General features: G+C 60.7%; 341 protein-coding genes, 1 rRNA gene and 10 pseudogenes (2 of these 352 running past the window's edge). 184 read left to right on the top strand and 168 right to left on the bottom strand.

The window, feature by feature from the left end; all coding sequences use genetic code 11:
• The 3 genes from ACTORR_RS15035 to ACTORR_RS15025 form a co-directional block, all read right to left on the bottom strand.
• Positions 1 to 642 (bottom strand): 16S ribosomal RNA (locus ACTORR_RS15035) (it extends 895 nt beyond the left edge of the window).
• Between the two features lie 570 nt (positions 643 to 1212).
• Complete coding sequence (locus ACTORR_RS15030; RefSeq protein WP_099815289.1) at positions 1213 to 2433, bottom strand: CaiB/BaiF CoA transferase family protein; 1221 nt, start codon at positions 2431 to 2433, stop codon at positions 1213 to 1215.
• A 14-nt stretch (positions 2434 to 2447) separates the two neighbouring features.
• Entirely contained in the window at positions 2448 to 3629 is a 1182-nt protein-coding gene (locus tag ACTORR_RS15025; RefSeq protein WP_099815288.1) for an acyl-CoA dehydrogenase, read from the bottom strand.
• Between the two features lie 162 nt (positions 3630 to 3791).
• Here ACTORR_RS15025 and ACTORR_RS15020 point away from each other — a divergent pair, with 162 nt between their 5' ends.
• The 10 genes from ACTORR_RS15020 (at position 3792) to ACTORR_RS14975 (ending at position 13580) form a co-directional block, all read left to right on the top strand.
• Entirely contained in the window at positions 3792 to 4706 is a 915-nt protein-coding gene (locus ACTORR_RS15020) for a LysR family transcriptional regulator (protein ID WP_313365774.1), read from the top strand.
• 424 nt (positions 4707 to 5130) lie between these two features.
• Entirely contained in the window at positions 5131 to 6252 is a 1122-nt protein-coding gene (locus tag ACTORR_RS15015; RefSeq protein ID WP_099815286.1) for a Re/Si-specific NAD(P)(+) transhydrogenase subunit alpha, read from the top strand.
• A gap of 11 nt (positions 6253 to 6263) precedes the next feature.
• Positions 6264 to 6578 (top strand): NAD(P) transhydrogenase subunit alpha, encoded by a 315-nt coding sequence (locus tag ACTORR_RS15010; protein WP_003256966.1) that lies wholly within the window; start codon positions 6264 to 6266, stop codon positions 6576 to 6578.
• A gap of 2 nt (positions 6579 to 6580) precedes the next feature.
• The gene (locus tag ACTORR_RS15005; RefSeq protein ID WP_103448296.1) at positions 6581 to 8017 is read left to right on the top strand and encodes an NAD(P)(+) transhydrogenase (Re/Si-specific) subunit beta; all 1437 of its coding nucleotides are present in this window, start codon (positions 6581 to 6583) and stop codon (positions 8015 to 8017) included.
• Positions 8018 to 8203: 186 nt separating this feature from the next.
• On the top strand, positions 8204 to 9697 hold the full coding sequence (locus tag ACTORR_RS15000; protein ID WP_099815285.1) for an acetyl-CoA hydrolase/transferase family protein: 1494 nt from the start codon (positions 8204 to 8206) through the stop codon (positions 9695 to 9697).
• A 353-nt stretch (positions 9698 to 10050) separates the two neighbouring features.
• Positions 10051 to 10266, top strand: a complete 216-nt coding sequence (locus ACTORR_RS14995) for a DUF1127 domain-containing protein (RefSeq protein WP_054884336.1) — start codon at positions 10051 to 10053, stop codon at positions 10264 to 10266.
• Positions 10267 to 10566: 300 nt separating this feature from the next.
• Positions 10567 to 10884: a DUF2388 domain-containing protein gene (locus ACTORR_RS14990; protein WP_054884337.1), complete on the top strand. Its 318-nt coding sequence runs from the start codon at positions 10567 to 10569 to the stop codon at positions 10882 to 10884.
• An 89-nt stretch (positions 10885 to 10973) separates the two neighbouring features.
• Complete coding sequence (locus tag ACTORR_RS14985; RefSeq protein ID WP_054884338.1) at positions 10974 to 11267, top strand: DUF2388 domain-containing protein; 294 nt, start codon at positions 10974 to 10976, stop codon at positions 11265 to 11267.
• A 37-nt stretch (positions 11268 to 11304) separates the two neighbouring features.
• On the top strand, positions 11305 to 11625 hold the full coding sequence (locus ACTORR_RS14980; RefSeq protein ID WP_054884339.1) for a DUF2388 domain-containing protein: 321 nt from the start codon (positions 11305 to 11307) through the stop codon (positions 11623 to 11625).
• A complete protein-coding gene (locus ACTORR_RS14975) occupies positions 11622 to 13580 on the top strand; it encodes a DUF7844 domain-containing protein (protein ID WP_313365369.1) in 1959 nt (652 codons plus the stop codon). The genes ACTORR_RS14980 and ACTORR_RS14975 overlap by 4 nt, the downstream gene beginning before the upstream one ends.
• A 103-nt stretch (positions 13581 to 13683) precedes the next feature.
• Here the strand turns inward: ACTORR_RS14975 and ACTORR_RS14970 are convergent, their stop codons facing one another.
• Positions 13684 to 14085, bottom strand: coding sequence for a GFA family protein (locus ACTORR_RS14970; RefSeq protein ID WP_054884341.1), 402 nt, complete (start codon positions 14083 to 14085; stop codon positions 13684 to 13686).
• A gap of 266 nt (positions 14086 to 14351) precedes the next feature.
• Between ACTORR_RS14970 and ACTORR_RS14965 the strand changes: the two genes are divergently transcribed.
• The 9 genes from ACTORR_RS14965 (at position 14352) to ACTORR_RS14925 (ending at position 24575) form a co-directional block, all read left to right on the top strand.
• Positions 14352 to 15659, top strand: coding sequence for a CitMHS family transporter (locus tag ACTORR_RS14965; RefSeq protein WP_099815282.1), 1308 nt, complete (start codon positions 14352 to 14354; stop codon positions 15657 to 15659).
• A gap of 68 nt (positions 15660 to 15727) precedes the next feature.
• On the top strand, positions 15728 to 16498 hold the full coding sequence (locus tag ACTORR_RS14960; protein WP_313365368.1) for a TerC family protein: 771 nt from the start codon (positions 15728 to 15730) through the stop codon (positions 16496 to 16498).
• Positions 16499 to 16726: 228 nt separating this feature from the next.
• A complete protein-coding gene (locus tag ACTORR_RS14955; protein WP_313365367.1) occupies positions 16727 to 18385 on the top strand; it encodes a Na/Pi cotransporter family protein in 1659 nt (552 codons plus the stop codon).
• A 30-nt stretch (positions 18386 to 18415) separates the two neighbouring features.
• The gene (locus tag ACTORR_RS14950) at positions 18416 to 19822 is read left to right on the top strand and encodes a M16 family metallopeptidase (protein ID WP_054884345.1); all 1407 of its coding nucleotides are present in this window, start codon (positions 18416 to 18418) and stop codon (positions 19820 to 19822) included.
• A 153-nt stretch (positions 19823 to 19975) separates the two neighbouring features.
• Complete coding sequence (locus ACTORR_RS14945) at positions 19976 to 20998, top strand: DUF5924 family protein (protein ID WP_099815280.1); 1023 nt, start codon at positions 19976 to 19978, stop codon at positions 20996 to 20998.
• An 81-nt stretch (positions 20999 to 21079) separates the two neighbouring features.
• Positions 21080 to 22213: an ABC transporter permease gene (locus ACTORR_RS14940; RefSeq protein WP_313364430.1), complete on the top strand. Its 1134-nt coding sequence runs from the start codon at positions 21080 to 21082 to the stop codon at positions 22211 to 22213.
• The gene (locus ACTORR_RS14935; protein WP_313364429.1) at positions 22210 to 23001 is read left to right on the top strand and encodes an ABC transporter ATP-binding protein; all 792 of its coding nucleotides are present in this window, start codon (positions 22210 to 22212) and stop codon (positions 22999 to 23001) included. Before ACTORR_RS14940 ends, ACTORR_RS14935 begins: the two co-directional genes overlap by 4 nt.
• A 3-nt stretch (positions 23002 to 23004) precedes the next feature.
• Positions 23005 to 23943, top strand: a complete 939-nt coding sequence (locus ACTORR_RS14930) for an MlaD family protein (RefSeq protein ID WP_054884349.1) — start codon at positions 23005 to 23007, stop codon at positions 23941 to 23943.
• On the top strand, positions 23940 to 24575 hold the full coding sequence (locus ACTORR_RS14925) for an ABC-type transport auxiliary lipoprotein family protein (protein ID WP_054884350.1): 636 nt from the start codon (positions 23940 to 23942) through the stop codon (positions 24573 to 24575). The genes ACTORR_RS14930 and ACTORR_RS14925 overlap by 4 nt, the downstream gene beginning before the upstream one ends.
• On the opposite strand, the gene ACTORR_RS14920 is transcribed toward ACTORR_RS14925, so the two are convergent.
• The 6 genes from ACTORR_RS14920 to ACTORR_RS14895 all read right to left on the bottom strand — a co-directional run bounded on the left by ACTORR_RS14920 (position 24557) and on the right by ACTORR_RS14895 (position 30044).
• On the bottom strand, positions 24557 to 25786 hold the full coding sequence (locus ACTORR_RS14920) for a nucleoside recognition domain-containing protein (protein ID WP_054884351.1): 1230 nt from the start codon (positions 25784 to 25786) through the stop codon (positions 24557 to 24559). The two genes, ACTORR_RS14925 and ACTORR_RS14920, sit on opposite strands and share 19 nt — an antisense overlap.
• Before the next feature lie 248 nt (positions 25787 to 26034).
• Positions 26035 to 27363, bottom strand: coding sequence for a glutamate/aspartate:proton symporter GltP (gene gltP, locus ACTORR_RS14915; protein ID WP_099815275.1), 1329 nt, complete (start codon positions 27361 to 27363; stop codon positions 26035 to 26037).
• 726 nt (positions 27364 to 28089) lie between these two features.
• Positions 28090 to 28563, bottom strand: a complete 474-nt coding sequence (locus tag ACTORR_RS14910; RefSeq protein ID WP_313364428.1) for an inhibitor of vertebrate lysozyme family protein — start codon at positions 28561 to 28563, stop codon at positions 28090 to 28092.
• A 2-nt stretch (positions 28564 to 28565) separates the two neighbouring features.
• Positions 28566 to 28727 carry a DUF1328 domain-containing protein gene (locus ACTORR_RS14905; RefSeq protein ID WP_003252966.1) on the bottom strand — a complete coding sequence of 54 codons (162 nt, stop codon included), beginning with the start codon at positions 28725 to 28727 and terminating at the stop codon, positions 28566 to 28568.
• A 42-nt stretch (positions 28728 to 28769) separates the two neighbouring features.
• Positions 28770 to 29063 (bottom strand): hypothetical protein, encoded by a 294-nt coding sequence (locus ACTORR_RS14900; RefSeq protein WP_054884354.1) that lies wholly within the window; start codon positions 29061 to 29063, stop codon positions 28770 to 28772.
• Positions 29064 to 29240: 177 nt separating this feature from the next.
• Complete coding sequence (locus ACTORR_RS14895) at positions 29241 to 30044, bottom strand: BON domain-containing protein (RefSeq protein WP_371858388.1); 804 nt, start codon at positions 30042 to 30044, stop codon at positions 29241 to 29243.
• A 228-nt stretch (positions 30045 to 30272) separates the two neighbouring features.
• On the opposite strand from ACTORR_RS14895, the gene algB reads away from it, so the two are divergent.
• Positions 30273 to 31619, top strand: a complete 1347-nt coding sequence (gene algB / locus ACTORR_RS14890; RefSeq protein ID WP_054884356.1) for a sigma-54-dependent response regulator transcription factor AlgB — start codon at positions 30273 to 30275, stop codon at positions 31617 to 31619.
• 8 nt (positions 31620 to 31627) lie between these two features.
• Positions 31628 to 33394 carry a KinB sensor domain-containing domain gene (locus ACTORR_RS14885; RefSeq protein WP_249342227.1) on the top strand — a complete coding sequence of 589 codons (1767 nt, stop codon included), beginning with the start codon at positions 31628 to 31630 and terminating at the stop codon, positions 33392 to 33394.
• A 12-nt stretch (positions 33395 to 33406) separates the two neighbouring features.
• On the opposite strand, the gene ACTORR_RS14880 is transcribed toward ACTORR_RS14885, so the two are convergent.
• The 7 genes from ACTORR_RS14880 to ACTORR_RS14850 all read right to left on the bottom strand — a co-directional run bounded on the left by ACTORR_RS14880 (position 33407) and on the right by ACTORR_RS14850 (position 40567).
• Positions 33407 to 35026, bottom strand: a complete 1620-nt coding sequence (locus ACTORR_RS14880; RefSeq protein WP_054884358.1) for an EAL domain-containing protein — start codon at positions 35024 to 35026, stop codon at positions 33407 to 33409.
• A gap of 82 nt (positions 35027 to 35108) precedes the next feature.
• Positions 35109 to 35885: an N-acetylmuramoyl-L-alanine amidase gene (locus tag ACTORR_RS14875; RefSeq protein WP_212632758.1), complete on the bottom strand. Its 777-nt coding sequence runs from the start codon at positions 35883 to 35885 to the stop codon at positions 35109 to 35111.
• A gap of 65 nt (positions 35886 to 35950) precedes the next feature.
• Positions 35951 to 37888 (bottom strand): diguanylate cyclase, encoded by a 1938-nt coding sequence (locus tag ACTORR_RS14870; protein WP_313364427.1) that lies wholly within the window; start codon positions 37886 to 37888, stop codon positions 35951 to 35953.
• Between the two features lie 98 nt (positions 37889 to 37986).
• Positions 37987 to 38841 (bottom strand): endonuclease/exonuclease/phosphatase family protein, encoded by an 855-nt coding sequence (locus ACTORR_RS14865; RefSeq protein ID WP_054884360.1) that lies wholly within the window; start codon positions 38839 to 38841, stop codon positions 37987 to 37989.
• A gap of 12 nt (positions 38842 to 38853) precedes the next feature.
• Complete coding sequence (gene dsbA / locus ACTORR_RS14860) at positions 38854 to 39489, bottom strand: thiol:disulfide interchange protein DsbA (RefSeq protein WP_054884361.1); 636 nt, start codon at positions 39487 to 39489, stop codon at positions 38854 to 38856.
• Between the two features lie 153 nt (positions 39490 to 39642).
• Entirely contained in the window at positions 39643 to 40260 is a 618-nt protein-coding gene (locus ACTORR_RS14855; RefSeq protein ID WP_054884362.1) for a c-type cytochrome, read from the bottom strand.
• 31 nt (positions 40261 to 40291) lie between these two features.
• Positions 40292 to 40567: a c-type cytochrome gene (locus ACTORR_RS14850; protein ID WP_054884363.1), complete on the bottom strand. Its 276-nt coding sequence runs from the start codon at positions 40565 to 40567 to the stop codon at positions 40292 to 40294.
• A 220-nt stretch (positions 40568 to 40787) separates the two neighbouring features.
• On the opposite strand from ACTORR_RS14850, the gene yihA reads away from it, so the two are divergent.
• Positions 40788 to 41420 (top strand): ribosome biogenesis GTP-binding protein YihA/YsxC, encoded by a 633-nt coding sequence (gene yihA, locus ACTORR_RS14845; protein ID WP_054884364.1) that lies wholly within the window; start codon positions 40788 to 40790, stop codon positions 41418 to 41420.
• Positions 41421 to 41835: 415 nt separating this feature from the next.
• Here yihA and polA read toward each other — a convergent pair whose 3' ends face one another.
• On the bottom strand, positions 41836 to 44583 hold the full coding sequence (polA, locus tag ACTORR_RS14840) for a DNA polymerase I (protein ID WP_441343695.1): 2748 nt from the start codon (positions 44581 to 44583) through the stop codon (positions 41836 to 41838).
• Positions 44584 to 44657: 74 nt separating this feature from the next.
• Here polA and ACTORR_RS14835 point away from each other — a divergent pair, with 74 nt between their 5' ends.
• Complete coding sequence (locus ACTORR_RS14835; protein WP_027917186.1) at positions 44658 to 44945, top strand: DUF2782 domain-containing protein; 288 nt, start codon at positions 44658 to 44660, stop codon at positions 44943 to 44945.
• A 71-nt stretch (positions 44946 to 45016) separates the two neighbouring features.
• Positions 45017 to 45967 carry a homoserine kinase gene (locus tag ACTORR_RS14830; protein ID WP_054884366.1) on the top strand — a complete coding sequence of 317 codons (951 nt, stop codon included), beginning with the start codon at positions 45017 to 45019 and terminating at the stop codon, positions 45965 to 45967.
• Positions 45968 to 46078: 111 nt separating this feature from the next.
• On the opposite strand, the gene ACTORR_RS14825 is transcribed toward ACTORR_RS14830, so the two are convergent.
• A complete protein-coding gene (locus tag ACTORR_RS14825) occupies positions 46079 to 47035 on the bottom strand; it encodes a zinc ABC transporter substrate-binding protein (protein WP_082433464.1) in 957 nt (318 codons plus the stop codon).
• Between the two features lie 18 nt (positions 47036 to 47053).
• Between ACTORR_RS14825 and zur the strand changes: the two genes are divergently transcribed.
• The 4 genes from zur to ACTORR_RS14805 all read left to right on the top strand — a co-directional run bounded on the left by zur (position 47054) and on the right by ACTORR_RS14805 (position 49919).
• Positions 47054 to 47539 (top strand): zinc uptake transcriptional repressor Zur, encoded by a 486-nt coding sequence (zur, locus tag ACTORR_RS14820; protein ID WP_054884368.1) that lies wholly within the window; start codon positions 47054 to 47056, stop codon positions 47537 to 47539.
• Positions 47536 to 48309: a zinc ABC transporter ATP-binding protein ZnuC gene (gene znuC, locus ACTORR_RS14815; protein WP_054884369.1), complete on the top strand. Its 774-nt coding sequence runs from the start codon at positions 47536 to 47538 to the stop codon at positions 48307 to 48309. The genes zur and znuC overlap by 4 nt, the downstream gene beginning before the upstream one ends.
• Positions 48302 to 49084 (top strand): zinc ABC transporter permease subunit ZnuB, encoded by a 783-nt coding sequence (gene znuB, locus ACTORR_RS14810; RefSeq protein ID WP_054884370.1) that lies wholly within the window; start codon positions 48302 to 48304, stop codon positions 49082 to 49084. The genes znuC and znuB overlap by 8 nt, the downstream gene beginning before the upstream one ends.
• Before the next feature lie 127 nt (positions 49085 to 49211).
• Entirely contained in the window at positions 49212 to 49919 is a 708-nt protein-coding gene (locus tag ACTORR_RS14805) for a PA5502 family lipoprotein (RefSeq protein WP_262109569.1), read from the top strand.
• Positions 49920 to 49967: 48 nt separating this feature from the next.
• On the opposite strand, the gene katE is transcribed toward ACTORR_RS14805, so the two are convergent.
• Entirely contained in the window at positions 49968 to 52097 is a 2130-nt protein-coding gene (gene katE / locus ACTORR_RS14800; protein ID WP_313364426.1) for a catalase HPII, read from the bottom strand.
• 224 nt (positions 52098 to 52321) lie between these two features.
• Here katE and ACTORR_RS14795 point away from each other — a divergent pair, with 224 nt between their 5' ends.
• From ACTORR_RS14795 to ACTORR_RS14785, 3 genes are all read left to right on the top strand, one after another.
• The gene (locus tag ACTORR_RS14795; RefSeq protein WP_313364425.1) at positions 52322 to 53329 is read left to right on the top strand and encodes a methionine ABC transporter ATP-binding protein; all 1008 of its coding nucleotides are present in this window, start codon (positions 52322 to 52324) and stop codon (positions 53327 to 53329) included.
• Positions 53329 to 54000: a methionine ABC transporter permease gene (locus ACTORR_RS14790; RefSeq protein WP_054884374.1), complete on the top strand. Its 672-nt coding sequence runs from the start codon at positions 53329 to 53331 to the stop codon at positions 53998 to 54000. The genes ACTORR_RS14795 and ACTORR_RS14790 overlap by 1 nt, the downstream gene beginning before the upstream one ends.
• Before the next feature lie 64 nt (positions 54001 to 54064).
• Positions 54065 to 54838 carry a MetQ/NlpA family ABC transporter substrate-binding protein gene (locus ACTORR_RS14785; protein WP_054884375.1) on the top strand — a complete coding sequence of 258 codons (774 nt, stop codon included), beginning with the start codon at positions 54065 to 54067 and terminating at the stop codon, positions 54836 to 54838.
• 129 nt (positions 54839 to 54967) lie between these two features.
• Here ACTORR_RS14785 and ACTORR_RS14780 read toward each other — a convergent pair whose 3' ends face one another.
• From ACTORR_RS14780 to ACTORR_RS14760, 5 genes are read right to left on the bottom strand one after another with little or no spacing between them, the layout of a single operon-like run.
• Positions 54968 to 55600 carry an SCO family protein gene (locus tag ACTORR_RS14780; RefSeq protein ID WP_054884376.1) on the bottom strand — a complete coding sequence of 211 codons (633 nt, stop codon included), beginning with the start codon at positions 55598 to 55600 and terminating at the stop codon, positions 54968 to 54970.
• Positions 55597 to 56490: a heme o synthase gene (gene cyoE / locus ACTORR_RS14775; protein WP_054884377.1), complete on the bottom strand. Its 894-nt coding sequence runs from the start codon at positions 56488 to 56490 to the stop codon at positions 55597 to 55599. Before cyoE ends, ACTORR_RS14780 begins: the two co-directional genes overlap by 4 nt.
• Positions 56475 to 57554: a COX15/CtaA family protein gene (locus ACTORR_RS14770; protein ID WP_099815265.1), complete on the bottom strand. Its 1080-nt coding sequence runs from the start codon at positions 57552 to 57554 to the stop codon at positions 56475 to 56477. The genes cyoE and ACTORR_RS14770 overlap by 16 nt, the downstream gene beginning before the upstream one ends.
• A gap of 9 nt (positions 57555 to 57563) precedes the next feature.
• Positions 57564 to 58145, bottom strand: a complete 582-nt coding sequence (locus ACTORR_RS14765) for a hypothetical protein (protein ID WP_054884379.1) — start codon at positions 58143 to 58145, stop codon at positions 57564 to 57566.
• Positions 58114 to 58851 carry an SURF1 family protein gene (locus ACTORR_RS14760; protein WP_262109564.1) on the bottom strand — a complete coding sequence of 246 codons (738 nt, stop codon included), beginning with the start codon at positions 58849 to 58851 and terminating at the stop codon, positions 58114 to 58116. The genes ACTORR_RS14765 and ACTORR_RS14760 overlap by 32 nt, the downstream gene beginning before the upstream one ends.
• Positions 58852 to 58914: 63 nt before the next feature.
• Between ACTORR_RS14760 and ACTORR_RS14755 the strand changes: the two genes are divergently transcribed.
• Complete coding sequence (locus tag ACTORR_RS14755) at positions 58915 to 59118, top strand: twin transmembrane helix small protein (protein WP_054884381.1); 204 nt, start codon at positions 58915 to 58917, stop codon at positions 59116 to 59118.
• Between the two features lie 55 nt (positions 59119 to 59173).
• On the opposite strand, the gene ACTORR_RS14750 is transcribed toward ACTORR_RS14755, so the two are convergent.
• From ACTORR_RS14750 to coxB, 4 genes are read right to left on the bottom strand one after another with little or no spacing between them, the layout of a single operon-like run.
• Entirely contained in the window at positions 59174 to 60061 is an 888-nt protein-coding gene (locus ACTORR_RS14750; RefSeq protein WP_054884382.1) for a cytochrome c oxidase subunit 3, read from the bottom strand.
• A 16-nt stretch (positions 60062 to 60077) separates the two neighbouring features.
• Positions 60078 to 60644 (bottom strand): cytochrome c oxidase assembly protein, encoded by a 567-nt coding sequence (locus ACTORR_RS14745; protein WP_262109561.1) that lies wholly within the window; start codon positions 60642 to 60644, stop codon positions 60078 to 60080.
• 10 nt (positions 60645 to 60654) lie between these two features.
• Positions 60655 to 62244 carry a cytochrome c oxidase subunit I gene (gene ctaD, locus ACTORR_RS14740; RefSeq protein ID WP_054884384.1) on the bottom strand — a complete coding sequence of 530 codons (1590 nt, stop codon included), beginning with the start codon at positions 62242 to 62244 and terminating at the stop codon, positions 60655 to 60657.
• A gap of 43 nt (positions 62245 to 62287) precedes the next feature.
• Positions 62288 to 63415 (bottom strand): cytochrome c oxidase subunit II, encoded by a 1128-nt coding sequence (gene coxB / locus ACTORR_RS14735; protein ID WP_262109560.1) that lies wholly within the window; start codon positions 63413 to 63415, stop codon positions 62288 to 62290.
• A gap of 370 nt (positions 63416 to 63785) precedes the next feature.
• On the opposite strand from coxB, the gene ACTORR_RS14730 reads away from it, so the two are divergent.
• Together ACTORR_RS14730 and ACTORR_RS14725 are read left to right on the top strand one after the other, a co-directional pair.
• On the top strand, positions 63786 to 64430 hold the full coding sequence (locus ACTORR_RS14730) for a hypothetical protein (RefSeq protein WP_054884386.1): 645 nt from the start codon (positions 63786 to 63788) through the stop codon (positions 64428 to 64430).
• A gap of 17 nt (positions 64431 to 64447) precedes the next feature.
• Positions 64448 to 65614 carry a hypothetical protein gene (locus ACTORR_RS14725; protein ID WP_256218596.1) on the top strand — a complete coding sequence of 389 codons (1167 nt, stop codon included), beginning with the start codon at positions 64448 to 64450 and terminating at the stop codon, positions 65612 to 65614.
• A gap of 2 nt (positions 65615 to 65616) precedes the next feature.
• On the opposite strand, the gene ACTORR_RS14720 is transcribed toward ACTORR_RS14725, so the two are convergent.
• From ACTORR_RS14720 to prlC, 5 genes are all read right to left on the bottom strand, one after another.
• Positions 65617 to 67137, bottom strand: coding sequence for a SulP family inorganic anion transporter (locus tag ACTORR_RS14720; RefSeq protein ID WP_409521031.1), 1521 nt, complete (start codon positions 67135 to 67137; stop codon positions 65617 to 65619).
• Between the two features lie 191 nt (positions 67138 to 67328).
• Positions 67329 to 68048 (bottom strand): carbonic anhydrase, encoded by a 720-nt coding sequence (locus tag ACTORR_RS14715; RefSeq protein ID WP_054884388.1) that lies wholly within the window; start codon positions 68046 to 68048, stop codon positions 67329 to 67331.
• Positions 68049 to 68331: 283 nt separating this feature from the next.
• Positions 68332 to 69390: a PA0069 family radical SAM protein gene (locus ACTORR_RS14710; RefSeq protein ID WP_054884389.1), complete on the bottom strand. Its 1059-nt coding sequence runs from the start codon at positions 69388 to 69390 to the stop codon at positions 68332 to 68334.
• Positions 69391 to 69771: 381 nt separating this feature from the next.
• The gene (locus ACTORR_RS14705) at positions 69772 to 70053 is read right to left on the bottom strand and encodes a YheV family putative zinc ribbon protein (RefSeq protein ID WP_313365310.1); all 282 of its coding nucleotides are present in this window, start codon (positions 70051 to 70053) and stop codon (positions 69772 to 69774) included.
• A complete protein-coding gene (gene prlC, locus ACTORR_RS14700; RefSeq protein WP_054884392.1) occupies positions 70050 to 72137 on the bottom strand; it encodes an oligopeptidase A in 2088 nt (695 codons plus the stop codon). Before prlC ends, ACTORR_RS14705 begins: the two co-directional genes overlap by 4 nt.
• A gap of 66 nt (positions 72138 to 72203) precedes the next feature.
• Here prlC and ACTORR_RS14695 point away from each other — a divergent pair, with 66 nt between their 5' ends.
• Both ACTORR_RS14695 and ACTORR_RS14690 read left to right on the top strand, forming a co-directional pair.
• Complete coding sequence (locus ACTORR_RS14695) at positions 72204 to 72752, top strand: gamma carbonic anhydrase family protein (RefSeq protein ID WP_054884393.1); 549 nt, start codon at positions 72204 to 72206, stop codon at positions 72750 to 72752.
• 59 nt (positions 72753 to 72811) lie between these two features.
• Entirely contained in the window at positions 72812 to 73462 is a 651-nt protein-coding gene (locus tag ACTORR_RS14690) for an HAD family hydrolase (RefSeq protein WP_054884394.1), read from the top strand.
• Positions 73463 to 73589: 127 nt separating this feature from the next.
• Here the strand turns inward: ACTORR_RS14690 and ACTORR_RS14685 are convergent, their stop codons facing one another.
• Positions 73590 to 74672, bottom strand: coding sequence for an aminopeptidase (locus ACTORR_RS14685; RefSeq protein ID WP_313430156.1), 1083 nt, complete (start codon positions 74670 to 74672; stop codon positions 73590 to 73592).
• Positions 74673 to 74739: 67 nt separating this feature from the next.
• On the opposite strand from ACTORR_RS14685, the gene ACTORR_RS14680 reads away from it, so the two are divergent.
• Positions 74740 to 75153, top strand: a complete 414-nt coding sequence (locus tag ACTORR_RS14680; RefSeq protein WP_313366017.1) for a PA0061/PA0062 family lipoprotein — start codon at positions 74740 to 74742, stop codon at positions 75151 to 75153.
• 55 nt (positions 75154 to 75208) lie between these two features.
• Complete coding sequence (locus tag ACTORR_RS14675) at positions 75209 to 75622, top strand: PA0061/PA0062 family lipoprotein (RefSeq protein ID WP_054884397.1); 414 nt, start codon at positions 75209 to 75211, stop codon at positions 75620 to 75622.
• 30 nt (positions 75623 to 75652) lie between these two features.
• On the opposite strand, the gene ACTORR_RS14670 is transcribed toward ACTORR_RS14675, so the two are convergent.
• The gene (locus tag ACTORR_RS14670) at positions 75653 to 75886 is read right to left on the bottom strand and encodes a DUF1161 domain-containing protein (protein ID WP_313366016.1); all 234 of its coding nucleotides are present in this window, start codon (positions 75884 to 75886) and stop codon (positions 75653 to 75655) included.
• Positions 75887 to 75959: 73 nt separating this feature from the next.
• Positions 75960 to 76385, bottom strand: coding sequence for an OsmC family protein (locus tag ACTORR_RS14665; protein WP_054884399.1), 426 nt, complete (start codon positions 76383 to 76385; stop codon positions 75960 to 75962).
• A 153-nt stretch (positions 76386 to 76538) separates the two neighbouring features.
• Between ACTORR_RS14665 and ACTORR_RS14660 the strand changes: the two genes are divergently transcribed.
• Complete coding sequence (locus ACTORR_RS14660; protein WP_262109554.1) at positions 76539 to 77543, top strand: LLM class flavin-dependent oxidoreductase; 1005 nt, start codon at positions 76539 to 76541, stop codon at positions 77541 to 77543.
• Positions 77544 to 77640: 97 nt separating this feature from the next.
• Here ACTORR_RS14660 and ACTORR_RS14655 read toward each other — a convergent pair whose 3' ends face one another.
• Positions 77641 to 77862 (bottom strand): DUF1161 domain-containing protein, encoded by a 222-nt coding sequence (locus ACTORR_RS14655; RefSeq protein WP_054884401.1) that lies wholly within the window; start codon positions 77860 to 77862, stop codon positions 77641 to 77643.
• A gap of 104 nt (positions 77863 to 77966) precedes the next feature.
• Positions 77967 to 78182: a dodecin gene (locus ACTORR_RS14650; protein ID WP_003253076.1), complete on the bottom strand. Its 216-nt coding sequence runs from the start codon at positions 78180 to 78182 to the stop codon at positions 77967 to 77969.
• A 149-nt stretch (positions 78183 to 78331) separates the two neighbouring features.
• Here ACTORR_RS14650 and ACTORR_RS14645 point away from each other — a divergent pair, with 149 nt between their 5' ends.
• Positions 78332 to 78655 (top strand): DUF883 family protein, encoded by a 324-nt coding sequence (locus ACTORR_RS14645; protein ID WP_054884402.1) that lies wholly within the window; start codon positions 78332 to 78334, stop codon positions 78653 to 78655.
• Here the strand turns inward: ACTORR_RS14645 and ACTORR_RS14640 are convergent.
• The gene (locus ACTORR_RS14640; protein ID WP_054884403.1) at positions 78652 to 79548 is read right to left on the bottom strand and encodes a LysR family transcriptional regulator; all 897 of its coding nucleotides are present in this window, start codon (positions 79546 to 79548) and stop codon (positions 78652 to 78654) included. The two genes, ACTORR_RS14645 and ACTORR_RS14640, sit on opposite strands and share 4 nt — an antisense overlap.
• 110 nt (positions 79549 to 79658) lie before the next feature.
• Between ACTORR_RS14640 and trpB the strand changes: the two genes are divergently transcribed.
• Both trpB and trpA read left to right on the top strand, forming a co-directional pair.
• Positions 79659 to 80876, top strand: coding sequence for a tryptophan synthase subunit beta (gene trpB, locus ACTORR_RS14635; protein WP_054884404.1), 1218 nt, complete (start codon positions 79659 to 79661; stop codon positions 80874 to 80876).
• Positions 80873 to 81682: a tryptophan synthase subunit alpha gene (trpA, locus tag ACTORR_RS14630; protein WP_099815255.1), complete on the top strand. Its 810-nt coding sequence runs from the start codon at positions 80873 to 80875 to the stop codon at positions 81680 to 81682. Before trpB ends, trpA begins: the two co-directional genes overlap by 4 nt.
• 120 nt (positions 81683 to 81802) lie before the next feature.
• Here trpA and ACTORR_RS14625 read toward each other — a convergent pair whose 3' ends face one another.
• The gene (locus ACTORR_RS14625; RefSeq protein WP_054884406.1) at positions 81803 to 82135 is read right to left on the bottom strand and encodes a DOPA 4,5-dioxygenase family protein; all 333 of its coding nucleotides are present in this window, start codon (positions 82133 to 82135) and stop codon (positions 81803 to 81805) included.
• A gap of 97 nt (positions 82136 to 82232) precedes the next feature.
• Complete coding sequence (locus tag ACTORR_RS14620) at positions 82233 to 83132, bottom strand: choline sulfate utilization transcriptional regulator (protein ID WP_054884407.1); 900 nt, start codon at positions 83130 to 83132, stop codon at positions 82233 to 82235.
• Between the two features lie 108 nt (positions 83133 to 83240).
• Here ACTORR_RS14620 and betC point away from each other — a divergent pair, with 108 nt between their 5' ends.
• Together betC and choX are read left to right on the top strand one after the other, a co-directional pair.
• Entirely contained in the window at positions 83241 to 84758 is a 1518-nt protein-coding gene (betC, locus tag ACTORR_RS14615; RefSeq protein WP_313365418.1) for a choline-sulfatase, read from the top strand.
• A 14-nt stretch (positions 84759 to 84772) separates the two neighbouring features.
• Entirely contained in the window at positions 84773 to 85708 is a 936-nt protein-coding gene (choX, locus tag ACTORR_RS14610; protein ID WP_313365417.1) for a choline ABC transporter substrate-binding protein, read from the top strand.
• A 125-nt stretch (positions 85709 to 85833) separates the two neighbouring features.
• Here the strand turns inward: choX and aroE are convergent, their stop codons facing one another.
• Together aroE and hemF are read right to left on the bottom strand one after the other, a co-directional pair.
• Complete coding sequence (aroE, locus tag ACTORR_RS14605) at positions 85834 to 86658, bottom strand: shikimate dehydrogenase (RefSeq protein WP_054884410.1); 825 nt, start codon at positions 86656 to 86658, stop codon at positions 85834 to 85836.
• Positions 86659 to 86683: 25 nt separating this feature from the next.
• Positions 86684 to 87595, bottom strand: a complete 912-nt coding sequence (hemF, locus tag ACTORR_RS14600; RefSeq protein WP_054884411.1) for an oxygen-dependent coproporphyrinogen oxidase — start codon at positions 87593 to 87595, stop codon at positions 86684 to 86686.
• A gap of 135 nt (positions 87596 to 87730) precedes the next feature.
• Between hemF and ACTORR_RS14595 the strand changes: the two genes are divergently transcribed.
• Entirely contained in the window at positions 87731 to 88708 is a 978-nt protein-coding gene (locus tag ACTORR_RS14595) for an NADPH:quinone reductase (RefSeq protein WP_054884412.1), read from the top strand.
• A gap of 783 nt (positions 88709 to 89491) precedes the next feature.
• Here ACTORR_RS14595 and ACTORR_RS14590 read toward each other — a convergent pair.
• The 3 genes and pseudogenes from ACTORR_RS14590 to dprA all read right to left on the bottom strand — a co-directional run bounded on the left by ACTORR_RS14590 (position 89492) and on the right by dprA (position 91941).
• Positions 89492 to 89800 (bottom strand): annotated as a pseudogene (locus ACTORR_RS14590) (hypothetical protein).
• Positions 89801 to 90242: 442 nt separating this feature from the next.
• The gene (locus tag ACTORR_RS14585; protein ID WP_011953122.1) at positions 90243 to 90800 is read right to left on the bottom strand and encodes an L-threonylcarbamoyladenylate synthase; all 558 of its coding nucleotides are present in this window, start codon (positions 90798 to 90800) and stop codon (positions 90243 to 90245) included.
• A gap of 43 nt (positions 90801 to 90843) precedes the next feature.
• The gene (gene dprA / locus ACTORR_RS14580) at positions 90844 to 91941 is read right to left on the bottom strand and encodes a DNA-processing protein DprA (protein ID WP_262109423.1); all 1098 of its coding nucleotides are present in this window, start codon (positions 91939 to 91941) and stop codon (positions 90844 to 90846) included.
• A 207-nt stretch (positions 91942 to 92148) separates the two neighbouring features.
• Between dprA and def the strand changes: the two genes are divergently transcribed.
• Genes def through ACTORR_RS14555 form a run of 5 tightly spaced genes read left to right on the top strand, consistent with a single transcriptional unit; the run spans position 92149 to position 96672 of the window.
• Positions 92149 to 92655 (top strand): peptide deformylase, encoded by a 507-nt coding sequence (gene def / locus ACTORR_RS14575; protein WP_054884415.1) that lies wholly within the window; start codon positions 92149 to 92151, stop codon positions 92653 to 92655.
• A 59-nt stretch (positions 92656 to 92714) separates the two neighbouring features.
• A complete protein-coding gene (fmt, locus tag ACTORR_RS14570) occupies positions 92715 to 93647 on the top strand; it encodes a methionyl-tRNA formyltransferase (protein WP_313366006.1) in 933 nt (310 codons plus the stop codon).
• Positions 93644 to 94954, top strand: coding sequence for a 16S rRNA (cytosine(967)-C(5))-methyltransferase RsmB (gene rsmB, locus ACTORR_RS14565; RefSeq protein ID WP_441343691.1), 1311 nt, complete (start codon positions 93644 to 93646; stop codon positions 94952 to 94954). Before fmt ends, rsmB begins: the two co-directional genes overlap by 4 nt.
• 24 nt (positions 94955 to 94978) lie before the next feature.
• Positions 94979 to 96352, top strand: coding sequence for a Trk system potassium transporter TrkA (gene trkA / locus ACTORR_RS14560; RefSeq protein WP_054884418.1), 1374 nt, complete (start codon positions 94979 to 94981; stop codon positions 96350 to 96352).
• Between the two features lie 11 nt (positions 96353 to 96363).
• The gene (locus tag ACTORR_RS14555; protein ID WP_054884419.1) at positions 96364 to 96672 is read left to right on the top strand and encodes a tetratricopeptide repeat protein; all 309 of its coding nucleotides are present in this window, start codon (positions 96364 to 96366) and stop codon (positions 96670 to 96672) included.
• Positions 96673 to 96796: 124 nt separating this feature from the next.
• Here the strand turns inward: ACTORR_RS14555 and ACTORR_RS14550 are convergent, their stop codons facing one another.
• The gene (locus ACTORR_RS14550) at positions 96797 to 97684 is read right to left on the bottom strand and encodes a lysophospholipid acyltransferase (protein WP_054884420.1); all 888 of its coding nucleotides are present in this window, start codon (positions 97682 to 97684) and stop codon (positions 96797 to 96799) included.
• 40 nt (positions 97685 to 97724) lie between these two features.
• Entirely contained in the window at positions 97725 to 98276 is a 552-nt protein-coding gene (locus ACTORR_RS14545) for a DNA-3-methyladenine glycosylase I (protein ID WP_313364640.1), read from the bottom strand.
• An 83-nt stretch (positions 98277 to 98359) separates the two neighbouring features.
• Here ACTORR_RS14545 and glyQ point away from each other — a divergent pair, with 83 nt between their 5' ends.
• The 4 genes from glyQ (at position 98360) to ACTORR_RS14525 (ending at position 102720) form a co-directional block, all read left to right on the top strand.
• Entirely contained in the window at positions 98360 to 99307 is a 948-nt protein-coding gene (glyQ, locus tag ACTORR_RS14540; protein WP_003253126.1) for a glycine--tRNA ligase subunit alpha, read from the top strand.
• Positions 99304 to 101355 (top strand): glycine--tRNA ligase subunit beta, encoded by a 2052-nt coding sequence (glyS, locus tag ACTORR_RS14535; RefSeq protein WP_054884422.1) that lies wholly within the window; start codon positions 99304 to 99306, stop codon positions 101353 to 101355. Before glyQ ends, glyS begins: the two co-directional genes overlap by 4 nt.
• 3 nt (positions 101356 to 101358) lie before the next feature.
• Positions 101359 to 101886 (top strand): D-glycero-beta-D-manno-heptose 1,7-bisphosphate 7-phosphatase, encoded by a 528-nt coding sequence (gene gmhB / locus ACTORR_RS14530; RefSeq protein ID WP_054884423.1) that lies wholly within the window; start codon positions 101359 to 101361, stop codon positions 101884 to 101886.
• A 63-nt stretch (positions 101887 to 101949) separates the two neighbouring features.
• On the top strand, positions 101950 to 102720 hold the full coding sequence (locus ACTORR_RS14525) for a lysophospholipid acyltransferase family protein (protein WP_054884424.1): 771 nt from the start codon (positions 101950 to 101952) through the stop codon (positions 102718 to 102720).
• Positions 102721 to 102897: 177 nt separating this feature from the next.
• On the opposite strand, the gene ACTORR_RS14520 is transcribed toward ACTORR_RS14525, so the two are convergent.
• Positions 102898 to 104517, bottom strand: coding sequence for an MFS transporter (locus ACTORR_RS14520; protein ID WP_054884425.1), 1620 nt, complete (start codon positions 104515 to 104517; stop codon positions 102898 to 102900).
• Between the two features lie 96 nt (positions 104518 to 104613).
• Positions 104614 to 106260, bottom strand: coding sequence for a GMC family oxidoreductase (locus ACTORR_RS14515; RefSeq protein ID WP_313364641.1), 1647 nt, complete (start codon positions 106258 to 106260; stop codon positions 104614 to 104616).
• A 219-nt stretch (positions 106261 to 106479) separates the two neighbouring features.
• Here ACTORR_RS14515 and ACTORR_RS14510 point away from each other — a divergent pair, with 219 nt between their 5' ends.
• Positions 106480 to 107367, top strand: a complete 888-nt coding sequence (locus ACTORR_RS14510; protein ID WP_054884427.1) for a LysR family transcriptional regulator — start codon at positions 106480 to 106482, stop codon at positions 107365 to 107367.
• Here ACTORR_RS14510 and ACTORR_RS14505 read toward each other — a convergent pair.
• Genes ACTORR_RS14505 through ACTORR_RS14495 form a run of 3 tightly spaced genes read right to left on the bottom strand, consistent with a single transcriptional unit; the run spans position 107356 to position 110352 of the window.
• Positions 107356 to 108174: a sulfite exporter TauE/SafE family protein gene (locus ACTORR_RS14505; protein WP_313364642.1), complete on the bottom strand. Its 819-nt coding sequence runs from the start codon at positions 108172 to 108174 to the stop codon at positions 107356 to 107358. The two genes, ACTORR_RS14510 and ACTORR_RS14505, sit on opposite strands and share 12 nt — an antisense overlap.
• Positions 108171 to 109427: an NAD(P)/FAD-dependent oxidoreductase gene (locus tag ACTORR_RS14500; protein WP_249342222.1), complete on the bottom strand. Its 1257-nt coding sequence runs from the start codon at positions 109425 to 109427 to the stop codon at positions 108171 to 108173. The genes ACTORR_RS14505 and ACTORR_RS14500 overlap by 4 nt, the downstream gene beginning before the upstream one ends.
• Before the next feature lie 40 nt (positions 109428 to 109467).
• Complete coding sequence (locus ACTORR_RS14495; RefSeq protein WP_054884430.1) at positions 109468 to 110352, bottom strand: MBL fold metallo-hydrolase; 885 nt, start codon at positions 110350 to 110352, stop codon at positions 109468 to 109470.
• Positions 110353 to 110575: 223 nt separating this feature from the next.
• Between ACTORR_RS14495 and ACTORR_RS14490 the strand changes: the two genes are divergently transcribed.
• The 5 genes from ACTORR_RS14490 (at position 110576) to ACTORR_RS14470 (ending at position 115730) form a co-directional block, all read left to right on the top strand.
• The gene (locus ACTORR_RS14490; protein WP_313364643.1) at positions 110576 to 111865 is read left to right on the top strand and encodes a sigma-54 interaction domain-containing protein; all 1290 of its coding nucleotides are present in this window, start codon (positions 110576 to 110578) and stop codon (positions 111863 to 111865) included.
• 126 nt (positions 111866 to 111991) lie between these two features.
• Positions 111992 to 112396 carry an RcnB family protein gene (locus ACTORR_RS14485; protein WP_099815200.1) on the top strand — a complete coding sequence of 135 codons (405 nt, stop codon included), beginning with the start codon at positions 111992 to 111994 and terminating at the stop codon, positions 112394 to 112396.
• 736 nt (positions 112397 to 113132) lie between these two features.
• The gene (locus ACTORR_RS14480; protein ID WP_153428583.1) at positions 113133 to 113534 is read left to right on the top strand and encodes a hypothetical protein; all 402 of its coding nucleotides are present in this window, start codon (positions 113133 to 113135) and stop codon (positions 113532 to 113534) included.
• A 51-nt stretch (positions 113535 to 113585) separates the two neighbouring features.
• On the top strand, positions 113586 to 115013 hold the full coding sequence (locus ACTORR_RS14475; RefSeq protein ID WP_196997244.1) for a hypothetical protein: 1428 nt from the start codon (positions 113586 to 113588) through the stop codon (positions 115011 to 115013).
• Between the two features lie 189 nt (positions 115014 to 115202).
• Complete coding sequence (locus ACTORR_RS14470; RefSeq protein ID WP_012269855.1) at positions 115203 to 115730, top strand: hypothetical protein; 528 nt, start codon at positions 115203 to 115205, stop codon at positions 115728 to 115730.
• A gap of 101 nt (positions 115731 to 115831) precedes the next feature.
• Here the strand turns inward: ACTORR_RS14470 and ACTORR_RS14465 are convergent, their stop codons facing one another.
• The 3 genes from ACTORR_RS14465 to ACTORR_RS14455 all read right to left on the bottom strand — a co-directional run bounded on the left by ACTORR_RS14465 (position 115832) and on the right by ACTORR_RS14455 (position 118780).
• Positions 115832 to 116155 carry a hypothetical protein gene (locus tag ACTORR_RS14465; protein ID WP_010951457.1) on the bottom strand — a complete coding sequence of 108 codons (324 nt, stop codon included), beginning with the start codon at positions 116153 to 116155 and terminating at the stop codon, positions 115832 to 115834.
• A 117-nt stretch (positions 116156 to 116272) separates the two neighbouring features.
• Complete coding sequence (locus ACTORR_RS14460) at positions 116273 to 116947, bottom strand: heavy metal response regulator transcription factor (protein ID WP_003253420.1); 675 nt, start codon at positions 116945 to 116947, stop codon at positions 116273 to 116275.
• Positions 116948 to 117436: 489 nt separating this feature from the next.
• Positions 117437 to 118780 carry an OprD family porin gene (locus ACTORR_RS14455; RefSeq protein ID WP_003253422.1) on the bottom strand — a complete coding sequence of 448 codons (1344 nt, stop codon included), beginning with the start codon at positions 118778 to 118780 and terminating at the stop codon, positions 117437 to 117439.
• Positions 118781 to 119184: 404 nt separating this feature from the next.
• Between ACTORR_RS14455 and ACTORR_RS14450 the strand changes: the two genes are divergently transcribed.
• The 5 genes from ACTORR_RS14450 to ACTORR_RS14430 all read left to right on the top strand — a co-directional run bounded on the left by ACTORR_RS14450 (position 119185) and on the right by ACTORR_RS14430 (position 127647).
• Entirely contained in the window at positions 119185 to 120456 is a 1272-nt protein-coding gene (locus tag ACTORR_RS14450; RefSeq protein ID WP_010951456.1) for a TolC family protein, read from the top strand.
• Positions 120457 to 120524: 68 nt separating this feature from the next.
• Entirely contained in the window at positions 120525 to 121775 is a 1251-nt protein-coding gene (locus tag ACTORR_RS14445; protein WP_010951455.1) for an efflux RND transporter periplasmic adaptor subunit, read from the top strand.
• Positions 121776 to 121799: 24 nt separating this feature from the next.
• A complete protein-coding gene (locus ACTORR_RS14440) occupies positions 121800 to 124961 on the top strand; it encodes a CusA/CzcA family heavy metal efflux RND transporter (RefSeq protein ID WP_010951454.1) in 3162 nt (1053 codons plus the stop codon).
• Positions 124962 to 125123: 162 nt separating this feature from the next.
• Complete coding sequence (locus ACTORR_RS14435; protein ID WP_003253432.1) at positions 125124 to 125447, top strand: DUF2790 domain-containing protein; 324 nt, start codon at positions 125124 to 125126, stop codon at positions 125445 to 125447.
• A gap of 202 nt (positions 125448 to 125649) precedes the next feature.
• Positions 125650 to 127647, top strand: coding sequence for a heavy metal translocating P-type ATPase (locus ACTORR_RS14430; protein ID WP_010951452.1), 1998 nt, complete (start codon positions 125650 to 125652; stop codon positions 127645 to 127647).
• Between the two features lie 92 nt (positions 127648 to 127739).
• On the opposite strand, the gene ACTORR_RS14425 is transcribed toward ACTORR_RS14430, so the two are convergent.
• The 4 genes from ACTORR_RS14425 to ACTORR_RS14410 form a co-directional block, all read right to left on the bottom strand.
• The gene (locus ACTORR_RS14425) at positions 127740 to 127964 is read right to left on the bottom strand and encodes a hypothetical protein (protein WP_010951451.1); all 225 of its coding nucleotides are present in this window, start codon (positions 127962 to 127964) and stop codon (positions 127740 to 127742) included.
• A gap of 127 nt (positions 127965 to 128091) precedes the next feature.
• Positions 128092 to 129117, bottom strand: coding sequence for a hypothetical protein (locus tag ACTORR_RS14420; protein WP_010951450.1), 1026 nt, complete (start codon positions 129115 to 129117; stop codon positions 128092 to 128094).
• 298 nt (positions 129118 to 129415) lie between these two features.
• Positions 129416 to 130723, bottom strand: a complete 1308-nt coding sequence (locus ACTORR_RS14415; protein ID WP_009395904.1) for an OprO/OprP family phosphate-selective porin — start codon at positions 130721 to 130723, stop codon at positions 129416 to 129418.
• A 210-nt stretch (positions 130724 to 130933) separates the two neighbouring features.
• Positions 130934 to 131902, bottom strand: a complete 969-nt coding sequence (locus ACTORR_RS14410; protein WP_441343690.1) for a LysR substrate-binding domain-containing protein — start codon at positions 131900 to 131902, stop codon at positions 130934 to 130936.
• A 257-nt stretch (positions 131903 to 132159) separates the two neighbouring features.
• On the opposite strand from ACTORR_RS14410, the gene ACTORR_RS14405 reads away from it, so the two are divergent.
• The 3 genes from ACTORR_RS14405 to ACTORR_RS14395 are packed head-to-tail and all read left to right on the top strand — an operon-like array spanning position 132160 to position 134976.
• Positions 132160 to 132579, top strand: coding sequence for a GtrA family protein (locus ACTORR_RS14405; RefSeq protein WP_010951446.1), 420 nt, complete (start codon positions 132160 to 132162; stop codon positions 132577 to 132579).
• Positions 132545 to 133528 (top strand): glycosyltransferase family 2 protein, encoded by a 984-nt coding sequence (locus tag ACTORR_RS14400; protein WP_010951445.1) that lies wholly within the window; start codon positions 132545 to 132547, stop codon positions 133526 to 133528. Before ACTORR_RS14405 ends, ACTORR_RS14400 begins: the two co-directional genes overlap by 35 nt.
• The gene (locus ACTORR_RS14395) at positions 133522 to 134976 is read left to right on the top strand and encodes a phospholipid carrier-dependent glycosyltransferase (RefSeq protein WP_010951444.1); all 1455 of its coding nucleotides are present in this window, start codon (positions 133522 to 133524) and stop codon (positions 134974 to 134976) included. The genes ACTORR_RS14400 and ACTORR_RS14395 overlap by 7 nt, the downstream gene beginning before the upstream one ends.
• Before the next feature lie 82 nt (positions 134977 to 135058).
• Here the strand turns inward: ACTORR_RS14395 and ACTORR_RS14390 are convergent, their stop codons facing one another.
• Positions 135059 to 135280 (bottom strand): hypothetical protein, encoded by a 222-nt coding sequence (locus tag ACTORR_RS14390; RefSeq protein ID WP_010951443.1) that lies wholly within the window; start codon positions 135278 to 135280, stop codon positions 135059 to 135061.
• Between the two features lie 266 nt (positions 135281 to 135546).
• Between ACTORR_RS14390 and ACTORR_RS14385 the strand changes: the two genes are divergently transcribed.
• On the top strand, positions 135547 to 136134 hold the full coding sequence (locus ACTORR_RS14385) for a hypothetical protein (RefSeq protein WP_010951442.1): 588 nt from the start codon (positions 135547 to 135549) through the stop codon (positions 136132 to 136134).
• A 57-nt stretch (positions 136135 to 136191) separates the two neighbouring features.
• Here the strand turns inward: ACTORR_RS14385 and ACTORR_RS14380 are convergent, their stop codons facing one another.
• Positions 136192 to 137610: a heavy metal sensor histidine kinase gene (locus ACTORR_RS14380; RefSeq protein WP_010951441.1), complete on the bottom strand. Its 1419-nt coding sequence runs from the start codon at positions 137608 to 137610 to the stop codon at positions 136192 to 136194.
• Positions 137607 to 138281 carry a heavy metal response regulator transcription factor gene (locus ACTORR_RS14375; RefSeq protein WP_003253457.1) on the bottom strand — a complete coding sequence of 225 codons (675 nt, stop codon included), beginning with the start codon at positions 138279 to 138281 and terminating at the stop codon, positions 137607 to 137609. The genes ACTORR_RS14380 and ACTORR_RS14375 overlap by 4 nt, the downstream gene beginning before the upstream one ends.
• A 689-nt stretch (positions 138282 to 138970) precedes the next feature.
• Here ACTORR_RS14375 and ACTORR_RS14370 point away from each other — a divergent pair.
• A complete protein-coding gene (locus ACTORR_RS14370) occupies positions 138971 to 139297 on the top strand; it encodes a DUF2790 domain-containing protein (protein ID WP_010951440.1) in 327 nt (108 codons plus the stop codon).
• 32 nt (positions 139298 to 139329) lie between these two features.
• Here ACTORR_RS14370 and ACTORR_RS14365 read toward each other — a convergent pair whose 3' ends face one another.
• The 3 genes from ACTORR_RS14365 to ACTORR_RS14355 all read right to left on the bottom strand — a co-directional run bounded on the left by ACTORR_RS14365 (position 139330) and on the right by ACTORR_RS14355 (position 141136).
• On the bottom strand, positions 139330 to 139680 hold the full coding sequence (locus tag ACTORR_RS14365) for a DUF3147 family protein (protein ID WP_011953105.1): 351 nt from the start codon (positions 139678 to 139680) through the stop codon (positions 139330 to 139332).
• 157 nt (positions 139681 to 139837) lie between these two features.
• Positions 139838 to 140743, bottom strand: coding sequence for a cation diffusion facilitator family transporter (locus ACTORR_RS14360; RefSeq protein ID WP_010951438.1), 906 nt, complete (start codon positions 140741 to 140743; stop codon positions 139838 to 139840).
• 54 nt (positions 140744 to 140797) lie between these two features.
• A complete protein-coding gene (locus ACTORR_RS14355; protein WP_079732563.1) occupies positions 140798 to 141136 on the bottom strand; it encodes a zinc ribbon domain-containing protein in 339 nt (112 codons plus the stop codon).
• 490 nt (positions 141137 to 141626) lie between these two features.
• On the opposite strand from ACTORR_RS14355, the gene ACTORR_RS14350 reads away from it, so the two are divergent.
• On the top strand, positions 141627 to 143324 hold the full coding sequence (locus ACTORR_RS14350) for a phosphoethanolamine transferase (protein ID WP_003298414.1): 1698 nt from the start codon (positions 141627 to 141629) through the stop codon (positions 143322 to 143324).
• 105 nt (positions 143325 to 143429) lie between these two features.
• Here ACTORR_RS14350 and ACTORR_RS14345 read toward each other — a convergent pair.
• Positions 143430 to 144580, bottom strand: a protein-coding gene (locus ACTORR_RS14345; RefSeq protein WP_096426389.1) for an IS3 family transposase whose coding sequence is annotated in 2 segments (ribosomal slippage) — positions 143430 to 144346 and positions 144346 to 144580 — 1152 coding nt in all. Because the reading frame shifts where the segments join, the coding sequence is not laid out codon by codon here.
• Positions 144581 to 144681: 101 nt separating this feature from the next.
• On the opposite strand from ACTORR_RS14345, the gene ACTORR_RS14340 reads away from it, so the two are divergent.
• Positions 144682 to 144810, top strand: a complete 129-nt coding sequence (locus ACTORR_RS14340) for a hypothetical protein (RefSeq protein ID WP_003253468.1) — start codon at positions 144682 to 144684, stop codon at positions 144808 to 144810.
• Positions 144811 to 144953: 143 nt separating this feature from the next.
• On the opposite strand, the gene ACTORR_RS14335 is transcribed toward ACTORR_RS14340, so the two are convergent.
• From ACTORR_RS14335 to dnaA, 12 genes are all read right to left on the bottom strand, one after another.
• Positions 144954 to 145160 carry a hypothetical protein gene (locus ACTORR_RS14335; RefSeq protein ID WP_003298411.1) on the bottom strand — a complete coding sequence of 69 codons (207 nt, stop codon included), beginning with the start codon at positions 145158 to 145160 and terminating at the stop codon, positions 144954 to 144956.
• A gap of 14 nt (positions 145161 to 145174) precedes the next feature.
• A complete protein-coding gene (locus ACTORR_RS14330) occupies positions 145175 to 145384 on the bottom strand; it encodes a hypothetical protein (RefSeq protein WP_003298409.1) in 210 nt (69 codons plus the stop codon).
• 491 nt (positions 145385 to 145875) lie between these two features.
• Positions 145876 to 146679, bottom strand: coding sequence for an IS21-like element ISPst3 family helper ATPase IstB (gene istB, locus ACTORR_RS14325; RefSeq protein WP_160468540.1), 804 nt, complete (start codon positions 146677 to 146679; stop codon positions 145876 to 145878).
• Positions 146672 to 148171 carry an IS21-like element ISPst3 family transposase gene (istA, locus tag ACTORR_RS14320; RefSeq protein ID WP_153575526.1) on the bottom strand — a complete coding sequence of 500 codons (1500 nt, stop codon included), beginning with the start codon at positions 148169 to 148171 and terminating at the stop codon, positions 146672 to 146674. Before istA (ACTORR_RS14320) ends, istB (ACTORR_RS14325) begins: the two co-directional genes overlap by 8 nt.
• An 84-nt stretch (positions 148172 to 148255) precedes the next feature.
• The gene (locus tag ACTORR_RS14315) at positions 148256 to 150013 is read right to left on the bottom strand and encodes a TniQ family protein (RefSeq protein WP_441343689.1); all 1758 of its coding nucleotides are present in this window, start codon (positions 150011 to 150013) and stop codon (positions 148256 to 148258) included.
• A gap of 75 nt (positions 150014 to 150088) precedes the next feature.
• A complete protein-coding gene (locus tag ACTORR_RS14310; protein WP_010951429.1) occupies positions 150089 to 151048 on the bottom strand; it encodes a TniB family NTP-binding protein in 960 nt (319 codons plus the stop codon).
• Positions 151045 to 153003 carry a DDE-type integrase/transposase/recombinase gene (locus tag ACTORR_RS14305; RefSeq protein ID WP_016497347.1) on the bottom strand — a complete coding sequence of 653 codons (1959 nt, stop codon included), beginning with the start codon at positions 153001 to 153003 and terminating at the stop codon, positions 151045 to 151047. The genes ACTORR_RS14310 and ACTORR_RS14305 overlap by 4 nt, the downstream gene beginning before the upstream one ends.
• Entirely contained in the window at positions 152984 to 153622 is a 639-nt protein-coding gene (locus tag ACTORR_RS14300; protein WP_011953077.1) for a TnsA endonuclease N-terminal domain-containing protein, read from the bottom strand. Before ACTORR_RS14300 ends, ACTORR_RS14305 begins: the two co-directional genes overlap by 20 nt.
• Before the next feature lie 836 nt (positions 153623 to 154458).
• Entirely contained in the window at positions 154459 to 156879 is a 2421-nt protein-coding gene (gene gyrB, locus ACTORR_RS14295; protein WP_099815202.1) for a DNA topoisomerase (ATP-hydrolyzing) subunit B, read from the bottom strand.
• A 4-nt stretch (positions 156880 to 156883) separates the two neighbouring features.
• Positions 156884 to 157987, bottom strand: coding sequence for a DNA replication/repair protein RecF (gene recF, locus ACTORR_RS14290; protein WP_262109426.1), 1104 nt, complete (start codon positions 157985 to 157987; stop codon positions 156884 to 156886).
• Between the two features lie 15 nt (positions 157988 to 158002).
• Positions 158003 to 159106, bottom strand: a complete 1104-nt coding sequence (dnaN, locus tag ACTORR_RS14285) for a DNA polymerase III subunit beta (RefSeq protein ID WP_054884436.1) — start codon at positions 159104 to 159106, stop codon at positions 158003 to 158005.
• Positions 159107 to 159146: 40 nt separating this feature from the next.
• Complete coding sequence (dnaA, locus tag ACTORR_RS14280; protein WP_262109429.1) at positions 159147 to 160685, bottom strand: chromosomal replication initiator protein DnaA; 1539 nt, start codon at positions 160683 to 160685, stop codon at positions 159147 to 159149.
• A 583-nt stretch (positions 160686 to 161268) separates the two neighbouring features.
• Between dnaA and rpmH the strand changes: the two genes are divergently transcribed.
• The 27 genes and pseudogenes from rpmH to ACTORR_RS14145 form a co-directional block, all read left to right on the top strand.
• Positions 161269 to 161403: a 50S ribosomal protein L34 gene (rpmH, locus tag ACTORR_RS14275; protein ID WP_003253163.1), complete on the top strand. Its 135-nt coding sequence runs from the start codon at positions 161269 to 161271 to the stop codon at positions 161401 to 161403.
• 13 nt (positions 161404 to 161416) lie between these two features.
• Positions 161417 to 161821 carry a ribonuclease P protein component gene (gene rnpA, locus ACTORR_RS14270; protein ID WP_082433472.1) on the top strand — a complete coding sequence of 135 codons (405 nt, stop codon included), beginning with the start codon at positions 161417 to 161419 and terminating at the stop codon, positions 161819 to 161821.
• On the top strand, positions 161814 to 162059 hold the full coding sequence (yidD, locus tag ACTORR_RS14265) for a membrane protein insertion efficiency factor YidD (RefSeq protein ID WP_079230263.1): 246 nt from the start codon (positions 161814 to 161816) through the stop codon (positions 162057 to 162059). Before rnpA ends, yidD begins: the two co-directional genes overlap by 8 nt.
• Positions 162060 to 162061: 2 nt before the next feature.
• Positions 162062 to 163738, top strand: a complete 1677-nt coding sequence (gene yidC / locus ACTORR_RS14260) for a membrane protein insertase YidC (RefSeq protein WP_054884439.1) — start codon at positions 162062 to 162064, stop codon at positions 163736 to 163738.
• Between the two features lie 85 nt (positions 163739 to 163823).
• The gene (gene mnmE, locus ACTORR_RS14255) at positions 163824 to 165194 is read left to right on the top strand and encodes a tRNA uridine-5-carboxymethylaminomethyl(34) synthesis GTPase MnmE (protein WP_099815204.1); all 1371 of its coding nucleotides are present in this window, start codon (positions 163824 to 163826) and stop codon (positions 165192 to 165194) included.
• Positions 165195 to 165748: 554 nt separating this feature from the next.
• A complete protein-coding gene (gene mnmG / locus ACTORR_RS14250) occupies positions 165749 to 167641 on the top strand; it encodes a tRNA uridine-5-carboxymethylaminomethyl(34) synthesis enzyme MnmG (RefSeq protein ID WP_262109431.1) in 1893 nt (630 codons plus the stop codon).
• The gene (gene rsmG, locus ACTORR_RS14245) at positions 167638 to 168288 is read left to right on the top strand and encodes a 16S rRNA (guanine(527)-N(7))-methyltransferase RsmG (protein WP_313365043.1); all 651 of its coding nucleotides are present in this window, start codon (positions 167638 to 167640) and stop codon (positions 168286 to 168288) included. The genes mnmG and rsmG overlap by 4 nt, the downstream gene beginning before the upstream one ends.
• Before the next feature lie 18 nt (positions 168289 to 168306).
• Complete coding sequence (locus tag ACTORR_RS14240) at positions 168307 to 169098, top strand: ParA family protein (protein WP_012316952.1); 792 nt, start codon at positions 168307 to 168309, stop codon at positions 169096 to 169098.
• A gap of 9 nt (positions 169099 to 169107) precedes the next feature.
• Positions 169108 to 169980 (top strand): ParB/RepB/Spo0J family partition protein, encoded by an 873-nt coding sequence (locus tag ACTORR_RS14235; protein ID WP_054884844.1) that lies wholly within the window; start codon positions 169108 to 169110, stop codon positions 169978 to 169980.
• Positions 169981 to 170129: 149 nt separating this feature from the next.
• Positions 170130 to 170537: a F0F1 ATP synthase subunit I gene (locus tag ACTORR_RS14230; protein ID WP_054884843.1), complete on the top strand. Its 408-nt coding sequence runs from the start codon at positions 170130 to 170132 to the stop codon at positions 170535 to 170537.
• A gap of 16 nt (positions 170538 to 170553) precedes the next feature.
• The gene (atpB, locus tag ACTORR_RS14225) at positions 170554 to 171423 is read left to right on the top strand and encodes a F0F1 ATP synthase subunit A (protein WP_054884842.1); all 870 of its coding nucleotides are present in this window, start codon (positions 170554 to 170556) and stop codon (positions 171421 to 171423) included.
• Positions 171424 to 171566: 143 nt separating this feature from the next.
• Positions 171567 to 171824 (top strand): F0F1 ATP synthase subunit C, encoded by a 258-nt coding sequence (atpE, locus tag ACTORR_RS14220; RefSeq protein ID WP_003097235.1) that lies wholly within the window; start codon positions 171567 to 171569, stop codon positions 171822 to 171824.
• A gap of 57 nt (positions 171825 to 171881) precedes the next feature.
• Positions 171882 to 172352 carry a F0F1 ATP synthase subunit B gene (locus ACTORR_RS14215; protein WP_027917106.1) on the top strand — a complete coding sequence of 157 codons (471 nt, stop codon included), beginning with the start codon at positions 171882 to 171884 and terminating at the stop codon, positions 172350 to 172352.
• Positions 172353 to 172364: 12 nt separating this feature from the next.
• Entirely contained in the window at positions 172365 to 172901 is a 537-nt protein-coding gene (locus ACTORR_RS14210) for a F0F1 ATP synthase subunit delta (RefSeq protein WP_003253191.1), read from the top strand.
• A 21-nt stretch (positions 172902 to 172922) separates the two neighbouring features.
• Positions 172923 to 174467 carry a F0F1 ATP synthase subunit alpha gene (atpA, locus tag ACTORR_RS14205; RefSeq protein ID WP_054884841.1) on the top strand — a complete coding sequence of 515 codons (1545 nt, stop codon included), beginning with the start codon at positions 172923 to 172925 and terminating at the stop codon, positions 174465 to 174467.
• 48 nt (positions 174468 to 174515) lie between these two features.
• Entirely contained in the window at positions 174516 to 175376 is an 861-nt protein-coding gene (atpG, locus tag ACTORR_RS14200) for a F0F1 ATP synthase subunit gamma (RefSeq protein WP_013974905.1), read from the top strand.
• Between the two features lie 27 nt (positions 175377 to 175403).
• Positions 175404 to 176780, top strand: coding sequence for a F0F1 ATP synthase subunit beta (gene atpD / locus ACTORR_RS14195; protein ID WP_054884840.1), 1377 nt, complete (start codon positions 175404 to 175406; stop codon positions 176778 to 176780).
• A 44-nt stretch (positions 176781 to 176824) separates the two neighbouring features.
• Positions 176825 to 177244 carry a F0F1 ATP synthase subunit epsilon gene (locus ACTORR_RS14190; protein ID WP_033695933.1) on the top strand — a complete coding sequence of 140 codons (420 nt, stop codon included), beginning with the start codon at positions 176825 to 176827 and terminating at the stop codon, positions 177242 to 177244.
• A 120-nt stretch (positions 177245 to 177364) separates the two neighbouring features.
• On the top strand, positions 177365 to 178732 hold the full coding sequence (glmU, locus tag ACTORR_RS14185) for a bifunctional UDP-N-acetylglucosamine diphosphorylase/glucosamine-1-phosphate N-acetyltransferase GlmU (RefSeq protein WP_313365046.1): 1368 nt from the start codon (positions 177365 to 177367) through the stop codon (positions 178730 to 178732).
• A 258-nt stretch (positions 178733 to 178990) separates the two neighbouring features.
• Positions 178991 to 179767: a DeoR/GlpR family DNA-binding transcription regulator gene (locus tag ACTORR_RS14180; protein WP_054884856.1), complete on the top strand. Its 777-nt coding sequence runs from the start codon at positions 178991 to 178993 to the stop codon at positions 179765 to 179767.
• Between the two features lie 2 nt (positions 179768 to 179769).
• A complete protein-coding gene (gene glmS / locus ACTORR_RS14175) occupies positions 179770 to 181605 on the top strand; it encodes a glutamine--fructose-6-phosphate transaminase (isomerizing) (protein WP_054884838.1) in 1836 nt (611 codons plus the stop codon).
• Positions 181606 to 181789: 184 nt separating this feature from the next.
• Positions 181790 to 182617 (top strand): heteromeric transposase endonuclease subunit TnsA, encoded by an 828-nt coding sequence (locus ACTORR_RS14170; RefSeq protein WP_000017067.1) that lies wholly within the window; start codon positions 181790 to 181792, stop codon positions 182615 to 182617.
• Positions 182618 to 182630: 13 nt separating this feature from the next.
• Positions 182631 to 184691 (top strand): Mu transposase C-terminal domain-containing protein, encoded by a 2061-nt coding sequence (locus tag ACTORR_RS14165; protein ID WP_182819149.1) that lies wholly within the window; start codon positions 182631 to 182633, stop codon positions 184689 to 184691.
• Complete coding sequence (locus ACTORR_RS14160) at positions 184684 to 186294, top strand: ATP-binding protein (protein WP_197897382.1); 1611 nt, start codon at positions 184684 to 184686, stop codon at positions 186292 to 186294. The genes ACTORR_RS14165 and ACTORR_RS14160 overlap by 8 nt, the downstream gene beginning before the upstream one ends.
• A gap of 1 nt (position 186295) precedes the next feature.
• A complete protein-coding gene (locus ACTORR_RS14155) occupies positions 186296 to 187798 on the top strand; it encodes a TnsD family Tn7-like transposition protein (protein WP_000273849.1) in 1503 nt (500 codons plus the stop codon).
• A complete protein-coding gene (locus tag ACTORR_RS14150) occupies positions 187791 to 189413 on the top strand; it encodes a Tn7-like element transposition protein TnsE (RefSeq protein WP_197897383.1) in 1623 nt (540 codons plus the stop codon). Before ACTORR_RS14155 ends, ACTORR_RS14150 begins: the two co-directional genes overlap by 8 nt.
• Before the next feature lie 91 nt (positions 189414 to 189504).
• Positions 189505 to 189606 (top strand): annotated as a pseudogene (locus ACTORR_RS14145) (ATP-binding protein); the annotation flags it as partial.
• A gap of 290 nt (positions 189607 to 189896) precedes the next feature.
• Here the strand turns inward: ACTORR_RS14145 and ACTORR_RS14140 are convergent.
• Both ACTORR_RS14140 and ACTORR_RS14135 read right to left on the bottom strand, forming a co-directional pair.
• A pseudogene (locus tag ACTORR_RS14140) lies at positions 189897 to 190049 on the bottom strand (transposase domain-containing protein); the annotation flags it as partial.
• Positions 190006 to 190269 carry a transposase gene (locus tag ACTORR_RS14135; protein ID WP_441343686.1) on the bottom strand — a complete coding sequence of 88 codons (264 nt, stop codon included), beginning with the start codon at positions 190267 to 190269 and terminating at the stop codon, positions 190006 to 190008. The gene ACTORR_RS14135 and the pseudogene ACTORR_RS14140, both read right to left, overlap by 44 nt.
• Positions 190270 to 190340: 71 nt before the next feature.
• Between ACTORR_RS14135 and ACTORR_RS14130 the strand changes: the two genes are divergently transcribed.
• The 17 genes and pseudogenes from ACTORR_RS14130 to ACTORR_RS14050 all read left to right on the top strand — a co-directional run bounded on the left by ACTORR_RS14130 (position 190341) and on the right by ACTORR_RS14050 (position 206870).
• A complete protein-coding gene (locus tag ACTORR_RS14130) occupies positions 190341 to 190547 on the top strand; it encodes a hypothetical protein (protein ID WP_427123673.1) in 207 nt (68 codons plus the stop codon).
• Between the two features lie 223 nt (positions 190548 to 190770).
• Positions 190771 to 191052, top strand: coding sequence for a helix-turn-helix domain-containing protein (locus tag ACTORR_RS14125; RefSeq protein WP_016782886.1), 282 nt, complete (start codon positions 190771 to 190773; stop codon positions 191050 to 191052).
• 34 nt (positions 191053 to 191086) lie between these two features.
• The gene (hsp20, locus tag ACTORR_RS14120; RefSeq protein ID WP_023383121.1) at positions 191087 to 191656 is read left to right on the top strand and encodes a small heat shock protein sHSP20; all 570 of its coding nucleotides are present in this window, start codon (positions 191087 to 191089) and stop codon (positions 191654 to 191656) included.
• 105 nt (positions 191657 to 191761) lie between these two features.
• Complete coding sequence (clpK, locus tag ACTORR_RS14115) at positions 191762 to 194611, top strand: heat shock survival AAA family ATPase ClpK (RefSeq protein ID WP_065086370.1); 2850 nt, start codon at positions 191762 to 191764, stop codon at positions 194609 to 194611.
• A 17-nt stretch (positions 194612 to 194628) separates the two neighbouring features.
• A pseudogene (locus ACTORR_RS14110) lies at positions 194629 to 194787 on the top strand (cardiolipin synthase); the annotation flags it as partial.
• A 70-nt stretch (positions 194788 to 194857) separates the two neighbouring features.
• On the top strand, positions 194858 to 196687 hold the full coding sequence (gene ftsH / locus ACTORR_RS14105) for an ATP-dependent zinc metalloprotease FtsH (protein WP_024014934.1): 1830 nt from the start codon (positions 194858 to 194860) through the stop codon (positions 196685 to 196687).
• A gap of 78 nt (positions 196688 to 196765) precedes the next feature.
• Positions 196766 to 197225: pseudogene (gene hsp20-GI / locus ACTORR_RS14100) on the top strand (small heat shock protein sHSP20-GI).
• Positions 197226 to 197246: 21 nt separating this feature from the next.
• Positions 197247 to 198155, top strand: a complete 909-nt coding sequence (gene yfdX1, locus ACTORR_RS14095) for a heat resistance protein YfdX1 (RefSeq protein ID WP_024014932.1) — start codon at positions 197247 to 197249, stop codon at positions 198153 to 198155.
• Between the two features lie 102 nt (positions 198156 to 198257).
• Positions 198258 to 199145, top strand: a complete 888-nt coding sequence (locus ACTORR_RS14090) for a YfdX family protein (protein ID WP_016782891.1) — start codon at positions 198258 to 198260, stop codon at positions 199143 to 199145.
• An 85-nt stretch (positions 199146 to 199230) separates the two neighbouring features.
• Positions 199231 to 199794 (top strand): HdeD family acid-resistance protein, encoded by a 564-nt coding sequence (locus ACTORR_RS14085; protein WP_441343685.1) that lies wholly within the window; start codon positions 199231 to 199233, stop codon positions 199792 to 199794.
• Positions 199795 to 199939: 145 nt separating this feature from the next.
• A complete protein-coding gene (locus ACTORR_RS14080) occupies positions 199940 to 201085 on the top strand; it encodes a hypothetical protein (protein WP_051600569.1) in 1146 nt (381 codons plus the stop codon).
• Entirely contained in the window at positions 201075 to 201515 is a 441-nt protein-coding gene (gene trx-GI / locus ACTORR_RS14075) for a heat resistance system thioredoxin Trx-GI (RefSeq protein ID WP_000787151.1), read from the top strand. Before ACTORR_RS14080 ends, trx-GI begins: the two co-directional genes overlap by 11 nt.
• 3 nt (positions 201516 to 201518) lie before the next feature.
• The gene (locus ACTORR_RS14070; RefSeq protein WP_441343684.1) at positions 201519 to 203225 is read left to right on the top strand and encodes a cation:proton antiporter domain-containing protein; all 1707 of its coding nucleotides are present in this window, start codon (positions 201519 to 201521) and stop codon (positions 203223 to 203225) included.
• Complete coding sequence (locus ACTORR_RS14065; protein ID WP_441343683.1) at positions 203222 to 204250, top strand: GGDEF domain-containing protein; 1029 nt, start codon at positions 203222 to 203224, stop codon at positions 204248 to 204250. The genes ACTORR_RS14070 and ACTORR_RS14065 overlap by 4 nt, the downstream gene beginning before the upstream one ends.
• Positions 204251 to 204261: 11 nt before the next feature.
• Entirely contained in the window at positions 204262 to 204750 is a 489-nt protein-coding gene (locus tag ACTORR_RS14060) for a phosphate-starvation-inducible PsiE family protein (RefSeq protein WP_004152114.1), read from the top strand.
• Positions 204737 to 205699, top strand: a complete 963-nt coding sequence (locus ACTORR_RS14055; RefSeq protein WP_051878465.1) for a zinc metalloprotease HtpX — start codon at positions 204737 to 204739, stop codon at positions 205697 to 205699. Before ACTORR_RS14060 ends, ACTORR_RS14055 begins: the two co-directional genes overlap by 14 nt.
• Before the next feature lie 19 nt (positions 205700 to 205718).
• Positions 205719 to 206870, top strand: coding sequence for a S1C family serine protease (locus tag ACTORR_RS14050; protein ID WP_013984523.1), 1152 nt, complete (start codon positions 205719 to 205721; stop codon positions 206868 to 206870).
• A 992-nt stretch (positions 206871 to 207862) separates the two neighbouring features.
• On the opposite strand, the pseudogene ACTORR_RS14045 reads toward ACTORR_RS14050, so the two are convergent.
• Positions 207863 to 207979 (bottom strand): annotated as a pseudogene (locus ACTORR_RS14045) (ABC transporter permease); the annotation flags it as partial.
• 185 nt (positions 207980 to 208164) lie between these two features.
• Here ACTORR_RS14045 and ACTORR_RS14040 point away from each other — a divergent pair.
• Positions 208165 to 209745 (top strand): glycosyltransferase family 39 protein, encoded by a 1581-nt coding sequence (locus ACTORR_RS14040; RefSeq protein WP_313364622.1) that lies wholly within the window; start codon positions 208165 to 208167, stop codon positions 209743 to 209745.
• 41 nt (positions 209746 to 209786) lie between these two features.
• Here the strand turns inward: ACTORR_RS14040 and ACTORR_RS14035 are convergent, their stop codons facing one another.
• Positions 209787 to 210209, bottom strand: a complete 423-nt coding sequence (locus ACTORR_RS14035; RefSeq protein WP_313364623.1) for a DoxX family protein — start codon at positions 210207 to 210209, stop codon at positions 209787 to 209789.
• 328 nt (positions 210210 to 210537) lie between these two features.
• On the opposite strand from ACTORR_RS14035, the gene ACTORR_RS14030 reads away from it, so the two are divergent.
• Both ACTORR_RS14030 and ACTORR_RS14025 read left to right on the top strand, forming a co-directional pair.
• Positions 210538 to 211836 carry an MFS transporter gene (locus ACTORR_RS14030; RefSeq protein WP_054884796.1) on the top strand — a complete coding sequence of 433 codons (1299 nt, stop codon included), beginning with the start codon at positions 210538 to 210540 and terminating at the stop codon, positions 211834 to 211836.
• Positions 211833 to 212603 (top strand): substrate-binding domain-containing protein, encoded by a 771-nt coding sequence (locus ACTORR_RS14025; protein ID WP_082433507.1) that lies wholly within the window; start codon positions 211833 to 211835, stop codon positions 212601 to 212603. The genes ACTORR_RS14030 and ACTORR_RS14025 overlap by 4 nt, the downstream gene beginning before the upstream one ends.
• On the opposite strand, the gene ACTORR_RS14020 is transcribed toward ACTORR_RS14025, so the two are convergent.
• Positions 212589 to 213497 carry a LysR family transcriptional regulator gene (locus ACTORR_RS14020; protein ID WP_054884849.1) on the bottom strand — a complete coding sequence of 303 codons (909 nt, stop codon included), beginning with the start codon at positions 213495 to 213497 and terminating at the stop codon, positions 212589 to 212591. The two genes, ACTORR_RS14025 and ACTORR_RS14020, sit on opposite strands and share 15 nt — an antisense overlap.
• A 73-nt stretch (positions 213498 to 213570) precedes the next feature.
• Positions 213571 to 214971 carry a dihydrolipoyl dehydrogenase gene (lpdA, locus tag ACTORR_RS14015; RefSeq protein ID WP_313364624.1) on the bottom strand — a complete coding sequence of 467 codons (1401 nt, stop codon included), beginning with the start codon at positions 214969 to 214971 and terminating at the stop codon, positions 213571 to 213573.
• 207 nt (positions 214972 to 215178) lie between these two features.
• Between lpdA and cfaB the strand changes: the two genes are divergently transcribed.
• Positions 215179 to 216363 carry a C17 cyclopropane fatty acid synthase CfaB gene (gene cfaB, locus ACTORR_RS14010; protein ID WP_054884793.1) on the top strand — a complete coding sequence of 395 codons (1185 nt, stop codon included), beginning with the start codon at positions 215179 to 215181 and terminating at the stop codon, positions 216361 to 216363.
• 49 nt (positions 216364 to 216412) lie between these two features.
• Here cfaB and cls read toward each other — a convergent pair whose 3' ends face one another.
• Complete coding sequence (gene cls / locus ACTORR_RS14005) at positions 216413 to 217852, bottom strand: cardiolipin synthase (RefSeq protein WP_054884792.1); 1440 nt, start codon at positions 217850 to 217852, stop codon at positions 216413 to 216415.
• Positions 217853 to 217982: 130 nt separating this feature from the next.
• Here cls and ACTORR_RS14000 point away from each other — a divergent pair, with 130 nt between their 5' ends.
• Positions 217983 to 218510: a DUF3617 domain-containing protein gene (locus ACTORR_RS14000; protein WP_099814980.1), complete on the top strand. Its 528-nt coding sequence runs from the start codon at positions 217983 to 217985 to the stop codon at positions 218508 to 218510.
• Positions 218511 to 218513: 3 nt separating this feature from the next.
• Here ACTORR_RS14000 and folE2 read toward each other — a convergent pair whose 3' ends face one another.
• Entirely contained in the window at positions 218514 to 219401 is an 888-nt protein-coding gene (folE2, locus tag ACTORR_RS13995; protein WP_054884790.1) for a GTP cyclohydrolase FolE2, read from the bottom strand.
• Between the two features lie 20 nt (positions 219402 to 219421).
• Positions 219422 to 219802, bottom strand: a complete 381-nt coding sequence (locus ACTORR_RS13990; RefSeq protein ID WP_054884789.1) for a hypothetical protein — start codon at positions 219800 to 219802, stop codon at positions 219422 to 219424.
• Between the two features lie 113 nt (positions 219803 to 219915).
• Between ACTORR_RS13990 and zigA the strand changes: the two genes are divergently transcribed.
• The 3 genes from zigA to ACTORR_RS13975 are packed head-to-tail and all read left to right on the top strand — an operon-like array spanning position 219916 to position 222752.
• Positions 219916 to 221124, top strand: a complete 1209-nt coding sequence (gene zigA / locus ACTORR_RS13985; RefSeq protein ID WP_313364625.1) for a zinc metallochaperone GTPase ZigA — start codon at positions 219916 to 219918, stop codon at positions 221122 to 221124.
• Positions 221121 to 221744 (top strand): DUF1826 domain-containing protein, encoded by a 624-nt coding sequence (locus tag ACTORR_RS13980; RefSeq protein ID WP_313364626.1) that lies wholly within the window; start codon positions 221121 to 221123, stop codon positions 221742 to 221744. Before zigA ends, ACTORR_RS13980 begins: the two co-directional genes overlap by 4 nt.
• A 39-nt stretch (positions 221745 to 221783) precedes the next feature.
• Positions 221784 to 222752: a CobW family GTP-binding protein gene (locus ACTORR_RS13975; protein WP_441343682.1), complete on the top strand. Its 969-nt coding sequence runs from the start codon at positions 221784 to 221786 to the stop codon at positions 222750 to 222752.
• Positions 222753 to 222755: 3 nt separating this feature from the next.
• Here ACTORR_RS13975 and ACTORR_RS13970 read toward each other — a convergent pair whose 3' ends face one another.
• On the bottom strand, positions 222756 to 223148 hold the full coding sequence (locus ACTORR_RS13970) for a DUF3301 domain-containing protein (protein ID WP_054884785.1): 393 nt from the start codon (positions 223146 to 223148) through the stop codon (positions 222756 to 222758).
• A gap of 120 nt (positions 223149 to 223268) precedes the next feature.
• On the opposite strand from ACTORR_RS13970, the gene pdxY reads away from it, so the two are divergent.
• Complete coding sequence (gene pdxY / locus ACTORR_RS13965; RefSeq protein WP_262109450.1) at positions 223269 to 224141, top strand: pyridoxal kinase PdxY; 873 nt, start codon at positions 223269 to 223271, stop codon at positions 224139 to 224141.
• Here the strand turns inward: pdxY and ACTORR_RS13960 are convergent.
• A complete protein-coding gene (locus tag ACTORR_RS13960) occupies positions 224138 to 224623 on the bottom strand; it encodes an acyl-CoA thioesterase (RefSeq protein ID WP_016394349.1) in 486 nt (161 codons plus the stop codon). The genes pdxY and ACTORR_RS13960 overlap by 4 nt on opposite strands.
• A gap of 334 nt (positions 224624 to 224957) precedes the next feature.
• Here ACTORR_RS13960 and ACTORR_RS13955 point away from each other — a divergent pair, with 334 nt between their 5' ends.
• On the top strand, positions 224958 to 226718 hold the full coding sequence (locus ACTORR_RS13955; RefSeq protein WP_313364628.1) for a cation:proton antiporter: 1761 nt from the start codon (positions 224958 to 224960) through the stop codon (positions 226716 to 226718).
• 117 nt (positions 226719 to 226835) lie between these two features.
• Here the strand turns inward: ACTORR_RS13955 and ACTORR_RS13950 are convergent, their stop codons facing one another.
• The 3 genes from ACTORR_RS13950 to uvrD form a co-directional block, all read right to left on the bottom strand.
• The gene (locus tag ACTORR_RS13950) at positions 226836 to 227243 is read right to left on the bottom strand and encodes an SMI1/KNR4 family protein (protein WP_099814987.1); all 408 of its coding nucleotides are present in this window, start codon (positions 227241 to 227243) and stop codon (positions 226836 to 226838) included.
• A 114-nt stretch (positions 227244 to 227357) separates the two neighbouring features.
• On the bottom strand, positions 227358 to 228215 hold the full coding sequence (locus ACTORR_RS13945; RefSeq protein ID WP_262109451.1) for a Tim44 domain-containing protein: 858 nt from the start codon (positions 228213 to 228215) through the stop codon (positions 227358 to 227360).
• Between the two features lie 111 nt (positions 228216 to 228326).
• Positions 228327 to 230513 carry a DNA helicase II gene (uvrD, locus tag ACTORR_RS13940; RefSeq protein WP_054884781.1) on the bottom strand — a complete coding sequence of 729 codons (2187 nt, stop codon included), beginning with the start codon at positions 230511 to 230513 and terminating at the stop codon, positions 228327 to 228329.
• A 232-nt stretch (positions 230514 to 230745) separates the two neighbouring features.
• Here uvrD and ACTORR_RS13935 point away from each other — a divergent pair, with 232 nt between their 5' ends.
• On the top strand, positions 230746 to 233106 hold the full coding sequence (locus tag ACTORR_RS13935) for a putative bifunctional diguanylate cyclase/phosphodiesterase (RefSeq protein WP_313364630.1): 2361 nt from the start codon (positions 230746 to 230748) through the stop codon (positions 233104 to 233106).
• Between the two features lie 50 nt (positions 233107 to 233156).
• Here the strand turns inward: ACTORR_RS13935 and ACTORR_RS13930 are convergent, their stop codons facing one another.
• The gene (locus ACTORR_RS13930) at positions 233157 to 233468 is read right to left on the bottom strand and encodes a hypothetical protein (protein WP_099814990.1); all 312 of its coding nucleotides are present in this window, start codon (positions 233466 to 233468) and stop codon (positions 233157 to 233159) included.
• An 89-nt stretch (positions 233469 to 233557) separates the two neighbouring features.
• Complete coding sequence (gene zwf / locus ACTORR_RS13925; RefSeq protein WP_313364631.1) at positions 233558 to 235000, bottom strand: glucose-6-phosphate dehydrogenase; 1443 nt, start codon at positions 234998 to 235000, stop codon at positions 233558 to 233560.
• 103 nt (positions 235001 to 235103) lie between these two features.
• Here zwf and hexR point away from each other — a divergent pair, with 103 nt between their 5' ends.
• Both hexR and ACTORR_RS13915 read left to right on the top strand, forming a co-directional pair.
• Positions 235104 to 235970 (top strand): transcriptional regulator HexR, encoded by an 867-nt coding sequence (gene hexR / locus ACTORR_RS13920; RefSeq protein ID WP_027917078.1) that lies wholly within the window; start codon positions 235104 to 235106, stop codon positions 235968 to 235970.
• A gap of 116 nt (positions 235971 to 236086) precedes the next feature.
• A complete protein-coding gene (locus ACTORR_RS13915) occupies positions 236087 to 236305 on the top strand; it encodes a PA3496 family putative envelope integrity protein (protein ID WP_099814992.1) in 219 nt (72 codons plus the stop codon).
• Here the strand turns inward: ACTORR_RS13915 and ACTORR_RS13910 are convergent.
• A complete protein-coding gene (locus ACTORR_RS13910; RefSeq protein ID WP_178075575.1) occupies positions 236247 to 237194 on the bottom strand; it encodes a LysR family transcriptional regulator in 948 nt (315 codons plus the stop codon). The two genes, ACTORR_RS13915 and ACTORR_RS13910, sit on opposite strands and share 59 nt — an antisense overlap.
• 203 nt (positions 237195 to 237397) lie before the next feature.
• On the opposite strand from ACTORR_RS13910, the gene ACTORR_RS13905 reads away from it, so the two are divergent.
• Both ACTORR_RS13905 and oadA read left to right on the top strand, forming a co-directional pair.
• Positions 237398 to 238813, top strand: a complete 1416-nt coding sequence (locus ACTORR_RS13905; protein ID WP_054884776.1) for an acetyl-CoA carboxylase biotin carboxylase subunit — start codon at positions 237398 to 237400, stop codon at positions 238811 to 238813.
• A gap of 12 nt (positions 238814 to 238825) precedes the next feature.
• On the top strand, positions 238826 to 240634 hold the full coding sequence (gene oadA / locus ACTORR_RS13900) for a sodium-extruding oxaloacetate decarboxylase subunit alpha (protein WP_054884775.1): 1809 nt from the start codon (positions 238826 to 238828) through the stop codon (positions 240632 to 240634).
• A gap of 100 nt (positions 240635 to 240734) precedes the next feature.
• Here oadA and ACTORR_RS13895 read toward each other — a convergent pair whose 3' ends face one another.
• Genes ACTORR_RS13895 through ACTORR_RS13885 form a run of 3 tightly spaced genes read right to left on the bottom strand, consistent with a single transcriptional unit; the run spans position 240735 to position 242500 of the window.
• A complete protein-coding gene (locus tag ACTORR_RS13895; RefSeq protein ID WP_313364858.1) occupies positions 240735 to 241406 on the bottom strand; it encodes a GNAT family N-acetyltransferase in 672 nt (223 codons plus the stop codon).
• A gap of 5 nt (positions 241407 to 241411) precedes the next feature.
• Positions 241412 to 241858, bottom strand: a complete 447-nt coding sequence (locus ACTORR_RS13890) for a GNAT family N-acetyltransferase (RefSeq protein WP_313364857.1) — start codon at positions 241856 to 241858, stop codon at positions 241412 to 241414.
• A 12-nt stretch (positions 241859 to 241870) separates the two neighbouring features.
• Complete coding sequence (locus ACTORR_RS13885) at positions 241871 to 242500, bottom strand: FMN-binding negative transcriptional regulator (RefSeq protein ID WP_313364856.1); 630 nt, start codon at positions 242498 to 242500, stop codon at positions 241871 to 241873.
• 90 nt (positions 242501 to 242590) lie between these two features.
• Between ACTORR_RS13885 and pdxR the strand changes: the two genes are divergently transcribed.
• A complete protein-coding gene (gene pdxR / locus ACTORR_RS13880; RefSeq protein ID WP_313364855.1) occupies positions 242591 to 244120 on the top strand; it encodes a MocR-like pyridoxine biosynthesis transcription factor PdxR in 1530 nt (509 codons plus the stop codon).
• A 30-nt stretch (positions 244121 to 244150) separates the two neighbouring features.
• Here the strand turns inward: pdxR and ACTORR_RS13875 are convergent, their stop codons facing one another.
• The 4 genes from ACTORR_RS13875 to aspA all read right to left on the bottom strand — a co-directional run bounded on the left by ACTORR_RS13875 (position 244151) and on the right by aspA (position 249096).
• Complete coding sequence (locus ACTORR_RS13875; protein WP_099814997.1) at positions 244151 to 245254, bottom strand: polyamine ABC transporter substrate-binding protein; 1104 nt, start codon at positions 245252 to 245254, stop codon at positions 244151 to 244153.
• A 2-nt stretch (positions 245255 to 245256) separates the two neighbouring features.
• Positions 245257 to 246297, bottom strand: coding sequence for a histone deacetylase family protein (locus ACTORR_RS13870; protein WP_054884769.1), 1041 nt, complete (start codon positions 246295 to 246297; stop codon positions 245257 to 245259).
• A 116-nt stretch (positions 246298 to 246413) separates the two neighbouring features.
• Complete coding sequence (locus tag ACTORR_RS13865) at positions 246414 to 247406, bottom strand: AraC family transcriptional regulator (RefSeq protein ID WP_313364854.1); 993 nt, start codon at positions 247404 to 247406, stop codon at positions 246414 to 246416.
• A 265-nt stretch (positions 247407 to 247671) separates the two neighbouring features.
• Positions 247672 to 249096, bottom strand: a complete 1425-nt coding sequence (gene aspA, locus ACTORR_RS13860) for an aspartate ammonia-lyase (RefSeq protein WP_027917067.1) — start codon at positions 249094 to 249096, stop codon at positions 247672 to 247674.
• 182 nt (positions 249097 to 249278) lie between these two features.
• Here aspA and ACTORR_RS13855 point away from each other — a divergent pair, with 182 nt between their 5' ends.
• The 5 genes from ACTORR_RS13855 (at position 249279) to ACTORR_RS13835 (ending at position 252936) form a co-directional block, all read left to right on the top strand.
• Complete coding sequence (locus tag ACTORR_RS13855) at positions 249279 to 250196, top strand: LysR substrate-binding domain-containing protein (RefSeq protein ID WP_054884767.1); 918 nt, start codon at positions 249279 to 249281, stop codon at positions 250194 to 250196.
• A gap of 229 nt (positions 250197 to 250425) precedes the next feature.
• Positions 250426 to 250917 carry a 5-(carboxyamino)imidazole ribonucleotide mutase gene (gene purE / locus ACTORR_RS13850; RefSeq protein WP_003253304.1) on the top strand — a complete coding sequence of 164 codons (492 nt, stop codon included), beginning with the start codon at positions 250426 to 250428 and terminating at the stop codon, positions 250915 to 250917.
• A 10-nt stretch (positions 250918 to 250927) separates the two neighbouring features.
• Positions 250928 to 252010, top strand: coding sequence for a 5-(carboxyamino)imidazole ribonucleotide synthase (locus ACTORR_RS13845; protein WP_054884766.1), 1083 nt, complete (start codon positions 250928 to 250930; stop codon positions 252008 to 252010).
• Between the two features lie 97 nt (positions 252011 to 252107).
• On the top strand, positions 252108 to 252353 hold the full coding sequence (locus ACTORR_RS13840; protein WP_054884765.1) for a GlsB/YeaQ/YmgE family stress response membrane protein: 246 nt from the start codon (positions 252108 to 252110) through the stop codon (positions 252351 to 252353).
• Between the two features lie 49 nt (positions 252354 to 252402).
• The gene (locus tag ACTORR_RS13835; RefSeq protein ID WP_054884764.1) at positions 252403 to 252936 is read left to right on the top strand and encodes a DUF3299 domain-containing protein; all 534 of its coding nucleotides are present in this window, start codon (positions 252403 to 252405) and stop codon (positions 252934 to 252936) included.
• A gap of 66 nt (positions 252937 to 253002) precedes the next feature.
• Here the strand turns inward: ACTORR_RS13835 and ACTORR_RS13830 are convergent, their stop codons facing one another.
• Together ACTORR_RS13830 and ACTORR_RS13825 are read right to left on the bottom strand one after the other, a co-directional pair.
• Positions 253003 to 253899 (bottom strand): D-hexose-6-phosphate mutarotase, encoded by an 897-nt coding sequence (locus ACTORR_RS13830; RefSeq protein ID WP_099815000.1) that lies wholly within the window; start codon positions 253897 to 253899, stop codon positions 253003 to 253005.
• Between the two features lie 71 nt (positions 253900 to 253970).
• The gene (locus ACTORR_RS13825; RefSeq protein WP_027917060.1) at positions 253971 to 254369 is read right to left on the bottom strand and encodes an acyl-CoA thioesterase; all 399 of its coding nucleotides are present in this window, start codon (positions 254367 to 254369) and stop codon (positions 253971 to 253973) included.
• Between the two features lie 358 nt (positions 254370 to 254727).
• Between ACTORR_RS13825 and ACTORR_RS13820 the strand changes: the two genes are divergently transcribed.
• The 7 genes from ACTORR_RS13820 to ACTORR_RS13790 all read left to right on the top strand — a co-directional run bounded on the left by ACTORR_RS13820 (position 254728) and on the right by ACTORR_RS13790 (position 264290).
• A complete protein-coding gene (locus tag ACTORR_RS13820; protein ID WP_054884762.1) occupies positions 254728 to 256017 on the top strand; it encodes an MFS transporter in 1290 nt (429 codons plus the stop codon).
• A 256-nt stretch (positions 256018 to 256273) separates the two neighbouring features.
• Positions 256274 to 257272, top strand: coding sequence for a phosphate ABC transporter substrate-binding protein PstS (locus tag ACTORR_RS13815; protein WP_054884761.1), 999 nt, complete (start codon positions 256274 to 256276; stop codon positions 257270 to 257272).
• 140 nt (positions 257273 to 257412) lie between these two features.
• Positions 257413 to 259701, top strand: coding sequence for an ABC transporter permease subunit (locus tag ACTORR_RS13810; RefSeq protein ID WP_054884760.1), 2289 nt, complete (start codon positions 257413 to 257415; stop codon positions 259699 to 259701).
• 17 nt (positions 259702 to 259718) lie between these two features.
• Complete coding sequence (gene pstA, locus ACTORR_RS13805) at positions 259719 to 261389, top strand: phosphate ABC transporter permease PstA (protein ID WP_441343681.1); 1671 nt, start codon at positions 259719 to 259721, stop codon at positions 261387 to 261389.
• A gap of 72 nt (positions 261390 to 261461) precedes the next feature.
• Entirely contained in the window at positions 261462 to 262295 is an 834-nt protein-coding gene (gene pstB / locus ACTORR_RS13800; protein WP_054884758.1) for a phosphate ABC transporter ATP-binding protein PstB, read from the top strand.
• Between the two features lie 154 nt (positions 262296 to 262449).
• On the top strand, positions 262450 to 263220 hold the full coding sequence (phoU, locus tag ACTORR_RS13795) for a phosphate signaling complex protein PhoU (RefSeq protein ID WP_441343679.1): 771 nt from the start codon (positions 262450 to 262452) through the stop codon (positions 263218 to 263220).
• 164 nt (positions 263221 to 263384) lie between these two features.
• On the top strand, positions 263385 to 264290 hold the full coding sequence (locus ACTORR_RS13790) for a response regulator (protein ID WP_054884756.1): 906 nt from the start codon (positions 263385 to 263387) through the stop codon (positions 264288 to 264290).
• Positions 264291 to 264567: 277 nt separating this feature from the next.
• On the opposite strand, the gene ACTORR_RS13785 is transcribed toward ACTORR_RS13790, so the two are convergent.
• The 7 genes and pseudogenes from ACTORR_RS13785 to ACTORR_RS13755 form a co-directional block, all read right to left on the bottom strand.
• On the bottom strand, positions 264568 to 265326 hold the full coding sequence (locus ACTORR_RS13785; RefSeq protein WP_430304597.1) for a recombinase family protein: 759 nt from the start codon (positions 265324 to 265326) through the stop codon (positions 264568 to 264570).
• 131 nt (positions 265327 to 265457) lie between these two features.
• Positions 265458 to 266713: pseudogene (locus ACTORR_RS13780) on the bottom strand (HD-GYP domain-containing protein).
• A 156-nt stretch (positions 266714 to 266869) separates the two neighbouring features.
• Complete coding sequence (locus tag ACTORR_RS13775) at positions 266870 to 267250, bottom strand: hypothetical protein (RefSeq protein ID WP_001054412.1); 381 nt, start codon at positions 267248 to 267250, stop codon at positions 266870 to 266872.
• Positions 267247 to 267573, bottom strand: coding sequence for a hypothetical protein (locus ACTORR_RS13770; protein WP_000091614.1), 327 nt, complete (start codon positions 267571 to 267573; stop codon positions 267247 to 267249). Before ACTORR_RS13770 ends, ACTORR_RS13775 begins: the two co-directional genes overlap by 4 nt.
• Before the next feature lie 23 nt (positions 267574 to 267596).
• Positions 267597 to 267931: pseudogene (locus ACTORR_RS13765) on the bottom strand (transposase).
• A gap of 14 nt (positions 267932 to 267945) precedes the next feature.
• Positions 267946 to 268281, bottom strand: coding sequence for a helix-turn-helix domain-containing protein (locus ACTORR_RS13760; protein WP_001172026.1), 336 nt, complete (start codon positions 268279 to 268281; stop codon positions 267946 to 267948).
• Positions 268262 to 268639: a type II toxin-antitoxin system RelE/ParE family toxin gene (locus tag ACTORR_RS13755; RefSeq protein WP_003151133.1), complete on the bottom strand. Its 378-nt coding sequence runs from the start codon at positions 268637 to 268639 to the stop codon at positions 268262 to 268264. The genes ACTORR_RS13760 and ACTORR_RS13755 overlap by 20 nt, the downstream gene beginning before the upstream one ends.
• 191 nt (positions 268640 to 268830) lie before the next feature.
• Here ACTORR_RS13755 and ACTORR_RS13750 point away from each other — a divergent pair, with 191 nt between their 5' ends.
• The 3 genes from ACTORR_RS13750 to ACTORR_RS13740 all read left to right on the top strand — a co-directional run bounded on the left by ACTORR_RS13750 (position 268831) and on the right by ACTORR_RS13740 (position 273528).
• A complete protein-coding gene (locus ACTORR_RS13750; protein WP_010465829.1) occupies positions 268831 to 269433 on the top strand; it encodes a recombinase family protein in 603 nt (200 codons plus the stop codon).
• Positions 269417 to 272446 carry a Tn3 family transposase gene (locus ACTORR_RS13745; protein ID WP_024015041.1) on the top strand — a complete coding sequence of 1010 codons (3030 nt, stop codon included), beginning with the start codon at positions 269417 to 269419 and terminating at the stop codon, positions 272444 to 272446. The genes ACTORR_RS13750 and ACTORR_RS13745 overlap by 17 nt, the downstream gene beginning before the upstream one ends.
• Positions 272447 to 272682: 236 nt before the next feature.
• Positions 272683 to 273528, top strand: coding sequence for an AraC family transcriptional regulator (locus ACTORR_RS13740; protein ID WP_003464995.1), 846 nt, complete (start codon positions 272683 to 272685; stop codon positions 273526 to 273528).
• 29 nt (positions 273529 to 273557) lie between these two features.
• Here the strand turns inward: ACTORR_RS13740 and ACTORR_RS13735 are convergent, their stop codons facing one another.
• Entirely contained in the window at positions 273558 to 274076 is a 519-nt protein-coding gene (locus ACTORR_RS13735) for a YkgB family protein (RefSeq protein ID WP_003464991.1), read from the bottom strand.
• Between the two features lie 754 nt (positions 274077 to 274830).
• Between ACTORR_RS13735 and tnpB the strand changes: the two genes are divergently transcribed.
• The 3 genes from tnpB (at position 274831) to sdhC (ending at position 277278) form a co-directional block, all read left to right on the top strand.
• A complete protein-coding gene (tnpB, locus tag ACTORR_RS13730) occupies positions 274831 to 275190 on the top strand; it encodes an IS66 family insertion sequence element accessory protein TnpB (RefSeq protein WP_060767566.1) in 360 nt (119 codons plus the stop codon).
• Between the two features lie 18 nt (positions 275191 to 275208).
• Entirely contained in the window at positions 275209 to 276789 is a 1581-nt protein-coding gene (gene tnpC / locus ACTORR_RS13725) for an IS66 family transposase (protein ID WP_060767565.1), read from the top strand.
• Between the two features lie 114 nt (positions 276790 to 276903).
• Positions 276904 to 277278 carry a succinate dehydrogenase, cytochrome b556 subunit gene (gene sdhC, locus ACTORR_RS13720; RefSeq protein WP_005005993.1) on the top strand — a complete coding sequence of 125 codons (375 nt, stop codon included), beginning with the start codon at positions 276904 to 276906 and terminating at the stop codon, positions 277276 to 277278.
• Positions 277279 to 278138: 860 nt separating this feature from the next.
• Here the strand turns inward: sdhC and ACTORR_RS13715 are convergent.
• The 5 genes from ACTORR_RS13715 to ACTORR_RS13695 all read right to left on the bottom strand — a co-directional run bounded on the left by ACTORR_RS13715 (position 278139) and on the right by ACTORR_RS13695 (position 282955).
• A complete protein-coding gene (locus ACTORR_RS13715) occupies positions 278139 to 278405 on the bottom strand; it encodes a hypothetical protein (RefSeq protein ID WP_003464988.1) in 267 nt (88 codons plus the stop codon).
• A 169-nt stretch (positions 278406 to 278574) separates the two neighbouring features.
• On the bottom strand, positions 278575 to 278856 hold the full coding sequence (locus tag ACTORR_RS13710) for a DUF427 domain-containing protein (RefSeq protein WP_003464986.1): 282 nt from the start codon (positions 278854 to 278856) through the stop codon (positions 278575 to 278577).
• 67 nt (positions 278857 to 278923) lie between these two features.
• The gene (gene grxC / locus ACTORR_RS13705; RefSeq protein WP_005005995.1) at positions 278924 to 279196 is read right to left on the bottom strand and encodes a glutaredoxin 3; all 273 of its coding nucleotides are present in this window, start codon (positions 279194 to 279196) and stop codon (positions 278924 to 278926) included.
• Positions 279197 to 279649: 453 nt separating this feature from the next.
• Complete coding sequence (locus tag ACTORR_RS13700) at positions 279650 to 280036, bottom strand: hypothetical protein (protein WP_441343678.1); 387 nt, start codon at positions 280034 to 280036, stop codon at positions 279650 to 279652.
• Between the two features lie 33 nt (positions 280037 to 280069).
• Complete coding sequence (locus ACTORR_RS13695) at positions 280070 to 282955, bottom strand: Tn3 family transposase (RefSeq protein WP_441343677.1); 2886 nt, start codon at positions 282953 to 282955, stop codon at positions 280070 to 280072.
• A 125-nt stretch (positions 282956 to 283080) separates the two neighbouring features.
• Here ACTORR_RS13695 and ACTORR_RS13690 point away from each other — a divergent pair, with 125 nt between their 5' ends.
• The 3 genes from ACTORR_RS13690 to ACTORR_RS13680 all read left to right on the top strand — a co-directional run bounded on the left by ACTORR_RS13690 (position 283081) and on the right by ACTORR_RS13680 (position 285400).
• Entirely contained in the window at positions 283081 to 283695 is a 615-nt protein-coding gene (locus ACTORR_RS13690) for a recombinase family protein (protein WP_000904906.1), read from the top strand.
• Positions 283696 to 283760: 65 nt separating this feature from the next.
• On the top strand, positions 283761 to 284564 hold the full coding sequence (aph(3'')-Ib, locus tag ACTORR_RS13685; RefSeq protein ID WP_001082319.1) for an aminoglycoside O-phosphotransferase APH(3'')-Ib: 804 nt from the start codon (positions 283761 to 283763) through the stop codon (positions 284562 to 284564).
• On the top strand, positions 284564 to 285400 hold the full coding sequence (locus tag ACTORR_RS13680) for an aminoglycoside O-phosphotransferase APH(6)-Id (RefSeq protein ID WP_000480968.1): 837 nt from the start codon (positions 284564 to 284566) through the stop codon (positions 285398 to 285400). The genes aph(3'')-Ib and ACTORR_RS13680 overlap by 1 nt, the downstream gene beginning before the upstream one ends.
• 69 nt (positions 285401 to 285469) lie before the next feature.
• Here the strand turns inward: ACTORR_RS13680 and ACTORR_RS13675 are convergent, their stop codons facing one another.
• Together ACTORR_RS13675 and ACTORR_RS13670 are read right to left on the bottom strand one after the other, a co-directional pair.
• Positions 285470 to 285871, bottom strand: coding sequence for an FAD-binding oxidoreductase (locus ACTORR_RS13675; protein WP_441343676.1), 402 nt, complete (start codon positions 285869 to 285871; stop codon positions 285470 to 285472).
• Positions 285864 to 286511 carry a sulfite oxidase-like oxidoreductase gene (locus ACTORR_RS13670; protein ID WP_002118288.1) on the bottom strand — a complete coding sequence of 216 codons (648 nt, stop codon included), beginning with the start codon at positions 286509 to 286511 and terminating at the stop codon, positions 285864 to 285866. Before ACTORR_RS13670 ends, ACTORR_RS13675 begins: the two co-directional genes overlap by 8 nt.
• 422 nt (positions 286512 to 286933) lie before the next feature.
• Here ACTORR_RS13670 and ACTORR_RS13665 point away from each other — a divergent pair, with 422 nt between their 5' ends.
• The gene (locus tag ACTORR_RS13665) at positions 286934 to 287404 is read left to right on the top strand and encodes a TlpA family protein disulfide reductase (RefSeq protein ID WP_003464979.1); all 471 of its coding nucleotides are present in this window, start codon (positions 286934 to 286936) and stop codon (positions 287402 to 287404) included.
• 325 nt (positions 287405 to 287729) lie between these two features.
• On the opposite strand, the gene ACTORR_RS13660 is transcribed toward ACTORR_RS13665, so the two are convergent.
• The 3 genes from ACTORR_RS13660 to ACTORR_RS13650 form a co-directional block, all read right to left on the bottom strand.
• Positions 287730 to 288023 carry a DUF1330 domain-containing protein gene (locus tag ACTORR_RS13660; protein ID WP_010591688.1) on the bottom strand — a complete coding sequence of 98 codons (294 nt, stop codon included), beginning with the start codon at positions 288021 to 288023 and terminating at the stop codon, positions 287730 to 287732.
• Between the two features lie 58 nt (positions 288024 to 288081).
• Positions 288082 to 288513, bottom strand: a complete 432-nt coding sequence (locus ACTORR_RS13655; RefSeq protein ID WP_005006001.1) for a GlcG/HbpS family heme-binding protein — start codon at positions 288511 to 288513, stop codon at positions 288082 to 288084.
• Between the two features lie 72 nt (positions 288514 to 288585).
• Positions 288586 to 289599, bottom strand: a complete 1014-nt coding sequence (locus tag ACTORR_RS13650) for a zinc-binding alcohol dehydrogenase family protein (RefSeq protein ID WP_002118279.1) — start codon at positions 289597 to 289599, stop codon at positions 288586 to 288588.
• A 75-nt stretch (positions 289600 to 289674) separates the two neighbouring features.
• Here ACTORR_RS13650 and ACTORR_RS13645 point away from each other — a divergent pair, with 75 nt between their 5' ends.
• The gene (locus ACTORR_RS13645) at positions 289675 to 289842 is read left to right on the top strand and encodes a hypothetical protein (protein WP_016487060.1); all 168 of its coding nucleotides are present in this window, start codon (positions 289675 to 289677) and stop codon (positions 289840 to 289842) included.
• A gap of 204 nt (positions 289843 to 290046) precedes the next feature.
• On the opposite strand, the gene ACTORR_RS13640 is transcribed toward ACTORR_RS13645, so the two are convergent.
• The 8 genes from ACTORR_RS13640 to merR (ACTORR_RS13605) all read right to left on the bottom strand — a co-directional run bounded on the left by ACTORR_RS13640 (position 290047) and on the right by merR (ACTORR_RS13605) (position 297600).
• Positions 290047 to 291015: a magnesium and cobalt transport protein CorA gene (locus ACTORR_RS13640; protein WP_003464971.1), complete on the bottom strand. Its 969-nt coding sequence runs from the start codon at positions 291013 to 291015 to the stop codon at positions 290047 to 290049.
• The gene (locus ACTORR_RS13635; RefSeq protein WP_003464969.1) at positions 291012 to 291716 is read right to left on the bottom strand and encodes a glutathione S-transferase N-terminal domain-containing protein; all 705 of its coding nucleotides are present in this window, start codon (positions 291714 to 291716) and stop codon (positions 291012 to 291014) included. Before ACTORR_RS13635 ends, ACTORR_RS13640 begins: the two co-directional genes overlap by 4 nt.
• A 140-nt stretch (positions 291717 to 291856) precedes the next feature.
• Positions 291857 to 292396: a peptide-methionine (S)-S-oxide reductase MsrA gene (gene msrA, locus ACTORR_RS13630; RefSeq protein WP_003464967.1), complete on the bottom strand. Its 540-nt coding sequence runs from the start codon at positions 292394 to 292396 to the stop codon at positions 291857 to 291859.
• Position 292397: 1 nt separating this feature from the next.
• Positions 292398 to 292841, bottom strand: coding sequence for a peptide-methionine (R)-S-oxide reductase MsrB (gene msrB / locus ACTORR_RS13625; RefSeq protein ID WP_003464965.1), 444 nt, complete (start codon positions 292839 to 292841; stop codon positions 292398 to 292400).
• A 282-nt stretch (positions 292842 to 293123) separates the two neighbouring features.
• The gene (locus ACTORR_RS13620; RefSeq protein ID WP_010455375.1) at positions 293124 to 294245 is read right to left on the bottom strand and encodes an ISAs1-like element ISPa60 family transposase; all 1122 of its coding nucleotides are present in this window, start codon (positions 294243 to 294245) and stop codon (positions 293124 to 293126) included.
• Between the two features lie 354 nt (positions 294246 to 294599).
• Positions 294600 to 295403, bottom strand: a complete 804-nt coding sequence (gene istB, locus ACTORR_RS13615) for an IS21-like element ISPst3 family helper ATPase IstB (protein ID WP_010454871.1) — start codon at positions 295401 to 295403, stop codon at positions 294600 to 294602.
• On the bottom strand, positions 295396 to 296895 hold the full coding sequence (gene istA, locus ACTORR_RS13610; RefSeq protein WP_024012635.1) for an IS21-like element ISPst3 family transposase: 1500 nt from the start codon (positions 296893 to 296895) through the stop codon (positions 295396 to 295398). Before istA (ACTORR_RS13610) ends, istB (ACTORR_RS13615) begins: the two co-directional genes overlap by 8 nt.
• Before the next feature lie 270 nt (positions 296896 to 297165).
• Positions 297166 to 297600, bottom strand: coding sequence for an Hg(II)-responsive transcriptional regulator (gene merR / locus ACTORR_RS13605; protein WP_000429838.1), 435 nt, complete (start codon positions 297598 to 297600; stop codon positions 297166 to 297168).
• A 71-nt stretch (positions 297601 to 297671) separates the two neighbouring features.
• On the opposite strand from merR (ACTORR_RS13605), the gene merT reads away from it, so the two are divergent.
• Genes merT through merE form a run of 6 tightly spaced genes read left to right on the top strand, consistent with a single transcriptional unit; the run spans position 297672 to position 300819 of the window.
• The gene (merT, locus tag ACTORR_RS13600) at positions 297672 to 298022 is read left to right on the top strand and encodes a mercuric ion transporter MerT (protein WP_001294667.1); all 351 of its coding nucleotides are present in this window, start codon (positions 297672 to 297674) and stop codon (positions 298020 to 298022) included.
• 15 nt (positions 298023 to 298037) lie between these two features.
• Positions 298038 to 298313, top strand: coding sequence for a mercury resistance system periplasmic binding protein MerP (gene merP, locus ACTORR_RS13595; protein WP_000735441.1), 276 nt, complete (start codon positions 298038 to 298040; stop codon positions 298311 to 298313).
• 2 nt (positions 298314 to 298315) lie between these two features.
• A complete protein-coding gene (merF, locus tag ACTORR_RS13590; RefSeq protein ID WP_000654684.1) occupies positions 298316 to 298561 on the top strand; it encodes a mercury resistance system transport protein MerF in 246 nt (81 codons plus the stop codon).
• Positions 298558 to 300204: a mercury(II) reductase gene (gene merA / locus ACTORR_RS13585; RefSeq protein WP_441343675.1), complete on the top strand. Its 1647-nt coding sequence runs from the start codon at positions 298558 to 298560 to the stop codon at positions 300202 to 300204. The genes merF and merA overlap by 4 nt, the downstream gene beginning before the upstream one ends.
• A gap of 16 nt (positions 300205 to 300220) precedes the next feature.
• Entirely contained in the window at positions 300221 to 300586 is a 366-nt protein-coding gene (gene merD, locus ACTORR_RS13580; RefSeq protein WP_010466447.1) for a mercury resistance co-regulator MerD, read from the top strand.
• The gene (merE, locus tag ACTORR_RS13575) at positions 300583 to 300819 is read left to right on the top strand and encodes a broad-spectrum mercury transporter MerE (RefSeq protein WP_001087809.1); all 237 of its coding nucleotides are present in this window, start codon (positions 300583 to 300585) and stop codon (positions 300817 to 300819) included. Before merD ends, merE begins: the two co-directional genes overlap by 4 nt.
• A gap of 52 nt (positions 300820 to 300871) precedes the next feature.
• Here merE and ACTORR_RS13570 read toward each other — a convergent pair whose 3' ends face one another.
• A complete protein-coding gene (locus ACTORR_RS13570) occupies positions 300872 to 301486 on the bottom strand; it encodes a recombinase family protein (RefSeq protein ID WP_000904941.1) in 615 nt (204 codons plus the stop codon).
• Between the two features lie 97 nt (positions 301487 to 301583).
• Between ACTORR_RS13570 and ACTORR_RS13565 the strand changes: the two genes are divergently transcribed.
• Genes ACTORR_RS13565 through ACTORR_RS13555 form a run of 3 tightly spaced genes read left to right on the top strand, consistent with a single transcriptional unit; the run spans position 301584 to position 305230 of the window.
• Positions 301584 to 301823, top strand: a complete 240-nt coding sequence (locus tag ACTORR_RS13565) for a ribbon-helix-helix domain-containing protein (protein ID WP_003089107.1) — start codon at positions 301584 to 301586, stop codon at positions 301821 to 301823.
• On the top strand, positions 301823 to 302233 hold the full coding sequence (locus tag ACTORR_RS13560; RefSeq protein WP_003463562.1) for a putative toxin-antitoxin system toxin component, PIN family: 411 nt from the start codon (positions 301823 to 301825) through the stop codon (positions 302231 to 302233). Before ACTORR_RS13565 ends, ACTORR_RS13560 begins: the two co-directional genes overlap by 1 nt.
• Positions 302234 to 302236: 3 nt before the next feature.
• Complete coding sequence (locus ACTORR_RS13555; RefSeq protein ID WP_003299771.1) at positions 302237 to 305230, top strand: Tn3 family transposase; 2994 nt, start codon at positions 302237 to 302239, stop codon at positions 305228 to 305230.
• A gap of 12 nt (positions 305231 to 305242) precedes the next feature.
• Here ACTORR_RS13555 and ACTORR_RS13550 read toward each other — a convergent pair whose 3' ends face one another.
• From ACTORR_RS13550 to ACTORR_RS13540, 3 genes are read right to left on the bottom strand one after another with little or no spacing between them, the layout of a single operon-like run.
• Positions 305243 to 305455, bottom strand: a complete 213-nt coding sequence (locus ACTORR_RS13550; protein ID WP_003089113.1) for a GDCCVxC domain-containing (seleno)protein — start codon at positions 305453 to 305455, stop codon at positions 305243 to 305245.
• Between the two features lie 7 nt (positions 305456 to 305462).
• Positions 305463 to 305738 (bottom strand): mercury resistance system periplasmic binding protein MerP, encoded by a 276-nt coding sequence (merP, locus tag ACTORR_RS13545; RefSeq protein ID WP_060767731.1) that lies wholly within the window; start codon positions 305736 to 305738, stop codon positions 305463 to 305465.
• Between the two features lie 12 nt (positions 305739 to 305750).
• Entirely contained in the window at positions 305751 to 306101 is a 351-nt protein-coding gene (locus ACTORR_RS13540) for a mercuric transporter MerT family protein (RefSeq protein WP_003089115.1), read from the bottom strand.
• 74 nt (positions 306102 to 306175) lie between these two features.
• Here ACTORR_RS13540 and merR (ACTORR_RS13535) point away from each other — a divergent pair, with 74 nt between their 5' ends.
• Together merR (ACTORR_RS13535) and ACTORR_RS13530 are read left to right on the top strand one after the other, a co-directional pair.
• The gene (gene merR / locus ACTORR_RS13535) at positions 306176 to 306574 is read left to right on the top strand and encodes an Hg(II)-responsive transcriptional regulator (RefSeq protein ID WP_003089120.1); all 399 of its coding nucleotides are present in this window, start codon (positions 306176 to 306178) and stop codon (positions 306572 to 306574) included.
• 97 nt (positions 306575 to 306671) lie between these two features.
• Positions 306672 to 307487: pseudogene (locus ACTORR_RS13530) on the top strand (M23 family metallopeptidase); the annotation flags it as partial.
• Between the two features lie 2 nt (positions 307488 to 307489).
• Here the strand turns inward: ACTORR_RS13530 and ACTORR_RS13525 are convergent.
• From ACTORR_RS13525 to phoB, 3 genes are all read right to left on the bottom strand, one after another.
• Positions 307490 to 308830, bottom strand: coding sequence for a hemolysin family protein (locus ACTORR_RS13525; RefSeq protein WP_054884754.1), 1341 nt, complete (start codon positions 308828 to 308830; stop codon positions 307490 to 307492).
• Positions 308831 to 308956: 126 nt separating this feature from the next.
• Entirely contained in the window at positions 308957 to 310264 is a 1308-nt protein-coding gene (gene phoR, locus ACTORR_RS13520) for a phosphate regulon sensor histidine kinase PhoR (protein WP_054884753.1), read from the bottom strand.
• 48 nt (positions 310265 to 310312) lie between these two features.
• Positions 310313 to 311002, bottom strand: a complete 690-nt coding sequence (phoB, locus tag ACTORR_RS13515) for a phosphate regulon transcriptional regulator PhoB (protein ID WP_003253341.1) — start codon at positions 311000 to 311002, stop codon at positions 310313 to 310315.
• A 173-nt stretch (positions 311003 to 311175) separates the two neighbouring features.
• Between phoB and ACTORR_RS13510 the strand changes: the two genes are divergently transcribed.
• Positions 311176 to 311544, top strand: a complete 369-nt coding sequence (locus tag ACTORR_RS13510) for a COG4315 family predicted lipoprotein (RefSeq protein WP_054884752.1) — start codon at positions 311176 to 311178, stop codon at positions 311542 to 311544.
• 99 nt (positions 311545 to 311643) lie between these two features.
• On the opposite strand, the gene ubiA is transcribed toward ACTORR_RS13510, so the two are convergent.
• Together ubiA and ACTORR_RS13500 are read right to left on the bottom strand one after the other, a co-directional pair.
• Positions 311644 to 312534, bottom strand: coding sequence for a 4-hydroxybenzoate octaprenyltransferase (gene ubiA / locus ACTORR_RS13505; protein WP_054884751.1), 891 nt, complete (start codon positions 312532 to 312534; stop codon positions 311644 to 311646).
• Positions 312534 to 313091, bottom strand: a complete 558-nt coding sequence (locus tag ACTORR_RS13500; protein ID WP_313365058.1) for a chorismate--pyruvate lyase family protein — start codon at positions 313089 to 313091, stop codon at positions 312534 to 312536. The genes ubiA and ACTORR_RS13500 overlap by 1 nt, the downstream gene beginning before the upstream one ends.
• Positions 313092 to 313204: 113 nt before the next feature.
• Between ACTORR_RS13500 and ACTORR_RS13495 the strand changes: the two genes are divergently transcribed.
• The 4 genes from ACTORR_RS13495 to ACTORR_RS13480 all read left to right on the top strand — a co-directional run bounded on the left by ACTORR_RS13495 (position 313205) and on the right by ACTORR_RS13480 (position 315539).
• Positions 313205 to 313372, top strand: a complete 168-nt coding sequence (locus tag ACTORR_RS13495; protein ID WP_054884848.1) for a rubredoxin — start codon at positions 313205 to 313207, stop codon at positions 313370 to 313372.
• Between the two features lie 15 nt (positions 313373 to 313387).
• Positions 313388 to 314536, top strand: coding sequence for an NAD(P)/FAD-dependent oxidoreductase (locus ACTORR_RS13490; protein ID WP_313365057.1), 1149 nt, complete (start codon positions 313388 to 313390; stop codon positions 314534 to 314536).
• 186 nt (positions 314537 to 314722) lie between these two features.
• A complete protein-coding gene (locus ACTORR_RS13485) occupies positions 314723 to 315019 on the top strand; it encodes an HU family DNA-binding protein (RefSeq protein ID WP_054884748.1) in 297 nt (98 codons plus the stop codon).
• Between the two features lie 145 nt (positions 315020 to 315164).
• The gene (locus tag ACTORR_RS13480; RefSeq protein ID WP_262109467.1) at positions 315165 to 315539 is read left to right on the top strand and encodes a helicase; all 375 of its coding nucleotides are present in this window, start codon (positions 315165 to 315167) and stop codon (positions 315537 to 315539) included.
• Between the two features lie 34 nt (positions 315540 to 315573).
• Here ACTORR_RS13480 and ACTORR_RS13475 read toward each other — a convergent pair whose 3' ends face one another.
• The 6 genes from ACTORR_RS13475 to exbB all read right to left on the bottom strand — a co-directional run bounded on the left by ACTORR_RS13475 (position 315574) and on the right by exbB (position 322281).
• Complete coding sequence (locus ACTORR_RS13475; protein ID WP_313365056.1) at positions 315574 to 316977, bottom strand: aminoacyl-tRNA deacylase and HDOD domain-containing protein; 1404 nt, start codon at positions 316975 to 316977, stop codon at positions 315574 to 315576.
• Between the two features lie 78 nt (positions 316978 to 317055).
• The gene (gene recG, locus ACTORR_RS13470) at positions 317056 to 319134 is read right to left on the bottom strand and encodes an ATP-dependent DNA helicase RecG (protein WP_054884746.1); all 2079 of its coding nucleotides are present in this window, start codon (positions 319132 to 319134) and stop codon (positions 317056 to 317058) included.
• Positions 319135 to 319137: 3 nt separating this feature from the next.
• Positions 319138 to 320064 (bottom strand): hydrogen peroxide-inducible genes activator, encoded by a 927-nt coding sequence (locus ACTORR_RS13465; RefSeq protein ID WP_054884745.1) that lies wholly within the window; start codon positions 320062 to 320064, stop codon positions 319138 to 319140.
• Positions 320065 to 320158: 94 nt separating this feature from the next.
• The gene (locus ACTORR_RS13460; protein ID WP_054884744.1) at positions 320159 to 320893 is read right to left on the bottom strand and encodes an energy transducer TonB; all 735 of its coding nucleotides are present in this window, start codon (positions 320891 to 320893) and stop codon (positions 320159 to 320161) included.
• Entirely contained in the window at positions 320890 to 321318 is a 429-nt protein-coding gene (exbD, locus tag ACTORR_RS13455) for a TonB system transport protein ExbD (protein ID WP_054884743.1), read from the bottom strand. The genes ACTORR_RS13460 and exbD overlap by 4 nt, the downstream gene beginning before the upstream one ends.
• A gap of 3 nt (positions 321319 to 321321) precedes the next feature.
• Positions 321322 to 322281 carry a tonB-system energizer ExbB gene (gene exbB, locus ACTORR_RS13450; protein WP_054884742.1) on the bottom strand — a complete coding sequence of 320 codons (960 nt, stop codon included), beginning with the start codon at positions 322279 to 322281 and terminating at the stop codon, positions 321322 to 321324.
• 191 nt (positions 322282 to 322472) lie between these two features.
• Here exbB and ACTORR_RS13445 point away from each other — a divergent pair, with 191 nt between their 5' ends.
• Entirely contained in the window at positions 322473 to 323330 is an 858-nt protein-coding gene (locus tag ACTORR_RS13445; protein WP_212632752.1) for an SDR family oxidoreductase, read from the top strand.
• Positions 323331 to 323482: 152 nt separating this feature from the next.
• Here the strand turns inward: ACTORR_RS13445 and ACTORR_RS13440 are convergent, their stop codons facing one another.
• The 5 genes from ACTORR_RS13440 to ACTORR_RS13420 form a co-directional block, all read right to left on the bottom strand.
• On the bottom strand, positions 323483 to 324208 hold the full coding sequence (locus tag ACTORR_RS13440; RefSeq protein ID WP_099815019.1) for a hypothetical protein: 726 nt from the start codon (positions 324206 to 324208) through the stop codon (positions 323483 to 323485).
• A gap of 56 nt (positions 324209 to 324264) precedes the next feature.
• A complete protein-coding gene (locus ACTORR_RS13435; protein ID WP_313366007.1) occupies positions 324265 to 324645 on the bottom strand; it encodes a RidA family protein in 381 nt (126 codons plus the stop codon).
• 23 nt (positions 324646 to 324668) lie between these two features.
• Positions 324669 to 326777, bottom strand: a complete 2109-nt coding sequence (gene spoT / locus ACTORR_RS13430; protein WP_054884740.1) for a bifunctional GTP diphosphokinase/guanosine-3',5'-bis pyrophosphate 3'-pyrophosphohydrolase — start codon at positions 326775 to 326777, stop codon at positions 324669 to 324671.
• 59 nt (positions 326778 to 326836) lie between these two features.
• Positions 326837 to 327100: a DNA-directed RNA polymerase subunit omega gene (gene rpoZ, locus ACTORR_RS13425; RefSeq protein WP_016394025.1), complete on the bottom strand. Its 264-nt coding sequence runs from the start codon at positions 327098 to 327100 to the stop codon at positions 326837 to 326839.
• A 260-nt stretch (positions 327101 to 327360) separates the two neighbouring features.
• On the bottom strand, positions 327361 to 328233 hold the full coding sequence (locus ACTORR_RS13420; RefSeq protein ID WP_176508497.1) for a LysR family transcriptional regulator: 873 nt from the start codon (positions 328231 to 328233) through the stop codon (positions 327361 to 327363).
• Positions 328234 to 328438: 205 nt separating this feature from the next.
• Here ACTORR_RS13420 and ACTORR_RS13415 point away from each other — a divergent pair, with 205 nt between their 5' ends.
• The 3 genes from ACTORR_RS13415 to ACTORR_RS13405 all read left to right on the top strand — a co-directional run bounded on the left by ACTORR_RS13415 (position 328439) and on the right by ACTORR_RS13405 (position 332238).
• Complete coding sequence (locus tag ACTORR_RS13415; RefSeq protein ID WP_054884738.1) at positions 328439 to 329821, top strand: glutamine synthetase family protein; 1383 nt, start codon at positions 328439 to 328441, stop codon at positions 329819 to 329821.
• A 4-nt stretch (positions 329822 to 329825) separates the two neighbouring features.
• Complete coding sequence (locus ACTORR_RS13410; protein ID WP_054884737.1) at positions 329826 to 330581, top strand: gamma-glutamyl-gamma-aminobutyrate hydrolase family protein; 756 nt, start codon at positions 329826 to 329828, stop codon at positions 330579 to 330581.
• A gap of 118 nt (positions 330582 to 330699) precedes the next feature.
• Positions 330700 to 332238 (top strand): APC family permease, encoded by a 1539-nt coding sequence (locus ACTORR_RS13405; protein ID WP_054884736.1) that lies wholly within the window; start codon positions 330700 to 330702, stop codon positions 332236 to 332238.
• Between the two features lie 136 nt (positions 332239 to 332374).
• Here ACTORR_RS13405 and gmk read toward each other — a convergent pair whose 3' ends face one another.
• A complete protein-coding gene (gmk, locus tag ACTORR_RS13400; protein ID WP_054884735.1) occupies positions 332375 to 332995 on the bottom strand; it encodes a guanylate kinase in 621 nt (206 codons plus the stop codon).
• A 14-nt stretch (positions 332996 to 333009) separates the two neighbouring features.
• Positions 333010 to 333873 carry a YicC/YloC family endoribonuclease gene (locus ACTORR_RS13395; RefSeq protein WP_313365266.1) on the bottom strand — a complete coding sequence of 288 codons (864 nt, stop codon included), beginning with the start codon at positions 333871 to 333873 and terminating at the stop codon, positions 333010 to 333012.
• A 205-nt stretch (positions 333874 to 334078) separates the two neighbouring features.
• Here ACTORR_RS13395 and rph point away from each other — a divergent pair, with 205 nt between their 5' ends.
• Both rph and ACTORR_RS13385 read left to right on the top strand, forming a co-directional pair.
• Entirely contained in the window at positions 334079 to 334801 is a 723-nt protein-coding gene (rph, locus tag ACTORR_RS13390) for a ribonuclease PH (protein WP_082433665.1), read from the top strand.
• Positions 334802 to 334824: 23 nt separating this feature from the next.
• Positions 334825 to 335193 carry a DUF4870 domain-containing protein gene (locus ACTORR_RS13385; protein ID WP_054886771.1) on the top strand — a complete coding sequence of 123 codons (369 nt, stop codon included), beginning with the start codon at positions 334825 to 334827 and terminating at the stop codon, positions 335191 to 335193.
• Between the two features lie 27 nt (positions 335194 to 335220).
• On the opposite strand, the gene ACTORR_RS13380 is transcribed toward ACTORR_RS13385, so the two are convergent.
• Positions 335221 to 336000: an exodeoxyribonuclease III gene (locus tag ACTORR_RS13380; protein ID WP_008091582.1), complete on the bottom strand. Its 780-nt coding sequence runs from the start codon at positions 335998 to 336000 to the stop codon at positions 335221 to 335223.
• An 80-nt stretch (positions 336001 to 336080) separates the two neighbouring features.
• On the opposite strand from ACTORR_RS13380, the gene pyrE reads away from it, so the two are divergent.
• Positions 336081 to 336722 carry an orotate phosphoribosyltransferase gene (gene pyrE / locus ACTORR_RS13375; RefSeq protein WP_054886770.1) on the top strand — a complete coding sequence of 214 codons (642 nt, stop codon included), beginning with the start codon at positions 336081 to 336083 and terminating at the stop codon, positions 336720 to 336722.
• Positions 336723 to 336807: 85 nt separating this feature from the next.
• Here pyrE and ACTORR_RS13370 read toward each other — a convergent pair whose 3' ends face one another.
• The 7 genes and pseudogenes from ACTORR_RS13370 to coaBC form a co-directional block, all read right to left on the bottom strand.
• Positions 336808 to 337467, bottom strand: a complete 660-nt coding sequence (locus ACTORR_RS13370; protein ID WP_054886769.1) for a DUF799 domain-containing protein — start codon at positions 337465 to 337467, stop codon at positions 336808 to 336810.
• A complete protein-coding gene (locus ACTORR_RS13365) occupies positions 337464 to 337832 on the bottom strand; it encodes a DUF4810 domain-containing protein (protein ID WP_099815006.1) in 369 nt (122 codons plus the stop codon). The genes ACTORR_RS13370 and ACTORR_RS13365 overlap by 4 nt, the downstream gene beginning before the upstream one ends.
• Positions 337833 to 337859: 27 nt before the next feature.
• A complete protein-coding gene (locus ACTORR_RS13360) occupies positions 337860 to 338540 on the bottom strand; it encodes a CsgG/HfaB family protein (protein WP_099815007.1) in 681 nt (226 codons plus the stop codon).
• Positions 338541 to 338759: 219 nt separating this feature from the next.
• Positions 338760 to 339665, bottom strand: a complete 906-nt coding sequence (gene argB / locus ACTORR_RS13355; RefSeq protein ID WP_054886766.1) for an acetylglutamate kinase — start codon at positions 339663 to 339665, stop codon at positions 338760 to 338762.
• A 30-nt stretch (positions 339666 to 339695) separates the two neighbouring features.
• Positions 339696 to 341063: pseudogene (locus ACTORR_RS13350) on the bottom strand (phosphomannomutase/phosphoglucomutase); the annotation flags it as partial.
• A gap of 144 nt (positions 341064 to 341207) precedes the next feature.
• Complete coding sequence (gene dut, locus ACTORR_RS13345; RefSeq protein WP_054886764.1) at positions 341208 to 341663, bottom strand: dUTP diphosphatase; 456 nt, start codon at positions 341661 to 341663, stop codon at positions 341208 to 341210.
• Between the two features lie 5 nt (positions 341664 to 341668).
• A complete protein-coding gene (gene coaBC, locus ACTORR_RS13340; protein WP_313200982.1) occupies positions 341669 to 342880 on the bottom strand; it encodes a bifunctional phosphopantothenoylcysteine decarboxylase/phosphopantothenate--cysteine ligase CoaBC in 1212 nt (403 codons plus the stop codon).
• 128 nt (positions 342881 to 343008) lie between these two features.
• Here coaBC and radC point away from each other — a divergent pair, with 128 nt between their 5' ends.
• On the top strand, positions 343009 to 343689 hold the full coding sequence (gene radC / locus ACTORR_RS13335) for a RadC family protein (protein ID WP_054886762.1): 681 nt from the start codon (positions 343009 to 343011) through the stop codon (positions 343687 to 343689).
• 126 nt (positions 343690 to 343815) lie between these two features.
• Here radC and ACTORR_RS13330 read toward each other — a convergent pair whose 3' ends face one another.
• The gene (locus tag ACTORR_RS13330) at positions 343816 to 345405 is read right to left on the bottom strand and encodes an ABC transporter substrate-binding protein (RefSeq protein WP_054886761.1); all 1590 of its coding nucleotides are present in this window, start codon (positions 345403 to 345405) and stop codon (positions 343816 to 343818) included.
• A gap of 361 nt (positions 345406 to 345766) precedes the next feature.
• On the opposite strand from ACTORR_RS13330, the gene rpmB reads away from it, so the two are divergent.
• Positions 345767 to 346003: a 50S ribosomal protein L28 gene (rpmB, locus tag ACTORR_RS13325; protein ID WP_003253504.1), complete on the top strand. Its 237-nt coding sequence runs from the start codon at positions 345767 to 345769 to the stop codon at positions 346001 to 346003.
• An 11-nt stretch (positions 346004 to 346014) separates the two neighbouring features.
• Positions 346015 to 346170: a 50S ribosomal protein L33 gene (gene rpmG, locus ACTORR_RS13320; RefSeq protein WP_003253507.1), complete on the top strand. Its 156-nt coding sequence runs from the start codon at positions 346015 to 346017 to the stop codon at positions 346168 to 346170.
• Positions 346171 to 346237: 67 nt separating this feature from the next.
• Here rpmG and ACTORR_RS13315 read toward each other — a convergent pair whose 3' ends face one another.
• On the bottom strand, positions 346238 to 346441 hold the full coding sequence (locus tag ACTORR_RS13315) for an I78 family peptidase inhibitor (protein WP_054886760.1): 204 nt from the start codon (positions 346439 to 346441) through the stop codon (positions 346238 to 346240).
• An 81-nt stretch (positions 346442 to 346522) separates the two neighbouring features.
• Positions 346523 to 346882 (bottom strand): cupin domain-containing protein, encoded by a 360-nt coding sequence (locus ACTORR_RS13310; protein ID WP_054886759.1) that lies wholly within the window; start codon positions 346880 to 346882, stop codon positions 346523 to 346525.
• A gap of 196 nt (positions 346883 to 347078) precedes the next feature.
• On the opposite strand from ACTORR_RS13310, the gene ACTORR_RS13305 reads away from it, so the two are divergent.
• On the top strand, positions 347079 to 348572 hold the full coding sequence (locus ACTORR_RS13305; RefSeq protein ID WP_099815011.1) for an aldehyde dehydrogenase: 1494 nt from the start codon (positions 347079 to 347081) through the stop codon (positions 348570 to 348572).
• 100 nt (positions 348573 to 348672) lie between these two features.
• Positions 348673 to 349812 carry an MFS transporter gene (locus ACTORR_RS13300; protein ID WP_054886773.1) on the top strand — a complete coding sequence of 380 codons (1140 nt, stop codon included), beginning with the start codon at positions 348673 to 348675 and terminating at the stop codon, positions 349810 to 349812.
• Between the two features lie 38 nt (positions 349813 to 349850).
• On the opposite strand, the gene ACTORR_RS13295 is transcribed toward ACTORR_RS13300, so the two are convergent.
• Positions 349851 to 351407, bottom strand: a complete 1557-nt coding sequence (locus ACTORR_RS13295; protein WP_313365691.1) for a phospholipase D family protein — start codon at positions 351405 to 351407, stop codon at positions 349851 to 349853.
• A 60-nt stretch (positions 351408 to 351467) separates the two neighbouring features.
• Positions 351468 to 352898 carry an aminotransferase-like domain-containing protein gene (locus ACTORR_RS13290; protein ID WP_054886756.1) on the bottom strand — a complete coding sequence of 477 codons (1431 nt, stop codon included), beginning with the start codon at positions 352896 to 352898 and terminating at the stop codon, positions 351468 to 351470.
• A gap of 179 nt (positions 352899 to 353077) precedes the next feature.
• Between ACTORR_RS13290 and ACTORR_RS13285 the strand changes: the two genes are divergently transcribed.
• The gene (locus ACTORR_RS13285) at positions 353078 to 353308 is read left to right on the top strand and encodes a DUF1127 domain-containing protein (protein WP_099815013.1); all 231 of its coding nucleotides are present in this window, start codon (positions 353078 to 353080) and stop codon (positions 353306 to 353308) included.
• Positions 353309 to 353451: 143 nt separating this feature from the next.
• On the opposite strand, the gene ACTORR_RS13280 is transcribed toward ACTORR_RS13285, so the two are convergent.
• On the bottom strand, positions 353452 to 353677 hold the 3' end of the coding sequence (locus tag ACTORR_RS13280) for an NAD(P)/FAD-dependent oxidoreductase (protein ID WP_262109955.1). 1067 nt of this gene lie beyond the right edge of the window; only the last 226 of its 1293 coding nucleotides appear in the window; the start codon falls outside the window, past its right edge; its stop codon occupies positions 353452 to 353454.

The following is a 353677-nucleotide window of genomic DNA, read 5'->3' as shown; positions in this document are numbered from 1 at the left end:
TGCCAGTTTTGGATGCAGTTCCCAGGTTGAGCCCGGGGCTTTCACATCCAACTTAACAAACCACCTACGCGCGCTTTACGCCCAGTAATTCCGATTAACGCTTGCACCCTCTGTATTACCGCGGCTGCTGGCACAGAGTTAGCCGGTGCTTATTCTGTCGGTAACGTCAAAACAGCAAGGTATTAACTTACTGCCCTTCCTCCCAACTTAAAGTGCTTTACAATCCGAAGACCTTCTTCACACACGCGGCATGGCTGGATCAGGCTTTCGCCCATTGTCCAATATTCCCCACTGCTGCCTCCCGTAGGAGTCTGGACCGTGTCTCAGTTCCAGTGTGACTGATCATCCTCTCAGACCAGTTACGGATCGTCGCCTTGGTGAGCCATTACCCCACCAACTAGCTAATCCGACCTAGGCTCATCTGATAGCGCAAGGCCCGAAGGTCCCCTGCTTTCTCCCGTAGGACGTATGCGGTATTAGCGTTCCTTTCGAAACGTTGTCCCCCACTACCAGGCAGATTCCTAGGCATTACTCACCCGTCCGCCGCTGAATCAAGGAGCAAGCTCCCGTCATCCGCTCGACTTGCATGTGTTAGGCCTGCCGCCAGCGTTCAATCTGAGCCATGATCAAACTCTTCAGTTCAATACTGCTTGGGTTTTTAAGAAACCCTAAACTTGGCTCAGCAATCTCAAATGACTATGTGATTTCTCGCATGGCCACTTGTGATGCTGATAATCTTTGTGACTATCAGTCCGTACTCACAAGCACCCACACGAATTGCTTGATTCGATTTGTTAAAGAGCGTTTGGTCAAGAGCGTTTCGTCTCAACCGAGGCGCGCATTCTACGCTTTCCTCAAAGTCTGTCAAGCGTTTATTTTGAAGTTTTTTGCGAGAAACTCGTTTAGCTTCAAACACTTGGCTCGCTGCGATCTCTCGTAGCGGGAGGCGAATAATACAGCGTTTAAAAACGCTGTCAACCTTCATCTCAACCGCCATCGATCATTCGACCGAAGCGCCTCCAACCCCGCCTGAACTACCTAACTCGTTGAATTTCAAGGAGTTTGTCGTTCCGATGTCGCTGGAAGTGGGGCGCATTATAAGGGGATTCAAAACCCCGTCAACCTTTAATTTCAGGAAACTTCAGGATCGCTGAAAAGCAATGCGGGGAGGCCTGACGGCCTCCCCGCATTTCAACTGCTCTATATATAGCCTCAAAGTACGCCAGCACTGCGCAACCGCCCTACAGCATCGGCATCCAACCCCAGCACATCGCCCAGCACCGCCTCGGTATGCTCACCCAACAGCGGCGGCGCCTGGCGATACTCTACAGGCGTCTCGGACAGCCGAATCGGGCTGGCTACTTGCGGTACGCTTCCCGCCAATACATGGGGCATGGATACTGCCAGTCCGCGCGCCAGTACCTGTGGGTCCTGGAACATCTGCGCGAGATCGTTGATTGGCCCGCACGGCACCCCGGCAGCCTCCAGCTGGCTTACCCATTCGGCAGTGGTCTTGAATACCGTTGCCTGGCGAATCAGCGGAATCAGCTCGGCCCGGTTCGCCACCCGCTGCTTATTGGTGGTGAAGCGCGGGTCATCCGCCCACTGCGGCTGCCCAGCCACTTCGGCAAACTTGCGAAACTGGCCATCGTTCCCCACCGTGAGGATGAAATCGCCATCCGCTGTCGGGAAGTCCTGGTAAGGAACGATGTTGGGGTGCGCATTACCCAACCGCCGCGGCGAATTACCTGTGGTCAGGTAGTTCATCGCCTGGTTGGCCAGGCACGCCACCTGTACATCCAGCAGCGCCATATCGATATGCTGCCCAACGCCATGCTGATCGCGGTAGGCGAGGGCGGCCAGAATCGCCACGGTCGAGTAGAGCCCGGTGAGAATGTCGGTCAGCGCAACACCTACCTTTACTGGCCCAGCACCCTCTTCTCCATCCGGGCGCCCGGTAAGACTCATCAGCCCTCCCAAACCCTGGATCATGAAGTCATACCCGGCACGCTTGGCATATGGCCCCGTCTGGCCGAAGCCAGTGATCGAGCAATAGATGAGCTTGGGGTTCATCGCCTTCAGGCTAAGGTAGTCCAGCCCATAAGCTGCCAGCCCACCGACCTTGAAGTTCTCGATGACGATATCTGACTTGGCCGCCAGCTCGCGCACCAGGCGTTGGCCTTCCGGCTGGGTGAAGTCGATGGTGACCGAGCGCTTGTTGCGGTTTGCCGCCAGGTAATAGGCTGCCTCGCTGGTGTTCTCGCCTTCAGCATCCTTAAGGAAGGGCGGCCCCCAGGAGCGAGTGTCATCGCCGCTGCCAGGGCGTTCGACCTTGATCACGTCTGCACCGAGGTCCGCCAGAATCTGGCCAGACCAAGGCCCCGCCAGCACACGGGAGAGGTCCAGCACCCGCAGATGAGATAGCGCGCCCATGGACTGGCTCCTTATCAGTAGAAAGCCTGGATGCCGGTCTGGGCACGCCCGAGGATAAGCGCATGCACGTCATGGGTACCCTCATAGGTGTTGACCACCTCAAGATTGACCAGATGGCGCGCGACGCCGAACTCGTCGGAGATGCCGTTGCCACCCAGCATGTCGCGGGCCATGCGGGCGATGTCCAGGGCCTTGCCGCAGGAGTTGCGCTTCATGATCGAGGTGATTTCCACCGCCGCAGTACCTTCGTCCTTCATCCGCCCCAGGCGCAGGCAGCCTTGCAAGGCCAGGGTGATCTCGGTCTGCATATCGGCCAGCTTTTTCTGGATAAGCTGGTTGGCCGCCAGCGGGCGTCCAAACTGCTGACGATCAAGGGTGTACTGGCGAGCGGTGTGCCAGCAGGCTTCGGCTGCACCCAGCGCCCCCCAGGAAATGCCATAACGCGCCGAGTTCAGGCAGGTGAACGGCCCCTTGAGGCCGCGCACATCCGGGAAGATGTTCTCCTCGGGCACGAACACGTTGTCCATGACGATCTCACCGGTGATCGAAGCACGCAGGCCAACCTTACCGTGGATCGCCGGAGCACTGAGGCCTTGCCAGCCTTTTTCCAGGACAAAGCCACGGATATCGCCGGCATCATCCTTGGCCCAGACCACGAACACATCGGCGATCGGGCTGTTGGTGATCCACATCTTGCTGCCGCTCAGGCGATAGCCGCCATCGACCTTCCTGGCACGGGTAATCATCGAGCCTGGGTCGGAGCCATGGTTAGGCTCGGTCAGACCAAAGCAGCCAATCCATTCGCCTGTGGCCAGCTTGGGCAGGTATTTCTGCTTCTGCGCTTCGGTGCCGAACGCATTGATCGGCACCATCACCAGCGAAGACTGCACGCTCATCATGGAACGGTAACCGGAGTCGATGCGTTCCACTTCGCGGGCAATCAGGCCATAACACACATAGTTCAGGCCGCTGCCACCGTACTGCTCGGGGATGGTCGCACCGAGCAAGCCGACTTCACCCATCTCGCGAAAGATCGCCGGGTCGGTCTGCTCATGACGGAACGCCTCCAGCACACGCGGAGCCAGCTTGTCCTGGGCGAACTGATAAGCGCTGTCACGCACCATGCGCTCTTCTTCAGTGAGCTGCTGATCCAGCAGCAGCGGGTCGATCCAGTTGAAGCTTGCTTTACCGGCCATGAGCGAAATCCTCGAAATAGGGGAGCGGTGTCTTGTGCCATTGATCCTAGGCCTGATCCGGGAACACGACAAACGAGGATTGCGCACGCATAAGTGATATTTTGTCACTCCGTGATACTGCATATCGCCATGTTCATGGCTCCATGAGTGAGGTTGACGTACATGCGTCGCAAGATCCCCAGCACCACCGCACTGGTCTGCTTCGAAGCGGCCGCACGCCACGAAAGCTTTACCAAGGCGGCCCAGGAACTGGCCCTGACCCAAGGCGCCGTCTGTCGCCAGATCGGTGGACTGGAGGCGTTTCTCAACGTCGAGCTGTTCAGGCGCTCACGTCGCGGCGTGAAGCTGACCGAGGCAGGGCTGTCCTATAGCCGGCAGGTCGCCGCACAGCTGGATGCGGTGGAGCGCGACACCTTGTCGGTGATGCGCCAGCAGGGCGCCAACGTGATCGAACTGGCCGTGGTGCCTACCTTCGGCACCCAATGGTTGTTGCCACGCCTAAAGGATTTCCAGCAACGCCACCCCGAGGTCACCGTCAACCTGACCAACCGCACCCGCCCGTTCCTGTTCGCCGACACCCCGTTCGATGCTGCCATCTACTTCGGCGATGCCGACTGGTCCGGCACTCAGTCTCATCGCCTGATGGGCGAGAACCCCGTGCCGGTGTGCAGCCCGTCATTGCTGTGCGGGCAAGGCACGCTGGACGCCCAGCGCATCGCCAGCCTGCCACTGCTGCAGCAGACCACCCGACCTTATGCCTGGCGCCAGTGGTTCAATGGCCTGGGCCTGAATATCGCGGGTGACATGACAGGCCCGCGCTATGAACTATTCTCCATGCTCGCCCAGGCTGCCATGCACGAGATGGGCATCGCACTGATCCCGCCGTTCCTGATCCAGCGCGAGCTGGAGGAGGGCAGGCTGGTGGTCGCGAACAGGTACGCACTGTCCAGCGACAAGGCCTACTATCTGATGATTCCCGACCGCAAGGTGGAATCCGCGTCGCTCCGGGCCTTCCGAGACTGGCTGGTGGGCCAGGCGCAACTCTATACCGCCTCGCACAATGACGAAAACGCCTGACCTACCTCTGTAGTCAATTATTTTAAACACCTACAGATGTACGTTTTTGTCGCATAGAAGAAAACTGTTCAGGTGAATCGAAAAACCCGGTCGAAGCCCCTAAACACGCGGCTTTCAGAGGGTTTTACGACATTCACAAGCCCATCTGCGAAATCATCGCAAAAAATTTCAAATTTTCCCCTAATCTGCCAATAGCCCGTGTTTGACGGGCTGCAGCCTATTGCTTGCGACATACGGTCACAGGGTGACTTGTAGTTTTAACTTCGTTTCGCTCCAGAACCGGTTGAAGGCCCCTGGGTTCGTCTGCAAAATGCTTCGCCCGCCTTGGATTCGGCGGGCTCGGCGCTCAACAGCCGCCCCAGCGCACCATCCGTAGTGTGCTGGCTCTTACAAAGACAAAAAGGTCACCGCAGGAGAAATAGTCGTGCACATTGGTGTTCCTCTCGAGACGCAGACCGGTGAGACAAGGGTCGCTGCGACCCCGGAAACCCTCAAGAAACTGATTGGCCAGGGCCATCAGGTCACCGTCCAACGGGGGGCAGGGCTCAACGCCAGCATTCCGGACAGTGCCTATGAGGCCGCGGGGGCTTCCCTGGGAAGCGCAGCCGATGCCTACGGCGCCCAATTGATACTCAAAGTGGTCGCCCCCAACGACCAGGAACTGGCCCTGATCAACAGTGGCAGCCTCCTGGTAGGCATGCTCAACCCCTTCAACAGTGAGCTGATCGGCAAGATGGCTGAACGCGGTATCACCGCTTTCGCGCTGGAAGCCGCGCCACGTACATCACGGGCACAGAGCCTTGATGTGCTGTCTTCGCAGGCCAACATCGCCGGTTACAAGGCCGTGTTGCTGGCAGCCCACCACTATCCTCGCTTCATGCCCATGCTGATGACTGCCGCCGGCACCGTCAAAGCCGCGCGCGTACTGATTCTGGGGGCAGGTGTTGCTGGCCTGCAGGCCATCGCCACGGCCAAGCGCCTGGGCGCGGTGATCGAGGCGTCCGATGTACGCCCCGCGGTGAAGGAGCAGATCGAGTCGCTCGGCGCCAAGTTCATCGACGTGCCCTACGAGACCGACGAAGAGCGTGAATGCGCCGAAGGCGTCGGCGGTTATGCCCGGCCGATGCCAGCCAGCTGGATGCAACGTCAGGCCCAGGCAGTACACGAACGTGCCAAGCAGGCAGACATCGTCATCACCACCGCTTTGATCCCCGGCCGCAAGGCACCGACCCTGCTCAGCGCCGAAACCGTGGCACAGATGAAACCCGGCTCGGTGGTCATCGACCTGGCCGCTGCCCAAGGCGGCAACTGCCCGCTGACCGTTGCGGACCAGGTGGTGCAGGCAAACGGTGTGACCATCGTCGGCCCGACCAACCTGCCAGCCCAGGTAGGCGCAGATGCCTCGGCGCTGTATGCCCGCAACCTGCTGGACTTCATGAAGCTGCTGTTCGACAAAGACGGCGCGCTGGTCATCAACCTCGAAGACGACATCGTCGCGGCCTGCCTGATGTGCCGCGACGGCCAGGTCGTCCGCAAGAACGGCTAAGGAGCACGACAATGGAAGACATGCTGATTTCCCATGGCATCTACAACCTGATCATCTTCGTGCTGGCCATTTATGTGGGCTACCACGTGGTGTGGAATGTCACCCCGGCGCTGCACACACCGCTGATGGCGGTTACCAACGCCATTTCGGCGATCGTCATCGTCGGCGCCATGCTAGCGGCGGCGCTGACCGTGACCCCGGCCGGCAAGCTGATGGGCACCCTGGCGGTGGCCCTGGCTGCGGTCAACGTGTTCGGTGGCTTCCTGGTCACCCGTCGCATGCTTGAGATGTTCAAGAAGAAAACCAAGAACGAGGCGCAGAAGTAAGCATGAGCATGAATCTGGTAACGCTCCTCTACCTCGTCGCCTCGGTGTGCTTCATCCAGGCGCTCAAGGGCCTGTCGCACCCGACCACTTCGCGGCGCGGCAACCTGTTCGGCATGATCGGCATGGGGATCGCCATCCTCACCACGGTTGGCCTCATCTATAAGCTCGGGGCTGAGCTTGCAACCGCCGGCATCGGCTACGTGATCGTCGGCCTGCTGGTTGGCGGTACTGCCGGTTCGATCATGGCCAAGCGCGTCGAGATGACCAAGATGCCGGAACTGGTCGCTTTCATGCACAGCATGATCGGCCTGGCCGCAGTGTTCATCGCCATCGCCGCCGTGCTCGAACCGCAGTCGATGGGCATCGTCGCCGCCATCAGCGACCCGATCCCCACCGGCAACCGCCTGGAGCTGTTCCTGGGTGCAGCCATCGGCGCCATCACCTTCTCCGGTTCGGTGATCGCCTTCGGTAAGCTGTCGGGCAAGTACAAGTTCCGCCTGTTCCAAGGCGCACCGGTACAGTTCGCTGGCCAGCACAAGCTGAACCTGATCCTTGGCCTAACCACCATCGCCCTGGGCCTGCTGTTCACCTTCACCGGCCACTACAGCGCCTTCACCCTGATGCTGGTCCTGGCCTTCATCATGGGCGTGCTGATCATTATTCCGATCGGGGGCGCCGACATGCCGGTGGTGGTGTCGATGCTCAACAGCTATTCGGGTTGGGCCGCGGCCGGTATCGGCTTCTCGCTGAACAACTCGATGCTGATCATCGCCGGCTCCCTGGTCGGTTCGTCCGGTGCCATCCTCTCGTACATCATGTGCAAGGCGATGAACCGTTCGTTCTTCAACGTCATCCTCGGCGGCTTTGGTGGCGATACCGATGCCGGCGCGGCGCAAGGCTCGAAGGAACAGCGCCCGGTGAAGTCCGGCTCTGCCGACGACGCCACCTTCCTGCTGAGCAACGCTGACAGCGTGATCATCGTCCCGGGCTACGGCCTGGCGGTGGCCCGTGCCCAGCACGCATTGAAGGAACTGACCGAGAAGCTGAGCCACAACGGGGTGACCGTGAAGTACGCGATCCACCCGGTGGCAGGGCGCATGCCTGGGCACATGAACGTACTGCTGGCCGAAGCCGAAGTGCCCTACGACCAGGTCTTCGAGATGGAAGACATCAACGCCGAGTTCGGCCAGGCCGACGTGGTGCTGGTGCTGGGCGCCAATGACGTGGTCAACCCCGCGGCGAAGAACGATCCGAAGTCGCCAATCGCCGGCATGCCGATCCTTGAGGCCTTCAAGGCCAAGACCATCATCGTCAACAAGCGCTCGATGGCCAGCGGCTATGCCGGCCTGGACAACGAACTGTTCTACTTGGACAAGACCATGATGGTGTTCGGTGACGCGAAGAAAGTCATCGAAGACATGGTGAAAGCGGTGGAGTGACAACGGCCGCTGCAAACCAGCTGCTATAAAGGAAGCCCCGGTCAGAATCTGCCGGGGCTTTTGCTTTATTGATCCGGATCAACGGCTCTATTACGAGGCCTCTCATACGACCATGGTCGTGGGACGCCAGAGGGCGAAATCTCTAGACTGCGCCTCAGTAGATTCAGTAGCCCGAGATAACAATCCATGTACCGTGATCGTATCCGCTTGTCCTCCCTGCACAGCAAGGTAATGAGTGCGGCCGATGCCGCTGGCCTGATCGAGGACGGCATGACCGTCGGCATGAGCGGTTTCACCCGCGCTGGCGAAGCCAAGGCTGTGCCGCATGCCTTGGCCGAACGCGCCAAGCAGTCGCCACTGAAAATCAGCCTGATGACCGGTGCCAGCCTGGGCAACGACCTCGACAAGCAGCTGACCGAAGCCGGCGTGCTGGCGCGTCGCATGCCATTCCAGGTCGACAGTACCCTGCGCAAGGCCATCAACGACGGCAAGGTGATGTTCATCGACCAGCACCTGTCGGAAACCGTCGAGCAACTGCGCAACCAGCAACTCAAGCTGCCAGACATCGCGGTCATCGAAGCCGTGGCCATCACCGAGCAAGGCCACATCGTGCCGACCACCTCAGTGGGTAACTCGGCCAGCTTCGCGATCTTCGCCAAACAAGTGATCGTCGAGATCAACCTGTCGCATAACGCCAACCTCGAAGGCTTGCACGACATCTATATCCCGACCTATCGCCCGACCCGTACGCCCATCCCGCTGGTCAAGGTCGATGACCGCATTGGCAGCACCGCGATCCCGATCGACCCGGCAAAGATCGTCGGCATCGTCATCAGCGACCAGCCAGATTCGCCATCCACCGTGCTGCCACCGGACGACGAAACCCAGGGCATCGCCAACCACCTGATCAATTTCCTGAAGCAGGAAGTGGACGCTGGCCGCATGACCAACAAGCTCGGCCCGCTGCAGGCCGGTATCGGCAGCATTGCCAACGCGGTGATGTGTGGCCTGATCGAGTCGCCATTCGAAGACCTGACCATGTACTCCGAAGTACTGCAGGACTCGACATTCGACCTGATCGACGCTGGCAAGCTGAGCTTTGCCTCGGGCAGCTCGATCACCCTGTCGACCCGTCGCAATGCCGACGTGTTCGGCAACCTGGAGCGTTACAAGGACAAACTGGTCCTGCGCCCGCAGGAAATCTCCAACCACCCCGAAGTGGTTCGCCGCCTGGGCATCATCGGCATCAACACGGCGCTGGAGTTCGATATCTACGGTAACGTCAATTCGACCCACGTCTGCGGCACCCGGATGATGAACGGCATCGGCGGCTCGGGCGACTTCGCCCGCAACGCCCACCTGGCGGTGTTCGTCACCAAGTCGATCGCCAAAGGCGGTGCCATTTCCAGCGTGGTGCCAATGGTCAGCCACGTCGACCATACCGAACACGACGTCGACATCCTCGTCACCGAGCAAGGTTTGGCTGACCTGCGCGGCCTCGCTCCACGGGAGCGGGCGAGAGCGATCATCGACAACTGTGTGCACCCGGACTACCGCGCAGCGCTGAACGACTATTTCGAACGCGCTTGCCAGCGTGGCGGCCACACCCCACACATCCTGCGAGAAGCGCTGAGCTGGCACGAGAACCTGGAAGAAACCGGGCGCATGCTCGCCAGCTGATACAGCCTGCGCCACTGTTCGAGCCCTGTCGTCGCTACGCCGGCGTCAGGGCCAGTACAGTCAAACCTCAGCACCCGAACACTTCGTTCATCTCATTCATTCAAAACTGTACAACTGTACCGTTAACTTGGGGCCATTTCGCCCACTTAAGCGTGTATGCAAAGCGAATACGCACCAGATCAGTGCGCACCGGTACAGTTGCGCCTGTTTCAAGTGCAACAGTTGGCTTAAACAGTTAACTGGCCCATCGCATTACTGGTGAACTGTATCTACTGTTATGGACAGCAGAGGAGGATCATTGGCATCAGTTAAATCACTACCTAATCCCGCCATAAGCGGAAGGATGAAACATCATGGAACGTACCCTCAGTTCCGGTCTGGTTTTTGAAAGCAACGCCCAGCAGTCCCAGGCTTCCCTGCCACTGCGCGCTATCTCCACCCTGCTGCTGTGGCAGCGTCGCATGGCCAGCCGCCGTCAACTGGCTCGCCTGGATGCCCGCCTGCTGGCCGACGCCGGTATCAGCGAGTCGCAGCGTTACGAAGAGCTGAGCAAGCCATTCTGGCGCTAAGCTCCGGTCCGCCGGCTGCGGCCGGCACCGCGAATTACCCGACCCGTTGCAGGCGACTGCAGCGGGTTTTTTATTGTCCGCAAGGCTCTGCCCAGAGCCATTTCGTGTGCGACCAGTACAGTTGTAATGTTTTAAGAATCGAGCGAAACAGTTATCCACGTTCGCTCGCATTAACATCCAGAAACAGCACCGCGTGATACGCTTCGCTCAGCAGTCTGTTAGAACCCGTTGTCGAACACGTAACGCGACCAGCAGTGCAAGCGTCCGATGAAGCAGAACCCTGTCCAGGAGTCCACGAACATGTCCCGTAAATACCTGATTGGTGCCGCCATGCTGCTCGGCCTGGCCAGCACCGCCCAAGCCAGTAGTTTCGTAGTCACCACCGATGCCGTGGTACGTGCTGTTGCCGCCTCGACTGACGCCACCTCCGACCTGACCTCATCGTTCCGCGATGACAAGATCGTGCAGGCCGCCCGTGATGACGCCGCCAGCTTCGTCGGTACTCAGGGCGCCATTCGTGGTTCGCGGCTGGAAAGTGCCTTGCTGCACATCCGTTCGAGCATGCCGCAGCTGCAAGCCAGTGATGCCCAGCTGGCTCAGGCCATCCTCGCGATCTGATCAGGGCTCTGCAAAGCAGGTGCGTTGGCTAGCGGCCGCGCACCTGAGGTAGCCTTCGTCTTTCACTTCCCCTGCCGTCAAGAAAGCTCATGCGTTATCTGTTGCCGTTGCTGTTCAGTGCCACTGCCATGGCCAGTGCCCACGCCATGGACACCACCACACAAGGCCTGGTCATTACGGGCTACGTTACCAGCCAGGTCACCACTGCCCCCTTCGACCGCAAACTGGTCAGGCAGGCTCGCGACGATGCCGCGGCATTCGTAGCCAGCGATGGCATGATCCGGGGTGCACGCCTGGAAGCGGCACTCGACTCGCTGCGCCACAACTGCACCCGGCACTCCGTCGGCGACCTTGAACTGGCAGAAGCAATTCTCGTCCAATAACCACACCTGACTCCCTGTATTTTTTCGGAGATGCTCCATGCGTAAACCGCTGATTGCCGCTACCCTCGGCATGTTGCTGCTGGCCGACCTGGCCCATGCACAGACCCTGGTGGCCACCAGCAACATCATCGTGCGCGCCTTTGGCCGCTCGATCGATTTCACCTCTGACACCACCACTTCGATCCGCGACGCCAAAGTCGTGCGCGAAGCCCACGACGACGCCGCCAGCTTTGTCGCCAGTAATGGCGATATCCGCGGTGCCCAGCTTGAGGCCGCACTCAGCACCCTGCGCGAGCGCGTGCCTGAAGCGCGCGACGCCAGCGACCAAGTACTGGCCGAAGCCATCCTCGCGCTGTGAACCGCGTGCGTGCCTGGCTGCTCGGCTGCGCCCTGACGCTGCTGGGCACGCCCGCCTTGGCTGACCTGCAGCTTGAGCTGCAGGCGACCAGCCTCGACCCGCAACAGACCCAAGCCAGCCAGGCCCTGCTCGACGAAGCCATGGCCAAGCTGCCGCCCCTGTTCAAGCAACGGCTGGACCGGCGGGTATCGGTCAGCTGGAGCGACAACATGCCAGCCGATGCCTACGGTCAAGCTTCGCTGGTATCGACCCTCGAACTCAATCGCCGCCTGCTCCCCAGCCTGACTGACGGCAGTGCCGCCAGCGAGCGTACCAACCGCCCCCACGGCACGGTCCGAGAAGAGTTGCTGGCCACCGTCCTGCATGAGCTGACCCATATTTACGACCGTGCCCGCCTGTGGCCTGGCAGCGAGCGCTCGCTGATCGCCCGCTGCGCGCGCCAGCAAGCCGCGCTGGGCAAGATCGGTCAGCTGGCAGAGTGCCGTAGTCAGGCCGAACGCCGTTTTACCCTCAGCGACGACCCACGCTTTCTCCACCTGGCCGGCTGGCCGCAATACGTCGGCCGTCGTGGCGAACGCGAGCAGCACAACGCGCAGTTCATGCGCAGCCCCGACAGTTATGAGCTGAGCAGTCCCAAGGAATACATCGCGGTCAACATGGAGTATTTCCTCCTCGACCCGAGCTACGGCTGCCGTCGCCCGGCGCTCAACCAGTACCTGCGTGACCACTTCGGCTGGGCACCGCCACAGAACACTTGCGCCAAGGGTCTGCCGTTCATCAACGCTGGCAGCGACTTCGCCCGGCAGCCACTGGGCGAAATCGACCCAGAACGGGTTTACGAGGTCGACTTCCTGCTTGCTGAAGCCAACCAGAACCTGGTGAGCCGCTGGGGCCACAGCATGCTGCGCCTGGTGATCTGCAAACCCGGCCGCCCCCGCGGGCCGGATTGCCGCCTGGACCTCGACCAGAGCCTGGTGCTGTCTTACCGCGCTTTCGTCAACGATGTGCAACTGTCCAGCTGGGACGGGCTGGTAGGTGCCTATCCCTCACGGCTGTTCGTGTTGCCGCTGGGCCAGGTGATCGATGAATACACCAAGACCGAACTGCGCAGCCTGGCCTCGGTACCGCTGAAGCTCAACCGCGACGAAATCGAGAACCTGGTGCGCCAGGCGGCCGAGATGCACTGGAGCTACGACGGCAACTATTGGTTCCTGTCCAACAACTGCGCAGTGGAATCCTTGAAGCTGTTGCGCAGCGGCACCGCCAACCCACGCCTGAATGATCTCGACAGCATCATGCCCAATGGGTTGCTGGCCGTGCTCAAGGGCAGGGGGCTGGCCGATACCCGTGTGCTCGACGACCCGCGAGAAGCCCTGCGCCTGGGCTACCGCTTCGACTCCTACCGCGAGCGCTACCAGGCCATGTTCGATGTGCTGCGCAAGCAGTTGCCGATCAGGCAGACCGAAGTCGAGGACTGGCTGGCCCTGGATGCAGAGCAGAGGCGCCCGTGGTTCGACAAGGCCGACCTGCGCACCAGCGCGGCCTTGCTGTTGCTCGAACAGGCCAGCCTGCGCCGGCAGTTGCTGCTGGCTCAGGACGAAGTGAAACAGCGTTACCTGAACGCTGCAGCGCTGAAGGACGGCAGCATCAACAAAGCCGACGAGACCCTGAAGCAGATGCTCGCCAACAGCGGCTTCCTCAGCCGCCCGGCCGAGTTGCTGGATGCCAAAGGCTATGGCTTGCCGCAGCCGGACGAGCGCGCGCACCTGGAGCAGGTCAGTGCCGAGCGACAGGCCAAGCTGCTGCGCCTGAGTACCGACCTGGACAAAGAGGTGAGGGCACTGCTGGAGCCGTCGCGGGCGAAGGAAATTGCTGCGGTCGAGGCCAATGTGAAGCACATTGGCGAACATTTGCGCGCCCTGCACAAGGCGGCTGGTGGCCTGCAATTGCCTTGATGACCTGCACTGGCCTCTTCGCGGCTAAAGCCGCTCCCACAGGGATCGCCACTCCTGTGGGAGCGGCTTTAGCCGCGAAGGGCCGGTAAAACCAGCACAAGGCTTAGAGTTTTTCCTCTAATTCTTCTGGCAGCCCTTCATCCAGGTGCATCCAGGGCAATCGGCTTGTCGTCCAGATATGCCGCCTGGCCGGCACCTGCTCCGGGTGGTCCAGCGTCGCCACGGTCACATCGATGGTTCCCGGGCTATGCTCGGTCACCAGTGCCACATGCGCCCCACATTCCCCACAGAAATACCGCTTGCAACTGGCCGGTGCCACATAGCACTGAGGCCTTCCTGCCATCCAGCGGAAACCCGAACGGGGCAGGGTGAGCCAGGTCACCACCAGCCCGCCGCTGACCCGCCGGCAGATCGAACAATGGCAATGGGCGACATCCGTCAGGTCACCCTGCAGCCGATAGCGCAAGGCGCCGCAATGGCAGCCACCCTCGGTTACATCCTGCATCACCTACCTCCCGTCGCCGTTTTTCCGGCGAAAGCTGGCTGAAAGCTTCCCCCCCTAGGATAGCCGCCACTACCGGCATCAGACCGGTCAGCCAGGGCACCCGGAAATTTCCGCGCCCGGCCCATCAACAACAACAATGGTGATTCTGATGTATTCCTGCGCCCGCCTTCATGTAGCCCCCCGACCCATGCTCCCCGTGCAGCGCCAAACGCGCTGATCCGCCCGAATAGCCATCCCTTTCGCCGCGCCACGCCTGGAGTATTGCCATGCTGACCTTCCTCGGCTTTGCCATGGTCATCACCTTCATGTACCTGATCATGACCAAGCGCCTGTCGGCCTTGATCGCGCTGATTCTGGTACCCATCCTGTTCGCCCTGTTCGGCGGCTTTTCCGCCAAGATCGGCCCGATGATGCTCGAGGGCATCAGTAAGCTTGCGCCCACTGGCGTGATGCTGATGTTCGCCATTCTCTACTTCGCCCTGATGATCGACTCCGGCCTGTTCGACCCGGCCGTGCGCAAGATCCTCAAGCTGGTCAAGGGTGACCCGCTGAAAGTCTCGGTCGGTACTGCAGTGCTGGCCCTGGTGGTGTCGCTCGATGGTGACGGCGCCACCACTTACATGATCTGCTGCGCCGCCATGCTGCCGCTGTACAGCCGCCTGGGCATGAGCCCACGGATCATGGCCGGCCTGATCATCCTCGCCGGCGGGGTGATGAACATGACCCCCTGGGGCGGCCCGACCGCCCGCGCAGCAAGCGCCCTGCACGTAGACCCGTCGGACATCTTCGTGCCGATGATCCCGGCCATGGCCTTCGGCGTGCTGGCGATCCTTGCCATCGCCTACATGTACGGCAAACGCGAACGTGCCCGCCTGGGTGAACTGCACCTGCCGACCGATGACATCGATCACAGCGAAATCAGCGTGTCGCAGTTCCCTGAAGCGCGCCGCCCCAAACTGATCTACTTCAACGGTGCCCTGACCGCCGGCCTGATGGTCGCACTGATCGCAGGCGTGCTGCCGCTGCCGGTGCTGTTCATGATCGCCTTCAGCATTGCCATGATCGTCAACTACCCGTGCCTGCAGCAGCAGAAAGACCGCATCGCCGCCCACGCTGGCAGTGTGCTGGCCGTGACCGGGTTGATCTTCGCCGCAGGCATCTTCACCGGCATCCTGTCCGGTACCGGCATGGTCGAGGCAATGTCCAAGAGCCTGCTGGCAGTCATCCCTGAGGCCCTGGGCCCGTATTTGGCGGTGATCACCGCGATCGTGAGCATGCCGTTCACCTTCTTCATGTCCAATGACGCCTTCTACTACGGTGTGCTGCCAGTGCTGTCGGAAGCGGCCAGCCATTACGGCATCAGCCCGGTGGAAATGGCCCGTGCCTCGATCGTCGGGCAGCCGGTTCACCTGCTCAGCCCGCTGGTACCTTCGACCTACCTGCTGGTGGCCCTGGCCGGCATCGAGTTCGGCGATCACCAGCGTTTCACGCTGAAGTGGGCAGTGCTGGTATGCCTATGCATAATGCTCGCCGCGCTGCTGATGGGCATTTTCCCGCTGTTCAGTAGTCTTTAATTAACACGCTTTACCCATGCGATGCGCCCTGAAAGGGTGCATCGCCTTTATCGTTTGAAGGAATACACATGGAATGGCTGACCAGCCCGGAAATCTGGGTTGCCTTTTTTACCCTCACGGCGCTTGAGATTGTCCTCGGGATCGACAACATCATCATGATCTCGATCCTGGTCAGCCGCATGCCCAAGCACATGCAGCCGCGCACCCGGATCTTCGGCCTGGCCCTGGCCATGGTCACCCGGATCATGCTGCTGCTGTCGATCACCTGGGTGATGCGCCTGACTGCCGACCTGTTCGAGGTGTTCGGCCAAGGCATTTCCGGTCGCGACCTGATCCTGTTCTGCGGCGGCCTGTTCCTGCTGTGGAAAAGCTCGCAGGAGATCTACCACGGCCTGGAAGGCGAGGAAGAGAGCGCCGACGAACCCAAGGGCGCTGGCGGCAAGTTCCTGTACACCATCATTCAGATCGCCATCATCGACATCGTGTTTTCCCTGGACTCGGTGATCACTGCCGTCGGCATGGTTTCGCACGTGCCGGTGATGATCGCCGCCATCGTTGTCGCCGTCCTGGTGATGATGGCCTGCGCCGGCGCCATCAGCGACTTCATCGACAAGCACCCGTCGCTGAAGATGCTTGCCCTTTCCTTCCTGATCGTCGTTGGTACCGTGCTGATCGCCGAATCTTTCGACGTGCACGTGCCGAAGGGTTACGTCTACTTCGCCATGGCCTTCTCGCTGGCCGTCGAGGCGATCAACATCCGCATGCGCACCGCCATGGCGCGCAAGCAGGGCAAGGAGCACGACCCGGTGAAACTGCGCAAGGACATTCCGGATCAATAAGATCAGGACACGCAGCGTAAAGGGCCCTCCGGGGCCTTTTTCATGTACAGCCTTTCATGACACAAATATTTCAAATGCTTGCAGAGCGTGCCAAGCTGGCGCGAGGTCCGCAAAACAACTAAAGCTTGAGTAAGCACTGGATCAAAACACCCACCCCCGGGCCAGGCTTACGGCTTCACACATTTTGGCTCCAGCGCCGGAGCCCGAGAACAAAAGGGGGGCTCGACCATGATGACCCTGCTCAACCTGCTCTCTGCCGTAGCCTTGCTGGTATGGGGCACGCATATCGTTCGTACCGGCATCCTCAGGGTGTTCGGCTCCAACCTGCGCCGCGTGCTCGGCCAGAACATGAACCGGCGGCCTCTGGCGTTCATCGCCGGCATCGTGGTCACTGCCGTGGTGCAGAGCAGCAATGCCACCGCCATGCTGGTTACCTCCTTCGTCGGTCAGGGCCTGATGGCCATGACCCCAGCGCTGGCGATCATGCTCGGTGCCGACGTGGGTACCGCGCTGATGGCACGGGTACTGACCCTGGACTTGTCGTGGCTATCGCCGCTGCTGGTGTTCCTCGGGGTGATCTTCTTCCTCTCGCGCAAACAGACCCGTGCAGGCCAGTTGGGCCGCGTGGGGATCGGCCTGGGCCTGATCATCCTGGCCCTGCAGCTGATCGTGCAGGCGGCGACGCCGATCACCCATGCACAAGGGGTGAAGGTGCTGTTCGCATCGTTGACCGGCGACATCATGCTCGACGCCCTGGTAGGTGCGCTGTTCGCCATGGTGTCGTATTCCAGCCTGGCTGCCGTGCTGCTTACCGCGACCCTGGCCGGGGCCGAAGTCATCAGCCTCCCGGTGGCCATCGGCCTGGTCGTTGGCGCCAACATCGGCAGCGGCCTGCTGGCCTTCATCAGCACCAGCATGCAGAACGCCGCAGGGCGCCGCGTGGCCTTGGGCAGCCTGTTGTACAAGCTGATCGGCCTGGTGCTGATCATCCCCGTGCTGCATCCGCTGGTGGAGTGGATGGACAGCCTGAGCTTCAGCCCACAGGAGTTGGTAATCGGCTTCCACCTGCTCTACAACACCCTGCGCTGCCTGATCATGCTGCCGACGGTCAAACCCATGGGCCGCCTGTGCAACGCACTGCTACCCGAACGCGAGGCTGGCAACGGCCAGATACGCCCGCGCCATCTCGATGCCTCGGCGCTGGCCACGCCTAGCCTGGCCTTGGCCAATGCCGCGCGTGAAACCCTGCGTCTGGGGGACATTGTCGACAGCCTGCTGGAGGCCATGCTCGGCGCCTTGCGCGGTACCCATACCGCCATGCCCCAGCAGGTGCGGGCCTTGAGCGAAGATGCCGAAGCGCTGTACAGCGCGATCAAGCTGTACCTGGCGCAGATGCCGCGGGAAGACCTCAGCGACCAGGACAACCGGCGCTGGGCCGAAATCATCGAGCTGGCGATTAACCTGAAGCTAGCCTGCGACCTGATCGAACGCATGCTGCGCAAGGTGCAACAGCAGAAAACCAGCCAGCGCCGGGAGTTCTCCCAGGTCGGCCTGGAGGAACTCACCGGGCTGCAGGAACAATTGCTGGCCAACCTGCGCCTGGGGCTGTCGGTGTTTCTCAGTGCCGACCCGGAAAGCGCACGCCTGCTGCTGCGCGAAAAGCGCCGTTTTCGCGCCCAGGAACGGCGCCTGGCGCATGCCCATGTCAGCCGTTTGCAACGTAAGGTGGTGCAAAGTATCGAGACGAGTTCGCTACACTTGGAGCTGATCGCCGACATGAAGCGGTTGAACTCTTTGTTCTGCAGCAGTGCCTATGTGGTACTGGGTGGCTCGGACACTGGCGGGCTGCTGCTCGACAGCGTCCCGGAAGATGCCCACCTGTCCTGATCTCGCACACCTGGAGACCGTCGCTCGCCCATGCGTTGCCTGATGTTCGTTTGCCTGCTGATCTGCAGCCTGCCCTCATTTGCCCTCGATCGCTCGCGGGTCGAGGGTTACCTGTTGCCCAACGGCCTGCAGGTGATCCTGAAGTCCGGTTACGAGCGCGACCATGTGGCGATCCGCCTGGTGGTAGGCGTTGGCCTGGATGACTTCGACTGCGAGCAGAAAGAGTTGCCGCACCTGCTCGAACACCTGCTGTTCACCGGCATCGACGCAACTGGTGAAGGCGGACTGGAAGAACGACTGCAAAGCCTGGGGGGCGAGTGGAACGCCTACACCAGCAGCGCCGACACGACGTTTGTCATCGAGGCGCCGGCACGCAACCAGCGCAAGGTGCTCGACCTGTTGCTGGCGATCATCCGCGACACGCGTATCGACGCCAAAGCCCTGGCCACGGCCAAGCGCATCATCGAGCGCGAGGATGGCGGCCACTATGGCCACCTGCAGCGCTGGCTCGACCGTCAGGACATCGGCCACCCGGCCAGCGATCAATTGGCCACCGAACTAGGCCTGAAATGCCCCGAGCGCTCCAACGTCGCGGACATGACCCTGGAGCAGGTGAAAACCCTGCGTGACCGCTGGTACGCCGCCAATAACATGACCTTGATCGTCGTCGGCGGCCTGGATCGGCTGCTGCCGGCCTATCTGGAGCGCACCTTCGGCGAACTGCCTGCCACCGAGCCGGAAGAGCGGCGCAACCTTGAAAGCATCAGCGAACAGGCCGAGCAGCGCCGCGACCTGACCCATGGCCTGTTGGGCGATAGCGTCAAGCTGCATTGGCTGTTCATCGAGCCGGTTCTGGACAATGACCATCAACAGACCCTTGACCTGCTGTCGCGCTACCTCGACTGGGCCTTGTACGACCAGCTGCGCCTGCGCAACGGCCTGTCGTATGGGCCGTCGGTACAACGTGAGAGCTTTGGCGACAGCGGTATGCTGAGCCTCAATGCCGACCTTGAGCGCGAGGATATCGACCACGCCGTGAAGGTCATGCAGCAACTGTTCGATCATTTGCGCAAGGAAGGCCTCGACCCGGACACCTTTGCCCGCATCAAGGATGCCGCCGTGGCCAAGGAAAGCTGGAGCACTCAGGGCAACAGTGCGCTGGCCGATTATTACTGGGGGGCGCTGAACGATTACAACAACGGCCGCTTTGCCGACCCGGCACGCAAGCTGCGCCAGGTGACGCTGGAAGAGGCCAATGCGGCCCTGAAGGAATTGCTCAAGGAGCAGGGCTACTTGCGGATCGAAAAGCCGTTCCTGGGGTACGACGAGCTTTATGGCCTGGTTGCCTTGCTGTTGGGGCTGATACTGGCGCTGGGGCTGCTGCGCTGGCGTCGGCACAAGCCGGAACGACCGAGTGGTGCTACACGGCAGCAGTGAATCAGCGGTATCCTTTTGCCAGTACCGGCCTCTTCGCGGGTAAACCCGCTCCCACAGGTAGTGCACAGCTGTTGAATGCCGTGCGACCCCTGTGGGAGCGGGTTTACCCGCGAAAGGGCCGGTACAGCCACTTCATATTCGTGTTGCAGACCCATGCCCCCAATACCCCACTTCGTCCAGCGCGTCATCGAGCTGCTCAAACGCTACCCCGGCGTCATCGCGCTCGGTGGCTTCCTTTCCGGTATCGGCAGCTTCATCCTGGTCGATCGCCAGGCCAGCCTGGCCAGCTGGATCGCCATCCTCATGCTGGTCAGCTGGGTCTGGCTGATGCTGGAAAACACCCTGACCGGCCTGTTCGCGCGCACCTTCAAGCGCGAGATCCCGCAGCCGTTGCTGCGCTACGCAACGCAGATGATTCACCAGGAAAGCCTGTTCTTCGTTCTGCCGTTCTTCTTCATCACCACCACCTGGAACAGCGGCCAGTTGGTGTTTACCGGCCTGCTTGGGGCCGCCGGGCTCATTTCGATCATCGACCCGCTCTACTACAAGTGGCTGGCACCCCGGCGCTGGCTGTTCCTTGCACTGCACACCCTGACCCTGTTCGCCGCACTGCTGACCGCGCTACCGATCATCCTTCACCTGACCACTGCACAGAGTTTCAAGCTGTCATTGATCGCCGCCATGGCGCTGTCGTTCCCAAGCCTGATCAGCAGCTTCCCGGTCAATACCTGGCGCCGCGGCGTGGCACTGGTACTGGTGACCCTGGCGGTGGGCGGCAGTGGCTGGTTGCTGCGTTCGTGGGTGCCGCCCGCAACACTGTGGATGACGGACGTGGCGGTCAGCACCGAAGTACTCAATCGTCAACCGGGCGAATCGCTGGAAGAGGTGGCCGCCAGCCGCATCCGCAGCAATGGCCTGTACGCCTATACCGCAATCAACGCGCCGCGCGGCCTGGACGAACGCATCTACCATGTGTGGCAGAAGGACGGCCAGGAAGTCGATCGCATTGCCCTGGATATCCACGGCGGGCGCAAGGAAGGCTACCGTGCCTGGACCCACAAGCAGAACTTCCCGCCCAACCCGGTGGGCAAGTGGCAGGTCCGAGTGCTGACCGAAGACGGCCAGATGATCGGCGTGCTGCGCTTCAAGGTGGTGGACGACGCGCCTGCGCCGTGACGCTGGGCGCACGACAGCACATTTTCAACAAACCGCTCCATGCCCGCTGCGCTATGATCAGCCTCTAGCCCAGCCGGATGCATGGAGCCTATGACCACCCCCAGCGCCACCCTGGACACCCGTTGCCAACCGGCCTGCCTGCGGATCGCCGGTGACTGGACCCTGGCTCACTACGCCAGCCTCAAGCGCGACAGCGAGCGCCTGCGCACGCAGTATGGTGCCGACACCATCGCCGACCTCAGCCAGCTGGGCCGCCTGGACACCGCCGGGGCCTCACTGCTGGCCGAGCTGCTTGGCTCCGAGCGCCTCTCGCAGTGCACCCATAGCCTGCCCGAAGCCAGTCGTGCCCTGCTCAAGAATGTGTACTGCTCGGTGCAGGACTACTGTATCCCGGTCAAGCAGCCCGAGCGCAACGTGGTGCTGGTGCTGCTGGAGCGTATCGGTTGCGCGGTCGGCACGCTGTGGCAGGACACCCTGCAGCTGCTCGGCTTCCTCGGCCTGATCATCGAAACCCTGCTGCGCCGCCTGCTGCAGCCACACCGCTGGCGTGTCACCCCGGTGATCGCGCACATCGAGCAGACCGGGCTGGATGCAGCCCCCATCGTGGCCTTGCTGACCTTTCTGGTCGGCGCCGTGGTGGCCTTTCTTGGCGCCACGGTGCTGGCCGACTTCGGTGCAACCGTGTTCACCGTCGACTTGGTGGCCTTCTCGTTTCTTCGCGAATTCGCCGTACTGCTGACCGCCATACTCATGGCCGGGCGCACCGCCAGTGCCTTCACCGCACAGATCGGCTCGATGAAGGCCAATGAAGAGATCGATGCCATCCGCACCCTGGGCCTTAACCCCATCGAGCTGCTGGTGGTACCGCGGGTACTGGCGCTGCTGATCTCGCTGCCCTTGCTGACCTTCGTCGCGATGATCTGCGGCATCGTCGGGGGAGCGGTGGTCTGTGCCCTGTCATTGGGGATATCGCCGGCCATGTTCCTGTCGCTGCTGCAATCCGACATCGGCGTGCAGCACTTCCTGGTCGGCCTGGCCAAGGCGCCGATTTTCGCCTTCCTGATCGCCGCCATCGGTTGCCTCGAGGGCTTCAAGGTCAGCGGCAGCGCCGAATCGGTCGGTGCCCACACCACTTCCAGCGTGGTGCAATCGATTTTCGTGGTCATCGTGCTGGATGCGGTGGCAGCGCTGTTCTGCATGGAGATGGGCTGGTGAGTGGCCGGGAAGCGGTGATCGAGGCACGGGGCATCTGCAATCGCTTCGGTAGCCAGGTGGTACACAAGGATCTCGACCTCGACCTGTACCGCGGCGAAATCCTCGCGGTGGTCGGTGGGTCGGGGAGCGGCAAGTCGGTGCTGCTGCGCAGCAGCATCGGCCTGCGCCGCCCTGACGAAGGGCAGATCAAGGTATTCGGCGAAGACCTGGCCGGGTTGCGCGAGCAACAGCGTTCACTGGTCGAACGCCGCTTCGGTGTGCTGTTCCAGAAAGGTGCGCTGTTCTCGTCGTTGACCGTGACCGAAAACGTCGCCCTGCCGCTGATCGAGCACGCTGGCCTGTCGCGCGCCGATGCCGAACACCTGGCCGGGGTCAAGCTGGCCTTGGCTGGCCTGCCCATCTCCGCTGCCGACAAATACCCTGCGTCGCTCTCTGGCGGCATGATCAAGCGCGCTGCCCTGGCGCGCGCGCTGGCGCTGGACCCGGACATCCTGTTCCTCGACGAGCCCACCGCCGGCCTCGACCCGATCGGTGCTGCCGCCTTCGATCAGTTGATCCTGACCCTGCGCGATGCCTTGGGCCTGAGCGTATTCCTGATCACCCATGATCTCGACACCCTCTACACCATTACCGATCGCATCGCCGTGTTGTCACAGAAGAAGGTGCTGGTCGCCGGCCCTCTGGCCGAAGTCGAGCAGACCAACGACCCCTGGATCCACGAGTACTTTCACGGCCCACGCGGGCGCGCAGCGGAACACGCTGCCGCCAGCGCCAGGCAGGAGCACTGAACAATGGAAACCCGAGCTCATCACGTCCTGATTGGCCTGGTCACGGTGCTGGTGGTAGCTGGCGCCATGCTGTTCGGCCTGTGGCTGACCAAGTCCAGCGTCGACGACGCCTTCAAGGACTACGAGGTGATCTTCAACGAAGCCGTCTCCGGGCTGTCCCGCGGCAGCCCGGTGCAGTACAACGGTATCAAGGTCGGCGATGTCACCAGCCTGCGCCTGGACCCGAAAGACCCACGCCGGGTGCTGGCCCGCGTGCGCCTGAGCGGTGACACCCCGGTCAAGGAAGACACCCAGGCCAAGCTGACCCTGGCCGGGGTCACCGGCAACTCGTTCATCCAGCTCAGCGGCGGCACGCCGCACAGCCCGGAACTCAAGGGCAAGGACGGCAAGCTGCCGGTGATCGTCGCCTCACCTTCGCCGATCTCACGCCTGCTCAATGACAGCAGTGACCTGGTGACCAACATCAACATGCTGCTGCACAACGCCACGCAGATGTTCTCGGACAGCAACATCGAGCACCTGAGCAACACGCTGGCCAACCTCGACCACACCACCGGTGCCTTCGCCAACCAGAACGGCGGTATCAGCGAGGCAATCGCCCAGCTGGCCCAGGTCGGCAAGCAGGCCAATGCCACCCTGGCCGAAACCCAGGCGCTGATGCGCAATGCCAACGGCCTGCTCGGCACCCAGGGCAAGCAAGCCATCGGCAGCGCGGAGCAGGCCATGCAGTCGCTGGCCGCCAGCGCCGCGACCCTCAACAGCCTGCTGCAAGACAATCGCCAGTCCATCGACGACGGCGCCCAGGGGCTCAACCAGCTGACCCCGGCCATCCGCGAGCTGCGCGAAACCCTCAATTCGCTCAAGGGTATTTCCCGGCGCCTGGAAGCTGACCCGAGCGGCTACCTGCTGGGCCGTGACAACAACAAGGAGTTCCAGCCATGACCCCATCGCTGCGCCTGCTGGCCCTGACAGCAGCCTTGAGCCTGGCCAGCGCCTGCTCGATCCTGCCGCAGAGCGAACCGGTGGATGTCTACCGCCTGCCGGTCAACCAGGCTAGCCACAGCAGCACCCCGGTGGCCTGGTCTCTGCGCCTGAACAAGCCACTGGCCAGCGAAGTGCTGGCCGGGCCACGCATCGCAGTGATCCCCCAAGGCGATGTGATCAGCAACTACAAGGGCGCCCGCTGGAGCGACCCGGTCCCGTTGCTGGTGCGCAACCGCTTGCTCGATGGCTTCCAGCGCGACGGCCGGGTGCAGCGGCTGAGCGCTGACGACAGCAACCTGCAGGCCGATTACGAGCTGAGCGGCGAACTGCAAGCGTTCCAGAGCGAGTACCAGCCGGGGGGCAAGGTGGACGTGGTGATCCGCTACGACGCACGCCTGGTGCAAGGCCGCAGCCAGCGTATCCTCAGCAGCAAACGCTTCGAAGTACGCCAGCCGCTGGCGGATACCCAGGTGTCAGCCGTGGTCGCCGGCTTTGGCGCAGCCAGCGATCAGCTGGCCAGGCTGGTGGTGAACTGGACCGTAGCGCAAAGCAGCCAGGCTCAGCATCAGGTTCAGGCAAAGAACCAGTAGCAGACGCAGATGGCTGCAATCACACCGGCCAGCTCGGCCAGCAGGGCACAACCCACGGCGTGGCGCACACGCTGGATGCCGACTGCGCCGAAATATACTGCCACCACGTAGAACGTGGTTTCGGTGCTGCCTTGAATCGTCGCTGCCACCAAGGCCGGGAAGCTGTCGACGCCGTGGGTCTGCATGGTCTCGATCAGCATGGCCCGCGCCGCGCTACCGGAAAACGGCTTGACCAGCGCCGTGGGCAGGCCCTCGACAAAGCGGGTATCCAGGCCCGCCCAGTTGACAGCCTGGCGGATGCCATCCAGGGCCAGCTCGAGTGCGCCCGATGCCCGCAGCACGCCCACGGCGACCAGCATGGCCACGAGGTAAGGCAGCAGGCTCTTTGCCACGTCGAAACCTTCCTTGGCGCCCTCGACGAAGGTTTCGTACACCTGCACCCGCTTCAGCGCGCCGATCAGTAGAAACAGAATGATCACGCCGAACAAGGTCAGGTTGCCGAGGATCGACGACAGGCTGGCCAGCGCGGCCGCCGACAGGGTGCCCAGGAAAGCCATGAAGCCGCCCAGCAGCAGCGCACCGGGGATCAGGTAGGCGAGCACCACCGGATCCCACAGGCGCAAGCGCTGCATCACCGCCACCGACAGCAGGCCGACCAAGGTCGAGGCACTGGTGGCCAGCAGGATCGGCAGAAACACCAGGGTAGGGTCGGTGGCGCCTTGCTGGGCGCGATACATGAAGATGGTCACCGGCAACAGGGTCAGCGACGAGGCGTTGAGTACCAGGAACAGAATCTGCGCGTTGCTCGCCGTCGTACTGCTGGGGTTGAGTTCCTGCAGTGCGCGCATGGCCTTGAGGCCGATCGGCGTGGCGGCGTTGTCCAGGCCCAGGCCGTTGGCAGCGAAGTTCATGGTGATCAGGCCCAGGGCCGGGTGGCCGGGCGGCACTTCCGGCATCAAGCGGGCAAACAGCGGCCCGAGCACCTTCGCCAGCCATTCGACGATGCCGGCCTTTTCAGCGATCTTGAGGAAGCCCAGCCACAGGGTCAGGGTGCCGAACAACAGGACCATGACCTCCACCGACAGCTTGGCCATGGCGAAGATGCTCTCGACCATCGCGGCGAAGATGCCGGCATTGCCACCGACCAGCCATTGGGCCAGGGCGGAGACGGCCGCCACCAGGAAAAAGCCGAGCCAAAGGCCGTTGAGCATCCGTGTGTTCCCCCTGAAAAATGCCCGAATGATAGCGTATCGGCGCCCCTGGCTGGAGCCCTCAGGCCTGATGGACAGCCTTGTGGGAGCGGGCGTCCCCGCGAAGCAGGCACCGCGGTGGATGGCACCGGCTTCGCCGATGTTCGCGGGCACGCCCGCTCCCACAATGGTTAGCAACCCGCCTGTACAAACCCACAGACAGCAAAAAGCCCCGACAAGTCGGGGCTTTCTGGTTCAGCAGGTCAGGCTCAGCGCTTGACGGCTGCGCCAACCACGGCAGCTTCCTGCTTGTCTGCCATCAGCGAGGCGTAGTACTGCTCGCCCTTGGCGGCGTCGTACATGCCTTCCCAGCGCGCAATTACCAGCGCTGCCAGGGCGTTGCCGATCACGTTCAGGGCGGTACGTGCCATGTCCATGATGCGGTCGACGCCGGCGATGAAGGCCAGGCCTTCCAACGGGATACCAACGCTGCCGAGTGTTGCCAGCAGCACCACGAAGGAAACGCCCGGCACGCCGGCGATGCCTTTGGAGGTGACCATCAGCGTCAGCACCAGCAGCAGCTGCTGGCTCCAGGACAGGTCGATGCCGTACAGCTGGGCAATGAAGATGGCCGCGATGCTCTGATACAGGGTCGAACCGTCGAGGTTGAACGAGTAGCCGGTCGGCACCACGAACGAGCAGATCGACTTCGGCGCGCCGTACTTCTCCATCTTCTCGATCACGCGCGGCAGCACGGTCTCGGAGCTGGAGGTGGAATAGGCGAGGATCAGTTCATCTTTCATGATGCGCATGATCTTGATCACCGAGAAGCCGAACAGGCGCGCTACCAGGCCCAGCACCATGAAGGCGAAGAAGGCGATGGCGAAGTACACCAGCAGTACCAGCTTGGCCAACGGCAGCAGCGAGCTGAAGCCAAAGTTGGCAACAGTCACGGCGATCAGGGCGAACACACCGATCGGGGCGTAGTTCATGATCATGTGGGTGACCTTGAACATGGTCTCCGACACAGCCTGGAAGGTGCGCACCAGCGGCTCACGCAGGTCGGCCTGCAGGCTCGACAGGCCGAGGCCGAACATCACCGAGAAGAAGATGATCGGCAGCATTTCGCCACGCATCAGCGCTGCGAAGATGTTCGACGGGATCAGGTTGAGCAGGGTCTCGATGAACGCGTGCTCATGCTGCACCTCGGCTGCAGTGGCCTGGTACTTGGAGATGTCGACGGTACCCAGGGTGCTCATGTCGATGCCGGCGCCCGGGTGGAACAGGTTGGCCAATACCAGGCCGACAACGATGGCGATGGTGGTCACCACCTCGAAGTAGAGGATGGTCTTCAGGCCGATGCTGCCCAGTTTCTTCGCATCGCCAACCCCGGCGATACCCACGATCAGCGACGAAATCACGATCGGGACAACGATCATCTTGATCAGGCGAATGAAGATGTCACCGGCGGGCTGGAGGACGTTGCTGATCCACCAGGCCTTTTCCGCGCTGAAGTGGTTCAGCAGCGCGCCGACTGCAACACCCAGGAGCAGACCGATGACGATCTGCCAGGCGAGGCTCAGTTTTGCCTTCTTCATGTCTTTACCCTTTGTTCTAGTGGTCACGGGTACCGACCGGAAAAGCGCGTAACAGAGCCGTTGGCAACGTCACGGGCAGCTTTGGGCTTCCGTCCGGGGACCTCGTGTAAGGACACCGCGAGCGAGCGACAGGGCGCTCGGGCCAGCGAAAAGGCGGCAACTATTGCGATGGGACAGGCTGAAATCTAATGCCGGAAACGCATACCCCATGCCGAAACAGCATATGCCACCAAGTCAAAATGCGTCGCACGTAAGTCATTGATTTATAACGTTCGGGAATCCGAACAAGACCGAACCGCCATATTTAGGCAGTTTTGGCGGGATATGAGGGGAGATGAAAACGGCCTGTTCGACAATCCGAATGGCCGAAATGCCACTTGCGCGGCCCTTCAGCGAACGAAAAAAAGTTGATGTACGGTCAACACAAAATGTGTCCTGGAGCCAGCAACCTGAAAGGAATCTGCACAACGGGGCATGGCGCCTCGGAAGCCAGGCCAGGTTACGATGTTGTCAGACACCCCCGACCTGATGCTTCCGATTCTGCCTTTTCCTGACCCGGCCCAAAACTGGAGGTACTCCCTGTACCCCTAGGCCACTCCGATCCTGCAACAATCAGAACAGCCCGGCCCCCTGGTCATGCGCGGCCCCTCCTCGGGGCGGCGCATCATAGAAGCAGGAAAGATAAAAAGGTTCCGCTTCTATTGCATGACAGCGCGCGACCGCTGATCAGTACCAGTTCGGGTCACGCTTGAGTTGCTCTTGCAACAAGGCCTTCATGCCGTCGTCCGGCTTGCCCAGCCAACGATACTGCGCATGGCGGGTCGGCGACTTGTCACCAGGCAAGCCTTCGGGCACCTCGACAAGCATCCCGTAGGCGTCGTCCTTGTCCCAGCTGAACGCTACGATCAAGCGCTTGTAGGTGCAGTTCTGCGGCGACTCGCACAACGGCCCGACCAGGTACTTGTCCCCGTCTTCGGTCACCGCAGACATCTGCTCCTGGCCGCTGCCGCTCAGGTTGATCACCCAATCGGGCAGGCGTTCCTCGCCCTTGATCGTGTCTTGCCAGGTTTCCCGGTATTCAGGGTCCGAGCCGAGCAACTGCTCGACCCGGATCTGGCCATCATTGGCCGCCAGCACGGCTGTACTACCGCCTGTCATCACGGCGGCGACAGCCAGGGCTGCGCATAGCTTCCTGCTCATCTTCAACCTCGACCACGTCCAAAGAAGAAGGAGGCGACGAACAGGACCAGGAAGACAATGAACAGGATCTTCGCGATACCCGTAGCGGCGCCAGCGATACCACCGAAGCCAAGCACTGCGGCGACAATGGCGATGATGAGGAAAGTGATAGCCCAACTCAGCATGATGCTTCTCCTTTCTTTTTTGAAAACGGTGTGGCCAGCGTTTCAGAACACCCAGCGCTGCTGGGGCACAATGTTGTCGACGGTGGCCGGTGAGGTGTTGGCGGCAGGCCGCTGCCCGACAGGTTCGGCGGCTTTTACCAAGGTGTTGGCGCGACTTGCCTGAATCTGCGTCAGCAGCGCGGTTTGCGCTGCCACCTGGTCGGCCAGGCGCGCGGTCTGCCAGCTGTAATAGAAGAGGCCGGCGGCCAAGGTCAGCAGCAATGCCATCCCAAGGAACAGGAACTGGCGCACGGGGAGTGCGGCATTCAGCGAGCGTTTGACGGATGGGCGGTTCATGCCAGCTTCTCCTACTGTAATTTTTCTGTTCAAACCTGAACAAGTAATTGCAGCCTGCATGCCAGTCCGCCCGATCAAATAAAATCCTTTAAAATCAATAACTTAAAATAGATGGGAAACCCCGCTTAGGACGTATCCTGCACGATGACCCTGCTGAGGTCGTGCGAATTGCACGATTCAACCCTCGACCTTGGTCGCCACCTTGAGCAGATCGGCGTCGACACCCCGCACACCGATGATCTGTCGGGCAATCTCCACGGCAATGGTCTTCTGCTCACTGCTGACCACCTCACCGGTCAGCCGCACCATGCCTTGCTCGCTGGCCACCTTGATATTCAAACCGTCCAGATTGCGGCTGAAACGCAAGCTGGTCTGAATCTTGTCGACCACCCAACTGTCGCTTGGCTGCGGCCCGTTCTGAGCCCCTGCCGGGTTCTCCCTTGCCTTGGCCATGGCCGCGCTATCAAGGCTTACCAGGTTGTTGACCAGGTGCACACCGTCAGTGGTACGCGCCACCACGCCCGCCAGATCCTTGGCCTCGGCACTGTCGACCTTGCCACGCAGGGTCACCACGCCATCGCTGCTTTGCACTTCGATAGGCGCTTTTTCCGTGATCCGGCTCCACAGCAAGCGCGCCCGGATCACCGCCGCCAAGGTCACATCTTCAAGCCGCTGGGCGTAGGCACGCAGCTCCAGCGGGCGCTCGACCAGTTCGGCGTTGACTCGCAACTGGTTGTCGACCTGCTCGATGCCCCGTGTGGCCAGGGCCACATGTTCGGCCAGCTCGCGCTCGACGCTGTTCTCGACTTCGCCAGAAAGGCGGGCCAGCTGGCCATCGACCTCGACCTTGATGCGGAACGGGTTGAGCACCCTGTTGAGGGCCAACGCGGTTTGCAGCGAACCCTCCAGGCGAGCGTCCTGGACAGGATCGGCCGACGCAGGTGTGCAAATGGACAGCATGGCGGCCGCCAGCACGGCCATTCGGATGCTAGGGGACACGGTTGGACCTCCTTTTAGTTGGCAAAAGCAGAAAATCATCGCAACCAATGTGCCAGCGTGCTGCTCTAAGAAACTTACCGGGATATCTGGCGTCACGGTAAGACTCGGCCATTGGCTAGCATGCAAAGGACAGATTCCTTCACAATTGACCGTGCAACTTGCCCGATTTTTCCCACACTAATTGAAGATATATCCGAAGGAGCGCAGTAAATGGAATCAGCCCAGGACAACCAAGGCCGCATTCTGCTGGTGGATGACGAGTCCGCGATCCTGCGCACCTTCCGCTACTGCCTGGAAGACGAAGGCTACAGCGTGGCCACGGCCAACAGCGCCGCACAGGCTGATGCGTTGCTGCAGCGCCAGGTGTTCGACCTGTGCTTCCTCGACCTGCGCCTTGGCGAGGACAACGGCCTCGATGTGCTGGCGCAGATGCGTATTCAGGCACCTTGGATGAGGGTGGTGATCGTCACCGCGCATTCAGCGATCGACACCGCAGTCGATGCCATCCAGGCCGGCGCCGCCGATTACCTGGTCAAACCCTGCAGCCCTGATCAGTTGCGCCTGGCTACCGCCAAGCAGCTGGAGGTCCGTCAACTCTCGGCCCGCCTGGAGGCCCTCGAAGGCGAAGTCCGCAAACCCAAGGACGGCCTCGACTCGCACAGCCCGGCAATGATGGCTGTGCTGGAGACCGCCCGCCAGGTGGCCACCACCGATGCCAATATCCTCATTCTCGGCGAGTCGGGCACCGGCAAGGGCGAGCTGGCTCGCGCCATTCACGGCTGGAGCAAGCGAGCACGCAAGGCTTGCGTGACCATCAACTGCCCATCGCTGAATGCCGAACTGATGGAAAGCGAACTGTTCGGCCATACCCGTGGTGCGTTTACCGGTGCCAGCGAGAGCACCCTGGGTCGCGTCAACCAGGCGGATGGCGGCACACTGTTCCTCGATGAAATCGGTGATTTCCCCCTGACCTTGCAGCCCAAGCTGTTGCGTTTCATCCAGGACAAGGAATATGAGCGCGTGGGCGACCCGGTCACCCGCCGCGCCGACGTGCGCATCCTTGCGGCGACCAACCTCAACCTTGACGACATGGTGCGCGAGAACCGCTTCCGCGAAGATCTGCTCTATCGCCTCAATGTCATCACCCTGCACCTGCCGCCGCTGCGCGAACGCAGCGAGGATGTCCTGACCCTGGCCGACCGCTTCCTGGCCCGCTTCGTCAAGGAATACTCCCGTCCGGCCCGTGGTTTCAGCGACGAAGCGCGAAGCGCGCTGCTCAACTACCGCTGGCCGGGCAACATCCGCGAACTGCGCAATGTGATCGAACGCGCCAGCATCATCTGTCCCCAGGAGCGGGTGGAAGTCATTCACTTGGGGATGGGCGAACAACCGGCAGGCAATGCGCCCCGGGTAGGTGCGGCCATGAGCCTGGATGAGCTGGAACGCGCGCACATCGGTGCCGTGCTGGCCGCCAGCGACACCCTCGACCAGGCCGCCAAGACCCTTGGCATCGACGCCTCCACGCTCTACCGCAAGCGCAAGCAGTACAACCTGTGAAGCTGCCAATGAAGCTGCGCACGCGGCTCTTCCTCAGCATTTCGGCCTTGGTGACCGTGGCGTTGCTGGGCCTGTTGCTAGGGTTGGTGAGCGTGCTGCAGATGGCCACGGTGCAGCAACAGTCGGTGCGCGAAACCACCCATGTGCTGGAAGTGGGCCTGAAGCTGCGGCAGAACCTCGGCGAGCAACTGATGCTGCTGCTGGACGAGGACACCGCACCGGACAGCCTTCGCCCCCTGCAGGACACCTTCCAGGAGCTGCTCAACCATGGCTTGGCCGAAGGGGGTGAACGCACCGGTTTCAGCAAGGCCAGCAGCAACTACCAGGCCTTCCTCCAGGCTTACCGCGACAGCCCGGCACCGGCGCGCAGCATGGGCGTGGATCAACCCTTGGGCGCAGCATTCAACCAGGTGCGTACCGACCTGATCGATTCGCACAAGCAGGCCCTCGACTACATCACCCGCAGCGAAGAGCGCACCCGTGACGGCGCCTTGCTGGTCTGCGGGATACTTGGCCTGATGGGGCTGGTGGTGCTGGTGCTAGGCTTCGTCACCGCGCACAACATCGCCCGACGCTTCGGCCAGCCGATCGAGGCGCTGGCCAAGGCCGCCGACCAGCTCGGTCAAGGGGATTTCGAAATCACCTTGCCGGTCACCCAGGCCGTCGAACTCAACCAGCTGACCCGCCGCTTCGGGCTGATGGCCGACGCCTTGCGCAAGCACCAGGCAACCAATGTCGATGAGCTGTTGGCGGGCCAGCAGCGCCTGCAGGCCGTGCTCGACAGCATCGATGATGGTTTGCTGATCATCGATCGTCAGGGGCATCTGGAGCACCTCAACCCCGTCGCTCAGCGGCAGCTGGGCTGGAACAGCAGCCGGGTCGGCAGTGGCCTGGCCGACGCCCTGCAGCGCCCGGAACTGGAGCAACAGCTGCGCCAGGTCCTGCGCGGCGGCAGCCTGGATCGGCCACCGGAGGACCTGAGCATCGAGGTCGATGAAGAATCACGCCTGCTGACCTACAGCCTGACCCCGGTCAGCCATCCGCAAGGGCCGATCCTGGGTGCAGTGATGGTCTTGCACGATGTCACCGAGCAACGCGCCTTCGAACGTGTGCGCAGCGAGTTCGTGCTGCGTGCCTCCCATGAACTGCGCACCCCGGTCACGGGCATGCACATGGCATTCGGCCTTTTGCGTGAGCGCTTGAAGTTCCCGCCCGAGGCGCGCGAGAGCGATCTGCTGGAGACCATTGGCGAAGAGATGCAGCGCCTGACCCAGTTGATCAACGACCTGCTCAACTTCTCGCGCTACCAGAGCGGCTTGCAGAAGCTCGAACTTGCCCCATGCGCCATCGACGACCTGCTCGACAGGGCGCAGGCACGCTTCAGTGAACAGGCCGCCGCCAAGCAGATCGAGCTGATCAAAGCCCTGGAGCCACCGCTGCCACGCATCCAGGCAGACGTGGCGCAACTCGACCGGGTGCTGGATAACCTCCTGCACAATGCCATCCGCCATACCGCCAGCGGTGGGCGCATCCGCCTGCATGCACGGCGGCACGCAGAGCGCATGATCATCAGCGTCGAGGACAATGGCGAGGGCATCGCCTATGGCCAGCAGGGGCGCATCTTCGAACCGTTCGTACAGGTTGGGCGCAAGAAAGGTGGCGCCGGGTTGGGACTGGCGCTGTGCAAGGAGATCGTGCAACTGCACGGCGGGCGCATGGGTGTGTTTTCCCGGCCCGGGCAGGGCACCCAGTTCTATATGGCCTTGCCAGTCTGACCTGGCACACGCTCAAGGCTCATCATCGATCCGCGCCCGCCTTGGTTGCCGGCCACGGGTCACCAGTTCGGCGAATTGCCGGGCATTGAGCGGATGGGCAAACAACCAGCCCTGCCCGTAATTCACCCCCTCGCTGTTGAGCAGCACGGCCTGCGCCTCGCATTCGATGCCCTCGGCAATCACCCGCAGGTGCAGGTCATGGGCCATGCGAATGATGTGCGGCGCCACGCCGCTGCTGGCAGCATCGTGCCCCAAGGCATCGATGAACGCCTTATCGATCTTGAGGCAGTCCACCGGCAAGGTCTGCAGGTAGGCCAGGCTGCAATAACCCGTGCCAAAGTCGTCGATCAACACTTGATGCCCGACCGCACGCAGGGCCTGGAGGTTATCACGCGCCACCACCACGTCGATCAGCCCGCGCTCGGTGACTTCAAAGGCAATCTGGCTGGCCGCGACGCGATGCAACGCCAGCAGCCGCGCCGCCACCCGGCCTATGCGAGGCACCATCACATCGCAGGCTGCCAGGTTCACCGAAATATAAAGATTGCGATGCGAGCGCAGCAACTGGCCCAACTGCTCCAGCACACGCTGCAGCACGAAATCGGTGATCTGCCGTATCTGCCCGGTGTTTTCCGCCAGCGGAATGAACAAATCCGGGCTGGTCAGCGAGCCGTCCGGGCGGCGCCAGCGCACCAGGGCCTCGGCACCGACACAGCGACGGCTGTCGAGCTCGATGATGGGTTGATACAGCACCTGCAACTCGCCCCGGCGCAGGGCATTCTGCAGTTCGGAACTCATCGAACGCCGCTGCAGAATCAACTGCAGCACCAGCCAGCCGATACAGCAGGCCGCCAGCACACTGCCAGGGAACAGCAGCCAGAGCATGCCGTTCATGCGTAAAGGCAGGCTGGCCCGCGGCGCGATCAGCACCAGCTGGTAGTCCGGCGACTTGGTCGGCATGCGATAGACCAGCCGATCGCGCAGTTCGAACAAAGACTTCTGGCTGGGGGGTGGCCAGCCACTGGTGGGCGGCCACGCCTGGGGCGGGCCCAGCACCGGGATTGCACGGGTGCCGTTATCCAGCACCACCAGCAGGCTGCCGCCCGGTGGCAGGTCAACCACGTCGGTCAGGTGCCCACGCGAGGTGGAAACCAGGAAATTACCCCGCGCCAGCATCAAGGCAGCGAGGTTTTCGTTGGGCTCAGTGGTGGTGTTGAGCCAGTAGCTGTAGGTCGGCCCCTGGATATCCGGCGCACGCGTTGGCACGAAGGCCCTGGCCCCGCCCCGGTTTGAGCAAGCGACATTGGCATCCACATAAGCGGCTTCATAAATGAAGCGCGAACCCAGACCTACTTGCTGCAACACCGAAACCATCGCCGGGCTACAGCCGCGCAGCGACTGCGCCTGCAGTTCGTCAACGCCCTCGCGCAGTTGGCCGAACACCTGCTCCAGGCGGTCAAGAAAGCGCTCGCCCTGGGCGTTCATCTGCGCGCTCTCGCTTTCCTTCATCTGCTGCAGCGCAATACCGATGCTGGCGGTCAGCAATACGGCGGCGCTGGCCAACGCTGCCAGGGAGGCCAGCATCCAGGGGCGGTAAAAAAATTGGCGCAACACAGAAATCAGGGCAGACATGGGCAGCATCCAGTTGATTAACAAGGTATAGCAACTGGAATGAGAATCGGCTCTGCCGTTTGGCGCCCGAATACGATTCGCCTTAGCGCATGCGATTCAGTACCGAAAGCATGGCAGCGGTCTGAGCGTCCGGCATGCCGTCGAAACGCTGCGGGCGGAAATGCATCTGGAAGGCGGCGATCACATGCCGCGTAGCGACATCCAGCTGCCCGGTCTGCTCGATGGCATAGCCGAAGCGCGCCAGCTCCTGCTGGTACCAGCCGATGGTTGGAGGATTGACGTTGAAGTACGCCTGCTGGCGGGCCACGGCATTGGGCTCGGGCCAGACGCCAAGGCCCGCATCCGCCAGGCGCTTCCAAGGGAACAACGGGCCAGGGTCGAGCTTACGCGATGGCGCAATGTCGCTGTGGCCGATGATGTGCCGCGGCTCGATGTTGTTGCGCTTGACGATATCCTTGAGCAAAGCGATCAGCGACTGGATCTGCGCCTCGCTGTAGGGGTACCAGACGCGGCCATTGGCAGTATCGTCGAACCCGGGGTTGACGATCTCGATGCCGATGGAGCTTGAATTCAACCAGGTGCGCCCTTGCCACTGGCTGTCACCGGCATGCCAGGCGCGACGGTTCTCGTCGACCAGCTGGTAGACCGTCCCCGGGCCGTCGCCGATCAGGTAATGCGCGCTGACTTCGCCATGTGTCAGCAATGCCAGCGAACGCTCCAGCGAGGCGTTGGTGTAGTGCAGGACAACGAACTGGATACGGTTGTCCTGGTTGGCGGAAGGGTGGCTGCGGTCGATGCGCAAGCCGGTCGAGCAACCGGCCAGTACCAGCATCAGTAACGCACAAATCAATGTTTTCATGTGGGAAGCCAAGCTAATCGGGCAGTAACGCAATAGGATAACGTAAGCGCGCACAGGCTACCCGTTCAGCTTTGTTCCACGCGATTACGTCCTTGATCCTTGGCCCGATACAACGCAGCGTCGGCGCGCTTGAGCACCTGGTCGCCACGTTCGCCAGAACGGAAAGCGCTCAAGCCGATGGATGTGGTGATGACCACGCGTTCGCCCTTGAAATGGAACGGGCAGGCCTCGATCGCCGCGCGCAGCGTTTCGGCAACCTGGGCTGCGGCTGCCGGGGAAGTCTGCGGCAACAACAGCACGAACTCTTCACCGCCGAAGCGGGCAATGAAATCGCGGACGCGCAGGCGTTTGCGCAACTGATCGGCGACGATCTTAAGTACCTTGTCGCCGGCGAGGTGGCCGTAACTGTCATTGATACGCTTGAAGTGATCCAGATCTAGGATCGCCATGGCCAAGTGACCACCACTTTCCTGCCAGTCGAGCATTTCGCGCTCGACCTGTTCGCTCCAGGCCGCCCGATTGGGGAGCCCTGTCAGCGGGTCGATCAATGCCTTCTGCCGTTGTTCTTCCAGGTGTTCGCGATAGCCAAGGGCTTCCTGTTCCATGCTGGCGACCCGCTCGGCCAAGCCCTGCAGGCGCCCGGCAAGTTCCTGCTCGCGGCGATCGCGCTCGTGCTGGTGCTCGTCCATGGTGCCAAGCAATGTCTCCAGGCGGTTTTCCAGGATGTGCTTGAGGCTGTCCACATCCACCGCGCCCTGAACGCTGCTTTGCAGGCCGCCGACCTGTTCGCGCAGCTGGTTGTCCAGCTCGCGCGCAGCAGAACTGTTGTCGGCATGCCCGGCGCTGGCTTCGTGCAGGTGGCTCTGGAAGCTGTCGAGGCGCTCGTTGAGCTGCTGCAGGTAAGTCTCGAATTCGTGCTGGCCGCTGTCGGTTATCGCCAACATGAGCACGGCCAGGTCGTCGAGAACCGGGATCAGTTCATACCAGTTCAGCCCGCGTGCTACCCGCTCGCGCATTTCCTGGGCCTGAGCCTTGTGGCGCTCCGGCAGGCTGAGGTCGTCCAGCAGGCCGATCAGCGTTTGTTCGATGTGTGCGGCAACCTGGCTGTACGGCGGCTCCAGCGCATCGGGAAGGGCGTAGGGGCCGTCTCCTGCGAACACTTCTTCAAGTGTCGCCGGCACCGGGTCCGCCGGCTGCTCCGGCATTTCGGGAGCCTCTGCGGCCTGCGGCTCAGCTTCAGGCTGGACCACCCGCGGTTGTTCAGTGCGGTGTGCCTCTGCAGGCACTTGCGGCTGGGCAACATGCGCAGTTTCCTCAGGCGCTGGGTCAGGCGCAGCAGCCGTCAGAGGTTGCAGCTCGTCTGCATCACGCGGCGGCAAGTCCACCAGCACGGGCCCATCCGGCTGTGGTTGGGCTTCAGGTGGGGCAATTGCAGGCGCAGGTTGCGCAGGCTGAGCGGCCTCATGCTGAGGCTCCTGGTCACGGTTGCCGAACAGGCGTTGCAGGAAGCCCGGCCGGGCCTCGTCATCCGGTTTGCTCAGCGACGAGAGGGCACGCCCTTGCAAGCCACTGAGTTCACCCAGCAATGGCGGTAACTCGCGTGACTGGGCGACCCCACCATCGAGTTTCTTCGCCAGCTTTTTCAAGGGCCGGGCAACTTCACCCGGCAACGGCAAGCCCTGAAGTTGAGTAACCAGCGCGTTCAGGGCATCGCTGACCTGATTCATGCGGGTTTCACGGCGCTGCTCGGAGTCCAGCACCGCCTTTTCCAGACGCGGAATCAACCCGGCAAGGCCGGCGTCCATGTTGTCGCTGCGAATAACCTCACGCATCTCCTTCATGCACTGGTCGACGACCTTGTCGCTGCCTTCGGCCGCCAGGGTGCTGCGAACCAGGCCACGGCGCAGCAGGTCGAGGCGCGCTTCCCAGCGGCGTTCGAGCTTTTCCTGCTTTTCGATGCTTTTGAGGTATTTTTCTTTCCAGCGCTCGGCTTCTTCGGTCATGCCTGGATCCGCGACGGGTAATGCATCTGTGGGCTGTGTAGTTACACACTGTCGGCGCGCCCGGCAAACACTTGAGGGCTTGCCGCGCTTTTGCTGATCTAGCTCAAGACCGGCAGCGTATCCACAGTCAGTGCATCAGGCAATCGGATCTCTACCGCAACGGGAAGGTGATCGGAAATCGGCTGCGCCAGCACCTCGACCCGCTCCAAGGTCAGGCTCGAACTGAGCAGTATGTGGTCCAGGCAGCGCTGCGGACGCCAGCTGGGAAAAGTGGCTTCGACCTGGGGTGCAATCAGGCCCAGATCGCGCAGGGGCGAATGCTCGAGCAGGTCGGTGGCGTGGGTATTCATGTCCCCCATCAGCACCTGGTGGCGGTAACCGCCAATCAGCTCACGGATGTAGCCCAATTGCAGGGCGCGAGTCTTGGCGCCCAGGGCCAGGTGCATCATGACCACGATCAGCGCATCCTCACCCTCGCCAAAACGCACCAGGATCGCACCACGACCGGCCGGGCCGGGCAGCGGGTGATCTTCGAGGCGTTGCGGCTTGAGGCGGCTGAGCACGCCATTGCTGTGCTGGGCAAAACGCCCGAGGTTGCGGTTGAGCTGCTGGTACCAGTAAGGGAAGGAACCTAGCTGGGCCAGATGCTCCACCTGGTTGACGTAGCCTGAGCGCAGGCTACCGCCATCGGCTTCCTGCAGGGCCACCAGGTCGAAGTCGCTGAGCAACTGACCGATTTTCTGCAGGTTGCCGGCCCGCCCGGTATGCGGCAGCAGGTGCTGCCAGCTGCGGGTCAGGTAGTGCCGGTAGCGCTCGGTGCTGATACCGACCTGGATGTTGAAGCTGAGCAGCCGCAGGCGACCATCCTCGGGCAGGCCCGGGGCCTGCAGGTGATGCTCGTTGACCTGCGGCTGGTGCAGGCCAATGCCACGCGCGGTCCTGAAGCGGCGCATGGGGTTCGCCGCTTACTTAGCGGCGCGCTCCTTGGCGATCAGTTGGTCAGCAACATTCAGCACGCCTTCCGGCCCGCCAGCGGTACCCAGGTCGAAGCGGTACTTACCGTTGACCACCATGCTCGGTACGCCGGTAATCTCGTACTTCTTCGCCAGTTCCTTGGCCTGGTTGACCTGGCCCTTGATGGCGAACGAGTTGAAGGTGGCGAGGAACTTGTCCTTGTCCACGCCTTGGGTGGCGAGGAAGTCGGCCATGTCGTTCGGGTCGGTCAGGCGCTTGCGCTGGTTCTGGATGGCGTCGAAGACGGCTGCATGAACCTTGTGCTCGACGCCCATGGCTTCGAGGGTCAGGAACATCTGGCCGTGGGCGTCCCACGGGCCGCCGAACATGGCCGGTACGCGCTTGAAGTTGACGTCCTTGGGCAGCTTCTCGACCCATGGGTTGATGGTTGGCTCGAAGTGGTAGCAGTGAGGGCAGCCATACCAGAACAGCTCGACCACTTCGATCTTGCCTGGCTGGGATACCGGAACAGGGTTGCTCAGCTCGATGTATTCCTTGCCGGCAGTGGCAGGCTCTGCGGCCTGGACGGCAGTCATACCGAAGACGCTGGCAGCGACCAGCGCGGCGCTGAGAATCAGTTTACGCATGCTTTACTCCTGAGCATTCATTGGTCGCCTCGACGCGACCTGTGCTGTGACCGGTGGCGAAGGGCCCGAGTTCTGTAGTGTAACGGCTGCGGACAGAAAAAAGGGCGGTCCGCGCCGCCCTTTCATCTTTAGCGTTACAGCATTAACCGAATGTTAATGCAGGCCCTGGATGTAGCTGGCCAAGGCTTCGATCTCATGATTGCTCAGCTTGCCAGCGATGGTGCGCATGGTCATCGCGTCGCCGTCGTTGGTGCGGTTGCCTTCACGGAAGTCGGTGAGCTGCTTGGCCACGTACTGCGAATGCTGGCCGCCCAGGTGCGGGAAGCCGGCGAGGGCGATTCCTGCGCCGTTCGGCGAGTGGCAACCGGTACAGGCAGGCATGCCTTTCTCAAGATTGCCGCCATTGAACAGCGCGCGCCCACGTTCGACCAGCGCGGGATCGGCGGCACCGACGCTGCCCTTCTGGCTGGAGAACCAGGCAGCGATGTCGGCCAGGTCCTGGTCACTGAAGTTGGCCAGCATGCCGGTCATTTCCAGCACGGTACGCTTGCCCGACTTGATGTCGTGCAGTTGTTTTTCCAGATAGCGCTGGCCCTGGCCAGCCAGTTTCGGGAAGTTCGGCGCCAGGCTGTTGCCGTCAGGGTTGTGGCAGGCACCACAGACGGCTGTCTTGGCCTGGCCGGCGGCGGCATCGCCTTTGATGGGTTCCGCAGCAGTGGCCGCACCTGCCACACCCAGGGTCAACAGCAGACTCACGACTAGTTTGTTCATCAGCTAATCCAACACGGCTAAGGGTGAAATGTTATGTATCGGGACTGCCGCTCATCCAAAGGATGACCAAACGGTAGTCCTCGGCACTGCAGTCCATGCACAATCCACGCGGCGGCATAGCCTTGAAACCCTGGGTAACATGCACCACCAGTTGCTCCATGCCTTGCGCCAGCCTTGGCTCCCAAGCTGCCGGGTCACCCTTCCTGGGTGCCTGTGGCAACTGCCCGGCGTGACAGGCCGCACACGTGCGGTTGTACAACGCCTCGGGATCCTGTGTAGCCTGTGCGCTGAAAAACGGCAGGAACATACCGACAGCTAGCAGCCATTTCGCCGAGCGAAACGACCTGACAGGGTTGGGGGACGCGCTGCGTTCTGATGCGCGAGCTATTGTTCGACACCCCATGCCCATTCCCCTTCGCTGGGAGAATGAGCACACAAAAACTGGGGCATTATATACTTCCGCCATCCAAACGGAAACGACACCGCTTGCCGGCCTAGGCTTTGGCAACACCCACATCGGATATCCCATGCAAGTCAAGAACCCCATCCTCGGCCTCTGCCAGAAAGCCAAATTCGCCCTCAGCGCTGCCAAGGTCGAACAATGCCCGGACGACCAGGGTTACGAGGTGGCTTTCGCCGGCCGTTCCAACGCCGGCAAATCCAGCGCCCTCAATACCCTGACTCATGCCAGCCTGGCGCGTACCTCGAAGACTCCAGGGCGCACCCAGCTGTTGAATTTCTTCAGTCTGGACGATGAACGGCGTTTGGTCGACCTGCCGGGCTACGGATATGCAAAAGTCCCGATTCCGCTCAAGCAGCACTGGCAAAAGCACCTGGAGGCCTATTTGGGCAGCCGTGATTGCCTGAAGGGCATCATCTTGATGATGGATGTGCGTCACCCGATGACCGACTTCGACAAGATGATGCTCGACTGGGCCAGAGCCAGCGGCATGCCGATGCATATCCTGCTGACCAAAGCCGACAAACTCACCCACGGCGCAGGCAAGAACACCTTGCTCAAGGTGCAGTCGGAAATCCGCAAAGGCTGGGGCGACACGGCCACCATCCAGCTGTTCTCGGCGCCCAAGCGCCTGGGCCTGGAGGAGGCTTACCGGGTGCTGGCCGACTGGATGGAACTGGAAGACAAGCCAGCTGTTTGATGGCAGTTCACTGATCCTGTGGGAGCGGGCGAGCCCGCGAACCTGGGCGAAGCCCAGGCCAGACAGCGCGCTGGATTTTTCGCGGGCACGCCCGCTCCCACAGTGTTATCCGCCAGCTGCAAGTCAAATTCCGGGCAAAAAAAACCCCGGACTTCGTATGGGGAGGGGGAAGTTCGGGGTTCAAGTCTGGACCGCTAGGGCGGGGTCCAGGTATCTGCCAACACTTAACACAACATAGGAGCATCGAAAGGCTTCACCAGCCATTCAGTTACTCTGAGTTCCGCTTCACTGGTTTAGTTCCGGAGCGCTCAAAACTATTTGCGATAGTTTCATGAAACTGCCGACCTAATGGCATCGAGCCATGCCAGGATCCGCGTCGCTACGTCGCAGATCCTACACACCTTTCCCAACTCAATCAGTGAGCTTCGTCCCAATTCGAACCAACACCTGCCTCGACCACCAGCGGGACATCCAGCTGCGCGGCACTGCTCATGTGCGTGCGAATTTCATCCTTCACCTGCTCGACCAGGTCCTCACGCACCTCCAGCACCAGTTCGTCGTGCACCTGCAGGATCACCCGTGCGTCCAGGCCGCTCTCGCTCAGCCAGTTGTCGACGTTGACCATCGCACGCTTGATGATGTCGGCGGCAGTGCCCTGCATCGGCGCGTTGATCGCCGTGCGCTCGGCGCCCTTGCGCAGGGCCGGGTTCTTGGCGTTGATGTCTGGGAGGTACAGGCGTCGGCCAAACAGGGTTTCAACGAAACCTTGTTCTGCGGCCTGGGCGCGGGTGCGCTCCATGTAGGCCAGCACGCCCGGGTAGCGGGCGAAGTAGCGGTCGATATAGTCCTGCGACTGCTTGCGGTCGACACCAATCTGCTTGGCCAGGCCAAACGCGCTCATGCCGTAGATCAAGCCGAAGTTGATGGCCTTGGCACTGTGCCGCTGGTCGGTGGTGACGTCTTCCAGCGCCACGCCGAACACTTCCGCCGCCGTTGCGCGGTGCACGTCCAGATCGTTGCGGAAGGCATGCAGCAAGCCTTCGTCCTTGGCCAGGTGAGCCATGATGCGCAGTTCGATCTGCGAATAGTCCGCCGCCAGCAGCTTGTAGCCGGGGCTGGCAACGAAGGCCTGACGAATGCGCCGGCCCTCGGCGGTGCGGATCGGGATGTTCTGCAGGTTCGGGTCGCTGGATGACAAGCGTCCGGTGGCGGCAACGGCCTGCTGGTAGGAGGTGTGGATACGCCCGGTGCGCGGGTTGATCTGCCCCGGCAGCTTGTCGGTATAGGTGCTCTTGAGCTTGCTCAGGCTGCGGTACTGCATCAGCACTTCAGGCAGCGGGTAGCCTTGTTCGGCCAGTTCATCGAGCACCGCTTCGGCGGTGGAGGGCTGGCCCTTGGCGGTCTTGCTCAGTACCGGCATGCCCAGTTTGTCGTAGAGGATCGCGCCCAGCTGCTTGGGCGAGCCAAGGTTGAATTCCTCGCCGGCCAGGGCGTAGGCGCGCTGCTCCAGCTCAGCCATCTTCACGCCCAGCTCGCCGCTCTGAACCTGCAACAGCGCGGCATCGACCAGCGCGCCCTGGCGCTCGATCTTGGCCAGCACCGGCACCAGCGGCATCTCGATGTCCATCAGCACCGGCTGCACGCTCGGCGTCTGCGCCAGGCGCGCCTGCAGTGCATGGTGCAGGCGCAGGGTGATATCGGCATCTTCGGCCGCGTAGGGGCCGGCCTTGTCCAGGTTGATCTGGTTGAAAGTCAGTTGCTTGGCGCCTTTGCCGGCGATGTCTTCGAAGGCAATGGTGGTGTGGTCGAGATACTTCAGTGCCAGGCTGTCCATGTCATGGCGGGTGGCGGTGGAGTTGAGCACGTATGACTCGAGCATGGTGTCGTAGGCCACACCGCGCATCTCGATGGCTGGCGAGCTGTTGGCGAGGATGTTGATGTCGTACTTCGCGTTCTGCCCGACCTTGGCCTTGGCCGGGTCTTCCAGCAGGGGTTTCAACGCCAGCAGCACAGCCTCGCGGTCCAGCTGGGCCGGAGCGCCTTCATAGTCATGGGCCAGCGGCACATAGGCCGCTTCATGAGGCTCGACCGCGAACGACACACCAACCAGCTGGGCCTGCTGGGCGTCCAGGCTGGTGGTTTCGGTATCGAAGGCGAACAACGGTGCCTGGCGCAGCTTCTCCAGCCAGACGTCGAAGCGCGCTTGATCGAGAATAGTCTCGTACTTGGGCTCGACCGTGGCAGCCGGCGCTTCGATCACGGCCACGGGTTCGCCGGTCCTGACCGCATCGCGCTGGACCTCGGCAATCCAGCTCTTGAACTCCATCTCGGTGTAGAGCGCCAGCAGGGCCTCGCGGTCAGGCTCGCCACAGACCAGCGCCTCGACCTCCACCTCCAGCGGCACATCGCACTTGATGGTGGCCAGCTCATAGGACAGGAATGCCGCGTCGCGATGCTCCTCGAGCTTGGCGGGCAAGGTCTTGGCGCCGCGGATGGCCAGCGTCGGGACCTTGTCGAGGTTGGCATACAGGTCGCTGAGGCCACCGCCGATACCGGTCAACAGGCCGACGGCGGTCTTTTCACCCACGCCTGGCACGCCAGGGATGTTGTCGACCTTGTCACCCATCAGGGCAAGAAAGTCGATGATGTGCTCCGGGCCAACGCCGAACTTTTCGTGCACGCCGGCCACGTCAAGCACACTGCCGGTCATGGTGTTGACCAGGGTCACGTGGCCGTCCACCAGTTGCGCCATGTCCTTGTCGCCGGTCGAGATGATGACCGGGCGGCCTTGGGTCGCGCTGCTGCGGGCGAGTGTGCCGATCACGTCATCGGCCTCGACGCCTTCGACGCACAGCAAGGGGTAGCCCAGTGCCCGGACGCTGGCGTGCAGCGGCTCGACCTGCACCCGCAGGTCGTCGGGCATGCTCGGGCGGTTGGCCTTGTACTCGGCGAACATGGCATCGCGGAAGGTCCCACCTTTGGCGTCGAAAACCACGGCGAACAGGCTGTCAGGGTATTGCTTGCGCAGGCTCTTGAGCATGTTAAGCACACCCTTGACCGCGCCGGTCGGCATGCCCTTGGACGTGGTCAGCGGCGGCAGCGCATGGAAGGCGCGGTAGAGGTAGGAGGAACCGTCCACCAGGACGAGGGGCGCTTGGCTCATGAGCAGAATCAACCTTTTCGGCGGGTCCGGAGCTAGAATAGCCGGATCAATGACGACAAAGGGACTAGGTTATCATGCGTACACTCAATCGCCTGTTACTGCTCGGCCTGTTGGCAACCATGCCGGTCGTCACCCTGGCGGCGGAAGACGCCCCCTCGGCCGATCCCGAGGTGACCATTCGCACGGAAGGCGATAAAACCATCCAGGAATACCGGCAAAACGGCTTCCTGTATGCAATCAAGATCACGCCGAAAAACGGCAAACCGTATTTCCTGGTACGCGCCGATGGCACCGATGCCAATTTCATTCGTTCCGACCAGCCGGACATGCTGATCCCGTCCTGGAAGATCTTCGAGTGGTAATCTGACGCGCGCACCGTTCACATCAACCCGGCACTTCCCGGCGGAAGTGCCCGTATGGGCTTTTTTTCATCATGTCAGTCTTCACCCCCGTGACCCGGCCTGAGCTGGAAACCTTTCTGGCACCGTACGCGCTGGGCCGTCTGCTCGACTTCCAGGGCATTGCCGCCGGTACCGAGAACAGCAACTTCTTCGTCAGCCTCGAACAGGGTGAGTTCGTCCTGACGCTGGTCGAGCGCGGCCCGGTCGAGGACATGCCGTTCTTCATTGAACTGCTGGACGTGCTGCACGGTGCCGACATGCCGGTGCCCTACGCCCTGCGTGACCATGACGGCAATGCCCTGCGTGAACTGTGCGGCAAGCCGGCCTTGCTGCAACCGCGGCTTTCGGGCAAACACATCAAGGCACCGAACGCCCAGCACTGCGCCCAGGTGGGTGAATTGCTCGCGCACATTCACCTGGCCACCCGCGAACGCATCATCGAGCGCCGCACCGACCGCGGCCTGGACTGGATGCTGGCGTCCGGTGCCGAGCTGCTGCCGCGCCTGAGCGCCGAACAGGCGGCACTGTTGCAGCCTGCACTGGATGAGATCACCGCGCACAAGGCGCAGATCCTGGCCTTGCCACGGGCCAACCTGCATGCTGACCTGTTCCGCGACAACGTGATGTTCGAAGGCACCCACCTGACCGGTGTGATCGACTTCTACAACGCCTGTTCCGGGCCGATGCTGTATGACATCGCCATCACCGTGAACGACTGGTGCCTGGATGAACACGGGGCAATCGATGTGCCGCGCGCCCAGGCACTGCTGGCGGCCTATGCGACGTTGCGGCCGTTTACCGCTGCCGAAGCCGAACTGTGGCCAGAAATGTTGCGGGTAGGCTGCGTGCGCTTCTGGCTGTCGCGCCTGATTGCGGCGGAATCGTTTGCCGGGATGGATGTGATGATCCACGACCCGAGCGAGTTCGAGGTGCGCCTGGCACAGCGCCAGCAAGTGGCTTTGCACCTGCCGTTCGCCCTCTAGACCGCATCTGCTTCTTCGCGGGTAAACCCGCTCCCACAGGTTTGGTGCCAGGCTTGAAACCTGTGCCGTCTCTGTGGGAGCGGGCGTGCCCGCGAAGAGGCCATAACAGGCTTACAACTGTTCCAGACACCCAGCCAGGTCTGCGCCCAGCTTTTCGAGCAGTCGCTCGTAGCCCTGGGCATCAACCGGGTCATTGCCACCCAATGCATCCAGCTCCGCCAGGCGCACCGGCAGCCCAGCAGTCAACGTCTCGGCCAGACGCGGCCGCAGCGGTGGCTCACTGAACACACAGGTCTTGCCCACTTGTTGCAAGCGCTTGCGCATCGCGGCTACATGCTGCGCCCCGGGCTGCACCTCCGACGCCACACTGAACACCCCGGTGTGCTGCAGGCCGTAAGCGGACTCGAAGTAGTCGAACGCTTCGTGGAACACGAAATAGGGCTTGCTGGCGATCCCGGCTACTCGCGCCTTGATCCGCGCATCCAGTGCATCCAGGCGCTCGTTGAAGGCTTTCAGGTTGCTCTGGTAGCGCGCCGCATTGGCCGGATCGGCCGCAGCCAGGTCAGCCGCCATCTTCGCCGCGATCACCCGGGCGTTGACTGAAGAGAGCCACAGGTGCGCATCCAGGGTACCCGGGCGGTGATCGTGGTCGTGATCGTCCTGGTCCGCCTCTTCGTGGGAATGGCTGTCTTCGCCAAAGTGGCGCAGCTTCATGCCTGCAAGCGACTGCACGGCCACTGCCGGCTTGCTGCGGCTACCCAGCACCCGCGGCAGGAAGTTCTCCATGTCAGGCCCGATCCAGTACAGCAGGTCGGCGTCGCCCACCTTGCGCACGTCAGACGGGCGCAAGGCGTAGTGGTGCGGCGAAGCGCCCGGCGGCAGCAGCACGTCCGGGGAGCCCAGACCATCCTGCACGGCGGCGGCGATCTGCTGCAGGGGTTTGATACTGGTCAGCACTCGCACGTCGGCTTGCGCCGAACAGGCGATGAAAGCGACAAAAAGCACAAGGAATCGGGACACGATGAATACTCGACTCGTCAGAAACAGGTAACATAATAACGTCTCCATCCAGAACCGTCGCTGCCCATGTCCATCACGCCGCTGGCTCACCGTCCTCACGATCATTCCCATTGCGTGCACAGCGCCTTGTCCGAAGCCGATGCCTTGTGCACCCGCCAAGGCCTGCGCCTGACCGCACTGCGTCGGCGTGTGCTTGAGCTGGTGTGGCAGAGCCACAAGCCGCTGGGCGCCTACGACATCCTCGCCGTGCTCAGCGAACAGGACGGCCGCCGCGCCGCACCACCCACCGTGTACCGCGCGCTGGACTTTTTGCTGGAAAATGGCCTGGTACACCGCATCGCCTCGCTCAACGCCTTCATCGGCTGCAGCCACCCGGAGCATGCTCACCAGGGCCAGTTCCTGATCTGCCGTGCGTGCCACGTGGCCATCGAGCTGGAGCAGGACAGCATCAGCGACGCCATCATCCACAGCGCGAAGGCCGTGGGCTTCAGCGTCGAAACCCAGACGGTGGAAATCGTCGGCTTGTGCGCCAACTGCCGGAGCGCAGCATGAGCGACGCCCTGATCCGCCTCGAGCAGGTCGGTGTCAGCTTTGCCGGCGAGGCCGTGCTCGACAGCATCGACCTCTCGGTGGCGCCCGGCCAGATCGTCACCCTGATCGGCCCTAACGGCGCCGGCAAGACCACCCTGGTGCGCGCCGTCCTCGGCCTGCTCAAGCCGCACCGTGGCAAGGTCTGGCGCAAGCCGAAACTGCGCATTGGCTACATGCCGCAAAAGATCCAGGTAGACGCCACGCTGCCGCTGTCGGTGCTGCGTTTCTTGCGCCTGGTGCCTGGGGTTGACCGTGCGGCTGCCTTGTCGGCCCTGCAGGAAGTGGGCGCCGAGCACGTCATCGACAGCCCGATCCAGACGATTTCCGGCGGTGAGATGCAGCGCGTGCTGCTGGCCCGGGCGCTGCTGCGCGAGCCGCAACTGCTGGTGCTCGATGAGCCCGTGCAGGGGGTGGACGTGGTCGGCCAGACCGAGTTGTACAACCTGATCACCCGCCTGCGCGACCGCCACGGCTGCGGCGTATTGATGGTCTCCCATGACCTGCACCTGGTCATGAGCGCCACCGACCAGGTGGTCTGCCTGAACCGCCACGTGTGCTGCTCGGGCCACCCCGAGCAGGTCAGCAACGATCCCGCCTTTGTCGAACTGTTCGGCCAGAACGCCCCGAGCCTGGCTGTCTACCACCACCATCACGACCACAGCCACGACCTGCACGGTTCGGTCGTCACCCCTGGCACCCATGTTCACGGAGAGCACTGCAAGCATGGCTGATTTTCTTCTTTACGCCTTGCTTGCGGGTCTTGCCCTGGCAGTGGTAGCGGGCCCGCTTGGCTCGTTCGTGGTGTGGCGGCGCATGGCCTACTTCGGCGACACCCTCTCCCATGCCGCGCTGCTGGGCGTGGCCATGGGCTTCGTGCTGGATATCAGTCCGGCCCTGGCGGTGACCGTGGGCTGCCTGTTGCTGGCGATCCTGCTGGTGACCCTGCAGCAACGCCAGCCGCTGGCCTCCGACACTCTGCTCGGCATCCTCGCCCCCAGCACCCTGTCGCTGGGCCTGGTGGTGCTGAGTTTCATGCACGACGTGCGCATCGACCTGATGGCCTACCTGTTCGGTGACCTGCTGGCCATCAGCACCACCGACCTCGCCTGGATCCTCGGCGGTAGCGCGTTGGTCCTGCTGCTGCTTGCCGCGCTGTGGCGGCCGTTGCTGGCGATCACTGTCCACGAAGAACTGGCCATGGTCGAAGGCCTGCCAGTGGCCGGCCTGCGCATGGCCCTGATGCTGCTGATCGCCGTGGTGATTGCCGTGGCGATGAAGATTGTCGGCGTACTGCTGATCACCTCGCTGCTGATCATTCCCGCCGCTGCGGCACAGCGTCACGCCCGCTCGCCAGAACAGATGGCGCTGGCCGCAACATTGATCGGCATTACCTCGGTGTGCGGTGGCCTGGCCATGTCCTGGTTCAAGGACACCCCGGCCGGGCCATCGATCGTGGTCTGCGCGGCGGTGCTATTCTTGCTGAGCCTGGCACTGCCAAAACGCTGAAAAACAGGGTGCACGCCGGTTCGCCCTGCAACCTTTTCGCGGGTAAAGGGTCTGTAAGAGTTATTTTCGAGCGTGCGCACCTGGGTGTAGACTTGCTCGCTTTTTGCGCAAATAGAGAGCCGCAGGAATGAAGCCGTTCGCATCCCGTTATCTGCTTGTCGCCGCGTTTTCCCTGTTGTTGGCCGCTTGCTCCAGCACACCGGTGGAGCAGGCCAACGCACCTGCCCAAGCCGATGCCTGGCAGCAGCTGCAACAGAGCATCACCAGCAACGAGCTGGCCACCGCCGAAGACCAGCTGGCTGCCCTGCAGGCGCAGTCACCGGATGACGCTCGCCTGGAGCAGAACCAGCGCCAGCTGGCCGAGGCCTACCTGAAACGCAGCCAGATCGTCCTGCAAAAGGGCGACGTCAATGCCGCTGCCACCGCACTGGCCCGCGCCAGGGCGCTGATGCCGCAGGCACCGGCCTTGACCGGTGGCGATGCCGTGGCCCAGGCCCGCAAGGCCGAGCTGGAGAAAGCCGAAGCCGCCTTGAAGGCTGCCGAGGCCAAGCCCCAGGCGCGGGTGATCGACCCGACGGCGCCGAGCACCGTGATCGCGCTGAAGACCACCGACATCAATGCGATGCGCCGCCAGCTCGACGAAATTGCCAAGGACGTGGTCAATTACCAGTGCGAAGTGGTGTTCCAGGTGCCGCGCACCCAAGATGCGCCCTGGCTCAAGAGTCTGCTTGAGAAGCGCGTTCACAAGATCGACAGCGCGTTCAAGCTGAAACAGAAGCATGAGATTCAGCGGTCGATGCCAGCGCAGGTGGTACTGGTCCCGCAGCAGCGCTAAACCTCCAGCACCCTGTCGCCGGCAAGGCGACAGGGCGCAAGGCAACCGCTAGGCCGGCACCGCCTCGGCAGCTGCTTCCCGCTCCCACACCCGATGCCCCTCAACCGCTTTTACAAAGGCATCCACGGCGCTCTGCTCATCCCCCAGCAGCAGCCCCCTGTCTTCCTTGAGCCCCAGGCTGTCCGCCAAGTCCTTGGTCAACACCATCGCCTTCAGATGCTTGTAGCCTTCCAGCAAGAAGTGCTTCGCCAGCCCGCTTGAAGCCAGGGCCTTGTCTACCCCCTTGGGCACGACAACACCGTCGAACATGATCGACGGCATCCCTTCCATCGATGCCCCCACAGCCAGTGCCTTGCCATCCGCCGCTTTCACGGGCGCCGAAGTCGGCCCCAGAAGCATTGGCCTGGCACTCTTGGCTTCCAGCGCCTTGACCAGCTTGTCGACGCTTGAGCCGTCCACGCCGTCGGCGACCAGCACCGCGATCTTGCGTCCCTTGATGCCGACCACACCTGGGTGGTTCATCTGGCTCAAGGCTGGCGACTTCGCCAGTTGGCTACCCTTGACCTGTACCGTACCGGCCTGGGGTGCCGGCAAGCCAAGGTTGGCAGCGACGGCGGCGGCCAGCTTGAGGTCGATGTTGGCCAGGATTTCATTCACCTGGCGCGCGCGAATGTGCTCACGCTCGACCTTGCCCAGCTCAAAGCTGTAGGCCTTGATGATGTGCTGTTGCTCGGTCGGGCTCATGCTCTGGAAGAACAGCCGCGCCTGGGAGAAGTGGTCGCCGAACGACTCGCTGCGCTGACGGATCTTGTGCGCGTCGATGCGCTCCTGATAGCTCTCGAAGCCTCCATCCTGAGGCGCTGGAGGCGTTTCTTTCGGCCAGCCGCCGTCGATCGAGTTGGGCTCATAGGAAGCCCGCCCTTTATGCACCACATGCTGATGCAGCGCATCGCGCTGATTGTTGTGGTTCGGCGCAATGGGCTGGTTGATCGGGATCTGGTGGAAATTGGGTCCGCCAAGACGGCTGAGCTGGGTATCGGTATAGGAAAACAGCCGGCCCTGCAGCAACGGGTCATTGGTGAAGTCGATCCCCGGCACGATGTGGCCCGGGCAGAAAGCAACCTGCTCCACCTCGGCAAAGAAGTTGTCCGGGTTGCGGTTGAGCACCATCTTGCCCAGCGGCGTGACCGGCACCAGCTCTTCGGGGATGATCTTGGTCGGGTCGAGCAGGTCGAAGTCGAACTTGTGTTCATCGGCCTCCGGCACGATCTGCACGCCCAGTTCCCATTCCGGATAATCGCCCGTCTCGATGGCTTCCCACAGGTCCCGGCGCTGGAAGTCGGTGTCTTTGCCTGCGAGTTTCTGAGCCTCGTCCCACAAGAGGGAGTGCACGCCCTGGCGTGGTTTCCAGTGGAACTTGACGAAACTCGCCACACCTTCGGCGTTGATCAGGCGGAAGGTATGCACGCCAAAGCCTTCCATCATCCGCAGGCTGCGCGGGATGGCGCGATCGGACATGGCCCAGATGACCATGTGGGCGGATTCGGGCACCAGCGAAACGAAGTCCCAGAAGGTGTCGTGGGCCGAGCCACCGGTGGGGATTTCGTTATGCGGCTCCGGCTTCACCGCGTGGACGAAGTCCGGGAACTTGATGGCGTCCTGGATGAAGAATACCGGCATGTTGTTACCCACCAGGTCGAAGTTGCCTTCATCCGTATAGAACTTCACGGCGAAACCGCGTACGTCGCGCACCGTGTCGCCGGAACCGCGTGGGCCTTGCACCGTGGAGAAACGCACGAACACCGGAGTGATTTTCTCAGGGTCCTGCAGGAAACCCGCCTTGGTCAGCTCGGCATGGTTGCCATAGCTCTGGAAATAGCCATGGGCGCCCGTGCCCCGGGCGTGCACGATACGCTCCGGAATGCGCTCGTGGTCGAAATGGGTGATCTTCTCGCGCATGATGAAGTCTTCAAGCAGCGAGGGGCCACGCGGCCCGGCCTTGAGCGTGTTCTGGTTATCGGCGATGCGCACGCCCTGGTTGGTGCGCAGTGCCTGGCCGGTCGCATCGCTGCGATGCTCTTCCAAGGCCTGCAACTTGCGGTTGGTATTGGCACGATCAGGGGTGTCGGTTCCGGCGAGCTGGCTGTGTTTGGGCGAATCCGGTTTCTTGCTAGGCATCACGGCTCTCCATATCGGTCATCAGGCGCGCCCTGTCGGGCTTGTGCAAGTAGTGACCGGAGGGCTTTGCCGAGCGTTCAATCAGAATTACCGGTTGTCGCGATATGCCCGAAGGATTGGTGCATTACGAAATAAATGCTAAGAACAGCGATGGGAAAAGGCTAAAATGCGCGACCCCAGCTAACCGCTGACCCAAATTCCATGCGCCCCACAAGGTTCGCTACGTGATCGAGTTCCAACAGGTACACAAGACCTACCGCGTCGCCGGTAGGGAAATCCCCGCACTGAATCCGACCAGCCTGACCATCGAAGACGGCCAGGTGTTCGGCCTGATCGGCCATTCCGGCGCCGGCAAGAGCACCATGCTGCGCCTGATCAACCGCCTCGAAGAGCCTTCCGGCGGCACGATCATCGTCGACGGCGAAGACGTTACCGCGTTCAACGCCAGCCAGCTGCGCGGCTTCCGCCGGCAGGTCGGGATGATTTTCCAGCACTTCAACTTGCTGGCGTCCAAGACAGTCGCCGACAACGTCGCGCTGCCGCTGACCCTGGCCGGCGAGCTGTCGCGCAGCGAGATCGACAAGCGTGTCACCGAGCTGCTGGCCCGTGTAGGCCTTGCGGACCACGCGAAGAAATACCCCGCCCAGCTGTCCGGCGGCCAGAAGCAGCGCGTTGGTATCGCCCGCGCCCTGTCGACCAACCCGAAGATCCTGCTGTGCGACGAAGCCACCAGCGCCCTCGACCCTCAGACTACCGCTTCGGTGCTGCAACTACTGGCCGAGATCAACCGTGAGCTGAAGCTGACCATCGTGCTGATCACCCACGAAATGGACGTGATTCGCCGGGTCTGCGACCGCGTGGCAGTGATGGACGCCGGCCAGATCGTCGAGCAAGGCCCGGTAGCCGAGGTGTTCCTGCACCCGCAGCACCCGACCACCAAGCGCTTTGTCCAGGAAGACGAACAGGTCGATGAGAACGAGCAACGCGACGACTTCGCCCACGTGCCGGGGCGCATCGTGCGCCTGACCTTCCAAGGCGACGCCACTTATGCGCCGCTGCTGGGCACCGTGGCCCGCGAGACCGGTGTGGACTACAGCATCCTTGCCGGGCGTATCGACCGCATCAAGGACATTCCCTATGGCCAGCTGACCTTAGCCCTGATGGGTGGCGACATGGAGGCGGCGTTCGCCCGCTTCACCGCAGCTGACGTACATATGGAGGTACTGCGTTGATGGATATCCTGAACTACTTCGCCAATGTCGACTGGGTCGAGATCTGGCAGGCGACCAACGACACTCTGGTCATGATGTTCACCTCGCTGCTGTTCATCGTGCTGCTGGGGCTGCCCCTGGGCGTGGTGCTGTTTCTGTTCAGCCCGCGGCAGATGTTCGAGCACACCAAGTTCTATGCGGTGCTGGCAACTCTCGTGAACATCGTTCGCTCGGTGCCCTTCATCATTCTGCTGATCGTGATGATCCCGCTGACGGTGCTGGTCACCGGCACCTCGCTGGGTGTCGCAGGCGCCATACCGCCGTTGGTGGTGGGGACCACGCCGTTCTTCGCGCGCCTGGTGGAAACCGCCCTGCGTGAAGTGGACCGCGGTATCATCGAGGCCACCCAGTCGATGGGCGCCACCACCCGCCAGATCATCTTCAAGGCCATGCTGCCAGAGGCCATGCCGGGCATCATCGCCGCCATCACCGTGACTGCCATCACCCTGGTTTCCTACACCGCCATGGCTGGCGTGGTCGGTGCCGGTGGCCTGGGCGACCTGTCGATCCGCTTCGGCTACCAACGCTTCCAGACCGACGTGATGATCGTAACCGTCGTGCTGCTGGTGATCCTGGTCCAGGCGCTACAAATGATCGGCGACAAACTGGTCGTGCATTTTTCCCGTAAGTAACCCCAATGGGGTCGGCACGGCCGACCCGTTCGGGGGCCGTCGCGGCCCTCACAAGGAGTGATTCATGAAGAAGCTGCTTGCTGTTGTCGCCGCGGTCGCGGCCTTCTCGGCCAACGCCGCGGAAACCCTCACCGTCGCCGCCACCCCGGTGCCACATGCCGAGATCCTCAACTTCGTCAAACCTCAGCTGGCGAAAGAGGGCGTGGAGCTGAAGGTCAAGGAATTCACCGACTACATCCAGCCAAACGTGCAGGTCGCCGAAAAGCGCCTGGACGCCAACTTCTTCCAGCACCAGCCGTACCTGGATGAGTTCAACAAGGCCAAGGGCACCCACCTGGTCAGCGTTGCCGGTGTGCACATCGAGCCGCTGGGCGTGTACTCGGCCAAAATCAAGAAGCTCGACGAGCTGTCCTCCGGCGCCACCGTGGTCATCCCCAACGATGCCACCAACGGCGGCCGCGCCCTGCTGCTGCTGGACAAGGCTGGGGTGATCAAGCTGAAGGACAACAGCAACATCCTGTCGACCGTGAAGGACGTTGCCGAAAACCCAAAAAGCGTAAAATTCCGTGAGCTGGAAGCGGCCACCATCCCGCGCGTGCTGACCCAGGTCGATATCGCCCTGATCAACACCAACTATGCGCTGGAAGCCAAGCTGAACCCGGAGAAAGACGCCCTGGCCATCGAAGGCAAGGACTCGCCGTACGTGAACATCCTGGTTGCCCGCCCGGACAACAAGGACTCGGACGCGATGAAGAAGCTGGCTGCTGCACTGCACTCGCCTGAGGTGAAGCAGTTCATCAACGAGAAGTACAAAGGCGCTGTCGTTCCGGCGTTCTGATCTCGCATCCTTGGGGCCGCTTTGCGGCCCTTTCGCGACACAAGGCCGCTCCCACAATGTACGGTGTACGCCGATCCATGTGGGAGCGGCCTTGTGTCGCGAAAGGCCTGCGCAGCAGGCCCAGCAATCTCAATCCCGCTTGACCAGGCCAGGCAACTGCGCCACCAGCTTCTGGTTGTTGAACGGCGCACGAATGAACCCACGCTGACGTCCATCCGGACCAACAACCGCCAGGTTGCCGCTGTGATCCACGGTATACCCCGGCTTGCTGGTATCGGCCGGGATGAACGGAATGCTCAAGGCATTGGCCAGTTTCTGGGTATCTTCGATCGACCCCGCCACGCCGACGAAATCCTTGTCGAAATAGCCCAGGTACTGCTTCAGCTGGTTCGGCGTATCGCGGTTCGGGTCCACGCTCACCAATACCACCTGCAGCCGGTCCACGGCCTCCTTGGGCAGCTCGCTCTTCACCTGGCGCAGCTGGGCCAGGGTGGTCGGGCAGATGTCCGGGCAGTAGGTGTAGCCGAAGAACAGCAGCGACCATTTGCCCTTCAGGTCGTCCAGCTGCACCGGCTGGCCATCCTGGTTGGTCATGGTCACGTCGGCCACCGCGCGGCTCTGCGGCAACAGAATGATGCCGGCGTCGATCAGCTCGGTCGGGTTGAGCTGGCCCCGTTCACTGAGCACCTTGTTGACGGTCAGGCCCATGATCAGGGCGACCAAGGCAACGAGGATGAAGACGGTTTTCTGGGTTCGGGTCATAGATTCAGCAACAGGTAGTGGTCAACGAGCAACGCGATGAACAGCGCGAACAGGTAGCCGATAGAGTACTTGAAGGTACCGATCGCCGCGTGCGGCCGGCTGCCACGGTACAACACCCAGGCCCAATGCAGGAAGCGCAGGCCCAACGCCAAGGCACAGGCCAGGTAAAGCGGCCCACTCATGTGGATGGCAAACGGCAGCAGGCTCACCGCCAGCAAAATCAGGCTGTACAGCAGGATATGCAGCTTGGTGTATCGCTCGCCGTGGGTGACCGGCAGCATCGGGATGTCGGCCTTGGCGTACTCTTCCTTGCGGTGAATGGCCAGCGCCCAGAAGTGCGGTGGCGTCCAGGCGAAGATGATCAGCACCAGCAGCAGCGGCTCGGCGCTGATATGGCCGCTCACTGCGACCCAGCCCAACAGCGGCGGCGCCGCACCGGCCAGGCCGCCAATGACGATATTCTGCGGTGTGGCACGCTTGAGAAAGCCGGTGTAGAGCACCGCATAGCCTAGCAGCGAAGCCAGGGTCAGCCAGGCGGCGAGGGCATTGGTGAACACCAGCAGCAGGGCCAGGCCGAGCAGGGCCAGGGCCAGGGCGAACAGCAACGCCGGCAACGGCTCGACCCGGCCCTGGGCCAGTGGGCGCTTGTGGGTCCGGGCCATCAGCGCGTCGATGCGCCGGTCCACCACGTGGTTGACCACTGCCGCGCTGCCCGCGCACAGGGCGATACCGAGGTTGCCGAACAGCAACACGCTCCAGCTGACCCCGGCGCGGGTCGCCAGGAACATGCCCGCCAGCGAAGTGATCAGCATCAGCACCACCACCTTGGGCTTGGTCAGCTCCAGGTAATCGCGCCAACTGGCACAACGTCCGCTCAGAAGCGTCGCCACGTATCGCTCCTCATGGGGTGGGTGAGGCTGACCCCGGCCGCAGGCCGCAGGCGCCAACCTTGTTTGACGCCGACGCGGACCTTGTCGACCACGCGGATGCGGTAGTTCACCAGCACCATGCTCAACAGCAGCAGCGCGCCGCCAGCGTTATGCGCGACGGCCACGGCCAGCGGCAGGTGGAACAGCACGTTGCTGATGCCCAGGCCGACCTGCAGCGCCAGCACCAGCAATATCCATCGGGCCAGGCCGGTCAGGCCACAACGGTACAGCTTCCAGCTGAGCACCAGCAGCACGCAGGTCACCAGCAGTGCACCCAGGCGGTGGCTGATGTGAATGGCCGTGCGCGCATCGCTGTCAAGTTGCCCGCCGAGGTAATTGGGGCCGACATGCTGGGTGAGGTGGAAACCGTTGCTGAAGTCCGCTGCCGGCCACCACTGGCCATGGCAAGTCGGCAGGTCAATGCAGGCGACCGCCGCGTAATTGGAGCTGACCCAGCCGCCCAGGGCGATCTGGCCAATCACCACCAGCAGGGCCAACGCGGCTATCCGTCGAAGACTGAGTGGCAATTTCGGCAAGGGCGCAAAGGCCCGAGATAGACGCAGCGATAGCAGGAACAGCAGGCTCAGGGTGGTAAAGCCGCCCAGCAGGTGCGCGGTGACCACTTGCGGCCACAACTTGAGGGTGACGGTCCACATGCCGAACGCCGCCTGCGCCAGCACCACGCCCAGCAACAACAATGGCAGGCGATGAGGCTGGCCATCGCGGGCATGCCGGCGCAGTGCTTGCAGGGCAAGCAGCGCGATCACCACGGCGAGCGTGCCGGCAAAGTAGCGATGGACCATCTCGGCCCAGCCCTTGGCCTCTTCCACGGGGTGGTCGGGAAAGTGCAGTTCGGCATGGGCCAGCTGCGCTTCACTGTTGGGCACGCTGATGAAGCCATAGCAGCCAGGCCAGTCGGGGCAGCCGAGGCCGGCGTGGGTCAGACGGGTGTAGGCACCGAGCAGCACGACCAGCAGTGCCAGCAGGGTGGCGAACACAGCGAGGCGGAATCCGGGTCTGGCCATGGCAAGCTCCTAGCCGATATTGGACAGCTTGAGCAGGTGACGCAGGTCGTCGAGCACGTGCTTGCCGTTGACCTTGCCGTCGTAGCGCAGCACCAGGTTGCCGTGCGGGTCGACAATCCACAGTTGCGGGCCGGGTTCACCGACCTTTTGCAGATAGCGCGGGGCATCCAGTGGATAGCGTTGCAGCTGTGGATATTCACGCCCCAGCAGCGCCTGATAGTCGCTGGGCAATGGCTGGGCGGCGGCCAAGGCATGGCTGGCCCGGCCGGCGTCGCGGCCCAGGCCGACCTGGATCTGCCGCACCAGGTACACCAGGCGTTGGCAATCTTCAGCGCAAGCATCGGGCGCAGTCACCAGCAGTTGCCAACGCGGGTCCTCACCTGCAATGCCGATATCGGCGCGGCTCTCGCCATTGCCGATCATCGCGCCGTGGTAGCTGCGGCCTTCCGGCACCCAGAACCGGAGTTTGTACATGCAGGTGGCCAGGATCATTGGCCCGAGCACCACCAGCAGGATCAAGATCAGCTGTAAACGCCCGCGGGCTCTGGGCTTGCTACGTTCAGGCAGGTCCAGTGGAGTGGCGGTGGCCATGCTGTTTCTCCTTGTTGTTGTGCCAGCCGAAATAGAGGTAGAGGAGCACCAGAGCAATGGCCAGCGCGAACCACTGCACGGCGTAACCGAGGTGTTTTTCCGGGCCCATGGCGACAATCGGCCAGTCCAGCCGATACGCAGCCGGGCCGGGTTCCAGGCGTAACTCATGGGCAAAGCCTTCGCGATCGAGCTGCTGCCACACTTGAGCCGCGTCGATTGCATTGAGCAGGTGCGGCCATTGCCCCCCGACGGGGTCGGGGTGGAGCTGGAAACTGCTGCCTGGCGCCACATACACCGACGCGTTCAGCGCCAAGGTCTGCTCGGGGGTGTCGAAATGCACCGGAACGCGACGGTCCGGCCATGGCAACCAGCCACGGTTGACCAGCAGCCACAGACCACTGGCCTGGTCATGGAAAGGTTGCAACAGCTCGACGCCGGCCTGGCCGTCACGCATGCGGTTGTCCAGCAGCACGCTGTGCCCGGCGTCAAAACGGCCGTAGAGGTGGACCCGGCGGTAGGCTGAGTCAGGCGTCTGCAACAACTGGGTGGTGGCCAGCGGGGCATCGACCTCACGCTGGGCATAGACCTCCAGCAGGACGCGCTTCTCTTCCGCCCGGCCAAGCTGCCAGCAGCCAAGCGCGATCAACCCCGGCAGCAGCGCGAGCACTACCAGGGTCGGTATCCAGCCTGGGCGGAACCGCCTCATCGCAGCCTCGCCGGGCCAATCGCTATACTTATCCACATCACCGCATCCCCCCGGAGTATCGCCATGCTCAAGGCCGCGATTGTCCTGATGCTGTTGGCCACGGTCGCCAGCCTGTTCAGTGGCCTGGTGTTCCTGGTCAAGGACGATGAAAACTCGACCCGCCTGCTGAAAGCCCTGACCGTGCGTGTCACCTTGGCGGCGCTGACCGTCGGCCTGGTCGCCTGGGGTTTCATCAGTGGTCAGCTGGTTTCCCACGCCCCTTTCTGAAATTTTCATCTGACCCAGTGGGAGCGGGCATGCCCGCTCCCACAGGGTTCTGTATTCACAGCACGTATACGAAGATAAATAGCCCCACCCACACCACATCGACGAAGTGCCAGTACCAGCTCGCCGCCTCGAAACCGAAGTGTTTCTCGGGGTTGAAGTGCCCGCGCAGAATGCGCACGAACATCACGATCAGGATGATCGTGCCCAAGGTCACGTGGGCCCCGTGGAAACCCGTGAGCATGAAGAACGTCGCGCCATAGATGCCCGAGCCCAGGGTCAGCCCCAGCTTGGTGTAGGCCTCGTGGTACTCGTAGGCCTGCAGCGTGATGAAGCTGACACCCAGCAGGATGGTCAGCCCCATCCAGAATTTCAGCGGCCCACGGTGGTCACGGCGCAGGGCGTGGTGAGCGAGGGTGATGGTCACGCTGGAGCTGACCAGCAGGATGGTATTGATCAGCGGCAGGTGCCAGGGATCGATCACTTCCTTGGGCGGCGGGAACAGTTTCGGGTCCGGTGTGTGCAGCAACGGCCAGGCGAACTCGAAGCTCGGCCACAGCATGTGGGCGATGCCCTTGTGCCCCTCACCGCCCAACCAGGGCCCGGCCAGTACACGCACGTAGAACAGCGCGCCGAAGAAGGCCAGGAAAAACATCACTTCCGAGAAGATGAACCAGCTCATGCCCCAGCGGAACGAGCGGTCCAGCTGCGGGCTGTACAGCCCGGCCCGGCTCTCGCGGACCACCGAGCCGAACCAGCCGAACAGCATGTAGGCCAGGAACAGCGCACCGACGAAGAAGATCAGCGGCCCGTGCGACGAGGGATGGCCGGCCTTCATGTCGTTGAACCAGGTGCCAAGCCCGAACACCGTGATGAACATGCCGATGGTGGCGATGATCGGCCACTTGCTCTGCGCCGGAACGTAGTAGTGCTCATGACTTGCCATTGCTGTTCTCCTTCCCTCAGCGGGCGCCCTGGACGTCCTGTACCGCGGCATGGGCGACCGGCGGGTGACGCGCAGTGATGTCGAACAAGGTGTAGGCCAGTGTCAGGTGTTTCACGCTGGCCGGCAGGTCGCGGTCGACGATGAAGCGCACCGGCATCTCGATGCGTTCGCCAGGCTGCAGCACCTGCTGGGTGAAGCAGAAGCACTCGGTCTTGTGGAAATACGCCGCGGCCTCGGCCGGGGTGATGCTGGGTATCGCTTGCGCACTCATCGGCCGGTTGGTCGGGTTGTGCGCGATGAAGATCATCTGGTTCACCGCTCCCGGGTTCACCTCGAGCTCGTCAGCGGTGGAGTAGAAGTCCCAGACCATGTCGCTGGCGTTGGTCGACATGAACTGCACCCGCACCGAACGCGTCGGGTCGCTGACCTGGCTGCCCTCGTACTGCCCGCCCGTCTTGCCGTTGATGCCGAAGGCCTTGCACATCACGTCATACATCGGCACCAGGGCAAAGCCGAAGCCGAACATCACCACCGTCAGTAGCAGCAGGCGGATGACCAGGCGCTTGAGCGACGAGCCCTTCATGGCGGCGCTCCTACTTCACGTCTGGCGGGGTCTGGAAGGTGTGGTATGGCGCTGGCGAGGGGATCGACCATTCCAGGCCCTCGGCGCCATCCCAGGGCTTGGCCGGGGCGGGTGCGCCGCCACGGATGCACTTGATGACGATGAACAGGAACAACAGCTGGGTGGTACCGAACAGGAAGGCGCCGATCGACGACACCATGTTGAAGTCGGCGAACTGCAGGTTGTAGTCGGGGATACGCCGCGGCATGCCGGCCAACCCCACGAAGTGCATGGGGAAGAAAGCCATGTTCATGCCGACGAACGAGAGCCAGAAGTGCAGCTTGCCAAGGGTTTCGTCATACATGTGGCCAGTCCATTTCGGCAGCCAGTAGTAAGCCGAGGCAAAGATGCCGAAAATCGCCCCGGGCACCAGCACATAGTGGAAGTGCGCCACCACGAAATAGGTGTCGTGGTACTGGAAGTCCGCTGGGGCGATGGCCAGCATCAACCCGGAGAAGCCGCCGATGGTGAACAGGATGACGAACGCGATGGCGAACAGCATCGGTGTCTCGAAGCTGAGCGAGCCCTCCCACATGGTGCTGACCCAGTTGAACACCTTCACCCCGGTGGGCACGGCGATGAGCATGGTGGCGTACATGAAAAACAGCTCGCCGACCACCGGGATGCCGACCACGAACATGTGGTGGGCCCAGACGATGAACGACAGGAAGGCAATCGCGCCGGTGGCATAGACCATCGAGGTGTAGCCGAACAGTGGCTTGCGCGAGAACGCCGGGATGATCGAGCTGACCGCACCGAACGCCGGGAGGATCATGATGTACACCTCGGGGTGGCCGAAGAACCAGAACACATGCTGGAACAGCACCGGGTCACCGCCACCGGCGGCGCTGAAGAAGCTGGTGCCGAAATGGATGTCCATCAGCATCATGGTCACTACACCGGCCAGCACCGGCATCACCGCGATCAGCAGGAATGCGGTGATCAGCCAGGTCCAGACGAATAGCGGCATTTTCATCAGGGTCATGCCCGGGGCACGCAGGTTGAGGATGGTGGCGATCACGTTGATCGCGCCCATGATCGAGCTGATACCCATCAGGTGGATGGCAAAGATGAAGAAGGTGACGCTGGCCGGCGCATAAGTGGTCGACAGTGGGGCGTAGAAGGTCCAGCCGAAGTTCGGCCCGCCGCCCGGGCTGAACAGGGTCGAGACCAGCAACAAGAAGGCCGCTGGCAACAGCCAGAAGCTGAAGTTATTCATGCGCGGCAGGGCCATGTCTGGCGCGCCGATCATCAGCGGGATCATCCAGTTGGCCAGGCCGACAAACGCCGGCATCACCGCGCCGAAGACCATGATCAGGCCATGCATGGTAGTCATCTGGTTGAAGAACGCCGGCTCGACGATCTGCAACCCGGGCTGGAACAGCTCGGCGCGAATCACCATGGCGAACGAGCCGCCGAGCAGGAACATCATGAAGGCGAACCACAGGTACATCGTGCCGATGTCTTTGTGGTTGGTGGTCAGCACCCAGCGCATCAGGCCCTTGGCCGGGCCGTGGGCGTGGTCATGGCCGTGGGCGTGGTCGTCGATCACTGCACTCATGTCCTGTCTCCTGCAATCCACTGATTGCCGCGCAAAACCCGGTTCACTTGGCTTCTGCCTGCTTGAGCGCCAGCACGTCCTTCGGCGTGACCATGTCGCCCTTGTTGTTGCCCCAGGCGTTGCGCTCGTAGGTGACCACGGCGGCGATGTCGACTTCCGAGAGCTGCTTGCCGAACGCGGCCATTGCGGTGCCGGGGCGGCCATGGAACACCACGCCCAGATGGTCTTCCTTCGGCCCGGTGGCCACTTTCGATCCCTTGAGCGCCGGGAACATCGGTGGAAGGCCCTGGCCCTCGGCCTGGTGACAGGCCACGCAGGTAGTGTGGTAGACCTTGTCGCCACGCTCGACCAGTTCTTCGAGGGTCCAGTCCTTGCTGGTCAGCTCCTTGAGCTTGGCCGCCTCGGCCTTGCGCTCGCCGAGCCAGGTGTCGTAGTCGGCCTTGGACTTGACCTCGACAACCACCGGCATGAAGCCGTGGTCCTTGCCGCACAGCTCGGTGCACTGGCCGCGATAGATGCCGGGCTTCTCGATACGGGTCCAGGCTTCGTTGACGAAGCCAGGGATGGCGTCGCGCTTGACCGCGAAGGCCGGCACCCACCAGGAGTGGATGACGTCGGCGGCGGTCACCAGGAAGCGCACCTTGGCCCCCACCGGCAGTACCAGCGGCTGGTCGACTTCGAGCAGGTAGTGCTCGTCTTTGGGTGCCGTGTTGTGGATCTGATCAGCAGGCGTGGCCAGGTTGCTGAAGAATTCCACGTCCTGGCCCAGATATTTGTAATGCCACTTCCACTGGTAGCCGGTGACCTGGATGTCGATGTCCGATTCGCTGGCGTCGTAAATGTCGATCAGGGTCTTGGTGGCCGGAATGGCCATGGCTACCAGAATCAGGAAGGGGACGATGGTCCAGAGGATCTCTACCCAGGTGTGCTCGTGGAAATGCGCTGGCTGCTGGCCGGTGGAGCGGCGGTGGATGACCATCGACCAGAACATCGCGCCGAATACCACGATGCCGATGATCACGCAGATCCAGAAGATCGTCATGTGCAGGTCGAACACGGCGTTGGAGACTTCCGTCGCCCCCGGGTGCATGTTCACGGTCCAGGCGGCGTTGGCCTGACCAAGAACCGACCACAACAGCAGGCCCATCCAGACAGGTGGATGTCGCATCATTGCGGGTTCCCCTTCTCGTTCTTGTAGTCCCGGAGGCATGGCCTGCGGCAAGAGGGAACGGCGGTCAAGACTGCCTGGCTTCGACGACCGAGCCCCTGCAAAAAAGCAGTCGGGCCTCATCAACGAATCACTTTCAACCGGAGTATAGACAGCGACCAATGGCACGCAACGACGCGGGTGAAATCAACCTCAAGAAACACTGAAACCCGAGCAAAAGCCCGGGCTTGAGCGGCTATGGCAAAATAGTGGCTACCGCATATGCCGAACTGCGCACACGTTTGCGGAACTTATAACAAATGCGTATTAGGTATTCTGTATACCGAGCTAACTTAGTGTCTTCCGTTTGAAACGTCTTGTCCCTGGAGTTGTCATGAACATCGCTGCTGTACGCGAGCAGATTAGCCAAGCCCACGATCATGAAAGCCGCACCGGCCAACTGAAAAAGCGTCTCGAGCTGCAACTGCCTCACCTGCACCCCTCGATCCAACTGCCTGAGCAGGACGCCCAGGGTACTTTGGCGCGCTTCGTCAGCGCGTACATCGATCAGGTCCCGGAACTGCTGGAAGCCGCCCACACGGTGGCGCGCGAAGCCGGGATCGAGTCGCAGATCAAACCTGTGCTGAAAATTGCCGAAGCCTATTTCCTGCAGCCGCCAAGCGTGATGCAGGGGCAGGTCGGCCTCGACTGCCTGCTGGATGAAGCCTACCTGGCGCACCGTCTGGTAGAGGAGGTCAACGACCTGTACATCCGCCACTTCCAGCAACCCCTGATCCCGGTCGATACCACGGTGGCCAACCTCATTGCCCACCAACTGATCGGCGAAACCTTCGCCAACCAGCTGGATGAGGTGGTGCATCATTCGGTGGAGGAGATGCTGGACGACGAAAGCTTCGCCGCAGAGTCGGTGGAAGCCTACCGTGAAACGCTGAGCAGCCCACAAACCGGTGAAGCCTGGAAACGCTGGCCTTGCCTGTCGCGCCAGCTGAACGTGGAGTTCGGTCAGGCCAGCGCCTGATCTGCAGCGCGAGGAAAATGCTCCCGCTGCTGCGCCCCGCCTTCGATCATTACTGTCATCGGGCCGCCTCAGGGCGGCCCTTTTCCATACAGGTGATGACAATGACGATCAAAAGAAACAGGGTTTTTACGGACCTGCTGCGCGGAACCTATCCAACGATATGGGGCAACTGGGGCCTCAATCCGTCCATCAAGCCAGGCGCGGTCGGCATCATCGACGCTGACACCGGCGACTTCAAGCTGGCCGTCGATTGCCTCCCCGGCGTCGAGCTCAGCAAGAGCCAGCAAAGCCGCAAGTGGGATTTCAAATCGTCTGGCGTGACGTGCAACCGCATCAACGCCAATGTCAGCGGGATGATCCTGGACCCGAGCACAGGTACCGAAGTCAAACCCGAGGCCGCGCTGGAATGGACGTTCGACAAGGAGAATTCCATTACCTCGGAATTCGCGATCAGTGGCGAGCACACCATCAGCAACCTTGCCATCCTAGCCGATCAGTACGATTGGCTGCTCAGCCAGGCGCGCAAGTTGAACATGGCGACCAGCACTGGCATCTCCGAAGGTTTCGGCGTGGTGACCTCGGTCATCTACGCCAGCAGTGGCCTGAATGCGGTGGCAAAGAAGGGCAAAGCCAGCTTCACCGTCTCCGGTAGCGCAAGCGGGCTCAACCGCCTGCTTGGTGAAGACGGCATCAACGGCAGTGGCAAGGCGAGCTATGTGTTCACCAGCAACTCCAGTGAAGTCGAGATGCATACCTTGCCGGCAAAAAGCGGTGAGGTGGCAACCGAACCAATGCCTGTCGCCTATACCTTTGCCTCGTTCGCAGGCAGCCGAGTATTGATCCCCAGCTGGATCGGCAAGGTCGGTGTGCTGAACTTGCTGGTGGATAGCAAGGCGTCATCCTTTACCACCTACACCACCAAGCTCACACTGTCCTACCAGACCCCCGAAGGCCCGATCGAAGAGTCCAGGACGGTGATCGGCGGAAGCTCGGCCAGCTTCGGGGAAATTCCCCTGACCGCCACCCAGATGGTATTGACGGCGGAGTTCATCAACATCGGCTCCAACACCCGCAAGTCGATGAAGTGGAACACGCCTGCCAGCGAGTGGCTGGGCGGCACCCGCACCGTGAACCTGACAGGTACATGGCCGGGTGCGCCGGAGATGGTCGAGGTCAAGCGCTGACCTCAGGTGCCAGCAACGCTGCGCAAGCGGCCCTCCACCCTGCGCTTGAGGCCTCGCTGCTCGATACGCAGGGTAGAACCGCTGGTCTTGCTCCAATCCTCCAGCAGTTCCAGGCATGAATGGTCGATGTAGGTCAGGTTGGCCAGCGGAACATGCAGGGTGGAGCCGGCAGGCACGCTATCAAGTACCTGGGTCAGCGCCGGTACCTTGAGGAACGTAGCCGACCCGCTCAGGCGCAACTCCATATGGCCGCGGGGCTCGAGCTGGACGAGGCAGATTTTCAGGCGCGCGGCCTTGAACGCCAACTTCAGCAGTGTCAGGGCGAAGCCCAGCAGCACCCCCGTCAACAGGTCGGTGAAAATGATCGCCATGGCAGTCGCCACGTAGGTGAACATCGGCATCCGACCATAGCGGCTCAGGCCTCGCAGTGCCTTGAAATCGACCAGTTTGATGCCGGTGTACACCAGCACACCCGCCAGGCTCGCCACCGGAATCTGCTGCAGCACGCTGCTCAGCACCACCACGAACGCCAGCAACCACAGGCCATGCAGGATCGCCGAGGCACGGGTTTGCGCGCCTGCCTGGACGTTGGCCGAACTACGCACGATCACGCCGGTCATCGGCAGGGCGCCGAGTACACCACAGAGCATGTTGCCGATACCCTGCGCCGACAGTTCACGGTCGAAGTCCGAGCGTTGGCCGCTGTGCATGCGGTCCACAGCGGCTGCCGACAGCAGCGTCTCGGCACTGGCGATGAAGGCCAAGGCGAATGCCGCCACCAGCAAAGTCGGATCAGCAAGCTTCAGCAGGTCGTCCGGACGTATCCAGTCGATGGCTTCGGACAGGTCTGCCGGTACTTGCACCCGATTCACCGGCAGCGCCAGCCACATGGCAATCGCGGTCATCGCCGTCACGCCCAGCAAGGCACCCGGCACGAAGCGCAACTTCTGCGGTCGCAGCCGCTCCCACCCCCACATGATGGCAATCGTGCCCAACCCCAGCGCGCCAGCCATCCAGTCGGAGCCGGCGCTTTCCTCGGGCAGGGCCGCAGCCACGGTGGATGGGAACTCCAGGAGGTTCTGCAGGCCCGACGGCTGTGGCGCCGTGTCGAACATCACGTGCACCTGCGACAATACGATCAATACTCCAATACCGGCGAGCATGCCGTACACCACGGCGGGCGCCGTGACACGGAACCAGCACCCCAGGCGCAAGCGCCCAGCCAGCAACTGCAGAATCCCGGCGAGTAGCAGGATAGGCCCGAGCATCGCCATGCCATGTTGACGCACCAGCTCGAACACCAGCACCGCCAGGCCGGCTGCCGGGCCGCTGACTTGCAGCGGCGAACCCGCCAGGAAGCCGACCACAACGCCGCCGATGATACCGGTGATCAGCCCCTTGGCCGGCGGCATGCCTGAGGCAATCGCAATACCCATGCATAAAGGCAGGGCGACCAGGAAGACCACCACCGACGCCAGCAACTCGCGCGGCAGGGCCGCTTTCAACTGTGTCATGTTCACCATCGTTCTCCTTTCTCTGTCGCACGGCCATTCCCCTGGCCGTGGGCACATGTGGTCCCTGACGAGCGCGCAGGCGCGAGCCGCCAGCGCGTTCGCCGGCAGGGCAGTCAGGGCATTTTCAAGGCAGCCGAAGGCCGCGCCACACCCGCGATGGGTGCAGCCGGCTATTCAAGGTTCAGCTGTGGACGGGTCGCTTAGTAGCGGCCTCTCGGAGTAGCGCAGGGCACGGGCTCGCCTGCGGTCAGTGGCATGAAGCTGTCACTGGCTGCGTCGTAGGCCTCGATCTTGCTGGTCTCGATGTCGTACACCCAGCCATGGATAAACAACTCACCCGCTGCCAGGCGCGAAGCCACCGACGGATGGGTACGCAGGTGATGCAGCTGGGCGATTACGTTTTCCTTGGTCAACACCTGCATGGTTTCGTGCTCGCTACCGCACGAGCAGTTGTTCTCGACCACGGTGCGGGCCACTTCGGCGTGACGCAACCAGGCGGAAACCGTTGGCATCTTGGTCAGCGACTGCGGGTTCAGCACGGCTCGCATGGCGCCGCAGTCGGAGTGGCCGCAGACGATGATGTGGTGCACTTTCAGCGCCAGCACGGCGTACTCGATCGCGCTGGAAACGCCGCCGTTCATCTGGCCGTAAGGCGGCACTACGTTACCGACGTTACGGGTCACGAACAGGTCGCCCGGCGAGCTCTGGGTAATCAGCTCGGGAACGATACGCGAGTCGGCACAGGTGATGAACATGGCGCGCGGGGTTTGCGCGGTGGCGAGCTTCTTGAACAGCTCCTGCTGCTCAGGGAAGACGTCATGGTGAAAGCGCAGGAAGCCGTCGACGATGTGCTTCAGGGCGGCATCGGCGCTCTCCGCTGGAGCTTGCGGAACGACCTTGGATGGGTCCTTTACGGGCATGATTCATCCTCTTGACGGTGTGTAGGTAAATCCATTTTACCGGTGAAAGATTCTGGCTATGCGCAGATTTAGATGACACGCACGAGCGATAGATCACAGTCTTCGTTGACTGGATTCCTACGCTAGCGGGGAAAACTTAACTGAAACTTAATTCGGAGGCTCTAGAACGGGTGTTCCAGATCCAAAAGGCGGGATCTGAATAATAGCAAAAAAGCATCAACTGCCAAGCGCCATTAGCACAATTATTATCTCGGATTAGCTGAGCTGGGGATGGCCCTTGGCATCAGAACAGCGCCATTTGCCCGCCCGGCGGGCAGAACGCCGAGCAGTCAAGGGCCTGTGCCTCGCGCCCGGCAAAGTCCAGGCGCTTCATCGCCTTGGCAAAACGTTGTGCGAGCAATTCGGCAAAGACTCCTTCGCCACGCATCCGTGCACCGAAGCGGCTGTCATACAATTCGCCACCTCGGCTCTGGCGTATCAGGCTCAGCACATGGGCCGCGCGTTGCGGGTAATGGTCCTGCAGCCACTGCTCGAACAATGGCGCTACTTCCAGCGGCAGGCGCAGCATCATGTAGGCGGCGCTCTGTGCACCCGCCTCCTTGGCAGCCTCCAGCAAGTGCTCCAGTTCGCTGTCGTTGATCATCGGAATTATCGGCGAGCACAAGACACCTACCGGCACACCGGCTTCGCGCAAGACGCGGATGGCGCGCAACCTGGCCTTGGGTGAGGCTGCGCGGGGCTCAAGCACCCGCTTGAGGTCGTCGTCCAGGGTAGTGAGGCTGATCATCACCCGTGCCAGGCGTTGCCTGGCCATGTCCGCCAGCAGGTCGAGGTCGCGCAAAACCAGCGCGCCCTTGGTGACGATGGTCACCGGATGGCGAAAACGCAACAGCACTTCCAGCACCCTTCGTGTCAGCTGTTGCTCACGCTCGATGGGCTGATAGGGGTCGGTGTTGGAGCCCAGGTTGATCGGCGCACAGACGTAGCCCGGTTTGCTCAACTGCTGTGCAAGCACCTCGGCGGCATTGGTCTTGGCTATCAGCTTGGTCTCGAAATCCAGGCCAGGGGAGAGATCCCAGTAGGCATGCGAAGGGCGGGCATAGCAGTAGATGCAGCCATGCTCGCAACCTCGGTAGGGATTGATGGAACGGTCGAAGGGCAGGTCCGGTGAGGTGTTGCGGCTGATGACCGACTTTGCTGTTTCAATCCGTACCTCGGTACCCTGCGTCTGCGGTACTTCCTGATACCAACCGTCATCCTCGGCCACCGAATGGCTCGGCGCGAACCGGTTGTGGGGATTATGCGCCGTGCCACGGCCCTTTTGCGCTGCTGGAGGAATCATTGCTCACCCCGATACTGTATTTATATACAGTATATTGTGTGCAGCGATCTTTCCAGCACCTCTGGTCAGCGCCTCACACCCCATCCACGGCCAGTACCAGGTCATCCCAGGTGAGCAAGAGCTGCTGGTCGGCGATGATCCCGCTCGATCCCTTACGCGTGAGCCTGCAACACATGGTCAAAGGTTTCGCGCATGTTCTGCAGCGTGATCGATGGGTAATCGATTGGAGTTGCGCCGCCTTGCAGCAAAGGATTATCCATGAAGCCCTTTGCTCGAATTGAGGAGCAGGCGAGTTTGCATGGCCAGCGGCAGACGAGTGGCCTGACTATCCACCACCCAAGCATCTGCCCGAGCCACAAAGGCCCGGGCAGCGCGGCGGCTTCACTCAGCAGGTTTCTTCAGCTTCGGGTTAGGAAAGAACTGCACGGTCTGAACCTTGGCTGGCGCCGCCTTGGGCGCCAGCTGGTTGACCCGCGTACCGAGTTCCTTGGGCACCGACAGGCCCTGCTCGTTGAGGGTGTCGGTGAAGCCACAGGCCACGCACTCGCGATGCGGCACCTCATCTTCGCTCCACATCATCAGCTTGTCGGGCTCACTGCAAGCCGGGCATACCGCCCCGGCGATGAAGCGCTTCTTGGTCTTGTTCACAGCTACCTCGCTCATGCCGCCGCAGCCTCGGTAAGGCCGCTGTGGCGCAGCAATGCATCGATGGAAGGTTCACGCCCACGGAAGTCCACGAACAGCTCCATGGGTTCGCGCGAACCGCCGCGGGCCAGGATCGCTTCACGGAACGCCCGGCCGGTCTCGGCATTCAGCACGCCTTCTTCCTCGAAGCGCGAGAAGGCATCGGCCGACAGCACTTCAGCCCACTTGTAGCTGTAGTAGCCCGCCGCATAACCGCCAGCGAAGATGTGCGCGAAGCTATTGGGGAAACGGTTGTAGGCCGGTGGGCGCATCACCGAAACCTCGTCGCGTACGCCTTCAAGTACCTGCAGCACGCTGCGGCCGTCACCGTGGCTGGCGTGCAGCTCGAAATCGAACAGCGAGAACTCCAGCTGGCGCACCATCATCATGCCCGATTGGAAGTTTTTCGCGGCGAGCATCTTGTCCAGCAGGTCCTGAGGCAGGGCCGCGCCGGTTTCGTAGTGGCTGGAGATCAACGCCAGGCCTTCAGGCTCCCAGCACCAGTTCTCCATGAACTGGCTCGGTAGCTCGACCGCGTCCCAGGCCACGCCATTGATGCCGGACACACCGGCATGCTCGATGCGGGTCAGCATATGGTGCAGGCCGTGACCGAACTCGTGGAACAGCGTTGTGACCTCATCATGGGTCAGCAGCGCAGGCTTGCCAGGCGCGGCCGGGGTGAAGTTGCACACCAGGTTGGCTACCGGGCTCTGCAGCTCGCCGCCTGCTGTACGGCGACGGTCACGGGCGCCGTCCATCCAGGCACCGCCACGCTTGTTGGCGCGGGCATAGAGGTCGAAGAAGAAGCGGCCGACGTGCTGGCCGTTTTCCTTGATCTCGAACAGGCGCACGTCCGGGTGCCAGCTGTCGAAGCCTTTGAGTTCGGCGATTTCAATGCCGTACAGGCGCTGGACGATGCTGAAGAGGCCGCTGAGCACCTTGTCGATCGGGAAGTAGGCACGCAGGGTCTCCTGCGACACGCTGTAACGCTGCTCGCGCAGCTTCTCGCCGAAATAACCGGCGTCCCAGCTGGCCAGTTCAGGGCAGCCCTGCTCGGCGGCGTAGGCCTTGAGCTGCTCCAGGTCCTGGGCGGCAAACGGCTTGGAACGCCTGGCCAGGTCGCGCAGGAAACTCAGCACCTGGTCGCTGGACTCGGCCATCTTGGTCGCCAGGCTCAGCTCGGCGTAATTCTTGTAGCCCAGCAGCCCAGCCAGTTCCTGGCGCAGGTCGAGGATCTGCTGCATCACCGGGCCGTTGTCGAACTGGCCGGCGTTCGGGCCTTGGTCGGAGGCACGGGTGCAGTAGGCCGCGTACAGTTCTTCACGCAGGGCGCGGTCGCTGGCGTAGGTCATCACCGCGTAGTAGCTGGGGAACTCCAGGGTGATCAGCCAGCCGTCGAGGCCCTTGGCCTGGGCGGCAGCGGCCATCTGCGCCTTGGCAGAGTCAGTCAGACCGGCCAGTGCGGCTTCATCGGTGACGTGCTTGGTCCAGGCCTGGGTGGCGTCAAGCAGCTGGTTGGAGAAGCGGCTGCCCAGCTCGCTCAGCTTGCTCTGCACCTCGGCATAACGCTGTTGCTGGTCAGCCGGCAGATCGATACCCGACAGGCGGAAGTCACGCAGAGCGTGGTCGAGGATAGTCTTCTGCGCCACGTCGAAGCCAGCGGCCTCCGGGCTGTTGGCCAGTGCCTGATAGGCTTCGAACAACGCACGGTTCTGGCCCAGTTCGGTAGAGTAGGCGCTCAGCGCTGGCAGGCAGGCCTCATAGGCCTCGCGCAGCTCCTGGCTGTTGCACACCGCATTGAGGTGACTGACCGGGCTCCAGGCGGCAGCCAGGCGGTCGTTCAGTTCGTCCATGGCCAGCACCAGGCCGGCCCAGGTCGGTTTGTCGCCCTGCTGTTCGAGGATCTCGGCAATGGCTTTACGGTTGTCGGCCAGGATCGCTTCGATCGCCGGCAACACGTGTTCGGCACGGATTTGCGAGAAGGGCGGCAGATCGTAGGACTGCAGAAGTGGGTTGTTCGCACTCACGGTTTGGATACCTTGGCAGAAGAAACACTGCCCCATCTTAATTACAATCGACGCCGACCGCAGCAGGCAGCCTGCCTATCGGTACAGATGAGAGACGCTATCATGGCCATCCGCAGCTTCCAGCAACACACTCCGAAAGTGGGACCCAGGGCGTTTGTCGACCGTTCGGCGGTGGTCCTCGGCGACGTCGAGATCGGCGAGGACAGCTCTGTCTGGCCGCTGACGGTGATCCGCGGCGACATGCACCGCATCCGCATCGGCGCGCGCACCAGCGTGCAGGACGGCAGCGTGCTGCACATCACCCACGCAGGCCCGTTCAACCCCGACGGCTTCCCGCTGATCATCGGCGACGAGGTGACCATTGGTCACAAGGTCATGCTGCATGGCTGCACCCTGGGCAACCGCATCCTGGTCGGCATGGGCAGCACGATCATGGATGGCGCCATCGTCGAAGACGAAGTGATCATCGGTGCCGGCAGCCTGGTGCCGCCAGGCAAGCGCCTGGTCAGCGGCTACCTGTACATGGGCAGCCCGGTGAAGCAGGTGCGCCCGTTGAACGATCAGGAGCATGCCTTCTTCCCCTACAGTGCCGGCAACTACGTCAAGCTCAAGGACCAGCACCTGGCCGAAGGCTACGACCAACCTGAATGACCGTCTTCGCGGTAGACCCGCGAACACGGCCACGCACGATTTCAAGTGGAACCCATTACATGCACCAGCAGAATATCCTCTTCGACCTCGACGGCACCTTGACCGACCCGCGCCTGGGCATCACCCGCTCGATCCAGTACGCCTTGGCCAAGCTGGGCATCGACGAGCCTGACCTGACCCGCCTGGAACACTTCATCGGCCCGCCACTGCTACAGGCCTTCATGCAGTTCTACAGCTTCGATGAAGCCAAGGCGTGGGAAGCGGTGAACTTCTACAGGGAGCGTTTCCGCGTCACTGGCTTGTACGAGAACCTGGTGTTCGAAGGCGTGCCTGAGCTGCTCGAAGCCCTGAATGGCCAAGGCCGGACGCTGTATATCGCCACTTCCAAACCCTGGGAATTCGCACGGGAAATTGCCCGGCATTTCGCGTTCGATCACCATTTCAAGGTGATCTATGGCAGCGAACTGGATGGCACGCGGACCAACAAGGTCGAGCTGATCCGCCACCTGCTGGATGAGGAAGGGCTGGATCCCGCGCAGACGCTGATGATCGGCGACCGTAAACATGACCTGATCGGTGCGCGCAGCAATGGCTTGCAGGCGGTGGCGGTGGGGTATGGGTTTGGTAGCCAGGAAGAGCTGGTGGCCGAGGCGCCGGCCTTCCATTTCGCTACGGTGGCCGAGTTGCACCAAGCCTTCTGCAAGGTTTGAGGGCCATGGGGGCTGCTGCGCAGCCCTTTCGCGACACAAGGCCGCTCCTACAAGGGATCGCATGCTTCCTGTAGGAGCGGCCTTGTGTCGCGAAAGGGCCGCAAAGCGGCCCCAAAATCTCACAGGCTCACATCAACCGCTGCAGCTGCGCCTTCCTCTGCGCAACCTGCAACCGCCCAAGCTGCTCGACCCGCTCATAAAATCGCGCCCAATCCCCACCCACCTCCCGGAACAGGGCCGCAAACGCCGGCACCCACTGGTCATAAAGCCCGAACGGCAGCAGCTTGGCATTGCTCAAGGGCGCATAGATCCAGGCGTCATAGCGCTTGTCCCCGTTCCACTGGCTGTCCCTCAGCTGCTTGTACTCACTGCGCAAGCGCTCGAATTCAGCCTGCTTGGCCGCGCGTTTGTGCGCATCGTCCAAGGGCCCTGCATAAATCGCCTGCAACCGCTCGCGGCTGGCCAGCACCAACCGGGTGAACTGTTCGCTCTGCTGCGACTGATGCTCGCCGACCAGCGCAAGCCCACGGGCTGCGCGCCATTGCCGCGTGCCCTCCTGCTCGACGAAGGTGGCAAACGACTCGTTGAATTCGGTGTCGTCCTGCACGTAAAACTGCTGATGAGCCAACTCATGGAAAATCAGCGTGGCCAGCCGCTCATCCCCCCAGCCGACCATCGAAGACAGAATCGGGTCATCGAACCAGCCCAGCGTCGAATAGGCTTCGACACCGCTCACGTAGACGTCCAGGCCTTGCTGGCGCATCAACGCCGCCGCACCACGGGCCGCACCCTGGCGGTAGTAGCCGCGGTAAGCGACGCAGCCGGCAATGGGGAAACAGTGCGTCACTGGCTGCAGCGACAGCTCAGGTGTGGCGAACACATTCCACACTACGTAGGGGCGGTGCAGATCAGCGTAGAGCCGATAGCTTCGGTTATCAGGCAGTTTCAGCTGATCGCTGGCAAAAACCCGCGCTGCTTCGGCATGGGCGAGGCGAGCCCGCAGTTGCGGGCTGCTGGCCGGGTCGGCGATCACTTGGTCCACAGGCTGGCGCGCCCGCAGCAGCTGCAATTGCCCTTCGGCCAGTTGGCCGTAATAGCCCACGGTGCTGCAACCGTTCAGCAGAAAGGCACACAGCAGGGGAACCAAACGCCTGAAAACGCAGTCGAGTGGCCCAGGGCCTGAGCACTTGAGAAGAACAAAGAGATCCATCCGGGGCTATCCAACCTGCTCATGGCCAATGCGCTCCAAGACTATCTCGCCGAGGGGGAGTTTCGCCATGCGTGCACTTTTGGTCACCGGCTCATTACTGCTGCTTTCTGCCTGTTCAACCCTGCCGGACCCAGACCCGAATCTGGCCTGGGTCGACCTGACCCCCTATGACGAAGCCTCGCTGGACGCCAAGCAGGTGGACGAGCGCGACTGGGCTGACACTCGCTATTTCGAGGTGCCGCCCGGCAGCCATGAGCTGACCGTGCGCTATCAGTTCCCGGTCGCGCCGAGCAATATCGGCCCGGTCGACGCGCCATTGTGGCGTGATTGCCAGGTCAAGCTGACCTTCAAGGACTTCAGCGCCGGGCAGCACTACCAGCTGCAAGCCGGCAGCATTGGCTTCCGCCCTTGGATCAAGCTGTACGACCACCAGCAGAAACTGCTCGGGCAGGGCCTGCCAGCGGGTTGCCAACGCACCTGAAACGCACAAACGGCGCTATGCTTGTAACTCGTGTATCGCGAGTGGGAGTTTTGCCATGCGCCAGCCCATGATGCTGATCGCTCTCAGTGCCCTGGGGGCCTGCGCCAGCCCCTTGCCGCCCGTCGACCCCGCCAAGGCCTGGGTCGACCTCTACACCGTGACCCCTGGCCGCATACTCATGGCCGACCGCCTTGACGGCCAGCGCCTGGACGACGGCCGCTACTTCCAGCTGACCCCAGGCAAGCATGAACTGGTGGTGCGGTTCGACTATGAAATCTATGCCGGCGGCATGCTGACCAGCCCCAAGGAACGGACCTGCTACCTGACGGTGCGCTTCGACGACTTCAAGGCCGGTGAGCGTTATCGCCTGGAGGCGCGGGCTCCGGTGATGGACCCGCAGGTGCTGCTCTACGACGCCAGCCGCAAGGTGGTGGTGAACGAGCCGAGCGACGTGTTCTGCATCCCGTAAGCATTGGGGCCGCATCGCGGCCCCAATCATTTATCGATCATTCTTCTGGTAAATGATCTTCTTCGTCCCGCCACCACAGGTGCCGACGATCATGTTCTGATCCTTGACCTCACTGTTGGGCACGATTTCCAGCGTGTAGGACGTCACACCCTGGGCCTGGATCTTGGCTTCGATCTCCGCCTTGAGTTCTTCGCACGGTTTTACCGCCGCCAATGCAGAAGTGGCCACAAGCGAAGCCAGCATGGCGATTGCTACGCGGATCATGGAACGGCTCCTGGTATGGCAGTAGCGCTGCCGACGCTGTTTAGACTACAGCAAACCGCCAGCGTTGCGCCGCCTAGCCCACCAATGCAGCGTCCAGGCTGATCTTCGCGTTGAGCACCTTCGACACCGGGCAACCCGCCTTGGCCTTGTTGGCGATTTCGAGGAACTGCGCCTCATCGGCACCAGGCACCTTGGCTTTGAGGATCAGGTGCACGGCGGTGATGGCAAAGCCGTCGGGTTGTTTGTCCAGCGTGACTTCGGCGGTGGTGTCGATGCGTTCGGCGGTGAACCCTGCCTCGCCGAGCATCATCGACAGCGCCATCGAGAAGCAACCGGCATGGGCTGCGCCGATCAGCTCTTCCGGATTGGTCCCCGGCGCCCCCTCGAAACGGGTGTTGAAACCATAAGGGTTCTGCTTGAGGGCGCCGCTTTCGGTGGAAAGCAGGCCTTTGCCATCCTTCAGGCCGCCTTGCCAGATCGCCGATGCTGTCTTTTTCATGATGCCTCCGGGTCTAGGGTGATTTACCTAGGTTTTCGAGGCCAGCGTCCTACACCAAGTTCAGTGCAATCGCACCGTGAGCATTGAATCCGGCGAATGTGCCCATACAGAGTCTGAAAGGCCTCCGGGCCAACCACTCTTGCGGAGGCTCCAATGACGCAACTGCGTGACCTGAAGATATCCACCCTCGACCTGGTGCCAGTGCGCGCCGACCAAGGCCCGGCGCAATCGTTGCACAACTCGCTGGACCTGGCCCGGCATGTCGAGCGGTTCGGCTACAACCGCTTCTGGGTGGCCGAACACCACAACATGGACGGCATCGCCAGCTCCGCCACCTCGGTGCTGATCGGCTACCTTGCCGGCGGCACGTCGACCATTCGCGTCGGCTCCGGCGGCATCATGCTGCCCAACCATGCGCCGCTGGTGATCGCCGAGCAGTTCGGCACTTTGGCCAGCCTGTATCCGGGGCGAATCGACCTGGGCCTGGGCCGGGCGCCAGGTTCCGACCAGATGACCGCCTACGCCCTGCGCCGTGACCGCGCCGGCAGCGCCGATGACTTCCCGGATGATGTCGAGGAACTTTCGCGCTACCTTGGCCCGCGCACCGATGATCAAAAAGTGATCGCTGTGCCCGGCCATGACACCGACGTGCCACTGTGGTTGCTCGGTTCGAGCCTGTTCAGCGCCCAACTGGCCGGCATGCGCGGCATGCCGTACGCCTTTGCCTCGCATTTCGCGCCGCGCTACATGCACGAGGCGATCCGCATCTATCGCGACCACTTCAAGCCGTCGACCACGCTGGACAAGCCCTATGTGATGCTGGGGATTCCGATGGTGGTGGCGGAAACCGACGAAAAGGCCGAATACCTGGCTACCTCGGTGTATCAGCGCATCCTGGCGCTGATCCGTGGCCAGAGCCTGATGCAGAAACCGCCTGTACCGGGCATGGACGGGCTATGGCTCCCCCATGAGCGCGATGCCGTGGCAAGTTTCCTCGGCCTGGCGATGATCGGCAGCCCGCAGAAGGTGCGGGCCAAGGTGGAAGTGCTGCTGGAGCAGACCGGGGCGGATGAGCTGATCTTTACCTGTGATTTGTACGAGCATGCCGACCGGATTCGGTCCTATGAGCTCCTGGCGCAGGCCCTCAAGGGCGAGTGAACTTCTTCGCGGCTAAAGCCGCTCTGCAGGGCAGCATTGTCTTCAAGGTCTGCGCAGTACCTGTGGGAGCGGCTTTAGCCACGAAGAAGCCAACACCTTACTTGCGGTTGTAGACAATTTTCTTCTTGCCCGCCTCGCAAGTGCCAACGTCTTTCCCTGCCACCTTTTCCTTGTCGACAATTTCCAGCTCGTAATTCTTTACACCCTTGGCATCGAGCTTCGAGGCGATCTCGGCCTTGAGCTCCTCACAGGGTTTGCCAGCGGCCATTGCCCCACCGGCCAGTACCATCAAACCCACCGCCAGCATCAGTTTCTTCATCGATCGCGTTCCTTGTACAGATGAGAAAGACCAGAAGGGCGCCGCCAAGGCGCCCTTCGGTGTTATAACGCCACCACGCCGGGCTATTCCAGCCCAGTAATGTTTCAGCTGTTGGCGATGCGGAAGCCAACCTTCAGCGTGACCTGGAAGTGCGCCGCCTTGTTGTCGCGGATGTGGCCACGGGTATCGACCACTTCGAACCATTCCAGATGCTTGATGCTCTTGCCGGCTTCGGCCAATGCATTGTTGATCGCTTCTTCGATGCTGGTGGGCGACGAACCCACCAGCTCGATCTTCTTGTAAGTGTGATGATCGGTCATGAACGCTCTCCTTGGTGACAGTGATAATGAGCCTAGCAGTGCAAGCCCGGTTTACCTGCGAGCTGCTGCCGTTCGGTAAAGTTCGATCGCACTTTCCAGCCGCTCAGGAGTCGCAAACCTTACAGTCCATACTGCAAAGGAGAGTCAACATGCCCCGCAACTCGCTGCGTAAAACGTCCCTGGAGAGCATGGAAGCGGAGATTGAAAGCCTGCTGAAAAGCCTGGAGAACCTGAAGCACGATGCGTCCGAGGAAACCCAGAAGTCAGTGAAGGCGATGCGCAGCAATGCCGAAAGCGCGCTGCGCCATTCGCGCAGCCTGATCAGCGATGCCTATGAGGAAGTGAAGGAGCGCACCCGCCAGACCGGAATCGCCACCCGCGACTACGCCCAGGAGCACCCGTACACCACCGCAGGCGTTGCCATCGGTGCACTTGGCCTGTTGGCAGCGTACCTGCTGTGCAAGCGCAACTAAGCGCTCTGCCTGGCCAGCTCGGCACGTAGCCACTGCGCCAGTTGCTCGGCGCGCCCATCCGCGGCGCGCCGAGGCACCCACAACGCCAACGCGGCCGGCGTCGGCGAAAAGCCCCAGGGTGCACTCAAACGCCCGGCTCGCAGATCGTCGGCAACCAAGGGTTGTGGGGCGATCGCCACCCCCAAGCCGGCGACAGCCGCCTCTAGCAAGTAATACAGGTGTTCGAACGCCTGACCATACTTCAAAGCGCCAGCCTCGATGCCCTGCTCAGAAGCCCAGGTGGGCCAGGCCTGCGGGCGCGAGGTGGTATGCAGCAGGGCTTCGTCCAGCAAGGCTCTGGCAGGTGCCGCTTGCAAGCGGTCGAAGCCGGCGAAGTGCGGGCTCAGCACCGGGCCGATACGCTCCTGTGCCAGCACGTGGACCTGCATATCCGCTGGCCAAGGCGGTTCGGCATATACCAGCAACGCATCCAGCCCAGGGCGGCGTGGATCGAGGTCACCTTCACCCGCTGACAGATGCAGGCGCAGCTCCGGCAGGTCAGCCTTCAACCGCCCCAGGCGGGGGATGAACCAGCGCGCCAGCAGGCTACCGGAACAGCCCAGCACGAACGGTGCCTCGCTGACATCCCGGCTCACCTCGGCGCATACGCTGCGCAAGCGGTCGAATGCCTCGCCGCTGGCGTCGCGCAGGCGCATGCCGGCATCTGTGAGTTTGATGCCACGCCCGTCCTTGACGAACAGGGCCACGCCCAGGTGTCCTTCAAGCACCTTGATCTGCCGGCTGACAGCGCCATGGGTAACGTGCAGCGCTTCGGCCGCCTGGCTGACACTGTTGAGCCTGGCAGTGGCCTCAAAGGCGCGCAGGGCGTTGAGGGGAGGGAGGTCGTGGGCCATTTTACCTGTGAGTTTTTCTGACAAGTTTGCGCAATCTTATCGGTTTTCAGCCGGGCTTGCCGTGGTTACAGTAAAGCCCATCACTCATTGATCACGCCCTGGAGCGACCCATGACCCAGTCCCAATACCGCCCCGGCCCGGATGCCAACGGCCTGTTCGGCTCGTTCGGTGGCCGCTATGTGGCTGAAACGTTGATGCCGCTGGTGCTCGACCTGGCCCGTGAATACGAAGCAGCCAAGGCCGACCCGAAGTTCCTCGAGGAACTGGCCTACTTCCAACGCGACTACATCGGCCGACCGAACCCGCTGTATTTCGCCGAACGGCTGACCGAGCACTGTGGTGGCGCGAAGATCTTCTTCAAGCGTGAAGAACTCAACCACACCGGCGCGCACAAGGTGAACAACTGCATTGGCCAAGTGTTGCTGGCCAAGCGCATGGGCAAGAAGCGCCTGATCGCCGAAACCGGCGCTGGCATGCACGGCGTGGCCACCGCCACCGTAGCGGCGCGCTTCGGCCTGCCTTGCGTGATCTACATGGGCGCCACCGACATCGAGCGCCAGCAGGCCAACGTGTTCCGCATGAAGCTGCTGGGCGCCGAGATCGTCCCGGTCACCGCTGGCACCGGCACCCTGAAAGACGCCATGAACGAAGCCCTGCGCGACTGGGTCACCAACGTCGAAGACACCTTCTACCTGATCGGCACCGTGGCCGGCCCGCATCCGTACCCGGCGATGGTCCGCGACTTCCAATCGATCATCGGCAAGGAAACCCGCGCCCAGCTGCAAGAGAAGGAAGGCCGCCTGCCAGACAGCCTGATCGCCTGCGTCGGCGGTGGCTCCAACGCCATGGGCCTGTTCCATGAATTCCTTGAAGAACCGAGCGTGCAGATAATTGGCGTCGAAGCCGGCGGCCACGGCGTGCACACCGACAAGCACGCTGCCAGCCTGAACGGCGGCGTACCGGGTGTGCTGCACGGCAACCGCACCTACCTGCTGCAGGACGAGGACGGCCAGATCACCGACGCCCACTCGATTTCCGCTGGCCTCGACTACCCGGGCATCGGCCCTGAGCACGCCTACCTGCACGAAGTGAAGCGCGTCGAGTACGTCAGCATCACCGACGACGAAGCACTGGATGCGTTCCATGCCACCTGCCGCCTGGAAGGCATCATTCCGGCTCTGGAAAGCTCCCATGCCTTGGCCGAAGCGATCAAGCGCGCACCGAAACTGCCCAAGGATCACCTGATGGTGATCTGCCTGTCCGGCCGCGGCGACAAAGACATGCAAACCGTGATGAACCACATGGCAGCCCAGGAGAAACAGGCATGAGCCGTCTTGAACAACGCTTCGCCGAACTGAAGGCCGAAGGCCGCTCCGCGCTGGTCACCTTCGTCACGGCTGGCGACCCCGGCTATGAGGCTTCGCTGCAGATCCTCAAGGGCCTGCCTGCAGCGGGTGCCGATGTGATCGAACTGGGCATGCCGTTCACCGACCCGATGGCCGACGGCGTGGCCATCCAGCTTGCTACCCTGCGGGCCCTGGAAGCCGGCCAGACCCTGGCCAAGACCCTGCAGATGGTTCGCGAATTCCGTGTGGATAACCACACCACGCCGATCGTGCTGATGGGTTACTACAACCCGATCCACCGCTTCGGTGTGGACAAGTTCGTCGCCGAAGCCAAGGAAGCCGGGGTAGATGGCCTGATCATCGTCGACCTGCCACCTGAGCACGACGCCGAACTGGCCACCCCGGCCCAAGCCGCAGGTATCGACTTCATCCGCCTGACCACCCCGACCACTGACGATGCACGCCTGCCGCGTGTGCTGGAGCGCAGCTCCGGGTTCGTCTATTACGTGTCGGTGGCAGGTGTGACCGGTGCAGGCTCGGCGACTACCGAACACGTGACCGAGGCGATTGCCCGCCTGCGTCGGCATACCGACCTGCCGATCAGCGTTGGTTTCGGTATTCGTACACCGGAACAGGCCGCTGCGATCGCACGCCTGGCCGATGGTGTGGTGGTGGGTTCGGCATTGGTCGACAAGATTGCCCAGGCCAAGGAGCCCGCTCAGGCAGTGAATGATGTATTAAGCCTGTGCTCGGCACTGGCTGAAGGCGTGCGCGGCGCCCGTCGCTAAACCGCGTCGCCTTCTTCGCGGGCACGCCCGCTCCCACAGGTACAGCGCCGCTCTCCAGGGCTACGCCGTCCTTGTGGCAGCGGGCGTGCCCGCGAAGAGGCACTTACAGGCGATAGAGTCCTAGCCACCAAAAATCGACAGATCCAGCGGCCGCACGGCCCCCATCCAGATCGCATGATCCCGGTGATCCGCCAACTCATCCCCCGTCAGCGGATGCAGAAACACCACCAGGCCCTTCCGATACAGCGCCAACCACGGCAACACCACCCCCACGAACTCCGGCTCGAAAGCCAGCTGGCAGCTCCAGTCAGGGTGCGGGCCAACCGGTTTCTGGTGCATGCGCCCCACGGTCACGGGAAACAGCCGCGCCGCCTCTTCGCACAGCTCACGGGCCTGCTCGAGGGTGGATGCGTCGTAGTAAACGTGGGCGTGGTAACCCTTGATCCTCTGCACGATGACTCCTGCTGTTCGGGCTGAAAGTAGCCTGGGCAACGCCCTGGTGATCGGGTTGCGGGTGGGCGATTCGCTGTGCTGGGCGCCCCCGAGGATGTCACAGGCTGCGCTCGTGCTCCAGCCAATCCACAAATCGCTCGATCAATGCACCCCGCCGTTTACGGGGTGGCAGCACGGCATAATAGCCCCGCGAAGACCGCAAGCTCCCTTGCAACGGCTGGCACAGCAACCCTTGCTCTACCAGCCCGTCCACCAGGTGCCTCCAGCCAATTGCTACCCCTTGCCCAGCTATCGCCGCCTGGATCAGCAAGGTGTAGTTATCAAACCGCAACTGCCCAGGCGGCGGCGGGCTGGCCACGCCAAAGCCGCGAAACACCCCTGCCCAGTCAAACCAGCGGCTGGCCTGCTCACCCCGCAAATGGAGCAACGGCAATCGTTGCAAAGCCACGGCTGACAAGGGTTTGCCATGAATCAGCCGCGGGCTGCAGACCGGAAAAACCTCTTCATCGAACAACCAGCGGCTCTCGCCCTGATGGAAGCGCCCATCACCAAACAGCACCGCCACATCGATATCCGGGCGCAGCATCCCCTGGCTGCGCTCACCGGTCACCAGGCTCACGTCGACCTGTGGATACGCTTCGTGAAAACGCTGCAGCCGTGGCATGAGCCAAAATGCAGCAAAGGCGAAGTCGGTGGCGACTTGCAGCACCTCCCGCTGGCCGCGCCCACTGGCCAGGGCAATGCCGTCATCCATCGCCTGCAAACCTTGATGCACCTGCTCGAACAGCAGCTGGCCCGCCTCGGTCAGCTCGATGCCACGGTAGATCCGATCGAACAGGCGTGTGCCCAGCCGCGCTTCCAGGCGCTTTACCTGCTGGCTCACCGCAGGTTGCGTAGTGCCCAGTTCCAGCGCCGCTGCGGTAAAGCCACGCAAGCGCGCCGCGGCCTCGAAAACGCGCAGGGCATCCAGCGACAACTCGGCAAGGTGCTCAAACATAAGCTCGGCTAATCCCAGACATTGCCCCGCATGGGCTTTACCCATGTTATCCACAGTCGCATCTTGGTAGGCAAGCGGTCCGCATAACCCCAAACGATGGAAGCCACCATGACGCGCCCGAATATCCTGTTCATCATGGCCGACCAGATGGCCGCGCCCCTGCTGCCGATCTATGGCCCTTCGCCGATCAAGATGCCGCACCTCAGCCGCCTTGCCGAGCAGGCAGTCGTGTTCGACTCGGCCTACTGCAACAGCCCGCTGTGCGCACCGTCGCGCTTCACCCTGGTCAGCGGCCAATTGCCGAGTCGTATCGGCGCCTACGACAACGCAGCCGATTTCCCCGCCGACGTGCCGACTTATGCACATTACCTGCGCCGCCTGGGCTACCGCACCGCGCTGTCGGGCAAGATGCACTTCTGCGGCCCGGACCAGCTACACGGCTACGAGGAGCGCCTGACCAGTGACATCTACCCGGCCGACTACGGCTGGGCGGTGAACTGGGATGAACCCGACGTGCGCCCGAGCTGGTACCACAACATGTCCTCGGTGCTGCAGGCGGGGCCGTGCGTGCGGACCAATCAGCTGGATTTCGACGAAGAAGTGCTGTTCAAGGCGCGCCAGTACCTCTACGACCATGTGCGCGAGAACGATGGCCGGCCGTTCTGCCTGACCGTGTCCATGACCCACCCGCACGACCCGTACAGCATCCCCAAACGCTACTGGGATCGCTACGAGGCTGTGGATATCCCCATGCCCCACGCTGAATTCAGTCAGGCCGAACTTGACCCGCACTCGCAACGCCTGCTCAAGGTCTATGACCTGTGGAACAAGCCGTTGCCTGTGGACAAGATCCGCGACGCCCGCCGCGCCTATTTCGGCGCCTGCAGCTACATCGATGACAACATCGGCCAGCTGTTGCAGACCTTGGAGGAGTGCAACCTGAGCGACAACACCCTGATCGTGTTCTCCGGTGACCATGGTGACATGCTCGGCGAGCGCGGGCTCTGGTACAAGATGCACTGGTTCGAGATGTCGGCGCGTGTCCCGCTACTGGTTCACGCCCCCAAATGCTTTGCACCGCACCGGGTCGCTGCCTCGGTATCGACCTGCGACCTGCTGCCAACCCTGGTGGAACTGGCCGGTGGCGCTGTGGATAACCGTCTTGAGCTGGATGGCCGTTCGTTGCTTGGTCACCTGCAAGGGCAGGGCGGCCACGACGAGGTGATCGGCGAGTACATGGCCGAAGGCACCGTCGGCCCACTGATGATGATCCGCCGTGGGCCGCACAAATTCGTGTACAGCGAAGATGACCCCTGCCTACTCTATGACCTGAGCCGCGACCCGCACGAGCGGGAGAACCTCACCGGCAGCCCGGACCACCAGGCGCTGCTGCAGGCATTTGTCGATGAAGCACGCCAGCGCTGGGATATCCCCGGCCTACGCCAGCAAGTGCTGGCCAGCCAACGCCGCCGTCGCCTGGTGGTCGAGGCGCTGGCCATCGGCAAGCTGAACAGCTGGGACCACCAACCTTGGGTGGACGCCAGCCAACAGTACATGCGCAACCATATCGATCTCGACGACCTCGAGCGCAAGGCACGTTATCCACAGCCCGCACCCCTGGATTGAGAAGAGAGTCCGACATGCACAAGTTCTCCACCGTCGTATTCGCCCTGGCTCTGCCTCTGGCTATAGCCACCGCCACGGCCCACGCCGCCGACAGCGACGCACAATGCAGCACCGTGAAGATGGCCGACCCCGGCTGGAGCGACATCGCCTCGACCAATGCCGTCGCCCGGCTGCTGCTGGAAAGCCTGGGCTACCAAGTGAAGATCGACAGCCTGGCGGTACCGATCATCTACGGCGGCCTCAAGGAGGGCCGGGTCGATGCGTTCCTCGGCAACTGGATGCCGGCGCAGCAGGGCTTCCATGACAAGTTCATCGCCAATGGCGATGTGCAGCAGCTGTCGCGCAACCTGGAAGGCACCGAATTCACCCTGGCGGTGCCGGATTACGTATGGAATGCCGGGGTGAAGGATTTTGCCGACCTGCAGAAACACGCTGACCAGTTCGACAAGAAGCTGTATGGCATCGGCTCCGGTGCGCCAGCGAACCTGTCGCTGAAAGAGATCATCGACAAGAACGAATTCAACCTCGGCCAGTGGAAGCTGGTGGAGTCCAGCGAGCAGGCGATGCTGGCGCAAGTGGCCAGGGCGGTGAAGAAGCAGCAGTTCATCACCTTCCTCGGCTGGACGCCGCACCCGATGAACGTGAAGCTGAAGATGCATTACCTGACGGGCGGGGAAAAGTGGTTCGGCAGCCAAGGCGAGGTGTTCACATTGACCCGCAAGGGTTATCCACAAGCCTGCCCGAATGCGGCGAAGCTGCTGAGCAACCTGAGTTTCACCCTGGACATGGAAAACTCGATCATGGCGCAGGTTGTGGATAAGAAGATCAGCTTCGATGAGGCAGCCAAGGCGTGGGTGAAGCAACATCCAGAGCGGCTGGAAGGGTGGTTGGCGGGGGTGACCACCAAGGCTGATGGCAATGCCCTGGAGGCCGTCAAAGCCAAGCTCTGATTCCCGGCTTGTCCGAGTACTCTGTGGGCTTGCCCGCGAACACCGGCAAAGCCGGTGCCAGGCACCGCGGTGAATTCTTCGCGGGCAAGCCCGCTCCCACAAGGGAGATGGGTAATCCTGAAGGATCAGCCCCGAGCGAGTTGCCGGCGCAATTCAGCCAAAACCGGCGCCGTATCAGGCCGTACCCCACGCCAGATAAAGAAGGCTTCGGCTGCCTGCTCAGCCAGCATCCCCAGCCCATCCAGCACCTTGGCCGCCCCCAGCTTGGCAGCCCACTGACAGAACGGTGTCGGCTCCTTGCCATACATCATGTCGTAGCACACCGTGCGCCCCGCCTCGACCAGGCTGTCGGCAATCGGTGGCAGCTCACCGGCCAGGCTTGCCGAGGTGGCGTTGATGATCACATCTACCGGCTCCTGCAACCAGGCAAACCCACTGGCCACCACCGGCCCCAGTTCATCGAACTCCCGCGCCAGCTGCTCGGCCTTCTCCACGGTACGGTTGGCAATCACCAGCGACTGCGGCTGATGCGCCAGGATCGGCTCGAGCACCCCGCGCACGGCACCGCCCGCCCCAAGGATGAGAATGCGCTTGCCGCCCAGTTCGACCCCGGCGTTCACCGTCAGGTCGCGCACCAGGCCAGCGCCGTCGGTGTTGTCGCCCAGCAGCGTGCCGTCGGCCAGCTTGCTCAGCGTATTCACCGCACCTGCACGTTGGGCCCGCGGAGTCAGGCTGTCGCACAGGCGGTAGGCCTCTTCCTTGAACGGCACGGTGACGTTGCCGCCGCTGCCTTGCTTGAAGAAGCCGCGTGCGCAATCGCTGAACTCGTCCAGCGGCGCCAGCAAGGTGGCATATTCCAGGTCCTGGCCGGTCTGCTCGGCGAACAGGCGATGAATCAGCGGCGATTTGCTGTGGCCGATGGGGTTACCGAAAACAACGTACTGGTCCATGGCGATTCCTTGTTTATCCACAGGCTTACTGGCCGAGCCAGTCGCGGTCCTGCAGGAAGTATTCGGTCAGGCGAGCTTCCTCACTGCCGGGCGCGGCCTTCCAGTCGTAGCCCCAGCGCACTTGTGGCGGCAGCGACATGAGGATCGACTCGGTGCGGCCACCGGACTGCAGGCCGAACAGGGTGCCACGGTCATAGACCAGGTTGAACTCCACGTAGCGGCCGCGGCGGTATTCCTGGAATTCGCGCTGCTGCGAGGTGAAAGGGGTGTGCTTGCGGCGCTGGACGATCGGCAAGTAGGCCTCGACGTAGGCATCGCCAATGGCACGCAGGAAGGCAAAGCAGGTGTCGAAGTCCCACTCGTTCAGGTCGTCGAAGAACAGCCCGCCAATGCCACGCGGCTCGCCGCGGTGTTTGATGTGGAAGTAGCGGTCGCACCAGGCCTTGTAGCGCGGGTACACATCAGCGCCGAACGGCGCGCAGGCCTGCTCGGCCACGCGGTGCCAATGGATGCAATCTTCTTCGTTGCCGTAATAGGGGGTCAGGTCGAAGCCACCGCCGAACCACCAGACTGCCTCTTCACCTTCCTTTTCGGCGATGAAGAAACGCACGTTGGCATGGGACGTCGGCACATGCGGGTTGTGCGGGTGGATCACCAGCGACACGCCCAGGGCCTCGAAGCCGCGGCCTGCCAGTTCGGGGCGGTGGGCGCTGGCCGATGGCGGCAGGCCGGCGCCGAACACGTGGGAGAAGTTGACCCCGCCTTTCTCGATCAGCTTGCCATCCCCGATCACCCGCGTGCGGCCCCCGCCACCGGCTTCGCGCACCCAGGCGTCCTCGACGAAGCGGGCGCCGCCGTCTTCAGCTTCGAGGGCAGAGCAGATGCGGTCTTGCAGGTCGAGCAGGTAGGCTTTCACGGCCTCGGTGCGGCTAGTCATCGGGTCACCAGGAACGGGCAGGGAAGAATTCGCCGCGTAGCATACCACCGCCGGCGCGCGCGCCGCAGTTGACGGCGATCAAGCAAAGGCGTCCGATAGAAGGCCTTTTCCCGATCCCGACAACAGGAGTGCGAGATGGCCAAGCGTATCCAGTTCAGCCAGCATGGCGGCCCGGAAGTGCTGCAGCTTGTGGAATTCGACCCTGCCCCACCGGGGCCGCAGCAGGTGCGCGTGCGCAACCATGCGATCGGCCTGAACTTCATCGACACGTACTTCCGCAGCGGGCTGTACGCACCGCCGTCCTTGCCCTCTGGCCTGGGTACCGAGGCGGCGGGCGTGGTCGAGGCCGTTGGCGAGGGCGTGACCCGGCTGAAGGTCGGTGACCGCGTGGCCCATGCCGGCGGCCCCCTGGGCGCCTACAGCGAAGTGCATACACTGCCAGAGGCCAACCTGGTCAAGCTGCCGGACAACATCAGCTTCGAGCAGGCGGCAGCGGTGATGCTCAAGGGGCTGACTGTGCAGTACCTGTTGAAGCAGACCTATGAGGTGAAACCGGGCGATGTGATCCTGTTCCATGCCGCAGCGGGTGGTGTCGGTTCGCTGGCTTGCCAGTGGGCCAAGGCCCTGGGCGCCAAGCTGATCGGCACCGTCAGCTCCGCCGAGAAGGCCGAGCGGGCCAAGGCGCTGGGGGCGTGGGCGACCATCGACTACAGCCGCGAGGACGTGGCCAAGCGGGTGCTGGAGCTGACCGATGGCAAGAAGTGCCCGGTGGTGTATGACGGCGTCGGTGCCGACACCTGGCTGACCTCGCTGGACTGCCTGCAGCCGCGTGGGTTGATGGTGAGCTTCGGCAATGCCTCGGGGGCGGTGAGCGGGGTGAACCTGGGGATTTTGTCGCAGAAGGGCTCGCTGTATGTGACCCGGCCGACATTGGCGACCTATGCCAACAATGCCGAGAACACCCAGGCCATGGCGGATGACCTGTTTGCGATGATTGGCAGTGGGAAGCTGGTTGTGGATATCCAGCAGCGGTACCCGCTGAGTGAGGCGGCGAAGGCGCAAGAAGAGTTGTCGGCGCGCAGGACGGTGGGGTCTACGGTTTTGTTGCCTTGAGCCTGGCTGGAGATCGCGTCATGGCGGACAGGTGCCTGCCTTGAGATCTGCAGCGCCTGTGAGATCGAGCGCCGCCCGCGCGGCGCATCGCGGGCAAGCCCGCTCCCACATCTGTTTCGGGCCAGTCACTCCTGTGAAGCCAACAGGGACCGCCTTGGTGCATGACTGGAGACAGGTTGTGTCGCATCAGCGCCCACCGAGATGCATCGCCAGACCCTGTCAGCTTCCTCCGAGATGGATCGCCAGACCCTGTCAGCTTCCTCCGAGATGGATCGCCAGACCCTGTCAGCTTCCACCGAGATGGATCGCCAGACTCTGTCAGCTTCCACCGAGATGGATCGCCAGACTCTGTCAGCTTCCACCGAGATGGATCGCCAGACTCTGTCAGCTTCCTCCGAGATGGATCGCCAGACTCTGTCAGCTTCCACCGAGATGGATCGCCAGACTCTGTCAGCTTCCACCGAGATGGATCGCCAGACTCTGTCAGCTTCCACCGAGATGGATCGCCAGACTCTGTCAGCTTCCACCGAGATGGATCGCCAGACTCTGTCAGCTTCCACCGAGATGGATCGCCAGACTCTGTCAGCTTCCACCGAGATGGATCGCCAGACTCTGTCAGCTTCCACCGAGATGCATCGCCATGCCAACAAGGCGGTCCCTGTTGGCGGCACAGGAGTGATTGGCCCGAAACAGATGTGGGAGCGGGCTTGCCCGCGATGCGCCGCGCGGGCGGCGCTCGATCTCATAGGCGCTGAAAATCCAAAGGCGGGCACCTGTCAGCCCTCACACCTTCTTCTGCTTCACAGGCGTCGTCTCGATGCCATCGAGAATCGCCTCGATGACGCCTTCCGCCATTTCAATCGCATGCAGGTTCGACCAGAACATGCCGCGGCCTTCTTCGCGCATGTAGTCCAAGGCTTTGTAGCCGGTCTCATAGGCGCAGCGCAGGTACAGCGCTACGTGAACCAGGGCATCTTCAGCAGCAATGTTCGGGTTGACGGTAAATCATGCCTCGTGCCCGGCGTCACAGCGGCCGAAGGATCGGGAGGAAGTGCAGGGAAGTGGTGGATCGGGGACGATTTTCTTGATCATAGGGATTCGCCTGTTAAAGGCTGGCCCTCAATTCGTTACCACACGACTTGGGAGGCAGCTGTACGCAGGGTGGTAAACCGGACGAATCCCAAACCCGGCAGGCTCGAAAGCCTCCCGCGCACAGCCGCCATTGGCTGCCATTCAGAATTCGTACTCCGGGTTACCACACCCGATCGCCAAGTTATTCGGCGACGGATGAAGCCTAGAGGCAGAGATTCCCACTGAGAAGGTGATGGCAGGGGACGCGGGTCGTAGGATATTTCCCAAAGCCCAAGCTGGACAGCCATTCCAGAAAAATTCAGAAAAATCTGCGAGGGAACGGGCACTCTGTGGGAGCGGGCTTGCCCGCGAAGCAGGCAACGCCATGGATGGCACCGGCTTCGCCGGTGTTCGCGGGCACGCCCGCTCCCACAGGGTCCCGCGCCAATCCTGAGGTTATGTATCAGCCCGGCCGAACGACCTCGCCAGTAGCGAGGTTGCGAATCACACTCGGATTCTTCCGCCCGCCCAGTGCCCCACCGAGCACCAGGTCCAGCTGGCCATGAAAATACTGTTCCACCCGCAAGCGGGTCTTGGCCGCCGGGCGCCCGCCCGGATTGCAGGAGGTGGAAATCAACGGCCCGACCAAGGCACACAGCTCGCGCACCACAGGGTGATCACTGACCCGCAGCGCCACGGTGTCGTGCTGCCCGGTCACCCACTCGGGCAACAGGTCCTGGTGCGGTACCAGCCAGGTGTTCGGCCCCGGCCAGGTGCTGCCCATACGGTCGATCCAGTCCTCAGGGAAGTCCTCGAACAAGAAGTCGAACTGGCGGATATTGTCGGCGATCAGGATCAGCCCTTTATCCACAGGCCGCGACTTCAGCGCCAGCAAGCGATACACCGCGTCCTCGTTCCAGGGGTCGCAGCCCAGGCCCCAGACCGCTTCCGTCGGATAGGCGATCACCGCGCCTGCCCGGATCTCACGTGCGGCTTGTTGCACACGAAAACTGCTCACCATTTACGTCTCTCCGCCCATTAACCTTAGCTTGCGCGCAGTTTACTCAGCCAGCGCGGGCAAACCAACGCCCGGCAACATTGCTGACACGGCCTTCAAGCTCCAGTTCCGTCAGTTGCGCCAGCACTTCGGCCAGCGGCAGGTCGCCGAAATGGGCCAGATTCTCGCTGGTCTGTGGCGCGGCATGCAGCAGGGCAAGCAACGGATGCGTCGGTTTATCCACAGCAGCTGGCGGCAGGTTCTGCCAACCGCGCAGGCTTTCCAGAATCTGCTCCACGCTTTCCACCAGCAGGGCGCCATCGCGGATCAGCTGGTGGCAGCCCCTGGCTGCCGGGTGGTGGATCGATCCGGGAATCGCATACACCTCGCGACCCTGCTCAGCCGCCAGGCGGGCGGTGATCAGCGAGCCGCTGGCAAGGCTGGCCTCGACCACCAGCACGCCGAGCGACAGGCCGCTGATGATGCGATTGCGCCGCGGGAAGTTGCCCGGCAACGGCCCGGCATCGAGCGGATACTCCGACACCAGTGCACCGCCCATGTCGATCATCATCCGCGCAAGGTCGCGGTGGCGCTGTGGATAAAGTTTTTGCAAGCCTGTGCCGAGCACGCCAATGGTGCCCCCTGCGACCTCCAGTGCCGCCCGATGAGCGGCGCCATCGATGCCCAGGGCCAGCCCGCTGGTGATGGTGAAACCGGCCTGCGCCAGGCAGCGGGAAAATGCCCTGGCCGTGTCGAGTGCCGGAGGTGTGGCACGCCTGCTGCCCACAATGGCCAACTGAGGTCGGTCGAGCAATGCCGGATTGCCTGCAACGAAAAGCAGCGGCGGGGCATCATCGATTTCCTTCAGCAATGCCGGGTAATCAGGCCGGTCCCACATCAGTAAATGCTGGCCCGAGCGCTCTAGCCAGGCCATTGCAGCCAGTGCACCGTCGCGTACTTCGGCACTGCGCCGCGCATCGATGGTGGCTTGTGGAATACCCAGCGCGCGCCAGGCCGGGCCGGGTGCGCTGAGCGCTGAAGACGCACTGCCAAAGGCCTCCAGCAGGCTGCGAAAACGTCGCAATCCGGTCTCGGGCAGGCGATGCAGGCGTAATCTGGCCTCCAGTTCGGCAGGTGAACAAGGCGACGAATGGTCATTCAGCATGGAGATCATCCTTGATCGAAACAGGGCCATCTACGTGGCCCAACCTGTGGATAAGTTTGTGAGTAACACTTTGAAAAGCTGTCCATGATTTGGCGGCTATCAGGCCTATAGAGACCCTAGCCGAGCTTTCACAGGTGCTGAAATCCCCGTTTCCCTTTATTATGTGTGCTCAGTTTTCAACCGACCGCACAGTGACTGCCTGACCTTATGGCCATCTTGAACATTCTCGAATTCCCGGACCCGCGCCTGCGCACCATTGCCAAACCGGTAACGGTGTTCGACGACGCCCTGCGTCAGCTGATCGACGACATGTTTGAAACCATGTACGAAGCCCCTGGTATCGGCCTGGCCGCCACCCAGGTCAACGTGCACCAGCAGGTCGTGGTCATGGACCTCAGCGAAGACCGCAGCGAGCCGCGCGTGTTCATCAACCCGACTGTCGAAGAACTGACCCACGACATGGGCCAGTACCAGGAAGGCTGCCTGTCGGTTCCTGGCTTCTACGAGAACGTCGACCGCCCCCTGCGCGTGCGGGTCAAAGCCCAGGACCGCGACGGCAAGCCATTCGAGCTGGAATGCGAAGGCCTGCTGGCGGTGTGCGTGCAGCACGAGTTCGACCACCTCAACGGCAAGCTGTTCGTCGACTACCTGTCGCAGCTCAAGCGCGACCGGATCAAGAAGAAACTGGAAAAGCAGCACCGCCAGCAAGCCTGACCCCCACCTCCCAGAAGGCTTGCTCCGGCAAGCCTTTTTCTTTTGCAAGCGAGAACTCCATGCGCATCGTCTTTGCAGGCACTCCAGAGTTTGCCGCCGAACACCTCAAGGCCCTGCTCGACAGCCCGTACGAGATCGTGGCCGTCTATACCCAGCCCGACCGCCCTGCCGGCCGGGGCCAGAAGCTCATGCCGAGCCCGGTCAAGCAATTGGCCGTCGCCCACGACATCCCTGTGTTCCAGCCGCCGACGCTGCGCAATGCCGAAGCACAGGAAGCACTGGCCGCGCTCAAGCCAGACCTGATGGTGGTGGTCGCCTATGGCCTGATCCTGCCGCAAGTGGTCCTCGACATCCCGCGCCTGGGCTGTATCAACAGCCACGCCTCGCTGCTGCCACGCTGGCGCGGAGCTGCGCCGATCCAGCGCGCCGTAGAAGCCGGCGACGCCGAGAGCGGCGTGACGGTGATGCGCATGGAAGCCGGCCTGGACACTGGCCCGATGCTGCTCAAGGTGGTCACCCCGATCAGCGCCGACGACACCGGCGGCAGCCTGCACGACCGCCTCGCCGAAATGGGGCCTCCCGCTGTGGTCCAGGCCATTGCCGGCCTGGTCGACGGTTCGCTGCACGGGGAAGTGCAGGACGACGCCCTGGCCACCTATGCCCACAAGCTGAACAAGGACGAAGCGCGCATCGACTGGAGCCGCCCGGCCGTCGAGCTGGAGCGCCTGATCCGCGCCTTTAACCCGTGGCCGGTGTGCCATAGCACCCTGGATGGCGAAAGCGTCAAGGTGCTGGCTGCCAACTTGTCCACAGGCAAGGGTGCCCCGGGCGAGATCCTCTCCGCCAGCAAGGACGGCCTCGTCGTCGCCTGCGGTGAACAGGCACTGAGCCTGACGCGCCTGCAGCTGCCCGGTGGCAAAGCGCTGAGCTTCAGCGACCTGTTCAACAGCCGCCGCGAGAAGTTCGCCGCCGGCAAGGTGCTGGGCCAATGAATCCACGCCTCGCCGCCGCCCGTGCCCTTGCCGCTGTACTCAGCGGCAAGGCCTCGCTGAACAGCTCGCTGCCAGCGCAGCTGGACAAGGTCGATGAACGCGACCGGGGCCTGACCCAGGACCTCGCGTTCGGTACCGCCCGCTGGCAGCCTCGCCTCGATCTATTGGCGGCACAACTGCTGCAGAAGCCGTTCAAGGCAGCCGATGCCGATGTGCAGGCGCTGCTGCTGGTCGGCCTGTATCAACTGTTCTACACCCGCATTCCGGCCCACGCCGCCATCGGCGAGACCGTCGGCTGTGCCGACAAGCTGAAGAAGCCTTGGGCCAAAGGCCTGCTCAATGCCGTGCTGCGCCGCGCCCAGCGCGAAGGCGAAGAATTGCTCGCCGGCATGGAGCGCGATCCGGTGGTGCGCACCGCGCACCCGCGCTGGTTGCAGAAGTCGCTGAAGGCCTTCTGGCCGGAGCAGTGGGAGGCAATCTGCGCCGCCAACAATGCCCACCCGCCGATGATCCTGCGGGTCAATCGCCGCCACCACAGCCGTGACGCCTACCTGGCACTGCTGGCCGAAGCTGGCGTCAGCGCCAGCGCCTGCCAGTACAGCCGTGACGGCATCGTGCTGGCCGAAGCCTGCGACGTGCGCGGCCTGCCAGGCTTCGCCGAAGGCTGGGTCAGCGTGCAGGACGAAGCCGCGCAGCTGTCCGCCGACCTGCTCGAACTGGCCCCCGGCCAGCGCGTGCTCGACGCATGCTGCGCTCCAGGCGGCAAAACCTGCCACCTGCTCGAAGCCGAACCCGGCCTGGCTCACATGACGGCCATCGACCTCGAAGCCAAGCGCCTGACCCGTGTGCGCGAGAACCTCGACCGCTTGCAGCTGGACGCCGAGCTGATCGCCTGCGACGCCCGCGACACCGCCAGCTGGTGGGACGGCGAACCGTTCCAGCGCATCCTGCTCGACGCACCGTGCTCAGCCACTGGTGTGATCCGCCGCCACCCAGACATCAAGCTGACCCGCCAGGCTGAGGACATTCCGGCCCTGGCCACACTGCAAGGCGAGTTGCTCGATGCCCTGTGGCCGACCCTGGAAGTGGGCGGCATGCTGCTGTACGCCACCTGCTCCAGCCTGCCGACCGAGAACACCGAAGTGATCGATGCCTTCCTCGCCCGCACCCCGGGAGCCCGTGAGCTGGACCTGGCCACCGAAGCCGGCCTGCGCCAGCCCCACGGCCGCCAGCTGCTGGCCCAGGAAGGCGGTCACGACGGGTTCTACTATGCCAAGCTGATCAAGATCGCCGCCTCGCGCGGGTAAAGCACACAGGGTAGGGAGTAGCGGATGAAGATCATCATCCTCGGCGCAGGGCAGGTGGGCGGCACGCTGGCTGAACACCTGGCCAGCGAAGCCAACGACATCACCGTGGTCGACACCGATGGCGACCGCTTGCGTGACCTCGGCGACCGTCTGGACATCCGTACCGTGCAGGGCCGCGGTTCGCTGCCGACGGTGCTGCGCCAGGCCGGTGCCGACGACGCCGACATGCTGGTGGCAGTGACCAACAGCGACGAAACCAACATGGTCGCCTGCCAGGTGGCCTACACGCTGTTCCACACCCCGACCAAGATCGCCCGGGTGCGCGAGTCGGCCTACCTGACCCGCGAAGAACTGTTCGACAACGACCATATCCCGGTCGATGTGCTGATCAGCCCCGAGCAGGTAGTGACCAACTACATCAAGCGCCTGATCGAACACCCAGGCTCGCTGCAGGTGATCGACTTCGCCGAAGGCAAGGCCCAGCTGGTGGCGGTGAAGGCCTATTACGGCGGCCCGCTGGTGGGCCAGCAGCTGCGCCAGATCCGCGCGCACATGCCCAACGTCGATACCCGCGTGGCGGCGATCTTCCGTCGCGACCGGCCGATTACCCCAAGGGGCGACACGGTGATCGAAGCCGATGACGAAGTGTTCTTCATCGCCGCGAAGAAGGACATCCGCGCCGTGATGGGCGAGCTGCGCCGCATCGACGAGACCAACAAACGCATTGTCATCGCTGGCGGCGGGCAGATCGGCGAGCGCCTGGCCGAAGCCATCGAGAGCCGCTACCAGGTGAAGATCATCGAGATGAGCGCGGCACGCTGCCGGCACCTCTCCGATACCCTGGAAAGCACCGTGGTGCTGCAGGGCAGCGCCTCGGACAAGGACCTGATGCTCGAAGAGAACATCGCCGACGCCGATATCTTCCTGGCCCTGACCAACGACGACGAGGCCAACATCATGTCGTCGCTGCTGGCCAAGCGCCTTGGCGCGGGCAAGGTCATGACCATCATCAACAACCCGGCCTATGTCGACCTGGTGCAGGGTGGCGAAATCGACATCGCCATCAGCCCGCAGCTGGCCACCATCGGCACCTTGCTGGCGCACGTGCGACGCGGCGATATCGTCAGCGTGCACTCGCTGCGCCGCGGTGCGGCCGAGGCCATCGAGGCGGTGGCGCACGGCGATTCTAAGTCGAGCAAGGTGGTCGGCAAGGCTGTGGAAAACATCACCTTGCCCCCGGGTACTACCATCGGTGCCATCATCCGCGACGAGGAAGTGCTGATCGCCCATGACGACACGGTGATCGAGTCAGGTGACCATGTGATCCTGTTCGTTGTGGATAAAAAGCACATTCGGGATGTAGAGAAGCTGTTCCACGTCGGCTTGAGTTTCTTCTAGGAGAAGACGGCATGCGTGAATCGCTGGAGAAGATGCTGGCCAAGGGTGTGGATAACCCGCTGCTGAGGTTTGGCCTGGGCAAGGCCTGGCTGGATGAGGGCCATGGCGCGGAGGCGGCGCTGCACCTGGCACGGTGTGTGGAGCAGGATCCGAAGTATTCGGCGGCGTGGAAGCTGTTGGGGAAGGCGTATCAGCTGGTCGGTGACCTGGCAGCGGCGCGCAAGGCCTGGGAAGACGGGATCGTGGCGGCTCAGGCCCATGGTGACAAACAGGCCGAGAAAGAGATGACCGTATTCCTGAAGAAATTGAACAAGGTCTGACATTGCCGGGGCTGCTTTGCAGCCCTTTCGCGACGCAAGGCCGCTCCCACAAAGGTCCTGCGTACACCGGTCAATGTGGGAGCGGCCTTGTGTCGCGAAAGGGGCACAAAGTGCCCCCAGGGTCTCAATACCAGCGCGGCTCGCCAGCCGGGCGCTTCTTGAAGCGCTTCATGCTCCACATGTACTGGCTCGGGTACTCGCGCACATAGCGCTCGACCACCTTGCTCATGGCCGCCGCCGACACGTTCACGTCGGTGCTGTACATCTCTTCCGGGGCAGCCTCCAGGAACACCTTGAAGCCCGATCCGTCCGGCAGCCGCAGCGCATGCAGGAATACCCCAACCGCCTTGCCACCGGCCAGCATGTTCGGCACGAACTTGCTGGTCAGCGCCTGGGTCCCCAGGAACGGCACGAAAACACCAGCCGACTCGGCCGGCTCCGGGTCGGCAGGAATACCCACTTGCCCACCGCGACGCACCTCCTTGATCACGCTGAGGATGCCTTCCTTGGTCGAAGGTGCCACGCGGTTGCCCATCTGCACACGCTGCTCGCGCAGTAGATCATCCACCGCCTTGAGCTTCGGTGGCCGGTAGAAGATGATCGGTTTGCACTGGTTGCAGTAGAAGTGGTTGAGCACTTCCCAGTTGCCGAGGTGGCTGGTGATGCCGACCACGCCCTTGCCCGAGGCCAGGGCCTGCTCCAGCACTTCCAGCCCGTGCACTTCCTTGACCAGCTCAAGCGAACGCTGCGGCGGCCAGATCCAGGCGCAGGCACTTTCGACAAAGGATTTACCGATATCCTTCAGCGCACGGCCGACCAACTGCTCGCGCTCGACCGGATCCATCTCCGGGAAGCACTTGGCCAGGTTGATGCGCACTACATTGCGCGAGCCGTTGGGAATTTTCCACATCAGCCAGCCGATACCGGCGCCAACGCGCTGCACAGCGCCCCAGGGCAGCTTGGCAAACAGACGCAGCACCCCGACCATCAGGGCGCCCTTGAACTTTTCCACAGGCAATTCCTTATTTCAGCAAGGCGCGCATTGTAACCCTTCAGCGCGACAAGGCGGCGTAGCGATCGCAATCGGTAGTGTGGTCCATGACCATGCCGGTGGCCTGCATGAAGGCGTAGCAGATGGTCGGGCCGACGAAGGTGAAGCCCGCTTTCTGCAGGGCCTTGCTCATGGCCTTGGCTTCGTCGGTGACCGCTGGCACGTCGCCACGGCCCTGGAAGTGGTTGATCTTCGGCTTGCCGCCAACGAACGACCACAACCACTGGGCAGGGTTATCCACAGCCAGCCAGGCCTGCGCGTTACGCCGCGCAGCCTTGAGCTTGAGACGGTTACGGATGATACCGGCGTCCAGCATCAGTGCTTCGATGCGTTCGTCGCTCATAGCCGCCAGCTTCACCGGATCGAAGCCATGCATCACCTCGCGATAACGCTCGCGTTTACGCAAAACGGTTATCCACGAAAGCCCCGCCTGGAACCCTTCGAGCAAAAGCATCTCGAACAGCAGCGCCGGGTCACGCTGTGGCGTTCCCCACTCCTGGTCGTGGTAGGCCTGGTACAACGGATCGTCGGTACACCAAAAGCAGCGTGGCATAAGGCTCCAATGAGTAGAGGGCGAGGCGAATCAGGTTATACTCCCGCTCTTTACATCCGCATCCCCAGATACAGGTGAATTTCGTGAGCCAGCCTACGCCAGCCGTGCGTACCTTCCAAGACCTGATCCTCGCCCTGCAAAACTACTGGGCGGCTCAAGGTTGTGTGGTGCTTCAGCCCTACGATATGGAAGTAGGCGCCGGCACATTCCACACCGCTACATTCCTGCGCGCCGTGGGTCCAGAAACCTGGAACGCGGCCTATGTGCAGCCTAGCCGTCGCCCTGCCGACGGGCGGTATGGCGAAAACCCCAACCGCCTGCAGCACTACTACCAGTTCCAGGTGGTCCTCAAGCCGAACCCGGCCAACTTCCAGGAGCTGTACCTCGGCTCGCTGAAGGCCATTGGCCTGGACCCGCTGGTCCACGACATTCGCTTCGTCGAAGACAACTGGGAGTCGCCGACCCTGGGCGCCTGGGGCCTGGGCTGGGAAATCTGGCTGAACGGCATGGAAGTCACCCAGTTCACCTACTTCCAGCAGGTAGGTGGCATCGAGTGCTACCCGGTCACCGGTGAAATCACCTACGGCCTCGAGCGCCTGGCCATGTACATCCAGGGCGTCGACTCGGTCTACGACCTGGTGTGGGCCGACGGCCCGTTCGGCAAGGTCACCTACGGCGACGTGTTCCACCAGAACGAGGTGGAGCAGTCGACCTACAACTTCGAACATGCCAACGTCGACAAGCTGTTCGAGCTGTTCGACTTCTATGAAAGCGAAGCCAACCGCCTGATCAAGCTGGAGCTGCCGCTGCCGACCTATGAAATGGTCCTGAAGGCCTCGCACACCTTCAACCTGCTGGACGCCCGCCGCGCCATCTCGGTAACCGAGCGCCAGCGTTACATCCTGCGTGTACGTACCCTGGCCCGGGACGTGGCGCAAAGCTATCTGCAAGCTCGCGCACGCCTGGGCTTCCCGATGGCCACCCCTGAACTGCGTGACGAAGTGTTGGCGAAGCTGGAGGCTGCACAATGAGTGCTCAAGATTTCCTGGTAGAACTGGGCACCGAAGAGCTGCCACCGAAAGCCCTGGCCAGCCTCGGCGACGCCTTCCTGGCCGGCATCGAAAAAGGTCTGCAGGCCGCTGGCCTGAACTACACCGGCAAGCAGGTGTACGCCGCACCACGCCGTCTGGCCGTGCTGATCCGCCAGCTCGACGTGCAGCAGCCTGACCGCAGCATCAACATCGACGGCCCGCCCATGCAGGCGGCCTTCAAAGACGGCGAGCCGACCCAGGCTGCCTTGGGCTTTGCCAAGAAGTGCGGCGTAGAGCTGGCCGAAATCGACCAGAGCGGCGCCAAGCTGCGCTTCTCCCAGCACATCCCAGGCAAGGCCACCGCCAGCCTGCTGCCGACCATCGTCGAGGATTCGCTCAACGACCTGCCGATCCCCAAGCGCATGCGCTGGGCCGCCAGCCGTGAAGAGTTCGTGCGCCCGACCCAGTGGCTGGTGATGCTGCTCGGCGACCAGGTGGTCGACTGCACCATCCTGTCGCAGAAGGCCGGCCGTGAATCCCGTGGCCACCGCTTCCACCACCCACAGAACGTGGTCATCACCACGCCGGCCAACTACGTCGAAGACCTGCGCAAAGCTTATGTGCTGGCCGACTTCGCCGAGCGCCGCGAGCTGATCAGCAAGCGCACCGCCGAGCTTGCCATGCAACAGGAAGGCAGCGCCATCGTGCCTCCAGCGCTGCTGGACGAAGTGACTGCCCTGGTCGAGTGGCCGGTACCGCTGGTGTGCTCGTTCGAGGAGCGTTTCCTCGAAGTGCCGCAAGAAGCCCTGATCACCACCATGCAGGACAACCAGAAGTATTTCTGCCTGCTGGACAGCGAAGGCAAGCTGCTGCCGCGCTTCATCACCGTGGCCAACGTCGAGAGCCGTGACCCCAGGCAGATCGTGCAGGGTAACGAGAAGGTCGTGCGCCCGCGCCTGACCGACGCCGAGTTCTTCTTCAAGCAAGACAAGAAGCAGCCGCTGGAAACCTTCAACGAGCGCCTCAAGAACGTGGTGTTCCAGGCACAACTGGGCACGGTCTACGACAAGGCCGAACGCGTTTCCAGGCTGGCAGCCTTCATCGCCCCGCTGATCGGCGGCAACGCCCAGCGCGCTGGCCGTGCCGGCTTGCTGTCGAAGTGCGACCTGGCCACCGAGATGGTCGGCGAATTCCCTGAAATGCAGGGGGTTGCCGGCTACTACTACGCGCTCAACGACGGTGAGCCGGAAGACGTTGCCCTGGCCCTGAACGAACAGTACATGCCGCGCGGTGCTGGCGCCGAGCTGCCGCAGACCCTCACCGGTGCTGCGGTGGCCATCGCCGACAAGCTCGACACCCTGGTCGGCATCTTCGGCATCGGCATGCTCCCCACCGGCAGCAAGGACCCGTACGCCTTGCGTCGTGCCGCCCTGGGCGTGCTGCGCATCCTGATCGAGAAGCAGCTGGACCTGGACCTGACCGCTGCGGTCGAGTTCGCGGTCAAGCAGTTCGGTGCCAAGGTCAAGGCCGCTGGCCTGGCCGACCAGGTACTGGAGTTCATTTTCGATCGCCTGCGTGCACGCTATGAAGACGAAGGCATCGACGTTGCCACCTACCTGTCGGTACGTGCCCTGAAGCCGGCTTCGGCCTTGGACTTCGACCAGCGCGTGCAGGCTGTGCAGGCCTTCCGCAAACTGCCGGAAGCCGAAGCCCTGGCCGCGGTGAACAAGCGCGTGTCGAACCTGCTGAGCAAGGCCGAAGGCGCGATCGCCGACCAGGTCGAGCCGAAATACTTCGACAACGCCAACGAGTTCTCCCTGTACTCGGCCATCCAGCAGGCCGACCAGGCCGTGCAACCAATGGCAGCTGCCCGCCAGTACAGCGAATCGCTGGCCCGTCTGGCGGCCCTGCGTGACCCGGTCGACGCTTTCTTCGAGGCGGTGATGGTGAATGCCGAAGACGCCAAGGTACGTGCCAACCGTTATGCCCTGCTCAGCCGCCTGCGCGGCCTGTTCCTGGGCGTGGCCGACATTTCGCTGCTGGGGTAAGCCTTGAAACTGCTGATTCTCGATCGTGACGGGGTAATAAACTACGACTCCGACGCCTACATCAAGACGCTGGAAGAGTGGATCCCGATCCCTGGCTCGGTCGAGGCCATCGCGCAGTTGAGCAAGGCGGGCTGGACGGTGGCTGTGGCCACCAACCAGTCCGGCATCGCCCGAGGCTACTACCCGCTGGCTACCCTCGAGGCCATGCATGCGCGCTTGCGCGAGCTGGTGGCCGAGCAGGGCGGCGAAGTCGGCCATATCGTGTATTGCCCGCACGGGCCTGACGAAGGCTGCGATTGCCGCAAGCCCAAGCCAGGCATGCTGCGGGCGATCGCCGAGCATTACCAGACGGGCCTTGAAAGCGTCTGGTTCGTCGGCGACAGCAAAGGTGACCTGGAGGCCGCCCTGGCCGTCGGTGCACAACCCGTGCTGGTGAAAACCGGCAAGGGCGAGCGGACCCTGGAAAAAGGCGTCCCGGAAACTACACTGATTTTCGACGATCTGGCAGCCATCGCCAGAGAACTAATTTAAACAGTGCGCCCCCAGGGGCGCATTTTTCCTAGGCGGGCACGCCCCGCAACGGTACTTGCCACTATGTCGATCCTGCAGGCGATCAGAATCGTTCTTTTTTACCTGCTGCTGGGCACCAGTTCGCTGCTGTGGTGCTCGCTGAGCTTTTTCGTCGCGCCGTTCCTGTCGTTCCCCAAGCGCTACACGTTCATCAACGTGTACTGGTGCCGTTGCGCACTGTTCCTGGTGCGCACCATCCTTGGTATCGACTACAAGGTCACAGGTGCCGAGAACGTACCGGATGAGCCCTGCGTGATCCTGTCCAATCACCAGAGCACCTGGGAAACCTTCTTCCTTTCCCAGTACTTTTCGCCGCTGAGCCAGGTGCTCAAGCGCGAGCTGCTGTATGTACCCTTCTTTGGTTGGGCCATGGCCATGCTGCGGCCCATCGCGATCAACCGCGACAACCCCAAGGAGGCACTGCGTCAGGTGGCCAGCAAGGGTGACGAGTTGCTCAAGCAGAAAACCTGGGTGCTGATCTTCCCGGAAGGTACCCGTGTACCGTTCGGTACCGTGGGCAAATTCTCCCGAGGCGGCACCGCGCTGGCGGTGAATGCTGGCTTGCCAGTGCTGCCGATTGCCCATAACGCTGGCAAATTCTGGCCGAAGACTGGCTGGGGCAAGCGCTCAGGCACCATCGAGGTAGTGATCGGCAAGCCGATGTACGCCGAGGGCTCCGGGCCGCGGGCCATTGCCGAGCTCAACGACCGTGCCGCCGCGTGGAACGAAGCTACCCAGCGGGCCATGGGATCGCTGCCGCCAGTGGATGAAAAACCGCAAGAGCAGATGGCTTGACGATCTGTGGATAACTTGTGAGCAATTTTTTGACCGAGTGCCCGGATTCAACGCTAAGTATATGAATTAGCTATTTATTTCGGCGCATGACAATTTTCTGAAAAACGTGCATAAGTTTTTCCATGGCATAAGAAAACCGGCTTTTACAGCCGGTTTTTTTATGGCTCGGTGATAGCGTCAGACTTTGTCGATATCCACGTCCTTGGTTTCTTTCAAGCAGAACATCCCCACTACCAAGCTGATGCCGGTCACCAGCACCGGATACCACAATCCATAGAAGATATCCCCGGTATACACCACCAATGCGAACGACACGGTGGGCAGGAAGCCACCGAACCAGCCGTTGCCGATGTGGTAGGGCAGCGACATCGAGGTGTAGCGGATACGGGTCGGGAACAGCTCGACCATCACCGCCGCCAGCGGACCGTAGGTCATGGTCGCGATCAGGATCATTGCCACGATCAGCACCACCACCATCACCTGGTTGACTTGCCCCGGCTCGGCCTTGGCCGGGTAGCCCGCCTGCGCGATCGCCGTGCGCATGGCCGTTTCGTCGAAGCCGTTGATGGTCTTGTCGCCAATGTTCACCACCACATCACTGCCGGCCACGTTCACCGAGCTGTATGGCAGGCCCTGCTTGACCAGGAAGGTTTTGACCTTGTCGCAGGGGCTGTCGAAACGTGCCTTGCCAACCGGGTCGAACTGGAAGGTGCAGCCTTGCGGGTCAGCGGTCACCACGATAGGGGCCTGGCGGCTGGCGGCGTCGATCTGTGGGTTGGCGTAGTGGCTCAGGGCCTTGAACAACGGGAAGTACAGCACGGTGGCCAGCAGCAGGCCGAGCATCAGGATCGGTTTGCGCCCGATGCGGTCGGAAAGCCAACCGAAGAACACGAAGAACGGTGCGCCGATCACCACGCTGATGATCAGCAGGGTATTGGCCTGGGCAGGGTCCATCTTGAGCATCTGGGTCATGAAGAACAGCACATAGAACTGCGCCGTGTAGAAGGTCACAGCTTGCCCGGCATTGATGCTGAACAGCGCGGTAAGCACGACTTTCAGGTTGGGCCAGGAGGTGAACGACTCGCGGATCGGTGACTTGCTGACCTTGCCCTGGGCCTTCATTTTCACGAAGGCCGGCGACTCGTGCATGCTCATGCGGATCCAGGTGGATATCCCCAACAGGATGATCGACAGCAGGAACGGCAGGCGCCAGCCCCAGGTTTCGAACTGGTCACCACTGATGTAACGGCTGCCAAGCACCACCAGCAATGACAGCAGCAAGCCCAGGGTCGCGGTCGACTGGATGAAACCGGTATGGAAGCCACGTTTGCCGGGTGGCGCGTGCTCGGCCACGTAAGTGGCGGCACCACCGTATTCACCGCCCAGCGCCAGCCCCTGGAGCATGCGCAGGATCACCAGGATGATCGGTGCCGCGATGCCAATGCTGGCGTAGGTGGGCAACAGGCCAACAGCGAACGTCGACAGGCCCATCAGCACGATGGTCACCAGGAAGGTGTACTTGCGCCCGATCATGTCACCCAGGCGGCCGAACACCAACGCACCAAACGGCCGCACCAGGAAGCCAGCGGCAAACGCCATGAGGGCAAAGATGAAGGCCGTGGTGTCGTTGACCCCAGCAAAGAACTGCTTGCTGATAACGGCGGCCAAGGCCCCATAGAGAAAAAAGTCATACCACTCGAAAACTGTCCCGAGGGATGACGCGAAAATGATCTTGCGTTCTTCACGACGGCTGGAGGTGCTCGCCGTCGCACCCTGCTCTTGGATGTAATCCGACATCGTTGCTGTCCTCGGCCCGCAGGCCACAGTGATTATTCTTGTTGTTCCACTGTCGGCAGCTTGTGACCGCGAGCTGCCGGTGTTGCATGCTCCCGGTCAGGGGGTCGGTATGGCGTCTTCGTTCAGGTAAGTCTGGGTTGCCGCTCCTTTGAGGATCAGTTGCGCCGCCTTCTCGGCGATCATCAGGGTGGGGGAACAGGTATTGCCGGAAGTGATTTGCGGCATGATCGAGGCGTCGGCCACGCGCAAGCCAGGTATGCCGTGCACGCGCAGCTGGTTATCCACGACGTCCAGGTCGCTGTTGCCCATGCGGCAGGTGCCGACGGGGTGGAAGATGGTGGTGCCGATCTTGCCGGCCGCCTCGAACAGTTCTTCCTCGGTTTGCAGCGTCGGGCCTGGCAGATACTCCTGGGGATCGAAAACGGCGAGGGCGGGGGCATGGACGATACGCCGAGTCAGGCGAATGGCATCGACGGCAACGCGCAGGTCCTGGGGGGCGCTCAAGTAGTTGGGGTCGATCCGCGGCGCACTGTTCATGTCTGCACTGCGGATATCTATGCGCCCCCGGCTGGCCGGGCGCAGGTTGCACACCGAAGCGGTGAACGCCGGGAACTGATGCAGAGGCTCGCCGAAACGCTCCAGAGATAGCGGCTGCACGTGATACTGCAGGTTCGGTGTGGCCTGCTCCGGGCTCGAACGTACGAAGGCACCCAGTTGGCTGGGCGCCATGGCCAGCGGACCACTGCGGTCGTAGAGATAGCGCAGGCCCATGCCCAGCTTGCCCCACAGGCTGTTGGCCATCTGGTTGAGGGTGCGCGTATTGCGGATCTGGTAGATCAGCCGCAGCTGCAGATGATCCTGCAGGTTGCCGCCAACGCCGGGCATGTCGTGGCGTACGCCGATGCCCAGGCTTTCGAGCAGCTTGCGCGGGCCAATGCCGGACCGCTGGAGAATACCGGGCGAGCCCACCGCGCCAGCACAGAGGATGATCTCGCGACGCGCAGCAAACTCATGCCAGGTGCCCTGCCACTGCGCCTTGACCGCACGGGCACGGGTGTTGTTCAACAGCACCTGGTCAACCTGCACGCCGGTCAGCACGGTGAGGTTGGGGCGGTCTTTGATCGGCCGCAGAAAAGCCTTGGCGGCGTTCCAGCGCACACCGCTGCGCTGATTGACCTGAAAGTACCCACAACCCTGGTTGTCGCCAGTATTGAAGTCATCGACCTTGCCGATGCCACTCTGCTCGGCTGCATCACGGAAGGCATCGAGGATCGGCCAGTTGTAGCGTTGGCGCTCGACTCGCCATTCACCCTCGGCGCCATGGTGCTCGCTGGCACCGGCAAAGTGGTTCTCACTGGCCTTGAACAACGGCAGTACGTCGTTCCAGGCCCAGCCTTCGTTGCCTTGTGCAGCCCAAAGGTCGTAATCAGCGGCCTGGCCGCGCATGTAGATCATACCGTTGATCGAAGAACAGCCGCCGAGCACCTTGCCCCGTGGATAGCCCAGCGCGCGGCCGCCCAAACCGGGCTGTGCTTCGGTCTTGAAGCACCAGTCGGTACGCGGGTTGCCGATGCAGTAGAGGTAACCGACGGGGATGTGAATCCAGGGATAGTTGTCGCGACCACCGGCTTCGAGCAGCAGCACGCGGCTGGAAGGATCAGCGGACAAACGATTGGCCAGCAGGCAGCCGGCGGGGCCAGCGCCTACGACCACGTAGTCGAAGACAGAATCGGCTGATGGCATGTGCAACCTCGCGCCTGATTTTTATTCTTGTTCCGATCCATCTTAGTGAGTAATTTCGCCATGGAAACACGAGATTTCACGCAGCCGCTGTGCGTTTTAGCACAGCGGTAAGTCTGTACTGGCCTCTTCGCGGCTAAAGCCGCTCCCCCAGGGATAGCGTTGTCTGCGGGAGCGGCTTCAGCCGGGAAGGGGCCGGAACGAACATCCACAAGGATCAGCATGTTCGACTGGAACGATCTGCGGTTTTTCCTCGAGTTGCAGCGCAGTGGCCGCCTGCTCAGCGCGGCCAAGCGCCTCAATACCACCCACAGCACGGTGGCCCGGCATATCGAAAGCATCGAGAAGAGCCTGGGCACGCCACTGTTCGTGCAGCATGCCCAAGGCTATGAACTGACCCCGTCGGGCCAGGCGCTGCTCAAGCACGCCGAAGCCATGGAGAACGTTGCCCTGCTGGCGCAGGAAGAAATCACCCAGGCCATCACCCCGCTGGGCAAGATTCGCCTGGGGGTCACCGAAGGCATCGGCATCATGTTCTTCACCCCGCGCATGAGCGAGCTGTTCGCCCGCTATCCGGGGCTGGAGGTAGAACTGGTGGCGGTACCGCGCTTCGTCAGCATCCTCAACCGCGAAGCGGAGATCAGCATCCATCTGGAGCGCCCCAACGCCGACCTGCTGATCACCCGCAAGCTCACCGACTACCGCCTGGCGCTGTACGCCAGCCAGAGCTACCTGGACCGGGCACCGCCTCTGCGTAACCGCGAGGACCTGGCGCGGCATAGCTGGATCGGCTATGTCGACGACTTGCTGTTCAGCCAGGAACTGCTGTTTCTCAACAGCTTCTGCCGTGCACCGAACGTGGCCTTCCGCAGTACCAGTGTCATCGCCCAGCAAACCGCCGCACGCGCAGGGCTGGGCATCGCTGTGCTGCCCAACTACATGGCTCGCCATGACCCGACGCTGGTTCGCGTGCTGCCCAGCGAGACCATCCAGCGCAGCTACTGGATCTGTACCCGCCGCGAGTTGCACAAGTCGGTGCGCCTGCGGGTGGTGTGGGACTACCTGCTGGCGCTGTGCGCGGCGGAACAGGACGAGCTGCTAGCCCAATAGCGCCTTGCCAGCCAGCAGCACGGCCGCCAGCCAACCGGCGACAGCGAACATCTGCTGCAGGCGAGGCCCGGCGATCCTGGCCGCCAGTGGCCGAGCCAGCAACAGGCCGATCACCGCCCCAATGGCAAAAGGTGCGCCAATCCGCCAATGCATCACACCGGCCAGGCTGGCGCTGGCCACGCTCCCCGTGGAAACCAGCGCGATGACGGCCAGGGAGGTCGAGACGATGCTCTTCATGCGCAGGTTGGTGTAGCGGTTCAAGGCGGGGATGATCACAAAGCCGCCGCCTACTCCCAACAGGCCGGACAGCAAGCCGGACATGGCCCCGGTAAATGCCAGGGCGCGTGCGCAAGGTAGCGTCCAGCGCAAGCGCCCCTGCAACGGGTTCAGCACGCAAGGCTCGATGTAGCGATGGGCTTCACTGCCTTCGCCGCGCAGCTCTTTGGCTGCCTTGCGCCAGATGCGCAGGCAGGCATGGATCAGCACGGCAGCGAACACCAGCGCCAAGGGTGTATTGGGCAAGCGGTGGGCCAGCATCAGGCCGAACGGTGCCGCTGCGATACCGATCAAGGCGATGAAGAGGGCGGCGCGATAACGCACCAGCCCTTCGCGCAAGCCGAGTACCGCACCCACCGCCGCCGCAAGCCCCACGGCGAGCAGCCCGATAGGTGCCGCTTCGACCATCGACAGGCCCAGCCCGAACACCAGCAGCGGCACCGCCAGGATGCCACCACCGGCGCCGGTCAGCGCCAGCACCGCTCCGATGATCGCGCCCAGGCCAGCGCCCAGCAGTTGATGTTCGATCACTGTGCGGCCTCGGTGTCCAACGGTTGCGGGCGCGCCAGCCATTCTCGGCCTTTGAGCATGCCCTGCCAATACAGCGGCGGCAGTACGCGTGCCTTGAGCAGCCAGGCCAGGCGTGTCGGCTGGCGCCCATCGAGCAGCCAGCGGGGAAAGCTCGGAGCGACCTTGCCGCCATAGGTGAATTCGGCCAGGACGATCTTGCCGCGCTCGACGGTCAGCGGGCAGGAACCATAGCCGTCGTACTGCGCCAGGGCAGGGAGACGGCCCAGCGCTACCAGCACGTTGTTGGCTACCACTGGCGCCTGCTTGCGCGCCGCTGCGGCAGTCTTGGCATTGCTGGTGTTGGCCACATCGCCCAGTGCGTGGATGTTGGCGAACAGGCGGTGGCGCAAGGTATGCGGATCGACATCGACCCATCCGGCTGGATCGGCCAAGGGGCTCTGGCGGATAAAGTCCGGGGCAACCTGTGGCGGTACCACATGCAACAGGTCGAAGGATTCGGCACGGGTTTCAGTGCTACCGTCGGCCAGTGTACGCACGAAGGTGGCACGCTGATTGGGCCCATCCACGGCCACCAGCCGGTGGCTGTAATTAAGGTCCACGCCGTACTTGTCGATGTAGGCCATCAACGCTGGCACATAATCGGGAACGCCGAACAGCACTGCACCGGCATTGAAGAAACTGGCTTTCACGTCGCCCAGCCGTCCACTGCGCAGCCAATGGTCGCACGACAGGTAGAGGGCCTTTTGCGGCGCGCCAGCGCACTTGATCGGCATCGGCGGCTGGGTGAACAGTGCACGGCCTTGCTTGAGCTTTTGCACCAGCTCCCAGGTGTAAGGTGCCAGGTCGTAGCGGTAGTTGGAGGTGACACCGTTGCGGCCAAGGGTTTCGCTGAGCCCGTCGATTGCCTCCCAGTCGAGCTTGAGGCCAGGGCAGACCACCAGCTGTTCATAACTGATGGCGCGGCCTCCCTCCAGGGTGACCAACTGGGCAGATGGGTCGAAGCCCTGGACGCGCGCCTTGATCCAGCGCACGCCGCGCGGGATGGCCGAGGCCATGGTGCGGGCGGTGCTCGGCGCACTGAAGACGCCAGCGCCGACCATAGTCCAGCCTGGCTGGTAGTAGTGCACGTCGGCAGGGTCGATCAGGGCGATGTCCAGTGACGGGTCACGGGCGATCAGGCTGGAAGCAGTGGCGATACCGGCGGCACCGGCACCGACGATGACCACCTTGTGGTGGTCGGCATTGGCAGGCATGGCAGTCAATCCTGGAATTTCTGGTAATGGGGCAGGGCAGTCAAAGCTTGTTCAGCGGGATCTTCAGGTAGCTCACACCGTTTTCCTCAGGCTCCGGGAGCTGGCCGCTGCGCATGTTGACCTGCACCGAAGGCAGGATCAGCACGGGCATGTCGAGGGTCTTGTCGCGGGCTTCGCGCATGGCTACGAAGCTGTCCTCATCAATGCCTTGGTGGATGTGGATATTGCTGGCGCGCTGCTCGGCCACCGTGGTGACGTAGCGCATCTCGCGCCCGCCTGGCAGATAGTCGTGGCACATGAACAGCAGCGTCTGGTCGGGGAACGCCAGCAACCGACGGATCGAGCGGTACAGCGTGCGCGCATCGGCGCCGGGGAAGTCACAGCGGGCCGTGCCGTAGTCAGGCATGAACAGGGTATCGCCGACGAACACCACCGTCTCACCCGCGTCCACGACCATGTAACTGAGGCATGCCGGTGTATGCCCGGGGGTATGCAACGCACGAGCATGCAGGTTGCCGATGCAGAAGCCCTCTTCATCTTCGAAGAGCACATCGAACTGGCTACCATCACGGGCGAAGCCAGGCTCGGCGTTGAACAGCGCGCCAAAGACTTTCTGCACCTGGGTGATGTGCGCACCGATGGCGGTATGGCCGCCAAGCTTGCCCTTGAGGTAAGCCGCCGCCGAGAGGTGGTCGGCATGCACGTGGGTTTCCAGTACCCACTGCACGGTGGCCTTGAGCTCTGTCACCCGGTCGATCAGGCGATCCGCCGAAGCGGTGCAAGTGCGCCCGGACTTGGGGTCGTAGTCCAGCACGCTGTCGATCAGTGCGCACTGGAGGGTTTCACGGTCCATGACCAGGTAGCTGATGGTCGAGGTCGCCTCGTCGTAGAAGGCTTCCACGTGAAGGTTGTTGCCGATGATCATCACGTTCTCCAAATGGTCTGCCTCAGCTTGTACGGGCGCAGGCAGTGGGAGGAGGATTATCAAGATGCATGCCAGGCGCTCTTGCACATCCGGGCCCATGAACACGGTCCCTTGATCACCGCTGTACGTGCCGGTGGCAGTACCTTTGGCAGTCGACTGTCAGCCAATGGCAGTGTTTGGCAGTCCTTGTTACCCTGCGCCAGGTTATCCAATCGGTGCCGTCATGCCTGAATCTCATCCACTCATCCTAGCCCTGGTTTCCTACCTTGAGCACGATGCCGTGCCTGCCATCGTCCTGGACACCGGCTACAACATCCTTGCGGCCAACGCGGCCTATCGGCGGCAGTTCGGTCGAAACGAACAGGCCCCGCTGGGTGAGAAATGCCACCGGGTGTCGCATCACTACGCTGTACCGTGTGACCAGGCCGGTGAGCACTGCCCGATGCGCAAGGCGTGGGACAGCAAAGTGCCGGAGCGAGTGCTGCATATTCATCACACGCCGCGTGGCCCTGAGCATGTGGATGTAGAGTTGCGGCCGATCCTCGATGAGCAGGGCAGGGTGGTGGCTTTCGTCGAGCGGCTGACCAGCATCACCCTGGCCTCCGCACAACCTCAGGAACAAGGGCTGGTCGGGCGGGCGCCTGCTTTCAAAACCGCGTTGGCCAGCCTTCAGCGTGCGGCTCCTGCGCAGATTCCGGTGCTGCTGCAGGGCGAGTCGGGTACCGGGAAGGAGCTGTTTGCCCGCGCTATTCACATGGGTAGCCCACGGGCTAATGGTCCGCTGGTAGTCGTCGACTGTACCGGCCTGACCGAGTCGCTGTTCGAAAGCGAGCTGTTCGGCTACGAGAAGGGGGCATTCACCGGCGCCAATCAGCGCAAGATCGGCTTGGCCGAGGCCGCCCATGGCGGCACATTGTTCCTCGACGAAATCGGCGAAGTGCCGTTGGCGATGCAGGTCAAACTGCTGCGCCTGATCGAGTCCGGGAGCTTCCGCCCGGTTGGCAGCCTGCGCACCGTGCATTCGGATTTCCGTCTGGTTTCGGCGACCCATAAGCCGCTGAAGAAAATGGTGGCTGAGGGGACGTTCCGAGAAGACCTGTATTATCGCATCAGCGGTTTCCCCATCCGCTTGCCTGCGTTGCGCGAGCGCGTGGAGGATTTACCGCTGCTGGCCGAGAGTCTGCTGCAACGCATGACTGGCAAGCCGACACCGAGCCTGACCGAGGCGGCGCTGAAGCAACTCAAGCTGCATGCCTTCCCCGGAAACATTCGCGAGTTGCGCAACATCCTGGAAAGGGCTCGGTTGTTTGCCGATGACGGGCTGATCCGACCCGAGCACCTCCCTGAAGAGGTCGGGCGACAGCAGGCAGTGGCCATGCGCAGAGGGCGAAACGATCTAGGTGATCTCGCGCACGCACTGGAGCAGTTCCAGGGATCACGCAGCGAGCTGGCCCGTCACCTTGGCATCAGCGAGCGAACCCTCTATCGCCGCTTGAAAGCGCTTGGTTTGTAGTCCGTAGACCTTTACCGGACCTTTACCTCTGCCCTGACATCAAGCGGAAAAGTTTGTGGTCTGATCAGGTAACCGCACCAGGCAGACCGTTTACCTGCCGGGCGTTAACAGTCAGAGGTTCCGCAAATGAACAAAGCCCTAACCGTACTCTGCGCCGCACTTGTGCTCAGCACACCCTTGGCCAGTTTTGCTCAACCAGGGCCGGACCACCATGACGGTGGTCCATCCCATCAGGGCTCCCCGTCACATGGCCAACCCGAGCGGCATGACCGTCATGACAACGGTCACTACCCGGCCTACCACAACCCGAACTTCCGACCTGAAGCCGGCATGCCGATGCCGCATCAGCAATGGCATCGTGGCTATGTGGTGGAACCTCGTTATCGCACAGACCGCTACTGGGTGACCGACTGGCGTGCGCGCCATCTGTACGCGCCACCTCGTGATCACCGCTGGTTGTACGTGAACGGGGACTATGTGCTGGTGGCGATCGCCTCAGGCGTGGTCGTCAGCGTTCTCTCCGGCTACTGAGTCTCACAGAAACAACAAAGCCCGCGTCAGCGGGCTTTGTTGTTTCTGGCGATCTACACCGGATGTAGGTTCACAAAATAGGTGATAGGCCAGACCCCGTGAAATTGGAATCTTCGCCATTTTTTTTGTGAAATGAAGGGGTGCTTTTCACAGAAAAGCCGAGAAATCCCTACTCACCAATCACAAAAGTTGATTGGCCTGGAAAGGGCCGTTTACGACCGACGCGTGACTTTTCGGTAAGGGATGAGGAGTAGTCGCAGCGATCCTTTAGCTCCTAGTCTGGCGACCTTGGGTTCAGAATCCGACTGGCAATGCCCGCCGTCACTACTTCAGAGGAACCAGCTTCCTCTGCTGCCAAAATTGCGGGGGCTCATGCTGGTACCCAGGCCCGACAAATGCGCAGTTGCAGCCCTCAATTGCAAGGCTATCCAAAGCGGCACGCGTGTCAATCAAGATCTGATGCATGACGATGGCCGGCCTCACGGAGGTGAAACCGGAGATTCAGAATGACTAAACCGACCCCGTAGACACCAACCTCCACGAAGGCCGCTATCGACCCAAAGCTGTCCTTCAAGAAAGGCAGCTAACGGCGAGAAGCGGTCATTTTGTATCTACAGGTTTCGGGGCGATTCACTCGTCTGATGCTCAGGAGCACCAGGATGGGCGTCAAGGAGGTGGTCATCTTGAGGTGGACTATGCTGACCAGTTGCTCTCAAATCTAATCGTGAGGTCCTCCATGGCAAACCCCAATCTGCTGGCTCTATTCAGAGATGAAGTCCTTCTGACCGGGCCTGAAAGCTCCCTACCTAGCAACCTATCTCAGTTCTGGCTTGAGGAGCTCCAGAATCATCTGGAGAGGTATTTCGACGGTTTGAACTCGGAGTCAGATGCAGAAGAGAAGGATCTCGACATCTCCCTCCCACTCGCAGCGATCATCCACATCTTGTTCGCAAAAAATGGTGGGGAGGAGATATCCGAGAGCTCTGAAAAGCTGTACGAGTATTTCCAAGACTACCGGCTCGAACTGGCCCTTGAAGAGATCACGCGAAAGACTCATGTGGCTGCCGAGGCTGCAACCATTGAGACCATCTTCACCAACCGAGACGTCCTGGTGGAGCAAAGCCCCCTTCTTCAATAGGTACCTCCACCGATGCCATCGCCGGCGGGCACGCTCCGAGGCATTGATGGAATGCATTTTGACGACTGCCGAGATCAGCGAATGAAAGAAATTGCTGCGCCGATGTTCGATCTAATCGCTTTGTCGCTTCCACGAGGGTTGGGGTTTGGGGACAGCCCGCCAGTAGGGGCATGGCTTAGTGAGGACGGAATTTCTTGTGCCGCTCTAACCCGAAATATCAATTCCGGCAGCTTCGGAATTGTCACCTTGCGGCGTCGTGTCGATAGCGTGTGGGTGCTCCTCAGCCATGGTGAGTGCACCACTGGCGAGTCCGAAGCCCGCGCCTCAATCAGCCATTTTCTCTATACCCAAGCCCATCCGCTTCCACTCCCTTCAGGTGAACGACGACGTGCTCCTCTAAGCAGAATGGGTAAGCGCACACCAAGCGTGGTGTTCAAATCACTATTTGATCCAAGCCGCCGTATTGGGGCGTGGGCGCTGAATCAACTGTATCTCGCACTGCCATCCCCAGACAGAAATTGGGTTCCCGATTGCCAGACTGAGAATTTTCACACCCGCCTCTGGGAAGCCCACCTATTAGCGATTTTTCGTGAACAGGGACTCTTGGTCACCCAGCCTAAAGAATCACCCGATTTTCACATCGAGAATAGGCTGGGAGATGAGGCCTGGGTTGAAGCAGTGACAGCCAACCCGGAAGAGCGGTATGAGCATTTTGGCGCCTCGCCGGTCCCCCCACCCGCTGACCGACATGAGCGTTTCTTAGGAGCGGCTGCAGAAAGGTTTGCGAGGACCATCCAAAACAAATTGGACAAGCGTTACGAATCCCTACCGCACGTGGAGGGTAAGCCGCTCATTCTGGCCTTAGCCGATTTCCATGCGCCCAGTTCAATGCTGTGGAGCAGGGAGTCGCTCATCAGCTATCTCTATGGCTTTGCAGTTCACTCATCTGCGCATCGTGGTACGCACCTGATAACTGTGGAGGAAGAGACATCTCTGCTATCAGGGCGCCCCAACGGCCTATTTACGCTAATGGAAAATGCCCATCTTTCAGCGGTCATTTTCACCAATGCCTGCACAGTGCCAAAGCTCAGCCGAGTGCCGATCTCAGGTGGAGCTCATCTAGACGGGTACCGATACTTGCGGTTTGGTGAGTTTTTCGACCGTTCTCCGGGAGCATCACGAGGTATCCCATTTCTGTTGGATGTAGCGTCCAGCGACTACGGTCAGCTCTGGCCGCAATATGGCTACGAGCCGTGGTCTGCTGAAGTGGAGGTATTCCATAACCCTATGGCACTATACCCGGTGCCTAATGAGTTGATACCAGAAGTCACCCACTGGAGAGAAGTAAACGGAAGAGTCGAGTGCGAATCTTTCTTTGATGTATCCATACTCCGATCCAGAACACTCGTCCTCAGTGCAAACGCTAAGGTTCCGTCACTCGATGAGTTGCTGACAGCAGCCAGTCCTCCAGAGCTCTGACGGCGGCGGGGTGGCCGCATCGTTGCCACGCAGGTAGATGAGAATTTCTCAGCAAGCTACCCAGCCAGGGGAAGGACATGAGATCCCCTGCGCAATTCAGGACCGTTGAAGCGTCACCTCTCTTCGGGTAAAAGCATGACCGTCATACAACGCTACAACAGCGTCATACCCGAGAGCATAGGAAGAAAAATGTCGATCCAAGGACTAAAACGATACTTTGGAAACAAGATTCACGCAGTGATAATGATGGCCCCGCTTAAGCGGGAAATGATACGCCTCGGCATATGCACCCTTATGGCGATTATTCTGAATATCATCTTGTATACCGGCGTTGAAGTAGACGGCACCATCAAGCCGTGGGCAGAAACCCCGATAAAACTGTTTGCATCGTCGATGTTATTCGCCTTCATGATCAAGGCTTTTCTGCCAGTTCTCGGCTGGACGATACTGAAAGCAATGCTGTTGAGTGCGAACAATGCCTTCAGCGGCATACTGAGTTTTTTGGGCAATCAGTTCACAGGCGTCATGTACTGTACCGGAATTATTATGGGTTCTATCACGATTAAATTGTATATGGTTTCCGGGGTTTTAGACTCTGAGTTTGCTTATCTGTCCGCAATCGTATTTGCTTCCGGGGTTTTATATTTCTATGTGCTGCAATGCGCCATTCAAAAAACAATGAGTCCGGCCCTGCGTACACCAGCAGTACCGCGTTAAACCACTAGGCTGTGACTATTCATCTCTGGTGCTCAGTAGGCGCTCGCTCTGCTGAACCCTCACCCATACACAACCATTAATGGACTGGCCCGCCTTCGACTTTATGAAGAAGGCGAGCGAGCACGTGACTGATTGCGCATGTATTCCGAGATGAGACTTTCGAAATTGATGTCCGCCTCCTCAACGAGAATATTGACGTGACAGTACAGCTCTTCAGGACCTCTGAGATAATTGAAAATCCTTGATCTAACGATGCCGCAAACCCCTTCTTTGACCGCCGTAGAGGGGAGGTTGATAACATCGCCAACGCACGGGATAAGAGCTAGGCCATGGTCGCTGTTGAAGACAATGTCAGCTGGACAGGCATCAATGCTGGCATCGGATTGTCCTTGCGAAACCTGCTGATAATCAATGCTATACCTCATGTACAGCCTACCTCATTTGTTGAGTGAGGAATCAGCGCCGCGGATCGTAAACAGAAACCTCAAGTTCGCAAGCGACGGGAGCATGTAGCGGATTTTCGGTACTAGAGAGCTTGGCAACTATCGTTTTTCAAGCACATACCCTACGCCCCGAAGCGTATGTATCAGTTTGGTCTCGAAAGGGTCATCTATCTTGGCTCTGAGTCTTCGAATCGACACCTCTACAACGTTTGTGTCGCAGTCAAAATTCATATCCCAAACCTGCGAAATAATTTGGGTGCGGCTCAGCACCACACCGGTATTACGCATCAGGTAATGCAGTAACGCGAATTCTTTCGTGGTCAGGTCAATGCGCTGACCGTCCCTGAATGCCCTGTGCCGGCTCTGATCAAGCTCCAGGTCAGCGACGCGAATGACCTCTACGGATGCAGGGTGATCTGACCTGCGCATCAAGGCGCGAACCCGGGCCAGCAGCTCAGGGAACTCAAATGGCTTGATCAGGTAGTCATCTGCTCCGTTCTCCAGCCCCCGGACCTTATCCGCCAGCCGGCTTCTCGCCGTCAGCATCATGATACGGGAAGGGCAGTTTTTACGACGCAACAACTCAAGGACCTGCCAACCGTCCATCTCTGGCAGATTTATATCCAGGATAATCAGCTCATATTCGTGCTGCTTAGCCAAGAATAATCCATCTGACCCGGTGTGGACGCAATCTACGACATAGCCACATTCCGTCAGACCTTGACGCACATACTCCGCAGTTTTTACTTCATCCTCAATTACCAGAATTCGCATGGGATTTTGTCTCGATATCACTGAGCAATTAACCGCGCACGCGCGCCGGCATTATTGAAAGGGATGGTAAATCAAAATGAGCGTGCCGGGGCTCAAATGACGGATTTGTAATTTCTAGGTAATACAGTTGATAGTCTGGCGGTATATCTTGTCGCGGTTTGGGTTTGACAGTTGCGGGCCCTCTCTCCAGCAGGTGATTTGACCTTATGAAGTATTGGGTTATTTTCTTCTTTGTGCTGGCTTCGTTCCGCTCAGATGACGGCGAGGTCGCTCACATTGAAGAGACTGGTCATTGGTGTAGTCATGAACTTCACCGGCATGCGATGCGTACAATCGAACGCCTACTTGAATTTTAGGCAAAAAAAAGGCGCCCAATGGGCGCCAAATATCCACCTTTTACCAAAGGAGCACTTAAGCCACTCAAGGTGAATGCGTAATGCTCGTTTTACTAACAGGACCCGCCAATGGATAACTGGCCCAGTTAGCGAATTACAGAATCGAAAGCGGGTACTCGATGATTACACGAGTTTCATCCAGATCCGATTCGAAAGCAGTGGCACGCGTGGTTGCCTGGCGCAACCGGAAGGACAGATCTTTTGCCGGACCGGTTTGGACAACGTATTTGACTTCGACGTCACGCTCCCAACGCTTCTGATTGTCGAGCGGGTTGCCGTTGTCGTCGGTGCGCATGTAGAACTGGTTAGCGTTCGAGTAATCCGCACCCGAGCCTCTGGCGTAGCGCGTCATGAACGTCAGGCCTGGAATGCCGTAGCTGGTGAAGTTCAGGTCATAGCGCAGCATCCAGGAACGCTCTTTCGGCGAGTTGAAGTCGCTGTACTGGATGGAGTTGTCGACGAAAATCGAGTCCGACTGACGCAGGTAGTCGAAATCGTCGTCGCCGTTGTTGCGCTGATGCGACAGGGCCAGGGTGTGGGCACCGTAACGCACACCGACCTTGGCACTCCAGATGTTGTTGTCGAATTCACCCAGGCGCTTCTTACCTTCATCTACGGCTTTGTAGTAGTTGAAGCCACCGATCAGCGCCAGATCGTCGCTCAGCGGGTAAACCACGCTTGTGCCGGCGTAGTACTGATTCCAGACGTCTTTCAGCTGGCTGGCGTAGACGCTCACAGTCCAGTTGTCGTTGATCGAGTAGTCACCGCCACCGTAACCGATCCATGGCGAGTTGACCGGGCCGCCGTAGAACGTCACGAAGTTGTCGTTCAGGTTGCTTGAGACCGGCTGGCTCATCGCATGCAGACGACCACCCTGGAGGGTAAGGCCCTGGATGCTGGTGTTCTCAACGGTCACACCGCGGAAACTCTCTGGCAGCAGGCGAGAGTCACCCGATGCGACGACCGGGGTCGATGGGAAGACATCACCCACTTTCACGATGGTATCGAACAAGCGGACTTTGGCTGCGCCGCCGACCTTGGTGTATTCGTCGCGAGCTTCACCCTTGTTATCAACGGGCAGCACGTCGAAGGAGCTACGGCCGCCGTTGCGCCCATCACCGGTGTCGAGCTTGAGGCCGATCATGGCAAAGGCATCAACGCCAAAGCCAACGGTACCTTGGGTAAACCCGGAGTTGAATTTGCTGATGATCGCGTGCGCCCAGGCTTCGGAGTAGCCGTTCGTATTGCCCTTGCCACTGTTGTAAGTGGGGGCGGTGCTGTCGCGGTTATCACGGTTGAAGTAGAAGTTACGGTTCAACACTGTAAGGCTGCTGCCTTCAATGAAGCCTTCTGGCTTGTCTTCAGCTTGTGCCGAAATAGCATAGCTTCCAGACAGCGCAGAAACTGCCGCCAAATACAGTGGTACTTTGATTTTCATCCGATGCTCCTTTGATTCACGGCAGTTTTTATTATGTTTACCGGCGCGGGTGTCGTTAGTTGTTCTGACCCGGCGGCGCGCCTAGCGTAGCGCGAGCTCATATTTGCAGGCCGAAGATAACGGGAGGGTGATAGGACAATTACAATTTCGTCATCTACCTGTTATTCGGCACCTTCGCACCGCGTGTTTGCCATCTCTGTTGCTTGTATCGAAATCATCGTGTCGGGTTGGGTTTCCCAGTATTTACGGGCATTACAAAGCTTTCTTACGAAATTGTAATTTTCTAGCCACCCCTCTGATAGCTACCGCTCATTAGAGTGCCATCACCTAATCAAGTGGGGCTTGGCAGCTGTTTCGGCGTTCTCGCCAAGCTTTATCGAAGTTTGTGCACGAGGACCATCAAAGTGCCCCGGTATAACCGCAATGTCTTACCCAAGACCCCCGTCTCGCCCTGGAAGATCGCTGCACTCTGTGCAGTCATCTCTGGGTTGATGGCGCCTGCAGCCCTTGCCCAAAGCATCAGCTTGCCCCAGGCGCTTTCGACGGCCATGGATGCCAACCCAGACCTGGCCGCGGCCAGGCAAGAAATTGGGATCGCTGATGGTGCTCGCAAGCAGGCCGGGCTTATCCCCAACCCCACAATCTCGTATGACGTGGAAGACACCCGTCGTAACACCAGCCAGACGACTGTCTCTCTCAGCCAGACCCTTGAGCTGGGCGGTAAGCGGGGGGCTCGTGTTGACGTCGCCACATACGGGCAGACCGCCGCACAGCTTGAGTTAGACCGTCGCGTTAACGGCCTGCGTGCAGATGTCGTCCAAGCCTTTTACGCCGCGTTGCGGGCCCAGACAGGTCTCGACCTGGCCAAGCAATCTCTCGAACTGACTGAGCGCGGTCTTCGCATCGTCGATGGCCGTGTTCGCGCAGGTAAGTCGTCCCCAGTGGAGGCGACCCGCGCTCAAGTGCAACTGGCCGAAGCCCAGCTGCAAGTTCGACGTGCAGAAACGGAAAAAGCGACCGCTTACCAACAGCTCGCTCAAATTACCGGGAGCTCAGTCACCGTGTTTGATCGACTCGAATCGCCAACCCTCTCCCCGGGCTTGCCACCTCGCACTGAAGATCTGCTGGCTAAGCTCGACCAAACAGCAGAAATGCGTCAGGCCGTGGTGCAGATAGACAAGAGCGATGCCTCGCTCGGCTCAGAGAAAGCTCAGCGTATCCCGAACCTTACTGTCAGTGTAGGTAGCCAGTACGACCGCTCTGTGCGCGAGCGGGTCAACACTGTGGGCCTGTCTATGCCTTTGCCGCTGTTCGATCGTAACCAGGGCAACATTCTTTCCGCTTCTCGTCGTGCAGATCAGGCCCGGGACCAGCGCAATGCTGTTGAGCTGCGCCTGCGCACCGAAACCCAAACCGCGTTGAACCAATGGTCCACCGCCATGCAGGAGGTCGAGTCCTACGACAAGACCATTCTGCCTTCAGCCCAACAAGCCGTAGAGACCGCAACCCGCGGCTTCGAGATGGGCAAATTCGGTTTCATCGAAGTGCTGGATGCCCAGCGCACCTTGATCGTCGCTCGTGGCCAATACCTCGAATCGTTGGCAGCGGCGACCAATGCGCGTGCGCAGGTGGAAAGGGTTTATGGCGAAGTCGGCTCAACCGCCGGCACTCGCTGAACGGGCCAAACATTTTCTTCGGCACACAGCCTTGAACAAGCCGGTGCCTACGATCAGCAGGAGTAGCAATGGATAACAAACGCAAGATCGCCCTCGCGGTAGCCGCTGTGGCAGCCCTCGGATTTGGCAGCCTTGCCTGGAACAACAGTTCCGGACAGCAGGCCGCCAGTACTGCCGAGCATGGCGCTAACGATGGCCATGGCGACGAAAAGAAAGCCGCATCTGCCGCCAAAGAGGAAGGTGATGAGGGCCATGGTGAAGAAGGCCACAGCGAAGAGGGCGGTGAAGAAGAGGGCAAGCTGACGCTCAGCGCTGAACAGATCAAGGCCGCTGGTGTTGCCCTGGAAGCTGCAGCGCCTCGTGACCTCGGTACCGTCGTGAGCTTCCCTGGCGAAATTCGCTTCGACGAAGATCGTACTGCCCACGTGGTTCCTCGTGTTCCTGGCGTTGTTGAGGCTGTCCAGGCCAACCTGGGCGAGACGGTCAAGAAAGGGCAAGTCCTCGCGGTAATCGCCAGCCAGCAGATCTCTGACCTGCGCAGCGAACAACAGGCCGCACAGCGTCGCGTCGAACTGGCGCGTGTGACCTTCGAACGTGAGAAGCAACTGTGGCAGGACAAGATCTCTGCAGAGCAAGACTACCTCCAAGCACGCCAAGCGCTGCAAGAAGCGGAGATCTCCTTGGCCAACGCCAAGCAGAAGGTCGGCGCAATCGGTGCCTCGGTTAACTCCGTTGGCGGTAATCGTTACGAGCTCCGCGCTCCCTTCGACGCCGTGGTAGTGGAGAAACACCTGACCGTCGGCGAAGTCGTCAGCGAGGCGACCAACGCCTTCATCCTTTCCGACCTGAATCAGGTCTGGGCGACCTTCGCAGTTCCGCCGACAGATCTGGGCAAGGTCACGACTGGCCGTGCAGTGAAAGTCTCTTCGCCTGACATGAACGTCGAGGTCGAAGGGAAGGTGGGTTATGTCGGCAGCCTGCTGGGCGAGCAAAACCGTGCAGCTACTGTCCGCGTCACCTTGACCAACCCCAACGGCGCCTGGCGTCCAGGCCTGTTCGTAAACATTGCGGTCACCTCCCAGACCGATCGAGTTGCCGTAGCGGTCCCTGAGCACGCTGTGCAGACCGTTGAAGACAAACCTTCGGTATTCGTACGCACCCCAGATGGCTTTGACACCCGCCCGGTAAAACTGGGTCGCCGCGACAATGGGTACGTGGAAATCATCGACGGTATTGAAGCCGGCGCCCAGGTAGCAACCAGTGGCAGCTTCACACTCAAGTCCGAGCTCGGCAAAGCTTCTGCCGAACACGGTCACTGATGCGAACTGACAGGATGATTTCTCATGTTTGAACGTATCATCAGATTCGCCATCGAGCAGCGCATCGTAGTAATGATCGCCGTTCTGATCATGGCGGGTATCGGTATCTACAGCTATCAAAAGCTGCCCATCGATGCGGTACCCGATATCACCAACGTCCAGGTGCAGATCAACACTGCAGCGCCTGGTTACTCGCCCTTGGAAACCGAACAACGGATCACGTTTCCAGTTGAAACGGCCATGGCCGGTCTCCCGGGCCTTCAGCAGACCCGTTCCCTGTCTCGCTCTGGCCTGTCTCAGGTCACCGTGATCTTCAAGGATGGCACTGACATCTTCTTTGCCCGCCAGTTGATCAACGAGCGGCTGCAGGTTGCGAAGGAACAGCTGCCAGAAGGTGTAGAGGCCGTCATGGGTCCGGTATCTACCGGCCTCGGCGAGATCTTCCTGTGGACTGTTGAAGCCGAAGATGGCGCGGTCAAAGAGGACGGTACGCCGTACACCCCGACCGACCTGCGCGTGATCCAGGACTGGATCATCAAGCCTCAGCTGCGTAACGTCCCGGGTGTGGCCGAGATCAATACCATCGGCGGTTATGCCAAGCAGTTCCTGGTTGCGCCGGATCCAAAGCGCCTGGCTACCTACAAGCTGACACTCAATGACCTGGTCGCAGCGTTGGAAAGTAACAACGCCAACGTCGGTGCCGGCTACATCGAGCGTAATGGTGAACAGTTGCTCATCCGTGCACCGGGTCAGGTAGGCAATATCGAAGACATCGCCAACATCGTGATCACCAGTGTGGATGGTGCACCGATTCGCATCAGCAGCGTTGCTGACGTCAGCATCGGTAAAGAGCTCCGTACAGGTGCTGCTACTGAGAACGGCCGCGAAGTCGTGCTCGGTACCGTGTTCATGCTGATTGGTGAAAACAGCCGCACCGTATCTCAAGCTGTCGCCGCCAAATTGGCGGACATCAACCGCACCCTGCCAAAGGGCGTGGTGGCTGTGACTGTTTACGACCGTACCAACCTGGTTGAAAAAGCCATCGCGACGGTGAAGAAGAACCTGGTGGAAGGCGCGATCCTGGTTATCGCCATTCTGTTCCTGTTCCTCGGCAACATCCGTGCGGCTCTGATCACCGCGATGGTGATTCCGCTGTCCATGCTGTTCACCTTCACAGGCATGTTCAACAACAAGGTCAGTGCCAACTTAATGAGTTTGGGGGCACTCGACTTCGGCATCATCGTCGACGGTGCCGTGGTTATTGTAGAAAACGCGATCCGTCGACTGGCTCATGCGCAACATAAGCATGGCCGCATGCTCACCAAAACCGAACGCTTCCACGAGGTCTTTGCCGCGGCGCGAGAAGCTCGCCGGCCGCTGATCTTCGGTCAGCTGATCATCATGGTGGTGTACCTGCCGATCTTCGCCCTCACCGGCGTCGAAGGCAAAATGTTCCACCCGATGGCCTTCACCGTTGTGATGGCGCTGCTGGGTGCAATGGTCCTGTCCGTTACCTTTGTTCCTGCAGCTATTGCCATGTTCGTCACTGGCAAGGTGAAGGAAGAGGAAGGCGTGGTCATGCGCACAGCTCGACTGCGCTATGAACCGGTTCTGCAATGGGTGCTGGGACATCGGAACATCGCTTTCTCGGCCGCAGTAGCCTTGGTCGTGCTCAGTGGTTTGCTGGCAAGTCGTATGGGTAGCGAGTTCATCCCAAGCCTCAGTGAGGGTGACTTTGCGATGCAGGCCATGCGTGTGCCTGGAACGAGCCTCACTCAATCTGTCGAGATGCAGCAGCGTCTGGAGAAAGCGGTGATTGCGCAGGTGCCTGAAGTTGAGCGGATGTTCGCACGCTCGGGTACCGCAGAAATTGCATCTGACCCGATGCCGCCGAACGCCTCTGACGCCTACATCATGCTCAAGCCTCAGGATCAGTGGCCTAACCCGAAGAAGCCTCGTGATGAGCTGATTGCTGAAGTGCAGAAGGCCGCAGCGGGTGTTCCAGGAAGCAACTACGAGTTGTCGCAGCCAATCCAACTGCGTTTCAACGAGCTGATTTCGGGCGTGCGTAGTGACGTCGCTGTGAAAGTCTTCGGCGATGACATGGACGTGCTCAACAACACCGCCAACAAGATCGCGGCAGCGCTCAAAGCGGTCCCGGGCTCATCGGAAGTGAAAGTTGAGCAGACATCCGGCCTGCCGGTGCTGACCATCAACATTGACCGCGAAAAAGCAGCACGCTACGGCCTGAACATCGCGGATGTTCAGAACTCGATCGCTATCGCCGTGGGTGGCCGTCAGGCCGGCACGCTGTATGAGGGCGACCGTCGGTTCGACATGGTAGTACGCCTACCAGAGACCGTTCGCACCGACGTAGCGGGTATGTCCAGCTTGCTGATCCCGGTACCTGCCAATGCGGCACAGGGTGCCAATCAGATCGGCTTCATCCCGCTGTCCCAGGTCGCCAATCTGGACCTGCAACTGGGCCCGAACCAAATCAGCCGCGAGAACGGCAAACGTCTGGTTATCGTCAGCGCCAACGTTCGAGGCCGCGATCTGGGGTCCTTCGTTGAGGAGGCGACCGCATCGCTGGACAAGAAGGTGCAAATCCCTGCGGGCTACTGGACGACTTGGGGGGGCCAGTTCGAGCAGCTGCAGTCGGCTGCCAAACGCCTGCAGATCGTTGTTCCAGTCGCCTTGCTGCTGGTCATGACCTTGTTGTTCCTGATGTTCAACAACCTGAAGGACGGCATGCTGGTCTTCACCGGTATTCCATTCGCACTCACCGGTGGTGTTGTGGCGTTGTGGCTGCGGGACATCCCACTGTCGATCTCGGCAGGTGTCGGCTTCATTGCACTGTCCGGCGTTGCAGTACTGAACGGCCTGGTGATGATTGCCTTCATCCGCGGGCTAAGGGAGGAGGGACGAACGCTCAGACAGGCAGTCGATGAAGGTGCATTGACCCGTCTGCGACCTGTTCTGATGACAGCCTTGGTAGCGTCCCTGGGCTTCATCCCGATGGCTTTGGCCACCGGCACCGGTGCCGAAGTTCAGCGGCCATTGGCGACGGTGGTGATTGGCGGGATCCTGTCCTCCACCGCACTGACCTTGCTGGTACTGCCTGCCCTGTATCACTGGGCACACCGCAAGGATGAAGACGGCGACGAGGCCGAAGTGGTTAGCTAACAGCCTCCGCTAAAGAGAAGCCCACAACACGTGTTGTGGGCTTTTTTGTTTAAAGTGAAGTAGATGCACTTACCTTTCAAAATTGTAAGTTTCTCGTCATGCCGGTGATGCCTATGCATTGCTAAGGTTACGCCCGAGAAGTTTTGAAATTGAGAGGGTTTTATGAAAAAGCTAATTATCGCTGCTGCACTTGTTGTTTTCTCGGTGGCTTCGCAGGCCAACACTTTCTCCGAGAGCAAGCAGCTTCAATACACCAAGGAACACCAGACCGCAGTGGCCAAGTACGCGGAGAAAAATGGCAAGCCAATGCCAGAGATTCAGGATTACAAATATGGCATGAAGATAGACGTTGCGAAATTCGTACGTCAGTCGCAGGACCCCCGTACCTGCCAGGTCTATCCACGGTTGATGACCTTCGAGGACTCCCAGGGCACGCTCAAGACTGTTCGTTACTCGATGTATTCGCAATGCATCAACAACAAGTAGTAAACGATTTGAACAGAACAATTAGAGAATTCATAAATGCCAGGCAGTGCCTGGCATTTTTTATTACGCCCGATACCCCATAGCTTCGAAATGTTAACGCCTGGGCTCGGGCAAACCGTGCAATAGATCTTAGCCAACCAACAGAGACGGCTCCCCAACTGCAGAGGGCAATTGGAAGCCTTGACCCCAGAAGGGACGAGTTATGAAGAGTTTGCTTGAACGCCCTGATGACCAAGCCGGGCATGAAGGTCATAGCCATGAGCATGGCGGCATTTTTGGAATGAACACAGAGCTGATTTTCGCGCTGATCTGTGGTGCTCTCCTGGGTGCCGGAGCTCTCGCAGGAAAACTTGGCCTGATTGATCGTCTGCCTCTGATTCTGTACGTGTCGGCCTACGTGTTCGGTGGATGGTTCACCACTAAGGAAGCGGTTACCAACATCCGTCAGAAACGCTTCGAGATCGACTCGCTGATGCTTCTCGCCGCAGTCGGTGCCGCGAGCATCGGCGCCTGGGCGGAGGGGGCTCTGCTGCTGTTCCTGTTCAGTCTGGGGCATTCCCTTGAAAGCTACGCGATGGGGCGGGCCAAGAAAGCGATTGAGGCACTGTCCAAGCTCGCACCAGCCACCGCGATCGTACGCAGAGCAAATGGCACGGTGGAGATGCCCGTGGAGCTGCTGGTTCCCGGTGACGTTGTCATCGTGCGCCCCAATGACCGCCTGCCGGCCGATGGTTTTGTAGTCGTAGGCTCCTCAAGTATCAACCAGGCGCCAGTAACCGGTGAGAGCGTCCCCGTGGACAAGCAACCTGTTCCTGATGCCGAACTCGCACGCAGCAAGCCAGATGCAGTGGATGCAGCCTCGAAAGTCTTCGCCGGTACCATCAATGGCGAAACGCTCATCGAGGTTGAGGTAACCCGGCGCTCTACGGAGAGTACCTTGGCGCGGGTCATCAAGATGGTCAGTGAAGCCGAAGTCAGGAAGTCACCGACCCAGCGATTCACGGACCGCTTCCAACGCATATTCGTCCCGTTGGTTTTACTGCTGGTAGTCGGGCTGCTATTTGCCGGCATTTTCCTTGACGAGCCGTTCCGTGACTCGTTCTACCGGGCGATGGCCGTACTGGTTGCAGCCAGCCCCTGCGCGCTCGCGATCGCTACACCAAGCGCCATTCTCTCTGGCATCGCCAGGGCAGCCCGAGGTGGCGTGCTGATCAAGGGCGGTGCGCCACTTGAAGAGCTTGGATCATTGAATGCCATGGCATTCGACAAGACCGGTACCCTGACCGAAGGGCGCCCACGTATCACCGATGTAATACCCATAGGCGGCACGCAGATCGAGGATCTGCTAAACGTCGCCATCGCTGTGGAGTCGATGAGCGACCATCCGCTGGCTGCGGCAATTGTGCGTGACGGTGAAGAGATGATTGGCACACGGCGCCGATTCCAAGCCAAGAACATGAGCAACATGATTGGCCGCGGCGTGCGTGCTGAGCTTGATGGGCAGTTCGTCTGGATTGGCAAGGTCGAGATGTTCGGTACCAATGGTATTCCCGCACTCAGCAAGGCAGCCCTGGAGGCTGCGGAGCGTCTACGTCAGTCAGGCCGTACCACCATGGTGGTACGGCGTGCTGACAAGGATCTGGGCGCTATCGGGCTATTGGACACACCCCGGGAGGGGGCCAAAGAGGCACTCCAGAAGCTTAGAGAGATGGGCATCGAACGCATGGTCATGATTTCTGGAGACCACAACCGCGTTGCAGAGGCTGTAGCCAAACAAGTTGGCTTAGATGAAGCGTGGGGAGACCTGATGCCGGAAGACAAGGTCAAGGCCATCAAAAACCTGCGCCTTAGCGCCAAGGTGGCCATGGTGGGTGACGGCGTCAATGATGCCCCTGCCATGGCCAGTTCGAGCGTTGGTATCGCAATGGGGGCTGCTGGATCTGATGTTGCCCTGGAAACGGCTGATATCGCGCTTATGGCTGACGACATCAGGCAACTCCCATTTGCGGTGGGGCTGAGCCGTCACACGCGATCGATCATCCACCAGAATCTGTTCGTCAGCTTGGGGATTGTGGCCATCCTGGTTCCGTCCACCATCATGGGCTTGAGCATTGGTGCCGCTGTTGCGATCCATGAGGGCTCCACACTGTTGGTCGTCTTCAACGCCTTGCGCCTGTTGGCCTACCGCAGAAGCACCTGATCCCTGAGCTTCAATCATGAAGCTAAGCAGGGAAATGACCTGAAGTAGAAGTACGGGTCGTGCGCGATCAGCGCACGACCCGTACTTTTCTCTCACTCGTCGATCCCGATGCGCTTGAGGCTTTCAAGGGCCTTTCCGCACTCAGGTGAGCCATGCCGTAAGCCGCAGGCCAATGCAGCTTTGAGGCTCATGACACCGGCTACGAAACCGACTTGATTGCCGACTCCGTGTCCGTCCGCAAATCCCTGATCATACGCAATCTCGACAAGCGCATTGATCGCCGCCAGGGTGTCCTGTTTGTTTTTACTCTTTTGCATATCTACTCCGCGAGCATTCAGCTCATATCGCTCGGTTAGGTGGCGGCGCCTTCAGGTTTGGGGTGAGCGAATCCCGCTCCCATAGCCAATCCCTAACGGGGGGCTCAGCCCGCCACCGTAAGGAAAATCAGCTATTGAGAGCAGATGACTCGTTTTGGTCACCCGTGCTGCTCGCCTCACCGCATTGGCACTGAGTGGGTACATCCGGGTAGTCGCTGTGATTCTCAATGAACAGCGTTCGGCAGGTTTCGCACCCATAGATCCGGGGCAGGGATTTAAGGCCGCTCGGAAGCACGTCACTCAGAGGCTCGTTATGCCAAGGAGCCCCGTCAAGGATTCTTGAACGCAGGATGTTTCCCAGGCGCCAGGTGTCACTTTGTGCGCGCCAGGACCACATCGGCGCAGAAAGCGAATACTGGATGAAGGTCTCTTGTGACTGCCTGGATAGCGGGTACTTGGGGCGGGTCCAGCCGGAATCGATGATGCTGAACCCCATGCCCATTTCTGCGCTCGGGTGGGTCTTTTCACCAAAGAAACGGTCATGCGTCGCTGGAGCCGTCGCATGATGGTCAGTCGGTGGGAATACCCACAGATAACACTCATCCCGGTTGACCATGCTGATGAGCTCGCTTGGCCCCCGCATGGGGGAATTTGCAGCCAGGGCGAAGCGATCCTTCCACGACATTTTGGGAGGCGGCGCAATACCAGCAGCGATGGCCAACGTGGCAGTCTTGGGGACGAAGCGATCGCCTAGCTCGTTCAGATCCAGGTTCTTGCAGAGAGCCTTGAAGGCCTTTTTGCGAGTCTTCGAGCTGAAGGAGGGGTCAAGGAGCAGGCGAACCTGGTTCACGCCGATTCCCGCAGTTCGTAGCACCTCAATGACTTCTTCAGCCACACCGACTGCTTGAAGATCGGTCAATCCTAAGCACGTTTTCGCCCGCTCGACCGCCGCGTAGAGGTTGTACTGCCGTGTCTCGTTGTCACGACAGACCTGAATTGGCAGCTTGTCTTGGATGGCAACTTGCGGTGCAACGGAGCCGATGGCCGCGTGGAACAGCTGGTGGAGGTGCAGATGAGAGTACGGGCGGCCAGAAGCCGAGAACGAGGCGTGCAGCTGAGCAGCGAGAGGTTGAAGCAGCTTTTTTGCAGGCATGACTATCCCCTAATGAGCGACGTTGGGGTAGCTGCGCTTGTAGGGCCGTTAGACGCGAAGCTGGACGTCGAATCAGGTTCAATCATGAATAGGAGTCAGGTTTGATTTGCTTGCACGGCCACCATGCAAAGCCCGACGCGGCAATCACATCAGATTCGCCGAGCTTTGGCAAGAGCGGTCATCGGTAAGCGAAAGCAGGTAGGAGGAGGGCGCTCCATGCTTGATCACCTCCAGAAACAGGAAAGCCGGAAGCACGTTGAGCGCTTCCGGCTTTCTCACGTCAGACTGATGAGAGGGATCAGAAGACGTATTGCAGGCGGGTCACGATGGCATTGCCGCTGTCGTCGCCCACGGTGTTCTCGTTGTTGTCGGTGCGCACGTTGATGTAGTTGGCACTGACTTTCACCGCCTCGTTGACGTACCAGTTCACACCCACCGTGTGGCTCTTGGCCTTGCGCTCGTTCGATTGGTCCGCCGCGGTGACCAGGTTGCCGTCTTCGACCTTGATATCGTCAAAGCGGTAGAAGACTTCCCAGGCCCCCAGTTCCTTGTTCTCTGGTTTGATAGTGTCGAACTTGGCACCATCGAGCTTGTAGATACGCGGCTCGCCGGTCAGGGTGTAAGCCATCTGGGCGTAGTAACCGGAGGCCTTCATGTCGTTGTTGGCCTGGTCAGCTTTCAGCTTGCGGCGAAGGTATTCCGCTTGAACCGAGAACGGGCCGGTGGCCCAGGCACCTTCGAGACCCCAGACCGAGTCGTCCTTCCACAGGCCATCTTGTGCAGCAGCACCGCCAAACAGCATGCGGTTGCCGTTGGTGCCGGCATCGCCGCCGCCATTGGTATCTACACCGCGGACGCCCAGACGCGAACGAATCCGGGTATCGACCGCACTGTTTTTGAGGTCGCGGTAAGCGTACTGAGCACCGACGTGCAGGACGTTGCCATCACTGTGCAGCGGTGCGAACACGCCACGTACGTTGTAGCGCTTGGTGCTGTCGCCATCCGAGTTGTTATTGGTTTCGCTGAAAACGCTACCGGAAACATAAGCCATGTCAGCGATGGTGCTGGTGGCTTGAACACCCATGCCGGCGTTGTCGTTGATCCAGTCCGCCAGGTCGTACGAGAGGTTCCGCTCCATGGCGGTGGTCCACTTCGAACTGGTGGCTTTCTCAAGACCGAAGTCGGTGTAGAAACGGCCAAAGCGCAGTTGCACCGGCTTGAAACCCGTGTAGGTCAGGCTGGCTTCGTCGAAGTAGCCGTCGGAGTCGTTGCCCGTGTTGCGGGAAAGGTCGTAGTTGAGCTGATACTTCCAGTCGCGGTACAGCACGCCACCGAGCTCAAGGTAGGCGCGACGGAAGTAGCCTGCGTCAGCGGTATCGCCATTCTTGGTGAAGACACCATCGAAACGGCCGTAGTCGGCCTGAACTCGGCCGCCCAGTTTGAAACTGAATTCCTTGTCAGAAGTCGATACTTCAAGACCGCCCTTGGTCTTCAGAACGATGTCAGCTCCGTCAGTGGTTACTGTTCCGGAGAATGCTTGCGAGGAAAATGTGCCTATTATTGCGGCAGCCAACAGCTTTTCCCGCATGTTCGAAGAACGGATCATTGCTTGCCTCTCGTATGTTAAGTGCTTAGCTACCGACGTTATATTTCGCCCTGCGCCGGCCTAAATTTATCTTGCAGATGGGAGCAGGCCACGGTTGTCACCTGCTGTAACAAGATGCCTTTGTTCTAAGCACTCTGACTAGGTTGCAAGCGAATATGACAGTTGTGTTTCTGTAGTGTTAACGGAGGAGTTTCAAACCTAACAAAACTGTTACCGAACAAGCCAGTCCTTCTTATCAAAGAAGCTCTTCTTGATCAATCTTCGAATTTCCAAAACCTGCGGATTGCGGACAAGCTTCGTTTTGATAACAAGATAGACATTTTTCTCCTCCAGGTCGTCCAGGAAACCCGGCACGGGTAGGATATTTCTCTCCAGTTTTCGGCTGTAGTCGGGCAGCACTCCAATACACGCACCGCCAACGACAAGGCCTCGTGATAGGTTGTAGCTCTTGACCCGAGTGGTACCGCCCTGATGCTCAGCCATTATCGATGCCCACTTTCGTGAGCCCGCCAAGATCTCTTCATCCCAAGGGACAACGAGCATGAAGTTGTGCAAATCCAAGCTCTCCACTGGAAGGGTGACGCTTCTTGAATAGCGGCTGGAAATGAACAGGGCGTGCCCAATCCGGCCAAGCCGTTCAAACCTATACGTAGGATGGCGATCAAGCGCGCCTTTATCATCTGGGCTCACCAAAGCGATACCCACATCGACTTCACACTCAGAAAGCATCTGCGTTGTGCATTCTGAATGGATTTCCAGCTGCATTTCGGCATGATCACGCACGTAGGCGACTAGATCGCGGTTTACGATGTCGTTCAGCACTGGCTCTGTGATCGCGATGGTAAGCCTGGGGACTTCCTTTTCACCGGACTTGCCAAGGCCGTCTGGGCCGAAGAGCTGGCACAGGTAATGGCTGACCCTCTCGCCTGTGCGGGTCAGGGCAAGCTTGTTGTGTTTGTAGACAAACACGGGAGCACCAATGTGCTCTTCCAGTTTCTCCAAGCGTTTCCGCAGGCCTACCACTGGCACATTGAGCCCTCGGGCAGCCTGTTTGAAACTGGCACAACGTGCTGTTGCGAAAAACTCTACGGCCAGCTGATCATCAATTGGCAAATCATCCAATATGTCAGGGCTGTAAGGAACAACGGTGCTTGTATATGTTTCATTTTGTGTAACCATTAGGTCCCCCTTAATTCGGGGAATCTATCTCAATGCCACCCGGTGTTTCCTTATCTTGTCAACATTGTAATCCACGGGTCATGCATGCGTTATCGGAAGGCTTTTATTTCGAAAGCGTAATTTTCAGGCAATCCCTCTGATATTGTAGCGTGCTAGCCTAGTGCGCCGACTTGTTACTTACCATATATAGATTCGGCTAATTACGCATTTACATTTAGTTCACTATTTTTTCACCTTTGCCTCCATAGGCTTTGGGCATGGAAAATCAAACCCCACCTCTTACTACCTTACTGATTCGTTATCTGGGGATCGGCTTCATAGCAACGGGAGTCCATTATGCGGTGTTCCTATTGCTGGTTACGACAGAATTCGTTACTCCGTTACTGGCCAGTATCTGTGGCGGCATGGTTGGCGCAATCGCGAGCTTCATTGGAAATAGGGCGCTCTGTTTTGTGGCAGATGGCTCTCGTAAGTTTCAGCCTGTCAGGTTTGCACTGGTCGCGTTAACCACAAACTTCGGCAATGGCGTGGGTATGTGGTTCCTCATCAAGTCGAATCTGTCACCGCTCATCTCCCAAGTCGTAGTGACCTTAAGCCTCACTGCACTTGGATTCATTGCACATCGTTTTTGGACATTCAATCATGCAGACATTACATCGCTTTCCCGAGCGCCCTGATCCCTTGTTAACCATCGTGGTCCCTTGCTTCCAGGAAGAGGAAACCATCCCCGAGTTCCACCAGCGAATCACCCGCGTGGTGAAGCGCTTACCCGTCTCCTGCGAAATCCTCTATGTCGACGACGGCAGTAATGACCGGACGGCCGACATTCTTCGCCACTATCAGGATGGGTCATCTGTACGTTGCCTGTCCCTGAGTCGCAACTTCGGCAAAGAGGCTGCACTGAGCGCCGGGATAGACCATGCCCGTGGCAGTGCGCTGATCTTCATTGATGTCGACCTGCAGGATCCACCAGAGCTCATCGCGGCCATGGTGGACTACTGGCAACGCGGCTACGACGTGGTGAACATGCAGCGCAACCTGAGAATCGGTGATTCGTGGTTCAAGCGCATGAGTGCCCGGGCTTACTACTGGGTCATGCAGCGCCTGGTGGAGAAGGTGGACATGCCGGCCGATGTCAGCGATTTCCGATTGATTGGGCCTGCGCCGCTGGCAGCCCTGCGGGCCCTGGATGAACGCTCCAGGATTCTCAAAGGCATGATCGGCTGGGTAGGCTTTCGTACCATCGAACTGCCCTACAATCGCACTGTTCGCCATGCCGGGAGCACCAAATGGAATGCAGCTGGCCTGTTCAATCTGGCCATCGAGAGCATCGTCAGCTTCTCTCGCAAACCACTGCGCATTTTCAGCCTCATCAGTTTCGGTCTTTTCGTCTCCAGCATCTGCTACATGCTTGCGTCGCTTGTGGCAGGCAGTTTCGACATCCATCACCTGATCGTCGGAATGGCTTCATTCATGTGCGTCGGTGTCGCCATGGTGGGGGAGTACCTGGGCGTGACACTCGCGGAAGTGAAGCGCCGGCCTCTCTATTTCCTGAAGCACAGCAACAAGGCAGATCCCGTGTCACTCCACCCTTCGATGGCTTCGATCGAGGGTAAGAAATGCTGAACCTGAAGAACGAGAGGACGCTGTGGTGGGTCCTGGGTTCGATTTTGCTATTGCGTTTGGTGGGGCTGGGCATCTACCCGCTGATGGACACATCTGAGGCCCGTTACGCTGAAATGGCTCGCAAGATGGTCGAGTTGAATGACTGGATCACGCCCATGTTCGACTACGGGGTACCGTTCTGGGGCAAGCCTCCGTTGTCCTTCTGGACCCAGGCCGCGAGCATGACGGTCTTCGGCGTTAACGAGTTCGCTGCGCGCTTCCCAGCGTGGCTACTCCACCTGGCAAGCTGTTTCATCATCATCAAACTCGGCACGCAGCAGATTTCTCGTAACGCCGGCATCTGGGCTGCCATTATTTTTTCCAGCACCACACTTGGCCTGGTCTCCAGCGGTGTTGTGCTGACTGACCCTGTTTTGTCGTTCTCGATTCTGCTGGCCAGCTACGGTTTCTGGCGTTGGATGAAGTGCGCCAGCAAGGCGGATGCCTACCTGATGTTCGCAGGTCTCGGGCTGGGCTTGCTTGCCAAAGGGCCGCTGACCCTGGTGCTTATGGGGGCGCCGGCATTCGCCTGGTTCGTTATCTACAAGGAATGGGGACGGGTACTGAGGCTTCCCTGGATTAGCGGCCTTGTACTCATGTTCGGTATATCCGTGCCATGGTATGTCGCGGCCGAGATGAAAACGCCCGGCTTCATGGAGTACTTCTTCGTTGGTGAGCACTGGAGCCGCTACGTCGTCAGTAACTGGGCAGGGGACCTCTATGGTAGTGCTCATGCCAAGCCGTACGGCAGCATCTGGATCCAGCTCGGATTGTCGCTACTGCCATGGGCCTTGTTTCTACCACTGTTGATCCGCAAGCGTGGATCGATGCAGCGCTTCAAAGCCTACCTCTGGCTGTGGGCCTTGGCGACACCGGTCTTCTTCACATTTGCAGGCAACATTCTGTGGACCTACCTGCTACCCGCGCTGCCAGCGTGGGCATTGCTGCTGTCTGCACGGGTCAGCGAAGTTGGCCCGAAGACCACCTGGGCTGCCGCTGCGAGCGCATTGGTGTTGCCAATCATCGGTGCGGGCATCATCTACGCCGGGGTACTAGAGGAGCGCCCTCAGAATCAGCGGGATGTGGTTCAAGCCTGGCTCAATGTGCAGTCTGCTCATTCCGCTCCCCTGATCTATCCTGGCCGCCGCTCATACTCGTCGGAGTTTTACAGCAGCGGGAAGTCCGAGAACATCAAGGATCCTGCCAAGTGGCCGCGGGATGGCTCGTTCTATCTGTCCAGGCGCTTGCGAGACAGCAAGGATGGTCTGCCCGCTGATCTAGCTTGCACATCGATCACCGAAGCGAACGCCAGCCAGCTCCTGCTGTGCCATTGGAAACGCCCCGCACAAGGTGCCGAGGGTCTGGCCGGAGAAAGCAATGCGGAAACGCCTCGCAAGAACGAAGGCTAAATTCCAAGCACAAAAAAGCCAGGTTTTACCCTGGCTTTTTTGTCGATTTCTTTCGTCATTTGAAGTCCTATTTAACCGCCGATTAATTGTCGGCTTGTTCCTTACCATCCTTGCTTTCTTTCTTTTGCTCTTGAGCGACTTGTTGTTTGTTCTGGTCCGAAGAGTCATCGCTCCATAGGCGAGCCTGTTCGGTTCGGAAGTTCTCGTTGAACTGTTTCGTTCGCTCGAAGCCGCCTTCAGCGTAAGCGGTACCCATGAGACCCAGCAGCAGGCTGCCAATAGCGATAGATTTGACAAATTTCATTGTGAACCTCGGTTCATACTAGGCCAACCTGATTAGCGGCCTTTGTTGGTTTGTAGTTTAGGAACGCGAAGCTAACGACAAGGTGAGTCAATAATTACAATTCCGTAATTTTGGCTGCAGATAGGATGCGTTAAATCTTCAAATCTGGAAGGATCATGTCTATCTCGGCACTGTCGAGGGCGACTTCGAATTTTCTCTTAAATTACAATTTTGATATCTAGCGCGTTAATTCAGCGCGGCGTTGTTGGCCGCCCTAGGAGATAGCCATGAATGACATAGAGCCCTGGGCAGTTGCTATCGGTGACTTTCGCCGCTGCACTGAAAAACTCACTGTCCAGCTCGATGAGCTGACCTCGCAGACGCGCACCTCCAGCGCTGTTCTGGAGAGGTCGAACGAACTGGTGGAGCAGGTGGACGCTGTCGGCCGGCAGATTCAGGAGGAGGTGCGAAAGGCGGAGAAGGCTTGGTCGAACGCGGAGGAGGTTGCCTTGCGCGCCGCTGCATCAGCGTATTCAGCTGCATGCCGCGGAGTCGACACCGCCATCCAGCCACTGATCTCGGAGCTTACAGCAGCGACAAAGGCGGCGGACGCCTCTATCCAGGAGCTCAAGCGGGCACCGGTGCTGGCCAAGCGTTATGTGATGGTGGTCGCCACGGCGTTCTTCATTCTGGCGCTGATCTGTGTCTACTCGACCATGCGCCTGATCGATGCCGCCGGCAGCGTAAGTGCTCAAGAGAAAGTGAATGCTCAGTACTTCTCACACCTGTGGAAAAACGCCAATCCTGACGAACAGAAGATTATTAAGTCGGTGATTCTGCGGTCGCCCATGGACCCTGTGGTCCTTCGGCACTGATGCATTGAGGCAAACAAAAGGCCCGTCGATTGACGGGCCTAATCGTGTCTGCGCAATTTAAGCGGCGGTCATTGCCGGCTGCATTTGCTGGGCTTCCGGAAAGTGAAGGTGGAACCAGGTGAAGTTTTCTTCGGTCACCTCCACGCTCGCCGATCCCTGGTGCAGACTCATGATCGACTGCACAATGGCCAAGCCAAGACCGGTACCGCCTTCGCTCCGTGCTCGGCTCTTGTCCACACGGTAGAACCGCTCAAACAAGTGCGCGTGGTGTTCCTTGGCAATACCACGGCCGGGGTTGCCGACACTCAACGTCGTACCGCTCGCACTATGCTGCACCTTAACGTAGACCGTGCGGCCGCGAGGGCAGTAACGGATCGCGTTCGAGACCAGATTCGAGACGGCACGTTGAACCATCAGGCGATTCCCGCGCACCACGTCATCACTGCCGGAGATCTGCAGCTGAATCTCGCCTTCTTCTGCTGAAATGCTGAAGAGATCGCACACTCGCTGAACCTCGTCGACCAAGGAGACGGATTCGAACTCCACCATTGATGCTGGATGACTGACCTGGGCCAAGAACAGCATGTCGGAAACCATGCGGCTCATGCGGTCCAGCTCTTCTGTGCACGACTCCAGAACCTCCCGGTACTCGGAAAGCGATCGTTCTCTGGTCAAGGCAACCTGGGCCTTGCCCATCAGGTTGGAAAGCGGTGCTCGAAGTTCGTGAGCAAGGTCGTCAGAAAACTGCGAGAGCTGCTGAACCCCATCATCCAGGCGAGCCAGCATGATGTTGATGCCGTCGGCGAGCATTTTGAGTTCTGCCGGCATCCCATCAGTTGGAAGGCGATGGTCGAGGCTCTCGGTTGAGATTTTCGAGGCGATCTTGAGGAACTTGGTCAGTGGTAGCAGGCCTCTGCGCACAGTCCACCAGCCAATGGCCAAGATCAGTGCGAGGATGACGGGGGACATCATCAAGGCCCAGGTCAGCAACGCATCGAGCAGCGCCTCACTGGATGACTGGTCCATGGTCATATAGACGCTGACCTCTGTTCCATCGCCCAAACGCATGATTCGAGAAGCACTCAGCAGAGGACGGTCCTGCGTATCACGCCATTCGTGCTCTTTGGGCTGGGCCGCCGGCTGAAACTTGTGCACCTCCAGATTGACCTGTTTCGAGCCAATCGAGAGCAGGGGAGTCTGATTCTGTGAGGTATCGAATATGCTCACATACAGGTTGTTGTGGCCCATGACCAAATCGACAAGCTGATGCGCATCCGCGTTGACGCCGGAGATGTCCGGGATGGTGGACAGGTTGTGAGCCATCCCCGCCATCTTTACTTCCAGGTCTGCTCTGGCATTTCTTTCCAGAGCCTTGCCTACCATCAGATAGCCAAAGGTGGCGAACAGAAGCAGCAACGCTGCGCTCATCAACCCAACTTTTAACCCCAGCTTTGCAGCCAGGCTGAATGGCCTCATGCGCGTTCCTCAAAAACGTACCCAACGCCACGAAGCGTGTGAATGAGCTTGGTTTCAAACGGGTCATCGATCTTCGAGCGCAAGCGCCGGATGGCTACATCGATGACATTGGTGTCGCAATCGAAATTCATATCCCAGACCAACGAGATGATCTGAGAGCGAGTCAGCGCTTCGCCCGTTCGGCTCATGAGCAGGTGCAGAAGCGCAAATTCCTTGGTGGTGAGATCGATGCGTGTGCCACCGCGGAAGACGCGATGGCGGACGGAGTCGAGTTCCAGATCGGCAATTTTCAGCGAGCTCTTCTCGACTAACTCATCACCACGGCGTTGCAGCGAACGGATGCGAGCAAGCAGCTCAGGGAATTCGAATGGCTTCACAAGGTAGTCATCCGCGCCGCCGTCCAAGCCCTTGAGCTTGTCATTGATGCGTCCGCGGGCGGTCAGCATGATGATGCGGACCCGGCTGGTCTTACGGATGGTTTCCAGCAGGTCCCAGCCGTCGATACCCGGGAGGTTCACGTCCAGGAGGACCAACGAATAGACATTAGTGTTGAACAAGTGCAGAGCATCTACACCGTTGTGCACGATATCTACGACATACCCGCTTTCGGATAGGCCCTGCTGAAGATATTCGGCAGTTTTAATTTCGTCTTCCACAACTAGAACGCGCATAACTTATCTCAAGGTGTGAGGAAGGAGTTGGCCTAATCCGCCAAGATTATGGTTGCAGGCTGTTCGAAAGTTTGGCTGAGGGTATGGCATGTGGTAGTCGCTACCTCTGTCCATACGCCGGGTCACCTGAGGACGCTTGAATCTTAACGCGAAGAAGCTGGCCGCGGCGAAATCCTACAAATTTGTAATGTAGCCGCAAGATTTCTGACAGTCATGCAGGCTCCACCCCTAAGCATAGCGGATTCTGGGGCCTGCGGCGGTGTATGACAGATTCGCCTGGCAGGTGGAATCGGCCAGGACAGGCAGCATTTCGGTCGTTAGCTTGCAAGGACTGGTACTGGCCTTGGATCGAGGGCGCCACGCAGGCAGACCCCATGCACGGCCGCAAACCGCAGCGCCTTTCTGCAAATTAGTTCACGTGGCGGCTCGATATTCTCTCGAATAATTATCTTACAATCTATTACATGTCCAAATTGTAATTGCACGATCATCTTGGTGTTAGCCTCCTTTGCTAGTTTAAGGGCAGCGGAAGAGGCATCGCTGCTTTGGAAATTGTCTCATTTCAAAGCAGCTTGGCAAGAGCACCGAGCAGTTGTTCGCGCCAGTGCATTCACCTGTAAACCATACGCTCCTTTGGTAGGTGAATTTTAGCGCCCCCCTACGGGCGCTTTTTTATTAAGGGACTTCTTATGAACACTACTGTATCAGCGATCGCCGTGTTTATGCTCTTTACATCACTAACAGCCAATGCCCAAAGCGGTATGGAGATCAATAAACACATCGAGCGTACTGCTAGAGAGGCTACAGCGGATTATGCTCAACGCGTAAAAAAGCCCATGCCTCAACTAGAAGACTACGCCTATGGCATGGACCTGGACGTTGGTAAGTTGGTGTATGTATCACCCAATGTGCGGTACTGCGGTAATGTAAGAAGCATGATGACCTACGAAGACTCGAAAGGCGAACTGCACATGGTTCGCTACCTGGTGAAGGGCGAGTGTGTTAATAGCCGTTAAGACTCATCAAGATGATCCCTGCGGCCACCGGATCATAGAAGCTCAATGCCGAACCGGCGCAGCAGTATGGCGAAGCCTCCGAAGCTGGCCATTGTGATGAGGATGCTGCTGATCAGTGTCGGCCAAAAGCCGAGCTTAGGTAGCAGCAATGGAAAAGCAATAAACATCGGCAGGGTCGGAAGCACGTACCAGAACGTGTACCAAGCATGGTTGGAGATCTTCTCCATGCTCTGGTTCTCTAAATAGAGCCAGACCAACGTCACGACCGTGACCAAGGGTAGGGCGGCGACCAAGCCGCCCAGCTTGTCGCTGCGTTTCGCCAGCTCTGACACGAGAATCACTATACCGGCAGTGAGTAGGTACTTCGTGATGATCCAGGCCATCGCTGAGCCTTCTGGAGGTTGTTGACGAGGGCAGGCGAAGCCATTCACCAACCCCCTTGAAGCGCTCCTGCCGTTTACGGCATCCCTCACCGCATTTTTTTTGCAACATCACCCTCAGCCAGGAGGGTGATGTGTTTGCATGGTGTTTACCGATCGGTCAGTGCGAGGGTGAGGGAACGCTCTCGTGGAAAGCTGCCCGCTCGATCTGGATGGTGCAGTGATGGATTTCGAATGCATCGCTGACAGCATCCACGACGGCCGCCAACACAGCATCCCCATCTGCAGAATCCCGAACCACTACGTGCGACGTCATCACGTTACTGCCACTGCTGACAGCCCACACGTGCAAGTCATGAACGTCCGTCACGCCATCTACTCCGAGGATGGTGGCCTCGATTGCCGTAACGTCGAGCCCCCTCGGGACACCCTCCATGAGGATCCCCAGGCTTTCGCGAAGCAACTGCCACGTCCGCGGCAGAACCCAAAGGCCGATCGCCACAGCGACAATCGTGTCGACCCAGGTCCAGCCGGTGAAGCGGATGATAAGTGCCGCGATGATTACGCCAAGCGAGCCGAGCATGTCGCTCCAAACTTCGAGGTAGGCTCCTTTGACGTTGAGGCTTTCGTTGCTCGCAGATGCCAGAAGGCGCATCGAAATTAGGTTGATGATCAGGCCGGCGATTGCGATCCACATCATCGCTCCGGTAGCGATCTCCGCCGGCATGAAGAAGCGCTGGTAGGCCTCATACAAGATGTACATCGCCACCAGGAAGAGCAGCACGGCGTTGAACGTCGAAGCCAGAATTTCCAGGCGCGCATAGCCGAAGGTTCTTTTCTGATCCGCCGGCCGCTTGGCTATCTGAAGTGCAATCAGTGAGATCGCCAAGGCGGCAGTATCTGTGAACATGTGAGATGCGTCCGACAGCAGCGCCAGGCTGCCGGTAATCCACGCACCGATCACTTCTGCAATCATGAAGCTGCCAGTCAAGCCGAGCGCCATGATTAGCTTCTTCTGATGCCCCTCGCGTACTGCAGCGCTGCCATGGTCATGATTTGAACCCACGTATTTCTCCTTGCGCAGGGTTGTGGTCTCGTTGGCCTTCCTGTCTACCTAGCCTTAGAGCGTCGCTTGGCCACACTGACTGCAAAATCTTGCTCCTGCACTCAGCAGCGAGCCGCAGGCGGTGCAACCACTCGATAGCGGTGTTCCGCAGTTTAGACAAAAGCGTGCTGACGGATCGTTGGCCGTCCGGCACTGCCTGCAGCCCTGCAGATCTTTGATGGGGGCAGGAGTGGGAGGGCGCCCGCCGTCATACACCTGATTACCGCCGTCGCAGCCCTGCTGCCGGCCATGGCGATCATATTGCTCGGCCCCATGTCCCCCGCTGTGGTGCTTGCCTCCACCGTGGTTTCCACGGCCATGGTGCCCGCCCAGGATGTTTTTGAAAAAGCTCATGGTATTCGCCCCTCATTGATGGGTGACATATTAACGAGCAAAAGTTGAAAATTATGTTCTGCTCGCGAGAAAGACTTGTAAGTTGAATTGAAAGTTCAAAATTAGCCTACGACAAAACGAAACCGTTTTGTTTGTGAAATTAAATTTATCTAGCTGAGCGGAGCATTGCTTTTGGTGGGTAGTATTCCCCTAATTTTGATCATAGCGTGATCAATGACAATCAAAACAGCAGTAATTGGATTTCTGTCAGCATTGTAATCCCGAGGTCATCGTGTCGTTATCAGGTCCCGGAAATAATGCGCTCAGCGAGATTCATTTCTCTTTTTATCCCTATGCCTCACACATACTAAGCGTCCCCAACGCCTAGGGGCCTAAGGCCTCTGACGCTCCGCACATTGCGCAATCGCTCAGCATCTGTCGACGGTTTGCCTTGTAGCTCCCGCTAACTCCATAGCTACCGCCATGGATAAGCAGCTTCCAGAGTTTGATAATGACACCTTCCAAATCCATTGTTCACACCCTGTTAAGCAAATGGATCTTTGCTATTCGCAATGCGCGGCAGAAAGGCATCAGTACTAATTTGCTAATCGGCCTGGTGACTTTTTGGTTACTGCTATTCGCGAACGCTGAGCTCTGGAACGTGCTCTGGAAGCTGGTATTCAAAACCGATGAAGTGAACTGGCAGCTAGCGGCTAGCCTCCCAGTCATAGTATTCGCATGGGTGTTTACCGTTCTGAGCTTGCTGTCATGGGGGCGGCTGGCCAAACCCATACTGTGCCTGGTACTGATCAGCGCGTCTTTTGCGAGTTACTTCATGAATGCCTACGGCATCGTGATCGATTACACAATGTTCACCAACGTTGTGGAGACCGACGTCGCTGAGGCAACCGAGCTGCTGAATTGGAAGCTCGGTCTTTGGGTCGCAATGGTTGGGGTGTTGCCCGTCTACCTGATTGCCCGGGTTCCCCTCCGGCGCAAGCCTTGGGCCAAAGCTTTGGTCAGCAGGTTCATTGCTCTGTCGCTCGCTCTGTTGACCTTATCTGGCATCGCGTTGAGTCAGTACCAGTCGTATGCCTCCTTGCTGCGCAACAATCGGGAGATCCGGCTGATTCTGGTACCTACCAACTTGTTTGCGGCTGGCCATGGGTACCTGAAGCGTCAGCTGGCCTCACCTAAAACGCTGACGGCCATTGGTACTGATGCGGTAGTTAATCGACAGGGTGCGGCTCGTAAACCCAGGCTGCTGGTACTGGCAGTAGGAGAGACCGCTCGCTCCGCCAACTTCTCCCTCAACGGCTACTCCCGTGAAACGAATCCGGAACTAGAAAAGCGAAATGTCATTAGCTTCACGAACGTGAGCTCCTGCGGTACCGCTACCGCGGTCTCGCTGCCATGCATGTTCCTGGACGTGGGTAAGGCCCAGTACAAAGATGGCTTGGCCAAGAGCCGAGAAGGGCTGCTCGACGTGCTTCAACGCGCTGGCATCAGTGTCATGTGGACTGACAACAACTCGGGGTGCAAAGGGGTCTGCGACAGGGTTCCCAACCACAAGGCTGCCTCTCACGCGGATTCCCAACTGTGCACCAGCGAGGAGTGTAAGGACGGGGTGCTGCTCACGGAGATGCAAGACTTCATCAAGCGCCAGGAAGGCGATGCTGTCCTGGTGCTCCACTACAAAGGCAGTCACGGCCCGGCCTACTACAAGCGCTACCCCTCGCAATTCAAGAAATTCGCACCGGTGTGCGAGACCAACGAGCTCGACAAATGTAAGCAGGAGGAGGTGGTCAATGCCTACGACAACTCAATCCTCTACACCGATTATGTGACTGCAAATCTCATCGATATCCTGGCGGCCAACACCAAGTTCGACACTGCGCTGATGTACGTTTCGGACCACGGCGAATCGCTGGGGGAGGGTGGGCTCTATCTACACGGGCTGCCTTACGCGATGGCTCCTGACGAGCAAACAAAGGTGCCGTTGGTACTTTGGATGTCTGACTCGCTCGCGAAGAGCGAAAAGGTCAACGTGGGTTGTTTGAAAGCTCAAACCACGTCACCGCTGAGCCACGACAACCTGTTCCACACCGTGCTCGGCATGATGAACGTCCAGACGTCTTCGTATCGCTCAGCGCTGGATTTCACTGCCCCTTGTAAGCCCTTTGTCGGAGGCTCTTATTCTGGCCTCTGAATGTTCGATGTGGACCGGATCATCGGCCAGGCGGTTCTGCACCAGCCTGCTTTGACAGCTGAGAGAAGCTGGACTAATTACATAGCTTGAATCGCCCCTGGTTTCCTAGACACTCTCCAAGCTCAGGAAATAGCGTTTCTCATACTCTATTGGAGACAGCTGCATAGCACTGCTGTGTCGGCGTTTAGGGTTATAGAACATTTCGATGTAATCGAAAATATCACTTCGGGCTTCTTCACGGGTTGTGTAGATCTTTCGTCGGATGCGCTCCCGCTTCAAAAGTTGGAAAAAGCTCTCGGCTACGGCATTGTCGTGGCAGTTTCCCCGCCGACTCATGCTGCTGATTACATTGTTAGCCTTCAAGAAGCTTTGCCAATCTGAGCTACTGAACTGACTACCTTGATCTGAGTGAATCATCACTTGCTGCTGTGGCTTGCGTCGCCACACAGCCATCAACATTGCGTCGATAGCCAGGTCGCTGCACATCCTTGGCTTCATTGACCAACCAATTACTTGGCGTGAGAACAGATCCAGCACTACCGCTAGATAGAGCCATCCTTCATAGGTGCGGATGTAAGTGATATCTGTCACCCAGACCTTGTTCGGCTCACTGACCTTGAACTGCCGCGCGAGGTGGTTGGGCGAGGCCACTGTTGGTTTTCCACCGTAAAACCCTGGACGCCGCCGATCGCCCGTTTGCGAACGCAGCCCCTCCGCCTGCATCAAGCGCCCGACTCGATTTCGTCCGCATTCCTCTCCCAGCTCACGTAGGTCATCGTGAATTTTGCGGTAGCCGTATACACCTCCGCTTTCTAGCCAAGCGTGCTTGATCAAGCCAAGCAGACGTTGATCTTCTTTTGCTCGGGCAGATTGAGGCTCGGCCAGCCAGGCGTAGTAGCCGCTGGGGTGCACCTTGAGGGTTTGGCAAAGGCGCCGCACCGGGTAATCAGTCGAGTGCTTCTTGATGAAGGCGTACTTCAGCCGCACTCCTTGGCAAAGTACGCGGCGGCCTTTTTTAAGATGTCTCGCTCTTCCGTCACGCGCTTGAGTTCAGCGCGTAGCTTGCGCAGTTCGGCCTGCTGATCGTCGTCTTGCTGACGCTGCTCTTGGGGCTTGCTGTAGACCTTGATCCAGGCGTAAAGACTGTGCACGGACATGCCCAGGCGCTGGGCGACATCGGCGACAGGTTTGCCTTTCTCGGTCACTTGCTTGACCGCTTCGATCTTGAATTCTTCGGGGTAACGCTGACGACTCATGGCACCTCCTATTTGGGCCTCATTATGAGGCTTGGAGGTGTCTACGAAACCAGGGGCGATTCAGCTGCATTCAACAACCCAAGCGGAAAAGGAAGTTTTGCATGAGCATCAAACCAGGCCCAAAGCGCACCAATGAAGATGGCACTCCGGACAAAAGGCAGCGAGTCACCCCTGAAAAGCAGAAGGACCATCCGGACCTGAAACCCCACAAGCACAAAAAGGGGGAGTAAGAAAAAAGCAGCTCTCGGGAGCTGCTTTTTTTTTGGGGCTGTGTGCAAACCCTCCCGACCGTCTCGCTGATCAATCGGACCGCGTCGTGAGTCTTCCGCTTGGCTTGATGGATTCTGAAGCTACCTCCGGATCGGTTATCCCTTCAGTGCGGACGACGAGACTGATATCCCAGAGCGTTGAGCTGATACTCGCTGACAGCCCGAAATTGTGATTCTGCGATTTGACGCAGGCGCTCAACCTCTTCGGCAGATGAGCCAGAAGCCTGCGCCTCGTGGTATTGCTTCATCGCATCCACTGCGTCGGTATACATGGGGTGGTCGGGGAGAAGAGCTGGCATCTTTTTCGTCATGTAGCGGCAGGTCCTCACTGGATAGTCGACGGTGGTTTACCTGCTTTGAGGAGCTGAAAATCAATGACCGCCTGATAGAGCGAATCTGCCAATGGGTGAAGACGCTGTACCTCAAGGTCTGGCAATCCAGCAGCCTCCGCTTCGTGGGCCTGTCGGATAGCTTCAAGCGCTTGCCTCATCAGTGGCTCACCAGCCTCGACCATTCCAATGAATGTGCGCTTCACAACATTTTGCTCCATTCAGCTGAAGATGAATTATAGGACACCGCGGCGTGGCAAGGCCCCGAGCAGCATAGGTGTTCGACGCCCGACTGAACGAATCAATGAGGAGCGCGCTGGCCTGGGGAGTGGCCAGGGCGCGTGTCGTAGCTACGTTGTAAACCACTTTTTTTCACTGTAAACCACTGTGGTTACAGTGAAAAAAAGTGGTTTACAACAGGCCTCCTCAGGCCTGAGTCAGCTCCAGCAGATCGCCCAGTTCCTCCCGGGCCATCTTCACTCTATCCATTCTGCGATAAGGATTGTTGGCGCTGATGGAAAATTGACCCACCCTGCCGATTGAAATTTGACCCAGGGCGGATTGCTGATTTTGTTACCAGCAACTGTGGATAAGTCTACCAGCGCAGCTGCTTTTGAACCCACTCCCTCGCTGTCCCAGTTCAGCTGTTGAAGACCTGCCACACGCAGCCATGTAGCAGGCCGTCGTCGCCATGAAATCAGAACGGCTCATCGTCCTCCGGTTCTTGGCCGCCCTTACGCTTTCGCTCCCGTGATTTGATCTTGGCCTGGGCCGCCAAGCTACTGTGTTGCAGGCGATAGGACTCGTTACCGGTTTCGACGATGTGGCAGTGGTGGGTCAGCCGATCCAGCAGGGCGGTGGTCATCTTGGCGTCGCCGAACACGCTCGACCATTCGGCGAAGCTCAGGTTGGTGGTGATCACCACGCTGGTGTGTTCGTACAGCTTGGACAGCAGGTGAAACAGCAACGCACCGCCAGCCTGGCTGAACGGCAGATAACCCAGTTCGTCGAGGATGACCAGATCCATGCGCAGCAGTGCCTGGGCGATCCGCCCGGCTTTGCCGTCGTGTTTTTCGCGCTCCAGCAGATTGACCAGATCGACCGTGGAGTAGAAGCGCACGCGCTTGCCATGCCGGGTGATGCCGGACACGGCCAGCGCGGTGGCTAGGTGGGTTTTACCGGTGCCTGGCCCACCGATCAGCACCACGTTCTGCGCGGTGTCGGTAAAGGCCAGGCTGGCCAGCTCGCTGATCAGGCGTGCGTCGGCGCTAGAGGTGTTGAAATCGAAGCTGGCCAGATCGCGGTGCATCGGCAGCTTGGCCATGTTCATCTGGTGGCTCACCGAGCGCATGGCGCGATCTGTGTGCTCTTGTTCCAGCAGGTGTTCGAGCAGCCACTTGGACGAGGCTGTGTTCGACTCACCCTGTGCAGTTAACTCCGCCCAGGCCGTGGCCATGCCGTGCAGGCGCAGCTCCTTGAGTTCCGCCATCAAATCACGCATGACCGACCTCCTCGGCCTGGCCACGCAGGCGGTCGTAGCGCGCCGTGTTAGCGACGGGGGCTTCCTTGAGCGACAAGTGGGTTTCGACGCTGGGTGGTGGTTCGGTCGCGGCCAGCCGTGCCACGACATTGAGGATGTGTTCGGCGCTCAGGCTGCCGCTCTCCAGTACCAGCTCAACGGCTACCAGCACGGCATCGAGTCCGGCGACCGGTACGGCAGCCAGGACTTGCGCCATGATCCGGTCACCGCCGGCATGACGCCCCAGACCGTGCTTAAGCTGACGCAGCGGCGCTGGCAGATCAGCAAAGGGCGCTCCGTTGCGCAGCGCACCGGGCTTGCGTTCGATCAGCGGGAGGTAGTGCTGCCAGTCATAGCTGACCTGGTCGCGATCCAGCAAGCGGACATGGCTGGCAATCAGCGCATCATCGGCCACCACCTCGATTCGCGTCGGATACAAACGGCTGCTGACCCACTTACCCGCGTACTCACATGGCACCGAGTAGCGGTTGCGCCCGACGCTGACCAGGCAGGTGCTGGAGACCCGCGCAGGCCGCTCGACGTAACCGTCGAATGGCGCTGGCACAGGCATCAGTTCAGCGCGCTCCAACTCCAGCACTTCGGCTACACTCAGCCCGCTGTATTGAGGGTGCGTCAGCTCGTTCCAAAGCGCGCGGCAGCGCTGGCCCAGCCAGGCATTGAGTTCCTCGAAGGAGTGAAAATGACAGTCCTGGGCGTCTAGCCAGATGCGCCTACGGCTGTCTTGCACGTTCTTTTCAACGATGCCCTTTTCCCAACCAGCGGCGACGTTGCAGAAGTCCGGATCGAACAGGTAATGCGCGCACATCACCGCAAAGCGCGCATTCACCGCCCGGCCTTTGCCCTTATTGACCTTGTCGACGGCGGTCTTCATGTTGTCGTAGATGCCCCGGCGCGGCACGCCGCCCAAGGCGCCGAACGAGCGTGTATGGGCGTCAAATAACATCTCATGGCCCTGGCTCGGATACGCCACAAGCCAGAACGCACGGCTGGCACACAGCTTCAGATGTGCCACCTGCATACGCCGGTAAATGCCGCCGACCAGCAAGCCTTCCTCGCTCCAGTCAAACTGAAACGCCTCGCCAAGAGCAAAGGTCAGCGGCACAAAGGCCTGCGACGCCTTGCCCTGTCCCCCTCGCCAGGCACGGATAAACGCGGTGAGCTGGCTGTAGCCACCGTCATAGCCTTCGGCTTTGATTTGCGCCAACAGCGCCTTGGCACTGCGCCGCTGTTGCTTGGGCCGCAGCGAATCGGCTTTTAGCGCCTGCTCCAGCGTGGCGTGAAAAGGGCTGAGTTTGTTGAAGATCGCGCGGCGTTGGTACACCGGCTGCTTGGCCTCAGGTGCTCTGACCCACTTGCGAATCGTGTTGCGCGCCAACCCGGTGCGCTTGGCTATCTCATGCAGCGACAGCTTGTCGCGGAAATACATCCGGCGGATTTTGCCCATCATTTCCATACTGATCACCCTGTGTTCTCCTGCTCAAAAATTGAGCAGGAGCAGTTGAACACCTGGGTCAGTTTTCAGTCGGCAGAACAGCCTCTACTGGGTCAGTTTTCGGTCAGCGGCAACAAACCTGGCCTCCCAAAGGTGCTTGAACGCCTCCCTGGTCGACTTCCCCAAATACACCGCAATCTCCGGTCCCAAGATATAGCCACGCCTGAATCTGTCGATGGCTTGAGGCTTAACCATCAATTGCGTACGCCGGCCTCGTTCGACAGCAGTGCTCCATAGCAGACCCAGTCGAACGAACGCGTATGCGCATTGTTCTTTGACGCCTAACAGCGCAGCAGCCTTGACTACCGACAGGCCGGGAAAGACCGGACTCTTGTTCTCAGCTCGGGCTTGTTGCCACGCTGCAAAATCTTGCGGCTTGAGTAACCACGCCCCTACCGCAACCGAGCCATTCTCAGCTGGGCCGTAAGCGCGAAGTTCACCTGCACGTATTGCCTGAACCAACTCGACCAACCCACCCCCCTTGGGCAGAGAATGCTTGGCCAAGTAGTTGATCGACACCAGGCTCTGGTCAGAGCTGGTAGGCAGCTTCTCATCAATCAATTCGTTGATCGAGCGGCAGTCAATCAGCCACCTTTCGCCTGGGCGCGGTTCTCCACCAAAGAACTGGAGGGTACCACCAGCTAGCAGCTGCCTAACCCGATTGCGACAGAGGCTTAGCAAAGTCGAGGTTTCTTTCATATCAGCCACGCCCTGGAGATGCTGCGAGATTGCCTTCAAATGATCCAGGTCCACGACCGTAAAGACTCGATCTTCATGGACCTTCTCCCGATAGGCGATTTGTCCCTCCTGATGAAGGCGTTTTATGACTGATACCCCGAGACCACAAGCTTCAGCAGCAGAATCGAACGACACCCAACGATGTCTCTCAATCGTCTCCTCACTCAAATTGCGATTTCGCTTCGCTAACGGTGCTTCCCACGCATGCTGCAGAAATGATTCGAACTCTCGACGAAGAAAGTCAAAACAAGAGTCATCCAGATCACGGTGGATGTCGTGGTATATCGGGCCGAACGATCTGCTGAGCGTCCAATGTTCGTTATCGGAATGGACTGCCTTGAGGCCACTCAGCAGTTCTCTGAATGCGAGAGGCCAGTTCATGAGAACCACGCCCGCCGCGTTTGCCATAAGCCGCGATATCTCTAGCGAACCCGAATCAGCAACCTTCAGCGGCTGGGTTCTTTCCGTAGGCAAACTTCTGACAGCGAGACGCGATGACAACTCGTGAAACTGTTCGTAGGTGAGGGCCGCCAATCCCGCGTCAGCTGGCAACGAGTCGGCGTAAAACCTATCTTCAAAGCCAGAGGTGAGCCAGGCGGCCGTATCACTCGCCGGCGCGATCTCAAAATTGGTCCCACTCAATGAGGTGCCACACGCTTGGCAACTATTCGCACTCATTGCGCTTGGATCGGTTTCCTTCAGACAGTTGGGGCACCGCCCGTGGAGTTCAGTGCCGTGGACAGAACACGTCGTAACCAGGGTCAAGCCCCAGCTTTCTCTCCAATAACCGGCTTCGCCCAAACAGATCGGACAGTAACGAGCGTGATGAGTCGTCCATAACTTGACCCCCTTGGGCCTTGGATCACGAAACTCAGCAGATACCGCAGGCCAGCTCAGTGGTCCTTCCATCATCTGCAGCCAGTCCGCAACATCGGTCTCGTCGGCTCGTGCAAAGGCGGTGAGCAGTTCCTTTCTGGGTAATCCGTTGGCTTTCGCCAGGCGCTGCAGGTACCCCAAAAGACTTTCGTCTTGGTGTGGTCGTGGGTTGATTAAAAGACCAAACATTCCTACACATCCATGAAATCGAAGACATAAAAATCAGGGGAGTAGAGCCGGGCCGATAAGCCCGGCCCTTGGCCGTCAGGTACTGCTCTCTTCGAACGTCTCAAACGGCTCCCGCTTCCCGAACAGAGGCTGGAAATTGAAGCTCGCACTGAAGGGGTTTCGATCCTCGGTGGCGTAGCTCCAAACCTCGTCTTCAAAAGCCTGGGCCAGCACAGGAAGTTCAATCCCGACAAGGTCCTGGACTTGAACCAGCCAAACAGCCCTGTCCACAATCTTGATGAGGTAGTCGATCAATCCATAGGAAGCCAGGTAGAAGCGTTTAATCATCGCTGGCTCTACAAAACTGATGGTTTGAACAGGCAGTTCGCCCTCGATTGCCTGCAACAACATCACGAAATGAAGAGACGTATTAGCGGAGAAGGTGAAGCGATCGTATGCCACCGTGGCCGAAAACCTGCGTCGCAGTTGCTCGTTTGCTAGCAGGAGATTTTCGGTGCGCTTCAGCCCAATCAGAACAAACGCGATACTGGTTTCATTCATCAGACTCTTGATCCAGTCTGCTGCCTCATACGCACCATTACGACGATAATCGACCAGGTGCTGCGCCTCATCGAGGACCAACATCTCCACGCCAAGGTTCTTCAGCAGCAGGACTACTCGCGCAAATTTAACCTCTGCCGAATGTCCTCGTGCCTCTGCGAAGGGATCCTTCAGCTCTGCCAAAATGGCTGCTGCCAGGTTCTTTTTGGTTGGAGACGAAGGCATCTCGACGAACAGAACTGTCCGCTTCTGTGGGTCATGGCTCTCCAATTCCTCCAATGACCGAATGTACTCCTTGACCAATGTGCTCTTGCCCACTCCGCTTGGACCTTGGATCAGCAACCCTTTACTTGCTCTGGTACGCCGACTATCGCCGTGGATATCGCCTAGTCGCGTCAACGCTCGCTCGACTTGAGGGCTGTGAATAAAACGATCGCGGAGCGTAAAGCTGTATTCACCATGCTCGTAGCATTCGTACAGATTGATGGCGTTCATGGCTTAGAACTCCCAGCAGGGCGACGAACCGAGACCTTGAAGGCTGCTGGCGGAATGTTAGGAATAGAGTCACCGGTCCATTCCACTTCAGCGAGTACCTTGGGTGGAGGCGTGCTTTCGGTCACTCGACCCTCCTTGTCGATTTTCGCTATGGCAGCTGCGCGTCGTTTTCTGAGCGTCTGCGAACGGCGGGCCTCGTCTGCATCTTCCATAATTTCCTGGTAGCACCTGTGCGTAGCCTCGAAGCTAGGCTGCTCATTATATTTTTCTCGCAGCGCTTTCTCGGCAGCCTTCCACACCTCCCTGCTCTTACCGGCCATTCGCTCATCTTTGGCGGGCACTTTGAAGAACAAGTTTCTGAAGCGGTCGTGAACCCAAACGTGCCCGGCTTCGTCTCGATAGCGGACGTTTACCTTTTCTCCGTCTGCCAAACGCATACGGAGCTCAGCAAGTTCCGTAGAGTGGTAGCCCACTTTGGCAACCTCGATGCCGTAATGGTGAACCTTCACCGAGGCCCGCTTGGCCAGAATGCACTCCAACGAGTCCAGGTCGACGGGAAGGCTGATGACATGGTTCGCCTCGCTAGTCCCCCAGACTTGAGCCGGTGTTCTGTTGTCCAGCCCCCGATGAGGAGTCTGGTGGTAACCATCGACGATCCATTTCACTACCACCGCCTCCAATTGAGGGAGCGTGAAACATGCATTCTTCTCCGAGTCGTAATCGCCACGCTGCTGGATATTCGAGAAGGTGGTACCCGGGAGGTTGTGGATAAGCCCCAGGTTCTGTGTGCTGAAAAAGCGTTCGACGGCACCTTTCCTTTGAGGGGCCCTTGAAGCGGGATACATGATCTCGATACCCAACTCGTTGAATCCCATGATGAGATCGCCCGCGTGAAATTCCGCTGCGTTGTCTGGGACTATTCGAGCCGGCAGCCCACGTGCCCACCATTCATTTCTCACTTTCGGAAAGCGCTTCAGCAATTCGGCTTTTGGACGGATTGAGCGTTCGATCACACGAAGCACGGTTTCCGTATTTGGCGCCGACAGGTGGAGCAAATATCCCATCACCATTCGAGAGAAGCGGTCGAGGACGATCGTCAGATAGGGGCGCCCAATGCACAGCCCCGAGGTTTCATCCACAAGCTGGACGTCCAACAAGGTGTGATCAATTTCCCAACGTTCCAAAATCTCATGGACACGTAGGACACCCGCCGCAACACGGTGCTTCTTGTCTGCTGCGTGTTTTCCGAGCCTCTCCTTATCCACAAGGTACGGATCCAGCTTGGCGATGTACCTTCGGACAGTCATTCCGCTTGGGATCTTGAGCTGATCCGAAGGCAAACGACTTTTGTTCCTCTCTTTTATCTGATCTTCGAATTCTGAAACGACCACGCTGACCGCTGGAATCGTATCCTGCAGGTAGGTTTTATTAATCACCCCTTCAAGAATAACTTCGAGCTCTCCCTGTATCGCGGCAGCCCGACCCTTTTTGGCATGCTGAGGGATAAGCTTTACTACGTTCTGGCCAATGTATTTGGCTGCCCAACGTCGAATAGTGGAAACCGAGGGTGCGCACGCATCCCCAATCTTTTTGGCGATATCTCTAAGTTTCTTGATCATGTCTTCGTCACCCGGTAGCTTGTATTTACCGCGCTTAGTTAGGTCGTCCAGATACTTGCGTCGACGCAATGCCTCATCTCCATGTTTTTTGGGGAAGCATGAAATATCTGGAGGGACGTTCCGCACATACGGAACCTTCCCAAGGTATGGCTGATCAGCGGAGATCTCGATCTCGCGCTTCTCGTAGGCCTCATAGAACTCCTTCTCGGATAGCTTCGTGGGCTCACCAAGCTCATCGAAAAAGAGCAGCTTCCGGTCAATAAGCCTCTTCTCAAGCACCATCAGTACGCCACGAACGATGACGACCAATTTCACCCTAAGGGAAAAGGTTTGCATGACGGTGCCCCCCTTGCAGGAAGACCGGGGAGTCAGTGTCAATTGACCTATCAAGGTCAATGCCCACCACCCCAAGGCCTAACAAGCGCCAGGCTTTCCCCTCACCAACCACGTAGAGCAGATCTGCAACGGTCATAGGCGGCCATTCGTTGAAGGTCGCCATTACCTCCTCCAACGCCTGATGCGAAAGCTCTGGACCGCGCCGGTGATACATCAGCCTTCTAAGATTGGTAGCCAGGGGTTCAGCTTCAATTAACTTTTCAGTGATCACCGAAAAGTTACGGGCAGTGGCGTTGAAGTAGCGCTCAGCGGCATCCAGTCGCTGCCTGACGCTGGCAATCTTCAGTCGGTCGTGAGGCTTCACTTCAAACCACCACTCGCGCCCATCCGCGAGGAAAACCTGTACGTCTGGGTAATATTTGAAGTAGCCCTGGAGCGATGGAACACGTTCCTCACTGGGCTGCGGGACGTAGCCGATGACCGCAGGAGACAGCTCAAGAAGCCGAAAAAGAGCGCCTTCGAGCTGGGACTCCCAGGGCACAGGCTTTTTATTTTTGAGCGATGGGAAGTAGCCGCGGTAATGGTTGGACCGCCGCGTGACCACCTTTCGTACTGTCATGAAACACCTCCGAAAATCTCGAAACGAGCGCCGACGCTGCGCCAAAAAATCAAGGCGCAGGGCGGGCGAAGTGAGGCCTTTCGACAGGCAACACTGTGCCGTCGAGTAACCTCGCTAAGGTCGAAAAAATGGGAGAGGATTGACAGTCGCTTCGAAAAAGCAGACATTGCGGGTTCTGAGGACGCAAGTCTGCTTCGCTAAGCGCGGTCAGTCCTCTCGGGATTGATCGCGTTTTTCTACATTTTCAGGTCTCCTTTTCTCTCATTGGTCATGACTCTCATGACTGATCAGAATCTAAAGCAATCGGCTTGCTCTCTTTATTTCTAAACGGCCACTTCGTGATCGCTGGAGCAATTTGGATCAGGTCTGAAGCTCTCGCTTCAAACAGCTGATTTGGCTGAAAATCTTCAGTGCAAAGCGGAAAAGTTGGTCATAGATCTTATTCCAACATCCCTTCGAAATCTACAAAAAATCCAAAATGGCAACTTCCACCAAATTCCATTTCCATACTAAATTGTTCAAATTAATACTTAACACGTACGCTTAATTAACTATTAAGGTGTTCAAATATTAGTTTTAAAGTCCTCTCAATCTCTCTGCTGCTCAGATCCGCCCGCCGACCCTCTCAGCACTTCCAGCGCCCCATCAAATCACTTCCTCAAATCCCCCCATCTGCATCATTTTCCAATGAGCGGAGTAGGGCGCCCCGGCAGGAATTCCAGGCAAAAAAAAGCCCGCGAAGGCGGGCTTGATGGTGACCGACAGGGGCCATGGTTGAAGCCCGGCCGGTCATCTATTTGTGAAAGCGTGCAGCTTTTCTGTGAACCTACACCGGATCAGAAGTCCAGGTTCGACACCGACAGCGCATTGCTTTCGATGAAGTCACGGCGTGGCTCCACCGCGTCGCCCATCAGGGTGTTGAAGATCTGGTCGGCGGCAATCGCGTCTTCGATGGTGACCTTGAGCATGCGGCGGACGGTTGGGTCCATGGTGGTTTCCCACAGCTGCTCCGGGTTCATCTCGCCCAGACCCTTGTATCGCTGAATGGTGTGGCGCTTGGTGCTTTCGTTCATCAGCCAGTCGAGCGCTTCCTTGAACTCGGTGACTGCCTTGCGACGTTCGCCGCGCTGCACGTAAGCACCCTCGCCGAGCAGGGTAGACAGCTTGGCCCCTACGGTGACCACCGAGCGGTAGTCGTTGCTGCCGAAGAAGTCGCGATTGAAGGTGACGTAGCTGGCAAGACCGTGGGAAGTGACTTCTACTTCCGGCAGCCAGACATTGCGTTCCTTGTCTTCGCGCAGGCTGGCCTGATAGGCCAGGCCCGACTTCTGGCTGCTGTTCAAACGCTCCTGGAACTTCACCAGCCACGCTTGCATCACGGCGTGATCGGCCAACTGTTCCAAGGTGATTTCCGGCAGGTAAATGAAGTGCTCGGTGATGTCTTCCGGGTACAGCCGCGACAGGCGCTTGAGGGTCTTCATCACCGCGCGGAATTCGTTCACCAGGGTTTCCAGTTGTACACCGGAAACGGCTGGCGCCGATTCGTCCAGATGCAAGCTGGCATCTTCAAGGGCCGATTGAGTCATGTATTCTTCCATGGCCTCGTCGTCCTTGATGTACTGCTCCTGCTTGCCTTTCTTGACCTTGTACAGCGGCGGCTGCGCGATATAGATGTAGCCGCGCTCGACCAGCTCCGGCAACTGACGGAAGAAGAAGGTCAGCAGCAGGGTACGGATGTGCGAACCGTCAACGTCAGCATCGGTCATGATGATGATGTTGTGATAACGCAGCTTGTCGATGTTGTACTCTTCGCGGCCGATACCACAGCCCAGTGCCGTGATGAGCGTGCCTACTTCCTGGGACGAGATCATCTTGTCGAAGCGTGCTTTCTCGACGTTGAGAATCTTGCCCTTCAGCGGCAGGATCGCCTGGGTGCGACGGTTACGGCCTTGCTTGGCCGAGCCGCCTGCGGAGTCACCCTCCACCAGGTACAGTTCGGAAAGGGCAGGGTCCTTCTCTTGGCAGTCCGCCAGTTTGCCCGGCAGGCCGGCGATATCCAGCGCGCCTTTACGGCGAGTCATTTCGCGGGCTTTACGCGCCGCCTCACGGGCACGTGCAGCGTCGATCATCTTGCCGACAACGGCCTTGGCTTCGTTCGGGTTTTCCAGCAGGAAGTCGGCGAAGTACTTGTTCATCTCTTGTTCCACGGCGGTTTTCACCTCCGAGGAGACCAGCTTGTCCTTGGTCTGCGAGCTGAACTTCGGATCCGGCACTTTCACCGAAATGATCGCGGTCAGGCCTTCACGGGCGTCGTCACCGGTGGTGGCAACTTTGTTCTTCTTGGCCAGGCCTTCCTGCTCGATGTAGCTGTTCAGGCTACGGGTCAGCGAGGAGCGGAAACCGACCAGGTGCGTACCGCCGTCACGCTGCGGAATGTTGTTGGTGAAACACAGCAGGTTTTCGTTGAAGCTGTCGTTCCACTGCAGGGCAATCTCGACACCCACGCCATCGTCACGCTGGACATTGAAGTGGAAGACCTGCGAGTTAACCGGGGTCTTGTTGGTGTTGAGGTATTCAACGAAGGCCTTCAAACCACCTTCATACTTGAAGAACTCTTCCTTGCCCGAGCGCTCGTCCTTCAACAGGATGCCAACACCCGAGTTGAGGAACGACAGTTCGCGAATCCGCTTGGCCAGTATGTCCCAGCTGAAGTGAATGTTCTTGAAGGTTTCAGCCGACGGCTTGAAGTGGATGTGGGTACCGGTAGTTTCGCTGTCACCAACAACGGCCATCGGAGCCTGCGGGACCCCGTGAACGTAGGTCTGCTCCCAGATCTTGCCACTGCGGCGAACAGTCAGCACCAGCTTCTCGGACAGGGCGTTCACGACCGATACACCTACACCGTGCAGACCGCCGGATACCTTGTACGAGTTGTCGTCGAACTTACCGCCGGCGTGCAACACAGTCATGATGACTTCGGCTGCCGAAACGCCTTCTTCTTTATGCACGTCAACCGGAATGCCGCGACCGTTGTCGCGCACACTGATGGATTCGTCCGTGTGGATGATCACCGTGATGTCATCGCAGTGACCGGCGAGGGCTTCGTCGATCGAGTTGTCGACCACTTCGAAGACCATGTGGTGCAGGCCGCTACCATCATCGGTGTCGCCAATGTACATGCCGGGACGCTTGCGTACGGCATCCAAACCTTTCAGCACCTTGATGCTGGAGGAGTCGTACGTTTGATTTTCGCTCATGCCTTCACTCCCGATGGTCGTGGGTCTGGGTGATACGGCCATGTTCCACGTGGAACAAGGCAACTGGCGTTTCCGTTTGCCAGCCTTCCCTCAGTAATTCGTGATCTACACAGGTGATAAACACCTGGCAGCGTAATTCTTCTAGCAAGCGGCACAGTGCGCGTCGATGCTGGTCATCCAGCTCGGACGGCAGGTCGTCAACGAGATAAATACAGTGGCCGCGACGAGCCTGACTGACGAGATGGCCCTGTGCGATGCGCAGTGCGCACACCACCAGCTTTTGCTGACCACGCGACAGGATGTCGGCTGCATTATTGGCAGCCAGACGAAGACGCAGATCCGCACGCTGAGGGCCGGCCTGGGTATGACCCATCTGCTGATCGCGAAGGACAGAGGAGGCGAGCACTTCTTGCAGTTCCCGGTCCTTGTCCCAGCCTCGGTAGTAGCTCAGGGTCAACCCGTCCAGCTCGACCAGTTCGCTCAGGGTTCGCTCGAAGACGGGCTTCAAGGCCTTGATGTAGTTGCGACGGTATTCATCTATTTCCGCGCTGGCCAGGCATAACTCTCTGTCCCAGGCGGCTTGCGAAGCAGCGTCAAGTGTACCATGCCGCAACCATGAGTTCCGCTGCCGCAGCGCCTTCTGCAAGCGCTGCCAGGCGGGCAGAAAACGAGGTTCCACGTGGAACACTCCCCAATCGAGAAACTGTCGGCGGATTTTCGGTGCACCTTCCAGCAACCGAAAACTGTCCGGGTTGATCAGTTGCAGCGGCAACAGTTCAGCCAGTTGAGCGGCGCTCCTGGCATTCTGCCCGTCAATGCGGATAGTGAATTCGCCCGCCCGCTCCCGTGAAACACCCAGGTTGCTGGTGCCACCTTCAGCCAACTGCACTTCGCCAAATACTGTACAGGCAGGCTGTTCGTACTGAATGACCGGGTTCAACCGGGTACTGCGAAATGACCGGGCAAGGCCAAGCAGGTGCACGGCTTCGAGCACACTGGTCTTGCCGCTGCCATTGGCGCCGTAGAGGATATTGATGCGGGGGGACGGTGAGAGAGTCACCGGGTGCAGATTACGCACCGCGGTGACCATGATACGTCGAAGGGACATTTCGTCTGCTACGAGTTACAGACGCATCGGCATGACAACGTAGGAGGAATCGTCGTTGCCAGCTTCCTGCAGCAAGGCACTGCTGTTGGAATCAGACAGAATCAGACGAACTTGCTCGGTAGTCATAACGCCCAGCACGTCAAGCAGGTAACTGACGTTGAAGCCGATCTCCAGCGAGCTACCTTCGTAGTCCACACCGATCTCTTCTTCTGCTTCTTCCTGCTCAGGGTTATTGGCCTGAATTTTCAGTTGGCCGGCAGCCAGCTGCAGGCGAATGCCACGGTACTTTTCATTGGAGAGAATAGCGGTACGGCTGAACGCTTCACGCAGCGCTTGACGGTCACCCACCACCAGCTTGTCCCCCCCCTTCGGCAGTACGCGCTCATAGTCAGGGAACTTGCCGTCGACCAGTTTCGAGGTGAAGGTGAACTCACCGGTGGTCGCACGGATGTGATGCTGGCCGAGAACGATGCTGACCATGCCTTCCGGATCGGTGAGCAGGCGCGCCAGTTCAAGGATACCCTTGCGTGGAACGATGACCTGATGGCGATCATCCTGTTCGATCGGTGCGCTCATCGAGCACAGTGCCAGGCGGTGACCGTCGGTGGAAACCGCACGCAGGGTGTTGCGCGACACTTCCAGCAGCATGCCATTGAGGTAGTAACGCACGTCCTGCTGGGCCATGGCGAAGCTGGTGCGCTCGATCAGACGGCGCAGTTTGCTTTGCTCCAGGTTACAGGTCAGCGAGCCCGGGCCTTCTTCCACAGTGGGGAAATCGTTGGCAGGCAGAGTCGACAAGGTGAAGCGGCTACGGCCGGCTTTGACCAGCAGCTTCTGCTCGTCCACCTTGATGTCGATCAGTACATCGTTGGGCAGACTCTTGCAGATGTCCATCAGCTTGCGCGCCGGGACAGTGATCTCGCCTGGCTCAGCCGGCTCTTCCAGTTGCACGCGGCCAACCAGTTCGACTTCCAGATCGGTACCGGTCAACGACAGCTGCTGGCCTTGCACGACCAGCAGGACGTTGGACAGCACCGGCAAGGTCTGGCGGCGCTCGACGACACCGGCGACCAGTTGCAGGGGTTTCAACAGGGCTTCGCGTTGAATGGTGAAATGCATGGTCTAGTCCCTTGCCTTCAATTAGCTGCGCTGGCGATCATCACGTCGTCAGCGTCCGCAGCAGGTTCTTGTAGTCCTCGCGGATGTCCGCGTCGGATTCCTTCAATTCATTGATCTTGCGGCAGGCGTGCAGCACCGTCGTGTGATCGCGACCGCCAAACATGTCGCCGATTTCCGGCAGACTGTGGTTGGTCAGCTCCTTCGACAGTGCCATGGCAACCTGACGGGGGCGCGCAACGGAGCGCGAGCGGCGTTTGGACAACAGATCGGCAATCTTGATCTTGTAGTACTCGGCCACGGTACGCTGGATGTTATCCACACTCACCAGCTTGTCCTGCAGCGCCAGCAAGTCTTTCAACGACTCGCGAATCAGCTCGATCGTGATGTCACGACCCATGAAGTGCGAGTGAGCGATCACCCGCTTCAGGGCGCCTTCAAGTTCACGTACGTTCGAGCGAATACGCTGAGCGATGAAGAACGCGGCATCATGCGGCAGCTCGACCTTGGCCTGGTCGGCCTTCTTCATCAAGATCGCCACACGTGTTTCCAGTTCAGGCGGCTCGACGGCAACCGTCAGGCCCCAGCCGAAGCGCGACTTCAGGCGCTCTTCCAAGCCTTCGATTTCCTTCGGGTACCGGTCGCTGGTGAGAATCACCTGCTGGCCACCCTCGAGCAACGCATTAAAGGTGTGGAAAAACTCTTCCTGGGAACGCTCTTTACGGGCGAAAAACTGGATATCGTCGATCAGCAGCGCATCGACCGAACGGTAAAAACGCTTGAATTCGTTGATCGCGTTCAGCTGCAGCGCCTTGACCATATCCGCGACGAAGCGCTCGGAATGCAGGTACACCACCTTCGCATTCGGATTTTTCTTCAGCAGGTGGTTACCCACGGCATGCATCAGGTGGGTCTTACCCAGGCCGACGCCGCCATAGAGGAACAGCGGATTGTAGCCATGCTTGGGATTGTCGGCGACCTGCCAGGCAGCAGCGCGGGCCAACTGGTTCGACTTACCTTCTACAAAGGTCTCGAAGGTGAACGTTCGGTTCAGATAACTGGTGTGCTTGAGCGCGCCTTCCACCTGAACAGTGCGCTGTTCGGTACGGCTGCCAGCAGCCGTTGCCGAAGGGCTGTCCCCCATGCTGTCGAAGCTGTCACTCGAAGCCTGTTCAACGACCTCGTTCGCTTGCGTCGCCTCTGTTGCTGGAGCCTGCGCCGGTTCGGCAACAGTGGTAATCGCAGGCGCACTGGCCTGTTGCGTCTGGCTTTGCGCAAGGGTGGCAGCCACTGCGGCACTGACGGGTGCATTAGGTGCAGCACGTGGGGCAGAGCTGCGACGACTACCTATTAACAAGGAAAGGGCGGGCGCAATGCCATCGCCGTTTTCACCCAACAGTTCGAGCAGACGGCCGAGGTACTTTTCATTCACCCAGTCGAGCACGAAACGGTTCGGCGCATAGACGCGCAACTCGTCGCCTTCGGCTTCGACCTGTAGCGGACGGATCCAGGTGTTGAATTGCTGGGCAGGCAGTTCATCGCGCAGAAGCTCCACGCACTGCTGCCAAAGTTCCACTGACACGGATATCCCCTGAGTTGAAAGCCGGATGAGGCAAAAACAAACCGCCATTGTACCGGTCGAGCGATCAGTTATCCACATGTGGAAACATTCTGAGCCATGACAAAACAGCCATTTAGCGGCCAAAACGTCTCTCAGCGACTGTGAATAAGCTCTGTGGATAACCGCCTATGAAGGCTATGCACAACCCAGGGTTGCAGCCTGTTGATAACTCTGCTGTGGATAACGACCTTTTCTATCCACAGCCTTTCAGCAGCTCCATCACAAGCGCAGCACCTGTTACCGACAAGGTTTCGGACTCTGTAGGCCTCGTGATTAAAGGGCTTCAGTGGGTTATCCACAGAAGGTTATCCACTTAAGATCTATAAGTTCTTCAGAAAAGCTTTTTATATGTCTCTTCTTTTTTTTCATTTTGTCGTCCGTCTGCGTGACTGATCAACCCTTCCTGGCCCAGCAGCTATCAGGACGCCTTCTATAAGGAAAGACTGGTTGGAAATTGACCTATGGGCTTGCTTTCTCTAGAATCGCCGATCTCTTAAAAAGGGGGCCATTCCGGCCCGTAGTCGACAAACCAGGTAACAACGCCATGAAACGTACTTTCCAACCAAGCACCATCAAGCGCGCTCGCACCCACGGCTTCCGTGCCCGTATGGCTACCAAGAACGGCCGCGCTGTTCTGTCGCGTCGTCGTGCCAAAGGCCGTAAGCGTCTGGCCATTTGATTTTTCGGCACAGGTGGTGAGTCAGGACTTCAGTCGGGAAAAGCGTCTGCTTACACCCCGGCACTTCAAAGCGGTCTTCGACTCCCCAACCGGCAAGGTTCCAGGGAAAAACCTGCTGATCCTTGCTCGCGAGAACGGCCTGGATCATCCAAGGCTTGGCCTGGTGATCGGCAAGAAGAGCGTCAAGCTCGCCGTTCAACGCAACCGCCTCAAGCGCTTGATGCGCGATTCCTTCAGGCTCAATCAGCAATTGCTGGGTGGCCTGGATATAGTGATCGTCGCGCGCAAGGGATTGGGTGAGATAGAAAACCCGGAATTGCACCAACACTTTGGCAAGCTCTGGAAACGCCTGGCGCGCAGCCGGCCAACTCCAGCGGCAAACGCCGATTCCGCAGGGGTAGACAGTCAAAATGCGTAAACTGGCCCTCGTTCCGATCCAGTTTTACCGTTACGCCATCAGTCCCCTGATGGCCAATCACTGTCGTTTCTACCCCAGTTGCTCCTGTTACGCTCTTGAAGCCATTGAAAACCATGGCCTCTTGCGTGGCGGGTGGCTAGCCGTTCGTCGCCTGGGGCGTTGTCATCCGTGGAACGACGGCGGTTTCGATCCCGTTCCCCCCGCTCCTTCCTCCCGAACTTCTTCGATAGCCGAGTAATCATGGATATTAAACGCACGATCCTGATCGTCGCCCTGGCAATCGTGTCCTACGTCATGGTCCTCAAGTGGAACGAGGACTACGGCCAGGCTGCCCTGCCGACTCAGAATACTGCTGCCAGCACTGCTGCCCCGGCCTTGCCCGACGGTGTGCCGGCCGGTACCGCCAGCGCCGATGTGCCGAGCGCCAATGCCGAATCCAGCCCTGCCGAACTGGCTCCCGCTGCAGTCAGCAAGGACCTGATCCGGATCAAGACCGATGTCCTGGACCTGGCTATCGATCCGGTTGGTGGTGACATCGTCCAGCTGAACCTGCCGAAATACCCACGCCGTCAGGACCATCCGGACATTCCGTTCCAGCTGTTCGACAACGGTGGCGAGCGCGTCTACCTCGCGCAAAGCGGCCTGACCGGCGCCAACGGTCCGGATGCCCGTTCGTCGGGTCGTCCGCTGTACGCTGCTGAACAGAAGAGCTACCAGCTGGCTGATGGCCAGGACCAATTGGTCGTCGACCTCAAGTTCAGCGATAACGGCGTCAACTACATCAAGCGCTTCAGCTTCAAGCGCGGCGAGTACGACCTGAATGTCAGCTACCTGATCGACAACCAGAGCGGCCAGACCTGGAACGGCAACATGTTTGCCCAGCTCAAGCGTGACGCCAGTTCCGACCCATCGTCGAGCACCGCCACCGGCACCGCCACCTACTTGGGCGCCGCCATGTGGACTGCTTCCGAGCCTTACAAAAAGGTCTCGATGAAGGACATCGACAAAGGTAGTTTGAAAGAAAATGTGTCGGGCGGCTGGGTTGCCTGGCTGCAGCACTACTTCGTGACCGCCTGGATTCCGGCCAAGTCGGACAACAATGTCGTCCAGACCCGCAAGGACAGCCAAGGCAACTACATCATCGGCTACACCGGCCCTGTGCTCAGCGTTCCGGCTGGCGGCAAGGCTGAAACCAGCGCCATGCTGTATGCCGGCCCGAAGATTCAGTCGAAGCTGAAAGAACTGTCCCCAGGTCTGGAGCTGACTGTCGACTACGGCTTCCTGTGGTTCATTGCCCAGCCAATCTTCTGGTTGCTGCAACATATCCACAGCCTGCTGGGTAACTGGGGTTGGTCGATCATCGTGTTGACCATGCTCATCAAGGGCCTGTTCTTCCCGCTCTCGGCTGCCAGCTATCGCTCGATGGCGCGCATGCGGGCCGTGGCGCCGAAGCTTGCCGCGCTGAAGGAACGCTTCGGTGACGATCGCCAGAAGATGTCCCAGGCGATGATGGAGCTGTACAAGAAAGAGAAGATCAACCCGCTGGGCGGCTGCCTGCCGATCCTGGTACAGATGCCGGTGTTCCTGTCGCTGTACTGGGTACTGCTGGAAAGCGTCGAGATGCGCCAAGCCCCATGGATGCTGTGGATTACCGACCTGTCGATCAAGGATCCGTTCTTCATCCTGCCGATCATCATGGGCGCCACCATGTTCATCCAGCAGCGTCTTAACCCAACGCCACCGGATCCGATGCAGGCCAAGGTGATGAAAATGATGCCGATCATCTTCACCTTTTTCTTCCTGTGGTTCCCGGCTGGTCTGGTGCTGTACTGGGTTGTGAACAACTGCCTGTCGATCACTCAGCAGTGGTACATCACCCGCCGTATCGAAGCAGCCACCAAAAAAGCTGCTGCTTGACGGGCTACTGCGCTAGCCTGTGAATAAAAACGCCCCTTCGGGGGCGTTTTTGCTATCTGTCGTTTTGTCGTAGAGGCTTTCGAGCATGAACACTGTGCGTGAAACCATCGCTGCCATCGCCACCGCCCAAGGCCGCGGTGGCGTCGGTATCGTCAGGCTGTCCGGGCCATTGGCAAGCAAGGCTGGCCAGTTGATCACCGGCCGGACGCTGAAGCCACGCCATGCCCACTACGGGCCATTCCGCGATGAGGATGGCCTGGTGCTGGATGAAGGCATTGCGTTGTACTTCCCTGGGCCGAACTCGTTCACCGGCGAGGATGTACTTGAGTTGCAGGGACATGGCGGCCCGGTTGTCCTGGATATGCTGCTGCAGCGCTGTGTGCAAGTCGGTTGCCGTCTGGCGCGCCCGGGCGAGTTCAGCGAGCGGGCGTTCCTCAACGACAAGCTTGATCTGGCCCAGGCCGAAGCCATCGCTGACCTGATCGAGGCGAGCTCCAGCCAGGCTGCACGTAATGCCTTGCGCTCGCTGCAGGGCGAATTCTCCAAGCGTGTGCATAGCCTGACAGAGGCGCTGATTGCCCTGCGCATTTATGTCGAGGCCGCGATCGACTTCCCGGAAGAGGAGATCGACTTCCTCGCCGATGGCCATGTGTTGTCGATGCTTGATGCCGTCCGCGCCGCGTTATCCACTGTACAGCGCGAGGCCGGGCAGGGCGCCTTGCTGCGTGACGGAATGACGGTGGTCATTGCCGGCCGGCCAAACGCCGGCAAGTCGAGCTTGCTGAACCAGTTGGCGGGGCGTGAGGCGGCCATCGTCACCGACATCGCCGGCACCACCCGGGATATTCTGCGTGAACATATCCACATCGACGGCATGCCCCTGCACGTCGTCGATACGGCCGGCCTGCGAGATACCGACGACCATGTGGAAAAGATCGGCGTGGAACGCGCGCTCAAGGCTATCGGCGAGGCCGACCGGGTACTTCTCGTAGTCGATTCCACCGCACCCGAGGCCAGTGACCCGTTCGCCTTGTGGCCCGAGTTTCTTGACCAGCGTCCAGATCCGGCGAAGGTCACGCTGATTCGCAACAAAGCGGACCTCAGCGGTGAGCGGGTAGGGCTGGAGTTGTGCGAAGACGGCCATGTAACCATCACCCTCAGTGCCAAAGGTGACATCCAGGGGCTGCAGTTGCTGCGCGATCACCTGAAGGCCTGCATGGGTTACGAACAGACCGCCGAGAGCGGTTTCAGCGCCCGCCGGCGCCACCTGGATGCCTTGCGCCAGGCCAGTTCGCACCTGGAGCATGGCCGCGCCCAACTGACCCTGGCTGGTGCGGGTGAATTGTTGGCCGAAGACTTGCGGCAGGCACAGCAGGCCCTGGGTGAAATCACCGGCGCGTTCAGTTCCGATGACCTGCTGGGGCGGATTTTCTCCAGTTTCTGCATCGGCAAGTAGTCCACAACCAGGCAAATCCAAGGCCGCTCCGTTGGGAGCGGCTTTTTTTTGCCTGCGATTTCCATTCGTCGGATCTTTCGAAGCCCATACCGGCCCCTGTGGGAGCGGCTTGAGCCGTGAAACGCCAGATCAGGCCTAACAAAATCATCCACAGACTCGTTTTTCTGGTCAGGAGCCCTGTGGAAAACTGGCCCTTAGCCCTCTTGATAAGCAGGCCATTTTGCTGAGGAAAAATCCGCCTGTGGGTAAACGTTCATTTAATCCACAGGCTTAAAGACGTTATCCATACCCCTCATGGTCGGTAAGCCACAGGGTTCAGTTTCCCTGAAAATTAGACGGTGAAAGGGCTACAGCAGCTTATCCACAGGAGAGGCTGTGCATAAGAATAAACATAAAAACAAAGCTTTTATAAAGTTTTCTTCTTTGATTTATGTTGTCTGCCATTCATCCACAGACTGGTCAAAATTTGCTCAGACGGTTCCTTTGCAGGGGGTGAAGTCCCTATACTTGTCCGCTTACCTTCTCTATTCGCAAAAACAGGCACGAGGTGCGTGGTGGATTTCCCTTCCCGTTTTGAAGTGATCGTCATCGGCGGCGGCCATGCCGGTACCGAGGCTGCGCTTGCGTCAGCACGCATGGGTGTGAAAACCCTGCTGTTGACCCATAACGTGGAAACCCTCGGTCACATGAGCTGCAACCCGGCGATTGGTGGCATCGGCAAGAGCCATCTGGTCAAAGAGATCGATGCACTCGGCGGCGCCATGGCGCTGGCCACCGACAAGAGCGGCATTCAGTTCCGCATCCTGAACAACCGCAAGGGCCCGGCCGTACGCGCCACCCGCGCCCAGGCCGACCGCGCCATCTACAAGGCTGTGGTACGCGAAATCCTGGAAAACCAGCCGAACCTGTGGATATTCCAGCAGTCGTGTGACGACCTGATCGTCGAACAGGACCAGGTCAAAGGCGTGGTAACCCAGATGGGGCTGCGGTTCTTCGCTGAATCGGTGGTACTGACCACCGGTACTTTCCTCGGCGGGCTTATCCACATCGGCCTGCAGAATCATTCCGGCGGTCGTGCCGGTGATCCGCCGTCAATCGCCCTGGCTCACCGCATGCGCGAACTGCCGCTGCGCGTTGGCCGCCTGAAAACCGGTACTCCGCCGCGTATCGATGGCCGTTCCGTGGATTTCTCGGTCATGACCGAGCAACCTGGCGACACGCCGATCCCGGTGATGTCGTTCATGGGCAACGCCAACATGCACCCACGCCAGGTGAGCTGCTGGATTACCCACACCAACGCCCGCACCCACGAGATCATTGCTTCGAACCTGGACCGTTCACCGATGTACTCCGGTGTGATCGAGGGTGTTGGCCCGCGCTATTGCCCGTCGATCGAAGACAAGATCCACCGCTTCGCCGACAAGGAAAGCCATCAGGTGTTCATCGAGCCGGAAGGCCTGACCACCCACGAGCTGTACCCCAACGGTATCTCCACTTCGCTGCCATTCGATGTGCAGCTGGAACTGGTGCGCTCGATCCGCGGCATGGAAAACGCCCACATCGTCCGCCCGGGTTACGCCATCGAATACGACTACTTCGATCCCCGTGATTTGAAGTACAGCCTCGAGACCAAAGTCATCGGCGGCCTGTTCTTCGCCGGCCAGATCAACGGCACCACCGGCTACGAAGAAGCCGGCGCCCAGGGCTTGCTGGCGGGTACCAACGCCGCGCTGCGCGCGCAAGGCCGCGAAAGCTGGTGCCCGCGCCGCGACGAGGCGTACATCGGAGTACTGGTCGATGACCTGATTACCCTGGGCACCCAGGAGCCGTACCGCATGTTCACTTCGCGTGCCGAGTACCGGCTGATCCTGCGCGAAGACAATGCTGACCTGCGCCTGACCGAGAAAGGTCGCGAGCTCGGTCTGATCGATGACGAGCGTTGGGCTGCGTTCTGCGCCAAGCGTGACGGCATCGAGCGTGAAGAGCAGCGCCTGAAATCGACCTGGGTCCGCCCGAACACGGAGCAAGGCCAAGCGATTGTGGATAAGTTCGGTACTCCACTGGCCCACGAGTACAGCCTGCTCAACCTGCTGGCGCGGCCTGAGATCGACTATGCCGGGCTGATCGAAGCGACCGGCGGTGCAGAAATCGATCCACAGGTCGCCGAGCAGGTCGAGATCAAGACCAAGTACGCCGGATACATCGATCGCCAACAGGACGAGATCGCCCGCCTGCGAGCCAGCGAAGACACCCGGCTGCCTGTGGATATCGACTACACCACGATTTCCGGGCTGTCGAAGGAGATCCAGGGCAAGCTCGGCCAGACCCGTCCAGAGACACTGGGCCAGGCTTCGCGTATTCCAGGCGTTACCCCGGCAGCCATATCCCTGTTGTTGATTCATCTGAAAAAACGCGGCGCAGGCCGCGAATTGGAGCAAAGCGCTTGAGTTCCCTGGTCACCCCGCAACACGCCGAAGAGTTGTCCACAGGTGCGCGCCAGCTTGGTGTCGAACTGAGCGCCGAGCAGCACGAAAAGCTGCTGGGCTACCTCGCCCTGTTGATCAAATGGAACAAAGCCTACAACCTCACTGCCGTGCGTGACCCGGACGAGATGGTCTCCCGTCATCTGCTCGACAGCCTCAGCGTCATGACGTTTATCCACAGCCAGCGTGACAACTGGCTGGATGTCGGCAGCGGCGGTGGCATGCCCGGCATTCCTTTGGCTATCCTGCATCCGCACAAGCAGGTGACGGTGCTGGACGCCAATGGCAAGAAGACGCGCTTCCTGACCCAGGTGAAGATGGAGCTGAAGCTGGACAACCTCACGGTTATCCACAGCCGGGTCGAAGCCTTCCAGCCGTCGCAACCGTTCAGCGGCATCATCTCCCGCGCCTTCAGCAGCATGGAGAACTTCACCAACTGGACACGCCATCTGGGCGACACCGGGACGCAATGGCTTGCAATGAAGGGGCTGCATCCTGCCGATGAACTGGTAGCATTGCCCGCAGACTTCACAGTGGAAAGCGAGCAGGCCCTGACCGTTCCGGGTTGCCAGGGCCAGCGCCATCTGCTGATACTGCGCCGCAAGGCTTGATTGGGAACACACGCAACAATGGCTAAGGTATTCGCAATCGCGAACCAGAAAGGTGGTGTCGGCAAGACCACTACCTGTATCAACCTCGCAGCATCGCTGGCCGCGACCAAGCGTCGTGTGCTGCTGATCGACCTCGATCCCCAGGGCAACGCGACCATGGGTAGCGGTGTGGACAAACACGAACTCGAGCATTCGGTCTATGACCTGCTGATCGGGGAATGCGACCTTGCCCAGGCCATGCACTACTCCGAGCACGGCGGCTTCCAGCTGCTGCCGGCTAACCGCGACCTGACCGCCGCGGAAGTGGTGCTGCTGGAAATGCAGGTCAAGGAAAGCCGCCTGCGCAACGCGCTGGCGCCGATCCGCGAAAATTACGATTTCATCCTCATCGACTGCCCGCCGTCGCTGTCGATGCTGACGCTCAATGCGCTGGTCGCCTCCGATGGCGTCATCATCCCGATGCAGTGTGAGTACTACGCACTGGAAGGGCTCAGCGACCTTGTGGATAACATCAAGCGCATCGCTGCCCGGTTGAACCCGGAGCTCAAGATCGAAGGCCTGCTGCGGACCATGTATGACCCGCGCCTGAGCCTGAACAATGATGTTTCGGCGCAGCTCAAGGAGCATTTCGGCGAGCAGCTGTACGACACGGTCATTCCGCGCAACATCCGCCTGGCCGAGGCTCCGAGCTTCGGCATGCCGGCGCTGGCCTACGACAAGCAATCGCGTGGCGCTCTGGCTTATCTGGCCTTGGCCGGTGAACTGGTACGCCGTCAACGCCGTCAATCACGCACTGCACAGACAACTTAAGGAATCCGCATGGCCGTTAAGAAACGGGGTCTCGGACGTGGGTTGGATGCACTGCTAAGTGGTCCTTCCGTCAGCGCGCTCGAAGAGCAGGCTGTGAAGATCGACCAGAAAGAACTGCAACACCTGCCCGTCGAACTGATCCAGCGCGGCAAATACCAGCCGCGCCGCGACATGGACCCCGAGGCACTGGAAGAACTCGCACACTCGATTCGCAACCATGGGGTGATGCAACCGATCGTGGTCCGCCCGATCGACGGTAGCCGCTATGAGATCATTGCCGGTGAGCGCCGCTGGCGCGCCACCCAGCAAGCCGGTCTCGACACCATCCCGGCGATGGTGCGCGAAGTGCCGGATGAAGCCGCCATCGCCATGGCGCTGATCGAGAACATTCAGCGCGAGGACCTCAACCCGCTGGAAGAAGCCCTGGCCCTGCAGCGCCTGCAGCAAGAGTTCGAGCTGACCCAGCAACAGGTGGCCGATGCCGTGGGCAAGTCGCGGGTGACCGTGGCCAACCTGTTGCGCCTGATTTCGCTGCCCGAGGCAATCAAGACCATGCTCGCCCACGGCGACCTGGAGATGGGCCACGCCCGCGCATTGCTCGGCCTCGAGGAAGAACGTCAGGAAGAGGGGGCGCGTCATGTTGTCGCACGTGGCCTGACCGTGCGCCAAACTGAGGCACTGGTCCGTCAATGGCTCAACGGCAAGCCTGATCCGGTCGAACCGAGCAAACCTGATCCGGACATTGCACGCCTTGAACAGCGGCTCGCAGAGCGCCTTGGCTCCGCCGTGCAGATACGCCACGGCAACAAGGGCAAAGGCCAGTTGGTTATCCGCTACAACTCGCTTGACGAGTTGCAAGGCGTGCTTGCTCACATCCGCTGAAACAATTCCCGTTGTAGCGAGCAGTCGGAAATCACTACCGAAGAGTTGAATAGGGGTTAATCCACCCCTATACTCTGCGCGCATTTTGTCGGCACAAATTATGCCAAGTCATAACTGACTTGTTGGTCGACTTCCGAGGAGCAGTTGTGATGGAAATCCGCACGCCAAACCGCCTGCCTTTCCATCGCTGGGCGGTTTTTCCGGTACTGCTGGCTCAATTCGTCGTACTGCTGCTGGCAACCTTCGTGTTGTGGCAGTGGAAAGGGGCGGTCAGTGGATATTCAGGCCTTTGCGGAGGTTTGATTGCCTGGCTGCCCAATGTGTATTTCGCCTGGAAGGCTTTTCGCTTCAGCGGAGCTCGGGCGGCACAAGCCATCGTCAAGTCGTTTTACGCTGGCGAGGCAGGCAAGATGATTTTGACGGCAGTGCTATTTGCACTGACCTTCGCAGGAGTGAAGCCACTGGCGCCGTTAGCAGTCTTCGGCGTCTTCGTGTTGACCCTTTTGGTCAGCTGGTTCGCGCCCCTGCTGATGAATAAAAGACTTTCGAGACCTTAGGGCGTTTGAGGCAACCATGGCAGCAGAAACCGCTTCGGGCTATATCCAGCACCACTTGCAGAACCTGACCTACGGTCAACTACCAGACGGCAGCTGGGGCTTTGCCCATTCGGCTGCAGAAGCCAAGGCAATGGGCTTCTGGGCGTTCCACCTGGACACCCTGGGTTGGTCCGTCGCGCTGGGTCTGATCTTCCTGTTCATCTTCCGCATGGCGGCCAAGAAGGCGACTTCTGGTCAACCAGGCGGCCTGCAGAACTTCGTGGAAGTGATGGTGGACTTCGTCCATGGCAGCGTGAAGGACTCCTTCCACGGCCGTAGCCCGGTAATCGCCCCGCTGGCGCTGACCATCTTCGTCTGGGTATTCCTGATGAACGCCATCGACCTGGTACCGGTCGACTGGATTCCTCAGCTGGCCATGCTGATCTCCGGTGATCCGCACATTCCGTTCCGTGCCGTGTCGACCACCGACCCGAACGCGACCCTGGCCATGGCCTTCTGCGTGTTCGCCCTGATCATCTTCTACAGCATCAAGGTCAAGGGCCTGGGCGGCTTCATCGGTGAGCTCACCCTGCATCCGTTCGGCAGCAAGAACATCTTCGTTCAGATCCTGCTGATCCCGGTGAACTTCCTGCTCGAATTCGTCACCCTGATCGCCAAGCCGATCTCCCTGGCTCTGCGTCTTTTCGGCAACATGTACGCTGGCGAACTGGTGTTCATCCTCATCGCCGTGATGTTCGGCGCCGGCATCCTCTGGCTGAGCGGCCTGGGTGTCGTGCTGCAGTGGGCATGGGCTGTGTTCCACATCCTGATCATCACGCTGCAAGCTTTCATCTTCATGATGCTGACCATCGTCTACCTGTCGATGGCTCATGAAGATAACCATTAAGACCGCCTGGCGTGTCTTGTAGCCTTCCCCGCTCGTTTGGGGGGAAGGCTTTAAAAGTCCGCAAGGGCAGCTGTACCAAACGATTTGTTTTACCGCTTCAACTTAAAAACCTAACCAATACGACGTAAAAGTCGGGAGGAAAGATGGAAACTGTAGTTGGTCTGACCGCTATCGCTGTTGCTCTGCTGATCGGCCTGGGTGCTCTGGGTACCGCCATTGGTTTCGGCCTGCTGGGCGGCAAATTCCTGGAAGGCGCTGCTCGTCAACCAGAAATGGTTCCGATGCTGCAGGTGAAAATGTTCATCGTTGCCGGTCTGCTCGACGCCGTAACCATGATCGGTGTTGGTATCGCTCTGTTCTTCACCTTCGCGAATCCGTTCGTTGGTCAGATCGCCGGCTAATCACTCGTAACCACGAGTTGATGGCTGTGATGAATTAAGACCGAGCGAGGTGTTGGCGTGAACATTAATGCAACCCTGATTGGCCAATCCGTTGCCTTCCTGATTTTTGTACTCTTCTGCATGAAGTATGTATGGCCTCCGGTCATCACTGCTCTGCAGGAGCGTCAAAAGAAGATTGCCGACGGCTTGGACGCTGCCAACCGCGCAGCTCGCGACCTGGAGCTGGCCCAAGAAAAAGTGGGTCAGCAACTGCGTGAAGCTAAAGCACAGGCAGCCGAAATCATTGAGCAAAGCAAGAAGCGCGCTGCTCAGCTTGTCGAGGAAGCCCGTGACCAGGCCCGCGTCGAAGCTGACCGTGTGAAGGCTCAGGCTCTGGCCGAGATCGAACAGGAACTGAACAGCGCGAAAGACGCCCTGCGTGCCCAAGTGGGTGCCCTGGCTGTTGGCGGTGCTGAAAAGATCCTTGGCGCCACAATCGATCAAAACGCGCATGCGGAGCTGGTTAACAAACTGGCCGCTGAAATTTAAGCGAGGGCGATCATGGCAGAACTGACCACGTTGGCCCGACCTTACGCTAAGGCTGCCTTTGAGCATGCCCAGGCCCATCAGCAACTGGCCAATTGGTCAGCCATGCTCGGCCTGGCTGCTGCGGTGTCTCAAGACGACACCATGCAGCGCCTGCTCAAGGCCCCGCGACTGACGAGCGCAGAAAAGGCCGCCACGTTCATTGACGTGTGCGGTGACAAGTTCAATGCACAGGCACAGAATTTCATTCATGTTGCCGCGGAAAATGACCGTCTCCTGCTTTTGCCGGAGATTGCCGCTCTGTTCGACCTGTACAAGGCCGAGCAAGAGAAATCCGTGGACGTGGAAGTCACCAGTGCCTTCGCGTTGAACCAAGAACAGCAAGACAAACTCGCCAAGGTTCTCAGTGCACGGCTAGGCCAGGAAGTTCGCCTGCACGCGTCGGAGGATGCCAGCCTGATTGGCGGCGTCGTCATCCGCGCTGGTGACCTGGTAATCGATGGCTCTGTTCGCGGCAAGATCGCGAAACTGGCCGAAGCATTGAAATCTTGAGTTTGAAGGGGCAGCAGAGCAATGCAGCAACTCAATCCTTCCGAAATTAGTGAAATCATCAAGGGCCGCATCGACAACCTCGATGTGAGCTCCCAAGCCCGTAACGAAGGTACCGTTGTTTCGGTATCCGACGGTATCGTGCGGATCCACGGTCTGGCCGACGTCATGTACGGCGAAATGATCGAGTTCCCTGGCAGCGTATTCGGCATGGCCCTGAACCTGGAGCAAGACTCCGTAGGTGCGGTGATCCTGGGTGCCTATGACACCCTCGCCGAAGGCATGAGCGCCAAGTGCACCGGCCGCATCCTGGAAGTTCCGGTTGGTAAGGAACTGCTGGGTCGCGTCGTTGACGCACTGGGCAACCCGATCGACGGCAAGGGTCCTCTGGGCAACACCCAGACCGACGCGGTCGAGAAAGTGGCTCCGGGCGTGATCTGGCGTAAGTCGGTAGACCAGCCTGTACAGACTGGCTACAAGTCCGTCGACGCCATGATTCCTGTCGGCCGTGGCCAGCGCGAGCTGATCATCGGTGACCGCCAGATCGGCAAGACCGCCATGGCCATCGACGCCATCATCAACCAGAAAGACTCCGGTATTTTCTGTGTGTATGTTGCAGTCGGCCAAAAGCGTTCCACCGTTGCCAACATCGTTCGCAAGCTGGAAGAAACCGGCGCCCTGGCCAACACCATCGTGGTCGTTGCCAGTGCTTCGGAATCCGCCGCACTGCAGTTCCTGGCTCCTTACGCCGGCTGCACCATGGGCGAGTTCTTCCGTGACCGCGGTGAAGACGCCCTGATCGTTTACGATGACCTGTCCAAGCAGGCCGTTGCCTACCGTCAGATTTCCCTGCTGCTGCGCCGTCCACCAGGACGTGAAGCGTACCCAGGTGACGTGTTCTATCTCCACTCCCGTCTGCTGGAGCGTGCATCGCGCGTTTCGGAAGAGTACGTCGAGAAGTTCACCAACGGCGCAGTCACTGGCAAGACCGGTTCCCTGACCGCCCTGCCGATCATCGAAACCCAGGCTGGCGACGTTTCCGCGTTCGTTCCGACCAACGTGATTTCCATCACCGACGGTCAGATCTTCCTGGAATCGGCCATGTTCAACTCGGGCATCCGCCCTGCAGTGAACGCCGGTGTTTCGGTATCCCGCGTAGGTGGTGCCGCTCAGACCAAGATCATCAAGAAGCTGTCCGGTGGTATTCGTACCGCTCTGGCTCAGTACCGTGAACTGGCTGCATTCGCCCAGTTCGCTTCCGATCTGGACGAAGCGACCCGCAAGCAGCTGGAGCATGGTCAGCGCGTAACCGAGCTGATGAAGCAGAAGCAGTACGCGCCAATGTCCATCGCGGACATGGCCCTGTCGCTGTACGCCGCTGAGCGTGGTTTCCTGACTGACGTGGAAGTCTCCAAGGTCGGTAGCTTCGAGCAAGCGCTGATCGCCTACTTCAACCGTGATCACGCCGAACTGATGGCGAAGATCAACGTGAAGGGTGACTTCAACGACGAAATCGACGCTGGCATGAAAGCCGGTATCGAGAAGTTCAAGGCCACCCAGACCTGGTAAGCCGCAGCGGGGGCTCCGGCCCCCGCTTGCTAACCTGATAGGTGATACATGGCAGGCGCAAAAGAGATTCGCAGTAAGATTGCGAGCATCAAAAGCACGCAAAAAATTACCAGCGCCATGGAGAAAGTGGCGGTCAGCAAGATGCGCAAGGCACAAATGCGCATGGCTGCTAGCCGTCCTTACGCGGAGCGTATCCGCCAGGTGATCGGTCATCTGGCCAACGCCAACCCGGAATACCGCCACCCGTTCATGATCGAGCGCCCTGTAAAGCGCGCCGGTTATATCGTGGTGAGCAGTGACCGAGGTCTGTGCGGCGGCTTGAACACCAACCTGTTCAAGGCCCTGGTCAAGGACATGAACGAAAACCGCGAACAGGGCGTTGAAATCGACCTGTGCGTGATCGGCAGCAAGGGTGCGACTTTCTTCCGCATCTTTGGCGGCAACGTGGTAGCCGCGATCAGCCACCTGGGCGAAGAGCCATCGATCAACGATCTGATCGGCTCCGTCAAAGTGATGCTGGACGCCTACCTGGACGGCCGTATCGATCGCCTTTCGGTGGTTTCGAACAAGTTCATCAACACCATGACCCAAAAACCGACGGTCGAGCAATTGGTACCGTTGGTGGCAACCCCGGATCAGGATCTCAAGCATCACTGGGATTATCTGTACGAACCTGACGCAAAAGAGCTGCTGGACGGCTTGATGGTGCGTTACGTGGAGTCGCAGGTATACCAGGCGGTGGTCGAGAACAACGCTGCTGAACAGGCAGCCCGGATGATCGCCATGAAGAACGCCACAGACAACGCCGGTGATTTGATCAAAGAGCTGCAGTTGATCTACAACAAGGCGCGTCAGGCTGCGATCACCCAGGAGATCTCGGAAATCGTCGGCGGCGCTGCCGCGGTTTAACGGTTCAAAAATTCAGAGGATCCAGCTATGAGTAGCGGACGTATCGTTCAAATCATCGGCGCCGTCATCGACGTGGAATTCCCACGTGACGTCGTACCGAGTGTTTACAACGCGCTGAAAGTTCAAGGCGCGGAAACCACCCTCGAAGTTCAGCAGCAGCTGGGCGACGGCGTGGTTCGTACCATTGCGATGGGCTCGACCGAAGGCCTGAAGCGCGGTCTGGATGTCGTCGACACCGGCGCTGCCATCTCCGTTCCAGTTGGTAAGGCCACCCTGGGCCGTATCATGGACGTACTTGGCAACCCGATCGACGAAGCCGGCCCGATCGGCGAAGAAGAGCGTCGCGGTATCCACCAGCCAGCGCCTTCGTTCGCTGACCAGGCAGGCGGCAACGACCTGCTGGAAACCGGCATCAAGGTTATCGACCTGGTCTGCCCGTTCGCCAAGGGTGGTAAGGTTGGTCTGTTCGGTGGCGCCGGCGTCGGCAAGACCGTAAACATGATGGAACTGATCCGTAACATCGCCATGGAACACAGCGGTTACTCCGTGTTCGCTGGTGTGGGTGAGCGTACTCGTGAGGGTAACGACTTCTACCACGAGATGAAGGACTCCAACGTTCTCGACAAGGTAGCGCTGGTCTACGGTCAGATGAACGAGCCACCAGGAAACCGTCTGCGCGTAGCGCTGACCGGCCTGACCATGGCTGAGAAGTTCCGTGACGAAGGTAACGACGTTCTGCTGTTCGTCGACAACATCTATCGTTACACCCTGGCCGGTACCGAAGTATCTGCACTGCTGGGCCGTATGCCTTCGGCAGTAGGTTACCAGCCGACCCTGGCCGAAGAGATGGGCGTTCTGCAAGAGCGTATCACTTCGACCAAAGAAGGTTCGATCACCTCCGTTCAGGCCGTATACGTACCTGCGGACGACCTGACCGACCCGTCGCCAGCGACCACCTTCGCTCACCTGGACGCCACCGTCGTTCTGTCCCGTGACATCGCTTCCCTGGGTATCTACCCAGCGGTTGACCCACTGGACTCGACTTCGCGCCAGCTGGATCCGAACGTGATCGGCAACGAACACTACGAGACCGCTCGTGGCGTTCAGTATGTTCTGCAGCGCTACAAAGAGCTGAAGGACATCATCGCGATCCTGGGTATGGACGAACTGTCCGAAAGCGACAAGCAACTGGTAGCCCGTGCTCGTAAGATCCAGCGCTTCCTGTCGCAGCCGTTCTTCGTGGCCGAAGTCTTCACCGGTTCGCCAGGCAAGTACGTTCCCCTGAAAGACACCATCGCTGGCTTCAGCGGCATCCTCAAAGGTGACTACGACCACCTGCCAGAACAAGCGTTCTACATGGTCGGCAGCATCGACGAAGCGATCGAGAAAGCCAAGAAACTGTAATCCCGGCGCCCCGCAAGGGGCGCTAATCAGGTTGAGGCAAGCAGATGGCTATGACAGTCCATTGCGATATCGTCAGCGCGGAAGGAGAAATCTTCTCCGGCCTGGTCGAGATGGTAGTAGCGCACGGCAACCTGGGCGATCTTGGTATCGCTCCAGGCCACGCCCCGCTGATCACCAATCTCAAGCCTGGTCCGATCACGCTGACCAAGCAAGGTGGCGATCGTGAGGTGTTCTACATCTCCGGTGGCTTCCTCGAAGTGCAGCCGAACATGGTGAAGGTTCTTGCCGACACCGTGCAGCGCGCTGCCGACCTGGACGAAGCTCAGGCTCAGGAAGCCCTCAAGGCTGCTGAGAACGCCCTGAACGCGAAAAGCTCGGACTTCGACTACGGTGCTGCTGCCGCACGTCTGGCCGAAGCAGCAGCTCAGCTGCGTACTGTCCAGCAAATGCGCAAGGGCAAGTAATCCGGCTTTGGCCGCATACTTCCGTTGCGATTGAGTTAAAGGGTAGCCTCGGCTACCCTTTTTCTTTTTCTGAATTCCCTCTTCGGTCATCCCTGACCACCCAGGATTGGTAGCCAGTCAATGTCCCTCGATATCGTCATTCTCGCCGCAGGCCAAGGTACACGCATGCGTTCGGCGCTGCCAAAAGTACTGCACCCGGTAGCCGGCAACTCCATGCTCGGTCACGTTATCCACAGCGCGCGCCAGCTCCAGCCACAGGGCATTCATGTGGTCATCGGTCACGGCGCCGAGCTGGTGCGTGAGCGCCTGGCAGCCGACGACCTGAATTTCGTCATGCAAGACAAGCAGCTGGGCACGGGTCACGCCGTTGCGCAGGCCTTGCCAGCGATCACTGCCGATACCGTGCTGGTGCTGTACGGCGATGTGCCGCTAATCGAAGTGGAAACCCTGCAGCGGTTGCTGGCGAAGGTTAACGACACTCAGCTCGGCCTGCTCACCGTCACCTTGCAAGACCCGACCGGTTATGGCCGCATCGTGCGTGATGGCGAAGGCCAGGTGGTCGCTATTGTCGAGCACAAGGACGCCAGCGAAGCGCAAAAGGCGATCAAGGAAGGCAATACCGGTATTCTGGCCATGCCTGCCGCGCGCCTGGCCGACTGGATGGGCCGCCTGTCGAACAACAATGCCCAGGGTGAGTACTACCTCACGGATGTCATTGCCATGGCGGTGGCTGATGGCCTGGTGGTCGCCACCGAACAGCCCCATGACCCGATGGAAGTACAGGGCGCCAATGACCGTCGCCAGCTCTCGGAACTCGAGCGCCATTACCAGCTGCGTGAAGGCCGCCGCCTGATGGCCCAGGGTGTCACCTTGCGCGACCCGGCCCGTTTCGATGTGCGTGGCGAAGTGACTGTGGGTCGCGACGTGCTGATCGACATCAACGTCATCCTGGAAGGCAAGGTAGTCATCGAGGACGACGTGCAGATCGGCCCGAACTGTGTGATCAAGGACAGCACCCTGCGCAAGGGGGCAATCATCAAGGCCAACACGCATCTCGACGGCGCGGTGATGGGCGAGGGCAGCGATGCCGGGCCGTTCGCCCGCCTGCGCCCGGGCAGCGTGCTGGAAGCCAAGGCCCATGTGGGTAACTTCGTCGAACTGAAAAACGCCCATTTGGGGGAAGGCGCCAAGGCTGGCCATCTGACCTACCTGGGAGACGCCGAGATCGGTGCGCGTACCAACATCGGCGCCGGTACCATTACCTGCAACTACGATGGCGCCAACAAGTTCAAGACCGTGATGGGGGAGGACGTGTTCATCGGCTCCAACAACTCGCTAGTGGCGCCTGTGGAAATCAAGGCCGGTGCCACCACGGCGGCCGGTTCGACCATCACTCAGGCTGTCGAAGCAGGTGACTTGGCGGTGGCCCGTGCGCGCCAGCGCAATATCGCGGGCTGGAAGCGCCCGGAGAAGATCAAGAAAAGCTAAGTTATACACAGCTGTTTCGATCGAAAGCCGACTTATGTGAATAAGTCGGTTTTTTTATGCCTGCACACAACCCTTTGGGAGCGGGCTTGCCCGCGAAGTAGACAACACGATGTATGGCACGGGCTGCGCCCGTGTTCGCGGGCACACCCGCTCCCACAGGGATGTGTGTTGTCAGGAATTTTTATCCACACCTTGACGAACCGACGAACTTAGGTTTTGATTGCAATTGTTATCTTTCGAATCGAAACTTATCAGACCATGTCGAAACGAAACACTCCCCAGCGCCGCCACAACATCCTGGCCTTGCTCAGCGAGCAAGGCGAGGTGAGCGTCGACGCCTTGGCCAAGCGTTTCGAAACCTCGGAAGTGACCATCCGCAAGGACCTTGCCGCGCTGGAGGCCAACGGCCTGTTGCTGCGCCGCTACGGCGGTGCGGTGCCGGTACCGCAGGAGATGCTCAGTGAACCGGCGCAACCGGTCTCTGCCTACAAGAAGGCTATCGCCCGTGCAGCGGTCGGGCGTATTCGCGAGCATGCGCGGATCATCATCGACAGCGGCAGCACTACCGCTGCGATGATTCCGGAGCTGGGCCGCCAGCCCGGTCTGGTAGTGATGACCAATTCATTGAATGTGGCCCGCGCCATCAGCGAGATCGAGCACGAGCCGGTGCTGCTGATGACCGGGGGGACCTGGGACCCGCATTCCGAGTCGTTCCAAGGTCAGGTCGCCGAGCAGGTCCTACGCTCTTACGATTTCGATCAGCTGTTCATCGGTGCCGATGGCATCGACCTGCAGCGCGGCACCACCACATTCAATGAGCTGCTTGGCCTGAGCCGGGTAATGGCCGAGGTAGCCCGCGAAGTGATCGTGATGGTCGAGTCGGACAAGGTCGGGCGCAAGATCCCCAATCTCGAGCTGCCGTGGGGCAGCGTGCACACCCTTATTACAGATGAACGCCTGCCTGCAGCGGCACGCGAACAGATTCAAGCCCGCGGCATCAACTTGATTTGCGCCGCGATCAGCCAGGAGCAATAAACATGTGTGGAATCGTTGGTGCCGTAGCCGAGCGCAATATCACTGCCATTCTCATCGAAGGCCTCAAGCGTCTTGAATATCGTGGCTACGACAGTGCTGGCCTGGCTGTCTACACCCAGCAGGGCGAACTGCAGCGCCGCCGCCGGATCGGCAAAGTTGCCGAGCTGCAGGCCGCTGTTGCCGCCGAGCCGCTGAACGGCCAACTGGGCATCGCCCACACCCGCTGGGCCACCCACGGAGCACCGACCGAAGGCAACGCCCACCCGCATTTCTCCGGCAACGAAGTGGCGGTGGTGCACAACGGCATCATCGAAAACCACGAAGAGCTGCGTGAAGAGCTGAAAGGTCTGGGCTACGTGTTTAGCTCGCAGACCGACACCGAAGTCATCGTCCACCTGATCCACCACACCCTGAAGACCCTTCCGGACCTGGCCGATGCGCTTAAAGCGGCAGTGAAGCGTCTGCACGGTGCCTATGGCCTTGCGCTGATCAGCGTGGCACAACCTGACCGCCTGGTAGCCGCACGCAGCGGCAGCCCGCTGGTAATTGGCCTGGGCCACGGCGAGAACTTCCTGGCTTCCGACCAACTGGCCCTGCGCCAGGTCACCGACCGTTTCATGTACCTGGAGGAGGGTGATATCGCGGAGATTCGCCGCGACCAGGTAAGAATCTGGGACCAGACCGGTGAGCCGGTACAGCGTGAAACCGTGCAGTACCACGAAGGCGCCGAAGCTGCCGACAAGGGCGCCTATCGTCACTTCATGCTCAAGGAGATCCACGAGCAGCCGACCGTGGTCCAGCGCACCCTGGAAGGCCGCTTGGGCAAGGACCACGTGATGGTCCAGGCTTTCGGCCCGCAGGCGGCCGAGCTGTTCGCCAAAGTGCGTAACGTGCAGATCGTCGCCTGCGGTACCAGCTACCACGCCGGCATGGTCGCCCGTTACTGGCTGGAGAGCCTCGCTGGCATTCCATGCCAAGTCGAAGTGGCGAGCGAATTCCGTTATCGCAAAGTAGTGGTGCAGCCAGATACGCTATTCGTTTCGATCTCCCAGTCTGGCGAAACCGCCGACACCCTGGCTGCCCTGCGCAACGCCAAGGAGCTGGGCTTCCTTGGTAGCCTGGCCATCTGCAACGTCGGCATCAGCTCGCTGGTGCGTGAGTCCGACCTGACCCTGCTGACCCTGGCCGGCCCGGAAATCGGCGTGGCTTCGACCAAGGCCTTTACCACCCAGCTGGTCTCGCTGATGCTGCTGACTCTGGCGCTGGGCCAAGTGCGCGGCACCCTCGAAGCGGGCGTCGAAGCCGAGTTGGTGGAAGAGCTGCGTCGTCTGCCCGCGCGCTTGGGGGAGGCCCTGGCCATGGACAGCACTGTAGAGAAAACTGCCGAGCTGTTCGCCGACAAGCACCATACCCTGTTCCTCGGCCGAGGAGCCCAGTATCCGGTGGCCATGGAGGGCGCGCTGAAGCTTAAGGAAATCTCCTACATCCACGCCGAAGCCTACCCGGCCGGTGAGCTCAAGCACGGTCCGCTGGCGCTTGTGGATAACGACATGCCAGTGGTCACTGTAGCGCCGAACAATGAACTGCTGGAAAAGCTCAAGTCCAACCTGCAGGAAGTGCGTGCCCGTGGTGGTGAGCTGGTGGTGTTCGCTGACGAGAATGCCGGCATGAGCAACGGCGAAGGCACTCACGTGATCAAGGTGCCGCACATCGTCGACGAACTGGCGCCGATCCTCTACACCATTCCCCTGCAACTGCTTTCATACTACGTGGCGGTGCTCAAGGGTACGGACGTCGACCAGCCGCGTAACTTGGCCAAGTCCGTGACGGTGGAGTAAGCATTTTCCGCCTGGAAAGACGATTTGTTTTCAAACAATAAAGGTTGTCACAAAACAACAAAGGTGTGGGATGCAAATAAAGGTTCATTCGTATAAATAAAGTATCATCCGTATAAATAAAGTTTCATTCTGAGCCTGCATCCGCTATGTTGAGGTCATCGACACAGCGGGGGCAGGCTTTCTCATGTCTGGAACATTCAAGGGGCTGACCCAGGCCCAGATCGATAGAAGGCTCAAGGACGGGCGTGGCCAAGGCCAGGGATCAGACTACAAGCCGTTCATCTACACCAGGGACGTGTCCTCGCTGGGTCGCTCCCACCGCCTGCCTGGCAGCAAGACCCGGCGTTTACACCATCTTCTATCCGATCTTGAACTGGCCATCTTCCTGACCTTGGATCGGTCTCCCCATGTCACCGATATCCGTGAACAGTTTCCGATGCGGGTCGAAGATACGGTGCGCATCGCCGAGGAGCTTGGCCTGCCCCACGGTTGTTACAAGGGTACCCCGCAGGTACTGACCAGCGACTTTCTGGTGGATTTCGAAGATCCTCAGCGCCCGAGCATCGCGATTCAGGCCAAGTACAGTACCGACCTGCAGAAGCCTGAAGTTATCGAGAGGCTTGAGCTTGAAAGACGCTACTGGCAGGAAAAAGGTATTCCCTGGGTCATCGTCACGGAGCGCGAGGTATCCAAGGTGGCATTTGCCAATATCCAATGGCTCTATCCTGCCCATGCTGAAGGCGACATCGCTCAGGACGATCTCGCCCATTACCAGCAGCTGTTTCTGCTCGAGTTTCAGCGTCACCCAGACCGGAAGCTGACCGCTATTGCCCAAGGACTGGATACCTCCGGCCAGCTGGAGGCCGGTCAGGCGCTCTATTGGCTACGCCAGTTGCTGGCCCGGCACTGTTTCCTTTTCGATCTTGACACTCCTTACCGGGAGCTGAAGCCGAAAGACCTGGTTGCCAACTCTCATCAAATGCATCAGGAGCTGAGCAGTGTTGCCCGTTAATCAGGTGTTCCGGATGGGGGAACTGCGAAAGCGCCTGCTTTGGTCCGGTACCGAGCAGGCAATCTGGATCGATATCGATTCGGACACGGCGTTGCCCGAACCGATATCGATTGTAGAGCTGGAGCGTCTGATCATGGAGCGGGAGCTGGAGAGCATTGCCGATCCCTTCGAGGAAACAGTCCTACGGGAGGTTGAGGAAGGTTCCCTTGATCAGCAGAAGCGTGATGAAGCTTGGGGAATGCTGGCGGATTTTGTGCACGACCCCCAGCTTTTCGTGCGGCGCCCCAGAGGGCTCATTGTCAGAGGCATCATGGAGCGCCATGGTGTCACCAATCAGACGGTGTATAGGTTACTGAGGCGCTACTGGCAGCGAGGCATGTGCAGGAATGCCCTCTTGCCGGACTATGTCAACTCGGGCGCCCGTGGCAAGCGCAGAAAGCCGAACCAGGCCAAGCTGGGCAGGCCCAGAGTGGTGATGGAGGGGAAAGGGAGCAATGTCACGCCGGACATCGAGCGCATTTTTCGCCGGGTCATCGAGGAACGTTTGCTCAAGGAAAAACATCCGTCCATTCCTGATGCCTACGCCGCCGGGCTGAATCTGCTCCGTGCTGTTCTGACGGAGCTGCCGACCTCCGAACTGCCTACATTGGGGCAGTTCCGTTACTTCTATGGGCGCGAATATCACTTCACCGACACCTTGCCATGCAGGGTGTCCGCAGTGGATTTTGCCAAGGACTTCCGACCGCTCAGCAGTACATCGACGACCGAGGCACTGGGGCCCGGATACCGCTACCAGATCGATGCCACCATCGCCGATATCTATCTGGTTTCAGAACATGATCGCAGCCTTATCGTCGGCAGGCCTGTCGTTTACATGGTGATCGACGTGTTCAGCCGCATGGTCGTTGGTATGTACGTCGGATTCGAGGGACCTTCCTGGGTCAGTGCCATGGTGGCATTGGCCAACACGGTCGCCGACAAGGTTGAGTATTGCCGCCAGTATAGCGTGGAGATCGATGCCAGCGACTGGCCGGTCAAAGGCTTGCCGGATGTGGTGCTGGCCGATAAGGGCGAACTGAATGGCACCAAGGTGGAAGCATTTTCCCAAGCCTTCGGCGTTCGCATCGAGAATGCACCGGCCAGGCGAGGAGATGCCAAGGGGATCGTCGAGCGTTATTTCCGGACGGTGCAGGAGCGTTTCAAGCCCTATGCCAGCGGTGTGGTCGAGGACACCACCAGCCGGAAGCGGGGTGGCCACGACTACAGACTTGATGCCAGTCTGACCTTGCCCGAGTTCACCCAGATCATCATTGCCGGCATCCTCTACCACAACAACTTTCATACCTTGAGCAAATACGACAGAACCTCTGGTATGCCGGGCGATCTGCCAGCCATCCCGGTCATGCTGTGGAACTGGGGCTTGGCCAACTTGACCGGCCGGTTACGTACTGCGCCCGAGGAGCTGGTGCGGATAAATCTCTTGCCCCATGAGTCGGCCACGGTTTCGGAGCTGGGAATCAGGCTGTTCGGCTGCTTCTACACCTGCCAGGAAGCAATCAGGGAGGGTTGGTTTCACCGAGGCCAGGGGCGCCGGCCGACAGGGGTAACGGTCGCATACGATCCGCGTAGCGCCGACCACATCTACCTGCGGCCGTCCAATAGTCTCAAGGACTACTGGGTTTGCGATCTTGCCGACCGCAGTCGACGCTTCAGGGGGATGACCTTCTGGGATGTCTGGCTGCTGTCCAGAGAGGAACGGCGTAGCGATACCAACGCGGCGGCGGAAGCTTTGGTAGAGAGAGGCAATCTTCTGAAGCAGATCGAGTCCATCGTTGCCCAGGCAGAGGATGCCAGTCCGGTCAAAACGGGTATGACCACGAAGGATCTGGGAACCCAGATCCGCGAGAACAAGCAGCAGGAAAAGCGCCAGGAACGCCAGAAAACAGCATTCAAACCGGATAAAGCACAGCAGGAAAAGCCAGCCGAGGTGATCCCACTGCGGGGCGAGAAGCAGGAAGATTATGCCTTCCCAGATCTCAGTGACCTGATATTCAAGGAGGAAGAGGATGACTGAAGAATTCCAGCGCGGAGTCATTCCCCTGGCGCGTTACCAGGAGCAGCAGCTTCCCGAGTATCAGGACAATCCGCTCATCAGCGCATTGCCTCCGATTCCTGATCTGCAGGAGGTGGTCGATCTATTGCAGCAGCTTCCCGGTTTCGAGCCGCAGGAGGCGCTTCTGGATGGTCGGCTCAGGGCACATGCGATTGCCCGCCTGTTGCACGGCTTCTTCCAGCCGCTGAGCCATCACTTGGAGCTGGAGAGCAAGATCAGCCTGATGATCCGTCAAGGGTACATCGGTCGGAATCCGGCCAGCGGTGCCTGGTATGCGCACCTGCAGAATGGCTATCGCCGTGTCGAGGAGGAGGATCTGGATGCGGCGGTGTACCAGAGTGTCTCCTCTACGGCCAACAGCCTGTCGCTGTTCGGCTGCTCCGGTTGCGGCAAGACGCGCACGCTGGAGCGGATTCTGGGCATGTACCCCCAAGCTCTCCATCACCCTGATTACAACATCACCCAACTGGTCTACCTGAAGATCGACTGCCCAATTGACGGTGACTTGGATGAGCTGTGCCTGAGCTTCTTCAACGAAGTAGACAAGATCCTGGGTACCCACTACAGCCGTAGCCACGGACGCAAGAAGCTGGGTACCAAACGTCTGCTGGCATCCATGTGTCAGGTGGCCAATCTGCACACGCTCGGAGTGCTGATCATCGACGAGGTTCAGAACCTCAACGAGGCACGCTCCGGTGGTGCCGAAAAAATGCACAATTTCTTCGTGTCGCTGGTGAACACCATCGGTGTTCCGATCATTCAGGTCGGCACCCACCGGGCCAGCAAGTTCTTCCAGCGCACGTTCCGGGCTGCTCGGCGGGTCTCCGGGTTGGGCAGCATCCGCTGGGATAGGTTGCCTCGGGACGAGCATTGGAAGCGTCTGTTGAAGCGGCTTTGGAAGTATCAGTGGCTGCGAAATGCGGCGCCGCTGGATGATGAACTGGAGGCTACGATGTACGACCTCACCCAAGGGGTCATGGACATCGTCATCAAGCTGTTCGCGCTGGCGCAGATCCGGGCGATAGTGACAGGTGTCGAGTGCATTAAGCCGCTGTTGCTGCGCAGGGTTTTCGAGGACGAGTTCAAACCGGTCCATCCGATGCTGGCGGCCTTGCGGAGCGGTAGGCCCGAGCTGATCGCCAAATATGACGACCTGCTGATGCCAGAGATCGAGGGACGGTTGCTGACCCTGACTCGCTCTCTGGATAGCGTCCCCCAACCTAAACCACCGGCCCCTCCGGCTGATGACAAGGCAAAGCGGTTGGCCGCCCTGCTCGAAGGTATGGAAATCCCGAGGGACATCGCCATTCCCATGGCCGATGAATTGTTGGCGGAGAATCCGGACATCCCGCTGGCGGCCCTGATTCACAAGGCCACGGCCTACCTCGCGCAGGACGCTCCCAAGAGGCCCGGCATTTCCAGAGTTAAGCGGACGGAGTGGGGGTGCCTATCCGAGGAGGATCTGCGCCGACGTTATGCCGATGGGCCTGAAAGCGAGGCCTATGACAGATTCAAGCAGGTTGGCTTGATCCTCGATCTGCGGCCTCTGCTGAGAGCGAGCTGACATGTACTTCCCCAGGCTCTACCCGGACGAACTGCTTTACAGCGGTATTGCCCGGTGCCGGGTACATCTGGGGATAGGCAGCCACAAGACCTTGCTGCACATGCTTTTCGGTGACAGCAAGGTTGCCGCGATCACCGATCTGCCCACACACCTGACTGCGTTGGCGAACAACACGGGCTTGGATGCGGAAGGCATGATCCTGAATCACACGCTGTTCCCGCTCTATGCCCCTTTCATTCCGCCGGAGCGCCGTACCGATCTTTTTCAGGCCATGCTTGCTCCCGACCGGCCGACGATTGGTCTGTCTGGGGCCTCGACGGCCTTGGTCAAGTGGCCCGATTGGCTGCGTTACTGCCCGATCTGCTTTGAAGATATGGCTGCGCGCTACGGTGAACCCTACTGGCGGCGTAGCTGGCAGATTCAAGGGATAGATGCCTGTCCCGAGCATGGCTGTCAGCTCCTGAACTCACCTATCCCGTTCCGTCGAGCGCAGCGGCACGAGTTTCATACAGCCTCTCCACTGTTTCTGCCCCGTGATCTTCGCGTGAGTCCCGTGGGCGAAGAGGCTATCAGGCTCGCCAAGGCTGCTATGCAGCTGCTGGCGCTCGAAGAGGTGCAATCGCCTGGCTACGGACGCTGGACCAACCTGTACCGGTACCTGGCTACAGAGTGCGGCGCCAGGCGAGGCCGGCAGGTCAGGGCTGAAGTCATCTGGGAGAAGATCCTGGCATCCCATCAAAGGGATTGGCTTGCTGCGAACGGTCTGCTGACATCCGGAGAGCCTCCACCTTGGCTGTTGGCGATGTTCAGGAAGCATCGCAAGGGATTCAGTGCGCTGCAGCATCTGATCGTCTGGACCAGCCTGCGCCCTGGCCAGCATGCTGGCGAGCTGATCAGCGAGGCGAAGACTCGCCAGGTCGACCTTGCCTCCGAGCGGTCAGTGCAGCTGCTCCCTGCTGAGTTTGAGCAAAAGCAGCAGTACCGAGCCATTTGGCTGCAAGCACTGGCTAATCACGGTGGAGCCAAGGCAGCCAGGCAAGACGGAGCAGGGGCATGTTACGCCTGGCTCTATCGTCATGACCGACACTGGCTGATGGTTGCGAACCAGGTCAGGCAGCGCCGACAGGGCAACAACAGCCACATCGACTGGCGAGCGCGTGACATAAGGTTGGTGCGCCTGCTGATCCGGATTGGTAGAGGTAGCGAAGAAGACCTAGGCCTTCCGCGCAGGAGTCGCAACTGGTTCCTGCAGCAGCTACCCCATCGGGCATCAGTCGAGCACCGTCTCGATCAATTGCCTCTTTGCTGCACCTTCCTGGATCGCTATGCCGAGTCCGTCGGCGAGTATCAGATCCGTCGCCTGACTGCAGCGATGCTGAAGGATGTACAGACAGGCATAACGTCTAGGCGCTGGGAGCTGGAAAAGCGTTGTGGATTGGAAAAAAGCAGGGTGGCACCACTGACCACTGCGTTCATTCGATTGATAGGAAGATGGATTGAATAGGACAGTATTTCGTCAGATCCCGAACGGATCCAGGTTGCTGGCCGTTGGAAATTTTTTCAGGGCCAAGACTCCGGCGGCCCAGTGGCAGTTGGCGGCTCTCTTTGAGCGTAACGGTCAGCTGCAGCTGCAGCGGTTCGCACAGGAGATGTCGTGTGTCTTGGCCGTTGGTCGCGAGTTTCTTGGCGAAGAAGGGGCTCCTTATCGTCCCAGTGGTTTCAAGAAGACGGTGGTGCTTCCTGCAATAGATACCTGGCGGGAAAGGCAGTTGGGTGAGTGCCCACGTCTGGCCAGAAGGCTTGCTGCAAATCCTGAGATATCTGGACAGCGATGCTTTGTGTTCGAGCTCGATGGTCTGACCGTCTGGCTGCCGAAATTCGAGCTGGCACGAAAAATGTTCTTCCACGCAGCCTTCATCGTTCGTGCAGCCTTCGCACCGAATGGCTTGGACATGGCCTTCACGATCTACAGAGAGGGCGATGTTGTTCATATCCATACGCCCCCGAAGACGGGGGCCCCAAGTCAGCTTCTCAAAATCAAGGGATACAGAGACCATTTCAGTTGGCTGCTGCTGAATCAGGATGTGAGGCGATCCTTCGAGTCAATCTGGCAAAGCCTCAATCAAAGGCAAGAGCGGGTACTGCAAGAGTCGGCGTATGCCAGGTGGCAGTTCGACTTTCAGGCACCCACTTCCCTCGCGGGTACCACCATGGATGTGCGAGGCCCCTTTGATCCGGAAAGCAACGAATTGCTGGTCTGGGAGATCGAAAAGCTTCAGGGGCTCCGGTTTAGCCATCGCGGTGATATTTTTTTCCATCACCCTGCTCTCAAGTTACCCGTCAGGGGAGAGAACACAGGCTGTGTATCCGTGCCATCGGGAGCGAAAGAGTTGGAGGTGGATGCTGACGAAGAGCCGACTGCTGCCAAGGAGCAGAGGTTGATTCATCTGCCCGTTGAGGGAGTCACGTTTGATGCTCAGCTGCGCACCAAGATCGCCTACAACGGGGAGCGTGCCAACGGTCATGGCAAGAAGGTCGACGACGAGCAATGCCCGAGCAGAGAAAGCCAACTCTTCGGCGTGGCTGATCCTGTGAGCGAGGGCAGCATAGCGTCAGGAGAATTCCAACAATTGGGTGAGGGAGAGGGTGATGGGGACGAGCATGAACGGCTTGCAGATCGCTTCTCGCTGCTCCGAGAGATTCTTGAACAAATCACCCAAGAGTCTGGAGTTGCGCTGGTAGCACTGGAAATGAGGCCTCTGCCGCCCGTTCCACGTTGCAGCTACCACATGATTGATCACGAAAAATCACGCTGCTATCTGCTGGCAAGGTTCAAGCTGCAAAACGGCGATCAACGCTACCTTCTAGAAATAGATACCTCAGACAACCGGAAGACCATGTCAACGCGGATCATGGGCTTCAAAGCAGGTGTTGAGGCAGGAAAATGCATAGACAGGATCTTGAGGGAGACAGTGAAAGGCTCGTTGCGTTGGCCAGGCACCATGGCGAAGTACTGTGAGCCTTTGCACTCTGTGCATCACCCGAAAGAAAGCTCACCTGGGGCCAACCATGCCCGGGTGTTCGACTGGAAGCAGCGGATACGCGCGGCCCTAGGCTGATTGCAGAATACACCGCAGTTCGGCTGCGATACATCTTGTCGCGCACTGCGTGCAGCCTCCCCGAAACTGCCCGGAGCCGTGCCAAGGCGATATAGGCCCCTTGGGAGTCGGCAAGACGCATCTGGCCATCGCACTGCGCTATCGGGCGGCGCAGTGCGGCATCAAGACCCGCTTCATCACTGCGGCCGACCTTGGTGCTGCAACTGGGCGCGGACCAGCGTAACCGTCCGGGCATCCCGGCTGGCTTGACCCCGCCAAGCTAAGAGATGGTGGCAGTTCGTGGATGCCGTTTCCCGGGTGCACGCGATCCGAGACCACGCGATCAAGCAGGAAAACGAGCACCTGGGCTTGCCTGACTGACCGCAGGCCGGCGACGACAAGGTGGAAAAGTTCGGCGTGTGGCTCTGGCGGCAACGATCCCGCGAAGGGCGGACGGTGCTTGAGCTGTTGAACGTAAGCGTGCGGGCAAACCGTCTTGCGCGACTATGCCGGATGCCACCTATGCGGCAGCAGCTCTGCAATCTCACTCGCCCGCTGCGTCGGCAACCGTGTCAGCACCTCCTTGAGATAGGCATACGGATCGTGCCCATTATTACGGGCCGACTGGATCAAACTCATGATCGCAGCAGCGCACTTGAGCATGCGATCCCGCGCCGAGCATTTGAGAAGGCAACGGGATGAACGCTGGCTGGATAGACGTGGTTTTCTGGGTATGCAGCCGAATCCATTTGTGGACGAGGTTGGCATTGAGGCTGTAGCCCAAGGCGATGTTTGCGATGGAGGCACCGGGTTCAGAACACTCCTGAATGACCTGGGCCTTGAAAGATTTGCTGTAGGTACGGCGCTGAGGGGGCATGGAAAATCCGCTTGATGGGCCATGGCCTTCGGCGGCGGTGTCGGGAAGGTGTGTTGGCCGGACGGATACTGTTGAACTACGCTGTCTGGGGCAACGGAAGTGTTTCGGCCCGACTCTGGAACGCGATCCGCAGCGACGACTGGGCAATTCCGCACGTTGGCCTGAGCAGCCTCGGGGAAATCGTCGGCTGGGCGCGCCCAGACGAGTTTCCGCCAAGGAACATGCAGACGAGCAAGGGGCTGCGGGCACTCGGCTACAACGTGAGGATCGGTGTTTGATCGAGGCGCCTGTGGCACACGCAGGCTGACGAGCCAGGCGCTGTCCATGGCCTGATCAGGCCGCCCCGCTGCGCCTTGCCTGAGCAGTTGACCTGCATCAATGGGGCGGGAGATCGCTGTACATTGACTCTTGAAGTTTGTCCTGGTAAGCGCAATATCTTGCAAAGTCTTGCAAGGATTTCCTTGGCCGGAACCGCAAAGCGACGCGATTGGAGAGGGTGAGATGAAAGCGCACCTACAGGTGATTTTCACGCTCGATGAATTGGCTGCGTACTTGAAAGTCGGCAAGCGGACGCTTTATCGGCTCGCCGCGCACGGGGAAATTCCGGCTTTCAAGGTGGGCGGGACGTGGCGGTTTCGTCAAAGTGAAATCGATCAGTGGATCAATGATCAGACCCGAGCCGGAGCAAAGAAGGAGGTGATGCGCAAGCGTGAACAGCAGAAGTCATCCGAGCAGCCCGTGTCGCCTGGGCGCACTGCCCGTCGCAGCAGGCAAAGGGCTTGAGTAACTCGTTTTTCAATTTTTCTGGAGGTATGACTTGGACATCGATTTCAAGAAGTTGGCTCCCTGGAACTGGTTCAAGAACGAGCAGCAAGAGCAGCAGACCGCCTCTTCCCTGCCGGTGCAGCGCAATGACCTGCCAGCGGCGAGCGGGCCAGTCAGCCCGATCCTGCAACTGCATCGCGAGATCGACCGGCTGTTCGATGACGCGTTCCGGGGCTTCGGTTTTCCGGCGCTGGCCATGCCGCGGCTGCCATCCGATTGGTCGGGCATGCTGAAGCCGGCCCTGGACATCCAGGAAACCGACAAGCAGTACAAGATTGCCCTGGAAGTGCCCGGTGTCGAGGAAAAGGACATCCAGATCACCCTCGACAACGACGTGCTGGTGGTGCGTGGCGAGAAGCGCCAGGAACAGGAGAAGAAGGAAGGTGGCTTCCACCGTGTGGAGCGCTCCTACGGCAGCTTTCACCGCGCCTTGAACCTGCCTGACGACGCCAATCAGGATTCGATCAAGGCATCGTTCAAGAACGGGGTGCTCACGGTCACGATCGACAAGCGCGAGGTCAGCGCGCCGAAGCAGGGACGTTCGATCCCGATCAACAGCTGACGTCGCCGGCTCGTTCGTCACAAGAAAAACCCGGTACGAGACGAGGTGTCGCGGCTCGCGATGCCTCGTCGCCTCAACCTTGTCAACCTTCTCAGGAGCATCAGCATGGCCAGAAAACAATGCCAGGTCTGCGGCCAACCCGCCACCGTGCGGGTGGAAGCCAATCTCAACGGACGTCACAGCACCATGCTGTTGTGCGACGACCATTACCGCCAACTGGTGCGCCAGCAAAAGCGCACCGTCTCGCCGCTGGAAGCCTTGTTCGGCTCGCGCAGCGGCCTGTTCGAGGACTTCCTCGGCAGTGACTTCTTCCGCATCGGCGACGACGCGACGCCCTTTGCCGCCGATACCGATGACGTGGTCGATGCCGTGTTTGGCGAACCCGCCGCCGCAGGTTCGGGTGCACCGCGCCGGCGCGGCAGTGGGCTGGCCAGCCGCATCAGCGAACAGTCGGAAGCCCTGCTGCAAGAGGCCGCCAAACACGCTGCCGAATTTGGCCGCTCCGAGGTGGATACCGAACATCTGCTGCTGGCGCTGGCCGACAGCGACGTGGTCAAGACCATCCTGGGTCAGTTCAAAATCAAGGTCGATGACCTCAAGCGGCAGATCGAGTCCGAGGCCAAGCGCGGGGACAAGCCGTTCGAGGGCGAGATCGGCGTGTCGCCGCGCGTGAAGGATGCGCTCAGCCGCGCCTTCGTGGCCTCCAATGAACTCGGCCATTCCTATGTCGGTCCGGAGCATTTCCTGATCGGTCTGACCGAGGAAGGCGAAGGGCTGGCCGCCAACCTGCTACGCCGCTACGGCCTGACGCCGCAGGCGCTGCGCCAACAGGTCAGCAAGGTGGTCGGCAAAGGCGCCGAGGATGGCCGCGCCGAGACGCCGACCAACACGCCAGAACTCGACAAGTATTCGCGCGACCTCACCAAGATGGCGCGCGAGGGCAAGCTCGATCCGGTCATCGGCCGTGCGCAGGAGATCGAGACCACCATCGAGGTGCTGGCCCGGCGCAAGAAAAACAACCCGGTGTTGATCGGTGAGCCCGGCGTCGGCAAGACCGCCATTGTCGAAGGACTGGCGCAGCGGATGGTCGCCGGCGAAGTGCCCGAGACGCTGCGCGACAAGCGTCTGGTGGAACTCAACATCAACGCCATGGTGGCCGGCGCCAAGTATCGCGGCGAGTTCGAGGAGCGCGTGCAGAAGGTGCTCAAGGAAGTGACCGAGCACCAGGGCGAGATGATTCTCTTCATCGATGAAGTGCACACCATCGTCGGTGCCGGCCAGGGTGGCGGCGAAGGCGGGCTGGACGTGGCCAACGTGTTCAAGCCGATGATGGCGCGCGGCGAGCTGAACCTGATCGGCGCCACCACGCTCAACGAGTATCAGAAGTACATCGAGAAGGACGCCGCGCTGGAGCGTCGTTTCCAGCCGGTGATGGTGCCCGAGCCGACGGTAGCGCAGACCATGATGATCCTGCGCGGCCTGCGCGACACCTTCGAGGCGCACCACAAGGTCAGCATCACCGAGGATGCGATCATCGCCGCCGCCGAGTTGTCGGACCGCTACATCACCGCGCGCTTTTTGCCTGACAAGGCCATCGACCTGCTTGACCAGGCGGCCGCACGCGTGAAGCTGTCGGCCACGGCTCGCCCAGTGGCCGTACAAGAGCTGGAGTCCGAACTGCACCAGTTGCGGCGTGAGCAGGACTACATGGCCTCGCGCAAGCAGTACGACAAGGCCGCCGAGCTGGGCAAGCGCATCGAGGCAAAAGAGGCCGAACTCAAGAAGCTCATCGAAGATTGGGAGCGCGAGCGCGCCTCGGGCAGCGCCGAAGTCAAGGCCGAGCATGTCGCGCAGATCGTCTCGCGCCTGACCGGCATTCCGGTCAACGAGCTGACGGTGGAAGAACGCGAGAAGCTGTTGCATCTGGAACAGCGGCTGCACGAGCGCCTGGTGGGCCAGGACGAAGCGGTGCGCGCGGTGGCCGATGCCGTGCGGTTGTCGCGCGCGGGGCTGCGCGAAGGCGGCAAGCCGGTGGCGACTTTTCTGTTCCTCGGGCCGACCGGCGTGGGCAAGACCGAGCTCGCCAAGGCGCTGGCCGAGTCCATCTATGGCGATGAAGGTGCGCTGCTGCGCATCGACATGTCCGAGTACGGGGAACGCCATACCGTGGCACGCCTGGTGGGCGCGCCTCCGGGTTATGTGGGCTATGACGAGGGCGGCCAGCTCACCGAGAAGGTGCGTCGCAAGCCCTACAGCGTGTTGCTGCTGGACGAGATCGAGAAGGCTCACCCCGACGTCTACAACATCCTGCTGCAGGTGTTCGACGACGGGCGGCTCACCGACGGCAAGGGCCGGGTGGTGGATTTCACCAATACCATCATCATCGCCACCTCGAACTTGGGCTCGGACATCATCCAGCGTCGGCTGAAGGCCCGTAGCGCCGCCGGCGAGGAATACGAGAAGACCAAGTCCGAGGTGATGGACGTGCTGCGCGGACACTTCCGCCCCGAGTTCATCAACCGCATCGACGAGATCATCGTCTTCCATGCGCTGGGCAAGGAGGAGATCCGCCATATCGTCGGCCTGCAGCTCGATCGTGTGGCCCGCAACGCCGCCAGCCAGGGCGTGACGCTGACCTTCGATCAGACCTTGATCGACCACTTCGCGGAGGAAGGCTACAAGCCCGAGTTCGGCGCGCGTGAGCTCAAGCGGTTGATCCGCAGCGAGCTGGAGACGGCACTAGCGCGCGAGATGCTGGGTGGCGGTATCGGCAAGGGCGATCACGCCAGCGCCCGCTGGGACGACAAGGCCGAACGGGTGGTGTTCGAACGCCATGAGTCACCGCAGACTCCGGCCGAGCCAGAGCAGCCGGATGCCGCGAAGGCGGCCGAGGCGCCGCATGGCGACGCGGGTAAGGGCTCTCGCAAGAAGAAGTCGGCGAGCGACGCGTCTTAATGTTGGGAGAGGCTGCCGTGTCCGATCCCATCGGCCTGGCATGGGCAGCCTCCCTGGCCTCGATCGCGGTGGCGGTCGTGGCCGCGGGTCACGCGGTCGTCTACAAGCGTGATCCGCGGTCGGCCACGCCGTGGGGGCTGCTCATCAGCGGCGGCACTGCCCTCCCGCTCGCTGGCCATCCGTTTGCGTGACGGCGCGGCCCGTCTGTTCACCTGATGGCGACTCGACTTTCGAGGAACACGGCCCATGGAAAAAAAGAATCAATGGAATACCGGCTACTGGATCGTTGCCCTCCTGCTGTTGTTGAGTTTGCAGAGCTACTGGCAGACGGCGAAAACCGTCGAGCCGGTGCCCTACAGCGAGTTCGAGAAGGCGCTGGCCGAGGGTCGCGTGGCCGAAGTGCTGGTGTCGGATCGTACGGTGACCGGGCGCCTGAAGTCGCCGGACAGCCGGGGCAAGACGACGATCGTGGCAACGAGGGTCGAACCCGATCTTGCCGATCGCCTGTCGAAGTACGACGTGCCCTATGCCCGCGTGTTGGAGAGCACCTGGCTGCGCGATGTGCTGTCGTGGATCCTGCCAGCGGTAGCCTTCTTTGGCGTCTGGTTCTTCCTGTTCCGCCGCTTCGCCGAGAAGCAGGGCATGGGCGGGTTTCTCAACATCGGTAAGAGCCGCGCCAAGGTGTTCGTGGAAAAGAACACCGGTGTGACGTTCGCCGATGTCGCGGGGGTGGATGAGGCCAAGGCGGAGCTGGTCGAGATCGTCGATTTCCTGAAGAATCCGCAGGACTATGGCCGTCTCGGGGCGCGCATCCCCAAGGGTGTGCTGCTGGTGGGGCCGCCCGGCACCGGCAAGACCTTGCTGGCCAAGGCGGTCGCCGGTGAAGCGGGCGTACCGTTTTTCTCCATCTCGGGTTCGGAATTCGTCGAGATGTTCGTCGGCGTGGGCGCGGCGCGGGTGCGCGACCTTTTCGAGCAGGCCCGCGGCCAGGCGCCGGCCATCATCTTCATCGACGAGCTCGACGCGCTGGGCCGTGCGCGCGGCGTCGGCGGCCCGATCGGCGGTCATGACGAACGCGAGCAGACGCTCAACCAGTTGCTGACCGAGTTGGACGGTTTCGATGCCTCCGTGGGGCTCATCATTCTGGCCGCGACCAACCGGCCCGAAATCCTCGATCAGGCGCTCTTGCGCGCCGGCCGCTTCGACCGCCAGGTGCTGGTGGACCGCCCCGACAAGAAGGGCCGGCTCGACATCCTGAAGGTGCATGTCAAGAGAGTCACGCTGGCACCCGAGGTCGACCTCGAGCAGGTGGCCGCGCTGACCACCGGCTTCTCGGGGGCGGATCTGGCCAATCTGGTCAACGAGGCGGCGCTGGCCGCGACGCGCCGCCGCTCGCAGGCCGTGGAGCTGCAGGACTTCACCGCCGCCATCGAGCGCATCGTGGCGGGGCTGGAAAAGAAAAACCGCGTGCTCAACCCCAAGGAGCGCGAGACCGTGGCCTATCACGAGATGGGCCATGCGCTGGTGGCGCTGGCGCTGCCGGGCACTGACCCGGTGCACAAGATTTCCATCATCCCGCGTGGCATCGGCGCCTTGGGCTACACCCTGCAGCGCCCGACCGAAGACCGTTTCCTGATGACGCGCAGCGATCTGGAACACAAGATCGCCGTGCTCCTGGGCGGACGCGCGGCCGAGAAGCTGGTGTTTGGCGAACTCTCCACGGGGGCGGCCGACGACCTGGCGCGGGCCACCGACATCGCCCGCGACATGATCACCCGCTTCGGTATGGACGAAGGCTTGGGCTACATCGCCTTCGAGGCGCAGCGGCCGCGCTTCCTCGACACGCCCGAGTTGGCCCACGGCGGCTGCCGGGTGGCCGAATCGACCCAGGCGCGCATCGATCAGGCCATCCGCGACATCGTGATGGGCGTGTTCGAGCGCGCCTACCGGATCCTCGACACCAACCGCGCGGTGCTGGAGCGTTGTGCGCGCGAACTGCTGGCGCGGGAAACGCTCGACGAGAACGACATCCTTCAATTGACCCAAGGACTTGTTCTTGATGGAAACGAAAAGTAGTAGGCGCTATTCAGAGTGAGCCGGCGGCTCTGTTCGGTGCGTCATCCAATTCGCCGGCATTGTTCAAGGAGAACCGATATGTCTGCATTGACTCCGTGGGACCCCTTCCGGGAACTGGATGAATTGCAAAACCGCCTGGCGACGATGTTGGGACGGCCCCCCCCAGCGACAGGGCGCCCGTACCGGCAACGAAGCCATGACCACGGCGGACTGGGCACCAATGGTGGACATCAGCGAGGATGAGAACGCATTCCTCCTCAAGCTGGATCTGCCGGAGGTCCCCAAGGATGCCGTGCGCGTCAGCGCGGAAAACGGCGTACTCACCATCAGCGGCGAGCGCAAACTGGAAAAAGAGGAGCAGGGCAAGAAATTCCACCGCATCGAACGTGCGTATGGCCGCTTTGTGCGCAGCTTTGTCTTACCTGACAACGTTGATCCGACCAAGGTGACGGCTTCGATGAAAGACGGCGTGCTGGAAGTGCGGCTTGTCAAGGCCGAGCAAGCCAAGCCGAAGCAGATTGAAATTTCAGTCAATTAACTTCAATTGGAGTCCAACATCATGAATATCAAACAGCCCCAATACATCCGTTCCGCACTTGCCCTGGCGGTCTGCATCGGACTGAGTGGACCGGTTTTGGCCCAATCGGCGGCAAGTCCAAGCGCTGCAGCGCCCTCTGTCGCACCCAAGGCGGCGCAGCCACAAGTAGACGACAAGGCCGCCCAGGAAGCCGAAAAAAAGCGTTCCGAGCTCACTCAGGACGCCATCACGGCGCTCACCAAGACCCAGGAGGCTTTGACCCTCCTTGATGCAAATAAGACCAAGGAGGCGCTCGCTGCGCTGGAACTGGCCACCGGAAAGCTGGAACTGGTATTGGCACGCGACGCCAAACTTGCTTTGGCGCCGGTCGATGTACGCGTCATCACCCATGATATCCACGCCAACGTGGAATCGGTAAAGAAAGCGGTCAAGTTGTCTCGGGAGTTGTTGGGTGATGGCGAGGTGCAAAAGGCCCGGCCCATCGTTGCCAATCTGGCCAGCGAAATCGTGATCGAAACCGACAACCTGCCCATGGCAACGTACCCGGCAGCGATCAAGTCGGCTGCACGGCTCGTCGACAGCGGCAAGATCGACGAAGCCAAAGCAGAGCTCGCCCGAACACTGAACACGCTGGTGGTCACCCAAGTTGTACTCCCTCTGCCCGTGCTACGGGCCGAAGCCGCGATAGCAAAAGCTGAAAAGCTGGCCGAGACTGACAAGCGCGATGCCAAGCAGAACGAGGAGCTCAGCACCTTGCTGTCGTCCGTGCGCACGGAGATCGAGCTGGCGCAAATCCTGGGTTATGGCAAGAAGGAGGACTTCAAACCCATCTTCGATCAGGTGAAGTCCATTGAGCAAAAGTCGGCTGGTGGCAAAAGCGGCAATGGATGGTTCGACGAGTTGAAGACGCGCATCCAAAAGCTGTTTTGAGGTGATGAAGGGGCCGACTGCTCCATCGGTCAGTCTCGCGATATTCGCAGTCGGCCCCAATAGATTCCCCTATTTTCACTATCTCATACGAGGCATATCACCATGAATGAGCAAACATCGAATCCCAACGCGATCAACGAAGGCACGAACGAACAGGCCGCGGTAAGCAGCCTTCCTGCCAGACCAGAGCCCAAGCCTGAAGTCGTCACGGAGGTACAGCCTGAGGTTCAGAAGGAAACGGACTCGCAAGCGGCAGACAAACGTAAACAAGTCCTCGATGAGGCCGTCTCGGCCTTGGCGCTGACCAAATCAGCGCTGGCGGCCCTGGACGAAAAAGAATCCGCGCGAGCACTGGCAACGCTGGCCGAAGTGACGGGAAAGCTGGAGCTGATCGTTGCACGCGAACCCACGCTCGCCCTGGCCCCCGTTGATGTGCGCACCATCGTGCACGACTTGTTCGCCAACACGGAAACCGTTGAGGCGATGACTGACGAGGCGCTGGATGCCCTCAAACATGGCGAGGTGCAACGCGCTCGTCGCGTGTTGGCATTGCTGGCCAGCGAAATCGTGATTGCGGTCACCAACATCCCTCTGGCGACTTACCCGGCAGCCGTGAAATCCGTCGTGCCGCTGATCGATCAGGGCAAGATCGAAGAGGCCAAGGCCGCGCTGCAGTTGGCGCTCGGCACGCTCGTCGAGACACTCAGCGTCATCCCGCTGCCCATCCTGCGCGCCAAACTGCTCGTCAAGCGCGCCGAGACCTTGACAGAAGATGGCCAGCGCAGCGAGGCGTCCGGTGAACGCCTGCAGGACTTGTTAAACGAAGCCCGGCAGCAGTTGGAAATGGCAGAACTGCTGGGCTATGGCAAAAAGAAGGACTTTGAGCCCCTGTACTCTGAACTCAAGAAAGTCAAGGAAAAGACGGCCGGAGGCGGGAGCGGAAAAGGCTGGCTCGATGAAATCAAGGCGAGACTGTCAAAGCTGTTCTAAAACCGCAAGAGAGGGGCGAATAGCCCCTCTCTTCGCCATGAAGGCTTGATTTTCCTGATCTCATGATCCATCAAGGAGATATCGCATGAATGCAAATACCATCGCCGATTCGAATGCGGATAACCCTGCCGATGCCGTGTGTTCACTGACCCAAAATTGGTGGTTGTTTGCGCTGCGCGGCATATTCGCGTTGATTTTTGCAGTCCTCGCATTCTGGATGCCACACTCGGCTTTGTTCGCCATGACGATAGTGTTCGGCGCATTTTCTTTGGTCAATGGTGCGTTCAACCTGGTTGCAGCGGTGCGGCAAATGCGGCAAAAGCAGCGCTGGGGCTGGCTGTTGTTCAGCGGCATCGTCGGCATACTCACCGGTGTCGTTGTGGTAGTTGCCCCTCTGGCTGCCACTTTGGCGTTGGCCTATTTCTTGTGGGTAAGCGTGGCATTCTGGGCAATTTTCACCGGTATGCTGGAGATATCCGCCGCCGTTCGTCTGCGCCGGGAAATCAAGGGCGAGATCTGGCTTGCCCTCACCGGCTGCTTTCCGTGCTCCTCGGTGCGATCATCCTATGGATGTTTTTTACCCGCCCGATCGAATCATTTCTGGCCGCGGGCTGGGTATTGGGTTTCCATGCTGCGATCTTCGGTATGACTCTTTTGCTTCTTAGTTGGCGTTTGCGCAAAGCGCGTCAGCGGTAAGGGCGTGAAAAACCAAACCGTAAGATCATCTTTGAAAATCAACATATCCAATCACCCGGGTCCACTCACCTGGGCGGACAACCCTAAAGGGCTTGAGCATGCGTATACAATATAGCTATCGACTCGTCGAAAAAGAATTTCATGAACCTTGGCGAATGTCTGTAGAAAAAGCGGTTGAACCCGCTCTCAAGCCGCTGATCGAAAAGCGCTCCGAAGATTCGGTACGTCTTCAAATCGTCCTCGAACGCGCGAAAAAAGGATCTCGCTTAACGGCCAGTGGCCACATGCACTTGCCGGGCAAAAAAATCGTCAGCGTCACTGCATCGCATAACGATCTGACGCCTCTCGCGCACATGCTAGCGCAGGCGTTGTTCCGGCAGGCCAAGAAGCACTTTGATCGGCTGAGCGCTCAGGATCAAATCAAGCGTAAGGCGCGTCGTGAACGCTTGCGCGAGCTCAAGGCGCGGATCGACACTCAACCTGCCTCTGTCGTCCAGCAAGCACGCGGGATAATCGAGACGCTGCTGCCGAAGGTTGAGGCCGTTGCGCAACGCGAGTTGGCTTATCTGCATGCCGCCGGTGATTTGCCTCGCGATTATCCGACGCTGCACGACGTGGTGGACGAAGCGATTGCTCTGGCTGAATCGGTATGGACATCCGTTCCAGAAGAAAATGCCGCTTACCTCGATCTTTTGAAGCATCTTTTTGCCGTCATTGATCGCGAAGTGGCAAACAGCCGGCAATATGGCGAGGCCGTTTCGCTGGATGCGCCGGTCGAAGCGGATGCGCAGGACATGGCGGAGGCCATGGTAGAGGAAGAGTTCTACGAGTTTTATCAGCCTGATGACGCACTCAGCCTGGCCGACGTCATGGCTGATAGTCGGCTTCCCGACCCAGCAGCAATCGCCGAACAGGAGGAAATTGGTGACAGATCGAGCGAATTCGCATTTGCATTCGACCTGATGAAGGGTATGCCGCACTTGTGGCGCCGCATTTTTCTGCTTATCCGGGTGGATGGGCTGGATGCAGGCTGCGCTGCTGAAATCCTGCGGATGCCTAATAAGATAGATGCTGTCAGAGCGGGGCTCATTCAAGCCGAAGCCTTCATTGCGGCTCACGTGGAAGATGCCGGCGTGAGCGAAGACGGGAACGATTGGATCAAAGGCGTAAATTGGTCGGCGATGTCGGTGATCCGAAGCGAGGCAACCTCATCGCAGTCCAAGGAAGCGAACCATGAAAAATGAACTCCACATCGTCTGCCCACATTGCCAGTCCATCAACAGCGTGCCGGCCGCCAAGCTCGCGGATCGTCCCAACTGCGGCCGCTGCCAGCAGCCCTTGTTCACCGGCGAGCCCATCGAGTTGACGACGGCGACGTTCTCGCGCCACGTGGAGCGCAGCGATCTGCCGCTGCTGGTCGATTTCTGGGCGCCCTGGTGCGGGCCGTGCAAGATGATGGCGCCGCAGTTTCAACAAGCCGCGCGCCAGCTCGAACCCGGGATCAGGCTGGCAAAGGTGAACACCGAGGCTGAGCCCCACCTGGCCGCGCAGTTCGGTATCCGCAGCATTCCGACGCTCGCCCTGTTCCAGGGCGGACGTGAGATCGCCCGCCAGGCAGGCGCCATGGGCTCGCAGGACATCGTGCGCTGGGCCTCTGCACAGGTGGGACGCTGACCGATGCAGGATTTGCTCGGCACTACCCTGATCCTGCTGGCGGCGTGCAGCCTCGCGGTGGTGGCGACGGCGGCGTTCAGAGTACCCGCCTTGCTGGGTTACCTCGCCGTCGGCGCCTTGCTGGGCCCCTCGGTCAGCGGTGTGATCGCGCCGGGAGAGGCGTTGACTTTCATATCCGAACTGGGTGTGGCCCTGCTGCTGTTCATGGTCGGACTGGAATTCTCGCTGGGGCACTTCTGGCTCACTCGCAAGACCGTACTGGCGTCCGGCAGCTTGCAGATGGTCGTCGTGGCCGCGCCACTGACCCTGGTGCTGATCGGGTTGGGTCAGCCAGCTCAGAGCGCTGCACTGCTCGGCGCCGCAGCGGCCATGTCGTCCACGGCGCTGGTCAGCCGACAGCTGGCCGACCAAGGCGAGCTCACCACCCGCCACGGCCGCAGTGCCATCGCCGTGCTGGTCTTTCAGGACCTGGCCAGCGTGCCCCTGCTGGCCCTGCTGGCGATCTGGGCGCGCGGCGACTCGCCGAAGATCGAGAGCGTGCTGCTCGAAGTGTTGGGCGTGCTGGTGTTGTTCGCGGCAGCGGCGGTTGCCTCGCGTCGTCTGTTGCATGGCCTGCTGGGCTGGGTGGCGCGGCAGGGCCACGAAGAATCCTTCGTGCTGGTCTCCTTGTGCGTGGTCGTGGCGGCAGCCGCTGCTGCACACGCCGTCGGCGTATCCGCCGCCCTGGGGGCCTTTCTCGCCGGCATGGTCCTGGGCGAGAGCGACTTCCGGCACCACATGGAAAGCCACCTCAAGCCCTTTCGTGATGTGCTGTCGGGCCTGTTCTTCGTGACCATTGGCCTGCAGCTGGACACCGCGCAGATCGTGGCCGCACCGCTGGCGGTACTGGGTTGGCTGTTGGCCTTGGTGCCTCTCAAGATGGGGCTGAACTTTCTGGCGCTGCGCGCAACCCGCCTGTCGGCGCTCGACGCCTGGCGCGCAGGCATCGTGCTGGGTCATGGCGGCGAGTTTGCGCTGCTGCTCCTGGGCATGGTCATGCAGCAGCACCTGATCGCCGCCACCATGGTGCAACCGATGCTGGTGGCGCTGGTGTTGAGCATGGAGTTGGCACCGCTCCTGATCCGACACCATGACCGATGGGCGCGCGCTTTCAGCCGCTCGGGCGCACTCGGTCAGCCACCGCAGGCCGAAGAAGGCGAAGTCGCCGAGCGGGCGCGGTCGTTGCGCGACCATGTGATCATCTGTGGGGCGGATGACGTCGGGCTGCTGCTGAGCCGAACGCTGCGCCTGGCAGGCATACCGCATTTGCTGCTGGAATCGGACCGCCAACGGGTCGAAGCGGGGCGTGCGATGGGGGCGCCGGTGTCGTATGGCGATGCCAGTCGGCTCGACACCCTGGCCGCCGCCGGATTGGCCCATGCCCGCCTGGTGGTGCTGACGTTTGCCCGTCCGCAGACGGCCCTGCGTATCGCTCAGGCGGTTCTCGACCGCCGCCTGAGCTTGTCCGTGGTGGTGGCCACTGAGCGCGTAACGGATGCCCAGCTTTTGCGTAATCTGCCCAATGTCAGACTGTACCCGTTGTACCTGGCTGCGGGACTGGGACTGGCCGAGCAGGTACTGTTGATGTTGGGCATCAACGCCGACCAAGTCGACCACCGGATCGAGGAATTACGGCAGGCACTCAGTCAGTCAGGCGGGGATAGACCATGAACGGGCCGACCATCTGGCTGATGGTGTCGCTACTTGCCAATGTTGGCATGGCGGTTGCGTTATGGCGTTTTGCTCGTACCAATCGCCACAGGCGTGACGAGCTGAAGCATCGCCAACAAGCGAAAATCGACGACAACGAACGGATCGCCATCGCCCTGGAAGGCGCAGAGTTGGGATTCTGGGAGTGGGATCTTGCCACCGACAGCTTCAGGCTTTCTGCCCGCAGTCTGGCGATGTTCGGCTTGACCTCCGACGAGGAGATTGGCGCCACCCATGCCGCATGGCAAGCGCGTATTCATCCGGAGGATTTACCGGTCGTTCTGGCAAAGGTGCGCGCTTACCAAGAAAATCCGTCGGAGCGATTGGAGTGCGAGTACCGCGTTCGTCATCGATCCGGCGTTTGGATTTGGGTGCTGGATCGCGGTCGTTGGCTGGGTGACACGGGCAGGCAATTGATGGTGGGCACTCTGCTCGACATCTCTTCTCGCAAGGAAATGGAGCAGCGGTTGCTGCGCATGGCGATCACCGACCCCTTGACCGGCTTGTCGAACCGGCGGGCTTTTAACGAACGATTACAGCTGGAATGGGCGCGCCTCAAACGCAGCCCGGAGATACAAGCAGCACTTGTGCTCTGCGATATCGATCACTTCAAGCGCATCAATGATACCTATGGGCACGGATGCGGTGATGAGGTGCTCAAGCACTTTGCTTCACGGTTGAGGGAACATGTTCGCGCAACCGACATGGCTGCACGGATTGGGGGGGAGGAATTCGCTGTGTTGTTGGAAGCGGCATCGATAGAAGACGCCCAAGTATGGGCGGAGCGATTTCGTCAGGACACTGCGGCGACAGCGGTGGTGTGTGGAGAGGTGTCGATCAGCTATAGCGCCAGCATGGGGGTGGCTCTTCTTGACCCCCGTTTGCACTCTGTCGAGCAGGTGATGCAGCAGGCGGACAGCGCGCTCTACCAGGCAAAAAGACAAGGGCGCAACCAAGTTGTGGGTGCACAAGTATTTCAGAATTGAGAGGAGTGGCGATGAAGGAAAAGCAAGCAGACCCGATCAAAACATTTCGCGCCCAATGGGCAGTGATGACGTTCTACGAGCGCTTCGAACAGGTGATCGCGCTCGCGCTGTCCGCAATCATTGCCGTGATCATCGTGGTCTCGCTGCTGCAGCTGATCTCGATCGTCTTCAGCCTGCTGATCATTGATGCGTTCAATCCGCTCGATCACAAGGTCTTCCAGACCGTGTTCGGCATGATCATGACGCTGCTCATCGCCATGGAGTTCAAGCATTCCATCGTGCGGGTGGCCTTGCGGCGCGACAGCATCATCCAGGTCAAGACGGTGATCCTGATCGGGCTGATCGCCCTGGCGCGTAAATTCGTGATCCTCGACCCGGAGACCGGCCCCGCCAAGGTCGCGGCGCTCGCAGGCGCGACACTGGCCCTCGGGGCGACTTACTGGCTGCTGCGCGAGCGCGATGACCGGACAGCCGGGGAAAGCTCAGATGATCAGTCGTGATCTGCGCCACGCGCAGAATGTCGGCGCGCGGCATCGCTGGCTCAATCGCCTGCAAACCGCGCTGTTGGTGCTGACCCTGCTCGGGATTGCCGCCGTCGCTGGCAGCCTGCTGTTGGGTGACGGCGGGCTTTGGCTGGCGCTTGCGGCCGCGGGGTTCACCCTGCTGCTCGAACCGGCGGCCGCCTCCGGGCTGACCTTGCGGCTGTATGGCGCACGCCCCCTGCACCCGGATGAAGCGCCCGATCTTTGGGCTGTGTTGCGCGAACTGGCGGCGCGGGCCGGGCTGCCTGCCGTGCCGGTACCGCACTACGTGCCCAGCGGGGTCGTCAACGCCTTCGCCACCGGTTCGAAGCATCACGCGGCCATCGCGCTGACCGACGGCCTACTGCGTAGCCTCACGCCCCGCGAGTTGACCGGCGTGCTCGGCCACGAAATCGCGCATATTGCGAACGAGGATTTGCGTGTCATGGGCTTGGCCGATTCGATCAGCCGGCTCACCCATCTTCTGGCCTTGTTGGGGCAGCTTGCGATCGTGCTCAGCTTGCCAGCGTTATTGCTTGGAGTCACGGAAGTCAATTGGCCCGCGTTGCTTCTACTGGCGGTCGCGCCACAGCTGGCCTTGCTGGCTCAGTTGGGCTTGTCCAGGGTGCGCGAATTCGACGCCGACCGGCTCGCTGCCGAATTGACCGGCGACCCGCACGGGCTGGCCTCGGCGCTCGCCAAGATCGAGCGGGTGAGCCGCTCCTGGCGCGTCTGGCTGCTGCCCGGATGGGGCAATCCGGAACCCTCCTGGTTGCGCACGCATCCGGCGACGGCTGAACGCATTGAGCGCTTGCTGGAACTTGCTCCGCCGCCCGCGATGCCGCCGTTTCCATCGGCCCGTTTCGTCCCCGAGGTGACCGTATCACCACGTCCGCCACGCTGGCGCACCGGCGGCCTTTGGCGCTGATTTCAACATGGAGAATGACGTGACCTACCCCGACCCCTACAGCCGCCCGGCGCCGGATCGATTCATCCGGCGCTGGCTCGTCATCACTGGCTGCATCGCCGCACTCATGCTGCTGTGGCAGTTCCTGCCCGCCATCGAAGCCTGGTTCAGTCCCCACGAAACGCAGGAGCGCACGGTGACGCCGCGCGGCGACCTGGCCGCCGACGAAAAAACCACCATCGAGCTGTTCGAGAAATCGCGCGGGTCGGTGGTTTACATCACCACGGCGCAACTAGTGCGTGACGTCTGGTCGCGCAATGTCTTTTCCGTGCCGCGCGGCACCGGCTCCGGCTTCATCTGGGACGATGCCGGCCACGTGGTGACCAACTTCCACGTGATCCAGGGGGCATCGTCTGCCGCGGTCAAACTCGCCGACGGTCGCGATTATCAGGCTGCGCTCGTTGGCGCCAGTCCTGCGCACGACATCGCGGTACTCAAGATTGGCGTCGGCTTCAAGCGCCCGCCGGCGGTGCCGGTGGGCACCAGTACCGATCTCAAGGTGGGGCAAAAGGTCTTTGCCATTGGCAATCCCTTCGGGCTCGACTGGACGCTCACCACCGGCATCGTCTCGGCGCTTGACCGCACCCTTTCCGGCGACGCCAGTGGCCCGGCCATTGACCACCTGATCCAGACCGACGCCGCTATCAACCCCGGCAATTCCGGTGGCCCGCTGCTCGATTCGGCTGGGCGGCTGATCGGCATCAATACCGCCATCTACAGTCCGTCTGGCGCCTCGGCCGGCATCGGCTTTGCGGTGCCGGTCGATACCGTCATGCGCGTGGTGCCGCAACTCATAAAGACCGGCAAGTACATCCGTCCGGCGCTGGGCATCGAGGTGGATGAGCAGCTCAACGCGCGTCTGCAGGCGCTGACCGGCAGTAAGGGCGTATTCGTATTGCGCGTGACGCCGGGCTCGGCGGCGCACAGGGCCGGGCTCGTCGGCGTCGAGGTCACCGCAGGCGGCATCGTGCCCGGCGATCGCGTTATCAGCATCGACGGTATCGCCGTCGACGACGTCACCACATTACAGGCCCGGCTAGACGACAAGAACGTTGGAGATGTTGTGGTCTTGTTAGTGGAGCGGGCCGGCAAGACTCGCGAGATGCTTGTGGAACTACAACCGGGAGTTTGATGGAAAGTGGGTCATGGATCTGCACAGCGAAGCAGCCAAGCGACTTCAGCCTTGCGCCGAACTACGAGCCCTAGCTAGTGCAGTGGGGGGAAGGCTGTTTAGGTTAAATGGATATAAGGGAGTCATTTTTGATTGTGTTTTTAAAAGAAGGTGTTGATTTTTTTGGGTAAGCATTTAGGGCGTCCAAGGGTTGGAGCAGTTGGCACGGATGAGAGAGCTCAATGCTCGCTAGGGATTGGATCTATGTGTTTTTTCTGACTGACTGCTTACGTGTTGGAACGGGCAACATCGGAAAAGGATGAATCTTTATTTTCACCATTTACCGTATTTTTCGAGCCTGGGCGAAAATTAGGATGATACTTTAGCGCCCTTAATCATTCTCCCATGAAAGGCAAAACGATCCAGTCTCGGGTGTAAGTGCTCGCAACATACTGATATAAAAGGGATTTTTTATGAATAGGAGAGCGCGCGACGTTTCTCTCTGTTTTTAGGGGTTAGGATGAAACTTTATTTGCATCCCACAAAAGGGTGTCACAACTTAAGAAAGATTGTCACAAGCTCCTGCCCCAACCGTACATCGGGGTAGGAGCAGGTCAGGGGAATTAGGATCATGATTCCACTGTGGACCTGTGACGCTGTCTTGGCTGAGCCCGCTCCTGACGCCTACGCTACATCCCTCTCGTGTCGTCATCGTGAGCGGGGTCGCCCTACGATGAGCGATTCAAAATGACGTCTGTTCCCACTGCGCCTGGTAGGCCTCCTCGTTCCAAGCTGATGACTCAGCAGAGGATCGATAGAAGAATCAAATCTGGTCGTGGTAGCGGCGTGAGGGAGTCCTATGAGCTTTGGCTTAAGATTTGGGATATCAAATCTTAGGGTAAGCGTCCGGCGAACTCACCTTCCGAACTCCAGCTTTAAGGGCGATGGTGTCTATCTTAGAACATGCAAAAAAGTTGTGGCGGGCCAGAACGGCCCGCCGTGTTCTCCCGGGCTTACTGAAGTTGTGGCCCAGCCCGACGGCTCAGCAGGCCTCGTGAGAGCCGGTCGAGTAATAGCGCCACGGCGACGATAGCCAAGCCCGCACGTAGGCCTAGCCCCATTTCCATGCGCGGCGGCAAGCGCTGCCGAAGGTCCTCGATAAGCAGCAGGCAGGTAATCGTGTACTACATTTTGACAGTGGTACTCAGGTTTTGACGATTTCCATGAGGAATGCCTGGCGCTAATCGATTGACCCAGTGATTGCCATACGTCGGGTAAAAAGCGCTCACAACGGCTGCGCTGGGCTGGAGGAACCATGAGGTTTCACGAACGCAACGTCAGCGCGCAAGTCCCAGTTCCCGGCACTATGATCAAGTTCGGAACACTCGCCCTATGGGCCGAGAGACTCTGCCCGGTGCCCATCCTGTTACTCGCCATGCTGGCTCGAGTGTATGGCTCAACGGCCTCCGCGATATGGTGCGATGAGGGCTCTAGTTTGTTAATGAGCCAGTACTCACCCTCGCTCATCTGGACCCACAGCGCCCATGACGTACACCCACCCCTTTACTTTCTCCTTCTACATGCCTGGATAGGCGCATTCGGGGACAGTGTCTTCTCGGTCCGGTTCATCAGCGTGCTGACCGGTGTCGGTACTGTAGCCCTGGGCATGTGGCTGGTTTGCCTGGTTGCTACACGTCGCGCAGCAGTAATGGCCGGTGTCATGTTGGCCTTGCTGCCCATTGCCGTGCGTTATAGTCAGGAAGCGCGCATGTACGCCCTGATGGGTTTCTTGCTGCTGGGAGCAACCATTGCACTTGTATATTGGATAAAAAATCCTGAGCGACACCGCTACCTTTTCGTCTATGTACTGTTAATGGCGGCAAGTTTCTATACGCATTATTTCACGGGCCTTTGCGTACTGTCCCACTGGGCTTATCTATTGCTTGTACGAGGTGAAAAACACCGCCTGGTCGCTCGGCCAGCATGGTGGATAGCCAACGGCATGATCGTCCTGCTATATACCCCGTGGATCCCCAGCTTGATAGATCTGCTGCAGCACCTTGACCAACTCAAGGCGGGTGGTGATATTGGCTGGATACTGCCCGTTACACTGTATTCCCTGCCATCGACAATCTGGCAGTTTATGGTTCTCTCCGATGGCCTGAACCTGGCATGGCCAGTCTACCTTGGTCTGCCACTGGCGTTGGCGCTGGTAACGGGCGCTGTCTGTCTGCATGATCGAAGCCGCCATAAATTCCTTGTGCTCATGGCGATATATACGTTTCTACCGTTGATCGTCGTGTTTTCAATCTCATGGATAACGCCTCTTCTGGTCGAGCGCTATCTGATGTTTTCGGCCCTGGGCTTACCGATCGTGCTGGCAGTCGCCATTGAGCGAATGAAGCGTCATTATCGCTACACCGCCCTCATCACACTGGCGGCCTTATTGGTCGTAGAGGTGGTTGGCCTGAGCAGTTATTACCAAAAGGATGATGATCAGTTCGACAAGCTGGTCAACTTCGTAAATGAAAATTATCGTACTGATGACCGTATCGTCGTCAGCGATCTTTTCTGGTATTTCAGCTACGTCTACTACAATAAGACCGGTTCGGTTCCACTGCTCTATACGCCACCCTTGGCCGACGGCGCGTCGGGTCGGCCAGGTAACTATGGATTTGGCACGCTGGTGAACAATGATGCCGATAAAATCTACCTCGACAGCCTTGAAAAACTACCCGTCAGCCAAAGCAGAGTCTGGTTGATAAGTAACAGCGAACCGCCTGATGATTTCGCTTCCATACCGAACAATTGGAACAAGGTCAGTATGCTGAAAGTCGGCGATACCCAAGTGCGTCTTTACACTGTTAACGCGCCCTACCATGCTAAAGCGAACTAGTTTGTGGCCTGGCTACCCCAGCTCTGAACTTCAGTTTGCCTTCAGGCCGTTTTCAACACCGTCTTGCCTGCCCGCCGCGCCAGCAGCGCATCCACGCTCAGCGCACCGCCGCCAAACGCTGCAATCTGCAACAGGCCACCTGCGATCGAGAGGTTTTTGAAGAAGTTGATGAACTGCCCTTGGTCCGCCAGGTTGTTATGGAAAGCGAAGGCTGCCATTACGGTGAACAGCGCCATGACCACCGCGACGATGCGGGTTTGAAAGCCGATGATCAGCAATGCTGCAAGACCGAGTTCAACACCCAGTGCTGCCAGGTAGCTCAGTACCGGGACGGGCAGGCCGCTTGATTCGATATACGCAGTGGTGCCTTCCGGCGAGGTCAGCTTGCTGAAGCCGCTCAGCAGGAATAGCACGGCCAGCAACACGCGACCTACGACTGCAGTTGTACCTGTGAAATTGATCATTTAATAGCTCCTGATGCTTGAGTTCGAATGGCTCACCGCGCTGTGCTCGGTGGCGTTGTCTGCGGTATGGGGCCATTCTGGAGCTAAGAGCTGATCAAGACAATTGGGTCTGAAAGTGAATGATTGTTCCACAAGACAGGACAATTAAAACGCTCAAGAAATGCTGAACCGAGTTCACTGTCTGCTTCAAACAAGCGCAGTGCTCGCCTGATTGATCGCCCCTGTGCATCAATTAATGAAAAATGAACGATTATCTCCAGCGCCGCTTTCGACGATGATTCTCGAAATAAGCACTTACAATTATTAAGAAACGCTGGAGATCCACACCATGAGTCTGCCATCACACTCGGTGCCCGAGGGCAAGTCCAAGGCCGGTATGGTCTTCCGGGTCACGTCCGGAAACTTCCTCGAACAGTTCGACTTCTTCCTGTTCGGCTTCTATGCCACGCATATCGCGGCGGCGTTCTTTCCCGCGTCCAATGAATTCGCCTCGTTGATGATGACCTTCGCCGTGTTTGGCGCAGGCTTCCTCATGCGCCCACTGGGTGCGGTGATCCTCGGGGCCTACATCGATGACGTAGGCCGGCGCAAAGGGCTGATCGTAACCCTGGCGATCATGGCCAGTGGGACCCTGCTGATCGTGCTGGTGCCCGGATATGAGAGCATCGGACTTCTGGCCCCGGCGCTGGTACTCATCGGGCGCTTGTTGCAAGGATTCTCGGCCGGCGCGGAGCTCGGCGGCGTATCTGTGTATTTGGCCGAAATGGCCACGCCTGGGCACAAGGGCTTCTACGCCAGCTGGCAGTCCGCCAGCCAGCAGGTGGCGGTCGTCGTCGCTGCGGCGCTCGGCTTTGCCCTCAACCAGTGGCTGACGCCTGACCAGCTCAGCGAGTGGGGTTGGCGGGTACCGTTTGCTGTTGGCTGCATGATCATCCCGGTGATCTTCCTGCTGCGTCGCAGCCTGCAGGAAACCGAGGAGTTCGCCGCCCGCGAACATCGCCCAACCATGAAACAGGTACTGGCGACGCTGGCTGCCAATTCCGGCATCGTGCTGTACGGCATGCTGATGGTGGCCATGACCACCACTGCCTTCTACATGATCACGGTATACGCGCCGACCTTCGGCAAGACTGTGCTGCAACTGAGTACCGGTGATGCGCTGCTGGTGACCTTGCTGACTGCGGTGTCGAACTTCATCTGGTTGCCCATCGGCGGTGCGCTCAGCGATCGCTTGGGGCGCAAGCCGCTGCTGTTGGTCATGTCGCTGATGACCTTGATCACCGCTTACCCGGCCCTGACCTATCTGGCCCAGGCGCCGACCTTCGGCCACATGCTTGAAGTGCTGCTGTGGTTCTCGTTCCTGTACGGCATGTACAACGGTGCGATGATCCCGGCGCTGACCGAAATCATGCCGGTGGAAGTCCGTGTAGCAGGTTTTTCGCTGGCTTACAGCCTGGCGACTGCCCTGTTCGGCGGGTTCACCCCGGCAATCTCGACGTGGGTGATCCATGTCACCAATGACAAGGCGGCACCCGCCTACTGGATGATGTTTGCCGCGCTCTGTGCATTCGTCGCTACCTGGATGCTGTACCGTCGCTTTGCCCACCGCACACCGGTGGCTGTATGAGGAACTCGATGAAAGCGTTACTGACCGCTGCTCTCCTGGCTGGCTGCAGCCTTGCCCAGGCTGCTGAACTGACCGTTATGACCTCGGGCGGCTTCACCGCCGCCTACAAGCAACTGGGGCCCAAGTATGCCGCGCAGAGCGGCGATACACTGGTCACCGTGCTCGGGCCCTCGATGGGCAAGGCACCCGAGGCGATCCCCAATCGCCTCGCTCGCGGCGAGCACGCTGACGTGGTGATCATGGTCGGCTATGCGCTGGACGAGCTCATCCGTCAGGGTAAGGTCGACCCGGCTTCGCGCGTCGAGCTTGCCGACTCGCGCATCGGTATGGTGGTCAAGCAGGGCCAGCCCAAGCCGCAGATCGGTACCCCCGATCAGCTGAAGCAGACGCTGCTGGCGGCAAAATCGGTGGCCTATTCGGATAGCGCCAGTGGCGTCTATATCAAGACGGAGCTGTACAAGAAGCTGGGTATCGAGGACCGCCTGGTCGGCAAGAGCACCATGGTCGAGCGCATACCGGTGGCCTCGCAGGTGGCTCAGGGCACCTATGAGCTTGGTTTCCAGCAGGTTGCCGAGTTGCTGCCGGTGCCGGGTGTGACCTTGGTTGGCAAGATTCCGGAAAGCCTGCAGTCGGTGACCCGCTACGCTGCCGCTGTTCCAAAAGGCGCCGAGCACCCCGCCGAGGCAAAAAAGCTTCTGCAGTACCTGGCCTCACCTGCCGCGCAGCCTGACGTACGTGCTACCGGCCTGGATTCAGTCGCCCGGTAATACGCCGGGCAACTCCCGGATCAGCCTTACCATCTCGAGTGCCGCAGGCGTGAGTGTGCGGCCGCGGCGCTTGAGCAGGCCCATCTTGCGGCTGACCTGCGGTTCGACCAGTGCAACGCTGGCCAGGATTGGATGGGGTGACAGCGGCAGCGCAATCGACGGCACCGCGGCAATTCCCAGGCCCGCTTCGATCAGGCCCAGCAGGGTGGTCACATGCCTGGCCTCGCAAACACTCTCTCTACTCACCTGCATGCCGGCCAGCGCCCGATCCAGGACCAGGCGGTTGCCAGACGACTTACTCAGGCTGATGTACTCATGTTCGTAGGCTTGCGCCCAGGTCACCGTGTCCTGCTTGGCCAACGGGTGGTCGTGGCGGCAGGCGATGACATAGCGTTCCTCAAGCAAGTCGCTGAACTCGATCTCCGGTGCGAGATTGCCGGTGAAGCTCAGGCCGAAGTCCGCTTCGCCGGAGGCTACGGCGGCACTCACTTCGTTGGCCGAGGCGTCGTACAAGTTGATGCGCACTTTCGGGTATTGCCCATGGAAGGCACGAATGGCATGGGGCATGAAGTAGTAGGCGGCTGACGGCACACAGGCGATGGTCAGGGTGCCGGTACGCAGCGAGCCACCATCACCGACGCTGAGCAGCGCCAGGTCGAGGTCGTCCAGCAGGCGCTCGACCTGAGGTAGAAAGGCACGCCCGACATTGGTCAGCGACACCTTGCGCGTGGTGCGTTCGAGCAGTTTCACGCCCAATGCCGATTCGAGTTTTTCGATACGCCGGCTCAGCGCCGATTGGGTGATGCGAATGGTATCGGCGGCGCGGCGGAAGCTGCCTTGCTCGACCACTGCACGAAACGCCTGCAGGTCGTTCAGATCGAAATTGATGCTCACCCGGTGGGCCCCGCTGGTTTGATCGAAAACGTGCATCAATGGTATTTCGAAAAAACCGGCGGAGCCAGATGGATCAGATCTGCATGGCCATACCGTGCACGTTCATCGCTGCCTGGCGAAGGGCTTCGGAGCGGGTTGGGTGCGGATGGCAGATCAGGGCGATGTCTTCAGCCGAGGCGGCGAATTCCATGGCTACGCAGAACTCGCCGATCATCTCGCTGACGCTCGGGCCGACCAGGTGCACACCGAGCACCTCATCGGTATTGGCATCGGCGATGACTTTGGCGAAGCCTTCGGTCTCATGGTTGATCTTGGCACGGCTGTTGGCGGTGAAGGGGAACTTGCCGACCTTGTAGGCGCGGCCTTCGGCCTTCAGCTGCTCTTCGGTCTTGCCAACGGTAGCCAGCTCCGGACGGGTGTAGATCACGCCCGGAATCAGGTTGTAGTTCACTTCATGCGGTTTGCCGGCAATCCGCTCGATGCACGCGACCGCTTCGTCTTCGGCCTTGTGCGCCAGCATAGGGCCGGAAGTGACGTCGCCAATCACCCATACACCTGCTACCGAGGTGCGGTGATGCTCGTTGCTGAGCATGCCGCGCTTGTCGGTTTCCAGCCCGACGCTTTCAAGGTTCAGGCCCTTGGTATAAGGACGACGGCCGATGGCGACCAGGACGTAGTCGGCCTGCAACGTTTCGGCGGCCCCACCCGCAGCCGGCTCCAGGGTCAGGCTGACACCTTCGGCCTGCGTCTGCGCTTGGGTGACTTTACTACCGAGCCTGAAGGCCATGCCTTGCTTGGTCAGCGCTTTTTGCAGGGTCTTGGCGGTTTCGTCATCGGTGCCCGGGCAGATGCGGTCGAGGTACTCGATGACGGTGACCTGTGCGCCCAGGCGGCGCCATACCGAACCCAGTTCCAGGCCGATAACGCCCGCACCGATTACCACCAGGTGCTTGGGGACCTGGGGCAGGGCCAGGGCACCGGTGGAATCGATGATCCGTTGGTTATCGATGGTCACGCCGGGCAGGGGAGTGGGCTCTGAACCGGTGGCAATGACGATGTCCTTGGCCTGCAATGCGGTCTCGCTGCCATCTTCAGCCTTGACGATGACCTTGCCGACGCCATCCAGGCGGCCCCAGCCTTTGATCCAGTCGACCTTGTTCTTGCGGAACAAGTACTCGATACCTTTGGTCAGGCCGGTCACGCTCTCGTCCTTTTGCTTCATCATCTGGGCGAGGTTTAGCGTCGGCTTCACTTCGATGCCGAGGTGGGCGAACTCGTCGCCGCTGGCAGCTTCGTAAAGCTCGGAAGCGTGAAGCAACGCTTTGGACGGCATGCAACCGACGTTAAGGCAGGTGCCACCCAGCGTCGCACGGCCTTCCACGCAGGCGACACTCAGGCCAAGCTGGCCAGCGCGGATCGCTGCGTTGTAGCCGCCAGGGCCGCCGCCGATGATCACCACGTCATAGGATTTCATGGGTTTTGTACTCCAGATGAGAAAGCGCGAGAGGGGCATAAGGTTAAGCTGTGAAGTGCGGATTGTATACAATCCGTTGCCTTATCAGATCAGTTGGTTCTAGACCTTGGTCTCGTCTAGAGGAAACCTCCCACGAATGAACTACTCTGTTCCGGCGACGTTCGAAATGTCAGGCGTCGTAGCCTTTTAGGGATAGGAGGAGTGTTCATGCTTGCTCAACTTCCACCGGCATTGCAGAGCCTGCATCTGCCGCTGCGGCTGAAACTGTGGGATGGAAACCAGTTCGATCTGGGCCCAAGTCCGCAGGTCACCATCCTGGTCAAGGAGCCACAGCTGATCAGCCAGCTGACCCACCCGAGCATGGACCAGCTGGGCACTGCATTCGTGGAGGGCAAGCTGGAACTGGAAGGCGATATTGGCGAAGCCATCCGCGTCTGCGACGAACTCAGCGAAGCATTGCTGAGCGAAGAGGATGAAGCTCCGCCACAGCGGCTGGCGCATGACAAGAGCACAGACGCCGAGGCTATTTCTTATCACTACGACGTCTCCAATGAGTTCTATCAGCTCTGGCTCGATCAGGACATGGCCTATTCCTGTGCCTATTTCCGCGAGCCCGACAACACCCTGGATCAAGCGCAACAGGACAAGTTCGATCACTTGTGCCGCAAGTTGCGCTTGGAAGCCGGCGACTACTTGCTTGATGTCGGCTGTGGTTGGGGCGGGCTGTCGCGTTTCGCCGCGCGAGAATACGGCGCCAAGGTATTCGGTATCACCTTGAGCAAGGAGCAGCTCAAGCTCGGCCGCGAGCGGGTCAAGGCAGAAGGCCTGGCCGACAAGGTCGACCTGCAGATTCTCGACTATCGCGACCTGCCTCAGGATGGCCGCTTCGATAAGGTAGTCAGCGTTGGCATGTTCGAGCATGTCGGGCACGCCAATCTGGCGTTGTATTGCCGGAAACTGTTCGGCGCCGTCCGCGAAGGTGGACTGGTGATGAACCATGGGATTACTGCCAAGCATGTCGATGGACGCCCGGTCGGGCGTGGGGCAGGGGAGTTCATCGACCGCTATGTCTTCCCCCATGGCGAGCTGCCGCACCTGTCGATGATCAGCGCCAGCATCTGTGAGGCGGGGCTGGAGGTGGTGGACGTGGAGAGCTTGCGTCTTCACTACGCGAAGACGCTGCATCACTGGAGCGAGAACCTGGAGAACCAGCTGCACAAGGCTGCGGGGTTGGTGCCGGAGAAAACCCTGCGGATCTGGCGCCTGTACCTGGCCGGGTGTGCCTATGCGTTCCAGAAGGGCTGGATCAACCTGCACCAGATTCTGGCCGTGAAACCGTATGCCGATGGGCACCATGATCTGCCGTGGACGCGGGAAGACCTTTATCGCTGAGCCTTCATCACTGATCGCAGAGGGGCCGCAAAAGCGGCCCCTTCTTCGATCAGAGGATGGGTGAAATCAGGCGCGCAATGCGCATTCCCAGCTGCTGGATCCGATGGGTATCGCGGCTGTCTTCAGCAGTGATTTCACGGGCTTGTTCAAAGTCTTCCAGTAGCATTGCCTCTACCTGATCAGCGAATGGACGGTCCACCGTCAGCAAGGTGATTTCGAAGTTGAGCCGGAATGAGCGATTGTCCAGGTTGGCGCTGCCGATCGCGCTGACCTCGTCATCCACCAGCACCACTTTCTGGTGCAGGAAGCCAGGCTGGTAACGGAACATCCTTACCCCTGCACGTACCGCTTCGAACGCAAACAGGCTGGAGGCCGCATAGACGATCTTGTGATCGGGCCGAGACGGAATAAGCACGCGCACGTCCACGCCACGCAGTACCGCCAGGCGCAAGGCGGCGAACACGGCTTCGTCGGGAATGAAATAGGGGCTGGTGATCCATACGCGTTTGCTCGCCGAGTGGATGGCCTCGATGAAGAACAGCGAACAGGTTTCCTGTGGGTCTGCCGGGCCACTGGCCAACGCTTGGCACAGTACACCGTTGTCCGGGTAGGTGTCGGGCAGGATCAAAGGAGGCAGCTGGCGCGTGGCCCAGTACCAGTCCTCGGCAAACGACTCCTGCAGGCAGGCCAACACCGGGCCGCCGATCTGCACATGGGTGTCGCGCCAAGGTGACAGGTGTGGATCCTTGCCAAGGTATTCGTCCCCTACGTTATGCCCACCGATGAAGCCGAGCAGGCCATCGACCACGACGATCTTGCGGTGGTTGCGGAAGTTGACCTGAAAGCGGTTGAACCATCCGCGGCGGGTGGCGAAGGCATGGATCTGCACACCACCATCACGCAGCGCTTGGCTGTAACTCGCGGGCAGCGCATGGCTGCCGACACGGTCGTACAGCACGAATACCTTCACACCCTCAGCCGCCTTGCGCAGTAGCAACTGCTGCAGCTCCTTGCCAAGACCGTCGTCGTGGATGATGAAAAATTGCACCAATACCACTTCGCGTGCCTGCTCGATGGCAGCGAAGATCGCCTCAAAAGTGGCTTTACCATTGATCAGCAGCTTCACTTCGTTATTGGCCAGGCAAGGCATCCGTCCAAGTTTCGGCATGGCACGCAAGGCCGCGTAGCTTTCTGACTCTCTGGCGGTGAGGGCTTCTTCAACCCAAGGCCGCCAGTTGAGGTTGGCCATGGCCACGTGCATTTCCTGGTTGGCCTGGCGCCGGGCCTGGATGTAGGCGTAGAAGGATCTCGCACCAAAGATCAGGTAGGGAATCAGTGTGAGGTAAGGAATGAAGAACAGTGACATGGCCCAGGCAATTGCACCTTGGGCAGTGCGCACGGTGAACACTGCGTGCAACGCGGCGATCATGCCAAGCAAATGGATCAGGCCGAGCACGTAGCCGAAGAAGTAGGGGCTGTGGTAATCCATACGCATCCTGCTTGCCGAATACCCAGCGGATAACAGAACACGTTCCACCTCCGCCTTGCAACCTGAAAGCGGATTTGGCGTCTAAGGCTGAGCCCGGCCCGTTGGCCGGCTTTACGAGGAGCGTCCTTACATGAAGATTCGTCTGCCACTGTTGGCCCTGGCCTTGGGCCTGAGCAGCCCACTGGTAAATGCGCAGATGTTGCAACCTGGTTTGTGGGAATTGACTACCAGCAACATGCAGGTCGATGGCAAGCCATTACCCGATATGCAGTTCATGCTCGGGCAATTGAAGAATCTGCCCCCTGAACAGCGGGCCATGATGGAAGGGGTATTGGCCAAGCAGGGCGTTACGATTGGCGGCAATGGCGTGCGCTCGTGTCTGACGCGTGAACAGGTGCAGACCAACGATATCCCGCTGCAGGATCCCAAGTCTGGATGCACCCAGAAGATCACCGACCGAACGGGTAATGTCTGGAAGTTCCAGTTCAGTTGCCCGAAGGCTCAGGGCACTGGCCAGGCGACTTTCCTCAGTGACAAGGAGTTCACCACCCAGGTCAACGGCACCTTCAATGCCTCGGGCGTTCAGCAACAGGGCAGCATGAATACCCGTGCCGTATGGCTCGGCAACGACTGTGGAACAGTCAAACCTCGCACCTGAGCCTCACCACTGCCACTGGCTGCTGGCTACCGCATCGTGGGCATGCAGGCTCTCTGCATGTTCCACGCGCAGCTTGAAGGCCGTCGCCCACTCCAACTGCTGCAGCGACTGGTGCAGTCGCCGAGCAGCGTCTTCACAGAACATGAGGTTCTGCCCGTTGGCCAAGGCGAACGCTTGTTCGTCTGCACGCTTTACTGCGGTCTGCACAGCCGTACCCAGGCTAGCCTCAATCCGGTCTATCAATTCAGTAATGGGCAGCAACGCCAGTCTATCTTGCAGGCGCACGCTGACCATCGCCTGGCTACGCTGGCTATGCGGTGTCGCGACGATGCCTTGGCTGGTGCCCAACCATTCCAGTACCGCGCTGCGCTCGAGGTGCTGCCCGGCGAAGTCAGCCTCGAACTGCTGTTGAATCAGTTGCCTTGCAAGGGCTGCCGAGCAGGGGCACGTTGAGGAATAAGGCACACGAACGGATAGTTCCACGTGGAACATTTCATCTGCAATCCGCGCTTCGAGGCTGACTGCATACCGCTTCCAACCCGCCAATGGACTTACCAATGCGGGCCTCTTTAGCATGTGCTGGAAATTCAGGCTGAGATAAGCCGCGTTGGAAAGCCCCTCGTGACTGGTGAGGAAGTCTGCGAGCAGACGGCGAATGGCCAAGGGCGTCAATGGCTGCGCTTCCAGCGATTCCAGTGCCAGGTATAGGCGAGACATATGGATGCCTCGGGAATTGCCATCCACCAGGCTGACACCCGCATCGGCCTTGGCCGGCACCTGACGACCGTCTAACTGGATAGGCACGGCGATACCGCGCATGCCGACCCAATCAAGGGGGATGGCGTGTGCTTGGGGCTGGGTGGCAATGTCCGGGAGCATCAGGCTAGTCATGGGGTTTACCAGAAATAGGGTCAGCGACATCCGCCGACCAGGCTGCAATGCAAATTGAAACGCTGGCCGCTGGAACTGGACACGCGATTCAACGTGGTCCAGCCAACCCGTCGGCTGTAGCCGAACCAGGCTTCGCCATCACTGGCCAAACCGGTAAAGAACGTCAATGGGCCGTAGCGACTGTTTGTCTGGGACCAGAGACGACGCGTCGTAGTGTCGAAGCCGCGCAGGTAGAAATGGCTGCCTTCAGTGCGCACGCTGTAGTAACTGCCGTTGCCGTCCTGGCAGGCGAGCAACGTTGCGCTCCTGGTGCACAGCACCAGCGAACTACCTGAAGCCAATGCCAGGGCGGGCACAGGCGTCAGGAGCAGCAGCGCCAGGGCCGCAGGTGGCAGATTCATTTCCATCTCCGAAATACGATTGCGACGAGTATGGCTTGGCGAAATTGTATTGTTACTTTATAACATTATGCAAATGCATCGTTTCGAGTGCGTCCGCCTGAAGAGGGTTCACCATGTCCAACCGCCTCCCTGTCACCGTGCTGTCCGGCTTCCTGGGTGCCGGCAAGAGCACCTTGCTCAACCATGTACTGCGTAACCGCGACAACCTTCGGGTCGCGGTCATCGTCAATGACATGAGTGAGATCAACATCGACGCCAGCGAAGTGCAGCGCAACGTCAGCCTCAACCGCGCGGAAGAAAAACTGGTTGAAATGAGCAACGGCTGCATCTGCTGCACCTTGCGTGAAGACCTGTTGGAGGAGGTCGCGCGACTGGCCGGGGAAGGTCGTTTTGACTATCTGCTGATCGAGTCCACTGGTATCTCGGAGCCGCTGCCGGTTGCCGAGACCTTCACCTTCCGCGATGAGCAAGGCCGCAGCCTGTCCGACATGGCGCGCCTGGACACCATGGTCACCGTGGTCGATGGCCTGAACTTCATGCGCGATTACCAGCAAGCCGACAGCTTGGCCAGCCGCGGCGAGACGCTGGGGGAAGACGATGAGCGCTCCATCAGCGACCTGTTGATCGAACAGGTCGAGTTCGCCGATGTGCTGCTGCTGAGCAAGATCGACCTGATCAGCCAGCACGAGCGCGAAGAACTCACCGCCATTCTGCGAAGCCTCAATGCCCGCGCGCAGATCGTGCCGATGGTCATGGGCCAGGTGCCGCTGGCGCGGATTCTCGATACCGGGCTGTTCGACTTCGACCTGGCAGCGCAGGCACCAGGCTGGCTGCAAGAGCTGCGCGGCGAGCACATACCGGAAACCGAGGAGTACGGTATCGCGGCGAGTACGTGGGAAGCCCGTCGTCCCCTGCATCCACAACGCTTCTTTGACTTTATCCACAACACTTGGCGCAACGGCCGGCTGCTGCGCTCCAAAGGGTTTTTCTGGCTGGCCAGCAAGTTCCAGGAAGCCGGTAGCTGGTCGCAGGCGGGCGGCATGATGCGTCATGGCCTGGCCGGGCGCTGGTGGCGTTTTGTTCCCCGCGAGCATTGGCCGCAGGACGAGCAGAGCACAGCGGATATTCTCAAGCACTGGCACGGTGAAACCGGTGACTGCCGCCAGGAGTTGGTATTCATCGGGCAGAACATCGACTTCGTGCAGTTATCCACAGAGCTGGACGCCTGCCTGCTGACCGATGAGGAAATGGCACTCGGGCCGATGGCCTGGCTGCGCCTGCCAGATCCGTTCGGTCCCTGGCAGGCCGAGGAAGCAGCATGAACCTGGCGTGCCCGCGGGTTATCCGCCAGGCCTTTGGTGAGGCACCCAAGGTGCTCACCGAAATCTTCGAAGATGGCGTTAACCTGGCTGTCTGGCAGCGCCGTTTGCCTGCGCAGGTCGAAGATTTTGCCACCTTGGCGGTCAGCCTCGGTCAGTCCCTGGCTGACCAGCGCGTGCTCGATGTGAACGAGCACGAGCCGCCGCAATTGCCTGGCTTACTGCAGGAGGCTGCCGACCTGCATGGCTACGAGGGGTTTGTGGCCGATGTGATGTGGCTGGTATCGGCTTACACCTGCCTGGTCGGGGCGCGGCGGGTGGGGCTGCGGCTGCGGGTGCTGCAAGGTGCCATGTGCCCGCGCTTCCATGTGGATAACGTGCCTTTGCGCTTGCTCACCACTTACGTCGGCCCTGGCAGTGAATGGCTGGAAGAAGGCGCAATAGAACGAGTTGGTCTGCACTTGGCCGCGGCGCCTGTGGATAACATTCGCGTCTTGCAGGCGGGTGAGGTGGCAGTTGTCAAAGGAGAGAAATGGCTGGGCAATGAAGGTGCGGGACTTATCCACCGCTCGCCGTCCAGTGACCAGCGGCGTCTGCTGCTCAGCCTTGACTGGCTGGCCTGACGGGTCATAGTGGAGTGAATTCCGCTTAGAAGTCCTGGCATGCTGCAAAACATCCCCACCCACGTCGTCGCCGGTCCCTTGGGGGCGGGCAAGACCAGCCTCATCCGCCAGCTGATGGCCCGGCGCCCTGCAAACGAACGCTGGGCTGTGCTGGTCAACGAGTTTGGCCAAGTCGGCATTGATGCGGCGTTGCTCAGTCGCGACGAGGACGGTATTGCCATCGGCGAGGTGGCAGGCGGCTGCCTGTGCTGCGTGAACGGTACACCGTTCCAGGTCGGCCTCGGCCGCCTGCTGCGCAAGGCTCGGCCTGACCGCTTGTTTATCGAGCCTTCCGGGCTTGGTCATCCTGTGCAGTTGATGGACCAGTTGAAGCAGGCACCTTGGGTTGGGGTGCTGGCAGTGCAGCCGTTGGTGATAGTGCTGGATGCTCAGGCACTGGCCCGAGGTGAGCCGTTGGCAAACGCTCAGCAACAGGCTTTGCAAGCGGCATCTCTTGTTGTGCTGAACAAGGCCGACGCTGTGGATGAAAATTCCAAGCTGTTGATAAACAGCAATTTTTCCCGCACCCGCACGCTTTGGACCCAGCAGGGGCTGGTCGAGCTCGAAACACTGCCTGTTTCATCCACACATCAAATGAATGTCGGTTCGGTTGATGATTTGCCCAAGACAAGTCTATCCACAACGCTTTCAGCCCTGTGGATAGATCCTTCCCTGCCGATTTGTGCGGCCCAGGAGGGAGATGGAGGGTGGAGCATCGGCTGGCGCTGGCACCCCAGTCAGCGATTCGAACCACAACGTATACAGGCGTTTCTTTCGGCCTGGCCGTGGCGGCGTGCCAAGGGTGTTATCCACAGTGCCGATGGATGGCAGTCATTCAATGGGCTCAATGGTGAATTGGCGCAGTGGCAGCCGAGCGAATGGCGCAAGGACTCGCGCATCGAGCTGATCTTCGAACAGGTGCAGCCAGAGCCGCTGCTACGAAAGGCTCTGGCGGATAGCCTGATCTGAGGGTCAGTTGCGCCAGCGATTGTGCTCCTGACGCCACTGCTGCATCTCGATCACATTGTCAGCCCTTGGTGGCGTCTTGATCTCGAATGGGTAGGGGGCCAGTTCGATCTGGGCGCTGTGGGCGCCGAACTGGGTCACGGTACCAGGGTGGCGCTGTTCACCGGTCACGGTGAACTCGAAGGCATAGACGCGGGCCAGGCGCTTCTTGCCGTTTGCATCGCGGATGAACGCGATGCGTTTGAGCGCAACGGCGTCATCCAGAAGCTCCAGGTCGAGCTTTGCACAATGCTGTTTGACCCGCTCCAGGGCCTTTTCGCGCAGCCCGTGGTTGTGCCATAACCAAGCGCCTGCCGTGGCCAGCAACATCAGGACGAAGAGATTCTCCAGGGTCAACATTTACGTATGCTCCAAACAGGTCAAACCAGCTTAACTGCGTCCCTGGCCTGTCGTACAGGTGGCAATCGAGTCCATACTGCGCGCTGCACAATCCTTGAAACAGCTTTGGAATCCTCCCGCATGAAACGTACCCCGCACCTGCTCGCCATCCAGTCCCACGTGGTATTCGGCCACGCCGGCAACAGCGCTGCGGTGTTCCCCATGCAGCGTATCGGGGTCAATGTCTGGCCCCTCAATACCGTACAGTTCTCCAATCACACTCAGTATGGCCAGTGGGCGGGCGAAGTGCTCGCTCCTGCGCAAATTCCTGCGTTGGTGCAAGGTATTTCCAACATCGGCGAATTGGGCCACTGCGACGCCGTGCTGTCTGGCTATCTGGGCAGCGCCGAGCAGGGCCGGGCGATCCTGGCCGGCGTCGATCGCATCAAGGCTGTAAATCCGAAGGCGCTGTACCTGTGTGATCCAGTCATGGGCCATGCGCAGAAGGGGTGTATCGTTCCGCAGGAGGTCAGCGAGTTCCTGCTCGATGAAGCGGCGGCCAAGGCGGATATCCTGTGCCCCAATCAGCTGGAACTGGACAGCTTCTGCGGCCGTCGGGCGCAATCGCTCGAGGACTGCGTGAGCATGGCGCGCAGCCTGCTCGAACGTGGCCCGCAAGTGCTGCTGGTCAAGCATCTGTCGTATCCGGGGCGGGCTGAAGACATGTTCGAGATGTTGCTGGTGACCCGCGAAGCAAGCTGGCACCTGCGTCGCCCCCTGCTGGCGTTCCCTCGGCAACCGGTCGGCGTAGGCGACCTGACTTCAGGGTTGTTCCTGGCCCGCGTGCTGTTGGGCGACAGCTGGCAGCAGGCCCTTGAGTTCACCGCTGCGGCCGTGCACGAGGTGCTGCTGGAAACCCAGGCCTGCGCCAGCTATGAACTGCAGCTGGTGCGGGCCCAGGATCGCATCGCCCATCCGCGTGTGCGCTTCGAGGCGCAGCGCCTGGCGATCTAGATCGAGTCGGTTTTCAAGTCCTGGTAGCGCTTTTCCAGTTCCTGGCGGATCTGGCGGCGCTGCTGGCCCTGCAGGAAGCGGCGCTTCTCTTCGCTGGAGTGCGGCTGGCGGGGTGGCACGGGTACCGGGCGACGGTTGTCATCGACCGCGACCATGGTGAAGAAGCAGCTGTTGGAGTGACGTACCGAGCGCTCGCGGATGTTCTCGGTGACCACCTTGATTCCCACTTCCATCGAGGTGTTGCCGGTGTAGTTGACCGAGGCGAGGAATGTCACCAGCTCGCCGACGTGTACCGGCTCGCGGAAGATCACCTGGTCGACCGACAGGGTCACCACGTAGCTGCCGGCATAGCGACTGGCGCAGGCATAGGCCACTTCGTCGAGGTACTTGAGCAATGTGCCGCCGTGTACGTTGCCAGAAAAGTTGGCCATGTCCGGGGTCATCAGGACGGTCATGCTCAGCTGGGCGTTTCCAGGTTCCATAGTGTGCTCACGGTGAGGTTGCGCTGAATCGGGGCGGGTATCTGCTGACACTTCTGGTTCCCCCTCTAGAAGGTTTGCCTTCCTGATTTACGGGACGTTGCCGGACGCTCCATGGTCACGCCAATTACGTCATCAGAGGCGGCTGATCGGCCGATCTGTTTCTACATATTGCACCGCCTTTTTGCGGCAGGGTGCGATGTTAACCTGACTACGCCCACGCAACGTGGGCGTTCTTGCATTCAATACAGTATGTACTTGCTGCTCGCTCGGCTGTGCCTTGGCAGAGGAGCGGTCTGCCCAGGCATCCAGCAAAGTCGACAAGGAGTATCGTGCCATGCATGCCATCAGCTTCATCCAGGACCTGGCAGTTATCATGCTGGTCGCCGGTGTGGTGACGATTCTCTTTCATCGGCTCAAGCAGCCCGTGGTGCTGGGCTACATCGTCGCCGGCTTCATCATCGGCCCGCACACACCGCCGTTCGGCCTGATCCACGATGAAGACACGATCAAGACCCTGGCCGAGCTGGGGGTCATTTTCCTCATGTTCTGCCTGGGCCTGGAGTTCAGCCTGCGCAAGCTCTTCAAGGTCGGCGCCACGGCCTTTATCGCGGCATTCCTGGAAATCGTCCTGATGATCTGGATCGGTTTCGAGATCGGCCGCTGGTTCGGCTGGAATACCATGGACTCGCTGTTCCTGGGCGCGATCCTGGCAATTTCCTCGACCACCATCATCGTCAAGGCCCTCAATGACCTGAAGATGAAGAACGAGCGTTTCGCCCAGCTGATATTTGGCGTGCTGATCGTCGAGGACATCCTCGGTATCGGCATCATCGCCTTGCTGTCCGGCATTGCCGTCAGTGGCACAGTCAGCTCGGGCGAGGTGTTCTCGACGGTGGGCAAGCTGTCGTTGTTCATGATCGTCGCACTGGTCATCGGCATCCTTCTGGTGCCGCGACTACTGGCCTACGTGGCGAAATTCGAAAGCAACGAGATGTTGCTGATCACAGTGCTTGGCCTGTGCTTCGGTTTCTGCCTGCTGGTGGTCAAGCTGGAATACAGCATGGTGCTGGGGGCCTTCCTGATCGGTGCGATCATGGCCGAGTCACGCCAGTTGCTCAAGATCGAACGCCTGATCGAGCCCGTGCGCGACCTGTTCAGCGCAATTTTCTTTGTCGCCATCGGCCTGATGATCGACCCCCAGGTGCTGGTCGACTATGCCTGGCCGATCGTGGTGATCACCCTGGCGGTGGTACTGGGTAAGATGCTGTCTTGCGGTATGGGCGCATTCATCGCCGGTAACGATGGCCGTACTTCGCTACGGGTGGGCATGGGCCTTTCGCAGATTGGCGAATTCTCGTTCATCATCGCGGCTCTGGGGATGACCCTGCAGGTCACCAGCGATTTCCTTTACCCGGTGGCCGTGGCGGTTTCTGCCATCACCACGTTGCTGACGCCTTACCTGATCCGCGCCGCCGACCCGCTGTCACTGAAGCTTGGCAAAGTCGTGCCAAGGCGCCTGGCGCGGGTCCTGTCACTATATGGGGAATGGTTGTGCAACATTCAGCCGCAAGGCGAAAGCGCCATGCTGGCGGCGATGATCCGGCGCATCCTGCTGCAGGTGGGCGTCAACCTGGCGCTGGTGATCGCGATCTTCTTCAGCGGTGGTTATTTCGCCGGGCACATCGGCAATTGGTTGAACGAATGGGTCACGGATGTCAGCCAACAGAAGGCGTTGATCTGGGGTGCGGCGTTACTGCTGTCGCTGCCGTTCCTAATTGCTGCGTATCGCAAGCTCAAGGCATTGTCGATGCTGTTGGCAGAAATGGGGGTGAAACCGGAAATGGCCGGGCGGCACACCCAGCGCGTGCGTCGTGTGGTTGCCGAGGTGATTCCGCTGCTGTCGCTGCTGGTGATCTTCCTGCTGCTGTCGGCGTTGTCGGCGAGCATTCTGCCGACCAGCGAGCTGTTGCTGGTAATTGCCGTGGTAGCGGCTGTGGTGGTGTCGTTGTTGTGGCGCTGGTTCATCCGCGTGCATTCGCGGATGCAGATCGCCTTGCTGGAGACGCTGGAGAACAGCCGCGATCATTCGCATTGAGGGCATGCCTGGGCAGGAGCGCCCATGTGTCGCAAACGGGCCGCAAAGCGGCCCTGGCGTTCAGCGTCGAATCGAAGCAGCGAGGCCACTTCTGAAGGATCATTACAGCTGGCGATGTCAGCTCTCCAGCCATACATCCCGTGCCCAGTGCCACACCGATTCCCAGCTCTCCTCGGCAACGGCTTCTTCGGCGCCATCCCACAGCACCACGGTGCCATCTTCCTCGACGCAGTAGTAATTTTCGCCATCCTGGCACAGCGGGATCAGGTCACGCGGCACACCGGCATCCCAGGCATTGGCAGCGACGTCAGGCAGGTAGGTGTGCGAATGCGGGTCGGTGCAGGTCACCGGCTCCAGCGAGCCGTACACGACATCGCTGACCGTCAGCAAAAATTCCTTGAACACGAACGGAATGTTGATGAACAGCTGCTCCTCGATCTCGACCAGTTGGTCTTCGTCGGGAAGCTCCAGCGGCACCGGCACGGGTTCATTGGCTTCACGGAGTTGTTCGATCACTTCTTCCACGGTTTACATCCTCTGACCTTGATGACAACGCTGCGCGTTATACCCTAGTAGTCTGCTCTGGCAAAAGCAAAAACCCCGAGGCAGGCCCGGGGTTTTTTGTGCAACGTGCGGCGGTTAACCGTTTTGACGGATACCGGCGACCAGCCAAGGCTGGTTCTCGCCATGGGCGCGAACCATGTGCCAGCTTTCGTTGAAGGCTTCGCCCTGGTCGAAGCGCGAGGTCTTCGACACGCCACGGAAGGTCAGTGTGGCGTCGGTGCGGTCGGCGCGATCATCGACACCGTCCAGCTGCACATCGAGGTCATCGATGTAGGTGGACTGGAAGCCATCGCCCAGGTCGGCGCGCTCGCGCTTGAGGAATTCAAGCATCTGCGGGGTGACGAACTCGGCGATCTTGTCCATCTCGTTGGCATCCCAGTGCTGCTGCAGCGACTGGAAGTGGCTGCGGGCTGCGGTCAGGAAGCTCTGCTCGTTGAACCAGGCCGGTGCGTTGATCACCGGAGCGGCTGCGGCGGCGGGGGCGGCCGAACCACCGAAGATCGACGGTTGGGCTGGCTGCTGACCATGGGCTTCACGCTGGAACGGCGCATGGCCCGGAGCGGCCATGTGCGGCTGCTGCTGGCGACGGCGTGCGGCAATGAAGCGGAACACCAGGAAGGCGATCAGACCCATGATCAGGAAGTCCATGATCTGCAGGCCCTGGAAGCCGTCACCCATGAACATGGAAGCCAACAGGCCACCAGCGGCGAGGCCGGCCAGTGGGCCCAGCCAGCGCGAAGCACCGCTGGCGGCGGCCGGGGCGCGGCCTGGAGCGGTCGGCGCGGCAGCAGGCGTGGTTGGCGTAGCCTGGCGGGTCTGGTGGATAGGTGCGGCGCCCGAGCTCTTGCCGCCGCCAAAACGCTTGGCGTTGGCGTCCAGGCTCAGCGTCAGGCCGACGCAAAGCGCCAGTACGATGCTAAGAAAACGTTGCATAAATGGGATTTCCCCTGTTGTGGATTGCACGCGCGTCATGGTGCACAGGTTCCTGTGCACATGACCAGCGACAAGATGTTTCCAGCTTTTGCCTGGAGTGTTACGAGGCGTTTAGATGGCCTCGAGCTTGGCGTACCCCAGCATGAGCCATTTGCTGCCTTCGGCAAAGTTTACCTGCACTCGCGCCTGGGCACCGGACCCCTCGAAATTGAGGATCACCCCTTCGCCAAACACCGCGTGCTGCACTCGCTGGCCCAGGCTGAAGGCGGTCTGTGGGATGGCCGCATTGGCAAACAGGTTGCTGCTGGTGCTCGTCGAGCCGCCGAACGGCCTGCTGACGCTGTTGGACAAGCGTACTTCCTGAACAAGGCCGCTCGGAATCTCGCGTACGAAACGAGACACCTTGTTGTAGGTCTCGCTGCCATAAAGACGGCGAGTCTCGGCATAGGTCATGATCAGCTGGCGCATGGCGCGGGTGATGCCCACGTAGGCCAGGCGGCGTTCCTCTTCCAGGCGGCCGGGTTCTTCCAGGCTCATCTTGTGAGGGAACAGGCCTTCTTCCATGCCCACCAGGAATACGTAGGGGAACTCCAGGCCCTTGGCGCTATGCAGCGTCATCAACTGGATGCTGTCTTCGTGCTCGTCCGCCTGGGCATCGCCAGCCTCCAGTGAGGCATGGCCAAGGAAGGCCGACAGCGGCGACAGGTCGGCGTCGTCTTCGCTGGTTTCGAAGTTGCGCGCGGCGCTGACCAGTTCTTCAAGGTTTTCTACCCGTGCCTGGCCCTTTTCACCCTTTTCTTCCTGGTGATAGATGATCAGGCCAGACTGCTCGATGGCTGTCTGGGTCATGGTGTGCAACGGCATGTCCGCGACCTTGCTGGCCAGGCCTTCGATCAACTCGATAAAGGCTCCCAGGGCAGAGGCGGCGCGGCCTTTCAACGCCTTGCCGGCCAACAGCTGGCACATGGCTTCCCACATGGACAGCTGGCTGTGGCGGGCATGTTCGCGAATGGCTTCGACGGTTTTCTCGCCAATGCCACGGGGCGGCACGTTGATCACCCGCTCCAGTGCCGCATCGTTGCCGCGGCCTTCGATCAGGCGCAGGTATGCCATCGCATTCTTGATTTCGGCACGTTCGAAGAAGCGCTGGCCACCGTAGATGCGGTAGGGAATGCGTTCGCGCAGCAGGGCTTCTTCCAGCACCCGCGACTGGGCGTTGGAGCGATACAGGATGGCGATATCGCTGCGCGCGCTGCCTTGCTTGATCAGGCTCTCGATGGTCTCGACCACATAGCGCGCTTCATCGTGTTCGTTATAGGCGGCGTAGAGCGTCAGCGGCTCGCCTTCGCCCATGTCGGTCCACAGCTCCTTGCCCAGGCGCCCGCTGTTGTTGGCAATCAGCGCGTTGGCAGCCTTGAGGATGCCGCCGGTGGAGCGGTAGTTCTGCTCCAGACGAATCATCTCGGCGTCAGGGAAGTCGGCCGTGTACTGGTGAATGTTCTCGATCTTGGCGCCGCGCCAGCCATAGATCGACTGGTCGTCGTCGCCCACCGCCATCAGGCTGCCACCGTTCTTGCCCGCCAGCAGGCGCAGCCAGGCGTACTGCACGGCGTTGGTGTCCTGGAATTCGTCCACCAGCAGGTGGCGGAAGCGCCGCTGGTAGTGTTCCAGCAAGCCTGGGTGGTCGCGCCACAGGTCGAGGGCGCGCAGCAGCAATTCGGAGAAGTCGATGACCCCGGCGCGCTCACAGGCCTGCTCGTAGGCACTGTATACATCCCGCATGGTCTGCAGGAACAGGTCGCCGCTGGCCTGGATATGGTGTGGGCGCAGGCCCTCGTCCTTCTGCCCATTGATGAACCACTGGGCCTGGCGCGCCGGCCATTTCTGCTCGTCCAGGCCGAGTTCGCGCATGACGCGCTTGATCAGCCGCTGCTGGTCATCGCTGTCGAGGATCTGGAAGTTCTGCACCAGGCGCGCTTCCTGCCAGTGCGCCCGCAGCAAGCGGTGCGCCAGGCCGTGGAAGGTACCCACCCACATGCCGGCCGGGTTGATACCCAGCAACTGCTCGATCCGCTGGCGCATTTCGGCGGCAGCCTTGTTGGTGAAGGTCACCGACAGGATCGAGTGCGGCGAGGCCTGCTCGACCTGGATCAGCCAGGCGATGCGGTGCACCAGCACGCGGGTTTTACCGGAACCGGCGCCAGCAAGCACCAGCTGACGCCCAAGCGTGGCGGCGACGGCCTGGCGCTGGGCATCGTTGAGGGAATTCAGCAGGAGGGAGAGGTCATCTGTGTGCATCCGGCCATTCTAGGGGCAGGCCGGTAAAGGGGCAAACGTCTACTGTATAAATATTCACCTCCCGCCCTGTCGCTCATCGGGTTGTGCATCCACTACATTCAGCCAGGCCAGTGCTTGCCCGGTACGACCTGGCGAAAGAAGCCACGGAGCAGTTTGGCCAAATCAGCGGTTTGTGTAAGATCGCAGCTCGTTCAACGCCAACCATAATAAGAACAGTACAAGAACCCGCGCTATGACTCAGGACTGCACGGCGATTGGAGTATCGCTGGAGATGACAAGGAACGTGCGCAGGCAGTTCGCCACTCAGCTGTCCGTTGAGCGAACTCGCCTGTTGTATCAAGGCTCACTACTGCCCACAGTGTTCATGCTGCTTACCGGTTTGCTGTGCGCCTGGCTGGTGTGGAGCCCTGGACGTTATCTGCTGGTGGGCGTCTGGCTGGTATGGCTGCTGGCGCTGGTGGCCCTTCGAGTGATCCAGGTTGCGGCGTTCGATGCAGCCACGGCGCAGCGCCAGGCCAACCCCGGCTGGCGCCGCATGTTCTTGCTCGGCTCGGCGTTCAGTGGCTTGACCTTGGCCTGTGCCGCGATTGCGCTGGTGCCGAACGACAACTTCGTGCAGCAGGCCTGGGTGTTCGGGCTGCTGGGGATGGCCACCTTGAGTGCGAGCATTGCCTATGCAGTGAGCTTGCCGGCCTTTCTCAGCTTTGCCTTGCCCTGCCTGGTACCGCCCATCCTGTTCCTGTTCTGTTTCGGCGCCGGACAGCAGCGTGGTTGGGGCTGGCTCGGGCTGATCCTGCTGGCGGCGTTGCTGGTGGTAGCCTGGCAGGTCAACCGCCTGCTCGACCGCAGCCTCCTGCGGCGGTTCCAGAATCAGGCGTTGAACCAGGACCTGCAACGGATCTCGGCGCAGAAGGTGCTCGAAGAGCAGCAGCGCCTTGCTGCCACGGTGTTTGAAGCTTGCAACGAGGGCGTGGCGATTCTCAGTGCCGATTTCGTCGTGCTGGCAGTGAATCAGGCTTACTGCCAGATGACCGGCTACAACCGCTCCGAGCTACTGGCGCGCGAGCTGTTCGACCTGCCATGCCACAGCGATGCGCGCCGGCACAGCCAGGCCATTGAGTCGGCGCTGGCGCAGCAAGGCGGCTGGCAGGGTGAGCTGGTAGAGGCCCGTAAGCACGGCGAGTTACACCCGCAAAGGTTGCAGTTGACGGCTGTGCGCGACCCTCAAGGCCACTTGAGCCAGGTGGTCGGCTTCTTCACCGACCTGTCGGCCCGTCGGGCATCCGAGGAGCGCCTGCGCTACCTGGCGCACTACGATGAACTGAGCGGGTTGGCCAACCGCACACTGTTCAGGCTGCGCTTGCAGGAAGCCGCGCAACGGGTGCGCAGCAACGGCCGAAGCCTGGCCCTGCTGCATGTCGATCTGGACCGTTTCAAGCTGCTCAATGAAAGCCTGGGCCATGAACTGGCCGATCAGCTGATTCACAAGATTGCCCGGCGCATTGTCAGCTCCGTTCCCGAGGCAGATACCGTGGCGCGGCTTTCCGGCGATGAGTTTGCCGTGCTGTTCGATGGTTACAGCAACCTGTCGAGCCTGGTGCGGGTCACCACCCGCTTGTTGAACAAGCTGCGCAAGCCGCAACGGCTCGATGGGCATGAGGTCGTGGTCAGCGCTTCGGTGGGCATCAGTGTGCTGTCCGACGCCACACTCGATGCCGATGCCCTGATCAGCCAGGCAGACATGGCCAAGCAGCATGCCAAGCATCTGGGGGGTGACAACTTCCAGTTCTATACCGAGAGCTTGCGCGCCAGCAGCCTCGAGCGCCTGCAGCTGGAGAACCAGCTTCGCAAGGCCATCGAAGAAGAACAACTGATGGTCTACTACCAGCCCAAGCTGTGCCTGCTCAGTGGGCGTTTGCATGCCGCCGAGGCGCTGGTGCGCTGGCAGCATCCACAGTGGGGCATGGTGCCGCCAGGGGAATTCATTGGCCTGGCGGAAGAAACCGGGCTGATCGCCCCTATCGGTGAGTTCGTGCTCCGCCATGCCTGCAGGCAGGCGCGCGAATGGCTGCATGAAGGGCTGGAGGTGCGGGTTTCGGTCAACCTGTCGGTCTACCAGCTGCGCCAAGGCAAGCTGGTCAGCCTGGTGCGTCAGGTGCTCGAAGAAACCGGGCTGGCGCCGCATCTTCTGGAGCTGGAGCTTACCGAAAGCCAGCTACTGGACAGCGTCGAACACATCATTTTGACCTTCGAGCAACTGCACGCACTGGGGGTGAAACTGGCTATCGACGATTTTGGCACCGGCTATTCATCACTCAGCTACCTCAAGCGCCTGCCGGTGGACTACGTGAAGATCGACCAGGCCTTCATCCGAGGGTTGCATGAGGGTAGCCAGGATGCGGCCATTACCCAGGCGATCATCACCCTGTCCAGGAGCCTTGGCCTGAAGGTGGTGGCAGAAGGGGTGGAAACGGCGGAACAATTGGCATTCCTGCGTGAGCAGGCATGTGATGAGGCCCAGGGCTACCTGATCAGCAGGCCAATGCCGGCGCCTGAGTTCAGGCAGATGCTTGCCCGACCGTGGTCTCATTGAGCGCGGCAACTGCTGATGCGTGACCAGCAGCGGCCGCACGGATCGCCAGATCAATGGGTAACAAGGATATCGGTGATGGATGCGATCAGTTTTCCGTCCTGGAAGATGTCCACTTGCGTGATCGTTTCGAAGGCTCGTTGCTTAACGAAGCGAACTTCCTTGTCGCAGATGACCGGGAAGCTTCCTTCCTTATCTTGCAATTCAAGATCCAGTGCCACTGTCGTGGATGTATTTTGGCTGGCGCGCAAGACCAGTACAGGTTCGATGCCGGGATGGCTCACAGTGATGGTGCCACTGACGCGCAGCTCGGCTGGAAGCATCTTGTCGTGGTGGGCTCGCCAATCTTTGCATTCGATGATCATTTTGCTGCTCCGGTGTGAAGAAGGGCGGTATGCACCTTCTGCCCGACACAGTGCAGGGCGAGTCTCCTTGCATTGAAGAGCGAAGCATTTCAGTCATGCCAGTGCCTGCCATGCCTGGCCAGCAGGCTGTTGGCCTGTTCCGGGCCGTTGGTGCCAGCGGCATAGTGGCGGGGTGCCTGGAAGTGCTCTTCCCAACCCTTGATGATCGGGTCGATCCAGGCCCAGGCGGCCTCCACTTCGTCGCGGCGCATGAACAGCGTCGAATCGCCCTCCAGGATGTCCAGCAGCAGACGTTCATAGGCCTCCCAACGGCGCGTCTGGCCAAATACCTGGGCAAGGTTCAGGTCCAGGTCGACCGGTTCCAGGCGCATGCCCTTGCCGGGGCTTTTGGTCATCATCCGCAGGCTGATGCGCTCCTCCGGCTGCAGCTGGATCAGCAGCTGATTGACCTGGCCGCCAGTGAACAGCTCGTGGGGCACCGGCTTGAACTGGATGACGATTTGCGACGAGCGCCGTGCCATGCGCTTGCCGGTGCGCAGGTAGAAGGGCACGCCGGCCCAGCGCCAGTTGTCAATGTGGGCGTGTACGGCGACGAAGGTTTCGGTGTCGGTGTCGTTGTCGACGTCCTTCTCGAAGTAGTAGGCCGGCACTTCCTGGCCGCCGATGTGGCCGGCACCGTACTGGCCGCGCACGGTCTTGTCCTGCACGTCCTGGCCGGTAATGGGCTTGAGGGCACGCAGGATCTTCACTTTCTCGTCGCGTACGGCTTCGGCCTCGAACTGCGCGGGCGGCTCCATGGACACCAGGCACAGCAGCTGCAGCAGGTGATTCTGCAGCATGTCGCGGGTCGCCCCGGCGCGGTCGTAGTAACCGCCGCGGTTTTCCACACCGAGGGTTTCGCAGACGCTGATCTGCACATGGTCGACCTGGCCGTTGCGCCACACCGGTTCCAGCAAGGCATTGGCGAAGCGCAGGGCCATCAGGTTCTGCACGGTTTCCTTGCCCAGGTAGTGGTCGATGCGAAACACCTGCGATTCATCGAATACCGCGCCGATTGCTTCGTTGATGGCGTTGGCCGATGCCAGTGAGTGGCCGATCGGTTTCTCCAGCACGATGCGCGCTTCGCTGTCGGCCAGCCCGGCAATCCGCAGGTGGTTGGCGATGGGTACGAACAGGTTGGGTGCAGTGGCCAGGTAGTAGATGCGGGTCAGCCCTCCAGGCTCGCCGAGGTAACGGGCCAGGCGGCCGAAATCAGCACTTTGCGCCGCATCCATGGGGAAGTAGTCGAGGCGGGCGGAGAAGCGTTGCCACACGTCCTCGTCGAAATCGTGGCGGGCGATCTGCGCCCGGCAGTGGCGTTCGGCGAGCTTGAGGTAGTCATTACGGGTTATGTGGCGGCGGGCGAGGGCGATGATGCGCACCGCGTTGTTCAGGCGTGCCTCGCGATACAGGTGATACAGCGCCGGCAGCAGTTTGTGCAGGGCCAGGTCACCGGTGCCACCGAACACCAGAATGTCGCAAGGAATAGTCAAACCACCACTCTCCACGTTCGTTTAACTGGGCGGGTTGGCCTCCATGTAGTATAACTACAAGAAAGCTACATCCCGGCCAGCCGATCATAACCGAGTCCAGCCCGTGAATCTGTTGCAACATATCGCTCAATCGCGCCACCTGCTGCGCAAATCGGAACTCAAAGTGGCCGACCACGTGCTGCTCGACCCGGCTGCCGTGATGCACAGTTCCATGGCTGACCTGGCGCACAGCGTGGGCATCAGCGAGCCGACCATTGTGCGTTTCTGCCGGGCGATCGGTTGTTCGGGCTTCCAGGATCTCAAGCTCAAGCTGGCGCAGAGCCTGGCGGCGGGCGCCAGTTTTGGCCAGTTCGCGATTCATGAAGACGACTCTGTTGCCGATTACAGCCTGAAGATCTTCGACACCACCCTGCACACGCTGATGGAAGTCCGAGAGCACCTGGACCCACAGGCCTTGCAGCAGGCGGTGAGTGCCATGGCTCAGGCGCAACGCGTGGAGTTCTATGGCTTTGGTGCGTCCGGCGCAGTAGCCGCCGACGCCCAGCACAAGTTCTTCCGCCTGTTGCTCAGCGCTGCGGCCTACTCCGACCCGCACATGCAGGCCATGTCGGCGGTGACGTTGAAACCGGGTGACGTAGCGGTGTGCATTTCCCAGTCGGGGCGTTCCAAGGACCTGCTGATCACCGCCAATCTGGTGCGTGAAAGTGGTGCCAACCTGATTACGTTGTGCCCAAGCGCTACGCCCCTGGCGGAGCTGTCGACGGTCAACCTGGCGATCGATGTTCATGAAGATACCGAAATCTACACCCCGCTGACCTCGCGTATCGCTCACCTGGTGGTGATCGACGTGCTGGCCATGGGCGTGGCGATGGCCCGTGGGCCAAGCCTGGTCAATCACCTCAAGAGCGTGAAGCGCAGCTTGCGCAGCCTGCGGTTGTCGCCCAAGTCGATCAAGGCTACCGACGACTGATCGTGTTTTTCCTGTACGGGCAAAGCAGATTTCACGGTTTTGTCACCATTCCACAGCCAAACCGTAAACCCTCAAGGTCAGTCTGAAACTCCCGCATCCTATCTGGGAGACAGGCAATGGCTCGTGACTTCGACGGTACCTACCAACCCAGCGCCAAGGCTCGCAAGCAGCAGGAAAAAGATCAGCGCCGCATGGAATACCGCCGCGCAATCGAAAGTTATTGCGACCAACGTCAACTGCTTCGCGATCTCGCCGACTACCCCGAGCTGCAAGCGCTCACGGTGTGGCAGGCATCGGCGGCAACTTTCCCGAAAAGCGCTCAACCAGTGCGCTGATCAGTGCACGTTCGCTACGGATGAACGCCAGAAACGCCAAGGCCACCGGCGACTGTCGCTTGGCCTTGGCCTGCACCACGCACCAGCTGCGGTACAGCGGCAACTCCTCAACCGGCAGCTCCCTGAGTACCCCCGTGGCCAGCTCCAGGTTTACGGCATGGCGGGTCAACAGGGCAATTCCCAGGCCGGCGATCACGCATTCGCGCTGGGCATCGGCTGACGCGACTTCCAGGGTCTGGGTGAAGTGCACGCGCTTGTCCTTGAAGTACTCTTCGCAAGCCTTGCGGGTCCCCGAACCCTGTTCGCGGACCAGCAGAGTATGAGGCTCCAGGTCTTGCAAGCGCAGTTGTGCGAGCTTGCACAGCGGGTGTTCAGGCGGGGCCACGGCAATGATCGGGTTATTCAGAAACGGCAGAAACTCCAACCCCATGTCCTGCGGCACCATCGACATGATGATCAGGTCGTCGCGGTTGTCGGAAAGGCGTCGGATCGCCTGGGCACGGTTGACCACCGTAAGGGTGAGATTGACCTCCGGGTGACGCTGCTTGAAGGCGGCGAACAGGTGTGGCACGAAGTACTTGGCACTGGACTCGATCGCCAGTTTCAACTGCCCCTGCAGTGAGCCCTGCATGTCAGACAGCTGCATGTCGAGGCTTTCCAGCCTCCCGAAAATGTCGCGGCTGGCCCGTTGCAGGGCCTCGGCGGCTTCGGTCAGGTAAAGCTTCTTGCCGACGTACTCGAACAGCGGCTGGCCGATCAGCTCTTCGAGCTGACGGATCTGTAGACTAACGGCGGGTTGCGTCAGTGCCATCTCCTCCGCCGCGCGGCTGTACGAGCGCAAATCGCACACCTCGTTGAAGATCTGCAATTGACGCAAAGTCATACGCATCAAGGACTTACGCATTTTATGGGCTCATCGGCAATACCTTGTTACCGAACTATAAGCTTTTGCTAATACAGCCCCTAACAAATATTGATTTTTGTTTATCGACCTTCAGCGCTAGGGTGAATGTGCGACTGGCCAGCAACCTCTGGTCACGCGCCGACCGGTACAACCGGATCGTCTGTTCCTACGGCTTTGGGAAGACTCCAGTGATAAAAAAAATCCTGATCGCCAACCGGGGTGAAATCGCAGTTCGGATCGTGCGTGCCTGCGCCGAGATGGGCATTCGCTCTGTCGCGATCTATTCCGACGCCGATCGCCACGCCTTGCACGTCAAGCGCGCCGACGAGGCCTACAGCATTGGTGCCGAGCCACTGGCCGGCTACCTGAACCCGCGCAAGCTGGTCAACCTTGCTGTGGAAACCGGCTGTGATGCCCTGCACCCGGGTTACGGTTTCCTCTCGGAAAACGCCGAACTGGCAGAGATCTGCGCCGAGCGCGGGATCAAGTTCATCGGCCCGGCCGCCGATGTCATCCGCCGCATGGGCGACAAGACCGAAGCGCGCCGCACCATGATCCAGGCCGGTGTACCGGTGACCCCCGGTACCGAAGGCAACGTCGCCGATATTCATGAAGCCCTGAGCGAAGGTGACCGCATCGGTTACCCGGTGATGCTCAAGGCCACTTCCGGTGGTGGCGGCCGTGGTATCCGTCGCTGCAACAGCCGTGAAGAACTGGAACAGAACTTCCCACGGGTCATTTCCGAGGCCACCAAGGCCTTCGGCTCGGCCGAAGTGTTCCTGGAAAAGTGCATCGTCAACCCCAAGCACATCGAGGCGCAGATCCTCGGTGACAGCTTCGGCAACGTCGTGCACCTGTTCGAACGCGACTGCTCGATCCAGCGCCGCAACCAGAAGCTCATCGAAATCGCCCCGAGCCCACAGCTCACCCCTGAGCAGCGCGCCTACATCGGCGACCTGGCGGTGCGTGCGGCCAAGGCGGTGAACTACGAGAACGCCGGTACCGTGGAGTTCCTGCTCGCCGATGGCGAGGTGTACTTCATGGAGATGAACACCCGGGTGCAGGTGGAGCACACCATCACCGAGGAAATCACCGGTATCGACATTGTCCGCGAGCAGATCCGCATCGCTTCGGGCCTGCCGCTGTCGGTGAAACAGGAAGACATCCAGCACCGTGGCTACGCGTTGCAGTTCCGCATCAACGCCGAAGACCCGAAGAACAACTTCCTGCCCAGCTTCGGCAAGATCACCCGCTACTACGCCCCCGGCGGCCCGGGCGTGCGCACCGACACGGCGATCTACACCGGCTACACCATTCCGCCGTTCTACGACTCCATGTGCCTGAAGCTGGTGGTCTGGGCGTTGACCTGGGAAGAAGCCATGGACCGCGGCCTGCGGGCCCTGGACGACATGCGCGTGCAAGGGGTGAAGACCACCGCCGCGTACTACCAGGAAATCCTGCGCAATCCGGAGTTCCGTAGCGGCCAGTTCAATACCAGCTTCGTTGAAAGCCACCCGGAACTGACCAACTACTCGATCAAGCGCAAACCCGAAGAGCTGGCCCTGGCCATCGCCGCCGCCATCGCCGCCCACGCAGGCCTGTGAGGAATCCCCATAATGTCCAAGAAAATTCACGTAACCGACACGATCCTGCGCGACGCCCACCAGTCTCTGCTGGCTACCCGTATGCGTACCGAAGACATGCTGCCGATCTGTGACAAGCTCGACAAGGTCGGCTACTGGTCGCTGGAAGTCTGGGGTGGCGCCACCTTCGACGCCTGCGTGCGCTTCCTCAAAGAAGACCCGTGGGAGCGCCTGCGCAAACTGCGTGCGGCCCTGCCCAACACTCGCCTGCAAATGCTCCTGCGCGGCCAGAACCTGCTGGGCTACCGTCACTATAGCGACGATGTGGTCAAGGCCTTCGTCGCCAAGGCTGCGGTCAACGGCATCGATGTTTTCCGCATCTTCGACGCCATGAACGACGTGCGTAACCTGCGCGTGGCCATCGAAGCGGTGAAGGCTGCCGGCAAGCACGCGCAGGGCACCATCGCCTACACCGTCAGCCCCGTGCACACCATCGACGCCTTCGTCGCCCAGGCCAAGCAGATGGAAGCAATGGGTTGCGACTCGGTTGCGATCAAGGACATGGCCGGCCTGCTGACACCGTTCGCCACCGGTGAGCTGGTCAGGGCGCTGAAGGCCGAGCAGTCGCTGCCGGTGTTCATCCATTCCCACGACACCGCCGGCCTGGCCGCCATGTGCCAACTCAAGGCCGTGGAAAACGGTGCCGATCACATCGATACCGCGATCTCCAGCTTTGCCTGGGGCACCAGCCACCCCGGCACCGAGTCGATGGTCGCCGCGCTCAAGGGCAGCGAGTTCGACACCGGCCTGGACCTGGAGCTGCTGCAGGAAATCGGCCTGTACTTCTACGCGGTGCGCAAGAAATACCACCAGTTCGAGAGCGAGTTCACCGCCGTGGACACCCGCGTGCAGGTCAACCAGGTGCCGGGCGGGATGATTTCCAACCTGGCCAACCAGCTCAAGGAGCAGGGCGCGCTCAGCCGCATGAACGAAGTGCTGGCAGAGATTCCGCGGGTGCGTGAAGACCTCGGCTTCCCACCGCTGGTGACACCGACCTCGCAGATCGTCGGTACCCAGGCATTCTTCAACGTGCTGGCCGGTGAGCGCTACAAGACCATCACCAACGAGGTGAAATTGTACCTGCAAGGCGGTTATGGCAAGGCGCCGGGCGTGATCAACGAGCAACTGCGCCGTCAGGCCATCGGTAACGAAGAAATCATCGACGTGCGCCCGGCCGACCTGCTCAAGCCAGAGATGGCCAAGCTGCGCAGCGATATCGGTGCCTTGGCCCGGTGCGAAGAAGACGTGCTGACCTACGCCATGTTCCCGGACATCGGTCGCAAGTTCCTCGAGGAACGTGAAGCCGGCACCCTGACCCCGGAAGCCCTGCTGCCGATTCCTGAGGCCGGTGCCGTGGCGTCCCATGGCGGTGAAGGGGTGCCGACCGAGTTCGTCATCGACGTCCACGGTGAAACCTACCGCGTCGACATCACTGGCGTGGGCGTCAAGGCAGAAGGCAAGCGTCACTTCTACCTGTCGATCGACGGCATGCCGGAAGAAGTGGTGTTCGAACCCCTCAACGAGTTTGTCGGCGGTGGCAGCAGCAAGCGCAAGCAGGCCAGTGCACCTGGCCACGTCAGCACCACCATGCCGGGCAACATCGTCGATGTGCTGGTCAAGGAAGGCGACGTGGTCAAGGCCGGCCAGGCCGTGCTGATCACCGAAGCGATGAAGATGGAGACCGAAGTGCAGGCGGCCATCGCCGGCAAGGTTGTGGCCATCCACGTGGCCAAGGGCGATCGCGTGACACCGGGCGAGATCCTGATCGAGATCGAGGGCTGATTCGAAAGCCCTCATCTACAAGCGGTTAACCTCTGGGGAGCGGATGCTCCCCTTTTTTTGTGCTGGACTTTCCGGCCTCTTCGCGGGGCAAGCAAATCTTTCAGCCTTTGCGGCATGCCTCGAGCGTTTCTACCTGACCTTCCGGCTGTTGGTTCAGCTCACTCAGCCACCGCTCGAACCCGGCCGCCACCTGTGGCCACTCATCATCGGTAATCGAATACCACGCCGTATCGCGATTGTGGTCCTTGACCACCAGGTGCTTGCGGAACACGCCCTCAAACGTGAAGCCGAACCGCTCTGCCGCACGCTTGGAGCGGGCGTTGGCGTTGTTGCACTTCCACTCCAGCCTCCGGTTGCCCAGCTCGAAGCTCAATTTGCCCAACAGGTAGACAGCCTCGGTGCTCTTGGGCGTGCGCTGCATGGGGGCGCCGAAGGCGACGTGGCCTATCTCGATACGGCCGTGGTCGGGCACGATCGACATCAGGCTGAGAACACCTTGGGCCTGGCCGGTGCCGCGGTCGATCACGGTGTAATACAGCGGGTCGTGGCCGGCGGCATTGCCTTGCAGCCAGCGGTCGAAGGCAGCGCGCTCGGTGAAGGGGCCGTAGGGCAGGTAGTCCCACAGCACCGGGTCGGAATCGGGCCCTTGCAGGGCGAGCCAGAGGTCATCGCCGTGGCGCGCCGGGTCAAGTTTCTCCAGGCGGATGAAGCGGCCGTCGATGGGCTCGGCCTTGGGCGATGCAGCAGGTTTCCAGTTCAGTGCGTCAGTCATGTGGCCTACAACCCTTTGCGGAATTGGATGAAGCCCGGGCGCTCGGCAACCTGCTCGTACAGGCTGATGGCGGTGGCGTTGGTTTCGTGGGTCAGCCAGTGCACCTTGATGCAGCCGGCGGCCTTGGCCGTGGCGTACACGTGCTCGATCAGCTGTCGGCCGATGCCCAGGCCGCGCTGGCCGCTGTCGACGTAGAGGTCCTGCAGGTAGCAGGAGTTCTCGATGCTCCAGTTGGAACGATGGTAGATGAAGTTGACCATGCCCACTGCCTTGCCATCGACCCAGGCCAGGGTCGAATGGGTTGGCTCGTTAGGGTCGAGCAGGCGTTGCCAGGTGCTGAGGCTTACTTGCTCTGCCAGCTCGGTCTGGTAAAAGCGCAGGTAGGCTTGCCACAGGGCGAGCCAGGCGGCGTGGTCTTGGGCGCTGACAGGGCGCAGGGTAACGCTGGGCATGGGGCTTTTCCTTCAGAGTTGGCGCATGTGCGCCGCAAGTTGGTTGTCCAGATAATCCGGGCTGGCGCCCAGGCCATCACGCACGCCAGCGATATCTTCAGCCGAGCGGTTCTGGCTGAGCTTGCGCGCGCCTTGCAGGCGGGCGATGGGCAGGCGAATGCCGACGATGGCGCGGAGCATGCCGTCGAGGTAGTCGGCGGGGGCGTCGGCGACTTTCCAGGGCGCGCTGCGGCCCTGTTCGTGGCGGTCGGTCAGGCGGCTGACGATCTGCAGCAGCGGCGCGGCGTCGTGGATTACTTCGGCCGTGCCGTAGGCGTGCACGGCCAGGTAATTCCAGGTCGGCACCACCTTGGGGTTTTCGGCCTTGCTCGGGTAATAGCTGGGGCTGACGTAGGCGTCGGCACCCGGGAACACCAGCAGTGCTTCGGCGCCTTGCTCCAGGTCCTGCCATTGGCGGTTGGCCCGCGCCACGTGGGCATAGACGGTGCCGAATTCGCCCTCTTGGGTGTCGAGCAAAACCGGCAGGTGCGTGGCCAGCAAGCCCTGTTCGCCGTGGCTGACCAGCACGGCCAGACGGGTTTCGCTCATGTGCCGGTGCAAGCGCTCAAGGTCGTGTTCCTGGTGGGGTTTGCTGTTGTACATGCGCAGGGTCCTTGTCGAATGGCTCCATCCTAGGCAGGCTATTGGTTCTGGGTAAGAGCCATTAACGGCTGTTTTGATAGGTCCAATTTCATGAGCGAGCGCCCCCTCGTATTGCCTTTCGATCCTGCCGGCATCGTTCTCGATCGTCGTCGTGGGCTCAGCCAGCAGCTGTACCAGGCCCTGCGTGCGCGGGTGCTGGATGGTCGCTTGAGCAGCGGCACGCGGTTGCCGGCCACGCGTGACCTGGCGAACGTGCTGGCGCTGTCGCGCAACAGCGTGGTGCGTGCCTACGACCAGTTGTATGCCGAGGGCTACATCGAAAGTCGGGTAGGGGATGGCACTTATGTGAGCCGCCTACCAAAACTATCCACACAACTGTCCACAGGGTTATCCCGGGGTTTATCAACAGACTTATCCACATTTCCTTCGGAAAATACTGAGGATTTATCCAGCAACAAGCTTTCCAGTGAGCCATTGGAACGGCTGAAAAGTAACCATCTTCCGCCGCCGAAAAGCGGTGCGCCGAAGGCATTTCGAGTCGGAATTCCGGCGTTCGATCTGTTCCCTTTCGACGTGTGGGCCAAGCTGCAGGCGGCTTTCTGGCGCAATCCGTCGCCGGCGCAGCTGGGTTATGGCGATCCAGCCGGTGAGCCAGTGCTACGCGAGCTGATAGCCGCCTATCTGCGCCGTTCGCGTGGCCTTTCCTGCACGGCTGAACAAATTGTGATCACCAGTGGTGCGCAACAGGCCATCAGCCTTTGTGCACAGTTGCTGTTGCAACCGGGCGACGGCGTGGCTGTGGAAAACCCGGGTTATCGGGCCGCCGGGCATACCTTCGCCGTGGCCGGTGGCAAGGTGACTGGCGTGCCGGTGGACGAGGAGGGCATGGATTGCCAGCACCTGGAGCAGTTGACGGACTGCCGGCTGGCCTATGTCACCCCGGCGCACCAGTACCCGACCGGCGTGACCATGAGCCTGCCGCGGCGCCTGGCCTTGCTGGCCTGGGCCGAGCGCAGCGATGGCTGGATCATCGAAGATGACTACGACGGCGAGTACCGCTACAGCGGCGCGCCCTTGACCCCGCTGGCAGCGCTCGACCGCCAGGGGCGGGTATTGTACGTCGGGACCTTCGGCAAGATCGCCTTTCCGGCATTGCGACTGGGCTATCTGGTGCTGCCTCCACGGCTGGTCCAGGCATTCAGCCAGGGGCGGGCGCTGGCGGTACGGCATTCGGAAGTGGGCACCCAGTGCGTGATGGCCGAATTCATGGCCCAAGGTCATTTCCAGCGGCACATCCGGCGCATGCGCAAGGCGGCGCTGAGCCGGCGCAATGTGCTCAAGGCCGGATGGCCTGTGGATGTGCCTGGACTGGGTGCGATGCCTGAGGTGGCGGCGGGGCTGCATGTGAAGGTGGATGTGGATAACTTTGCGCGGGAGCAGGAGCTGGTGGCCAGGGCTGAGGTGGTGGGGGTGGAGGTGAATCCGCTGAGCAGTTACTGGCTGGAGGAAAGCGGGCTGCCTGTGGATAAGCGGGCAGGGCTGGTGCTGGGGTTTGCGGCGGTGCCGGAAGGGGAGATTGCCGAAGCCTTGTTGAAATTGCGCAGGGTCTGGAAAAGGTAAATGGGGCTGCGAAGCAGCCCCAGCTCTGCATCAAGTGCCTGACTTAATACGGGTCCAGGCGCGCGTCCGCGCCCGTTCGGCCTCACGCGTCAACGGTTTGAGGGTATACAGCTTGGCCATCGCCTCCGCCGTCGGGTACAGGTTCGGGTTGTTGCGAATCGCCGGGCTGACCTTGTCGGTGGCATCCTTGTTCGGGTTCGGGTAGCCGACGAAATCGCTGATCGGCGCGATCACCTCAGGCCGCAGCAGGTAGTTGATGAATGCATGGGCATCCTCCGGGTTGGCCGCGTTCTTCGGAATCGCCAGCATGTCGAACCAGATCGGTGCACCTTCCTTGGGCAGGCGCATGTCCACCACCACGCCATTCTTCGCATCCTTCGCCCGGTTGGCGGCCTGCGAGAAGCTGCCGCTGTAGCCCACCGCCACGCAGATATCGCCATTGGCGATGTCGGCCATGTACTTCGAGGAATGGAAATAGGTGATGTAAGGGCGGATCTTCAGCAAAAGCGCTTCGGCCTTCTTGTAGTCGTCCGGCTTGTCACTGTTGGGTGGCAAGCCCAGGTGCTGCAAGGCCAGCGGCAGGATCTCCGAAGGCGAGTCGAGCAGCGCGACGCCGCACTGCTTGAGCTTGGAGATGTTCTCTTCCTTGAAGATCAGGTCCCAGCTGTCGACCGGGGCCTGGTCACCGAGCGCGGCCTTGACCTTGTCCGGGTTGAAGCCGATCAGGATGGTGCCGTACATGTAGGGCACGGCGAACTTGTTGCCCGGGTCGTTGGCCTCGATCAGCTTCATCAGCGCCGGGTCCAGGTGTTGCCAGTTCGGCAGCTTGCTGCGGTCCAGCTGCTGGAACACCCCGGCCTCGATCTGCTTGGCGAGGAACACGTTGGACGGCACGACCACGTCGTAGCCGGAGTTGCCGGTGAGCAGCTTGGCCTCGAGCGCTTCGTTGGTGTCGAAGATGTCGTAGATCAGCTTGACGCCACTGTCCTTCTGGAAGTCGCTCAAGGTCTGCGGGGTGATGTAATCGAACCAGTTAAACACACGCAGGGTGCGCTGCTCGGCGTGAGCGTGCAGGGCACCGGTGAACAGGGTGGCAGCGATGAATGGGGCGAGCAGACGCTTGAGTCGGACCATGATCAGGCTCCTGGCTGGGCGCGCTGGAAGCCTTCCAGCACATTGACTGCGTTGATACCGATTTCTTCCACAGCGTAGCCACCTTCCATCACGAACAGGGTGGGCTTGCCGAGCTGGGCGATGCGCTTGCCCATTTCCAGGTAATCCGGGCTGTCCAGCTTGAACTGGGAGATCGGGTCGTCTTTGAAGGTGTCCACGCCCAGGGAGACCACCAGCACGTCGGCGTCATAGGCGGCGATGCGTTGGCAGGCGTCTTCCAGTGCGGCGCTCCAGGCTGCCCAGTCACTCCCAGCGGGCAGCGGGTAGTTGATGTTGCAGCCTTCGCCTGCGCCTTCACCGGTTTCGTCGGCATAGCCGAGGAAGAACGGGAATTCATCCTGGGGGTCGCCGTGGATCGAGGCGAAGAATACGTCGTTGCGCTGATAGAAGATGTCCTGGGTGCCGTTGCCGTGGTGGTAGTCGACATCGAGGATGGCCACCCTGGCGCGGCCCTGGTCAAGGAAGGCCTGGGCGGCAATCGCGGCATTGTTCAGGTAGCAGTAGCCGCCCATGACTTCAGCAGCGGCGTGGTGCCCTGGTGGGCGGCACAAAGCGAAGGCCGAGTGAGCACCTTGCTCGATGGCAGCCTGGGCGGTCAGGGCGACCTGCGCGGCGCTGTAGGCGGCTTGCCACGTACCAGCGGTGATCGGCGCGCCGGCGTCGAAGCTGTAGTAGCCCAGTTCGCCATGCAGGCCGGTTGGCTTGACCTGGCGCAGGGTGCGGGCCGGCCAGGTGAAGGGCAGCAGGTCACCGTCGTGACCGAGCGCGGCCCAGCGCGCCCAGGCGCCCTGGAAGAAGTCGAGATAGTCGGCGCTGTGAATGCGCTGCAACGGCGCACGGCCGAAATCAGTTGGCCCCTGGACATCGCCGAGGTTGCGCTTTTTCACTTGTTCGAGGACGTGGTCGGCGCGTGAGGGCATTTCGAAGCAAGGCATCAGCTTGCCGTCGATCAGCTCGCAGCGGCCATGGTGCAGGCGGTGATCATCGGAATAGATCGTCAGCATTTGTTGTTCTCCGGGGGTACTGGCGTGGGCCCATTTTCACGGGCGGCCAGTTGGCAGAGAACGACGCAAACGGCCAAAAGGGGATCGATGTGGCCAAGCTCGTTGGCCACAGCAGGTCAACCGCGGAAGTGGCTGGGGGCGACCCCGCTCCAACGCTGGAATGCATGGCGGAAACTCGCGGTCTCGCTGAACCCCAGGGTCTCGGCGATCCGGTAGATCGGCATCTGCTCGTCGGCCAGCAATTGCTTGGCTCGATCGAAGCGCAGCTCATCGAGCAGTTGTTGATAACTGCAACCCAGCGCCTGCAAGTGCCGGCGCAAGGTCCGCGAGGAACAGTTCATCTGCCGCGCCAGCCCCTCCAGGCCCGGCGCCGCATCCAGTTGCTGCAGCAACAACTGACGGATCCGCCCAAGCCAGGCTTGGCGCCCGGTGAATTCCAGGTTCAGGCGCCGGCAGCGCTCACTCATGGCCTTGTGGGTAATCGGGTCGGCCAGCGGCAATGGCATGTCCAGCCAGCGCCGCTCGAAGGCAAAGGCGTTGTCCTCGGCGTCGAAAGCCAGTGGGCACTGGAAGGCACCGGTGTAGAGACCATGGTAGCTGGGCCGTGGGTGCTCGAAGCGGGCGCCGAGCAGCGGCAGGGTTCGGCCGAGCAGGTCATCGCAGATCACTTTCAACGACACCAGGCAGAACTCGGCATTGAAGGCGGCGAGGGCTGGGCTGTCGTGGTATTCGCTGGCGCTGGACCAGACGCGCTGGCCATCGTCGACCAGGCGCAGCTTGAAGACTGTTCCCAGCAGTGCCGGATAGTGCAGCGCCAGGCGCAGGGCGTCACCCAAAGTGGCACTGGAGAGCAGGGCGTAACCGAGCATACCGTAGCACGACACATGCATGCGCCGGCCCAGTTCCAGGCCAATCTCCTCGCGTCGGGCCACGGCATTGGCGCACACCTGCAACTCTTGCTGGGTAGTGATGCGTGCGTCGCTATGGCCCAGGTCGGCCGGGCCTATGCCGCTGCCGGCGAGCAACGTTGTCGCCTCGCAGCCTTCTTCCTGGAACAGGTTGAGGATCAGCGAAACCGCGTTGAGGGTGGTCAGGTGGCTGTGCAGCATGCTCGGTCATCCCGTGGGCCTGGGAGGCATTATGGAGCAAATTGTGTGCCGATATCTGGGGCCGCTGTGCGGCCCTTTCGCGACACAAGGCCGCTCCTACAGGGATCGCGGTCGTCTGTAGGAGCGGCCTTGTGTCGCGAAAGGGCTGCGCAGCAGCGCCAAAATTCATCAGGCAAAAAAAAGGCCCGGAGCGTGCGCTCGGGCCTTTGAAAGGTTGAGAGGTGTCTAGTCCCTCGACCTGGTGAGACTGTTTGCAGCGGCCGGGTTACGCCTTCAGCGGAACCAGACGTGGAGCGATCATGTTTTCCGGACGCAGGATGTCGTCGAGCATCGCGTCGTCCAGCAGCTTCTCTTCACGCACCAGTTCAAGTACGCCGCGGCCGGTTTCCAGGGCAACGCGAGCGATACGGGTGGCGTTTTCGTAGCCGATGTACGGGTTCAGGGCGGTGACCAGGCCGATCGAGTGCTCGACCAGTTCACGGCAGCGCTGTTCGTTGGCGGTGATGCCGACGATGCAGTGCTCGCGAAGCATGTCCATGGCGCGCTGGAGCAGGCGGATCGAGTCGAAGATCTTGTAGGCGATCAGGGGCTCCATCACGTTCAGCTGCAGCTGGCCACCTTCGGCGGCGACGGTCAGGGCCAGGTCGTTGCCCATGATGGCGAAGGCCACCTGGTTGACGGCTTCCGGGATGACCGGGTTGACCTTGCCTGGCATGATCGAGCTGCCTGGCTGACGCGCTGGCAGGTTGATCTCGTTGATGCCGGTGCGTGGGCCGCTGGACAGCAGGCGCAGGTCGTTGCAGATCTTCGACAGTTTGACCGCGGTACGCTTGAGCATGCCGGAGAACAGCACGAAAGCACCCATGTCGGATGTGGCTTCGATCAGGTCGGCAGCCGGTACCAGCGGCTGGCCGCTGATAGTGGCCAGGCGTTGTACGGCCAGGGCTTGGTAGCCCGGGTCGGCGTTGATGCCGGTACCGATGGCAGTACCGCCCAGGTTGATTTCGGTCAGCAGTTCCGGCGCCAGCGAGCGCAGGCGCTGCAGGTCTTCGGTCATGGTGGTGGCGAAGGCGCGGAATTCCTGGCCCAGGGTCATCGGCACGGCGTCCTGCAGCTGGGTGCGGCCCATCTTCAGTACGTGGTCGAATTCCTTGCCTTTGGCAGCGAAGGCCTGGATCAGGCTGTCGAGGCTGGCCAGCAGGGCGTCGTGACCCAGCAGCAGGCCCAGGCGGATGGCAGTCGGGTAGGCATCGTTGGTCGACTGCGCCATGTTCACGTCGTTGTTCGGGTGCAGGTACTGGTATTCACCCTTCTGGTGGCCCATGGCCTCCAGCGCGACGTTGGCGATGACTTCGTTCGCGTTCATGTTGGTGGAAGTACCGGCACCACCCTGGATCATGTCCACCACGAACTGGTCGTGGTAATCGCCTTTGATCAGGCGGGCGCAGGCTGCACTGATGGCCGCGTGCTTGGCATCGCTCAGGTGACCCAGCTCACGGTTGGCGTCGGCAGCAGCCTGCTTGACCATGGCCAGGGCCACGACCAGCTTCGGGTAGTGCGACAGCGGAACACCGGAGAGATGGAAGTTGTTGGCAGCGCGCAGGGTCTGGATGCCGTAGTAGGCATCGGCAGGGACTTCAAGGGTACCAAGCAGATCTTTTTCGACGCGGAACGATGCAGCGGAGGACATGATGGATATCATCTCGATTTTGACCCGGCACATGCCGGAATGGCGCCAATCCTAGGCCTGAAGGGGATTTTGCGGCCAATGCTATTGCACGCTAACCTATGCACAAACGGCATAGTGTTTCATGTGACGCCAATTGACATTCGAGCGTGTTCCATTTTGGTGCACGCCGGGAGAACTGCTTCATGAACCTCGAAAGCAAGTGGCTGGAGGACTTCAGTGCCCTGGCCTCCACTCGCAGTTTTTCCCAGGCGGCCGAGCGACGTTTCGTCACCCAGCCTGCCTTCAGCCGGCGTATACGCAGCCTGGAAGCGGCGTTGGGCCTGACCTTGGTGAATCGTTCCCGCACACCGATTGAACTGACCGAGGCTGGCCAGCTTTTTCTCGTCACTGCGCGCACCGTTGTCGACCAGTTGAGCGAAGTTCTTCGCCATTTGCATCACCTCGAAGGAGGGCAGGGCGAGGTCATCCAAGTGTCAGCCGCGCACTCCCTGGCGTCAGGCTTTTTCCCTCGCTGGGTAGCCCAGTTGCGCAATGATGGTTTGAACATCGCCACCCGCCTGGTTGCGACTAACGTCGGAGATGCGGTGCATGCATTAAGGGAGGGGGGCTGTGACCTGATGCTGGCGTTCTATGACCCTGATGCCGCCCTGCAGATGGATGCCGAGATCTTCCCGTCGCTGCACATGGGCACCACCGAAATGCTTCCGGTGTGCGCAGTGGATGCCGACGGCAAGCCGCTGTTCGATCTTGAAGCCGACAGCAGCGTGCCGCTGTTGGCTTACAGCGCCGGTGCTTTCCTGGGGCGTTCGGTGAACCTGCTGCTACGTCAACGCAATCTGCGGTACACCACTGTCTACGAAACTGCCATGGCTGACAGCCTCAAGAGCATGGCGCTGGAAGGCATGGGCGTCGCCTGGGTGCCCCGTCTTTCGATGCGTGGCGAGCTGGAGCGCGGCGAGCTGGCGATTTGTGGCGGGAGCCAATGGCATGTGCCGCTGGAAATTCGCCTGTACCGCTGCGCCCTGGTGCGCAAGGCCAATGTGCGGCTGTTGTGGCGCAAGCTGGAGTCGGCAGGTGGCCCTGGTGAGGCATCAGCCTGACTGGCACCAGAGCTTGTCGGGTTGGGGGAAAAACTTGTCCCGCGAGACAGCTTGCCCTTTGATCCGACATGTGCTTACAGGGGTGGGCGGGCCGCCCAGAAATACGCTACAATCCCGCGCCTTCGACCGACCCGGTCGATACAGAATCCGTATGACAAGCCACGCCGGCCCACCTGCGTGGCTTGTTGCTTTTAGCGCGCCTGAAGGCGCTTGCAGGAGAGGCTCGACGATGAGTGCACTGGTTGGCGTGATCATGGGCTCCAAGTCCGATTGGTCCACCCTTAGCCACACCGCCGATATGCTGGAAAAACTCGGCATTCCCTACGAAGTGAAGGTGGTTTCCGCCCACCGCACCCCGGACTTGCTGTTCCAGTACGCCGAAGAGGCCGAAGGGCGTGGTATCGAGGTGATCATTGCCGGTGCCGGTGGCGCCGCCCACCTGCCAGGCATGTGTGCTGCCAAGACCCATCTGCCGGTGCTGGGCGTGCCCGTCCAGTCGTCGATGCTGTCGGGCGTCGACTCGCTGCTGTCGATCGTGCAGATGCCTGCCGGCGTGCCGGTGGCCACCCTGGCCATTGGCCGAGCTGGCGCCGTCAACGCTGCGCTGCTGTCGGCGAGCATCCTCGGCGCCAAGTACCCGCAGTACCACGCGGCGCTCAAGCAGTTCCGCACCGAGCAGACCGACACCGTGCTGGACAATCCAGACCCGCGCCAGGCTTGAGGCTGAACCCATGAAGATCGGTGTAATCGGTGGCGGCCAACTGGGCCGCATGCTGGCCCTGGCGGGCACTCCGCTGGGTATGAACTTCGCCTTCCTCGACCCGGCGCCAGACGCCTGCGCCGCCGCGCTGGGCGAGCACCTGCGTGGCGACTATGGCGACCAGGCTCACCTGCGCCAACTGGCCGACGAGGTCGACCTGGTCACCTTCGAATTTGAAAGCGTCCCGGCCGAGACCGTGGCTTTCCTGTCGCAGTTCGTGCCGGTTTACCCAAGTGCCGAAGCCCTGCGCATCGCCCGTGATCGCCTGTTCGAGAAAAGCATGTTCCGCGACCTGGGTATCCCGACCCCGGCCTTCGCCGACATCCTCTCGCAGGCAGACCTCGACGCGGCGGTCGCCAGCATCGGCCTGCCGGCAGTACTGAAGACCCGCACCCTGGGCTACGACGGCAAGGGCCAGAAGGTGCTGCGCACGCCTGAAGACGTGGTTGGCACCTTCGCCGAACTGGGCAGCGTGCCTTGCCTGCTGGAAGGCTTCGTGCCGTTCACCGGCGAAGTATCGCTGGTAGCCGTGCGGGCCCGCGATGGTGAAACCCGCTTCTACCCGTTGGTGCACAACACCCACGAGAGCGGCATCCTCAAACTGTCGGTGGCCAGCGACGCGCACCCGCTGCAGGGCCTGGCCGAAGACTATGTCGGTCGAGTGCTCAAGCAACTGGATTATGTCGGGGTGATGGCCTTCGAGTTCTTCGAGGTCGACGGTGGCCTGAAGGCCAACGAAATTGCCCCGCGTGTGCACAACTCCGGGCACTGGACCATCGAAGGTGCCGAGTGCAGCCAGTTCGAGAACCATCTGCGCGCCGTGGCCGGCCTGCCGCTGGGTTCGACTGCCAAGGTCGGTGAGAGCGCCATGCTCAACTTCATCGGTGAAGTGCCGGCGGTGGACAAGGTCGTGGCCATCGATGGCTGCCACCTGCACCACTACGGCAAGGCTTTCAAGGTCGGGCGCAAGGTCGGCCACGCTACCCTGCGCTGCCAGGACATGGTCAGTCTGAAGGCCAGGATTGCCGAAGTAGAAGCGCTGATCAGCAACTGATCGAACTTCTGCGCAAGGTCTGCCCTCTGAAAATGGCAACAAGCCAAAGCGCTGTCTAGGCTTTGGCTTGTTCCATCTTCACTTCAGAGGGATTGCCATGGGCATCATTGGAACCATCTTCATCGGCCTTATCGTTGGTCTGCTGGCCCGCTTCCTCAAGCCGGGCGACGACAGCATGGGCTGGATCATGACCATTCTGCTGGGTATCGCCGGCTCACTGCTCGCCACCTATGGCGGCCAGGCACTGGGGATCTACCAGGCGGGCCAGGCCGCAGGATTCGTCGGCGCGCTGGTCGGTGCGATCATCCTTCTGGTGATCTACGGATTCATCAAGAAACGTTGAATACTGGTTAGAATGCCCGGCAATTCATCCCGAGTTGCCGAGCATTTTCATGCGTGCCTTTTTCCTCATCCCGTTGCTTCTGGCCAGCACCCTGGCCCATGCCGAACTGCCCGAGACCGACTGGCTGGAGCTGATGCCCAAGTCAGACCAGAAGGCCCTCGAAGCGATGCCCGAGATCGATCACAACTCGCCGGAAGCCAATGGCACCTTCACCGCCAAGGGCGGCCTCAAGCAGAGCAAGGGCCTGCCGGCGGTGATGTATTCGACCAAGACCGTGGCGGCCATGGATGGCAAGGACATCCGCCTGGGTGGCTACCCGGTGCCGCTGGAAAGCGACGCCAAGGGCAACAGCACCTTGTTCTTCCTCGTACCTTACCCGGGCGCGTGCATCCACGTACCGCCACCGCCGCCGAACCAGCTGGTGCTGGTGCGGTATCCGAAAGGCTTGAAGATCGATGATATCTACACGCCGCTCTGGGTTAGCGGCAAGCTGAAGGTGGAGAAGGTCAGCAATGACCTGGCCGATGCGGCCTATGCGCTGGATGCTGGGAAGGTGAGGGTGGTGGAAGACGCCGACCTCTGATTGCCTGTACTGGCCTCTTCGGGGCGCCGAACCGCCGCGAAGAGGCCAGACCTGCCGAAGTAGAATTCAGATCGCTCCGCTGCCGATCCTGACCTGCAACGACCGGCTGGCCCCGGGCTTGAGCTCCACTACATCATCCCAGACATTCGCTGTCTCGATGCACAGCATCCGCTGCCAGCCGTCATCGGCCATGTCTGCCAGCTCCTTGGCCCGCTCGGTCCACGGATTCCAGATCACCGCCGAGCGAGACCCGCTGCAGGTCAAGGTAATCCGCCGCTCCCAGTGCGGGTCGACGATGCTCAGCTTCTGCGGCGTATCCAGGTAGATCCGGTCGGTTTCCCCGGCAAACGCCAACGCACCCTGCTGCTGGCGCTGTTCCCAGCCGGCCAGGGTCTCGATGTACTGCAGCCCCTCGACCCCTTCGACCTGCGCCTGGCGCACGTCGCTGACGGCGAAGTAGCTGTGCAAGGCCTGGCTGATGGTCACGGGGCTGTTGCCCATGTTGCGGCTGTTCAGGGACACGGTGAGATCGTCACCGAGCACGATGTGCAGTTTCAGCTCGACATCATGCGGCCAGTCCGGCAGATCGCCCTGGGCCTCTGGCAGCTCGAAATCGATGTGCAGGTCATCGCCTTTTTCTTCGACGCCCAGCAATTGCCAGTCACGCGTGCGCGCCAAGCCATGGGCGGGAGCCTGCTCGCCACGGTACATGGCCTGCACGGATGCGGGGTTGCGCTGCAAGTTGCCAAACCACGGCCAGCATACCGGTACACCGGCGCGCACCGATTTGCCCTGGCGGAAGATGGCCTGGTCGCTCAGCCATAGCAGCGGTGGCTCGCCAACACGCTGGTAGCTGAGGATCTGCGCGCCCTGCTGGGCGATCAGTAGTTCGGCGTGGTCGCTGCTGATGCGCCAGCAGTTGAGTTCGCCGTGTTGCTCGGATTCGACCTTGAAGGTAGCCATTGCGCTCGTCTCATTGATTGCCTGTGGGCCTTGGACCCGGTGACGTGCAATGAGTTTACCGCTCGCGAGGCTCAGCGACGAGGCACCGAGCGGGTGCGGCCACTGCCATCGATGGCGACGAATACGAACGTCGCTTCAGTGACCTTGCGCCATTCGCTGGACAGCGGGTCGTCACTCCACACTTCGACCATCATGCGGATCGAGCTGCGGCCGATTTCCAGGGTCTGGGTGTAGAACGACAGTTGTGCACCGACGGCCACCGGCACCAGGAATGCCATGCGGTCGATGGACACAGTGGCTACCCGGCCGCCCGCGACGCGGCTGGCCATGGCGGTACCGGCGAGGTCCATCTGCGCGACCAGCCAGCCGCCGAAGATGTCGCCGAAGCCATTGGTTTCGCGCGGCAGTGCAGTGATCTGCAAGGCCAGGTCACCTTGCGGGATAGGATCTTCTTGTTCGAGCTCAATCATGCGATGGGGCCTCTGACCCGTGACGCTTCGTTGGTGTGGCGCAAGGCCGGGAAAACGATTCAGCTGACAACATACTACGCTGATTCCGCTTCGCGGGGCGCCCATAGGGAAACTCTGCGAAACAGTCTGACCTCAAGCCCGGCGTTTTCGCACAACTTCCCACGGTTAAAGCAACCTTTTCCTACGAGCGGCCAGTATATATAGCCAATCGCCAGGCGACGACCGCGCATTCACGAATATCTGTATGGTTTTTGTATCGCTTTCAGCGCAGCTCGGCAATTTGCTATCTTCGCTGCTCGCCCCAACCCAGAAGCCGCGTGCCAAGCGGCCTGCGTCACCTACAAGAGAACAACGAGCGATGACCTCCGTGCCGAGCAGTATCGAGCAGCCCTCGCGGCCGCTGACCCGCAGTGACTACAAGACCCTCTCACTGTCCGCCCTGGGCGGAGCCCTGGAGTTCTACGACTTCATCATCTTCGTGTTCTTCGCCACGGTGGTCGGCAAGCTGTTCTTCCCGCCTGACATGCCCGAATGGCTGCGCCTGATGCAGACTTTCGGCATTTTTGCCGCCGGTTACCTGGCACGGCCACTGGGTGGCATCGTCATGGCCCACTTCGGCGACCTGCTCGGGCGCAAGAAGATGTTCACCCTGAGCATTTTCATGATGGCCTTGCCGACGCTGATCATGGGCCTGCTGCCGACTTATGCACAGATTGGCCTGTGGGCGCCGGTCCTGCTGTTGCTGATGCGCGTGATCCAGGGCGCAGCCATCGGTGGTGAAGTACCGGGCGCCTGGGTGTTCGTCTCTGAGCACGTGCCGGCACGCAACACCGGCTACGCCTGTGGCACCCTGACCGCCGGCCTGACGGCAGGGATCCTGCTCGGTTCGCTGGTGGCGACCTTGATCAACACCCTCTACAGCGGCGAAGAAGTGGCCGACTATGCCTGGCGTATCCCGTTCCTGCTCGGCGGTGTGTTCGGCCTGTTCTCGGTGTACCTGCGCCGCTGGCTGCACGAAACCCCGGTGTTCGCCGAGATGCAGCAGCGCAAGGCATTGGCCGAAGAGTTGCCACTGCGCGCGGTGCTGCGTGATCACCGTGGGCCGATCATCCTGTCGATGCTGCTGACCTGGATGCTGTCTGCCGGCATCGTGGTAGTGATCCTGATGACCCCGGCGTTGCTGCAGACCATCTATCACGTCAGCCCCACCGATTCGCTCAAGGCCAACAGCCTGGCGATCGTGCTTCTCAGCTTCGGCTGCATCGGTGCCGGCAGCCTGGCCGACCGCTTCGGTGCGGGACGGGTGTTCGTGATCGGCAGCCTGCTACTGCTGGCCAGCTCCTGGACCTTCTACCACAGCCTGCCGACCCATCCTGAGCTGCTGTTCCCGCTGTATGCGCTGACCGGCCTGTGCGTGGGGGTGATCGGCGCGGTGCCGTACGTGATGGTCAAGGCGTTCCCGGCGGTGGTGCGCTTCAGTGGGCTGTCGTTCTCCTACAACGTCGCCTATGCCATCTTCGGTGGCCTGACGCCGATGGTGGTTACCGCGCTGCTCAAGGTCAGCCCGATGGCACCTGCCTACTACGTAGCAGGGCTGTGCGCCGTCGGTCTGGCGGTGGGCCTGTACCTGCTCGCCAACAAGCGCTGATCTGACGGCTGGCACGATCCCTGTGGGAGCGGGCGAGCCCGCGAACACGGGCGCAGCCCGTGCCATACACCGCGGTGCCTGCTTCGCGGGCTCGCCCGCTCCCACAGGGATAGGTGCTGGCTGCTGAACGGATGCGACCCATCTCATGATGGCCTTTCATCCATTTGTCACAATTGAGTCATATCGTATTCATGCGGCCTGCAGATACTTGGCCCCGTTCCATCCAACACCCCAATATTCCTGCTAGGAGCAAGGCATGAAACTGAAGCGTTTGATGGCGGCCCTCACCTTTGCCGCCGCTGGCGTTGCGACCGCCAACGCGGTAGCCGCTGTCGACCCTGCGATCCCGACCTACACCAAGACCACCGGTGTTTCGGGCAACCTCTCCAGCGTCGGTTCCGATACCCTCGCGAACCTGATGACTTTGTGGGCCGAGGCCTACAAGAAGGAATATCCGAACGTAAACATCCAGATTCAGGCTGCCGGTTCCTCGACTGCGCCACCCGCGCTGACCGAAGGCACCTCCAACCTCGGCCCGATGAGCCGCAAGATGAAGGACGTCGAGCTGCAAGCCTTCGAGCAGAAGTACGGCTACAAGCCGACCGCCATCCCGGTCGCCGTCGACGCTCTGGCCGTGTTCGTGCACAAGGACAACCCGATCAAGGGCCTGACCATGGAGCAGGTCGATGCGATCTTCTCGTCCACCCGCCTGTGTGGGGCCAAAGCCGAGGTGAAGACCTGGGGCGACCTGGGCGTGACCGGCGACCTGGCCAACAAGCCGGTGCAGCTGTTCGGCCGCAACTCGGTATCGGGTACCTATGGCTACTTCAAGGAAGAGGCCCTGTGCAAAGGCGACTTCAAGCCTAACGTCAACGAACAGCCTGGCTCGGCTTCGGTCGTACAGGCGATCAGCTCCTCGCTGAACGGCATCGGTTACTCGGGCATCGGCTACAAGACTGCCAGCGTCAAGACCGTGCCACTGGCCAAGAAAGGCAGCACCGAGTTCATTGAAGACAACGAAACCAACGCCCTGAACGGCAAATACCCGCTGTCGCGTTTCCTCTACGTCTACGTCAACAAGGCGCCGAACAAGCCTCTCGCCCCGCTGGAAGCCGAGTTCGTCAAGCTGGTCCTGTCGCAAGCTGGCCAGCAGGTCGTAGTGAAGGATGGTTACATCCCGCTGCCGGCCAAAGTGGTCGACAAGACCCTCGCTGACCTGGGGCTGTCCCAAGCCGGTAACGTTGCAAAAAAGTAAGTAACTGAGGATGAGGCCGGTGCTGAAGCCCGGCCTCTTCCACGACTTCCCCAGTCCGTTGCCAGGGTTCCTGAGCGGCGGGCTTTTTTGCGTCAACTCACTGTCATGTTTTTGTCATACGGGACCGCTAGGGTGTGCGCATGAATGATCTGGCCAATTCCACAATGACCCCAAACTCCCCGCCCGTGCGGATTGACTTCAATACGCCCGAGTTGCAACGCAAGCGCCGCATGCGCGCCCTCAAGGATCGCCTGACCCGCTGGTATGTACTGGTGGGCGGGCTTGCCGTGCTGGCAGCCATCACGCTGATCTTCTTCTATCTGGCTTATGTGGTATTGCCGCTGTTCCAGGGCGCCGAGCTGACTAGCAGGAAGGCGCTGGAGCCGACCTGGCTGCAGCAGGATGCCGGCAAGCCACTGATGATTGCCCTTGAAGAGCAGAACCTGGTCGGCATGCGCGTTTCGGACAAGGGCCAGGCCATTTTCTTCGACACCAAGAGCGGTAACCAGTTAAGCCGCGTCGACCTGCCATTGCCGCCAGGTACGCAGGTCGCTTCTATCAGTGCGGACCAGCCGGGCAGCCCGCTGGTGGCAGTCGGTTTGTCCAATGGTCAGGCGCTGGTGTTCCACCACACCTACAAAGTCACCTATCCGGATAACAAGAAGACCATCACCCCAGGCATCGATTACCCATATGGCCAGGCGCCGTTCGTCCTCGACGAGCAGGGCCGCGCGCTGGAGCATATGAGTGTCAATGTCAATGGCGACACCCTGCTGCTGGCTGGCTCTACGGGTGCGCACCTGCAGGTGGTCGAGCTGTCGCGCAGCGAAAACATGCTGACCGGCGAGACCAGCACCGAGCAGAGCCGTATCGAATTGCCGCAGATGACCGAAGTGGTGAAGAACATCTTCATCGACCCTCGTCAGCAGTGGTTGTATGTGATCAACGGTCGCGCCACCGCCGATGTCTTCAGCCTGCGCGACAAGAGTCTCAATGGCCGCTACAAACTGGCCGAAAGCGCGGACAGCGAAATCACCGCCACCGCTCAGCTGGTGGGGGGTATCTCGCTGATCATCGGCGATTCCAAGGGCGGCCTGGCCCAGTGGTTCATGGCCCGCGACCCGGATGGCGAGCAGCGCTTCAAGCAGATCCGTACCTTCAGGATGGGTAAGGCGCCGATCGTACAGATCGATGCCGAAGAGCGTCGCAAGGGCTTCATCGCCCTGGACAGCGACGGCAAGCTCGGCGTGTTCCACAGCACCGCGCACCGCACTTTGCTGGTCGAGCAGGCCGCCGAAGGGCCTGGCATCCTGGCCCTGTCGCCGCGTGCCAACCGCATCATCATTGAAGAAGGTGGCAAGCTGCTGCCGCTGAGCCTGCGCAACCCGCACCCGGAAATCTCCTTCAGCGCCTTGTGGGGCAAGGTCTGGTACGAGAACTACGACGAGCCCAAGTACGTCTGGCAGTCGACCGCCTCGAACACCGACTTCGAACCCAAGCTGAGCCTCTCGCCGCTGACCTTCGGTACCCTCAAGGCCGCGTTCTACGCGATGATCCTGGCGGCCCCGCTGGCCATTGCTGCCGCCATCTACACCGCCTACTTCATGGCCCCGGGCATGCGCCGCAAGGTCAAGCCGGTGATCGAGCTGATGGAAGCGATGCCGACAGTGATCCTCGGCTTCTTCGCCGGGCTGTTCCTCGCACCTTACCTGGAGGGCCACCTGCCCGGCGTATTCAGCCTGTTCCTGATCATGCCGCTCGGCATTCTGCTGACCGGCTTCACCTGGAGCCGCCTGCCGGAGTCTATCCGCCTGCGCGTCCCGGATGGTTGGGAGGCGGCAATCCTGATTCCGGTGATCCTGGCGATCGGCTGGTTTGCCCTGGCGGTCAGTCCGTATCTCGAAAGCTGGTTCTTCGGCGGTGACATGCGCCTGTGGATCGAGCACTCGCTTGGCCTGCGCTACGACCAGCGCAACGCCTTGGTAGTCGGTATCGCCATGGGCTTCGCGGTCATCCCGAACATCTATTCGATCGCCGAAGACGCCGTGTTCAGCGTGCCGCGCAGCCTGACCCTGGGGTCTCTGGCCCTGGGTGCGACGCCGTGGCAGACCCTGACCCGCGTGGTCATCCTGACCGCCAGCCCGGGCATCTTCTCGGCGTTGATGATCGGCATGGGGCGTGCGGTAGGTGAGACCATGATCGTGCTGATGGCCACCGGCAACACGCCGGTGATGGAACTGAACCTGTTCGAAGGCATGCGCACTCTGGCCGCCAACGTGGCAGTGGAAATGCCTGAATCGGAAGTCGGCGGCAGCCACTACCGCGTGCTGTTCCTCGCCGCCCTCGTGCTGCTGATGTTCACCTTCATCATGAACACCTTGGCCGAGCTGATTCGCCAGCGTCTGCGCAAGAAATACTCGTCGCTTTGATAGAAAGGTAGCGATCCGTGAAAAAGGATTCCCTCAAAGGCTGGTTCAAGAGCGGCGCCCCGGGCGTCTGGATCAGCGGTGGCGCGGTGGCCATGGCGGTGATCATGACCGTCGGCCTGCTGGCGGTAATCGCCGTGCGCGGCCTGTGCCACTTCTGGCCGGCCGACCTGATCCAGGCCACCTACAAGGTGCCGGGCCAGGCCGACCACATCGTCATCGGCGAGGTGGTGCAGAAGGAAGAAGTACCGCGTGCCCGCCTCAAGGGCGCCGGCTTGCCGGTGCCGGACGACGGCCCGGAGTTCATGACCCGTGAGCTGGTCAAGGTGGGTAACCGCGACCTCAACGGCAGCGACTTCACCTGGGTGGTCGGCGAGTGGCTGGTCGACGAGCAGCGCCCGGCTGACCTGATCGCCCTGGAGCGCCGCGAGTGGGGCAACTTCTACGGCTACCTGGTCAGCGTCAAGGAAGAGGGCCGCGTGGTTGCCCAAGGCCCGGCGGCCTGGAACGAGCTGCAAGCCCGCCTGAAGCGTGCCAACCAGCTCAACAGCGAACTGCAAACCCTCGAGAAGAAAGACATCGGGGCCATCAACCATGGCCTCGAGCGCCTGCGCCTGCACGGCCGCAAACTGGAGCTGGACGGCAAGCTCGACGCCACCGCCCAGGCCGACATCGACGCCGAACGCGCCGAGCTGAACAGCCGCTACAAGGCCGTCGAGGAGCGCCTGCTGGGCCTGCACCAGGCCTTCGTCCGTGACAGCCTGGTGGCCCGCGACGGCAACGGCCGCGAAGTGGAAATCAACCTGAGCAAGGTGGTGCACGCCATCCAGCCGAATGCCATGTCCGGCTTCAGCAAGATGGGTACCTATTTCGCCAAGGTCTGGGAATTCCTCAGCGACGACCCGCGTGAAGCCAATACCGAGGGCGGCATCTTCCCAGCCATCTTCGGCACCGTGATGATGACCCTGATCATGGCGGTAATCGTCACGCCGTTCGGCGTGCTGGCCGCGGTCTACCTGCGCGAATACGCCAGGCAAGGCCCGGTGACCCGCCTGATCCGCATCGCAGTGAACAACCTGGCTGGCGTGCCGGCGATCGTCTACGGCGTGTTTGGCCTGGGCTTCTTCGTCTATGTACTGGGCGGCTCGATCGACCGCCTGTTCTTCCCTGAGGCGCTGCCCGCGCCGACCCTGGGTACCCCGGGCTTGCTGTGGGCTTCGCTGACCCTGGCGCTGCTGGCCGTGCCGGTGGTGATCGTGGCCACCGAGGAAGGCCTGGCGCGGATTCCACGGACCGTGCGCGAAGGCTCCCTGGCCCTGGGTGCGACCAAGGCCGAAACCCTGTGGAAGATCGTCCTGCCGATGGCCAGCCCGGCGATGATGACCGGCATGATCCTCGCCGTGGCCCGTGCCGCCGGTGAAGTGGCGCCGCTGATGCTGGTGGGTGTAGTGAAGCTGGCGCCATCGCTGCCGCTGGACGGCAACTACCCGTACCTGCACCTGGACCAGAAGATCATGCACCTGGGCTTCCACATCTACGACGTCGGTTTCCAGAGCCCTAACGTCGAAGCTGCGCGGCCGCTGGTATATGCCACCGCGCTGCTGCTGGTGCTGGTGATCGCAACCCTCAACTTGTCGGCGGTGTGGATCCGTAACCACCTGCGCGAGAAGTACAAGGCGCTAGACAGCTGAGCCTGGATTGCAAGCGTGCCGCCTGCCAATCGGCGGCCCTTTGAAACGTATTGATAGCGTATGGAGTTGACCATGCAGCATGATTCCCATACCCACGGCATCGACATGTCTGCCCTGGGTCGTGACAAGCAGGGCCTGCGCCTGGCTGAAGAAACCGTGGCCATCGAAGTGCCGGGCCTGAGCCTGTTCTACGGCGACAAACAAGCCCTGTTCGACGTGCAGATGAACATTCCCAAGCAACGCGTGACCGCCTTCATTGGCCCGTCCGGCTGCGGCAAGTCGACCCTGCTGCGCACCTTCAATCGCATGAACGACCTGGTCGACGGCTGCCGCGTTGAAGGTGCCATCAACCTTTACGGCAACAACATCTACCGCAAGGGCGAAGACGTGGCCGAGCTGCGTCGCCGGGTCGGCATGGTGTTCCAGAAGCCCAACCCGTTCCCCAAGACCATTTACGAGAACGTGGTCTACGGCCTGCGTATCCAGGGCATCAACAAGAAACGCGTGCTCGATGAAGCCGTGGAATGGGCACTGAAGGGCGCCGCCTTGTGGGACGAGGTCAAGGACCGCCTGCACGAGTCCGCCCTGGGCCTGTCCGGCGGCCAGCAGCAACGTCTGGTGATTGCCCGTACCATCGCCGTGGAGCCTGAGGTGCTGCTGCTCGACGAACCGTGCTCGGCGCTGGACCCGATCTCGACGCTGAAGGTCGAAGAGCTGATCTACGAACTGAAGTCCAAATACACCATCGTCATCGTGACCCACAACATGCAACAGGCGGCCCGTGTTTCGGATTACACCGCGTTCATGTACATGGGCAAACTGGTCGAATTCGGTGATACCGACACCCTGTTCACCAACCCGGCGAAGAAGCAGACCGAAGACTACATCACCGGTCGTTACGGCTAGCAGCCCTGCGGCTCCTGTGGAACGGGCGTGCCCGCGAAGCAGGCGCCGCGGTGTGTGGCACCGGCTTCGCCGGTGTTCGCGGGCAAGCCCGCTCCCACAGGGAATGAGACGAACCACTTGATGCTTGCAGCTTGCTGCTTCGCGGAGCGAAACGATGATCAACAAAGAAAGCCTTACCCACCATATTTCCCAGCAGTTCAACGCCGAACTCGAAGAGGTGCGCAGCCACTTGCTGGCCATGGGCGGCCTGGTCGAGAAGCAGGTGAACGATGCCGTCACCGCGCTGATCGAGGCCGATTCGGGTCTGGCTCAGCAGGTGCGTGAAGTCGATGAACAGATCAACCAGATGGAGCGCAACATCGACGAGGAATGCCTGCGCATCCTCGCCCGTCGCCAGCCGGCGGCCTCCGACCTGCGCCTGATCATCAGCATCTCCAAGTCGGTGATCGATCTGGAGCGCATTGGTGACGAATCGACCAAGATCGCTCTCCGCGCCATCCAGCTCTGCGAAGAAGGCGAGTCGCCGCGCGGCTACGTCGAGGTGCGCCACATCGGCGACCAGGTGCGCAACATGGTGCGCGATGCCCTCGATGCCTTCGCCCGCTTCGATGCCGACCTGGCACTGTCGGTGGCCCAGTACGACAAGACCATCGACCGCGAGTACAAGACGGCCCTGCGTGAACTGGTCACCTACATGATGGAAGACCCGCGCTCGATCTCGCGGGTGCTCAGCGTGATCTGGGTGTTGCGTTCGCTGGAGCGGATCGGCGACCACGCGCGAAACATTTCGGAGCTGGTGATCTACCTGGTGCGCGGCACCGATGTCCGTCACATGGGCCTCAAGCGCATGAAGGCTGAAGTCGAAGGCTCTGTGGGGGATGCGGCCGAAAGCGCTAATGTTCCGGGCAAACCTGACGATAAATAAGATTGCTCCCGAGCATCGACGCCCGGCCCGTGCCGGGCGTTTGCGTGTGTGGCAGAGCAATCAGCAGGCACCCGCGAACGATGCGAAGAAGTCCCGGCGTGACCCTAGAGTTGGCAAGTGGCCACCATTGCGCGGTAGGCTAGTCGGGTTCAAGAGGAGTATCGATGAGTAAAGTCAATGTGCTGGTCGTGGATGACGCGCCGTTCATTCGTGACCTGGTCAGGAAGTGCCTGCGCAATGCTTTCCCGGGCATGGTCATCGAAGACGCGGTCAATGGTCGCAAAGCCATGGCCATGCTGGCCAAGGAGCCGTTCGACCTGGTGCTGTGCGACTGGGAGATGCCGGAGATGTCTGGCCTTGAGTTGCTGACCTGGTGCCGTCAGCAGCCCGAGATGAAGGACCTGCAGTTCATCATGGTGACCAGCCGTGGTGACAAGGAGAACGTGATCCAGGCCATCCAGGCCGGCGTCTCCGACTTCGTCGGCAAGCCGTTCACCAACGAGCAGCTGCTGACCAAGGTGAAGAAAGCCCTGAGCAAGATCGGCAAGCTGGAGAGCCTGATGGCTGGTGCACCGGCACGGGTGAATTCGGCCTTCGCCAACGACTCGTTGAGCGCACTGACCGGTGGCAAGCCTGAAGCGGCCAAGGTGGCGGCACCTGCTGCTGCCGCGGCGGCCAAGCCTTTGCTCAATGCGCCGAAGCCACAGACGGCCGCGGCTGCGGCGGCCCAGGTCGGGCGGGGGCAGGGTCAGCTGCGCCTGGCCAGCGGCACCCAGCCCTGCGTGATCAAGGCGCTGAGCCTCAAGGAAGCGTTACTGGTGGTGCGCCGCAGTACAACGCTGCCACAGGTGCTGGAGGGCGCAGTGCTCGACCTGGAGCAGGGTGAGAACGCGGAAGTGGCGCGCCTGAACGGCTACCTGCACGCCATCGCGGCGCTGGAGCCCAAGCCAGAAAGTGACTGGCTGCAGCTGACCTTCAAGTTCGTCGACCAGGATGCGCAGAAACTCGACTACCTGTCGCGCCTGATTGCCCGTGGTACACAGCAGAAGCATTTCACGCCCGGCGCCTGATCAAGGCCATACACAAAACCCTGTGGGAGCGGGCTTGCCCGTTCCCACAAGGTCTGCATCAACCTGCCGGGTTCTTCCGACCGGCTGCAATACCGCTCTCAAATCCCGCTGCTAGTCTTCGACAGACCATATCTGTCAAAAAGCCACCATCATGCCAGCCGCCGCCCGCTTGCTGCTTTTCTGTGCCTTGCTTTCGGCCTCGGCGTCGAGCGTGGGCATGACGATCTACAAGACCGTGGGGTTTGGGGAGCAATGGAACCAAAAACCAACGTAAGCCCTACCAACGCTTTTCGGTGTCTTCTTCCCAGGCGCCCATCTCGACAAAACAGTTGCGCATGTCGGCCTCCTGGCTGATCTCGGTCAGCAGGTCATGCACGCTCTTGTCCAGCTCATCGTCGCTCCGATACGGAATGGTCAACTCATAGTGGCCGGCATCCAGCCGCTTCATGCCATAGGGCTCCAGGCAGTAGCGCTCAATGTTCTCCGTGGCCCGCTTCCGGCCGCGCACGAACTTGCTGTTATTCACCACCGCGAGGCGCAGGGTGACGGTGGCCACCCGCTCGGCGGCGGGCGGCTCTGCCGGCGACGCGGCCGAAGGCTGCTGGTCGCGTGACCTGGCGCTCTTCTGGTACGCGCCGATCTCGACACCACGGTGGCGCAGGTAGCTGTACAGCGTGCTCTTGGAGATGTGCAGCTTCTCGCCGATCGCGCTGACGCTCAGGCGACCTTCGCGGTAGAGGGTTTCGGCCGCCATGGCGGTGGCCTCAGCCTTGGCTGGCAGGCCCTTGGGACGGCCACCGATCCGGCCACGCGCCCGTGCGGCCGACAGACCCGCCTGAGTCCGCTCGCGGATCAGCTCGCGCTCGAACTCCGCCAGCGAGGCGAACAGGTTGAACACCAGGCGGCCTTGGGCGTGGGTGGTGTCGATGGGGTCATTCAGGCTCTGTAAGCCGACCTTGCGCTCTGCCAGCTCGCCGACCAACTCGACCAGGTGCTTGAGGGGGATGTAAGCCGGAACCCCAGAAATTTCCGTCACCCTAGTTGGGTGGGCTCAACACTCGTGTCACCAGCTACCTTCTGGAGAATCGAGCTCGGCCATCCCTCCCTGGACGGGCATCGCTCGACGATGTTCAACGGCTCCCTCACGGGGCCGTCGTTTTGTGGGGGCTATTCCATCCACAAGTCGTCGAGGTTCTTGAAGTTCCAGAGCGTCGGGTCTTCGGGGCCAGTGATACTGTCCTTGCAACTCGTGGCCGCCAGGTCGATGGTCTGCATCGGGATCGGCTCTCTCGAGCGTAGCGAGAAGAACACGCGAACCTTGGGAGTCAGCAGTGATTCCATTCCCGGCTCAACGACAACGGCCAGACGCTGAGAGGACAGGCGAACCAAGGAGCCGACGGGGTAGATGCCCACGGCCTTGACGAAGGCGTGGAAGATGCGTTTGTCGAAATGGCCCTCCCACTTGGCCATCTGCCGCATCGCCGCGGACGGGTCCCACGGCTTTTTGTAGGCTCGCTCCGACGTCACGGCATCATAGACGTCGCAGATTGCGCCCATGCGGGCCAGGAGTGAAATGGCGTCACCGGCCAAGCGATCCGGGTAGCCGGTTCCGTCGATCTTCTCGTGATGGTGCAGGGCAATGTCCACCACCCCGGGCTCGGCCCCGCCTGCGCGCAGCATCTTTGCGCCCTCCACAGGGTGGCGCTTCATGATGGCGAACTCGGCATCGGTGAGCTTGCCTGGTTTGTTAAGCACTTCCAGCGGCATCGCGGCCTTGCCTAGGTCGTGCATCAGTCCGCCGATGCCAGCCAGGCGCGTTTGCTCCTCGTCTAGATCGAGATGCCGGGCCAGCGATAGCATCAGGGCGCAGACGGCAACCGAGTGCAGGTAGGTGTAATCGTCGTGCGTTTTGATGCGTGCGACGCTGATGAGGGCATGAGGTTGGCGCAGCACCGAGGCAGCGATTTCTCCGACCAGCGGCAACGTCGTGCTTGGGTCGACGGCCTTGCCAAGCCGGGCTTCCTGGAACATGTCCATGACTTGGGACTTGGCCGCAAGACAGAGTTTCCGTGCATAACACATTTCGCTCTCCATTGAGGTTGCGCCGTCACTTTTCTTGCTTAGTGGACTAGACGGCAGAGATTGCTCCTCCGACAATTCTCTGGGCTCTGGGCTCTGGGCTCTGGGCTCTGGGCTCTGGGCTCTGGGCTCTGGGCTCTGGGCTCTGGGCTCTGGGCTCTGGGCTCTGGGCTCTCTGGGCTCTCTGGGCTCTCTGGGTCGACTTGGCTTTTGGCCAAGTCGACCCAGACCTCCCCGACGCCACATTCTCGAATGGCAGAGAGATCCTGAGGCTCGGTCAGCAGGAAGCTGCCGCGCCAGAATGGGTGTCGAACCCAAGAGCAGGCGAGCTTGTGGATGTACATGCCGAGACGAAGCTCGGATACGGGAATGCGTTTTACCAACTTATTTTCCTTTCTGAGTTGGGTGGTTAGGCGTGCGCCGAGGCTGGCACCCAGCGGTAGAGCGGAGGTAAGGTCACGCCAAGATTCTTGGATCAGCCGGAACCGCCGAAATTTCCGTCAGCCGATCAACATGGCTTTGTCTCGCGCTCGGTCGATGCGTTCCTGCATCGCCTGCATGACTTCTTCGTGGGTGTACGACTTGGCGTTGGGGTCGTCGGCCTCTCGGAGAGCTTCCTCGACCTCGCGGGTCATCCGCGCATATTCTTCCGGCCACAGCGCTTGCTCCATGCGCAGCGACGCCTGCCCAAGCAGGTGCAGCAGGCCGAACAGCCGCATGTCATTGGTGGCGACGACGTGCTCTCGAATCCGCTCCTGGATCACCTCGCAGGCCCGATGCGCCTCTGGCGTCGCCGTGCCCTCGTAGCCGGCTGGGAGTTCTGCTTCTTCAGCGATTCGCGCCCAAGCGATAGCCAGCGCCTCGATGGTGGACAGGTTCATTTGCTCATCCACTTGCGCAGCAGACGCTTTTTCAGGGAGGCGCGCTCTTGCGGATTGCGTCCCTTGTGGTTGGCAATGCGATCCGCCGTGGCGGCCTGGCGCTTGATGGGCCAGTAGGAGCGGCCATCCTTACCCATCGACCAGACGTTGCTGACCTGGTTTTCCAGTAGAGGCAGATGGGCGCATAGAGCTTCCGGCGACGCGCTGGCCAGCGCGGTGCGCTCGTGGGTTCGCCAGCGCTGATGCCAGAGTTTCTTGTCCTCGCGCTCGCTACGGCAGGTCGTGTGCCCAACGATGGGCGTTTTGCGGCGGCTGCGGCTCATGATGTGGTTGTCTCCAAGAACATTCAGGACAGGCTTTCTGGGTAGAGCGCCGTCACCGGGACAGGGTTTCTTGCACTTGTTCCAGCGAGGTCATCAGATGATCAACCTGATCCTGAAGATCCACGGCGAGATCAAATAGCTCAGCCACTCGGCTGCGTGATCCCTCGTTGAACGCGGCCATTGCCAGTTGATGCAGCTTCAACAGGTCGGTGCGCAGTTGCGGAGGTGCGCCGTCTGCGCTGTCATTCAAATCGCCGCGCAGCACGTCCACGGCATCGACTGCACGCAGCAGTGCCGTGGTATCGAAATTCTCGGGAGTCAGTTCGTCCCATTCGTCGTCGGTGATGCGGGCTGCCATCAGGAGAGCTCCGATTAAGCGGTTGCGAGCGTTAGATGCCCGATCGGCTCGGCTGCTGGCCGTACCTTGATTTCGATGTCGTAGCCGAGGCGATTCAGACAATCCATCAGCTTGCGTTCGGATAGATTGGTGAAGTCGCCGCGCATCATGCCCGACACCTTCGGTTGCGGGATGCCCATGCGTTTGGCCGCCGCTTGTTGAGTCAGCCCAAGGGCGCGCATGGCCCTCCTGATCTCGACCACCAGGCCGGTCTTGATCTTGAGCTTTTCAGCGTCAGGCAGTCCAAGGTCGGCAAAGACGTTGCCCGAGCTGCGCTGAACCTCGACGCCTTCAATGATTCGTTTTTGCATTTCGTAGCTCCTGTGCCAATACCTCGGCCACCTTCAGCCGAGCGCGGATGATGTCCATGTCGGCCTTTGGCGTGGCGATTCCGCTCTTGCTCTTCTTCTGGAAGCAGTGCAGGACGAACACCGCTTCCGCAAACTTGACCGTGTATACCGCTCGATAGGTGCCGCCGGCATCGTCTTCGACGACCTCCAGCACGCCGGCACCACCGAACCCCTTGAGCACCTTTGCTGCGTCATCCTGATCGCCTATCTGCGCCAACGAGAGCGCGTAACCGAAACGGCGACGCACGTCGGACGGCAACGCCATCAAATCCTTGTGGCTGCTCGCGATCCATTCGAGCGGTTTTTCTTTGTTTGTCATGACGGAATTTTATACCTGTTCAGGTAATGATGTAAACGCGGCAACCTCAAGGAGGTGTCGTAAAACATTTGTTTTGCGACAGGCTGTCAGCCGCCGCTGTGCTACCTGTGCAACACCCCCTCAAAAATGTACGGAAAACTCTATCGCTATTCACTATTATGCGGAAACCTGTTTTTGATGGTTATCCGCCTATGTTGGTTGGCTACATGCGCGTGTCGTCGGACTCCGACCGCCAGAGCACGGACTTGCAGCGCGACGCGCTGCTCGCCGCCGGCGTCGATCCGCGTCACCTGTTTGAGGATCGTGCCTCTGGCGCGAAGGATGACCGTGCCGGCTTGGCGCGGGCGCTTGAGTTCGTTCGAGCCGGCGATGTGCTGGTGGTGTGGAAACTCGACCGGCTCGGTCGCTCGCTGTCGCACCTGCTCGCCATTGTGACTTCGCTCAAGGACAAGCGGGTGGCGTTCCGCTCGCTGACAGAGAACCTGGACACTACGACGCCCTCGGGCGAATTCCTGTTCCAGGTGTTCGGTGCGCTCGCGCAGTACGAGCGCGCCTTGATTCAGGAGCGCGTCGTCGCGGGCTTGGCCGCCGCACGCAAACGCGGCCGGATCGGCGGCCGGCCGCAGGCGATCACTGGTGAGAAGCTGGACGCCATCGTCGCCGCGCTCGATGGCGGCATGTCTAAGGCGGCGGTGTGCCGCAACTTCAATGTCAAGCGCACTACGTTGATCGAAACATTGACGCGAGCAGGTTGGCGTGGTGCGGGAAGGACGGTCGATGAGCAACAAGAATAAGCTACTCACCGTCTTTTCTGACGCAGAGCAGGAAGCCTTGTACGGCCTACCGGACTTCGACGATGCTCAGCGGCTGGAATACCTGGCGTTGGCCGAATCTGAACTGGCGTTCGCCAGCAGCCGGCCTAGCCTGCAGGCCCAAGTCTATTGCGTCTTGCAGATCGGCTACTTCAAGGCCAAGCATGCTTTCTTCCGCTTCGATTGGCATGAGGTCGAGGACGATTGCGCCTTCGTGCTGAGTCGCTATTTCCACGGCGAAGCGTTCGAACGCAAGGCGATCACCAAGCATGAGCACTACAGCCAGAGGGGTCAGATCGCCGAACTGTTCGGCTACCGGTCGTGGGCGGCTAGCTTCCTGCCGCAACTGGCACAGCAGGCTGAACAGATCGTGCGGCGCGACGTAATGCCAGGATTCGTGGCCGCCGAACTGATCGTTTGGCTCAGCGAGCACAAAATCATCCGGCCCGGCCACACCACCTTACAAGAGCTGGTCAGTGAAGCCCTGTCCACCGAACGCAGGCGCTTGGGCGGCTTGCTGGCAGAAGTGTTGGACGAATCGGCCAAAGCTGCGCTGGGCCAGCTCCTGGTGCGTGACGACACCCTGTCTCAACTGGCAGCGCTCAAGCAGGACGCTAAAGATTTCGGCTGGCGTCAGATGGCAGGGGAGCGCGAGAAGCGCGCCACGCTGAAGTCCTTGCACGGGATCGCCAAGGCGCTGCTGCCCAAGCTCGGCATCTCGCAGCAGAACCTGCTGTACTACGCGAGCCTGGCGAACTTCTATACCGTCCATGACCTGCGCCACCTGAAGGCGGAGCAGACCCGGCTCTACCTGCTGTGCTATGCCTGGGTACGTTACCGGCAGCTCACCGACAACCTGGTCGACGCGATGGCCTTCCACATGAAAAAACTTGAGGACGAGAGCCGCACGGGTGCGAAACAGTCCTTTGTCGCCGAACAGCTGCGACGCCATCAGGAAACGCCGCAGGTTGGCCGCCTGCTGTCGCTGTACGTGGACGACAGCGTGGCCGATCCGACGCCGTTCGGCGAGGTGCGCCAACGCGCCTACAAAATCATGTCCAGGGAATTGCTGCAAAACACGGCGCAGCGCATGAGCGTCAAGCCACTGAACAAACTGGCGCTGCACTGGCAGGCGGTGGACGGCCTGGCCGAACGCATTCGACGCCATCTACGGCCGCTGTACGTCGCGCTCGACTTCGCCGGCACGGCCCCCGATAACCCATGGCTCGCGGCGCTGACTTGGGCCAAGAGCGTGTTCGCCAAGCAGCAGCGCCTATCACAACGGCCACTCGACGAATGTCCGGCGGCAACGCTGCCGAAACGCTTGCGTCCGTACCTGCTGATGTTCGATGCCGAAGGCACGCCGACAGGCCTGCATGCCGATCGTTACGAATTCTGGCTTTACCGTCAGGTCAGGAAACGCTTCCAGGCGGGCGAGCTCTACATTGACGATAGCTTGCAGCACCGGCATTTGTCCGACGAGTTGGTTTCGATGGACGAGAAAGCCGCCGTGCTCGCGCAGATGGACATCCCCTTCCTGCGGCAGCCGGTCAGTGCCCAGCTCGATGCACTGGCGACCGAGTTGCGTGCGCAATGGGTGGCGTTCAATCGCGAGCTGAAACAGGGCAAGCTGACGCACCTGGAATACGACAAGGACACGCAGAGACTGACCTGGCGCAAGCCCAAGGGGGAGAACCAGAAGGCGCGCGAGCAAGCTCTCTACGAGCAACTGCCATACTGCGATGTCGCCGACGTGTTTCGCTTCGTCAACGGCCAGTGCCAGTTCCTGTCGGCGCTGACACCATTGCAGCCACGCTATGCGAAGAAGGTAGCCGACGCCGACAGTCTGATGGCGGTGATCATTGCCCAAGCCATGAACCACGGCAACCAGGTTATGGCACGTACCAGCGACATCCCGTACCACGTCCTGGAGAGTACCTACCAGCAGTACCTGCGCCAGGCGACGCTACATGTGGCCAACGATTGCATCAGCAACGCCATCGCCGCACTGCCGATCTTCCCGCATTACTCGTTCGACCTCGATTCGTTGTACGGTGCCGTTGATGGGCAGAAATTCGGCGTCGAGCGACCAACTGTGAAGGCGCGCTACTCGCGCAAATATTTCGGCCGCGGCAAGGGCGTCGTCGCCTACACGCTGCTGTGCAATCACGTGCCGTTGAACGGCTACCTGATAGGCGCACACGAGTACGAGGCTCACCACGTGTTCGACATCTGGTACCGCAACACGTCGGACATCGTGCCGAGCGCGATCACCGGCGACATGCACAGCATCAACAAGGCCAACTTCGCCATCCTGCACTGGTTCGGACTTCGTTTCGAGCCGCGCTTCACCGACCTCGACGACCAGTTGCAGGAGCTGTATTGCGCCGATGATCTGGCATTGTACGAGAAATGCCTGATCCGGCCGGCTGGCCAGATCGACCGGCAACTCATCGTCGGTGAGAAGGCGAACATCGACCGAATCGTCGCCACACTGGGCCTGAAGGAAATGACGCAGGGCACGCTGATCCGCAAGCTGTGCACCTATACGGCGCCGAACCCGACGCGGCGCGCAATCTTCGAGTTCGACAAGCTCATCCGCAGTATCTACACACTGCGCTACCTGCGCGACCCGCAACTGGAGCGTAATGTTCACCGCTCGCAGAACCGCATTGAGTCCTATCACCAGCTACGCTCGACCATCGCCCAAGTCGGTGGGAAGAAGGAATTGACCGGCCGCACCGACATCGAAATCGAGATCAGCAACCAGTGCGCCAGGCTGATCGGCAACGCGATCATCTTCTACAACTCGGCGATCCTGTCCCTGCTGCTGACGAAGTACGAGGCAGCTGGCAATGCCAAGGCGCTGGCGTTGATCACGCAGATGTCGCCAGCGGCCTGGCGGCACATCCTGCTGAACGGGCATTACACCTTCCAGACTGACGGCAAGTTCATCGACCTGGATGCGCTCGTGGCGGGACTGGAGCTGGGCTGACGGAAATTTCTGGGATTCCGGCGTACAACCCCGTAAAATAGAAGAGTGAGCACTTGATTTGCTGGTGCTTTCAAACAACGGTGTTGTTTTTTTAACAGCCGAACTGGAAAGGGAGGCTGAGCTGCTCAGTGATCACTTTATCCGTTGGCTGATTTACGCCGGCATGTTCGCTACAGGCACTGAACGACAACGCAGATGGTATGGTCTGTGCGTTCTGACTCGTCAAGGATCGGCCAATGGATCGTTTGTCTAATTTGCTCTCGCGGTTCGGCGTGCGGGCCAATCTGTTCTATGACGGCGACCTATGCGGCTCTGCATCTTACGATGGCGCCGAGCGGCGAGGTTATATCCATCTGCTTCAGGCCGGCAGCGTGACGTTGCTTGGTCCCGATCGCAAGGATTTGCAGCTCACTCGCCCTAGCTTGATTTTTATGCCACGCCCCGCCAAGCATCAATTGTTTGCGGGTGAGTCCGATGGCGCAAAGTTGTTGTGTGCTTCCATGGAGTTTGAGGGCGGAATTGATAATCCTTTGTCGGCTTCATTACCGGACTGTTTGGTGCTCGCACTCGATGATCTGCCCATGCTGGCAGACACGTTGGAGTGGATGTTTGCCGAGGCGGCAAATGTGCATTGTGGAAGGGAAGCCGCGCTTGAGCGCTTATTTGAGCTCCTAATCATTCTGTTGCTCCGTTACCTGCTCGATCATCACCAGTTGCGCACCGGAATGATGGCTGGACTGGCCGACATGCGGCTTGCCCGATCGCTTTTACAGATGCACAACTCCCCGGAACATGCCTGGTCAATAGCAGAGCTGGCCAGTGAGTCAAATATGTCACGCGCTGCGTATGCCGTGCATTTCAAGAGTGTCATCGGACAGACGCCTGCTGATTATTTGTTGAGTTGGCGAGTTAGCCTGGCTCAGAAGCTGATGCGAGAAGGGCGCTCGATTACGCTGATTGCAGCTCAAGTCGGCTACGAAAGTCCTTCGGCGCTGTCTCGCGCATTTAGACGCAAGACGGGGTTGAGCCCTCGTGACTGGTTGAAAGATCTGGCGGGGGAAAATGATGGCAAAAAGGCCTAAGGCATTACTGCCTTAAGCCATTGAAAAAATTATGCATTAATTTTACGTTTTTCCAGTTCAACCAGCGAATGGCCTGCCACAAATATCGAAACAGCAAGCAACCCTAAGTCTTTAAGCAGAAACTGACCTGGCGCAACGGAAATCGCCGGAAACCCTAAACTAGGCTCAATGACGCCCGGAGTGGAAAACATAAAGCTAAGGGTTGTGAAGAACAGGCCTGCAGACAGAGCGCCTCCTACCACGGATAGTTTGGGCGACAGCATGCGGCCTGCGATCAGAGTGCCGATCGAAATCTCTAGTATGCCGAGCAGGCTGGAGAACATGTCGACCGAAAAAATGCTATACACCCATCCCAAAAGCGGGCTGTTGCTCACCAGTGGAACCAGGCCCTCGGCCTCGTAGTGGGTAAATTTCATGCCGCCGAACCAGAAGTAAATAATAGCGAGAGCCAAGTACGCGCCATAGATACCTAGCCCCATAGTTTTGGTTCCAAGCGTTAAGTGGGCCTGTACGCTGGACTTCGAGTTTTCAATGCCTATGGTTTTCATGTCTGAGCTTCCAGTAGTGAGTGAGAGTGTGTTGGCTGCCGAACGCCGTATGCGTTGGCGATGAGATGATTATGGCTGGCATCTCTAATCAAGAGGCATCAGAAAGTATTGATTTCAGTGCAGATCGTCTTGGGCGGTGCAATTCGCGATGAAGGGATCGCCGTGGAGAGCGATGAGTGCACTATTTCGATAAAGGAGTCGTTTTACATAGGTCGATGAAGCGCGTTGCGGCATCGCCTACTGTCATTTCTCAAATCTGACTATGGGGCTTGGGGCGAAGGGCGGCACTGACTAGGCTTAGAACAGCTACCAACTAGCCGCGCGGCCGCGATGCACAAAGAATGGTAACTGAGCCGTGAGTGCGGTGGGCGCCCGCATTTATTTCCAAACCCTACAGATACATCGATCTTCGACTTCAACCGGGCAGATAGCTGTTGCAGCAAGCCTATCAATCGACTTTGACGTGTTAAAGAGGATAGGTTTTCCAGGGTTGGGGAACAGCATGCCCTGCAGAACGACACACGTCACTTTTGTTAAATTAATAAGCTAGCTACCTATTGGGCATAACCTTGCAATTTGCTTCAATTTACGCACATGCACTTGCGACCTCAAAATGCAACGTAAGCCCCGAATATCTCCATTATTGTCGCCGCCAGCCTTAGTTACAGCGTATCCGCTCCATGAAGCCCACATTCCAAGCGACTACCTGAAGCCCGATGCTGCGCTCCCGATTTCTTTCTGGAGCCAGTCCGCCATGATGCGTCCCGACAGCAAAGTCGAAAAGGTGTACCTCTATCCCAAGCCTGTGGATTTTCGAAAATCCATCGACGGCCTCACCGCCCTGGTCGAGCTGGACATCAAAGTCGCCGTGTTCGACCCCGTACTTTTCGTCTTCCTCAATAAAGCCCGTAACCGCATCAAGGTGTTGTACTGGGAGCGCAACGGCTTCTGCCTTTGGCTCAAGCGCCTCGAAGCCGAACGTTTCAAAACTTCCCCCGACGCCACCGACGAAGCCATCGTCCTGACCGTCCAGGAACTTAACTGGTTACTCGACGGCTTAGACCTCTGGCGCAACCGTCCGCATCAGGTTCTGACGCCCCGTTTCGTCGCCTGACCCGGTATAATCCGGGCCATGATTTCAGTGCCCGACAACCTCCCGGATGACCCTGTTCTGCTTAAGCAAATGCTGCTTGAGAGTTACGCTGCTCGTGCGTGTGAGCAATCGGCTGCCCGTGTGCGCGAGCAGGAGGTCAAGGAGGCTTATACGACACACATCGACGACCTGAAAGAGCAGATCAAGTTATGGCGTGACCGTTTCTTTGGCCGTAAGTCCGAGCAAACTGTCGATCCCAACACGCCGCAACTGGCGATGTTCAACGAACCCGAAAGCGACCCGCTACTGGCGGTGGTTGACGATGCCGACGAAGAAGTCGTTGCGCCTGCCAAACGTCGCGGCAAACGCAAACCACTGTCGGCCGATCTGCCTCGGGTCGAAGTCATCCACGACCTGCCCGAGCACGAACTGACCTGCGCCTGTGGTTGCCGCAAGCATGTCATTGGCGAGGAAACCAGCGAGCAGCTCGACATCGTGCCGATGCAGATCCGCGTACTCAAACACGTGCGCAAGATTTACGGGTGCCGGGGCTGCGAAACCGCGCCGGTTACCGCTGACAAGCCAGCCCAATTGATCGAAAAGAGCATGGCCAGCCCCAGCGTGCTGGCCATGCTGCTGACGACCAAGTACGTCGATGGCTTGCCGCTGCACCGTTTTGAAAGCGTACTGTCCCGACACGGCATCCACATTCCACGACAAACTCTGGCGCGTTGGGTGATCCAGTGCAGCGAACACTTCCAGCCACTGTTAAACCTGATGCGTGACCGGCTGCTGGAAAGTCCGGTGATTCACTGCGACGAAACGCGCGTACAGGTCTTGAAAGAGCCAGACCGCGACCCGACCAGCCAATCTTGGATGTGGGTGCAGGCCAGCGGCCCGCCTGATCGACAAGTTGTGCTATTTGACTACACCACCAGCCGTGCGCAGGAAGTACCGTTACGCCTGCTGGAAGGGTATCGCGGCTATGTGATGACCGATGATTACGCCGGTTACAACGCGTTGGCGTTGCAGCCCGATATCGAGCGGCTGGCGTGCATGGTTCATGCTCGACGCAAGTTCGTCGATGCGCAGAAAGTGCAGCCCAAGGGTAAGACGGGCCGCGCCGATGTAGCGCTGGCGATGATCAACAAGCTGTACGGCATCGAGCGCGACCTCAAGGAAGTCAGCGACGAACAGCGGTTCATCGGTCGCCAAGAAAGAAGCCTACCGATCCTCGGCCAATTGAAAAGCTGGCTGGACAAGACGTACTCCCAGGTCACACCGCAAAGTGTGCTGGGCAAGGCCGTGCACTATCTGGCCAACAACTGGAGTCGGTTGGAACGCTATGTCGAGGCCGGCCATTTGCCGATCGACAACAACCTTGCGGAGCGTGCGATCAAGCCATTTGTCATCGGGCGCAAGGCTTGGCTGTTCAGCGACACCGTGAACGGCGCCAGTGCCAGCGCAAAGATCTACAGCTTGGTTGAGACCGCCAAGGTCAACGGCCAGGAGCCCTATACGTGGCTGCGCCACGTACTTGAGCGCCTGCCGTATGCATCCTCGGTGGCCGACTACGAAGCTCTTCTGCCGTGGAACTGCTCGCCAGAGATGCCACGGTAACCTGCTGCCCCATCATGTGATAGGTGGGGTTCATGGATCGCACTCGTTACAGCTGCTATGATGAATGAGATCGAAAACTGAAATCCCCCACTAGAATTGTTGACTGGAGTCAAAATGAATAAAAAGCGGCCGGTTAATCTTGATATTCGAACCATTCAGCTTCCTCTCACGGCGCTTACATCGATTCTGCACCGGATTTCAGGAATTATGCTCTTTATTTTTCTGGGACTGATACTGTATATGCTGAGCAAATCGTTGGAGTCAGAAAAGGGTTTTAATGAAGTCAAGGAGATTTTTTCTTCACCTTTCGGCAAAGTTAGTTTCTGGTTGGTATACTCTTCATTTATTTATCATCTCGTAGCCGGAATTCGACACCTAGTTATGGATGTGGGTGTTGGTCATACTTTGAAAGGCAGCAATCGCGCCTCTACTATTGTTTTAGTAGTGTCGGGTGTTTTAATGGTTGCTGGCGCCGTATGGATTTGGTAGCTGTGGAGTCGTAATGCGTATTTACAAGGACTAAAAGCGTCCTTTAAAGCTAACTTACGAAAGTATTTATAATCGACGGTTCACGCTTAAACGGTTGAATCCTTTCGGGCTTCCGAATAGCTGTTAGCTGAAAGCTATCATGAGCTAAGTTTTCTGTGCATCATCAAATGTGTTAATGGGAGCGCCATAGTACTAGGTACAAATATGGCTCTAGGACAATGTTAGATGTTTTGGATTTTGAGGCGGATCGCTCTTATCGAAGATCGTCTAATTCGCTCTGAAGCGCAGGTTTTTTGAAACTATCACCTGGTTGGCACACTGTGCGAATCAACATCAGATATGAGAAAGCCAATCAGGTGAACACTACCCTCGAGGGCTCATCTGTCCAGTTAAAGCCTCGAGTCTTTCTGGGTGCGCAAAAGACAAGAAGGTTATATGGGAAAATTATGAGGCCTGGATACCATGCGTCATGGGCGTGCCGATGCTGTGAGTGACAGAGCGAGAAGCAAGTGAAAGTCCCTGAAGTAGGGGCGGGATGCGCCCGAGTGGCATTTTTTGTCTTAAGGTAGATCGCGTAGCTGTTCTTCAGAATAATCTTCAGAGCGTTGACGACAGCCATCGCTGTGCATTCCTCAAGAATAGAATGTGTCGGAAGGGTGGCGTCATTGGTGTTAGTCATCGCTTAGGATTTCTCAATCTGGCTTACACGGGCGCCTGTACCGATATCCCCGCGGATGGCGACGTATCGATGTTGAATTCCTCGCCAGACGAAGTGCAATGAGCTGCGGCTATAGGCTTGCGCAGCCTTAGATAGCCGGCCGTCGCAGGCGCGCCGGTTGGCCGGGATCTTCTTCTGCCCGTCAGGTGTCCGGTCGGAACTCCAGCACGAACGCTACGACCTTTTCGGCGGACATTTCGCACGGCTTCAACAATGTCCTATCTGATGTAACGCGGAAGAGGTTGAAGCTGACAATGTCAGTCCCGTCCAACTCCCTGGCGAACAGACTGTTGCGACGTCCGTCCCCAGATCGCCGGACGATCAAGCTGAAACGCCGGCCTTCATAAGTCCCTTCTCTGTATCCCTCCGCAAGCTTCGCGAAAGCGGCATCGAACTCGGAATGCTCCATGTCATCCATCCTTATTGATAGAACAGAGGCGCGGCGGGTGCGAGACCGCCAGTGCCGGGTCGCGCTAAGGTGCCGGGCAGATTCCTGCAGCCGACGAGGCCCGGGGTGGGCAGGATAATTGAGATGTCGGCGCCCGCATGGCTATCAGCGAAGTCGTCCGTCCAGTCTGCTAGGCAACGTCCACGCCTTTCCAGAAAGCGATGTAATCCCGGATACCCTCGGCATCCGGAGTGGGGGCGGGATAGGTCCAAGCGGCGTTCACGTTGAGCGCGTCACCCGCGCGAACATGAAAGAAGCGCGCGGCGCCTTTGATCGGACAGACAGATGTGTGCGGGCTCATCTCAAGCAGGCTCAGGTCGACTCCTGACGGTGGGAAGTAGTGATTTCCCTCGACGATGACTGTTTCGTCGCTTGTGGCGATAGTAGTGTCTTTCCAGATGGCTGAGACCAACGGACTCTCCTTTTGTATTCATCAACCGGCGAAGGCTCGCGGGCTGGCTGCCCCAAGCCGCACCTCCTCAGGTGGCAGGCGGGTTGCGCCCGAGAAGTTTGTCGAGCTCGCCTCTGACATCGAGCGCGAATAGCTCATCGGAGCCACCGATAAGGGTGCCATTGATGAAGATCTGCGGCACGGAGCTTCGCCCCGACGCTTCCGCCATGGCCTGCCGGTGAGCCGGATCCGCCTCAATATCGAGCTCCTTCCATCGCACGCCCTTTTCCTTGAGGAGCGCCTTCGCTCGGCGGCAGAACGGGCACCAATTCGTGGTGTACAGCAATACATCAGTTGTCATATTGCATCTCCGGCAGTTGCACGCGGATCGCTGTCATGGCGTTGATCTCCAATTCGCGGCGTTCAAAGATGGCGACTGCACCTTGGCCGACATCGGAGCAGATGCTGACGATTGGCCGCTATCCAGGCGACATGGCCCAAAGTGCTTTCACCGCCAGGCAGAGGCCGCACGCGCCTCCTGTAGCGCCGAGCCGATGCTCTAAGGTAACCGAGCCTCGATTGGGACGGAAGCGGTCCCGCTCGAATCGCCCATCATGCTGGTCGAGCATATCAGGACGACGGATAGTGCAGGAACTTTCAAATTGAGCTTGATGTCGAGCCAGGTATCGCGAGCGAAGGCGTTCTAGAGGCCGGGGGGTACGAAGACTGTGTTCGGCAAAACGGTTCACGTTGATCGCCAAAGCTTCCCAGGGCGCACGTCTACGATCGGCGCGACGTGAGATAGCTCGCGCCGCTAGCCCCCGTAGCGCTCCGTCTTGATGATGGAGGCGTCCAAGCCCGCCAGCAGCGCGCTATCGGTTGCGATGTTGACGAATCCGTTAGACCCGCAGACGAACACTTGCGTCGGCTTTCCCTGAAGCCTGGTTAGAATTTCTTGGACCATCATGCCGTCGATCCGTCGCGCAAAGTCCGATGCGCGAACCGGTTTCTCGCGCGTAATCGCGAGCGCCAGGACGAACGCCGGATCGCTGATTTCGATGCAATGAAGTTCTTCTGAGAAGAGAACGTCCTCGGCGGTTCGTGCGGACAGGAGCAACGCTGTCGGAACGGCTTGGGCCAATGCGCGGCGCTGCCGGATCATTGCCATCAACGGCACGAGGCCGGAGCCTCCCCCGATCAAGGGGTCGTTTGCGGGAGGGGGCGGAATCCTACGCTAAGGCTTTGGCCAGCGATATTCTCCGGTGAGATTGATGTGTTCCCATCCGAGCGGCGAAACATGGGCCAAGAGATCGGGCGATAGCAGCTTTCCATCGCGTTTCTGGTTTGCAACGACCTCGCCGAGCTTCATGGTGTTCCAGAAGATGATGATGGCGGCGAGCAGATTCATGCCGGCGATGCGGTAATGCTGGCCTTCGGCGGAACGGTCGCGGATTTCACCGCGGCGGTGGAAGCTGATTGCCCGCTTCAGCGCATGATGAGCTTCGCCTTTGTTGAGCCCGATCTGGGCACGCCGTTGGAGTTCGGCATCCAGAATCCAGTCGATCATGAACAGGGTGCGCTCGACGCGACCGACTTCCCGCAGGGCTGTCGCGAGCTCGTTCTGCCGCGGATAGGAGGCGAGTTTCCGCAGAATCTGGCTTGGCGCGACGGTCCCGGCAGCAATGGTGGCGGCGATGCGCAGGATGTCGGGCCAATTGCGCTCGATCATGGCTTGGTTGACCTTTCCGCCGATCAACGCTCGCAGGTGCGCCGGGGCGGCCGACGGATTGAACGCGTAGAGCCGTTTGGATGGCAGGTCGCGGATGCGCGGAGCGAACCGGTAGCCGAGAATGGCACATGCGGCAAAGACGTGATCGGTGAAGCCGCCCGTGTCGGTGAACTGCTCGCGGATATGGCGTCCAGCATCGTTCATCAGCAGGCCATCGAGGATGTAAGGCGCTTCGCTTGCCGTTGCAGGAATCACCTGGGTTGCGAACGGCGCATATTGGTCGGAGACGTGGCTATAGGCTTTCAGGCCCGGGGTATTGCCATATTTCGCGTTGACCAGGTTCATGGCCTCACCTTGCTCTGTAGCGACGAAGAACTGTCCGTCGCTCGAAGCCGACGTGCCCATGCCCCAGAACCGGGCCATGGGTAACGCTGCCTGTGCCTCGACCACCATGGCCAGCGCCCGGTCATAGGCTTCGCCCTCGACCTGCCACCGTCCAATGCGGATCAATTCCCAGAAGGTGTGGGTGTTTGTCGCATCCGCCATTTTGCGCAAGCCGAGGTTGATCCCTTCCGCCAAGATAACGTTCATTAGCCCGATCCGGTCAGCGCAGGGTGCTCCTGTGCGCAGATGGGTGAACGCTTCGGTGAAGCCGGTCGCCGCATCCACCTCCAGCAGGAGATCGGTGATGCGCGTGGGCGGGATCTGCTTGTAGAGATCGAGCACCAGATCTTCGGCGCCTGTCGGCGCGGCGGCTTCGAGTTTCTCGATATGCAGAACGCCGTTTTCAATCGACCCGCCCGGGATCGTGCCTGCGCGAGCGGCACGGCCAAGCTCGCGCAACCGCATGTCGAGGCGAGCTTGCCGGTCTGCCAGCCATTCCTCCGGCCGCAATGGCACAGCGAGACGACCGCCTTCCGCGATGGATTGTGCCGGAACGAGTGCGTGTTTCAGATCGCCATAGCGCCGGGACCTAGTAAGCCAGACATCTCCGGAGCGGAACGCATCGCGCAGATGGAACAGCACCGCGATCTCCCATAGGCGAGCGTCGCCAGCCCTCTGGGCCCGAAGGTGGCGATGCCATTTCGAGCTGGGCCGCAAGAAGCTGGTCATCGCGGCATCGTTCAAACCGGTACGAAGGGCCGTCACCGCTTCCAGAAGCGGCAGTGCAACGGGCGCAGCTCGCAGATCGAGCAGGCGCAACATGCGTGGAGCGTATCGGCGGAAGCGGTGATAACCGTCGAGCACATGATTGAGCGGATCGTCGGCCATGGTGGCGGTCAGCCTGGTTGCCATTGCAACAAGGGTTTTTAAGCCGTCCCACCCTGACCCACTCGCGATGACATCGCCCAGCGGCTGGCCATCATCCTGTGCATCGACCAGGGCGCCCCCGATCTCGGCGAAGGATTTCAGGGTGTCACGCACCACCCCCGCTTCGTCTGCGACCTTTGCATGGCAAATACGCTCCGAAGCACGGTAGAGACGGCCGACGATCCGGTCGTGGGTTTCGACCACTGCGTCGGCCAACATCGCCTGCCATTCCGAGACGCAAACAGCCAAGATCGCAAGCCGCCTGTCCTCCAGGAGATCGCGCATGCCGTCGGCATAATACCGTTCACCCTGCCTGCGCAGACGAGTCACCCGATGGGCAGGAACGCCGGCAAGCAGATCCTCGGGGAGATCGATGCGTTGCAGATATTCGAGCCGGTCGAGCAGCCGGTTGGCCGACGAAGAGTTCGAGCCAGGCTCGAACTGGCGCAGCCACACAAAACGGGTCACCCGATCATCAGCCGTCTCCTCGAGCAATGCCAGCAACTGTTCTCGGATCGACATAGGCAGCCGACTGGCGATCCTCGTCTCGATGCGTCGCTCGGCATCGACGAGAGCCGCGGCACAAAGCCGCTCGATCGTGGATGTCGCGGGAAGGACAGTGCGGGTGCGTCGGCACTCGGCTACGAAGCGACGGGCGATATCCTCGTTCGACACCGCCATCTCGGCTTCTCGGAACAACCATTCCTTCAGCTCGCTCGCACCACGTCCGGAGAAGGTGCGGAAGCCGTAGAGCCCCCGTAACTCGGCAAGATGCTCGTGCCGTGTTTCCTCGCGGGCAGCATAGTCTACGAGATCGTCGGCACCCAGGCCAAGCTGCGCTCCGATAAATTCGATGACCTCTGCAGGGATCAGTTCGCCTGGAGCCAGCACCCGGCCGGGATAGCGCAGGACACACAATTGCAGGGCGAAGCCGAACCTGTTGTGAGCGCGCCGACGCAGCCTGATATGCCCAAGGTCTTCATCACTCAGCGTATAGTGCTTGAGCAAATCCGTCTGTGAAGTCGGCAAGCGCAACAGCGCGTCTTTCTGCCGATCGGTTAGAGTGACGCGACGCGGCATACATGTTCCTTTTTCAAAATCTGATAGCGTTCAAGACGCTTTGTTTATGAAGCTGGTTGAGATACATTTCCAGAGGTCAATGCAATCGTGGCCGAAGCGCCGCCTCAAACCAACGTTTGTGATACATGCTGATCGGATATGCCCGCGTCTCCAAAGCCGATGGCTCGCAGTCTCTCGACCTGCAGCACGACGCCTTGCGCGCCGCAGGTGTCGAACGGGACAATATCTATGATGATCTTGCTTCCGGCGGTCGTGATGATCGCCCTGGCTTGACTGCCTGCCTCAAGTCATTGCGTGACGGCGATGTGCTGGTGGTCTGGAAGCTCGATCGCCTCGGACGATCGCTTGCCCATCTGGTCAACACGGTGAAGGAGCTGTCAGACCGCAAGATCGGCCTGCGGGTTCTGACTGGAAAGGGCGCTCAGATCGACACCACGACTGCGTCCGGTCGCATGGTGTTCGGAATCTTCGCCACCTTGGCCGAGTTCGAGCGGGATCTGATCCGAGAGCGCACCATGGCGGGTCTCGCCTCCGCGAGAGCGCGCGGTCGCAAGGGCGGACGAAAATTCGCGCTCACCAAAGCTCAGGTGCGTCTCGCGCAAGCCGCCATGGCCCAGCGCGATACTTCAGTTTCCGATCTCTGCAAGGAACTCGGCATCGAGCGCGTCACTCTCTACCGATATGTCGGTCCCAAAGGCGAGCTCAGAGACCATGGAAAGCATGTTCTCGGACTTACGTAGCAACTCGTTTCTTTTCGCAGGTTGAGCCACCTCCGCGCTTCATCAGAAAACTGAAGGAACCTCCATTGAATCGAACTAATATTTTTTTTGGTGAATCGCATTCTGACTGGTTGCCTGTCAGAGGCGGAGAATCTGGTGATTTTGTTTTTCGACGTGGTGACGGGCATGCCTTCGCGAAAATCGCACCTGCTTCCCGCCGCGGTGAGCTCGCTGGAGAGCGTGACCGCCTCATTTGGCTCAAAGGTCGAGGTGTGGCTTGCCCCGAGGTGATCAACTGGCAGGAGGAACAGGAGGGTGCATGCTTGGTGATAACGGCAATTCCGGGAGTACCGGCGGCTGATCTGTCTGGAGCGGATTTGCTCAAAGCGTGGCCGTCAATGGGGCAGCAACTTGGCGCTGTTCACAGCCTATCGGTTGATCAATGTCCGTTTGAGCGCAGGCTGTCGCGAATGTTCGGACGCGCCGTTGATGTGGTGTCCCGCAATGCCGTCAATCCCGACTTCTTACCGGACGAGGACAAGAGTACGCCGCAGCTCGATCTTTTGGCTCGTGTCGAACGAGAGCTACCGGTGCGGCTCGACCAAGAGCGCACCGATATGGTTGTTTGCCATGGTGATCCCTGCATGCCGAACTTCATGGTGGACCCTAAAACTCTTCAATGCACGGGTCTGATCGACCTTGGGCGGCTCGGAACAGCAGATCGCTATGCCGATTTGGCACTCATGATTGCTAACGCCGAAGAGAACTGGGCAGCGCCAGATGAAGCAGAGCGCGCCTTCGCTGTCCTATTCAATGTATTGGGGATCGAAGCCCCCGACCGCGAACGCCTTGCCTTCTATCTGCGATTGGACCCTCTGACTTGGGGTTGATGTTCATGCCGCCTGTTTTTCCTGCTCATTGGCACGTTTCGCAACCTGTTCTCATTGCGGACACCTTTTCCAGCCTCGTTTGGAAAGTTTCATTGCCAGACGGGACTCCTGCAATCGTCAAGGGATTGAAACCTATAGAAGACATTGCTGATGAACTGCGCGGGGCCGACTATCTGGTATGGCGCAATGGGAGGGGAGCAGTCCGGTTGCTCGGTCGTGAGAACAATCTGATGTTGCTCGAATATGCCGGGGAGCGAATGCTCTCTCACATCGTTGCCGAGCACGGCGACTACCAGGCGACCGAAATTGCAGCGGAACTAATGGCGAAGCTGTATGCCGCATCTGAGGAACCCCTGCCTTCTGCCCTTCTCCCGATCCGGGATCGCTTTGCAGCTTTGTTTCAGCGGGCGCGCGATGATCAAAACGCAGGTTGTCAAACTGACTACGTCCACGCGGCGATTATAGCCGATCAAATGATGAGCAATGCCTCGGAACTGCGTGGGCTACATGGCGATCTGCATCATGAAAACATCATGTTCTCCAGTCGCGGCTGGCTGGTGATAGATCCCGTCGGTCTGGTCGGTGAAGTGGGCTTTGGCGCCGCCAATATGTTCTACGATCCGGCTGACAGAGACGACCTTTGTCTCGATCCTAGACGCATTGCACAGATGGCGGACGCATTCTCTCGTGCGCTGGACGTCGATCCGCGTCGCCTGCTCGACCAGGCGTACGCTTATGGGTGCCTTTCCGCAGCTTGGAACGCGGATGGAGAAGAGGAGCAACGCGATCTAGCTATCGCGGCCGCGATCAAGCAGGTGCGACAGACGTCATACTAGATATCAAGCGACTTCTCCTATCCCCTGGGAACACATCAATCTTACCGGAGAATATCGTTGGCCAAAGCCTTAGCGTAGGATTTCGCCCTCTCCCGCAAACGACCCCATCAACAGAACCGGATCTATGGCAGGCTCAGGCCAAAGGAAATGGCCACCGAGCGGACCGCGAACTTCGATTTCGTCACCAATCGCCGCGATGTCGTGAAAAAACGGCGAAACTTCGGCATCCGGCATGCGCTCGATAGCTATCTCGACGATCGGGGTCGAAACTGCCGATGACGCGATCGAGTAGCTGCGCATTGCACTGTAGCCGTCGGGCGCGGTCAGCCGGATATCGACGTGCTGACCTGCGGTGTGCGCGAACGGCTTGCTCAACCGAAGGAAGAAGCTCTTGATACTCGGTGTTTGCTGGATGATGTCGTCGATCACGCATGATTGCCACGAACGGACTTGCGCTTCGTTTTCAGTCATGGGTGTATCGTTGTTCGCGCCACGGATCGCCGTAGATGTGATAGCCGTGCAGCTCCCAAAAGCCGGCCTCGTCACGCGTCGTGAATTGCAGCGCATTCACCCATTTGGCGGATTTCCAGAAGTAAAGGTGCGGCACTAGAAGACGCGCCGGCCCCCCATGATCGCGGGAAAGTGGCTTGCCCGCATAACTGAGGGCGACCATCGCTTTCCCGGAAAGCAGATCCGTCAGAGGGACGTTTGTCGAATAATTATCGTAGCAGTGCGCCAAGACGAAATCGGTAGGCCGATCAAGCTCTGCATCTGCAAGGATGTCTTCAATGAGTACACCCTCCCAAACGGTATCCAGTTTGGACCAAGAGGTGACGCAGTGAATATCCTTTGTCACCTGGGTCTTTGGTAGAGTGTTGAATTCGCCCCAATTCCACGTTTTGACGGGCTTCGGACCAATTTTGACTGTGAATTTCCAGTCGGAGGGCTCTACCCTCGGCGTAGGGCCGGCCGACAGAACAGGGAAATCCTCCACCAGATGCTGACCTGGCGGAATCCGATCGGACTGGTCGCCTGAACCGCGACCGGTGAAACCTCTGGTGACCATAGTGACCCCTCTTGCTCGATACGGCAGACCGAAGCCGGCCTTCATTTCAGTACTCTGCGTAAAGCATTTGCCCGCACATCCGCCGAATAAGCCAATCGACTAAAAATCAGATACAGATGCTCTATCATCGTAAAAAATCGCGTATCGAACATAGCGTCAGGCCAGCATGATTCCCAATACCCAATGGCTATAGGGTAGATAACCCCAAGGCTGCGTACGCTGATCTGCGGTATGCGGAGCGGAAGTTGCAGGTTCGCTCTCAAACGGATGGGCAGCGTGCAAAGCTCAAGGCTCACCAGCGCATGGTTGCCCAGTTCGCGCTCGCCGGCAGCTTGAGTATATTAAGGACGAAATGTCGATCTGATCTATTCTGGCTTCAGGAAATAGGGAAAATAAGGTCGGACGTTCGCGCACCGTCGCGACGCGCGATCATCCACTAAGCTTCTGTATCGGGGTTGGAGGATCAGATGAACGAGATCGAACGACAAGCGCCTGAGCTGCGGGTGCAAAAATGGATTGGCAAAGATGGGGAAAGTATCGCGCCGTTCAAACTGTCAGATATCGGGCCCGGCCCGAAAATCTTGTTTGCCTTCCAGCATTGGTGCCAAGGTTGCCATTTGCATGGGTTTCCGACGCTACAAAAGTTGCATGCAGCGTTGAGCTCAAAAGACGTGGGGTTCGCAGTGATCCAGACCGTCTTCGAAGGAACGCATGAGAATACCTTCGAGAAGTTGCGCGTGAACCAGCTCAAGTATGAGCTTCCTATCGTTTTCGGTCACGACGAGCAACCGACCGGCTCGCCGTTTCCAACCTTCATGGAAGACTACCGCACACGAGGAACTCCGTGGTTTACGGTTATCGACGCTGGCGGTAGCATTGTTTTCTCGGACTTCCATCTCGACGCGGAGCGACTAGTGAAGCAACTTGAGCAAGGTTAATCGTTGGAAGGTGGGCAATCATCCTGATTGCCACCCATCCCCTGATGCCCACTACAGGCGTTGCGCGCTGTAACTCTGTTGATCAGCGTGCGAAAACCCGGATCCGGATAGGAGGAGCGTCAACGATTGAATCAATCCGTTGGGAGAGGGCGGCTCCGCTCCGTCAGCTCGGCAATAGATAACCCATTCTCGCCGAGCAACTCTCTGATCCGATCGACGATATGAGCCCCTAGCGCCGCTGTCTTGGTCCCCCCCACAGATTCCCAAGATGCGAGTTCACACGCCGATACCTCGTGGTCAGCGCCGAAGTGCTTCTGTCGGTATGTCACCGCCGCCCTTCAATGATAAAGGCGCGGTAACGGGAACCGGCAAAGCGTTGAGCAGCGATGGTTTGGTAGGCGGGACTGTCATACCAGTCGCGAGCGGCCTGCATCGTCGGGAAACGCAAGATTACGGCCCCTTCGATGGGCGGCCCCTCCAAATGCTGGATCGCGCCATAAGCGGCGAGAAAGGTAACGTCGTGACCATCGAACGATGGTCCGACGCCTGCAGAATAGGTTGCGAGTGCATGTGGGTCGCTGGTTTCTTCCCGCGTAAAGACGACGAACGCTTCCATCATTAGGCCTCTCAAAGGTTGGATCTGTTGGCCATTACCACCGGTGATGGCCTCACAGTCGTCAGGCTGGCAACTGGAACCCGATTTTCATGAGTGCCTCGACGCACGCATCCTGATCCTGCTGATAGTTGCCTCCGGAGATGCCTATGCCGCCGATCAACTTCCCATCCTCCAGAATCGGATAACCGCCGCCGACAGCGACCATCCGAGGGCGATAGGCTAGCGGCGCCACTTTTGGATCGTTGGTCACATAGTCGTTCCAGACATGGGTCGGGAACCCAAACGAGGCGGAACTCCAGGCCTTGTCGATGGCAACATCGACGGTAAGGAACGGCGCATCGTCGGTGCGCTCGAACGCGCGCAGGTTACCGGTGGCGTCGACGACGGCGACGGCAGCCGGGATGCCGATGGCACGGGCCGCAGCGAGCGCCGCGTCGATGAGGGCGACTGCGGTTTCGCGGTTGATCGAGGCGGTGGCAATAGATTTGGTCATGGGATTCTCATCGCTGGGGCATAACCCGTTCGGCTTTTTGAGGTTGGACAAGATGTTTGGCGATCGCGGTCGTTAGAAGCCTTCGAGGACGATCTTGCCTTTAGCCGCGCCACTTTCGATCAGTGCATGCACCGTCTTCAGATTGGCGGCATTGATCGGCGACAGTCGCCGGGTCAGCGTCGTGCGGATTTTGCCGTCGTCAACCAGCGCTGCCATCGCATCCAGAATCTCGCCCTGCTCATTCATGTCGGGCGTGCCGTAGATCGACCGCGTGAACATCAGCTCGTGGTGGATCGACACCGCCTTGCGCTTGAAAACCATGATATCGAATGCCTTGGGATCGTCGATCAGTCCGAACCGTCCTTGTGGGGCGATCAGTTCGGCGATGTCGGCGACATGTTGCTCGGTATGTGTGGTCGAAAAGACGAAAGCGGGAGCACCGATGCCGAGTTCGGCGATCTGTGGCGCGAGCGGACGAGAATGGTCGATGACGTGGTGAGCTCCAAGCCCTCTTACCCACTCTTGGGTTTCCGGTCGAGAGGCTGTGGCGATGACGGTGAGGTCCGTGCGCTGTCGCGCGATCTGGACGGCGATCGACCCAACCCCGCCCGCGCCACCGATGATGAGGATCGCCTCCGCCGCACCGGGTACGGGCTTCGCCACGTCCAGGCGGTCGAACATCGCCTCCCAGGCCGTCAACGTCGTCAGCGGCAGCGCCGCCGCTTCCGCCCAGGAGAGCGACGCAGGTTTGTGACCGACAATCCGGGCGTCGACGAGATGGAACTCCGCATTGGTACCGGGCCGTGTGATCGATCCGGCATAATAGACCTCGTCGCCTAACTCGAACTGCGTGACGTCGGGGCCGACCTCGCGCACAATCCCGGCGGCATCCCATCCCAGCACCTTCCAATCGCCATCTGCCGGCGGCGTGCTGTTGCGGACCTTGTAGTCGACCGGGTTGACCGAGACGGCCTTCACCTCAACCAGGATATCGTATCCTGCAGCGACAGGCCGAGGCAGATTGATGTCGACCAGCGCGGCATCCGCGGCGATGGGTCCCGGAACCTTGTAACCAATGGCTTTCATAAATGTCTCCAGCTTGCTTGATCGGATGACGCGAATGCTCGTTAGTCAACTTCTTCTACATTGAGGTCCCGACTCTTGAACTGGGTCGCGGTAGCAGATTTCATCGAACACGTCGATCAACAGGCCCTTATGCTCGGTCGCCGGATCGGTGATCGCGTAGAGGGTGGAGGCGTTATCGCCATCATCACCGCTTCCGAGGCGAAACGCCGCGTCGACGCAGATGCCGCACGGACCGATGGTTGATCCTGGCTCGAGATCGACGAGATTGCTGTCCTTGACGCGCTATTCGCGGTCTTAGCCCTTGGCGATGAAGGACTGAACTGCTTGTAGAGCGTCGGTCAGCTGCTATGTCATGGACGCACCTTCATCTTGAGTTGGATTGGACAAGCTTCCGTATAAGGCCCGCTGTAACCGTCAGATGACGGCGAAGAAAACGATGGGCAGTATTCACAGCCACTTAGCCTTCTTGAAGCGCACAAATAGGAAAACGCACGATATCGCTATCACTCCGAGCACGACAAAGTATCCGTAGGCCGTGTCCAGCTCCGGCATGTGCTTAAAGTTCATGCCGTATATTCCAGCGATCGCCGTCGGGACTGCCAGTATTGCCGCCCAAGCCGCCAGCTGGCGGGTGATCACCCCCGTCCTTTGCGCTTCAAGAAGGCTGCTGGCCTCAAAGACCGTGGACAGGACAAGCAGGAGGCCGTCGACCATGGACTGCACGCGGTGGACATGGTCCGCGACGTCGTGGAAATATGGTGTCATTTCGGCGCTGATGCAGGGAAAGTGGCCGCGAACGAGCTTTCGCACCAGCTCGGCCATAGCCCCGAGCGTGCGCTGGAACCGCGTGAGTTCGGACCTTAGTTCGAAGATTCGCGCCACCTCTTCTGGCCCGAGGAAATCGTGCAGCGACCGTCGCTCCATCGCCAGGACGTCGTCCTCGATCATTTCGAAGATGGGCAGATACTGGTCGACCACGCGATGCAAGATCGCGTGCAGCACATAGTCGACACCCTTGCCGAACTGCGTCGGCGATGCCTCGAGTTGCTCCCGAAGTTTGCCCAGCGCTCCGGCATTGCCGTGCCGCACGGTGATAAGGTGATTGTGACCGGTGAAGATCGCCATCTTGCCGTAGCTGATCCGGTCGCCGACCAGCTCGGCGGTCTGCGCGACGACGTACAACTCATCGTTGTAGACCTCGAGCTTGGGCGGGCACAGCGGGTGCATCGCGTTGTCGATCGCCAACGGATGAAGATTATATGTCCTTTGGATCGCGAGTAGTTCCTCGGGGGTGGGTTCGCTAAGCGCGATCCAGCAGAAGCCCGAGCGACTCTCGCCCAACTTGACGTGCTCATCGAGCGCGATTTCGCGAACTCGCTTGCCTTCGTTGTAATAATAGGCGGCGATGATGCTCATGCTGGCCTCGCGGGAATGTGGAGGCCACGCTGGACGGCCGGTCGAGCCAGCCCGCGTCCAAGCCATGCGCGGACGTTCGAAAAGCTGCTGAGGCCAAGGATGTCACCCGCAGCGTAGAATTCCACCAGCGCATTCACCCAGCCGAGCGTCGCGATGTCCGCGATCGAATAGTCGTCGACGATCCAGTCGCGGCCTTCCAGCCGGCGATCCAGAATCCCCAGCAGACGCGTGGATTCGTCGATAAAGCGCTGTTGCGGCCGCTTGTCCTCATAGTCCTTGCCGCCAAATCGCAGGAAGAAGCCGAGCTGACCGAACATCGGCCCGATGGCCGACATCTGAAAGAACACCCACGCTAGGGTCTCGTAACGCTGGCCTGGTTCGGTGGAGATGAACTGACCCGTCTTGTCGGCCAGATAGAGGAGGATCGCACCGGATTCCCATAAGGCGATGGGTCTACCGTCAGGGCCAGCCGGATCGATGATCGCCGGTATGCGTCCGTTCGGGTTCAGCGACACGAACGCCGGATCCTTCGACTCGTTGTTCGAGATGTCGATCAGGTGGGGCTCGTACGCCAGGCCAGTCTCCTCAAGCATGATCGAGACCTTGACGCCATTGGGCGTAGGGGCTGCGTAGAGTTGCAGGCGATCGGGATGAGATGCCGGCCAGCGCTGCGTGATCGGAAAGGACGAGAGGTCTGGCATAAATTTGCGATCCTGGTGTTGCGATGGCGACTGACTGGAACGAGCCGTCACTCTGAAGTAGGGTTCGATGACCGCGTCGCTGAACGACGCGGTCACGAAGATTGCGGACCGGATCGGCGCAGTGGCAACGGCAGTGAAGCCTATTCCGCCGCGGTCCCGGCCGCTGGCTGTACGTCGTCAACCTTTTGGCGCTTCGGAAGCACCCAGCCGGGACGGACGAAGTGGCAGGTGTAGCCGCCCGGGCGCTTCTCCAGATAATCCTGGTGATCGGGCTCGGCCTCCCAGAACTCGCCGACCGGCTGGACCTCGGTCACCACTTTGCCATCCCACAGCCCCGAGGCATCCACATCGGCGATCGTATCCTCGGCGACGCGCTTCTGCTCCTCGTCGACATAATAGATGCCCGACCGGTAGGAGAGCCCACGATCATTGCCCTGGCGGTTCAGCGTCGTCGGATCGTGGATCTGGAAGAAGAATTCCAGGATGTTCCGGTAGCTCGTCACTGTCGGGTCGAAGACAATCTCGATCCCCTCGGCATGCGTGCCGTGATTACGATACGTGGCGTTCGGAATATCGCCGCCCGTGTAACCCACACGGGTCGAGATGATGCCGGGCCGCTTGCGGATCAGATCCTGCATGCCCCAGAAACATCCTCCTGCGAGAACAGCGCGCTGATGCATGTTAAGCCTCCTCTACTTGATCGAGATATTCACCGTATCCCTCGGACTCCATCTCGTCGCGCGGGATGAAGCGAAGGGACGCTGAGTTGATGCAGTACCGCAGACCGCCGCGGTCGGAAGGACCATCGGGGAACACATGGCCGAGATGACTGTCTGCGTGTACTGACCTGACCTCCGTCCGGACCATGCCGTGTGCGCTGTCCCGCACCTCGTTCACGTTTGCCGAAACGATCGGCTTGGTGAAGCTGGGCCAGCCAGTACCCGAATCGAACTTGTCCGTCGAAGCGAACAGTGGCTCTCCCGACACTATGTCGACGTAGATGCCAGGCTCCTTGTTGTCGTTGTACTCGCCCGTGAAGGGCCTTTCGGTGCCCGCCTCCTGGGTAATTCGGTGTTGCTCGGGAGTCAGGTGGTCGATTGCTGTCTGTGACTTTTCAAACTTCATTACAGTCTCCAATACTTATCTAGAGGGCCAGGCACGCTACCGCTAATTTTTTATGTCTCCTGATTTGCTCCTACAATGGTAGTGGGATGGCAAACGAGGTTTTACTAAGTGTTGGAAAATTAGAGATTTAAATTTCGCGTCTATTAGTTCTAGCGCAACTGAGTGGTTAAGCAAGTACGTAATCAGTAAATATTAAAAAAATAACACAAAAGCACGATTATATAATACAGTGTCAGTGTTTTATGATAATCAACAACGCCTGTCAAGGCAATCGCATGAAGCTCACCTGAGACCTAATAGTTCAGCCCGATAATCATCAGAGGTTGCAGCAATCAGCCTTCGTGCCTTGATGCCACCCTTGCGCTTGACCGGATCCAACCGGATCAAATTCAATGTAAGTTGCTTGAGAACGGCCATGTTGTGGGCAGCATGCCCGGTTCGGATCCGCATCTGATCGTCACCAAAAATGACATCCATGCACCAGTGGACGCGGTTCTCCACGCCCCAGTGCGCCCTGATGGCATGTGCGATGCGCTCTGCATCCGGAGCAAGACTGCTGATGTAGTAACGGCGCTCCAGGCTGGTCTGGTTGCCCACAGTCCGCTCGGACTCCAGCATCACGAAAGTGCGCAGTCCTGGCCAGCGTTCTGGCTGTGGCAGGCACTGGAGTTGGTCGAAAACATGGCAGCGACGAACCTCCAGCCGGCCATGGTCCTTCTCGACATGCTCGAAGTGCGCATGGGGTACCCGGGCAGGATCGCCGTCCAAAAAGGTGTCAGCGAAGTCATCGATCGCTTCGGCCAGCTTCGGCTGGTTTCCCTTGATGGCCAGCAGATAGTGCGCCCCGCGATCGAGAATGGCCTGTGCAATGTCCGGCTGGGTACCCATGGCATCGATCGTCACGGTGCAGCCCTCAAGCGCCAGTGTGGCCAGCAGCTCAGGAATGGCGGTCTTCTCGTTGGACTTCTGGGAGGTCGCCCTCTGCCCGAGAATCAGCCCTGAATCAGCCGCAAAAGCGCTGACCAGGTGCAACGGGGCCGTGTTTTTCTTGCCGGAGCGGCGACTGGTCTTGCCGTCTAGGGCAACCACTTGCGGAGAAAGGGCCGGTAGGATCGCCGCAACCCAACAGCGGAAGGCCTGCTCGAACTCCTCTGGATCGATCAGGCTGAATAGCCGTCCAAAGGTGTCGTGTGAGGGAATGCCGTGGGGTAGTTTCAGAATACGGCGGAACCAGTCCAGCCGCTGCTCAGCCCAGAGTTCGATTTCGATGAAGGTGTCAGCGCCGGCAAGCACGCCGCAGATAGCCACGACCAGTGTTTCGACCAGGTCGTGACGAATCTTGCCCTGCTGACGGGGATCATTGATGGCGACCAGAACATCGGAGATTGGTATGTGATGCGACATTGCAGGGCATCCTGAGTAGAGAGGCGCTCAGGATGCCCGCTGGGAAAGGACTCATTCAAATCGGCAGGCGTTCATGCGATTGCCCTGCAACGCCTGTTTAGATGCTGGTAGATGCGAATTTTTTGGCGTACAGTCAAAATTTTCTGATGGTTGCTTAGTGTGTTGGCGCTGATGGAAAATTGACCCACCCTGCCGATTGAAATTTGACCCAGGGCGGATTGCTGATTTTGTTACCAGCAACTGTGGATAAGTCTACCAGCGCAGCTGCTGTTGCCCCCACTCCTTCGCTAGCCCAGTTCAGTTGTTTAAGACCTGCCACACGCAGCCATGTAGCAGGCCGTCGTCGCCATGAAATCAGAACGGCTCATCGTCCTCCGGTTCCTGGCCGCCCTTACGCTTTCGCTCCCGTGATTTGATCTTGGCCTGGGCCGCCAAGCTACTGTGTTGCAGGCGATAGGACTCGTTACCGGTTTCGACGATGTGGCAGTGGTGGGTCAGCCGATCCAGCAGGGCGGTGGTCATCTTGGCGTCGCCGAACACGCTCGACCATTCGGCGAAGCTCAGGTTGGTGGTGATCACCACGCTGGTGTGTTCGTACAGCTTGGATAGCAGGTGAAACAGCAACGCACCGCCGGCCTGGCTGAAGGGCAGATAACCCAGTTCGTCGAGGATGACCAGATCCATGCGCAGCAGAGCTTGGGCGATCCGCCCGGCTTTGCCGTCGTGCTTTTCGCGCTCCAGCAGATTGACCAGATCGACCGTGGAGTAGAAGCGCACGCGCTTGCCGTGCCGGGTGATGCCGGACACGGCCAGCGCAGTGGCCAGGTGGGTTTTACCGGTGCCAGGCCCACCGATCAGCACCACGTTCTGCGCGGTGTCGGTAAAGGCCAGACTGGCCAGTTCGCTGATCAAACGAGCGTCTGCGCTGGAGGCGCTGAAGTCGAAGCCGGCCAGGTCGCGGTGCATCGGCAGCTTGGCCATGTTCATCTGGTGGCTCACCGAGCGCATGGCGCGATCTGTGTGCTCTTGTTCCAGCAGGTGTTCGAGCAGCCACTTGGACGAGGCTGTGTTCGACTCACCCTGCGCAGTCAACTCCGCCCAGGCCGTGGCCATGCCGTGCAGGCGCAGCTCCTTGAGTTCCGCCATCAAATCACGCATGACCGATCTCCTCGGTCTGGCCACGCAGGCGGTCGTAGCGCGCCGTGTTAGCGACGGGGGCTTCCTTGAGCGACAAGTGGGTTTCGACGCTGGGTGGTGGTTCGGTCGCGGCCAGGCGCGCCACGACATTGAGGATGTGTTCGGCGCTCAGGCTGCCGCTTTCCAGTACCAGCTCAACAGCCACCAGCACCGCATCGAGCCCGGCGACCGGTACGGCAGCCAGAACTTGCGCCATGATCCGGTCACCGCCGGCATGACGCCCCAGACCGTGCTTAAGCTGACGCAGCGGCGCCGGCAGATCAGCAAAGGGCGCGCCGTTGCGCAGCGCACCGGGCTTGCGTTCGATCAGCGGGAGGTAGTGCTGCCAGTCATAGCTGACCTGGTCGCGATCCAGCAAGCGGACATGGCTGGCGATCAGCGCGTCGTCAGCCACCACCTCGATTCGCGTCGGATACAAACGGCTGCTGACCCACTTACCCGCATACTCACACGGCACCGAGTAGCGGTTGCGCCCGACGCTGACCAGGCAGGTGCTGGAGACCCGCGCAGGCCGCTCGACGTAACCGTCGAATGGCGCTGGCACAGGCATCAGTTCAGCGCGCTCCAACTCCAGCACTTCGGCCACACTCAGCCCGCTGTATTGAGGGTGCGTCAGCTCGTTCCAAAGCGCGCGGCAGCGCTGGCCCAGCCAGGCATTGAGTTCCTCGAAGGAGTGAAACTGGCAGTCCTGGGCGTCTAGCCAGATACGCCTGCGGCTGTCTTGCACGTTCTTTTCAACGATGCCCTTTTCCCAACCAGCGGCGACGTTGCAGAAGTCCGGATCGAACAGGTAATGCGCGCACATCACCGCAAAGCGCGCATTCACCGCCCGGCCTTTGCCCTTATTGACCTTGTCGACGGCGGTCTTCATGTTGTCGTAGATGCCCCGGCGCGGCACGCCGCCCAAGGAGCCGAACGAGCGTGTATGGGCGTCAAATAACATCTCATGGCCCTGGCTCGGATACGCCACAAGCCAGAACGCACGGCTGGCACACAGCTTCAGATGTGCCACCTGCATACGCCGGTAAATGCCGCCGACCAGCAAGCCTTCCTCGCTCCAGTCAAACTGAAACGCCTCGCCAAGAGCAAAGGTCAGCGGCACAAAGGCCTGCGACGCCTTGCCCTGTCCCCCTCGCCAGGCACGGATAAACGCGGTGAGCTGGCTGTAGCCACCGTCATAACCTTCGGCTTTGATTTGCGCCAACAGCGCCTTGGCACTGCGCCGCTGTTGCTTGGGCCGCAGCGAATCGGCTTTTAGCGCCTGCTCCAGCGTGGCGTGAAAAGGGCTGAGTTTGTTGAAGATCGCGCGGCGTTGGTAGACCGGCGGCTTGGCCTCAGGTGCTCTGACCCACTTGCGAATCGTGTTGCGCGCCAACCCGGTGCGCTTGGCTATCTCATGCAGCGACAGCTTGTCGCGGAAATACATCCGGCGAATTTTGCCCATCATTTCCATACTGATCACCCTGTGTTCTCCTGCTCAAAAATTGAGCAGAAGCAGTTGAACACCTGGGTCAGTTTTCAGTCGGCAGAACAGCCTCTACTGGGTCAGTTTTCGGTCAGCGGCAACATTTGAGACAAAAAAAGCCCCGCGTTGCGGGGCCTTGGTGTCACTTTCAGAAGGCGACAGCACGAAATATCAAAAGTCGACCGCACGGTCTTTTCTGACGTTGGAGTCGCCTCAGAAAACGGAAAATAAAGCACGCTAAGGCGTAGTTCCCTCGGGCTACACCGCGTCCGCACTGCGCGGTTCTTTCTTCCCTTGCAGTGACGCAATCAGCGGGCAGGAAACGTTCCCCTTCCGCGCATGGCAGGCGCACACCAAATCAGACAGCACGGCCTCCATGCGCGCCAGGTCAGCCATCCTCTCGCGCACGTCCTTGAGCTTGTGCTCGGCCAGGCTGCTGGCTTCCTCGCAATGGGTGCCATCCTCCAGCCGCAGCAGCTCGGCGATCTCATCCAGGCTGAAGCCCAACCGCTGGGCTGATTTCACGAAGCGCACCCGCGTTACATCCGTCTCGCCATAGCGGCGAATGCTGCCGTAAGGCTTGTCCGGTTCCGGGAGCAAGCCCTTGCGCTGATAGAACCGGATGGTCTCCACATTGACCCCGGCCGTCCTGGCGAAAACGCCAATGGTCAGGTTCTCCAAATTGTTTTCCATATCGCTTGACTCCGTACATAACTACGGAAGTAAGCTTAAGCTATCCAATTCAGATTCGAAAGGACAAACGTATGTCTGAACCTCAAAACGGGCGCGGCGCGCTCTTCACTGGCGGGCTGGCCGCCATCCTCGCCTCGGCTTGCTGCCTCGGGCCGCTGGTTCTGATCGCCTTGGGGTTCAGCGGCGCTTGGATCGGCAACTTGACGGTGTTGGAACCCTATCGCCCCATCTTTATCGGCGTGGCGCTGGTGGCGTTGTTCTTCGCCTGGCGGCGCATCTACCGGCCGTCAGCCGCCTGCAAACCGGGTGAGGTTTGCGCGATTCCCCAAGTGCGAGCTACTTACAAGCTCATTTTCTGGGGCGTGGCCGTGCTGGTTTTGGTCGCGCTCGGATTTCCCTACGTCGTGCCATTTTTCTATTGATCACAGGAGTTCACCATGAAAAAGCTGCTTTCCGCCCTTGCCCTCGCTGCCGTTGTTGCCCCCGTGTGGGCCGCCACCCAGACCGTTACGCTGTCCGTACCGGGCATGACCTGCTCGGCCTGTCCGATCACTGTCAAGAAGGCGATTTCCAAGGTCGATGGCGTCAGTAAAGTTGACGTGACCTTCGAGACGCGCGAAGCGGTGGTCACCTTCGATGATGCCAAGACCAGCGTGCAGAAACTGACCAAGGCTACCGAGGATGCGGGCTACCCATCATCAGTCAAGAACTGATCATGAAAGACCCGAAGACACTGCTGCGGGTCAGCATCATTGGCACAACCCTCGTGGCGCTGTGTTGCTTCACCCCTGTTCTGGTCATTTTGCTCGGTGTGGTCGGCTTGTCCGCGCTGACCGGCTATCTGGACTATGTGCTGCTGCCTGCGCTGGCGATTTTCATCGGCTTGACCATCTACGCCATCCAACGAAAACGCCAAGCCGATGCCTGCTGCACCCCGAAATTCAATGGAGTAAAAAAATGACCGAAATCACCGTGAATGGCATGACCTGCACATCCTGCGCCACCCATGTCAAAGATGCTTTGGAAAAGATTCCCGGCGTGAATGCCGCTGTGGTGTCCTATCCAGAAAGCCGCGCGCAAGTCATGGCAGACACCGCCGTGAGCCACAACCAACTGCTGGCCGCCATCGCCGCATTGGGTTATCAAGGCTCGATCCGGGTTGGTGATTTCAAAGATGAACCAAAAATCCGTGATGCACTTGAGGGCGCCGGTTTGCATATCGCCATCATTGGCAGCGGCGGGGCCGCGATGGCGGCGGCGCTGAAGGCCGTCGAGCAAGGCGCGACGGTCACGCTGATCGAACGCGGCACCATCGGCGGCACCTGCGTCAATATCGGCTGTGTGCCGTCCAAGATCATGATCCGCGCTGCCCATATTGCCCATCTGCGCCGGGAAAGTCCGTTCGACGGCGGTATTGCGGCAACTGTGCCTGCGATTGACCGCAGCAAACTGCTGGCCCAGCAGCAGGCCCGTGTCGATGAACTGCGGCACGCCAAATACGAAGGCATCCTGGACGGCAATCCAGCCATCACCGTTTTGCACGGTGAAGCGCGTTTCAAGGACGACCAGAGCCTGGTCGTCCGTTTGAACGAGGGTGGCGAGCGCGAGGTAACGTTCGACCGCTGCCTGGTCGCCACCGGTGCCAGTCCGGCCGTGCCGCCGATTCCGGGCCTGAAAGAGTCACCCTACTGGACTTCCACCGAAGCGCTTGTCAGCGACACCATTCCCGCACGCCTGGCCGTGATCGGTTCGTCGGTGGTGGCGTTGGAACTGGCGCAAGCCTTTGCCCGGCTCGGCAGCCAGGTCACGATCCTGGCACGCAGCACCTTGTTCTTCCGGGAAGACCCGGCCATCGGCGAGGCCGTGACAGCCGCTTTCCGCGCCGAGGGCATCGAGGTGCTGGAGCACACGCAAGTCAGCCAGGTCGCCCATGTGAACGGCGAATTCGTGCTGACCACCGGACACGGTGAATTGCGCGCTGACAAGTTGCTGGTTGCCACCGGTCGGGCACCGAATACGCGCAGCCTCGCGCTGGACGCGGCGGGGGTCACTGTCAATGCGCAAGGGGCCATCGTTATCGACCAAGGCATGCGCACGAGCAACCCGAACATCTACGCGGCCGGCGACTGCACCGACCAGCCGCAGTTCGTCTACGTGGCAGCGGCCGCCGGCACCCGTGCCGCGATCAACATGACCGGCGGCGACGCAGCCCTCAATCTGACCGCGATGCCGGCAGTGGTGTTCACCGACCCGCAAGTCGCCACCGTGGGCTACAGCGAGGCGGAAGCGCACCACGATGGCATCGAGACCGACAGTCGCACGCTGACACTCGACAACGTTCCGCGAGCGCTTGCCAACTTCGACACACGCGGCTTCATCAAGCTGGTCATCGAGGAAGGTAGCGGACGGCTCATCGGCGTGCAGGCGGTGGCCCCGGAAGCGGGCGAACTGATCCAGACGGCGGTGCTCGCCATCCGCAACCGCATGACGGTGCAGGAACTGGCCGACCAGTTGTTCCCCTACCTGACAATGGTCGAGGGGTTGAAGCTTGCGGCGCAGACCTTCAACAAGGACGTGAAGCAGCTTTCCTGCTGCGCTGGATAAAAAAAGGAGGTTTTCAATGAGCGCCTACACCGTGTCCCGGCTGGCCCTTGATGCCGGGGTGAGCGTGCATATCGTGCGCGACTACCTGCTGCGCGGATTTCTGCGTCCGGTGGCGTGCACCCCGGGCGGCTATGGCCTGTTCGATGATGCCGCCTTGCAACGGCTGTGCTTCGTGCGGGCGGCCTTCGAGGCGGGCATCGGCCTGGACGCGCTGGCGCGGCTGTGCCGGGCGCTGGATGCTGCGGACGGCGATGAAGCGGCCGCGCAGCTTGCCGTTCTGCGCCAGTTCGTCGAGCGTCGGCGCGAAGCGTTGGCCGATCTGGAGGTGCAGTTGGCCACCATGCCGACCGAGCCGGCACAGCACGCGGAGAGTCTGCCATGAACAGCCCCGAGCGCTTGCCGTCCGAGACGCACAAACCGATCACCGGCTACCTGTGGGGCGCGCTGGCCGTGCTCACCTGTCCCTGCCATTTGCCGATTCTCGCCATTGTGCTGGCCGGCACGACGGCCGGCGCGTTCATCGGAGAGTACTGGGGTATCGCAGCCCTCACGCTGACCGGTTTGTTCGTCCTGTCTGTGACACGACTGCTGCGGGCCTTCAAAGATCGATCATGAGCGCTTCCCATTGAGACAAACCACGCTGTCGCTACGTTGCCTCATGCCGGCATCAAATTCGGCTGAGTAGCTTCTCGCCATCTGGACGTAGCTCACCCTTGGGTGAAACATGCCGATACAGGGTCTGCCGCGTGACGCCAAGTTCCTGGCACAGGTCGCCGACCTTGGTCTCTGGCTGACCCATTGCCGCCATCGCCAGCCGCAGCTTGGCGGCGGTCATCTTGAACGGCCGGCCGCCTTTCCGCCCGCGCGCGCGGGCCGAGGCTAGGCCGGCAATCGTGCGCTCCGCGATCAACTCGCGCTCGAACTCGGCCAGGGCGGCGAAGATGCCAAAGACCAGCTTGCCGGCGGCGGTCGTGGTGTCGATGGCCGCGCCGTGCCCGGTTAATACCTTCAAGCCGATGCCGCGCCCAGTCAGGTCGTGCACGGTGTTGATGAGATGTCGCAGGTCGCGTCCGAGCCGATCCAGTTTCCACACGACCAGTGTGTCGCCAGTTCGCAACGCCTTCAGGCAGCTCGTCAAGCCGGGCCGATCCTCGCGCATGCCGGATGCCTGGTCCTCGTAAAGATGTACTGGATCGACCCCGGCGGCAATCAGCGCGTCGCGCTGCAAATCGGTAGCCTGGGAGCCGTCCGCCTTCGATACCCGCATGTAGCCTATCAGCATGTCGTACCTGTCACATATACGTTCGTTTTGTCGAACCATTGCATCGCCCTTTGTGATTGGCGTATAAACACACAAACACCTATTAGCGGAGAACGCTATGAATACCATTCGCTGGAATGTCGCCGTCTCGGCCGACACCGACCAGTCGCTTCGGATGTTTCTGGCCAGCCAGGGCGGCGGCCGTAAGGGCGACCTGTCGCGCTTCATCGAAGAAGCGGTACGGGCACACATCCTGGAGCTGAGCGCTGAGCAGGCCAAGGCCGCTAACGCCCATCTGAGTGAGGCAGAATTGACCAACGCGGTTGACGAAGCGCTCGACTGGGCACGTAAGCGCTGATGCGGGTCGTGTTGGATACCAACATCCTGTTCAGCGCCCTGATCTCGCCACATGGCGCGCCCGATGCGATCTACCGTGCCTGGCGGGCGGCGCGTTTCGAGGTGGTGACCTCGCGGATGCAACTCGATGAAATTCGTCGAGCCAGCCGCTATCCCAAGCTTCAGGCCATCCTACAGCCCGCCAAGGTGGGCGCCATGATCAATAACCTGCAACGGGCTGTGGTACTGGAGCGCCTGACCATCGAGGTCGAAGCCGATGATCCGGATGACTCGTTTTTGCTGGCCATGGCCTTGGCGGGCGATGCGGACTACCTGATAACCGGTGATCGCCGCGCCGGCCTGCTGCAACGCGGGCACATCGAACGCACGCGGATCGTCACGCCCGCCGTGTTCTGCGTCGAGGTGCTGTGATCAATGCCGGTCGGTTTTCTGACTCAAGAGCAACGCGACGGTTTTGGCCGCTATGTTGATTCGCCCAGCCGTGAAGAGCTGGAACGTTACTTCCACCTGAGCGATGAAGACCGTGAAGCCATCCAGGTGCTGCGGGGTAACCATAACCGTCTGGGTTATGCCGTTCTGCTGACCACCGTCCGCTTCGTTGGCGTTCTGCCGGACAAGCCCGCCGCCGTGCCGGTGGAAGTCCTGCAGGTGCTTTGCCGACAACTGGCGATTCCAGACCCCGACTGCCTCCAGCGCTATAGCGATCATCGCCGCTGGATACATGCCACCGATATTCAGAACCGCTTTGGCTATCGTCATTTCACCGATCCGGGCATCGGCTTTCGCTTGAGCCGCTGGCTGTATGCCCTCTGCTGGACGGGCACCGACCGGCCGGGAGTGCTGTTTGAGCGAGCCACCTCGTGGCTGTTCACACAGAAAGTCCTCCTGCCTGGTGTGTCTCAACTAGAGCGCTTTATCGCCCAGTTGCGCAGTCGGGTCGAAGAACGCCTCTGGTTTACGCTGGGCCGCAGCGTGACTGAGGAACAGCGATTGCAACTGCAAGACTTGCTGACGGTGGCCGAAGGCAACCGCAGCTCCCGGCTGGATCAATTGCGCTCCGGCCCGGTCATGGTCAGTGGCCCCGCGTTGATTCGGGCACTGCGCCGGCTCGATGACGTGCGCGGCATCGGCATCACCTTGCCGGCGGCGGCGCACATCCCTCCCAGCCGTATCGCCGCCCTGGCCCGCTTCGCCAACACGGCCAAGGTCACCGCGATTAATCGGCTGCCGGCGTCGCGGCGGATGGCGACACTGGTGGCCTTCGCACTCTGCCTGGAGGCGACTGCGCACGACGACGCACTGGAAGTCCTGGAGGCCTTGCTGCGCGACCTGTTCAGCAACGCGGAGAAGGCCGACAAGAAAGCCCGCATGCGCAGCCTGAAAGACCTGGATCGGTCGGCCGCGACGCTCGCCGCCGCGTGCAAGGTCGTGCTGGACAGCTCGATCAGCGATGACAACGTGCGCGCCCGGCTGTTCAACGACCTGCCGAGGACCACCCTGGAAAAGGCCCTGGAAGAGGTCAACGCGCTGATCCGCCCGGTAGATGACGTCTATTTTCTTGCATTGGAAGCGCGCTACCGCAGCGTGCGCCGCTTCCTGCCCGACCTGCTCAAGCACATCCGCTTCGGCTTCAGCCCGGCCGGCAAGGGCGTGGCGGCTAGTCTGGAGTGGCTGCAACTGAACCTGCCGCGCCGGAAGCCAGAGGATGACGCGCCGCAGGAGATCGTGGCCAAGGCTTGGCAGAAGCACATCACCCGCGAAGATGGCTCCCTCGACATGGGTGCCTATGTGTTCTGCACGCTCGATGCGCTGCGCACGGCCCTGCGCCGCCGCGATGTCTTCGTCTCGCCCAGTTGGCGCTATGCCGACCCGCGCCTTGGCCTGCTCGACGGTGCCGAATGGCTGGCGGCGCGACCGATCATCTGCCGGTCACTGGGCCTGACCATCGACGCCAAAACCACCCTGGACGCCTTGTCCGTCGAGCTGGATGCAACCTGGCTGGCAGTAGCCGCGCGCCTGCCCGACAACCCGGCGATTCAACTGAGCGAGAACACCGAGGGCAAGACCGAACTGTCGCTCGGGGCGCTGGACAAGCTGGACGAGCCCTGCTCGTTGCTGCAACTGCGGGCGGCCGTGTCTGACCTGATGCCGCGTGTCGATCTGCCGGAAATCCTCTTGGAAATCGCCGCCCGCACTGGCTTTTCCGAGGCCTTCACCCATGTCTCCGAACGCAATGCACGCGCCGACAACCTGGTCACCAGCCTCTGCGCGGTGCTGTTGGGCGGGGCCTGCAACACCGGCCTGGAGCCCTTGATCCGCACCGACAACCCGGCGCTGCGCCGTGACCGGCTGTCCTGGGTCAGCCAGAATTATATCCGCGACGACACCCTGTCAGCGGCTAACGCCATCCTGGTCGGAGCGCAAAGCCAACTGGAACTGGCCCAAGTCTGGGGTGGCGGCGAGGTCGCCTCCGCCGATGGCATGCGCTTCGTCGTACCGGTGCGCACCGTGCATGCCGGCCCCAATCCGAAGTATTTCGGCACCGGCCGGGGTGTCACCTGGTACAACCTGATTTCCGACCAATTCTCCGGCCTCAACGCCATCACCGTGCCCGGCACGCTGCGCGACAGCCTGGTGTTGCTGGCGGTCGTGCTGGAACAGCAGACCGAGTTGCAGCCGACGCAAATCATGACCGACACCGGGGCCTACAGCGATGTGGTGTTCGGGCTCTTCCGCCTACTTGGCTACCACTTCAGTCCGCGGCTGGCCGATGTCGGCGGTACCCGCTTCTGGCGCACGCGCCCGGACGCGGACTACGGCAAGCTCAACGGGCTGGCCCGCCAGTCGGTCAAACTCGACCTGATCGCCGAGCACTGGGACGACCTGCTGCGCCTGGCCGGCTCGCTCAAACTCGGCCGGGTGCCGGCGACTGGCATCATGCGCACGCTGCAAACGGGAGATAGACCCACCCGGCTGGCCCAGGCGCTGGCCGAATTCGGGCGGATCGAAAAGACTCTGCACACGTTGACCTATATCGACGACGAGTCCAAGCGCCGCGCCACCCTGACCCAGTTGAACCGAGGCGAAGGCCGGCACAGCCTGGCCCGCGCCGTGTTCCACGGCAAACGCGGCGAGCTCCGCCAGCGCTACCGCGAAGGCCAGGAAGACCAGCTCGGTGCTCTGGGCCTGGTGGTGAACATCATCGTGCTGTGGAACACCCTCTACATGACGGCGGCCGTGGAACGGCTCAAGCAGCACGGCTATCCAGTGCTGGAAGAGGATTTGGCCCGGCTATCGCCGCTGATCTACGAGCACATCAACATGCTCGGGCGGTATTCCTTTGCGGTACCGGAAGAAGTTGCGCGCGGCGAGCTGCGGCCACTGCGTAATCCAGACGACGACCTGTGATCCCCCTAAACGCTATGAGCAACACCCAAGCTGCTGCTGGATCGGCGGGCACTTCACCGAGCCGAACGAACAGAAAACGCAGCAATCCCCTGGGTTGGGGCGCAGCAGCGCCTTGCAGTTGCTGCACTCGTAATAGAACTGGCAGGCGTCCGTGGGCATGGTTTCCGGCTTGGCGAAGCCGCAGCGCGGGCAAGTCAGCACGGACTCAAGGACAATGGCGCTCATCGTGACCTCACTTCTGCACTGTGGAGCGGTATCCCGCGTTCGCGGTCGCCTCAGTCAGTGCCTCGGGCTGGGCCTTATCGGGATCGTAGGTGACGGTCGCCGTCTTCTGGTCGAAATTGACCTGGACGTCACTCACGCCGGACACCTTCTCCAGCGACTTCTTGACCGTGATCGGACAGAGTCCGCACGTCATGTTCTGCACGTCGAGCGTGACGGTTTTCGGGGGAGCCGCCAGCGCCACGAAGGGCAAGGCGAAAAGCACGGCGATCAGCAGTTTGCGCATGGTTAATCTCCTTCAGTAGAACAGCGGGGCGAGCCACGGCACGGCCAATAGGCCGAGCAGCAGCACGCTGACGATCCAGAACACGAGTCGCTGTCGCACGAGCGTGCGCGGATCGGCGCAGGGTGTACCTGGCGTACAAACCTGTGGCACCAGGTAGAGCTTGCGGAATGCCAATCCCAGGAACAGTAGAGTCAACCCGATGAAGAGGGGGCGTAGTGGCTCCATCATGGTCAGAGCGCCCACCCACGTACCGCCGACACCGAGTGCCAACAGCACCAGTGGCCCGACACAGCACACCGACGCACCGATGGCGGTCAGCGAACTCGCGACCAGCGAGCCTTTCCCGGTGAGTTGCATCCCCATTCCCATCTCCTGAGCCTGATTGCCTAGGTGCTATTCTAAACTCCGTACCAAAGTACGGAATCAAGGAGAAAGTGATGGCCACAGAGCTGACCATTGGCAAGCTGGCAGACGCCGCCGGGGTGAACGTCGAGACGATCCGCTACTACCAGCGACGCGGGCTGCTGGATGAACCAGCCAAACCCTTGGGTGGCCATCGGCGCTATCCGGTGGACATGGTGAAGCGACTGCGTTTCATCAAGCGGGCTCAGGCGCTGGGTTTCACGCTCTCGGAAGTCGGTGGACTGCTGACGCTGGATGAGTCGTGCGCCTGTGCCGAAACGCGAGCACGGGCTGCACGCAAGCTCGCGTTGATCGAGCAGAAGATGGCCGACTTGGTCGTCATGCAGCAACTGTTAGGCGAACTGGTGCAGCAATGTGATGCGGGAGACGGCGGAACGATCTGCCCGATCATCGAGGCACTGATCAGAGAGTAATGCCTGGCGGGTGAGCTGGAGATCGGAAAGCCCCTTTACGGTGGGATTCAGAGCTTACGTTGGTTTTTGGTTCCATTGCTCCCCAAACCCCACCGTCGACAACACCGGCGTGGTCTCGTACTCCGATCGCTACAGCCCGGGGGCGAAGACCTTCGAGCTGAGCGAGCCGATCCTCGATCACATCGATGGCAAGGTGCGCCTGCAGGCCGAAACCTTCCCCGGCGGTGTGCGCTTCATGGTGCGCAACGACCTGTACGTGCCGATGCAGGTAGAACTGCGGATCGACAAGCTGAGCAACGCTTTCGGTGGCAACCAGCCGCGCAACATACGCGCCGTGGTGGGGCCACGTTCGAGCAAAGTGCTGAGTTCAGTGCTGGCGGCACCCGGCGGCAAATTGCAATACGCCACAAGCTTTCAGTACGCCATGGGCGACCCTGGCCAGCGCTCTCTCGCCTACCGCTACCCGTTCCCCTGGAAGGGCGGGCCATTTCGCCTGACCCAGGGGCCCAATGGCCGTTTCAGTCACTTCGGCCCCAGGAGCCGCTATGCGATGGACATCGCCATGCCGGAGGGCACGCCGATCATTGCGGCCCGCGGCGGTATGGTGGTGAAGGTCGAGAATGGCCAGAGCGGCCGAGGCAGCAACCCGGCAGGCAATTTCGTGCGGATTCTGCACCCCGACGGCACCATGGGCGTTTACCTGCACCTGATGCAGAGTTCGGTGGTGGTTCGCGAAGGGCAGCAGGTGGTCGTAGGGCAGGCCCTGGCGAAGTCGGGCAATACCGGTAACAGCACCGGGCCACACCTGCATTTCGTGGTACAGCGCAATGTGGGGCTGGCGCTGGAGTCGATACCGTTCCAGTTCGACCGGCCGCTGGGCGGGTTGCCGGACTTCACTGCCGGCAACCCCTAGGGTCAGTCGAGCTTGAGCACCTTGGCCAGGACGATCTTCGGCCCTTTCATCTTCTTGATGATGATGCGCAGGCCTTCGACTTCCAGCACTTCCTCTTCTTCAGGCACGCGCTTGAGGGTCTCGTAGACCAGGCCGGCGAGGGTTTCTGCCTCGATGTGGTCGAGGTCGACACCGAGCAGGCGCTCGACCTTGAACAGCGGCGTATCGCCACGTACCAGCAGCTTGCCGGGCTGGTAGGCGAGGATGCCGCGTTCGGTCTTGCGGTGTTCGTCCTGGATGTCACCTACCAGCACTTCCAGCACGTCTTCCATGGTCAGGTAGCCGATCACCTTGCCGTCGGCTTCCTCTACCAGCACGAAGTGCGCGCCGCCTTTGCGGAACTGCTCGAGCAACTGCGCCAGTGGCATGTGCCGCGATACCCGCTCCAGCGGGCGAGCCAGATCGTCCAGGTCGATGGTTTCAGGCAGGTGCTCGAGTTCGGCCAGTTCCAGCAGCAAGTCCTTGATGTGCAGCAGCCCGGTGAATTCTTCGCGCTCGGCGTCATACACCGGGTAGCGGCTGAACTTGTGCCGGCGGACCAGGGCGAGGATTTCCTTGAGCGGGGCATGGGCGTCGATGCTGACCATATCCTCACGCGAGTTGGCCCAGTCCACGACTTCCAGCTCGCCCATTTCCACGGCCGAGGCGAGTACGCGCATGCCTTGGTCGCTCGGGTCCTGACCGCGGCTGGAGTGCAGGATCAGCTTGAGTTCTTCGCGGCTGTAGTGGTGTTCGTGGTGCGGGCCTGGCTCACCCTGGCCGGCGATGCGCAGGATAGTGTTGGCGCTGGCGTTGAGCAGATAAATGGCCGGGTACATGGTCCAGTAGAACAGGTACAGCGGCACGGCGGTCCACAGCGACAGCAGCTCGGGCTTGCGGATCGCCCACGACTTGGGCGCCAGTTCGCCGACCACGATGTGCAGGTACGAAATGACGAAGAAGGCGACAAAGAACGACACCGCCTTGACCACTTCAGCGCTGTCCACGCCCAGGTAAGCCAGCAGCGGTTCGAGCAGGTGGGCGAACGCTGGTTCACCGACCCAGCCCAGGCCCAGCGAGGCGAGGGTGATGCCCAGCTGGCAGGCAGAAAGGTAGGCGTCGAGCTGGTTGTGTACCTTGCGCAGGATGCTGCCGCGCCAGCCATGCAGTTCGGCAATGGACTCGACGCGGGTGGCGCGCAGCTTGACCATGGCGAACTCGGCGGCAACGAAGAAACCGTTGAGCAGCACCAGCAGGAAGGCAAAGATGATCATGCCGAAATCGGCGAATAACGAGGCGAGGCTGATACCAGGGGAAGGGTCCATGATGGGGTTTTTACGGGGTCCGTCTTCGAGGGAGAGAAAAAAAGTGCCAGCTCTTGCTGGCACAGGGGATCCAATGTAGCGGCTGGGGCAGCAAAAGCAAAGGGCTGCAAAGCTGCCCCTGGTACCTCAGGCTTTGCCGTTGGCCAATTGTGCTGGCCCGAAATGACAGGTGAAGGTACTGCCATGCCCCGGCACGCTGCTGATTTCCAGCTTGCCGCGATGGCGCATCAGCACGTGCTTGACGATCGCCAGCCCCAGGCCAGTGCCGCCAGTATTCGACGCACGGCTGGAGTCGACCCGGTAGAAGCGTTCGGTCAGTCGGGGCAGGTGCTTGGCTTCGATACCCACCCCGGAATCCTGCACCGACAGGTGCGCGCCGTGCTCGTCAGCCCACCAGCGGATGCGGATGGTGCCTTCATCCTGGGTGTACTTCACGGCGTTGAACACCAGGTTGGAGAAGGCGCTGCGCAGTTCCGACTCGCTGCCCTTCAGGCGCAGCCCTGGCGCCGCTTCCAGGGTGATTTTCTGGTTACGTGGCCCGGACAGTGCCTGGGCATCCTGCTTGATCGCAGTGAGCAGGGCATCGACCGCCACCGGCTGGTTATCCGACGGGTAATCGGTGGCTTCCAGCTTGGCCAACAGCAGCAGGTCGTTGAGCAGGGTCTGCATGCGTGATCCCTGCTGGGTCATCTGCTGCAGCGCCCGGGCCCAGCGCGGGTTGACGTCCTCGACGTTGTCCAGCAGGGTTTCCAGGTAGCCGGTGATCACCGTCAGCGGTGTGCGCAGCTCGTGGGAGACGTTGGCAACGAAATCCTTGCGCATCTGCTCCAGCTGATGAATGCGGGTGACATCGCGCACCAACATCAGGTGCTCATTGTTGCCGTAGCGGGTGATGTGCAGCTGTACGCGCAGGCGGTCGTTGATCGGCGAGGGGATCTCCAGCGGTTCGACGTAGTTCTGCGCCTCGAAGTATTCCTTGAAGCGCGGGTGGCGTACCAGGTTGGTGACCGGCTGGCCGCCGTCCTGTGGGGTCTTGAAGCCCAGCAACGTCTCGGCGGCACGGTTCCACCACTCCAGGTTGCCATCGCTGTCGAGCATGATCACCGCATCGCGCAGTGCCGCAGTGGACTCCTGCACCCGGTCGATCACCGCCTGCAGGCGCCCGCGCACGCGCTGGTCGCGGCGTTGCAGGTGGTAGATGCTGTCGAACACCTCACCCCACAGGCCGTAGCCATCGGGCGGTGCTTCGTCGGGCTGATGGTTGCGCAGCCAGTCATGCAGGCGCAACAGCTGCTTGAGTGTCCAGCCCAGATAGAGCGCCAGGCCGATGGCCAGGCTCCAGCCGTAATAGCCGCTGACCAGGCCGCCGATCAGGCAGACAGTGATCAGCAGCAACAGGTGGCGAATCAGGGTCGCGTGCCAGTTCTGGTTCAATTGACGGTCCTTGTACAACGACGTGCAGCTTGGCGCTTGTCGGCTCGATCAGCTCTTGGTCGAGAAGCGGTAGCCAGTGCCCCGGACGGTTTGTACCAGATTTTCGTAGGCCTCACCCAGTGCCTTGCGCAGGCGACGGATGTGTACGTCGACGGTGCGCTCCTCGACATACACATTGCCGCCCCACACTTGGTCGAGCAGCTGGCCACGGGTATAGGCGCGTTCCTGGTGAGTCATGAAGAACTGCAGCAGGCGGTATTCGGTAGGGCCCATCTCGGCCGGCTTGCCGTCGATGGTCACGCGGTGGCTGATCGGATCGAGCAGCAGGCCGCCGACTTCGATCGGCGCTTCACTGTCGCTTGGGCCCGTGCGACGCAGCACGGCCTTCAGCCGGGCTACCAGTTCACGCGGCGAGAACGGCTTGGTGATGTAGTCGTCGGCGCCGACTTCCAGGCCCTGGATCTTGTTGTCCTCTTCGCCCTTGGCAGTGAGCATGATGATCGGGATGTCGCCGGTCAGCTCGTCGCGCTTGAGGCGGCGTGCCAGCTCGATGCCGGAGGTGCCGGGCAGCATCCAGTCAAGCAGGATCAGGTCCGGCTTGCGGTCGACGATGATCGCGTGGGCTTGCTGGGAGTTCTCGGCTTCCAGGCAGTCATAGCCGGCCATTTCCAAGGCGACGGCGATCATCTCGCGAATCGGTGCTTCGTCGTCGACGATCAGAATGTTTCTGCCAACCATGCTCAAAACCTCTCCCGGGAATCGTGTCTTGGCCCGCATTAGATAACGGAATTATTGCAGCTGTGTGACAGGGTGTTGGCCGTTCTGGCGACATTCCATGACTGGGCTAGGCTTCACTGGGCCGCCGTGGCGGCAAACAACACGCATTTCACCCCCAATCTATGGTGAATCCAATGACACGACATACGCTGAGCTGGATGGCCTTGTTCGCTGCATTTGCGCTACCTGGAGTGGCTTCAGCCGACCATGGCATGACAGAAAATGGCATGTTGGTCGACCACAACAAAATGACGCTGTACACCTTCGACAAGGACGCCGGTGGCAAGTCGATGTGCAACGGTGATTGTGCGAAGAACTGGCCACCCTTGATGGTCAAAGATGGCGAGAAGGCCGAAGGCAAGTGGACGCAGATCAAGCGTGACGACGGCAAGATGCAGTGGGCCTATGACGGCAAGCCGCTGTACACCTTCAAAAATGACATGAAGGCCGGTGAGACGAAAGGTGATGGCATGAAAGAAGTCTGGCACGTCGCCAAGCCCTGAAGCCCGCCTCTTGACGCTGTGGGAGCGGGTTTACCCGCGAATGCCGTGCAGCCACCCTTGCATTCGCGGGTAAAACCGCTCCCACAGTGACGCTGAACCTCAGCGCAATGCGTAATCGAGCACCACCCCGATGAACACCAGCAACCCCGCCCAGTGATTGTGCAGAAACGCCTTGAAGCACGATTCGCGGTCCAGCCTGCGTGTCGACCAGTATTCCCAGGCAAAGCACGCCGCCGCCCCCAGCAACCCCAGGTGGAACCAGCCACCCAGCTCGAAGCGGCTGCCCGCCAGCAGCAGGCAGCCCAGCGACAGCAGCTGCAGGGTCAGGATAATCGCCCGGTCCGCCTCGCCGAACAGGATCGCGGTCGATTTCACCCCGATCTTCAGGTCGTCGTCGCGATCCACCATGGCGTAGTAGGTGTCGTAACCCACTGTCCACAACAGGTTGGCGATGTACAGCAGCCAGGCACTGGCGGGCAACTCGCCACCGGCCGCGGTAAAGGCCATGGGAATGCCCCAGGAATACGCCGCACCCAGCACCACCTGCGGGTAATAGGTGTAGCGCTTCATGAATGGGTAGCAGAACGCCAGCGCCACCGCGCCGAACGATAGCCAAACGGTCCGGCTGTTGGTGCACAGCACCAGCAGGAAGCTCACACCGACGAGGATGGCGAACAATGCCAGCGCCTCGCGCGACGTGACCCGGCCGCTGGCCAGCGGCCGGTCGGCGGTGCGTTTGACATGGCCATCGACCTTGCGGTCGGCGAAGTCGTTGATGCAGCAACCTGCGGCGCGCATCAGCACCACGCCCAGGCCGAAGATCAGCACGTTGGCCAGGGTCGGCGAGCCGTGCCCGGCGATCCATACCGCTGACAGGGTCGGCCACAGCAGCAGATAGATGCCGATCGGCCGATCCATGCGGCTGAGCTGGACAAAGTCCCAGGCCCGGGGGTGCAGGCGGTTGAGCGACTTGAGCAGGTGCAGGTACATCAGCGGTTCTCCTCCTTGGCCGCTTGCCACAGTGTAGGCAGGAAAACCTCGGCCACCAGCAGGTCGAGGCCGTTACGGGCGAAGCGTGAGCGGCGCCCCCAGAGCCCAGCTTGCGCGGCATCGGCTGGCAGCCAGCCTTGTGGATAACGGCACACCTCGATCGGGTGGCGGATGAATGCCTGGTCACAGAACAGCAATTCGCCCAGCGAACGGCTACCCAGGGTTTCCAGGTCCAGCCCGCCGCGTTCCAGGGCGCTGCGGCTGGCCACACTGCGGGCAAACACCCAAGGTTGGCCATGCCCGCGCAGGAACACCTCGCGCACCCAGCCTTCGGCACCTGGCGCAAGGTTCAGGGCCACGCATTCGTCATCGCGCAGCGATTGCCAACCTTCGAACAGGGGGGTGACGCTGAAGTGTCCCTGGGACAGCTGGGTGAGGCGGCGAGTCAGGGAGCCTTCGTCGAACAGCCAGTCCAGGGTTGGCTGGTCAATTTCAGGGGCCAGCTGTGAATACGGCAGCCACGCGACAGCGGCTGCTTGCGGGGATTCGTACGACACGTCGGTATGCTTGATTACAGCCAGAGAGGCGGCGAGCTTAGCATGATTGCCCTGAGTGCTTGCATAATGCCTGGCTAGAACAAAGCCTGATCGACACCGAGGAAAATGACCTGATGAAAAAGTGGCAGTGTATTGTCTGTGGCCTGATCTATGACGAAGCCGAAGGCTGGCCGGATGATGGCATCCCGCCTGGTACCCGTTGGGAAGACGTACCGGCAGACTGGCTGTGCCCTGACTGCGGCGTGGGCAAGAGCGACTTCGAAATGATCGCCATCGGCTAAAAAGGAAGGCAGCGCATGACGTCCCCCGTGGTAATTATCGGTACCGGCCTGGCCGGCTATAACCTGGCACGTGAATTTCGCAAGCTCGATGGTGACACGCCGCTGCTGCTGATTACCGCCGATGATGGCCGGTCCTACTCCAAGCCCATGCTCTCCACGGGCTTTGCCAAGCAGAAGGACGCCGATGGCCTGTGCATGGCTGAACCTGGCACGATGGCCGAGCAGCTCAAGGCCGAGATCCGCACCCATACTCGCATCAGCGGTATCGACCCGGGTCACAAGCGGCTGTGGGTCGGGGAAGAAGCGATCGAGTATCGCGACCTGGTGCTGGCATGGGGGGCGCAGACCGTTCAGGTGCCAGTCGAAGGTAATGGTGCCGGGCGGATTTTCCCGATCAACGACCTTGAAGATTATGCGCGCTTCCGTGCCACGGCGGCGGGCAAGCAGCGAGTGCTCATTCTCGGCGCCGGCCTGATCGGGTGCGAGTTTGCCAACGACATGCGCTTGGGCGGTTTCGAGGTCGGTGTGGTGGCACCTTGCGAGCAGGTGATGCCGACCTTGTTGCATCCGGCTGCCGCCGCTGCCGTGCAAGCCGGCCTGCAAGGGCTGGGCGTACGGTTCCACCTCGGCCCGGTGCTGACCCGTCTGCAGCAGGCAGGAGAGGGGCTTGAGGCGCACCTGTCCGATGGACAAGTGATCGTCTGCGACCTGGTGGTCTCGGCCATCGGCCTGCGCCCGCGTACCGACCTTGCCGCTGCTGCCGGCTTGCAGACCAACCGCGGCGTGGTAGTGGACCGTCAGCTGCGCACTTCGCACAGCAACATCTTCGCCCTTGGCGACTGTGCCGAAGTCGACGGTATCAACCTGCTGTATGTGATGCCGTTGATGGCCTGCGCTCGTGCCTTGGCGCAGACCCTGGTCGGTAACCCTACCCAGGTCAGCTACGGGCCAATGCCGATTACCGTGAAGACTCCGGCTTGCCCGCTGGTGGTCTCACCGCCGCCGGCCGGCCGTGAAGGCAATTGGCAGGTCGAAGGGCAGGGTAGCGATCTGAAATTGCTCTGCCATGCCGCCGACGGCCAGTTGCTCGGCTATGCCCTGACCGGGAGCGCCGTCACGGAAAAACTTGCGCTGAATCGGCAGCTGCCCGCTGTCATGGCGTAAATAGCTGACGTTCTGTCGGATTTATCCTGTTGTTGCCAGCACAATGGCCGCCCAGATACTGGCGCGGCCTCGGTGGGCGTGCCATTCTCAGTTCCGTCTGCCGCAGATTAGAGCCTGCGGTGCCTTGAACGCTGCTTCATGGCAGCACGGCATAACAACAAGAAATCCCGTCAAAGAGGCTTCACTATGCGTAAACCAGAACTCGCCGCTGTCATTGCCGAAAAGGCTGACCTGACCAAGGAAAAAGCCAACCAGGTGCTGAACGCCATTCTCGACAGCATCACCGGTGCCCTGGACAAGGACACGGTTACCCTGGTCGGTTTCGGTACCTTCGAAAAACGTCATCGTGGTGCCCGCACTGGCAAGAACCCGCAAACCGGCCAACCGGTGAAGATCAAGGCCAGCAACACCGTTGCCTTCAAGCCTGGCAAGAACCTGCGCGACAGCGTCAACACCCCGGCCAAGCCAGCCAAGAAAAAGTGATCGACTGCTGACATCCAGAGTCATCAAGCGGGCGCCTCAGGGCGCCCGTTATGCATTCTGGAGGCTAAGTGTCGCGAACTTGCGTACTCAGTCGAGGAAAAGGATAAACTGCGCTCCTCAGTCATTTTTTATTCGAGGCGCGTTGATGAAGTTTCGCTTTCTTCTCTGGGCCATGGGGCTGCTGATGGCCAGGGCCAGCCGCAACAACCCGGCGTTTCAGCAGCAACTCAGGGACAAAGACCTGGTTTTCCAGATGCAGACGCTGGACGGCAAGGTAGCGCGGCACTTCATCGTCAGCGGTGAGCGCATCAGCAGCAAGGGCGGCAGCCATCCGCAGCCGGCCTTCGCCATCGCCTTCAAGGATGCCGCCTACGGCTTTGCCACGATGCAGGCGGGCAACAAGCAGCTTGCGTTCATGCAGGGCATCCAGGACAAGAACATCCAGATCAAGGGCAATCCGGCGCTGGTGATGTGGTTCCAGGGGCTGATGAAATACCTGAAACCGAAGAAGAAGGGCTGAAATCGTCGGGGGCCGCTCTGCGGCCCCAATGTTCTCAATGCGGGGCGTTGAGCTGCGACGCCAGATCCCGCAACAAGGCCTCGGCCTCGAGCACCTTGTTCACCACTTCTTCCGCCTTGTCCCGGGTGATCCCCAGGCGCTCCAGCAGTTCCTCGGGAATCTGCTCCTGAGGCCCCGAGCCGATGCCCCGCGAGCGCAGCAGTCGGGTCGCCAGGCACACCAGGTTCGGGTAAGCCGAAAACTCGCCGTCATACGTCGGATCATGCTGGAAACGCAGCGCGGTCGACAGCTCTTCGGGCATGTCCCACAGCTTCATCAGCCAAGCGCCGATCTGCTCGCGGCTGATGCCCAGCAGGTGTTGTTCCACGTAGGTGTGGCACAGGTGCGGGTTGACCTCGAGGTGGCGGCAGATCAGCGAGAAATGCGGCGGGAACACGTGCGCCAGCAGCAGGTAGCCGAAATTGTGCAGCAGCCCCGCCAGGTAGGTCAGGCCAGCCTCCGGACGCTCGGCACGTGGCATGGCGCGGGTCAGGCCTTCGATGATGGCCGCGGTGTAGATCGACTGCTGCCAGTACGGCGTGGCCTGCTGCGGATGGTCCTTGGGCAGGCTCAGGGTTTTGCCCAGCGCCAGGCCGAGTGCCAGGTTGATGACCAGGTCGAAGCCCAGGACGCGGACGATGGCGTCTTCCACCGAACGGATCTTGCCGGGTGAGGCGTAGTAGGGCGAAGCGGCCCAGCTGACCACCTGGGCGGCCAGCGCCGGGTCGGTTTCGACCACGCCAGTGATGTCATCGATGCTGGCATCGGGGTCGACCCGCAGCTTGATGATCTTTTGCGCCGTATCGGCCAGTGGCGGGATCTCGATGGTTTCTTCCAGGCGCTTCTGGATGCGCCGGGCCGTGAAGGCCTGGACCGCCAGGGTGATTTCCCTGGAATCGTCATCCGGGCGATCGAGGTTGGGGCGGATGTCGCGCACGGGCTGGCCGAAACTGCCGGCGCTGGCCTTGGCGAGCATGCGCTTGAAGTCATTACGGTGAATCTTGAGCAGCAGGCCGGCTTCGCCGGACTGGATGAACAGGTGTTCGGCGTCAAGCAGTTTGCCTTCGTACAGGCAAGGCGAGCTGGTCAGGGCCGGAATGGCCGGCAGGGCCTTGAGCTTGTGCTTGTCGAGCATCTGCCTCAGGCGTGGCAACGGCACGGCCTTGAGCTTGCGACCGGTCAGCTCTTCAAGGCGGTTGAGGTCCAGGAGCTTGCTCTGCGGGAACAGCACCAGCAGGGCGCCAATCTCGTCATCGAGCAGGATCGCCTGCACCCGAGACGCGGCGGGCAGCGCTGGATGTTCCGCCACCTCTTCAAAGGCAACGTGCAGCTTTTCGAGCAACAGCCGGATTACAGACGGTGCGTGCGGGGTTGCAGTGTCCAGGGCAACTTCAGTCATGGTCTGTATCCATTCGTTCTCTTAAACGCGAAGTATAACCAGCCTGTTGGCAAAGCTGGATCCATTCTGGGACGGGCGTCACACCTGCCCATATTGTTGACCGTGGCGCAGCCAGCGGTCTAGCAGCGGGCTGACATGGTCGGGCCAGCGCGCCAGCAACGCCTGGGCCGCATCACGCACCGCCGGCAGCAAGTCGGCGTCGCGCATAAGGTCGGCGACCTTGAACTGCAGCAGGCCGGTTTGCCGTGTGCCGAGCATTTCGCCCGGCCCGCGCAATTCCAGGTCTTTCTCGGCGATGATGAAGCCATCATTGGTTTCCCGCATGATCCCCAGGCGTTCGCGGCCAATCTGCGACAGCGGCGGGTGATACAGCAGCACGCAGTGGCTCACCGCGCTGCCACGGCCAACCCGGCCACGCAGCTGGTGCAACTGGGCCAGGCCCAGGCGCTCGGGGTTTTCGATGATCATCAGGCTGGCGTTGGGCACGTCTACGCCGACCTCGATCACCGTGGTGGCGACCAGCAGTTGCAGGTTGCCTTGCTTGAACTCGGCCATGACCTCGGCCTTTTCTGCCGGTTTCATGCGGCCATGGATCAGGCCTACGCGCAATTCGCCGAGTGCACTGCCAAGCTCTTCAAAAGTGCTTTCGGCCGCCTGGCAGGTCAGCTCTTCGGATTCCTCGATCAGCGTGCACACCCAGTAGGCCTGGCGCCCCTCGGCGCAGGCGGCGCGGACCCGCTCGACCACTTCGAAGCGACGGCTGTCGGCGACCAGTACGGTATTTACCGGCGTGCGCCCTGGTGGCAGTTCGTCGAGTACCGAGGTATCGAGGTCGGCATAGGCGCTCATGGCCAGGGTGCGCGGGATCGGCGTGGCAGTCATGATCAGCTGGTGCGGGCACAGCTCGCCGGCCACACCTTTCTTGCGCAGGGCCAGACGTTGCTGCACGCCGAAGCGGTGCTGTTCGTCGATGATTGCCAAGGCCAGGTGCTTGAAACGAACCTCTTCCTGGAACAGCGCGTGGGTGCCGACCACCATTGGCGCGCCGCCGGCGATCTGTTCAAGGGCGCTGGCGCGGGCCTTGCCCTTGAGCTTGCCGGCCAGCCAGGCGACTTCGATACCCAGAGGCTCGAGCCAGCGCTTGAAGGTGATGTAATGCTGCTCGGCAAGGATCTCGGTAGGCGCCATCAGCGCCACCTGGTAACCAGCTTCCAGGGCCTGCAGTGCGGCAAGGGCGGCGACCACCGTCTTGCCGGCGCCGACGTCGCCCTGCACCAGGCGCATCATGGGTTCGTGCTGGCTGAGGTCATAGGCGATTTCGTTGGCCACCCGTTGCTGTGCCCCGGTCGGCTGGAAACCGAGATTGGCCAGGTACTGCGCTTGCAGGCGCCTGGCCTTGGGCAGTACCGGCGCACGCAAGCTGCGCAGGCTCTCGCGCAGGCGCTGTTGTGACAGCTGGTGGGTCAGCAGCTCTTCGAAGGCCAGGCGGTGCTGGGCCCAGTGCTGGCCTTCGGCGAGCTCGTCGAGGTCGGCGTCGGCTGGCGGGTTGTGCAGGTAGCGGATGGCATCGTCCAGCGGTGCCAGGTGGTAGTCGCGGGCCAGCTCGTCGGGCAGCCAGTCGGGCAGGCTGCGCGGCCCGAGCATGCCCAGGCTCTGTTGGCAGAGCGCGCGCAGGCGCTGTTGGGTAAGGCCTTCGGTGGACGGGTAAATCGGCGTCAGGGTCTGTTCGACCGGTGGTGGCGGCTCGTCGCCATTCAGTGCACGGTACTCGGGGTGGTAGATCTCCAGGCCCGAGGCGCCGGGGCGGGCTTCGCCGTAGCAGCGCAGGTGGGTGCCGCGCTTGAGGCCTTCCTTCTGCGCATTGCTGAAGTGGTAGAAGCGCAGGCTCAACACGCCTGTGCCGTCACCCAGGCGCACCACCAGGCTGCGACGCTTGCCCATGGTCACGTCGGCACCGCTGACCACACCCTCGATCACCGCATCCTGGCCCGGGCGCAACTGGCCGATCGGCACCACACGGGTACGGTCCTGATAGCGCAGGGGCAGGTGAAACAGCACATCCTGCAGGTTCTCCAGGCCGACCTTGGCGAGCTTCTCCGCCATGGCATCGCCTACGCCCTTGAGCGCGGTGACCGAAACCTTCGACAGCTCAGTCATGGATCAGGCCGGTTGTTCCACAGGCGGCTTGGCCACCGAGCAGAGGCGGATCGAGTCGGCAAGGATCTCGATCGCCTTCGGCCGCGGGAAGCTGGCGCGCCAGGCGATGGCGACGGTACGGAATGGCGCAGGCGGGGTGAGCGGACGCACTTCGATGACGCCGGGCGCATAATGATGGCTATGTACGGCCGACAGCGGCAGGATGGACACCCCCAGGCCGGAAGCGACCATGTGGCGGATGGTTTCCAGCGAGCTGGACTCGACCGTGGTGTGCTTGGAGCCTTCGCCACCTTTGTTCAGTGTCGGGCAGGCTTCCAGCACCTGATCGCGGAAGCAGTGGCCCTCGCCGAGCAGCAGCAGGCTCTTGTCGTTGAGCATTGCAGTGTCGATGGTCTTTTTCGCCGTCCAGGGGTGGTCGGCTGGCATCAAGGCACAGAACGGCTCGTCGTACAATGGCAGGGTCAACACGTCCGCTTCGTTGAACGGCAGGGCAATGATCACCGCGTCCAGTTCGCCGTTGCGCAGCTTCTCGCGCAGCACGTGGGTGAAGTTTTCTTCGATGTACAGCGGCATCTGCGGTGCAACCCGGTGCAGCTGTGGAATCAGGTGCGGGAACAGGTACGGGCCAACGGTATAGATGGCGCCGACCTTGAGCGGGGCGGTCAGCTGGTTCTTGCCGGCCTGGGCCAGCTCGCGAATGCCCTGGGCCTGCTCCAGTACCTTCTGCGCCTGGGCCACGATGCTTTCGCCGACCGGGGTCAGGCGCACCGCACTTTTGCTGCGCTCGAAGATCAGCACGCCAAGCTCGTCCTCAAGTTTTTTCACGCCGACCGACAGGGTCGGCTGGCTGACGTGGCAGCGCTCGGCAGCATGGCCGAAGTGCTGCTCCTGGGCGAGCGTGACGATGTAGCGTAATTCTGTGAGGGTCATAACGTGCGTCCATGAAGTTGCGGCCCCAGCATAGCGGCTGCAATCGATAGACGCACGTTATCAGACTTGCCGATTTGTGACAGAAACAAAACTATCAGCGACGGTCCAGCGAGTAGACGAACGGTGCCACGACTTCGATCGTGCCATTGGTCAGCAGCTCGGCTGGCGGCTTCGGTACCGTACCGGCGCGGCGGATCATTTCCAGGGTTGCCCGGTCCAGGGCCGCGCTGCCGGAGCCGCCTGCCATGGAGTAGGACACCACCTTACCTTCGGCGTCGACCACGAAGCGCAGGCGGTTGATGCCTTGCAGGCCTCGGCGGCGTGCGTCTTCCGGGTAGCGCTTGTACTTCGCCAGGTGGCGCAGCAGGTCGCTCTGCCAGGTTGGCAGCGCCTGGCTGTTGGCGGCGATGCTTGGCGCCGGTGCCGCCGACTTCTGCGGCGGCGTGTTGCTTGGCGGTGTGTCAGCTACCTGTTCTTTGGCCGGTGGCTCATCTTTTGGCGGCTCAGGCTTCTTCTCAGGCTTCGGTGGCTGAGGCTTGGGCTTCGGCTTGGGCGGCTTGGCGATGGCGATCTTCGGTTTCGGTGCCTCTACCAACTTTGGCAGCGGCGGTTCTTCGACCGGCGCCGGCGGCTGTGGGGCGGCTTTCGGTGGTGGCGGCGGCGCGGGTTCGGGCAGTGGTGCCAGCTCGACCATCATGGCTGCCGGCGGCAGCTCGATGGCCTGGGGTACTGACCAGTTGAGCGTCAGCAGCACGGCGACCGCATGCACACCCAGCACGATTGCCAGGCTGCCACCGTAGCGCGCCACGTTTGAGCGCGTTTTCGTCATTTCTTGGCTGCCGTCTCGAGACCTACCAGACCGACCTTGAGGTAGCCGGCCGCGCGCATGTTGTTCATCACTTCCATCAGGTCACCGTAATCCACGCCTTTGTCGGCCTGGAAGAAGATGGTGGTTTCCTTGTCGCCCTTGGTCTTGGCGTCGAGCATCGGGCCAAGCTGTTCCGGGGCAGGGACCTGATCGTCGCCGACATACAGCTTCTGGTCGGCCTTGACGCTGACGAACACGGGCTTTTCAGGCCTCGGTGCCGGCTTGGCGGTCGAGGCCGGCAGGTCGACCTTGATGTCGACCGTGGCCAATGGGGCCGCGACCATGAAGATGATCAGCAGCACCAGCATCACGTCGATGAACGGCGTAACGTTGATTTCGTGGTTTTCGGCGAGGTCGTCGCCACCTTCGTTGAGATGCAGGCCCATGGTTTACCCCACTTTCACCATGTGCGGGGCGGCGCGGTCGCTGCCCTGATGGTCCAGGTCACGGCTGACCAGCAACAGTACCTGGGCGGAGGCGTCAGACACCTGCGCCTTGTAGCCGGCGATGGAGCGGGCGAAGACGTTGTAGATGACCACGGCCGGGATCGCTGCAACCAGGCCCAGTGCGGTGGCCAGCAGAGCCTCGGCGATGCCTGGGGCGACGACGGCCAGGTTGGTGGTCTGGGTCTTGGCGATGCCGATGAAGCTGTTCATGATGCCCCACACGGTACCGAACAGCCCAACGAACGGCGCGGTGGAGCCGATGGTGGCGAGTACGCCGGTGCCGCTGCTCATGGTGCGGCCGCTGGCAGCTACCAGGCGCTCCAGGCGGAAGCTGACGCGCTCCTTGATGCCTTCTTTCTCGCGGGCATTGGCCGACAGGCGCATCTCTTCGAGGGCATCGTGGACCAGGGTATGGGCCAGGGTACCTTCAGTGTTGGCGACGGTGCTGGCTTCTTTCAGGCTCACCGACTTCTTCAGGGCGGCGATCTCGCCACGCAGGCGGCGCTTGGCGCCCATCAACTCGAAGCCCTTGGCGATCCAGATGGTCCAGGTGATGATCGAAGCGATGGCCAAGCCGATCATGACGGCTTTGACGACGATATCTGCGTTCTTGTACATGCCCCATGGGGACAAGTCATGGGCCATGCCCAGCGAGGTGTCTTCAACCAGTTCCTGCACGGCCGGGTCGGCGGAAGCAGGTGCTGCGACCGGGGTGGTGGCCTGGCCTTCTGCAGCAGCGGGTGCCGGGGTGGCTGGCGCGGTGGCAGCGGCCGGGGCGGCGGCGTTGGCGGCAGGCTCATCGGCCATGGCTACCGGGGCCAGCACCAGGCTGAACAGCAGCGCGGCGATGGCGCGCCAGGCGCGCGACGGGGTTGGCGAAGCGGAAAGTTGAATACGTGTCATGCTGGCCGGACCTGATGAAGAAGAAAGTGAGCGTTCTCCAGGGCCTCGATATAGGCCGAGAACAGATAGGGCTGCCATTATTGCAAGTAATTCTTGTTAACAAAAGTAATCTTGTTGCTTTTTTCACCCGCGGTCTAGCCGCCTATCGTGTAATACGGCTAGCCTGATCCTTTGGTCTAGGGAGTTTTATGATGTCAGGCCTTTCCGCAATTATCGTGGGATGTGGTGATGTAGGTGGCCGTTTGGCCCGCCAGCTGCTGGCCAAAGGCTGGCAAGTCAGTGGTTTGCGCCGCTCGGTCGCGCAGCTGCCCGAGGGCGTTGCGGCCATTGCTGCTGACCTGTCCGACCCTGCGATCCCACAGGCATGGCCACAGCGCTCACCGGATTACCTGGTGTACTGCGTCGCCGCCAGCCAGCATGACGAGGCGGGTTACCAAAGCGCCTATGTCGATGGTTTGCGCCATGTGCTGGCGTGGTTGGCCGAGCGCGGCCAGCGCCCGCGGCGTTTGCTGTTCGTCTCCAGCAGCAGCGTGTTTGCGCAAAAGGACGGTGGATGGATCGACGAAACCGCGCCCACCGAACCTGAAGGTTATTCCGGGAAGGTAATGCTGGAGGCCGAAGGGCTGGCGCTGGCAAGCGGCATTCCTGCCAGTGTTATTCGCCTGACCGGCATCTATGGCCCGGGTCGCGAGTGGCTGCTGAGCCAGGTGCGCCAGGGCTATCGGGTGGCGGAGGAGCCGCCGCTGTATGGCAACCGGATTCATGCCGAGGATGCGGCGAGCCTGATGGCGTTCCTGCTGCAGGCCGATGCCGATGGCGTGGTGCTGGAGGAGTGCTACATCGGTGTCGACGACGACCCGGCTCCGCTGGCTGATGTGGTGGCCTGGCTGCGGGGGTACATGGGGGTTACCGAGTGGTCTGATGAGCAGCGGGTGCGCCGTACCGGCAGCAAGCGTTGCAGCAATGCCCGGGTGCGGGCGCTGGGCTGGGCGCCGGAGTATCCGAGCTACAAGGAGGGCTATGCCGCCATACTGGCAGGCAAACGCTGAAATCTAGAGGCCTGGCGCGGTTCGTGTAGGAGCGGCCTTGTGTCGCGAAAGGGCCGCGCAGCGGCCCCAACATTCTATGCGGCGAAGCTGAGATCCTGGGGCCGCTTCGCAGCCCTTTCGCGACACAAGGCCGCTCCTACAGGAGTGGCGTTTCAGTCGCGCTCCAGCACCCACTGCTGAGCACCGGCCGCCAACTGCGGAATCTCGTCGGCCTGGGCAGTGTTCACCGCCTGGTAAATTGCCAGCTTGTTGCCGTCACGCTTGAAGATGAAAGGTGCGCCGCGCTGGTTGCGCTCCAGCCACAGGCTGTCGTTGTTGCCACCCATGCTGGCGCAGTCGCCGGCCAGGCACAGGGCGAAACGGTCCGGGCCTGGCAGGCCGGTGACGTTGCCAGTATCGCTGAAGCGGACAGTGGCGCCCTTGCCCTGGCCTTCGATGATCTTCCAGTCGCCACCGAGGTAAGCCTGGTACAGCGCCTTCTCGAAGCTGCCGCCCAGAGGCGCATTGCCGGGCTGCTCGGCGCGCACGAAGGTCTGCTCTGCACCGCTCTGCGTGGTGGCTTTCAGCTCATCGCCATCCAGTTCGAGCTGTTCGGTCTGGCCGCCCTGGAAGCTGGCCTGCCATTGCTTCTGGTTGGCGATCAGCTGGCCATCGGCCGCCTCGAAACCATTGCTGTAGCTGGCCTGCTGGTGGGCGACATCGAGTTTCCATTCGAACACCGGGCCGTGCTCGTTCAGGGCCTGGCGCAGGCTACCGCCTTTGCTGGCGGCCTTGATGGCGGCCTGGTTGATCCAGGTGCCGTTGAAATCTTCGGGTTTGTGGCTGGCGCAGCCGCCCAGAAGCAGGGCTGCCAGCGCGAGAGGCAGTGCGTGACGCATGACGGGATAACCTTGCAGAGGAGGGGTGACGGGCAGGGCGCCCGTCACCAGGGGCATCATTCGATGACCAGGATGGCGTCCATTTCGACCTGGGCGCCTTTTGGCAGTGCCGCAACGCCGATGGCAGCGCGGGCTGGGTAGGGCTGTTCGAAGTAGCGGCCCATCACCTCGTTGACCTTGGCGAAGTGGCTCAGGTCGGTCAGGAAGATGTTCAGCTTGACGATGTCCTTGAACGAGCCGCCTGCCGCTTCAGCCACGGCCTTGAGGTTCTCGAACACCTGTACTGTCTGGGCTTCGAAGCCTTCGACCAGTTCCATGGTCTTAGGGTCCAGCGGGATCTGGCCCGACATGTAGACGGTGTTGCCGGTCTTGATCGCCTGGGAGTAGGTGCCGATAGCGGCAGGGGCCTTGTCGCTGTTGATTACGGTCTTGCTCATGATGACTCCTTGCGGTTGGCGGACTACGTACGCATGCGGGTGATGCGGACCACGCCGGTCAAGGTACGCAGCTTCTTGATCACACGTGCCAGGTGCACACGGTCGTGCACGCTGACCACCAGTTGGACCACGCTGATACGGCCGTCGCGTTCGTCCATGCTGATCTTCTCGATGTTGCCGTCGGCAGCGTTGACGCTGCTGGCCAGCAGGGCGATCAGGCCGCGCTGGTGTTCAAGCTCGACACGCAGCTCGACGTTGAACTCGCCTGCGATGTCCTTGGCCCACGAAAGCTGTACGCACTTCTCGGGGTTGTGGCGAATTTCGCTGATGTTGCGGCAGTTTTCCAGGTGCACGACCATGCCTTTGCCCGCCGACAAGTGGCCAACGATCGGGTCGCCCGGGATCGGCGTGCAGCACTTGGCGTAGCTCAGTACCAGGCCTTCGGTGCCGCGGATCGCCAGCGGGCCTTCCGGCGCCGGCAGCTGTTCGCCTTCGGCCGACAGCAGGCGGCGGGCGACCACGTAGGCCATGCGGTTGCCCAGGCCGATGTCTTCGAGCAGGTCTTCGATCAGCTCCAGGCGATATTCGGCAAGGATTGCCTGGATACGCTCCTGGGGGATCTGCTCGAGGCTGCTGTCGAAGCCGGTCAGCACCTTGTTCAGCAGGCGCTCACCGAGGCTGATCGACTCGGAGCGGCGCTGCTGCTTGAGGGCATGGCGAATGTGCGTGCGCGCCTTGCCGGTGACCACGAAATTGAGCCAGGCCGGGTTTGGCCGTGCGCCCGGGGCGCTGACGATCTCGACCGTCGAGCCGCTCTGCAGCGGTTCGGACAGCGGTGCCAGGCGTCGGTTGATGCGACAGGCGATGCAGCTGTTGCCGACGTCGGTGTGCACCGCGTAGGCGAAATCGACGGCGGTGGAGCCTTTGGGCAGCTCCATGATCCGCCCTTTGGGCGTGAACACGTAGACCTCGTCCGGGAACAGGTCGATCTTCACGCTCTCGATGAATTCCAGCGAGTTGCCAGCACGCTGCTGCAGCTCGAGGATGCCCTTGACCCACTGGCGGGCCCGGGCATGGCTGCCCTTGGGCTGCTCGTCTTCGTTGGACTTGTACAGCCAGTGCGCGGCGATACCGTTGTTGGCCATCTCTTCCATCTCGCGGGTGCGGATCTGGATTTCGATGGGCACGCCGTGCATGCCGAACAGCGTGGTGTGCAACGACTGGTAGCCGTTGGCCTTGGGAATTGCGATGTAATCCTTGAAGCGACCGGGCAGCGGCTTGTACAGGTTGTGCACGGCGCCGAGCACGCGGTAGCAGGTGTCGACCTTGTCGACGATGATGCGGAAAGCGTACACGTCCATGATCTCGTTGAAGGCGCGGCGCTTGCCACGCATCTTCTTGTAGATGCCATAGAGGTGTTTCTGCCGTCCGCTGACCTCGCCCTCGATCCCGTCGGCGGCCAGGCAATTGGCCAACGAATGCTCGATCTTGGCGACGATCTCTTTACGGTTGCCGCGTGCGCTCTTCACCGCCCGGTGGATCAGCGACGAACGCATCGGGTGCATGGCTTTGAAGCCGAGGTCCTCGAACTCCACGCGCACGGTGTGCATGCCCAGGCGGTTGGCGATGGGGGCGTAGATCTCGAGGGTTTCCTTGGCGATGCGCCGGCGTTTTTCGCCAGACAGCACTTCCAGGGTGCGCATGTTGTGCAGGCGGTCAGCCAGCTTGACCAGGATCACGCGGATATCGCGGGCCATGGCCATGGCCATCTTCTGGAAGTTCTCGGCCTGCGCCTCGGCCTTGGTTTCGAAGTTCATCTGGGTCAGCTTGCTGACCCCGTCGACCAGCTCGGCCACGGTCTCGCCAAACTGCTGGCAGAGAGCTTCCTTGGCGATGCCGGTGTCTTCGATCACGTCGTGCAGCATGGCCGCCATCAGGCTCTGATGGTCCATGTGCATGTCGGCGAGGATGCTGGCCACGGCCAGCGGATGGGTCACGTAGGGCTCGCCGCTGCGGCGGCGCTGCCCGTCGTGTGCCTGTTCGGCGTAGAAATAGGCGCGCCGAACCAGGTTGACCTGTTCGGGCCCCAGGTAAGTCGACAGCCGTTCGGCTAAGGCTTCTATGCCCGGCATGGTTTCACCTCTTGCCGAGGAAGAGGGCCTTGTGCCGCGCGACGTCGACAGGGCATCGATCAGACAGCCTCGTTGGACTCGTCCTCGAACGCGGCGAAGACCGGATCCTCGGTAACGATCTCTTCGGCGGCGATGAACTCAGGGGTCACGATACCTTCGGCGATTTCGCGCAGGGCGACCACGGTCGGCTTGTCGTTTTCCCACGCTACGCGGGGCTCTTTGCCGCCGGTAGCCAGCTGACGGGCGCGCTTGGTCGAGAGCATGACCAGCTCAAAACGGTTATCCACGTGTTCCAGGCAGTCTTCAACAGTTACGCGGGCCATGGTCTTCCTCAGTAGCAAATGCGGTAGGCGTGCAGCCCAATATGGGCAGGCTGACTCGATAGTTTAAAAAATCACCAGCCAATAGGGAAGCGCTGTTTTGTCGGGTGGGCACCTTCGAGCCCGGCGTCTGCTTCTTCGCGGGCAAGCCCGCTCCCACAGGAATGATGCGTTGCTCACCAGCGTCGCGCACCCCGTGGGAGCGGGCTTGCCCGCGAAAGGGCCGGAACAGACAGCCTGAACATATGATCCTGACGATAACCTCAGAGCATCGCATCCCGCAACCGCGGCGTCAGCTCCTCGAACAAGGTCTGCACCGAGCGCAACGCCCGGCAATCCGGCCGGGTCAGCAGCCACAGCTGGGTATCGCAGCCTGGCAGAGGCCCGCTCAACGCGTCGACCCCGGGCAAGGCATCGACCATATAGTCCGGCAGGGCCGCCACGCCCAGTCCGGTGCTCACCAGCTGGGCGATGGTCGACATGCCGCTGCACTGGTAGCGTGGGCTCAGCCCCGGGTACTGCTGGTTGCGCCAGACCACGGTAGGGTGATCCTGCATCGAGTCGTCCGGGGCGATCCACGGCACGCTGCTGGCCGACTCGTTCAAGCGCTCGCGCCACTGCGGCTGACCGCAGATCACATAAGATGTGGAGCCCAGGCAACGACCGACCAGGTGCTCCGGCGGCGTGTTGGTCAGGCGCAGGGCGATGTCGGCATCGCGGCGGCTGAGGTTGGCGAAGGTATTCGAGGTGCCCATCTCCAGCGACAACGCCGGGTAGTTCGGCATGAACGCTGCCAGCGCCGGCAGCAGCAGGCTGTGCATCACCGCCTCGGTGCAGGTCAGGCGCACGGTGCCGCTGACCACTTGCTCGCCGCTGGTCATGGCGATGCGTGCGGCATCCAGCGCCTGCTCGGCGCGCTCTGCCTGCTCTGCCAGGGCCTGGGCCGTGTCGGTCGGCAGGTAGCCTTTGCGGCTTTTCACGAACAGCGCGGTGCCCAGCGCCGACTCCAGCCGGCGAATCGAGCGGAACACGGTCGACACGTCGACCTTGAGCAGTTCGGCGGCCTTGGCCAGTGAGCGCCCGCGTTCCAGTGCCAGGACCAGAGAAAGGTCGGCGTGGGTAATCTGATATTGCATTGGTGCACGCTCTGCTTGCCGAATTGCCAATGTCTGTTGCATGAGGGCCATTTTATAGTGAAACGGCCCCCGGGAATCAATGCGCCCGGTCGGGTAACCAATCCCCACGATGGGAAAGTGAAAAGAACAACAGCTGCAACCATCGTCGCCCTTGAGGCGCCAGCCGTATCCCCACATCGCCGCAGCAAATCATAGGATGTAAGCCATGACGTCGGTCACCCCGTGCGCCAGTACTTCCAGCGAGATGAATGACTTCCTCCAGGCCCATCCGGATACGCAGTACGTCGATCTGCTGATTTCCGACATGAACGGCGTGGTACGCGGCAAGCGCATCGAGCGCGCCAGCCTGCACAAAGTGTACGAGAAAGGTATCAACCTGCCGGCCTCGTTGTTTGCCCTCGATATCAATGGCTCGACCGTGGAAAGCACCGGCCTGGGCCTCGATATCGGCGACGCCGACCGCATCTGTTACCCGATTGCCGGCACGCTCTGTAATGAGCCATGGCAAAAGCGCCCGACCGCGCAGCTGCTGATGACCATGCACGAGCTGGAAGGCGAGCCGTTCTTTGCCGACCCGCGCGAGGTGCTGCGCCAGGTGGTGAGCAAGTTCGACGCCATGGGCCTGGATATCTGCGCCGCGTTCGAGCTGGAGTTCTACCTGATCGATCAGGACAACCTCAACGGTCGCCCGCAACCGCCACGCTCGCCGATTTCCGGCAAACGCCCACAGTCGACCCAGGTGTACCTGATCGACGACCTCGACGAATACGCCGATTGCCTGCAGGACATGCTCGAAGCGGCCAAGGAGCAAGGCCTGCCAGCCGATGCCATCGTCAAGGAAAGCGCGCCGGCGCAGTTCGAAGTCAACCTGCACCACGTTGCCGACCCGATGAAGGCCTGCGACTACGCGATCCTGCTCAAGCGCTTGATCAAGAACGTCGCCTACGACCATGAAATGGACACCACGTTCATGGCCAAGCCCTACCCGGGCCAGGCGGGCAACGGCCTGCACGTGCACATCTCGCTGCTGGACAAGAAAACCGGCAAGAATATCTTTGCCCATGACGACCCGCTGCAAAGCGACGCCCTGCGCCACGCCATCGGTGGTGTGCTGGAGACCATGCCGGCGTCGATGGCCTTCCTGTGCCCGAACATCAACTCCTACCGCCGCTTCGGTGCGCAGTTCTATGTACCGAACGCGCCGAGCTGGGGCCTGGACAACCGCACCGTGGCCGTGCGCGTACCGACCGACAGCAGCGAGAACGTTCGTATCGAGCACCGCGTGGCCGGCGCCGATGCCAACCCATACCTGATGCTGGCGGCCATCCTGGCCGGTATCCACCATGGCTTGACCAGCAAGATCGAGCCGGGTGCACCAATCGAAGGCAACTCCTACGAACAGCTGGAGCAGAGCCTGCCGAACAACCTGCGTGACGCCCTGCGTGCGCTGGATGACAGCGAAGTCCTCAACCAATACATCAGCCCGGACTACATCGATATCTTCGTGGCCTGCAAGGAAAGTGAGCTGGCCGAATTCGAAGTTTCGATTTCCGACCTCGAGTACAACTGGTACCTGCACACGGTGTAAGCCCATGAGCGCAATTGCGGTCCCCTTGATCGGTATCAGTGCCTGCCGCCAGCAGGTCGGGAAGAACTCGTCGCATACGGTGGGCGACAAGTATGTGGAGGCCGCCGGCTTCGCCGGGTTGCCACTGATCCTGCCGGCGCGCGACGGCGGCAGCGACACGCAGGCGCTGCTGGCCCGGCTCGACGGCATTGTTTTTACGGGCTCGCCTTCAAATATCGAGCCGCATCATTACAATGGCGCCGCCAGCGTCGAAGGGACCCGGCACGACCTTGCCCGTGACCGGCTGACCCTGCCGTTGCTGCAGGCGGCGATTGCCGCTGGTGTGCCGGTGTTCTGCATCTGCCGTGGCTTCCAGGAACTGAACGTGGCCCTGGGCGGCAGCCTGCATCAGCGAGTGCAGGCGTTGCCTGGCTACATGGATCATCGTGAACCCGAGGATGCACCTCTTGAAGTCCAATATGGCCCTGGTCATCCCGTCAGCATTGCGCCTGGCGGGTTGTTCGAGCGCCTGGGCCTGGCTGCGCAGTTCGAGGTCAACTCGTTGCACAGCCAAGGTATCGACCGCCTGGCCCCGGGCCTGCGGGTCGAGGCACGGGCCCCCGATGGCCTGATCGAAGCGGTGTCGATGCCTGACGCGCCGGGCTTTGTGCTTGGCGTGCAGTGGCACCCGGAATGGCGTTTCGCCGACAACCCGGTCTCCCGGAGCCTGTTCCAGGCGTTCCGCGAGGCCTGCATTGCCCATGCTGCACGGGAGGCCTGACAGCCAGTCAGCCAAAAGTCCGGGATGACTGACCCCCGCCAGCGCGCTTTCAATGAGTGGAAGTAGGCCCTGGGAACAGGGCTTGTGAAAACAATTCCAATAGTTACGGCAAAAACTCATGAGCAATTACACAGAAGCCGGCCGCCCACCCGATGTGGCCGACTCGGGCAGCACCCAGCGCAGCAAAGGCCTGGCCAAGGGCCGTCTTGGCCTGCTGGCCAGCGTGGTGCTGGGCATTTCCACCATTGCCCCGGTCTACACGCTGACCGGCGCCCTTGGCCCGACCGTACGTGAGGTCGGCGCTCATCTTCCCGCCGTGTTCATCGTTGGCTTCTTGCCGATGCTGCTGGTTGCCCTGGGCTACCGCGAGCTGAACTCGGCCGAGCCGGACAGTGGCACTTCGTTCACCTGGTCGGCCCGTGCCTTTGGCCCGATGATCGGCTGGATCGGTGGCTGGGGGTTGGTGGTTGCCACAACCATCGTGCTGTCCAACCTGGCGGGCGTTGCTGTCGACTTCTTCTATCTGTTCCTCAGCCAGATCACCGGCCAGCATGAGCTGGCGGCGTTGGCCGACAACCTGTTGATCAATGTGACCACCTGTTGCGTGTTCATCGCCATGGCGGTATGGATCTGTTGTCGCGGCATGGCCACCACCATGACCGTGCAGTACGGGTTGGTGGCACTGCAGCTGATGGTACTGCTCGGCTTTGCCTTCGCGGCCTTTGGCGGCACCACCGCACCGCCGCCGCTGGAGTTCGATTTCGCCTGGTTCAACCCCTTCGGTGTCGAGTCGTTCTCGGCCTTTGCGGCGGGGCTTTCGCTTTCGATCTTCATTTTCTGGGGCTGGGACGTCTGTCTGACCGTCAGCGAAGAGTCGATCGGCAGTGACGAGGTTCCGGGCAAGGCTGCCACCTGGACCGTGTTGTTGATCCTTGGCCTGTACTTGGTCACCGCCATTGCCACCTTGCAGTTTGCCGGCATCAGCGAGCATGGCCTGGGCCTGAACAACCCGCGCATCCAGGAAAATGTGTTTGCCCACCTCGCCGGCCCGGTGATGGGGCCGCTGGCGATCCTGATGTCGATCGCCGTGCTGGCGAGCACCGCAGCGTCGCTGCAATCGACGTTTGTGTCACCGGCGCGCACGCTATTGGCCATGGGCTACTACGGCGCGGTGCCGCAGAAATTCGCCAGCGTCTGCCCGCGTTCGCAAACCCCGCGTTACGCGACCATCTGCGCAGGCGTGGCGGCAGGGCTGTTCTACGTGACCATGCGTACCCTGAGCGAGAACGTGCTGGCTGACACCATCACGGCGCTGGGGATGATGATCTGCTTCTACTATTCGCTGACCGCGTTCGCCTGCGTCTGGTACTTCCGCGACAGCTTGTTCGGCAGCCTGCGCCACTTCTTCATGCGCGGCCTGTGCCCGCTGGTGGGTGGGGTGATCCTGTCGGTGATCTTCGTGCGCACGGCCATCGACAGCGCCTCGCCGGACTTCGGCAGCGGCTCGCATGTGGCGGGGCTGGGGTTGGTGTTCGTGATTGCGGCGATCATTTCGGCACTGGGGATCGTGCTGATGATGATTTCGCGGATGCGTGCGCCGGCCTACTTCCTGGGGGCGACCCTGCGCCAGCAGGCCACCTTGCCACTGCAGGACTAATGCTGGGGGCGCTTTGCGCCCCTTTCGCGACACAAGGCCGCTCCTACAGGAGATCGCATCAGTCCATATTGACGCGATCCCTTGTAGGAGCGGCCTTGTGTCGCGAAAGGGCTGCAAAGCAGCCCCCTTCGGTCTATCAGGCGAGCAGTTCTTTCAGCAGTTCGCTGTTGCCCTGCTGCTGTTTCTTCAGCAGCAGCCGGTTGGCCACGAACACCGCCTTCAACTCCTCCAGTGCCACATCGAAGTCGTCATTGATGATGACGTACTCGTACTCGTCGTAGTGCACCATCTCGCTGACCGCTTCCTTCATGCGCCCGGCGATGATCGCTTCGCTGTCCTGGCCACGGCCATCCAGGCGCTCGCGCAGGGCCTGCTGGCTCGGCGGCAGGATGAACACCGAACGTGCCTCGGGCATCAACTTGCGCACCTGCTGGGCACCTTGCCAGTCGATTTCCAGGATCAGGTCATTGCCCCGGTCCAGCACCTCCTGAAGCGCGCTGCGGGAAGTCCCGTAGAAGTTGCCGAACACTTCGGCGTGCTCAAGGAAGTCTCCCTTGGCGATCAGCGCCTTGAACTCGTCATGGCTGACGAAGTGGTAGTTCACGCCGTGCTCTTCGCCCGGGCGCATGGCGCGGGTAGTGTGCGATACCGAGACGCTGACGCGCGGGTCGGCCTTGATCAGGGCGGTGACCAGACTGGTCTTGCCGGCGCCGGACGGTGCCGAAACGATATAGAGGGTGCCGCTGCTTTGATTCATGGTCGGGGGAGGCCTTACTCGATGTTCTGTACTTGTTCACGCATCTGTTCGATCAGCACCTTCAGGTTGACCGCCGCTTGCGTGCTGCGTGGGTCGAAGGCCTTGGAGCCCAGGGTGTTGGCTTCACGGTTGAGTTCCTGCATCAGGAAGTCCAGGCGCCGGCCAGCAGCACCGCCGGACTTGAGCACCCGGCGCACTTCGTTGACGTGGGTGCTGAGGCGGTCGAGTTCCTCGGCGACGTCGCTCTTCTGCGCCAGCAATACCATCTCCTGCTCCAGGCGCTGCGGGTCAAGCTCGGCCCTGAGGTCACTGAAACGGTCGATGATCTTTTGCCGCTGGGCGGCGAGCATCTGCGGCACCAGGGCACGCAGGGTGGTGACCTCGGTGGCCATGTTGTCCAGGCGCTCGTTGATCAGCCGGGCCAGCTCCTGGCCTTCGCGCAAGCGCCCGGCCTTGAGTTCGGCCAGGGCCTCGTCGAACAGCGCCACGGCCTCGGCGTTCAGGGCCTGCGGGTCAGTGGCTTCGGCCACCAGCACGCCCGGCCAGGACAGCACTTCCAGCGGGTTGAGCGCGGCCGGTTGCTGGATCAGGCTGGCCACTTCTTCAGCGGCGGCAACCAGCTGCGCAGCGCGCTCGCGGTCGACCTTGAGCGGCTTGCCGTCGCTGTCTTCGTGCAGGCGCAGGGTACATTCCACCTTGCCGCGCGACAGGCCCTGGCGCAGGCCTTCACGTACCGCGCCTTCCAGGTCGCGCAGGGCGTCCGGCAGGCGCAGGTGAGGTTCAAGGTAACGGTGGTTGACCGAGCGCAGTTCCCAGACCAGGGTGCCTTGGCTGCCTGCACGCTCGACACGAGCAAAAGCGGTCATGCTGTGCACCATGGAAAGTACCTCGCGTAAATGAATTGAAGGCGCGCGATTGTAGCGCAGTGCGCACGTGACGCCCAATCCACCCATGTTACAGAGCGCGTGCCGGCGAGTGGGAAAAGTCGACAGGCTGCCCGGGGCGCGACAATAGGCATGTCCTCGGTGGGCGACGGGCTCTATAATGGCGGGCAGATTCAAAGTCCCAGTACAGGTATCCCAGATGAAACGTCCAAGTGGTCGCGCCGCCGATCAGCTCCGCTCGATCCGCATCACCCGCAACTACACCAAGCACGCCGAAGGGTCGGTACTGGTCGAGTTCGGTGACACCAAGGTCATCTGCACGGTCAGCGTCGAAAACGGCGTACCGCGCTTCCTCAAAGGCCAGGGCCAAGGCTGGCTGACCGCCGAGTACGGCATGCTGCCGCGTTCCACCGGCGAGCGTAACCAGCGCGAAGCCAGCCGTGGCAAGCAAGGTGGCCGCACCCTGGAAATCCAGCGTCTGATCGGCCGTTCGCTGCGTGCCGCACTGGACATGAGCAAACTCGGTGACATCACCCTGTACATCGACTGCGACGTGATCCAGGCCGATGGCGGCACCCGCACCGCATCGATCACTGGCGCCATGGTCGCCCTCTGCGACGCCCTGGCCGTGATCAAGAAACGCGGCGGCCTGAAGGCCGGCAACCCGCTCAAGCACATGATCGCCGCCGTATCGGTGGGTATGTACCAGGGCGAAGCGGTACTTGACCTGGACTACCTGGAAGATTCCGCTGCAGAAACCGACCTCAACGTGGTCATGACCAGCGCCGGTGGTTTCATCGAAGTACAGGGCACCGCCGAAGGTGCACCGTTCCAGCCTGCAGACTTCAACGCCATGCTGGCGCTGGCGCAAAAGGGCATGAACGAAATCTTCGAACTGCAGCAGGCCGCGCTGGCCGACTGATCCTCGCCAAGGAGGTGCGGAGCATGAGCGATTCCGAACTGTCGGTCACCCCGCCCAATGCCGAAGTCCGGCAATGGGCGATGTTCTGCCACCTTTCCGCGCTGCTGGGCCTGGTCATACCGCTTGGGCACCTGCTTGGCCCGCTGGTGCTGTGGCACCTCAAGCGCGAGCAGGACCCTTTCATCGATGCACAGGGCAAGGAAGCGCTGAACTTTCAGATCAACGTGACCATTGCCGGGTTCGTGTGTACCGCGCTGATGTTCGTGGCCATCGGCATCGTGCTGTTCCCGGTGCTGATGCTGGCAGTGCTCATCCTGATCATCCTGGCGGCGGTCAGGGCCAATGAAGGCAAGGCGTATCGCTACCCCTTCATCTGGCGACCGATCCAATAAAAAAGGGCCGCGTTTGCGGCCCTTTTCTCAGATGGTCAACGTCCAGTCGTAGTCGACGATCAGCGGCGCATGTTGCGAGAAGCGCGGCTGACGCGGCAGTCGGGCGTTGCGCACGAAGCGGCGCAGGCCCGGGGTGAGGATCTGGTAGTCGAACCGGTAGCCCAGGTTGAGCATCTCGGCCTGCTCGTTGTCCGGCCACCAGCTGTACTGGTCGCCTTCACGGCTGACTTCACGCAAGGCATCGACATAGCCCATGTCGCCGGTGATCGCATCCATCCACGCCCGCTCTGGTGGCAGGAAGCCCGGCGACTGCTGGCTGTCACGCCAGTTCTTGATGTCGAGCTTCTGCTGCGCCACGTAGAACGAGCCGCAATAGATGTATTCGCGACGCTTGCGACGCTGCTTGTCCAGGTACTTGGCGAAGTCGTCCATCAACTTGAACTTCTGGTTCAAGTCTTCGTCGCCGTTCATGCCCGAAGGCAACAGCAGGCTGGCAATACTGACTTTGTCGAAATCTGCTTGCAGATAACGCCCGTAGCGGTCGGCTGTCTCGAAACCCAGGCCGGTGATGACTGCCTTGGGCTGCATGCGCGAGTAGAGTGCCACGCCACCTTGGGCGGGTACCTCCGCGTCGCAGGCATAAAGGAAATAGCCATCGAGCTGGAAAGCTGGGTCGTCGAGTTCAAAGGCCGAGGCGCGGGTATCCTGAAGGCAGATGACGTCGGCATTCTGGGCTTGCAGCCAGCTGAGCAATCCACGCTCGGCCGCAGCCTGAATGCCATTCACGTTCACACTGATGATCCGCATAAATGGCCCCAAAAATCTCGTGCGTGTATGATACCCGAGCTCAACCCATTTAGCTAAATCCGTGGTGTCCGGGACTTTACATGCAGCCGTATCAGCGCGACTTCATCCGTTTTGCCATCGATCGCGGCGTACTGCGCTTCGGTGAATTCACCCTGAAATCGGGGCGTACCAGCCCGTATTTCTTCAATGCCGGCCTGTTCAACAGCGGTTCCGCCCTTGCGCAACTGGGCCGTTGCTATGCGGCAGCCATCGTCGACAGCAAGATCCCGTTCGACGTGTTGTTCGGCCCAGCCTACAAGGGTATTCCACTGGCGGCGGCCACCGCCGTGGCGCTGGCCGAGCAGCATCAGCTCGACGTGCCTTGGTGCTTCAACCGCAAGGAAGCCAAGGACCACGGTGAAGGCGGCAGCCTGGTCGGCGCGCCGCTGGCCGGTGACGTGCTGATCATCGACGATGTGATCACTGCGGGTACCGCGATTCGCGAAGTGATGCAGATCATCAACGCCCAACAGGCCAAGGCCGCTGGTGTGCTGATCGCACTGAACCGCGAAGAACGCGGCAATGGTGAGCTGTCGGCGATCCAGGAAGTGGAGCGCGACTTTGGAATCCCGGTGGTCAGCATCGTTTCGCTGACCCAGGTACTGGAGTTCCTGGCAGACGATCCGCAGCTGAAGCAGCACCTGCCGGCTGTCGAGGCCTACCGGGCGCAGTACGGGATTTGATCCTGGCCTGGAAGTGAAAAAGGCGACCTTCTTGTGAAGGTCGCCTTTTTTGTGCCGCCTGTCCCGGCTTTTTCGCCGGGTTTACTCAGTCGGTGCCGTATTTAGGCGACCGCGGCCCGTATAGAATGCCGCCGTTGGCATACGGCGTCAGCAGCCTGGCGCTGGTCATGCCAGCAATCGGGTAGCCGGCGTCGTCCTGCACGCTGCTGATGATCTGGTTGACCGCCGCACTGATCAACATGCCAATGATGCCGCCTTGGTTCTGCTGGTTCTCCTGGCTGGAGGCCGTGGCACTGCCTGTCCACAGGGTGGTGCCGGTCTTCAGGTCGACCAGCTTGGCGCTGGCGGTGACAATGGTCGCGCTGCTCAGCACCATGTAGCGGGTGCCGTAGTCCGACACGGTCACGTACAGGCCGGCATCGGCGCCGAAGATTTCGTGCAGCTTGGTGGTCGGCAACTGATGGATGTCGGCCGGGGTGGTCAGCCCGTTCTGGCGGAAGGTTTCGTCCACCAGCGCCACCGGCATGACGTAGTAGCCTGCTTCGGCCAGCGGATAGGTGACCTGCGACAGCATGCTATAGGTCGCCTTTACGTCCGGCGAATTGTTCAGCGGCGGCAGGATCAGGATCGACTTCGGCCGGCTCTGCTTGTACGCCGAATAGTCGATGGTCTTGCGCTCGGCGCAGCCGCTGAACAGGGCCAGCACGCAGGCACCGATGAGTAGTTGGGTCAGGCGCTTGATCATTTCACGGCTCCCTTGCTGGCGTTGCTCATCAGGAAGTCCATGTAGGCGGCCGATTCCGGGAACAAGGCCTTTTCGGTGCGCAACTGCTGGATCATCTGGTCATCCTTGCCCAGGCTGGAGTACAGCAGGCCGAGCTGAGCGTGGTAGCCCGGCGGCACGGCGCCATTCTTGGCCTTGATTTTCTCCAGGTCGCGCTCCAGGGCGATGACCTGTTCTTCTTTCGCGTCGCCTTTGAGGTAGCCGTAAACCTGGGGCTGGTAGCTTTCCCACTGGTACAGGGTCTTCGGGCCGCTGCAGCCGGCCAGCAGCAGGCCGCCCAGCACGAGGCCCGCGCAGCTGCGCAAGGCCGGGAGGGTGATAGTCATTGATACGTCCTTCCTGGAATGGGTCGGTTACTGAGCCTTGGGGTTCCACTGACCGCTTTCGACGGCGTTGACCAGCTTGTTCACGGCTTCGCGCATGGCCAGGTCGAGAACCTTGCCGTTGAGCGTCGAGTCGTAGCTGGCGGTGCCGCCGAAACCGATGACCTCGCGATTGGACAAGGCGTATTCACCGGCGCCCTGGCTCGAATAAACCACCTCCGATGTGCTGATGTTGACGATGTTCAGCGCCACCTTGGCGTAGGCGATCTGGGTCTTGCCGCGGCCGAGAATGCCGAACAGCTGGTGGTCGCCGACTTCCTTGCGGCCGAATTCGGTGACGTCGCCGGTCACCACGAAATCGGCGCCCTTCAGGCGCTGGGCCTGGCCCTTGATTGCCGCTTCCTGCTGGATCTCGCTCATGTTGTCGCGGTCGAGTACGTTGAAGCGGTTAGTCTGCTGCAGGTGGGTGATCAGGATGGTCTTGGCCTGGCCACCGAGGCGGTCGACCCCATCGGAGAAGATGCCGCGCATGTAGCTGGAACGGTTGTCGAACTTGCCCACGGCAATCGGTGCACGCACACCGCTGTAGGGGCGGCTGACGCTTTCGACCTGCTGCACGGCAACAGCAGTGGACGTTTCGGTGGCACAGCCGGCAATGGACCCGACAGCCAGGGCGGCTGCCAGCACGAGTCCTTGTGATGCGTATCTCACGCGTGTACTCCAGATGAATAGTGGCAATTTGCAATGATCTTGTATTCTGCCACGTTGTCTCGGCTGCCAGTCGGAAATCTTGAGGGTCAACGTGAAGATGACAGGCCGTCAGCCATTCATCTGCGTGTGCCGCGATGAATGCAGAGCGGGGCAAGCCTACCCCCACGCGCCATCTGGCAGCATGGGGGCCGGCTTGCCCCGCCCGGTATTACAGAAGCTTCAGTGACGCTTGCGGTTGGTGATCAGGGTGCCCACGCCGCTGTCGGTGAAGATCTCCAGCAGCACCGCGTTTGGTACGCGGCCGTCGATGATGTGCGAGCTGTTCACGCCGCCTTGCACTGCATCCAGCGCGCACTTGATCTTCGGCAGCATGCCGCCGTAGATGGTGCCGTCGGCGATCAGTTCGTTGACCTGCTCGGTGGTCAGGCCGGTCAGGACCTGGCCCTGCTTGTCCATCAAGCCGGCGATGTTGGTCAGCAGCATCAGCTTTTCAGCCTTCAGTGCTTCGGCAACCTTGCCTGCCACGAGGTCGGCGTTGATATTGTACGACTCACCGTTGGCACCCACGCCGATTGGCGCGATCACCGGGATGAAGTCACCTTTGACCAGCATGTTGAGCAGGTCGGTGTTGACGCTCACCACTTCGCCGACGTGACCGATGTCGATGATTTCCGGCTGGGTCATCTCAGGGGTCTGGCGGCTGACGGTGAGCTTCTTCGCACGAATCAGCTCGGCGTCCTTGCCGGTCAGGCCGATGGCGCTGCCGCCATGGCGGTTGATCAGATTGACGATGTCCTTGTTGACCTGGCCGCCGAGGACCATTTCCACCACGTCCATGGTCGCGGCGTCGGTGACGCGCATGCCATCGATGAAGTGGCTCTCGATCGACAGGCGCTTGAGCAGGTCGCCGATCTGCGGGCCGCCACCGTGCACGACCACAGGGTTGATGCCCACGGCCTTCATCAGCACGATGTCACGGGCGAAGCCGGTCTTGAGCTCTTCGCTCTCCATCGCGTTGCCGCCGTACTTGATCACCAGGGTCTTGCCGACAAAGCGGCGGATGTAAGGCAGCGCTTCGGACAAAACCTCGGCTACATGGGAAGCGGCATCGCGATCGAGGGTCATGCAGGGCTCCTGTAAGGAACAGATAGTCGGTCAGAACGGCAGTTGCAGCTCAGGGGCAACCCGCAGCAACTGGGCACGGAAAACATCCTTGATACGTTGCAACTCGGCGGCGCTTTCAGCCTCGAAACGCAGCACCAGCACTGGCGTAGTGTTGGACGCGCGGACCAGGCCCCAGCCGCTGGCGTAGTCGACCCGCACACCGTCGATGGTGGTCAGGTTGGCTTCGCCCCAGTCGGCGTCGCGTTGCAGTGCATCAATGATGCTGAATTTACCCTCGTCGGTCACATCAATATTGATTTCCGGGGTGGAAATATCGTTCGGGAAGGCAGCGAACAGCTCTTCGGCGCTCTGCGAGGCCTTGCTGAGGATCTCCAGCAGGCGCGCGGCGCTGTAGATGCCGTCGTCGAAACCGTACCAACGCTCCTTGATGAAGATGTGCCCGCTCATCTCGCCAGCCAGCAGCGATCCGGTCTGCTTCATCTTCTTCTTGATCAGCGAGTGGCCGGTCTTCCACATCAGGGCGCGGCCACCGTGCTGTTCGATCAGCGGGGTCAGGCGGCGGGTGCATTTGACGTCGAAGATGATCTCGGCACCCGGATTGCGTTCAAGCACGTCCAGGGCGAACAGCATCAGCAGGCGATCGGGGTAGACGATATTGCCGGTATTGGTCACCACGCCCACGCGGTCGCCGTCGCCGTCGAAGGCCAGGCCGATGTCGGCGCCGGTTTCCCTGACCTTGGCAATCAGGTCTTCGAGGTTCTCCGGCTTGCCCGGGTCCGGGTGGTGGTTGGGGAAGTTGCCGTCGACGTCGCAGAACAGCGGGATGACTTCGCAGCCCAGGGCTTCGATCAGCTGCGGCGCGACCACGCCGGCGGCGCCGTTGCCGCAGTCCACCACGACCTTGAGCTTCTTCGCCAGCTTCACGTCCGCGGTGATCTGCTGGAAGTAGCGATCAAGGATTTCGACCTTCTGCACGCTGCCTTCGCCGCGTGGCACGTCGTTGGTCTTCAGACGGGTCAGCAGGGCCTGGATCTGCTCGTTGGCCAGCGTGTCGCCAGCGATGACGATCTTGAAGCCGTTGTAGTCCGACGGGTTGTGGCTACCGGTGAGCATCACGCCCGATTTGCCGGCCAGCACGTTGGCGGCGTAGTACAGGGCTGGGGTCGGCACCAGGCCGACGTCGCTGACCTGGCAACCGGCATCGACCAGGCCTTTGATCAGCTGCTCGACGAGCATCGGGCCGGACAGGCGGCCATCGCGGCCAACGGAAATCTGCGGTTCGCCCTGGGCAATGGTCTGGGCGCCGATGGCGCGGCCGATCCAGTAGGCGGTTTCGCCGTGCAGGGTCTTGCCGACCACGCCACGGATGTCATAAGCGCGGAAAATGCTGTCTGGCAGTGCGGCGGGTGCCAGGTGGGCCATGTCGTTCATCTCGGGAAACTCCATTAGTCAGAGGCTTTCTGGGCAGGCGCAAACTGAACGCTTGGACGGTGGATTCGCCAGAGAGTTCGCCATCCTTGGCCTGAACGGTCGTTGCTTGGCTCAGTGGCTACCGGAATGGCCGAAGCCGCCTGCGCCACGCTGGCTCTCGTCGAAGCGCTCGACGATGTCGAAATGCGCTTGTACCACAGGAACCAGGACAAGTTGTGCAATGCGCTCGCCGACAGCGATGGTGAACGGCGTGTTGCCACGGTTCCAGCACGACACCATCAGCTCGCCCTGGTAGTCCGAGTCGATCAGGCCGACCAGGTTGCCGAGCACGATGCCGTGTTTATGGCCCAGGCCCGAACGCGGCAGGATCATGGCCGCCAGGCCTGGGTCGCCGATGTAGATCGACAGGCCGGTCGGGATCAGCAGGGTCTGGCCCGGCTCAAGGACGGTGTCCTCTTTCAGCAGGGCGCGCAGGTCGAGGCCGGCGGAACCCGGGGTGGCGTATTGCGGCAGCGGGAATTCGCTGCCCAGGCGTGGGTCGAGGATCTTGGCTTGAAGAGCGTGCATGTAACTTATTGAACCTGGTTGAGCCGTTCGGCGATGAAGGCGACCAGTTGCCGGGCGATCTTGCCCTTGCTGGTCTGCGCGAAGAGGGTCTGGTGCTGCTGGCGGTCGATCACGGTCAGGGCGTTCTCCTCGCTGTTGAAGCCGATGCTGGGGTTGGCCACATCATTGGCGACGATCAGGTCGAGGTTTTTGTCCTTGAGCTTGCGCGTGGCGTAATCGAGCAAGTGTTCGGTCTCGGCGGCGAAGCCGACGCTGAACGGGCGGTCGGCGCGGCCAGCGAGGGTGGCAAGGATATCCGGATTGCGCACCATCTGCAGCAGCATGCCGTCGCCGGTCGTAGGATCTTTCTTGAGCTTTTGCGGGGCGACTACTTCTGGACGGTAGTCCGCGACCGCCGCGGAGGCGATGAACAGGTCGCACGGCATGGCCGCTTCACAGGCCGCAAGCATGTCCCGTGCGCTGACCACGTCGATACGCTGCACGCGGTCGGGGGTCTGCAGGTGCACGGGGCCCGTAACGAGGGTCACCCGAGCACCGGCTTCGGCGGCCGCCTCGGCCAGGGCGAAGCCCATCTTGCCAGAGCTATGATTGGTGATGTAGCGCACCGGGTCGATGTTTTCCTGGGTCGGGCCGGCAGTAATCAGCACGTGTTTGCCGGTCAGCGCCTGGCGCTTGAAGCTTTCCGCGGCGCACCAGGCCAGGTCGGTGGCTTCGAGCATGCGGCCCAGGCCCACGTCGCCGCAGGCCTGGCTGCCCGAGGCCGGGCCGAACACCTGGATACCGCGGCTCTTGAGCAGCTCGAGGTTGGCCTGGGTGGCCGGGTCGCGCCACATCGCCTGGTTCATCGCTGGGGCCACGGCCACGGTGGCGTCGGTCGCCAGCACCAGGGTGGTCAGCAGGTCGTCGGCCATGCCTTGGGCCAGGCGCGCCATTAGGTCGGCAGTGGCCGGGGCAATCAGTACCAGGTCGGCCCATTTGGCCAGTTCGATGTGGCCCATGGCCGCTTCGGCGGCAGGGTCGAGCAGATCCATGTGCACCGGGTGGCCGGACAGCGCCTGCAGGGTCAGCGGGGTGATGAATTCGGCACCACCACGGGTCATGACGACGCGCACCTGCGCGCCGTGCTCCAGGAGTCGGCGAATCAGTTCGGCACTTTTGTAGGCGGCAATGCCACCTCCGACGCCGAGAACGATGCGCTTGCGATACAGCCGCTGCATAGGCTTGCCTTTTTCCAGTGAGAGCGGGCGGCGACGTTTGAACATGCCTGCGGCAGAACGTCGCATGTACGAGGCGAAATAGATTAACACAGGGCCGAAACGGGCCGCAGCACGGGTAGGGAGCGGGAATGAATATCAGGGAATGGCCGTCAGAAGAGCGGCCGAGAGAGAAGTTGTTGCAGCGTGGGGCCGGGAGCTTGACCGATGCGGAATTGCTTGCCGTATTTCTCGGCTCTGGCGTGCGCGGGTGCAATGTCGTTGAGTTGGCGCGACGGTTGTTGGTGAAGTTCGGTGGCTTGCGGCAGTTGCTGGAAGCCGAGCGGGACGCCTTTGTCGGTGAACTCGGCCTGGGGCCGGTGCGGTACGGCCAATTGCAGGCATTGCTGGAGATTGGGCGCAGGCACCTTGCCACGACCATTGAGCGAGAATCGGCAATGGACAGCCCGGCGGCAGTGCGACGCTATCTGAAATCCATGCTCAGGCATGAGGTGAGCGAGGTGTTCGGCTGCCTGTTTCTGGATTCCAAGCACCGGCCATTGGCGTTCGAGATCCTGTTCAGGGGTACGATAGACCGGGCGAGCGTCTACCCGCGAGAAGTGGTGCGTCGGGCGCTGCAACACAATGCGGCGGCGCTGATCCTGTGCCATAACCATCCCTCGGGCAACTGCGAGCCGAGCCAGGATGATGTGCACCTGACGCTGTCGCTGAAGCGGGGTTTGGGGTTGATTGATGTGCGCGTGCTGGATCACATCATCATCGGCGACGGCGAGCCGTTGTCGATGGTCGAGCATGGGTGGATTGTGGCTTAGGCGGGGCGATACGGTCAGGGCTGCAAGGCGCCTGTCTTGAGGGGTTTGGCGCCTATGAGATCGAGCGCCGCCCGCGCAGCGCTCGGTCCCACAGCCGCCAGACCTTGCAAGGCGGGCCGCAAAAACTTAGCGGGTCACAGAAACCTTGCTGAAATCCAGCCGCCCGAACGGGCTCACCTGATAACCCTCGACCCCTTGGCGCAACAGCGTCGCCGCCGTCGGGTGCGCCAATGGCACCCACAGCGCCTGCTGCTGGATCAAGGTCTGCGCCTGCTGGTAAAGGCGGCTACGCACGCTCTGGTCGTTGGTGGTGCGCCCGGCACTGATCAGCTGGTCCAGGCGGTTGTCGCAGAAGCGGGCGAAGTTGGTCCCCGATTGCACCGCCGCGCAAGAAAACTGCGGGCTGAGGAAGTTGTCAGGGTCGCCGTTGTCGCCAGCCCAGCCCATGAACAGCAGGTCGTGTTCGCCTGCCTTGGCCCGGCGGATCAGCTCGCCCCACTCGATCACGCGGATCTCGGCCTTGATGCCGATCTTCCCCAGGTCCGCCTGGAGCATCTGTGCACCCAGGCTTGGGTTGGGGTTGAGCAGGCTGCCCGACGGACGGGTCCAGAGGGTGGTGCTGAAGCCATCAGCCAGGCCAGCCTTGGCCAGCAGCGCCTTGGCTTTGTTCAGGTTCAACGGATAGCCGGGCAGGTCCTTGGCGTAGCTCCAGGTGTTGGGCGGGTAGGGGCCGCTGGCAGCGGTGGCGGTGTCTTCGAATACGGCCTTGAGGTAGGCCTGCTTGTCGAAGGCCAGGTTGATCGCCTGGCGCACCTCAGGCTTGTCCAGCGGCGGGTGTTCGCTGTTGATGGCGACAAAGGCGGTCATGAATGCCGGGGTGGTGGCGACCTTGAGGTTGCCGTCCTTGCCGGCCTCGGCGATGTCCACTGGCTTGGGCGAAAGGGCTACCTGGCATTCGTTGCGCTTGAGTTTTTGCAGGCGCACGTTGGCGTCGGTGGTGATGGCGAAGATCAGCGGGTCGACCGCCGGCTTGCCGTCGAAGTAATCCGGGTTGGCGCGGTAACGCACCACGGCGTCCTTCTGGAAGCGCTGGAACACGAACGGGCCGGTGCCGATCGGTTGGCTGTTGAGCTTTTCCGGGGTGCCGTCCTTCATCAGCTTGTCGGCGTACTCGGCCGAGTAGATCGAGGCGAAGCCCATGCTCAGGGTGGCCAGGAAGGTGGCGTCGGCGTGGGTCAGGGTGAAGCGCACAGTGTTCGGCTCGGGCGCCTCGATCGTCTTGATCAGGCTGCCCAGCTGCAGCGACTGGGCATGCGGGTAGCCGCCCGGAGCGGTCTTGTGCCAGGCGTGGGCGGGGTAGAGCATGCGCTGGAAGCTGAACAGCACGTCGTCGGCGTTCAGTGCACGGGTGGGTTTGAAGTACGGCGTAGTGTGGAACTTCACCCCGTCGCGCAGCTTGAAATCGTAGGTCAGGCCATCGGCCGACACCGTCCAGCTCTGCGCCAGGCTAGGCACCACCTTGCCCTGGGCCGCGTCGAACTCGACCAGGCGGTTCATCAGCACGTCGGCCGAGGCATTGGTGGTTGTCAGCGAGTTGTACTGAACCACGTCGAAGCCTTCGGGGCTGGCCTCGGTGCAGACACTCAACGGGGCGGCCTGGGCAACGCCTGCGGCAAACAGGGAGGTGAACAATAAGGAAAGGGCGGCAGCACGCATGGTGGCTCCTTGGCTGGTCGATGGCCCATCTGCCGGCGCAGTCTGGAAACGTCCTACCCTAGTGCGCGAGAAAGGAAATGACCACCTTCTTTTTCAGGTGCTTGGCGACGAGCGGTCGACAGTGTGGCGAGCGAGTCGTTATGCTGCTCGCGCACGATTCGTAGCAGCGGAATGCTCATCTTCTGTTGTTGCGGCGTAGTCTTTCTGGTATAAAGCAGCGCTCTTTTCTAGGGGCTCGGCCTGTCGCATCAGCGGATCCGGTCGGTAAGACCTCCAGAATCACGGCGCCTGGCGCCAAAGACTGAGAGATTAAGCGGCCAACCCATGCCGGGTTGGGCATGTGGTTTTAGAGGGCTGAGTCATGTCGAGAGTCTGTCAAGTTACTGGTAAGGGTCCAGTAACCGGGAACAACATTTCCCACGCAAACAACAAAACCCGTCGTCGTTTCCTGCCGAACCTGCAGCACCACCGTTTCTGGGTTGAATCCGAGAAGCGTTTCGTGCGTCTGCGCGTATCTGCCAAAGGCATGCGTATCATCGACAAGCGCGGCATCGACGCCGTTCTGGTTGATATCCGTAAAGCTGGCGCCAAGGTTTAAGGGAGAACATCATGCGTGAATTGATCCGTCTGGTTTCGAGTGCCGGTACCGGCCACTTCTACACCACCGACAAGAACAAGCGCACCACTCCGGACAAAATCGAGATCAAGAAATACGATCCGGTTGTTCGCAAGCACGTGGTGTACAAGGAAGCCAAGATCAAGTAATTGATCGGCGACCTGAAAAAAAACCCGCATCCGAAAGGACGCGGGTTTTTTTATGCCTGCGGCAAGGTCAGTTGAAGCTGAAGCCTTGGATCAACTGGTTGGCATCGGTATTGATGTGAATCCGGGTAGCGTCGTATTCGTGGGTGCTCATCTCGTTGGGGCCCACGACACGAGGGCAACCGGTTATTTCGGTAATGGTGCCTTTGACCGATGGCTCGTAAGGCGTACCGATCAGATGAGCGAGGGATTGCAGGATTTCGTCGTTGTTCATGTGCAGTTTCCTTGATTGAGGATGGCCCGATGTGGGCTGGGTCATCCTCCTGCATGCCTGCAAGCCGACTGCGTTACATAGTTACTTCTGCTCGAACATCACATAGATCTTGCGGCACGGCTCCAGCACCTCCCAGGTGCCCTTGAAGCCGGCCGGGATGACAAACCGATCACCGGTACGCAAGGTTTTGGCCCCACCATCCTGGTCGCGTAGCACCGAAACGCCCTGGACGATCTCGCAATATTCATGTTCGGTGTAGCTCACCGTCCATTGCCCGATTTCACCTTCCCAGACGCCCGCGGCGAACTGCCCGCATGGGCTGGAATAATGGTTGTAGACAGCCTGGTCCGGCTCGCCCTTGAGGATTTTTTCCGCGGCTGGGCGGTAGCGTTCGGCCTCGGTGAGAACCTGGGCGAAGTCGATGATGCTGGCGATGCTCATGGTGCGGCTCCTTTTGTTGTTTAATAAAATGCACATCAGTAGGCTTTTAGGCCGTTCTTGTCAAATATATTGATACTTTACCCCGCCTGGTTTAGGGTATCGCTTGCCAGTGTGCGTTCGTCGCCCGGCCAGAATTCTGACAACGCCTGTGAGTCCTCAGTGCGGCGTTGCACCTAAACAAGAGGAGGAGTTTCGTATGACCACCCTGACCCGTGCGGATTGGGAACAACGTGCCCAGCAACTGAAGATCGAAGGCCGCGCCTTCATCAACGGCGAATACACCGACGCCGCATCCGGTGAAACATTCGACTGCCTGAGCCCGGTCGACGGACGCTTCCTGGCCAAGGTGGCCAGCTGCGACCTGGCCGACGCCAACCGCGCCGTGGAAAACGCCCGTGCCACCTTCGATTCCGGCGTCTGGTCGCAACTGGCCCCGGCCAAGCGCAAGGCCACGCTGATCCGCTTCGCCGACCTGTTGCGTAAAAACGTGGAGGAGCTGGCGCTGCTGGAAACCCTGGACATGGGCAAGCCGATCAGTGACTCCTCCAGCATCGACATCCCGGGTGCGGCGCAAGCCATTCACTGGACTGCCGAAGCCATCGACAAAGTCTACGACGAAGTCGCCCCGACCCCACACGACCAGCTCGGCCTCGTTACCCGTGAGCCAGTAGGCGTGGTCGGCGCCATCGTACCGTGGAATTTCCCGCTGCTGATGGCTTGCTGGAAACTCGGCCCGGCACTTGCCACTGGTAACTCGGTAGTGCTCAAGCCGTCCGAAAAATCCCCGCTGACCGCCATCCGTATCGCCCAGCTGGCGATCGAAGCCGGCATCCCGGCGGGTGTACTGAACGTGCTGCCAGGGTATGGCCACACCGTGGGCAAGGCCCTGGCCCTGCACATGGACGTCGACACTCTGGTGTTCACCGGTTCCACCAAGATCGCCAAGCAGTTGATGGTCTACGCCGGCGAGTCGAACATGAAGCGCATCTGGCTGGAAGCCGGTGGCAAGAGCCCGAACATCGTCTTCGCCGACGCTCCGGACCTGCAAGCCGCCGCTGAAGCTGCCGCCAGCGCCATTGCCTTCAACCAGGGCGAAGTGTGTACTGCCGGTTCGCGTCTGCTGGTCGAGCGCTCGATCAAGGACAAGTTCCTGCCGATGGTGGTCGAGGCCCTCAAGGGCTGGAAACCAGGCAACCCGCTGGACCCACAGACCACTGTCGGTGCCCTGGTCGATACCCAGCAGATGAACACCGTGCTGTCGTACATCGACGCCGGCCACAAGGATGGCGCCAAGCTGCTGGCCGGTGGCAAGCGCACCCTGGAAGAGACCGGTGGCACCTACGTCGAGCCGACCATCTTCGACGGCGTGACCAACGCCATGCGCATCGCCCAGGAAGAAATCTTCGGCCCAGTGCTGTCGGTGATCGCTTTCGATACCGCCGAAGAAGCCATCGCCATTGCTAACGACACCCCATACGGCCTGGCCGCCGGTATCTGGACCTCGGACATTTCCAAGGCCCACAAGACTGCCCGAGCCGTGCGCGCTGGCAGCGTCTGGGTCAACCAGTATGACGGCGGCGACATGACCGCACCGTTCGGCGGCTTCAAGCAGTCGGGCAACGGCCGTGACAAGTCGCTGCACGCACTGGAGAAGTACACCGAGCTGAAAGCGACCTGGATCAAGCTGTAATCCAGGGGGCCGCCTGGCGGCCCTGCCAATGGCCGGGGCGGTTCATACCGCCCCGGCTTCGTCGTTTTTGCAATTCGACAATTCTGCCTGGGAGGCTGCAATGCGTTGGGGAACCTATTTTGCCGTGCTGGCGTCGGTGCTCAGTGTCGGGCTCGCGCTCGGCGTGAGCATGCCGCTGGTGTCCCTGCGCCTGGAGGCCTGGGGCTACGGTGGGTTCGCCATCGGCGTGATGGCGGCGATGCCGGCGCTGGGCGTGCTGCTCGGAGCCAGCCTGGCCAGCCGCCTGGCCGGCTGGGTAGGCGTACCCTCGGCGATGCGCCTGTGCCTGTGGGGAGGGGCGTTGTCCATTGGCCTGGTGGCGTTGCTGCCGAGCTACCCGTTGTGGCTGGCCCTGCGTTTGCTCATCGGCATGTCGCTGACCGTGGTGTTCATCCTCGGCGAAAGTTGGATCAACCAATTGGTAGTCGAGCAATGGCGCGGTCGCCTGGTGGCCTTGTACGGCAGTAGCTACGCCCTGAGCCAGCTTGCCGGGCCTCTGGTGCTGGGTTTCCTGGGTTCCGACGATGACTTCGGCTTCTGGGCCGCGACCAGCCTGTTGCTGTTGGCGCCGTTACTGTTGTTGGGCCGGGGTGGCGCACCGAGCACCGAAGCATGCAGCGTAACCTTCGGCGACCTGTTCGCCTTCTGCCGGCGTTTGCCGGTCATCGCCTGGGCTGTCGCCTTGTTCGCCGCTTTCGAAGCGATGATTCTGACATTGTTGCCGGTGTATTGCCTGCAGCAGGGCTTCACTACCGAAATTGCCTTGTTCATGGTCAGCACCGTGGTAGTAGGCGATGCCGTGCTGCAGCTGCCGATCGGGGCACTGGCCGACCACATGTCGCGGCAGGCCCTGTTCAGCGGTTGTGCCGTGACCCTGATGGTTACCAGCCTGGCGATTCCGTTGCTGCTGGAGACGTTGGCGATCTGGCCCTTGTGGGTACTGTTCGGCGCTAGCGCCGGTGGCTTGTTCACCTTGTCGCTGATCTTGATCGGCGAGCGTTACCGCGATGATGCGCTGGTGCGGGCCAACGCTCATGTGGCGCAGCTGTGGGGAATCGGGTGCCTGCTCGGGCCATTGCTGGCAGGTGCGGGCAGCCAGTGGATCAGCGGCCATGCGCTGCTGTGGCTGATGGCGGCAGGGGCCGCCGGCCTGGTGGTGCTGACCCGGCGGCCCGGGGCCTTTGAGCCCGCGTCTGCCTGATAGAGTTTGGGGCTGCGCAGCAGCCCCGGCAATTGTTGCTACAACATCTTCTCCAGCCCAACTGCCTTGCTGATCCAGGCATTGAACCTGCGCCATAGACCACCCGGCTCGGAGGTCAGAATGTGCCGTTGGCCATTGTCCTCAGTGGCCCAGACCAGCTTGTCACCCACCAGTTTGACCTGGTAACTCAACGCCGGCGCCATACCCTGCTGGGCCAGTTCGCGGGTGTACTCGGCCAGCTCCGGGCTGTCCACCAGCACGCCGACCTCGGTGTTCCACAGCACCGAGCGCGGGTCGAAGTTGAACGAGCCGATGAAGGTCTTGCGCCGGTCGAACACGATGGCCTTGGTGTGCAAACTTGAATCCGAACTGCTGCCGTGGAAGCTCAGGCGCGCAGGTGTCGGGTCGCCGGGCTGACGACGCAGTTCGAACAGCTGCACGCCGTGTTCGAGCAGGGCACGGCGATAGGGTGCATAACCGCCATGAACAGCCGGCACATCGGTGGCCTCCAGCGAGTTGGTCAGCAACTTCACCGAAGTCCCGGCGTCGGCCCGGCCGGTCAGGTACAGCAGGCCCGGCTCGCCCGGTACGAAATAGGCCGACATCAGGATCAGCTCGTGCTGCACGCTGGCCAGGTCCGGTGCCAGCTGCTGGCTCATCAACAACTGTGGGTCCGGCTCATCATCGGCCAGCACCTTGCTCGGGGCGTCCCACAGCGCTTGGGCGTGGGCCCAGATCAGCTCGTTACGCCATACATGCAGGCGCGGCTGCGACTGGTAGGACATGAGCCGGTCGTACAGGGCCTTGCGCTCTACCCGCGCCTGGGCCAGGGACACTTCCAGGCGCTGGCGGCTGGCGCGCAGGTCGTCGGCATCCGGTGCCTGCCAGAGGAAATCGGTGATCGGCCGGCTCAGCGCGCTGTTCCAGTACTGGTCGAAGCTGTGCCCCAATTGCTCGGCCACCGGGCCGACGCCGAGCAGGTCGATGTCGGTGAAGTTGAGGTTGGGTTCGGCATCGAAGTACTCGTCACCCAGGTTGCGCCCACCGACGATGGCCATGCTGTTGTCCACCAGGAACAACTTGTTGTGCATGCGCCGGTGCTGGCGCGACAGGTTGAACAGGCGGCCGACTGCCCGCGTCGCGCCGGTGCTGCGGCCCAGGTGCAAGGGGTTGAACACGCGGATCTGGATGTTCGGGTGGGCATCGAGGGTGCCCATGATGGTGTCCAGGCCGTCGCTGGTGGTGTCGTCGAGCAGGATGCGCACGCGCACGCCGCGGTCGGCTGCGCGCAGCAGTTCGTGTACCAGGGCGCGGGTGCTCAGCCCGTCGTGAACGATGTAGTACTGCAGGTCGATGCTCGCCTGCGCGTTGCGGATCAACTCGGCGCGGGCGCGGAATGCCTCGTTGCTGTTGGGCAGCAGGCGAAAGCCCGAGCGCCCCTCATAGGGTGCGGCCTGGCGTAGTACCGAGCGGCCGAAGGCCGACTCGCTGGCCGGCAGCGCCTGGCTGGTTTCACGGGGCGTGCCGATGCTGGCGCAGCCGTTGAGGCCGAGCAGCAGCACCAGCAGCAGAGGCAAGGCTCGCTGGAGTCTCAAGGGGGTATCGTCCTGTACGGCAAAGCGCTAAGGGGTTGGACTACCAAAGGCGGCGCAAAGTTACGCCCCGGCGTGGTCTTCAGCCAGTAGACGAATGGCGGTTTCACCGACCTTGCGCACAGCCGCTTCGATCTGTGGCGTTGGCCGCGCGGCAAAATTCATGCGCAGACAATGGCGGAATTTGCCCGAGGCCGAGAAAATGCTGCCCACGGCGATCTGTACGCCTTGTTCGAGTAAAGCGCGGTTCAGCCGTAGCGTATCGAAATGTTCAGGCAATTCCACCCACAGCATGAAGCCGCCCTGCGGTCGGCTGACCCGGGTGCCGGCCGGGAAATAGCAGGTTACCCAGTCGCTCATCAGGTCGCGACCACGCTGGTACTGGCTGCGCATGCGTCGCACATGGGGCTGGTAGTGGCCGGCGGCAATGAAGTCGGCGATCGCCAGTTGTGGCTGGCTGGCGGTGCTGCCAGTGCTGATGTATTTCATGTGCAGCACCCGCTCCAGATATCGGCCGGGGGCGACCCAGCCGATGCGCAGGCCTGGGGCGAGGGTCTTGGAGAACGAGCTGCATAGCAGCACGCGGCCGTCGTCGTCGAACGACTTGAGGGTGCGCGGGCGCGGGTAGGTGTAGGCCAGGTCGCCATACACGTCGTCTTCGAGGATCGCCACATCGTAGCGCTGGGCCAGGCTCAGCAGGGCTTTCTTGCGTGCTTCGGGCATGATGTAGCCAAGCGGGTTGTTGCAGCTCGGGGTGATCTGGATGAGCTTGATCGGCCATTGTTCAAGCGCCAGCTCCAGGGCTTCAAGACTGATGCCGGTGACCGGGTCGGTAGGAATTTCCAGGGCCTTCATGCCCAGGCCCTTGAGGGTCTGCATGGCGCCGTGGAAGCTTGGCGAGTCGACCGCCACGATATCGCCTGGCTCGCACACTGCGCGAATGCTGCACGACAGCGCCTCGTGGCAGCCCGTGGTCACCACCAGGTCGGCCGGGCTCAGGCGGCAGCCGGAGTCGAGCGTCAGCCGGGCGATCTGCTCGCGCAGGGCCAGGTTGCCATGGATATTGTCGTAGTACAGGCCCGGCATGTCCTGGCGCCGGCTCAGTTTGGCGAGGCTGCGCAGCAGTGGCTTGAGGGTCGGGCTGTCGATGTCGGGCATGCCGCGGCCGAGCTGAATGACGTCCTGACGCGGGGTACTGCGCACCAGTTCGAGCACCTGTTCCCATTGCGAGATATCCACCGGGCGTTGGGCCGGGCGGCTGACGGCGGGCAGGGCAGGAAGATGGCGATGGTCGCTGACGAAGTAGCCGGACTTGGGCCGTGGCGAAACCATGCCGCTGTCTTCGAGCATGCGGTAGGCCTGCTGTACGGTGCTCAGGCTGACGCCATGCTCCACGCTCAGGGCGCGCACCGATGGCAGGCGCTGGCCGGGGCGGTAGAGGCCCTGTTCGATGCGCGCACCGAGCAGCTCGGCGAGGTTCAAGTAGAGGGTCAAGGCATACTCCTACGCTTCTTGTAGGAAGCGACCAGTACAGTTGCGTTGAAAATACAGCATTCAGGCGTCAGAGGACCAATGCTGTATGGGAATAATAAGCCGGCATTGGATCTGTATTGCCGGGCCTGTCGTCGCGCATGCTTTCTCCACGGTTACGCACTGAATGGGAGAGAGCAGCGATGGGTGGCATGAGCGATGTGCGCTTGCAACTGTTGGCCAAGGAACTGGACGCCGGGCAGCAGACCAAGGTGTTCAACGCACCGGAAGGGCTCGGGCGTTGGGGGCTGATGCTGCATCGCTGGCACACCCGCCGGGCCCTGCTGCAGCTGGACGATGACCAGCTGCGGGATATCGGGCTGAGCTGGGAACAGGCACGTACCGAGGGGTGCAAACCCTTCTGGAGAGACTGACGCGGTCAACTGTAGGAGCGGCCTTGTGTCGCGAAAGGGCTGCGCAGCGGCCCCAGGTTTCAGCTTCGCCGCTGAAGTTGCTAGGGCCGCTTTGCGGCCCTTTCGCGACACAAGGCCGCTCCTACAGGGGGTAGCGCTGGTTTTCACACCAGCTCTTTCAGGCGATGCCAGAGCATTCCCAGGGCCAGTATCGGCGAGCGCAGGTGCTTGCCGCCGGGGAAGGTGACATGCGGCACCTTGGCGAACAGGTCGAAGCGCCCGCTTTCCTGGCCGCTGATCGCTTCACCCAGCAGGCGTGCGGCCAGGTGCGTGGCGTTCAGACCGTGGCCGGAATAGGCCTGGGCGTAATAGACATTCGGCTGGCTGGCC

It is taken from the genome of Pseudomonas sp. SAR267, from assembly GCF_052077595.1.
Lineage (GTDB): Bacteria > Pseudomonadota > Gammaproteobacteria > Pseudomonadales > Pseudomonadaceae > Aquipseudomonas > Aquipseudomonas vlassakiae.
This window is presented reverse-complemented; position numbering and strand designations above follow the sequence as displayed.

Coding starts and splice junctions, on each gene's coding strand:
- ACTORR_RS15030 (WP_099815289.1), bottom strand. CDS start 2,433: ATGGGCGCGCTATCTCATCTGCGGGTGCTGGACCTCTCCCGTGTGCTG.
- ACTORR_RS15025 (WP_099815288.1), bottom strand. CDS start 3,629: ATGGCCGGTAAAGCAAGCTTCAACTGGATCGACCCGCTGCTGCTGGAT.
- ACTORR_RS15020 (WP_313365774.1), top strand. CDS start 3,792: ATGCGTCGCAAGATCCCCAGCACCACCGCACTGGTCTGCTTCGAAGCG.
- ACTORR_RS15010 (WP_003256966.1), top strand. CDS start 6,264: ATGGAAGACATGCTGATTTCCCATGGCATCTACAACCTGATCATCTTC.
- ACTORR_RS15005 (WP_103448296.1), top strand. CDS start 6,581: ATGAGCATGAATCTGGTAACGCTCCTCTACCTCGTCGCCTCGGTGTGC.
- ACTORR_RS15000 (WP_099815285.1), top strand. CDS start 8,204: ATGTACCGTGATCGTATCCGCTTGTCCTCCCTGCACAGCAAGGTAATG.
- ACTORR_RS14995 (WP_054884336.1), top strand. CDS start 10,051: ATGGAACGTACCCTCAGTTCCGGTCTGGTTTTTGAAAGCAACGCCCAG.
- ACTORR_RS14990 (WP_054884337.1), top strand. CDS start 10,567: ATGTCCCGTAAATACCTGATTGGTGCCGCCATGCTGCTCGGCCTGGCC.
- ACTORR_RS14985 (WP_054884338.1), top strand. CDS start 10,974: ATGCGTTATCTGTTGCCGTTGCTGTTCAGTGCCACTGCCATGGCCAGT.
- ACTORR_RS14980 (WP_054884339.1), top strand. CDS start 11,305: ATGCGTAAACCGCTGATTGCCGCTACCCTCGGCATGTTGCTGCTGGCC.
- ACTORR_RS14970 (WP_054884341.1), bottom strand. CDS start 14,085: ATGCAGGATGTAACCGAGGGTGGCTGCCATTGCGGCGCCTTGCGCTAT.
- ACTORR_RS14965 (WP_099815282.1), top strand. CDS start 14,352: ATGCTGACCTTCCTCGGCTTTGCCATGGTCATCACCTTCATGTACCTG.
- ACTORR_RS14960 (WP_313365368.1), top strand. CDS start 15,728: ATGGAATGGCTGACCAGCCCGGAAATCTGGGTTGCCTTTTTTACCCTC.
- ACTORR_RS14955 (WP_313365367.1), top strand. CDS start 16,727: ATGATGACCCTGCTCAACCTGCTCTCTGCCGTAGCCTTGCTGGTATGG.
- ACTORR_RS14950 (WP_054884345.1), top strand. CDS start 18,416: ATGCGTTGCCTGATGTTCGTTTGCCTGCTGATCTGCAGCCTGCCCTCA.
- ACTORR_RS14945 (WP_099815280.1), top strand. CDS start 19,976: ATGCCCCCAATACCCCACTTCGTCCAGCGCGTCATCGAGCTGCTCAAA.
- ACTORR_RS14940 (WP_313364430.1), top strand. CDS start 21,080: ATGGAGCCTATGACCACCCCCAGCGCCACCCTGGACACCCGTTGCCAA.
- ACTORR_RS14930 (WP_054884349.1), top strand. CDS start 23,005: ATGGAAACCCGAGCTCATCACGTCCTGATTGGCCTGGTCACGGTGCTG.
- ACTORR_RS14925 (WP_054884350.1), top strand. CDS start 23,940: ATGACCCCATCGCTGCGCCTGCTGGCCCTGACAGCAGCCTTGAGCCTG.
- ACTORR_RS14920 (WP_054884351.1), bottom strand. CDS start 25,786: ATGCTCAACGGCCTTTGGCTCGGCTTTTTCCTGGTGGCGGCCGTCTCC.
- gltP (WP_099815275.1), bottom strand. CDS start 27,363: ATGAAGAAGGCAAAACTGAGCCTCGCCTGGCAGATCGTCATCGGTCTG.
- ACTORR_RS14910 (WP_313364428.1), bottom strand. CDS start 28,563: ATGAGCAGGAAGCTATGCGCAGCCCTGGCTGTCGCCGCCGTGATGACA.
- ACTORR_RS14905 (WP_003252966.1), bottom strand. CDS start 28,727: ATGCTGAGTTGGGCTATCACTTTCCTCATCATCGCCATTGTCGCCGCA.
- ACTORR_RS14900 (WP_054884354.1), bottom strand. CDS start 29,063: ATGAACCGCCCATCCGTCAAACGCTCGCTGAATGCCGCACTCCCCGTG.
- ACTORR_RS14895 (WP_371858388.1), bottom strand. CDS start 30,044: ATGGCCGTGCTGGCGGCCGCCATGCTGTCCATTTGCACACCTGCGTCG.
- algB (WP_054884356.1), top strand. CDS start 30,273: ATGGAATCAGCCCAGGACAACCAAGGCCGCATTCTGCTGGTGGATGAC.
- ACTORR_RS14885 (WP_249342227.1), top strand. CDS start 31,628: ATGAAGCTGCGCACGCGGCTCTTCCTCAGCATTTCGGCCTTGGTGACC.
- ACTORR_RS14880 (WP_054884358.1), bottom strand. CDS start 35,026: ATGTCTGCCCTGATTTCTGTGTTGCGCCAATTTTTTTACCGCCCCTGG.
- ACTORR_RS14875 (WP_212632758.1), bottom strand. CDS start 35,885: ATGAAAACATTGATTTGTGCGTTACTGATGCTGGTACTGGCCGGTTGC.
- ACTORR_RS14870 (WP_313364427.1), bottom strand. CDS start 37,888: ATGACCGAAGAAGCCGAGCGCTGGAAAGAAAAATACCTCAAAAGCATC.
- ACTORR_RS14865 (WP_054884360.1), bottom strand. CDS start 38,841: ATGCGCCGCTTCAGGACCGCGCGTGGCATTGGCCTGCACCAGCCGCAG.
- dsbA (WP_054884361.1), bottom strand. CDS start 39,489: ATGCGTAAACTGATTCTCAGCGCCGCGCTGGTCGCTGCCAGCGTCTTC.
- ACTORR_RS14855 (WP_054884362.1), bottom strand. CDS start 40,260: ATGAACAAACTAGTCGTGAGTCTGCTGTTGACCCTGGGTGTGGCAGGT.
- ACTORR_RS14850 (WP_054884363.1), bottom strand. CDS start 40,567: ATGTTCCTGCCGTTTTTCAGCGCACAGGCTACACAGGATCCCGAGGCG.
- yihA (WP_054884364.1), top strand. CDS start 40,788: ATGCAAGTCAAGAACCCCATCCTCGGCCTCTGCCAGAAAGCCAAATTC.
- polA (WP_441343695.1), bottom strand. CDS start 44,583: ATGAGCCAAGCGCCCCTCGTCCTGGTGGACGGTTCCTCCTACCTCTAC.
- ACTORR_RS14835 (WP_027917186.1), top strand. CDS start 44,658: ATGCGTACACTCAATCGCCTGTTACTGCTCGGCCTGTTGGCAACCATG.
- ACTORR_RS14830 (WP_054884366.1), top strand. CDS start 45,017: ATGTCAGTCTTCACCCCCGTGACCCGGCCTGAGCTGGAAACCTTTCTG.
- ACTORR_RS14825 (WP_082433464.1), bottom strand. CDS start 47,035: ATGGAGACGTTATTATGTTACCTGTTTCTGACGAGTCGAGTATTCATC.
- zur (WP_054884368.1), top strand. CDS start 47,054: ATGTCCATCACGCCGCTGGCTCACCGTCCTCACGATCATTCCCATTGC.
- znuC (WP_054884369.1), top strand. CDS start 47,536: ATGAGCGACGCCCTGATCCGCCTCGAGCAGGTCGGTGTCAGCTTTGCC.
- znuB (WP_054884370.1), top strand. CDS start 48,302: ATGGCTGATTTTCTTCTTTACGCCTTGCTTGCGGGTCTTGCCCTGGCA.
- ACTORR_RS14805 (WP_262109569.1), top strand. CDS start 49,212: ATGAAGCCGTTCGCATCCCGTTATCTGCTTGTCGCCGCGTTTTCCCTG.
- katE (WP_313364426.1), bottom strand. CDS start 52,097: ATGCCTAGCAAGAAACCGGATTCGCCCAAACACAGCCAGCTCGCCGGA.
- ACTORR_RS14790 (WP_054884374.1), top strand. CDS start 53,329: ATGGATATCCTGAACTACTTCGCCAATGTCGACTGGGTCGAGATCTGG.
- ACTORR_RS14785 (WP_054884375.1), top strand. CDS start 54,065: ATGAAGAAGCTGCTTGCTGTTGTCGCCGCGGTCGCGGCCTTCTCGGCC.
- ACTORR_RS14780 (WP_054884376.1), bottom strand. CDS start 55,600: ATGACCCGAACCCAGAAAACCGTCTTCATCCTCGTTGCCTTGGTCGCC.
- ACTORR_RS14770 (WP_099815265.1), bottom strand. CDS start 57,554: ATGGCCAGACCCGGATTCCGCCTCGCTGTGTTCGCCACCCTGCTGGCA.
- ACTORR_RS14765 (WP_054884379.1), bottom strand. CDS start 58,145: ATGGCCACCGCCACTCCACTGGACCTGCCTGAACGTAGCAAGCCCAGA.
- ACTORR_RS14760 (WP_262109564.1), bottom strand. CDS start 58,851: ATGAGGCGGTTCCGCCCAGGCTGGATACCGACCCTGGTAGTGCTCGCG.
- ACTORR_RS14755 (WP_054884381.1), top strand. CDS start 58,915: ATGCTCAAGGCCGCGATTGTCCTGATGCTGTTGGCCACGGTCGCCAGC.
- ACTORR_RS14750 (WP_054884382.1), bottom strand. CDS start 60,061: ATGGCAAGTCATGAGCACTACTACGTTCCGGCGCAGAGCAAGTGGCCG.
- ACTORR_RS14745 (WP_262109561.1), bottom strand. CDS start 60,644: ATGAAGGGCTCGTCGCTCAAGCGCCTGGTCATCCGCCTGCTGCTACTG.
- ctaD (WP_054884384.1), bottom strand. CDS start 62,244: ATGAGTGCAGTGATCGACGACCACGCCCACGGCCATGACCACGCCCAC.
- coxB (WP_262109560.1), bottom strand. CDS start 63,415: ATGATGCGACATCCACCTGTCTGGATGGGCCTGCTGTTGTGGTCGGTT.
- ACTORR_RS14730 (WP_054884386.1), top strand. CDS start 63,786: ATGAACATCGCTGCTGTACGCGAGCAGATTAGCCAAGCCCACGATCAT.
- ACTORR_RS14725 (WP_256218596.1), top strand. CDS start 64,448: ATGCTCCCGCTGCTGCGCCCCGCCTTCGATCATTACTGTCATCGGGCC.
- ACTORR_RS14720 (WP_409521031.1), bottom strand. CDS start 67,137: ATGGTGAACATGACACAGTTGAAAGCGGCCCTGCCGCGCGAGTTGCTG.
- ACTORR_RS14715 (WP_054884388.1), bottom strand. CDS start 68,048: ATGCCCGTAAAGGACCCATCCAAGGTCGTTCCGCAAGCTCCAGCGGAG.
- ACTORR_RS14710 (WP_054884389.1), bottom strand. CDS start 69,390: ATGATTCCTCCAGCAGCGCAAAAGGGCCGTGGCACGGCGCATAATCCC.
- ACTORR_RS14705 (WP_313365310.1), bottom strand. CDS start 70,053: ATGAGCGAGGTAGCTGTGAACAAGACCAAGAAGCGCTTCATCGCCGGG.
- prlC (WP_054884392.1), bottom strand. CDS start 72,137: ATGGGGCAGTGTTTCTTCTGCCAAGGTATCCAAACCGTGAGTGCGAAC.
- ACTORR_RS14695 (WP_054884393.1), top strand. CDS start 72,204: ATGGCCATCCGCAGCTTCCAGCAACACACTCCGAAAGTGGGACCCAGG.
- ACTORR_RS14690 (WP_054884394.1), top strand. CDS start 72,812: ATGCACCAGCAGAATATCCTCTTCGACCTCGACGGCACCTTGACCGAC.
- ACTORR_RS14685 (WP_313430156.1), bottom strand. CDS start 74,672: ATGGATCTCTTTGTTCTTCTCAAGTGCTCAGGCCCTGGGCCACTCGAC.
- ACTORR_RS14680 (WP_313366017.1), top strand. CDS start 74,740: ATGCGTGCACTTTTGGTCACCGGCTCATTACTGCTGCTTTCTGCCTGT.
- ACTORR_RS14675 (WP_054884397.1), top strand. CDS start 75,209: ATGCGCCAGCCCATGATGCTGATCGCTCTCAGTGCCCTGGGGGCCTGC.
- ACTORR_RS14670 (WP_313366016.1), bottom strand. CDS start 75,886: ATGATCCGCGTAGCAATCGCCATGCTGGCTTCGCTTGTGGCCACTTCT.
- ACTORR_RS14665 (WP_054884399.1), bottom strand. CDS start 76,385: ATGAAAAAGACAGCATCGGCGATCTGGCAAGGCGGCCTGAAGGATGGC.
- ACTORR_RS14660 (WP_262109554.1), top strand. CDS start 76,539: ATGACGCAACTGCGTGACCTGAAGATATCCACCCTCGACCTGGTGCCA.
- ACTORR_RS14655 (WP_054884401.1), bottom strand. CDS start 77,862: ATGAAGAAACTGATGCTGGCGGTGGGTTTGATGGTACTGGCCGGTGGG.
- ACTORR_RS14650 (WP_003253076.1), bottom strand. CDS start 78,182: ATGACCGATCATCACACTTACAAGAAGATCGAGCTGGTGGGTTCGTCG.
- ACTORR_RS14645 (WP_054884402.1), top strand. CDS start 78,332: ATGCCCCGCAACTCGCTGCGTAAAACGTCCCTGGAGAGCATGGAAGCG.
- ACTORR_RS14640 (WP_054884403.1), bottom strand. CDS start 79,548: ATGGCCCACGACCTCCCTCCCCTCAACGCCCTGCGCGCCTTTGAGGCC.
- trpB (WP_054884404.1), top strand. CDS start 79,659: ATGACCCAGTCCCAATACCGCCCCGGCCCGGATGCCAACGGCCTGTTC.
- trpA (WP_099815255.1), top strand. CDS start 80,873: ATGAGCCGTCTTGAACAACGCTTCGCCGAACTGAAGGCCGAAGGCCGC.
- ACTORR_RS14620 (WP_054884407.1), bottom strand. CDS start 83,132: ATGTTTGAGCACCTTGCCGAGTTGTCGCTGGATGCCCTGCGCGTTTTC.
- betC (WP_313365418.1), top strand. CDS start 83,241: ATGACGCGCCCGAATATCCTGTTCATCATGGCCGACCAGATGGCCGCG.
- choX (WP_313365417.1), top strand. CDS start 84,773: ATGCACAAGTTCTCCACCGTCGTATTCGCCCTGGCTCTGCCTCTGGCT.
- aroE (WP_054884410.1), bottom strand. CDS start 86,658: ATGGACCAGTACGTTGTTTTCGGTAACCCCATCGGCCACAGCAAATCG.
- hemF (WP_054884411.1), bottom strand. CDS start 87,595: ATGACTAGCCGCACCGAGGCCGTGAAAGCCTACCTGCTCGACCTGCAA.
- ACTORR_RS14595 (WP_054884412.1), top strand. CDS start 87,731: ATGGCCAAGCGTATCCAGTTCAGCCAGCATGGCGGCCCGGAAGTGCTG.
- ACTORR_RS14585 (WP_011953122.1), bottom strand. CDS start 90,800: ATGGTGAGCAGTTTTCGTGTGCAACAAGCCGCACGTGAGATCCGGGCA.
- dprA (WP_262109423.1), bottom strand. CDS start 91,941: ATGCTGAATGACCATTCGTCGCCTTGTTCACCTGCCGAACTGGAGGCC.
- def (WP_054884415.1), top strand. CDS start 92,149: ATGGCCATCTTGAACATTCTCGAATTCCCGGACCCGCGCCTGCGCACC.
- fmt (WP_313366006.1), top strand. CDS start 92,715: ATGCGCATCGTCTTTGCAGGCACTCCAGAGTTTGCCGCCGAACACCTC.
- rsmB (WP_441343691.1), top strand. CDS start 93,644: ATGAATCCACGCCTCGCCGCCGCCCGTGCCCTTGCCGCTGTACTCAGC.
- trkA (WP_054884418.1), top strand. CDS start 94,979: ATGAAGATCATCATCCTCGGCGCAGGGCAGGTGGGCGGCACGCTGGCT.
- ACTORR_RS14555 (WP_054884419.1), top strand. CDS start 96,364: ATGCGTGAATCGCTGGAGAAGATGCTGGCCAAGGGTGTGGATAACCCG.
- ACTORR_RS14545 (WP_313364640.1), bottom strand. CDS start 98,276: ATGCCACGCTGCTTTTGGTGTACCGACGATCCGTTGTACCAGGCCTAC.
- glyS (WP_054884422.1), top strand. CDS start 99,304: ATGAGTGCTCAAGATTTCCTGGTAGAACTGGGCACCGAAGAGCTGCCA.
- ACTORR_RS14525 (WP_054884424.1), top strand. CDS start 101,950: ATGTCGATCCTGCAGGCGATCAGAATCGTTCTTTTTTACCTGCTGCTG.
- ACTORR_RS14520 (WP_054884425.1), bottom strand. CDS start 104,517: ATGTCGGATTACATCCAAGAGCAGGGTGCGACGGCGAGCACCTCCAGC.
- ACTORR_RS14515 (WP_313364641.1), bottom strand. CDS start 106,260: ATGCCATCAGCCGATTCTGTCTTCGACTACGTGGTCGTAGGCGCTGGC.
- ACTORR_RS14510 (WP_054884427.1), top strand. CDS start 106,480: ATGTTCGACTGGAACGATCTGCGGTTTTTCCTCGAGTTGCAGCGCAGT.
- ACTORR_RS14500 (WP_249342222.1), bottom strand. CDS start 109,427: ATGCCTGCCAATGCCGACCACCACAAGGTGGTCATCGTCGGTGCCGGT.
- ACTORR_RS14495 (WP_054884430.1), bottom strand. CDS start 110,352: ATGATCATCGGCAACAACCTTCACGTGGAAGCCTTCTACGACGAGGCG.
- ACTORR_RS14490 (WP_313364643.1), top strand. CDS start 110,576: ATGCCTGAATCTCATCCACTCATCCTAGCCCTGGTTTCCTACCTTGAG.
- ACTORR_RS14485 (WP_099815200.1), top strand. CDS start 111,992: ATGAACAAAGCCCTAACCGTACTCTGCGCCGCACTTGTGCTCAGCACA.
- ACTORR_RS14480 (WP_153428583.1), top strand. CDS start 113,133: ATGGCAAACCCCAATCTGCTGGCTCTATTCAGAGATGAAGTCCTTCTG.
- ACTORR_RS14475 (WP_196997244.1), top strand. CDS start 113,586: ATGCATTTTGACGACTGCCGAGATCAGCGAATGAAAGAAATTGCTGCG.
- ACTORR_RS14470 (WP_012269855.1), top strand. CDS start 115,203: ATGTCGATCCAAGGACTAAAACGATACTTTGGAAACAAGATTCACGCA.
- ACTORR_RS14465 (WP_010951457.1), bottom strand. CDS start 116,155: ATGAGGTATAGCATTGATTATCAGCAGGTTTCGCAAGGACAATCCGAT.
- ACTORR_RS14460 (WP_003253420.1), bottom strand. CDS start 116,947: ATGCGAATTCTGGTAATTGAGGATGAAGTAAAAACTGCGGAGTATGTG.
- ACTORR_RS14455 (WP_003253422.1), bottom strand. CDS start 118,780: ATGAAAATCAAAGTACCACTGTATTTGGCGGCAGTTTCTGCGCTGTCT.
- ACTORR_RS14445 (WP_010951455.1), top strand. CDS start 120,525: ATGGATAACAAACGCAAGATCGCCCTCGCGGTAGCCGCTGTGGCAGCC.
- ACTORR_RS14440 (WP_010951454.1), top strand. CDS start 121,800: ATGTTTGAACGTATCATCAGATTCGCCATCGAGCAGCGCATCGTAGTA.
- ACTORR_RS14435 (WP_003253432.1), top strand. CDS start 125,124: ATGAAAAAGCTAATTATCGCTGCTGCACTTGTTGTTTTCTCGGTGGCT.
- ACTORR_RS14430 (WP_010951452.1), top strand. CDS start 125,650: ATGAAGAGTTTGCTTGAACGCCCTGATGACCAAGCCGGGCATGAAGGT.
- ACTORR_RS14425 (WP_010951451.1), bottom strand. CDS start 127,964: ATGCAAAAGAGTAAAAACAAACAGGACACCCTGGCGGCGATCAATGCG.
- ACTORR_RS14420 (WP_010951450.1), bottom strand. CDS start 129,117: ATGCCTGCAAAAAAGCTGCTTCAACCTCTCGCTGCTCAGCTGCACGCC.
- ACTORR_RS14415 (WP_009395904.1), bottom strand. CDS start 130,723: ATGATCCGTTCTTCGAACATGCGGGAAAAGCTGTTGGCTGCCGCAATA.
- ACTORR_RS14410 (WP_441343690.1), bottom strand. CDS start 131,902: ATGGTTACACAAAATGAAACATATACAAGCACCGTTGTTCCTTACAGC.
- ACTORR_RS14405 (WP_010951446.1), top strand. CDS start 132,160: ATGGAAAATCAAACCCCACCTCTTACTACCTTACTGATTCGTTATCTG.
- ACTORR_RS14400 (WP_010951445.1), top strand. CDS start 132,545: ATGCAGACATTACATCGCTTTCCCGAGCGCCCTGATCCCTTGTTAACC.
- ACTORR_RS14395 (WP_010951444.1), top strand. CDS start 133,522: ATGCTGAACCTGAAGAACGAGAGGACGCTGTGGTGGGTCCTGGGTTCG.
- ACTORR_RS14390 (WP_010951443.1), bottom strand. CDS start 135,280: ATGAAATTTGTCAAATCTATCGCTATTGGCAGCCTGCTGCTGGGTCTC.
- ACTORR_RS14385 (WP_010951442.1), top strand. CDS start 135,547: ATGAATGACATAGAGCCCTGGGCAGTTGCTATCGGTGACTTTCGCCGC.
- ACTORR_RS14380 (WP_010951441.1), bottom strand. CDS start 137,610: ATGAGGCCATTCAGCCTGGCTGCAAAGCTGGGGTTAAAAGTTGGGTTG.
- ACTORR_RS14375 (WP_003253457.1), bottom strand. CDS start 138,281: ATGCGCGTTCTAGTTGTGGAAGACGAAATTAAAACTGCCGAATATCTT.
- ACTORR_RS14370 (WP_010951440.1), top strand. CDS start 138,971: ATGAACACTACTGTATCAGCGATCGCCGTGTTTATGCTCTTTACATCA.
- ACTORR_RS14365 (WP_011953105.1), bottom strand. CDS start 139,680: ATGGCCTGGATCATCACGAAGTACCTACTCACTGCCGGTATAGTGATT.
- ACTORR_RS14355 (WP_079732563.1), bottom strand. CDS start 141,136: ATGAGCTTTTTCAAAAACATCCTGGGCGGGCACCATGGCCGTGGAAAC.
- ACTORR_RS14350 (WP_003298414.1), top strand. CDS start 141,627: ATGACACCTTCCAAATCCATTGTTCACACCCTGTTAAGCAAATGGATC.
- ACTORR_RS14340 (WP_003253468.1), top strand. CDS start 144,682: ATGAGCATCAAACCAGGCCCAAAGCGCACCAATGAAGATGGCACTCCG.
- ACTORR_RS14335 (WP_003298411.1), bottom strand. CDS start 145,160: ATGACGAAAAAGATGCCAGCTCTTCTCCCCGACCACCCCATGTATACC.
- istB (WP_160468540.1), bottom strand. CDS start 146,679: ATGCGTGATTTGATGGCGGAACTCAAGGAGCTGCGCCTGCACGGCATG.
- istA (WP_153575526.1), bottom strand. CDS start 148,171: ATGGAAATGATGGGCAAAATCCGCCGGATGTATTTCCGCGACAAGCTG.
- ACTORR_RS14315 (WP_441343689.1), bottom strand. CDS start 150,013: ATGTTTGGTCTTTTAATCAACCCACGACCACACCAAGACGAAAGTCTT.
- ACTORR_RS14310 (WP_010951429.1), bottom strand. CDS start 151,048: ATGAACGCCATCAATCTGTACGAATGCTACGAGCATGGTGAATACAGC.
- ACTORR_RS14305 (WP_016497347.1), bottom strand. CDS start 153,003: ATGCAAACCTTTTCCCTTAGGGTGAAATTGGTCGTCATCGTTCGTGGC.
- ACTORR_RS14300 (WP_011953077.1), bottom strand. CDS start 153,622: ATGACAGTACGAAAGGTGGTCACGCGGCGGTCCAACCATTACCGCGGC.
- gyrB (WP_099815202.1), bottom strand. CDS start 156,879: ATGAGCGAAAATCAAACGTACGACTCCTCCAGCATCAAGGTGCTGAAA.
- recF (WP_262109426.1), bottom strand. CDS start 157,987: ATGTCCCTTCGACGTATCATGGTCACCGCGGTGCGTAATCTGCACCCG.
- dnaN (WP_054884436.1), bottom strand. CDS start 159,106: ATGCATTTCACCATTCAACGCGAAGCCCTGTTGAAACCCCTGCAACTG.
- rpmH (WP_003253163.1), top strand. CDS start 161,269: ATGAAACGTACTTTCCAACCAAGCACCATCAAGCGCGCTCGCACCCAC.
- yidD (WP_079230263.1), top strand. CDS start 161,814: ATGCGTAAACTGGCCCTCGTTCCGATCCAGTTTTACCGTTACGCCATC.
- yidC (WP_054884439.1), top strand. CDS start 162,062: ATGGATATTAAACGCACGATCCTGATCGTCGCCCTGGCAATCGTGTCC.
- mnmE (WP_099815204.1), top strand. CDS start 163,824: ATGAACACTGTGCGTGAAACCATCGCTGCCATCGCCACCGCCCAAGGC.
- ACTORR_RS14240 (WP_012316952.1), top strand. CDS start 168,307: ATGGCTAAGGTATTCGCAATCGCGAACCAGAAAGGTGGTGTCGGCAAG.
- ACTORR_RS14235 (WP_054884844.1), top strand. CDS start 169,108: ATGGCCGTTAAGAAACGGGGTCTCGGACGTGGGTTGGATGCACTGCTA.
- ACTORR_RS14230 (WP_054884843.1), top strand. CDS start 170,130: ATGGAAATCCGCACGCCAAACCGCCTGCCTTTCCATCGCTGGGCGGTT.
- atpB (WP_054884842.1), top strand. CDS start 170,554: ATGGCAGCAGAAACCGCTTCGGGCTATATCCAGCACCACTTGCAGAAC.
- atpE (WP_003097235.1), top strand. CDS start 171,567: ATGGAAACTGTAGTTGGTCTGACCGCTATCGCTGTTGCTCTGCTGATC.
- ACTORR_RS14210 (WP_003253191.1), top strand. CDS start 172,365: ATGGCAGAACTGACCACGTTGGCCCGACCTTACGCTAAGGCTGCCTTT.
- atpA (WP_054884841.1), top strand. CDS start 172,923: ATGCAGCAACTCAATCCTTCCGAAATTAGTGAAATCATCAAGGGCCGC.
- atpG (WP_013974905.1), top strand. CDS start 174,516: ATGGCAGGCGCAAAAGAGATTCGCAGTAAGATTGCGAGCATCAAAAGC.
- atpD (WP_054884840.1), top strand. CDS start 175,404: ATGAGTAGCGGACGTATCGTTCAAATCATCGGCGCCGTCATCGACGTG.
- ACTORR_RS14190 (WP_033695933.1), top strand. CDS start 176,825: ATGGCTATGACAGTCCATTGCGATATCGTCAGCGCGGAAGGAGAAATC.
- glmU (WP_313365046.1), top strand. CDS start 177,365: ATGTCCCTCGATATCGTCATTCTCGCCGCAGGCCAAGGTACACGCATG.
- ACTORR_RS14180 (WP_054884856.1), top strand. CDS start 178,991: ATGTCGAAACGAAACACTCCCCAGCGCCGCCACAACATCCTGGCCTTG.
- glmS (WP_054884838.1), top strand. CDS start 179,770: ATGTGTGGAATCGTTGGTGCCGTAGCCGAGCGCAATATCACTGCCATT.
- ACTORR_RS14170 (WP_000017067.1), top strand. CDS start 181,790: ATGTCTGGAACATTCAAGGGGCTGACCCAGGCCCAGATCGATAGAAGG.
- ACTORR_RS14165 (WP_182819149.1), top strand. CDS start 182,631: ATGGGGGAACTGCGAAAGCGCCTGCTTTGGTCCGGTACCGAGCAGGCA.
- ACTORR_RS14160 (WP_197897382.1), top strand. CDS start 184,684: ATGACTGAAGAATTCCAGCGCGGAGTCATTCCCCTGGCGCGTTACCAG.
- ACTORR_RS14155 (WP_000273849.1), top strand. CDS start 186,296: ATGTACTTCCCCAGGCTCTACCCGGACGAACTGCTTTACAGCGGTATT.
- ACTORR_RS14135 (WP_441343686.1), bottom strand. CDS start 190,269: ATGCCCCCTCAGCGCCGTACCTACAGCAAATCTTTCAAGGCCCAGGTC.
- ACTORR_RS14125 (WP_016782886.1), top strand. CDS start 190,771: ATGAAAGCGCACCTACAGGTGATTTTCACGCTCGATGAATTGGCTGCG.
- clpK (WP_065086370.1), top strand. CDS start 191,762: ATGGCCAGAAAACAATGCCAGGTCTGCGGCCAACCCGCCACCGTGCGG.
- ftsH (WP_024014934.1), top strand. CDS start 194,858: ATGGAAAAAAAGAATCAATGGAATACCGGCTACTGGATCGTTGCCCTC.
- yfdX1 (WP_024014932.1), top strand. CDS start 197,247: ATGAATATCAAACAGCCCCAATACATCCGTTCCGCACTTGCCCTGGCG.
- ACTORR_RS14090 (WP_016782891.1), top strand. CDS start 198,258: ATGAATGAGCAAACATCGAATCCCAACGCGATCAACGAAGGCACGAAC.
- ACTORR_RS14085 (WP_441343685.1), top strand. CDS start 199,231: ATGAATGCAAATACCATCGCCGATTCGAATGCGGATAACCCTGCCGAT.
- ACTORR_RS14080 (WP_051600569.1), top strand. CDS start 199,940: ATGCGTATACAATATAGCTATCGACTCGTCGAAAAAGAATTTCATGAA.
- trx-GI (WP_000787151.1), top strand. CDS start 201,075: ATGAAAAATGAACTCCACATCGTCTGCCCACATTGCCAGTCCATCAAC.
- ACTORR_RS14070 (WP_441343684.1), top strand. CDS start 201,519: ATGCAGGATTTGCTCGGCACTACCCTGATCCTGCTGGCGGCGTGCAGC.
- ACTORR_RS14065 (WP_441343683.1), top strand. CDS start 203,222: ATGAACGGGCCGACCATCTGGCTGATGGTGTCGCTACTTGCCAATGTT.
- ACTORR_RS14060 (WP_004152114.1), top strand. CDS start 204,262: ATGAAGGAAAAGCAAGCAGACCCGATCAAAACATTTCGCGCCCAATGG.
- ACTORR_RS14055 (WP_051878465.1), top strand. CDS start 204,737: ATGATCAGTCGTGATCTGCGCCACGCGCAGAATGTCGGCGCGCGGCAT.
- ACTORR_RS14040 (WP_313364622.1), top strand. CDS start 208,165: ATGAGGTTTCACGAACGCAACGTCAGCGCGCAAGTCCCAGTTCCCGGC.
- ACTORR_RS14035 (WP_313364623.1), bottom strand. CDS start 210,209: ATGATCAATTTCACAGGTACAACTGCAGTCGTAGGTCGCGTGTTGCTG.
- ACTORR_RS14030 (WP_054884796.1), top strand. CDS start 210,538: ATGAGTCTGCCATCACACTCGGTGCCCGAGGGCAAGTCCAAGGCCGGT.
- ACTORR_RS14025 (WP_082433507.1), top strand. CDS start 211,833: ATGAGGAACTCGATGAAAGCGTTACTGACCGCTGCTCTCCTGGCTGGC.
- lpdA (WP_313364624.1), bottom strand. CDS start 214,971: ATGAAATCCTATGACGTGGTGATCATCGGCGGCGGCCCTGGCGGCTAC.
- cfaB (WP_054884793.1), top strand. CDS start 215,179: ATGCTTGCTCAACTTCCACCGGCATTGCAGAGCCTGCATCTGCCGCTG.
- cls (WP_054884792.1), bottom strand. CDS start 217,852: ATGGATTACCACAGCCCCTACTTCTTCGGCTACGTGCTCGGCCTGATC.
- ACTORR_RS14000 (WP_099814980.1), top strand. CDS start 217,983: ATGAAGATTCGTCTGCCACTGTTGGCCCTGGCCTTGGGCCTGAGCAGC.
- folE2 (WP_054884790.1), bottom strand. CDS start 219,401: ATGACTAGCCTGATGCTCCCGGACATTGCCACCCAGCCCCAAGCACAC.
- ACTORR_RS13990 (WP_054884789.1), bottom strand. CDS start 219,802: ATGAATCTGCCACCTGCGGCCCTGGCGCTGCTGCTCCTGACGCCTGTG.
- zigA (WP_313364625.1), top strand. CDS start 219,916: ATGTCCAACCGCCTCCCTGTCACCGTGCTGTCCGGCTTCCTGGGTGCC.
- ACTORR_RS13980 (WP_313364626.1), top strand. CDS start 221,121: ATGAACCTGGCGTGCCCGCGGGTTATCCGCCAGGCCTTTGGTGAGGCA.
- ACTORR_RS13975 (WP_441343682.1), top strand. CDS start 221,784: ATGCTGCAAAACATCCCCACCCACGTCGTCGCCGGTCCCTTGGGGGCG.
- ACTORR_RS13970 (WP_054884785.1), bottom strand. CDS start 223,148: ATGTTGACCCTGGAGAATCTCTTCGTCCTGATGTTGCTGGCCACGGCA.
- pdxY (WP_262109450.1), top strand. CDS start 223,269: ATGAAACGTACCCCGCACCTGCTCGCCATCCAGTCCCACGTGGTATTC.
- ACTORR_RS13960 (WP_016394349.1), bottom strand. CDS start 224,623: ATGGAACCTGGAAACGCCCAGCTGAGCATGACCGTCCTGATGACCCCG.
- ACTORR_RS13955 (WP_313364628.1), top strand. CDS start 224,958: ATGCATGCCATCAGCTTCATCCAGGACCTGGCAGTTATCATGCTGGTC.
- ACTORR_RS13945 (WP_262109451.1), bottom strand. CDS start 228,215: ATGCAACGTTTTCTTAGCATCGTACTGGCGCTTTGCGTCGGCCTGACG.
- uvrD (WP_054884781.1), bottom strand. CDS start 230,513: ATGCACACAGATGACCTCTCCCTCCTGCTGAATTCCCTCAACGATGCC.
- ACTORR_RS13935 (WP_313364630.1), top strand. CDS start 230,746: ATGACTCAGGACTGCACGGCGATTGGAGTATCGCTGGAGATGACAAGG.
- ACTORR_RS13930 (WP_099814990.1), bottom strand. CDS start 233,468: ATGATCATCGAATGCAAAGATTGGCGAGCCCACCACGACAAGATGCTT.
- ACTORR_RS13915 (WP_099814992.1), top strand. CDS start 236,087: ATGGCTCGTGACTTCGACGGTACCTACCAACCCAGCGCCAAGGCTCGC.
- ACTORR_RS13910 (WP_178075575.1), bottom strand. CDS start 237,194: ATGCGTATGACTTTGCGTCAATTGCAGATCTTCAACGAGGTGTGCGAT.
- oadA (WP_054884775.1), top strand. CDS start 238,826: ATGTCCAAGAAAATTCACGTAACCGACACGATCCTGCGCGACGCCCAC.
- ACTORR_RS13895 (WP_313364858.1), bottom strand. CDS start 241,406: ATGACTGACGCACTGAACTGGAAACCTGCTGCATCGCCCAAGGCCGAG.
- ACTORR_RS13890 (WP_313364857.1), bottom strand. CDS start 241,858: ATGCCCAGCGTTACCCTGCGCCCTGTCAGCGCCCAAGACCACGCCGCC.
- ACTORR_RS13885 (WP_313364856.1), bottom strand. CDS start 242,500: ATGTACAACAGCAAACCCCACCAGGAACACGACCTTGAGCGCTTGCAC.
- pdxR (WP_313364855.1), top strand. CDS start 242,591: ATGAGCGAGCGCCCCCTCGTATTGCCTTTCGATCCTGCCGGCATCGTT.
- ACTORR_RS13875 (WP_099814997.1), bottom strand. CDS start 245,254: ATGGTCCGACTCAAGCGTCTGCTCGCCCCATTCATCGCTGCCACCCTG.
- ACTORR_RS13870 (WP_054884769.1), bottom strand. CDS start 246,297: ATGCTGACGATCTATTCCGATGATCACCGCCTGCACCATGGCCGCTGC.
- ACTORR_RS13865 (WP_313364854.1), bottom strand. CDS start 247,406: ATGCTGCACAGCCACCTGACCACCCTCAACGCGGTTTCGCTGATCCTC.
- aspA (WP_027917067.1), bottom strand. CDS start 249,096: ATGTCCTCCGCTGCATCGTTCCGCGTCGAAAAAGATCTGCTTGGTACC.
- ACTORR_RS13855 (WP_054884767.1), top strand. CDS start 249,279: ATGAACCTCGAAAGCAAGTGGCTGGAGGACTTCAGTGCCCTGGCCTCC.
- purE (WP_003253304.1), top strand. CDS start 250,426: ATGAGTGCACTGGTTGGCGTGATCATGGGCTCCAAGTCCGATTGGTCC.
- ACTORR_RS13845 (WP_054884766.1), top strand. CDS start 250,928: ATGAAGATCGGTGTAATCGGTGGCGGCCAACTGGGCCGCATGCTGGCC.
- ACTORR_RS13840 (WP_054884765.1), top strand. CDS start 252,108: ATGGGCATCATTGGAACCATCTTCATCGGCCTTATCGTTGGTCTGCTG.
- ACTORR_RS13835 (WP_054884764.1), top strand. CDS start 252,403: ATGCGTGCCTTTTTCCTCATCCCGTTGCTTCTGGCCAGCACCCTGGCC.
- ACTORR_RS13830 (WP_099815000.1), bottom strand. CDS start 253,899: ATGGCTACCTTCAAGGTCGAATCCGAGCAACACGGCGAACTCAACTGC.
- ACTORR_RS13825 (WP_027917060.1), bottom strand. CDS start 254,369: ATGATTGAGCTCGAACAAGAAGATCCTATCCCGCAAGGTGACCTGGCC.
- ACTORR_RS13820 (WP_054884762.1), top strand. CDS start 254,728: ATGACCTCCGTGCCGAGCAGTATCGAGCAGCCCTCGCGGCCGCTGACC.
- ACTORR_RS13815 (WP_054884761.1), top strand. CDS start 256,274: ATGAAACTGAAGCGTTTGATGGCGGCCCTCACCTTTGCCGCCGCTGGC.
- ACTORR_RS13810 (WP_054884760.1), top strand. CDS start 257,413: ATGAATGATCTGGCCAATTCCACAATGACCCCAAACTCCCCGCCCGTG.
- pstB (WP_054884758.1), top strand. CDS start 261,462: ATGCAGCATGATTCCCATACCCACGGCATCGACATGTCTGCCCTGGGT.
- phoU (WP_441343679.1), top strand. CDS start 262,450: ATGATCAACAAAGAAAGCCTTACCCACCATATTTCCCAGCAGTTCAAC.
- ACTORR_RS13790 (WP_054884756.1), top strand. CDS start 263,385: ATGAGTAAAGTCAATGTGCTGGTCGTGGATGACGCGCCGTTCATTCGT.
- ACTORR_RS13775 (WP_001054412.1), bottom strand. CDS start 267,250: ATGAACCTGTCCACCATCGAGGCGCTGGCTATCGCTTGGGCGCGAATC.
- ACTORR_RS13770 (WP_000091614.1), bottom strand. CDS start 267,573: ATGAGCCGCAGCCGCCGCAAAACGCCCATCGTTGGGCACACGACCTGC.
- ACTORR_RS13760 (WP_001172026.1), bottom strand. CDS start 268,281: ATGCAAAAACGAATCATTGAAGGCGTCGAGGTTCAGCGCAGCTCGGGC.
- ACTORR_RS13755 (WP_003151133.1), bottom strand. CDS start 268,639: ATGACAAACAAAGAAAAACCGCTCGAATGGATCGCGAGCAGCCACAAG.
- ACTORR_RS13750 (WP_010465829.1), top strand. CDS start 268,831: ATGTTGGTTGGCTACATGCGCGTGTCGTCGGACTCCGACCGCCAGAGC.
- ACTORR_RS13745 (WP_024015041.1), top strand. CDS start 269,417: ATGAGCAACAAGAATAAGCTACTCACCGTCTTTTCTGACGCAGAGCAG.
- ACTORR_RS13740 (WP_003464995.1), top strand. CDS start 272,683: ATGGATCGTTTGTCTAATTTGCTCTCGCGGTTCGGCGTGCGGGCCAAT.
- ACTORR_RS13735 (WP_003464991.1), bottom strand. CDS start 274,076: ATGAAAACCATAGGCATTGAAAACTCGAAGTCCAGCGTACAGGCCCAC.
- tnpB (WP_060767566.1), top strand. CDS start 274,831: ATGATGCGTCCCGACAGCAAAGTCGAAAAGGTGTACCTCTATCCCAAG.
- tnpC (WP_060767565.1), top strand. CDS start 275,209: ATGATTTCAGTGCCCGACAACCTCCCGGATGACCCTGTTCTGCTTAAG.
- sdhC (WP_005005993.1), top strand. CDS start 276,904: ATGAATAAAAAGCGGCCGGTTAATCTTGATATTCGAACCATTCAGCTT.
- ACTORR_RS13715 (WP_003464988.1), bottom strand. CDS start 278,405: ATGGAGCATTCCGAGTTCGATGCCGCTTTCGCGAAGCTTGCGGAGGGA.
- grxC (WP_005005995.1), bottom strand. CDS start 279,196: ATGACAACTGATGTATTGCTGTACACCACGAATTGGTGCCCGTTCTGC.
- ACTORR_RS13695 (WP_441343677.1), bottom strand. CDS start 282,955: ATGCCGCGTCGCGTCACTCTAACCGATCGGCAGAAAGACGCGCTGTTG.
- ACTORR_RS13690 (WP_000904906.1), top strand. CDS start 283,081: ATGCTGATCGGATATGCCCGCGTCTCCAAAGCCGATGGCTCGCAGTCT.
- ACTORR_RS13680 (WP_000480968.1), top strand. CDS start 284,564: ATGTTCATGCCGCCTGTTTTTCCTGCTCATTGGCACGTTTCGCAACCT.
- ACTORR_RS13675 (WP_441343676.1), bottom strand. CDS start 285,871: ATGACTGAAAACGAAGCGCAAGTCCGTTCGTGGCAATCATGCGTGATC.
- ACTORR_RS13670 (WP_002118288.1), bottom strand. CDS start 286,511: ATGAAGGCCGGCTTCGGTCTGCCGTATCGAGCAAGAGGGGTCACTATG.
- ACTORR_RS13665 (WP_003464979.1), top strand. CDS start 286,934: ATGAACGAGATCGAACGACAAGCGCCTGAGCTGCGGGTGCAAAAATGG.
- ACTORR_RS13660 (WP_010591688.1), bottom strand. CDS start 288,023: ATGATGGAAGCGTTCGTCGTCTTTACGCGGGAAGAAACCAGCGACCCA.
- ACTORR_RS13655 (WP_005006001.1), bottom strand. CDS start 288,513: ATGACCAAATCTATTGCCACCGCCTCGATCAACCGCGAAACCGCAGTC.
- ACTORR_RS13650 (WP_002118279.1), bottom strand. CDS start 289,599: ATGAAAGCCATTGGTTACAAGGTTCCGGGACCCATCGCCGCGGATGCC.
- ACTORR_RS13640 (WP_003464971.1), bottom strand. CDS start 291,015: ATGAGCATCATCGCCGCCTATTATTACAACGAAGGCAAGCGAGTTCGC.
- ACTORR_RS13635 (WP_003464969.1), bottom strand. CDS start 291,716: ATGCCAGACCTCTCGTCCTTTCCGATCACGCAGCGCTGGCCGGCATCT.
- msrA (WP_003464967.1), bottom strand. CDS start 292,396: ATGCATCAGCGCGCTGTTCTCGCAGGAGGATGTTTCTGGGGCATGCAG.
- msrB (WP_003464965.1), bottom strand. CDS start 292,841: ATGAAGTTTGAAAAGTCACAGACAGCAATCGACCACCTGACTCCCGAG.
- ACTORR_RS13620 (WP_010455375.1), bottom strand. CDS start 294,245: ATGTCGCATCACATACCAATCTCCGATGTTCTGGTCGCCATCAATGAT.
- istB (WP_010454871.1), bottom strand. CDS start 295,403: ATGCGTGATTTGATGGCGGAACTCAAGGAGCTGCGCCTGCACGGCATG.
- istA (WP_024012635.1), bottom strand. CDS start 296,895: ATGGAAATGATGGGCAAAATTCGCCGGATGTATTTCCGCGACAAGCTG.
- merR (WP_000429838.1), bottom strand. CDS start 297,600: ATGGAAAACAATTTGGAGAACCTGACCATTGGCGTTTTCGCCAGGACG.
- merT (WP_001294667.1), top strand. CDS start 297,672: ATGTCTGAACCTCAAAACGGGCGCGGCGCGCTCTTCACTGGCGGGCTG.
- merP (WP_000735441.1), top strand. CDS start 298,038: ATGAAAAAGCTGCTTTCCGCCCTTGCCCTCGCTGCCGTTGTTGCCCCC.
- merF (WP_000654684.1), top strand. CDS start 298,316: ATGAAAGACCCGAAGACACTGCTGCGGGTCAGCATCATTGGCACAACC.
- merA (WP_441343675.1), top strand. CDS start 298,558: ATGACCGAAATCACCGTGAATGGCATGACCTGCACATCCTGCGCCACC.
- merD (WP_010466447.1), top strand. CDS start 300,221: ATGAGCGCCTACACCGTGTCCCGGCTGGCCCTTGATGCCGGGGTGAGC.
- merE (WP_001087809.1), top strand. CDS start 300,583: ATGAACAGCCCCGAGCGCTTGCCGTCCGAGACGCACAAACCGATCACC.
- ACTORR_RS13570 (WP_000904941.1), bottom strand. CDS start 301,486: ATGCTGATAGGCTACATGCGGGTATCGAAGGCGGACGGCTCCCAGGCT.
- ACTORR_RS13565 (WP_003089107.1), top strand. CDS start 301,584: ATGAATACCATTCGCTGGAATGTCGCCGTCTCGGCCGACACCGACCAG.
- ACTORR_RS13560 (WP_003463562.1), top strand. CDS start 301,823: ATGCGGGTCGTGTTGGATACCAACATCCTGTTCAGCGCCCTGATCTCG.
- ACTORR_RS13555 (WP_003299771.1), top strand. CDS start 302,237: ATGCCGGTCGGTTTTCTGACTCAAGAGCAACGCGACGGTTTTGGCCGC.
- ACTORR_RS13550 (WP_003089113.1), bottom strand. CDS start 305,455: ATGAGCGCCATTGTCCTTGAGTCCGTGCTGACTTGCCCGCGCTGCGGC.
- merP (WP_060767731.1), bottom strand. CDS start 305,738: ATGCGCAAACTGCTGATCGCCGTGCTTTTCGCCTTGCCCTTCGTGGCG.
- ACTORR_RS13540 (WP_003089115.1), bottom strand. CDS start 306,101: ATGGGGATGCAACTCACCGGGAAAGGCTCGCTGGTCGCGAGTTCGCTG.
- merR (WP_003089120.1), top strand. CDS start 306,176: ATGGCCACAGAGCTGACCATTGGCAAGCTGGCAGACGCCGCCGGGGTG.
- ACTORR_RS13525 (WP_054884754.1), bottom strand. CDS start 308,830: ATGGACCCTTCCCCTGGTATCAGCCTCGCCTCGTTATTCGCCGATTTC.
- phoB (WP_003253341.1), bottom strand. CDS start 311,002: ATGGTTGGCAGAAACATTCTGATCGTCGACGACGAAGCACCGATTCGC.
- ACTORR_RS13510 (WP_054884752.1), top strand. CDS start 311,176: ATGACACGACATACGCTGAGCTGGATGGCCTTGTTCGCTGCATTTGCG.
- ubiA (WP_054884751.1), bottom strand. CDS start 312,534: ATGTACCTGCACCTGCTCAAGTCGCTCAACCGCCTGCACCCCCGGGCC.
- ACTORR_RS13495 (WP_054884848.1), top strand. CDS start 313,205: ATGAAAAAGTGGCAGTGTATTGTCTGTGGCCTGATCTATGACGAAGCC.
- ACTORR_RS13490 (WP_313365057.1), top strand. CDS start 313,388: ATGACGTCCCCCGTGGTAATTATCGGTACCGGCCTGGCCGGCTATAAC.
- ACTORR_RS13485 (WP_054884748.1), top strand. CDS start 314,723: ATGCGTAAACCAGAACTCGCCGCTGTCATTGCCGAAAAGGCTGACCTG.
- ACTORR_RS13480 (WP_262109467.1), top strand. CDS start 315,165: ATGAAGTTTCGCTTTCTTCTCTGGGCCATGGGGCTGCTGATGGCCAGG.
- ACTORR_RS13475 (WP_313365056.1), bottom strand. CDS start 316,977: ATGACTGAAGTTGCCCTGGACACTGCAACCCCGCACGCACCGTCTGTA.
- recG (WP_054884746.1), bottom strand. CDS start 319,134: ATGACTGAGCTGTCGAAGGTTTCGGTCACCGCGCTCAAGGGCGTAGGC.
- ACTORR_RS13465 (WP_054884745.1), bottom strand. CDS start 320,064: ATGACCCTCACAGAATTACGCTACATCGTCACGCTCGCCCAGGAGCAG.
- ACTORR_RS13460 (WP_054884744.1), bottom strand. CDS start 320,893: ATGACGAAAACGCGCTCAAACGTGGCGCGCTACGGTGGCAGCCTGGCA.
- exbD (WP_054884743.1), bottom strand. CDS start 321,318: ATGGGCCTGCATCTCAACGAAGGTGGCGACGACCTCGCCGAAAACCAC.
- exbB (WP_054884742.1), bottom strand. CDS start 322,281: ATGACACGTATTCAACTTTCCGCTTCGCCAACCCCGTCGCGCGCCTGG.
- ACTORR_RS13445 (WP_212632752.1), top strand. CDS start 322,473: ATGTCAGGCCTTTCCGCAATTATCGTGGGATGTGGTGATGTAGGTGGC.
- ACTORR_RS13440 (WP_099815019.1), bottom strand. CDS start 324,208: ATGCGTCACGCACTGCCTCTCGCGCTGGCAGCCCTGCTTCTGGGCGGC.
- ACTORR_RS13435 (WP_313366007.1), bottom strand. CDS start 324,645: ATGAGCAAGACCGTAATCAACAGCGACAAGGCCCCTGCCGCTATCGGC.
- spoT (WP_054884740.1), bottom strand. CDS start 326,777: ATGCCGGGCATAGAAGCCTTAGCCGAACGGCTGTCGACTTACCTGGGG.
- rpoZ (WP_016394025.1), bottom strand. CDS start 327,100: ATGGCCCGCGTAACTGTTGAAGACTGCCTGGAACACGTGGATAACCGT.
- ACTORR_RS13420 (WP_176508497.1), bottom strand. CDS start 328,233: ATGCAATATCAGATTACCCACGCCGACCTTTCTCTGGTCCTGGCACTG.
- ACTORR_RS13415 (WP_054884738.1), top strand. CDS start 328,439: ATGACGTCGGTCACCCCGTGCGCCAGTACTTCCAGCGAGATGAATGAC.
- ACTORR_RS13410 (WP_054884737.1), top strand. CDS start 329,826: ATGAGCGCAATTGCGGTCCCCTTGATCGGTATCAGTGCCTGCCGCCAG.
- ACTORR_RS13405 (WP_054884736.1), top strand. CDS start 330,700: ATGAGCAATTACACAGAAGCCGGCCGCCCACCCGATGTGGCCGACTCG.
- gmk (WP_054884735.1), bottom strand. CDS start 332,995: ATGAATCAAAGCAGCGGCACCCTCTATATCGTTTCGGCACCGTCCGGC.
- ACTORR_RS13395 (WP_313365266.1), bottom strand. CDS start 333,873: ATGGTGCACAGCATGACCGCTTTTGCTCGTGTCGAGCGTGCAGGCAGC.
- rph (WP_082433665.1), top strand. CDS start 334,079: ATGAAACGTCCAAGTGGTCGCGCCGCCGATCAGCTCCGCTCGATCCGC.
- ACTORR_RS13385 (WP_054886771.1), top strand. CDS start 334,825: ATGAGCGATTCCGAACTGTCGGTCACCCCGCCCAATGCCGAAGTCCGG.
- ACTORR_RS13380 (WP_008091582.1), bottom strand. CDS start 336,000: ATGCGGATCATCAGTGTGAACGTGAATGGCATTCAGGCTGCGGCCGAG.
- pyrE (WP_054886770.1), top strand. CDS start 336,081: ATGCAGCCGTATCAGCGCGACTTCATCCGTTTTGCCATCGATCGCGGC.
- ACTORR_RS13370 (WP_054886769.1), bottom strand. CDS start 337,467: ATGATCAAGCGCCTGACCCAACTACTCATCGGTGCCTGCGTGCTGGCC.
- ACTORR_RS13365 (WP_099815006.1), bottom strand. CDS start 337,832: ATGACTATCACCCTCCCGGCCTTGCGCAGCTGCGCGGGCCTCGTGCTG.
- argB (WP_054886766.1), bottom strand. CDS start 339,665: ATGACCCTCGATCGCGATGCCGCTTCCCATGTAGCCGAGGTTTTGTCC.
- dut (WP_054886764.1), bottom strand. CDS start 341,663: ATGCACGCTCTTCAAGCCAAGATCCTCGACCCACGCCTGGGCAGCGAA.
- coaBC (WP_313200982.1), bottom strand. CDS start 342,880: ATGCAGCGGCTGTATCGCAAGCGCATCGTTCTCGGCGTCGGAGGTGGC.
- radC (WP_054886762.1), top strand. CDS start 343,009: ATGAATATCAGGGAATGGCCGTCAGAAGAGCGGCCGAGAGAGAAGTTG.
- ACTORR_RS13330 (WP_054886761.1), bottom strand. CDS start 345,405: ATGCGTGCTGCCGCCCTTTCCTTATTGTTCACCTCCCTGTTTGCCGCA.
- rpmB (WP_003253504.1), top strand. CDS start 345,767: ATGTCGAGAGTCTGTCAAGTTACTGGTAAGGGTCCAGTAACCGGGAAC.
- rpmG (WP_003253507.1), top strand. CDS start 346,015: ATGCGTGAATTGATCCGTCTGGTTTCGAGTGCCGGTACCGGCCACTTC.
- ACTORR_RS13315 (WP_054886760.1), bottom strand. CDS start 346,441: ATGAACAACGACGAAATCCTGCAATCCCTCGCTCATCTGATCGGTACG.
- ACTORR_RS13310 (WP_054886759.1), bottom strand. CDS start 346,882: ATGAGCATCGCCAGCATCATCGACTTCGCCCAGGTTCTCACCGAGGCC.
- ACTORR_RS13305 (WP_099815011.1), top strand. CDS start 347,079: ATGACCACCCTGACCCGTGCGGATTGGGAACAACGTGCCCAGCAACTG.
- ACTORR_RS13300 (WP_054886773.1), top strand. CDS start 348,673: ATGCGTTGGGGAACCTATTTTGCCGTGCTGGCGTCGGTGCTCAGTGTC.
- ACTORR_RS13285 (WP_099815013.1), top strand. CDS start 353,078: ATGGGTGGCATGAGCGATGTGCGCTTGCAACTGTTGGCCAAGGAACTG.